We start from the raw sequence: 451,164 nt of genomic DNA, 5'->3' as shown, positions 1-451,164 counted from the left end.
ACAGCAGGTACTGCGGCTTGCCGGTGGCCACCAGCATGGCCAGGCACACCAGGCTGAGCGTGGAGCCCACGAAGTGCAGCCGCCGGCAGGTGCGGTTGCTGTGCTCCGTGAGGTAGAACGGGTAGAACTCCGCGAAGGTCTTGAAGCTGCGCGGATCGGGCTTGCCGTCGGCGGCGGGGGCCGGCGCAGGGTGGGGCGTGCTGAGGTCCATGGCGTTGTCTCCTTCGTGTGCGGCCGGTCCGGCTGTGGCGCGGCCTTGCCAGCAGCGCAGTCTAGAACCCCAGGGAATCCCCGTACCGTCGCATGGCCGACATTCGGGGGCGCAGGCGCCCTGGGGAAAACCCAGGGGCTCCTGCGCGGCGCGTGCGGGCCCCTCAGCGCGCGAGGAAGTCGCGCAGGGCGAACAGCGTCTCCTCCGGCGCCTCGGTCATCTGGTTGTGGCCCACGGGCAGGTGCGCCACCTGCACCTGCTTGCCCGCAGCCCGGGCCGCATTGATGAGGCCCTGCGCGGCCTTGGGCGACGTCATCTGGTCCTGGCTGCCCAGCGCAAAGAGAATGGGGCAGGTGAGCTGGGCCATGGCCGCCTCGCCGCCCGCGTAACTGTCGCAGGCCACAAAGCCGCGGTGGAACACGTTGACGGCGGGGTTGCTGCGCAGCACCTTGCGCCCCAGCGCCATGCCGGCGCCAAACACCCAGGTGCCCGGCCCCAGGGCCGAGGGCGGCGCGGCCAGCGTGCTGCGCGAGAACACGTTGACCATGCGCAGCGCCTTTTCCGGATCGGTTTGCGACGCCTCGATGAGCGCGGGCGACACCTTCATGGGAAACGCCGTGCCCACCAGCACCAGATGGCTGATGCGGTCCTTCAGGCGCGCGGCGGCTTCCATGGCGATGAGCGATCCCCAGCTGTGGCCCACCAGCGCCGCGCGCTGCACGCCCGCGGCATACAGCAGGGCGCCGATGAAGTCCGCGCCTTGCTCTACCGTGGCGGGCGCATCGCCGCCACTGCGGCAGTGGCCGGGCAGGTCGATGGCCAGCACGTTCCAGCCGTGGTGGGCCATGTAGCGGCTTTGCAGGGCCCACACGCTGTGGTCGTTGAGCACGCCGTGGATGAACACCACGGTGGGCTTGGCGGCATCGAAGGCCTTGCCGCCGGTGTAGCAGTAGATGGCGGCCCCGTTGACTTGGATGTGCATGGTCAGGCCCCCGCCTTCTCTGCCGCTTTCAGCGCGCGCTTGAGGTCGTCGATGAGGTCGTCGGCGTCTTCGAGTCCGATGGACAGGCGGATCGTGCCCTGGCGGATGCCCGCACCCGCCAGCGCGTCGTCACTCATGCGGAAGTGCGTGGTGCTGGCTGGGTGGATCACCAGGCTGCGGCAGTCGCCCACGTTGGCCAGGTGGCTGAAGACCTTGAGCGTTTCGATGAACTTCTTGCCCTGCTCGCGGTTGCCCTTCAGGTCGAAGCTGAACACCGAGCCCGCGCCGCGCGGCAGCAGCTTTTGCGCCAATGCGTGGCTCCCGTGCGACTCCAGCAGCGGGTGGCCCACGCGCGCCACGAAGGGCTGCGCGGCCAGAAACTCCACCACCTTCTCTGTGTTGCGCATGTGCCGCTCCATGCGCAGCGGCAGCGTCTCGATGCCTTGCAGGATCAGCCAGGCCGTGTGCGGGCTCATGCAGGCGCCAAAGTCGCGCAGGCCCTCGCGCCGTGCGCGCAGCAAAAAGGCGCCCACGGTGCTTTCTTCGGTGAACACCATGTTGTGAAAGCCGTCATAGGGCTGCGTCAGCTCGGCGAACTTGCCGGCCGACTTCGGGCCGTCCCAGTCGAAGCTGCCGCCGTCCACCACGATGCCGCCCACCACCGTGCCGTGGCCCGAGAGGAACTTGGTGGCCGAGTGGTAGACCAGGTCGGCGCCGTGTTCAAACGGTTTGATGAGCCAGGGCGAGGTGAGGGTGGAGTCCACCAGCAGCGGCACGCCAGCCTCGTGCGCGATGGCCGATACGGTGGGGATGTCCAGCACGTCCAGGCCGGGGTTGCCCACGGTTTCGCCAAAGAAGAGCTTGGTGTTGGGGCGCACCGCAGCGCGCCAGCCGTCGATGTCGCCGGGCTTCACGAACGTGGTCTCGATGCCGAAGCGGCTGAGCGTGTAGTGCAGCAGGTTCTGCGATCCGCCGTACAGCGCCGTGCTGGCCACGATGTGGCTGCCCGCGCCCATCAGCGTGGCCACGGCCAGGTGCAGTGCGGCCTGGCCGCTGGCGGTGGCGATGGCGCCCACGCCGCTCTCCAGCGCCGCCACGCGCTGCTCCAGCACCGCGTTGGTGGGGTTGCTGATGCGGCTGTACACATGGCCGCCGCGCTCCAGGTTGAACAGCGAGGCCGCGTGGTCGCTGGACTCGAAGACGAACGAGGTGGTCAGGTGGATGGGCGTGGCGCGTGCGCCGGTGGCGGGGTCGGGGCTCGCGCCTGCGTGCAGCGCCAGCGTGTCAAAGCCGGGGTCGGAATAGCCGGGCATCGGGGTGTCTCCCATGTTGTCAGTGCAGCGGGGATTGTGGGCTATATTCCCGTCGATCATTCAGACTGCGGCACGCGCCGCTGCCCCCTCGGAGACCCAGCACCATGAAAGTCAGCGACATTCTTCGCGTCAAAGGCAACACCCTCTACACCGCTACGCCGGACGAGCCGCTGTCGGGTGCGGTGGCGGTGATGGCCGAGCGGGACATCGGCTCGCTGGTGGTGATGGAGCATGGCGACCTGGTGGGCATGCTCACCTTCCGCGAAGTCATCCAGGCACTGGTCAAGAACGGCGGCAGCGTGGGCACGATGCTGGTGCGCACGGCCATGGACGATGCGCCCCTGACCTGCACGCTGGAAACCGACATGGACGAAGTGCGCCGCATGATGCTGGACCGCCATGCCCGCTACATGCCCGTGATGGACCGCCGCATGCTCATGGGCGTGATCAGCTTCTACGACGTGGCCAAGGCCGTGGTGGACAGCCAGAACTTCGAGAACAAGATGCTCAAGGCCTACATCCGCGACTGGCCTGAGGAAAAGACCGCGCCCTGAACCGCAGCGCGCTGCAGTGCCCGACCCGTGGGCCCGCTCAGGCGCCGCCGCGGGCGGTGCGCAGCCAGTCTGCCACGTCCCCGGGCGGCATGGGCTTGCCAAACAGATAGCCTTGCATGACGGGGCACCCGTGCGCCTGCAGCCATTGCTGCTGGCCCGGGGTTTCCACCCCCTCCGCCACCACCACCATGCCCAGGCTGTGGGCGATGCTGAGCACCGAGACGGTCAGCGCGCGGGCGGTGGAACTGGTGGTGAGGTCGCGCACAAAGGCCATGTCCAGCTTCAGCTCGGAAATCGGCAGGCGGTGCAGGTAGCTCAGGCTGGAGTAGCCCGTTCCGAAGTCGTCCAGCGACAGCTTGAAGCCCTTCTGGTGCAGCGCTTCGATGTTGGCGCGCGTCACGGGGCGCGCGTCCATCATCACGCTCTCGGTGATCTCCAGCAGCAAGTCTTGGGGGCGCAGCCCGTGCCGCTCCAGCGCGGCGCAGACCTGCTGCGCAAACTCGGCCTGGTGAAAGCTGCGTCCCGACAGGTTGACCGCCACGCAGGGAATCCCATGCCCCGCAGCGCGCCAGGCGGCCAGCTGGCCGCAGGCTTCGTCCAGCAGCCACAGCGTCAGCTCGTGGATCAGGCCCGCCTCTTCCGCCACGGGGATGAACTGGCTGGGCGGCACCATGCCCCAGTCCGGGTGCTGCCAGCGCGCCAGGGCTTCCAGGCCGTGCAGCGTGGCCGGTGACGAGCTCAGGACCTGCGGCTGGTACTCCAGGCGCAGGCTGCGGGCGGCCAGCGCCTGGCGCAGGGCGCGCTCCATCGCCGCGCGCTCCTGTGCGCAACGGTTCATCTCGGCGCTGAACAATTGCAGGCTGTGCAGGTGGTCGCTCTTGGCCTGGGCCATGGCCTGGTCCGCATGGCGCAGCAGCGTGTCGATGCCGTCGCCGTCCTCTGGAAACATGGCAATGCCGATGCTGGCCCGGCACACATGCGCCTGGCCGGAAATCTCCATGGGGCGGGCCAGTTCCTCCAGCAGGCGGTGCGCTGCCTGCACGGCCTGGTCGGTGGCGCAGTCCGACAGCAGCAGCACGAACTCGTCGCCCGCCAGGCGCCCGACCAGATCGCGGGCGCGCAGGCATTGCGTGAGCCGGTTGGCCACCTCGCACAGCAGCGCGTCGCCGGCGGCATGGCCCTGGGTCTCGTTCACTTGCTTGAAACGGTCCAGGTCGATGAACAGCAGCGCGCCGGGCAGGCTGTCCTGGTGCAAGCCGGCCAGCGCGCGCTCGGCGCTGGTACGGAACATCGCGCGGTTGGGCAGGCCGGTAAGCTCGTCAAAGAACGCCAGCTGGTGGATGCGCTGGCGGGTGGAGTGGCGCTCGATGGCCACGGCGCACAGGTGCAGGCAGACGTCCACCAGCCGGTGGTGCAGCGCGTCCGGGCCCCGGGGCTCGCGGAAATAGAACGCGAAGGTGCCCACCACCTTGCCCCGGTGGTCGCTGATGGGGCTCGACCAGCAGGCGCGCATGCCGCTGGGTGCGAACAAGGCACGGTAGTCCGCCCACAGCGGATCGGTGGCAATGTCCGTCACGACCACAGGCTCGCCGCGGTAGGCGGCCGTGCCGCACGAGCCGACGCTCGGGCCGATGGGCACGCCGTCGAGCGCCCGGCAGATGTCTGCGGGAAGGCTGGGCGCGGCCAGCGGGTGCAGCAGGCCCTGTTCATCCACGGCCAGGATGGACGCCGTGACCTCGGGGGCGATGCGCTCCACCTCGCGGCAGACCAGCGCCATCAGGTCGGTCAGCGGCAGTTCGTTGACCATGCCTTCCAGCACGCGCTTTTGCAGCACCTCGTGCATCTTGGTGAGCGTGATGTCCGTGAGCACGGTGATGCTGCCGCCCGGCCCGCCGGAGGCTTCGTCGGAGGCGTTGATCATCATCGACACCCAGCGGGGCTGGCCGGACTTGCTGTAGAGCAGGGTCTCCACATGGAAGTACCCCTGGGCCTGCAAGCCGCTGCGGATGTCGCCCAGCAGCCCCGGGTCGGAGTGCGGGCCCAGGAGCACGTCGCTCAGGTACCGGCCCAGCACCTCGCCCGCGCCGAATCCGAACAGGCGCGTGAACCCCCCGTTCACATAGACCACCCGCCTGGCCGTGTTGCTCAGCACGATCGCGTTGTCGCTGGCGTCCAGGGCGCTGCGCAGCGGCGCATCCCCCAACGGGGGCGGCAGGGGGACGCTGTTGCGCGGAGCCAGGGGAGGGGCGGGCGGTTGCGGGGAAGAGGGCGGCATGGACGTCCCGAAGTGGGTGCTGCATGCTAGCAAGCGCCTGCGTGCGTGCCAAGCGCGTTTGTGGCATGGCGGTGCGGGCGCCGGGCCTGTTGGCGGCGGCTGCTCTGGGATAATCCCGCGCCATGAGCGGCAATACCTTTGGAACCCTATTCGCAGTCACCAACTTTGGTGAATCCCACGGCCCGGCCATCGGCTGCGTGATCGACGGGTGCCCGCCCGGCATGCCGCTGGAGGAGACCGACATCCAGGCCGACCTCGACCGCCGCCGCCCGGGCACCAGCCGCCACGTGACGCAGCGCAACGAGCCTGACGCGGTGGAGATCCTGTCGGGCGTGTACCAGGGCAAGACCACCGGAACGCCCATCGCCCTGCTGATCCGCAACACCGACCAGCGCAGCAAGGACTACAGCAACATCGCCGAGAGCTTTCGGCCGGGCCATGCCGACTACACCTACTGGCACAAGTACGGCATCCGGGACCCGCGCGGCGGCGGGCGCTCGTCCGCCCGCCTGACGGCCCCCACGGTCGCGGCCGGGGCCGTGGCCAAGAAGTGGCTTGCGCTGCGCCACGGCGTGCAGTTCCGCGCCTGCATGACGCAGCTGGGCGAAATGCCCATCCCGTTCGAGAGCTGGGACCACGTGCAGCGCAACCCCTTCTTCGCCCCCGTGGCCGATGTGGCCGCGTACGAAGACTACATGGATGCCCTGCGCAAGGCCGGCGATTCGTGCGGCGCCCGCATCCGGGTGCAGGCCACGGGCGTGCCGGTGGGGCTGGGCGAGCCGCTGTACGACAAGCTGGACGCTGACATCGCCTACGCAATGATGGGGCTCAATGCCGTCAAGGGGGTGGAGATCGGCGCGGGCTTCGCCAGTGTGGCGCAGCGCGGCACGACGCATGGCGACTCGATGGCACCGCAGGGATTCCAGAGCAACAACGCGGGCGGCGTGCTGGGGGGCATCAGCACCGGCCAGGACATCGAGGTGAGCATCGCCATCAAGCCCACCAGCTCCATCATCAGCCCGCGCCAGTCCATCGACATCCACGGCAACAGCACCGAAGTCGTCACCAAGGGGCGCCACGACCCCTGCGTGGGCATCCGTGCCGCGCCCATCGCCGAAGCCCTGCTGGCGCTGGTGGTGATGGACCACGCGCTGCGCCACCGGGCGCAGTGCGGCGACGTGGTGCCGCCGGTGCCGCCCATCCAGGCCTCGTTTCTCTGAGACGGGGCCACGGGGCGGCCGGCACAGGCCGGCAAGACCCACAAGTCAGGGCGCGCAGGAATGCGCGCCTTTTTGTTAGGGCGTGTAGCAAAGAAGCAAAGAAAAAGGGGAAGGGCATGAACCGTTGGCGGGCTTGGGCAGCAGGGAGCGTGGACAAAGGGTGTGGCCGGACGGCGCGGGGGGCTGTCGTTGCCGTCGTGGGCGTTGCGGCGGTACTGCTGGCGGGGTGCGGGGCTCTGTCGCCCGCGCCCGAAGTGACTCGGCCGGACCATCTCGACATCACGCTCATCGGCTTCAACGACCTGCACGGCAACCTGGAGCCGCCGCGAATGGCGCACACGGTGAACGGGCCGGCGGGGCCGGTGGCCGTGCCCGCGGGCGGCATGGCGTACCTGGCAAGCGCCATCGCGGCCCTCAAGGCCCGTAGCCCGCACCATGCCGTGGTCTCGGCGGGCGACATGGTGGGCGCATCGCCGCTGGTGTCCTCGCTGTTCCTGGACGAGCCCACGATCGAAGCCGTCAACACCATGCGCATTGATTTCAATGCCGTAGGCAACCACGAGTTTGACCGCGGCTGGCGTGAACTGCTGCGCCTGCAGCAAGGGGGCTGCGAAAAGTTCACCGCCCGCCAGCCCTGCCAGATCAGCAAGCCCTTCGCGGGCGCGCAGTTCGGCTTCCTGGCCGCCAATACCGTGCGGGAGGAAGACGGCCGCACGCTGCTGCCGGCCACCGGGCTCAAGCGCTTTGAGCAAGGCGGGGCCACGGTCACGCTGGGGATGATCGGCCTCACGCTGCGCGGAACCCCGTCCATGGTCAGCCCGGCCGGGGTGGCGGGCCTGCGTTTCGAGGACGAGGCCGCCACCGCCAACGCGCTGGTGCCGCAGCTCAAGGCCCAGGGCGCCGATGTGATCGCCGTGGTCATCCACGAGGGCGGCAGCACCACGGCCGGCGTGCAGGAGACGAGCTGCGCCGGCCTGTCGGGCGACATCGTGCCCATTCTGGAGCGCCTGGACCCTGCCGTGGACGTGGTGGTCTCGGGCCACACCCACCAGGCGTACGTGTGCGACTACAGCCGCGTGAACCCGGCCAAGCCCTTCCTGCTGACCAGCGCCGGCCAGTACGGCACGCTGGTCACCGACATCCAGCTGCGCGTGGACACCCGCACGCGCCGCGTGGTGCGCAAGGTGGCGCGCAACGTCATCGTGCAGGGCGAGGCGTTTACCGGAGCGCAGGGCCCGGTCCCCATGACCGCCGTGGTGCCGTCTTTCGCGGCAGACCCCCAGGTGCGGTCGATCGTCGAAACCTACCGCGCCGCGGCCGTTCCCCTGGCCCGGCGGCCCGTGGGCCAGGCCGCCGGGGCGCTGCGGCGCACGCCGTCGCCTTCGCACGAAAGCGCGCTGGGCAATCTGGTGGCGGATGCGCAGCTGCACGCCACGCGGGCGCCGGAGCACGGCGGCGCCCAGCTGTCGTTCATGAACCCCGGCGGGTTGCGGGCCGACTTGGTGCCCGACGAGCAGGGCCTGGTGCGCTACGGGCAGCTCTACGCCGTGCAGCCCTTTGGCAACCAGCTCGTGGTGAAGACCTTCACGGGGGCGCAGATCCGCGCGGTGCTGGAGCAGCAGTTCGCCAGCGGCAGCAACACCGTGCAACGGCCGCGGGTGCTGTCGGTGTCGGAAGGGTTTTCGTACCGGTACGACCTGTCGCAGCCGCCCGGCGCACGCATCAGCGCCATGGTGCTGCACGGCGCGCCGCTGCGCGATGACATGCCCGTGCGCGTGGTGCTGAGCAGCTACCTCGACAGCGGCGGGGACCATTTCACCGTGCTGGCCCAGGGCCAGGACCGCAGGGTGGGTGCGCTGGACCTGGACGCGCTGGAGGCCTACTTCCGGGACCGCAGCCCGGTGGCCGTTCCCGCCACCGGGCGCATCACGTCCGCGGGCCGTACCGCGCACTGAGCGGCACGGAGGAGGGCGGGGGCGCGCGGGCGCGCGGGCACGTGGGCGTTGGCGCGGAGATTTAGATAAAAAGTGCCGCCAGCGCCCGTGGATAGTGCGCAAGCAGCTATCAAAAAGTGAGTATCTGGAAGCCGCGCCGCAGTCCGGCGGCGCGCAGCGCTTACTTGCGGACTTCGTCCACCATCGCGCGGAAGTCGTCGATGTCCTCGAAGCTGCGGTACACGCTGGCAAAGCGGATGTAGGCCACCTTGTCGAGCTTCTTGAGTTCGCGCATCACCAGCTCGCCGATGCGGCTGGAGAGCACTTCGCGCTGGCCCAGGTTGAGCAGCTTTTCCTCGATGCGCTCAATGGCGGTGTCGATCTGCGTGGTGCTCACCGGGCGCTTGCGCAGCGCCAGGTTGAACGAGGCGAGCAGCTTGCCGCGCTCGTATTCGATGCGCCGGCCATCCTTCTTCACGATGGCCGGGAAATTCACCTCCGGCCGTTCGTACGTCGTGAAGCGCTTGTCGCAGGCGCTGCACTGGCGGCGGCGCCGGATGAAGTCCCCGTCTTCAGACACCCGTGTTTCAACGACTTGCGTCTCCAGGTGGCTGCAGAAGGGGCACTTCATGGGAGCTCAAACGCCGGATCAGCGGTAGACGGGGAAGCGGGCCGTCAGCGCATTGACCTTCTCGCGCACGGCGGCGATGTTGGCCTCGTCGCGCGGGTTGTCCAGCACGTCGGCGATCAGGTTGGCCGTGGCGCGGGCCTCTTCTTCCTTGAAGCCGCGCGTGGTCATGGCGGGGGTGCCGATGCGCACGCCGCTGGTCACCATCGGCTTTTCCGGGTCGTTGGGGATCGCGTTCTTGTTGATGGTCATGTGGGCGGCGCCCAGCACGGCCTCGGCTTCCTTGCCGGTGATGCCCTTGGCGCGCAGGTCCACCAGCATCACGTGGCTTTGCGTGCCGCCGCTGACGATGCGCAGGCCGCGCTGCGTCAGCGTCTCGGCCACCACCTTGGCGTTCTTGACCACCTGTTCCTGGTAGGCCTTGAACTCGGGCGTCAGCGCTTCCTTGAAGGCCACGGCCTTGGCCGCAATCACGTGCATCAGCGGGCCGCCTTGCAGGCCGGGGAAGATGGCGCTGTTGATGGCCTTCTCGTGCTCGGCCTTCATCAGGATGATGCCGCCGCGCGGGCCGCGCAGGCTCTTGTGGGTGGTGCTGGTGACCACGTCGGCGTGCGGCACGGGGTTGGGGTACACGCCAGCTGCAATCAGGCCGGCATAGTGGGCCATGTCCACCATGAAGATCGCGCCGATTTCCTTGGCGATCTTGGCGAAGCGCGCGAAGTCGATGTGCAGGCTGTAGGCCGAGGCACCGGCCACGATCAGCTTGGGCTTGTGCTCGCGGGCCTTGGCTTCCATGGCGTCGTAGTCGATCTCTTCCTTGGCATTCAGGCCGTAGGAGACCACGTTGAACCACTTGCCCGACATGTTCAGCGGCATGCCGTGCGTCAGGTGGCCGCCTTCGGCCAGGCTCATGCCCATGATGGTGTCGCCGGGCTTCAGGAAGGCCAGGAACACGGCCTCGTTGGCGGAGGCGCCGCAGTGGGGCTGCACGTTGGCAGCATCGGCGCCGAAGATCTTCTTCACGCGGTCAATGGCCAGCTGTTCGGCCACGTCCACATGTTCGCAGCCACCGTAGTAGCGCTTGCCGGGGTAGCCCTCGGCGTACTTGTTGGTCAGCTGGGTGCCTTGCGCCCACATCACGGCGGGGGAGGCGTAGTTTTCGCTGGCGATCAGCTCGATGTGGTGCTCTTGGCGGGCGTTTTCGGCCTGGATGGCGGCAAAGAGTTCGGGATCGGTCTGTTCGACAAGAATTTTGCGGTCGTACATGATTGGCAGTCCTATGAACTTGTGTCCCTTGAAACAAGGGCTGCCCAGGCGAACGGCTGAACGCAGCGGGTGGCCCGTGCGGCACGCTTCCCAGTGGTTAACAAGAAGTGGCTTCTTGCTGGTTTCCACGTCAGCGGCAACATCCTGTGTGTGGATGCAGCGCCTATCGCCAGTCGCGTACCCCGCTAGTGTATCCGACACCTCGGCGGCCGGAATGTCTTGAGCCGCTTCTTAGAACGTAAACACGTTCTTACAGCCCGGAGAGCATGGCAACCTTGTCACCGTGCAGCGGCGCCGCAGTGGCCGGGGCCGCCACGGGCACCGACAGCGCAGGTGCCTGGGTGGACAGCACCGGCGGCGGCGTGGTCGGCATGGAGCGGCCGTTGGCCACCTGGCGCAGCCGGAAATGCTCGGCCAACACTTTGGCCGCATAGCCGCCATCGTCGGCCTGGTTGCCGGCACCCACATAAAAGCGCAAGCCGCCCTCGACCGAGCCGGCCCGGGCGATGCACTCTTGCAGCACCTTCGCGCCCACGCGCAGGTTGCTGACCGGGTCGAATGCTGCAAACTGCCCGCCGAAGTTCTGGTACTTGTCCGTGTGGACCGTGGTCATGACCTGCATGAGCCCTTGGGCGCCCACCGCGCTTTGCGCAAAGGGGTTGAAGCTGGACTCGATGGCCATGATGGCCAGGATGAGCGTGGGATCAATCTTGGTGCGCGCACCAATGTCATAGGCCTCGGCCACAAGAACGCTCAGCGGCTCGGGCGCGACGCGGTACTTCTTGCTGAGCCAGAAGGCGACGGCGGCCTGCTCCTTGGGCAGGTCCTTAGGGTTGCCCGCGGTGGCGCGCTCGCTGGCCTCCGGCTCGATGGGCACGCCCAGCATCTGCACCTGGCGCGCCTGCAGCCAGTTCATCAGCTCGGTCTCGCCGGCTTCGCGCAAGTCGGGCCGTGCGGTGAGGGTGATCACGACAAAGGCCACAGCCAGGCCGATGAGCGCAAAGCTGTTGTGGGTGATTTCAAGAAAACCATCGGTCACATCGGACACAAATGTCCGCACGCCGGAGATCAATTTTCCTGACGCTGTCATAGCTCTTCCTTTCTGAGGCACCGCAAAAGCGGGGCCGCCCTGACGGGCGGTCGGGTCTCTGCGGGTCGCCTGGATTGGTACGCCATCAAGTGCGGCAGCCCATCTGCGATGGGCGTTGGGCCTGCACTGACTTAGCCGGGGTCGGCAGCGAGGGTAGGTGGTTACCAGCCCCGGTTTTTGGGGCTGGCGGATTCTAGAAGTTCACTAAATGCAGAGTCAATACTAACATTTAAAACTTTAATATCAATAAGTTATGAAAAATCTGTAAAAAAACCCAGTTTTGGGCCCTGGAAAGGCCATGGGTTCCCTTGCGTGAGCGCGACCCGCTTGCCAAATTCAATCGCCCGTGCGGATACCATTGAAAACGCGGGTTGAGTTGGCCGGCAGGGTTTGGTAAGGTGCAGGTGCCTGTCGTTTCAGGCATCGCCAGACGAGGTCAGTCTCCCTCCGATGGGCATGCAGTGCCCTTGGTGCAGCAGACGCGGCTTTCCCTGGCAAACCCCTGGAGGCAATACCTTGCCTCCCCGCCATGTGGACGTTCATCTCCGCATGCGGACTGATGGCAAAGACCGTTGTGTCAGCCGTCAAGCCCGGTGGTCAGGCCTTGAGGCCCTGCCCACCGGGCTTTCTGTTTTTTACGCCAGTCTTCTGCGGCAGCCTGCGGCGGGAGACGGGGCGCGTGTGGTGATAATGGGGCGGCGCACCGCGCTCAGGCCGGGAGCCTGGTCGGGAGCCGCGCGCCGGCCCACGGTCACCGCGCAGCAGTTTTGTGCCAGGTCACTCTCTCGGGCCCGGCGTGCGCACGGCGTACCGCCCGGGGGCCAAACCCGGTGAAAATAGCAGCTTTCTTACCCTGGCACGGGCGGTGTCCTGCCGGGGTGGCCGCAAGGCGGTGGCCCTGGGTGGCCCGCCTTCTTTGTCATCCTCATGGACCCATGTTTCCTTTTTTTTCCCGCAGCAAAATGTCCGACGCATCTGAAGTGAACCCGGCCCCGGCCAAAACCCACGAGCCGCATCCACTCGATGCGCTGACAGGCGGCGCCTTTTCCGCCGCCACCTCCGGGGAGCGGGCCTCCCGCATTCGCGAGTGGCTGGCCACCCAGCCCGCGCCTGAGCAACTGCAGGAGGTGTTCAAGGAACTGAGCGGCCGCGACAAGGGAGCTGCGCGCGCCGTGCGCGAGCGCCTGGACGAAATCCGCCGCGCCAAGGGCCAGGAGGCGATTGCCGCCGAGTGGGCGGAAAAAGCCCAAGCCTTGCTTGCTGCGCCCAAGCTCAATATTGCCGATGCCCTGGCCTGGCAGCGCGACGCCGCCAAGGCGGGAGCGCCGCTGTCGCGCGAGCCGCTGTCCGTGCTCAAGGTGCAGCTGGCCGACCGCATCAAGGTCATCGAAGACCTGCAGCATCGCGTGCAGGTGCAGCGCGAGGCCGCGGTGCTCCTGGCCCAGCGTATTGAAGTGCTGTCAACCAAGCCCTGGCGCGACGCCCAGGGCGCGGTCGAACTGTTGCGCGCTGACGTGGCCCGCTGGCAGGAGCAGGCGCAAGAACTCGTGGGCGATGCCAGCTGGGTGAGCGTCGAGGCACGCTTTCCGCCGCTGCTGGACGCCTCGCGCACCCAGTTGCTGGTTGTGTGGGATGCGTTCCAGGCGGCACTTGCCCAGGCCGCCGCTGCGGCGGAGGATGCCAACGCGCCGCTGCCCCCGGTGCCTGTGTGGGCAGACGAATTGCGGGCTGCGCGTGGGCTGCCTACCGAGGCGACACTCGCTGCGGCCGCCGCGGCCCCCAAGGCCCCGCGGGCCGCCAAGCCCAAGGCCCCGCCCGAGGTGGTTGAAAAGGCCGTGCAAAGCGTGCGGGAGGCCCTGGCCGTTCTCGAGAAGGAAACCGCCGAGGGCCACGGCAAGGCCAGCTCTGGCGCGGCCGCGGCGTTGCGCGCCGTGCTCAAGGTGCATGGCCGGCACATCGACAACGCCCTGGAGCAGCAGGTCCACACGGCGCTGGTGGCTGCTGGAGAGTTGCAGGGCTGGCAGCGCTGGAGTGCCGACCAGGTCCGGGAGGAACTGGTGGCCAAGGCCGAGGCGTTGCTCAACCGCCCCGAGGGCCAGGCCCTGGGCGGCCGCAAGATGCAGGAAACCTTGCGCGCCTTGCGCGACCAGTGGAAGCAGGCAGACCAGGGCGGGGCGCCCAACCATGCCTTGTGGAAGAAGTTTGACGAAGCCTGCAATGCCGCGCACAAGGTGGTGGAGGTGTGGCTGGACAAGATCCGCACCGAGGCCGCCGAGCACAAGGCGCAGCGCCTGGCGCTGATTGAAGAGGTCAAGGCCTGGGCTCAGGAACACGCCGCCTCGGGGGACTGGAAAGCCATCAACCGGGCGCTGCACCAGTTCGGAGACCGCTGGCGCGAGGGCGGCCATGTGGGGGAAAAGATCTTTGCTGAGTTGCAGCCCTTGTGGAAGCAGGCCATTGCTGCTGCGGCGGCGCCGCTCGAAGCCGCCCAGAAGGAAAGTCTGGCTCGCCGCCACGCAATGATCGAGGAGGCCACTGCGCTGGGCGCCGCGGCCTTGCGCATTGACGCGGTCAAGGCGCTGCAGCAGCGCTGGCAGGCGGAGGCCCAGGCGGTGCCGCTGGACCGCAAGCATGAGCAGAAATTGTGGGATGCGTTCCGCAAGCCGATCGACGAAGCCTTCCACCGCAAGTCCGCGGACCGCGAACGTGCTGAAACCGAGTTGAGCGTGCGCGACCGTGCCGTGCTTGAGGCCTCCAAGGCGCTTGAAGCCGCCAACGCGACCGGGGACGCTCAGCAGATACGTGCCGCCATGCAGGCCCTGGAGGCCGCGTTGCGCGGACAAGCCCAGGCGCAGGAGGCCGCTACGGCGGCTGCGGACACTGCCAACGCCGCGCCGCCCACCGCAGCGGCCGAGCCGGCTGCCGAGGGCGCTGCGGAGACTGCGGAACCATCGCAGGCGCCTGCGGCAGCCCCCGCCAAGCCGGCGGCGCGGCCCGTGGTGGCGGTGCGGGGCGACGACCGCCCCGGCATGAAAAAGGATGCCCCGGCGCCGGCCGGCCGCACGGGGCGCCAGGGCGACCGCCGTGACGGCCGCCCTGGCGACCGTGACGCCGGCCGCGGCGCGCGGGCGGAAGGCCGGTTCGGCGACCGCGGCGGCCGCTTTGGCGATCGCGGCGCGGCCCAGGAAGACCGCGGCCCCCGTTTGGGCGACGCGGCGTTCCGTGCCCAGCGAGAGGCCATGGAGCACGCGCAGCTGGCGTTGAAGAAGCTGGCGGCGCAGGCCCACGGCGAGGCCCTGACCCAGTTGCTGACCGCCTGGGAAAAGCGCGATGCGGCCCTGGTGCCCGCAGCGTCAGACCTGGGAGGTGCCGTGGCGGCTCCGGCGCGCAGCGCCTGGGTGCAGGCCCTGTCTTCCGGTCCCCAGGGGGATGCTGCCGAAGCGCTGTTGCGCCTGGAAATGGCCGCCGAAGTGCCCACGCCCGCGGAGCACATTGCGGCCCGCCGGATGCTGCAGCTGCAGCTGCTGACCCGCCGCAACGACCCCGCGCCCGCCCAGACTTGGGGGCAGGACGTGGCCCGGGTGCTGGCGAGCGCCAGCGACGCGGGCAGCGCCCGCCGTTTGCAAAATGTCCTGAAGGCGCTGCTGCGCAAGTAGGGCGCTGGCCAGCCGTCCGGGTGGTTGTGGAGGTGCCGCTGCCGGGCGGCGGCACCTTGCTGTATCCGTGCAGAGGCGTAGCCTGTGCCGCCCTATGTCCCGTTGGGCCTCATTAGCCGTTGCAAAAGCAAAAAAGCCGCTGCGGATGCAGCGGCTTTTTAATGTTGTGGTGCCCAGGAGAGGACTCGAACCTCCACGATGTTACTCGCTAGTACCTGAAACTAGTGCGTCTACCAATTCCGCCACCTGGGCTTTCAGATCAGCCTCGAATTATAGAGCAAATTTTTCGGTGGTTTGAAAACTTGCCAAAGAAATTCTGAAAAAGTGCGAACCGCCGTGTTGGATGGGGCCGCCGGCCTCGGCGCGGAACGCCGGGGCCACAAAGCAAAAAGCCGCTGTGGTTGCAGCGGCTTCTTTATTCTGAAAACCTGCATCAGGTTCTCGTTAAACTTGGTGCCCAGGAGAGGACTCGAACCTCCACGATGTTACTCGCTAGTACCTGAAACTAGTGCGTCTACCAATTCCGCCACCTGGGCATTTCAGGAAAGACTCAGATTGTATATCAAAAAAACCATCCCCGGATCGCAACCGTCTGCGCATTTGTCGCAAGAGATCGAAGGCAGCGTGCAGGGGCACCGTGACGGGCACGGGTTCGTCATCCGCGACGATGGCGAAGGCGACATCTACATTCCCCCCAACGAGATGCGGGCCGTGCTGCACAAGGACCGGGTGCGCGTGCGCATCGTGCGCCAGGACCGCCGCGGCCGCCCGGAAGGCCGCGTGGTCGAGATCATCGAACGCCCGCCGCAGCCCATCATCGGCCGGCTGCTGCAGGAAAGCGGCGTATGGCTGGTGGCGCCCGAGGACAAGCGCTACGGCCAGGATGTGCTGATTCCCAAGGGCGCGACGGGCGCCGCCAAGCCGGGGCAGGTGGTGGTGGTTGAATTGACCGAACCGCCCGCCCTGTTCGGCCAGCCCGTGGGCCGCATCACCGAAGTGCTGGGCGAGGTGGACGACCCCGGCATGGAAATCGAGATCGCCGTGCGCAAGTACGGCGTGCCGCACGAGTTCTCCGAGGCCTGCCTGGCCGAGGCCAAGGCGCTGCCCGACAAGGTGCGCGCACAGGACAAGAAGCGCCGCGTGGACCTGACCGACGTGCCGCTGGTCACCATCGACGGCGAAGACGCCCGCGACTTCGACGATGCCGTGTACTGCGAGCCCGCCAAGGTGGGCCGCAGCAAGGGCTGGCGCCTGCTGGTGGCCATTGCCGACGTGAGCCACTACGTGGAGACCGGCAGCCCCATCGACATCGACGCCTACGACCGCGCCACCAGCGTGTACTTTCCGCGCCGCGTGATCCCCATGCTGCCCGAGAAGCTCAGCAACGGCCTGTGCTCGCTCAACCCCGAGGTGGAGCGCCTGTGCATGGTGTGCGACATGCTGATCACCGCCAAGGGCGAGATCCACGCATACCAGTTCTACCCGGCCGTGATGTTCAGCCACGCCCGCTTCACGTACACCGAGGTGGCGGCCATCCTGGCCAACACGCGCGGGCCCGAGGCCGGCAAGCGCAAAGAGCGCGTGAAGGACCTGCTGAACCTGCACGACGTGTACCGCGCGCTGCTCGTGGCGCGCCAGCAGCGCGGCGCGGTGGATTTCGAGACGACCGAGACGCAGATCGTCTGCGACGAGAACGGCCGCATCGAGAAGATCGTGCCGCGCACCCGCAACGACGCGCACAAGCTCATCGAAGAGGCCATGCTGGCCGCCAACGTGTGCAGTGCCGATTTCATCGCCCAGGGCGGCCAGCCCGGCCTGTTCCGCGTGCACGAAGGCCCCACGCCCGAGAAGCAGGAGATCCTGCGCAACTACCTCAAGGCCATGGCCGTGGGCATGACGATCGGCGACAGCCCCAAGCCGGCCGAGTTCCAGGCCATTGCCGAGGCCACCAAGGAGCGGCCTGACGCGCAGCAGATCCACACCATGCTGCTGCGCTCCATGCAGCAGGCCATCTACACGCCCATCAACAGCGGCCACTTCGGCCTCGCGTTCGAGGCCTACACGCACTTCACCAGCCCCATCCGCCGCTACCCGGACCTGCTGGTGCACCGCGTGATCAAGGCCATCCTGAACAAGACCCGGTACCAGCTGCCCACGCTGCCCACGCCGGGCGAGGCCCATGCCAAGCTGGCCAAGCGCCTTGCCGCGCGCGTGGCGGCCCCAGGCACCAAGCCGCGCCGCGAAGACGCCAAGCCGGCCAGCCGCGACACCCAGGCCTGGGAAGCCGCCGGCCTGCACTGCAGCGCCAACGAGCGCCGCGCCGACGAGGCCAGCCGGGACGTGGAAGCCTGGCTCAAGTGCAAGTACATGCGCGAGCACCTGGGCGAGGAATACAGCGGCGTGGTCAGCGCGGCCACCAGCTTCGGCATCTTCGTGACGCTCGATGCCATGTACGTCGAAGGGCTGGTGCACATCACCGAGCTGGGCGGTGAGTACTTCAAGTTCGACGAGGCGCGCCAGGAGCTGCGCGGCGAGCGCACGGGCATCCGCTACTCCATCGGCACCCGGGTGCGCGTGCAGGTGAGCCGCGTGGATCTGGACGGCCGCAAGATCGACTTCCGCCTGGTGCGGGAAGGCGAAGAGCTGCTGGGCCGCGCGCTCAAGGACAAGGGCATGGGCCCTGATGGGGCTGGCGGCGGTGCGCGCAAGGCCGGAGGCCGTGCGGGTGGCCGCAAGGCAGACAAAGGCGCTTCGATGTCGGCTACCGAAAAGGCGGGCTTGACCCGCGAGCGCGCGGCGCGTTCGCCTGTCCAGTCGCTGAAGGCCTCGGTCAAGAAAGCGGTGGCGGACAAGGCCAGCAAGGGCAAGGCGCGCAAGCCGCGCCGGGGGTGACCTGCCGCGAACCCCTGGGCACGGGGTGTTGAACCGGATTGCTCACCAATTGATAGCTGCTACCGCTTGATGGACGGGCGGTAGTGGCTGTTTTTTATTGCGTTTTCTGAGTTGCCGCTGTGCCGGATGGGACAAGCCCTTCCAGAAAACGGGCATACCGCTGTGCCGTGCCGGCGGGCGCTTCCATCATCGGCAGATGGCCGATGCCGGGCAGGGCTGCCAGTTGCGCCTGGGGCAGCAGCTTTTGCAGGGGCTGCAGGCCCGAACGGTCAAACACGTGGTCGTTGTCGCCCCACAGCGCCAGCACCGGGTGCTTTTGCAGGCCGCCCAGGCGCTGCTCCAACAGGTAGCGGTCCTTGAGCTGGGCGTCCCACAGGCGGGCGTTCGACTCAGCGTTGCGCAGTGCCGCCTGCTCGGTGGCGTGCAGGATGGGGTAGGGCAGGAAGGGGCGTTTTTCAAACACCAGGTCCATCATGGCGCTGAAGGCTGCGGCGTCGTGGGCGACCAGGGGGCGCTGCCCGGCGTCGATGAGGCGGTCCATGGCGCTGGGCTGCGGGGAGCGGATGCCGTGGGGTGCGCCGATGAAGGCCACGCTGGCCACGCGCTCGGGGTGCTGCAGCGCAAACAGCGCGGCAATGGTGCCGCCCATGGAGTTGCCCGCCAGGTGGGCCTTCTCAATGCCCAATGCGTCCAACAGTGCGCCCAGGCGCTGGGTGTGCGCGGCATAGTCATAGGCTTGGTCGTCCAGCCGGGTGCTCTCGCCAAAGCCAGGGAAGTCTGGGGCAATCACCCGGTAATGGCCGGTGAGAGGGCGCGCAAAATCCACCCAATGGTCCTTCTCCGCAAATATGCCGTGCAGCAGCACCAGAGGCGTGCCGCCCGGGTTGCCGGGCGCCGGTTGGGATGGCGCACCGCTGTCCAGGTAGTGGATGGTGTGCAGCGCGGCGGAGGTGGTTTTTTCTTCCATGCCCGAGAGGCTGCGGTTGAGGTGCAGCAGCGGCTCCTTCAGCAGCGACGGTGCGCCGTAGTAGAGGCCTACGCTGCCCAGCGCGAGGGCGGCGGCAACAGAGAAGAAGGCGATGCGTTTCAAGAACCAGTCTCCAATAGAACGATGGGGTGCCGTGGTGCTGCGCTGGGGGCGCGCGCCGGGGTCTGGCAAGGCTACCGGGAACCGTGCCGCAAGACTTGTAGGTTTGGGCTATGCCGCAGCGCGCGAACACCCTGACGCTGGGCACTGACCGCGCGCTGTATGTGGGCGAGATCCCGGCCACGGGCTGGCATTGCCATGCGTCGCCCGTGCTGCTGATGGGGCTCTCGGGCCGGTTTGCGTTGCGCTGGGGCGCGGGACGGATGGAAACCTGCCGCAGCGCGCTGGTAGATGCCGGGGTGGAGCATCTGTTCGACCCCCGCGGTGAAGTGGTAGCACTGGTGTACCTGGAGCCTGATTCGCCGGAGGCGCGCAGCCTGCGCGGCGTGTTCCAGCGGCAGGGGGGCGTGCTGCCGGATGTGGCGGCGCCGGTGGGCGGGCGTGCGGCCATGGAAGGCCATCTGCGCGCTTTCGATTTACCGGCCCTGCTGCACCACTACCTGTTGCAGGCGGCGCCCCCGCTGGACCCGCGTGTGGCCCGCAGCTTGCATGTCTTGCGCCGCCCGCAGCAGGCGCCTGGGCGTCTGGCGCGGGCGGGGCTGGCGTCCGGGGTGCAACTGTCGGCCTCGCGCTTCAATCATTTGTTCCGCGCCGAAATGGGCGTGAGCCTGCGCAGCTACCGCGTGTGGTCGCAGGTGAGGCTGGCCATGGCGGGGCTGGCGGTCAGCCCGCGCCTGACAGATGCGGCGCTGCACGGCGACTTTGCGGACTCGGCGCATTTCAGCCGCATGTTCCGCCAGACTTTTGGCATGACGCCGTCCAGCGTGCTCAAGCCCCTCAAGCAGGTCACGCTCCTGGACTAGGGCCTGTTCACACGCCGTGCCAGCGCGCTGGCGGTGAGGGCCTGGTCCGCTGGCCACGCGTCGGCAGCCTGTCCGTGCTGGTATACCGCTTCGCTCGCAGCGCGTAATGCGCTGGCACCCGCGGCCAGGTGCGCTCCCACCATCCCTGCCAGCACATCGCCCGTGCCCGCCGTGGCCAGCCGCGCGTTGCCCGTGGGGTTGATGGCCGGGATGCGGTCGGGCGCGGCGATCACGGTGCCGGAGCCCTTGAGGACTGCCACGCAGTTGAATTGCGCCGCCAGTTGCTGGGCGGCGCCCAGCCGGTCGGCCTGAACCTCGGCGGCGGTCAAGCCCAGCAGGCGCGCGGCCTCCAGCGGGTGGGGCGTGAGCACGGTGCTCTGTCCGTGCTGGCCGCGTGCCACCACCAGCGCGTGCAGCGCGGCCTGGCTGGCGATGGTGTTGAGCGCGTCGGCGTCCAGCACCAGGCGGGCCGATCGGGTCAGCACCTCCGGCAGCACGGCCGCAACCGCTTGGCCTCCGCCGCAGCCGCAGACCACCGTGAGCTGCTCCAGCGCCAGCGCATCAAAGCGCCGGAACATCAGCTCCGGCTGCAGTGGGTCGATTTGCAGGTGGCCCTGGTCGAGCAGCGCCACCAGCACGCGCCCCGCGCCGCTGTGCAGTGCGGCCGATGCCGCCAGCAGCCCGGCGCCCGCCATGCCGAGGCCGCGCGCGGCAAGCCCTTCGCCGCCCACCACGGCCACGTCGCCGTAGGTGCCCTTGTGGCTGGCGTGGGCGCGCAGGGCTGGCGCGGCCGGGCCGCACAGCCAGGCGCTGGGAGGCTCGTTGCCGGCGGAAACGTCCAGGTCGTCCCACCAGACCTGGCCTGCTGCATCCCGACCGGCGGCGGTGAACAGTCCGGGCTTCAGGGTGAGCAGGCTCAGCGTGTACCGCGCAGGGCGCACGGCAAGGGCGGGGTGGGGCGGGGTGTCGGGGCCCAGGCCCGGGGCAAACTGGCCGGTGTCGGCATCCAGCCCGCTGGGCAGGTCTACCGCCAGGACCGGGGCCGTGCCGTGGTGCAGCGCCCGCAGGCAGGCCTGCAGCCGCGCCGGGGCAGGGCGGGCGGGGGCCGCGGGGGAGGCAGAGACGCCAATGCCCAGCAGGGCATCGATGCACAGGTCGGCGGGCGTGAGGTCGGCCGGCGGCGCATCGGCCCACTGCACGCCCGCGGCCTGCGCCCGGGCCCAGGATGCGCGGGCGTCGGCGGGGGCGGTATCTGGCTGGCCCAGCCACGTCACCACCACCTGCCGGCCTGCGCGCTGCAGGTGTGCGGCGGCTTCCAGCCCATCCCCGCCGTTGTTGCCCGGGCCGCAGGCGATCCAGACCGTGCGCGCGTGGGGCGCCAGGGCCAGCGCCAGCCGCGCAACGGCTTTGCCGGCACGCTGCATCAAGGTGTGCGGGGGCAGGGCGGCGGCGGCAGCCTGCTCCAGGCGCCGGGTGGCAGCGGTGTCGTGCAGGGGCTGCGGCTGTTGGGCGGTGATGCGGTACATGGGACTCAGCGGCGGGACGCCGGCCGGGGCTGCGATGGCCGCCATTGTGCGCCGGCGGGCGGCGGCAGGCGGCGGGCGCGCCGCCGGGCCGGGTGGGTCAGAACGTGCGCAGGCCCAGGCCGTCCAGCGAGACCTCGGGCTCCCGCTGCGCGATCAGGTCCGCCAACGCGCGTGCGCAGCCGCAGGCCAGGGCCCAGCCGCCCGCGCCGTGGCCGGTGTTGATCCACACGCCGGGCGCGCTGCCAGGGCCGACCACGGGGGCGCCGTCGGGCAGCAGCGGGCGCGCGCCGCGCCACACCTGCAGGCCGGAGGACAGCTGCGCGCCGCCAGGGAACCAGTCGTTGAGGGTGCGGTACAGGCGTTGCAAGGTGGGCGTGTGGTGCGCTGCGCCAGCACCCGCCAGCTCGGCGCCGCCGGCAATGCGCACGCGCTGGCCCAGGCGGGTGATGGCGATCTGCTGTGCCACGTCCACGATGCTGCCGCGTGGCGCGTGGGTGGCCTCGCGCAGCGGCGCGCTCACGGAGTAGCCGTACACCGCGGCCATGGGCAGCCGCAAGCCGAGCGCCGGTGCGGCAGACGCGAGGCCCGCGCACAGCACGACAGCGTCGAAGCGGCGGACCTGGGGCTCCCCCTGCAGGGAAAGCGCAAGTGGGGAGGTGCCGATCCGCTCCACGCGGGTGTTGAACGCGAATTCCACGTGGGCCCCTTGCAGGCCCTGGCGCAACTGCTGGGCCAACAGGCGGCAGTTGCCCGCGGCGGCGGCGGGCAGGTGGATGGCGGCGGCCAGCGGCGATTCGGGCGAGAGGCCGGGTTCGGTGCGGCGCGCGGCGTCGGCATCCATCTCCTGCCAGGCCACGCCGGCTTCGCGCAGGATGTCCAGCGCTGGCTGGAGCTGTGCGCGTTCCTGTTCGGTGCGCAGCAGCAGCAGGCGGCCCTCGCTGCCTTCGATGTCCAGTTCGTGCTGGCTGGCAAGGGCCTGCAGGCGCGCCAGGCTGTACTGGGCCAGGCGTTCCAGTGCGGCGGCCGGGGCGCTGCGCGTGCGCGCAGCCTGGCGCCAGCGGCGCAGCCAGACCAGGTTGGCGCGGCTCCAGCCGCCGGCCAGGCGCAGTGTGGCGTGGGCGCCCATGAGCCGCAGCGCAGGGCCGAAGCCCGGCAGGGCCCAGGGGTTGGTCAGGTGCGGTGCCAGCAGGCCCGCCGTGGCAAAGCTGGCCTCCTCGGCTGCAGCGCTGTGTTGTTCAAAAACGGTGACTTCGTGGCCGTCGCTGGCCAGCTCGTACGCAGTGGTGACGCCGGTGATGCCGGCGCCCACGATGGCGATCTTCATGGATGGGAGTGATTTTGGCGTTCAGCGCAATATTATCGCGCGCCAGCAGCTATTGTTTTTGTAGTGCTTTTTCGATTTGAAGGCCCACATTCAGCACGGTGTCGTCCCGAAGTGCGCCGTGCCACACCATCAGCCCGACGGGGAGTTCGCCCTGCTGGTGGCAGGGCAGGGACAGTGCGCAGCCGTCCAGCAGATTGACCACGCTGGTGTTGCGCAGCAGCAGGTTGTTGACCCGGAAGAATTCCGCATCCCGGGCGGCGTCTTGCGCTGGGTCGGTGCCATCGGCGGGCGCTACGTCGGCCAGCAAGGGGGCAACGATGGGTACCGTGGGGGACAGCAGCGCGTCGTAGGCCGCCATGCCATCCAGCATGCGCGCGATCCAGTGCTGGCGCGCGTGCAGCAGGTCGATGTACTCCCAGGCCATCAACGAGGCGCCCTTTTCAATGCGGGTCCGCACCCGCGGGTCGTACTGCCCACCCGCCTGCTGCAGCAAGCTGCGGTGCCAGGCATAGCTCTCGGGTGCGGCAAAGCCGTAGGCCGGCGGCTCCTGCACGGCCGGCAGGTCGATGGTGTCGATCTGCGCACCCGCCTGGCGCAGGACCTGGAGGCTGCGCTCAAACGCCCGCGCCACGGTGGCATCCAGCCCGTCCAGAAAGAGCGTGGAGGGCACGGCCAGCCGGTATTGCGACAGCGGCGCCAGGCTGCGTGTCACGCGGCGCGCCGCCAGCACCTCGTGGGCCAGCAGGGCGTCGCGCACGCTGCGAGTCATGGCGCAGACGGTGTCCAGCGTGGTCGACAGCGGCACCGCGCCGGCGGTGGGCACCCGCTGGGCGGTGCTCTTGAACCCCACGATGCCGTTGAGCGCGGCCGGGATCCGGATGGACCCGCCCGTATCCGATCCCAGCCCGATGAAAGCCGCCCCGGTGGCCACCGAAACCCCCGCGCCCGAGGACGATCCCCCCGGCACCCGCGGCGCCCCTGGGATCGCCCCGAAGCGCGCGTCCCAGGCCGCGGGCGTGCCGTAGTGCGGGTTGACGCCGACGCCGGAAAAGGCGAACTCGACCATGTTGGTGCGCCCGATGAGGGTGGCGCCCGCCGCCCGCAGCCGCGCCACGGCCGGACTGTCCTGCCGCGCCGGCGCGGCATCCTTGAGCACGGTGGAGCCGGCGGGGGTGGGCTGGCCCGCGATGTCGAACAGGTCCTTCACGGACACCGCGAGGCCCGCCAGGGGCATTTCCGCCAGGCCCGGGCGGGCCGCGGCGGCACGCGCGCTGTCAAACAGGGTGTGCACGAAGCTGTGGGTGTTGCTGGCGGCCTGCGCTGCGTCGATGCAGCGCTCCAGCTCGGCGGCGGGCGTGGTGGCGCCGCCCCGCAGTTGCTCACGGGTGGCGATCAGGTCTGGAAGCATGGGTGTGCTAGAATCTTTGGGTTTTGCTGGGAGCAGTAGCCGCCGGCGCAGTCTGCAAGGGCATTTTGGGGGATATTGCAATATCGCCAAGTGCCCTTTGCAGGAGTCGCGTCTCCGGTGGTCCTTGCGGCAAATCAATCGCAAAGCAGCCCCGTCAAGGTGTTGTGGCGCCGTGCAGCATGAAGAAACACGGCGTTGCAAATTCAGGGGCTGATTTTAGACCTAACCTTTGGAGTCTCCTTATGTCCGTCACCATGCGCGAAATGCTGGAAGCCGGTGTCCACTTCGGCCACCAAACCCGCTTCTGGAACCCCAAGATGGCCCCGTACATCTTCGGCCATCGCAACAAGATTCACATCGTCAACCTGGAAAAGACGCTGCCTCTGTTCCAGGAAGCACAAAAGTTCGCCAAGCAGCTGACGGCCAACCGCGGCACGATCCTGATGGTCGGCACCAAGCGCCAAGCCCGTGAAATCCTGGCAACGGAAGCGCAACGCGCTGGCGTGCCTTTTGTGGACCAGCGCTGGCTGGGCGGCATGCTGACGAACTTCAAGACCGTGAAGACCTCGATCAAGCGCCTCAAGGACATGAAGGCCCAGCAAGAAGCCGGCCTCGACAACCTGAGCAAGAAAGAGCAACTGACGTTTGCCCGCGAAATCGAGAAGCTCGAGAAGGACATCGGCGGCATCCAGGACATGGCTGCGCTGCCGGACGCCATCTTCGTGATCGACGTGGGCTTCCACAAGATCGCCGTGGCAGAAGCCAAGAAGCTGGGCATCCCGCTGATCGGCGTGGTGGATACCAACCATTCGCCCGAAGGCATCGACTACGTGATCCCCGGCAACGATGACTCGGCCAAGGCCGTGACGCTGTACGCCCGTGGCATCGCCGACGCCATCATCGAAGGCCGCGCCAACGCGGTGAGCGACGTGGCCAAGGCAGCAGCCTCGGAAACCGCTGACGAATTCGTGGAAGTGCAAGAAGCCGCCGCCTAAGACCCGGCTGCGCGATCCGTCGCGGACAAAAGCGGGGCCCCTGGTGAGCCCCTTTTTTTTAGCCCGAATCTGTATCGACTGAACTGAACACTGAAGGAACAAAGATGGCTGCAATTACCGCAAGCATGGTGGCTGAACTGCGTGGCAAGACCGACGCTCCCATGATGGAATGCAAGAAGGCACTGACCGAAGCCGATGGCGACATGGCCAAGGCGGAAGAGCTGCTGCGCGTCAAGCTGGGCACCAAGGCTGGCAAGGCCGCCTCGCGCGTGACGGCTGAAGGCGTGGTGGCCAACTTCATCAACGGCAACGTGGGCGCGCTGATCGAAGTCAACAGCGAAACCGACTTCGTTTCCAAGAACGACAGCTTCATCGCCATGGCCAACGCCGCTGCCAAGCTGGTGGCCGAGCACAACCCTGCCGACATCGAAGCCCTGGGCGCGCTGCCCTACGAGCAGGACAGCTTCGGCCCCACGCTGGAAGACGTGCGCAAGGGCCTGATCGGCAAGATCGGCGAGAACATGTCGTTCCGCCGCTTCAAGCGCTTCAGCGGCTCCAACCTGGCCGCGTACCTGCACGGTTCGCGCATTGGCGTGGTGGTGGAGTTCGACGGTGACGCTACTGCCGCCAAGGACGTCGCCATGCACGTGGCCGCCATGAAGCCCGTGGCCCTGACCAGCGCCGACGTGCCTGCCGAACTGATCGCCAAGGAGCGCTCGGTGGCCGAAGGCAAGGCTGAAGAAGCCAACAAGGAACTCGTGGCCGCTGGCAAGCCCGCGCAGAGCGCCGAAATCACGGCCAAGCGCATCGACGGCGCCGTGCAGAAGTACCTCAAGGAAGTCTCGCTGGCCGACCAGGTCTTCGTGAAGGCCGCCGACGGCAAGCAGACCGTGGCCCAGATGCTCAAGGCAGCCAACACCAACGTGAAGGGCTTCACGCTCTACGTCGTGGGCGAAGGCATCGAGAAGAAGGCCGACGACTTCGCTGCCGAAGTGGCTGCCCAGGTGGCTGCCGCCAAGGCCGCTGCTGCCTGACCGGCAGTACCGTCCCGTTTGTTCCCGCCACCGTTCACCGCCGTATTGCCTTTGGAGAAATCGCCCATGTCCCACGCCGCACCAGCCCACAAGCGCATCCTGCTCAAGCTGTCTGGTGAGGCGCTGATGGGGGAGGACTCCTTTGGCATCAACCGGGCCACCATCGTCCGGATGGTTGAAGAGATCGCCGAAGTCACGCGCCTGGGCGTCCAGGTGGCCGTGGTGATCGGGGGGGGCAACATTTTCCGCGGCGTGGCGGGCGGCTCCGTGGGCATGGACCGCGCCACTGCCGACTACATGGGCATGCTGGCCACCGTCATGAACGCGCTGGCCCTGGCCGATGCCATGGACAAGCAGGGGCTCACCGCCCGCGTGATGTCCGCCATCGCCATCGAGCAGGTGGTGGAGCCCTATGTGCGCCCCAAGGCGCTGCAATACCTGGAAGAGGGCAAGGTGGTCGTGTTCGCCGCGGGCACGGGCAACCCCTTCTTCACCACCGACACCGCCGCCGCGCTGCGCGGGGCCGAGATCGGCGCCGAAGTGGTGCTCAAGGCCACCAAGGTGGACGGCGTTTATACTGCCGACCCCCAGAAAGACCCCGCGGCCACGCGCTACACGAAGCTCAGCTTCGACGAGGCCATGTCCCGCAACCTGGGCATCATGGATGCCACCGCTTTCGCCCTGTGCCGGGACCAGAAGCTTCCCGTGCGGGTGTTCTCCATCGTCAAGCATGGCGCTCTCAAGCGCGTGGTGATGGGAGAAGACGAAGGTACGCTGGTTTACGCTTGACGACGTTGCAGGGCCTGCGCGAAATGCGGGCCGGCCCCAGGAGAAAAACATGACGATTGCCGACATCAAGAAAAACGCAGAAACCAAGATGGACCAGTCCATCGCCGCGTTCAAGAACAACCTGGCGAAGATCCGCACCGGGCGTGCGAACCCCGCGCTGCTCGACGCCGTGCAGGTGGAGTACTACGGCTCCATGGTGCCCCTCTCCCAGGTGGCCAATGTGGCACTGATCGATGCGCGCACCATCAGCGTCCAGCCCTGGGAAAAGGGCATGGGCGCCAAGATCGAGAAGGCCATCCGCGAAAGCGACCTGGGCCTGAACCCCGCCTCCATGGGCGACCTGATCCGCGTGCCCATGCCGCCCATGAGCGAAGAGCGCCGCAAGGAAATGACCAAGCTGGCGCGCAACGAGGGCGAGGGCGCCAAGATCGCCGTGCGCAACCTGCGCCGTGATGCCAACGAAGCCGTCAAGAAGCTGGTGAAGGACAAGCTCGCCTCGGAAGACGATCAAAAGCGCGCCGAAGCCGACGTGCAGAAGTTCACCGACAAGCACATCGCCGAGATCGATGCGCTGGTGTCCGCCAAAGAGCAGGAAATCATGGCCGTTTGAGCCCCCGGGGCTTGACCGTTTCCATGTCCAAAAATCCCGGGGTGCCCCACCACATCGCCATCGTCATGGATGGCAACGGCCGCTGGGCGACGCGCCGCTTCCTGCCGCGCCTGGCGGGCCACAAGCAAGGGGTGGATTCCCTGCGCCGCTGCGCACGCGCCTGCGTGGACCGCGGCGTGGGGGTGCTGACCGTCTTTGCCTTTTCCTCCGAAAACTGGAACCGTCCCGCCGACGAGGTGTCGGGCCTGATGGAACTGCTGGCCAAGGCGCTGGCGCGCGAGGTGCCGCAGCTGAAGAAGGACGGGGTGCGGCTGCACTTCGTGGGGGAGCGGGCCACTCTCTCGCCCAAGGTGCGCGACGGCCTGGCCCAGGCGGAGGCCGCCACGGCGGAGAACACCCGCCTCGTGCTCAACGTGTGTTTCAACTACGGCGGGCGCTGGGATATCGCGCAGGCTGCCGCCGTGCTGGCCTCGCGGGGCGAACCGATCACCGAAGCCAGCCTGAATGCCGCGATGGGCCTGGCCCACGTGGCCGACCCCGATCTGGTGATCCGCACGGGCGGCGAGATGCGGATCAGTAATTTCCTGCTGTGGCAGGCGGCATACTCCGAGTTCTACTTCAGCGACCGGCTGTGGCCGGATTTCGACGAATCGGCGCTGGACGAAGCCATCGCGGCCTTCGCGGGCCGCGAGCGCCGTTTTGGCAAAACCTCCGAACAGATCCTGGCGGCGCAACCCCATCCGATGCCGGGCTGAGAGCGGGTGGTGCGCCGCCCCAAGACGTTCAACTGGTTCTGAAAGGCCCCATGCTCAAACAGCGCGTTATCACGGCCCTGGTGTTGCTGGCCATTCTGCTGCCGGCACTTTTCTACCCGTCCACGGAGCCGTTCACCCTGGTGGTGCTGGTGCTCATGGCCGCCGGTGCGTGGGAGTGGGGGCGCCTGAGCGGGTTCGGCCCCCCAGGCTCCCTGGCCGTGGGCGCGGCCTGCGTCGCCCTGTGCGCCCTGTCGTGGGCCGGCGGGTGGCTGGACCGGCCCCTGACGGGCCTGTGGGTCGTCGGCGGCGGCCTGTGGGTGCTGGCGGCTGCCTGGCTGCTGCGGGCCGGCGTGCCCGGATGGCCGCGGATCCCTGCCGGGGTGCGCCTGGTGGCTGGCGTGCTGGCCTTGTGGCTCGCCTGGCTGGCCGTGGTGCAGGCGCGCAAGGTCGGCATCAATTTCCTGCTGTCGGTGCTGGTGCTGGTGTGGGTGGCTGACATCTTTGCCTACTTCGCCGGGCGCGCCTTCGGCCTGCGTTTCACCAAGGGCAAGCTCGCGCCTTCGATCAGCCCCGGCAAAAGCTGGGAAGGGGTGTGGGGCGGGCTGGCGGGCGTCGTGGTGCTCGCGTTTGCGTGGGTGGCGGCCGACGCCCATTGGCAGGCGGCCGTGCCCAGCTTCTATACCCGCATGGCGCAGCAGGGGTGGTGGCTGCTGGTGATTGCGGCACTGTTCATGGTGGCCATGAGCGTGTCGGGCGACCTGGTGGAGTCGCTCATCAAGCGCAGCGCCGGCGTCAAGGACAGCAGCGGCCTGCTGCCCGGGCACGGCGGCGTGCTCGACCGGGTGGACGCCTTGCTGCCCACGCTGCCCCTGGCCATGATGCTCACCAGCCTGACAACGCAATGATGAAACAACGACTGACGGTTCTGGGTTCCACGGGATCCATCGGTACCAGCACGCTGGACGTGGTGGCCCGCCATCCCGAGCGCTTCGAGGTGTTTGCGCTGAGCGCGGCCACCCAGGTGGACCTGCTGCTGGCCCAATGCGCCCGGTTCAAGCCCCGCTATGCCGTGATGGCCAGCCCCGCGCACGCGCAGGTGCTGGCCGAAAAAATTGAGGCAAATGGGCTTCCAACGCAGGTGCTGCAAGCGCAAGATGCTATTGAAACTATAGCAAGCCATCCGGACGTGGATGCCGTCATGGCCGCCATCGTCGGTGCGGCGGGCCTGGCGCCCTGCCTGGCCGCGGCGCGGGCGGGCAAGCGCCTGCTGCTGGCCAACAAGGAAGCCCTGGTGGTGGGCGGCGGCCTGTTCATGCAGACGGTGCGCTCGGGCGGCGCCACGCTGCTGCCCATCGACAGCGAGCATTCCGCCATTTTCCAGTGTCTGCCCGAAGACCCCGCCACCTGGGCCGACCGGGTCGATTGCATCCTGCTGACGGCCTCGGGCGGGCCGTTCCGCCAGCGCGATCCCGCCACGTTGTCGCAGATCACCCCCGAGCAGGCCTGCGCGCACCCCAATTTCTCGATGGGGCGCAAGATCTCGGTGGACTCCGCGACGATGATGAACAAGGCCCTCGAAGTGATCGAGGCCCGCTGGCTGTTTGATCTGCACCCTGACCAGATCAAGGTGGTGATCCACCCCCAGCAGATCATCCACTCGATGGTGCAGTTCAAGGACGCCTCCATCCTGGCCCAGCTGGGCACGCCGGACATGCGCGTACCGATTGCCTGCGGCCTGGCGTGGCCCGAGCGCATCGCCAGCGGTGCCAGCCGGCTGGACTTTTCCAAGCTGGCGTCGCTGGCGTTCGAGGACGCCGATGCCCGCCGCTTCCCCGGCCTGCACCTGTCCTGGCAGGCGCTGAAGGCGGCCGAAGGCACGACGGCGGTGCTCAATGCCGCCAACGAGGTGGCTGTGGGGGCTTTTCTCTCGGGCCGGCTGCGGTTCGATCGCATTCATGCGGTGAACCTTGCAACTTTGGACGCGGTCGCGCCCTCCAAGCCGGATTCGCTGGATGCCTTGCTGGATCTGGATGCGCAGGCGCGCAGTGCGGCCGAGCGCGCCGCAGACCGTCTGGCGGCCTGATCTTCCACCGCCCTGTACCGACCCGACTCCCATGCTTCTCACTGTTGTCGCCTTTGTCGTCGCCCTGGGCGTCCTGATTGCCGTGCACGAGTATGGGCACTACCGCGTGGCCGTGGCGTGTGGCGTGAAGGTGCTGCGCTTTTCGGTCGGCTTCGGCCGGCCGCTGCTGCGCTGGCAGCCCAAGGGCTCGCCCACCGAGTTCGTCGTGGGGGCGTTCCCCCTGGGCGGCTATGTGCGCATGCTGGACGAGCGGGAAGCGCCGGTGGCGCCCGAAGAGCGGCACCTGGCCTTCAACACCCAGCCGTTGCGGTCCCGTGCCGCCATCGTGGCCGCCGGGCCGCTGGCGAACCTGCTGCTTGCCGTGCTGCTGTATTCCGCGGTCAACTGGGGCGGCGTGGACGAGCCCCGGGCCGTGCTGGCGAGCCCGGTGGCCGGCTCCGTCGCGCAGAGTGCGGGGCTGCGTGGAGGCGAGCTGGTGGCGCAGGCGGCGCTGGGGGCGGACGCCATGGAGCCCGTGCGGTCGTTTGAAGACCTGCGCTGGCTGCTGACCCGCGGCGCCCTGGAGGGCACCAACGTCCGCCTGGACGTGAAGCCGCAATCCGGGGGCGCCCACCGGGAAGTCCTGCTCGACATGTCCCGCATCGACAGCCGCGAGGCCGACGCCCAGCTGTTCCGCAAGATCGGCATCCTGGGGCCGTGGACGCAGCCGGTGATCGGCGAAGTCATGCCCGACGGGGCCGCCCAGCGTGCCGGCCTGCGCCAGGGGGACGTGGTGCTCAAGATCGGTGCGACCGACGTGGTGGACGGGCAGCAGCTGCGCGAGCTGATCCGCCAGTCGGTGCGGGGGCAGGAGCCCCTGGCGCAGGCTTGGCGCGTGGCCCGGTCCGGCCAGGAGCTCACGCTGGAGGTGCTGCCGGAAGTGAAGACGGAGCCCGGCGTTACCGTGGGCCGCATTGGCGCCTACGTGGGCGCGGCGCCTGAACTGGTCACCGTGGAATACGGCGTTCTGGAAGGCGCCTGGGCGGGCGCCGCCAAGACCTGGGATGTGTCCCTGCTCACGCTTCGCATGATGGGGCGCATGGTCATTGGCGAAGCGTCGGTCAAGAACCTGAGCGGCCCGTTGACGATTGCCGAATACGCAGGCCGTTCCGCCAGCCTGGGGATCTCGCAATACGTGATGTTCCTTGCGCTGATCAGCGTGAGCCTGGGCGTGCTGAACCTGCTGCCGTTGCCCGTCTTGGACGGGGGGCACCTGATGTATTATCTTTGGGAGGGTGTGACCGGCAGGGGGGTCTCGGACGCGTGGATGGAGCGCCTCCAGCGTGGAGGGGTTGCTGTCTTGCTGCTCATGATGTCCATCGCCCTGTTCAACGATATCACCCGGCTCTTTGGCTAACACTTCTGCCGCGTTTGCACTGCAAGCGCGGCACCCGCTTCATTCATGAAAAAACACATCAATCGACTGGGCGTGCGCACCGCATCGGCCGTTGCAGCCATGGTTTTTGCCGCCAATGCGGCATGGGCCCTGGAGCCTTTCAAGGTGCAGGATATCCGCGTCGAAGGCTTGCAGCGCGTGGAGCCCGGCACCGTGTTTGCGTCCATGCCGCTGCGGGTCGGTGACGACTACAACGACGAAAAGGGCGCCGCCGCCATCCGGGCGTTGTTCGGCCTGGGCCTGTTCAAGGATGTGCGTCTGGAGGCCGTTGGCAACGTGCTGGTCGTGGTGGTGGAAGAGCGCCCGACCGTCGCCGATGTGGACTTTGCCGGCACGCGCGAATTCGACAAGGACGTGCTCAAGAAGGCCATGCGGGACGTGGGCCTGACCGAGGGCCGGCCCTACGACAAGGCCCTGACCGACCGGGCGGAGCAGGAGCTCAAGCGCCAATACATCAACAAGAGCCTGTACGGCGCCGAAGTGGTCACGACCGTGACGCCCATCGAGCGCAACCGCGTGAACCTGACGTTTACCGTGGTGGAGGGCGAGCCCGCCCGCATCAAGGAAGTCCGCATCGTGGGCAACAAGGCCTTCAGCGAATCCACGCTCACGGGGCTTTTCGACCAGGACACGGGCGGCTGGCTCAGCTGGTACACCAAGTCCGACCGCTACTCGCGCGCCAAGCTCAACGCCGACCTGGAAACCCTGCGTTCGTACTACCTGCAGCGCGGCTACCTGGAGTTCCGCGTGGATTCCACGCAGGTGGCCATCTCCCCGGACAAGCAGGACATTTCCATCACCGTGAACGTCACGGAAGGCGAGCGCTACGTGGTGTCTGGCGTGAAGCTGGAGGGCAACTACCTGGACCGGGAAGACGAGTTCAAGTCTCTGGTCAAGATCCGCGCCGGGGAGCCCTACAACGCCGACCAGGTCACGGAAACCACGAAGGCCTTTTCCGAGTATTTCTCCCGCTTCGGCTTTGCGTTTGCGCGCGTGGAAGCCGTGCCGGAGATCGACCGCGTCAACAACCGCGTGGCCTTCGTCCTGCAGGCCGAGCCTTCGCGCCGGGCCTATGTGCGCCGTATCAATGTGAGCGGCAACAACCGCACGCGGGACGAGGTGATCCGCCGCGAATTCCGCCAGTACGAAGCCTCGTGGTATGACGGCGAGAAGATCCGCCTCTCGCGCGACCGCGTGGACCGCCTGGGCTTCTTTACCGAAGTGAACGTGGAGACCCAGGAGGTGCCGGGCTCTCCCGACCAGGTGGACCTGGTGGTCAACGTGGCGGAAAAGCCCACCGGCTCGCTGCAGATGGGGGTGGGCTTCTCCAGCGCCGAGAAGGTGTCGCTGTCCTTCGGCATCAAGCAGGAGAACATCTTTGGCTCGGGCAACTACCTGGGCATCGACGTCAATACCAGCAAGTACCGCCGGACCCTGGTGTTCAGCACCACCAACCCGTACTTCACCCCTGAAGGCATTTCGCGCACGCTGGACGTGTACTACCGCACGGACAAGCCGTACGAAGACCAGGGCGGCAACTACCAACTGGTCACCACCGGGACCTCGGTGCGTTTCGGCGTGCCTTTCAGCGAAACCGACACGGTGTTCTTTGGGGGCGGGCTGGAGCAAACCAAGATCAAGCCCGGTACCAACATCCCCGCGACGTACTTGGCCTATGCCGACCAGTTCGGCTACAGCAGCACCTCCATTCCCCTGACCGTCGGCTGGTCGCGGGACGACCGGGACAGCGCGCTGGCGCCCAATTCGGGCCGCTACCAGCGCCTGAACTCCGAGTGGTCCGTGGCGGGTGATGCGCGCTACGTGCGGGCGAACTACCAGTACCAGCAGTACGTGCCCCTCAACAAGCGCTTTACCATCGCCTTCAATGGGGAACTGGGTCTGGGCAAGGGCTTGAACGGCCGGCCGTTCCCGGTGTTCAAGAACTTCTATTCAGGCGGCCTGGGCTCGGTGCGCGGCTTTGACCAAGGCACGCTGGGGCCCCGCGACGTGACCGGCGCATCGCTGGGCGGCCCCAAGAAGGTGACCCTGAATGCGGAACTGATCGCTCCCTTCCCGGGGGCGGGCAACGACCGGACCCTGCGTGTCTTCACCTTCGTCGACGTGGGCAATGTGTACGGAGAGAACGAGAAAGTCTCGTTCAGCGACATGCGTTCCTCCGTGGGGGTGGGCCTGAGCTGGATTTCCCCGCTCGGCCCGCTGCGGCTGGCCTTTGCGCAACCGGTGCGCAAGTTTGCCGGCGATAGAATCCAGAAACTGCAATTCCAGATCGGAACGTCTTTCTAATGAAATCCTTTTCTCGCCATATTTCTTTGGCCCTGCTGCTGGGCTCGGTGGCCCTGGCAGCTCCTGTCCAGGCCCAGGAGTTCAAGGCTGGGTTTGTCAACACGGACCGCATCTTCCGCGAGGCCAACACTGCCAAGGCTGCGCAAGCCAAGCTGGAGCAGGAATTTTCGCGCCGTGAGAAAGAGCTGGTGGACATGGGCAACACCCTGAAGACCGCCTCCGAAAAGTTCGAACGCGAAGCCCCCACCATGGCCGAAAGCCAGCGCACCACGCGCCAGCGCCAGCTGGTGGACCAGGACCGCGAGTTCCAGCGCAAGCGCCGTGAATTCCAGGAAGACCTGAGCGCGCGCAAGAACGAAGAACTCTCGCAAGTGCTCGAGCGTGCCAACAAGGTCGTCAAGCAAGTTGCCGAGACCGAGAAGTACGACGTGATCCTGCAAGAGGCCGTGTACATCAACCCCAAGCACGACATCACCGACAAGGTGATCAAGGCGCTGAATGCCTCCGCTGGCAAGTAAGGCAGCAGCCCCGCAGCGCTGGGTGGGTGGCGCGTGAGCCTGCTTCTTGGGGACATTGTCGATGCCCTCGGGGGAACGCTGGAAGGGGGAGCGCGCGATGTGGTCATCTCCCGCATCGCGCCCCTGGAGATTGCTGGCCCGGGGGACCTCAGTTTCCTGAGCAATCCGCGCTACCAGCAGCAACTGGCCGCCTCCCGGGCGGCCTGTGTCATTGTGGCGCCCGCGCTGCGGGACGCGGCCCTGGCGCGCGGTGCCTGCATCGTGGCCGACAACCCCTATGTGTACTTTGCGCGCGCAACGCAACTGTGGCGCCAGCAAGGGCCTGCTGCGGCGCGGCAGGCCGGCGTGCATCCGAGTGCGGTGGTGGATCCGTCCGCGCAGGTGCATCCCAGCGCCAGCATCGGTCCGCTGTGCGTGGTGGAGCGGGGCGCCGTCATTGGAGCCGCAACGGTCTTGAAGTCCCGCGTCACCGTGGGCGAGGACTGCTGCATTGGCGAACGCTGCATCGTGCATGCCGGCGTGGTGATCGGCGCCGACGGCTTTGGCTTTGCCCCCGAGCAGGGCCGCTGGGTCAAGATCGAGCAGTTGGGTGCCGTGCGCATCGGCGACGACGTGGAAATTGGCGCCAACACCTGCATCGACCGCGGCGCGCTCCAGGACACCGTGATTGAAGACGGCGTCAAGCTCGACAACCTCATCCAGATCGGCCACAACGTGCGCATCGGAAAGCACTCGGCCATGGCCGGGTGCGTGGGCGTGGCCGGCAGTGCGACCATTGGCGCGCATTGCACCGTGGGCGGCGGGGCGATCGTGCTGGGCCATCTGGAGCTGGCCGACCATGTGCACATCTCCGCCGCCACGGTGGTCACGCGTTCGCTCACGCAGCCCGGCCAGTACACCGGCATGTTTCCCATCGACGACAATGCGCGCTGGGAAAAGAACGCTGCGACACTGAAACAATTGCACAGCTTGCGCGAGCGCATCAAGGCGCTGGAGCAGGCACTGAAAGCAGCATGAACGGAAGAACAATTCGATGATGGATATCCACGCAATTCTCAAGCAACTGCCCCACCGCTACCCCTTTTTGCTGGTGGACAAGGTGATCGAGCTGGAGAGCAATGCACGCATCAAGGCCATCAAGAATGTGACCTTCAACGAGCCTTACTTCATGGGCCATTTTCCGGGACGGCCGGTGATGCCGGGCGTGCTGATCCTGGAAGCCCTGGCCCAGGCGGCGGGGCTGCTGGCCTTTGACGCCATGGGCAAGGTGCCCGACGAAAACAACATCTACTATTTCGTGGGCATCGACGGTGCGCGTTTCAAGCGCCCAGTGGAGCCGGGGGACCAGCTGGTGCTGTCCATCACCATCGACCGCGTGCGCGGCGGCATCTGGAAGTTCAAGGGTGTTGCCAGCGTGGGCGACGATGTGGCCTGCGAGGCCGAACTGATGTGCACCATGCGCAGCGTGGGCTGACAAGGGTTGTTGTCGAACGTGAGCAATATCCATCCCACTGCCCTGGTGGCAGAAGGCGCCGTTCTGGACCCGACCGTCACGGTCGGGCCCTACACCGTCATCGGCCCGCACGTGAAGGTCGGCGCCGGGACGGTCATCGGCCCGCACTGCGTGGTGGAAGGGCACACCACGATCGGGCAGGACAACCGCATCTTCCAGTTTGCCTCGGTCGGCGCGGCGAACCAGGACAAGAAATACCGCAACGAGCCGTGTGAGCTCGTCATCGGCGACCGCAACACGATCCGGGAGTTCTGCACGCTCCACGTGGGCACGGTGCAGGACAAGTCCATCACGCGCGTGGGCAGCGACAACTGGATCATGGCCTACACGCACATCGCGCACGACTGCGTGGTGGGCAACCACACCACGCTGGCCAACAACACGACGCTGGGCGGCCACGTGGAGCTGGGCGACTGGGTCACGGTGGGCGGCCTGGCCGGCATTCACCAGTTCGTGAAGGTGGGCGCCCATGCCATGGTGGGTTTTGCGAGCGCCGTCTCGCAGGACGTGCCGCCGTTCCTGCTGGTGGACGGCAACCCGCTCGCGGTGCATGGCATCAACACCGTGGGCTTGCGCCGGCGCGATTTCAGCAACGAGCGCATCGCGGTGATCAAGCAGATGCACAAGCTGCTGTACCGCGAGGGCCGCACGCTGGCCGAAGCGCGTGGCGCGATCGAGGCGCTGGCGCAGTCCGCGCCCCATGCCGCGGCGGACGTGGCCGCGATGAGCGGCTTTCTTGCGGCTGCCACCCGCGGCATTGCCCGCTGACGGCCGTGGAACCCCGGTTCGCGATGGTCGCGGGCGAGGCGTCTGGCGATCTGCTGGCCGGCCTGTTGCTCGATGGGTTGCAGGCCTGCTGGCCGGCGCTGCAGTCGTTTGGCATCGGTGGGCCGCAGATGGTGCGGCGCGGCTTTGATGCCCGCTGGCCCAGCGACAAGCTGGCCGTGCACGGCTACAGCCTTGAAGTCCTGCGCCGCCTGCGTGAATTGCTCGGTATCCGCAAGCAGCTGCGTACGCGCCTGCTGGCCGAGCGGCCCGACGTGTTCATTGGCGTGGATGCGCCCGATTTCAACCTGGCGCTGGAGGCCGACCTGCGCGCCGCCGGGATCAAGACGGTGCACTTCGTCTGCCCATCCATCTGGGCATGGCGGGCCCACCGGGTCGAGAAGATCCGGCGCAGCGCCGACCACGTGCTGTGCATCTTCCCGTTCGAGCCGGAACTGCTGGCGCGCCATGGCATTGCGGCCACCTATGTGGGGCATCCCCTGGCCAGCGTCATTCCCATGGCGCCGGACCGTGGCGTGGCCCGCGCGGCGCTGGGTCTTGCGGCCGCGGACGAGGTGCTGGCCATCCTGCCGGGCAGCCGGTCGGCTGAGATCCAGTACATCGCGCCACCCTTTTTTGCGGCTGCAGCGCTGATTCACAAAGCGCGACCTGCTACAAAATTCATAGTTCCCGCCGTGCCTGCGTTGCAAGGCCGGATTGAACAGCTGGTGCTTGCTGCCGGGCTGCAGGGCGTGGTGCGTGTGGTCACCGGGCAGTCGCACACCGTGCTGGCCGCCTGCGATGCCACGCTGATCGCCAGCGGCACCGCCACGCTGGAGGCAGCATTGTTCAAGCGCCCCATGGTCATCGGCTACCACATGCACCCGCTGAGCTGGTGGCTGATGCGGCGCAAGCAGCTGCAGCCCTGGGTGGGGTTGCCGAACATCCTGTCGGGCGAGTTCGTGGTGCCGGAGCTGATCCAGGACGCGGCCACCCCGCAGGCGCTGTGCGACGCTACCGTGCAGTGGCTGGACGCCCGCCAGCACCATCCCGAAAAAATCGCCGCTCTGGAACAGCGCTTTGAGGCGCTGCACCGGAGCCTGCTTCGCAACACTCCCCAACTGGCTGCCGATGCGATCCAGAAAGTCCTCCACCAAGGTGCCTGAGCAAGCCTGCCTTCCCTGGCAGCCGCCCGGTCTGCTGGCCGGCGTGGACGAGGCCGGGCGGGGCCCGCTGGCGGGCCCGGTGGTGGCTGCCGCCGTGATCCTGGACGACCTGAACCCCATTGCCGGGCTGGCGGACTCCAAGAAGCTCACGCCCGCGCGGCGCGAAAAGCTCTACGACGAGATCCGTGCCAAGGCGCTGTGCTGCAGCATCGCTGAAGCCAGCGTGGAAGAGATCGACCGGCTCAACATCCTGCAGGCCACCCTTCTGGCGATGCGACGTGCCGTGCTGGGCCTGCGCCTGAAGCCCGTGATGGTGCTGGTGGACGGCAACCGGCTTCCCACGCTGGGCATCCAGGCCGAAGCCATTGTCAAGGGCGATGCCCTCGTGCCTTCGATCTCGGCGGCCTCCATCCTGGCCAAGGTGCACCGCGACCGCTGGTGCGAGCAGGTGCACGCCGAATACCCACAGTACGGCTTTGCCGGGCACAAGGGCTACGGCACGGCGCTGCACCTGTCCGCCCTGCGGGAGCACGGCGCCTGCGTGTACCACCGGCGCACGTTTGCGCCCGTGGCTGAAACGCTGCAAAGCGCCTGACCCGCTGCAAGCTTTTTACATGACCTCTCCTGCCGTCACTGCCATTCACTCCCGGGACAACGCCTTCGTGAAGGACTTGCGCCGCCTGGCACAAGACAGCACGGCGTACCGCAAGCAGGGGCGGGTGTGGCTGGAGGGGGACCATCTGTGCCGCGCCGCGCTGGAGCGCGGGCAGCGGCCCTCCGTGGCCGTGTTTTGCGAGTCAAATTGGCCTCTGGACCAGGCGGAATGGGCGCAAGCAGCTCCTAAAATAGTAGTGCTTCCCGATGCGCTGTTTGCCGATGTCAGCGGCCTGGAGTCGCCAGCGCGCATGGGCTTCGTCCTGGACCTGCCCGCCCCGCGGGCGCTGGACGCCGGCGCCGCCACGGTGGTGCTGGACCGCGTGCAGGACGCGGGCAACGTGGGCTCCATCCTGCGCAGCGCCTCGGCATTCGGCTTTCGCCAAGTGGTGGCGGTCAAGGGCAGCGCCGCCTTGTGGTCCGCCAAGGTGCTGCGGGCCGGCATGGGGGCGCACTTTGCGCTCAACCTCCTGGAAGGGGTGGACCATGCGGCGCTGCAGGCGCTGCGCGTGCCGCTGCTGGTGACCAGCTCCCATGGCGGCGAATGGCTGCACCGTGCTGCCTTGCCCTGGCCCTGTGCCTGGGTGATGGGGCATGAAGGGCAGGGGGTTTCGCCGGTGCTGGAAGCGCAGGCCGCACTGCGCATCCGCATTGCGCAGCCCGGTGGCGAAGAGTCGCTGAACGTTGCAGCGGCCGCCGCCATTTGCCTGCACGCCAGCGGCGCGGCGCGCTGATCGGGCGGCAGGGTCGGCGGCCCCGGTCCCGGCCGCGCGCGCCGGCACTGCGGCAGGGTTATGCAAGATGTGCATTTCTTGTCAGGCGGCGGCAAGGATATAATCGGGAGCTTTTCTCGCAACAGCGTCGCCCGACCGCACCCAAAGCAACAACCCCTCTGAGAGCAGCCACCCCCCACTTGTGTACGCAGCGCGTACGAGTGGACTGCAGGCGCCGGGCGACCGTAACCATCCGGAGAACCCAGTGCTTTTGTCTCTACAGGGAACCTTCCCGCCCGCCATCCTGGCGCTCGCAGACGGCACGGTCTTTAGCGGCAATTCGATCGGTGCCACCGGCACCACCGTCGGCGAAGTGGTGTTCAACACCGCCATCACCGGCTACCAGGAAATCCTCACCGACCCCAGCTACTGCCAGCAGATCGTCACGTTGACGTATCCGCATATCGGCAACTACGGCGTCAATGGCGAAGATATCGAAGCCGACAAGGTCCATGCCGCAGGCCTCATCATCAAAGATCTGCCCCTGCTGGCCAGCAACTTCCGCCAGTCGGAAACGCTCTCGCAGTACCTGGTGCGTGAAAACACCGTGGCCATTGCCAACATCGACACCCGCAAGCTCACGCGCCTGTTGCGCAGCAAGGGTGCGCAGAACGGCGCCATCATCGGCCTGGCCGCCGGGCAGGCCGTCACGCAGGCGCTGATCGACGAAGCCATTGCCAAGGCCAAGGCGGCGCCGAACATGGCCGGCCTGGACCTGGCCCAGGTGGTCACGACCCCGTCGCGCTACGAATGGACGCAGACCGAGTGGAAACTCGGCTCTGGCTACGGCGAGCTGACGGCCCCGCAATTCCATGTGGTGGCCTACGACTTCGGCGTGAAGAAGAACATCCTGCGCATGCTGGCCGAGCGCGGCTGCAAGGTCACGGTGGTCCCGGCCAAGACGCCCGCCGCCGAAGTGCTGGCCCTGAACCCCGATGGCGTGTTCCTCTCCAACGGCCCCGGCGACCCGGAGCCCTGCGACTACGCCATTGCCGCCACCCGCACGATCGTGGACAGTGGCGTCCCCACCTTCGGCATCTGCCTGGGGCACCAGATCATGGCCCTGGCCGCCGGCGCCAAGACCTTCAAGATGGCCAACAGCCACCACGGCGCAAACCACCCCGTGAAAGACCTGGACACCGGCCGCGTGAGCATCACCAGCCAGAACCACGGCTTTGCGGTGGACATGGATTCGCTGCCCGCCAACCTGCGGGCCACGCACGTCAGCCTGTTCGACGGCACCCTGCAGGGGCTGGTTCACAAGAACAAGCCGGCCTTCTGCTTCCAGGGCCACCCGGAAGCCTCGCCCGGCCCGCACGACATCGCCTATCTCTTCGACCGGTTCACCGAGGCGATGCGCGTGGCGAAGGCCGCCTGAGCCCGCGCAAGGAATAGCCACCATGAAACTGTTCAGCTTTCCCCTTGCATCGCTCGAAAAAGCGATTCACAAGCGTGTCCTGACCTTGCCGTCCCCGCACCGGGAGTGGTTCTCCGAACGCTGGGCCCAGAAGCCCTACAAGAAGGCGTTCGTGGAGAACAAGGCCATGCCCCTGGTGACCCTGATCGCCAAGGGCAAGACCCTGGACGATGCTGCGTTTGCAGAGTTGCTGCAAGAGTGGGAAGTGACGTTTTATGACGCGGAAGAAGAGGTCCTGCGCCCGCTGATCCAGGGCGATGGCCTGCTGCAGCTGATGCAGAAAAACATTCCCGCCGAACGGGTGGAGGCACTGCTTGCCAAGCTGACCACGCGGCGCCCCGCCGCGGCCGAGGCGGGCGCCTCCGCGCCGCACCTCCCATCACCGGCAGCCGAACCCACCGTCGACTGATCGACGCACGCACCATGCCAAAACGTACAGACATCCAAAGCATCCTCATCATCGGCGCCGGTCCGATCATCATCGGCCAGGCCTGTGAGTTCGACTATTCCGGCGTGCAGGCCTGCAAGGCCCTGCGCGAAGAGGGCTACAAGGTCATCCTGATCAACAGCAACCCCGCGACGATCATGACCGACCCGGCCACCGCCGACGTCACCTACATCGAGCCCATCACCTGGCAGACGGTCGAGAAGATCATCGCCAAGGAGCGTCCCGACGCCATCCTGCCCACCATGGGCGGCCAGACCGCGCTGAACTGCGCGCTGGATTTGTGGCGCAACGGCGTGCTCGACAAGTACAAGGTCGAGCTGATCGGCGCCACGCCCGAAGCCATCGACAAGGCCGAAGACCGCCTGAAGTTCAAGGACGCCATGACCAAGATCGGTCTGGGCTCCGCGCGCTCGGGCATTGCCCACAGCATGGAAGAAGCCTGGGCGGTGCAAAAGCACGTGGGCTTCCCCACCGTGATCCGCCCCAGCTTCACGCTGGGCGGCACCGGCGGCGGCATTGCCTACAACCCCGAAGAGTTCGAGACCATCTGCAAGCGCGGCCTGGAAGCGTCGCCCACCAACGAGCTGCTGATCGAAGAATCGCTGCTCGGCTGGAAGGAGTACGAGATGGAGGTGGTGCGCGACAAGGCGGACAACTGCATCATCATCTGCTCCATCGAAAACCTGGATCCCATGGGCGTGCACACCGGTGACTCCATCACCGTGGCCCCGGCGCAGACGCTGACCGACAAGGAATACCAGATCATGCGCAACGCGTCGCTCGCGGTGCTGCGCGAGATCGGCGTGGACACGGGCGGCTCCAACGTGCAGTTCTCGGTGAACCCCAAGGACGGCCGCATGATCGTGATCGAGATGAACCCGCGCGTGTCGCGTTCGTCGGCGCTGGCCTCCAAGGCCACGGGCTTCCCGATCGCCAAGGTCGCCGCCAAGCTGGCCGTGGGCTACACGCTGGACGAGCTCAAGAACGAGATCACCGGCGGCGCCACGCCCGCGTCGTTCGAGCCTTCCATCGACTACGTGGTCACCAAGATCCCGCGCTTCGCGTTCGAAAAGTTCCCCACGGCCGACAGCCGCCTGACCACGCAGATGAAGTCCGTGGGCGAGGTGATGGCCATGGGCCGCACCTTCCAGGAGTCGTTCCAGAAGGCCCTGCGCGGCCTGGAAGTGGGCGTGGACGGCATGAACGAGAAGACCCAGGACCGCGAGCTGCTGGAAAAGGAGCTGGGCGAGCCCGGCCCCGAGCGCATCTGGTACGTGGGGGATGCCTTTGCCATGGGCCTGTCCGTGGACGAGGTGCATGACCTCACCAAGATCGACAAGTGGTTCCTGGTGCAGATCGAGGAGATCGTGAAGATCGAACTGGATCTGGACAAGCTCGCCGCCGAAAAGGGCGAGGCGGCGCTGGCAGCGCTGAGCGCCGATACGCTGCGCGCGCTCAAGAAGAAGGGCTTCTCCGACCGCCGCCTGGCCAAGCTGCTCAAGACCTCCGAGAAGGCTGTGCGCGAGGCCCGCCGCGCCCTGAACGTGCGCCCCGTATACAAGCGCGTGGACACCTGCGCCGCGGAATTCGCCACCAACACGGCCTACCTGTACTCCACCTACGAGGAAGAGTGCGAAGCCGAGCCCACCACCAGGAAGAAGATCATGGTGCTGGGCGGTGGCCCCAACCGCATCGGCCAGGGCATCGAGTTCGACTACTGCTGCGTGCACGCCGCGCTGGCCATGCGCGAAGACGGCTACGAGACCATCATGGTCAACTGCAACCCCGAGACCGTCTCGACCGACTACGACACCTCCGACCGCCTGTATTTCGAGCCGCTCACGCTCGAGGATGTGCTTGAGATCGTGGACAAGGAAAAGCCCGCCGGCGTGATCGTGCAATACGGTGGCCAGACGCCGCTCAAGCTGGCGCTGGGCCTGGAGGCCGAGGGCGTGCCGATCATCGGCACCAGCCCCGACATGATCGACGCAGCCGAGGACCGCGAGCGCTTCCAGAAGCTGCTGGGCGACCTGGGCCTGCGCCAGCCACCCAACGCCACGGCGCGCACCGAGGCGGAAGCCCTGGAAAAGGCCGCCACGCTGGGCTACCCGCTGGTGGTGCGCCCGAGCTACGTGCTGGGCGGCCGCGCGATGGAGATCGTGCACGAGCAGCGCGACCTGGAGCGCTACATGCGCGAGGCCGTCAAGGTGAGCAACGACTCGCCCGTGCTGCTGGACCGCTTCCTGAACGACGCCATCGAGTGCGACGTGGACTGCCTGCGCGACCCCGAAGGCAAGACCTTCATCGGCGGCGTCATGGAGCACATCGAGCAAGCGGGTGTGCACTCCGGCGACTCGGCCTGCTCGCTGCCGCCGTACTACCTGAAGCAAGCCACCGTGGACGAGCTCAAGCGCCAGTCCGCCGCCATGGCCGAAGGCCTGAACGTGGTGGGCCTGATGAACGTGCAGTTCGCCATCCAGGAGGTGGACGGCCAGGACGTGATCTACGTGCTGGAAGTGAACCCCCGCGCCTCGCGCACGGTGCCGTTCGTTTCCAAGGCCACGGGCATCCAGCTGGCCAAGGTGGCGGCACGCTGCATGGCGGGCCAGACGCTGGCTTCGCAAGGCATCACCAAGGAAGTGACGCCGCCGTACTTCAGCGTGAAGGAGGCCGTGTTCCCGTTCGTCAAGTTCCCGGGCGTGGACACCATCCTCGGCCCCGAGATGAAGTCCACCGGCGAAGTGATGGGCGTAGGCAAGACCTTTGGCGAGGCCTTCGTGAAGAGCCAGCTGGGCGCTGGCACCAAGCTGCCGACCTCGGGCAAGGTGTTCCTCACGGTGAAGAACGGCGACAAGCCGCGGGCCGTGGACATTGCGCGGCAGCTGGTGGCGCTGGGCTTCGAGCTGGTGGCCACCAAGGGCACGGCTGCCGCCATTGCCGATGCCGGCGTGCCGGTGGCGGTGGTCAACAAGGTCACCGAAGGCCGGCCCCACATCGTGGACATGATCAAGAACAACGAGATTGTGATGGTCATCAACACGGTGGAAGAGCGGCGCAATGCCATCGCCGATTCGCGCGCGATCCGCACCTCGTCGCTGCAGGCCCGCGTGACCACCTTCACCACCATCTTCGGTGCCGAGGCGGCCGTCGAGGGCATGAAGTACCTGGACAAGCTCGACGTCTACTCGGTGCAGGAACTGCACGCGCAGCTGGTGGCCTAAACCCCGACAAAGGCGGCATAATCAGCCCTTGACCAGACACCGCCGCGCGGCAACGTGCGGCGGTTTCGCTTTGTAGACCCGCTGTTTTTGGCGCCGTGCGTGCACGGCCCCGACAGGGACGACTGACCGGTGGAAGTGCTTTCAGCGCTTTCACCGTTTTGACTTATGGAGACGCAGCAGGATGGCCACGATTCCCATTACCAAACGCGGTGCCGAGATGCTCAAGGATGAGCTGCACCGACTCAAGACCGTAGAGCGCCCCGCCGTGATCGCCGCCATCGCAGAAGCCCGCGCCCAGGGGGACCTGAGCGAGAACGCCGACTACGATGCCGCGAAGGACCGGCAGGGCTTCATCGAAGGGCGCATCCAGGAGATCGAGGGCAAGCTTTCCGTCGCGCAGATCATCGATCCCGGCGCCGTGGACGGTGGCGGCAAAGTGGTCTTTGGCGCCACGGTCGAGCTCGAAGACGAGGACAGCGGCGACACCGTGAAATACCAGATCGTGGGCGAGGACGAAGCCGACCTGAAGCAGGGGCTCATCAACATCTCCAGCCCCATCGCCCGCGCACTCATCGGCAAGGAAGAGGGCGATACGGCCGAGGTGCAGGCGCCGGGCGGGATTCGCCGCTACGAAGTGGTGGCCGTGCGCTACCTGTGACCCGGCAAGGGCTTCGCGGCATGCAGCAATTGCGCACCCGTCTTCCGGCCTTCGCGGCCGCCCTGTGGTGGGGCAGCCTGAGCACCACCGGCTTTCTGGTAGTGCCGCTGCTGTTTGCCCGCCTTCCGTCCCCCGCGATGGCGGGCAACATGGCCGCCCAGCTGTTCGCCGCCCAGACCTGGGTGGCCGTGGCCTGCTGCCTCGTTCTGCTATTGATTTCAAGGCAAAAACAGGCGGTAGCCCAGGAACCATGGGCGCAGGCTGCTATGGTTTTTATACTGGGCGGCCTGCTGCTGGCGCTGCTCAGCCAGTTTGGCGTGGCGCCCCGCATCGTGGCGCGGCAGGACTTGCGCCTGTGGCACAGCGTTGGAACGGTGATGTACCTGCTCCAATGGGGTTGCGCCCTGGCCGTGCTGTGGCGCACGCTGGGCGCGGGGCCATCGCGGCCTGCGCCCGCGGGTGAAGGGCCGGGCGCCTGAGCGCGCGGCGATGCCAGCGCGTTTCGGCCCGCCCGCCTGCCTGTCCGCCTACTCGTGCCAGTGCTCAGCCACCCAGGTGGCAGGGCGGATGTAGCGGAAGCGGCGGTTGCGCCGGCCGGCCAAGGCGTCGGGGGGGTTGCACTCCCCATGGAAGATCACGATGCGTGCCCCCGCAGGAACGAACGGCGCGCGCCAGTAGTTGCTGGGCCAGGGCGGAATGCTGTGGTATTTGAAGCTGGGGCACCACTCCTTGGGCCAGTACTGCAGCTTGCCCTGCTGGTGCAGGAAGTCGGACAGATAGGCCTGTTCGTTGCGGAACTTCCGGCGGATTTCCTCGAAATGGCCGCGAAAGTACTCCAGCACATCCAGGTGCGCGCCCAGCTCGAAGCGGTACACCGACGAATTGCCGGTAATCCGCCAGGGGCGCTTGTAGTCGTGGATGATCCGGAATTCCCCGGGCAGGGTGAAGAAATCGTCCAGGGGGCCGGTGATGACCACGTCCACATCCAGGAACAGCGCCGTGCCGCGCAGGCCGTGCAAGTCCTTGGTGAAGGTGGCGAGCTTGGTCCACCCGCGCTCCGGAATGCCCGCCGGGAGGTCCAGCGGTGGAATGGGAAGGCACTCGACCGCGCTGCGGATGCCGGTGCTGTCATCCGTCAGGCACACGAAGCGGAAGTCGCCGCTCAGGTGCCGTCGCACCATGGCGTACAGCCGGTTGATGTATTCCGGGCCGTATTTCGTGCCCCACTTCATGCAAAGAATGTGGCGCGTGCGGAACGCGGCGCCGGAAAGGGCTGCAGGGGCTGCCGCGGAAGTCATCAGTCAGCCTGGCGTTTCTTGACCGATTTTTGCTTGGGCTTGGCGCGCTTGATCTGCCCGCCCGAGGTGAGGCGCTGGTTGCCCAGCACGCGCAGTTGCTTGATCTCCGGGCGCTGGCCGCCGCGTTTGCTGAACTTGAGCACCTTGACGTCGCGCGGCCCGGGCATGCGGTCTTCGTCGACCGTGCGCGCCTTGGGCGGCTGCGGACGCCAGAGCACCAGCAGCTTGCCGATGTGCTGGATTGGCGCCGCGTTCAGGTCGGCGGCCAGTTCCTGGTACATCTGCTCCCGCGCGGTGCGGTCGTCATTGAAAACGCGAACCTTGATGAGCCTGTGGGCGTTCAGGGCGGCGTCGATTTCCTTCTTGACCGCAGGGGTCAGGCCGTCGCCGCCCACCAGCACCACGGGGTCGAGATGGTGGGCGTTGGCGCGGTGTTCCCGGCGCTCCGCGGGAGTCAATTGAATTTGGGGCATGGGCCGTATTATCGAGGCTGAAAGAAAATCGCAATGAAAGTCAAAACCCAGAGCAAGAAGGTCAACAAGGCATGGCTGAACGACCATGTGAATGACACCTATGTAAAGCTCGCCCAGAAAGAGGGCTACCGGGCCCGCGCGGCCTACAAGCTCAAGGAAATCGACGAGCAGCTGGGCTTGATCAAACCCGGCTCCACGGTGGTGGACCTGGGCTCCACCCCGGGCGCCTGGAGCCAGTACGTGCGGCGGCGCCTGTCGCCGGGCGGCGCCGCGGTGGGCGAGCTCAATGGCGCCATCATCTCGCTCGACATCCTGCCCATGGAGCCGATCGAGGGCGTCACCTTCCTGCACGGCGATTTCCGCGAGGAGTCCGTGCTGGCGCAGCTGGAGGCCGCGCTGCAAGGGCGGGCCGTGGACGTCGTCGTCTCGGACATGGCCCCGAACCTGTCGGGCATCGAGTCGGCCGACGCGGCGCGCATCGCCCACCTGGTGGAGCTGGCGGTGGACTTTGCCTGCCACCACCTCAAGCCCGAGGGCGCCCTGGTGGTCAAGCTCTTCCACGGCAGCGGCTACAGCGACCTGGTGACGCTGTTCAAACAAACGTTCCGGGTGGTCAAGCCGATGAAGCCCAAGGCTTCGCGCGACCGGTCTGCCGAGACCTTCCTGGTGGGGATGGGGCTCAAGAAGTCCTCCTGAGGCGCCTTGCCCCAGGTCAAGACGGCGCCGGGCGCGACCCCAAAGTCCGCGCTGTTTCCATGGCCGCTAGTGGGATTAGCCATGGTCTGCCCGCTTGAAAGACCTAAAATGGGCCGCACATGCGTGCCGTGGCGGGCATGTGTCCGTTTCTGTAGTCCGCAACTGGAGCTCCGCTTGAACAATCAGTGGTTTTCAAAAATTGCCGTGTGGCTGGTCATTGCCATGGTGCTGTTCACGGTGTTCAAACAGTTCGACACCCGTGCCGGCGCCAGTGCGGGCCACATCGGCTACTCGGAGTTCCTTGAGGAGGTCCGCAGCAACCGCATCAAGAGCGCGACCATCCAGGAAGGGCAGGGCGGCACCGAAATCGTGGCCGTCACCAACGATGACCGCAAGATCCGCACCACGGCCACGTACCTCGACCGCGGCCTGGTGGGCGACCTGATCAACAACAACGTCAAGTTCGACGTCAAGCCCCGCGAGGAAGGCTCGCTGCTGATGACGCTGCTGGTCAGCTGGGGCCCCATGCTGCTGCTGATTGGCGTGTGGGTGTATTTCATGCGCCAGATGCAGGGCGGCGGCAAGGGCGGTGCCTTCAGCTTCGGCAAGAGCAAGGCGCGCATGCTTGACGAGAACAACAACACGGTCACCTTTGCCGATGTGGCTGGCTGCGACGAGGCCAAGGAAGAAGTCAAGGAAGTCGTGGACTTCCTGAAAGATCCCCAGAAGTTCCAGAAGCTCGGCGGCCGGATTCCCCGCGGCCTGCTGCTGGTGGGTCCCCCGGGCACCGGCAAGACGCTGCTGGCCAAGTCCATTGCGGGCGAGGCCAAGGTGCCGTTTTTCAGCATCTCCGGTTCCGACTTCGTGGAAATGTTCGTGGGCGTGGGCGCTGCCCGTGTGCGCGACATGTTCGAGAACGCCAAGAAGAACGCGCCCTGCATCATCTTCATCGACGAAATCGACGCCGTGGGCCGGCAGCGTGGCGCAGGCCTGGGCGGTGGCAACGACGAGCGCGAGCAGACGCTGAACCAGATGCTGGTCGAGATGGACGGCTTTGAAACCAACCTGGGCGTGATCGTGGTGGCTGCCACCAACCGCCCGGACATCCTGGATGCGGCCCTGCTGCGTCCGGGCCGCTTCGACCGCCAGGTCTACGTGACGCTGCCCGACATCCGCGGCCGCGAGCAGATCCTGAACGTGCACATGCGCAAGGTCCCGATCGGCCAGGACGTGAACGCCGGCATCATTGCCCGCGGAACCCCCGGCATGAGCGGTGCCGACCTGGCCAATCTGTGCAATGAAGCCGCGCTGATGGCGGCGCGCCGCAATGCGCGCACGGTGGAGATGCAAGACTTCGAAAAGGCCAAGGACAAGATCCTGATGGGCCCCGAGCGCAAGAGCATGGTCATGCCCGAGGAGGAGCGCCGCAACACGGCCTACCACGAGGCGGGCCACGCCCTCATCGGCAAGTTGCTGCCCAAGTGCGACCCCGTTCACAAGGTCACCATCATTCCCCGTGGCCGCGCCCTGGGCGTGACGATGAGCCTGCCGGCGCAGGACCGCTACAGCTACGACCGCGAGTACATGCTCAACCAGATCAGCATGCTGTTTGGCGGCCGCATTGCCGAAGAAGTGTTCATGAACCAGATGACCACGGGTGCGAGCAACGACTTCGAGCGCGCCACGCACATCGCCCGTGACATGGTGATGCGCTATGGCATGACCGAGGCCCTGGGGCCGATGGTGTACTCCGAGAACGAAGGCGAGGTGTTCCTGGGCCGTTCGGTGACCAAGACCACCAACATGAGCGAACAGACGATGCAGAAGGTGGACAGTGAAGTGCGCCGCATCATCGACGAGCAGTACAACCTGGCCCGCCGCCTGATCGAAGAGAACAGCGACAAGATGCACGCCATGGCCAAGGCCCTGCTGGAGTGGGAAACCATTGATACCGAGCAGCTCGACGACATCATGGCCGGCAAGGCACCGCGTCCGCCCAAGGACTGGACGCCCCGCACGCCGCCCTCGGGGGGCGACAATTCCAGCGGCGGCACTCCCGCAGTGACCACAGGCACGGCCCCTTCGGCGGCCTGAGCGGTGGGGGATCGACCTCAATCCGTTGCGACGGGGCCTTTGCGCCCCGTTTTTCATTCCCGCCGCAGCAGGGCGCGGGCCCCAGTCGGGGCCGGGCCCGCCTGCCGTTCCCCTGATCGCCGATGACCTGGCAGACCTCCCGTTTTTCCATCGACCTTTCCTCGCCCCGGGTGATGGGCATTGTCAATGTGACGCCGGACTCGTTTTCCGACGGCGGACAGCACGGCACGGCGGCGGCGGCCCTGCGCCACTGTGAGCAATTGCTTGAGGAGGGCGCCCACATACTGGACATTGGCGGCGAATCCACCCGCCCGGGCAGCCCGGCGGTGCCGCTGGACGAAGAACTGGAGCGCGTGCTGCCCGTGGTACGGGGCGCCGTCTCGCTCGGCGTGCCGATCTCCGTGGACACCTACAAGCCCGAAGTCATGCGGGCCGTGCTGGACGCGGGGGCGGACATCATCAACGACATCTGGGCGCTGCGCCAGCCCGGGGCCGCGCAGGCCGTGGCAGCGCACCCCCGGTGCGGCGTGTGCCTCATGCACATGCACCGCGACCCCCAGACCATGCAGACGGCCCCGATGGAGGGCGATGTGGTCGCGGAAGTGCTATCATTTTTGAAGCGTTCTGCGCAAGATGCGCAAGCGCTGGGCATCTCCAGGGAGCGGATCGTGCTGGACCCCGGCATTGGCTTTGGCAAGACGGTAGAGCAGAATTTTGCGTTGCTCGCCCGGCAGCCGGCCTTGCGGGAAGCCGGCTACCCGCTCCTGGCGGGCTGGTCGCGCAAATCGTCCCTGGGCGCAGTCACCGGCTGGCCGGTGGACGAGCGCATGGTGCCCAGCGTGGCTGCGGCCGTGCTGGCCGCAGAGCGCGGAGCGGCCGTGGTGCGGGTGCACGATGTGCGCGAAACCGTGGCGGCAATGGCCGTGTGGAATGCGATGCGCAGCGCCCTTTGAGCTTTTTTCCGGATCCTTCCCGCCGTGCAGGCGCCCGGCCAACCCCCTACAACAAGATTCTCGCGAGGAGACCACCCCATGACACGCCGCTATTTTGGAACCGATGGTATTCGTGGCACGGTCGGGCAGCCGCCCATTACGCCGGACTTCGTGCTCCGGCTGGCCCATGCGGTCGGGCGGGTGTTGCGCCGCACAGAAGAGCGCCCCACGGTACTGATCGGCAAGGACACCCGCATCTCGGGCTACATGCTCGAAAGTGCACTGGAATCGGGGTTCAACTCCGCAGGCGTGGATGTCGTGCTGCTGGGGCCCCTGCCGACCCCGGGGGTTGCCTACCTGACGCGCGCGCAACGTGCGAGCCTGGGCGTCGTCATCAGCGCCAGCCACAACCCCTACCCGGACAACGGCATCAAGTTCTTCAGTGCGCAGGGAACCAAGTTGCCCGACGCGTGGGAGCAGGCGGTGGAAGCCGCGCTGGATGAGCCCCCCGTGTGGGCCGACTCCGCCAGCCTGGGCAAGGCGCGCCGGCTGGATGACGCGGCCGGTCGCTACATCGAGTTTTGCAAGAGCACGTTTCCGCAGGACCTCACCCTCAAGGGGCTGAAAATCGTTGTGGACGCGGCCCATGGCGCGGCCTACCAGGTGGCCCCGAAAGTGTTCCACGAGCTGGGGGCCGAGGTGCTGTCGATCGGTTGTGCGCCCGACGGCCTCAACATCAATCATGAAGTGGGTGCCACGCATCCGGATGCGCTGGTGCGAGCGGTGCGTGCCAACCATGCCGACTACGGCATCGCCCTGGATGGCGACGCGGACCGCTTGCAGATCGTGGACGCCACCGGGCGGCTCTACAACGGCGACGAGCTGCTGTACCTGATGGCCGCGGACCGCATGGGCCGTGACGAGCATGTTCCCGGCGTGGTTGGCACCCTGATGACCAACATGGCCGTGGAAGTGGCGCTGCAGGAGCGGGGCGTGAAGTTTGTGCGCGCCAAGGTCGGAGACCGGTATGTACTGGAAGAACTGGCGCGGCACCACTGGGTCCTGGGCGGCGAAGGCTCGGGGCATCTGCTGGTGCTGGACCGGCACACCACCGGGGACGGCCTGGTGAGCGCCCTGCAGGTGCTGCAGGCCTGTGTGCGCAGCGGTCGCACGCTGGGGCAACTGCTCGCGGGCGTGGCGTTGTTCCCGCAGGTGCTGCTCAACGTGCGCCTGGCGCCCGGCCAGGACTGGAAGGCCAATGGGTTGCTGGCCGAGACCACGCAGGCCGTGGAGCGCGAGCTGGGGGCTTCCGGGCGGGTGCTGATCCGGGCCAGCGGCACCGAGCCGTTGCTGCGCGTGATGGTGGAAGCCCGCGACGCCCAAGTGGCGAATTCCTGCGCCCAGCGGCTTGCCGACGCGGCCCGCGCGGGGTAGCGGGCGCCGCCCGCCGCCGTGTCTTGCTGCGGGGCGGGGCGGGGCGTGCAGCCAGTCAGTGCGGCGGCAGTGTGCGCATGAACGCTTCCAGCTCCTGCGCGGACAGAGGCCGGCTGAAATGGTAGCCCTGCGCCTCGTCGCATCCTTGTTCGCGCAAAAAGGCCAGCTGGCCCGGCGTTTCCACCCCCTCGGCCGTGGTGCGCATGCCCAGCGCCTGTGCCATGCGGATGATGGCGCTCACGATGGCGCGGTCGTTGCCGTCATCGCTCAGGTCGCGGACAAAGGACTGGTCGATCTTCAGCTTGAAGATCTGGAACCGCTTGAGCTGGCTCAGTGATGAGTAGCCGGTGCCGAAATCGTCCATCGACATGCGCACGCCGCGTGCATGCAGCTGGTCCATGGTCGATACGGCCGTGTGCGGGTCGTCCACCGCGACGCCTTCCGTCAACTCCAGTTCCAGGGACTGCGCGGGCAGGCCGAATTCGGCGAGCATGCGGCTGACCAGCTCGGGCAGCTGCGGCTGGCGAAACTGGATGGCCGACAGGTTCACCGCCATCGTCAAGCCCGAGAACCCCTTGGCATGCCAGTCCTTGAGCTGCGCCAGTGCCGTGCGCAGCACCCACTCCCCGATCTGCAGGATCTGGCCGCTGTTCTCGGCAATGGGGATGAACTCGGCGGGCGACACATTGCCCAGCTGGGGGTGCTGCCAGCGCACCAGGGCCTCCACGCTGCGCACCGCTCCGGTGGTCAGGCTCATCTGGGGCTGGTAGTGCAAGTGCAGCTGTCCGCGCTCCAGCGCACGCCGCAGGGCGTTCTCCAGCTGCAGCGCCCGCACCGACTGCGCCTGCATTTCCGGGGTGAAGAACTTGAACGTGTTGCGCCCGTCCAGCTTGGCCCGGTACATGGCCACGTCGGCCGACTGCGTCAGGGTGTCGAAGTCCGTGCCATCCTGGGGAAACAGCGCAATGCCCATGGATGGCGCCATGGTGAGTTCGTGGTGGCCGATCTGGTAATGCTGGCGCGAAGCCTCTTGCAGCTTGCCTGCCACGCGGGCGGCGCCGTGCGCGTTGGCCCCCGGCAGCAGCAGGATGAACTCGTCCCCTCCCAGCCGGGACACCGTGTCGCGTTCGCGCACCACGGCCCGCAGCCGCTTGGCGATCTCCACCAGCAGCGCGTCGCCCACCCGGTGGCCGAGGGAGTCGTTCACATGCTTGAAGTGGTCCAGGTCCAAAAAGATCAGGGCCAGGGGCGTCTGGTTTTCCTGTGCCACGCGGATGGCGTGCTGTGCGCGCTCGGCCAGCAAGGCGCGGTTGGGCAGACCGGTGAGCGCGTCGTAGTGCGCCAGCCAGTAAATGCGCTCCTGGTCGGCCTTGCGTTCGTTGATCTCCCGGTGCAGGTTGTCCACGGTTTCGCGCAATTCGCGCGTGCGGTCCTGCACCTGCCGCTCCAGGTCCTCATGGGCGCTGGCCAGCAGCGCCTGCGCCCGCTTGCGCTCGGTGATGTCCACGGCAATCCAGATGGATCCCAGGGAAGGGTCGGCGGGGTCGATGGACTTGGCCCGCACATCGCAGACGACAGGGGTGCCGTCCTTGTGGCACAGTTCCAGCTCGCCCGCATAGGTCTGGCCGGCGTTCAGGACGGGATAGCACCGGCGGCCCGCGTCCTTCCACGCGGCTTCGCTCCCGTACCACCGGCGTGACGAGCTGCCCGCCAGCTCGCCGGCGGAATAGCCGAGCATCTGCTCAAAGTACCGGTTGCAGCGGGTGAGGTTCCGGTCTTTCAGGAAGACGATGCCCACCATCGCGCTGTCGAACAGCAGCTGCTTCTCCCGCACGGCGGCCCCCAGCTCCGCGTGGGCGCGTTTTTGCTCGTCGATATCGTCCAGGATCCATATGGAGCCCTCGGTCGTGTCCTGGGGATTGATGAGCCGTCCCGTCAGGCTGCCCCAGAACAGGCTACCGTCGCGCCGGCGCAGTTGGCGTTCCATCCGGAAGGTCTGGCCTTGTGCCAGCACCGGGTAGGCCATGCGCCCCAGCTCCCGGAAGGCGTCCCGCGACGGATAGAACGTTTCGGTACTGACGCCCACCAGATCCTGGGCGGCCGCGTGGCCAAAAATCTCGGCGTACCGCTGGTTGCAGCGCACCACGCTGCGCTGGCGCAGAAAAACGATGCCCACCCCGGCGCTGTCGAGCAGGGTTTGCTGTTCGCGCAACGCGCGCTGCAGGGGGACGTCGGAGGCTGCTCCAGTTCGCTGCAGCTCTGGAGCGCTGTACGGCGCAAACATGGAGACCGGTACGGGCGGGCTGGACGGCCCTCAATTATTTGTACCAAAGTGTAGCAGCGCGGGGGCTCCCGAGGCGCCCGGTAGCGCCATACCCGTACCGCGGCCAGGGCGGCCCGCGGCAGGGGGGCTTCGCCGCCTGCTGTTGGGGCCAAGGCGCCGGCTGTGATCGCTTTCTGCCGGCGCATCGGGGCAGCCGTCACCGTTCTGACATTCCGCCGACACGTTCGCGTCATCCTGGGCTTCCACACTGCCCGCAGGGAGCAGGTCCGTTGCCCGCAGCCGCCTGCAGCCCTCCTTACCTGTTTGTCGCTGATGCGAGGAGATGCTGGACCATGAATGAGCTGACCCTTTTGACACCACCGTCTCCCGCGGATGGCACTTTACAGCGCGCCCTGCCGCAGGCGCCCGAACGTGGGGGCATTCAGGTCGCCTGGGCACGCCACGAGGACGAGGTGCGCGAGGCGCAGCGGTTGCGGTACGACGTGTTCGCTGGCGAGATGGGCGCTCGATTGACGACCCCCATTCCCGGCCACGATGTCGATCTGTTCGACAGCTATTGCGAGCACCTGCTGGTGCGCAATGTGCAGACCCAGCAAGTCATTGGGACTTACCGGGTGCTCACTCCGGCCCAGGCGCGGCGCATCGGCAGCACATACAGCGACACGGAATTTGACCTCACGCGCCTGCGCTCGCTGCGGCCGCGCATGGTGGAGCTGGGGCGCAGCTGTGTCCATGCCGAGCACCGCCATGGTGGCGTCATCATGGCCCTGTGGGGTGCGCTGGCGGATTTCATGGTGCGCAACCAGCTGGACACGATGATTGGCTGCGCCAGCATTCCCATGCTGTTCAATGGAGTGGTCAGCGGGGATGCTGCCGCCAGCATCTGGCAGCAAGTTTCGCGCACGCACCTGGCACCGATCGAATACCGCGTGCGGCCCAGGCTGCCCTTGCCGGTGGAGCAGCTCGACGGCTCCGTGTGCGTCGAGCCACCCGCACTCATCAAGGGGTATCTCCGCCTGGGCGCCCGCGTGCTGGGCGCACCCGCCTGGGACCCCGACTTCAACACCGCCGACCTGCCCATGCTGATGCGGCTGGCGGACCTGCACCCCCGGTACCGCAAGCATTTTCTGGGGGCCTGATGCGCACCGCTTTCGACGCCCTGGGGCCGTTCATGGAGTCTTCCATGGGCCCGGAGTGCCGAGAGGACAGCGCCGCTGCCCTGGGGCGGCGGCGGTTTCGCGCTGTGTTTGTCTCGGATGTCCACCTGGGAACACCCGGCTGCCAGGCGGCGGCCCTGCTGGACTTTCTCAAGCACCATCCCAGCGACCACCTGTACCTCGTGGGGGACATTGTCGACGGCTGGCAGCTTCGGCGCAGGTGGTTCTGGCCCCAGGCCCACAACGACGTGGTGCAAAAGCTCCTGCGCCGCGCGCGCAAGGGGTGCAAGGTGGTGTTCGTGCCCGGCAACCATGACGAATTTGCCCGCGGCTTCATCGGCCACTCGTTCGGCGGCATCGAGGTCCGCGAGGATGCCGTGCACACCACGGCGGATGGCCGCAGCCTGTGGATCACCCACGGGGACCATTTCGACGGCGTCATCCAGTGCGCGAAATGGCTGGCGTATCTGGGCGACAACCTGTACGAGTTCACCCTCAAGCTCAATCGCCACCTCAACTCCCTGCGCCATCGCATGGGCCTGCCGTACTGGTCGCTGTCGGCCTACCTCAAGGGCAAGGTGAAGAAGGCGCTCAACTACGTCATGGACTTTGAAGAGGCCGTGGCCGCGGAAGCGCGGCGCAGGGGCCATGACGGCGTCGTGTGCGGGCACATCCACCGGGCCGAAATGCGCGAGATCGGCGGCACGCTGTACTGCAATGACGGCGATTGGGTCGAGAGTCACACGGCATTGGTCGAACACCTGGACGGGCGGCTGGAACTGCTGACATGGCATCCGGCCCCGGTGACAGCTTCAGGGGCGCAAGCCGCCACCGTGTCATGAAAATCGCCCTGGTGACGGATGCCTGGCTGCCCCAGGTCAATGGCGTGGTGACCACGCTGCTGGAGCTGGTGCGCGAGTTGCAGGCGCTTGGGCACGAAGTGCTGGTCGTGCAGCCAGGGCAGTTCCGGACCCGGCCTTGTCCCGGCTACCCCGGCATTGAACTGGCCGTGCGGCCTGGCAAGGGCCTTGCAGCCCTGCTGGACGCGGCAGCGCCGGATGCCATCCACCTGGCGACGGAAGGCCCTCTGGGCTGGGCGGGCCGCCGCTATTGCCTGCGTCGCGGGCTGGCGTTCACCACGGCGTTTCATACGCGGTTTCCCGACATCCTGTATGCCGCCCTGCGTGTGCCGCTGGGCTGGGGCTATGCCTGGCTGCGGCGTTTCCACCGACCGTCCTCGGGCGTCATGGTGCCGACGCAAGGGGTCCTGGACATGCTCGCGGCGCGGGGATTCCGCAACCTGCGCGCGTGGACGCACGGGGTGGATACCGGCGCCTTTTCTTTTCACGGCGCTGCGACGCCGAGCCCGCTGGCCGGCGCCCTGGCGCATCCGGTGTCGCTGTATGTGGGGCGGATTTCTTACGAGAAGAACATCGAGGCCTTTTTGCAGATGGATTTGCCGGGCTCCAAAGTGGTGTGCGGCGTCGGGCCACTGCAGGCCCGCTTGCAGGCCAAGTATCCGCACGTGCGCTGGCTGGGCATCCTGGACCGTGCAGCGCTGGCGCAGGTGTACGCTGCCGCCGACGTGTTTGTCTTTCCCAGCCGGTCGGAGACGTTTGGCCTGGTGATGCTGGAGGCCATGGCCTGCGGGACGCCGGTCGCGGCCTTTCCCGAGGATGGGCCCATGGCCGTCCTGGGCGCCCAAGGCGGGGAACCGCCGCGCGGCGGCGTCCTGCACGGCGACTTGCGCACGGCGGCCCAGCAGGCGCTGGCTGTCCCGCGCTCGGAGGCCCGCGCCCGGGCCCTGAATTTCACGTGGGCCCATGCGGCACGGCTGTTTGAACACTACCTGGTACCCGCCCAGCCGGACCGGCGGCCGGATGTGACTGTCACAAAATCTGTCACATCTTTGTCATCCGGGCGTTAAATACTGCAGAGATCGAGGTTTGCCGCTTTTGCGTATTCATGTTGCCCACGCCTTTCCATGACGGTGCCGCTACCGTGACCGCAGGCCACGGCCCGTCTGATCCCACCGCGCCGCCAGCACCCCCGCAGGCTCCTGCCGTCCCCGCGGCGGTCCCTGTGGCGGCGCCGTACAGCCATCTGGACCGGGACCACAGCATCCTGGCGTTCAACGAGCGGGTCTTCGATTGGGCGGTGCGCACCGATGTCCCGCTGCTGGAGCGCTTGCGCTACCTGTGCATCGTGTCCTCCAACCTGGATGAGTTCTTTGAGGTGCGGGCTGCTCCCCATATCACCGCAGCCCAGAAGGGCGAGACCCAGGGCCTGTATTCGACCGCCTCGTTCGAGGCCGTGGCCGCCAAGGTGCACGACCTGGTGCAGCGGCAGTACGCGCTGTACAACGATTCCCTGGTCCCCGCCTTTGCCGCTCACGGCATCCGCATCCTCGGCCACGGCGAGCGTTCGCCGGCGCAAAAGCGGTGGGTCCGCGACTACTTTGTTGACGAGGTCCGGCCGCTGCTGATTCCCGTGGGGCTGGACCCCGCGCATCCGTTCCCCCAGGTGGCCAACAAGTCGCTGAACTTCATCGTGCGGCTCAAGGGGCAGGACGCGTTTGGCCGCGAAAACGAGATCGCCATCGTCAAGGTGCCCCGCGCGCTGCCCCGGTTGATTCGCATGCCCTCGCGGCTCGCTGCGGGCGAGGCGCTTTTCGTCAGTCTCTCAAGCATCGTGCGCTCGCATCTGGAGGATCTCTTCCCCGGACGCGAGGTGACGGAGTTTTCCCAGTTCCGGGTAACCCGTCACTCGGACCTGGCCTTGGACGAAGAAGACGTGCGCAACCTGCGGACCGCGCTGCGCCAGGGCTTGCAGCACCGCCACTACGGGCAGGCCGTGCGGCTGGAGGTTTCGGCGGGCTGTTCGCAGTTCCTCTCGGACTTCCTGCTGGCCCAGTTCGCTTTGCCTGCTGCCGCGCTGTTCCGCGTGCCGGGGCCCGTCAACCTGGTGCGCTTGACGCAGCTGATCGATCTGGTGGACGCCCCGGAACTGCTGTTTCCGCCGTGGAATTCGGCATGGCCCCGCCAGTTGCAAGCCGGCGTGTCGATCATGGAGCAGCTGCGGCGGCGCGACGTGCTGATCCACCAGCCGTTCGAGAGCTTCGACGGGCTGCTGGCCTTTCTGCGCGAAGCCGTCAACGACCCGGATGTGCTGGTCATCAAGCAGACCATCTACCGCACCGGGGCGGATTCGGAGCTCATGGAACTGCTGACGGAAGCGGTGCGCCGGGGCAAGGAGGTGATGGCGGTGGTGGAGCTCAAGGCCCGTTTTGACGAAGAGGCCAACATCAACTGGGCGGAGGCCCTGGAGTCCATCGGTGCCCAGGTGGTCTACGGCGTCGTGGGGCTCAAGACGCACGCCAAGATGCTGCTGGTCACGCGCAGGGAAGGGCGCAAGCTGCGGCGGTATGGCCACCTGTCCACCGGCAACTACAACGTGCGCACCGCCCGGCTGTATACCGACCTGAGCTACCTCACCGCCGATGAGGACACCACGGCCGACATGGATGGCGTGTTCAACCACCTGGCCAGCCAGAACCGCCCCCCCAAGCTGCGCAAGCTGATGCTGGCGCCGTTCCACCTGCACCGGCGTCTGCTGGACAAGATCGAGCAGGTCGGGCTGGCGGCCGCCCGCGGGGAGGACGCCCGCATCGTGGCCAAGATGAATGCCCTGACGGACGAGGCGCTGATGCGCGCACTGATCGTGGCGGGGCAGCGCGGTGCGCGCATCGACCTCATCGTGCGCGGGGCCTGCATGCTGGCAGCCCAGGTGCCGGGCGCCACCGACAACATCCGCGTCCGCTCGGTGATCGGCCGGTTCCTGGAGCACACCCGGGTCTTCTACTTCCGCAGTGCGGGCGAAGAGGATCTATACCTCTCCAGCGCCGACTGGATGAACCGCAACATGATGCGGCGCGTGGAGCTGGCGTGGCCCGTGACCGACGCGCGCCTGCGGCAGCAGATCGTGGACGAATGCCTGGTGGCCTATCTGCACGACGACCGGGACGCCTGGACCCTGAATGCGGACGGCTCCTACCGTCGCGCGCCGCGCCCGCTGGACGGGCTGGGGGCGCAGGACGCGCTGATGGCGCGCTACGGCCCCGCCTCCCCGGGCGCTGCCATGGACCAGAGGAAGGCATGATGGACCTGATCCTGTGGCGGCATGCCGAGGCGGAAGAGGCGGCCGATGGCGCGGACGACCTGGCGCGGGCCCTGACCCCGCGGGGCGAGAAGCAGGCCGCGCGCATGGCTGCCTGGCTGGACCGCCAGTTGCCGGAAGGGCTGCGCGTGCTTGCAAGTCCCGCGCGCCGCACCGAGCAAACGGCCAGCGCCCTGGGCCGCAAGTTCAAGGTGCGTGCGGAACTGCTGCCGGGCGGCAGCCCCCAGGATCTGCTGGAACTGGCCCAGTGGCCGCGTGCCAAGGGGGCCGTCCTGGTGGTGGGCCACCAGCCGATGCTGGGGCAGACGATTGCGCAGCTGATGGGCCTGCAGGCGCCGGAATGCGCCGTGCGCAAGGGCGCCGTGTGGTGGCTGCGGCAACGCCAACGGCTGGAGCAGAGCCAGACCCTGCTGATGGCGGTGCAGTCGCCCGAGTTTTTGTGAACCCGGCGCGGCTGCGGTCCTGCCCGTAGCCGGGGGCGGCACCAGCTTTTTTATTTGCGCGTTGCCTTGGCGGCCTTGGTGGCCGCGGGCTGTGCCGGGGCGGCGGCGGCGTCGGCCTTGGGGCGCCCCGTTTTGATCGAAGGCACGGCCTGCACGGCTGCGCGCAGCGCGGCGTCGTCCATGGCGGCCAGCACTTTCAGGCCCGCGCGCAGCAGTTCGCTCTTCTTCACGGGCTGCGCCAGGGTGGCGCACCGCTGCTTGAGGGTGTCGATGGCCGCGTACTCGTCCTTTGGAATCGTGAAGCTGTCACGCACCAGCTTGGGCTTTTTGGCCTTGTTGTCCTTGTTGTCCTTGGCGTCCTTGGCGTCCTTGGCGTCCTTGGCGTCCTTGGCGTCCTTGGCGGCCTTGGCGGCCGCCGGGGCGGTGGCGACGGCCGTCTTCGCGGCCGTCAGCTTGCTGCCGGGGGCCTTGATGGGCTTTGCCGTTTCTGCCGGCTTCTTGCCGACCGCGCTGGCTTTGCTGGAGGGCTTGGCCTTGGGCGTCAGCGGCTTGGCGGCGGCTTTGGCGGCAGGAGCTGCGGAAGGATCGGCTGCGGGAGCGGGGGATGTGGTCATGGTGGGTGATGGGCAATAAACGATATAAACAGTTTATATAGTTTATTGCGGTCCATCACGGCAGGTCAACCACCAGCTCCCAGGGGGTCTTTTGCCAGGCCTGCATTTCTTCGCGCAGAAGGTGCGCCGACTGCGGGAAGGATGCTGCCCATCCGCGGCGGGCCTCCAGCAAAAAGCGGTTCCCCTGGACCCGCAGGGCCAGGGCGTCCGTGTCCGGTTCACGGCGGGCGTGGCACAGGGCCACGGCCAGGCGGATGCTCAGCAGCTGCAGGGCAAACACCGGGTCCTGCAGGTCCGCGTCGAGCTTGCGCACTTTGCCGCGCTGGCCCAGAACCAGCAGGCCCAGCCGGTGCAGCTCCGGCACGGCAAAGCCGGAGGCATCGGTGTTGTCCAGGATGTAGGCGCCGTGGCGGTGGTAGTCGCTGTGCGAGATATGGCAGCCAATCTCGTGCAGCCGCGCCGCCCAGTCCAGCTTGCGGGAAGCGCGCTCGCTGCCGGCCGGTGCCGCCTGGTCAAACAGCGCACAGGCGGTGCGGGCCACGCGGTCGGCATGCTCCGTGTCCACCGCAAACCGTTGCATGAGACCATGCACGGTGCTGGTCCGCAGGTCGGTCCCGGGCTGTTCGCGGTCCAGCAGGTCGTACAGCGCGCCCTGGCGCAGCGCCCCCTGGGCCACCTGCATTTGCTCGATGTTCAGCAGGTCGAAAACCGCCCGCAGCACGCTGATGCCCCCGCCAATGACGGCGCGGCGCTCTTCCTTGAGCCCGTCCATGCGGATGCGGTCGGCCGATTGCGCGCGCAGCAGGCGCTCGTAGAGCCACTGAAGGCCTTCGCGCGTGATCAGGCCCTCGGGCCCGCCGGCAGCGGCCAGCACATCGCCCACGGCCCCGGCGGTGCCGGAAGAGCCGTAGGCCACTTCCCAGGTGTCCGGGCGGAACGTTTCCAGCGCTTCGTCCAGCACGGCCTTGGCGGCGATCTCGGCCGCAAGGAACGCCTGCGCAGTGAACTCCCCGGCGGCGAAATAGCGTTGCGACCATGCCACGCTGCCCACGCGGTACGACGCCACGGCATGGGGCACAAACTGCTGTCCCAGGATGAGTTCGGTGGAGCGGCCGCCGATGTCCACCACCAGCCTCCGTTCGTCCGACTGCGGCAGCAGCCGGGCCACGCCCTGGTAGATCAGCCGGGCTTCTTCGGGGCCGGAGACCACATCGATCGGGTAGCCCAGCATCTGGCTGCCGCGCGCAAGAAACTCGTCCCGGTTGCGGGCCTCGCGCAGCGTCTGGGTGGCCACGGCGCGGACCTGGGCGCGCGGAAACCCGGCCAGGCGCTCGCCAAAGCGGGCCAGGCACGCCCAGCCGCGCTCCATGGCGTCGCGGGTGAGGTTGCGGTCCTCGTCCAGCCCGTTGCCTTGGCGCACGGTCTCCTTGAGGTATTCCACACGCTGGATGTGGCCGAATTCATAGCGCCCGATTTCAAGGCGGAAGCTGTTGGAGCCGAGGTCGACTGCGGCGAGTCGGGTGCCGTTTTGCATGGGATCTGGTGGATAGCGTCTGTCGGCATCGTACCGCGGACGCTCGCGTGCGGAAGCTGCCCGCCGCAGGGGCCCGGGCACACCCGGGGGCCGGGCCGCCAGTGTCCTGCGCCCGTGTGACAGCCCCATGACAGTGTCAGGCAATTGACCCAAAGCCTGCTGGCCGTCCAGGGACGCGCGGTGGATGGTGCGGGCGTTTTGTCACTGAACTGTCACGTTGGCGTTCTAGAGTTCGTGCTGTTCCTGTCAACCCTCGTCAACAAGGTACTGAATAATGAAACGCACATTTCTCAAGACTGTCGCCGTCGCCCTGGCTGCACTGGCCACTGGCAGCGCCTTCGCGGCGGACATCACGGGCGCTGGCGCCACGTTCCCCTTCCCCATGTACGCCAAGTGGGCCGAGGCCTACAAGAAGGAAACCGGTGTCGGCCTGAACTACCAATCCATTGGTTCGTCGGGCGGTATCCGCCAGATCCGCGCCAAGACCGTGGCGTTTGGCGCATCGGACGCGCCTGTGTCGGGTGCAGACCTCGAAAAGGACGGCATGGTGCAGTTTCCCGCCATCATCGGCGGCACGGTGCCGGTGGTGAACCTGGACGGCTTCAAGCCCGGTGAGCTGCGCGTGACGGGCCCTGTGCTGGCCGAAATGTACCTGGGCAAGATCACCAAGTGGAACGATGCCAAGCTGGCCGCCCTGAACCCCGGCAAGAGCCTGCCTGACCAGAACATCACCATCGTGCACCGCGCGGATGGCTCGGGCACCACGTTCAACTGGACCGACTACCTGACCTCCGTGAGCAAGGAATGGGCGGACACCGTGGGCAAGGGCGCGGCCGTGAAGTGGCCTGCTCCCTCGTCCGTGGGCGGCAAGGGCAACGAAGGCGTGGCCGCCAATGTCACCCGCGTGAAGGGCGCCATCGGCTATGTGGAATATGCCTATGTGAAGAAGAACCACATGACCTTCCTGCAACTGCAGAACGCCGACGGCAAGTACGTGAGCCCCGACGACAAGACGTTCGCCGCTGCTGCCGCCAGCGCCGACTGGTTCAGCGTGCCGGGCATGGGCATCTCCATGGTGAACGCCAAGGGTGCCGACAGCTGGCCCGTGAGCACCGCGTCGTTCATCCTGATGTACAAGGACCCCGCCGACAAGGCGCAGTCGGCCGAAGTGCTGAAGTTCTTTGACTGGGCCTTCAAGAACGGCAAGGCCATGGCCAGCGAGCTGGACTATGTGCCGCTGCCTGACAGCCTGACGGCCGACATCCGCTCCAAGGTCTGGTCGCAGATCAAGAAGTAATTTCCGCCTCCAGAGCGGTCTGCCCCAGAATACGCCCCATCGGCCGGCAGATCTGGCCGATGGGCGCTGGTTTGTGGGGCCTCCAGAAGCCAGATGGGAGTCAACATGAGCGTGGGAACCACCATGAGTTCGCAACCCGTGTCCGCCAAGAAGGCGGGCGCCCCCACCGAGACCATGGTCTCGATTGCCAAGCGGCAACGCCTGCAGGACATCCTTTTTCATCGGCTGACCCAGAGCCTCTCCCTGCTGGTGCTGGCAGCCCTGCTGGGCATCATCGTTTCGCTGTTCGTCTATGCCTGGCCGACCTTCCACAAGTTTGGCCTCCAGTTCATCTGGCGCGTGGAATGGGACATCGTCAACGAAGAATTCGGTGCCGCGATTGCCATCGTGGGCACCCTGGCAAGCGCCGGCATCGCGCTGGTGATTGCCGTGCCGCTGGCGTTCGGCATTGCGCTGTTCCTGACCGAAACCTGCCCGGTATGGCTGCGCCGGCCGCTCGGCACGGCGGTGGAACTGCTGGCTGCCGTGCCGTCCATCATCTACGGCATGTTCGGGCTGTTTGTGTTTGCGCCGCTGTTTGCCGACTATTTCCAGGTGCCTGTGCAAAAGCTGCTGGGCTCCATGCCGCTGGTGGGCTTCCTGTTCGGCGGCAGCACCAATGGCTTCGGCATCCTGGCCGCGGGCATCGTGCTGGCCTTCATGGTGCTGCCTTTTGTCGCGGCCGTGATGCGCGACGTGTTTGAGATCGTGCCGCCCATCCTGCGCGAGTCCGCCTACGGCCTGGGCTGCACGACGTGGGAAGTGGTGCGCCGCGTGGTGCTGCCCTACACGCAAAAAGGCGTGATCGGCGGCGTCATGCTGGGCCTGGGCCGTGCGCTGGGCGAAACCATGGCCGTCACCTTTGTGATCGGCAACGCCAACCGCATGCCCACCTCGCTGTTTTCGCCCGGCACCTCCATTGCCTCGACCCTGGCCAACGAATTCGGCGAGGCCGCGGACTTCCACCTGTCCACGCTGTTTGCGCTGGGCTTCCTGCTGTTCGTGATCACCTTCGTGGTGCTGTCGGCCGCCAAGATCATGCTGCTGCGCGCCGAGAAGGCCAAGGGCCTGTGAACATGCAGCGCCACCCTCTCGATGCGGCTCAACGCAATGGACAAGTGAACTGACATGGAATTCAACCAACAACTCTACAAGAAGCGCCAGCGCTCCAACGCCATCGGCCTCACCTTGTCGCTGGGTGCGATGGCCCTGGGCCTGTTCGTGTTGCTGTGGATCCTGAGCGTGCTGCTCACCAACGGCTTCGCGGCGCTGGACTGGAACATGTTCACCCAGTCCACGCCCGCCCCGGGCTCCGAAGGCGGCGGTCTGGCCAACGCCATCGTCGGCAGCTTGATGATGGTGGGGTTCACCGTGCTGGTGTCCACGCCCATCGGCGTGCTGGCCGGCGTGTACCTGGCGGAATACAGCGGCCAGAGCAAGACGGCCGAGCTCACCCGCTTCGTCACCGACATCATGCTGTCGGCGCCGTCCATCGTGCTGGGGCTGTTCGTCTATGCGATCGCCGTGGCCACCGTGGGCAATTTTTCCGGCTGGGCCGGCAGCCTGGCCTTGTCGCTGATTGCCGTGCCGGTGGTCGTGCGCACCACCGAGAACATGCTGCGCCTGGTGCCCGGCAGCCTGCGCGAAGCAGCCTTTGCCCTGGGCGCACCGCGCTGGAAGGTGTCCACCATGGTCACCCTGCGCGCGGCCCGCAGCGGCGTGATGACCGGGCTGCTGCTGGCCGTGGCCCGCATCAGCGGCGAGACGGCGCCGCTCTTGTTCACCGCGCTGAACAACCAGTTCTTCAGCACCAACATGAACGCGCCCATGGCGAACCTGCCGGTCGTGATCTTCCAGTTTGCGCTCAGCCCGTACGAAAACTGGGTGCGGCTGGCCTGGGGCGGCGCGCTGCTGATCACGCTGTCGGTGCTCCTCCTCAACGTCGTGGCGCGGGTTTTCCTGCGCGAAAAGAACCGGGCCTGAGGCTCTGGCCCGCCGCCATCGCCCTGCAGACACACAACGCCCTCATTTCCAGGATTTGACAATGACTGCCACCGCTACCGCCACCCCCAGCAAGAACGCGCTGGAGCTGCGCAACCTGAACTTCTACTACGGCAAGTTCCAGGGGCTGCGCAATGTCAGCCTCAACATCGCAGAGCACAAGGTCACGGCGTTCATCGGCCCGTCGGGCTGCGGCAAGTCGACCTTGCTGCGCACGCTCAACCGCATGTACAGCCTGTACCCGGGCCAGCGCGCCGAGGGGACCATCAGCTTCTACGGCCAGGACATCCTGGACCCGAAGCAGGACATCAACCTGCTGCGCGCGCGCATCGGCATGGTGTTCCAGAAGCCCACGCCGTTTCCCATGTCCATCTACGACAACATCGCCTTTGGCGTGAAGCTGTACGAGACGCTGAGCAAGAGCGAGATGGACGACCGCGTGGAATGGGCGCTGTCCAAGGCGGCGCTCTGGACCGAGGTGAAGGACAAGCTGCACCAGAGCGGCCTGTCCCTGTCCGGCGGCCAGCAGCAGCGCCTGTGCATTGCGCGCAGCGTGGCCGTGAAGCCCTCGGTGCTGCTGCTGGACGAGCCCACCTCGGCGCTGGACCCGCTGTCCACGGCCAAGATCGAAGAGCTGATCGACGAGCTCAAGCACGACTACACCATCGCCATCGTCACCCACAACATGCAGCAGGCGGCCCGCTGCAGCGACTACACCGCCTACATGTACCTGGGCGAGATGATCGAGTTCGGCGCCACCGAGCAGATCTTCTTCAAGCCCGAGCGCAAGGAAACGGAAGACTACATCACCGGCCGCTTCGGCTGATGAAAATTTGCTACTTTATTTGTAGCTGCCAGCGCTTGATGGATAAGCGCTGAAGCTCGATTTGATTCATAACCGTGAGGTTGTACGCCAAATGCCAGACAAACACCTTTCCTCGCAGTTCGACAGCGAACTCAACAGCGTATCTGCCCGCGTGATGGAGATGGGCGGCATGGTGGAGTCCCAGATCCGCCAGGCCGTGTACGCGCTCTCGCAGTTCAGCCTGGAGGCCGTGGACACCGTGGCCGCCATGGAAACCCGCATCAACGCGATGGAGGTCGAGATTGACCAGGAGCTGTCCTCCATCATCGCGCGCCGCCAGCCCACCGCGCGCGACCTGCGCCTGCTGCTGGCCTTCTCCAAGGCCACGGCCAACCTGGAGCGCATGGGCGACGAGGCCAACAAGATGGCCCGCATGGTGCGCTCCATCATTGAAGGCGGGGCGCCGCGCTCGCTGCCGTCCAGCGATCTGCGCACGGCAGCCGAGCTCGCCTCGGGCCAGCTGCGCAAGACGCTGGACGCGTTTGCGCGGCTGGATGTGAAGGCGGCCGTGGCCATCCTCAAGGAGGACGACCTCATCGACAAGGAGTTCGACGGCTTCGTGCGCAAGCTCATCACCTACATGATGGAAGACCCGCGCACCATCTCGCCCAGCCTGGACCTGCTGTTCCTGGCCAAGGCCATCGAGCGCATCGGAGACCACTCCAAGAACGTGGCCGAGCTGATCATCTATCTGGTCAAGGGCAAGGATGTGCGCCACACTGCCCTCGACGAGATCGAGTCGGCCGTGCTGTAAGAAGAAAGGGCTTTGGCACTGTTATGAGAAAGCTCCCACGCGTCCTCATCGTCGAGGACGAACCCGCGATTGCCGAGCTGATTGCCGTCAACCTGCGGCACAACGGCTTCCAGCCTTTCTGGTCGGAAGACGGCGATTCCGCCCAGCGCGAGCTCGATGCCGTGCTGCCCGATGTCATCCTGCTGGACTGGATGCTGCCCGGCCAGAGCGGCCTGTCGCTGGCGCGCAAGTGGCGCGCGGACGCCCGGACCAAGCCGATTCCCATCCTCATGCTCACGGCCCGCGGCGACGAGCCGGACAAGGTGGCCGGGCTGGATGCCGGTGCCGACGACTACATCACCAAGCCGTTCTCCACGCAGGAACTGCTGGCCCGCATCCGTGCGGTGCTGCGGCGCCGTGCGCCGGAGCAGGTGAGCGACAGCGTGACCATTGGCGAACTGGTGCTGGACGCGGGGACCTACCGCGTGAGCTTCCAGGGGCAGCCGCTCAAGGTGGGCCCCACCGAATTCAAGTTGCTGCACTTCCTGATGAAGCATGCCGAGCGCGTGCACAGCCGCTCGCAGCTGCTGGACAAGGTGTGGGGCGACCACGTCTTCATCGAGGAACGCACGGTGGACGTGCACGTCAAGCGCCTGCGCGAGGCGCTGGGCGCTGCATCGGTGATGGTGGAAACGGTGCGCGGAGCAGGCTACCGGCTCACGGCCCAGCCCCAGGTGCAATTGCAGGCCTGACCAAAGTCGATCGGGCACGGGGTATGGCGGGCGCACCGGTGGGCGCCCTTGGTTTTGGACCGGGAAGGCTTGGCTGAGCGCATGCTGTGGCGAATTACGTATTTCCTGCTGTGGCAGGTGGTGGGCGGGGGGCTGGGCTGGTGGAAGGGCGGGCCGTGGGGCGCTGCCCTGGGTGCGGCCCTGGCGGGCTGGGTCTGGTTTGTGTGGGACCTGCTGCGCGGCGCCCGGGTGCTGCGCTGGCTGCGCACGGGGGATCTGGCGGAGGTCCCCTCCGCGCGGGGCATGTGGGGCGAGGCCGCCGACCGCGCCCGGCGCCTGCTGCGCCGGCAGGAGGCCGAAATCCGCGACAGCCAAAGCCGCCTGCAGGAGATCCTGGCGGCGCTGCAGGCCACGCCCAACGGCGTGGTGCTGCTGGATGCCCAGGCCCGCATCGAATGGTGCAACCAGATGGCGGCCAGCCACTTCGGCTTTGATGCGCAGCGCGACATGATGCAGTCCATCGGGAACCTAGTGCGGGACCCGGAGTTCACCGCCTACCTGGCGGCGCAGGACTTCACCCACGACGTGGTGCTGGAAGGGCGCCTGAGCACGCCCTCGCGCCCGGTGCGCCTGTCGGTGCACCTGCATCCCTATGGAGACGGCCGCACCCTGCTGCTGTCGCGCGACGTCACCGCGCTGGAGCAGGCCGAGGCCATGCGGCGCGACTTCGTGGCCAACGTGTCCCACGAGATCCGCACGCCCCTCACGGTGCTGATGGGCTTTGTGGAAACGCTGCAGACCCTGCCCCTGAGCGCCGACGAGCGCTCGCGCTACCTGGGCATGATGGCCCAGCAGGCGCTGCGCATGCAAAGCGTGGTGCAAGACCTGCTGACCCTGTCGCGGCTGGAGGGCAGCCCGCCGCCCGGCATGGCCGAATGGACGCCGGTGTTCGCGCTGATGCACCGCTGCGAGGAGGACGGCCGCGCCTTGTCGGGATTGCTCACGCAGAACCAGCCCCGGCCGCACACGATGGTGTTTCCGTCCGCCGAGGCCCTGCGCGCCGAAGGCGAGATTGCCGGCGTGGCGGCCGAACTGCAGAGCGCCTTGTCCAACCTCATCAGCAACGCGGTGCGTTACACCCCGGCCGGGGGAACGATCACCGTAGGCTGGCAGCGCCTTGCCGATGGCCGGGCGGTGTTTTCGGTGCAGGACACCGGGCCCGGCATCGCCCCCGAGCACATCCCGCGGCTGACGGAGCGCTTTTACCGGGTGGACCGCAGCCGCTCGCGGGAAACCGGGGGCACCGGGCTGGGGCTGGCCATTGTCAAGCACGTGCTGCAGCGGCACGGGGCCACGCTGGGCATTGCCAGCACGCTGGGCAAGGGCTCGGTGTTTTCGGTCACCTTCCCGGCGAACCGCCTGCGCGGCTTTTCGCTGCCGGGCTGACGGCACGGCGCAGCAGCGCCAGGAACAGCGCGGCCGTCACCCCCAGTGCCGCGCCGCTGGCGGCCCAGAAGGCGGCGGGCGATGGGTTCGCCGCCCAGGGGCCCAACCCGTGGTACGCCAGCAGGTAGCCGCCCGCCAGGCCGACACCCCACAGCAGCACGCAGTACACCGCCAGCGGCGCCACCGTGATGCGGTAGCAGCGCAGCACGAACACGCACAGGGTCTGCAGCGCGTCGGCGGCGTGGTAGGCGGCCACCCATGCCAGCACGCCCCCGGCCGCGGCCGCCACCCCGGGCTGGTGCGAGTAGAGATGCGCCACGCCTTCCTTTGCTATAAATAATATAGCTGCCAGCGCGCATCCACAAAGCGCTGCAAGCCTAAAACCTGTCCAGACGGCATGGCGCGCCCGCGAGGGCTCGCCGGCGCCCAGCCAGTAGCTGGTGCGGGCGCTGGTGGCAATGGCCAGCGACAGGGGCACCATGTAGAGCACGGCGGCCACGTTGGCGGCGATCTGGTGGGCCGCCGCAGCCGTCGTGCCCTGGCGGGCAATGAACAGCGCCATCAGCGTGAAGGAGGTCACCTCCACCATGACGGCAAGCCCTGCCGGCACGCCCAGCCGGGCGAACGCGGCCAGCGTGGGGGCATGCGGCGGCTCCAAGCGGCGCCAGATCTGCAGGGGCTCGTACAGGTCCTGCGTGCGCAGCAGCCAGACGGCGACCGCAAGCATGCTGCAGTTGACCACCAGCGTGGCCCAGGCGCACCCCACGACGCCCTGGGCCGGCAGGCCGGCGCCCCCGAACGTGAACCAGACGGACAGGGGCAGCTTGATGAACAGCGACCCCACCTGCAGCCACGTCACCAGCTTGGGCCGCCCCAGCGCCTGGTTGAGCGTGCTGTACATGCGAAAGAGCAGGGCGGGCGGCAGGGCCAGCGCCAGCACGGCCAGATAGCGCTCCACGTCGCCGCGCAGGGCGGGCGGCACTTCGGTCCATCGCAACAGGGGGCCGGGCGAGAGCAGGAGGCACACGCCCGCCAGCGAGGCGGCGGCGCACAGGTAGAGCGCCTGCCGCAGGCTGCGGCCCAGGGCGGCGGTCTCGCGCGCGCCGCGCTGCTCCGCCCAGACGGGCAGCAGCGCCTGGAACACGCCGATGAGGGCCACATACACGCTGATGAAGATGGCGCTGCCCACCGACAGCGCCGCCAGCGATGCCTCGCCATGCCGGCCTGCGACGATCGTGTCCGCCACGCCGAACGCCATCACGGCCAGCTGGCCCGCCAGCACGGTGAGCGCGTGCCGGGCAATGATCGACCGCTCGGACATCAGCGCGCAGGTTCCGCGCGATGGAACACGAGCAGATGGTCGTTCTTGTCGGTGGGGCGGGCGATGGTGGCCTTCAGCTCCCACTGGGACGCCCGGAACGTGGGTTCCGACGCGGGCCACGCGGCCAGGTCGGCCACCAGCCACTGGCAGTCGTCCTGCAGGCCCGCCCTCTGCAGCGACAGGCCGCCGTGGTATTGCAGTGCGGCCACCTGGGCACGGCTCAGCCCCACGGTCTGCACGCAGCCCGGCGACGGGCCGAGCGCCGCCACCACGCTGCGCACCTGCGGCTGGTAGCTGCGGGCGTAGTCCAGCAGGGGCAGCCACAGGGTCATCAGCAGCAGCCACCCCAGTGCCGCGCCGCCGGCCGGCAGCACCAGGCTCTTCCAGATGGGGGCGCGGTTGCGCGCGGCGCGCCACCAGACCAGGGCGCACCAGCCCGCCGTGGCGGCCAGGGCCGCCAACAGCGCGACCAGCGAGAACTGCGGCACGAAGCCGGGAGCGAGCTTGGCCACATTGGCGGCGGGTTTTGCGGGCACTCCGGTCTGCATCGCAATCCAGATCACCCAGATGGCCAGCGCCGATACCGTGAAAAACAGCAGGGTGAACCAGTCAATCAGCGCACCCACGCTGCGGCGCAGCGTCGGCAGCGCGAACGCCGCCAGGGCTGCCATGGCAGGCAATCCGAGCAGCAGCGCCCGGTCCGCAGGCTGCGTGGTGGCCGTGGCGCCGATGGACACCGCAGAGAACCACAGCGGTAGCCACAGGTGCCGGTGCCCCCGGCGGCTGAAGATCTGCCGGCGCCAGCGCCACAGCGTCCACAGGGCCAGCGGCCAGGCAGGCCATCCGAACCACAGCAGCAGCCGCGCGAGGCTCTGCCACTCCTTGCCGCCCGATTCCACGCCCACGATGCGCCAGCGCCACAGGTCCAGGCCCCAGGCCAGCAAAGCCGCCGCCAGCGTGGCGGCCGCCAGGGCCAGCGCCCAGCGCAGGCGGCGGTCGGTGCCGCTGCCCGGGGCGTAGACGATCACGGCCATGCTGCCCACCCCCAGCAGCGCGGCCAGAGCGGGGGCTCCAGCCAACGTGAGGCCGGCCATGCCGGCGCCCAGCGCCACCCCGGGGGCCAGCGAGTGGTACGGCAGGGCGGCCACCGCAAAAAAGACCAGCGCCGTGCAACTGAGCTGCACCAGGTAGCTGGTGACCTCGTGCGAAAGCTGCGCAAGCCCCAGGCAGGCGATCAGGGCCAGCAGCGCGCCGTCGGCAATGGCGCGGGCGTAGTCACGGGGCGCCGCTTCTCCCCCGAAGGCGAAGGCCACCGGCTGGGCCCCGGGGCTGCGGGCCAGGTAGTACGCGGCGTACCAGGTGGCGGCAAGCGTCAGTACCAGCAGCGCGGCAAACGGAATGCGCACCGCCATCTCGGACGAAATCCACGCGGGTGCGGCCTGGATGGCCCAGGCACCCAACCAGTACGGCAGCAGGCCTTCGGTTTCAGGGGGCATGCCGCCAAGCAATGGGCTCAGCCAGGGCGTGCGGCCCTGGGCCAGTTCCAGCATGTAGCCAAATGCGGTGACGTCGGCGTTTTTCCACGGGTCGCGGCCCACGAAGCCGGGGACGACGTAGGCAATGCACAGCAGGATCAGCGCCCAGCGGGGCAGGGGGCTGACAGCGTCCTGGGAGACGATGGCGGGGGTGGGTAGATTCACGCGTCGGAAGGCGGCACAACGGAGCCACTGAGAATAAGGGCAAAACCAAACAAAAGGGCAGCCCGGTTGCCCGGGCTGCCCTTGTGGCGCGATCGCAGAAGGCGAATTACTTCGCTGCGGTCTTGCTGAAACGGTTGCGGAAGCGCTCCACGCGGCCACCCATGTTGTCCACGGACTTTTGCGTGCCAGTGTAGAAGGGGTGCGATTCGGAAGAGGTATCCAGCTTGAACAGCGGGTATTCCTTGCCTTCGAAGGTCTCGGTTTCCTTGGTGTTCACGCACGAACGGGTGACGAACTTGAAACCGTTGGACAGGTCCACGAACAGAACTTCGCGGTAGTTGGGGTGAATGCCTTCTTTCATGATCTTCCTTTGAGTCAACTGCGGGAGCCGCACCGGCCAGTCCGATGTACTTTCCGCAAGAAAAAGCCCGCCATTATCGCACAGCCTGCATTTGGGGCAAGTTCATTCGCAGCATTCGTTTGAAACTGGCACGGCCTAGGTTGGAACCGCCGCGCAAGGGCCTCCCCCGCCGCGCTGGCGGTGTTCCCCTTCCCGAATTGCGCAGCAATTCGAGAGAAGGGGGAAGGCGCGCAAGCGCCTCAGGGGGATGTCATCCTCCTCGCCGCATCATGTCGAAGAAGTCCACGTTCGTTTTGGTGGCCTTCATGTTCTTGATCATGAGCTCCATGGACTCGATCTCGTCCATGTTGTACATGAACTGGCGCAGGATGCGGGTCTTCTGCAGGATCTCGGGTGCCAGCAGCAGCTCTTCGCGGCGGGTGCCGCTCTTGTTGAGTTCGATGGCGGGGAACACGCGCTTTTCGTACAGGCGGCGGTTCAGGTGGATTTCGCAGTTGCCCGTGCCCTTGAATTCTTCAAAGATCACTTCGTCCATGCGGCTGCCGGTGTCCACCAGCGCGGTGGCGATGATGGTGAGCGAGCCGCCTTCTTCCACCTTGCGGGCCGCGCCGAAGAAGCGCTTGGGGCGCTGCAGCGCGGCGGCGTCCACACCGCCCGACAGCACCTTGCCGCTGGAGGGCACCACGTTGTTGTAGGCGCGGGCCAGGCGGGTGATGGAGTCCAGCAGGATCACCACGTCCTTCTTCAGCTCCACCAGGCGCTTGGCGCGCTCGATCACCATCTCGGCGACGTGCACGTGGCGCGCGGCGGGCTCGTCGAAAGTGGAGGCAATGATGTCGCCCTTCACCGTGCGCTGCATTTCGGTCACTTCTTCAGGGCGCTCGTCCACCAGCAGCACCATCAGGTGCACGTCCGGGTTGTTGGCCGTGATGGCGTGGGCAATGTGCTGCATCATCACCGTCTTGCCGCTCTTGGGCGGCGCCACGATCAGCGCGCGCTGGCCGCGGCCGATGGGGGCGATGATGTCGATGATGCGGCCGGTGATGTTCTCGTCGCCCTTGATGTCGCGCTCCAGCCGCATCTGCTCCTTGGGGAACAAAGGCGTCAGGTTCTCGAACATCACCTTGTGCTTGTTCTGCTCGGGCGGGCCGCCGTTGACCTTGTCCAGCTTGGTCAGGGCAAAGTAGCGCTCGCCGTCCTTGGGCGTGCGCACTTCGCCTTCGATCATGTCGCCCGTGTGCAGGTTGAAGCGCCGCACCTGGCTGGGGCTGATGTAGATGTCGTCCGTGCTGGCGGTAAAGCTGGTGTCGGGGCTGCGCAGAAAGCCGAAACCGTCGGGCAGGATTTCCAGCACACCGTCGGCAAACACCTGTTCACCCGCCTTCGCGCGCTTCTTGATGATGGCAAACATCAACTCCTGCTTGCGCATGCGGCCCGTGTTTTCGATTTCGAGTTCTTCGGCCTGCTTCAGGACTTCAGACACGTGCAGTGCCTTGAGTTCGTTTAAGTGCATGGAAAGACTCCTTGGCGGAGCGGGTATGAATCTTTGGGGGGGAGGGCTGATGCCGCGAGGGCTGCTGTTTGCAGGCCCGGCATGCCAGGGATCTTGGCCCGGCCGCCAATCGTGCGGGCCGGTGATCGGCGGGAATTATGACAGGAAAAAAATGCGGCGGGCTTGCAAAGCCGCTTTCGGTGGGTTGCCGCCTACCCCGCCACAGACCTGCGCGCGCGGGGGCAGGTGCGGGGTGCGGACGGCTGGGGGGGATCAGGCCAGTTGCTGATCGATGAAGGCGGTGAGCTGCGCCTTGCTCATGGCGCCCACCTTGGTGGCGGCCAGCTGGCCGTTCTTGAACAGCATCAGCGTGGGAATGCCGCGGATGCCGAACTTGGCCGGGATCTCGCGGTTCTCGTCCACGTTCATCTTGGCGATCTGCAACTTGCCCTGGTACGTGCCCGCCACTTCATCCAGGATGGGGGCAATCATCTTGCAGGGGCCGCACCATTCGGCCCAGTAGTCCACCAGCACCGCGGTGCCGGGTTGCAGCACGTCGGCTTCGAAGCTGGCGTCGGAGACATGTTTGATGAGTTCGCTGGCCATGGCGGGATTCCTTGTTTTTCAGCGGGTTGCGACCGGTGTACGTTTAAAGTGCAGGCATTGTGACAGAAACCAATCCCACGTTCACCGGTGTGGCCGGGCCGCGCGGTGCTATGACAGTCATAGCGAAAAGCGATCAGCACAGCGCGCCGTGCGCCGCCGTGTGGCAACGTGCCCTGGCGCAGGTGGCGGCCCACGCCGCGGCGCAGGGCACCCACCTTGCGCGCACCGTAGTGCTGGTGCCGTACGCCCAGCTCATGCCCTGGGCGCAACGCTTCTGGGCGCAGCAGTTTCCGCAGGGGTTTGCGCCGCGTTTTGAGACCACGCGCAACTGGGCTGCCCAGCTGCAAGGGTTTGAGCCCGCGGGCGATGACTTTGCCGGCGACGTGGCGCGCGACACCCTCACCGCGCGCGCCTTGCTCGAGCGCGTGGGGCAGGGGGCCCTGCGCGACGTCCTGGCCACGCCGCTGCAGGAGGCCGTGGCCCAGCTGGCCCCGGTGGTGGCGGCGGTGCCGCCCGATCGGCGCGCCGCCTGGGGCGACGAGGCCCGCGCCTTGCTGCCCGCCGCCGAAGCGGGCAGCGCGCTGCACTACGAAGCCCTGGTGGCGCGCCTGGCGCTGGAATGGGTGCTGGCCTCGCGCCATGCCACCGACGTGTTGTTCGAGCCCGGCGTGCGCGCCGCGGTGGATGCGCTGGTGGTGCTGGAGGGGTTCCAGTCCGATGCCCTCAATCGGGCCCTGGTGCAGCACTGGGGCGCCAGCGCCTGCTGCGTGGCGCTGTGGGAGGCGGAGTCTGCTGCGGCACCGGCACCGCTCCCCTCGCAAATGGCCCTGCATGCGGCGGCGGACGCCGAAGACGAAGCCCACCGCTCCGCCGCCTGCGTGCTGCGCCACATCGAGCAGGGCCGCATCCCCGTGGCGCTGGCCGCCACCGACCGGGCCCTGGTGCGCCGCGTGCTGGCCCACCTGGACAGCCAGGGCGTGCTGGTGCGCGACGAAAGCGGCTGGATTCTCTCCACCACCCGCTCGGCCGCGAGGCTGATGGCCGCGCTGGAGGCGGCTGCGTGGAACGCCTCCTCCAACGCCGTGCTCGACTGGCTCAAGCACACGCCCGCCTTGCCCCCGGCCGACACCAACCGCCTGGAGCAATGGCTGCGCAGGAACGTGGTGCCGCAGTGGAGCGCCGCTGCGGCGCGTGACTTCAGCGCCCAGCCTGTGCTGGCCCGCACGGTGGCCACGGTGGAAGGCTGGCGCGATGCCCTGCGCGCCGCACGGCCCCTGCCGCAGTGGCTGATGGCCTTGCGTTCCGTGCTGGAGCAGGCGGGCCAGTGGCAGGGCCTGCAGGCCGACCCGGCCGGCATGCGCGTGCTGGCCGCGCTGCGCCTGCAAGACGGCCAGCAGGCCGAGCTGGCGAGTTGGGGTGAGACCGCAGGCCGTCGCATGACCTTGGCCGAATTCACCCGCTGGGTGAAAGATGTGCTGGAGGCCGGGCGCTACGTGGCAGCGCAATCGGCCGAAGCGCCCGTGGTGGTGCTGCCCATGCCCCAGCTGCTGGGCCGCCCGTTTGCCGCTGCCGTGCTGCCGGGCAGCGATGAAAAGCGCCTGCAGCCCGCGCCCGAGCCCCCGGGCGACTGGTCCCAGGCCCAGCGCGAGGCCTGGGGCCTGCCCACGCGCCAGACGCTGGAAGCCGCGCAGCGCGCCGCCTGGGCCAACGCGTTGCGCACCCCCGTGGTGGACGTGCTGTGGCGCACCAGCGATGAGGGCGGGGAGCCGCTGCTGGCCAGCGCCCTGGTGCTGGCCCTGCAACTGCAAGGCGAAGCGGCCCAGGGCGCCGACGCCCGCCCGGCCCGCACGGTGCAGGCCGCCCCCACGCTGCGCCCCTTGCCCGTGGGCCAGGCGCTGCCCGTGCAGCAGCTCTCGTCCACCGCGTATTCGGACCTGCGCCACTGCCCCTACCGCTTCTTCGCCCAGCGCCAGCTGGGCCTGCGCGAGGCCGACGAGCTGGACGCCGAGGTGGACAAGCGCGACTTCGGCAACTGGCTGCACGCGGTGCTGCAGCGCTTTCACGAAGACCTGCGCGACCAACCCACCGACGACGCGGGTGAGCGCAGCGCCCGCATGGACGCCGCCGCCGAAGCCGTCACGCGCGAGCAGCGCCTGCAAGACGGCGACTTTCTGCCCTTTGCCGCAGGCTGGACGCAGCTGCGCGACGGCTACCTGCACTGGCTGGCCGGGCACGAACAGCAGGGCGCGATGTTCCGCCAGGCCGAGGTCAAGGCCCGCCAGCCGCTGGGCGGCCTGGAGCTGATCGGCACCATCGACCGCATCGACGGCGTGTCCAGCACCGGCGAGCCCACGGTGCTGGTGATCGACTACAAGACCGAAAGCGACAGCGTCACCCGCCAGCGCATCAAGAGCGGCGCGGAAGACACGCAGCTGCCCTTCTACGCTGCCCTGCTGCACCACGACACGCTGCGCGCCGCATACGTCAATGTCGGCGAGCGCGGCGAGACGCAACTGCACGAGCAGAGCGAGGTTGTGCACCTGCGCGATGTGCTGGTCGAAGGCATCCAGCACGACATGGCCCGCATCGCCGCCGGTGCGCCGCTGCCCGCGCTGGGCGAGGGCTCGGTGTGCGAGTTCTGCGCCGTGCGCGGCCTGTGCCGCAAAGACTACTGGGCAGATGCTGAACAGGTGCTGCCCGCGCCAGAGACGCCATGACCGAGAGCATTCCCCAGGCCACCCCACCCACCCAGGCCGCCTATGAACACAATGGCCGCACGGTCACGCGCGAGGCCTTCTACGCCATTGCCTGCGACCCCGCGCGCAGCGTGGCGGTGGAGGCCTGCGCGGGCGCGGGCAAGACCTGGATGCTGGTCTCGCGCATGCTGCGGGCGCTGCTCGACGGGTGCGCGCCGCACGAAATCCTGGCCATCACCTTCACCAAAAAGGCGGCGGGCGAAATGCGCCAGCGCCTGCAGGAGTGGCTGGAGCAGTTCAGCCACAAGCCGCTGGAAGATCTGACGGCAGAGCTGATTGCACGCGGAATCAGCCCCCAGGGCGCTCTGGAAAAGCGCGAGGCGCTACAAAATTTATACCGCCAGCTGCTGGAGGCCGGCCGCCCGGTGCAGATTCGCACCTTCCACAGCTGGTTTGCCGCGCTGCTGGGCACGGCCCCGCTGGCGCTGCTGCAGCAGCAAGGCCTGCCCGCGCACTTTGAGCTGCTGGAGGACGATGCCGAGGCCGTGCGCGAAGTCTGGCCGCCGTTCTTGCAGACCGTGGCCGAGAGCGCCGGCCTGCGCGCCGACTACGAAGCCGTGGTGGCCCGCCATGGCCGCTCGCAAACGCACAAGGCGCTGGCAGCGGCGCTGGCCAAGCGCGTGGAGTTTGACCTGGCTGACGCGGCGGGTGTGGTCGATGCGTCGGTGCCGCCGTTCCAGCAGGCGTACCCCGATCTCGCTGCCTTTGCCGAGCCTGCCGAGGCCTTGCAGACCGAGGCCGCCCTGCAGCGCTGGCGCAGCCGTGCCAGCGCCTTGGGCGCCGAGTCCAACAAGACCCCGCAAAAGGCCGCAGACGCCATCATCGACGCGCTGGCCTGCCCCGACCTGAACCAGCGCCTGGACAGGCTGCGCAAGGCGATGTTTGTGGCCAAGGAAGACCGCCTCTCCAAGAACCTGGAGAAGTTCCCCGCCGCGCAAGAGGCCGAGCCCGAGCTGCAGCGCCTGCTGGTGGCCCGCCGCCAGCACGAGGCCTGGCAGCACCAGCAGCGCATGGCCCGGCTGGCGCGCTGCCTGATCGCGCAGTTTGCCGCCGTCAAGCAGCAGCACGGCTGGGTGGACATGAACGACGTGGAGCGCACCGCGCTGGTCATGCTGGCCGACCCCGTCCTTTCCGGCTGGGTGCAAGAGCGGCTCGATGCGCGCATCCGCCACCTGCTGGTCGATGAGTTCCAGGACACCAACCCGCTGCAGTGGCAGGCGCTGCACGCGTGGCTGGCGGGCTATGCGGGATCGGGCGGCGGGGCTGCCGCGCCCAGCGTGTTCATCGTGGGCGACCCCAAGCAGAGCATCTACCGCTTTCGCCGGGCCGAGCCGCAAGTCTTTATCGCCGCGCAGGCCTTTGTGCGCGACGGGCTGGGCGGCGACCTTTTGAGCTGCGACCACACGCGCCGCAACGCGCAGGGCGTGATCGCCGCCGTCAACGCCGTCATGGGGCAGGCCCAGGCGCAGCACGAGACCACAGGCTTCCGTGACCACACCACTGAATCGAAACACACGGGCCAGTTGCTGCGCCTGCCCGCCATCACCGATGACGACGATGCGGGCGATGGAGGTAGCACCGCCCGCGACCCGCTGGCCTGGCGCGACAGCCTGACCGAACCCCGCCACGAAGCCGAAGAAACCCAGCGCATGCGCGAATGCACGCAGGCCGCCGCCTGGGTGGCCGCGCAGATCGCCAGCGGCACCCCGCCCAAAGAGGTGCTGGTGATGGCCCGCAAACGCGACCGCCTGGCCACCATGCAAGAGGCCCTGCGCGCCCTGCACCTGCCCTGCGTGCAGCCCGAAAAGTCGGACCTGTTCGACGCGCCTGAGGTGCAGGACATGGTGGCGCTGCTCGATGCGCTGGTCTCGCCCACGCACGACCTGTCGCTGGCGCGCGCGCTCAAGTCGCCGTTGTTTGGTTTGGGCGATGACGCCCTGGTGGCGCTGGCCGTGCTGCGCCGCCAGCCTGAGCATGCGGGCTGCAGCTGGTTTGATTTGCTATTGAAAAGTGAGCTGCTCGCGCCTGATTTACAAGCGCTGGGGCCTGTTTTGGTTCAATACCAGGGCTGGGTGCAGCGCCTGCCGCCGCACGATGCGCTGCACGCCATCTATGAGCAGGGCGACGTGCTGGCCCGCTTTGCCGCTGCCGCGCCCGTCACGCAGCGCCAGGCCGTGCAGGCCAACCTGCGCGCGCTGCTGGCCGCCGCGCTGCAACACGACGGGGGGCGCTACCTCACGCCCTATGCGTTTGTGCGCGCCATGAAGAAGGGCGGCGTGCGCGCCCCCGGCCGGGCCGATGCGCAGGCGATCCGCCTGCTGACGGTGCACGGTGCCAAGGGGCTGGAGGCGGACTGCGTGCTGCTGCTGGACACCGATACCCGCCCGCAGAAGGCCGAAACCATGGGCGTGCTGGTGGACTGGCCCGGCGAGCAGCCCGCGCCTTCGGCGTTCATCTTTCTGGCCAGCGAATCCAACCCGCCGCCCAGCGCCGAGGCCACGCTGGCCGCCGAGCAGCAGGCCCGCAGCCGCGAGGAGCTGAACATGCTCTACGTGGCCATGACGCGCGCCAAGCACTGCCTGGCGCTGTCGTCGGTGCAACCCGGCAACCCGGCCCCCGGCAGCTGGTGGAACCGGCTCGCCCCGCTGGTCACGGAGGTTGATCTGCAAGCCCAGGCCCCGGCAGAGCACGGCGCAGAAGCCGCCGCTCCCGCTGCGACCTTCACCATCCCCAGCCTGCCCGCGCTGCCCGAGGCGCTGCAAACCGCCCGCGTGCACACCGCCGCCGGGCTGGCGGGCGACGCGCCCGTGGCCATGCCGGGCGATGCGGAATCGACTCCGCTCTCGCGCCAGGGCGATGCCATGCACCAGCTGCTGGAACAAGCCGGTGTGGCCGGCGCCCCGCTGGCCGATGTGCGTGCCCATGGCTGGACCGCTGCGCGCCTGGCCCGCCTGGCCGCCGACCACGACATCACGCCCGCCGCCGCCGAGCAGGCGGCCCGGATGGCGCAGGCCATCCTGGCGGGCGAGGGCGCCTGGGCGTGGGACCCGGCGCTGGTCCAGACCGCGATCAACGAAGCCCCGCTTCACTACCAGGGCCAGAGCCTGCGCATCGACCGGCTGGTGCAGCGCCGCGCCGTGCAGACCGGGGATGCCTTGGCGGGCTGGTGGGTGCTGGACTACAAAAGCGCCACGCAGCCCCAGCGCCAGCAGGCCCTGGTGGCGCAGCTGCAGCGCTACCGCGAGGCAGTGGCGGCCCTGATGCCGGGCGAGGCGGTGCATGCCGCCTTCCTCACCGGCGACGGGCGCCTGGTGCCGGTGGACGGCGCGGTGCCGCCCGGGCTGGGGCATACTCCCGCCCCCGGCGCCCTGGCGCAGGGGGCGCAGCCGGCGTCGACCCGTGCCCGCTCGCCCGCACCGGCCTCCTCCGTGGCGGATGCCGCCCCGCCGCGGCAGGGCTCGCTGTTCTGAGCGGGCCACTCCCGTTTCGCCTCTCTCCGTCGCCCCTCATTTACAAGGTTCTCCCCGTGTCCTCAGCCCCCTCATCCGCACTGCCCACCGTTCCTGCCGCGTCCTGCGACGTGGCCATCATCGGCGGCGGCCCGGCCGGGCTGATGGCTGCCGAGGTGCTGGCGCAGGCGGGGGTGGCGGTGCATCTTTTTGATGCCATGCCCTCGGTGGGGCGCAAGTTCCTGCTGGCGGGCAAGGGGGGACTGAACCTCACGCACTCGGAGCCCCTCGCGCCCTTTGCCGAGCGCTATGGCGTGCGGCAGGCGCAGGTGGCCCCGTGGCTCACGGCGTTTGGCGGCCCGGAAATCCGGGCCTGGGCCCAGGGCCTGGGCGTCGAGACCTTCGTGGGCACGTCGGGCCGCGTCTTCCCCGCCGACATGAAGGCTGCGCCGCTGCTGCGCGCCTGGCTGCAGCGCCTGCGCGGGCAGGGCGTGGCCTTTCACATGCGGCACCGCTGGCTGGGCTGGGCGGGCGATGGCGCGCTGCGGTTCCAGTCCCCCGCGGGCGAGGTGCGGGTGCCTGCCCGCGCCACGGTGCTGGCGCTGGGGGGCGGCAGCTGGTCGCGCCTGGGCTCGGACGGGGCCTGGGTGCCCCTGCTGGCCGAGCGCGGCATTGCCATCGCACCCCTGCGGCCCGCCAACTGCGGGTTCGACGTGCTGTGTGCGCAGGCGCCCGCTGGGGAGACGCGCCGCGCCTTCCTGCAGGAGCTCCTGGGGCAGTCGCCGGCACCGGCCGTCGGCTGGACGCCGCATTTCGCCCAGCGTTTTGCCGGCCAGCCGTTCAAGACCGTGGCGCTGTCCTTCACCGACAGCCAGGGGCGCGCCTTCCACCGCCGCGGTGAATTCGTGGCCACGGCCACGGGCGTGGAAGGCAGCCTGGTCTACGCCGTGTCGCACCTGCTGCGCGACGAGATCGAAGCACATGGGCACGCCACGTTCCACCTGGACCTGCTGCCAGACCACACGCCCGAGCGTGTGCTGGTGGAAGTGCGCCACCCCCGCGGCTCGCGCTCGCTGTCCAGCCACCTCAAGGGCCGGCTGGGCCTGGACGGCATCAAGGCCGGCGTGCTGTACGAGCACCTGGGCAAGGACGGCATGAACGACCCGGTGGCATTGGCCCAGGCCATCAAGGCGCTGCCCATCACCGTGGTGGCCTCCCGCCCGCTGGACGAAGCCATCAGCACCGCCGGCGGCGTGGCGCTGGAGGCGCTGGACGCCCACCTCATGGCGACCGCCGTGCCGGGCGTGTTCTGCGCGGGCGAAATGCTGGACTGGGAGGCGCCGACCGGGGGCTACCTGCTCACGGCCAGCATGGCCAGCGGGCGCGTGGCGGGAGAAGGCGCGCTCCGCTGGCTGCGTCGCAGCGGAGATTGAACAGGCCATCGGTTCTCCGGGTGTGTGCGGCGCCCGCAACTGGCGCATTCCACGCCGGGCCTCCGTGGATCCCGCCTTGCCGGTCCCCTGGAGGCGTCCCCCTCCGGGGGAAGCCGCGCAGCGGCTCAGGGGGGCTTCAAAACTTCGCCCGGTAGTACAGCATCGGCCCCCCTTTGCGCGCCCGCAGCACCAGGCGCGATCCGCCCTGCAGCTGCACGCCAATGGCGCCAAACTCGGGCACCAGGCCCCGGGTGCGCGACGACGCCCATTGCATCTCCACCCGCGTGCCGTACGCCGGCTGCTGCGATTGCCAGATCAGGTTCATCGCATCCTGCGGCTGGCCCCACTGCGGGGCCTGGGCCCAGGCTGCGATGTCCAGGTGGCGGCCACTGTCCAGGCGCGATCGCCAGCGCATGCCCAGATCCAGGCTGGCGGGGGAGCCGCTGCCTGGCGCGAGTGCGGGCGCGGCGGCGCCGGGGCTGGGGGCACTTACCCCCAGGGACAGGCCGAACTGGCCCCACGCGCCGGAGGACGCGGGCGTCAGCCAGCGTGTGATGTCGAGGTGCTGGGTCTGGGTGGCACCGCTACCCGCATAGCCCGGCGGCACCCCATGGGCCGCTGGCGCGGAGTCCGCCGCCATGGGCAGGATGCGGCTGTTGATCTCGATGCTCTGTGCGGCGCCGAGGGCGGCGGTTTCGTGCTGCAGGGCGACCTTTGCATCCTCGGCCAGCGGAGCCTCCTCGGCCCACGCCGCACCGGCCGCCAGGGCCAGGCAGCCGAGCCCCAGCGGCCAGCGGCGGGAACAGCAAACCAATCGGAAGGACAGGGGCTGGGGCATGGCGGCACCGGCAACAGGAAGGGGCAGTGGGGCTGCAACAAAGTGTGCCCGCCGTGCCGCCGGTGCCAAGCGGCTCAAAACCTCAACATGGCGTGGGAACGCACTGACAGCCGTGCCGGCGGCCGCCAGTGCGGCCGTGCAGGGAATGCTGATGGGAGGGGGAGGGTTGGGGCGATGTGCCCGCAGGCGCGTCAGCCGCCGTGGGCGTGAGTCGCGCTCGCAAGAAAAGAAAGTTGACGAGCCTTACCCCCGGCACTGGCTCCACAGTTAGGGCTGCTTGGTTCCCCACCTGACCCGGTTGGCCGCTTCACCATGCGGGGAGGCCCGTCACCGCCAATTGTAAGCCATAGCCCAGGTGCGGCCGGCATAACCCTCGTGAATCCGAGCCATCATGGGGTCTGCAGCCAGGCCAACTCAGCGCCGGCCGGGCAGCATGCGCAGCAGTGTGTTGTCGCGCACCACATAGTGGTGCAGCAGTGCCGCAGCAGCGTGCAGCGCCACCAGCACGTAGCCTGCGGTGGCTCCTGCTTCGTGGATTTCCTTGAGCCAGTGCGAGGTGTCGGGGTTCTCCGCCAGGACGGACGGCAACTGCAGGCCGCCGAGCAAGCCGACGGGCGTGCCTTTGGCGCTCAGCGCCAGCCAGCCCAGCAAGGGCAACCCGATCATCAGGGCGTAGAGCGCTCCATGCATGGCGCGGCCCATCCCGGCCTGCCACGCGGGCGGCGCGGGCGTGATCGGCGGGGTCGCCTGCAGCGCGCGTGCCAGCAGGCGCAGCCACACCAGCGCGAACACCGCCACGCCCAGGGTGTAGTGGGCCGTTTTCATGAGCTCGCGGGCGTCGCTGCCCTTGGGGTACATGCCCCGCAGTTCCATGGTGGCTGCTGTGGCCACGAGTAGCGCCGCCATGAGCCAGTGCAGGGCAATGGACCAGCCGTTGAAGCGCGAGGAAGGGAGTCGAGGTGTCATTTCTGTTCCAGGTAAAGGAAACATGATGGTTCCCGATCCTGAAAGCTGCCTGAAGCCGCAGGCGAGCGGGCGCGGGCGCAACATAGAATCACGTCCATGTCCTACCTCGTGCTCGCCCGCAAGTACCGCCCCCGCAATTTCACCGAAATGGTGGGGCAGGAGCATGTGGTGCAGGCGCTGTCCAACGCGCTCACGCAGCAGCGGCTGCACCATGCCTACCTGTTCACCGGCACCCGCGGCGTGGGCAAGACCACGGTGTCGCGCATCCTGGCCAAGTCGCTGAACTGCCAGGGGCCCGATGGCAACGGCGGCATCACCGCCACGCCCTGCGGCGTGTGCCAGGCCTGCACCGACATCGACAGCGGCCGCTTCGTGGACTACACCGAGCTGGACGCGGCCTCCAACCGCGGTGTGGACGAGGTGCAAAGCCTGCTGGAGCAGGCGGTGTACAAGCCGGTGCAGGGCCGCTTCAAGGTCTTCATGATCGACGAAGTGCACATGCTCACGAACACGGCGTTCAACGCCATGCTCAAGACGCTGGAGGAGCCGCCGGAGTACCTCAAGTTCGTGCTGGCCACCACCGATCCGCAGAAGGTGCCGGTCACCGTTCTGTCGCGCTGTCTGCAGTTCAACCTGCGGCCCATGGCGCCCGAGACCGTGCTGGAGCACCTGACCCGCGTGCTGGCCCAGGAGAACGTGCCTGCCGAGCCCCAGGCCCTGCGCCTGCTGGCCCGGGCGGCGCGCGGCTCCATGCGCGACGCGCTGTCGCTCACCGACCAGGCCATTGCCTTTGGCAGCGGCCAGCTGCAGGAAGCCGGCGTGCGGCAGATGCTGGGCGCGGTGGACCGCTCGTACGTGTTCCGCCTCATCGATGCGCTCGCCCAGGGCGATGGCAAGACCGTGGTGGAGACCTCCGACGCGCTGCGCATGAACGGCCTGTCGGCCGCATCCACGCTGGAAGAGATGAGTGCCGTGCTGCAGCGCATGGCCGTGTTCCAGGCCGTGCCGCAGATGGCAGGCGCGGTGGATGCCGATGACCCCGAGGCCGCCGAGACCGCCCGCCTGGCCGGCCTGATGCCTGCCGACGAAACCCAGCTGCTCTACAGCCTGTGCCTGCACGGGCGCGGCGAACTGGGCCTGGCGCCCGACGAATATGCCGCGCTCACCATGGTGCTGCTGCGGCTGCTGGCCTTCAAGCCCCAAGACCCTTCCAGCGGCCCGGCTGAAAAAAAAACTCTGACGCGGCCTGAACCCGGGGCTGCGGCGGCTGCGCCCGCGTCTGCAGCGGCGCGCATGCCTGCGCCGGGCGCAACGGTGCCGCCCGCGGCGGTCCCTCCTGCCGCTTTGGCACCAGCGCCAGCGGCGGTGGCCGCGCCCGCCGTGTCGCCGCCGCCCGCCGAGGCGGTTGGCGACTCCGAGCCGCCCCCGTGGCCCGGACCGGAGGAGCCCGATGATCGGTCTCCTGCGGCTCCAGCGGCGGCCGGTGCCACGGCGCTGCCGGTGCGGACGGTGGACGATCTTTCGCAGCAAAATCAGCCCGCAGGTCCCGTCCATAAAGCGCCGGGTGCTCCTCAGTTTGTAGCAATCCCGGTGCGTGAGGTGCCCGAGCCCGGGGAGCGGCTGCAGCCCTTGCCGCTGTCGTCTCCAGTGCCGGTGTCCGCGCGCTACACGCCCACCCCCGAGGGCGATGTCTGGCATGCCACGGTGCAGCAGCTCGTGGCGGCCGAGGCCATCACCGCCCTGGTGCGCGAGCTGGCCCTGCAGTCGCAGCTGGTGGCGCGCGACGGCGGGCACTGGCTGCTGCGCGTGGAGCGCGAGTCCCTGAACCAGCCCACGGCGCGCGAACGCCTGCGCACCGCGCTGGAGGCGGCGGGCCATGCCACCCAGATCAGCGTGGAAGTGGGCGTGGTCATCGACAGCCCGGCCCGGCGCAATGCGGCCGCTGCGGCCGAGCGGCAGCGGCGGGCGGAGGAAATCGTGAACAACGATCCCTACGTGCAGTCCCTGGTGCGCGACTACGGCGCCAGAATCGTGCCGGGCAGTATTAAACCGGTATAAAGCTCCCCCTGAGTCGCCTTTGGCACCTTCCTCCTCTCTCGCAGCGCGGGAGGGGCCCCGGGATCTGGGCGCGCCCGTTTTGAAGGTTGCTGGCGTTGCGCACAATAGCGCGATGTGGCGTGATGTGGCGCGATGTGAACGCGAATACCGCAAAGACTGAATTCAATCCCGTTGTGGGAACCGATCCACCAGAAAGCAAGAAAGCAAAGGAAACACACCATGTTCAACAAAGGACAACTCGCCGGCCTGATGAAGCAAGCCCAGGCGATGCAGGACAACCTGAAGAAGGCGCAGGACGAGCTGGCACTCATCGAAGTGGAAGGCGAGTCGGGCGCGGGCCTGGTCAAGGTGCTGATGACCTGCAAGCACGACGTCAAGCGCGTCACCATCGACCCCAGCCTGCTGGCCGACGACAAGGACATGCTGGAAGACCTGGTGGCGGCGGCCTTCAATGCCGCCGTGCGCAAGGCCGAGGAAACGTCGGCCGAGAAGATGGGCAAGCTCACGGCGGGGATGCCGGGCCTCCCCGGCGGCATGAAGTTCCCTTTCTGAGGGCTGGCTACTGCGCGGGTCATCTGCGTCGTTGGGCGGTGCTCGGAATCCTCACGTACAGGAAGTACGTTCCGGTTCCTGTGCTCCGTCCGCCTAGCAGCTGATCCCGCTCGCTACGCCCTGGAGGGCGGGGTGACGGCCGTGCAGAACCTGTCTTGTGCTGGTACAGCCTTCGGGTTGAGCTTGCCGAAGCCTGGCTCCTGATCCCTCTCGCATCCTTTTTTGCATCCTCTTTCATGCCCGCCACCAACTCCCTTGACGTTCTGATCCAGGCACTGCGCCGTTTGCCGGGCGTGGGGGTGAAGTCAGCGCAGCGCATGGCGTTCCACCTGCTGCAGCACGACCGTGAGGGGGCGCTGGCCCTGTCGCGGGCGCTGGGCGAGGCGGTGGGCACGGTGCACCACTGCGCGCGCTGCCACACCTTCACCGAGGCGGAGGTCTGCAGCACCTGCCTGGACCCCTCGCGCGACGCCACCCGGCTGTGCGTGGTGGAGACCCCGGCCGACCTGGCGGCGCTGGAGCGCACCGGGGCGTTCAAGGGGCTGTACTTCGTGCTGATGGGCCGGCTCAGTCCGCTGGACGGCGTGGGGCCCAAGGACATCGGTCTCAAGAAGCTGCTGGAGCGGGCCGGCGAGGACGCGGTGCAGGAGGTGATCCTGGCCACCAGCTTCACTGCCGAGGGGGAAGCCACGGCCCACGTGATCAGCGAGGCGCTGAAGGCGCGGGGCGTGCCGGTGACGCGGCTGGCCCGCGGCGTGCCGGTGGGCAGCGAGCTGGAATACGTGGACCTGGGTACGATCGCCCATGCGCTGGTGGACCGCCGCTAGCGCTTGGGCGGGCCCGCACGGTTGCGATCACGGCGGCGGGTGCCTGGGCAGGGCGCGATGCCCTCTCTGTCGCTCAGTCCGGCCGTGGCCAGAGGCCACTGAAATACTCACAAACTTATAGCTGCCAGCGCTTGCCCATCAAGGGCTGGAGGCCAAAAAGGCTTAAAAGATGAACACCACCCTGCACATTGCACGGTTCACCGTGGCTTACTGGTGCGTGCTGATCGCGGCACTGCTGCCCATGGGCTGCGCCTGGCTCGCCAAGAGCGGCAGCCTCGGCAAGTCCCGCAAGGACGGCGGTTTCGACAACCACGATCCGCGCGCCTGGATGGCGCGTCAGACCGACTGGCGGGCCCGCGCCAATGCCGCCCAGGCCAACAGCTTCGAGGGGCTGCCGTTCTTCATCGGCGCCGTCATCATTGCGCACCTGCTCGGGGCGGGCCAGACCCTGCTGGACATGCTGGCATTGCTGTACGTCATGCTGCGCATCTTCTACATCCTGATGTATGTGTCCGACATGCCGACGGTGCGCAGCGCCGTGTGGGCCGCAGGCTTGCTGGTGAACATTGCCATTCTCTTCATCGGATACCGATGAGCGGTACCGCTGCGTGCGGCGGTACGTAGAAACCCGCTGGGATTCCCCCTGATGCGGGGTTCCCCGCGCTGCGGCACGATTGTTGCAATGCAGCATCGCCTGTTTTGCCCACCTCCATGCCCCGACTTCCCGTGTTGAACCGCCGCGCCTTTGGCGCCGTATCCGCCCTGTCCGCAGCGGCGGCGTTTGCGCCCGCGCTGGTGCGGGGCCAGGCGGACGAAGCCGCACTGGGCCGCGTCACCATTGCCGTGGGCGGGCAGGGCGTGCTGTACCACCTGCCGCTGGTGCTGGCGGACCAGCTGGGCTACTTCCGCGCCGAGGGGCTGGACGTCACCATCCGCGACCTGCCGGCAGGCGCGCTGGCGCTGCAGGCGGTGCAGGAAGGCACGGCCGACGTGTGTGCCGGGGCGTTCGAGCACACCCTGCGCCAGCAGGCGCGGGGCCAGGCGTTCCGCTCGTTCGTGGTGCTGGGGCGCGCGCCCCAGCTGGCGCTGGGGGTGTCCCTGCGCGCCGTCCCGTCCTACAAGGATCTGGGTGACCTGCAAGGGCGGCGCATCGGCGTATCGTCCGTCGGGTCGTCCACCCACATGGCTGCCAGTCTTGTCCTGGGCCGTGCCGGATTGGGCCCGCGCGAGGTCATTTTTGTCAGCGTGGGCTCCGGCGTTGGCGCCATGAACGCCCTGCGTTCGGGCCAGGTGCATGCCCTGTGCCACGCCGACCCGCTCATGACGCTGCTGGAGCAAAAGGCCGACACCCGCATCGTTGCCGACATGCGCTCGCTGAAGTCGGCGCAAGAGGCGTTTGGCGGCGCCATGCCCGCCGGGTGCCTGTACGCACCCCAGGCGTTCCTGCAAAAGCAGCCGGCCCAGGCGCAGGCGCTGGCCAACGGGATCGTGCACGCGCTCAAGTGGCTGCAGACGGCTGCGCCGGCCGATCTCGCCAAGGCCGTGCCCACGGGCTACCTGATGGGCGACCGGGGGCTGTACCTCGCGGCGTTCAGCCGCGTGCGCGAAACCTATTCCCCGAATGGCTCCATGCCGGAGGATGGGCCCGCCACGGCGCTGCGCGTGCTGCCGCGGGCCCACGCGGAGCTGGCGGACTTCAAGGCCGACCTCGCGCGCACCTACACCAACGACTTTGTGCGCAAGGCGCGCCAGAAATTCACCCTCTGAGCGGCTCTTTTCTGAGCGCAGGTTCGGAGGGTGGCCCGACCGGCCAGGGCGGCACCGCCGCGTGCCGCGCAATTGCGCCGATGACTTACATTCGGCCGCAGCCGGTTGGCCTTAGTCTTGGCCGACCCCTGTGTCTTCCAAGGATTGCACCATGACCTTTTCCCTCAGCATCGGCCCGCTCGTCTCCCTCATCGCGGGCATCCTCATCCTCGTCATGCCCCGGCTGCTCAGCACCATCGTGGCGCTGTACCTCATCATCATGGGCATCCTGGGCCTGCTGGGGATGCACGCGCTGAAGCTCTGAGCCCGGCACCGGAAACCCCGGCGCCGCAGCTGTGGCGTGCCCTCAGCGGCGCTTGACCTTGGAGGGGGTGCCACCGCGCCGCGTGGGTGCGGCGACGGGGCGCTTGCCGGCAGAGGAAGACCCTGTTGCCGAGCTGCTGCGCGCACGCGCACTATTGCCGCGCGCCTGCGTTCCCTGCCGAACGGGCAGGTACACGACCACCTGCTGCCCGGCCTTGAAGGCTGAGGTGGCGCGCACGTCGTTCCAGTCGGCCACGCTGGCTGCGGCCAGCTGGTAGCGCCGGGCGATGCTGGCCACGGTCTCCCCCTTGCGGGCGCGTACCGTGGTGCGCCGCGTGACGATTTCCGGGGCAAACGCCACCTGCCCGTTGTCGGCCAGGTGGGATGACACGTCTTCCCGGATCGCGGCCGAGCGCGGCACCATCAGGGCCGAGCCGGCCTTGATGAGCATGCGCGGCGGAATGTTGTTCACGTTGCGCAGGTCGTTTTCGCTCATGCCGGCGCGCTGGGCGGCTTCTGCCACCGTCATGGTGGTGGGCACGGACCACACGGTCCAGCTGGCGTACTGCCCGTCGCGGCGCGCTTCCAGGTTGCGCTGGAAGACCTTGGCGTTGTCCCAGGGCAGCAGGATCTGGGGCGTGCCGGCGGCCAGGATCACGGGCTTGTGGAAGGACGGGTTGAGCGCGCGGAAGTCCTCCTCGCGGATGCCGGCCAGCGTGGCGACCAGGGACACGTCGATGTCGTGCGTGATGTCCACCGTCTGGAAATACGGGTGGTTTTCGATGAGCGGGAGCTCGGTCCGGAAGGCATCGGGGTTGGCCACGATGTTCTTCACCGCCTGCAGCTTGGGCACGTACATGCGCGTTTCGGCCGGCATGTTCAGGTCGGTGTAGCTGGTGCCCAGGCCCAGCTTCTGGTTGCGCGCAATGGCGCGGCCCACGCTGCCTTCGCCCCAGTTGTAGGCGGCCAGGGCCAGGTGCCAGTCGCCGAACATGTTGTAGAGCTTTTGCAGGTAGTCCAGCGCGGCGCGCGTGGAGGCCAGCACATCGCGCCGGTCGTCGCGGAAGGCGTTCTGCTTGAGGTCGAAATAGTTGCCCGTGGCGGGCATGAACTGCCACATGCCCGCGGCCTTGGCGCTGGAGACGGCCTGGGGATTGAAGGCGCTTTCGATATAGGGCAGCAAGGCCAGCTCGGTGGGCATGCCGCGCCGTTCCAGCTCTTCGACGATGTGGAAGAGGTACTTGCTGGAGCGCTCGGTCATGCGCTGCATGTAGTCGGGCCGGGTGGCATACCACTGCTCCCGGTCCTGGACCAGCTCGTTTTGCAGGTCGGGCATGGCAAAGCCGCGGCGGATGCGGTCCCACAGGTCCGCGGGGGCCGACAGCGAGGCCACCTCGCCGCCCGCTGCCTGGGCGGCGGTGATGGGTTTCAGGGGGCCGTTGGGGATGATGGGGGTGTGCCCGCTGCGGTAGGGGGGCGTGCTCCCTGAGGTGGGGGTGCTGCCGGACGCTTCGTCGGGCGAGGGCGTGGTGGTCGCGCAGCCGGTGAGCCACAGCATGCACGCCACGCAGGCAATGTGCAGAATTTTCATCGAAACTCGTTCTTCCATTGGCGCAGCGCGGCCAGGACGGCCACGGCATCGCCAGGGTTCACCTGCGCGTCGTGCTGGCGGGCGGCCTGGGCCACCGCGGGTTGGCGTACGCGCAGAAAGGGGTTGATGTCCCGCTCCAGCGCGATGCGCGAAGGCAGCGTGGGCTGGTGGCGGGACCGCAGTGCCTCGCACTGGTCGGTGTAGTGGATCAGCGCTGCGTTGTCGGGTTCCACCGCGCGGGCAAACCGAAGGTTGGAAAGTGTGTATTCGTGCGCACAACACACACGGGTGTTGCCGGGCAGGGCGGACAGGCGGTCCAGCGACGCCAGCATTTGCGCCGGCGTGCCCTCGAACAGCCGCCCGCAGCCGCCGGAAAACAGCGTGTCGCCGCAGAACAGCACCGGCTCTGCGTCCACGGCCTCGCAGAAGTAGGCGATGTGGCCCGCCGTGTGCCCTGGCACGTCGATCACTTCAAAGCGCAGGCCCAGCACCTCCACCGTGTCGCCGTGGGCCAGCGGGCGCACGGGCGCGGGGATGTCTTCGCGCGCCGGGCCGTAGACCACCGCGCCGGTGGCGTTGCGCAGCACGTCCACGCCGCCGACATGATCGGGGTGGTGGTGCGTGACTAGAATGGCCTGCAACTGCACGCCCAGTTGCTGCAGCGCCTGCAGCACGGGCGCGGAGTCCCCCGGGTCCACAACGATCGCCTGGCGGCCGTCATGCAGCATCCAGAGGTAGTTGTCGGTAAAGGCAGGTAGCGGCAGCAAGTTCATGAGCGATCAAATTATAGGTTTGCACCACTGGTTTGACTCCCCCCCCGGGCGGTACCTGCTGGCGTGGGAGCAGGCGCGCTTCGACGAAGCGGTGGCCGATATCTTCGGCTACCACAGCCTGCAGCTGGGCATGCCGCTGCTGGACGGGCTGCGCGCCAACCGCATGCCCCACCAGTGGTTCGCGCTCGGGCAGGAGGGGCTGGCCAGGGAAGCGGGGGCTCCGGGCACGGAGCCGCTGCCGCTGCGCGCCGTGCACCTGCTGGCCGAGCCGGCGGCGCTTCCGTTTGCGCCGGCCAGCCTGGACCTGCTGGTGCTGCCTCATACGCTGGAGCTCAGCAGCGACCCCCACGCGGCCCTGCGCGAGGTGGAGCGGGTGCTGGTGCCCGAAGGGCGGGTGGTGATCAGCGGGCTCAACCCGACCAGCCTCTGGGGGCTGCGGCAGTGGCGCGCGCGCTTGCTGCGGCGGGCCGGCCGGGGGACGCTGTACCTGCCCGACCTGGGTGAGTTCATCGGGTACCGGCGTTTGCGCGACTGGCTGCGCCTGCTGAACTTCGAGGTCGAATCGGCCCGGTTTGGCTGTTATCGTCCCGCAGTGCGCAGCACCCAGTGGCTGGACCGCTTCGGCTTCATGGACCCGCTGGGAGAAAAGTGGTGGCCGATCTTCGGCGCCGCCTACTTCCTCGTGGCGGTCAAGCGGGTGCACGGCATGCGCCTGCTGGAGCCCGCGTGGCGCTCGGCACGGCAGCGGTCCGCCGCCACCGTGCCCGTTGCCAACCGGACCCCGGCGCCCCACAGCGCCGCCCGGCTGCCGCGAGCGGTGGCGGGCGGCGGCACCGACAGAACCAGAACCAGAAACAGGACTTCGATTTGAACCAAGTAGAGATATACACAGATGGCGCCTGCAAAGGCAACCCCGGGCCCGGCGGATGGGGGGTGTTGCTGCGCTCGGGCACGACAGAGAAAGAGCTCTTCGGGGGCGAGCTGGGCACCACCAACAACCGCATGGAACTCAAGGCCGTCATCGAGGCGCTGTCCGCCCTCAAGCGGCCTTGCGCCGTGACGCTGTACCTGGACAGCGAATATGTGCGCAAGGGCATCACCGAGTGGATCCATGGCTGGAAGGCCAAGGGCTGGCGCACGGCGTCCAAGCAGCCCGTCAAGAACGTCGAGCTGTGGCAGCGCCTGGATGCCCTGGTGGCGACGGCCGGCCACCGCATTGAGTGGCGCTGGGTGCGCGGGCACTCCGGCGATCCCGGCAACGAGCGCGCCGACGCGCTGGCCAACCGGGGCGTGGACCAGGCCCTGGGCCGCCGGTAGCCGGGCGGAAGCAGCACCTACCAGCAGCAAAAAGGGCCCGTCCGGGCCCTATTTTTTTCGTCGCGGGGAGGCTTAGACCGTAAACACGTTCTTAGGCAGACAGGGCCTGCACGGCCTCCTGCAGCGCCTGGCCGTCCTGCGGGCGCACCAGGCGCTGCACTTCCTGCCCGTTTTTCAGGAACACCAGCGTGGGCCAGAGCTTGACGCCGAAGCTGCGGCCCAGGCGCTGGCCCGGGCCGTCCTCGACCTTGACGTGGGCCACGCCGGCCTGGTCCTTCAAGGCGGCCTCGATCAGCGGCTGGGCCCGCTGGCAATGGCCGCACCAGGGCGTGCCGAATTCGACCACCGTGGCGCCGGGCAGGCGGTCCACATCGTCGCGGGAAGGGGGCTGGGCAAGGTGCTGGGCGGAGTAGGGCATGGCGTGCAGAGGTGTGAAGCCGACGGCGGCGCGGACCAAGCCGAGGTGCGGGGCGCGTCAGGCAGGTTAGGTTTGCGCGGAAGTGCTGGGCTTGACCTTACCAAAAACCCCGCCGCCGGCGGTGACGGGCGCCCGCCCGGGGCCACGTCAGATCATTCCGTCAAACATCATCACGTCCACGCCGTCGCCCGCCGCCACGTTGCCCTGGCCGTGGTGCAGCACGATGAGCCCGTTGGCCTGCACCATGGAGCTGAGCACGCCCGAGCCCTGGTTGCCCGTGGTGCGCACCTGCAGCGTGCCGTCGGCGGCCGTGGTGACCCAGCCGCGCTGGTACTCGGTGCGGCCGGGCTTCTTGCGCAGCGCCTCGGTGCAGGTGGCCCGCAGCAGGGGCGGCGCGGGGTGCGAGCAGCCCATCATGCGCAGCAGGGCCGGGCGCACAAACGCCAGAAAGGTCACCATCACCGCCACCGGGTTGCCGGGCAGGCCGAATAGCACGGCGCCGCCGGGTGTGCGATTACTATCATTTTGATAGCTGTTGGCGCTTGCTGTATCTACGCTAGAGGCTGATTTTGCTTGGGATGGCACCCCCGCAATGCGCCCTACGGCCATGGGCCGGCCCGGGCGCATGGCAATGCGCCAGAAGGCCACGTCGCCCAACTGCTTCATCATCGTGCGGGTGTGGTCGGCCTCGCCCACGCTCACGCCGCCGCTGGTGATGATGGCGTCGGCCCGCCCGGCGGCCGCGCGGAAGGCGGCCTCCAGCTGCGCGGGCTCATCGCGCACCACGCCCAGGTCCACCACCTCCACGCCCAGGCGGGTCAGCAGGCCAAACACGGTGTAGCGGTTGCTGTCGTACACCGCGCCCTCGCACGGCGGCTCGCCCAGGCTCAGGATCTCGTCGCCGGTGGAGAAGTACGCCACGCGCAGGCGGCGGAACACGGTCACGGTGGGCAGGCCCAGGCTGGCCACCAGGCCCAGCGCGGCAGGCGTGAGCAGCGCGCCCTGGGCCAGCGCCACGCCGCCTTCCATCAGGTCCTCGCCCTTGAAGCGGCGGTTGTCGCCTGGGCGCAGCACATCGGGGGCGATGGTGACATGGCCCTCGGCGGCGGCCGTGGTGAACTCCTGCGGCACCACGGTGTCCAGCCCCGCGGGCATGATGGCGCCGGTCATGATCTTCACGCACTCGCCCGCGCCCACCGTGCCCGCCCAGGCCTTGCCGGCCAGCGCTGTGCCCACCACGCGCAGCGTGAGGGGCTGGCCCGGCACCAGCTGGGCGCCGGCGAAGGCATAGCCGTCCATGGCCGAGTTGTCGTGCGGCGGAACGCTCACGGGCGACACCACGTCGCGCGCGAGCACGCGGCCCAGGGCGCTGAACAGGGGCAGCTCCTCGGTGGCGCGCACGGGCTCCACCAGGTGGTGCAAAAAGGCGTTCACATCGTCCGCACGCAGGGCCTGCGGGTCGTAGCCTTGCAGCTCGGCGGCGATCTGGGCAATGGTCTTCATGGAGATAGGCGAAGTAGGGCGGTGGTGTGGGCGGCGGCAGACCGGTGGCCCGCCCGGGTCATTGCGAAGCGGCACCTTCCAGCGCCTGCAGCTCGGCCAGGGTGTTGGCGTTGAAGAAGGCCTGCGGATCGTCGCCCGGCTGGTCGAAGGGCACGAGGGCGCAGCGGTGCTGGCCCGTCCAGGCGTCGATCTTGCGGCCGCCGGCCTGCGTGAAGGCGACCAGGCTTTCCAGCAGCTCCACGCGCAGCAGGCAGAACACGGGCTGCGGGCGCACGGTGGTGCGGCCCGTGCCGTCGTCCTCCGGGGCGGCGGCCATGGCGATAGGGGCCTGCTCGCGCTCGGCCGCCGCGGCCAGCCTCGCCGCCAGATCCAGGGGGAAGAGCGGGGTGTCGCAGGGCACCGTCAGCAGCCACGGCGTCTCGCAGCGCTCCAGCCCCGTCAGAAAGCCTGCCAGGGGTCCGGCATAGTCGGCCAGCACGTCGGGCCACACCGGTGCGCCAAACGCTTCGTAGGCGGCCAGGTTGCGGTTGGCGTTGATCATCACGCTGCCGGTCTGCATCTGCAGCCGCATCAGCGTGTGCAGCGCCAGCGGAATGCCGCGAAAGTTCTGTAGGCCCTTGTCCACCCCGCCCATGCGGGAGCCGCGGCCCCCGGCGAGGACCAGGCCGGTAATGTCTTGGGTGTCAATCATGTTTTGAAAGGTGATGGCCCCTGCAGCGAGCGCTGCCCAGGCCCGGGCAGCCAAGCAAGGGCCGCCCCGCAGCGGGGGGCTGCGTCCCCCTTCCCGCGCGCAGCGCGAGAGGAGGGGGAAGACGCCGAAGGCGACTCAGGGGGAGGTGTCACTTGCTATCCGCCGATGTAGCTCATCTCGACGCGGCGCACGCCGCGCGATTCGTCGGCCGGCAGGCTGCCCCGCAGCTCCGAATACCGGTCGCTGCGCTGCTGCCAGATGGGGGCGATGGCGGCGGCAATGGAGTCGTCGCTGGCGCCGCCGCGCAGCAGGGTGCGCAGGTCGTAGCCCTGCGTGGCAAACAGGCACAGGTACAGCTTGCCCTCGGTGGACAGGCGGGCGCGGTTGCAGTCGCGGCAGAAGGCCTGGGTCACGCTGCTGATCACGCCGATCTCGCCGAGCGCCGGGTCGTAGTGCCCCGCCGCGTTGGTGTAACCCCAGCGCTCGGCCGTTTCGCCGGGGCTGCTCGGGTCCAGCTGCACCAGGGGCAGTTCGGCGCGCAGGCGTTCGATGAGTTCGGCCGAGGGCAGCACCTCGTCCATGCGCCAGCCGTTGGTGGCGCCCACGTCCATGTATTCGATGAAGCGCAGCGTGGTGCCCGTGCCGCGGAAGTGCCGCGCCATGGGCAGGATCTCGTGCTCGTTGGTGCCGCGCTTGACCACCATGTTCACCTTGATCTGCGACAGCCCGGCTGCCTGTGCCGCCTCGATGCCGGCCAGCACGTCGGCCACCGGAAAGTCCACGTCGTTCATGCGGCGGAACACGGCGTCGTCCAGGCCGTCCAGGCTCACGGTCACGCGGTTCAGCCCCGCATCCTTGAGGGCCTGGGCCTTGCGCGCCAGCAGCGATCCGTTGGTGGTCAGCGTGAGGTCGGGCGCCACGCCGTCCACCGTACGCAGCTGGGCCAGTTGGGCCACCAGCTCTTCCAGGTTCTTGCGCAGCAGGGGCTCGCCGCCCGTGAGGCGGATCTTGCGCACGCCGTGCGCCAGGAAGAGCCGCGCCAGCCGCGTGATCTCCTCAAAGCTCAAGAGCGCGCCGTGCGGCAGGTAGGGGTAGTCCTTGTCGAACACTTCCTTGGGCATGCAGTAGTTGCAGCGGAAGTTGCAGCGGTCGGTGACGCTGATGCGCAGGTCGCGCAGCGGGCGGCCCAGGGTGTCGGCGAGCACACCGGTGGGCGCGGCGGCATGCGCGGGCACCTGCGCCGCCAGGGCGGCAAGGCGTTGGTCCACCAGGGGAATCACACGTTCGGACATGCCCCGGATTTTGCCGCATGGCCCCTTCCGGCAGGGACAAGACCCCATGGGGAAAGTTGATCGCGGTCAAGTTATGCGCAGCGGGAGCGGAAGGCCGCCGAGGGCGCAGGAGCGGCCTTTGACATGGCGCAGCCAGGGCCCGGTGCTGCGCCGCAACAATGGCGCACCTCGTTTCAGGAGAACAACATGCAGGAAATGCGCGACGTACCGGTGCTGGGCGCGACATGCCAGCGCCGCACGGCGGTGCAATGGGTGGCGGCCAGCGTGCTGCTGCCCACCTGGGCCACCGGCGCCCAGGCGCAAATGGGCTTGTCGGGGGCCATCAACTACGCCGGCTGGTTCCGGGCGCTGTCGCAGCGCATGGCCAAGGCCTACTGCCAGCAGTACCTGCAGGTGCTGCCCAGCGCGGCGGTGGACGTGATGGGCCTGGCGCGCAAGATGGTCCAGGTGGGCAGCACCGAGCTGGCCAAGGGCATGCAGTCCGGCCAGTGGCCCGCCGAAGTGGGGCGGCAGCTGCAAGAGGTGCAAAAGCAGTTTGCCCTGCTCAACCAGATGACGTCCACGCCCGCCACGGCAACGGCGGCGGTGGTGGCGGCGTCCGAGCAGGCCGACCGCACGCTGCTCATCGCCCAGGCGGTGACCGAAGCCATCGAGAAACTGGCGCAGGCGCCCAGTGCCCGCCTGGTGAGCCTGGCCGGCCGCCAGCGCATGCTGTCGCAGCGGCTGGCCAAGAACTACTTCCTCACCGCAGCCAAGGCGCAGTCCAAGATCGTGCAAGCCCAGCTGGCCGCCGATGCGGCCGACTTCCGCCAGGCGCTGCAGACCCTGGGTGCCACCCCCGTGTCCACCGCGGCCATCCGCAACGAGCTGGAACTGGCGGGATCGCAGTGGCTGTTCTTCGAATCGGCCCTGCGCCGCCCCGCCGACGAGCAGGGGCTGAGCGCCGTGGCCACCACCAGCGAGCGCCTGCTGACGGTGATGGACAAGCTCACCAGCCTGTACGAGGCGGCCCTGCGGGAAGTGCTGGGCTGACAGGCGGCTGGGCAAAGTCCGCCAGCCGGCAGTCGCGCCCCACCAGCACCAGGCGGGTGTCCAGCGCACCAAAGAAGCCTGCCGGCGGCGGCAGCGTCAGCTGCGCCAGGCGCTTGCGGGCGTCGATGCGCACCGCCGCCAGTTCGTGGTCGCGCGCCAGGGCCATCCACAGCCCGTGGGCGCCCGCTGACTGGCGTGCGCCGGTGATGAGGCTGCGGCCGGAGGCCAGCCACCAGCGGTAGATTGCCGACGCGATGCCCTGGCGGCGGTACCCATCCGCCACCCGGGTGTGGGGCGCGCGCAGGTGGCGGTCGGTGGCGCGGTCCACTTCGACCAGCCGGCTGAACACCGTGTATGCCACGATCCGCTGGAGCCGCGGGTCGATGGCGTACACAAAATACTCGCCGTCGGCCTCGCGCATGCGCAGCTCCAGGCCGTGCAGGGGCAAGGGCAGCGGGCGCATCGCATCGCGGGCGCGGTGGTTGGAGCGCAGGCGTTCGTGCAAGGCATCGAACTCGCGCTGGATGTCGCGGCCCGACAGGTCCACGTCGATGCGCAGTTCGGCCAGCAGGCCGCCCAGCGCACGCAGCCGGGCGCGCCAAGCGCTGGTGCCGTCCTGGCGCGGCGGCATGCCGGCCGTGCGGTGTGGAAGAAGGCCTGCGGGGCACACCCCGGCCGTCATGGTGCGTTCTCCGCGCTGGCGGTGCTGCAGCCGCTTGGCAACCCTGCGGCCCGTTGGCCGGCGCAGATGCGGAGGGAGCGGACCGGGCCAGGAGCCTCTGCGGGGTGAATGATGGCGCGGCCCGCGGGCGCGCAGGGGGCGGGCGGTATCTCGCCCGAAGGAAACGGGGGCATGGGCACTCCTGAAGTCGCGCCCTGGGGTCACCAAGGCGCAAGCTGGCGCTGGGCGAGGGCCCGGCGACAGGAGGTGCGCGAAAAAAGAATGCGGAGGGGAAGGGTGTCGCCGGGCTCAGGAATCTGCAGCGAGGGTGCAGACGGGGACGAGCGCGCGATCACCGGCCTGGAGTGCCTTCTGCCAGCGTCCGGCGCGGCGCGGCAGCGCGGTGGCTCTGGCGGGCGTGGCGGGGCTTGTAAACATCGGCGGCACAACCATCGGCGGCACTCTAGGCCGCCGGCCCGAGGGCGTCAAACCAATCCGCACTGCCACGGTGCGGATTGGCGGGGTGGGTTGGGCCGCCGGCCTGGGTTGGTTGGGCCGCTGGCGTTGAAACAGGTGCCCTTACACGCAGCGCGCCCCGTCCACCTCGATGCACACGCCGCTGATGAAGGCTGCCTCGTCGCTGGCCAGGTAGAGCGCGGCGTTGGCCACGTCCAGCGCGGTGGAGAAGCGGCCCAGCGGGATGGTGGCCAGGAACTTGGCGCGGCGCGCCTCGTCGATGGGGCCGCCAGCAAAGTCGGCGGCCAGGCCCGTGTCGGGGTTGAATACGGGGTTGATGCAGTTCACGCGGATGTTGTCGGGGCCCAGCTCGGCGGCCATGGACTTGCTGGTGATGATGACCGCGCCCTTGGAGCCGTTGTACCAGGTCAGGCCCGGGCGGGGGCGCAGGCCGGCGGTGGAGGCGATGTTGATGATGCTGCCGCCCCCCGCGCGGCGCAGTTCGGGCACGGCGTGGATGGCCGAGAGGTAAATGCTCTTCATGTTGATGGCATAGACCTTGTCGAACTCTTCCTCGCTCACTTCCAGCATGGGTCGGTTGCGGTGCGTCCAGCCGGCGTTGTTCACCACCACGTCCAGGCGGCCGTACAGCTGCACGGCCTTTTCCACCAGGGCCTGGACCTCGGCGGACTTCGTCACGTCGGCCTTGAAGAAGGCGGCCGTGCCGCCCGCGGCCGTGATCTCGGCCACCACGCGCTGGCCGCCGGCTTCGTTGATGTCGTTGACGATGACCTGGCCGCCCTCGGCGGCCAGGCGCTTGGCAATGCCCTCGCCAATGCCGTTGCCGGCGCCGGTGACGATGATGGATTTGTTCTGCACGCGCATGGGATGGCTCCTTGGATGACTCAAAATTGATAGCTGCTGGCGCTTGACCATCAAGCGCCAGAGGCCGATTTGGCTAAATTTTCTGCAGCTGCAGCTTGTTCTGTGGCCCTGGCCGCCTGCGGCACACGGCCGTAGAACTGGGGGAAGAACTCCTTCACGCCCTGGCCGTGGAAGTCCCACCCTGTGCACTGGCCCAGATGGCGCGGCGGCTCATCCGGGTGGGCAGAAGCAAACACCGCAGGCACCGACTGAAAAGCGGCCGTGGCCAGGTTGAACAACAGCTCGCGCAGGTGCGTGCAGCTGGCCACGCCGCCCAGGTGCTTCTGGATGGCGTGCCGCCAGCCGTGCGCCATGCTGCAGCCCACCATGCGCTGCAGGGCCGCCTGGGCCTCGGTGCAGCCCTTCAGGGGGTGCGAATCCATGGCCACATCAATGGCCTGCACCACCAGCTGGCGGTTCACGGTCACCCGCAGCCACATGTGGTGGATGGCCTCGCCCGCCAGGCGCTGCTGGCTGGGGTCGCGGAACGATGCGGCGTCGTAGGCCTTGCTGTCGTGCAGCTCGCCTTCGATGTCCCACAGGCCATCGTCGCGTTCAAAGCCCTGGTAGTTCACCCGGCGGACGTGCTTCAGGGTGCGGGCGGCGGGGGGGCTCAGGGGCATGGCAAAAGAAAAATCGTCGTGCAGAAGCAGCCAAGGTTAGCGGGGCCCGCCTGCGCCGTCGTGCGCGGGCGAGACACCCTGCCGTGCTCCTTCAGCCGTACTTGATGGCAACGGTTTTCAAGGTGGTGAAGCCGTACAGCGCCTCGAACCCCTTTTCGCGCCCGTAGCCGCTGGACTTGACGCCGCCGAACGGCAGCTCCACGCCGCCGGCCGCGCCGTAGTTGTTGATGAACACCTGGCCGCTGTGCACCCGCTTGGCCATGCGGAACTGGCGGGCGCCGTCGCGCGTCCACACGCCGGCCACCAGGCCGAATGGGGTGGCGTTGGCCAGCTCCACGGCGTGGTCTTCGTCCTGGAAGGCCATGGCCGACAGCACGGGGCCGAAGACTTCCTCCTGCGCCAGGCGGTGCTGCACCGGCACGTCGCGCAGCAGCGTGGGGGCCTGGTAGTAGCCGGTCTCGGGGGCTTCGTCCACCACCACGCCCTGGGCCACCATGGGGATGCCTGCGACCTGTGCGTCAGAGAGGAAGTCCCACACGCGCTGCTGCTGCGTCTGGCGGATCAGCGGGCCCACGTCCAGGTCCATGGCGGCGGGGCCCACGCGCAGCCTTTCAAAGGCCTTGCCCAGGCGCTCCAGCAGCGGTTCGTAGATCAGCGAGTCGATCAGCACGCGCGAGCCGGCCGAACAGGTCTGCCCGGCGTTCTGCACGATGGCGTTGATGACCACGGGGATGGCGGCGTCCAGGTCGGCGTCGGCAAAGATGATCTGCGGGCTTTTGCCACCCAGCTCCAGCGTGACGGGGCAGTGGCGCTCTGCCGCCACCTGCTGGATCAGCGTGCCGATCTTGGGGCTGCCGGTGAAGCTGATGTGGTCGATGCCGGGGTGGCGCGCCAGCGCGTCGCCCACCTCGTGGCCGTAGCCGGTGACGATGTTGAGCGCGCCCGAGGGAAAGCCCACCTCGGCCGCCAGCTGCGCCACGCGTATCAGCGACAGGCAGGCGTCTTCCGCGGGCTTGACCACGCACACGTTGCCCGCCGCCAGGGCGCCGCCCACGCTGCGGCCGAAGATCTGCATGGGGTAGTTCCAGGGGATCACATGGCCCGTGACGCCGTGGGGCTCGCGCCAGGTGAGCACGCTGTAGCCGTCGGGGTAGGGAATGGTCTCGCCGTGGAACTTGTCGCACGCACCAGCGTAGAACTCGAAGTAGCGCGCCAGCGCGATCGCATCTGCGCGGGCCTGCTTGGTGGGCTTGCCGCAGTCGCGCTGCTCCAGTGCCGTCAGCTCGTCCGCATGCTCCAGGATCTTGGCCGAGAGCTTTTGCAGCAGCCGGCCGCGCTCCACCGGGGCCAGCTTTTGCCACACCGCGTGGTAGCACTGGCGCGCCGCGTGCACGGCCGCGTCGATGTCGTCGGCGTTGCTGCGCTGGATCTCGTCAAACGGCTGGCCGTCGGACGGGTCGATCACCGGGATCGTGCGGCCCGAGGCGGACGGAACGGAAGCGTTGGCAATGAAGTTCAGTTGCATGGCCGTGATTGTGCCTGTAAATGAAATGTGTGCTTAGTATTTGAATGAAATCGGCCTCTGGCGCTTATGCAAAAAGCGCTGGTAGCTATTGTTTTAATAGCATGCCGCGCGCAGGGCCGCCAGGTCCAGTATTTCCACCTCGCCGCGCTGCACGCGCACCAGCTGGCGCGCCTCCAGGTCCTTCAAGATCTGGTTGGTGGTCTGGCGCGAGATGGCCAGCATCAGCGAGAGCTGCTCCTGCGAGATGCCGATCACCCGCCGCGAGCGGCCCCCGGCCGTCCACTGCCCGTAGCCCTCGGCCATCATCACCAGGCGGCGGGCCAGGCGCTGCGGCGCCGGCAGCAGCGCCAGCTCTTCCATGGCCACGAAGGCCGAGCGCAGCTTGTCGGTGAGCAGCAGGGCCAGCGCGTGCCAGTGCTGCGGGTGGGCCTGCAGCCATTGCTGCAGCCGTTCGTGCGGCACCTGCAGCAGCGTGGTGGGCTCGGTGGCGTGCGCGTCGTGCGTGCGGGCGGAGTTGTCGAACACCGAGATCTCGCCAAACCAGTGCGGCGGCTCCAGCCGGATCAGCAGCGCCGCGCGCGCCTCGTCGGCCCGCCCGCCGGTGCCCGAGATGCTCACGGCACCGCGCACCACGGCGTACAGGCCGCAGGGCGCGTCGCCGCGCAGGAACAGCACCTCGCCCGCCTGCAGCTGGCGCGGCTGGCCCATCGCCACCAGCGCCTGGGCAAAGTCGGGCGGCAGCTGGGCAAACCAGCGGCCCGTCTGAAGAATGGGCAGGAACGCCTCGGTAGCAGGGAGGGCGGCGGGGGTGAGGGTGGTCACTGTGGGGTTTGTGCTATGGGGCGAGGGAGCGCAAGTGGGCGTAAGGGGGCGTAAGGGGGCGCTGTTGCCGGCGTTTTGTCGTGTGTCCGACAGACGCTGGCGGGCGCGCGGCGCCACATTTGATCCTGCTCAAAACCATTGCCGGAGACACCCATGAAAACCCTGATCGATCATCTCTCGCAGTACGCCGACTACCACCGCGACCCGCGCAATATCCACACGCATTTCGTGGGCGTGCCCATGATCATGTTCGCCGTGGTGCTGCTGCTGTCGCGCCCCGTGTGGACGGTGGGCGGCCTGCCGCTAAGCCCGGCGTTGTTCTGTGCGCTGGCGGCCTGCCTCTTCTACTTCCGCCTGGACGCGCGCTTTGGCCTGGCCATGGCCGGGCTGCTGGCCGCCATGCTGGCCGTGGCGCAGTGGCTGGCCGTGCAGACCCTGGCCGTGCAGACCCTGGCCGTGCAGACCCTGGCCGTGCAGACCCTGGCCGTGTGGCTGGGCGCGGGCGTCGGCCTGTTCGTGGTGGGCTGGGTGATCCAGTTCGTGGGCCACTACTACGAGGGCCGCAAGCCCGCCTTCGTGGACGACCTGGTGGGCCTGATCGTCGGCCCGCTCTTTGTAGTGGCTGAATGGGCGTTTGCGCTGGGCCTGCGCAAGGAAGTGCAGGCCGCCGTCGAGCAGCGCAGCGGCCCGGTGCGCCTGCGCACGGGCGCGCAGGCGGCCGCCCATCCGCAATGAAGCCACGGTCCGCCCGCGGCGCGGCTCACCGCGCCGCTGCGTTGACAGGCCGCGCCTTTGCCAGCACCGCCACGGTGCACGCCGCGCACAGCGCCACCAGCGCGCACAGGTAGGGCAGGGCGGCCAAGAGCGGCGCCCCCAGCTGGTTCAGCCGCAGCGAGGCCTGCACGCCCGAGGTGCTGGGCAGCAGCCAGCGCAGCCACTGCAGCGGCTGGGGCAGGGCCTCCACCGGCCACGAGAAGCCCGCGACGAAGGCGATGGGCAGCGTAGTCCACAGCAGCACCTGCAGCGCCCGCTCGCGGTTGCCGAACCACAGCCCCAGCAGCGAACCCATCGCGGCCACCGCGGGCACATAGCAGGCCAGCAGCGCCAGCGCCCCCAGCGGGTTGCCGCCGCGCGGGTAGTCGTGCAGCACGAAGATCCAGCCAAAGTAGAACAGGCCGCTGGCCCAGCCCAGCGTGCACAGCGCCAGCAGCCGGCCCAGCCAGGTGGTGGCGCTGGCGCGGTGCTGTCCGGCCTCCACCCAGGTGCCGGCCAGCAGCGCGGCGCCCATGAGCAGCGTCTGCTGCAGGATGAGCAGCGCCACGGCGGGCACCACGAAGCTGCCGTAGCCCTCGGTGGGGTTGAACAGCGCCACCGCTTGCAACTGCACCGGGGCGCGGCTGGCGCGGGCCTGCGGCGCGCTCTGGCCGCCCGCCTGCAGCTTGCGGATCTCGACCGCCGCCGATGCGGTGCCCACGGCCTCGGCAAAGCCGAACTGCACGGCCTTGTTGAGCAGCGCGTAGGCACCATTGGCCTCGATGCTGACCACGGCGCTCTCGCCGCGCACCACGTTGCGCTTGAGCCCGGCGGGGATCACCGCATAGCCCTCGATCTCGCCGCGCCACAGGGCCTCCTGCGCCTCGCGCTCGCTGCCGGTGACCAGGCGCACCGCGATGCGCGGATCGGCATCGGCGAACCGCGTAATCTGGCGCGACAGGCTGGTGTGGTCCAGGTCCACCACGGCCACCGGCACATGGGTGAGCACCTCGTCGGCATAGAACCAGGGGTAGAAGAAGCCGTAGAGCACGGGCGCGCCGATGAGCAGCAGCAGAACGCCCTTGTCGCGCGCCACGGCGGCCAGGGCGGCGAGCCAGGCGTGCAGCAGGCTGGGCGGAGCAGAGTGTGGATCCGGGGCCGTCATTTCAGCTTTCGATGGCTGCGCGCCGCGTGCCTTGCGCGCGGAGCTGGGGTTTCACCCCCTCTCCCCTGGTGGGAGAGGGTTGGGCAGAGGGGGCAGGTGGCGGGTGCGGCTAGGGCACGGCTGCCCCCTCTCCCCAACCCCTCCCCCGCGAGGGGGGAGGGGCTTTGGGGGCGTGTCCGTCGTTTGCGGGGCGCGCAGGCATTGCCCCTTGGCTCCAACCCCTCGCCGCGAGGGGGAAGGGGCTTTGTGGTCGCTACAACCGTCTGCGGGCCCGCAGGCATTGCCCCCTCGCCCCTCGCGGGAGAGGGTTGGGGAGAGGGGGCCGCCCTCGGCCCGCCGTGCTTCCTCGCCATCTCAGCGGCCTCCCCAGGTGGCAGGGTGGTGGGCGGCACTGCGCAGCCCGAGGGCTGCCACCAGCCAGAGCACCGCGGCGGCGGTGAGCAATCCCGCCATGGTGGACGCGCTGGTGGCCACCGGCGCCCCCATCTGCAGCTGCTCGATCTGCAGCCGGATGTAGTGCGTGAACGGCATGGCCTCGGCCCAGGCGCGGGCGCTGGCGGGCATGCCGGCCAGCGGAAACGCCACGCCGCTGAACGCGAATGCCGGCGCCGCAAAGAACCCTGCGCCCGACAAGGCCGTGCGCAGCGAGCGGGTGAGTGCCGCCAGCGCCGCCCCGGCGGCGAGCGATACGGCCACCAGCAGCGCCAGCGCGCACGCCACCCACGCCAGGTTGCCCGGCGGATGCCAGCCCCGGCCCCAGGTGATGCCCACCAGCGCCAGCAGGCCCGTGAGCGTGAGCGTGGCCCAGGGCAGGGCCAGCTTGCCCAGCAGGGCGCCCGCAACGGGCGCGAAGCCGCCCGCGCCCAGCCACGCGCCCAGGGTGCGGTCGCGCAGCTCGCGGCCCACCGTCCAGGCGCCGGCGGTCATGGCCAGGATGTGCAGCAGTGCCGGGATGAGCGCCGCGCCCAGAAACTGCTCGTAGTTGCTGGACACGTTGAACAGCGCCACTGTCTGCGTCTGGATGGGCTCCATGCTCACGTGCACGGCCTGGGCGCTTTCGCCGCGCTTGTTGCGCGCGGCCATCTCGATGCCGGCCGACAGCGTGCCCACGGCGGCGCGCACGTCGCGCTGCAGCAGGCCCGAATGCGTGCCCATCTGCGCATTGTGCAGCAGCGTGACCTGGGCGGCGCGGCCTTGCTTCACGGTGCGCGCAAAGTCGCGCGGGATGGCAACCACGGCATAGACCTCCACGGCGCGCAAGGCGCGCTCGGCCTCGGCCGTGTTGGTGAACTCCCGGCGGACCTGCATGCCGGGCGTGGCGTCCAGCATGCGCACCAGCTGGCGCGACAGGCTGGAGTGGTCATCGTCCACCACACCCACGGCCAGGTGCCGCGGCAGGCCGGCCGAGAAGATCCACCACAAGAGCGCCACGCCCAGCAGCGGCACCCAGGTGACCATGGCCAGGTCCCACGGGTCGGCGGCCAGGCGGCGGGCCTCGCGGCGGAAGCTGTTGACTATTGAATTCATAGCTGCTCGCGCTTGTCACATAAGCGCTGGAGGCACTTTTTGTTTGAGAGCCGGATTACTGGACTAGCACCGTCATGCCAGGGCGTGCGCCCTCGATGGGGGCCGCCGGGCGCGCGCGCACTTCAAACGTGCGGGCGTCAAAGCCCTGGCCCGCGCGCGTGGCGCGCCAGGTGGCAAAGTCGGGCAGCACGCCGGTGTGGTAGACCTTGAACTTCACGGCCTTGCCGCCCAGCGCAGGCAGCGTGGCCTCGAATTCCTTGCCGATGGCAAAGCGCTCCAGGCGGTCTTCGCGCACGTTCAGCACCACCCACTGGTCCTTCAGGTCCACCACCGTGACCACGGCCACGCCCTGGGGCGAGAGCTCGCCGGTGCGGGCCAGCACCTTGGCCACTTCGCCGGCCACGGGGCTCTTGAGCTCGGTCTCGGCCTGGGCGGCCTCCACCTCGGCCACCATGCCGGCCACCTGGCGCGCCTGGGCGCTGGCGGCCGAGCGGTCTTCGGCCCGGGCGCCCGAGCGGGCCAGGTCGTACTGCGCCTTGGCCGCCAGCGCCTGGTCGCGCGAGGCCTTGAAGTTGGCCTCGGCCTCGTCGCGCTTTTGCGCGGCCACCAGGCCGTCGCGGGCCAGGCCGTCCACGCGCTTGAAGGACGACTCCGCCAGGTCGGCCGCGGCCACGGCGCGCTGCCAGTTCAGGCGGGCCATCTCCACCTCCTGCGGGCGGGCGCCGCTCTCGGCCTTGGCGGCCACGGCCTGGGCGGCCTCCTGCGCGGCCGTGGCCTGGGCCAGCTTGGCCTTCACCTCGGGGCTGTCCATGCGGATCAGCGGCGCGCCCACGGCGATCTGGTCGCCTTCCTTCACCAGGATCTGGGCGATGCGCGCTGTGACCTTGGGGGCGATGTCGGCCTCCTGCGCTTCCATCTGGCCCTGGAAGAGTTCGGGCGCAGGCTGCGAGGCCTTCCACAGGCCGAAGCCCACAAAGCCTGCGACGGCGACGAAGGCCGCGGTGCCGAGGACGGCTGCTTTTTTGCTGTTGTTCTTGCTCATGTCTGTTCTGCCTTCACTCATCATTCCACCCGCACCACGTCGGCACGCGCCATGTATTTGCCAAAGTCTTCCGACAGGCCGCAGGCCTCCAGCAGGTCGGCCAGGGCCTTCACGTAGTCGTGCGCGGCCTGGGCGCGTTCGGTCTGGGCCTTGGCCTGGTTCACTTGCGCGTCGATCAAATCCAGCGTGGTGCTGGTGCCGGCCTTGAGACCTGCGGTGCGCAGCTTCAGCACCTCGTCGGCCAGCTCCAGGCTGGGGGCCTGGGCCAGGTAGGCGCGGCGCGCCTGCTCCAGCGCCAGCCAGCGCTTTTCCACCAGCAGGGCGATGTCGTTGCGCGCCTGGGCGCCGGTGCGCTCGGCCTGCTCGATCTGGCGGTTGGACGATTCGGCCAGCGTGTCGCGGTCGATGGAGTCCCACAGCGTCCAGCGCACGCCCACGCCGGCCACCCAGTCGGCGTCGCGGCCGGTCTTGAGCTGGCGCTGGCCGAAGGCGAACACCTGGGGCTTGCGCAGTGCCTCCTGCGCGGCGTGCAGCTGCGTGGCCTGTTCCTTCTTGGCGGCCACCTTGGCCAGGCCCGGGTGCCGCGCCAGCGCGGTGTCGATGAAGTAGGGCAGGGGCTCCACGGGCCCGTTCAGCACGAACAGCGGGCTGGTGGGCGTGACGCGGTCGCCGGCCTTGAGCGTGCGCGTGAGGGCAGTGGCCGCCAGCTCGGCGTCGTCGCGGGCCTTGCGGGCGTTGCGGCGGGCCTCTTCCAGGGCGGTGCGGGCCTGCAGGCGATCCACGCGGGCGATCACGCCGGCATCCAGCATCTTCTGCGCCGCCGCGTCGTGCTGCTCGATGGTGGCGAGCGCTGCCTCGCGCAGCGCGGCCGCGCGCTCGGCCAGCTGGGCGCCGAAGTAGCGCTGCACCAGCAGGGTGGTCACCTCGTCGCGGGTCTTCTCAGCGTCGGCGCTGGTTTCCTGGGTCTGCGCGTCCAGCAGGCCGCGCGCCGCTTGCGTGGCGCCGCCCAGGTAGATGGGCCACACGGCCGACACGGAGGCCGTGGTGTCGCTCTTGCTGCGGTTGAGCGTGTAGCTGGACGGCAGGTGCGGCATCTGCGCCAGCGACCCCGCCAGCGGCGCCGGCAGTTGCGACAGCACGCCCGGCAGCAGGCGGTTGAGCGGGTTCAGGTCCACATCCAGGTTGGCGTTGTAGGTGTAGGCCGCCCCGCTCAGGTTCACGACAGGCCCGCCCAGGCGCTGCATGGCGTCGCGGCGCAGCTGCGCGCTTTCCACCGCGTAGCGCGACGCGGCCAGGTGGTCCGAGCGCTGCTGCAGCTGCTGCAGCGCGGCATCAAAGGCCAGCGGCTCTGCCCGTGCGGGCACGGCGGTGGCGGCGGCAAGGCATAGCAGGGCAGCGCCTGCCCGGCGGCTGCGCCGGCGCGTGGGAAAAAAGCTCATGGTTCAGCGGTGGAGGTCTTGCGCGCCAGCAATGCCGGCAACAGGGTTCGGGGCAGAGGAATGGGGCGTTGTAGCAGGACGGGCTGCAAGGGTCAAAGGGCGCCAGCGCCGGGCCGCGAAATGCCGGCCTTCCGTGCGGGCCCTGCGGGCGGGCGCCCGTTCAGTGCGCCCCCGCGGCGGGGCTCACGCGGCTGTAGGCATCGCGGTGCTCCTCCAGCCAGCGCTCGGAGCGGTCGCTGCCGTGCTGGCTAGGGTGGAAGCCGGGCTGCAGGTACTGGCGCCAGGGCTTCCAGGTCTCGCGCACCAGGCCGCCTTGGCCGAACAGGGTGCGCGCCGCGCTGGCCCAGGTGCGCCACTGCCACAGGGCGCCGTCGCGGCGCAGGTTGCTCACCGTCTGGCGCAGCACGTCGCCCAGGAAGACCCAGGTGATGCGGCGGAACCAGGTGACGCGCCATTCGTGGCTGCCGCCCAGCGCCTGGTACAGGTCGAACGCGGTGTTCTTGTGCTCGGCCTCTTCGGCGCAGTGCCACTGCCACATCGTGGCCAGGCGGGGCTCGGCGCCCTGCAGCACGTCCGGGTGGGCCAGCAGCCATTCGGCCAGCAGCGCGGTGAAGTGCTCGTTGGCCGCCGTCACGGCCAGCGGGTGGCGCGGGTCGGCGCCCTCGAAGAGCTTCATGCGCTCCTGCGCGCGCGGCGCCCAGGCGTTGACGAGGCCCTGGCGTTCCAGGTGGCCGTTGAACAGGGCGTGAAGGCGGCGGTGCGTGGCCTCCTGGCCGATGAAGCCGCGCACTTCGTCGGCAAACTGCGCCTGCTTCTCGGGCGGCAGCGCCTTGTGGCCGGCGCGCACCGCATCAATGAAAAACTGCTCGCCGACCGGAAAGCTCATGGACAGGGCGTTGAACAGCGCCGTGCGAAACGCATCGCCACCGCACCAGCGGCGTGCGAACGGCGTCTCCAGGTCGATCAGCAGGCGTCGGACGACAAGTTCGGTCATGGGGGGGCTCCGGTGGCGGACGGCATGCGGATTGGGGTGGTACGTTGTAGTACCGGGTGGGTTTGAATGATGCAGGCCAGGTGTGGTACTGTCAAGTACCTTGATGGAAATCACGAACTTTGGGTGCGATGACTGCTGTTGCTGAAGAAGAGGCCACCCCGGGCACCGGTGCGGGTGCGGAGCACCGCGCCCGCCTGCTGGACGGCATGGCCCGCGCCGTGGCCACCAAGGGCTATGCCGACACCACCATTGCCGACATCGTGCGCGAGGCCAGCGTGTCGCGCCGAACGTTCTACGAACACTTTGCCGACAAGGCCGGTTGCCTGATCGCGCTGTACGAGGTGGCCAGCGGCAGCGCCATTGCCGTGCTGCGCGCGGCCATCGATCCGCACAGCGCCTGGCAGGCCCAGGTGGAGCAGGCCATGGGCGCCTACCTGGGCGTGCTCTCGCGCAATCCCGTGCTGCTGCGCACCCTGTTCATCGAGATCCTGGGCCTGGGCGCTCCGGGCCTGGCCGCACGGCGGCGCGCCAACCAGCAGCTGGTGGACCTGATGCTGGACGTGGTGAACAACCGCCCCGGCGAGCGTCTGCGCAAGAAGCCGCTGCAACCCGCCATGGCCATGGCCGTGGTGGGCGGCATCAACGAGATGGTGCTGCAGGCCATCGAGCAGGAACGCGTGGGCGACCTGCAAAGCCTGGTGGAGCCCGCCAGCGCGCTGCTGCGCGCGGCTATTTCGGCGGAGTTTTAGGCCGGCATTCATCCACCTGAACCGTTCACGCTGAGCACTGTCCAAGCGCCGCGCAAGGCTTCGACAGGCGCAGCCCGAACGGATTTTTCAAGTGCAAGGAGGCAGACTACGGGGCCTGGTCCGCCGGCGTCCTTGGCCATGCCCAGCGCTTGGCGGCTTCGAACACGGTCACCAGCGCCAGCCCGGTGCCCACGGCGCCCAGCCACTGCGCGGGCGACAGCGGCAGGAACTTGAAGGCGCCCGCAAGCCAGGGCACCGTGGTGATGGCCGTGAGCGCCGCCAGGGTGCCGCCCAGCACCCACAGGCTCACGGGGGTGAGGCCCTGCCACAGGCTGCGCCAGCCGCTGGCCGCGCCGCTGCGGCTGGGCAGGATGAGCGCGGCGTTGCCCGCCACCAGCACGGCAAACGCGGCGGCGCTGGCCAGGCCCGGGGGCTCGCCCCGGCCCAGCAGCGCCGCGTAGAGGCCCACCACGGCGGCCGTCACGGCGCAGCCCTGCAGCAGGCTCAAGCCCAGCAGGCGGCCCGGCAGCAGGGGCTCGTCGGCGCGGCGCGGCGGGCGCTGCATGAGGTTTGCGGCGGCGCCCTCGGCCTCGAAAACGATGGAGCAGGCGGGGTCGATCACCAGTTCCAGAAACGCGATGTGCAGCGGCGCCAGCACCAGCGGCCAGCCGAACAGCACCGGCAGCAGCGCCAGGCCGATGATGGGCACGTGCACCGCCAGCGTGTAGATCATGGCCTGGCGCAGGTTGGCAAACGTCTGCCGGCCGCGGTGCACCGCCTGCACGATGGCGGCGAAGTTGTCGTGCAGCAGCACCAGGGCGGCTGCTTCGCGCGCCACGTCGGTGCCGCGCTGGCCCATGGCGATGCCGATGTGGGCCGCCTTGAGCGCGGGCGCATCGTTCACGCCGTCGCCCGTCATGGCCACCACCTCGCCCTGGGCCTGCAAGGCTTCGACCAGGGCCAGCTTCTGGTGCGGCTTGATGCGGGCAAACACGCTGACCTGGCGCACGGCGTCGGCGAGCGCTGCGGGGGGCATGGCGGCCATGGCGTCACCGGTCACGACGCGCTCGTGGGCAATGCCCGCCTGGGCCGCAATGGCGCGTGCGGTGCGCGGGTGGTCGCCGGTGATCATCACCACGCGGATGCCCGCCTGGTGGCACTGGGCAATGGCCTCGGGCACCTCGGGGCGCAGCGGGTCGGCCAGGCCCACCAGGCCCAGCCATTCGAACGCAAAGTCGTGCTGCAGGCCGGGCCACTCCTGCCCGGAGGGGTGCCGCGCCTTGGCCACACCCAGTACGCGCAGGCCGCGGTCGGCCAGGCGCGCGGCCTGCGCGCTGACAGCGGCGTGCTCGGCAGCGGGCAGGTGGCACAGGTCGGCCACGGCCTCGGGCGCGCCCTTGGCGGCCACGGTGTCTTCGGCCGCGCCGCCATCGCGCCAGAGGTGGCTCATGGCCAGGAGCTGGGGCGAGAGCTCGTATTCGCGCGCCAGCAGCCATTCGGGGTGCAGGTGCTCGGTGTCGCGCAGGTGCTCCGCCGCCATGCGGTGGAAGGCCTGCTCCATGGGGTCGTGCGGGTCGATCTCGCTGGCCAGCACGGCGTATTCCAGCAGTTCGTGGAAGGCTTCGGGCAGGCTGTCGGCGGCCAGGGCCTGGGTGTCCAGTTCGTGCTCCGCGATGCACAGGGCGGCCACGGCCATGCGGTTCTGGGTAAGCGTGCCGGTCTTGTCCACGCACAGCACGCTGGTCTGCCCCAGGGTTTCGACGGCGTTGAGCCGGCGGGTCAGCACCTGCTGCGCGGCCAGCCGCCGCGCGGCCAGCGCCAGGAACACGATCATGATCACGGGCAGCTCCTGCGGCAGGATGCCCATGGCCAGGGTGATGCCGGCCAGCACCGCCTGCAGCGCATCGCCGCGCAGCGCCCAGAACAGCACCACGAGCAGCGCGCACAGCGCCAGGCCCACGAACACCAGGCGGCGCGTGAGCCGTGCCATCTCCTCGCGCAGCGGCGAGGCCTGCAGCGCCACGGTGTCCAGCGACTGGCCGATGCGGCCCAGCTCGGTGCGGCGGCCCACGGCGCTGACCCGCACCAGCCCCTGGCCGCTGACCACCAGCGTGCCCGCAAACACGGCCTGGCCCGGCTGTTTCGCCACGGGCTCGGACTCGCCGGTCAGCATCGACTCGTTGGTGGCCAGCTCGTGCGCCTGCACCAGCGTGCCGTCGGCCGCGATGCGGTCGCCCTCGGCCAGGAGCAGCAGGTCTTCGCGCACCACCTCGCGGCCCGCGATGCGCACGGGGGCGCCGCCGCGCAGTACCAGCGCGCGGGGGCTGGAGAGATCGCGCAGGGCGGTGAGGGCGTTGTCGGTGCGCCGCTCCTGCAGCACGGTGATGGCCATGATCACCACCACAAAGCCCAGCAGGATCAGTGCTTCGTGCGCGTCACCCATGGCCAGGTAGATGCCGCCAGCGCCCAGCAGCAGCAGGAACATGGGCTCGCGCACCACGTCCCAGGCCATGGCGCGCAGCGTGCGGCGCTGGCTGGTGCCCAGGTCGTTGGGGCCCTCTGCCCGCAGGCGCTGCGCGGCGGTGGCGGCGTCCAGGCCGGTGGGAGCGTCGGAAGGTGGCATGAAAAAAAGGCGTCGGGCTGAGGAAGAACCCGTTATACCGTGCCGCCTGCGGCGCTCCTGTGACTCACCGGGCGCGGCGCGGCCGCGCCACCGTGGCTACAGCTCGCACAGCACGAAATCGGCCTTGCCGACGTTGCACTCGGGGCAGCGCCAGTCGTCGGGGATATCGGCCCATGGCGTGCCGGGCGCAATGCCCTCTTCGGGGAGTCCGGCGGCTTCGTCATAGATCCAGCCGCAGGCGACACACAAATAGACGTTCATGGGAGGTTGCTCCAAAAAAATCGGGTAGCGCTGCGGGGCTCAGTCATCGTCGTCGTCGTCGTGGTGCCGGTGTTCACCCTGCGCACTGGCGGCGCTGGCTCCGCCCAGCAACCCCGCCGGCGACTGGCGCCATTCCCAGGCGCCGTAGGCCAGGACGGCCAGCAGCAACAGGGCTGCGAGCCAGGTTCGGTTGTGGGGCACCAGGTCGGGGCCGCGGCCTTCCACGCGCCCGGTCAGCATGGGCAGTGCCTGGTTCTTGCGGCGCAAGGCGCTCAATGCCGCAATCAGGGCCACGTGGGCCAGCGCCACGGCGAGCACCGCGTTGCCGAAGAACTCGTGCAGTTCCTCCAGCCATTCGCCGCCCAGCCAGCCGCCCCAGTCGTGGTAGGTGGCGTAGCCGGTCAGCGTGAGCGGCACCACCAGCGCCAGCAACAGCAGCACTGCCAGGGCCATCAGCAGGTTGGGCCCCTGGCGCCAGTGGGCGGGGGACCAGACGGCCTGGGGCGCGGCACGCAGCCAGTCGCGGGCCCCGGCAACCTTGCGCCACAGCAGGCCCAGGCCCGCGGTGCGCGGCCCCAACAGGCCGTACAGCACGCGAAACCCCAGCAGGCCCGCCATGGTGTAGCCGAGGGTAACGTGCAGCAGGCGCCAGTGTTCGCTCTCGGCCGTGACGTAGGCGCCGGCAAAGCTGAGCGCGAACAGCCAGTGGAACATGCGCGTCGGCGCATCGGTCACACGCCGGCGCGCGGGCTGCGTGGGCTGGGAGGGGGCGGGCTGGGCGCCCGCAAGGGTGGACTGGGGATGCATGGCGGGGTTCTCCTTCAGAACACGTTCTCAGTCGTCCCAGGCGCGGCGCGAGCGGGCGTCGAGCCCCGCCGGCATGCGCAGGTCGTGGTCGCTGAACCGCCCTTGCTCGGCGCCGGTGTGGCAGGCGGCGCAGTTGGCGGCACTCTTCACGCTGGGCAGCTTCCAGGCGGAGGGTTCAATCTTCCGGTGCTTGCGCTCAAACCAGGCCGACCGGGTGATGCGGTCTTCCGGCGGCTCCTCGCTCACGCGCTTGTAGGTGCCGGCATAGGCCTGCAGCCATTGGCCCAGCTGCTGCACGGTGGCCGCGTCCAGCGACGCGTCGGTGCCGTAGTGCTTGTCCAGCCCGGCCATCACGCGTTTCCAGGAAGCCGCGGGCAGCAGGCCGGGCGGGTAGGCCGTGTGGCAGGCGGCGCACTCCTGCAGGTAGGCGGCCGGCACGTTGTACGGCATGGCGCGGCCGCTGTCGGCCTGCGCGCCGGGCGAGGCGAGCACGGCCAGCGCGAAGCCCGCCGCGGCGGCGTACTGCCCGCGGCGGCGGCTTGCCGCCGGGTGCTGCGTGCGGGCCCCGAGGCCGGCCCGGGGCGGGGGGAGGGAGGCGTGTGTCATGGCTTGAGCGCGTTCAGGTAGGCCAGCACGTCTGCTTTCTCGACCGCCGTGCACTCGCGTTCCAGCACGTCCTTGCAGTTGCGGCGGAACCACTTGTCCACCTTGGCCGTGTCGGTGAAGGCCTTGGGGTTGAAGCCCGGCGCGAGCGGGGCAATGGCCTTGCCGGTGCTGGCATGCTTGCCCTGGCCCGTGGGCGGCGTGCCGTGGCAGCTGGCACACGACCACTCGCCGCCGTGGCGGGCGGTGAAGAAGGCCTTGCCCAGCTCCGCGTTGCCGGGGCGGCCGGCCTGGGCGCTCCAGTGCGCCAGCTGCTCTGCGGCGGTGGTGTCGGCGGCGTGGCCGGAGGCGGTGGCGCAGGCCGCCATCAGCGCCAGGGCCAGGGTGTGAAGTTGGGTCATGGGGTGCGGATCCTTGCGGTGAAGGGGTGGTCGGGCATGAAGGGCATTGTGGAAACCGCTGCCTGAACGGCGCCTGAAAGCCCTGTTCATCCACCGTTCAGAAAACCCGCAGGACAATCGGCGCCATGACCCCCGCACCCCGCCGCCCCGCCGTGTTGCGCCGCCCCCTGCGCTGGGGGGCGGCCGCTGCCTGCGCGTTGTGGATGGCGGCGCTGCTGGCGCCGCCGGCCCTGGCGGACGGGAAGGCCGACCACGACCGTGCGCGGCAGGCCGTGCAGGCCGGGCAGGTCTTGCCGCTGCCCACGGTGCTGGAGCGCCTGCAGCGCGAGGTGCCCGGCCAGGTGCTGGAAGTGGAGCTGGAGCAGGAAGGAGCGCTCTGGATCTATGAGATCAAGCTGATCACACCCGCCGGTCAGCTGACCAAGGTCAAGCTGGACGCCCGCACGGCCGAGGTGCTGCGTGTGAAGGCGCGCGAAGATCGGCGCTAAGCTTCCGAAATCCGTGGATGGCTGCTGGCCGGCCCCACAGCGTTGCAACCCTTCATGAATCTCGCGGCATGCGCATCCTCCTGGTAGAAGACGATCCCCAGCTGCGGGCCCAGCTGCGCACCGCGTTGCAAGACGCCGGATACACCGTGGACGAGGCCGGCAACGGCCAGGACGCGCAATTCCTCGGCGACTCCGAAGCGTTCGATGCCGTGGTGCTCGACCTGGGGCTGCCGGTGCTGGACGGGCTCACGGTGCTCAAGCGCTGGCGTGGCGCGGGCCGCACGATGCCCGTGCTCATCCTGACTGCCCGGGATCACTGGCACGAGAAGGTGGCCGGCATCGACGCCGGCGCCGACGACTACCTGACCAAGCCGTTCCACCTGGAGGAGTTGCTGGCCCGCGTGCGCGCCCTCATCCGGCGGGCCAGCGGCCAGGCCACGGCCGTGCTGCAGTGCGGCGATCTGGTGCTGGACACGCGCAGCGGGCGCGTGACCTGCGCGGGGCATGCCATGGCGCTGACGGCGCACGAATACAAGGTGCTGGACTACTTCATGCACCGCCCGGGCGAGCTGGTGTCGCGCAGCGAGCTGACCGAGCACATCTACGCGCAGGATTTCGACCGCGATTCCAATACCATCGAAGTGTTCGTGGGGCGGCTGCGCAAGAAGCTCCAGGCGGTGGATGCGCCCCAGGCGCCGCACATCGAGACCGTGCGCGGCATGGGTTACCGGCTGGTGCCGCCGTGACGCCGCAGGCGCAGGAAGCCGCTGGCGGGCCCGCCGAAGGGCGCGTGGGCCGCGCGCCGCGGATGCGGTCGCTGCGGTGGCGGCTGCTGGCCCTTACGCTGGCCGGGGTGGCGGTGTCCATGGTGCTGGCCGCCGTGGTGCTCAGCGGCCTGTTCCGCGAACAGGTGCAGCAGCAGTTCGAGGCAGCGCTGGCCCAGCAGCTCGACCAGGTCACCGCGCGCCTGGACTTCGACACGCAGGGCCAGCCGCAGGTGGCCGCGCAGGCGCTGTCCGACCCGCGCTGGCTCAAGCCGTATTCGGGCCTGTACTGGCAGGTCGACCAGGTGGGGCCGGACGGTGGTTCGCGGGCCGGCCTGCTGCGCTCGCGGTCGTTGTGGGACACCAGCCTGGCGCTGGAGGCCGACCGGCTGGCCGATGGCGCCGTCCACGTGCACGAGGCGCCGGGCCCGCAGGGTGCCCCGCTGCTGGTGCTGGAGCGCACGGTGCGCGCCGCGGCCGATGGCGCCGGTCCGTCCTGGCGCCTCATCGTGGCGGGCGATCTGCGTGCCACGCAGGCGGCTGCCGCACGGTTCACGCGGGTGCTGGTCCTGTCGCTGGCCGTGTTGTTTGTTTTGCTGGCCACGGCGGCCTGGGCCCAGGTGGCCGTGGGGCTGCGGCCCCTGGCGGCGCTGCAGCGCGGCCTGCAGGCGGTGCGTCAGGCCCGCGCGAGCCAGCTGGAGGGGACGTTCCCCGCCGAGGTGCAGCCGCTGGTGGACGATTTCAACGCCGTGCTGGCCCGCAATGCGGACGTGGTGGAGCGCGCCCGCACGCAGGCGGGCAACCTGGCCCATGCACTGAAGACGCCGCTCACGGTGCTGGAGCAGGCGGTGCGCGCGCCGGCCGACGGCGCCAGTGCTGCCGAACTGGCAGCCCTGGTGCAGGAGCAGGTGCAGGTGGCACGCCGGCATATCGACTGGCATCTGGCCCGCGCCCGGGTCGCGGCCTCGGCGGGCCTGCCCGGGCAGCGCACCGAACCCGGGCCGGTGCTGCAGGGCTTGGTGCGGGTGATGGACAAGGTGTATGCCGAGCGGCACCTCGCCCTGCTGCTTGACCTGCCGCCCGTCCCCCCGGGCTTTGCCGGGGAGGTGCAGGATTTGCAGGAGATGCTGGGCAATCTGCTGGACAACGCCTGCAAGTGGGCCCGTTCGGCCGTGCGTGTGCAGGTGCGGGAGGGGTGGGGGGGGCAGGACGGCGCCGCAGGCCGCCCCCAGCTGGTGGTCGTGGTGGAGGACGACGGTCCGGGCATCGATGCCGCGCAGCGTGCGCAAGCCCTGCAGCGGGGCGTGCGGCTGGACGAGGCCGTGCCCGGCACCGGGCTGGGCCTGGCCATCGTGCAGGAACTGGCGGGGCTGTACGGTGGGCGGCTGGAGCTGGCGCCTGCTGCCGGCCTCGGCGGCCTGGCGGCCGTCCTGGTGCTGCCGGCGGCGCCTGCGCACTGAGATCAAACCGTTCCGAGAGCTTTCCTGCCCGCTGCGGCGCCACTCCGGCGTGGTGTTCAGGCCGGCTGCGCCCGCATCGGCGTTCGCGTCAGAGCTGGCTTTCCACGCTGTTGCGCATGGCCAGCTGGGCCACGGCGTCCAGCGCGCCATCCACCACCGCCTGCTCGGACAGGATCTGCAAGGCGCCTTGCTGGAACAAGCGCTCCAGCAGGCGCAGCGTCATCGACTGCGTGCGGCCGTTGGCGGCGGTGAACAGGAACAGGGTTCCCTGTGAGCCGATCCAGGACAGCTGCGTTCGCTGCCATTCGCCGGCTGCGCGCAGGTTGACCCAGGTGCCGATGACCAGCGGCGGCAGGGGCGCTGCGGTGGGCGTGGCCGCCGGCACGGGCTGGGGCTGTACAGGTTCGGCGCCCGCGGGTTCCGCAATGTCCATGTAGCCGGAATCCCGGGCTTCGGCGGGAGCCACCCAGGGGGTGTCTTCGTCCAGCAGGGGAGGCTGGGGGGCCGACGGCGCCGCGTCCGCGGGCGCGGGCGGGGCGGACTGCGCGGGCAGGCGCGGCCCGGGCCGGAAAGCCTGCTGGTGAAGTTCCATCAGCAACCCGAAGACTTCCTCGGTGCGGTCTGGCGGGTAGTCGATGGTGGCCAGCCCCTCGCGCAATTTCGGCAGCAGCTTGGGCAGCAGCCGCGCCAGCTGGCCCGTGTGGCCGCGCGTCAGTTCGGGCTGGGCGCTCCACAGCAGGGCCTCCACCAGTTCCCTGTAGCGGCCGGGGTCTGCGCTGCCGGCGGTATCCGCCAGCTGCGCCTGGGCCAGCACCTGGGCCCAGGGGCCCAGCAGGAAGCGGACGATGGGCTCGGGCACCCGGTCCATGCCGGGCGTGGGTGCGATTTCGCGGGCAATGTGCGCGGCCAGCGCATGGCGCTGCTCTGCATGCTGCAGGGCCTCGATGGCGCGCAGCTGCTCCTGCTGGCGGGCCTGGTCCTTCTCGGCCCACTTGGCGTGCAGCTGGGCCAGCACCCGCTCGAAATCGTCCGGCCCCTCCACCGTTTCGGAGGCCAGTGGCCCGGCGATGTTCATGAGCGAGCGCATGAAACTCTGGAACCCCGGCGCCTCGGTGCTGTTGAAGGCCAGGCTCTGGTCGGTGATGTCCTGCAGCAGGCGGCGCGCGGGGTGGTCCTTGTTGCTGAAGAAGCGCGGGTCGGCCAGCACCAGCTGCATCAGGGCCGGCTCCAGGGCGCGGATGAACTGCTGCACCGGCCACAGCAGCCGGCTGTCGCGCGCGATGTTGTCCACCATCAGCGCCACCACTTCCATGCTCAGCGTCTGGCCCAGCCGGGCGGAGGGCGTGGGGGCGACTGCGGCTGACGCGCTGCCTGCAGGGCGCGGGCTGCCCAGGCGTTCCATCATCTGGCCCACCTGGTTCATCTCTTGCAGCGCCTCGAAGGCGGCCGGAACCGTCATGGCGAAGTCCGTCGCGGGCGCGTCGATCTGCGGCAGCGGCTCGGCGGCGTCGAACTCGCGCGCAAAGCGGTCGGCAAAGCTCTCGCTGTCCGTAACAGGAGTGCCGGCCGCGCCGGCACCGGCCGGGGGCTCAGGGGGCGCGGGCTCTGCGCTGAATTCGCCCAGCAGCAGTCGGCGCAGGCGGTCCAGGGTGAGCAGTGGATCGGCGCCGCTCGCCGCCGTCGAGCGGTCATTGTCGGAGGCAAAGCCGGGGGATGCGTCGCCGGAGGCCGGGGACACGTAGATCACCTGGCCGTCCGTCTGGCGCATGGCGTAGCCCACCGGCTGCACGCCGCCTTGCTTGAGCTGCTCGATCCGGGTGTGGTACAGGGTGCGCAGTTCCTGCCCCAGCGCGTGCGCCATGGGGCCCATCCAGTCGTGCCGCACCTGCGCGTTGAGCTGCATCTGCGAGACCACGGTCTGCAGGGCTTGCAAGAAGATGTCGGGGCGCAGGGGGTTGGCTTCGGGCTGCACGCGGGGCAGGGCGAGGGCGGCGCACACCAGCGCGTCCAGGTCCGCGAGCGGGGCTTCCACGGCGGTCATCACCATCTGGCGGGCGCGGGCGCGTTCCACGCTCTCGTTGACGGCGGTTTCGTCCATCAGCTCCAGTTCGTCGAAATGGATGCTGAACAGGGAGCGGGAGCCCTTCTCCTGCGCTTGCGCGCTGTCCTGGCCCAGCGCCTGGCGCAGCGCTTCGGGGTAGCGTTCCGCCATGACCGGGGTCAGCCGCATCAGCTGCTGCCGCGCTACCTGGAAGGCCTGGTGCTCGCCCGGCGTGCGGGCCTGGTCCAGGCGGGCCTGCAGGGCGGTGCGGGCCGCGTCGGCCACGCGCTCCAGCAGCGGCCGGGCCTCTGCCAGCAGATCCTGGACGATGCGCTCGCGGGGCCCGGCACCGGGCGGGGCTGGGGGGGCAAGGGCCGGGGGCGGAGTAAGGTGCGAAGCCATGTTCTTGTGGGATGGGAGCGGTTGCCCGCCATGGTACGCGGCAAAAAGGGGCCCAAGGCCCCTTGTTCACCGTGATCTCCGGCGCTTTTCGCCGGCTCTCGGCGCTGGCTTGCCGCGCCGTGTCAGCCGCCGTGGAAGCGGACCACCAGCGGCACCACCAGCAGCGCCACGATGTTGATGATCTTGATCAGCGGGTTGATGGCGGGGCCGGCAGTGTCCTTGTAGGGGTCGCCCACCGTGTCGCCCGTCACCGCGGCCTTGTGGGCCTCGCTGCCCTTGCCGCCGTGGTGGCCGTCCTCGATGTACTTCTTGGCGTTGTCCCATGCGCCGCCGCCGGTGCACATGCTGATGGCGACGAACAGGCCCGTGACGATGGTGCCCATCAGCAGTCCGCCCAGCGCCTTGGGCCCCAGCAGCAGGCCCACCACGATGGGCACTACCACGGGCAGCAGGCTGGGGACGACCATCTCCTTGATGGCGGCGGTGGTCAGCATGTCCACGGCCTTGCCGTATTCCGGCTTGCCGGAGCCGTCCATGATGCCCTTGATGGTGCTGAACTGGCGGCGCACTTCCACCACCACGGCCCCGGCGGCGCGGCCCACGGCCTCCATTGCCATGGCGCCGAACAGGTAGGGGATCAGCCCGCCGATGAACAGGCCCACGATCACCATCGGGTCCGACAGGTCGAAGCTCACGGCGCGGCCGTAGGTCTCCAGCTTGTGCGTGTAGTCGGCAAACAGCACCAGCGCGGCCAGCCCGGCCGAGCCGATGGCGTAGCCCTTGGTCACGGCCTTGGTGGTGTTGCCTACGGCGTCCAGCGGGTCGGTGATGTCGCGCACGCTGCTGGGCAGCTCGGCCATCTCGGCAATGCCGCCGGCGTTGTCGGTGATGGGGCCATAGGCGTCCAGCGCCACCACGATGCCTGCCATGGACAGCATGGACATGGCCGCCACGGCAATGCCGTACAGCCCGGCCAGCGCATAGGCCGCGACGATGGCGATGCACACGAAGATCACGGGCCAGGCCGTGGAGCGCATCGACACGCCCAGGCCGGCAATGATGTTGGTGCCGTGGCCTGTGGTGGAGGCCTGCGCGATGTGCCGCACGGGCGAGTATTGCGTGCCGGTGTAGAACTCGGTGATCCACACCAGCGCGGCCGTGAGCACCAGGCCCGTGGCGCAGGCGCCGAACAGCTTCATCTGGCTGCCGGAGGCGCTGATGGCGTTGTCCGGCATGATCCACAGCGTGACGAAGTAGAACGCGACGAGCGAGAGCACGCCGGCGATCGCCAGGCCCTTGTACAGCGCGGGCATCACGTTCTTCATGCCGGGCGAGGCCTTCACGAAGAAGCAGCCGACGATGGACGCGAGGATGGACACCGCGCCCAGCGCCAGCGGGTACACCACCGCGTTGACCGGGGCGGAGGCCACCAGCAGGGCGCCGAGCACCATGGTGGCAATCAACGTGACCGCATAGGTCTCGAACAGGTCGGCCGCCATGCCGGCGCAGTCGCCCACGTTGTCGCCCACGTTGTCGGCGATCACGGCGGGGTTGCGCGGGTCGTCTTCGGGGATGCCGGCCTCGACCTTGCCCACCAGGTCGGCGCCCACGTCAGCGCCCTTGGTGAAGATGCCGCCGCCCAGGCGCGCGAAGATGGAGATGAGCGAGGAGCCGAAGGCAAAGCCGATCAGCGGATTGAGCAGCGTGGAGAGCTTGGCGGTGGGCGTGAGGTTGCCGTTGCCCGCCAGGAACCAGTAGAACGCCGTGACGCCCAGCAGCCCCAGCCCCACCACCAGCATGCCGGTAATGGCGCCGCCGCGGAACGCCACGTCAAGGGCGGGCCCGATGCCGCGGGTGGCGGCCTGCGCGGTGCGGACGTTGGCACGCACGGATACGTTCATGCCAATGAAGCCGCAGGCGCCCGACAGCACGGCGCCCACCACGAAGCCGACGGCCGTGGTGGTGTCCAGAAAGACGCCGATCAGCACGGCCAGCAACACGCCCACCATGGCAATCGTCTTGTACTGCCGCGCAAGATAGGCGGCAGCCCCGGCCTGGATGGCGCCGGAGATTTCCTGCATCCGGGGGTTGCCGGGGTCCTGGGCCAGGATCCACCCCCGTGCCCAGATGCCATAGGCCACCGCAATCAATCCGCAAACCAGTGCCAGGATCAGGGGGGCAGTCAGCGCTGTAGTTCCAGCCATTCTTCACTCCTTTTCATCGTCGCAGTTGCACGGAAGGAAACATCACAACGCAGGGGTGGTGGTGCTTCCACTGCGTTGCTTCCTCGTGCTCCTGCGGTGCCCGGCGGGGCCGAGGAGTCGATTGGCCAACAGGGCCAATTTACCCTAAACCGCGCTTTGCAAGCGGGCAGAAAGGGGGCTGCCCCTAAAATCAGGGTTAATCCCGACGCTTCATTGCGCTGCGTCAGCGCCGGCGGCATCGTGGGTTGCAGTTTCCAAACCACTATTCAAAGACATGTCCCTCAACAACGTCACCCCCGGCAAGTACGCCCCCGAGTCCTTCAACGTGGTCATCGAAATCCCGATGAACTCCGACCCGATCAAGTATGAGGTGGACAAGGAGTCGGGCGCCATCTTCGTGGATCGCTTCATGACCACGGCCATGCATTACCCCACCAACTACGGCTACGTGCCGCAAACGCTGTCCGGCGACGGTGATCCAGTGGACGTGCTGGTGATCACGCCGTACGCGCTGCACCCCGGCGTGGTGGTGCCTTGCCGCCCCCTGGGCATCCTGATGATGGAAGACGAAGCGGGCGTGGACGGCAAGGTCATCGCCGTGCCCACCTCCAAGATCCTGCCCATGTACGACCACTGGAAGGACATCGAGCACGTCAACCCCATGCGCCGCAACGCCATCGCCCACTTTTTCGAGCACTACAAGGACCTGGAAAAGGGCAAGTGGGTGAAGGTGGTGGGCTGGGAAGGCATCGAGTCCGCCAAGAAGGAAATCACCGACGGCATCGAAAACTTCAAGAAGTCCCAGGCCTGAGTTTCTCCGCAAGGGCACTTGGGTGCCTTTGGGGGAATAATGTCCGCAGCGCTTATGGAATAAGCGCGAGCAGCTATAAAAATTGAAGCACGCGTGAAGTTCTCTTCCGCGTGCTTTTCTCTTGGCCGCGCGATTCTTGAGGTTCTTGCCTACTCCGGCGGCGCGCGGAAGTGTGCAGCCTTCGCCAGCCACCACCCACCATGTTGCCCGCAAGGTACCCTGATCGGGGCTGCCGCGAGGGGCGGGGTGCACCGCCACGGGCCGCCTGGCCGGCCCCATGCCAGGAGGACGCGAGGATGAATCGACTCAAGACATCGACCTGGCCTTGCCGTGGCGCTTGCCGCCATGCTGCTGCTGACGGTGGCCCGGGGCGCCGCGAGCCTGGTGCGCTCTGCCATCCAGCTGGCCGTCACCGCCTCGAGCGTGGCGGAGCAAGGCGCGGACTTCGCCGCGGCCGGCGGATTTACCGGTGGGGATCGGGAAACACCAGCCCCAGGCCGGGCAGCCGCGGGCGTTCAAACGGCCGCCAGGCGCCGGGTTCCGCCAGGGGCTGGCCCAGCCGGTCGGCCACGGCCCACCAGGCGCTGGGGTTCAGGCCGATGCCGAAGTGGCTGGCGACCACCTCGATGTTCTCCGTGTGCGGGTTGTGTGCGGCCGGGGCCTGGATGCTGCCGCGCCAGGCCACCACGCCATCCGTGCGCGAAAAGATGCTGGTGGTGGGCACGGGCGGGGCTTCGGGCAGGTTGTAGTGCTCGGTCTCGCGTTCGATGTCCCGGCCGCTGGCGAACTGGTAGATGCGCCAGGCGTTGGTGGAGGTGTGCGGCCCGGCAAAGGGCGTGCCCAGCGTGATCACGCAGCGCACGCACCCGGGCATCTCCTTGGCCAGCTCGCGGGCGTAGATGCCGCCCAGGCTCCAGCCCACCAGGCTGACCTTGCCGCCGCTGGCCTCGCTGGCCTCGTGTACCTGGCGCTTGGCTTTTTCCAGCACGCCCTCGCGCGGGCCCAGGTTCAGCCCCTGGCCCCAGCCCAGCGTCTCGTAGTTGCGCGAGTCCAGGTAGCGCCGCAAGGGGGCGGTGGTGGCGTCGCCCGCCGTGAGCCCGGGGAAGACGATCACGGTGTGGCCGTCGCCCAGCGGTGCCCGCTGCAGCACGGGCCAGGCCGGCAGCACCGCGCCAAACTCCCACGGCGCACGCAGCTCCAGCGCCAGCAGGGGCAAGCCCGGTGCGGGCATGTGGGCGGGACCGTTGGCGGGATTGTGGGCAGGGTTGGACGGCGGTTTGCGGCGGAACAGGGCCATGGGGGAAGATCCATCATCAGCAAGGTCAGGGACGCCGGAGGGCCGGCGGCCGGTCCGTGGTGCACGGTAGCACCTTTTCCCGGCCGGGCCGGCTGCGGGAATGGAGCCAGCTCTCCAATCGCCGCCAGCGCCTGCGTGCCGCCCGCGCTGCTGTTCGTTCGTTCAGCTGTTCGTTCGTTCAGCTGTTCGTTCAGCCGGCCCGGAAGGGGCTGCGGCGGTGCAACTCCTCCAGGTAGTGCTGCACGCCCTGGGTTTCGCGGTCCAGAAAGCGCTCCACCGCATCGGCGAACGCCGGGTGCGCCAGCCAGTGGGCGCTGCAGGTCTGCACGGGCAGCAGCGCGCGGGCCATCTTGTGCTCCCCCTGGGCGCCCCCTTCAAAGCGGCCCACGCCGTGTTCTATGCACCACTGCAGCGGCTGGTAGTAACAGGCCTCGAAGTGCAGGCAGTCCACGCGCTCCAGTGCGCCCCAGTAGCGGCCATAGGCCACCAGTTCCTGGTCATTCTTGCCTCTGACGCTTGATTGGCGTGCGCTGACAGCTATCAAACTGCTAGCAATCGGCTGCCCCTCCCGTTCGGCCACAAACAGCAGCCACGCCCCGGGCAGCTGGGCCGCCATGCGCGCAAAGAAGTCCCGCGTGAGGTAGGGCGGGTTGCCATGCTCCAGGTATGTGCGCTCGTAGCAGCGGTAGAAGAAGTCCCAGTCGGCGGCGCAGATGTCCGTGCCGCGCGCCCAGCGAAACGCCACGCCCGCCTCGGCCACCCGGCGCCGCTCCTGGCGGATCTTCTTGCGCTTGTCCTGCGTGAGGGTGGAGAGGAAGTGGTCGAAGTTCTCAAACCGCCCCCCCGAGCCGCCAGCGAGCGCCCCCTCGGGGGGCAGCGAGGACACGCCAGTGCCGAGCGTGGGGGCCACCGAGCCGCCGCCGGGCCGCCCCAAGGCGGCGAGCGCCCCCTCGGGGGGCAGCGAGGACACGGCAGTGCCGAGCGTGGGGGCCACCGAGCCGCCGCTGGGCCGCCCCAAGGCGGCGAGCGCCCCCTCGGGGGGCAGCGAGGACACGGCAGTGCCGAGCGTGGGGGCCACGTTCTTCCAATGAAACTGCACGGTCTGCCGTTGCATCCAGGCTTGGGAGCTGCCGGCCTGCAGGTCGGCATCGCTGCCAAACAGCAGGTGCGCCGAGGAAATGCCTTCTTCCTCGCACCACTGCTGCACGGCGCGCAGCAGCAGGGCGCGGGTGGCATCGTCGCGCGCCAGCAGGCGGCTGCCCGGCACGGGCGTGAAGGGCACCGCGATCACCGCCTTGGGGTAGTAGGGCACGCCGTGCTGTTCGTAGGCGCTGGCCCAGGCCCAGTCGAACACGTATTCGCCGTAGGAATGGCTTTTCAGGTACAGCGGGCAGGCGCCGACCAGGGTGTCGCCCTCCCACAAGGTCATGAAGCGGGGCGCCCAGCCGGTGCGGGGGGTGGCGCTGCCGCTGGCCTCCAGGGCCGCCAGGTACTCGTGCCGCACGAAGGGGGTCGGATGGCTCTGGCGCGCCAGCAGGGCGTTCCAGGCGGCGGCGTCCACCTCCAGCACGGAGGCGAGCACGCGGGCGATAATGGCAGCTTCCTCAGCCATGCGCCCTCCCGCTGCGCCCGCCGTGGTGCGGGCCGGCACTGGCCGTATTCAACCCGGCCGCAGGGGCCGACTCCTGTTCCATGACGCTCTCCATTTGCACAGCGCAGCTCAACTTTGTGGTGGGCGATATGCCCGGGAATGCGCAGAAGATCATTGCCGCCGCCCGCGAGGCTTATGCCCAGGGTGCGCGGCTGCTGCTCACGCCCGAGCTGGCCGTCTGCGGCTATGCGGCCGAAGACCTGTTCCTGCGCCCCGCCTTCCTCGCGGCCTGTGATGATGCCGTGAAAACCGTGGCCCGCGAGACCGCGGGGTTGAAAGGCCTGGCCATCGTGCTGGGCCACCCGCAGGCCGCAACGCCCGGCGCCCCCGCCTTCAGCGCCTGCCTCAACGCCGCCAGCGTGCTGCGCGATGGCCGGGTGGAGCAGACCTATGCCAAGCGCGAGCTGCCCAACTACCAGGTGTTCGACGAGCGCCGCTATTTCGTGGCGGGCACGGAACCCTGCGTGTTCGAGGTGGACGGCGTGCGGGTGGGCGTGCTGGTCTGCGAGGACGCCTGGTTCGCGGAGCCCGCGCGCAGCACGGCCGCTGCCGGCGCCCAGCTGCTGGCCGTCATCAATGCCTCGCCCTTTCACCTGGGCAAGAGCGCCGAGCGCGAGGCCACCATGCGCGAGCGCGTGGCCGAGACGGGCCTGCCGCTGGTGTATGCCCACCTGGTCGGCGGCCAGGACGAGGTGGTGTTCGAAGGCCGCTCGTTTGCGCTGAATGCCGACGGCTCGGTGGCGGCGCGGGGCCCGGGATTTGAAGAAAAACTGGTGTTTGCGCTCGTCCGCAAAGCGCAGGCAGCTATCAAAATAGAAGCAGATATTGCGCCGGAGAAGAGCCTGGAGGCCGACCTGTGGGACGCGCTGGTGCTGGGCGTGCGCGACTACGTGGGCAAGAACGGCTTCCCAGGCGCGCTGCTGGGACTGTCGGGCGGCATCGATTCGGCCCTGGTACTGGCCATTGCGGTGGATGCCCTGGGGGCCGACAAGGTGCGCACGGTGATGATGCCGTCGCCCTACACGGCCGATATCAGCTGGATCGACGCGCGCGACATGGCCGAGCGCCTGGGCGTGCGCTACGACGAGATTTCCATCAAGCCACAGTTCGAGGCCTTCAAGGCCGCGCTGGCCGGCGACTTTGCGGGCCTGCCCGAGGACACGACCGAGGAGAACCTGCAGGCGCGCATCCGCGGCACGCTGCTGATGGCCTTGTCCAACAAGTTCGGCTCCATCGTGCTCACCACGGGCAACAAGAGCGAGATGTCCACCGGCTACTGCACGCTGTACGGCGACATGGCGGGCGGCTTTGCCGTCATCAAGGACGTGGCCAAGACGCGGGTGTTCGACCTGGCCCGCTGGCGCAATGCCAACGACCCGTACGGCACGGGCGCCAACCCGATCCCGGAGCGCATCATCACCCGCCCGCCCAGCGCCGAGCTGCGCCCGGACCAGAAGGACCAGGACAGCCTGCCGCCCTACGAGGTGCTGGACGCCATCGTGGCGCGTTACATGGAAAACGACGAGCCCATCGAATCCATCATCGCCAGCGGCTTCGCCCGCGCCGATGTGGAGCGCGTCACGCGCCTCATCAAGCTCAATGAATACAAGCGCCGCCAGGCGCCTGTAGGGATTCGCGTCACGCGCCGCAGCTTCGGCAAGGACTGGCGTTACCCTATCACCAACAAGTTTCGCGCCTGACGGACGGTGCAACCCGCCGGGCCGCCGTGCCTGGCGAGCGCCGTACGGGCCGCGACGGCTTCTTGTTCTTATCTATCTGTATCTACTGGAGACCCGCCATGAAAATGATCACCGCTGTCATCAAGCCCTTCAAGCTCGAAGAGGTCCGCGAGGCCCTCGCCGAGTGCGGCGTGACCGGCCTCACCGTCACCGAGGTGAAGGGTTTTGGCCGCCAGAAGGGCCACACCGAGCTGTACCGTGGCGCCGAGTATGTGGTGGACTTCCTGCCCAAGGTGAAGGTCGAGGTCGTGGTGAAGACCGAAGACGTGGACCGCTGCGTGGACGCCATCGTCAGCGTGGCGCGCACGGGCAAGATCGGCGACGGCAAGATTTTCGTGACCTCGGTCGAGCGCGTGGTGCGCATCCGCACGGGCGACCTGGACGACGCGGCGGTATGAGGGTGATATCCGCCTGAGGCGCTTCGCGCCTTCCCACCTTCTTTCGAATGGCCGCGCCATTCGGGAATGGTGGACACCGCCAGCGCGGCGGTCCTGGTTTCGGGCCGCGCCAGTTTGTGAGGCGGGCTAGATCACCGATCGCAGCGGGACAGGGGCCTGGTCGGGCCCGGCGTCCTGCACCAGCGTGCGCAGCAGGGCTTCGGCGTCGGTGGCGGCGTGCAGCAGGCCCATCTGCCATTCACCCATGAGGCCGCTGGCCACGCTGTGGTTCAGGAAACCCAGCAGGGCGTCGTAGTAGCCCGCCACATTGAGCAGCCCCACGGGCTTGTCGTGGTAGCCCAGCTGGCGCCACGTCCACACCTCAAACAGTTCTTCAAAGGTGCCGATGCCGCCCGGCAGGGCGACGAAGGCATCGCTGCGCTCGGCCATCATGGCCTTGCGCTCGTGCATGGTCTGCACGATGTGCAGCTCGTCGCACTGGCGGTTGGCCAGTTCCTTGTCCACCAGCGCCTGCGGGATGACGCCCACCACGCGGCCTCCGGCCTGTCGCGTGGCTTCGGCCACCGTGCCCATCAGCCCGCTGCGGCCGCCGCCATAGACGAGCTGGCCGCCATGGCGGCCGATCCAGCTGCCCACGGCCCGTGCCGCATCGGCAAAGGCTGGGTTCTCCCCGGGGCGCGAGCCACAGTAGACGCAGACAGAGAAGGCAACGGAAACAGCGGGGTCAGCCATGGAAAAACCTTTGGAAAAGAGCACCAGACCAGATGCCGCCGCACAGCAGCAGCGCCAGCAGCACGGCGGCGCTGCCCATGTCCTTGGCACGCTTGGACAGGTCGTGCCACTCCGGGCCGATGCGGTCGATGGCGGTCTCGATGCCGGTGTTGAGCAGCTCCACAATCATCACCAGCAAGACCGAGCCCGCCAGCAGCGCCACCTCCACCCAGCCCGTGCCCAGCCACAGTGAGGCCGGCAGCAGCACCACGGCGGCGATGGCTTCCTGGCGAAACGCCTTTTCGCCCCAGCCGGCGCGCAGGCCTTCCAGGGAATAGCCGGTGGCATGCCAGATGCGGCTCAGGCCCGACCGGGCTTTTTGGGGATTGACGGGCGCCAGGGGCTCGGAAGGGGGAAGCGGCATGGTTGGGGGGCATTGTCTCCCAGTCGCGTGACAGCTTGCGCGTGTGCCGCTGGGGTGGGCTGCGCTATTTTTTGGGGGGAAGCTCGTGGTGCACCAGGCGGGTGCCCGCCAAGGCGTCGTGCCAGAACTGGCCTTCGGGGTGAAAGCGGCTCAGGATGGCCCAGATCGCCACCCATCCGCCCAGCAGCACCAGCACCTCCAGGGCCGGCACGCCAAACAGGTAGGCCGCCAGGGGGGGAAGAAACCACACCCAGCTGAGCACGTAGCGCAACAGCGCCCGCGCCTGGCTGATCGGACGCCCGGAGGGGGCCACCACGCGGATGTGCCACGTCTTTTGCGCCAGCGTCTGGCCCTTGGCCCAAAACCAGGTGAAATAGATGCCGAACACCACGAAGAGGAACGCCTGCAGCGCATGGCGGTTGTCCATGGCGTTGCGGGTCTGGCTCAGGGTGCCGAACAGGTAGCCGGCAATGAACACCACCCCGAACAGGAGCATGCCCTCGTACAGCCAGCAGGCCATGCGGCGCCACAGTTGCGGGGCAGGCACCAGGGGGCTGGCAGCGGTGGCCGGTGCGGCAGGGGTCCCCGGGCGGGCGGGCGTAGGGGGGCGTGCGGTCATTCCGGGGTCATTCCTGGGGAGGCGAAGGCTGCTACCTGAAACCGAATGGGAAACTCGAACTGAACTCAAGCCCGCGGGGGCGGGTTATTGGGGGTACAGGCCGGAATTGTCGGGGGTCACCGGCGGAGGCGGGGCCTCAGCCGAGGCGGCTCCCAGCGGCGGGAGCGCTGCGGGCACGGCCACGGGCGCTGAGATGGGGGCGGTTTCCACCACCGCAGCGGACGCCGGGTTCTGCGGCGCGGCGCCAGCGGCGGCCGGTGCTGCGGGGGAGGGCGCCACGGGCGCTGCGATCCGCGGGGCGCCAAGGTCCAGCACCGGCGGAATCTTGGGGATGTTGGGCCGGCTCGGGTTGGCCTGCGTGGCCGCCGGCACCTGGGCCAGCTTCTTGGGCGAGACGGGATGCAAAGCGGTCGCCGCGCCCTTGGGCTTGGGCGCAGCACGGGCCGCCAGGGCGCGTTTTTCTTCGTCCGAGAGCGCCTGGTACGCCTCCCATTGGGCGCGTTTGTCGTCGGGCGCCAGCCGGTTGGTGACCGCATAGTTCAGCCGGGCCTGGGTGCGCTGCTGCGCGCTCAGGTTGGCCCAGTCGGTCATGCGGTCGTGGAACTTGGCCTGCTCTTCTTCAGGCAACGAAGAAAAGGTGGCGGCCAGAGCGAGCCAGCGGCGTTTTTGCGCTTCGCTGATGAGGGCCCAGCGCTCGGCCAGGGGGTACAGCGCCAGCTTCTGGGGAGTGGTGAGTGTTTCCCAGCCCGGGCCGGTTTCCACCTGTGGCGCGAGCGACAATCCTTGCCCCGGTGGCGTGCGGACGTTGTTGGGGCCGGCAACGGCCGCCTCGGCACCCGCCGGCAGCACGGTGCCCGGCGCCATCCGCATCTGGCCCAGCACTTGCCACCCTTCGGCGGCGAACGCGCCCAAGAGCGCCAAAGCCAGCACGTAGGCTGGCAGGGCGGTGGGAGCGTCGGCGGGGCTTGGTGGCATGCAGTCGGGCGTGTGCGGCAGGACTCAGTGGGTCGCCGCCGCGGTTTTCAGGAATTGTACGAAGCCCGGGTCGGCATAAGCGGCAGGCGGCAGGTCGTCGGTGAGGAGGGCGGTATCCACCTCGGCCACATCGTTCACGCTGCTTTCGTCCTGGGCGGTGTTGATCACCACCAGTCCGACCACCAGCGCCATCAAGGGAATGGCCGAGACCAGGGCATTCCACCAGCCGCCGCCCTCGTTGCCACTGCCGCTGCCCAGGGTGGCAGCGCCGCCCCGGCCATGCACCACCACGGGGGTGGCCAGGCGCACCGGCGCCGGCTCCTTCTTGCGGCGGGCCAGCGCCTGCATGCGCGAGGCGCGCAAGCGTTCCGAAATGTCGTAGGGCAAGTCGTCCGTGCCGCCGGACAGCCGCGCCGTGACGCGCAGCGCAAAGCGCTCGGCTGCTGCTTGTGCCTGTGTCGAGGGGGGCTGTGCGGTGTTCATGGCTCGATTCCTTTGGCCTTCAGTGCCTTGCTGAGGGTTTGAATTGCACGAAAACAGTGCGTTTTCACACTGCCTTCCGAGCAACCCATGGCGGCTGCGGTTTCTGCAACATCCATTTCCTCCCAGTAACGCATCAGGAACGCTTCGCGTTGACGTGGAGGCAGCTCGGCGATTTCGGCTTCGATCTCGTGAAAGATCTGGGTCCGCCGCGTGTGGTCCTCGGCGCTTTCGGCCGGGTCGCCTTCCTCGGTTCCTGAATAGGCCTCCAGCAAATCAAAATCCGTGCCATCTTCGCCCGGGCCTTCGAAGTCGCTCATGCTGGTGAACAGCGCGTTGCGGGTTTTCTGGCGCCGGAACCAGTCGAGCGTGCAGTTGGACAGGATCCGCTGGTACAGCATGGGCAGCTCTGCCGCCGGCTTGTCCCCGTAGTGCTCCGCCAGCTTGAGCATGCTGTCCTGCACAATGTCCAATGCGGCTTCCTCGTTGCGAACGTGGTAGACCGAGCGCTTGAACGCGCGCTTTTCTACGCTCTTGAGGAAGTCGGAAAGTTCTTGTTCGGTTGCCAAGACAGGTGAGCCCGGAGAGGGTAACGGCGCCGGGCACAGTGCAAAGACCCTGTAAAGGTCGGTGCGGATGGGCCCGGCAAGCCTTTGATTATCGCATTGGCCTGCGGTTTTTTTGTAGAGCGGATGATGTTTTGCGGTGTTGCAGTGCGATAATCCACGTTGCAATTCAAAAGGCAAACGGGTCACGGTCCGGCGCGGCAATCATCCCGCCCATGTCCTTGGCCTCAAGTTCCAAGCTGGCTTCACAAGAGCGCGTGCGAGGAGCACCCAAGGTTTTTCGTCAGAGAAATTCGCAAAGGTTGATCATCATGGAAATCTCCAAGGCCGAAATCACTTCGGCAGCCGCTGCCACGCAGGGCTCCTCCGCTTCCGCCGCCGGCCCCCAGGATCTCATGGGCTCGGAAATCCTCATCAAGTCGCTGCAAGCCGAAAACGTCCAGTACATCTGGGGTTACCCGGGCGGCGCGGTCCTGTACATCTACGACGCGCTCTACAAGCAGGACACCATCCAGCACGTGCTGGTGCGGCACGAGCAGGCCGCAGTGCATGCGGCCGACGGCTATGCCCGCGCCACCGGCGAAGTCGGCGTGGCCCTGGTCACCTCCGGTCCCGGCCTGACCAACGCGGTCACGGGCATTGCCACGGCCTACATGGATTCCATTCCCATGGTGATCATCTCCGGTCAGGTCCCCACGCCCGCCATCGGGCTGGACGCCTTCCAGGAGTGCGACACCGTGGGCATCACGCGCCCCATCGTCAAGCACAACTTTCTCGTCAAGGACCCGCGTGACCTGGCCATGACGTTGAAGAAGGCGTTCCACATTGCCCGCACAGGCCGGCCCGGGCCGGTGGTGGTCGATATCCCGAAGGATGTCTCGTTCAAGAAGGTGCCGTACAGCGGCTACCCGCAGAGCGTGGAAATGCGCTCGTACAACCCGGTGCGCAAGGGCCACGGTGGCCAGATTCGCAAGGCGCTGCAGCTGCTGCTGTCGGCCAAGCGCCCCTACATCTACACTGGTGGCGGCGTGCTGCTGGGCAATGCCACGCAAGAGCTGCGCACGCTGGTGGATCTGCTGGGCTACCCGGTCACCCACACCCTGATGGGCCTGGGCGCCTACCCGGCCAGCGACCGCAAGTTCCTGGGCATGCTGGGCATGCACGGCACGATCGAGGCCAACAACGCCATGCAGAACTGCGACGTGCTGCTGGCGGTGGGGGCGCGCTTCGATGACCGCGTGATCGGCAATCCCAAGCATTTCTCGCAAAACGATCGCAAGATCATCCACATCGACATCGATCCGTCCTCGATCTCCAAGCGCGTGAAGGTCGATATCCCCATCGTGGGCGATGTGAAGGATGTGCTCACCGAGCTGATTTCCATGGTGCGCGAGAGCAGCACGCGTCCCGACGCGGCAGCCCTGGGCGCCTGGTGGGACACCATCGAAGGCTGGCGCAAGCGCGAATGCCTGAAGTACGACCGCGGCTCCTCCGACGTCATCAAGCCGCAGTACGTCGTCGAGACGCTGTGGAACATGACCAAGGACTCGGACACGTACATCACGTCCGACGTGGGCCAGCACCAGATGTGGGCCGCGCAGTACTACCGCTTTGACGAGCCGCGCCGCTGGATCAACTCCGGCGGCCTGGGCACCATGGGCGTGGGCATTCCCTACGCCATGGGCATCAAGCTGGCCAAGCCGCAGGCCGAGGTGTTCTGCATCACGGGCGAAGGCTCGGTGCAGATGAACATCCAGGAGCTGTCGACCTGCCTGCAGTACAACACGCCGATCAAGATCTGCTCGCTGAACAACCGCTACCTGGGCATGGTGCGCCAGTGGCAGGAGATCGAGTACTCCGGCCGCTACAGCCACAGCTACATGGACGCGCTGCCCAACTTCGTGAAGCTGGCCGAGGCCTATGGCCATGTGGGCCTGCTCATCGAACGTCCGCAGGACGTGGAGCCCGCGCTGCGCGAGGCACGCAAGCTCAAGGACCGCACGGTGTTCCTGGACTTCCGTACCGACCCCACCGAGAACGTGTTCCCGATGGTGCAGGCCGGCAAGGGCCTGACCGAAATGCTGCTGGGTTCGGAAGACCTTTAAGCATTCAAGGTGCCTGCAGCGCTTGTCCATCAAGCGCTGGCAGCTACTGTTTTTGCAGCAATCTTTTTTTGACGAATCTATTGCCTGCCGAGCCTGGCGCTTACCGGCGCCAGGGGAGGGCAGCAAAAAGAGGAATCTTTCACCATGAAACACATCATTGCCGTTTTGCTGGAGAACGAAGCCGGTGCGCTGTCGCGCGTCGTGGGCCTGTTCTCTGCCCGGGGCTACAACATCGAGTCCCTCACCGTGGCCCCCACGGAGGACCCATCGCTGTCGCGCATGACCATCCAGACCACGGGTTCCGACGATGTGATCGAGCAGATCACCAAGCACCTGAACCGCCTCATCGAGGTTGTGAAGGTGGTCGATCTCACCGAAGGCGCCTACACCGAGCGCGAGCTCATGATGGTGAAGGTGCGCGCCGTGGGCAAGGAGCGCGAGGAGATGAAGCGCATGGCCGACATCTTCCGCGGCCGCATCATCGACGTGACCGAGAAGAGCTACACCATCGAGCTGACCGGCGACCAGTCCAAGAACGACGCTTTCCTGCAAGCCATCGACCGCACGGCGATCCTGGAAACCGTGCGCACGGGCGCCAGCGGCATCGGCCGCGGCGAGCGCATCCTGCGCGTGTAAGACAATCCCCGTTTTCTCACCCACCCTCATTCAACCGAACAAGATTTCAACCGGAGCGACCATGAAAGTTTTCTACGACAAAGACTGTGACCTGAGCCTGATCAAGGGCAAGACCGTTGCCATCATCGGCTATGGCTCGCAGGGCCACGCCCATGCACAAAACCTGAACGACAGCGGCGTGAAGGTCGTGGTCGGCCTGCGCAAGGGCGGCGCCTCGTGGGACAAGGTCGGCAAGGCCGGCCTCACGGTGCTGGAAGTCAACGACGCGGTCAAGTCCGCAGACGTCGTGATGATCCTGCTGCCCGACGAGCAGATCGCCGAGGTCTACAAGAACAACGTCGAGCCCAACATCAAGCAAGGCGCTTCGCTGGCGTTTGCCCATGGCTTCAACGTGCACTACAACCAGGTCGTGCCCCGCGCCGATCTGGACGTGTGGATGGTTGCCCCCAAGGCCCCCGGCCACACCGTGCGCAGCACCTACGCCCAGGGCGGCGGCGTGCCCCACCTGGTGGCCGTGCACCAGGACAAGTCCGGCAAGGCCCGTGACCTGGCCCTGTCCTACGCCATGGCCAACGGTGGCGGCAAGGCCGGCATCATCGAGACCAACTTCAAGGAAGAAACCGAGACCGACCTGTTCGGCGAACAGGCCGTGCTGTGCGGCGGTGCCGTCGAGCTGATCAAGATGGGCTACGAGACCCTGGTCGAAGCCGGCTACGCTCCTGAAATGGCCTACTTCGAATGCCTGCACGAGCTCAAGCTCATCGTGGACCTGATCTACGAAGGCGGCATCGCCAACATGAACTACTCGATCTCGAACAACGCCGAGTTCGGCGAGTACGTGACCGGCCCCGAAGTCATCAACGAGCAGTCGCGCGCCGCCATGCGCAACGCCCTCAAGCGCATCCAGAACGGCGACTACGCCAAGATGTTCATCCAGGAAGGCCGCCTGAACTACCCGAGTATGACGGCCCGCCGCCGCAACACCGCCGACCATTCCATCGAGAAGGTGGGCGGCCAGCTGCGCGCCATGATGCCCTGGATCGCCAAGAACAAGCTGGTGGACCAGACCCGCAACTGAGGCGCTGCGCCCGACGCACCCCAAGGCCACTTCGGTGGCCTTTTTCATTGGTGCAACGCGGGGTTGGCAGGCGCTACACTGCGTCCTTCGCCTGCAGGGCGAGCCGCCGCCGGCCGGCAGGGCGGGCGGTGGTTGAAATACTATAAATTTAATAGCTGCTTGCGCAGTAATAGCAAGCGCTGGAGGTTCTTTTGATGCATGATGGCAATGAGGCCACCGACACCCCGGGCGTGGTGGTGCGCAAGCGCCGCAAGGGCATCTACATCCTGCCCAACCTGTTCACGCTGGCGGCGTTGTTTGGCGGTTTCTACGCGATCGTGATGGCGATGAACGGCCGGTTCGACATGGCGGCCGTGGGCGTCTTTTGTGCCATGGTGCTCGACAGCCTGGACGGACGCGTGGCGCGCATGACCAACACCCAGAGTGCCTTTGGCGAGCAGATGGATTCGCTCTCTGACATGGTCTCCTTCGGGGCGGCGCCCGCGCTGATCGCCTATGTGTGGGCGCTGCACGGCCTGGGCCGCTGGGGGTGGATTGCGGCTTTTGTGTACTGCGCCTGCGCCGCCTTGCGCCTGGCCCGTTTCAATGTGAACACGGGCGTGGTGGACAAGCGTTATTTCCAGGGACTGCCGTCGCCGGCCGCCGCCGCGCTGGTGGCCGGTTTCATCTGGCTGATGACGGAGCTGGGGCAGCGCCCCGGCGAAGACCTGTGGCTGACCTGGAACGAGACCACCTGGACCATGTTCGGCTTCACGCTGTATGCGGGCCTCACGATGGTGACCAACGTGCCGTTCTACAGCTTCAAGGACGTGCAGATGAAAAAGAGCGTGCCATTCGCCGCGATCGTGCTGATCGCCCTGGGCATCGCCATCATCAACATCCACCCGCCCATCGTGTTGTTCGGCGTGTTCGTGTGCTACGGCCTGAGCGGCTATGGCGTCTATGCGTGGCGCAAGGCCAAGGGGCAGCACACCAGCGTCATCAGCACCTCCACCGATGAGCCCGACGAGCGCGGCTTGCACCAGTGAGGCCGGCAACCGCGGTGCCTGGCGAGTTGTGCTACATTGCACTGCATGAAGACGTTTGCCCTGGCTCTACTGCTACCTCCCCACGGGCGGAGGCAGTAGGCGCACGCGCACACTTTTTCCACAAAGGCCCGTATGCACCCGCAACGGGCCTTTTGTTTTGGGCGCCGGACTTTTGAGAAGGCTGCGGGGCCCCACCCACCGATACCAGGAGAACTGACATGGCTGACAAGCTCATTATTTTTGACACCACCTTGCGCGATGGCGAGCAGTCCCCCGGCGCGTCCATGACCAAGGACGAGAAGCTGCGCATTGCACGCCAGCTCGAGCGCCTGAAGGTGGATGTCATCGAGGCCGGGTTTGCCGCCAGCTCCAATGGCGACTTCGAAGCGGTGCAGTCGATTGCCCACGCGATCAAGGACTCGACCATCTGCTCGCTGTCGCGCGCCAACGACCGCGACATCGCACGCGCGGCCGAGGCCCTCAAGGGCGCCAACAGCGCCCGTATCCACACCTTCATTGCCACCAGCCCCTTGCACATGGAGAAGAAGTTGCGCATGACGCCCGAGCAGGTGCTGGAGCAGGCCAAGCAGGCGGTGCGTTTCGCCCGCAACCTGGTGAGCGACATCGAATTCAGTCCCGAGGACGGCTACCGCAGCGAGCCCGACTTCCTGTGCCGCGTGCTCGAAGCCGTGATTGCCGAAGGCGCTACCACCATCAACGTGCCCGACACGGTGGGCTATGCGATTCCAGAGCTGTACGGGAACTTCATCAAGAACCTGCGCGAGCGCATTCCCAACAGCGACAAGGCCATCTGGTCGGTGCACTGTCACAACGACCTGGGCATGGCGGTGGCCAACTCGCTGGCCGGCGTGAAGATCGGTGGCGCGCGCCAGGTGGAATGCACCATCAACGGGCTGGGCGAGCGCGCGGGCAACTGCTCGCTGGAAGAAGTCGTGATGGCGGTCAAGACGCGGCGCGACTACTTCAACCTCGACCTCGGCATCGACACCCGCCACATCGTGGCCGCCAGCCGCATGGTCAGCCAGACCACCGGCTTCGTGGTCCAGCCCAACAAGGCGGTGGTGGGGGCCAACGCCTTTGCACACGCCAGCGGCATTCACCAGGACGGCGTGCTCAAGGCCCGCGACACTTACGAAATCATGCGCGCAGAGGACGTGGGCTGGACGGCCAACAAGATCGTGCTGGGCAAGCTCAGCGGGCGCAACGCGTTCAAGCAGCGCCTGCAGGAGCTGGGCGTGCAGCTGGAGAGCGAAAGCGAAATCAACGTCGCCTTCACCAAGTTCAAGGAACTGGCCGACCGCAAGAGCGAGATCTTCGACGAGGACATCCTGGCCCTGGTGAGCGACGAGAGCGTGACGGCCGAAAAAGAGCAGTACGGTTTTGTCTCGCTGTTCCAGCAAAGCGAAACCGGCGAGTTGCCCCGGGCGCGGATCGTCTTCACGGTGGATGGGCAGGAAGTGCGCAGCGAGTCCGAAGGCAACGGCCCGGTGGACGCTTCGCTCAAGGCCATCGAGGCCCACGTGAAGAGCGGCGCTGAAATGGTGCTGTACTCGGTGAACGCCATCAGCGGCTCCACCGAGAGCCAGGGCGAAGTGACCGTGCGCCTGCAAAACAGCGGCCGGGTGGTCAATGGAGTGGGCGCCGACCCGGACATCGTGGTGGCCTCTGCCAAGGCCTACCTAAGTGCCCTGAACAAATTACAAAGTAAAGCTGATCGGGTGGCCGCACAGGGTTGAGCACAGCATCTATAATTCACTCACTTTCTCGAAGAATCGCGCAAGCCATTGATCTTGCGCGATTTTTTTGATTCGGTACACTGCTCAACACTTATTACCGTTTGGAGCGCTTTGATGCACCACCGCCACCGCGCTGCAGTGAGTCGTTTTCTAGGGCTTTTGGGTCTGGTCGTCGTCAGCACGGCGATGGCCCTGCCAGCCGCACAGGCTGGCGAGCGCGCCAAGGCCCCCGCCAAAAAACAGCACGCCACTTCCTCTGCGTCCAAACGGGCTGTCCCGACGCGCAAAGTGGCTGTCCGCACGAAGGCCGTGCGGGTTACCGCCAAAACCGCGAAGGCTCCCACCCGCGTCGCTTTCGTGCCGGCCCCGCAATCGTTCGGGCAACTGGCGGGCTTGCATGAAGTCAGCGATCCGCTGGACCTGAAGTCCAGCGTGGCCCTGGTCATCGACCAGGACACGAAGGAAGTGCTGCTTAGCAAAAACGACCATGCCGTGCTGCCCATTGCTTCGCTGACCAAGCTCATGACCGGGCTGCTCATCTCCCAGGCCAAGCTGCCCATGGAGGAGCCCATCACCATCACCCAGGACGACGTGGACACGGAAAAGGGCAGCCGTTCGCGCCTGACCGTGGGCACCACCCTGACCCGGGGTGAACTGCTGCACCTGGCGCTCATGTCGAGCGAAAACCGGGCTGCCCATGCGCTGGGGCGCACCTATCCCGGAGGCCTGGAAACCTTTGTGGGCCTGATGAACAACAAGGCGCGGCAACTGGGCATGACGGATACGCGCTATGTCGAGCCGACCGGCCTGTCCAGCCGCAACCAGTCGAGCGCCCGCGATCTGGCCACGCTGGTGAACGTTGCGCATGGCGATCCGCTGCTGCGTGAGCTGTCCACGTCGCCCAGCTACGAAGTGGCCGTGGGAGCGCGCACGCTGCAGTACAACAACACGAACGGCCTGGTGAAGAACCCCACCTGGGACATCGGCCTGCAGAAGACCGGCTACATCTCCGAGGCCGGCCGTTGCCTGGTGATGCAGGCCCAGGTGGCGGGCCGCAAGCTCATCATGGTGTTCCTGGATTCGGCGGGCAAGTTCAGCCGCCTGGGCGATGCCGAGCGTGTGCGCCACTGGGTGGAGTCCAAGGCGTCCCTGGGCGCTCCGCTGCACGCGCGCGTGAATACCGACGGTTAGCATCAAACCGCTGCGCGGGCCAAGCTACCGTGCACCAAAAAACCGGTCTGGCGGTGATGCCACACCGGTTTTTTTTTATGGGGCAAGCCTGCGCGTGGATGCCTGTTTGCCCTGTGTCCGCTCCGTGCCGGTCTGCCGGCGCTCAAGGGGCCAAACGCCCGTAGCGCCCGCAGTGGCGCTAGCGAAGTGCGGAATGCAGTCCGTCCTCGGCGGAGGAGCCCGTGGCTTCCGTGCCCGGCGTGTAGCCCAGCGCCAGCGAGATTTCGTGGGCCGTGGCTTGCAGCTTGGGCAGCCAGCCTTCGTCCAGCCGGTCCGCGGGGGCCGAAATGGACAGGCCGGCCACCAGCTTGCCCTGGTCGTCGTAGACGCCCGCGGCCATGCAGCGCACGCCCAGTTCCAGTTCTTCGTTGTCGCGGGCGATGCCGTACTGGCGGGCCTTGGCGAGCTCGCGTTCGAGGACCGGCAACTGGGTGATGCTGTTGCGCGTGTGGCCGGCCAGCCCCGTGCGGGTGGCGTAGGCGCGCACGCGCTGCGGGTCGTCCAGCGCCAGGAAGAGCTTGCCGGTCGAGGTGAGGTGCAAGGGCGCGCGGCCGCCAATGGCGCGCACCACCTGCATTCCGGAACGCTCGCTGTAGGCGCGCTCCACGTACACGATTTCGTCGCCCTGGCGCATGCTCAGGTTGACGGGCTGCTGGATCAGCTTGTGCAGGTTGCGCATGGGGCCGAACGCTGCGTCGCGCACGCTCAGGCGGGCCTTCACCAGGTTGCCCAGCTCCAGCAGCCGCATGCCCAGGCGGTAGCTGCCGGACTCGGGCCGGTCCACGAAACGCCCAATGGTCAGGTCGTTCAGGATGCGGTGGGTGGTCGACGGGTGCAGTCCGGTCTTCTCGCTGATCTCCTTGAGGGAGATGGCCTCCTCGCGCGACGCCAGCACATCGATCAGCATGAACATGCGTTCCAGCACCTGAACGCTGGGTTTCGTGGAAGTGCTGGGGTCGATTTTTTTCATAGCGGCAGGGCAGTGGAGGCCGCCATATTTTATCTTGTGAAATGCCGTGCCACCGGTCACGCGGGCGCCACGCTGGCGCAGCCGCCGCGGCGCCATTCGCCGTCGGTGCGGATTTCGTGGGGATGGAAGCGGGCCTTGTAGCGCATCTTTGCGCTGGCCTCGATCCAGTAGCCCAGGTACACAAAGGGCAGCCCCAGCGACCGGGCCTGCGCGATCTGCCACAGCACGTTGTAGGTGCCATAGCTGCAGTGGGGCTCGGGTTCGTAGAAGGTGTAGACGGCCGAGAGGCCGTCGTCCAGAACGTCGAGGATGGACACCATCTTGAGCGCGCCGGGCTCTCCCGTCGCGCTGTCGGTTTCTCGAAACTCCACCAGCCGCGAGTTGACCCGGCTTTGCAGCAGAAACTGCGTGTACTGGTCGATGCTGTCGTGGTCCATGCCGCCGCCCGCGTGGCGGCCGTTCTGGTAGCGCAGGTAGAGCTGGTAATGCTCGGGCACGAAACACAGGCGCAACACCCGCGCCTGCAGGTTGCCGTGGCGCGCCGCAGCGCGCCGCTGGCTGCGGTCGGGCTGGAATTCACCGGCCAGCACCCGCAGCGGTGTGCACGCCTGGCAGCCGTCGCAATACGGGCGGTAGGTGAACATGCCGCTGCGGCGAAAGCCCTTGGCCACCAGCTCCGAGTACACGTCGTTCTGGATCAGGTGGCTGGGCGTGGCGACCTGCGAGCGCGCTTGCCGGTCCGGCAGGTAGCTGCAGGGGTAGGGCGCTGTCGCGTAGAACTGCAGGGTTTGCAGTGGAAGGTCGTTGAGTTGCGTCATGCCGAGGGCTCGTTGCGGGGCAGCAGCGCGGTCCAGTATACGGGGTCGAACTGCCACCGAAGCGGCGGCTGCCGCTGCGCGCAACCCATGTGCTGCAGGAACTGTGCCCGCGGGATCTCGCGGCCGCCCAGTGAGGCAAGGTGCCGGGTGTTCTGCTGGCAGTCGATCAGGGCCACGCCCTGGTGGCGGCACAGGCCGACCAGCGCGGCCAGGGCGATTTTCGAGGCGTCGGTGGCATGGGCAAACATGGACTCGCCGAATACTGCGTGGCCCAGCGCCACGCAGTACAGCCCGCCCACCAGCCGGCCGCCCACCCAGGTCTCCACGCTGTGGGCCAGGCCCGCGGCATGCAGTTCTGTGTAGGCCTCCACCATGGCGGGCACGATCCAGGTGCCCGCCTGGCCCTGGCGCTCCTTGGTGGCGCAGGCCGTGATGACGCTGCGGAAATCCGTATCCACGCGCACCTCGCAGTCCGGGCGGGCGCGGAAGGCCTGCAGGGTCCGGCGCAAGGACCGGTGCAGCTTGAACTCCGCCACGGGCAGGACCATGCGCGGGTCGGGCGCCCACCACAGGATGGGCTGCCCGGGGCTGAACCACGGGAACGTGCCCTGGGCATAGGCGGCCCGCAGGTGGGGCACGTCCAGCGCGCCGCCAGCGGCCAGCAGCCCGGGGGCGGGGTCGTCCGGCCCCCAGGCGGAGCTGGGTGGGGGAAAAGGATCGCGGGGTTCCAGCCAGGGAATTTGGGCAGGCATCGGAGAAGGCGGCGCGTGGCCCGCGGGGCGGGGCGTGAAGACAATGTTGCCGATTGTCCGGCACGGGCGGCCCAGGCATGGGGCTGGTCAGCGATAGGGCAACAAAAAACCCACCATGCGTGAACATGGTGGGTTTGCGTGGCTCCTCAACCTGGGCTCGAACCAGGGACCTACGGATTAACAGTCCGGCGCTCTACCGACTGAGCTATTGAGGAATGATCGGTATGCAAAAGGCCCCGCTCAACTCCTGCAGGGCCTGCAAAAAAACTTGGCTCCTCGACCTGGGCTCGAACCAGGGACCTACGGATTAACAGTCCGGCGCTCTACCGACTGAGCTATCGAGGAACAAGACTTAGATTATATACACAAAAACAGCGCGTCAGAAAGTCAGCCTGCAGGTTTTGTCGCCGTGGGCGGTTCGGGGCGCCGCCACAGCCAGGCCAGCACGCAGGCCATGCACAGCGTGGCCAGAATGGCCGCCCAGCGCGGGGTAGGCGCCAGCCAGAGAATGGCGGTGCTCAGGGACATGACCAGGGCCGCGCTCCATTTGGCCCGGCGGCTCACGCAGCGCCCCTGGGCCCAGTTGCGCAGCAGGGGGCCGAACAGGCGGTGGTTCCACAGCCAGCGGTACAGGCGGGGTGAACTGCGCGCCGCCGCCCAGGCGGCCATCAGAATGAACACCGTGGTGGGCAGCCCGGGCACGATGACGCCCAGGATGCCCAGGCCCAGGCACACCAGGGCAAACAGCTGCAGCAGCGCGCGCACGGGCCAGGGCAGTGGGCGCAGGGGCGGATCGGCGGTGGTGTCGTCCTGCTGCGGGAGGTCGTCGGGGCGCGGCGCGGGCATGGGGCTATTGTCTGGCATCCAGAGCGGGCGCACTGGCCGCGTTATGCTGGCAGAGGGCGCGCAATCCATGCCCGCCCGGCGTTCGCCACCCTTCGTTTGCTGTCCCTGCCTTGCCGCTCCCATGACCATTCACACCATCCTGAAAATGGGCGACCCGCGCCTGCTGCGCGTGGCCCAGCCCGTAACGCAGTTCGATACCGATGCCTTGCACCTGCTGGTGCGGGACCTGTTTGACACCATGCGCGCGGTGAATGGCGCCGGCCTGGCGGCGCCGCAGATCGGGGTGGACCTGCAACTGGTCATCTTCGGCTCGAACGAGCGCAATCCGCGCTACCCGGACCGGCCGCTGGTTCCGCCCACGGTGCTCATCAACCCGGTGATCACCCCCCTGGGCGATGCCGAGGAAGAGGACTGGGAAGGCTGCCTGTCCGTGCCGGGCCTGCGGGGCAAGGTGCCGCGCTGGTCGCGCATCCGCTACACGGGCTTCGACCCCTATGGCGATCCCATCGACCGGACGGTGGAGGGCTTTCATGCCCGGGTGGTGCAGCACGAGTGCGACCATCTGATCGGCAAGATCTACCCCATGCGGGTGCGGGACTTCACGCAGTTCGGCTTCACCGAGGTGCTGTTTCCAGACATCGGCGCGGCGGAAGACGACTGATCGGGCACAAAACAGGCCCCCGCGCCCGTCCGGTGGGCGCGAGCAGCTCTTGTTTTGATAGCTGCTGGACTCAGTCCGACAGTGCCTGCAGCAGCTCCGTCTCGATCTCGATCTGGCGCGCGTTGTTCTGCAGCTCGGGGCCTTGCACCAGGAAGGTGTCTTCCACCCGCTCGCCCAGGGTGCTGACCTTGGCCAGCTGCACATTCAGGTGGTGCTGCGCCAGGATGCGCGCCACCAGGTACAGCAGGCCGGCGCGGTCGCTGGCGGAAATGGCCAGCAGCCAGCGCTGGGCTTTCTCGTCCGGCCGCAGGGTCACGCGTGGCGCCACCGGAAAACTCTTCACCCGCCGCGACACACGCTTGCGGGCCGGTTCGGGCAGCGGCCCGCCGGCCTCGATGACGCGCATCAGGTCGCTTTCGACCATGTGCGTGAGTTCCCGGTAGTGCCCGGGCTGGGAAGAGGCCACCACCTGGAACGTGTCCAGCGCGTAGCCGTTGTTGGCCGTGTGCACCCGCGCGTCCAGGATGGAAAAGCCCGCGCGGTCGAAATAGCCGCAGATGCGCGCGAACAGGTCGGCCTGGTCGGCCGCGTACACCATGACCTGCAGGCCTTCGCCGGCCAGGGACTGGCGTGCGCGCACCACGGGCTTGGCAGCGCCCACCTGGCGCGAGAGATGGCGCGTGTGCCAGGCAATGTCGGCCGCTTCGTGCCGCATGAAGTAGCTCACGTCCAGCGTGTCCCACAGGGCCTTGTGCGCCTGGTAGGGCAGGGCGCTCAAGGCCAGCAGCACCAGGGCCTCGCGCTTGCGGGCCTCGATCTCGGCGGCGGCGTCGGGGGCGCGGCCGCCCAGCGTGCGCAGTGTGGCGCGGTACAGGTCTTCCAGCAGCTTGCCCTTCCAGGCGTTCCACACCTTGGGGCTGGTGCCGCGGATGTCGGCCACCGTCAGCAGGTACAGCGCCGTGAGGTAGCGCTCGTTGCCCACGCGCCGGGCAAAGGCGCCGATCACGTCCGGGTCCGACAGGTCTTCCTTCTGCGCGATGCGGCTCATCGACAGGTGCTCGCTGACCAGGAACTCGATGAGCTGCGCGTCCTCGCGCGCCACGCCGTGCTCGCGGCAAAAGCGCCGCACTTCCTGCGCGCCGATCACCGAGTGGTCGCCGCCCCGGCCCTTGCCGATGTCGTGGAACAGCGCCGCGAGGTACAGGATCCAGGGCTTGTCCCAGCCGCCGGCCAGCTGCGAGCAGAACGGGTATTCGTGCGCGTGCTCGGCCATGAAGAAGCGGCGCACGTTGCGCAGCACCATCAGGATGTGCTGGTCCACGGTGTAGACGTGGAACAGGTCGTGCTGCATCTGCCCCACGATGCGGCGGAAGGGCCAGAGGTAGCGGCCCAGCACCGAGGTCTGGTTCATCAGCCGCATGGCGTGCGTGATGCCCGAGGGCTGCTGCACGATGCGCATGAAGTTGGCCCGGTTCACCGGGTCGCGGCGGAAGGCGCTGTCCATCACGCCGCGCGCGTTGTACAGGGCGCGCAGCGTGCGGGCCGACAGGTCCTTGAGGCCCACCGTGGTCTGGTAGAGCAGGAAGGTTTCCAGGATGGCGTGCGGCTCGCGCTGGTACAGGTCGTCGCTGGCCACCTCGATGAGCCCCGCCTTCTCGAAGAAGCGCTCGTTGAGGGGGCGCGGCTCGTGCGTGGAGGGGTTCAGCCGCTCTTCAATATTGAGCAGCAGGATCTGGCTGAGCTGCGACACGGCCTTGGCCGCCCAGTAGTAGCGGCGCATCAGCGTCTCGCTGGCGCGCATGGGCAGGCGCGCCCCGTCCGGCGAGAGCGAGCGGTAGCCAAACGATTCGGCCACGGCGGTCTGCAGATCGAACACCAGGCGGTCTTCGTGCCGGCCGGCGGCGGCGTGCAGGCGCGCACGGATCAGGCACAGCAGGGCTTCGTTGCGCTCGATCTGCTGCACCTCGAAGGCCGTTGCCATGCCGCTGGCGGCCAGTTCTTTCCAGGTGCTGCCCAGGCCCGCGGCACGGGCCACCCACAGGATCATCTGCAGGTCGCGCAGGCCGCCGGGGGATTCCTTGCAATTGGGCTCCAGCGCGTAGGGCGTGTTCTCGTACTTGGTGTGGCGCTGGCGCATCTCCAGCGTCTTGGCCACCAGGAAGGCCTGCGGGTCCATCTGCGCGCGGTATTGGCGCTGGAACTCGTCGAACAGCGCCGCGCTGCCGCACACCAGGCGGGCTTCGAGCAGTGAGGTCTGCACGGTGACGTCGCCTGCGCTCTCGGCCAGGCATTCCGCCACGGTGCGCACGCTGGAGCCGATTTCCAGGCCTGCGTCCCAGCAGCTGCCGATGAAGCCTTCGATCTGGGTGCGCAGGGCGCTGCCCGCCTGCGGCGCCGTGCCCTCGGGCAGCAGCAGCAGCACGTCGACGTCGGAGTGGGGAAAGAGCTGGTCGCGCCCGAAGCCGCCCACGGCCACCAGGGCCATGTCCTGCGGCAGTTCGGCGCGCCGCCACAGCGTCTGCAGCAAGCCGCCCGCCAGGGCGGAGAGCTTGCGCAGCAGCTGGTGGATGCCGCGGGTGGAGGCGCCGGTGGCCAGCAGGGCGGCCAGCAGGGCGGCTTTGTCGCTGCGGTAGGTGTCCCGCAGGGCATGGAGGTCAGTCATGGTCGTGGTGCGCGCAGGTAAGGGGCCATGAAAATGCCATGCAAGAGTTGTGCTGGGCTGCGCCCCCGGGGCGGTGGGGGGGCGGGCCGGACCCCGGTCAGGTGGCCGTGGCCTTCACGAAAGCCGGCAGCGGCGGCGAACCGGCGGACAGGGTCATGACCTCGTACCCCGTCGGGGTGACGAGCACCGTGTGCTCCCACTGGGCCGAGAGGCTGTGGTCCTTGGTCACGATGGTCCAGCCATCGTTGCCGAATTCCTTCACCTCGCGGCGGCCGGCGTTGATCATGGGCTCGATGGTGAACACCATGCCGGGCTGGAGCTCTTCCAGCGTGCCGGGGCGGCCGTAGTGCAGCACCTGCGGCTCTTCATGGAACTTGCGGCCAATGCCGTGGCCGCAGAACTCGCGCACGATGGAGAAGCCGTGGCCTTCGGCGAACTTCTGGATGGCATGGCCGATGTCGCCCAGGCGGGCGCCGGGCTTGACCTGCAGGATGCCGTGCCACATGGCCTCGAAGGTGATGGTGGACAGCCGCTTGGCGGCAATGGAGCATTCGCCGATCAGGTACATGCGGCTGTTGTCGCCGTACCACCCATCCTTGGTGATGACGGTGACGTCCACGTTGACGATGTCGCCCTTCTTGAGCGGCTTGTCGTTGGGGATGCCGTGGCACACCACGTGGTTGACCGAGGTGCACAGCGAAGCCGGGTAGGGCGGGTAGCCGGGCGGCTGGTAGCCCACGGTGGCGGACACGGTGCCCTGCCGGGCCATGCATTCCGCGCCCAGGCGGTCGATTTCCTTGGTCGTGATGCCGGGCTTGATATGCGGTGCGATGTAGTCCAGCACTTCGGAGGCCAGGCGGCAGGCAACGCGCATGCCTTCGATGTCCTCGGCGCTTTTGATGTTGATGCTCATGCCCCAATTATCCCATCGGGCCTGCAAGCGCGCAGGGGCGGCCGGACAGCCCGGTAAAATGCGGGGTTGCCCCCGCAGTGGCCCCCCGGGCCTTTTCCGCGGTGCGGCGCATCCACGTACCCCTCACTCCCAACAGGCCGCTACCGTGACCTTGCACATCACCACGCTGGCGGGCGGCAACGCCCTCAGCGCCTTCCGCGCACAGCAACTTCAACCCGCCCTGGAGGCGATCCACCCCAAGATCAGCGGCATTGCAGCGCGTTTCGTGCACCTGGTTGCCACCGATGCGGCGCCCGCCCCGGCCGAGCAGGAGCGGCTGGCCGCGCTGCTGACCTATGGCGACCCCTACCAGGGGCCTGCCGACGGCGCGGCGCTGGTCGTCACGCCCCGCCTGGGCACGCTCTCGCCGTGGGCGTCCAAGGCCACGGACATCGCCCGCAACTGCGGCCTGGCCATCCGCCGGGTGGAGCGCATCACCGAATACCGCGTCAGCCTCAAGAGCGGCCTGCTGGGCAAGGCGCCCGAGCTCACCGCCGAGCAGCTGGCCCAGGTGGCCGCCCTGCTGCACGACCGCATGACCGAATCCGTGGTGGCGGACCGCGCGGCCGCGGCAGCCCTGTTCACCGAACTGCAGCCCGCGCCCATGGAGCACGTGAACGTGCTGGGCGGCGGCCGCCAGGCGCTGGAAGAGGCCAACGCCCGCTTCGGCTTGGCGCTGGCCGACGACGAGATCGACTACCTGGTCAACGCCTTCACGGGCCTGGCGCGCAACCCCACGGACGTGGAGCTGATGATGTTCGCGCAGGCCAACAGCGAGCACTGCCGCCACAAGATCTTCAACGCCCAGTTCACCATCGACGGCGTAGCGCAGGACAAGAGCCTGTTCGGCATGATCCGCAACACCCACCAGCTGGCGCCCCAGCACACGGTGGTGGCGTATTCCGACAACGCCTCCATCATGGAAGGCCATGCGGTCGAGCGGTTTGTGGCAAAAATGGCCTCTAGCCCAGATGTGGCAATCGCTAGCAGCTATCAAAAAAGTAGCGCTATCCACCACGTGCTGATGAAGGTGGAAACGCACAACCACCCCACGGCCATCTCGCCGTTCCCCGGCGCCTCCACCGGCGCGGGCGGCGAGATCCGCGACGAAGGCGCCACCGGCCGGGGCTCCAAGCCCAAGGCGGGCCTCACGGGCTTTACCGTGTCCAAGCTCTGGGGCAGCAGCGTGGGCAAGCCCGAGCACATCGCCAGCCCGCTGCAGATCATGGTCGAAGGGCCGCTGGGCGGCGCCGCTTTCAACAACGAGTTCGGCCGCCCCAATCTGAACGGCTATTTCCGCGAATACGAGCAGAACGTGGGCGGCGTGCAGCGCGGCTACCACAAGCCCATCATGATCGCCGGCGGCGTGGGCATCATCGACGCCGAGCTGACCAAGAAGATCGAATTCCCCGCCGGCTCGTTGCTGATCCAGCTGGGCGGCCCGGGCATGCGCATCGGCATGGGCGGCAGCGCCGCCAGCTCCATGGCTACTGGCACCAACGCCGCCGAGCTGGACTTTGACTCCGTGCAGCGCGGCAACCCCGAGATCGAGCGCCGTGCGCAGGAGGTCATCAACCACTGCTGGGCGCAGGGCAGCAACAACCCCATCCTCGCCATCCACGACGTGGGCGCGGGCGGCCTGTCCAACGCCTTCCCCGAGCTGACGAACGATGCGGGCCGGGGCGCACGCTTTGACCTGCGCGCCGTGCCGCTGGAAGAGTCGGGCATGAGCCCGAAGGAAATCTGGAGCAATGAAAGCCAGGAGCGCTACGTGCTGGCCATTGCGCCCGGTTCGCTGCCCTTGTTCCAGGCCTTCTGCGAGCGCGAGCGCTGCCCCTTCGCCGTGATCGGCACGGCCACCGAGCAGCGCCAGCTGGTGCTGGAAGACACCGCCGTGGTGGCGGGCGACCAGAAGCTGCCCGTGGACATGCCCATGGACGTGCTGCTGGGCAAGCCGCCCAAGATGCATCGTGATGTGAAGACCGTGGTGCGCGAATTCGCGCCGATGGACCTCACAGGCGTGCCCCTGCAAAAGGCCGTGATCGATGTGCTGGCCCACCCCACCGTGGCTTCCAAGCGCTTCCTCATCACCATCGGCGACCGCACCGTGGGCGGCCTCTCCCACCGAGACCAGATGGTCGGCCCCTGGCAGGTGCCGGTGGCCGATTGCGCCGTGACGCTGGCCGATTACAAGGGCTTTGCCGGCGAGGCCATGAGCATGGGCGAGCGCACGCCGCTGGCCGCCATCAACGCGCCGGCCTCGGGCCGCATGGCCGTGGCCGAGGCCATCACCAACCTGCTGGCCGCGCCCATCGAGCTGCCGCGTGTGAAGCTGTCGGCCAACTGGATGGCCGCCTGCGGTGAACCCGGTGAAGACGCTGCGCTCTACGAGACCGTGAAGGCCGTGGGCATGGAGCTGTGCCCCGCCCTGGGGATCAGCATCCCGGTCGGCAAGGATTCGCTGTCGATGCGCACGCAATGGTCCGAAGGCGGCGACAAGAAGAAAGTCACCTCGCCCGTCAGCCTGATCGTGAGTGCGTTTGCCTCGCTCGCCGATGTGCGCGGCACGCTCACGCCCCAGCTGGACGCCACCGAGGACGACACCACCTTGGTGCTGATCGACCTGGGCAAGGGCCAGAACCGCATGGGCGGCAGCATCCTGGGCCAGACGCTGGAGCAAAGCGGCGATGTGGTGCCCGACGTGGACGACCCGAAAGACCTGGTCAACCTGGTCAACGCCGTGAACGCGCTGCGTGCGCAGGGCCGCATCCTGGCCTACCACGACCGCAGCGACGGCGGCCTGCTGGCGGCGGCGGCCGAGATGGCCTTTGCCGGCCATGTGGGCGTGGCGCTGAACGTGGACATGCTGGTGACCGAAGGCGACGGCGTGAGCGACAGCCGCATGGACACCGGCGACGCCAAGAACTGGGCGCAGCAGGTGAGCGCCCGCCGCGAAGAGCTCACGCTCAAGGCCCTGTTCAACGAAGAACTGGGCGTGCTGCTGCAGGTGCGCACGGCCGAGCGCAACGACGTGATGCAGGTGCTGCGCGAGCATGGCCTGTCCAGGTTCAGCCACTTCGTGGGCAAGACGCGGCCCCAGTCGTCCACCATCGACGCGGGCAAGGGCGAGCTGCAAGTCTGGCGCGACGCCAAGGCCGTGTTCAGCGCCCAGCTCTCTGACCTGCACCAGGTGTGGGACGCCGTGAGCTGGAAGATCTGCCAGCAGCGCGACAACCCCGCCAATGCCGACGCTGAGCACGCCGCAGCGGGCGAGGCCGCCGACCCCGGCCTGCACGTGCACCTCACGTTCGATGCCGCCGACAACGTGGCGGCGCCGTACCTGAATCTCGCCAAACCCAAGGTGGCCATCCTGCGCGAGCAGGGCGTGAACTCGCACATCGAAATGGCCTACGCCTTCACCGAGGCAGGCTTCGAAGCCTTCGACGTGCACATGACCGACCTGCAGACCGGCCGCGTCAAGCTGGAGGACTTCAAGGGCGTGGTGGCCTGCGGCGGCTTCAGCTACGGCGACACGCTGGGCGCAGGTATCGGCTGGGCGCGCTCCATCACGTTCAACCCCGTGCTGTCCGCGCAGTTCCAGGGCTTCTTCGGCCGCGCGGACACGTTTGGCCTGGGCGTGTGCAACGGCTGCCAGATGTTTGCCGAGCTGGCCGACATCATCCCCGGCGCGCAGGACTGGCCGCGTTTCACCACCAACCAGAGCGAGCGCTTCGAGGCCCGCCTGTCGCTGGTGGAAGTGCTGGAATCCCCCAGCCTGTTCCTGCAGGGCATGGCGGGCAGCCGCCTGCCGATTGCCGTGGCGCACGGCGAGGGCTATGCCAACTTCAAGTACCGCGGCAACGCCGCCAAGGCCGTTGCCGCCATGCGCTACGTGGACCACCACGGCCGCGCCACCGAGCAGTACCCGTTCAACCCCAACGGCAGCGCCGGCGGCCTCACCGCCGTGACCACGGCGGACGGCCGCTTCACGGCCATGATGCCGCACCCCGAGCGCGTGTTCCGCAACGTGCAGATGAGCTGGACCAGCGAGGACAAGTCGCAGTTCAGCGGCTGGATGCGCATCTGGCGCAATGCGCGCAAGTGGGTGGATTAATTGGGGCATCCCCCTGAGCGGTTGCGCCGCTCGGTGCTGGTCGCCAGAGGCGACAGCTCTTCGGGCTGTCCAAGCCTGCGCAGGCAGGCTCGGAGCCGCAGCCCTCAGCCCCTTCTCTCGAATGGCTTCGCTATTCGGGAAGGGGGACGCAGCCAGCGCGGCGGGGCGGCCCTTGCGCGGCTGCCCTGGCGCTAGGGCGGCGCGCTTCTGACGGACAGTGGGCGGTGGTTCTGTTTCAACGGGGCTTCGGCCCCGTTTTTCATGCGGTGTTGTCTGGCGCGGGCCTGTCTTGGCGCGTTGCTATAGTCGGCGCTTTTCATTGATTCCCAAGGACTCCCCATGGCCGCTGGCAGCTTGCTTGCCCTGCTCGACGACATTGCCACCATCCTGGATGACGTGGCCCTGATGACCAAGGTGGCGGCCAAGAAGAGCGCGGCCATGGCGGACGATGTGTCCGTGATGACCAAGGTGGCCGCGCAGAAGACGGCGGGCGTGCTGGGGGACGATCTGGCGCTCAATGCCCAGCAGGTCACGGGCGTGCGGGCCGAACGCGAGATCCCGGTGGTGTGGGCCGTGGCCAAGGGGTCGCTGATCAACAAGGTCATCCTGGTGCCGCTGGCGCTGTTGATCAGCGCGTTTGCCCCCTGGGCCGTCACGCCCTTGCTGATGGTGGGGGGCGCCTTCCTGTGCTTTGAAGGCTTTGAGAAGGTGATGCACAAGGTGCTGCACGCCGCGCACGAGGATGCCGCCGAGCACGAGAGCCACGCCAAGGCCAATGCCAACCCGGCCGTGGACCTGGTGGCGTTTGAAAAGGAAAAGATCAAGGGGGCCGTGCGCACCGACTTCGTGCTGTCGGCCGAGATCATTGCCATCACGCTGGGCACGGTGGCCACGGCGCCGTTCCTGCAGCAGCTCACGGTGCTGGCGGGCATTGCCGTGATCATGACGGTGGGCGTCTACGGCCTGGTGGCTGGCATCGTCAAGCTCGACGACCTGGGCGTGTGGCTGCGTGGCAAGGGCAGCCAGGCGGCGCAGGCCATGGGGGCGGGCATCCTGCGCGCGGCACCCTGGCTCATGAAGGGCCTGTCCGTGGCGGGCACGGCCGCCATGTTCCTGGTGGGCGGCGGGATCCTGGTGCATGGCGTCCCCGTGCTGCACCATGCAGTGGAGGGCGCCGGCGCGGAGGCGGCGGCCTGGCCGGCCGGGCCGGTGTGGCATGTGCTGGTGCCCAATCTGCTCAATGCCGTGGTGGGTGTCCTGGCGGGCGCCCTGGTGCTGGCGGCTGTTGTGCTCGTGCAACGCCTGCGGGGCAAGGCCGCGGCTTCCTGATGGGTATTTGTGACGGCGGTGCGCAGACCTTGAGGTAAGGCAAGGTCGGAGGGGTGATGGCGCAGTCCAATGCATGCACGGGGGTCGTCCCCGTCCAACCGATGCGAAATCACCATGAAAAAAACTCTGCTGGCTGTAGCCGCTCTGTGTGTTCTGTCTTCTGGCGCTGCGATGGCGCAACAAGCAGAAGGTCCCTGGATGGTCCGCGCCCGCGCTGTGAACCTGGACAGCGCCAACAAGGACAGCACGGGCCTGGGTCTGACGATCAATGACAAGACCATCCCCGAAGTCGACATCACCTACTTCTTCAACAAGAACATCGCTGCCGAGCTGATCCTGACGGTGCCCCAGAAGCACACGCTGCGCGCTGGCGGCACGGCCATCGGTTCCCTCAAGCACCTGCCCCCGACCCTCACGGTGCAGTACCACTTTGACATGGGCGGCTTCAAGCCCTACGTCGGTGCCGGCCTGAACTACACCCGCTTCTCCAGCGTGAACCTGCCCGCTGGCGTGGACATCGACCGCAACAGCTTCGGCCCCGCTCTGCAAGTTGGCGTGGACATTCCCCTGTCCAAGAACCTGTACCTGAACTTCGACGTGAAGAAGGTCTACATCAAGACCGACGTGAGCGCTGCTGGCGTCAAGGCCGGCACCTTCAAGGTGGACCCCGTTCTGGTGGGCGTGGGTCTGGGCTGGCGCTTCTAATTCGCGTGCCGGGGCCGGGTGGGCCCCTGCATTCGCGGATAGCAAGAGTTCTTCCAAGGGGAAAAAGGCTGGCGCCTGCGCCAGCCTTTTTTTTGTGGGCGGACGCTTAGAACGTGTCGACGATCTCCCAGGGGCGCACAGCGGTCTTTGCGGGATGGGATGCAAGGCGCGGTGCGCCGTGGATAGCTCGGCTATCCACAAGCGCCGCAACGCCGCAGACCGCCCGCAAAGGCCACTGCCCGAAGGGTTGGAGCGAAATCGGGCGATTGGACGCCCCGGCTGCTTGCATGGGCACGAGCCCATGCGGCGCAACCGAAGCATCCACTCATCCCGATTGCGCTCCAACGCGATCCCCTGCGAGATCGTCAACACGTTCTTAGGGCCGACACTGGGCATTGGCCTACAAGCGGGCACGGGGCAAATCCCGCACAATGGCCGCGGTGGCACGGCGTGCCGCTGGCGCCGTTGATCTCCGATGACCACCCCGCCGCTTGACACGGCGCTTGACCACCCATGCTCCTGCCTCGCTATACCGACATCACGCACGGGCTTGCCCGGCGGCCCGCACACATCTCCCCCAAGTACTTCTACGACCAGCGGGGCTCCGAACTGTTCGAGGCCATCACCCGCTTGCCCGAGTACTACCCCACCCGCACCGAAACCGCGCTCATGCGCCAGCATGCGCAGGCCATTGCGCGCGCCGTGGGGCCGGGGCGCGTCCTGGTGGAGCTGGGCGCGGGCAACTGCCAGAAGGCCCGGGCGCTGTGCGCGCTGATCCGGCCGGCCTGCTTCGTGGGGGTGGACATCTCCGACGACTTCCTGGAAGAGGCCGTGGCCGGGCTGCGCGCGGCGCTTCCCGGCCTGGATGCGCGTGCGCTGGCCGGGGACCTGACCCAGGGCGTGGACCTGCCCCGCGACATTCCGCGCGCCGGGCGCCTGATCTTCTACCCCGGGTCGTCCATCGGCAATTTCGACCCGCCCCAGGCGGTGGAACTGCTCACCCACATGCGCGAGCTGGTCGATGCGGACGGCGGCCTGCTGATCGGCATCGACCTGCCCAAGGACGTCGCCGTGCTGGAAGCCGCCTACGACGACGCGGCCGGGGTGACCGCCGAGTTCAACCGCAACATGCTGCGGCACATCAACCGGCTCATCGGCAGCGATTTCGACACGGACCAGTGGCTGCACCGTGCGTTCTTCAATGCCCGGGATTCGCGCATCGAGATGCACCTGGAAGCCCGCGAAGACCTGCAGGTGCGCTGGTCCGGGGGCGGGCGCTTCTTTGAGCGGGGCGAGCGCATCCACACCGAAAACAGCTACAAATACCCCTTGCCCGTGTTCACCGGCATGCTGGCCCGCGCCGGGTTCTCGCAGGCGCAGGCGTGGACCGACGAGCGCGGCTGGTTTGCCGTGGTCCATGCCCGCCCGTGAGCCGCCGCTACCCATGACCGAGACCGATCTGCCCTCCCGCTACGCCGCCGTGCGCGGCCGCTCGCTTGCCCTGGTCCAGCCCTTGTCGGCGGAGGACTGCTGCGCCCAGTCCATGCCCGACGCGAGCCCGGCCAAATGGCACCTGGCGCACACCACCTGGTTTTTTGAAACCTTCGTGCTTGAAGCCCACGAGCCCGGCTTTGTGCCGTTTGCGCCCGCTTTTCGCGTGCTGTTCAACTCGTACTACAACGGCGTGGGGGCCAAGCACCCGCGCCCGCAACGGGGCCTGCTCACGCGGCCCGGGCTGCAGGAGGTGCTGGCCTACCGGGCCGACGTGGACGCCCGCATGGCGCGCCTGACGCCCCGCGTGGCCCGCGACGCCAGCCTGTGCGCGCTGGTCGAGCTGGGCCTGCAGCACGAGCAGCAGCACCAGGAGCTGCTGCTCACCGACGTGCTGCACCTGCTGTCGTGCAACCCGCTGCTGCCGGCCTATGCCGCAAGCCCGGAGGCGCCGCAGGTGCCGTCCGCCCCGGGTGCGCTGGAATGGACCGCGTGGGACGGCGGGTTGGTCGACACCGGCCATGCCGGCGAGGGGTTTGCCTTTGACAACGAAGGCCCGCGCCACCGGGTGTACCTGCAGCCTTACGCGCTGGCCTCCCGCCTGGTCACCCAGGCCGAGTACCGGGCGTTCGTGGAAGCAGGGGGCTACCAGGACCCCGCCCATTGGCTCGCGGAGGGCTGGGACTGGCGCACGGCCCAGGGGCTGGAGCACCCCTTGTACTGGCAGCGCGGGCCGGGCGCGGCGTGGCAGGTGTTCACGCTGGGCGGGGCGCAGCCCCTGCAGGCCGAGCGGCCCGTGGTGCACTTGTCGTACTACGAGGCCGATGCCTATGCCCGCTGGGCGGGCGCACGGCTGCCCACCGAGGCCGAATGGGAGCACGCAGCGGCCCGCAGCGGCCCTGCGGGCGGGGCGCTGCACCAGCTCTTTGGCGCGGCCTGGCAATGGACGCAGTCCAGCTACGCCCCGTACCCGGGGTTCCGCCCGGCCGCCGGTGCCGTGGGCGAGTACAACGGCAAGTTCATGGTCAACCAGTACGTGCTGCGCGGCAGCTCGTGCGCCACGCCGCCGGGGCATGCGCGCGCCACCTACCGCAACTTCTTCCCGGCCACGGCGCGGTGGCAGTTCACGGGCATCCGGCTGGCGCGCGATGTCTGAATTGCTATTGTTTTAATAGCTGCTTGCGCTTTGTGGGAGCGCGCTAGAGGCAAAAAAAGACTTCAAACCCCGTAGCGCGCCCAGGGTGGTTCAGCGGCTCACACCTTCTCCAGCGCCTGCGCCAGGTCGGCCCGCAGGTCGTCGATGTGCTCGATGCCCACGGACAGGCGTACCATGCTCTCGCTCACGCCGGCCTTGGCCAGTTCCTCGGGGTTGAGCTGGCGGTGCGTGGTGGAGGCGGGGTGCGTGGCCAGCGACTTGGCATCGCCGATGTTCACCAGGCGCGTGAAGAGCTGCAGCGCATCCAGGAAGCGCGCCCCGGCCGCGCGCGGGTCGGCGTCGCTGCCCTTGAGGCCGAAGCTCAGGATGCCCGAGGCGCGGCCGCCCAGCTGGCGCTGCACGATGGCGTGGTCGGGGTGGTCCGGCAGGCCGGCGTAGCGCACCCATTCCACCTTGGGATGGCTTTGCAGGTATTGCGCCAGCGCCAGCGTGTTGTCGCAGATGCGGTCCATGCGCAGGGCCAGCGTCTCGATGCCTTGCAGGATCAGGAAGGCGTTGAGCGGGGCCAGCGTGGCGCCCATGTTGCGCAGCGGCACCACGCGCGCGCGGCCGATGAACGCGGCGGGGCCCAGGGCTTCGGTGTAGACCACGCCGTGGTAGCTCACGTCGGGCTCGTTCAGTCGCGGGAAGCGCGCCTTGTGCTCCGCCCACGGGAACTTGCCGCTGTCCACGATCGCGCCGCCCACGCTGTTGCCGTGGCCGCCCAGGTACTTGGTGAGCGAGTGCACCACGATGTCGGCACCGTGCTCGATGGGGCGCAGCAGGTAGGGGCTGGGCACCGTGTTGTCCACGATCAGCGGCACGCCGTGGTCGTGCGCCACCTTGGCAATGGCCGCGATGTCGGTCACGTTGCCCAGCGGGTTGCCGATGGATTCGACAAAGATCGCCTTGGTGCGCGCGTCGATGTGCTGCGCAAAGCTGGCCGGGTCGCGCGGGTCGGCAAAGCGGGTGGTGATGCCCTGCTGCGGCAGCGTGTGGGCAAACAGGTTGTACGTGCCGCCATAGAGCGTGCTGGCCGACACGATGTTGTCGCCCGCTTCGGCAATGGTCTGGATGGCGTAGGTGATGGCAGCCATGCCCGAGGCCACGGCCAGCGCGGCAATGCCGCCTTCCAGCGCCGCGACGCGCTTTTCCAGCACGTCGGTCGTGGGGTTCATGATGCGGGTGTAGATGTTGCCCGGCACCTTCAGGTCGAACAGGTCCGCGCCGTGCTGGGCGCTGTCGAAGGCATAGGCCACTGTCTGGTAGATGGGCACGGCCACCGCCTTGGTGGTGGGGTCGGGGCTGTAGCCAGCGTGGACGGCCAGGGTCTCGATCTTCATGGTGCAAGGGTCCTTCTCAGGTTGAATGGAGGGTGCGGCGGATGCCGCAGCGGGGCCATTCTTGCACCGGATGGCGGCGGGGCCATCCAATCCTTCGTGATGAGCTTATGCGGCGGCTGCAGCCGCGGCCTGCACCAGGGGCGCTGCGCGGCGGGCGCCGGGCTCGGCCCAGGTGTGCTCGGCCAGCCGCGCGGCGTCGGGGATGTGGATGTCGCGCTTGTCCATGCGGATCAGGCCGGCGTCTTCCAGCTCGTGCAGCACGCGCGAAAAGTACTCGGGCGTGAGCGACAGGCGCGAGGCAATGGTGGCCTTGCTCACCGGCAGCGTGATGCTCTGGCCCCCGGGGCCGTGCCGCTGCCCGTGGCCCGCGCAGGCCAGCGCCATGGCGGCGGCGTCGCTCGCGCCCTCGGGCAGCTCGTGCAGCAGGTAGCTGATGACGCGCTGCATGCCGCTGTGCAGCGTGTAGGTCTGCACGTCATGCACCAGGCCGTGCAGCCGGCGCGAGATGCCCGCCAGCATGCGCATGGCAAAGCGTGGGTCGGCCTGGATCTCGCGCTCCACGGTGGCCTTGTCCACGCTCAGCAGCAGGGTGTCGGCCAGCGCCTGCGCGTTGATGATGTAGGGCTTGCCGGTGAACATCAGGGCTTCGGCAAAGCTCATGCCGGGGCCCACCAGCTCGATCACCTTCTCCTGCCCGGCGGGCGAGAGGGCAAACAGCTTGACCTGGCCCAGCACGGTGACGTGGAACTCCTCGCACGGCGTGCCCACGCGGAAGATGCTGTCTCCGCGCGCGAACCGCCGCAGCCGGCAGCCGGTGGCCAGGCGCCCCAGTTCCTCGGGGGTGGATTCCTGGAACAGCGGCAGGGCCGAGAGGTAGCGGGGAATGTCGAACTGCCGAATGTCCATGGCGCAGGCTCGCGGGTGGGTGAAGGAATGCGCCATTAAACAGGAATGTTGCATGCATCTTCATGACCTCGGTCAATAAACGTCCTGTGCTGACTTTGCATTCCTACTGCCGGGTGATCTGGCTGTACACGGCGGCCAGCCGCTGCGCCAAGTCGCGCGGGCGGTGCACCAGGGCATAGCCTTGCTGGCCGAAGAGGTAGGGCAGGTAGTCGTGGCCCGCGTCGTCAATGGTGACGGCAAACGGCGTGAGGCCCTGAGCGCGCGCCTCCTGCACGGCGTGGCGCGTGTCTTCCAGCCCGTAGCGGCCCTCGTACACGTCCAGGTCGTTGGGCTTGCCGTCGGTCAGCAGCAGCAGCAGGCGCTGGCGCTCGGGCCGCGCGGCCAGGCGTGCCGTGGCGTGGCGGATGGCGGCGCCCATGCGCGTGTAGTAGCCGGGCTTGATGGCGCCCACCCGGGCCCGGGCGGTGGCCGTCCAGGCTTCGCCAAAGCCCTTGAGGTGCTGGATGCGCACGTTCTGGCGTCGCACGGAGCTGAAGCCCAGCATCTCGAAGGTGTCGCCGCCCGCGGCCAGCGCCTCGCCAAACACATACAGCGCATCGCGGATCACGTCCACCACGCGCATGGGCTGGCCCGTGCCGGCCACGTGCGCGTCGGTGGAGAGCGACAGGTCCGCCAGCAGCAGGGTGGCCAGGCTGCGCTCGGCCCGCACGCGCCGCTGCCACACGGCGGGCGATTCGCTGCGCCAGGCGGCCGCGTCGGCGGCATGGCGCACCCAGGCGTCCAGGTCCAGTTCATCGCCGTCCGCCTGGGCGTGCGCGCGCAAGGGGGCTGCGCGCAGCACTTCCAGGCGGCGGCGCACCTGGCGCACGGTGGTGCGCAACTGCGCGCCGGGCGTGAACGGTGCCGCGTCGCGCGCCACGCGGCATTGCACGGCGCAGTGCGCGGGGCGCAGCACGCCGGCCTTCCAGTCCCACTCGGGCAGGTGCTGGCCGGGGCCCAGGGCCACGTCGTCGGCCGCAGCGCTGGGCAGGTCCAGGTCGAAGCGCACGCGCGCCGCCAGGCGGCTGGCATTGCCCGGGTCGTCGGCGATGGCGAGCACGTCCATGTCGCGCGCGGCCTCCAGCGCGTTGCCGTCGTCGCTGTCGTCGTCGGCGCGCTGCACCTTGGTGAACTCGCCCCAGGAGAGGATGGATTCGGCGCGGAAGAACAGCATCAGCGGCGCGGCGTGGCGCTCGTCGCGCACGCGCTCGGCCTTGCGGCGCGTGCGGTCTTCCGGCGCAGGCGTTGCCGCAGCGTCGGGCGCGGCCTGCGGTGCGGGCGGTTGCGCCTTGCGCACGGCAGGGGACTCGCCCGCCGTGCCGTCGCCGCCGTCGAGCCACAGCCACACGGGCGCCACGGCGGCGGGGCCGAGCCCTGCGGGCCAGAGCGGGCCCGATGGCAAGAGGTCTTCCAGCGCACCCCGCAAGGCGCGCTGCACCCAGCCCTCGGCCTCGGCGGCGGGCCCGCGCAGCGTGGCGAGCGCAGGCCGCAGCGCCAGCTGGGCCTGGCGGAGCTGCGCGTAGGGGCCGGCCAGGCCCGGAAAGGTGGCGAGCGTCGCGCGTGCGGCGGCCAGGTTGTGCCCCAGCCAGCCGCTGCCCTGCGGCGGGTTCGCAGTGCCCCACTGCGAGGCCAGGGCGGCGAGCCAGAGGTAGAGCGATCGATTCAGCGCCTTGTCTGCAAACACCGCCACCGAGGGCGGCAGGGCCAGCAGGTCGCTGTGCAGCTCCGGCAGGGCCGCACGGGTGCCGCTGCCGGCCACGCGCTGCGCCCAGCCGCGCGGGCCGCCGTGGCTGCGGGCGGCGGCGGGGCCGATGCGCATGCCCGCCGGGCCGCCGCCGCAGCGCAGCAGCAGGCCCAGCGGCTTGCGCATTTCATCGAGCGACACCGCAGCAGCGGCGTGGCCGGGCTCGGCCCAGCGGGTGACGAGGCGGTGCCATTGCTGGCCGATCCACTCTTCCATGTCAGTGCTCCGCGGCGTGGGCCGCATGGGGTGCCGCAGGTGCGGCGCAGGGGGGCACGCCCGTGTTGCGGGAAGCTCCGGAGGGCGATGGCGCGGCCTTGGGCTCGGCCAGCGCCACGCCGAGCCGGGTCTGCAGCGACTCGCGCAGGGCATCGATGCCGATGCTCCACTGCAGCAGGGGCTCGCGCTGCTGCGCGGCCTGGGATGCCTCGCAGGACTGCACGCACAGCCCGCATTGGACGCACGAGAACTTGCGCCGCTTGAACTGGCGCGGCGGCAGGTGCATGGGGCAGGCGCGGTCGCAGGCATTGCCGTGCGGCGCATCGCAGCTGCGGCAGTGGGCGGGGATGGCCGGTTCCAGCCCTGTGGCAGTAGGCTGGGTGCGCGTTGCAGCCTGGCGCCCGGCATCGCGCGCAAAGCCCACCACCCGGCCGCGCGGGTTGGCCATCCACACCAGGCTCTGGAACAGGCCCACGGCGCAGCCGAAGCGGCAAAACAGGTGCCGTGCCAACAGGAATTCGGCGCTGAAGACCACGGTGCCCGCCACGAGGAACCGCAGCTGCCCCGGGGTAGAGGTGCCCGTGACCAGCCGGCCCCATACATCGGCCGGCGGCAGCAGGTAGGTGAGCAGGGTGAGGGCCCACACAAAGCCCATCAGCACCGAGAGCAGCACGAATACCGGCCACCAGCGGCGCCGGGGGCTAAGGCCCTGGCGCGGCGTGGGCTTGCGGTCCCACAGCGACAGGCGGCCGCAGGCCTTTTGCAGCACGTGGTTGAGCAGCTCCACCAGCGAGAAATGCGGGCACAGCCAGCCGCAGTACAGGCGCCCATAGCGCCACGCCACGGCCAGGAAGCCGCCCACCAGGGCCAGGGCCGGCAGCAGCGCCCGCAAAAAGAGCCGCAGGGCCATGTCGCCGGGGCCGATCAGCCCCTGGCGGAAGTCGTCGATGCCCAGGGTCCAGCGCTGGCCCAGCACCCAGAGCTGGACCTCGGTGACATCAAAGCGCAGCAGGTTCAGCGCTGGCGCCAGCAGGAACAGCGCGAAGAATGCGATCTGGAACGTGCGGCGCTGGCGTTGCATGGGGCGCGGGCATGAAGCGGCGACGGGGTGCTCAGCCGATGAGGGCCTGCACCACCTCGCACAGCGCCGCGGCGGTATCGGCGTCGTCCGTGAGCGCATCCACGATGGCGGCGCGGCAGGCGGCCGGCAGCGGCACGCCGGAGACGGCCAGCCGCGCGGCCATCACCAGCAGCCGGGTGCTGGCGGTTTCTTCCAGGTCCTGGTCTGTCAGCTGGCGCAGGGCGGTGCCCAGGCGCACCAGCGTGGCGGCCAGGTGGGGGCTGGCGCCCGCCTCGGTGCGCAGGATGGCTTCCTCGACCGCCGGGGCAGGGTAGCCCAGCGTCAGCGCGATAAAGCGCTGGCGGGTGCTGGGCTTCAGGCTCTTGAGCAGGCTCTGGTAGCCCGGGTTGTACGAGATCACCAGCATGAACTCGGGCGGCGCCACGAGCTGTTCGCCGGTGCGCTCGATGGGCAGCACGCGCCGGTCGTCGGCCAGCGGGTGCAGCACCACGGTGGTGTCCTTGCGGGCTTCCACCACCTCGTCCAGGTAACAGATGGCGCCCTGGCGCACGGCGCGCGCCAGCGGCCCGTCGGCCCACAGGGTGCCCTGTGTGCCCAGCAGGTGCCGGCCCACCAGGTCGGCGGCGGCCAAGTCGTCATGGCAGCTCACCGTGATGAGCGGCCGCCCCAGGCGGGCGGCCATGTGCTCGACAAAGCGCGTCTTGCCGCAGCCCGTGGGGCCCTTGATGAGCAGCGGCAGGCGCTGGCGCCAGGCATGCTCGAACAGCGCGGCCTCGCCGCCCTGTTCGGCATAGAAGGGCAGGGCGGCGGCGGCGATGCGGTGCAGTTCGCTGTGGTCCATGGCGGTCTCCGCGGCGCGGCCTCAGGCAGCGCGCAGGGTGCGGCGGTTGCCGCTGCCGCTGGTGCCGGTGCCCGTGCGGGCTTCTTCGGTCACGGGGTCGCCGCCGATGAAGAAGCTGGTGAAGTACAGCAGCTGGCCCAGCAGGAAGGTCACGCCACCGCCAATGCGCACCCAGTAGAAGACGGTGAGCTGGTCCTGCGTGGCCATGAAACTCATGGCGTTCGTTTCAGGAATGCGCTGCAGCCACACCTGCAGGATGCCTGCGCCGGTGAGCGCCAGCACCATCACAGCCATGCCGATGCTCATGATCCAGAAGCTCCACATCTCGGCGGCCTGGGCCTTTGTGCTGTTGGCGATGCGGCCGCGCAGCGTGGGCATGGCATAGCTGATGAGCGTGATGACCACGAGCACATAGGCGCCGTAGAAGGCCAGGTGGCCGTGCGCGGCGGTGACCTGCGAGCCGTGGGTGTAGTAGTTCACGGCGCTCAGCGTGTGGATGAAGCCCCACAGCCCAGCACCCAGGAAGCCCAGCACGGCGGTGCCCACGGCCCACAGTACGGCGGCCTGGTTGGGGTGGTCGCGGCGGCGGCGCTGCACCATGTTGAAGGCGAACACCGTCATCATGAAGAAGGGAATGGGCTCCATGGCGCTGAAGATGCTGCCGATCCAGTGCCAGTAGCCGGGCAGGCCGATGAAGTAGAAGTGGTGGCCCGTGCCCAGGATGCCGGTCATCAGCGCAAAGGCGATGATCACGTACAGCCACTTGTCGATCACCTCACGGTCCACGCCCGTGGTCTTGACCAGCACGTAGGCCAGCAGCGAGCCCAGGATCAGCTCCCACACGCCTTCCACCCACAGGTGCACCACGAACCACCAGTACATCTTGTCGCGCACCAGGTTGTGCGGGTTCACAAAGCTGAACAGGAACATCAGCGCCAGGCCCCACAGGCCCATCAGCAGCACCAGCGAGATGGAGGTCTTGCGGCCCTTGAGCACCGTCATGCTGATGTTGTAGAGAAAGCCCAGCGCCACGATCACGATGCCGACCTTGGTCGGCAGCGGCTGCTCCAGGAACTCGCGGCCCATGGTCTGCAGCAGGTCGTTGCCCGTCAATTCAGCGAGCTTGGCGTAGGGCACCGTGAGGTAGCCCACGATGGTGAGCGCGCCCGCCACGAGGAAGACCCAGAACAGCACCTTGGCCAAGAGCGGCGAGTGCAGCTCGGTCTCGGACTCCTCGGGCACCATGTAGTAGGCCGCGCCCATGAAGCCGAACAGCAGCCACACGATGAGCAGGTTGGTGTGCACCATCCGCGCCACGTTGAACGGGATGTAGGGGAAGAACAGGTCGCCGATCACGTACTGCAGGCCCAGCGTGATGCCGAAGATGATCTGCCCGGCAAACAGCGCCATGGCTGCGATGAAATAGAGCTTCGAGACCGATTGGCTCTGGTACTTGAGTGTTGGAATGTGCATGGTGTCGGTCCCTCTTCAGCCTTCGATGTTGGGTGGCCACTTCTCGGTGTTGATCTCGCCCGTCCACTTGAGGAACTCCACGAGGTCATCGAGCTGCTGGTCGGTGAGGTTGAACTGCGGCATCTGGCGGCGGTGGGGCGCGCCGGTGGGCTGCGCCTTGATCCACGCCTTGATGAAGTCCGGGCCGCGGCGCTGGACCACGTTGCCCAGCTCGGGCGCGAAGTACGCGCCTTCGCCCAGCAGGGTGTGGCAGCCGATGCAGTTGCGCGTCTCCCAGATCTTCTTGCCCGCCACCACGGCCGGGGTGATGGCCTGGGCGTTGGAGCGCTCCGGAATGCGGCGCTCGCTGTCAAACACAATGGCGGCAAACAGCAGGGCGAAGAACACCGTGCCCCCGTAGAACATGTTGCGGGCCATCTGCTTGGTGAACCCGCTGTGTGATTGGCTCATTCGAAGCCCTCCTTGAAATGGACGGCTATATCCTCCCAATTTGCTCGGCTTTTTTCCTTGAACCGGTTCAAGGAATGCGCCGCTGCCCCCGGTTTTGCTGTGCGGGGATTTCAAGAAAAAACGGCCTCCAGCGCTTGTGCAGCAAGCGCAAGCAGCTATTGATTTGATAGTTGCGGTGCAGGCGCTGGCTGACTGGCTAGCGCGGCCACAGGGTTGCCGCCAGCACCAGCAGCACCACGGCGGCCAGCCAGCCCAGCAGCAGGCGGCGCCACAGCGCCGGGGCGTGGCGCAGCTCCATGTAGTCCAGCACGATGAGGCAGCCCTTGCCGGCGGACAGGGCCATCACCACCACTGCCGCGCCGGCGCCCAGGCCTTGCGCGCCGGCGTGTTCGCCCAGCCAGGTGGTGAGGGCGGTGGCGGCCAGCAGGGCCAGCCAGATGGCGTTGGTGCGGTGGAGCAAGCGTTTCATCCGGGGCCTCATCGCAGCACATAGACCAGCGGGAACAGCACCATCCACAGCAGGTCCACCATGTGCCAGAACACGGCGCCCGTCTCCAGTGCGTGGCACTGCTGCGGCCCGTAGGCGCCGCGCCGCGTGGGCGCCCACAGCACGGCAAAGATGATGCAGCCCACGGCGGCGTGCAGGAAGTGAAAGCCCGTGAGCATCACGTACAGCAGGTAGAACGTGTTCTCGGCCACGTCGATGCCCTCGCGCCACTTGTGCGCGTACTCCAGGCTCTTGAACACCAGAAAGCCGCAGCCGCACGCCAGCGCGCCCAGCAGCCAGCGCGCCCCCTGGCGCGAGCGGCCCGCCCGCAAGGCGTGCACGCTGCGCGCCGCGCACCAGCTGGCGGAAACGAGCAGCACGGTGTTGGTGGCGCCGGTGGACAGGTCCAGCGTGGCCTGGCCCGCCGCGAACAGCCCGGGTTCGCGCAGGCGTGCAAAGGCAAAGGCGGCAAACAGAATGCCGAAGGTGAGCAGCTCGGCCAGCACCAGCAGCCACACCACCAGGTCGCCCACCAGGCGCGGCGGTGCGGCCGTGGCCGAGTCGGGGAATATTGCCGCGTCGCTCAATGCGAAGTCCCTTCCGAGCGCGTGATCTTGTTCCACACGTTGTACTTGCCCACGGGCTTGCTCATGGGCAGGCGCTTGACTTCCTTGAACGTGGCGGCGTCGTACACGATGAGGGCGCCCTGCATCTCCCACACGCTGGCCAGCGCCAGGCGGCCGTCGCGGGTGAACTCGATGTGCGCCAGGGTCTTGCCCGGCTCGCGCACGGTGGCCACGGGTTGCAGCGTGGCCTTGTCGATGATGGTGAGCGTGTCCTTGGCCGTGGCGCTCATCATCGAATCCGTCCAGGCGTAGGGCGTGTTTTCATGGCTGCGCATGAAGAAGCCCGGCCCCGGCGTGGGGATGCTGGCCACGGGCTTCCAGGTGGTCATGTCGATCACGTCGATGCTGCCGCCCTGCAGGTTCGGCGAGCCCAGCACGGTGGTGCCCTGCCAGGCAAAGGTGATGCCGGAGCCGAGGTGGGGCATGCCGGCAATCGGCAGGTCGGCGATCTTGCGGCGCACGTCCAGGTTCACCACCTGGGCGGTGGCGGGTGCGGGGGCTCCCTTGCTGTCCGGGGCTGCCGTCTTGGGGCGCGTGGCGCCCAGCACGTGGCGGTAGCTCTGGTCGAAGAAGAAGTCGTCCAGCGGCTCCTCCAGCGGCGTGCGGCGCACGCCCAGGTAGCCCGGCTTGGCAATGGCCTCGCCCATCTTGTAGTCGTGCACCAGCCCATCGTGGATGGGGGCGGCGGCTGGGTCGTACGAGATCTCCCAGAGCTCCGGAATGTCCTTGAGCGCCACCACAAAGCTCTTGCGCGGCGCGGCGTCGTACACCGCCGACACGCGCGAGCTGAGCTTGCCGTCCAGCGTGCGTGCGTCATACGTGCGCACCAGCTGCAGGTCGCTGTCGAACAGGGCCAGCGTGTGCGGCAGGTAGTTGGCGGCCATCACCCAGCGCCCGTCGCCGCTCACGGCCACGTTGCGCATGTTGAGGCCTGCGCGCACCTCGGCCACCACGCGCAGGCGGTACAGGTCGTACTTGGTGATCCAGCCGTCGCGCGAGCCGAAGTACACATACCGGCCGTCCGGCGAGAACTTGGGCCCGCCGTGCAGCGCAAACCGGCTGGCAAAGCGGGTGATGACTTCCAGACGGTCGCCGTCGAGCAGGCTCACATGGTGGTCGCCGCCTTCCACCACCACGAACAGGTTCATCGGGTCGGCCTGCCACAGCGGCGTGGCCGGCTCGCCATCCGGTGCGGGGTGGAACTCGCGCGAGGCGCGGATGTCCGCCTCCGTCCAGCGCGGCGTGGGCACGACAGGGGTGCGTACAAAGGCGCCCAGCGCCTGGATCTCGGCGGGCGAGAGCGTGCCGGCAAAGGCGGGCATCTGCGTGGCCGTGCGGCCCTGGCCGATGACGCGCAGCGCCTCGGCGGCGGGCAGCCGCGCCAGGCTTTCGGGCAGCAGGGCCGGGCCCATGCCGCCCGTGCGCTGCGCGCCGTGGCAGCTGGCGCAGTGGGTGGCAAAGAGGCCGGCGGCGTCGATGGCGGCGTTGGCAGGGGTGCCCGGGCCAGCTTGCTGCGCCAGGGCCAGGTCCCAGCCCATCCAGCACAGGCCCGCGACCAGGGCCGCGCGGCCCGCACCGGCCAGCCAGGCGCGCCAGCGGCGCGGGGGCATTGCGGGGGTGTCAGGCATGGGCTTGCTCCCGGATGGGGATGGTGATGCGCTGGCGCGGGCTGTGCGGCGCGCTGCTGGCGGCGGTTGGTGCGCCGATCTCTTCGTCTTCCAGGTAGCAGCCCGGGTCCTCGGCCCAGGGGTTGCCGGTGAGCTGCTGGGCGCGCACCCGGGTGTTGCCGCCGCACAGCGCCAGGTAGCGGCACTGTGCGCAGCGGCCCTGCACCGGCCGGGGCTGCTGCTTGAGCCCGGCCATCAGCGGGTCCGACTTGTCGCTCCAGATGGCCGAGAAGGGCCGCTCGCGCACGTCGCCCAGCGTGTGGTGCCACCACATGGTGTCCGGGTGCACCAGGCCCAGGTTGTCGATGTTGGCAACGTTCAGGCCGCTGGCGTTGCCGCCCCACGCCGTCAGGCGCTGCGCCAGCGCGGGTGCCCACTGCGGCAGGTGCGCCTGCACCCACTGCAGCAGGAAGGGGCCGTCGGCATCGTTGTTGCCCGTTACGTACTCCTCGGCCAGGCCCGCTTGCGCGGCCTCCCAGGCGTGCTCGAACAGCAGCGTGAGCGCCGCGCGCGTGGCCTGGAACTGCGCGTCCTTGCCGCGGTGGATGTTGCCGCGCCCGGCGTAGTTGAGGTGCGAGAAGTAGAACTTGTCGATGCGCTCCTCGCGCATCAGCGCCAGCAGGGCGGGCAGATCGTGCGCGTTCATCGCCGTCATGGTGAAGCGCATGCCCACCTTCACGCCGCGGTCGCGCAGCAGCTTCAGTGCGTTCAGGCTGAGGTCAAACGCGCCTTGCATGCGCCGGAAGCGGTCGTGGGTGTCGCGCAGGCCGTCCAGGCTGATGCCCACGTAGTCGAACCCCATGGCCGCAATGCGGTCGGCCAGGGGCGCGTCGATCAGCGTGCCGTTGGTGGACAGGCCGGTGTAGAAGCCCATGTCCCGCGCCCGCGCGGCGATGTCGAAGAGGTCCGGCCGCATCAGCGGCTCGCCGCCGGAGAGGATGAGCACCGGCACGCCGTAGGCGCGCAGGTCGCGCATCACCGCAAACACCTCTTCGCGCGTCAGCTCGCCCGCGTAGTCGTGGTCGGCCGAGAGGGCGTAGCAGTGTTTGCAGGTGAGGTTGCAGCGCCGGATCAGGTTCCAGATCACGACGGGGCCCTGCGGGCCTTTCTGCGGGCGACTGCGCACCGCCGGGTAGGCGCCGGCCGCCTCGGCGGCGGCGATTTCGCGCAGGTATTGGCTAATCCTGAACATCGTTAGTGCCTTTCAAGCGCAGGCCGGTTTTTTTGAGGATGGCTGTGGAGTAGAGGATGTCGTGCGCGCGGCACGCCGGGCCCAGCAATGCGGCCACCACATCCGCCTGGCGCTGCACTTCATCGCGCGAGCGGCCGTGCAGCATGGCGAACAGGTTGTAGGGCCACTCGGGCAGGTGCCGTGTGCGGCGGTAGCAGTGGCTCACGCCCGTGAGCTGGGCCACCTGGCGGGCCAGCGCATCCACCTGGTCGTCCGCCACGTCCCACACGCTCATGCCGTTGGCGGTGAAGCCCAGGCGGTAGTGGTTGGGCACGGCGCCAATGCGGCGCACCAGGCCCTCGTCCAGCATGGCCGCGAGCCGCGTGCGCACGCGCTCGCCGTCCACCCCCAGCATGGCGCCCACGGCTTCGTACGGGCGCGCCACCAGGGGCAGGCCGCTTTGCACGGCAGCGATGAGGGCGCGGTCAAAGGCGTCCAGGGCCATGGCGGTCTCCTTCGGCGGGCAGCAGCGGCAGGCGCAGCTCCACGCGGTATTCGTGCTCCTTGGGAAACTGGAACACCGGCAGGCCCGTGGCCTGCTCGATGCGCTGCGCGGCGCGGGCCACGCCCTCGGCCGACTCGGCAGCCAGCACGAACCACATGTTCAGCTGCGGGTGGTCGCGGCGGTAGTTGTGGGCCACCTCGGGCAGGGCGTTCACCAGGGTTGCCACGTCGTCAAAACGCTCGGGCGGTACCGCCAGTGCGGCCAGCATGAACTGGCCGCCGGCGCGCTCGATCTGGAACAGCGGCCCGAAGCGGGTGAGCACGCCGCTGGCGAGCAGCTGGTGCAGGCTTTCGATGACCTGGTCCTCGCTCCAGCCCAGGGCCTGCCCCACGGCGGCAAAGGGCCGGTCCACCAGCGGAAAGCCGCCGTGCAGGTAGTCCACCAGTTGCAGCTGGTCGTGTCTAAGCATGGGGGGCCTCCTGCGCGGCGGGGGCGGCGGCAAAGCGGCGCGGGCCGCGCTGTGTGAAGCGGCGCAGCGAGAACAGCACCTCGCGCCGGTGGTGGGCAATGCCGGCGCGCTGCGCGGCCTGCTGCACCAGGGCCAGCACTTCGCCGCGCTCCTGCCCGTGCACCATGCAGTACAGGTTGTAGCCCCACTGCGCCGCGCGGGCGCGGCGGTAGGCCAGGGTCACGCCGGGCTGGCAGGCCAGCCGCGCGCCGCAGGCGTCCACTTCGTCGTCCGGCACGTCGAACACGGTCATGGCGTTGGCGGTGTAGCCCACCTCGTGGTGGCGCACCACCATGCCGAAGCGGCTCAGGGTGCCCTGGGCCAGCCAGCGCGACAGGGCGTCCAGCACGTGTTCCGTGCGCCAGCCGAGCGCCTCGGCCCAGGCATCAAAGGGCCGCGACACCAGTGGCAGGCCCTGCTCCGCCAGGGCCGCCAGGCCCGCTTCGTGCGGGGCCACGGGCAGCGCCGCGCCGCGGGTGGTGCCGCCGGCCGCGGCGCTGCGCTGCGCCAGGTCAAACGACAGGTCGATGCGGTAGGGCTGCAGCATGGGCATGCGCAGCACCGCCAGGCCCGTGTCCTGCTCGATCTGCGCCAGCAGCTGTTCCAGCGCGGCCGGCGTGGCGGCGGTGGCCACGAACCAGAGGTTCAGTGCGTTCTCGCGTTCGTAGTTGTGGCTCACGCCCGGGTGGCGCGAGACGGCGGCGGCCACGGCCTCCAGCCGATCGCGCGGCACCGCCATGGCCGCCAGCAGGCCGGCACCGCCCGCGCCGGGCGCAAACACGCCGCCGATGCGGCCGAGCACACCGGCCGCCTGCAGGCGCTGGCAGGCCACGATCACGTCGCCCGCCGGGCGCCCTAGTGCCTGGCCCAGCACGTCGAACGGCGCGGGGCACAGCGGAAAGCCGCGCTGCCAGGTGTTGAGCAGGGGCAGGTCGTTTGCGGGGCTCGTCGTCAGCGCCATGCTAGAACCCCATGCGCTGCGCGCGCGCCGTCAGGAAGATGCCGCTGGGGGCCTGGGCCGGCAGCGTGGCCTGGGTGGCCAGGGTGGCGGTGTCCAGCACCACCACCTTGTCGTCGTCGCGGCAGCTGATCCACACCGACTCGCCACGCGGGGTGAACTCCATGTGCATCACCGCCTTGCCGGGCTGCAGCGTGGCTGCCACGCGCTGGGCCACGGTGTCGATGACCTGCACGCGGTGGTAGTCGGGCACGGCAAAGTTCACCCACACCTGGCGGCCATCGGGCCGCGCCATCACGAACACGGGCTGGCCGGCCACGGGGATGCGGCCGACTTCCTCCCACGTGGCGGTGTCCACCACCAGCACCTCATGGCGGCCGATGGCGGGCAGGTAGGCGTGGCGGCCGGCCACGGCCCAGCCGCGCAGGTGCGGCATCTTGAAGACGGGCAGGGGCTGCTGGCCGCGGCCATAGCCTGCCAGGATGCGGCGCGCCACCGGCTGCTGGGCCCAGGTGTCCACCAGCGCCAGGCCGTCTTCTCCGAACAGGCCGGCGATGTAGTGGCGCCCGTCGGGGGTGACCAGCGCGTCATAGGGCTGGCGGCCGATGCCGTCGATGCGGGTCACGCGCGGCCGGTCGGGGTCGGTGCAGTCGGCAATGCAGATCGCGTCGGCATCGAACAGGCTGTAGATGAAGCGCCGCCCTGGCAGGTCGGCCAGGCCCACCACGCGCGAGCGCTGGCCGTCGGCCGTCAACGCAGGGATGTCTGCCCGCAACGCGAGGGTGGCGGCGTCAAACACCTTCACGCCGCCGGGCGTGTAGTTCTGCGCGGCCACCAGCGTGCCGTCGGCGCTGATGGCGCCGCCAATGGAGTTGCCCGCCTGCTGCTCCCGCGCGGTGATGCGCCGGGTCAGCAGGTCGATGCGCGTGAGCGCGCCGTCGCGGCCAAACACGTAGGCGTGGCGGCCATCGCGCGAGAACACCAGCGAGGCATGCGACAGATCGCCCAGCCCGCCGATGCGGGCCAGGACGGAGCGGTGCGTGGTGTTGACCAGCAGCACCGCGCCGGTGGCCCGTTCCACGACCAGGCCCAGGTCGCCCGTGCCCATGGGGGGGGATTCGGGCGGCTGCAACGTGGCGCAGCCGCTGGCCAGCAGCGGAAGTGCCGCCAGGCCGAGGAGAAGGGGACGTCGTTTCATGGCGAGGTGCGTGGAGGCCACGGAGGGAAGCCGGCGGCCAGCTGCTCGGCAATCCACAGCGCCTCGGCTTCGGTGACAAACGAGCGCCAGGGCGGCATGGGCGTGCCTGGGCGGCCGTGAAAAATGGTGGCGGCCATGGATGGGACGGGTTTGTCCGCCAGGGCCGCAGGCGTGAGGGGCGGGCCCAGCCCGCCGGTGAGGTGCATGCCGTGGCACGAGCCGCAGTCCTGCCGCACCATGCGCACCAGCTCGCGCTGGCGCTCGGGCGGCGCAGCCGGAGCCTGGGCCTGCGCCAGGGTCCCGGCACAGGCCAGGGCGCCCAGCAGGCCGGTCAGTGCGGCGGTGTGCACGGCACGCCTCTAAGACTTCAGGATGAACTCGACCGCGGCTTTGAGGTCGGCGTCGTCGATCTTGTCCGGCCCGTTGGGCGACATCGGTATCGGCCCGAACGCGCCGGAGCCGCCCTTGCGCACCTTGTCGACCAGCTGCGCCGTCACGTCCTTGCCCTTGTACTTGGCCGCGATGTCCTTGAACGCAGGCCCGACCAGCTTCTTGTCCTTGGAATGGCAGGCCATGCAGCCCGCCTTGTTCATGGCTTCTTCGGGAGAGGCCGCGTTGGCAGCACCGGCGCAAAGCGCCAGGGCTGCAGCAAGGGCCAGAGGCCCTGTCAGATGGTGTCTCATCGTTTTCTCCTGTTCCTGTAATGGGAGGTTTTGCCTTCGCGCTGTTGGTGCGGCGTTTACATCCCGTTCACGCTGAGCCTGTCGAAGCGCGGCGCAGGGCTTCGGCAAGCTCAGCCCGAACGGTTCGTTTGGTTCAAAGACGCTGATTCCATGGCCTCCGGCCTAAGCGCCCGCGCTGCCTGAGACCAGCAGCCGCCGGGGAACTGGCTCTGCCAGGCCCCTGGCGGCGTCCCCCTGGGGGGAAGGCGCCGCAGGCGACTCAGGGGGGCATCAATAGATGTCATGCTGGGTGTTGTAGACGTTGAAGTGCCCCGTGGGTGTGATCAGGCGCGGGTCCTTGATCACGGCCTTGAGCTTCAGCGTCTTGTCGTCCACGATCACGAGCGCGCTCTCCTTGTTCTTGGCGCTCCACACCGAGAACCAGACCTCATCGCCAGCCTTGTTGAACTCCGGCTGCACCACGCGCTTGGCGCCGTCGTCCTTCAGGCCCGCCCACTCCGCCACGGGCAAGGTCACGAAGCCCTTGTCCAGGTTCTTGATGTCGTAGACCACGATGGACTGCGAGATCTTCGGATCCGGATTGAGCGGCGCGTCCGAGTACAGGTGCGTGCTCTTGGGGTGGCTCTTGATGAAGAGCGCGCCCCCGCCGGGGCCGGCGAGCTTGGCGACTTCCTTGAAGGCGTACTGCTTGTGCTTCTTGGGGTCGGTGCCGATGAGCGAGATGGTCTCGTCGCCCAGGTGGCCGGTGGCCCACACGGGACCGTATTTGGGGTGCAGGAAGTTGGCGCCGCGGCCGGGGTGGGGGATCTTGCCCACTTCGGTGATGGCCGCGAGCTTGCCCTCCTTGGCGTCGATGGCGGCGATCTTGTTGCTGTTGTTGGCGGCCACCATGAAGTAGCGCTTGCTCGAATCCCAGCCGCCGTCATGCAGGAAGGGCGCGGAGCCGATCTCGGTGACCTTGAGCGCGTCGATGTTGGAGTAGTCCACCATCAGCGTCTTGCCGGTCTCCTTCACGTTCACCACGAACTCGGGCTTGAAGTGCGAGGCCACGATGGAGGCCACGCGCGGCTCGGGGTGGTATTCCTGCGTGCCCACCACCATGCCGCGGGTGCTCACGATCTTCCTGGGCTCCAGCGTGTCGCCGTCCATGATGGTGTACTGGGGCGGCCAGTAGCTGCCCGCGATGGCCAGCTTGTCCTCATAGCCCTTGAACTTGGAGGTGTCCACCGAACGGGCTTCCAGGCCCACGCGGATCTCGGCCACGTTGTCGGGCTTTTCCATCCACAGGTCGATCATGTTGATCTTGGCGTCGCGGCCGATCACGAACAGGTAGCGGCCCGAGGCCGACAGCCGCGAGATGTGCACCGCGTAGCCGGTCTTGACGATGTTGATGATCTGCTTGGTGTCGCCGTCGATCAGCGCCACCTCGCCGGTGTCGCGCAGCGTGGTCGAGAAGATGTTCTCGATGTTGTAGTTGTTGAGCTTCTTCTTGGGGCGGTCCTTGGGCTCGACGATGACCTTCCAGGTCTTCTTCATGTCGGCCATTCCGAATTCGGGCGGCGTTGGCGGCTCGTGCTGGATGTAGCGGGCCATCAGGTCCACTTCCTGCTCGTTCATCTCGCCGGAAGTGAGCCAGTTGGGCATGCCCGCGGGCGAGCCGTAGGAGATGAACACCTTCAGGTAGTCCGTGCCCTTGGCGGTGGTGATGTCCGGCGTGAGCGGCTTGCCCGTAGCGCCCTTGCGCAGCACGCCGTGGCAGCCCGCGCAGCGCTCGAAGTAGGTCTGGCGCGCCTTCTCGAACTCGGCCGCCGTCATCGGCGGGGCCTTGGGGTTGTTGCTCTGGTGCATGGGCTCGTTCACCAGAGGGGAGCCGCCGGCCTGGTAGTTCATTTCGGGTTGCGAGACTCCCTTGCCTGCCTGTGCCATCGCCGTGGCCGCAGCCATTGCGAGGGCTGCCAGGGCCAGGTGCTGGACGGTCTTGATTGCTTTCATCATCGGTCCTCTGCGTCATGGGCAGCGAATGGTTGGCGGTGGATGCGGCTGCGCCCTCCGACCCGCGCCACGGCTGTCCTTCGTGACTGCGGGTGCGGCAATGGTCCTGCGGGCGGTGCGGGCTGTCCTTGAACTGGTTCAAGGACGCGCCGCCCGGCCTGTTCCACCATGGGCCTACCCCACAACCACCCGCGAGCCCCCTGCATGAGCTTCATGGACGACCCCCAATGGCTGAAGACGCCCGCGCCCGGCGGGACCGGGAACCCGGCGGTGCCGCCGGGCCGCGTGACGCTGGTCGGCGCCGGCCCAGGCGATCCCGACTTGCTGACGGTGAAGGCCGCGCGCGCGTTGCGCGAGGCCAGCCTGGTGCTGTACGACCACCTGGTGGGCGAAGCGGTGCTGGCCCTGGTGCCGGACAGCGCGGAGCGCATCTATGTGGGCAAGGAATCCTCGCGCCACACGCTGCCGCAGGAGGACATCATTGCGCTGATGTGCCGGCTGGCGGGCAGCGGGCGGCCGCTGGTGCGCCTGAAGGGCGGCGACTGCTACATCTTCGGGCGCGGCGGGGAAGAGGTGCAGGCGCTGGCCCGTGCGGGCATTCCCTTCGACGTGGTGCCGGGCATCACCGCCGCCCAGGCGGCGGGCGCGTGTGCGGGCATTCCCCTCACGCACCGGGACCACGCCGGCACCCTGGTGCTGGCCACGGGCCACCTGCGCGGGGACGACGACACGGCGCTGGACTGGCCGCTGCTTGCGCGCACCCGCCAGACGGTGGTCTTCTACATGGGCGTGGCCACGCTACCCACCATCTGCGCGCAACTGGCCGCGCACGGCCTGCCGCCGGAAACGCCGGCGGCCATCGTCGAACGCGCCTCGCTGCCCGGCCAGCGCACCCTCACCGGCACGGTCGCGTCGCTGCCGGGGCTGGCCGTCCGCCATGGCGTGAAGGCGCCAGCCCTGATCATTGTGGGCGGGGTGGTGGCCTTGCAGCCGGAACTTGCCCAGGGCGGGGTGCTCGGCGCCCGCCATCGCTGAGATGGCCGGGCGCTGCCCCGCTCAGGCGTCCAGCGCCGGGTCGGCCGACGTCTGCCCGCTGCGCCCGCGCCGCCAGGCCTTTTCAATCTCCACGACCACCAGCACCACCAGGGCCGCGCCGATGCACAGCGCCAGTTCGCCCAGGCTCAGCGGTTCGGTGCGGAAGATGGGGTTGAGCCAGGGCACGTAGATGGTCGCCATCTGCAGGGTAAAGGTGAGCAGCACCGCGCCCAGCAGCGGGCGGTTGCTCAGCAGCCCGAGCCGCCAGATGGGTTCGGATTCGGACCGGATGGCGATCACATGCGCCATCTGCGCCAGCGTGAGCACGGTGAACACCATGGTCTGCCAGTGCGCGTGCCCGGTGTGCAGCGCCCAGGCCTGCACGGCCAGGCACAGCCCGCCGATCAGCAGGCCCACACCCAGGATGTGCTGCCACATGCCGTGGGCAAACAGGCTCTCGCGCGGCGCCCGGGGCGGGCGCCGCATGATGCCGCGCTCGGCCGGCTCGGCCGCCAGCGCCAGGCCCGGAAGCCCGTCGGTGACGAGGTTGACCCACAGGATGTGGATGGGCAGCAGGGGAATCGGCAGCATCAGCAGCGGCGCGAGGAAGATGGTCCAGATCTCGCCCGAGTTGCCGGTCATGGCGTAGCGCACGAACTTGCGGATGTTGTCGTAGATCCGGCGGCCCTCGCGCACCGCCGCGACGATGGTGGCGAAATTGTCGTCCAGCAGCACCAGGCTCGATGCTTCGCGCGCCACGTCGGTGCCGCCCTGGCCCATGGCCACGCCGATGTCGGCGCGTTTGAGGGCCGGGGCATCGTTCACGCCGTCGCCCGTCATCGCCACGAAGTGGCCCCGGGCCTGCAGCGCCTCGACAATGCGGATCTTCTGCGCCGGGTCCACGCGGGCGTAGACCCGCACCTGCTCCACCTTGGCCTGCAGCGCGGCGTCGTCCAGCGTGGCCAGTTCGGCGCCGGTGAGCACGGGCGCGTCGCTCGTGCCAACAATGCCCAGGCGGTGCGCAATGGCGCGGGCCGTGGCCGGGTGGTCGCCGGTGATCATCACGGGGGTGATGCCGGCGCTCAGGCAGTCGCGCACTGCCACCTGCGCCTCGGCACGCGGCGGGTCGATGAGGGCGATGAGGCCCAGCAGCTCCAGCTGGTTTTCCACCGCGTCGATGTCGTTGGTGTCCGGCAGCCGGTCGTGGCTGCGGCGGGCCAGCGCCAGCACCCGCAAGCCCTGGGCTGCGAGCTGCTGGGCCACGGCCAGGACCTTGCCCGCATCCAGTGCCGCGGTGCCCTCGGGCGTCCAGTGCGCGGTACAGCGGGGAAGCACGGACTCGGGCGCGCCCTTGGTGTAGGCCACAAAGCCGGGCGCGCTGCGGTGGAACGTGGTCATGCGCTTGCGGTCGGAGTCAAACGGCTGCTCCTGCACGCGGGGGCAAAGCGCGTCCAGCTCTGCCTTGTCCAGGCCGCCCGCGTGCGCGGCCAGCGCCAGCGCGGTTTCGGTGGGGTCGCCCAGCCAGTGGGCGCCGGGTGCGCCGCCATCGTCCTGCGGCTGCAGCGTGGCGTCGTTGCACAGCGCAGCGGCGCGCAGGGCCTCGGCATGGGCCGGCCCGGGCAGGGAATCGCCGGGCACCCAGCGCACGCCGTGGGCCACCAGCAGTTCGGCGTGCATGCGGTTCTGCGTGAGGGTGCCGGTCTTGTCCGAGCAGATGGTCGTGACGGAGCCCAGCGTCTCCACCGACGGCAGGCGCCGCACCAGCGCTTGCACGGCCACCATGCGGCGCGCGCCCAGCGCCAGCAGCACCGTGACCACGGCGGGCAGGGCCTCGGGGATTGCCGCCACGGCCAGGCTGATGGCCGTTAGGGCCATCAGCAGCGGCGCCTCCCCGCGCAACACGCCCACCACGAAGATCACGGCGCAAATGCCCAGCACCGCCAGCGCCAGCCGCTTGCCGAAGGCAGCCAGGCGCCGCTGCAGCGGCGTACTGCGGTCGGCCGTGTCCAGCAGGGTGGCGACCTTGCCCAGTTCGGTGCGCATGCCGGTGGCCACCACCACGCCCCGGCCGCGGCCATGGGTGGCCGTGGTGCCCTTGAAGGCCATGTTGGTGCGGTCGCCCAGCGCGCCCACCTCCTCGGTCGTCAGGGCCTCGGTCTGCTTGGCCACGGTGACGGATTCGCCCGTGAGGGCCGACTCATCCACCTGCAGCTGCGCGATGTCCACCAGCCGCAGGTCGGCCGGCACCTGATTGCCGGCCTCCAGCAGCACGATGTCGCCGGGCACCAGCACGCTGGCCGGCACCACCTGCAGGGCGCCGTTGCGCAGCACGGTGGCGTGGGCGGAGGCCAGCTGGCGCAGCGCTGCCATGGCCTGGTCGGCGCGCCAGGCCTGCGCAAAGCCGATGGCGGCATTGAGCACCACGATGACCAGGATGACCAGCGTGTCGGTCCACTCGCCCACCAGTCCGGAAATGGCGGCGGCGCCCAGCAGCACGAGCACCATGAAGTCCTTGAACTGGTCGGCCAGCAGGTGCGGCCAGGTGCGCTGCTGCGCGGCAGCCAACTCGTTGGCGCCGTGGGTGGCACTGCGGCGCAAGGCTTCGTCAGGGTGCAGGCCGGCAGACGGGTCGACGCCGAAGGCCTGGGTGACGTCGTCGGCGTGGTGGAGGTGGGGTGCCTTGGCTGGTGTCATCGGGGTGCGGAGGGTCGGCAACCCGCGCCGCAGACGCGCCGGTCAGGCCGTGCGCTGCGGACGGGCTTTGTAGAAGGTGAGGGGGGCTTCGCGGGCCTGGTTGAGCACCTGGCGCTTGATCTTGCCCACCACGTGCATTTCACAGGGCTTGCAGTCAAAGCGCAAGGTCAGCTTTTCCTTGCCGTTGATCAACATCAAGGGCTCAGCCTTGATGGTGCCCTGCACGCCCGTCACGCCCTTGGCCTGCTTGGGGCACAGGCTCATGGAAAAGCGCACGCAGTGCTTGGTGATCATGAGGCTGACTTCGCCTTCTTCCTCGTGCGCCTCGTAGGCGGCGTCGATCACCTTCACGCCGTGGCGCACATAGAAGTCGTGCGCCTTGTGGTTGAACACGTTCCCCAGGAAGGAGAGCGTGTCGTCAGGGTAGGGCGCCGGCGGCTGCACCGGCGTGGCACGCGGCAGGCGGGCAAAGTTGCGGGCGCGCTCGGCCTCCAGCGCGGCCACGGCGTCGCGGCGCAGCGCGTTGAGCACCGAGGCCGGCACGAACCACGGCTGCGAGAGTTGCAAAGCAATGTCATGCACCGCGAACACCGTGGCGCCAAATCGGCCCAGTTGCTCGCGCAGGCTGGCCTCGGCCTTGGTGGCATCGGTGGCGTGCTGGTGGGGCTGCTGCACGGAGGCGGTGCCCACGTTGCCGTCCTCGTCGGTCAGCGTCAGGCTGAAACCATTGGGCGTCTCGTTCAGGTGCGCCCACAGGCCGATGCGCCGGTCGCTGGATTTTTTCTCCAGCGTGCGCACCCAGTCCATGTCGCGGTTGCGGTTGATCTCGGTGCCCTTGCGCAGGTCCTTGAAGCTCTCCATCGGGTCCTTGGGGTACACCCTCCACTGGCCGACGCTGCGGGCCGACACGGGCTCGGCCACGTTGATGGCCATCCCCACCAGTTCCTTGTGCAGGTCGTAGTAGCACAGGCCGTCGCCGTTGTGCAGCACGGTGGCAGGGTCGCTCACCTCCAGCTCGACAAAGTCGGGGCCCACCTTGGTGACCCAGCCGATGGCCTGGCCGGGGTTCTTGGGGCTGTCGAAGGCGCCGATGTCCTGCTTGCGGCCGGTGACGAAGTAGTCGGTGAACTCGCGGTTGAAGTTCTGCAGCGGGTCGGGCGTGAAGGTGAAGGTGGTGCGCCCGCTGGACGAGCGGCCGAGGGGCCGGCCCTGGGCCTCGCGCTCTTCAATGATTTCGTCGAGCAGCGTGCGGTAGTGGGCGGTGATGTTCTTCACGTAGCCTATGTCCTTGTAGCGCCCCTCGATCTTGAAGCTGCGAACGCCGGCGTCGATGAGCGCGCGCAGGTTGTCGCTCTGGTTGTTGTCCTTCATGCTCAGCACGTGCTTGTCGTGCGCGATGAAGCGGCCCTGCGCGTCCGTTACCTGGTAGGGCAGGCGGCAGGCCTGGCTGCAGTCGCCCCGGTTGGCGCTGCGGCCGGTCTGTGCGTGGCTGATGTTGCACTGGCCACTGTAGGCCACGCACAGTGCGCCGTGGATGAAGAACTCGATGTTGGCGCGGCCGGGCGCATCGACCGGGCCCAGCGCCTTGTGCACGGCGGCGATCTGCTGCACCGTCAGCTCGCGCGCCAGCACGATCTGCGAAAGGCCCGCGTCCTGCAGAAAGCGCGCCTTCTCGGGCGTGCGGATGTCGGTCTGCGTGCTGGCGTGCAACTGGATGGGCGGCAGGTCGATTTCGAGCAGCCCCATGTCCTGGATGATGAGCGCGTCCGCGCCGGCCTCGTACACCTGCCAGGCCATCTTGCGCGCGGCCTCCAGCTCGTCGTCGCGCAGGATGGTGTTGAGCGTGATGAAGATGCGGCTGTTGAAGCGGTGCGCGTGCTGCACCAGGCGCTCGATGTCCCGGAGGTCGTTGCCCGCGCCGGCCCGCGCGCCAAAGGCCGGGCCGCCGATGTAGACGGCGTCGGCGCCGTGGTTGACGGCTTCGATGCCGATGTCGGCGTCGCGCGCGGGGGAGAGCAGTTCGAGCTGGTGGGGCAGGAGGGACATGGGGCGCGATTATTTCAGTTTCGCCGTTCCGCAGGGCGGTGGCGGGGGTATTGGGGGGCCCTGCTCCCCGTGGGGTCTGGTACAAAGCCGCCAACGAAGCGCGGGCCGCGCCTGGCCGCCGCAGACCGAAAGGAACCCGATGAGCGCTGCGCATTCCCGAAAGCCCGCCCAGCTGAGCCTGGCCATCAACGACCTCGACTTCGTCTACCTGCCCATCCGCACCAGCACCGACGCGGCACGGCACTGCGAGGTGGTCTGCACCGTGGACTGCTCGTGGTTCTACTCCCAGGGCGCCAACCACATGGTCTTTGCGCTGGACTGCACGGGCGGCCAGGGCAGCTACAACCCACACTGCGGGCCGGTGCTGCGCCACAGGCAGAACCTGTGGGCCGAGGCCCGCGGCTTCATCATCTTTGCGGACGGCGCCGTCATGGCCGAGCGCTGGAACGGCACGGCCATGCCGGGCCTGGTGGCGGTGGCCAACACGTCGGGCGCCACGTTGGACCCGGCCCAGACGCCAGTCTTCACCGTCCGCATCCAGGCGGGTTACCGCGCGGGTCCGCTGGCAGACACCTTGCGCATCGCCATCCACCAGGGCATCAGCCTCCAAGGTCCCGTGCTGTTCCAGGGCGAGGTGACCGGCAGCGGGTGGGGATGGGACTGGACGGGCTCGCACCGCGTGGCCCTGGCGGGGATCGGGCCGCATTTCGTCACCCCCAACGACACCGGCTGCGTGGAAGAGCGGGTGCCGCGCGGCGCGCCGGACGCGGTGCTTCCCTTTATCCATTTCAAGCTGCGGATCGCTAAGGGCTGACGGGCGGCCATGGACCGCCCCAAAACCGTGCGGAAACCGTGCCAAAAAAACGAAGGCGCCGAGATTGCCGCGTGCCGTGGCGGCTATTAGCACCGTTAATGGCACGGCAAATTACTAAGCTTACATAGTGATTGCCGCAGGTTGGTGCGCGAGGTGGCTACGATAGGAAGGTTTGCGCCCCAAATCGGTGCGCCTGGGCCTTGTCTTTCATTCTCCGGAGATTTCACCGTGTTTCGTGTTTCCCGCCTGCGTTCCCCCTCGTCGTCCTTGTCCCTGGTGCAGCTGGCTGCCGCTGCGGTGTGCGCGGCTGCGGCCACGGCCGCCGTGGCGCAAGAGGTGCAAACCGTCAAGATCGCCCACGCGGGCCCCGTTTCGGGCGGCATTGCCCACATTGGCAAGGACACCGAAAACGGCGTGCGCATGGCCATTGACGACCTCAATGCCCAGAACCTCGTGATCGGCGGCAAGAAGATCAAGTTCGAGATCGCTGCCGAAGACGATGCCGGCGACCCGCGCCAGGCCACGGCCGTGGCGCAGAAGCTGTGCGACCAGAAGGTGGCGGGCGTGGTCGGGCACCTGCAGTCCGGCACGTCCATCCCGGCATCGGCCATCTACGCCAAGTGCGATCTGCCCCACATCACGGCGTCGGCCTCCAACCCCGATCTGACCAAGCCCGGCCACAAGACCACCTTCCGCCTGATCGCCAATGACAACGCGCTGGGCGCCGCACTGGCGCTGTTCGGCGCGGACCACCTCAAGCTCAAGAGCGTGGCCATCATTGACGACCGCACCGCCTACGGGCAGGGCGTGGCGTCGGTGTTCAAGGCCACCGCGCTGCAAAAGGGCCTGAAGGTGGTGGCCGAGGAGTTCACCAACGACAAGGCCACCGACTTCATGGCCATCCTCACGGCCATCAAGAACAAGAAGCCCGATGCGATCTTCTACGGCGGCCTGGACGCCCAGGCCGGCCCCATGCTGCGCCAGATGGAGCAGCTGGGCCTGGGCAACGCGAAGTTCTTTGGCGGCGATGCGCTGTGCACCGAAAAGCTGCCGGAACTGGCCGGCAAGACGCCCGCCCTCAAGAACGTGACCTGTGCCACCGGCGGTGCGTCGGTGGACAAGATGCAGGGCGGCTCCGACTGGAAGAAGCGCTACGACGCCAAGTTCCCGGGCCAGTTCCAGATCTACAGCCCCTACGCCTATGACGCTGCCATGGTGCTGGCCGATGCCATGAAGCGCGCCAACTCGGTGGATCCCAAGGTGTTCACCCCCTTCCTGGCCAAGACCGAGTACAAGGGTGTGACGGCCAACATCGCCTTCACCCCGCGCGGCGAACTGACCACGCCGGCCGTGACGCTGTACACCTACCAGGACGGCAACCGCGTGGCGCTGAACTGACCACCTCGCCCCACGGCGGCTTCCCACAGAAGCGCCCCCTGACGGCCGCCTTGTGCGGCCGTTTGCCTTTACAGTCGGGCCCTGCGCCGGCCCATGGGGAGCTGGCGGAACGCGGGCAAGGAGGGCTGGAGATGCGTGCAATGCTGGGCTTGGTAGGGCTGGTCGTGGTGCTGGCCATCGTGGGTGTGCTGGCGCGCAAACAGACATCGGTCCTGCGCAGCAGTACCCCCGCGAACATGCCCGCCGCCGCGACCAGCGCGGCCTCGGAACCCCTGGCCGTGCAGCCCGGCGGCAACTTGCAGCAGCAAAGCCAGCAGATCCAGCAGCAGGTGCGCCAGCAGGTGGAAAGCGCCCTGCAGCAGGCCCGCCCCATGCCGGACGAGGAGGGCGCCAAGTAGCCATCGCCAGCGCTCTTCCACCCTTTTTAAGCAAAAAATGGCCTCTGGCGCTTATCTGGCAAGCGCCGGCAGCTACTAAATTGATAGCATGAATTCCCCCCATTCCCCGCTGGACGATGCCCGCTGGATGCGCGAGGCGCTGGCGCAGGCGCAGCAGGCCGGCGCCGCAGGCGAGGTGCCCGTGGGGGCGGTGGTGGTGCAGGGCGGCCGGGTGATCGCCACCGGCCGTAATGCGCCCGTGCAAGGCCACGACCCGACGGCCCACGCCGAAATCGCAGCGCTGCGCGCGGCGGCCCGGCACCTGGGCAACTACCGGCTGGAGGGCTGCACGCTGTACGTGACCCTGGAGCCCTGTGCCATGTGCGCCGGCGCCATGCTGCACGCGCGCGTGGGCCGCGTGGTGTTTGGCGCGCCCGACCCCAAGACGGGCGTGGCCGGCTCGGTGCTGAATCTGTTTGCCGAGCCGCGCCTGAACCACCAGACCGCCGTGGAAGGCGGGGTGCTGGCCGATGAATGCGGCCAGGCCCTGAGCACGTTTTTCCAGCAGCGCCGCCGCGCCCAGCGGCAGCAGGCCCTGGCCGCCCACCCGCTGCGCGACGACGCGTTGCGCACGCCCGAGGCCTGCTTTGCCCCGTTGCCCGGCTACCCCTGGGCGCCGCACTATGTGAGCGACCTGCCCGCCCTGGCGGGCCTGCGCCTGCACTACCTGGACGAAGGCCCGCGCGATGCGCCGCGCACCTGGCTGTGCCTGCATGGCAACCCGGCCTGGAGCTACGTGTACCGCAAGATGCTGCCCGTGTGGCTGGCCGCAGGCGACCGCGTGGTGGCGCCCGACCTGGTGGGCTTTGGCAAAAGCGACAAGCCCAAGAAGGAGGCCTTCCACACATTCGACACGCACCGCCAGGTGCTGCTGGAGCTGGTGGAGCGGCTGGACCTGCAGCGCGTGGTGCTGGTGGTGCAGGACTGGGGCGGCATCCTGGGCCTGACCCTGCCGATGGCCGCTCCGCAGCGCTACCGCGGCCTGCTGGCCATGAACACGCTGCTGGCCACGGGCGAGGCGCCGCTGTCGCCGGGCTTTGTGGACTGGCGCGACATGTGCCGCCGCAAGCCCTTGTATGGCGTGGGCCGCCTGCTGGCGCGCGGCAACCCGCACTTGAGCGCCGCCGAATGCGCGGCATACGACGCACCGTTTCCGGACGCGGGCTACCGCGCCGCGCTGCGCGCCTTTCCCCAGCGGGTGCCCGCGCTGCCCACCGACCCGGGGGCCGCGGTGTCGCGCGCGGCAGCGCAGTTCTGGGCCCACGCCTGGCAGGGCCGCAGCCTGCTGGCCGTGGGCGCGCAGGACCCGGTGCTGGGCCTGCCGGTGATGCAGGCGCTGCGCGCCCAGGTGCGCGGCTGCCCCGAGCCGCTGGTCCTGCCCCAGGCCGGCCACTTCGTGCCGGAGCACGGCGAGGCCCTTGCGCGGCGCGCTGTGGAATACTTCGCCGACTGACGGGTTCATTCCGCAGCGCGGCGTGCGGCACGCCGGCGGACCCTTTCCCTTTTTTCCCCTCATTCCTGGAGCAGGCGCGGCGCGCCTGAACGCTTTGCAGCACGACGACCACCTCGACCATGACCCCGCGCACTGCGCGCACGACCACGGGCCCAAGCACATCTACATCTATTCGCCGGCCAGCGCCATCCGCGACAAGGCCGCCTTCAAGCGCGGCATCGCGCGCCTGAAGGCCCTGGGCCACGAGGTGGAGGTGGACCCCGACGCCCAGGCCGTGCACACGCGCTTTGCGGGCGACGACGCCACGCGCCTGGCGGCCATCCACCGCGCGGCGGCCAGCGGGGCCGACGTGGCGCTGATCACGCGCGGGGCCTACGGGCTCACGCGCATCCTCCCGGGCATCCGCTACAAGGCCGTGGCCAAGGCGATTGCGGGCGGCATGAAGTTCGTGGGCCTGAGCGATTTCACGGCCTTCCAGAACGCGGTGCTGGCCCAGACGGGCGCCACCACCTGGGCCGGGCCCGCGCTGATCAGCGACTTCGGGGTGGAGGGCGAGCCCGACGACATCATGCTGGCCTGCTTTGACGACCTGCTGACCGGCCACGGCGAAGGCACCGGCTGGACGCTGGGCCGCGAAAAGCCCCTGGCCGACGGCCGGCCGACCGTGCCCGAGGTGTACGTGAAGAAGGCGCAGCTGTGGGGCGGCAACCTCGCCGTGCTCACCGGCCTGGTGGGCACGCCGTACTTCCCGCAGGTCAAGGGCGGCATCCTGTTCGTGGAAGACGTGAGCGAGCACCCCTACCGCATCGAGCGCATGCTCACGCAGCTGCTGCACGCGGGCGTGCTGGCGCAGCAAAAGGCCGTGGTGCTGGGGCAGTTCACCGGCTACCGGCTGGCGCCGCACGACAAGGGCTTCAAGCTGCAATCGGTGGTGGACTGGCTGCGCACGCAGATCAAGGCGCCGGTGCTCACCAACCTGCCGTTTGGCCATGTGGACACCAAGGTGCTGCTGCCCGTGGGCGCGCAGGTGTCGCTGTCGGTGGAAGGGCGGGACGCGCTGATCTACTGGGGACACCAGCACTGAGCGTGCCCATGCCCGTGCCCGTGCTCAGAACCGTTGCATGGGTTCTCAAGGATGCGGCGCGTGGCCGTGCGCGGGCCGCGGGGCGGTCGGCAGCTGGCCCTGGAAGAGGTGGGTGATGCGTTCGACCTCGGCCTGCGCGGCCGCCGTGCCGCGCAGCGGCGCCAGAACGCCTTGCAGGTCGCTGCGCAGGTACCACAGGGCCTCGATGTCTGCGGCGTAGCGCAGCCGCATGCTCATGCGCGCGACTTCGCAGCCCGCCAGGCCCGACAGCGTTTGCAGCATGGCCTTGCGCACCACCTCCAGCCCCTGGTGGCGCACCCACCCCGTGGACGACGGCTTGTCACGGCCCAGCAGGTCGTGCAGGCTGTTGCGGAGGTTGGGCTTGATCCAGCGCATCGGGCGGTAGGGTAGGGACGGCCTGCCAAAGTAAGCCCGCGCGAAGCCTGGCGCAAGAGGCATGCTCCTGTTTTTGCATAAAGACAACAAACCCGGGGCGCGGGCTGTGCGGTTTTTCACGCGGGCCGGGCGAGAGCACCCCTGGGAAGAAGGGCGCCGCCGATCGGGCTTTGCGGCCGTTGGTGGGCTGTGGCGAAGCTTTGTGTGCGCCAGCGGAAGGCTTGGTCTAAACTGAATAACATGGTGTTACTTTCAGGCCGTTGCCCATGACCGTGTTATCGACGATGGTCTTTGCAGACATCTCCGGCAGCACCGCCTTGTTTGAAGCGCTGGGCAACGAGCGCGCCACCGAAGCCGTCACGCAGATGACCCGCCGCATCGGCGATGCCCTGCAGGCCTGCGGCGGACGGGTGGTCAAGACCCTGGGGGATGGCGTGCTGGGCATTTTTGGCGATGCCGCCGGTGCCGTGGCGGCCACGGCGACGCTCCTGCGGCAGCAGCAGGCCCGCCAGGGCCGGTGGCCCCAGCCCGTGCGCATGGACCTGCGCGTCGGCGTGGCCAGCGGCGAGGTGGTGGAGGTGGACGGGGATTGCTATGGCGATGCCGTCAACGTGGCCTCGCGCCTGTGCGAGCGGGCCGGGGCGGGCGAGATCTGGGCCACCGAGACCACCGTGCTGCTCGCCGGGGCGGCGCCGGAGGTCTGGTACCGCAAGATGGGCCTGCTGGAGATCCGCGGCAAGTCCGAGCTGCAGATGCTCTACCAGGTCGAGTGGCGCGAGGACGAAGCCCCTGACTCCCTCACCATGCAGGCCACGCTGATGAGCAGCTTTGCGCCCGAGGACTCGGTGCTGGGCCAGATCCAGTTTTCCTGGCACGGCGTGGACCACACGTTTTCCTCGTCCGACGTGCCCGTGCTCCTGGGCCGCGCCACCACCGCGCAGCTGTGCATCAACGACCCGCGCGTGTCGCGCCTGCACGCGCGCATCGACTGGCGCAACGGCGGCTTCGTGCTGACGGACATGAGCAGCTTTGGCACCTGGGTGCGGTTCGAGGGCAGCGATTCGCCCGTGCGGCTGCGCCGCGACGGCTGCCTGCTGCACGGCACCGGCGAGATCGCCCTGGGCGTATCGTTCATGGAATCGAGCGCGCCGGTCATCCGCTTCCACGTGGCGGGCACCAGCGTCCACCTGGTGTGAGCCGCCCGCACCCCCGGTGCGGTGCCGGCGGGCACCGGCCTTTCAACCGCCGCCCCTCCGCGGCTTGCAGAACATCAACCTCACAGGAGACAGACTGAACATGGCATGGATGAAGAAGACGGCCGTTGGCCTGGTGGCCGCGGCCCTGCTGGCCGGCGCCGGCGCGGCGCTGTACGTGCAGCGCAGCTTTGCACGGCTTGATGGCGGGCTGACCGTGGCGGGCCTCGCCCAGTCCGTGCAGGTGTTGCGCGACGGGGCCGACGTGACGCACGTGCGGGCCCGGTCGCCGCAGGATGCCTGGTTTGCCATGGGGTACGTGCATGGGCAGGAGCGGACCTGGCAGCTGGAGTTCAACCGCCGCGTGATGCACGGCCAGCTGTCCGAAGTCTTTGGCCCCGCCACGCTGGAGACCGACAAGCTCATGCGGGGCCTCGACATCATGGGTGCCGCGCGCCGCCAGTACGAAGGCCTGCCACTGTACGCCCAGGAGGCGCTGCAGGCCTACGCCCGCGGCATCCAGGCGTTTCACAAGAACCGCCCGCAGGCGCTGCCGCCCGAGTTCCAGGTGCTGGGCGTGCAGCCCGGGGGCGCCGACGGCGCGGTGTGGACGGCCGAGGACAGCGTGGGATGGGCCTTGATGATGGCGCTGGACCTGGGGGGCAACTGGGGCAACGAGTTTGCGCGGCTGTCGGTGGCGCGCACGCTGGACACGGACCGGCTGTGGCAGCTGATGCCGCCGTACCCGGGCGAGCAGCCCGCGGCCGCGGCCGATCTGGCGCAGCTGTACCGCAGCCTGGGCGTCTACCGCCCCGCGGGGGCCAACGGCCCGGCGGCGGCGTCCGGCGCCCAGGCCGACGTGCAGGCGGCGGGCTTCCTGGACCGGCAGATCGGTGCCGGCATGCTGGCCTGGTCCGATGAACTGGCGCGCAATGCGGGCACCAACGAAGGCAAGGGCAGCAACAACTGGGTGCTGGCCGGTTCGCGCACGGTCAGCGGCAAGCCGCTGTTGGCCAACGACCCGCACCTGGGCCTGTCGGCGCCGGCCATCTGGTACTTTGCGGGCCTGCAAGCGCCCGCGGGCCGTGCTTCGGACGGCACGCCCATTGCAGCGATCGATGCCGTGGGCGCGACCCTGCCGGGCCTGCCCTTTGTGGTGCTCGGCCGCACCGACAAGGTGGCCTGGGGATTCACCAACACCGGCCCCGATGTCCAGGACCTCTACCTGGAGCAGATCAACCCGGCCGACTCCACGCAGTACCGCACGCCGCAGGGCTGGGCACCGTTCACCGTGCGCCAGGAGACGATCCGCGTGAAGGGCCAGGCCGACGTGGTGCTGCAGCTGCGCAGCACCCGCCACGGCCCCGTGCTGAGCGACGTGCAGAAGTCGCATGCGGACGTCCTGGACCTGGGCAAGTACGTGCTGGCCTTGCGCTGGACGGCGCTGGATGCCGACAACCAGACCGTGGTGGCGGGCCTCAAGACCAACCAGTCCAAGACGGTGGACGAGCTGTTCGAGGGCCTGGCGCACTACCACTCGCCCATGCAGAGCGTGGTGGCGGCGGACGACCAGGGCACCATCCGCTTCAAGGCCGCCGGCCGCGTGCCGGTGCGCGACGCTGCCAACGACATCCGCGGCGTGGCGCCGTCCCCCGGCTGGGATGCGCGCTACGACTGGAAGGGCTGGCTGCCCTACGACCAGACGCCCCGGGACGACGGCGCCAAAGGCTGGATCGCCACCGCCAACCAGCGCGTCACGGCGCCCGGCTACCCGCACTACCTGACGCAGGACTGGGCGCTGCCTTACCGCTACGAACGCATCGCGCAGCTCATCGAGGCCACGCCCCGGCATGACGTGGCGAGCATGCAGGCCATTCACCGTGACGCGACGTCGCTGGCTGTTCGGCGCCTGCTGCCGTACCTGCTGCAGGCCCAGCCATCGCATGCGCTGGCGGCAGCCGCGCAACAGCAGCTGCAGGGCTTCGACGGGGTGATGGACGCGCAACGCGCTGCGCCGCTGATCTTTGCGGCCTGGACGGACGAGCTGGCGCGCGGCCTGCTGGTGCCGCGCATCGGCAAGGAGCGGTTCGAGGCCACGTACGGCAAGCGCGACTACCGGGCCGCCCTGGAGGGCATCCTGGAACGCAACGACGCCTGGTGGTGCCAGCCGATGTCCTGCGCCGAACAGTCGTCCGCGGCCCTGGGGCGCGCGCTGGACCGGCTGCAGGCGGCGTATGGCGCGGACCCGGCCCGCTGGCGCTGGGGCGTGGCCCACCCGGCGCTCAGCGCCCACCGGCCCTTCAGCAGCGTTGCGGCGCTGGCGCGCTTCTTCGACGTGAGCGTGCCGTCCCACGGGGATGCCTACACGGTCAACGTGGGCCAGTACAACGCTGGCGAGGCCAAGGGGCCGTTCGTGAACCGGCATGCCCCGTCGCTGCGGGCGGTGTACGACCTGGCCGACCTGGAGCAGTCGCGCTTTATCTACCAGACCGGCCAGAGCGGGCTGGTGTTCTCGCCGCGCTACCGCGACATGAGCGCCACCTGGGCGGAGACCGGTTACCGCGCGCTGCAGCGCCGGCCGGGCCGCTGGGTGCACACGCTGGCGCTGAACCCGGCACCGGCTGCGCCGTAGCCGGCCGGCACGGCAGGCGCACCCGCTGCGTTGCGGGTGTGGTGTAGGCTGCGGAATTTTTGATTGAAATGGTCTCTGGCGCTTTATGGATAAGCGCTAACAGCTATACATTTGATAGCATTATTGAGCCCGGTGCTGGCCTCAGCACGGGCCGCCATCGCTCCCGCGGCGGCAGGCAGCCCCGCGGGTTTGCCGCGTCGGCGGTTGCCCCCAATAATGCGGAATCTCGACCTTCCCGAAGCTCCGTGCTTCCGCCCGCCATGTTTGATCGCCTTCGCAAAGTCTTCAGCGCCCCCGGCGCTCCCGGTGGCGGGCCTGTCACCAACAAGGAGGTGGCCCGCTGGGCGGCAGCGCAGCAGATCGCCATCGTGCCGCACGCCACGGAAGGGCACTTCGACCTGGGGGGCGACGTGGGCGGGCAGGCCTGGCGGCTGGAAAGCGGCGCGCCCACGCGCGAGTATGTGCGCGGGCTGGAGCTGCGGGGCCGCGCCGACGTGGGCGCCGACCCGGATGCGGCGGTCATGGTGCTCAACCGCTGCCTGCTGGAGGCGCTGGAGGGCCGCGCCTACAGCGCGATCACCGACACCCTGCAGACCAGCGTGGATGCCAGCCTGCCCGAAGAGGTGCGCTGGCTGGCAATGTACGAAGAGATGGCCTGGCCGGGGCTGCCGGCCTCGTTTCGCCAGCATTTCGCGGTGGTGGCGGAGCGCATCGAGGTCGCGCAGCGCTGGGTGCATGCGCCCGTGGTGTCGCAGCTGCTCAACTTCCTGGAGGGGGAGCGCAGCGCCGTGCGCGCGCAGACGCCGCTGCTGCTGATGCTGGCGCACGGCCGGGTGTTCCTGCGCATGGAGCGCGCCGAGCGCAGCCTTGACGAGATCGCGCACGCCACGCAGATGCTGCTGATGGCTGCGCAGGCCGCCATGCAGAACCTGCCCCCCATGTCCGTGGCCGGGCCGGATGACTTGCCCCATGCCTAGGGATCCTCTGCGCGAACTATCGCGCCGTGTGCATCTGCAGGCTCGGGCGCAGACTTTCCGCTCGATCCATGCAGAGCATCCATGGCGCGACGATTCGCGCAGACGGCTCGCCAGGAGCCTGCACCAACGACAACGGGGCCGCAGGCCCCGTTGTTCATGGCGCGTCCGGCTTCAGGCGCCGCGCGTGATGGGCACGCTGGCGTCGCGGCCGTAGCTGCCGTACTTGCCCAGTTCCCACTTGGCGATGGCGTTGCGGTGCACCTCGTCCGGGCCGTCGGCAAAGCGCAGCGTGCGCGCATTGGCGTAGGCGTAGGCCAGGGGGAAGTCGTCGCTCATGCCGCCGCCGCCGTGCACTTGCATGGCCCAGTCGATCACCTGGCAGGCCATGCTGGGCGCCACCACCTTGATCATGGCGATCTCGGTCTTGGCCACCTTGTTGCCGGCCACGTCCATCAGCCAGGCGGCCTTGAGCGTGAGCAGGCGGGCCATGTCGATCTTGCAGCGTGCTTCGGCAATGCGCTCCTGCGTCACCGTCTGCTGGGCCACGGTCTTGCCGAAGGCGGTGCGCGAGGACGCGCGCTTGCACATCAGCTCCAGCGCGCGCTCGGCCAGGCCGATGAGGCGCATGCAGTGGTGGATGCGGCCGGGGCCGAGGCGGCCCTGGGCGATCTCGAAACCACGGCCTTCGCCCAGCAGGATGTTGGAGACCGGCACGCGCACGTTCTCGAACGTCATCTCCACGTGGCCGTGCGGGGCGTCGTCGTAGCCCAGCACGTTCAGCGGGCGCACGATGCGGATGCCCGGCGTGTTGGCAGGCACCAGCACCATGCTCTGCTGCGAGTGCTTGGGCGCATCGGGGTCCGTCTTGCCCATGGTGATGAACACGGCGCAGCGCGGGTCGGCCGCGCCGGAGATCCACCACTTGCGGCCGTTGATCACGTACTCGTCGCCCTGGCGCTCGATGCGCGTCTCGATGTTGGTCGCGTCGCTGGACGCCACGGCCGGCTCGGTCATGGCAAAGGCCGAGCGGATCTTGCCCTCGAGCAGCGGCTTGAGCCAGCGGGCCTTGTTTTCCTCGCTGCCGTAGCGGGCGATGGTTTCCATGTTGCCGGTGTCGGGCGCCGAGCAGTTGAACACCTCGCTGGCCCAGGGCACGCGGCCCATGATCTCGGCCAGCGGTGCGTATTCCTGGTTTGTCAGGCCCGCGCCGTCGTAGCCCGACGCGGCCGCGCTGTCCACGGGCAGGAACAGGTTCCACAGGCCCGCGGCCTGGGCCTTGGGCTTGAGGTTCTCGATGGTCTTGAGGGCGCTCCAGCGCTTGCCGGCCGCCGTGTTGGCCTCCAGTTCGGCGGCGTAGGTGCCTTCGTTGGGATAGATGTGATCGTCCATGAACTGGAGCAGCTTGGCCTGCAGTTCCTTGGTTTTGGGCGAGTAGTCAAAGTCCATGGGGTCTCTCCGTTGGTAATCAGGGGCTTATCCGCGCTGGGCGAACGACCAGGCCAGCTCGGCCATGGGCCGCGCCGTGTCTCCCGAAGCCTTGGCCTGCGCGCTGGAGGCCGTGCCGGCCTCCACGCGCTTGGCGATGCCTTGCAGGATGGCCGCTATGCGGAACATGTTGTAGGCCAGGTAGAAGTTCCAGTCCGCTGCCAGCGCCTCGGGCGTGGCGATGCCGGTGCGCTCGCAGTAGCGGCGGATGTACGAGGTCTCGTCCGGGATGCCCAGCGCCGCCAGGTCCTGCCCGGCGATGCCGCGGCCCAGGGCGGCCGGGATGTGCCAGCTCATGCAGTGGTAGCTGAAGTCCGCCAGCGGGTGGCCCAGCGTGGACAGCTCCCAGTCCAGCACCGCGACCACGCGCGGCTCGGCAGGGTGGAACATCAGGTTGTCCAGCCGGTAGTCGCCGTGCACGATGGACACCTGGCTCTCGTCCCGCGCGCTGGCCGGCATGTTTGCCGGCAGCCATTCCATGAGCTTGTCCATCTCGGGGATGGGCTGCGTGATGGAGGCCATGTACTGCTTGCTCCAGCGGCCGATCTGGCGCTCGAAATAGTTGCCGGGCTTGCCATAGTTCGCCAGGCCCCGGTCCGCGAACTTCACCGTGTGCAGCGCGGCGATCACGCGGTTCATCTCGTCGTAGATGGCGCCGCGCTGCGCGGGCGTCATGCCGGCCAGGGACTGGTCCCACAGCACGCGGCCCTGCATGCACTCCATCACGTAGAACGCGCGGCCGATGACGGATTCGTCCTCGCACAGCACATGCATGCGCGGCACCGGGACATCGGTGCCGTACAGGCCGCGCATCACCGCGAACTCGCGCTCGATCGCGTGGGCCGAGGGCAGCAGCTTGGCCACCGGGCCGGGCTTGGCGCGCATCACATAGCTGGCCGTGGGCGTGATGAGCTTGTAGGTGGGGTTGGACTGCCCGCCCTTGAACATCTCGACGGTCAGCGGGCCGGCGAAGCCCTCCATGTGGTGCGTGAGCCAGGCGGTCAGCGCATCGATGTCAAAGGCGTGCTGGTCCGAAACGGGCCGGGTGCCGACGAAATGGTCAAAGTTGCTCATGGAGTGCGGAGAAGGGTTCGGTCAGTCAGTTGTCGGTTTCTGCAATGCGCATCAGGGCTTCGCGGTCACGCACGACGAGGCCGCCCGGCTCGATGCGGATGGCGTCCTCGCGCTCCATCGCCTTGAGCTCCTGGTTCACACGCTGGCGCGACGCGCCCAGCAGCTGCGCCAGCTCTTCCTGCGCCAGCTGCAGGCTGATGCGGATTTCGCTGCCGTCCGACAGGCTGGGCACGCCATAGCTGCGCACCAGGTGCACCAGCTGCTTGGCCAGCCGCGAGCGCAAGGGCAGGGTGTTGAGGTCCTCGACCAGCCCGAACAGCTGCCGGATGCGCCGCGCATGCAGGCGCAGCATGGCCTCGTACAGCTCGGTGTGCACGGCCAGGATCTTCTTGAAATCGGCCTTGGCCACGCACAGGATGGTGGTGTCCCCGTGGGCATAGGCATCGTGCGTGCGGCGGTCTCCGTCGAAGATCGCCACGTCGCCGAACCAGATGCCCGGCTCCACGTAGGTGAGCGTGATCTGCTTGCCCGAGATGGAGGTGGAGCTCACCCGCACCGCACCGCGTGCGCAGGCAATCCACTCCTCGGGCGGATCGCCGCGCGCGGCGATCAGGCCGCCATCCTTGAAGCGTTTGACGTAGGCACATCGGAGAATGTCGTGGCGCAGCGAAGGGGAAAGGGATGAAAACCAGCGACCGGAGTTGATCGCTTCACGTTCTTCGATAGTAAGAATCGGGTCGTCCATGGTCTGTCTTTTGCGTGACTGGAAACGGGGGCATTGTCGCGTGAGGGACCTTCGCTCTGCGTCAGGGTTGTCACCTGCGCGTCTGCGGCCGGGCTCAATGAAAAAGCCCCTGGGCGCCGGGCTGGCGCACAGGGGCTCACAAAGCGGTGGAGAGGGCGTGCTATTCGTAACGCGGAGCGCGCTTTTCCAGGAAGGCGGTGATGCCTTCGCCGCCATTGGCATGGTGCAGGTTCTTCACGAAATGGTCGCGCTCGCGGCCCAGCTGCTGCGTCAGGGTGGCGTGGGGGGCTTCGCTCAGCAGCTCCTTGATGCTGGCCAGCGCGTTGGGGGCCTTGGCGTTGAGTTGCGCGGCCAGCGACAACGCCGCGTCCAGTGCGGAGCCGGGGTCGGCAAGGCGGTTGACCAGGCCCAGCGCATGCAGCCGTTCGGCGCCGATGCGGTCCCCGGTCATCAGGATCTCGGTGGCCATCTGCCGCGACAACGCCTGCGACAGGCTCCAGCTGGCCCCGCCGTCCGGCGAGAGCGCGACATTGCTGTACGCCATGACGAACACCGCATCGCGCGCCGCCACGATGAAGTCGCACGCCAGCGCCAGCGAGAAGCCCGCGCCGGCGGCCGCGCCTTCCACGGCGGCAATGACCGGCTTGGGATAGGTGCGGATGGCTTCGATCCAGTGGTGCAGGCCCTCGATGCTCTGCGCTTGCACGGCAGGGGGCTGCTGCCGGTTGGCCAGCAGGCGCTGCAGGTTGCCGCCGGAGCAGAACATGCCGTCGGCGCCGGTGATCACCACACTGCGGATGTCCGGGCTGCTCTCGGCAACGCTCAGGGCCTCGATGCCGGCGGCAACCATCGCCGGGTCGATGGCGTTGCGCCGCTCGGGGTTGCGCAGGGTCAGTACCAGGGTCTGGCCCTGGCTGGTGCTTTGGAGTTCGGCGGGCATGGTGACCTGTGATGGGTGCGGTAGTCAGTGTTCTTCCACATGCGTGAGGCTCAGGCCGATGGCCCCACGCCGCCGCAGCCAGGGGCTGGGACGGTAGCGCGTGTCGCCGTACACGGTCTGCAGGTTGAACAGCACTTCCAGGATGTTGGTTGGGCCCCAGCGGTCGCCCATGGCCAGCGGGCCGAGCGGGTAGCCCAGGCCCAGCGTGACGGCGGTCTCCAGGTCGCGCGGGCTGCAGATGCCCTGCTGGCAGATGTCGCTGGCGATGTTGACGATGGTGGCCACGACCCGTTGCGTGACGAACCCGCCGCTGTCGCGGATCACGCTGACGGGCTTGCCGTCCCGGGCAAACAGGGCGTGGGCTGCGTTGCGGATGTCCACGCGCGTGGCCGGGTTGGTGGCCAGCACGCGGCGCTTGGTGGCGGCGTCTTCGATGAGCATGTCGATGCCCACCGTGCGCGCCGGGTCCAGCCGCTCCACCACGGCCACCGTGGTCACGTCAAACCCCAGCGGCGCGACCAGGGTGATGGCCTGGGGCGAGGGGGACTGCCCGGTCTCGATGGTGGCGCCCAGGTCCTTGAGCAGCTGGTACAGCTCGGCCCGCCGGGAGGCCCGCGGCGACACCCACACCGGCGGCAGCGCGGCCACCGCGGGCGGCGGCGCCTCGGCGGGAACCTGCGCAGCACCGTCCACATAGCGGTAGAACCCTTCGCCCACCTTCTTGCCCAGCACGCCGCCGGCCAGGCGCTGCGCCGTGATCACGCTGGGGCGAAACCGCGGCTCCTCGTAGTACTGGTGGTAGATGGACTCCATCACCGGATGCGAGACATCCAGGGCCGTGAGGTCCATGAGTTCGAAGGGCCCGAGCCTGAAGCCGACCTGGTCGCGCAGGATGCGGTCCACGGTAGCGAAGTCGGCCACCCCTTCGCCGACGATGCGCAGCGCTTCGGTGCCGAAGCCCCGCCCCGCGTGGTTCACGATGAAGCCCGGCGTGTCCTGCGCCTGCACGGGGGTGTGCCCCATCTGCTGCGCGCAGGCCGCCAGGGCGGCGCACACGGCGGGGTCGGTCTTGAGGCCGGCCACCACTTCCACCACCTTCATGAGGGGCACCGGGTTGAAGAAGTGAAAGCCCGCCAGCCGCTGCGGCCGCCGCAGCCCCGCGCCGATGGCGGTCACCGACAGCGAGGACGTGTTGGTGGCCAGCACGGCGTCGTCCCGCACCACGGCTTCCAGTTCTGCAAAGAGTTTCTGCTTGGCGTCCAGCCGCTCGACGATGGCCTCCACCACCAGGTCGCAGGCGGCAAGCTCCGCCGTGGCCTGCACCGGGTGCAGGCGTGCCGAGAAGGCCGCAACCTGCTCCGCGCCCAGCCGGCCTTTGGCCGCCAGCTTGTTCCATTGGTCCACCAGCGCTGCCTGGGCCGCCTGGGCCGCACCCGGCTGGGCGTCGAGCAAAAAGACCTCGCTGCCGGCCTGGGCTGCGATCTGTGCAATGCCCCGGCCCATGGCGCCGGAGCCCACCACGGCAATGTTGGGAAACTGAATTTTCATAGCGCCCCATTATGGCGTTCGCGTTGCGCGGGCGTTCTGTGCAAGAATGGTTTGCACCTAAAATTGAAATTATTGTGAAATTCAGTAACGCCATTATTGGGGCCGGCCTGTGGGTGGTGGCCGCAGGTGCCTCAGCCTTGTCCTTGGGAGGCGGCAGAGGGACGGTGGTGCTGGGTTCACCCGTGGACCTGTCCTTTGATGTCCAGCCCGACCCGGGTTCGGACTTAGCTTCGTCCTGCGTCGCGGCGCGCGTGATGGCCGGCGACACCGTGGTGAGCGACGCCAAGGTGCAAGTGGTGCCGCTGCCCGATCTGCGGGGTCGCCCGCCCGCTGTGCGGGTGCATGCCGCCATCGCGGTGGATGAACCGGTGGTGACGGTGACGCTCTCCGCCGGGTGCGCAGGAAAAGTCACCCGGACCTATACCTTTCTTTCGGAATTCCCTGCCGCCGTGGCGCGCACGGCATCTCCCGTGGATGTCGCACGCCTGCCCTCCGTGGCCGGGCAGGGCACGGACCTGCCCCGCGTGCAGCAGGGCGCGGCGCCCGCCCGGGCGGATGCTCAGCGCGCGCCGGTTGCCGCCGCGCCAGCGCCGGCTGCGCCCGAGCCTGCATTGCCGCCGCCACGCAGCCCTGCGCCCGTTGCGCCCAAGGCCAGGCCGGCATCCCCGGCGGCAGATGCGCCGGTGCCGGCGCGCCCGTCGCCGGCCCAGCGGCCTGCGCCAGCGGCACGGTTGGCCAAAAAGGCGGCGCCGGAGTCCCGGCCTTCGGAGAAGCAGTCGCGTCTGGTGGTGGAGCCGCTGGACCTGTGGACGGACCGCCCCGTGGCGCTGCGTGCCGCGCCGGAACTGCAGGCCGTTCCCTCGGACCAGCCCTCGGCCGAACGCGCCCAGGCGGCGGCGCTGTGGAAATCCCTGAACGCCCAGCCTGGCGATGTTGCGCCCGAGGCCGAACGGTTGAAGGCCCTGGAAGCCGACGTGGCGGCACTGCGCGCGCGGGCGGCCCGGGACCAGGCGCAAGCCGCCCAGTTGCAGCAGCAGCTGGCCCAGGCCGAAACCGACAAATTCCCGGCCACGGTGGTGTATGCCCTGGCGGGGCTGCTGCTGCTGGCCGGCGCGCTGGTGGCGTGGGCCTGGGTGCGCTTGCGCCGCGCCACCGACAAGGCGGTGCGGGCCTGGCGCGATTCCGTGGCGGCCATGGGAGGGCGCGATGCCCTGGCCGAGCACGAGGCGGCCCTGGGCCTGGTGCCGCATCCCGATGATGCCTGGACCTCTTCCGCCGGAGCGGCCGGCGGCGGCGCGGACGCTGGCGCGCCCACCGTGGCGGTGGTGCCGCCGTTTGTCGCTACAGCACCGGCCCCGAGTGCTCCCGCGCCGCTGAAGCCTGCGGTGCCCGCGCCGGCGCCCCTGCCGGTGGCGGCGTATGTGCCGGCCCCCGGTCCTGCGCCCGTGCCGGCGCCGCAGCCCGTGGTGCACATCGTCAGCCCCGAGGAGCTGTTCGACATCCAGCAGCAGGCCGAGTTTTTCATCTCCGTGGGCGAGCACCAGCAGGCGATCGAGGTGCTGCAGAAGCACATTGCCGAGCATGGCGACACCTCGCCGCTGGCGTATCTGGAGCTTTTGCGCCTGTACCACTCGCTCAGCCGCGTGGAAGAGTTTTCGCAACTGCGCTCGCAGTTCATGCAGTCGTTCAACGCGCAGGTGCCGGAGTTCGCCGGATTCCACCGCACCGGCCGCATGCTGTACCACTACACCGAGGCGCTGGCGGAAATCGAGGCCGAGTGGAGTTCGCCGTCGGTGCTGCTGGTGCTGGAAAAGATGCTCTTCCGGCGCGAGGGCGAGAGCCCGGTGGAGCGCTTTGATCTGGCGGCGTACGACGATCTGCTGCTGCTGCTGTCGATCGCGCAGACCACGCCTGCCAGCGCGCGTGGAGCGCCGCCGCCGCGCGAGCGCACCACGCCGCTGTCGGCGCCTGCGATGGCGGAAGGCTTGCAGGAACGCCCCGCCGTGCCCCAGCAGGTGCTGGCCCCTGAGCACGACCTGCCGCTGGATTCGCTGAATGCGGCGCTGGAGTTTGACTTTGACGAGATGTTCCCCTCGGCGCGCCCCGCCGCGCCGCAAAGCGCTGTGGCACCCGCGCCGGTGGACACACGGGGGACTCCGCTGGATCTGGACCTGGACCTGACGGAGCCGCCGCACCTCACGCTCAGCGATCTGCCGCCCGTGCCGGTCACGGCGCCGCCGCCGCCCGGCCATGCCGTCGGCTTTGGCCTGGACAACGATCTGGTGGAACTGCGCCTGGAGCTGAAGCAGAAGAAGACCGACCCGCGTTAGCGGGCCTGTGGCAGGAGGGGCCAGTCCGAAGGGCTTGGCGCCGATGCCGGGCCTGCGGCCCGCGCTGCCCCGCCGCAGGGGCGGCCCTGCGGCGACGTCCCGGCGCCTCTCAGCCTGCCGCGTCCATCAGGCGCATCAGCTGCGCCGCGGCGGCTTCAGGTTCTGGCGCGTTGACGATGGCGCGCACCACCGCGATGGAGCCCACCCCCGTGGCGCGAACCTGCGCAAACTGCTCGGCCCCGATGCCGCCGATGGCCACCTGGGGGTAGTGCCGCATCAGCCGTGCATAGGCGCCCAGCCGGCCCACGCCCTGCGGGGCGGTGGCCATCTTCTTCAGGGTGGTGGGAAACACCGCACCCATGGCGACGTAGCTCGGGCCGGCTGCGTCGGCCCGCACCATTTCGGCATAGCCGTGCGTGCTGACCCCCAGCCGGATGCCGCGCGAGCGCATCGTCTGCAGGTCGTCCTGCGACAGCGCGTCCAGGTCTTCCTGGCCGAGGTGGACCCCGTAGGCACCCGCCTCCAGGGCCGTGCGCCAATGGTCGTTGATGAACAGCAGGGCTCCGGTGCCCCGCACCGCGTCGACCGCCGCATGGACTTCGCGCGCAACCGCCTGCGCATCAGTGGACTTGAAGCGCAACTGCACCGTGGGCACGCCCGCGCGGGCCATGCGGCCCACCCATTGGGCGTCGGGCAGCACGGCGTAGAGGCCCAGGCGTGGGGGGCAGGGCGCGAAGGCGCGCGGGTGGGGCAGGCCTTGCAGGCCGAAATCCTGGGGCTCGTCCGGCCACAGCGCGGGCTCGAAGGCTCCGGTACGGACGCTGCGCGCCAGCCAGGCCTGCGCCAGGCACTCTGCATCGTGCGCGATGAAGCCCAGGGCGCTGCACGCCCGCAACGCGGCCAGGTACACGGCCTCCTGCCGGGTGGCTGCGGGCACCGGTTCGGCCCCGAAGCCGGCAAAGCTGGCGCCGTGGTGCTGCAGGATCGCCTGCGCCATGGCGCCGGTATCGGCTGCGGCGCTCATGCGTGGTGCCAGAAGGGGGTGCCCAGCACCGGGGTGCTGGGCTGGGCCGCATCCTGGGCCGACATGGCGCCGGCACGGTGGGCAGCGCGGCCTGCGCCGACCGCATCGGCAAACGCGCCGGCCATGGCCACCGGGTCCTGGGCCAGCGCCACGGCGGTGTTCAGCAGCACGCCGTCATAGCCCCATTCCATCACCTGGCAGGCGTGCGAGGGCAGGCCCAGGCCGGCATCGACGAGCAGCGGCACGTCCAGGCGCTCGCGCAGCGTGCGCAGGGCATAGGGGTTCACCGGTCCGCGCCCGGTGCCGATCGGGGCCGCCCAGGGCATCACGGCCTGGCAGCCCACGTCCACCAGGCGCTGGCACACCACCAGGTCTTCGGTGCAATAGGGCAGCACCAGGAAGCCCTCCTTGATGAGGTGCTCCGCGGCGCCCACCAGGTTCAGCGTGTCGGGCTGCAGCGTGTAGTCGTCGCCGATCAGCTCCAGCTTGATCCAAGGGGTGTTGAACACCTCGCGCGCCATCTGGGCGGTGGTGATGGCCTCCTGCGCGCTGTGGCAGCCGGCGGTGTTGGGCAGCACCGGCACGTTCAGTTGGCGCAGCAGCTCCCAGAAGCTGCTGCCGCTTTCGGCCGGGTTGCTGCCCTGGCGCCGCAGCGACGCGGTGACCATGGCGGGCTGGGCGCGCCGCACGGCGGCTTCCAGCACCGCAGGCGAGGGATAGCGGGAGGTGCCCAGCAACAGGCGGCTGTCGAAGCGCTGGCCGTACAGCACCAGCGGGTCTTGGGGCATCGGAGTGGTCATTTGGTTGCTACTGTATTGATAGCTGTTAGCGCATGATGGATAAGCGCTGACGGCCATTTTCGCCTGATTGGTTACTTGTTTCAGATACCACTCCATCCGTTCTGGCTGAGCCCGTCGAAGCCAGGGCTTGCAGCGTGCGTGCAAGGCTTCGACAGGCTCAGCCCGAACGGGTGGGGAAGAGAAAGCGTCTGAGGTAGGTCGCTAATCAGGGGCATTTTCGTGAAGTTTTTCTACGCTGCGCGCCCGTGGCTCAGCCGCCGGTGACGGGCGAAATGATTTCCACGCGGTCGCCCGGCTGCAGGGTGTGGACGGCGTAGCGGTTGTTGGGCACGAAGGTGGTGTTCACCGCCACGGCGAACGGCGGCCGCGCGGCGATGGCGGCCACCGCGTCGGCCACGGTGGCGCCTTCGGGCAGCTCGTGGGGAATCTGGTTGATGGAGATGTTCATGCGCAGGCGGGGGCGGCCACTGCACCGGTTGCGGACGCTGCGGGCTCCAGCTCCAGTGCGAGGTCAAAACGTTGTGAAAGCTCCGATTGTCCCGTGTTCAGCACGTCCAGCGCGACGTCCAGCATGGCCGGCGCGATCATGAAGCCGTGGCGGTACAGGCCGTTGATTTCCAGCACGCCTGGGCGGGGCTGGCGGATCGCGGGCAGGTTGTCCGGCAGTGTGGGGCGGCATTGCGTGGCCAGCTCAAGGACACGGCCTTCCGCAAAGCCGGGGTGCACCGCGTACACGGCGGAGAGCAGCTCCAGCGTGGAGCGCACGCTGGCCGGCGAGAGGTCGTCCGACTCGATCTCCGTCGCGCCGATCACGAAAAGGTGGTCCTGTTTGGGCGCGACGTAGATCGGATAGCGCGGGTGCACCAGCCGCGTGGGGCGCTGCAGCGTGACATCGGGGGCATGGATGCGGACCACCTCGCCCCGCACGCCACGCAGCGCGCGCCAGTCGGCCCGCGCGCCCAGGCCGCGGCAGTCCAGCACCCAGTCGGGCTGGCCGGGCGTGCCGGGGCGGAAGGCCTCGGGCGTTTGCGGGGTGTTCCAGTGCGTGCGCACCGCCAGCCGCTGCATCTCCACCACCAGGGCCGCCAGCAATTGCCGGTTGTCCAGCTGTCCTTCGCCGGGCAGGTACAGGCCCTGCGCAAAGCGCTGGGCCAGCGCAGGCTCGGCCTGGGCCAGGCCCGCGCTGTCGAGCTTTTGCAGCGCGGGCAACTCGGGCACCTTCTGCTGGTTCGCTTCCAATTGCCGGGTGAGCCGCGATGCCTCGGCCGCATCCTGGCGGTGCCAGACGATGAGCGTGCCCGCCTGCTGGAAGTACACGGGCTCGGCCAGGCCGGCCAGCAGCTGCGGCCAGCGCGTGAGGGCATGGTGGCCCATGCGCACCACGCCGGGCTCGGTGATGGCGGATTCGGCCAGCGGCGCCAGCATGGCCGCTGCCACGGTGGCTGCGGACTGCTCCGCCGCAGGGCTGCCGGCGTCGTAGATGTCCACCCGGTGGCCCTGGCGGGCCAGTTCGACGGCGAGCAGGCGGCCCATGAGGCCGGCGCCCAGGATGGCGAAGGAAGAGGAGGGCAGTGGCATAGCGTGTGTCGGTGAGTCCAGGTGGCGGCGGGCGCAACAATGGACAAAACGGGGCTGTGCCGTTGGTAGAAACTCCCCACGCCAGCATGACCTGGATCGGGTAGCGGGGCCGCATGCCGCTTGGCATGGCGCAGCGCTGTGCGCAGGCCCCAGGGTATTTCTCAGTCGCACACCATCACGGCGGGACACCCCTGTTTCGTCCGGAAAAATCAATTACAGCACAACCCTCCTGCGGACTTTTTGCGCTGGCGCATAAGCCATAATTTTTGCCATGACTTCACAGAACACTGCGCCAGCCACCGGCCGGCGCTACGCGCGCGTGCTCTCCATCGCGGGCTCCGACAGCGGCGGCGGCGCGGGCATCCAGGCCGACCTCAAGACCTTCAGCGCCCTGGGCTGCTACGGCATGACGGCCATCACCGCCATCACGGCGCAGAACACCTGCGGCGTCACCGGCATCCACGGCATTCCGCCCGAAATGCTGCGCGCCCAGATCGACGCCGTGGTGCAGGACATTGGCGTGGACGCCGTCAAGATCGGCATGCTGCACTCGCCCGAGGTGGTGCGCGTGGTGGCCGATGCCATCCGCACCTACCAGCTGCCCCATGTGGTGCTGGACCCGGTGATGGTGGCCACCAGCGGCGACCGCCTGATCGCCGAGGAAACCGTGGCCGTGCTGGTGCGCGAGCTGTTCCCCCTGGCCGAAGTGGTGACGCCCAACCTGGACGAAGCCGGCTGGCTGCTGGGGCGCCCGGTGGGCGCCGCCGACCAGCTGGAAGCCGCCGCGCAAGACCTGCAAGCCCTGGGCGCGCCGGCTGCGCTGCTCAAGGGCGGGCACCTGCCCGGCGACTGGGTGGAAGACGTGCTGGCCCTGCCGGACGGCAGCGTGCACCGGCTCGCGTCCGCGCGCATCGCCACCCGCAACGGGCACGGCACGGGCTGCACGCTGTCGTCCGCCATTGCCGCCCACCTGGCGCTGGGCCTGGGCTTGCAGCAGGCGGTGGAAGCCGCGCGCGCCTACATCCTGGGGGCCATTGCCGCCGGGGCCGATGTGACCACCGGCCGCGGGCACGGGCCGTTGAACCACGGCTATGCGCCGCTGGCGCAGAAGGTGGTGCGATTTTAGTGTTTTTTGGCTCTGGCGCTTGTGCAGCAAGCGCGGGCAGCTATCAAAAATGAAGCAATCAGGCCGCGGAGGCCAGCGCCGCAGCCCGCGGCCGCGTGGCCCAGGCCAGCACCAGGCTGAACGCCAGCGCGGGCAGGGCCGAGCCCGCATCCGCCGCCACCTTGGGCGCCAGGTGGTACACCGCCACCCCCGCCAGCCAGATGGCGACCGGCACCGCCTGCACGGCGGGCGCACGCGCCACCAGCGCGGCGGCATCGGCACCGAACGCCAGCCGCCCCAGGATCACGCCAAACAGTGGCACGAACACCGAGCTGAGCAGCAGCAGGAACGGCTCCAGGCTGTGCATGGGCAGCACCAGCGCCAGCGCCGTGCACACCACCGCCACGCCCAGGCCCCAGCGGCGCACGCTCCAGCGCGGCAGCAGGCTGTGGGCCGACACGGCACCCGAATACGCGTCGCCATAGGCGTTGTCCACTTCGTCGATCAGGATCAGCGACAGCGCAATCAGCCCGCCCTGGGCCAGCAGCAGCGCCTGCACCAGGTCCTGGCTGGGCAGCGTCAGGGCCACCAGCACGCCCAGCGCATAGCACCACATGTTGGCCAGCGCATAGCCCGCCCAGGTGCCGCGCAGCGCGGCGCCGCCGCTCCTGCCGTGCCGGGCGTAGTCGGCCACCAGCGGCAGCCACGAGATGGGCATGGCAACCACCAGGTCCAGCGCCGGCAGCATGCCCATGCCGCCTTCGCCCTTGCGCATCCACAGCGCTTCCAGACCCTGGGCCTGCGCCAGCGACAAGAACTGCCACGACAGCCACAGCAGCGACAGCACCACCAGCGGCAGCGCCACCCGCGCAATCAGCTTGCGCACCAGCTGCACCATCGAGCCGCTGATCAGCAGCATCACCACGCCGCCCCACAGCAGCGTGGCCAGCACGGGCCAGTGGGCCCCCGCCATGGCGCCCGACTGCCGGCCAATGGCCACGGTGGCATCGCGCATCACCACGAGCTCGAACGTGCCCCAGCCCACCAGCTGCACGATGTTCAACAGGATGGGCAGGCCCGCAAACGTGCGGCCGTACACCGCATGCATCAGCCCCGCGCTGGCCAGCCCGCTGTCGGCCCCCAGCTTGGCCACCCAGCCCAGCAGGCCCGCACCCACGATGGAGCCCGCCACGATGGCGACCAGCGCCTCCTGCGTGCCCAGCGCAGGCATCAGGTACGCGCCCACCTGCATCACCAGCAGCCCCACGCCCAGGCTGAACCACAGCGAGGCATGGTCGTGCCACTGGAAGACGCGGCGGTCGGGGGCCACTGGGGCCAGCGCCTCGTTGGCGCTGGTCGCGGCGGCGGAAGCAGGCGCGGCAGGGGATGGGGACATGGTGGCTCCGTAAGTAGGCAAGCAGCAGGCAGGTTGCTACAGAGCAGGGGCCGAACGCCCGCCAGCGCACACCCGGTTGACGGGGCCCCTGGCATCGCGGACATGCTTCCCTGCGCGAGGATGATCTCAATGCCACCAAGGCAGAGCTTTGGCGGCAACAGGTTCGAAGGGTTTGATCTCAGCCCTGCAGCGGATGGCTGCGGGACACCCCTAGCGATGGGGGGGGATTCTAGTGAATGGCGGCGGCTGAGGTGGGAATCGGGCTCTTCAATGGCGCGGCTGGAACTGGCTCGCATGTACTATTGGTGCTCTACCGCGGCATCTCCGTCACCCGGACGGCTGCCGTTGACTTGTTGCAGCTGCTGTTGGAAATCCAGGTCCGGCACCCCTTTCCCTCTACGTTAGGCCGCGACCGAATCCATTCACTCCTGTAAGGAAGTTTCACAGTGGACATTCCTCGAATATTCAACATCACGGAGAGTGCTCACCGCATCCACAATCCGATCACACCTGAAAAGCTCGCCACTCTCGGGGCGGCGCTGCGTCTGGAGCCGGGGGTTCGAGTGCTCGACCTCGGCAGTGGTTCGGGGGAGATGCTGTGCACCTGGGCACGCGATCACGGCGTCACCGGCACCGGCATCGACATGAGCCCGTTGTTCACCGAGCAAGCAAAACGCCGTGCCGTCGAACTAGGTGTTGCCGATCAAGTCGGGTTCATCCATGGCGATGCTGCCGGCTATGTCTCTGACGAGAAGGTCGGTGTGGCAGCCTGTGTCGGTGCTACTTGGATCGGCGGGGGAGTCGGGGGCACTATCAATTTGCTGGCGCGGAGCCTGCGAACCGGAGGAATCATCCTCATTGGAGAGCCCTACTGGCGGCAGTTACCGCCGACGGAAGATATTGCCAAGGGGTGTCTCGCCAACTCAATCGCTGACTTTCTCGTGCTGCCAGAACTTCTCGCGTCTTTCGGCCGCCTCGGCTACGACGTCGTTGAAATGGTTCTTGCTGACCAGGACGGCTGGGATAGATACGAGGCCGCCAAATGGCTCACCATGCGCCGATGGCTTGAAACCAATCCCGACGACGAGTTAGTGGAACAGGTTCGCGCCCAACTGACTTCGGAACCCGAGCGCTACGCCGCTTACACGCGTGAATATCTGGGCTGGGGTGTGTTCGCGCTGATGTTGCGGTGAGCATCGCCAGCACTGACTTTTGCCCTTCGGGCTATCCGCCCCACCCATCATTCCACTGGACTGCGCGAAAAGCCGCGCATTCCAGTGAATTCAGACGTTGAGCATTCGTTACAGACCGATCCGGGCCGACACCAGCCCTCCAGCTCAGCCCGCAGCGGCTGATGCAGACACGCCCAGCAACTGATGCAGCCTCGGACTGGTCGTCGTGTACTGCAGCGCCACCTTGTCCCCCTTCAGCGCCTCTGCCGCGCCAAACGCGGCCAGGGTGGCTTCGTGGAAGCCGCACAGGATCAGCTTGCGTTTGCCGGGGTAGGTGTTGATGTCGCCCACGGCGTAGATGCCGGGCACGCTGGTGCGGAAGGCTTCGGTGTCGACCACCAGTTGTTTGCGGTCCATGGCGATGCCCCAGTCGGCGATGGGGCCCAGGCGCGGGGAGATGCCGAGCACGGGCACCAGCAGGTCCAGCGCCAAGGCGCGGGTGCTGCCGTCGGGGTCTACCACCTGCAGGGCGGTCAGGCGGCCGCCTGCGGTGTCGGTGCCGGTGATCTGCGCGGCTTCGACGTGGATGCGGCCTGCATCGCGCAACTGCTGCAGGCGCTGCAGCAGGGCGTCGGGCGCGTGGAATACGTCGCGGCGGTGCAGCAGGCTTACGCGGGCGGCGTGGCCTTGCTCGGCCAGCGCCACGGCCTGCGCCACGGCGGGTTCGTCGCCGCCATGCACGACCACATGGCGGCCGGCCACTTCCACGCTGGCGGGCAGGTGCTGGTAGTGCACCTGGGTGCCAACGAAGCGCTCAATGCCGTCGACCTTGAGCGTGCGCGGCACAAAGGCGCCCACGCCGGCCGCGATGAAGACGGTGCGCGCCAGCAGTTGCGCGCCCTGGGAGGTTTCGACCAGCAGTCGCCCGTCGGCCTGCACGGTGAGGGCGGACACCAGCGTGTTCAGGTGCCACTGCGTCTTGAAAGGGGCGATCTGCTTCAGCAGCAGGGCCGCCAGCTCGCGCCCGGTGCACACGGGGATGCCGGGGATGTCGTAGATGGGCTTGTCGCCGTACAGCTCGACGCATTGGCCGCCCGCATGGGGCAGGGCGTCGATGAGGTGGGCGTTGATGCCCTGCAGACCCAGCTGGAAGACCTGGAACAGGCCCACGGGGCCTGCGCCGATGACGACGGCATCGGTTTCTTGGATCATGGCTGTGACGCCCAAGTGCCAGCGGAAGGCTCCGGGGCGCATGCAATCCACACACACCGTTCACGCTGAGCTTGTCGAAGCGCGGCGCGGGGCGCAGGCAGGCTCAGCCCGAACGGTTGGGATTGGGCGGTCACTTAATCAAATCGGCGATCTTGCCCGGCTTGCCGTTCCACTCGTCCGCATCGGGCAGCGCGGGCTTGCGCTTGGTGATGCTCTTCCAGCCGTCGGCAAAAGCCAGGTCGGCGTTGAGCTTGATGAAGGCGATCTGGTCTGCGGGCAGGTCTTCTTCGGCAAAGATGGCGTTGGCCGGGCACTCGGGGATGCACACGGCGCAGTCGATGCACTCGTCGGGGTCGATGACGAGCATGTTCGGGCCTTCGCGGAAGCAGTCCACGGGGCAAACGTCCACACAATCGGTGTACTTGCACTTGATGCAGTTTTCGGAAACGACGTGGGTCATGACAGGATTTGTGTGGGTCGGTGAAAACCCTCGATTTTAAAAGCTTTCACCGACCTTTGGTTACAGGGCCCCTTGCGGCGAAGGGGTGTCTTGGGCGCGTGGGGGCTGATCTGGATCAGTTTTGAGTCAATTGACCAGCACGGCGCCGGCCGTTTTGTGGCTGGCGGTGTCCACCAGGATCAGCGAGCCCAGCACGCGGGCCTGGGTGAACGGCGCGGCGGGGAGCGCCTCCTGCAGCAGCAGTTCCACATGGCCGATGGCGTTGGGGTCCAGCTGCGTGGCGGGCTCTTCGGCCAGGGTGTTGATGTTGAGCTTGTGCACCACGGCCTTGACCTTGGCCTTGACCCAGCGGTGGCCGTGCAGCGCCCAGTACACGCGGCCGGCGACCAGGGGCTCGTCATCCATCCAGGCGATGGTGGTGGAGAGCTCGCGGCGGGCGGGCCAGGCAGGCACGCTGGCGGGCGTTTCGCCAAAGTCATCGTCCGCAGCCGGCGCGGCGGCTGCCGTGGGGGCGGCCAGGATCCAGTCGCCGCGCGAGACGTCCACCTCGCGGTCGAGGATGATGCCGGCGCTGGTGCCGGCGGGCACGTCCTTGGGGCGGCGGGCGTGGTCCAGCACCTGGGCCACGGTGGCCAGCTGGCCGCTGGGGAAGATCTGCACGGCGGTGCCGGGCGCAAAGCGGCCTGCGGCCACGCGGCCCCAGAAGACGCGGCGGCCCTGGCTCGTGTCCGACGAGGACGAGAACTTCTCGACCCATTGCACCGGGAAGGCCGGGGCCAGCGCCGTGTCGGCGGGCGTGTTGGGCAGCTCTTCCAGCACCTGCAGCAGGGTGGGGCCGGTGTAGCCGCACCAGCCGGCATGGGCATCGACCACGTTCCAGCCCTTGAGGGCGGACACGGGCACCGTGGCGCGCACGGTGATGCCGGCGGCCTGCGCAAACGCGGCCAGCGCGCCCTGGATGTGCTTCCACGCCAGCGCCGGGTCTTCCACGGCGTCGAGCTTGTTCACGGCGAACACCAGCGAATGCACGCGCAGCAGGTGCACCAGCAGGCTGTGGCGGCGGGTCTGCGGCAGCAGGGCCAGGTTCGCGTTCTTCCAGTCGAGCTTGGTGGCGTCGACCAGCACCACGGCGGCGTCGGCGCTGGATGCGGCCGTCACCATGTTGCGGGTGTACTGCTCATGGCCGGGCGCGTCGCCGATGATGAACTTGCGCTCTTCGGTGGCGAAGTAGCGGTAGGCCACGTCGATGGTGATGCCTTGCTCGCGCTCGGCGCTCAGGCCGTCGGTCAGCAGGGCCAGGTCGGTCTCGCCCTGGCGCTGCACGCCGGCCAGGTGGTCTTGCAGCACGGCCTTGCTGTCCACCAGCAGGCGGCCGATCAGCGTGCTCTTGCCATCGTCCACGCTGCCGCAGGTGATGAACTTGAGGGCGGAGATATGGTCATTTGGGGCTCCAGCGCTTTCTGGATAGGCGCTGGCAGCTATCGAATTGGTAGTGTTTGTCATCAGAAATACCCGTCTTTCTTGCGCTTTTCCATCGACGCGTCGCTGGTCTTGTCGTCCATGCGCGTGGCGCCGCGCTCGCTCACGTCGGCGGCCAGGGTCTCGATGACGATCTCGGCCGGGGTGGCGGCGGTGCTCTCCACCGGTGCGGTGCAGGTGATGTCGCCCACGGTGCGAAAGCGCACGTCGCGCGTCTCCACCACCTCGCCTTCGCGCGCGGGGGTCAGCTCGGTCACGGGCATCAACAGGCCCTTCTTGTCCACCACCTGGCGCTTGTGCGTGTAGTAGATGCTGGGCAGGCCGATCTGCTCGCGGTCGATGTACTGCCACACGTCCAGCTCGGTCCAGTTGCTGATGGGGAACACGCGGAAGTGCTCGCCGGGCTGCAGGCGGGTGTTGAACAGCGTCCATAGCTCGGGGCGCTGGGCCTTGGGCTGCCATTGGCCGAAGCTGTCGCGGTGGCTGAAGATGCGCTCCTTGGCGCGGGCCTTTTCCTCGTCGCGGCGGGCGCCGCCGATCAGCGCGTCAAAGCGGAATTCCTCGATCGCTTCAAGCAGCGTGACGGACTGGTGCACGTTGCGGCTCTCGCCCGGGTGGGCCAGGCGCACGGTGCCGCGGGCCATCGAATCCTCCACGCTGCGCACGATGAGTTCGGCGCCCAGCTCCTTCGCGCGGAAGTCGCGGAAGTCCGTGACCTCGGGGAAGTTGTGGCCCGTGTCGATCATGAGCAGCGGGTAGGGAATGCGGCCTGCGCCAAACGCCTTCTCGGCGCACTTGAGCATCACCAGCGAATCCTTGCCGCCGGAGAACAGCAGGGCGGGGCGCTCGAAGGCGGCGGCGACTTCGCGCAGGATGAAGATGGTTTCTTCCTCCAGCGCGTCCAGGTGCGAGTTGTTGAGGTGGTAGCTCATGTTGTTGGTTTGCTCAAGCAGCGCTGAGTCGGTGCGGGCGTTCATGGTCGGCTCACTAGTGGAGTCATGCGGATGCGTTCAATCCTCTGAACCGTTCGGGCTGAGCCTGTCGAAGCTCTGCGCGGCGCTTCGACAAGCTCAGCGTGAACGGTTTCTTGGTGATCAGTGGGCAAGGTGCAACCCGCACTCGCGGTTGTCTTCACCCTTGGTCGGGTCCACGTAGTCAAAGTTGTTGGGCAGGCCGTGCTTCACGCAGTACTCGTGCAGGTCCTTGGACGACCAGTGCAGCAGCGGCGCCACCTTGATGAGGCCGTCGGGGTTGATGCTCACCGGGTCCATCTGCGCGCGCACGGCGGTGTCGGTGGCGCGCAGGGCGGTGAACCAGACCTTGGGCGCGGTCTCGCGCAGGGCGCGGGCGAAGGGCTCCAGCTTCACCTCTTCGGTGAAGGCGGCGTGGCGCGGGTCGTCCAGGGCGGGCGTGGGGCCGTCCACGGCCTCGCGGTGTGCGCGCGAGCGCAGGGGCAGGTAGATCTTGAGGTTCAGGCCCAGCTGCTTCGTCACCTCGTCGGCGAAGCGGTAGGTGGCCTCGGTGTTGTAGCCGTTGTCCATCCACACCACCGGCACGTCGGGCTTGACCTGCGTGACCATGTGCAGGATCACCGCCTCGAACGGGCGGAAGTTGGTGGTGACGATGGTGGGCTGGCCCAGGCCCAGGGCCCATTCGACCAGGCCGGGCGCGTTGCGGCCCAGGTCGGCGTTGATGCGGGCGAGGTCGAGGGTGTTGTTCATGGCGTGGGGGTCTCGGGCACTCATCTCAGGCGGCCTCGCGGAAGTGGGGCAGCGGGTGCGTCACGTCGCCCTGGTAGAAGGCTTTGAAGCGGTCGAACTGGCGCTGGGCGTCGGCCATGTCCACGCCTTCGCGCAGCACGGCCACGTCGAAGCCGCAGCGGGCCATCTGCACCAGCTGGTCGATCAGCACGTCGCCGGTGGCGCGCAGCTCGCCGGCAAACTTCAGGCGGCCGCGCAGCAGGCGGGCCTGGCTGAAGGCCCGGCCGTCGGTGAACTTGGGGAACTGCAGGTCGATGCGGTCCACGCCCGCCAGGTCCAGCTCGAACGGGTCGGCGTCGTTGGGCAGTTCAATGACCTTCTGGCCCGCGGGGCTGGCCACATGCTCGTGAGAGGCGATGATTTTCATAGGGTGCAGCCTTTAGGCGGCTTCGGTTTCAGCGGGATGGCGCGCGGCATGGGCGGCGGCCTTGAAGGGGTCGAGGCCGACACGGCGCACCGTGTCGATGAAGTGCTCGTAGCGCGGGCCCTCGGCGTCGCTTGCCAGCAGCTGGCGTTCGGTGCGGTAGGTGGCCAGCAGGGCCTCGATCACGCCCGGCACTTCGGCGGCGCTGAACGAGGGGCCGATGATCTTGCCCGGCGTGGCAGGGCCCGACAGGTCGGAGCCGTCCGCCCCGCCCAGGGTGATCTGGTACCACTCCTTGCCGTCCTTATCGACGCCCAGGATGCCGATGTGGCCGCTGTGGTGGTGGCCGCAGCTGTTGATGCAGCCGCTGATGTGCAGGTCGATTGGGCCCAGGTCCCACAGCTCGTCCAGGTCCTGGTAGCGCTCGGTGATGGCCTCGGCAATCGGCAGGCTGCGGGCATTGGCCAGCGAGCAGAAGTCGCCGCCGGGGCAGGCGATCATGTCGGTCAAGAGGCCAATGTTGGGCTTGGCCAGGCCCAGGGCCTTGGCGGCCTGGTACAGCGCGGGCAGCTGGTCGCGGCGCACCCAGGGCAAGAGCAGGTTTTGCTCGTGCGTCACGCGCATCTCGCCGGCGGAGAAGCGGTCGGCCAGGTCGGCGGCGGCTTCCATCTGCTCGGCCGTGGCGTCGCCGGGGGCGTAGCCCAGCCGCTTGAACGACAGCATCACGGCGCGCAGCTGCGGGTGGCGGTGGGGCAGCACGTTGCGTTGCAGCCAGCGGCCGAAGTCCTTGTCCTCTTCTGCCGCGGTGCGCAGCAGGGCCAGGGTTTCGGCCTCGGCGTTGGCGGGCGACAGGTCCAGCGCGGGCTCGCGGAAGTTGGCGGACACGCGGTCGTATTCGGCCTGCGTGATGGTGTGGGGGCCGCCTTCGACCTCCACGATCTGGCGGAACTCTTCTTCCACCTGGTCCACGTACGCCTGGCCTTCGGCCTTCACCAGAATCTTGATGCGGGCCTTCCAGCTGTTGTCGCGCCGGCCGTAGCGGTTGTACACGCGGATCACGGCCTCCAGGTAGTTCATGAGCTGGTTCCACGGCAGGAACTCGCGCAGCACGGGGCTGATGGTGGGCGTGCGGCCCATGCCGCCGCCCACGCGCACCTTGAAGCCCAGCGAGCCCGCGTCGTTCTTGACCAGCTGCAGGCCCACGTCATACCAGCCTAAAGCGGCGCGGTCTTCGCGGGCGCCGTTGATGGACACCTTGAACTTGCGCGGCAGGAACGAGAACTCGGGGTGCAGCGTGCTCCACTGGCGCAGGATCTCGGTGAAGGGGCGCGGGTCGGCGATCTCGTCGGCCGCAATGCCGGCCAGCGCGTCGCTGTTGATGTTGCGGATGCAGTTGCCGCTGGTCTGGATGCCGTGCAGGTTCACGGTGGCCAGCAGGTCCATCACGTCGGCCGCCTTGGACAGCGGAATCCAGTTGTACTGCACGTTGGTGCGCGTGGTGAAGTGGCCGTAGCCGTACTTCAGCCGGGTGCCGATGCGCCGGCCGTCGGCCAGCGAGATCTCGCCCAGTTTTTCCTGCGTGGCCTGGGCCTCGGCCAGCAGCGCGGGCTCGGGCTGGTCGTATTCGCGGGCCACGCGGGCCAGCACGCGCAGCTGGGCGCTCGACAGTTCGCCGTACGGCACGGCCACGCGCAGCATGGGCGCGTAGCGCTGCACATACCAGCCGTTTTGCAGGCGCAGCGGGCGGAACTGCTCTTCGGTCAGCTTGCCGGCCTGCCAGCGCTCCAGCTGGTCGCGGAACTGCTCGGCCCGCAGGCGGATGAATTGGCGGTCAAAGTCGGTGTATTGGTACATCGTGGAGCAACTCAGATCAGAATCAGTTTGAAGCCCGCCCAGGCAAGCAGCAGGGAGAGGGCGGAGCGGATGACGCGCTCGGGCGTGCGGGTGACCAGGCGCGAACCCAGCCAGATGCCGGGCAGCGAGCCCGCCAGCAATTGTGCAAGCAAAGGCCAGTCCACCGAGCCCAGCGTGGCATGGCCCAGGCCCGCCACCAGCGTCAGCGGCACGGCATAGGCAATGTCGGCGCCGATGATGCGCGGCAGCGGCAGCAGGGGGTAGACCAGCAGCAGCACGGTGACGCCGATGGCCCCCGCACCCACCGAGGTGAAGGTGACCAGGGTGCCGATCACGGCGCCCAGCAGCACGGGCAGGCTCCAGTGGCGGGGGCGGGTGGCCTGGGTGTCGCTGCCGGCGCGGCGGGCCTGGTCGGCCGCCTGGCGTTCGCGCGAGAAGGCCACCACCTTGTAGAGCGTGGCGGCTGCCGTCAGCAGCAGGGCAAAGCCCAGCGTGGTGGTCATGATGTGCTGGGCCTGCGCGCTGGCCGGGCCCAGCACCCGCAGCGCCCACAGGGCCAGCAGGGCGGCCGGGACGCTGCCGGCGCACAGCTGCGCCACCACGCGCCAGGGCACCAGGCGCTGGCGCGCCATGCTCACGGTGCCACCCAGCTTGGTGAATGCGGCAAACAGCAGGTCCGTGCCGATGGCCAGGTGCGGCTTGATGCCAAAGAAGAAGATGAGCACGGGCGTCATCAGCGAGCCGCCGCCCACCCCCGTCAGGCCCACGATCAGCCCGACGGCAAAGCCCGCAAACACAAACGCCAAGTCATGCATGCAGGCGAATGTAGGCGGGGTGCTTATGGAAGCAAACTATTGTTTTGTGCTTCGGATATGCAAATATCGGTATAAGCCGGACCGGTGCACCCCGCCAGGGACCCTTGCGACAGCGCGCCGTGGGGTGGCAGGTGCGCCTGCCGCGGTCACGCCATCCGTTCGCTGGCCAGGGCGCGGGCCAGCTTGGCGTCCAGGGGCAGCGGCTCGGCGTTGACGCGGGCGGCCAGCAGTTCGCCGCACAGCAAGGCCAGGGTCAGGCCCCGCGCGCCCATGGCCGTGCACACCCACAGGCCGGGCAGCGCCTGGGCATCCACCGGCCCCACGATGGGCAGCCGGTCCGGGGCGGTGCAGCGCACGGCGGCCCAGTGTTCGACGGCGGGCGGCTCGCCACCGCTTTCCCCGGCGGCGGGCCGGGCCTGGAGGGCCTGAAAGACCTGGAAATGGGGCGCCAGCGCGTGGGCCGCTGCGGGCGCAAGGGTTTGCAGCTTGTCCCAGTGCAACTGGTGCGCGGCGCGCTGGTCTGCGGCGCTGGCGGGCAAGGTGGTCACGCCGCGCTCGAAGGTGGAGCCCATGATCCAGCCGCGCTCGGGGGCGTCGCCCGCGGGGCCGCTGCCGTCATCCCCGCAGCCGAACGACGGCACGAGGTTGCCATGTCCGTTGGCCGGAAAAGGCGCGGGGGGCGGCTGGTGCGCCGGGTAGCGCCCCCAGGAAACCTGTCCCCGCACGGGTTGCAGGGGCCAGCGGTCGGCCAGCAGGGTGGGGCTGCCAGCCCCGGCGGCAATCACCACCAGGGGGGCCTGGGCCAGCACCTGGCCCTGGGCGTCCAGCGCCTGCCACTCGGTGGGGGGCGAATCGCTGGCAGCGGCACCGCCTGCCTGCGGGGCGGGCACGGCGCGCAGGCCGGCCACGCGGCTGCGGCCGTGCCAGGCCACGCCGGGCTCGCGCAGCAGTGCTTGGACCATCCGGGGCGGGCGTATCCAGCCGCCCTGGATGTGCCAGCAGGCCACGGCATCGGGGGGCAGGCCGGCCTGTTCGCGGACGGACGGGGCGGCCGAGGTGCTCCAGTCGGCGCCGGGGCCTTCCTGCCAGTCGGCGGGCAGGCCGGGGCTGCCGTCGGTGCGGTGCTCCAGCACGCCCGTCGGCCCCCAGTCCTGCCCGGCCTGCAGGCGTTGGCGGGCCTGCTGCAGCGTGATGCGCACGCCGCTGCGGGACAGGCGCGACAGCACGGCATCGTCGGGCGACACATGCGGGGCAAACACCCCTGCCGGCAGGCCGGATGCGCCGGCAGCCGGTTCCGGGGCCTCGTCGAGCACCTGTACCCGCCAACCCCGGCGCGCAAGGCTGGCCGCGGTGGCGGCGCCGGCCAGGCCGCCGCCAATCACCAGGCAGTGGCGGGCCTGTGCGCTGGCGGCGGGGGGGAGAGGGCTTTCGGGCAACGTGGCGACGCGGGGCCGTGGCTCCCACGCAGGGTTGTAGGTGGCGTGCAGGTTGTCGCGCTTGGGCGGCACGCCCGGCACGCGCTGCACCTCAAAGCCGCATTCGGCCAGGGCGTCGCGCACCGCGCGGGCGATGGTCCAGGTGGCCAGCTGCGTGCCCCGGCGGCAGCAGCGCGCCACTGCCTTGAGGGTATGGGCGCTCCAGATCTCCGGATTGACCGAGGGGCTGAACCCGTCCAGGTACACCGAGTCCGCCGTGGGCGCCTGCTGGCGCAGCATGGCTTGCGCATCGCCGATGTACAGCGTGAGCAGCACGCGGCCGTCTTCAAACGCCAGCCGGTGCACGCCGGGCAGCAGCCCCCACCATTGGGCGTGCAGCTGCTCGGCCAGGGGGGCCAGCTCGGGGTGGGCGGCGGTGGCGCGCAGCAGGTCGGCGGCGCTGACGGGCCAGGCTTCGGTCGACACGAAGTGGAGCAGCCGGGGCCGGTGCTCGTCGGCCCGCCATGCGGCCCAGGTGACGAGAAAGTTGAGGCCAAAGCCAAACCCGGTTTCCAGCACGCGCCACTGCGGCTGCCCCGCCCAGGCCGCCGGCAGGCCGCAGCCCTGCAGGAACACTTTGCGGGCCTGGTCGAGCCCACCGTTTTCGCTGTGGTAGCGGTCGCCAAAGCGCGGGCTGTAGGGGGTGCCGTCGGGCAGCCAGTGGATGGACTCGGACATGGTGTTGCGGGCAACTCAGAAAAAGAAAGGGCGCCACCAGGGCGCCGTACTTGGGCTGCTTTGTACCGGAATCCGGGGTGCGGGCGGTTGTGCTAGATCACTGGCTGGGCGGGACATCGCCCGCAGCCGCATCGGTCCCGCCACCCAAAAAGTGGTTTTAGCGAAACCACTTTTCGCAGCGCTGCACTTCGCTTTGCTCCGTTATGCGCTGGGCGGGACGTAGCCCGCCGCGGCGTCTGCGCCGCCGCCAAAAAAGTGGTTTTCCATCTGCCGTGCCAGGTATTGGCGGGCCCGTGCATCCGCCAGGTTCAGGCGGTTTTCATTCACCAGCATGGTCTGGTGCTTGAGCCAGCCGGCCCAGGCCTCCTTGCTCACGTTTTCCCAGATGCGCTTGCCCAGCTCGCCGGGGTAGGGCGGAAAGTCGAGCCCTTCGGCTTCCTTGCCGAGCTTGATGCATTGAACGGTGCGTGCCATGGGGTTCCTTGGAATGATGAGAAAAAAAGAGGAGCAGGCGAGCGAGGGCCTGCACAGATGTTTTGGATATAAAGAACTGAAATCTCAGTAGTTCCAGTTTTGAAGAGGGGCTTTCAGAATGCGTTGCATCGGTGTTCGGCACCGCAACCCATTCCTAAAAAAGAGGCCCTCCGTGAACTTTCGCCGCGACTTTATCAAGTTTCCCTTCGCTGCCGCCCTGGCCGGCAGTTTGGCCCTGACGGCATTGCCGGCGTTGGCGCAGTCTGTGACCCTGCTCAATGTGTCGTACGACCCGACGCGCGAGCTGTATGTGGACTTCAACCAGGCCTTTGCCAAGCACTGGAAGGCCAAGACCGGCCAGGACGTAACCATCAAGCAAAGCCACGGCGGCTCGGGCAAGCAGGCGCGGTCCATCATCGACGGGCTGGAGGCCGACGTGGCCACGCTGGCCCTGGCGGGCGACACCGACGCGCTGCACGCCAACGGCGGCTGGATCCCCAAGGACTGGCAAAAGCGCCTGCCGCACAACAGCTCGCCCTACACATCGACCATCGTGCTGGTGGTGCGCCAGGGCAACCCCAAGGGCATCAAGGATTGGGACGACCTCGTCAAGCCGGGCATCAGCGTGATCACGCCCAACCCCAAGACCTCGGGCGGCGCGCGCTGGAACTACCTGGCCGCGTGGGAATTCGCCAAACGCAAGTACGGCGGTGATGCCAAAGCCAAGGACTTCGTCGCCAAGCTGTACGGCAACGTGCCCGTGCTCGACACCGGCGCGCGTGGCTCCACCATCACCTTTGCGCAGCGCAACCAGGGCGACGTGCTGATTGCGTGGGAGAACGAGGCCTACCTGCTCGAAAAGGAGTTCGGCGCCAAGTTCGACGTGGTCGCGCCGTCGATCTCCATCCTGGCCGAGCCGGCCGTGACGGTGGTGGACAAGAACGTGGACAAAAAGGGCACGCGCGCCGTGGCAGAGGCCTACCTGCAATACCTCTACACCGACGAAGGGCAGGACATCGCCGGCAAGCACTTCTACCGCCCCGCCGTCTCGGAAAAGGCCCAGGCCAAGTACGCCAAGCAGTTCCCCAAGCTGAACCTGTTCACCATCAACGACGCGTTTGGCGGCTGGGACAAGGCGGCCAAGGAACACTTTGCGGACGGCGCGAGCTTCGACCAGATCTATACGCGGAAGTAAGAACAAGAGCGCTCGGTCAGGTACCGATCTCCGAAGGCTCCCGCCCCCTCTCCCCTGGTGGGAGAGGGCCGGGGAGAGGGGGGCGAAACGCGCACGGCGCGGGTTCATTCCCCCCCTCTCCCCAACCCTCTCCCGCCAGGGGAGAGGGGGCAATATTCCCCGGGGGCGCCGCTGCTTGGTGCGGGCTGGTGCTCCGATTGGAAGTTGTTATCGGGTCAGGCAAAAAATCGCTTCTAGCGCTTATCCATAAAGCGCTAGCAGCTATCAAAACAGTAGTAAAGGAACGCTATGTCCGCCTTGTTGATTGCCGGCAGCCCCTCCGAGCGCTCCCGCTCTGCCGCCTTGCTGGACGCCGTGGCCCAGCGCCTCTCGGTGCGCGGTGCGCTGGTGGACCGCATCCACATCCGCGACCTCTCGCCCCAGGCCCTGCTGCTGGCCGACTTCGGCCACCCCACGGTGGTGAACGCCATCGACCAGGTGGCCGACGCCAGCGTGCTGGTGGTGGCCACGCCCGTCTACAAGGCGGCCTACAGCGGCGTGCTGAAGGTGTTTCTGGACCTGCTGCCGCAGACGGCCCTCAAGGGCAAGACGGTGCTGCCCCTGGCCACGGGCGGCAGCCCGCACCACATGCTGGCGCTGGACTATGCGCTGCGCCCCGTGCTGCAGTCGCTGGGCGCCAAGAGCATCCTGCCGGGCATCTACGCCACCGATGCGCAGGTCACGCTGTCGCCCGAGGGCGGCTACCACCTGCAGGCCGACATCGCCGCGCGGCTGGACGACGCCGTGAATGTGCTGGTGACCGAGACCCTGCGGCCGTCGCCCGCCCAGGCCACGCGCTTTGCGCCGGTGCCGTTCTCGCAGGTGCGATGTAGCGTCTGACGCAGCCCGGCGCTGCGGCAGGCCCGCAGGGCTGGCGCCCCCTTCATCCCCTCACCATTTTTTGTTTTTGCTGCGCCGGGTGCGCGGGCAGGGCGGCGTGCCGCCTGCTGCCAGCCCGCACGGTGCTACCTCCCACCTCATTTGCTGCTGGACCCGCATCATGAATGAACTGAACCGCTTCTCCCTGCAACGCCGGCACCTGCTGGCTGCCAGTGCTGCCACCGCTGCCTCAGCGGCGCTCCCTGCCGCCTCTTGGGCCCAGGCTTCTGGCGGCCCCCGCGTACTGCGCGTCGGCCACCAAAAAGGCTGGCTCTCCCTCCTCAAAGGCCGCGGCACGCTGGAAAAGCGCCTGGCCCCGCTGGGCGTGAAGGTGACCTGGACGGAATTCAACGCCGGCCCCGTGCAGCTGGAGGCGCTGAACGTCGGCTCCATCGACTTCGGCGACGTGGGCGAAGCCCCGCCCATCTTTGCCCAGGCCGCTGGCGCGCCGCTGGTCTATGCCGGTGCCACCGTGCCGCGCCCCGCGCTGGAGGCGGTGGTGGTGCCCAGCGGCTCGCCCATCCGCAGCGTGGCGGACTTGAAGGGCAAGCGCGTGGCCTACAACAAGGGCTCCAACGTGCAGTACTTCCTCGTCAAGCTGCTGGAAAAGCACGGCCTGAAGTACGGCGACGTGCAGTCCGTCTTCCTGGCCCCGGCCGACGCGCGGGCCGCGTTTGAAAAGGGCGCGGTCGATGCCTGGATCATCTGGGACCCGTTCCTGGCCGCCGCGCAAAAGACGCTGGACGCCCGCCTGCTGGCCGACGCCACGGGCGTGGTGAACAACCGCGCCTACTACTTCACCTCGCGCGACTTCGCCACCAGGAACGCCGATGTGCTGCGCATTGCCATCGAAGAGGTCAACGCCATCGACACCTGGGCGTCCAAAAACAAGGAGGCCGCCGCGGCCGAGCTGGCCGCCGTGCTGGGCCTGGACAAGTCCATCACCGCGCTCTACCTGGGCCGCGCCCGCTTCGGCACGGCGCCCGTCACCCGCGAGATCCTGGCCGAGCAGCAGTCCATTGCCGACACGTTCTACGACTTGAAGCTCATCCCCAAGAAGCTCAACCTGCTGCACGCCGCGCCGGTGGACCTGCTGTAGCCCCCAAGCAATTCCAGGAGCACGCCATGCCCGCACTCACGTCCCCACCGCTTCCATTGCAGACCCCCCTGCGGCGGGTGCTGTGCGTCACGGCCATGGCTTGGGGCCTGGCCGCCTACCGCCCACGCCGCCGTGCCGTGCGCATCTCCTTGCGCTTGCCCACTGCGCAGTGAACGACAAAAGAAAGACCTCCTTCCATGAAAATCTTCTGGTTCATCCCCACCCACGGCGACAGCCGTTATCTGGGCACCGCCACGGGTGCGCGCCAGCTCAGCCACGATTACTTGAAGCAAGTGGCCATCGCGGCCGACAGCCTGGGCTACGAAGGCGTGCTCATCCCCACCGGCCGCTCGTGCGAAGACCCGTGGGTGGTGGCGGCCAGCCTGCTGCCCGTCACGCGCAAGCTGAAGTTCCTGGTGGCCGTGCGCCCCGGCCTGCACCAGCCCGCGTTGGCCGCGCGCATGGCGGCCACGTTCGACCGGCTCTCGGGCGGTCGGCTGCTCATCAACCTGGTCACCGGCGGCGACCAGGCCGAGCTGGAGGGCGACGGCGTGTTCCTGGACCACGCCACGCGCTACGAACAATCGGCCGAATTCATCCGCATCTGGCGCGAAATCTTGTCGCGCAGCCACCGTGGCGAGTCGCTGGACTTTGAAGGAAAGCACTTGGCCGTGAAGGGCGCCAAGCTGCTGTTCCCGCCGCTGCAGCAGCCGCACCCGCCCGTGTACTTCGGCGGCTCGTCGCCCGCCGCGCACGACTTGGCAGCCGAGCAGGTGGAGGCCTACCTGACCTGGGGCGAGCCACCCGCCGAGGTGGCGAAGAAGGTGGCGGACGTGCGCGCCCGCGCTGCGAAGGTTCGTGCCCCCACGCTCGGCACTGACGTGTCCTCGCTGCCCCCCGAGGGGGTCGGCGACGGCTTGGGGCGGCCCGGCGCCGTCGCCGGCCGCACCGTCCAATTCGGCATCCGTCTGCACGTCATCGTGCGCGAGACCGATGAGCAGGCCTGGGCCGCTGCCGAAGAACTCATCCGCCACGTCGATGACGACACCGTGGTGCGTGCCCAGGCCGTGTTTGCGCGCATGGATTCCGAGGGCCAGCGCCGCATGGCCGCGCTGCACAGCCAAGGCGTCAAGCGCACACGCAAGGACCTGGAGATCAGCCCCAACCTGTGGGCCGGTGTGGGCCTGGTGCGCGGCGGCGCGGGCACGGCCCTGGTGGGCAGCCCGCAAACGGTGGCTGCGCGCATCCAGGAATACGCCGCGCTGGGGCTGGACACCTTTGTGCTCTCGGGCTACCCGCACCTCGAAGAGGCCTACCGTTTTGCCGAACTGGTCTTCCCGCTGCTGCCCGTGGCGGTGCAGCACCAGCTGGCCGGCGGCAATCCGCTGGGGCCGTTTGGCGAAACCGTGGGCAACCAGTACGTGCCCCGCGCGTCGCAAAGCTGACCCGACCCGACCCGCCCTGAACTGCACCCCACCCGGAACTCCGCCCATGAATCAGACCGTGAGAGAACTGCAGATATCCCCGCTGGCCGACGTGGCAGACCTGCCCATCGACGGGCGCTTGCTGCCCGCATCCGCTGCGCGTGTTGCCCAGCACATCGCGCAGCGCCTGCTGCCCTGGGCCGTGCCCGTGGGGCTCATCGTGCTGTGGCAGGTGGCCTCGTCGCAGGGCTGGCTCTCCACCCGCGTGCTGCCCGCGCCGCTGGACGTGGTGCGCGCCGCCTGGACGCTGGCCGAGTCCGGCGAGCTGTGGACCCACGTGAAGGTCAGCGCCGGCCGGGCCCTGGCGGGCCTGGCCGTGGGCGGCGGGCTGGGTCTGGCGCTGGGCCTGCTCACCGGCTCCGTCAAGCTGTTCGAGACGCTGCTGGACTCCACGCTCCAGATGGTGCGCAACATCCCGGCGCTGGCGCTCATCCCGCTGGTCATCCTCTGGTTCGGCATCGACGAGTCGGCCAAGCTGTTCCTTATCAGCGTGTCGGTGTTCTTCCCCATCTACCTCAACACCTTCCACGGCATCCGCAATGTGGACCCGGGGCTGATCGAGATGGGCCGCACCTACGGCCTGACGCGCTGGCAGCTGTACCGGCAGATCATCCTGCCCGGGGCGCTGTCCAGCATCCTGGTGGGACTGCGGTTCTCGCTGGGGCTGATGTGGGTGATCCTGATCGTGGCCGAGACCATCTCGGCGCAGGCAGGCATCGGCTACCTCACGATGAACGCGCGCGAGTTTCTGCAGACCGACATCGTGCTCGTGGGCATCCTGCTGTATGCGCTGCTGGGCAAGCTGGCGGATGTCTTCGCCAAAGGCCTCGAACGCTACTGGCTGCGTTGGCATCCAGGGTATCAGGCGTGATGCCCTGGTGCTCGAATACTCACATTTTTATAGCTGCTAGCGCTTGCTGAATAAGCGCAGGAGGCCATTTTGACCATCAATTCATCTCCGCAACCCCAGGGCGTGCGCCTGGAAGTGCGCGGCGTGGACAAGCGCTACGGCGCGCGTGCCGTGCTGCAAAAGACCGAGCTGGTCATCGAGCCCGGCGAGTTCGTCGCCATCGTGGGCCGCAGCGGTTGCGGCAAGAGCACGCTGCTGCGCCTGGTGGCGGGGCTGGAGCCTGCGACGGCGGGCGAGATCCGCATCAACGGGACCCGCGTGGCCGGCCTGCAAAGCGCCAGCACCCGCATCATGTTCCAGGACGCGCGGCTGCTGCCCTGGAAGCGCGTGCTGGACAACGTGGCCCTGGGCCTGCCGTCCGCGCAGCGCGGCGCGGCGGCCGACGTGCTGGGCCGCGTGGGCCTGTCGGACCGGCTGAACGAATGGCCCGCGCGCCTGTCCGGGGGCCAGCGCCAGCGCGTGGCCCTGGCGCGCGCGCTGGTGCACAACCCGCGCCTGTTGCTGCTGGACGAGCCGCTGGGCGCGCTGGACGCGCTCACGCGCATCGAGATGCACCGCCTCATCGAAGGGCTGTGGCTGCAATGGGGCTTCACCGCGCTGCTCGTCACCCACGACGTGCAGGAGGCCGTGGCCCTGGCCGACCGCGTGGTGCTGGTCGAAGACGGCCAGATCGCGCTGGACCAGCGCGTCCACCTGCCGCGCCCCCGCGCGCACGGCGACGTGGGCTTTGCGCAGCTGGAGCAGCGCATCCTCGACCGCGTGCTGCAAAAGCCCGGCGCCGACGAGCCGCAGCCCGAGAGCCTGTGGAGCGGCGTGCCCGCGCACGGGCTGCGCTGGGCGGTGTGAATGAAAGAAGCACCCCCTGAGCCGCTTCGCGTCTTCCCCCTCTCCTTCGGGAGGGGAACGCCACCGGTGGCCTGGCAAAGCCAGTTCCACGGTGGCACTGGCCTGGAGCGCGCCAGTTCCGAGCGCAGCGATCAACGCTGAGCAATCGGGATTTCTTTCATTGTTTTCATCAACGGACTTTTTCAAGGAGAACCCCATGTCCATCCAAGCCATCAACGTACGCAACCAGTTCAAGGGCAAGGTCCGCGAGATCATCCGCGGCGACGTCGTCTCCGAGGTCGATGTCGAAACCCCCTGGGGCATCGTCACCTCCGTCATCACCACCCGCTCGGTGGACGACCTGGGCCTCGTCGTGGGCTCGGACGTGGTCGCGCTGGTCAAGTCCACGGAGGTGTCGATCGCCAAGCTGTGAAGCCGATGGAGAAGGGAATCGGGCTGCAGCGCCGGAAATGCCAGCGCGGGCCGCTACCAACGCAGGAGCAAGCGGAGGGCCGGGGCGCGGTGGCCGGCGGCCGGTCAGCCCGGAGACTGGTTTCAATTTGTGCCTTTTTTCGGGAACGGGTCCTATGGTCACAAGCGCCCGGTGGCGCTAGGCTTTCGGCATGCCGAAGAAAAACCATGCGTTGGATGCCTCTGCGCTCACCCTGGTCGACACGTGCTGCGAGGCCTCGCTCGCGTTGCTCGAGAGCAACCTCACGCCGCACGGCATCCTGGCCGCCAGCCGCACTCCGCAGGCGGTGGCGCGCCGCTACACCCGCATCTTCGGCCGCGACGCGGCCATCTGCGTGATGGCCATGTGCGGCAGCGGCGTGCCGGCGCTGGAAGAGGGTGCCGTGGCCAGCCTGGACGCGCTGGCCGCGCAGCAGGCGCCCAACGGCCAGATCCCCAAGTACGTGGACCCCGAAGGGCGCGATGCCGACTTCTGGTATCTGGGCTGCATCGACGCCACGCTGTGGTGGCTGATCGCGGTGGACCACGTGCGGCGCCACGGCAAGGTGGGCCGCGCGCGCTGGGCCGATGGCGTGGCGCGGGGCCTGGCGTGGCTGCTGGCCCAGGAGCACCAGCGCTTTCGGCTGCTGCAGCAGAACGAGGCCAGCGACTGGGCGGACATCATGCCGCGCTCGGGCTACGTGCTGTACACCAATGCGCTGTGGTACGACGTGAAGCGCCGCTTTGCGCTGGAGCACGCGCAGGACACGCACCACCACTTCAACCACCTGTTCAACCCGTTTCAGCGCGACCTGCACCAGTACCACCGTGCGCGGCTGCTGCAGCACTACGCGCGCCGGGGGCGCAGCGGCCGGGGCTTGTACCTGAGCTTTGTGAACCTGGCCGTGGCCGGGCACGAAGGCGACGTGTTCGGCAACCTATTGGCCATCCAGTGCGGGCTGGCCGATGAAGCCATGGCGCACAGCATCGTGCACACCGTGCTGGCGGCCCATGCCAGCGACCCCTATCCGGTGCGCGTGGTGCTGCAGCCCTTGTCGCAGGACGATGCGCTCTGGCGTCCCTACATGGGCCGGCACCGGCAAAACCTGATGTACCAGTACCACAACGGCGGCATCTGGCCGTTTGTGGGCGGGTTCTGGGTGATGGCGCTGGCCAAGCTGGGGCTGCGCAACAAGGGCTGGACCGAACTGGCCCGGCTGGCCGAGGTGAATGCACTGGGGGACTGGCGGTTTACCGAGTGGTTCCACGGCCGCTCGCTGCAGCCCGGCGGCATGGCGGGCCAAAGCTGGAACGCCGCCACCTTTTTGCTGGCGCGCCGGGCGCTGCAAGGGCAGTGGACGGCCTGGTAGGTTTTTGGCAAAAAGTGCTTCTGGCGCTTTTCTGGCAAGCGCAAGCAGCTATCAATAACAGAGCGTTCGAGCCCCGCTGCCCCTGCGCGTTACTGCGGCAGGCAGGCCGCGAAGTCGCTGCCTGGGGCGGCCAGCTCGGCCCGCTCCAGCGGCACGGTGGTGTCGCTTTGCGTGGGCGCCTTGGTGGTGCGCGAGCCGTTGGCCCACTGCCAGCGCTGGCCGTCAAACCGGTAGATGAAGGTGTGCGTGCGGTTGGCCACCAGGTGCGCGGGCGCCAGGATGATGGCGCGGGCGTCGGCCTCGGTGGGCGCGGTGGCCTGGGCTTCGTTGTCCTTCACCACGATCTTGCCCACCAGCGGCGTCACGGGCGATTCGGTGGCGGTGACGTCGCGCTGCACCAGGGCGGCGCTGTAGCCGTGCACGGTCCAGCGGCCGTCGCCGGTGGGCTGCACGGTGGGCTGGCGGGCCTCCACGGCGCGAGCGCAGGCGGCGGCCAGTGCGTCCAGCGCAGCCTCGGCGGCGGTGGCCACTTCGGGCGCCACCGGGGGCTTGGAGGATGGGGCGCGGTCGCAGCCCGAAAGCGCCAGGGCCGCCAGCAGCGCGGCGGTAACAGCCGCAGTGGCCGCTGCGGCCGGGGCGGTGGCCGCGCGGGGGCGGAAAAGCGGGGTGGAGGAGGTTGGTTTCAGCACCCGCCCATTGTGGCGGTGCAGTCGGCGCGAGTCTTGATGCGAATCAAGCCGCCTCGGATCCGGCCAGTGGCAGCCACACGCAAGCGGCCAGCCCGCCGCCAGGGGCTGGCTCCAGCGCCAGGCGCCCGCCCATGAGCTGGGCATAGCGGGCGACGATGGACAGCCCCAGGCCCACGCCCAGGCCCAGCTGCTGTCCGGGCTCGCCCTGCGCCCAGCGCTGCTGCAGCTGCCGCGCCAGGGCCGGGTCCACGCCGGGGCCGTTGTCGGTGACGCACAGCCGCGCAAAGCCGTTTTCGCGGCCCAGGGCCACGGTGATGCGGGGCGGGGCACCGCGCCCGTAGCGCTGGGCGTTGTCCAGCAGGTTGTTCAGGATGCCCTCGAGCAGCGCGGGGTTGCCGCGCACCTCCAGCGGCGCGTCCAGGCCCTCCGCGCCCAGGTCGATCCCCAGCCCGTCGGCGCGGGGCAGGTGGCGCAGCAGCACCTCGCGCACCAGGGCGTGCAGGGCCACGGCCTGCAAGGGCAGGGCGATGCGGCTCTCGGCCACGCGGGCCAGCGCCAGCAGCTGGTCCACCGTGCGGCTGGCGCGCTGCTCGGCCTGGGCAATGCCTTCGAGCTCGCTGCGCCAGACGGCCGGGTCGCCCTGCGCCAGCGCATGGGCGGCCTGGGCGCGGATGCCGGCCAGGGGCGTGCGCAGCTCGTGCGCCACGTTGCCCGCGAATTCGCGCTGGGCTTCCAGGCCCTGCTGTACGCGCTGCAGCAGGGCGTCCAGGGCCTCGCCCAGGCGTTGCACCTCGTGGGTGGCGGCGCCTTGCGCCAGGGCGGCGGGCAGCGGCTGCAGGTCGGCCGCGTCGCGGCGGTCCATGGCGTCCTGCAGGTCCGTCAGGGGTTGCAGGTCGCGCTCGATGCCGCGCAGCAGCCGCGAGCCCAGCACCACCAGCAGCCACAGCTGCGCCAGGCCCGAGTAGACCAGCAGCCGGCGCAGCAGCTGCGTGCGCTCGGCGGTGGTTTGCGCCATCACCACGGTGTAGGGCTGCGGCCCGTCAATGCGCAGGCTGACGCGGCGCAGCTCCCGGCCGTCGCGCACCAGGTGCGAGAACGTGTGGGCGCCGTTGCCCGGCGGCAGCCCGCCCGGCACCAGTTCGGCATCGCCCGCCACCAGCGCGCCGTCGAGGCCGTAGATGGCAAACCACACGGTTTCGCTCTGGTCGAAGCGCAGCAGCCCCAACTCGCGCGGCGTGAGGTCCAGGTGCAGGGCGCTGCCGCCGTCCGCGGGCGCAGCCTCCGCGCCGCGCACGTGCGCGGCCAGTGCGTGGGCATCGTCCAGCAGGGCGCGGTCGAAGGCTTCGGCCACAAAATGGTTGCCCACGCCCAGCACCACCGCGCTGCCCAGCCCCCACACCAGCACCAGCGAGAGCAGCACGTGCCGCCCGATGCGCTGGCGCAGCGTCGGCGGGCGGCTGCCCGGTTCAGGAGCGCGCAGCGGGGGGTGTGCTTGCGTCATCTTCCAGCAGATAGCCCAGCCCGCGCAGCGTGCGGATGGCCGCGCCGCTGCCCGCGATCTTGCGCCGCAGGCGCGAGAACGAGGCCTCCAGCGCGTTCTCGCCCACCGCCTCGCCAGCGCCCGCCAGGCGTTCCGACAGGTCGCCCTTGCTGAGCACACGGCCCGGCGGGGTCATCAGCTCCCACAGCAGGTCGAACTCCCGCGCGGGCATCTCCAGCGGCAGCCCGTCCACGCTGAAGCGGCGGGCCTGGCGGTCCAGCACCAGCCGGCCCACCGTCACCTGGTCGGCCGTGCCGCTGGCACGGCGCAGCAGGGCGCGCAGGCGGGCTTCGACCTCCTTCAGTTCGTAGGGTTTGCCCAGGTAGTCGTCGGCGCCGGCGTCCAGCCCGGCAATGCGTTCTTCGGTGCTGTCGCGGGCGCTGAGCACCAGCACGGGGGTGCTGTCGCCCCGGGCGCGGGCGGCGCGCAGCGCCGTGAGGCCGCTGCCCAGGCCGCTGCGCGCGTGCGCCGCGTGGGGCAGGTTCAGGTCCAGCAGCACGGCATCAAAGGGCTGCACGGCCCACCAGTGCTGGGCTTCTTCGACGGAGTGGGCCAGCTCGACGCGGTGGCCCGCGTTTTCAAGACCCTGGGCCATGGTGCGGCTCAGCACAGGGTCGTCTTCCACCAGGAGGAGGCGCATGGAGAAGCGGAGAGCTACGTGAAATTACGCATGGCCGAGATCAGCCAGCAATCAGGTTCGATGGGGATAGTCCGCCTGTCAGCATACCCCAGCCCCGGGTGTCGCTTGCGCAGCCCGGTGGGGTCGTCCGCGTTTCAGGAGACAAACTTTTCATGATCAACCGCAATCTCGTCAGAGGCGTTGCCCTCATGGCCTTGGCGCTGGGCTTCGGCCTGCCGTCGGTGGGCTATTCACTGGGGTCGCTCGGCCACGCAGGGCCGGGGATGTTCCCCTTTATTGTCAGCTGCATGCTGTTCGTCATCGGGGCCATCACCGTGGCACGCGCGCGCCTGGTGGCGCCCGTGCCCATGGATTTCCAGGTGCGCAACATCGCCATCATCCTGGGCAGCCTGTGCGGCTTCGCCGCGCTATCGCACTTTGTGAACATGATCGCAGGCATCGTGTTCCTGGTGTTCTGCTCCGGCTTTGCGGCCAGCACGTATTCGTGGAAGCGCAGCCTGAAGATCACCGCCGTGCTGATCGCCATCGCGTTCGCGTTCCAGAAACTGCTGGGCGTGAGCCTGCCCCTGTACTGAGGTTGCCGCCATGGAAGTCTTGAACAACCTCGCGTTTGGCTTCAGCCATGCACTGACGCTGCAGAACCTGATGTTCTGCGCCCTGGGCTGCACCGTGGGCACCCTGGTGGGCTTGCTGCCGGGCCTGGGCCCGCTGGCCACCATCAGCCTGCTGCTGCCGCTGACCTACTCCATCGACACCACCGGCGCGCTCATCATGCTGGCCGGCATTTACTACGGTGCGCAGTACGGCGACAGCGTGAGCGCCATCACCATGAAGATCCCGCATGCGAGCAGCATCGTGGCGTGTATCGACGGGTATGCGATGACGCTGAAAGGAAAAACGGGGCTGGCCCTGTTCACCGCCGGCTTCTCCAGTTTCGTGGGGGGCACGGTGGCCATCGTGGTGCTGGCGTATCTGGCACCCAGTTTGGGCGAAGTGGCCTTCCTCTTCGGCCCGGCCGACTACTGTGCGCTGATGCTGGTGGGCTTTGTGTGCGTGAGCTTCGTCACCACCGGCAGCCTGCTCAACGGCCTGGCCATGTGCATGGTGGGCGTGCTGCTGGGCTCCATTGGCACCGACGTGAACAGCGGCATGGCACGCTTTACCTGGGACGCACCGTTCCTGGCCGACGGCGTGGGCATTGTGAGCATTGCGCTGGGCTGCTTCGGCATTGCCGAGATTGCCAAGAACCTCGACTCGCGCGAAGAGCGCTCGCCCTTCAACGGCAAGATCAAGCTGCTGCCCACCTGGCCCGAGTTCAAGCGCATCATTCCCAGTGCCTTGCGCGGCAGCGTGGTGGGCTCGTTCCTGGGCATCCTGCCCGGCGGCGGCCCGGTGATTGCCCAGTTTGCCGCTTATGCGCTCGACAAGAAGGTCAGCAAGTACAAGGACGAGATCGGCACCGGCTGCATCGAAGGCGTGGCCGGCCAGGCCGCTGCCGACGAGGCCGCAGCGCGCACCAGCTTCATTCCGCTGATGAGCATCGGCATCCCCGAGAACGCCGTGATGGCGCTGATGATGGCCGCGTTCATCATCAAGGGCATCCAGCCCGGCCCCAACATGATCGCCGGCCACCCCGAGCTGTTCTGGGGCCTGGTGGCCAGCATGTGGATCGGCAACGTCTTTCTGCTGGTGCTGAACGTGCCGCTGGTGCGCTACTGGCTGTCGGTGTTCAAGATTCCGTACAACGTGCTGTTCCCGGCCATCCTGTTCTTCTGCTGCATCGGTACCTACAGCATCAACAACAACCTGGACGACGTGTTCATCACCGTGGCCTTCGGCGCCCTGGGCTACCTGTTCATGCGCCTGGAGATGGACCCCTCGCCGCTGATGCTGGGCTTCATCCTGGGCCCCATGCTGGAAGAGAACTTCCGCCGCTCCATGCTGCTGTCGCGCGGCAGCTTCGGGGTGTTCATCAACCGGCCCATCAGCGGCACGCTCATCGGGCTGATCGTGCTGTTCATCCTCTGGCAGCTGGTGGCGTTCTTCCGGCAGCGCAGCCGGGCCAAGGAACTGGTGGCGGCGCCCGCGGCCACCTGACCAGCCACCCCACGCCCGAACTGGCGATGATTGATTGACTCTCTGTGCTGCATTTGCAGCTTTGCAGGCCGGACACCCCAGGGTGGCCGGCCTTTTTTTTGGGGGCGATGCTGCACAAGTCCCCGCGGCGCGGGCGAGGGCTGGTTCAGCGTTGCCTTATTGCAGGTGCCACCACGCGGGCAGCAGCGCGCGCACCTCGGCCCGCGCAAACCGGTCGTCCATCAGGTGCACCACACCCTCGTCGCTGGGCGTGCGGATCACGCGGCCCGCGGCCTGCACCACCTTCTGCAGGCCGGGGTACAGGTAGGTGTAGTCATACCCGTCGCCGAATAGTGCCTGCATGCGCTGGCGGACTTGTTCGTTGACGGGGTTCACCTGGGGCAGGCCCAGCGTGGCCAGGAACGCACCGATCAGGCGCTTGCCCGGCAGGTCGATGCCTTCGGCAAACGCGCCGCCCAGCACGGCAAACGCAATGCCGTGGCTGGTGTCGGTGAAGCGGGCCAGAAACTCGCGCTGCTCGCCCTCCAGCATGCGGCGCGACTGGCGCCAGTGCGGCACCTCGGGGTGGCGCTGCGCAAACAGGTCTGCCACCTGCTGCAGGTAGTCGTAGCTGCTGAAGAAAGCCAGGTAGTTGCCCGGCCGCGCGTGAAACTGCTGCGCCATTAGATCGGCGATGGGCGCGAGGGATGCGTGGCGATCCGGGTAGCGGGTGGAGATGCGCCGGGCCACCTGCACCTGCAACTGCCGGGCGTGAAACGGCGACTCCACATCCACCCACGCATGGTGGTCGGGCAGGCCCAGCAGGTCGGCGTAGTAGCGGGCGGGCTGCAGCGTTGCGGAAAACAGCGTGCTGGTGTGCGCGGCGGCCAGCCGGGGCTGCAAAAAGGGCGCGGGCACCACGTTGCGGATGCAGACCACGGAATCGCCGGGTTGGGTGGCCCGGTGGTGGGCTGCACGAGCCTGGGTGATGTCCACCAGCGAATGCGCGTCCAGCAGCTCGGCCATGCGCACCAGGTGCATGGCGTCGAAGTAAAAGGCCTGCAGCGCCGCGTCGGGCTCGGCGGGGTGGTCGGCAAAGTGATCGGACAGCGTGCTGCCGCACTGTTGCAGCGCAGCCAGCAGCTTGTCCGGGACGCTGTCGTACACCGCGTAGGCGGTGGTCTGCGCCTTGTCCAGCGCCACCCATTGGCGGCGCACCTTGTCCAGTGCCTTCTTCACGGAGGGGTGGCGCGTGGCGGCGGGCGACTGGCGGGCCTGCGCCAGGCTGTCCGGGCGCAGTTCGGCCGTGTACATCTTGCGGGCGCGCTCCACCAGGTTGTGGGCCTCGTCCACCAGCAGCGCAGCGCGCCACTGGTTGGCTTGTGCCAGGCCGTGCAGCAGGCCGCCCAGGTCGAAGTAGTAGTTGTAGTCGCCCACCACCACATCGGCCCAGCGCGCCAGTTCCTGGCTCAGGTAATAGGGGCACACCTGGTGGGCCAGCGCCACGTCGCGCACGCGGGCCTGCAGCAGCAGGGGCGGTGACGGGCGGGCATCGCCGGCGGCCGAGGCCACGGCCGCCGCGCGGGCCGCGGGCAGGCGGTCGTAAAAGCCCTGGGCCAGCGGGCACGACTCGCCATGGCAGGCCTTGGCGGGGTGCTCGCACGCCTTGTCGCGCGCCACCAGCTCCAGCACGCGCAGGGGCGGCGCCGGGGCGCTGTCGGACAGGCGCGCCAGCGCGTCCAGCGCCATCTGCCGTCCCGAGGTTTTGGCGGCCAGAAAGAACACCTTGTCGATGCGCTGCGCCGGCGCGGCCTTGAGCAGCGGGAACAACGTGCCCATGGTCTTGCCAATGCCCGTGGGCGCCTGCGCCAGCAGGCAGCGGCCGGAGGCGGCCGCCTTGTACACCGCCTCGGCCAGCGGCCGCTGCCCCGCGCGGAAGGCGCCAAACGGGAACGCCAGCGCCAACAGCGCTGCATCCCGCGCCGCACGGTGCGCCACTTGCGCCTCGGCCCAGGCCAGGAAGCGTTCGCAGTGCACCTCGAAATGCTGCTGCAGCTCGGCCGCGCTGTGGCGCTCTGTGAACACCGTTTCCTTCTGCGTGCCGATGTCGAAGTACACCAGCGCCAGGTCGATGTGGTCCCAGCCCTCCTGCTGGCACAGCAGCCAGCCATAGATGCGGGCCTGCGCCCAGTGCAGCGCACGGTGCGACGCGGGCTGCCGGTCCAGCCGGCCCTTGAAGGTCTTCACCTCGTCCAGGCGCTGCTGCGCAGTATCGACGCCATCGGCCCGGCCGCGCACGCGCAGCGTCTTGTACTGCCCGGCGAGGGCCACCTCGGCGCGGTAGCCCTTGCCGCGGCGTTCCGCCACCACGGCGTGGCCGGCGATGCCTTCGAGGGCCGTAGGGGCGGGCGTGAAGCGCAGGTCCAGGTCGCCCTGCTTGGCGGTGAACTCGCACAGCTCGCGCACCGCAACGGTGTAGGTCATGGCGGCGGCTCGGCGCAGGGCGCGGCGCCGGCATCGGACGGCAGCGCACCGGTCTCGGCCCCGCCCAGGTGGGCCTGCGCCAGCTCCGCCTCGCTGCGCAGCGGGGTGGCCTTGCACAGCGCCATCCACACCGCAAAGGGCAGGGTGCAGCGGCTGTGGCGTGCGGGGCGCAGCAGTTCAAAGCGCCCGTCGTCCACGCTGCCGTGCAGCACCCAGATCCCGAAGTGCTCGGGGATCTCGTCTGGCTCGGCAATGCCGGCCGGAAAGACGTAATAACACTCCTCGCACAGCCACTGGTAGGCCTGCCGCTTGGCGTCGTGCCGCAGGTCCGACAGCAGGTCGGCCCGGCTGGCCTTCACCTCGTGCACCATGGGCTGCAGATAGGCAGGCACCGAGGTGTTGCGCACCGAGAACAGATCGGGCCGCGCCATGCGCCACACGTTGGCCGCGGCACGGGCCGCCGGGGCAAGGTCATCGTCGGCCCACAGGGGCGCCATGGCGGGTGTGTTGTTGGCAGGTGCGTCGGACGCAGCGGCTGGCGGCGCATCTCCTATCGGCACGGTATCGATCACCGCGCGCAGCGACAGTTCGGTCCATACGATGCGCCCCGCCGCCAGCAACTGGGCCGCAAACTTCTGCCCCAGCCGGTCGTGCAGGCTCAATGCCCGCACGCCGCGCTGGCGCGCCTGCGCCAGGGTGCGGATGCCTTCGTCGGTGAGGCGCAGGGTTTCACAGCCATCGGCCGCGGTGTGCAGGCTGATGAGCCCGGCAGCCAGCAGGTCGATCTCCAGCCCGTCCTTGCACGGCCATCCCGCGGAGCGCCAGATTTGCATGAGGCGGGTGCGGTGGAAGCGGGTGATGGGGATGGCGGGCGGGGTGTGCGAAGCAGGGACGGGCAGCACCGTCATGACGGGGTGGATGGACTGGGTGAGATACTGATTTTAATCACAGTGTCCGAGAGTGCCGGCTTTCCGGGGAGGGGAGAGGGGTTAAGGATGTCCTGAATAACTCGAATACGTGAGCGCTACAAGGCCGCCGCGTTGGGACTGGGCGCTGCGATCAGCGTAGCGTCCACTGCAGTACCGGCCTTGAGCCGCAAGCCCTGCGCTGCAAGCAGCTCGTTGACGGTGGCCAGAATCTGCTCGGCTACCTTGTGCTTTTCCAGCCGGTGACGGAATCTCAGGATCGTGATCTCATCAGGCACTCGCCCATCGGCATCCACGCCCGCAAACTCCCGGTAGATCGGAATGTCAAAGAAGGCCTCCTCCATCGCCAAATCGGACAATGTGAACCACTGCTGCATGCAGTGGATGAGCAGAATAGTCTCCAAGGCGAATCTTGCTCGACAGGGACACGCTGGATCAAGCGGTGAGAGTCTTGGCCGGGTGCTGATCAGTCCGCACGGGATTTTCTTCACGAATCATCGCGTCGCATGCCACAGGAGTTCCGATGGGAGGTGTTCTCAAAAAAATGCGAATAAAGAGCTTTTAGACTCAAGTTTTTGGCACAATCGCTCCGTGAACAATCAAAGTTCTGGGCTGAAAATAGACCTATGAAAAATTCCGATATGGATAAGGCAAAGCCGTATTTCATTCATCAAGGACCTATTCCAAATACGTTGTATCGATATCGCAGTCTGACATCTCGTTGGCAGTATAGAAATGTACTTAGTGAAATTGTCACTGAGAGGGTATTTCTTGCCTCTATGAACAGCCTAAACGATCCGGACGAGGGGCGTTTGAGAGTAGAGTTCAAGAAAGACGTTGCTGCAATTTTCTCGTATTTTTATTTGCAAGAAGTGGGGAATCGTGGGCATGCCTCTGCAAGTAAGTTGGCGGCTGACAGAATTGCTGAATTGGTTAGTAATGGTTACCGACTTCCCGAAGGAGTGGCGAGAATACTTAGGGCGGAGTTTGGTCGGCGCATTCGAATCGCCTGCTTCACTACTTTGCCAACGAATTTCCTAATGTGGGCCAACTACGCCACTCTATGTGTACATGGTAAAAAGCCCGGTCATACTGGCATTTGCATTGAGTATGCAGTTTCCGAACAATGGCGATCTCATCCCTTGGGGCCTGTCACATACTCTGACGTTGTTCCTGTCTATGACCCGACTACCAGAGACGAGAGTGCCCTCGTAAAAACCTACTATATGAAGTCACCGGAGTGGTCGGGGGAAAGCGAGTGGCGAATAACGTATATGATTACTGGCGAGCTTTCCAGCAGTGGGGAGGCGGATAAGCATGCCATGCTCAGTTTGCCTGGTTCAGTGCGTGCAGTGATATTTGGAATGGATACCCCCGAGAGGGTACGGGAGAAAATAATTCGGGATGTACATAAAAAAGCTCCCCACATTAAGTTTAAACATATGTATCAAGATCGCCACTTGGTAAGTCGAGAGATTCGTGATCTTTAGTCCGCGCTGAACAACGCGCAAGCGATTGATCTGATTCGCGTTTCCTCGGCTTGATGGGTTTGGAATTGCACGGTATGGTTCTTCCAGCACCTGTTTTCCTGCAAATTCCTCCGAGGAGTCCGATGGGTCCCAAGCCTTCGCAGCCGCAGTTCGGTGAGTTGTTCCGGCTGGACAGCAGCTAAACATGAAGCACCCGCTGGTCCGATTGGCCGCGAAAGGCGCAGTGCCATCGAGCCGGCTATTGAGCACATGAAGATGGACGGGAGGCTGGGCCGCAATCCGCTCAAGGGCGCGCTGGGCGATGCCCTGCATGCGGTGATGTGCGGGGCTGCGCACAACCTTCGCCCGATCCTGGCCGCGCTGCGGCTTTTATGCGCCCGAGTCGGGTTGTCGATGCCGGCGGTCATCGCGGCGCTGCTCGCCGCACCCTGTGACCATCGACAGGTCTGCGGTTAAAAACTGAATTGTGCAGGGCGGACTAAAGAGCTTGGAGTTCGATGTGCAGACAGGAGCCTCACCCGCGAATGCCATCAGGGCCAGCAGGAGGAACACCCTGCACCAACAGGCCGTATGTAAGACTGCAAACCCTTCAGACCTCCACACTGCTGAATCTTGCTCTTCTGGAGACGTCCATGTAGGGATTTCCCCAGATGCCAAAAATGCTTCAGACCCGCTCGCGCCGCAGCGCCACGAAGCCGAGCGTGGCGGCGGCCAGCGACAGCAGTGCCAGCGCCCACTCGCCCAGCGTGGGGACGGGGGTGATGCCCAGGCCGGGCGGCGGCGGGGTGCAGGCGGCGTGCCAGGGTGTCTCGCCCGTGGCCACGTCCCAGTCGTTGCTGACGGAGGGCGTGAGGTGGTTGGGGCAGAGCTGCGAATCGTTGGTGAGCAGCGAATTGGGCGCTGCGGGCACGGGACCGGTGAGCAGGTTGTTGTTCACATACAGCCGCTGCAAACCCGGGGGCAGCGCAGGAATGCTGCCCGTGAGCTGGTTGTAGCCTAGGCCCAGTTGCTCCAGCGCGGGCGCGCCGGCCAGCGAGGGGATGGCGCCCGTGAACTGGTTTTGGCGCAGCCCCACCACCTGCAGCGCGGGCAGGTTGTCGAATGGCGGAAGGCTGCCGCTGAACTGGTTGTTGTGGGCGTAGTACCGCTCCAGGTGCTGCAGCCCGGCGGGGGCGGGCAGCGCACCTGTGAACTGGTTGTTGCCGATGCTAAAGAACTCCAGTTGTGCCAAGCCCGCGATGGCCGGCACGGGGCCTGCCAGTTGGTTGTTGTACAGGTCGATGGCCTGCAGGTCCGGCAGCACCGACCAGTCGGGCAGCGGCGTGTTCGCGGGACTGACCAGGTGGTTGGACGAGAACTCCAGCCTCGTGACAGTGTCGCCCGTGCAGACCACGCCGTACCAGGTGCACTCGGTGCCGACGGCGCCGCCCCAGTTGTCCTGGTGTGTCCAGTTCGCGCCGCCGGTGGCGGCGTAGAAGTCCAACAGGTATTGCCGCTGCGATGCGGGAATGTCGGCCTGGGCACTGCCTGCGGCCAGCAGGGCAATGAGGGTGAGAAAGCGGCGGAGTAGAGAGGCTGTCATGGTGATGGTTCTTTAATGAAATAGATAGCTGCTTGTGCTTGGTGGGCGGGCGCTGGAGGCCAATAAGGCCTCAGACCCTCCGCCGCTGCAGCGCTCCCAGGCCCAGCGCGCCGGCGGTGAGCGCGAGAAGAGCCAGTGCCCATGCGCCCAGCGTGGGGACGGCCGTGATGCCGCCCAGCCCCGGCGGCGGGGCGGTGCAGTTGTCGAACCAAGGTGTTTCGCCTGTGGCAGCATCCCACGCCGGGCTGTCCGAGGGCGTGAGGTAGTTGGGGCAGAGGTGCGAGTCGCCGGCGTCCAGCGCGTTGGGGGCAGCGGGTACGGGGCCGGTGAGTTGGTTGTTGCTCACGTTCAGCCGAAGCAGCCCCGGCGGCAGGACAGGGATGCCGCCCGTCAGCTGGTTGTTCTGCAGGGCCAAGATTTCCAGGGTGGACACGCCGGTGAGCGGTGGAATGGGGCCGGTCAGCTGGTTGTCGCGCGCCGTGAACCGGGTGAGCGCCGGGAGGTCGGAAAGCGCCGGAATGCTGCCGCTGAACTGGTTCGCGTTGACGTTGTAGGCATCCAGGTGCTGCAGTCCGGCAGGGGTGGGCAGCGCTCCGGTGAACTGGTTGACGGCGAGGTTGAAGTCCTGCAACTGCGCAAGGCCCGCAATGGCGGGCGCGGGGCCCGTCAATTGGTTGTTGCCCAGGGCGATTCTTTGCAGATCAGGCAGCGCCGCCCAGTCGGGCACGGGCACGCCCACGGAATTGACCAAGTGGTTGCTGCTCAAATGCAGCTCAGTGACGGTGGTGGCACCCCCATCGCACGTCACGCCGTGCCAGTTGCACTCGGTGCCTGCGCCGCCGCCCCAGCCGGCGTTGTCGATCCAGGTGGGGCCACCGGTGACAGCATACAAATCCAGCAGGTACTGCCGCTGCGATGCAGGGATGGCGGCCTGTACGCTGCCTGCGGCCAGCAGGGCGAGGATGATGGGAAGGCCGCTGAAACGGCGCACAGAACGAAAAGGGCGAAGAAATGTGCTTGTCATGGCACAGCCAATTCTGGGAATAGGGCCGTGCGGTGTCGTTGTCGGCAGCGACAAATGACTGGTTCAAAACGACATACAGAGCAAAGGCTCCGGGCGTTGCGTGCGCAACGCCCAATACTCAACCTGCGTTGCGCACCTCGGTCGGCGTCATGCCGAAGCGCCGCTTGAAGGCCCGGCTGAAGGCGGAGAAGTCGTCGAAGCCGCTGTCTTGCACGATCTGCAGCACCAGGCGGTGGCGCTGGCGGGGATCGGCCAGCGCGGCGCGCACGCGGTCGAGCCGTGCGTCGCGCACGAAGTCGGAAAAGCAGGTGCCCTCGCGAGCGAACAGGCGCTGCACTTGGCGCGGGGTGAGGTGGTGCCGGCGCGCGATCTGCGCCAGGCTCAGTTCATGCTGGTCAATGCGCGCGAGGATGTCGCGCCGGATCAGTGCCAGGCGCGGTGCGTGCAGTGCATCGCTCTCGGGCGGTTGCGCGCTGCGCGCGGCAGGCGCGAGCATACGGGCCATCAGCTCCAGCAGGTGCGACTGTGCCGATTGCAGTAGCGGTAAGGACAAGGCGGGGTCACCGGGCATGCTGGCAAGCAGTTGCGCATAGCCCATGGCGAGAGCGGGTTCGGGCATGTCTGGGGGCAGTAAGCGCAGAGGGGCTTCTTCCAGCCCCGGCACCTGCTGCGCCAGAGCGGAATGAGGCACCAGGATGGCAGCGCTGCAACCGCCGTGGGGCGTGATGTATTCGTGCACGCGCGCCTTGGAGATGATGCCGAATCTGCCGTTCGAAAGGTCAATGCTCTCACGCGGCGTGTGGACGGTGCTGCGGCTCCAGCTCACCCCCAGGTACACGTCGTCAGCACCATCGCGCAGCATCTCGGGCGAGCGCCAGATGTGCATGGGCGTGTGCTCGGTGCGCACGTACACACAGTCGTCGCCCAGAGACATGACGGTCGCTGACAGATCCAGCGGAACCGCGCCCTCGCAAGGCCACAGATCCACGCGCATGACCTCGCGGCCCAGGAGTTCGCGCACTGCATCGGCCTTGTCGCGTCCGGCGTAGTCGCACGAGGACAGGCGCATTCGCTGAGGAACGGCGAGCGTTTCAGGCATGGTGGCTCCTGGGAAAGATCGCCCCAGTGTAGATGCCCGCTGGTAGTTGTCGGCCGGATGGGGTTGTGCCCGTGCTGAATGCAGCGAAGCGACTGTTGGCGTTTCGACTTTCCCCGGCCCGAGGGGCGCTGGAGAAGGTACTGCTGCCATATCGTTGCGTGACCCAACTGGTACCGCGCAACCGACCGCTTCTCCGTAACTTAGACTGGCGGTTTCGGCTCGTAACGGTCGGTGGCCACCAAAGAAAAGCAGTCGCTCAACGTTGATTGCAGTCATTCACGTTCGACGGGCTGAGCAACTGCTTCGATCATGACCTGCCAATCGACGAACGACTCGTCAGTGGTTTGCGGCACGAGCCTGCCCAAAACCCCTGCCATACTTGATCTGGTGTGGTTGATTTTCCTATCCGTTGGCTTTACCTGACTCCCTTTTTGCGACAGCCCTGCATGCCCACCACTCTCACGACGTCCGCAAAACTACTGCAACTGCTGCCCGAGGCGGTGGTGCAGACCGATGCGCTGTGGGAGATCACTTACCTGAATCCGGCGTGGACAACGCTCACCGGCCATTCGGTGGAGGCAGCGCTCGGCAGGTCCTTGCTGGAGTTCGTGCATTCCGACGACATCGGCACCATGCGCTCGGGCATGCCGGTGTTCCGGTTGCGATTTGCCGACGCGGACTATCGCTGGGTGCGTCTGCAGCTTCACCCGGAAACCGATGCGGCGGACCGGGTGATCAGCCGCCAGGGTGTCCTGATCGAGATCACCGAGGTCACCGAGCAGGTGCTGGTGGAAATTCGCCAGCGCTTTCTGCGCTTGCTGGAAACCATTGATGGCGTGGTGTGGGAGGCTGAAATCGGCGTGGGCAATACCTTCCTGAGTCCGCAGGTCGAACGGTTGTTCGGCTACTCCGTAGAGGAGTGGCGGGCTGACCCGGGCTTCTGGCGGGCGCATGTACACCCCGACGATCTGGAGGAGGCCCTGCGCATCGACGATGCCGCTTACAACGCCGCGCACAGCCATGCCTACGAGATGAGCTATCGGCTGATCGCCAAGTCCGGCAAGGTCGTGTGGGTGCGCGATCTGTGCCGTGCAGTGGTCGAGCCGGGGCGGCCGAACCGCATGATCGGCCTGATGATCGATGTGACCCAACAGAAGAACACCGAACTCGAGTTGTTGCGCTCCGAAAACCGCTATTCGCTGGCGACGCGCGGATCCAATGACGGCATCTGGTACTGGGACTTGCGAACGGACGCGCTGCATGTGTCCGGGCGCTTTCACCAGATCGTCGGGCTGGGTAGCGGCGATCATGTACACGACGGTGGCTGGAGCTTTCTGGAGCAACTCATCGATCCCGAAGATCGCGAGCGCGTGCAGGCGGCCTACCGCAGGCATCTGTCGGGGAACAGCCCGAACTTTTCGGTGGATTTCCGCGCGTTCCACGCGGCTGGACGGAGGGTATGGGTCAATTGGCGCGGGCTCGCCGAGTTTGAAGACGGCGTTGCGGTGCGCATGGCAGGCTCGTTGAGCGATCTGGCTGACCGTGGCAGTTCCTACGATGCGCTGACCAGCTTGCCCGGCCGGCCGTTGCTCCGCGATCGCCTCGCGAATCTCATGGCGCTGCACCAGAACGAGGCTGCGAATGGTGATGGCGTTCCAACACGCGATGGAGCCACAATGTTCGCCGTGCTGCTGCTGGATCTCAACGGGTTCAAGGCCGTCAATGACAACTACGGGCATCATGTGGGCGACCGGCTGCTGCAGCAGGTGGCGCGGCGGCTCGAATCCTGCGTGCGGGCGGTTGATCTGGTTGCCCGCATGAGTGGCGACGAATTCAATGTGCTGCTGGAGTCCATTGATCCCGCTGAAGCCTGCAACCGCGCTCATCAGATCGCAGCCGCCCTCGCAGCGCCTTATGTGGTCGGCGAACACACCGTGATCAGTGGCGCGAGTATTGGACTTGTCAGCAGTGCATCCAGGCTGGCGACGGTGGACGACTACCTGCGCGCCGCAGACACTGCGATGTACCAGGCCAAAAGCCAGTCATCGGGCGTGTGCGTGTTTCAATAAGAGGAGCCAGGGATGTCCTGCATCACCCTCGCGAGTTCGTGGTAGCGCGGATCGGGATGGGCCGCAAGGCGCCTTTTCGCAGCCAATAGCCCGGCTATTGGCAAGAAAAGCAACGCAGCGGACCGCCCGAGACGAATGATCGCAAACGAGCTTCGCAACGATTGGACGCAGCCGTCACGCCCCGCCGCTTCAGCTCGCGACGATTCCCCTCACCACTCCGCAAAACTCCCATCCCGGTGCCGCCACACCGGGTTCCTCCACCGGTGCCCCTGTGCCGCACGCTCGCGCACATAGTCCTCGTTCACTTCAATGCCCAGCCCTGGCCCGCTGGGGATGGCCACCATGCCGTCCTGGTACGCGAATACCTCGGGGTTGGACACATAGTCCATCAGGTCGTTGGCCTGGTTGTAGTGGATGCCCAGGCTTTGCTCCTGGATGAAGGCGTTGTAGCAAACGGCGTCGATTTGCAGGTTGGCGGCCAGGGCAATCGGGCCCAGGGGGCAGTGCAGGGCCAGGGCCACGTCGTAAGCCTCGGCCATGCTGGCGATCTTGCGGGTTTCGGTGATGCCGCCGGCATGCGAGGGGTCGGGCTGGATGATGTCGGCATAGCCGCCTTGCAGCACATGCTTGAAGTCCCAGCGCGAGTACAGCCGCTCGCCCAGGGCGATGGGGGTGGAGGAAATGCGCGCGATCTCTTTCAGGGCTTCCTCGTGCTCGCTCAGCACGGGCTCTTCGATGAACATGAGCTTGTACGGCTCCAGTTCCTTGATGAGCACCTTGGCCATGGGTCGGTGCACGCGGCCGTGGAAGTCCACGCCGATGCCGACGTGCGGGCCCACGGCCTCGCGCACGGCGGCCACGTTGTGCAGGCAGCGCTCCACCTTGTCGTAGCTGTCCACGTACTGCATTTCCTCGGTGCCGTTCATCTTGACGGCCGTGAAGCCGCGTTCCACGGCAGCCTTTGCTGCGGCGGCCGTTTCGCTGGGGCGGTCGCCGCCGATCCAGCTGTAGACCTTGATGCGGCTGCGCACGTTGCCGCCCAGCAGTTCGGACACGGGCACGCCCAGGGCCTTGCCCTTGATGTCCCACAGCGCCTGGTCGATGCCGGCCAGGGCACTCATGTGCGCGCCGCCGCCGCGGTAGAAGCCGCCGCGGTACAGCACAGTCCAGTGGTCTTCGATGTGGCGCGGGTCTTTGCCGATGAGGTATTCGCCCAGTTCTTCGACGGCGGCGGCCACGGTGTGCGCGCGGCCTTCCAGGATGGGTTCGCCCCAGCCGGTGACGCCCTCGTCGGTTTCGATTTTCAAAAAGCACCAGCGCGGCGGAACGATGAACGTGGTGAGTCGGGTGATCTTCATGAAGCGGTGTCCCGGGAAATCAGCGGAGAAAAGGGGTGGTGGTGGTGGTGGCCGCTCGCCCCTAGCTGCCGGGCGAGCGCGCCGTGCCGTAGGCCTTGTGCCACGCGGCCACAAAGGCCGCCGCCCGGGGCGCCACGTCGGCGGCGGTGTCGCCGGGGCGGTAGAGGGCGGAGCCCAGGCCGAAGCCACTGGCGCCCACCGCCGCGTAGGTGCCGATCAGATCGGGCACGATGCCGCCCACCGGCACCAGCGCAATGGGCGGGCTGATCACAGCGCGCCAGGCTTTGAGCACGTGGGGCGGCAAGGCCTCGGCCGGGAACAGCTTGAGCATGTTGGCGCCCGCGGCCAGGGCGGCGAAGGCCTCGGTGAGCGTGGCGACGCCGGGCGCGCAGGCCATGCCGGCGGCGCGTGCGGCGCGGATCACCTGGGCGTCGCTGTGCGGCATCACGACAATCTGCCCACCCGCCGCAGCCACTTGCGGGCAGGCCTCTGGCGTGAGCACGGTGCCCGCGCCCACCAGGCAGTCGCCGGGCAGGGCGTCGCGCAGCGCGCGGATGCTGGCCAAGGGCTCGGGCGAGTTGAGCGGCACCTCGATGATGCGCAGGCCCGCGTCGTACAGGACCTTTCCGATGCCCACCACCTCCTGCGGCTGCACGCCCCGCAGGATGGCGATGAGCCCGCAGCGCTGCAGGATGTGGAACAGGGTTTTGTCGATGGGGTTCATGCGGCCAGGCTCCCGGAGGGTGGGGTTGCTGTGGAGGCGGCGGACCCGGCCACCAGGCCTGCCGCCAGCGCGATCTGCCACAACCCTGTGGCGGTGGCCTGGGTTGCGATGGTGGGCGTGGCAAACCCGTGGGCCTGCAGCGCGGTGGCGTAGCGCCGGCACAGGTCGGGCTCGCCGCACAGCAGCAGGCGCTGCGGTGTGGCGGGGCCTTGCGGCTGCGCGCGTGCCAGGCTGGCCACCTCGTGTCCGATCAGCAGCCCCGAGAGGTAGTCGGCTTGCGCGGTGGGCGCCAACGCCCCCGTCAGGCCGAGCGTGCGGGTGCTGAAGAGGTGCGACAGCAGTCCCAGTGCAGCATCGCTGCCGCGCGCCACGGCCAGGCCACGCGCAAAGGCAATGTCGTCGGGTGCTGCGCCGGCCTGCATGGTCTTGCCCAGAATGGTGTGGCCGCGCAGCGCAGCAAACACCTCGCCCGTCATGAAGGTGTGGAACTGCTCGATGCGGCCGCGGCGTGCCAGCACCCATTTGCTGTGGGTGCCGGGCAGGCCGATGAGCACGGGCATGTCCGCCGGTGGGGCCAGGCTCTCCAGCACGCCCAGCACCTGGGTTTCTTCGCCACGCATCACGTTGGGCAGCGTGCCCTGCTGCAACAGGCCCGGCACGATGTGCAGCGGCGGGCCATTGCGCCGTTCCACCTGCGTCAGGCCCCGCGCCAGTGCATCGAGTGAGGTGGGCGTGGGCAGGTACTTGGCCTCGCGCCAGCCTTGGGCGCTGCCTACCATGCCGCAGGCCAGCAGGGGCAGGCCGGGTGCGGCGGCCAGCCAGTCGCCGCAGGTGTCTTGCAGTGCGCGTTCAAACGCGGCGCTGGGTTCCGAGTTTGCCACGCTCTCGGTGGAGGGGGGCAGGTTCATGATGCCCCAGGGGCGGTGGCGCGTTTCCAGCACCGCGCCGTTCTCGCCCAGGCGGAAGGCACGCAGCGCGCTGGTGCCCCAGTCCAGGGAGATCAGCCGCGTTGCCATGCGCTGGGAGGTTGCGTCCATGGCAGGCTCAGCGGCCCCAGCGCAGCACCAGCGGGTCCAGCCGCCGAGCGATGTCGATCAGCCCGCGCCGCACCTCGGGGTGCATCGCCGGGAAGGGGTGGCGGCCCGCCTCGCAGGCGATAACGCCGCCTTCCTTCATCAGAGCCTTGGCAGTCAGGATGCCGCCCTGGCGGTTCTCGTGGTTGATGAGCGGCAGCCAGCGCTGGTAGAGGGCAAACGCCTGGTCCATGTCGCCTTGGCGGTGCGCCTCGATGATGGGGCGAATGCCGTCGGGGAACGCGCCGCCCGTCATCGCGCCGGTGGCGCCGGCATCCAGGTCGGCCAGCAGGGTGATGGCTTCTTCGCCGTCCCACGGGCCTTCGATGGCGTTGCCGCCCAGGCGGATCAGCTCGCGCAGCTTGCTGGCCGCGCCGGGCACTTCGATCTTGAAGTAGGCCAGGTTCTCGATCTCCTGCGCCATGCGCGCCAGGAAAGGGGCTGAGAGCACCGTGCCGCTGGCGGGCGCGTCCTGCACCATGATCGGGATGGTGATGGCGTCGGACACGCGGGCATAGAACTCGTAGATCTGCGCTTCCGGCACGCGGAAGGTGGCGCCGTGGTAGGGCGGCATGATCATCACCATGGCCGCGCCCATGTCCTGCGCAGCGCGGCTGCGCTCGGCGCATACGCGGGTGCCGTAGTGGGTAGTCGTCACGATGACGGGCACGCGGCCTGCCACGTGCTCCAGCGATGTGCGGGTGAGGACTTCGCGCTCGGCATCCGACAGCGAGAACTGCTCAGAGAAGTTGGCCAGGATGCAGACGCCGTCCACACCGGCGTCGATCATGAAGTCGAGGCAGCGTTTCTGACTCTCCAGGTCGAGCGTGCCGTCTTCGTGAAAGGTGGTGGGCACCACGGGGAAGATGCCGCGGTAGCGAGGGTTCTGGAGGGAGTGGGTAGCTGGCATGGTGGGTGCAGATCGGGGTTTGAATGAAAAAGGCCTCTGGCGCTTATCTGATAAGCGCAAGCAGCTATCAAATATGTAGCGGCCTCTGCGAAGGGCATGGCCCATACGCAGGCAGCCGCGCAAGGGCAGCCCCGCCGCGCTGGCTGCGTCCCCCTGCCCGCAACGCGCAGCGTTGCCAGAGCGGGGGGAAGGCGCGAAGCGACTCAGGGGGGTGTTCCATATCAATGCGAGTGGCGCGGCACCGCAGCACCTCTGCAACCCACCAGAAAGTCGAAGTCGCAGCCTTCATCGGCCTGCAGCACGTGGTCCACATACAGCCGCTGGTAGCCGCCCCGGCCGCCTTTGTCCTCGCCTCGCAGCGCAGTCAGGCGTGCAGCCAGTTCTTCGTCGCTGATGTCCAGGTGCAGGCGGCCGCTTTCACAGTCCAGCTCGATGAAGTCGCCATCCCGCACGGCAGCCAGCGGCCCCAGTGCTGCAGCCTCCGGGGCCACATGCAGCACCACGGTGCCGTAGGCCGTGCCGCTCATGCGTGCGTCCGAGATGCGCACCATGTCCTTCACGCCGCGGCGCAGCAGCTTGGGCGGCAGGCCCATGTTGCCCACCTCCGCCATGCCGGGGTAGCCCTTGGGGCCGCAGTTCTTCATCACCATCACGCAGGTCTCGTCGATGTCCAGGGTTTCATCGACGATGCGCTCCTTGTAGTGCTCCAGGTTCTCGAACACCACGGCGCGGCCCCGGTGCTTGAGCAGCTCGGGAGATGCGGCCGAGGGCTTGAGCACCGCGCCACGCGGCGCCAGGTTGCCGCGCAGGATGCAGATGCCGCCGTCGGCAATCAGCGGGTTGTTGATCGGGCGGATGACTTCGTCGTTGTACTGCGGGGCTTCGCGCACGTTGTCCCACAGGCTCTTGCCGTTGACGGTGAGGGCGTTGGGGTGGGGCAGCAGGCCGTTCTCGCCCAGGCGGCGCAGCACGGCGGGCAGGCCGCCCGCGTAGTAGAACTCTTCCATCAGGAAGCGGCCCGAGGGCTGCAGGTCTACCAGCGTGGGCGTACCACGGCCAATGCGCGTCCAGTCTTCCAGGTCCAACTGCACGCCGATTCGGCCCGCAATGGCCTTGAGGTGGATGACCGCGTTGGTGGAGCCGCCGATGGCGGCGTTGGTGCGGATGGCGTTCTCGAACGCCTCGCGCGTAAGAATCTTGGACAGGCGCAGGTCTTCATGCACCATCTCCACAATGCGCTTGCCGGACATGTGGGCCAGCACATAGCGGCGCGAGTCCACGGCCGGGATGGCCGCGTTGTGCGGCAGCGAGGTGCCCAGCGATTCAGCCATGCAGGCCATGGTGCTGGCCGTGCCCATGGTGTTGCAGGTGCCGGCGGAGCGGGACATGCCGGCCTCGGCCGCGAAGAACTGGTGCTCGTTGATCTCGCCCGCCTTCAGCGATTCGTGCAGGCGCCACACGGCGGTGCCCGAGCCAATGTCCTTGCCGTCGAGCTTGCCGTTGAGCATGGGCCCGCCCGTGACCACGATGGCGGGCACGTCGCAGCTGGCCGCGCCCATCAGCAGCGCGGGCGTGGTCTTGTCGCAGCCCACCAGCAGCACCACGGCGTCGATGGGGTTGCCGCGAATGGCTTCTTCCACATCCATGCTGGCCAGGTTGCGCGTGAGCATGGCCGTGGGGCGCAGGTTGGATTCGCCGTTGGAGAACACCGGGAACTCCACCGGAAAGCCACCCGCCTCATAAATGCCGCGTTTCACATGCTCCGCGATCTTGCGGAAGTGCGCGTTGCACGGGGTCAGCTCGGACCAGGTGTTGCAGATGCCGATTACCGGACGGCCGTCAAAGACATGGTCGGGAAGGCCCTGGTTCTTCATCCAGCTGCGGTACATGAAGCCGTTTTTGTCGGCCGTGCCGAACCATTCGGCGGAGCGGAGTTTGCGCTTGGGGGTGGTCATGGTGGGGTGCGAGAGAAAGAGGAGAAATGAAGAGTCAACGGGCCTTGCCCGAGCGGCGCGAAAGCAGCCGCTGCAGCAGGCAGAAAGCAAAGAGCAGCACACCGACGACGATGCGCGTCCACCAGGAGCTGAGCGTGCCGTCGAAGGAAATCAGGGTCTGGATGATTCCGAGCATGAGCACGCCAAACAGCGTGCCCGCCACATAGCCCACGCCACCCGTGAGCAGCGTGCCGCCAATGACCACGGCGGCGATCGCGTCCAGCTCCATGCCCACGGCATGCAGGCCATAGCCCGACAGCATGTAGAACGTGAACACCACGCCCGCCAGCGCCGAGCAAAAGCCCGACAGCGTGTAGACACCAATGAGCGTGCGGCGCACCGGCAGGCCCATGAGCACGGCCGAGTGCTCGCTGCCGCCCACCGCATACACACTGCGACCGAACGGCGTGCAGTGCGCCACAAACAGGGCCACCAGCAGCACGGCGATGGCGATGAGCGCGCCCAGCGAGAGCGATGCGCCTTCCCATAGCGGCAGGCGCCATTGGGCCAGCTCCGAATAGCCCTCGTGTGTGATGCTGATGGAGTCGATGCTGATCAGGTAGCACAGCCCGCGCGCCAGGAACATGCCCGCCAGCGTGACGATGAAGGGTTGCAGCCGAAAGCGCTCGATGAGGAAACCCATGAACGCGCCAAACGCCGTGCCCATCAGCAGCACCAGCGGGATGGCGGCCATCGGGTTCCAGCCCCGGTGTTCCACCAGCGCGGCCAGCACCATGGTGGTCAGCGCCACCACGGAGCCCACCGAGAGGTCGATCCCGCCCGACAGGATCACGAACGTCATGCCCACCGCCACGATGATGAGGAAGGCGTTGTCGATCAGCAGGTTGAGGAACACCTGGGCCGAGAAGAACCCGGTGTACAGCACCGAGCCCAGCGTGGCCATGGCTACGAACAGCGAGATGGTGGCGGCCAGCGGCAGGTACTTGGGGTTGAATCGCGCGCGCTCGGCCGTGGCCTGTGGGGCAGGGTGCTTCACGGTGCCGAAGCCTGCAGTCTTGGGTACGGCGCTCATTGCAAAGCTCCCGCGCCGGGGCGACGTGCCAGGGCGCCCACTTGCGCCCGGAACTCGGGCGACTGCAGCAGCATCACGATGAACACCACCACGGCCTTCACCACCAGGTTGATCTCGGGCGGCACGCCCAGCGAGTAGATGGCGTATGTCAGCGTCTGGATGATGAGCGCGCCGATCACGCTGCCCACCAGGCTGAAGCGGCCACCGGTGAGCGCGGTGCCGCCCAGTGTGACGGCCAGGATGGCGTCCAGCTCCAGCAACTGCCCCGCGTTGTTGCCATCCGCACTCTTCACGTTGGAGCTGATGAGCAGCCCCGCAATGCCCGCGCAGACGCCGCAGAAAACGTACGCGGCCACAATGAGCCGCCCTGCCTGGACCCCCGCCACCCGCGCCGCCGTGGGGTTGATGCCCACAGCCTGGATGAACAGGCCCAGCGCCGTGCGCGTGATGGCCAGGTACAGCACGGCAAAGACCACGGCCACCACAAACAATGAGAAAGGCAGCCCCGCCAGATACCCGCCGCCCATGAAGAAGTAGGGCGTGTAGTAGATGGTGATGATCTGCCCGTCGGTGATGAGCTGGGCAATGCCCCGGCCCGCCACCATCAGGATCAGCGTGGCAATGATGGGCTGCATGCCCACCTTGGCGACCAGCACGCCATTCCACAGCCCGCACAGCAGCGCCACGCCGATGGCGCCCAGGATGGCAACGGGCAGCGGGAACCGGCTTTCGGTGCCTGACACAGAGCCGCCGATCAGCCACGCGGCCACCGCCGCGGCAATGGCGACCACGGCACCCACCGAGATGTCGATGCCGCGTGTGGCGATCACCAGCGTCATGCCCAGCGATACCAGCACCAGCGGTGCAGCGCGGTTCAGGATATCGATGAGGCTGCCGTACAGGTGGCCGTCGCGCCATTCAATGTGCAGAAAGCTGCTGTTGAAAACGGTGTTCACGATCAGCAGCAGCGCCAGCGTGATCAGCGGCCAGGCCAGGCGGTGGCGCAACAGCGCCGCCAAAAGGGAAGGGGAGCGTTCAGACATGTTCGGCAGCAATCAGGTCGTAGACGGCGTCCTCGCTGCTGCCTGCGGGCAGCTCACCCACCTTGTGGCGGTCGCGGAGCACCACGATGCGGTGCGCCACGCGCACCACCTCGCTCATTTCGGAAGAGATGAACAGCACGGCCATGCCCGCCTGCGCCAGGCGCAGGATCTGGTCCATGATTTCCTGCTTGGCGGCCACGTCGATGCCGCGCGTGGGTTCGTCCAGGATGAGCAGGCGCGGTTCGATGGCCATCCAGCGCGCAAGAATGGCCTTCTGCTGGTTGCCGCCCGAGAGCAAGCCGATGGGCTTGTCCACCGTCTCGGTCTTGATGCCCAGCAACTTCACGTAGCGCTCGGCCAGCGCCGTCTGCTCGGCGCGCGAGAGGAATTGGCCCACACCCATGCGCGCCTGCAGCGCCAGCGCAATGTTCTCGCGCACCGACAGCTCGGCCACGATGCCGTCGGTCTTGCGCTCTTCGGGGCACAGGGCCAGGCCGTGGCGGATGGCGTCCATGGGGTTCGCAAACTTGACCACCTGCCCGTCGATGCGCAGCGCGCCCCGGTCGGGCTGCTCCAGGCCAAAGAGCAGGCGCGCCAGCTCGGTGCGGCCCGAGCCCAGCAGCCCGGCCAGGCCCACCACCTCGCCCGCGCGGATCTGCAGGTCCAGCGGCTGCAGTTGCGTGTCTTGCCCCAGGCCCTCGGCCTGCAGCAGGGTGGCCTGGCGGCTGTCCACGATGGGTGCTGGTGCAGGTTGCTCCGACGCAGCAGCCAGGTCACGGCCCAGCATGGCAGCAATCAACGCCTGCGGGCCCAGGTCCTTAGCCAGCCACTCACCCACCCAGCTGCCATTGCGCAACACGGTGATGCGGTCCGACACGGCATACACCTGGTTCAAAAAGTGCGTCACAAAGACGATGGACAAGCCCTCGTTGCGCAGGCGCCGCAGCACCTCGAAGAGCTTTTGCACCTCGTCGTCGTCCAGGCTGGAGGTGGGCTCGTCCAGGATCAACACGCGCGACTCGATGCTCAGCGCCCGGGCAATCGCCACCAGCTGCTGCACGGCCACGGGGTAGTCCGACAGCAGGCGCGTCACGTCGATCTGCAGCCCGATGCGCGCCACCAGGTCGCGCGCGCGCTGGTGCAGCGTGGCCCAGTCGATGCGAAAACCCTGCGCAATGCCGCAGCGCGGGTAGCGGCCCGCAAAGATGTTCTCGGCCACCGAGAGGTTGGGGCAGAGGTTGACCTCCTGGTACACGGTGCTGATGCCCAGGCGCTGGGCGGCGAGGGGCGAATCGGGCCACACGGCCTCCTTGCCCAGCCGCATGTGACCGTCACTGGCCTCCAGCACCCCCGTCAGCACCTTGATCAGCGTGGATTTGCCTGCACCGTTCTGCCCCATTAGCGCGTGGATCTCGCCAGGGTAGAGGTTGAGCTGCACATCGCGCAGCACAGGGATGCCCGCAAACTGCTTGTGGATGCCCGAGAGCTGCAGCACCGGGGCAGTAGCGGGGGCGTGAGCGGTGGATGCGTCCATGGCAGCCGTCATGCCTTGTTCTTGTTGTAAACGTCTACGAGCACGGCGGCCAGCAGCACCACGCCTTTGATGACCTGCTGGTAGTCGATGCCGATGCCCAGGATGGACATGCCGTTGTTCATCACGCCCATCACAAAGGCGCCGATCACCGCGCCCATCACCTTGCCCACGCCGCCCGAGGCCGATGCGCCGCCGATGAAGCAGGCTGCAATCACGTCCAGCTCAAAACCCAGCCCCGCTTTGGGCGTGGCGGTGTTGAGCCGCGCTGCAAACACCAGCCCTGCCAGGGCCGCCAGCACGCCCATGTTGATGAAGGCGTACAGCGTGAGCCGCTCGGTCTTGATGCCCGAGAGCTTGGCCGCCTTCTCGTTGCCGCCCATGGCGTAGATGCGGCGGCCGATGGTGGTGCGGCTGGTGACGAAGTCGAACAGAACAATCAGCAGCGCCATCACGATGAGCACGTTGGGCAGGCCCTTGTACGACGCCAGGAGGTAGCTGAAGTACACGAGCAACCCGCCGAACACCACGGTGCGGAAGACGAACAGGCTGGCGGGCTCTGCCTGCACGCCATGGCGAAGGCGGTTGGCTCGCTCGCGCAGCCCGCCCAGGGCCAGCGCTACGGCCACGGCCGCGCCCAGCAGCAGCGAGGTCAGGCGCAGCCCTTCCATGCTGAACAGGTCGGGAATGAAGCCCGAGCTGAGCATCTGGAATTCCGGGGGGAAGGGCCCCACCGACTGGCCCGCCAGCAGAGCCAGCGCCAGCCCCTTGAACACCAGCATGCCCGCCAGTGTGACGATGAACGACGGAATGCGCGAGAACGCGACGAAGGCCCCCTGGATCGCGCCGATAAGGCCGCCGCACAGCAGGCACACCAGGGTGGCGGGAACGAAGTGCCAGTGGTATTCCACCATCAGCACCGCGGCCAGCGCGCCGATGAAGCCGCACACCGAGCCCACCGACAGATCGATGTGCCCGGCCACGATGACCAGCAGCATGCCCAGCGCCATGATGACGATGTAGCTGTTCTGCAGCACCAGGTTGGTCAGGTTCAAGGGCTGCATCAGCGTGCCCTCGGTCATGTACTGGAAGAAGCCCATGATGGCCACCAGCGTGATCAACATGCCGTACTCGCGCAGGTTGTGCTGCAGGTGGTGCAGCAGCGGCTTGCCGTGGTGCTGTGCCGCCGGTGCCGCGCTGTCTGCCACGGCTGCGTCGGTGGGGTGGGTGGTCTGGCTCATTTCGTCTCGTGTGATTTAGCGTTGATGTGTGGGCGCAATCGGCAGCTACTGGCGCGGCAGCTACGCGCGGCCGCCGTGCAAGGGCCGCCCCGCCGCACGGGCGGCGTCCCCCCCGGGGGGGATGGCGCGAAGCGCCTCAGGGGGGGCACTCACAATCGCCCGCATGATTCGTTCTTGGGATGCTTCGGCGGTGGGCATCTCGGCCACAAAGCGGCCTTCGTTCATCACATAGATGCGGTCGGTGATGCCCAGCAGCTCGGGCATCTCGGACGAGATCACGATCACGCACTTGCCTTCGGCCGCCATCTGGGCGATGAGGGTGTAGATCTCGTACTTGGCGCCCACGTCGATGCCGCGCGTGGGCTCGTCGAGAATGAGCACCTCGGGGTTGGTGAACAGCCATTTGCTCAGCACCACCTTCTGCTGGTTGCCGCCCGACAGGTTCAGCGTCTTCTGGTCCACGCCCGAGCAGCGGATGCGCAGCTTCTCGCGGTAGCCTTGCGCCACGCGGTGTTCCTGGCCGTTGTCGATCACGCTGGCAAAGGACACGCCTTTGAGGTGGGCCAGCGTGGTGTTGAACTGGATGTCCTCGTTCAGCACCAGCCCGTTGCCCTTGCGGTCCTCGGTGACATAGGCCAAGCCGTGGTGCACGGCCTTTTCCACCGTGCTCACGTCGATGGGCTGGCCATGCAGCCGCACCTCCCCGCTGATGCGCTGACCCCACGAGCGGCCGAAGATGCTCATCGCCAGTTCGGTGCGGCCTGCGCCCATCAAGCCGGCGATGCCCACGATTTCGCCGCGCCGCACGTGCAGGTCGATGCCCTTGAGGTGCTCGCGGTCCCCGCGCTGCGGGTGGTGGGCGCGCCAGTTGCGCACTTCAAAAACAATGTCGCCAATCTGCGGCTGGCGCTGGGGGTAGCGGTCGCTCATCTCGCGGCCCACCATGGCCTGGATCACCCGGTCCTCGCTCACCGGGCCCCGGCGGCAGTCCAGCATCTGCACCGTGCTGCCGTCGCGCAGCACGGTGATCGAGTCCGCCACGCGCGAGATTTCGCTCAGCTTGTGCGAGATCAGGATGCAGGTGATGCCCTGGGCTTTCAGCTCCAGCAGCAGGTCCAGCAGGGCCTGGCTGTCGTTCTCGTTGAGGCTGGCGGTGGGCTCGTCCAGGATCAGCAGGCGCACCTTGCGCGACAGCGCCTTCGCGATCTCCACCAGCTGCTGCTTGCCCAAGCCCAGCTGGCCGACCGGCGTTTCCGTCGATTCGCGCAGGCCCACCTTGGCGAGCAGCGCCTGGGCGCGGCTGTGCGCGGCCATCCAGTCGATGACGCCATGGCGTGCGGTTTCGTTGCCCAGAAAGATGTTTTCGGCAATGGACAGCAGCGGCACCAGGGCCAGCTCCTGGTGGATGATGATGATGCCCAGGTGCTCGCTGTCGCGGATGTCCGCGAACTGCCGCGCCTGGCCGTCGAAAACGATCTCGCCGCTGTAGCTGCCGTGCGGGTATACACCCGACAGCACCTTCATCAGCGTGGATTTGCCCGCCCCGTTCTCGCCGACGATGGCGTGGATCTCCCCGGCGCGCACGCCCAGGTTCACCTGGTTCAGCGCCACCACGCCGGGAAAGGTTTTGCGGATGTTCCGCATTTCTAGAAGCATGGTCTCAGAGTCTCTTGGCGGGCCCGAAGGCCGGCCTTGGCAAGGGTTGGGCTTCGGTGCCCCGTCTGCGAAAGGCCGCATGCGGGCCGCTCGGCCCGCATGCGGCGCGGACTCACTTGAGCTGCGATTCCTTGTAGTAGCCGCTGCCCACCAGTACCGCGTTCCAGTTGGACGCATCCACCGACACCGGCTTGAGCAGGAACGAGGGCACGACCTTCACGCCGTTGTTGTAGGTCTTGGTGTCGTTGATTTCGGGCTGCTTGCCCGACAGCACGGCGTCCACCATGTTGGCGGCCACCTTGGCCAGTTCGCGCGTGTCCTTGAACACGGTGGAGGACTGCTCGCCCTTGATGATCGACTTGACCGAAGGAACCTCGGCGTCCTGCCCGCTGACCACCGGGCAGGGCTGCTGGGGCGTGCAGTAGCCCACGCCCTTGAGGGACGACAGGATGCCGATGGACAGGCCGTCGTACGGCGACAGCACGGCATGCACCTTGTCCTTGCCGTAGTAGGCCGACAGCAGGTTGTCCATGCGCGCCTGGGCCACCGCGCCATCCCAGCGCAGCGTGCCCACCTTGTTCATGCCGGTCTGCTTGCTGCGCACCACCAGCTTGCCGCTGTCGATGTAGGGCTGCAGCACGCTCATGGCGCCGTCGTAGAAGAAGAAAGCGTTGTTGTCGTCGGGCGAGCCGCCGAACAGTTCGATGTTGAACGGGCCCTTTCCTTGCTTGAGGCCCAGCTTGTCCACGATGGAGGTGGCCTGCAGCACGCCGACCTGGAAGTTGTCGAAGGTGGCGTAGTAGTCCACGTTCTTCGATCCCTTGATGAGGCGGTCGTAGGCGATGACCTTCACGCCCTTGTCGGCCGCGTTCTGCAGCGCCTTGGACAGCGTGGTGCCGTCAATCGACGCGATCACCAGCACCTTGGCGCCCTTGGTGATCATGTTCTCGATCTGCGCGAGCTGGTTGGGGATGTCGTCTTCGGCGTACTGCAGGTCGGTCTTGTAGCCGCGGTCCTTGAGCACCTTGACCATGTTGTCGCCGTCGGCAATCCAGCGCGCCGACGACTTGGTGGGCATGGAGATGCCGATGGTGCCCTTGTCCTGGGCCGATGCCGCGGACGTGGCGCCGATGGCAGCCAGTGCCACGGTGGCCAGCACGGCCTTGAAAATTGCACGCTTCATTTGTTCTCGTCTCCTGTTGTGAATCTTTTGCTTTGATGAGCGCCTGGCAGCCACCGCTGCCTTCAAAGCCGGCGCGGCCAGTGCCACCGCGCAAGGGCCGCCCCGCCGCGCTGGTGGCGTCTCCCTCAGGGGAATGACGCCGCAGGCGGCTCAGGGGGAGTCAATACTTGCGGTTAGGAAATTCCTTGGCGGCCACTTCCATCGGGAAGATGCCTTCCTCGGTCACGATGCGCTTGGGCACGGACTTGCCCGCCTTGATGTCCTTCACGGCGCTCATCAGCTGCGGGCCCAGCAGCGGGCTGCATTCCACGCTCACGTTGAGCTTGCCGGCCATCATGGCTTCGAAGGCGCCCTTCACGGCGTCGATGGAGATGATCACGATGTCCTTGGCAGGCTTCATGCCGGCTTCTTCGATGGCCTGGATGGCGCCGATGGCCATGTCGTCGTTGTGTGCGTACAGCACGTTGATCTTCTTGCCTTCGGCCTTCAGGAAGGCTTCCATCACTTCCTTGCCCTTGGCGCGGGTGAAGTCGCCGGTCTGGCTGCGGATGATCTTGAACTTGGGGTCGGCCTTGATGACTTCCTCAAAGCCCTTCTTGCGGTCGATGGCGGGGGCCGAGCCCACGGTGCCTTGCAGCTCGACGATGTTGACCTCTCCCTTATGGTCCTTCATCTTCTCCACCAGCCAGCGCCCGGCCTTGCGGCCTTCTTCCACGAAGTCCGATCCCATGAAGGTCACGTAGAGCGACGTGTCCTTGGTGTTCACCGCGCGGTCGGTCAGCACCACGGGGATCTTGGCGGCCTTGGCCTCGCGCAGCACGGGTTCCCAGCCCGACTCGACCACGGGCGAGAAGGCGATCACGTCCACCTTCTGCGCGATGAAAGAGCGGATGGCCTTGATCTGGTTCTCCTGCTTTTGCTGCGCGTCGGAGAACTTCAGCTCGATGCCGGCCTCCTTGGCGGCGGCCTTGATGGACTCGGTGTTGGCGGTGCGCCATTCGCTCTCGGCCCCCACCTGGCTGAAGCCCAGCACGAGGGGCTTTTGTGCCCAGGCAGCGCCGGGCAGCAGGGTGGCCACGGGCACAGCGGCCAGAGCGGCAGCAACGGTGCGGCGGTTCATCTTCGTCATCTCTTGTCTCCTGTCTTTGATAGTTGGTTGACGATGGTTGCGGGATCGAAAAGCGACTAGGCCAGCATGTAGCCCGTCTTGACCGTGGTGTAGAACTCGGCTGCGTAGCGCCCCTGTTCGCGGGCGCCGTAGCTCGACTCCTTGCGGCCGCCAAAGGGCACGTGGAAGTCCACGCCCGCCGTGGGCAGGTTCACCATGGTCATGCCCACGGCGGCGTGGCGCTTGAAGTGCATGGCGTGCTTGAGCGAGGTGGTGCACAGGCCCGCGCACAGGCCGTAGGGCGTGTCGTTGGCAAGGGCCAGTGCGTGCTCGTAGCCGTCGGCGCGCAGCACGCAGGCCACGGGGCCGAAGATTTCCTCGCGCGCCACGCGGTGCTCGGGGCGGGCCAGGAAGAGGGCGGGGCTCATGTAATGGCCTGGGGTGGGGCGCTCCAGGCGCTCGCCACCCCAGACATGCTCCGCCCCCTCATTGCGCGCAATGTCGATGTAGCCCAGGTTCTGGGCCAGCTGGTGCTCGTCCACCACGGGGCCCATTTCGGTGGCCCGCTCCAGCGCGTGGCCCACCTTCAGGTGGGCCAGCCGGTTGCGCAGGCGGGCCACGAAGGCGTCGTGCACTTCGGCTTCCACGATCAGGCGGCTCGATGCCGTGCAGCGTTGGCCGGTGGAGAAGTACGAGCCCTGCAGCGCGCAGTCCACCGCCTGGTCCAGGTCTGCGTCGGCCAGCACGATGAGCGGGTTCTTGCCGCCCATCTCTAGCTGCACCTTGGCGCGCCGTGCTGAGGCCGCGCGCAGGATGCGGTCGCCGGTCGATACAGAGCCGGTAAAGCTCAGCGCGTTGACCAGCGGGTGGTCCACCAGCGTCTGGCCCACCTCGCGGCCGCTGCCCATGATGAGGTTGAACGCACCGGCGGGCAGGCCGCTGCGACTGATGATTTCGGCCAGCGCCCAGCCACAGGCGGGTACCAGCTCGGCGGGCTTGAACACCACGGTGTTGCCGTACGCCAGGGCCGGGGCAATCTTCCAGGCCGGGATGGCGAACGGGAAGTTCCACGGCGCGATGATGCCCACCACACCCACGGGCTCCCGCGTCACGTCCACCTGCACGCCCTGGCGCACCGAGGCCAGCAGCTCGCCCTGAATACGCAGCGCCTCGCCCGCAAAGAACTTGAAGATCTGCCCGCTGCGCGCCACCTCGGCAATGCCCTCGGGCAGGGTCTTGCCTTCCTCGCGCGCCAGCAGGGCGCCCAGCTCGTCCTTGCGCGCCAGCAGTTCGCTGCCGACGAAGTCCAGCACGTCGGCGCGGCGCTGGGGCGTGCTCTGGCTCCAGGTGGGCAGGGCGTCTGCGGCGGCGCGCACGGCCAGCTCGGTCTGGTTGCGGTCGGCGCGGGCGTACTCGGCGACGACTTCGCGGGTGTCGGACGGGTTGGTGCTGACGCCGGTGGTGGTGCCGATCTCCCAGCGGCCGTTGATGAGGTGCCGGGGGTTGAGCTGGAGTTCGCCGTGCTTCATGGACGCAGGCCGTGGCCGTGGTGGTTGCAAGTGCGGCGAAGTCTAGGCAAGGTTTTGATATCAATCCAATCAATTTTTAGACAAAATAGATATCGTTCTTTGCATTCTGGAAAACCCCTCCCGTCCTCTCCGTGACGGCATCTGTTCATGAGCACCTACAACCACTGGTTCATCCGCGCCCGCTTGAAGACGCGCCAGCTCCTGCTGCTGGTGGCCCTGGCTGAAGAGGGCAACATCCACCGCGCCGCCCAGGTGCTCAGCATGACGCAGCCGGCAGCGTCCAAGCTGCTCAAGGACCTGGAGGACGTGCTGGAGGTGCCGCTGTTCGAGCGCCTGCCGCGCGGCATGCGGCCCACCTGGTATGGCGAAACGATGATCCGCCACGCCCGCATGGCCCTGGCCAACCTGAACCAGGCGCACGACGAGATCGGTGCGCTCAAAAGGGGACATTACGGCCAGGTGGGTATCGGCGCCATCACCTCGCCGGGCCTGAGCCTGCTGCCCGCCGCCGTGGCCGTGGTGAAGCAGGAGCACCCCAGCCTGCGCATCTCGCTGGACATCGAGACCAGCCCGGTGCTGCTGGAGCGGCTGGAGCTGGGCAAGCTCGACATCGTCGTGGGGCGCCTGTACGAGGAGCACGACAAGGAGAACCTGCGCTACGAGTCACTGACGGAGGAGCTGGTCTGCGCCATCACCCGCCCGGGCCATCCGCTGTCGAGCATGAGCGGGCTGACGCTGCGCGACGTGGTCTCGGCCGGCTGGATCGTGCCGCCGGCCGGGAGCGTGCTGCGCCACCGGTTCGACCTGATGTTCCAGCAGGACGGGCTGGCGCCGCCGCTGCACACGGTGGAGACTTCGGCCCTGCTGTTCATCACGCGCATGCTGCAGCAGAGCGACATGATCGCGGTGGTGGCGGAGGATGTGGCGCGCTACTACGCTGCGCATGGCATCGTGACCGTGCTGCCCCTGGCGATGCCGTGCCACATGGATGCGTTCGGGATCATCACGCGGTCGGACCGGCTGCTGTCGCCGGCGGCGAAGGTGATGATGCAGGCGCTCAAGCAGACGAGCCTGGTGCAGTATGGCCGGCGGCTGGAGGCGGGGGACTGAGGTTTTGAAGCGGATTGGCCGCAAAGGCCTGTGGAGCAAGCGCTGGCAGCTATTATTTCTGTAGTGCATGGCTTCTGTCCGTTCGGGCTGAGCCTGTCGAAGCCGGGACGTGCCGGTTAGAGAGGTGTGGCGAACGAGCGCTCAAGCCCAGGCTTCGACAGGCTCAGCCCGAACGGCTTTGAGTGGGCCACCACTGCAAAAACAATAGCTGCCAGCGTTTGATGGATAAGCGCCAGAGCCCAAGAAAATCTCAAAAACTCACACCCACCCTGCATCCACCTTGAACTCCTGCGCGGTGCACATCGCCGCGTCGTCCGACGCGAGAAACAGCACCATGCGTGCGATGTCGTGCGGCCGCAGCTTGTCCGGCAGGCACTGGTTGCGGGCAATTTCCTGCTCCCCTTCGGCGTCCAGCCACAGCTTGATCTGCCGCTCCGTCATCACCCAGCCGGGCGACACGGTGTTGATGCGGATGCGGTCCTGCCCCAGCGTCTTGGCCAGCCCGCGGGTCAGCCCGTTCACCGACGACTTGGCGATCGCGTAGCAGGGGTAGCCCGCGCCCTTGCCCTGCCAGCCGGTGGAGCCCAGGTTGATGACCGAGCCGCCGCCGCGCTTGCGCATGCCCGGCACCACGGCCTGGATGGCAAAGAAGGCGGGGCGCTCGTTGATGGCCATGCGCTCGTCGTAGTAGCCGGGCGTCACGGATTCCAGCGTGTGCCGGTCGTCGCTGGCCACGTTGTTCACCAGCACTGCGAAATCGCTGCCCAGGTCGGCCGCAGCGTCGGCCACGCAGGCCTGCAGGGCGGCGATGTCGCGCACATCGCACACGCGCCACCAGGGGCGGGGCAGGCCGGCGTCGGCCAGGTGCTGGGCCAGTGCCTCGCTGGCCTCGCGGGCCACGTCCACAAACGCCACCCGGGCGCCTTGCTCGGCAAACGCCGCCACGATGGCGGCGCCAATGCCGCTGCCGCCGCCGGTCACAAACACGGCGCGGCCTTGCAGGCTGGGGAAACGGGCCAGGCCCTCGGGGGCGCCCGTGGCGTCGGTGGAAGACGAAGAGGGGGTGAAGAGCTTTGACATATAAATATTGCAATCAATAAATGGCAAAAAAATTCATTTCAAGTATCAATTGACGTTGATAAGATGCCGCTCGTCAAGTGCCTGGCGGCAGGCCGACGCAAAAAAAGAGACGGAGACACGCGTGCGCCCTTTGCCGGAGACCCCCCTTTCCCCGCCGCTCCCGCCCGCAGCTGCAGCAGCCGTCGAAACCGGCGCGGTGCGCTGCGTGCTGGCCCCGGGCAACGCCCTGGGCGAAGGCGTGCTGTGGTCCGTGCGCGAGCAGGTGGTGTACTGGGTGGACATCCTGCAGCGCGAATTGCACCGTTGGGACCCTGCGACCCAGGCCCACCAACGCTGGGCCTTTGCCGAAGAGATTTCCGCACTGGGCGAGCGGGCCCATGCACCGGGCTTCATCGTCACGCTGCGCCGCGGCTTTGCGCTGTTCGACCCGGCCGCCGACGCGGCCCCCCGCTACCTGTACCAGCCTGAGCCGGAGCGCACCGGGAACCGCTTCAACGACGGCAAGTGCGATGCGCAGGGCCGCTTCTGGGGCGGCAGCATGGACTTTGCCTGCCAGGAGCCCACTGGCGCCTTGTACAGCTACACCCCTGCCGGCGCCTGCACACGCCACGACGACGGCTTTGCGGTGACCAACGGCCCCGCCTGGGCGCCCACCGCCCAGGGCCCGGCCATGTTCTTCAACGACACGGCGCAGGGCGCCACCTACCGCTACCGCTGGGACCCGGTGGCCGGCACCGTGCGCGACAAGACCCTGTGGAAGCGCTGGCCCGCCGCCGACGGCGTGCCCGATGGCATGACCACCGATGCCGATGGCCGCCTGTGGATTGCGCACTGGGGCGGCGGCTGCGTGACCTGCCACGACGCCGACACGGCCCATGAGCTGGCGCGCATCCCGCTGCCCGCAAGCCAGGTCACCAACTGCGCCTTTGGCGGCGCGGACCTGCGCACGCTCTACATCACCTCCGCACGCACGGGCCTCAGCCCCGGGCAGCTGGCGGCCGAGCCGCTGGCCGGCGCGTTGTTCGCGGTGGACACCGCGGCCCGTGGCCTGCCGGCCCCGCTGTTTGGCGGCTGACGCTGCCGCCGCCCCGCAGCCGCGTGGCGGCCTGCGGCTTCCCCATCCCTTTGCGATTTTCTTGAAGAAAGCCCTGCCGCATGGCCGATGTGTCTTCCTCCCATCCCATCGTCTGGCTGCGCCACGCCGGGCAGCACCTGGGCCTGGTGCCCACGCTGGGCGGCAGCGTGGCCGCCTGGCAGCTGGACGATCCGCGCAGCGCCGCCGGCCGCGTGGACCTGTGGCGGCCGTGGGACGGCGCCACGCCCGACCTGTACCGGCTGGCCTCGTTCGCGATGGTGCCGTGGTCCAACCGCATCAGCGGCGGCGGCTTCGAGCACGCGGGGCGGTTCCATCCCCTGCGGCCCAACCGGGCGGGCGAGCCGTATCCCATCCATGGCGACGGCTGGCTGCAGCCCTGGGAGCTCACCCAGCCCGCCGCGGACACGCTGCAAATGGCGCTGCGGTCGCGGCAGTTCGACGGCAACCCCTATGACTACCACTGCGTGCAGACCTTCCGGCTGGTGGAGGGCGGGCTGGACCAGTCGGTGGAGGTGCGCCATCTGGGCGATGCGCCCTTGCCCTACGGCCTGGGGCTGCACCCGTGGTTTCCGCGCACGCCCGGCACGCGCATCACCGCGCCCGTGCAGGCCGTGTGGCTCAGCGGTGCCGACCCGCTGCCCACCCGCCACACCCCGCAGTTCCCCGCGGGGTGGGACCTAAATGCGGGCATCGCCGCCCACGGTAGCCTGATCGACAACGGCTACACCGGCTGGGGCGGCACCGCGCAGATCGAATGGCCCGAGCGCGGCCTGGGCCTGGCCGTGCACATGCCTGACTTTGAGCGCGACGGCGGGGTGGCGCACCATTACTGCCTGGTGTACCGCCCCGAAGCCGGCCCCGCGTTCTGCTTCGAGCCCATCACCCAGCCCATCGATGCCTTCCACCTGCCGCAGCGGCCGGGACTGCGCACGCTGGCGCCGGGGGAATCGATGGTGCTGCGCGTGCAGTGGCGCCACTACCGCCTGGGCGCTGCGGCGTAGCCACGAAGCCCGCGGCACGCTCAACGGGCGGTGGTGCCGCCTGCGCGCGGGCCGGCGTTGGCCGCATCGTTGCGGTCGCGGGCCCGCTGCTCGTCCACCAGTTCCTGTTCTGCCGGGCTCGTTTCGTCGTGGCCGGGAGCCAGGCGGTGGCCTGACGCATCCACGCGGTCGGCGGGGCCGATGACCGGCGCTTCGCCGCCGGGGCGGTTGCCGCAGGCATCGACGGTCTGGGCGTCTTCATCCTTCAGGCCGTACTGGCCGTAGTTGGGCGGGGAGCGTTTCTGGACCATGGAGTTTCCTTCCTTTCCTGCAGAGCGCGCTCTGAAGAGCGCGGAGGCGGCATGCTTTGCCATGCAGCCAGTGTTCACCCAGGAAGGCGTGCGGGCCTGTGGGGTGCGCCCCGCTGCGCATGTAGGACAGACCCGCAGCGGGCCCTGTGCGGCACCGATCAGGGCTTTTGACGGGCCTTTGCGGGTGTTACCCGACTGCCGGGCGGCCGGGTTGCGGGCACACTTGCAAACTTATGAATGTGATCGACCCGCGCACTGCCATCGTGCTGCTCAGCGCCATGAGCGCCCTGATGGCCCTGGTGCTGTACGCCCTCAAACGCAGTTACCCGGCCAGCATCGGCGGGCTGGGCAGTTGGGCCCAGGCCCTGGCGGTCATCGTCGCGGGCGGCATCCTGGCGGCCTCGCGCGGGCAACTGCCCGAGGTGTTCACCACCGTGGTTCCCAATTTTCTGCTGGGCTGGGGGGTGTACGGTATGTACGCCGGCTCGCAGCGCTTTTACGGGGTGGCGCCCGACACCCTGCGCTGGCTGGGCATTGTCGGGGCCGTGGTGCTGGCCACCGCCTGGTTCACCTGGGGCGATCCGGACTACGCCGCGCGGCTGCGGCTGATGGTTGCGCTGATGGCCGTGGTGTTCTCCCTGCACGCAGCCTTCATCATCCGGCGCGGGCTTGGCAGTTTCTCGCGCGGGCTGGTCGCCACGGTGCTGGTGTGCATTGCGGCGGTGCAGGTGGTGCGGCTTGCCTCCACCTTCGTGTGGCTACCGGGAAACACCATCCTGGATGCGTCGCCCCTGCATGCGTTCTTCATCGCCACCTTTTCCGTCTCCGTCCTGCTGTTTTCGGTGGGCGCGGTGCTGATGGCCGGCGACCGCCTGCGCGCCGAGCTGGAGCACCTGGCCACCCGCGACTCGCTGACGAACACGCTCACCCGGCGCTACATGGACGAGGCGTGCGCCGCAGAGCTGGAGCGCAGCCGCCGCAGCGGGCAGCCGATCGCGTTCCTGATGATGGACCTGGACCATTTCAAGGCCATCAATGACACGCACGGCCACCAGGTCGGCGACCACGTGCTGGTGGAGTTTGCCGCCAAGGTGCAGCGGCAGCTGCGCAAGTCGGACTTGCTGGGGCGTTTTGGGGGCGAGGAGTTCGCGCTGCTGCTCCCCAACACCTCGCGCGAGGCCGCCCTGCAGGTGGCCGAGCGCATCCGCGCAGCCTGTGTGCCCAAGGCGGGGGAAGTGGGCTGCACCGTCAGCATCGGCCTGACCCTGGGCCTGCCCGAGAACGACACCCTGGACAAGCTGCTGGCCCGCGCGGACTCGGCGCTGTACCAGGCCAAGAACACGGGTCGCAACCGCGTGGCCGTCGGCTGACGGGCCCGCTCAGCGCCTTTTTTTTCGCGCCGCACCCGTTCTTTTGGGCATTGAAATCGCCGGAAAGCGCCTTCTGGAATGCGCAAATAACTATCAAAAAAGGAGCAATCCGGGTGCCGTCCGCTACGCCTTCTTGACCTCGATGTGGTACAGCCCCCAGGGGCACTGGGCAAAACGCTCCTTGACGGGCTTGTCCTTGAACGCGGGCAGCACGTCTGCGTCGTACACGGCCCACTGGGGGCCCAGGCCGCCCAGGGCCATGGGCTGGCCGTCGATATGGGTGGCCACCAGCATTCGCCAGGCCTGGACGTCGGCCATGCTCACGGTCACGTTGTAGCCGTCCACCGCGCGCAGCACCACCTGCACGGGGCTGCCGGCCGGCACGCCGGCCGCCGCGAGCACGGTGGTGAGCAAGGGGCCCTTGAGCGTGTGGGGCTTGCTGTCGTATTCCAGCGTGGGCTTGATGGTCACCTGCGGCATGCGGTGCAGGGCGGCGGCGTCCAGTGCGCAGGCCTCGCTGAACTGGATGCCGTGCTTGCCCATCATCTGGTCGATCACGGGGTCGAGCGCCCCGCGGTTGGGCCGGGTGATGGCCCCGCTGAGGGTCAGCAGCGCCGGCCCGCCGGACGCCTTGGGGCCAGGCGCCGCCTGGCTGGCGCCGCTGGCGGCCCACAGGCCCGCCAGGCCCATGCCGGCGCTCACAAAGCTGCGTTTGTTCAGGGTTTTGCTTGTCGTCGTCATGCCGTTCTCCTCGCTGGATCGTCATCAAGGCGCGCATCATAAGGATCCTCTTCACGAATCGTCACGCCGTGTGCATCTGCGGTCTCGGGTGGTCTGCTGCGTTGCAAAGCCTCGCAATAGCACCTGCTATTGCTGCGTTTGGCGCCTTGCAGCCCCTCCCGATCCGCAGCGCCCACTTTCCGCTCGATTCGTGCAGAGCATCCTTCGCGCAAGGCCGCCGCCGGTGCCAGCGCGCAATGACCGTGCGCGCACGCGGCGGCGCGCCGCCCCCCACAATCGGCGTCCATGACGTCCGATTCCACCATGCTGCGCCTGCTGGGGCTCGCAGCCTTCACCAGCATGGCCTCCATGCGCGTGTGCGACCCCATGCTGGTCGCGCTCTCCCACGAGTTCCACGTCACCACGGGCGATGCCTCGGCCGTGGTGGCCGCCTTTGCCGTGGCCTACGGCGTGCTGCAGCTGGTGTACGGCCCGCTGGGCGACCGGTGGGGCAAGGCGCAGGTGACCACGCTGGCCGCCGGTGCATGCGCGCTGTTCAGCGCGGCGACGGCGCTGGCGCCGGGCTTCGCGGTGCTGGTGGCGGCGCGCGCGGGCATGGGGGCCACGGCCGCCGGGATCATTCCGCTGGCCATGGCCTGGATCGGAGACCAGGTGCCCTACGAACGCCGGCAGGAGACGCTGGCGCGCCTCATGGGCGCCACCGTCACCGGCATGATGGCCGGGCAGTGGTTTGGCGGCTTCGCCACCGAGACGCTGGGCTGGCGCGCGGCCTTTGCCGTGCTGTCGCTGCTGTTCCTGACCGCGGCCGTGCTGCTGTGGCGGCACCTGCGGGCCGCTGCCGCTGCGGCTGCAGCGCAGGGCGGCCCGGCGCCCGCAAAGCCGCCGTTCTCGCTGGCCGCCTACCTGGGGGGCACGGCCGCGCTGCTGCGCATGCCGCGCGTGCGCTGGGTGCTGGCCGTGGTGGCGATCGAAGGGGCGCTGGCCTTTGGCACGCTGGCCTTCGTGCCGGCGCGCATGGTGTCGGGCTACGGCCTCTCGGCCGCCGCGGCCGGGGGCGCCATGGTGCTGTACGGCGTGGGCGGCCTGGCCTACAGCCTGCTGGCGCGGCGCTGGCTGGCGCTGCTGGGCGAGCAGGGCCTGGCGCTCACGGGCAGCGCGCTCATTGCGACCGGGCTGGTGCTGCTGGCCTGGTCGCCGCAGGTGGGCTGGGCGGTGCTGGGCTGCTTCACGGCCGGGCTGGGGTTCTACATGCTGCACAACACGCTGCAGGTGCAAGCCACGCAGATGGCCCCGCAGGCGCGGGGCACGGCGGTGACGCTGTTTGCGTGCCTGCTGTTCCTGGGGCAATCCACGGGCGTGCTGCTGGTGGCTTTCAGCGTGGACCGGGGCTGGCTGCCGGCCGTGTTCACGGCCGCCGCGCTGGGCGTGCTGGTGCTGGGCGGCCTGGTGTCGCGGCGGGTGCAAGGGCGCGTCGCCGCAGCCCCTGCTTGACCGAACAGGCGACCGGCGGCTCAGTCGCGGGTCTTGTCGCGCACCTTGACGTGCGCCTCGTACCAGGGCTTGCTGCGGTTGACCACCGCCACCACCAGCAACATCACCGGCACCTCGATCAGCACGCCCACCACCGTGGCCAGCGCCGCGCCGGAATGAAAGCCGAACAGGCTGATGGCGGTGGCCACGGCCAGCTCGAAGAAGTTGGAGGCGCCGATGAGTGCCGACGGGCAGGCAACGCTGTGCTGCTCGCCCACCGCGCGGTTCAGGCCGTAGGCCAGCGCCGCGTTGAACAGCACCTGCACCAGGATGGGCACGGCCAGCAGGGCGATCACCAGCGGCTGCTGCAGGATGGCCTCGCCCTGGAAGGCGAACAGCAGCACCAGCGTGGCCAGCAGCGCGGCAATGGACCACGGCCCGGTGCGCGCCACCGCCGCGTCGAAGGCGGCCTGGCCGCGGCGCAGCAGCCGCCGGCGCAGCCACTGGGCCAGCACCACCGGCACCACGATGTACAGCACCACCGAGGTGAGCAGCGTGTCCCACGGCACGGTGATGGCCGACAGGCCTAGCAAGAAGGCCACCAGCGGCGCAAACGCCACGACCATGATGCTGTCGTTGAGCGCCACCTGCGACAGCGTGAACAGCGGGTCGCCGCCCGTGAGGCGGCTCCACACGAACACCATGGCCGTGCAGGGCGCGGCGGCCAGCAGGATAAGCCCGGCGATGTAGCTGTCGATTTGCTCGGCGGGCAGGTACGGGGCAAACAGCTGGCGGATGAAGATCCAGCCCAGCAGCGCCATCGAGAACGGCTTGACCAGCCAGTTGACGAACAGCGTCACGCCAATGCCGCGCACATGCTGGCGCACCTGGGCCAGCGCGCCAAAGTCCACCTTCAGCAGCATGGGGATGATCATCACCCAGATGAGCAAGCCCACCGGCAGGTTGACGCGCGCCACCTCCAGCGCACCCACGGCGCGGGCCGCGCCGGGCAGCCACTGGCCCAGCGCGATGCCCGCCACGATGCACAGCAGCACCCAGACGGTGAGGTAGCGCTCGAACACCGCCATGCCAGCGGCCGGGGAGGGGGGCAACGCGTTGGCAGCAGGGCGTTGCAAAGGGTTTGGTTGCAGGGGCATTTCAGTTATCCATTGCGCTGCGCGCCACTCGCAATGCATGAAACTGGCGCGGCCCAAACCAGTGCACCCGTGGAACTGGCTTTGCCAGGCCACCGGGCGCGTCCCCCTCCGGCGCAGCCAGAGAGGGGTGAAGGCGCGAAGCGACTCAGGGGGTGTTTCATCTCATTGCGCGGGCAGGTTGCGGGCCGTGGCTTGCAGCGCGGTGGCGGCCAGCTTGTCGTCGGGCAGGTTCACCAGCAGCTCCAGACGCCGCTTGATGGCGTGCAGGGTCTTGCGGAAGGCCTCGGCCTTGTCGGCGTCCGGGGCATCGCCCCCCGACGGGTCGGCATAGCCCCAGTGCGCCGTGGCGGGGTGGCCGGGCCAGATGGGGCAGACTTCGCCCGCCGCGTTGTCGCACACGGTGATGATCAGGTCCATGGGCGGCGCGCCGGGGGCGGCAAACTCATCCCAGCTCTTGCTGCGCAGCCCTTCGGTGGGGATACCCGCGTGGGCCAGCGCCTGCAGGCCCAGCGGGTGGGGCTGCTGGTTTTCGCGCGGGCTGCTGCCGGCTGAATAGGCCTTGAAGCGGCCCTGGCCCATGGCGTTGAGTAAGGCCTCGGCCAGGATGCTGCGGGCGGAGTTGTGCGTGCACAGAAACAGCACGTTCAAAGGAGTGCGTGGGGTGCTCATCGTGGACCTGGGCTCAGCAGCATTTGCGGGGGGTGTTGGCGGTGGGGCCGCAGCAGGCGGCCTTGCCCGCCTCGGGAGCGGAGGGCTTGCCCGTGGGGCAGCAGGCCGCCTGGGCCGCCGCGGGTGGCTGCGCAGCGGCTTCGTTGAATACGGGGATGTTGCCCAGGGTGTGGAAGTGCTCCCAGGCCACGCCCTGCGGGTCGGTGATCCAGTGCTTGTCGCTGCGGGCATAGCAGCAGGTGGTGGTGCCTTCGTCCAGCAGCGCCATGTCGGCGCTTTGGGCGCGGGCCTTGAGCTCGGCCAGTTCACCCGCCTCGTCCACCTGGAAGCCCAGGTGGTCCACGCCGGGCGTGGCGCCGCGGGTGGAGATGGCGAAGTTCACGCGCGGGTCTTCGAGCATCCATTTGGCGTAGTCGGCTTCGACCCGCGCGGGCTCGGCCGCGAACAGCCGGGAGTAGAACGCGATGCTTTGGGCCAGGTCATCGACATGCAGGTGGACGTGGAATCGCTTCATGGGGTTTCCTTTCGGGGTGGTGTTGGGGACGGAGATCAGCACTGGCAGGGCGCGGCGGCGGCGTCGGCCAGGCATTCGGCACCCTGGCAGCAGTTTTCGGTCAGGTAGGTGAGCAGGGCGTTCATGGTGGCAAACGATGCCCGGTAGACCAGGTTGCGCCCCTGGCGCTCCTGGCTCACCAGGCCCGCGTGCGCAAGTTCCTTGAGGTGGAAGGACAGCGCGTTGGGCGCGATGCCCAGCTGCTCGGCCAGCCCGCCGGGCGTCAGCCCTTCCTGGCCGGCGACCACCAGGGCGCGGAACACGCGCAGGCGCACTTCCTGGGCCAGCGCGGCCAGGGATCGGATGGCATCGGTTTCTTGCATGGTTCAATAATACAAGAAAAATTGAATTATTGAAATGTGCTGCCTTGCTCCATCAGCCGTGTTCAGAAAAAATGAAGAGAAAAGGGGATTTCTGCAAGGAGGGATAAGCGCGGGAGGCTATCGAAAAGATAGTGAACCGCCGAGGTCTGCCACATTCTTCATAACCCCGGTGTCTAACCAATCGATTTTTCAATCGTTTGTGAACTTACGATTCGCCGATACAGTCGCCCCTCTTTTTCCCTCTCACCCGCGCGCCAGCGCCTCCCAACCGGGGCGCGCCGCGCACTGCATTCATGATCGACTTACGGGGTATCACCCAAACCTACCAGGGCCCACAAGGCCCCGTCGAGGCCCTGCGGGGCATCGACCTCGCCATCCAGCCGGGCGAAGTCTTCGGCATCATCGGCAAGAGCGGCGCGGGCAAGAGCTCGCTGGTGCGCGTCATCAACCTGCTGAACCGTCCCACCACGGGCCAGGTCATCGTGGGCGGGCGGGACCTGACCCAGCTGCCCGAGGCCGCATTGCGCGAGGCGCGGCGCGAGATCGGCATGGTCTTCCAGCATTTCAACCTGCTGTCCTCGCGCACCGTGTTCGACAACGCCGCCCTGCCGCTGGAGCTGGCGGGCATGGACAAGGTCGCCATCCGCGCGCGTGTGAGCCCGCTGCTGGAACTGGTGGGCCTGGCCCACTTGGCCGGCCGGTACCCGGCGCAGATCAGCGGCGGGCAAAAGCAGCGCGTGGGCATTGCGCGGGCGCTGGCCAGCCGGCCCAAGGTGCTGCTCTCGGACGAAGCCACCTCCGCGCTGGACCCGGAAACCACCCGTTCCATCCTGGACCTGCTGCGCCAGGTGAACCGCGAACTGGGCCTGACGGTGGTGCTCATCACCCACCAGATGCAGGTCATCAAGCAGATTGCCGACCGCGTCGCCGTGATCGAGGCCGGCCGCATCGTGGAGCAGGGCCGGGTGCTGGACGTGTTCACCCGCCCGCAACAGGCCATCACCAAGAGCCTGATCGACGAGATCCTTCCGCAGGAGCTGCCCGCCAGCGTGCTGGACCATGTGCGCAAGCTCGCCGGCCAGTTGGGCGGGGGGCGCACGGGCCAGCTGCTGCGCCTGTCGTATGCGGGGGACAGCGCCTACCAGCCCATCCTGTCGCAGTTGATCCGCGAGTTTGGCGTGGACATGAGCATCCTGCACGGCCAGGTGGACGAGATCCAGAACGAGACCTTCGGCTCGCTGGCCGTGTACGCCAGCGGCGAGGCCGAACGGCTGGCCGGGGCGGTGGCGCATCTGCGCGCCGCCGGGGTGCAGGTGCAGGAAGTGGCCGTGGCGGCCGGTGCCTGAAGCGCGAAAGGAGCAACACACATGTTTGACCACTTCACACCAGCCATGCTGGAACTATTCACCAACGCCCTGTGGGAGACGCTCATCATGGTCGGCATCTCGGGCATGGTGGGCGGCCTTATCGGCGTGCCGCTGGGCGTGTTTTTGCGCCTGACCGACCAGGGCGGCGTGCTGCAGAACGGCCCGGTGAACAAGCTCGTGGGCTGGCTGGTGAATGCCGTGCGCTCCACTCCGTTCATCATCCTGCTGGTGGCCATCATTCCGTTCACGCGGTTCATCACCGGCTCGTCCATTGGCACGGCCGCGGCCGTGGTGCCGCTCACCATCGCCGCCGCGCCCTTCGTGGCGCGCCTGGTGGAGGCCGCCCTGCGCGAGGTGGACCCGGGACTCATCGAGGCCGCCCAGGCCATGGGTGCCACCACCGGCCAGATCGTGTGGAAGGTGCTGCTGCCCGAGGCGTTGCCCGGCATCGTCGCGGGCCTGACCATCACCTTCGTGAGCCTGACCGGCTACTCAGCCATGGCCGGCGCCATTGGCGGTGGTGGCCTGGGGGACCTGGGCATCCGCTACGGCTACCAGCGCTTCCTGCCCGAGATCATGCTGGCCGTGGTGCTGGTGCTGATCTTCTTCGTGCAGGCCGTGCAGAGCCTGGGCGACTGGGCAGTGCGCCGGCTGGGCCACCGGTAGGGATCCTCTTCACGAATCGTCGCGCCGTGTGCATCTGCGGACTCGGGCGGTCTGCTGCGCAAGCAAAGCCTCGCAATAGCACCTGCTATTGCTGCGTTTGGCGCCTTGCAGCCCCTCCCGATCCGCAGCGCCCACTTTCCGCTCGATTCGTGCAGAGCATCCCGGGCCGCCGCTACCGAGGCACGCGGTAGTGGTAGGCATAAGCGGGGCGGAAGCCCAGGCTTTCATACAGCCGCAGCGCTGGCGTGTTCTGGGCGCGCACTTGCAGATAGGCTGACGTGGCACCGGCCTGCGCCGCCCAGTGCAGCAGGCCCTGCACCAGCGCCCGGCCGCGACCGCCGCCCCGGTGGGTGGACGCCACGGCCAGGTCGTAGAGGCCCACGGCCCCGCGTTCCAGCACCGCCAGGCCAAAGCCGACCGCCTGGCCCTGGTCGTGCTGCAGTGCATAGGCGGCCGGGTGGGCCACGGATTCGAGCATGCTGTGGTGCAGGCGGTGGTGGTGGGGCGCTACGCCGTTGGCGGCGGCAAAGCCGCTGAGCCACGCGTCCGACGGGGTGGCGCTCACCAGCGTGCAGCCCTCTGCCGGCCCCACGCTGCCCGGCGCCAGCGGCCGGTGCAGCACCAGCGACGGGTCGAAATGCGCATACCCTGCCGCAGCCAGCGCGCGGTCGGCCTCCGGCGGGGCCAGGGGCGACAGGCGGAACACCGCCGGCAGGCCGTGCCGGGCATACAGCGCCTCGGCCGCTTCACGCACGCCGTCGAACGGCGCACCGGCCTCCAGCGCGTTGGCCGAGTTGGCGCGCTTGGTGTAGCCACCCGAGAGCCGGAACACCCAGCCGTGGTGGAACACCGTCTGGCGCGCAGGCCAGGCGTTGAGGGCGCGCTCTTCCAGGTCGCGCAGGGCATTCAGGGGCACGGCGGGGGCGGGGGTGGTCGTCGTCATGGATATGGCGTTTTGTTTGCTATTAAATGTATAGCTGCTTGCGCTGATGGGTCGGGCGCAGGAGGGCATTTTGACTGCAAATGCAGGGGTTTCCTTTCGCACCCTGCGCCGCGACCCCTTGACGTGCCGCCTGGCGCGGGCGGCGCGATGGGGTTAGCGTACGGGCTGTCTCCCTTCTTCTTTACCGATCTCCTTTCCCCATGAAACTCCGTTCGCGCACCTTCTCCCTTTGGGCGGGCTCCGTGCTCGCGCTGGCAGCGCTGACCGGCGGCGCCGCGGCCGCCCCGGCCTCGCAGGACTGGTCCTTGTCCGACGATGGCGCCTATGTGCTCGACCTGCGCGCGGGCCTGGCCTGGCCACGTTGCGTGGAAGGCATGCAGTGGAACGGCAAGACCTGCATCGGCAAGCCCGCGCTCCTGGACCGGTCGGCGGCCAATGCCCTGGCGGCCGACCGCTGGAAGGCCGAGGGCGTGGGCTGGCGCCTGCCGCGCGCGGCCGAACTGCAGCGCCTGGTGGACCGCAGCCTGTCCCCGCCCGGGCTCAACCCCCAACTGTTTCCGGCGGCGCCGGGGCAGTGGCACTGGTCGTCCACCGCCAACGTGAGCCCGCTCAGCGGCAACCAGTACAACTACAACAACATCGCCCAGGGCCGCTCCGGCGACGGCGGGCGGCAGGCTGCCATGCTCAACGGGTGGGCCGTCAACCTCAGCACCGGCGAGGCGCGGGGCGACGCGGCGCGCAGCAGCAAGCTGCCGGTCCGGCTGGTGCGGCCCATCCCGGTGGCGAACACGGCCAAGTAGCCGCCCGCGCGGCAAGGCCGATGCCGCGCCGCGGCGGGCGCCGGCAGGTCCTGTGTGTACATTCCATCTCCGATATCCCTAAATACCGGAGACACCTGCCATGACCTTGCCGCTGCACCCCCTGGACGCCGATCTTTTTGCCCGCGCACAGCCGCTGCTGGACGACGAGTGGCTGGCCCGCGACGCGGATCTGGCGCCGGTGCTGCCCACGGTGCTGGCCCGCAACGTGGGGCAGGACTGGCACAAGGCGGGCACCTTCCGCCACCACCTGGTGGGCGTGGCCCGGTCGCTGACCGTGTGGCAGCAGCCCCGCGACGTGCGCCTGCTGGGGCTGCTGCACAGCGTGTACGGCAATGCGTTCGTGGACCTGGTGAAGTTCGACCCCGCCCGGGAGCGCGCCCGCGTGCGCGAGATCGCGGGGGAATCGGCCGAACACCTGGTCTACCTGTTCTGCACCCAGTCCCGCACGCAGTTCGTGCAGCGGGTGCTGGCCCACGGCATGGAAGGCGACGGCAGCCTGGTGCTGCACAAGGACGGGCAGGACCATCGGCTCACCCCCTACGAGGTGGCGGCCTTCATCATCGTGAGCATGGCCGACACCATCGAGCAGTGGTTCAGCTGGCAGGACGACATCTTCTCGCGGTTCCCCGACGTGCAGCACCGCCACCAAAAGGCGCACTGGGCGGCCTCCCTGTGGCCCGGGCCCATGCGGCCGACGGGGCGCATGGTCCACCAGATCAACGGGCTGGCCAAGGCGCTGCAGCACCCCGGCCTGAAAGACCGGCTGCCCCTGCCGCCGGTGTTTGCCCACTGCACGCAGCACCTGTCCGCGGCCAACGAGGCGGCCGCCGCCTCGCTGTACTGGTCCGTCATCCAGCAAGACCAGCCGCTGGTGGACCTGGACGTGGCCACTGGCGTGCTGGAAAGCGCCGTGCGCCACAACCCCTGGGTGGGCGAGCCGCAGATGGTGCTGGCCCAGCTGTACCTGTCGGCCGGCCGCCGGGACGATGCCCGGGCCGCCGCCGAGAGTGCCTTGCACCTCTTCAGCGCCTGGGGCAACTCCTGGGACAAGCGCGTGCAGTGGGACGCCTGGGTGGCCTGGACGCGCATCCTGCTGCAAGGCGCCACGGCGGAGGGCGCGTGGCCGGAGCGGCTGGACAAGCTGAACAACGTGGCGCTGAAGGGCTGAGCCCGGGCCGCAGCTCCCTATTGCACCTTTATGCGAAAAAGTTGGAACGAAATGAAAACGTATCCGTTCCTGTTTTAACGGGAAAACCCTAGGATGCCAGCCATCTCTCAACGAAAGGTTTTTCCGTGAACAAGCGCTCTCTGCTGCAAACTGGCCTGGCCCTCGCAATCACCGCGGCTTTCTCTGCGGGCGCCATGGCGCAGGACAAGCCCATCAAGGTGGGCGTGACCGGCGGCCCCCATGCGCAGATCTTCGAGCAGGTCAAGAAGGTTGCCGAAAAGGACGGGCTCAAGATCCAGGTCATCGAGTTCAGCGACTACGTGCAGCCCAACGCCGCCCTGGCCGCCGGCGACCTGGACGCCAACAGCTACCAGCACAAGCCCTACCTGGACGCGCAAATTGCCGACCGGGGCTACAAGTTCGCGGCCGTGGGCTACACCGTCAATTTCCCCATCGGGCTGTATTCCAAGAAGGTCAAGAAGCTCGAGGACCTGAAGGAGGGCGCCAAGTTCGGCATTCCCAACGACCCCACCAATGGCGGGCGCGTGCTGCTGGTGCTGCAGGACAAGGGGCTGATCAAGCTGCGCGACGGCGCGGGCCTGAAGGCCACGCCGCTGGACGTGGTGGGCAACCCCAAGAAGCTCAAGTTCGTGGAACTGGACGCCGCCCAGCTGCCCCGCTCGCTGGACGACCTGGACGCCTCGGCCATCAACACCAACTTTGCGTTGTCGGCCGGCCTCAACCCGGGCAAGGACGCCATTGCCCAGGAAAGCGCCAAGAGCCCCTACGTGAACCTGATCGCCGTGCGCGAGGCCGACAAGGACAAGCCCTGGGTGGCCAAGCTGGTCAAGGCCTACCACTCGGAGGAAGTGCGCAAGTTCATCCAGACCGAGTTCAAGGGCGCGGTGCTGGCCGGCTTTTGAGCCCGGTGCCCGGGGTCTGCGCCGGGCTGGCATTTGAATAAAAAGAGCTTCCCGCGCTTGCTGAAAAAGCGCTGGAAGCTCTTTTTTTTGATAGCAAATGATGGCGGGGTGCCTATAAGCCCGCCGTGCAGAGAGACGCGTGTCTTGATGAGGTTATGCCCTGCGCCTACCATGGTCGGCCCGGCACGCCTTGCCACCTTCAGGACAGGAGAATTCCATGGCCCAGCTTCACATTGCCGTTGTCGTCGGCAGCCTGCGCAAAGAGTCGTTCAACCGCAAACTCGCCACCGCGCTGGCCCGTCTTGCGCCCGCGGACGTGACGTTCACGCAGGTGCGCATCGACGACCTGCCCCTGTACAACCAGGACGATGACGGCCAACAGGCCGCGCCGGTGCAGCGCCTCAAGGGCGCAATCCAGGCGGCGCAGGGCGTGCTGTTCGTGACGGCCGAGTACAACCGTTCCATTCCCGGCGTGCTCAAGAACGCGATCGACCACGCGTCGCGCCCTTACGGCCAGAGCGCCTGGGCCGGCAAGCCGGCCGGCGTCATCGGCGTGTCGGTGGGGGCCATCGGCACCGCGCTGTCGCAGCAGCACCTGCGCAACGTGCTGGCCTACCTCGACATGCCCACCCTGGGCCAGCCCGAGGCCTTCATCCAGGCCAAGGACGGGCTGTTCGACGCCGACGGCAACGTGGGCGAGGGCAGCCGCCAGTTCCTGCAAGGCTGGCTGGACCGCTACCTCGCCTGGGTGCGCGCCCACGCCGCCTGAAGAAGACGCCGGGCGCTCAGGCAGCCTGCGCCACCTGCGCCTGGTTGGCGGCAACGCCCGTGTGGGCTTGTACGTCCTGCTCGGCGCTGGCCAGGGCGGCTGCCTTGGCGTCCGGGCCCATGCCCACGCCTTCGGCGCGCACGAAGCGCACGTCAGTGATGCCGAAGAAGCCGAACACCACCTTCAGGTAGCTCTCCTGGTGCTCCATGGCCTGGCCGCCTTCGCTGGTGGAATACACGCCGCCGCGGCTGGAGGCCACGATCACCGTCTTGCCGCCCGCCAGGCCCACGGGGCCCTTGTCGGTGTACTTGAAGGTGCGGCCCGTCTGGGCAATGCGGTCGATCCAGGCCTTAAGCTGGCTGGGGATCGAGAAGTTGTACAGCGGCGCGCCGACCACGATCACGTCTGCTGCCAGAAACTGGCTCACCAGCGCCTCGGACAGCGCGTTTTCCTGGCGTTCGATCTCGGTGGCGGCCGCCTGGCCGGTGCGGAACCCCAGGGACTGGGCCGCCAGGTGCGAAGGGGCCTGGACGGCCAGGTCCAGGTACTCCACCTGCGTGCCGGGGTGGCGGGCCACCCACGCGGCCACGGTGTGCGCGGTCAGTTGGCGGGACACGGATTGTTCACCGGTGATGGCAGAGTCGATGTGAAGCAGACGCATGGAAAAACTCCTGGTTGGGGGCTCCGCCCGATGCGGCAGAACCAATGCCAGGAATTTTGGGCGCGCATGCCGTTGTTGATAAGCGGGTGAAGTTGCGATAGATTGTTCTATTCATAGGACGATCCACGCCATGCAAGACCTCAACGACATGCTGTATTTCGCCGAAGTGGTGGAGCGGGGCGGTTTTGCCGCCGCCGGCCGGGCCCTGGGCATCCCCAAGTCGCGCCTGTCCCGGCGGGTGTCCGACCTCGAAGCCCACCTGGGGGTGCGCCTGCTGCAGCGCACCACCCGCCGCCTGTCGCTCACGGAAGTGGGCGAGGCCTATCTGCGCCACTGCCAGGCCATGCGCGAGTCCGCCCAGGCGGCGGCCGACACCGTGGCCCAGGTCCAGACGGCTCCGCGCGGCACCATCCGCGTGAGCTGCCCCGTGACGCTGGCACAGACGGTGCTGGCCGAGCTCATGCCGCCCTTTCTGGCCGCGTACCCGGAAGTGCGGGTGGAGATGATGGTCAGCAACCGCGCGGTGAACCTGGTGGAAGAGGGCATCGACGTGGCGCTGCGCGTGCGGCCGTCGGTGGACGACAGCGGCAGCATGGTGGTCAAGCGGCTCGACCACGCCACGCAGATCCTGGTGGCCAGCCCGGAGCAGCTCACCCGCCAGGGAACGCCCGAGACGCTGGAAGACCTGGCCAAGCTCGACAGCATTGCCATGTCCGCCCCGGACGGGCGCTCCAGCTGGAACCTCATCGGCCCGGGCGGCGTGCACCAGGTGGTGCACCACACGCCGCGCTATGTGGCGGACGACCTGCTCACCCTCAAGTTCGCGGTACTGGCCGGCACCGGCATCTGCTGGCTGCCCGACTACATGTGCCAGGACGAGATCCGCGACCGCCGCCTGGTGCGGGTGCTTCCGGCCTGGGCGCCTGCGCCTGCCATCGTGCACGCGGTGTTTCCGTCGCGCCGGGGGCTGTCGCCCGCCGTGCGCCGCTTCCTGGACTACCTGGGCGACGCCATGCCGGGCCACAGCAGCCAGGTCGCCCGCCAGGCCCTCCAGGGCAGCGGCACCGCCGCGGCTGCCCGCTGACAAAGGCCTGTCATGGCCCGGAACCGGGGCAGTGAACCCGGTTCCTTCCTGCTGTTTTGGCCGACAATGCAACCAATTGCAACTGTTCGGGCCAGCACGCAGGATTCCTGCGCCGCCCGGGGATCCGCCGTGACCTCTGTCCACCCTGTCGACCAGCACATCCAGCAAGCCCGCATGCACCCCGCCGTGCGGGCCATCGTGATTCCGCCGTGCCCGGAATCGCTGGTGCGGCTGCAGGCCATCATTGCCGCCCCCGAGCTTGACGCCTCGGCGCTGGAGCAGCTCGCGTCGTCCGACGTGGCCATGGCCGCAGCGCTGATCCGCCTGGCCAACAGCCCGCTGCACGGCCTGGCCCAGCCGGTGCAAACGGTCGGGATGGCGCTCACCGTGCTGGGGCTGCAGCCTGCGGTGGAACTGCTGTCGGCGTTCATCACGCGCAATGCGTTGCAGGTGCGCTCGCCGCTGCTGGACCATTTCTGGGAAAGCTCGCAGCGCCGCGCCATTGCCTGCGAACACATCGGCCACCAGCTCTACAGCTTCGACCCCGGCCTGGGCTACAGCTTCGGGCTGTTCTGCCATGTCGGCATGCCGGTGCTGGTGAAGGCGGTGCGGGGCTACGCCAGCACCGTGACCGAGGCCCTGGCCCGCAAGGACCGCACCTTCACCCAGACGGAAAATGCCAACCACCGCACCGACCACGCCGTGATGGGCGCCATCGTGGCCCGCACCTGGCACCTGCCCGGGGACGTGGCGCAAGCCATCTGGCTCCACCACGACTTCTCGTGCCTGCAGGATGAACGCTTTGCTCCCACCGTGCGGCACCTCGTGGCCCTGGGGCTGCTGGCAGACTTCCTGGTCAACCAGCACGACAACCTGCCGCCCACGCGCGAATGGCTGCAACACGGCGAGGCCAGCCGGGAACATCTGCATGTGTCCCAGGACGAACTGGACCATTGGATCGACACCTTGCACCCGGCCTTCGAGGCGGTGAAGTTCTAAGGTTTGCTACAGGGGGCGTTGCCCCATCATCTTTGAAGAAATATCGTTTTTATCATTTATTCGTTTGAAGTTGTATTTTTATCAAAATTGTGATAAATTTGCGGCTTTTGAACGGGTGTGTGTCCGCGCCCCCTTTGCGCTAAGCGGGGTGGCGGCAGGCCCGGGGGCGGGCCTTCCGCCCACAGGAGTCCAAACGATGAAAAACTTGAAAATATCTACGCGCCTGGCGGGCGCCTTTGCACTGCTGGTGGCGCTGCTGCTGGCGCTGGCCGCGGTGTCGATCGCGCAGTTGGGTGCGTTGCGCGATGACACTGCGGAAATCACCGGCAATTGGCTGCCCAGCGTGCAGGCCATTGGCGCCATTGATGCGGAAGCCGCCAACCTGCGCCTGACCATCCTGGGGCACGTGCTGAGCACGGACGAGGCGGTCATGGCGGACCTGGACAAACAGATCGAGCAGCGGCGCGGCAAGCTGGGCGAACTGCGCAAGCGCTACGAGTCCCTGATCAGCAGTCCGGAGGAGCGCAAGCTCTACGAGGAGTTCGGGGCGGCCTGGAAGCAGTACACCGACGTGAACAACAAGGCGCTGGAGGCTTCGCGCAAGAACGACAACGTGGGCGCGACCGCCATCATGATGGCCGACTCGGCAACGCTGTATGTCCAGGTCAAGGGGGTTCTGGAGAAGCTGGTCCAGCTCAACGCGGAAGGTGCGGCCCAGGCTGCCAAGAGCTCGGCTGCGGGCTACGTCGTGGCGCGCAACACCGTGATCGCGGTGTCCGCGGCGGCCCTCGCGCTGGCGCTGGTGGCGGCGCTCTGGCTCATCCGTTCCATCACGGCCCCGCTGGCCACGGCCGTGGCGGTGGCAGACCGGGTGGCGGCGGGGGATCTGTCGGGCCACATCGCGGTCAGCTCCCAGGACGAGACAGGCCAATTGCTCAGCGCCCTGCAGCGCATGCAGCAAAGCCTGGTGAACACCGTGAGCAGCGTGCGGCAAAACGCCGAAGGCGTGGCCAGCGCCAGCTCGCAGATCGCCTCGGGCAACAACGACCTGTCCGCGCGCACCGAACAGCAAGCCAGCGCGCTGGAAGAGACCGCCGCCTCCATGGAAGAGCTGGGCTCCACCGTGCGCCAGAACGCCGACAACGCCCGGGCCGCCAACCAGCTGGCCGTCAACGCCTCCAGCGTCGCCGTGCAAGGCGGAGACGTGGTGGCCGAAGTCGTGCAGACCATGAAAGGCATCAACGACAGCAGCAAGAAGATCGCCGACATCATCAGTGTGATCGACGGCATCGCCTTCCAGACCAACATCCTGGCGCTCAACGCCGCCGTGGAAGCCGCCCGTGCCGGAGAGCAAGGCCGGGGCTTTGCCGTGGTGGCCGGCGAAGTGCGCAACCTGGCGCAGCGCAGCGCCGAGGCCGCCAAGGAAATCAAGGCCCTGATCACTGCCAGCGTGGAGCGCGTGGAGCAAGGCACCGCCTTGGTGGACAAGGCCGGAGCGACGATGACGGAAGTGGTCAGCGCCATCCGCAGGGTGACGGATATCATGGGAGAGATCAGCGCGGCCAGCAGCGAGCAAAGCGCGGGCGTGGGGCAGGTGGGCGAAGCGGTGACGCAGATGGACCAGGCCACGCAGCAGAACGCGGCGCTGGTGGAAGAGATGGCGGCGGCGGCCGGGGCGCTGAATGCGCAGGCGGGCGAGCTGGTGCAGGCCGTGGCCGTGTTCCGGCTGGACGCCGATGCGGCGGCACCGCGCGCACTGCCTGCCCAGGTTGTCCGCCCGGCGCCGGTGCGCGCAACAGTGGCCTCGTCGGCGGCAGCCGCCCGTGCACCGCTGCGCAGTCGCACGGCTGCGCCCAAGGAGGGCCTGCGGTCGGCCGGAAGTGCGTCCAATTCGCCCCGCGCAGCGGCCACGCCGGCCTTGCAGGCCACGGCCGCTTCCGCGCCTTCCGCCGCCGGCAGCAAAGACGACGACTGGGAAAGCTTCTGAGCTTTCAGCGCAGGCCGCCCTTCTTCAGATGTTTTTTTGATGAAGTAACAACAATTCAGTCGTTTGGGTTTTAAAGCGGGGTTTGCAGAATAGGCGCATCCCTGCTTAACGCAGCCGCCGCCAAGCCCTTCCGGCAGGCTGTTGCCCCAACGCTTTGACCTGCCCCACCGTCATCATTGTCCCCGGCTGGCGTGACTCCGGCCCCGGCCACTGGCAAAGCCTGTGGACCGAGCGCCTGCCCGGTGCGAGCCGGGTGGTCCAGGACGACTGGATCACCCCCCGGCGTGCGGCCTGGGTGGAACGGCTGGAGCACACCGTGCTGGCGGCGCCGGGCCCCGTGGTCATCGCGGCCCACAGCCTGGGGTGCATTGCCACGGTGCACATGGGGCCTGCCGCGGCAGCACGTGTGGCCGGCGCCTTGCTGGCGGCCCCGGCGGACCCGGAACGCCGCGCCGTGCTGAGCGACTTCGCCCCCGTGCCGTATGCACCCCTGCCGTACCGCAGCATCGTCGTGGCCAGCAGCAACGACCCTTATTGCCCGATTCGCCTGGCCGGCGCCTATGCACGTGCCTGGGGCAGCGAATTCGTGCGCATGCAGAACGCCGGGCACATCAACATTGACTCAGGCCACGGCGAATGGCCCCTGGGCTGGGCTTTGCTGCAATCGCTGTACGGCGGCGCCGCCCCGGCGCTGGAAGTTCCCGCGCCCTGGGCAACCGCGACCAGCGCCGCCTGAGCCCGCCCGCGTGGGCCCAAGGGATCCTCTTCACGAATCGTCGCGCCGTGTGCATCTGCGGCCTCGGGTGGTCTGCTACGTTGCAAATCCTCGCAATAGCCGCGGCTATTGCTGCGTTTTGCGCCTTGCAGCCCCTCCCGATCCGCTGCGCACACTTTCCGCTCGATTCGTGCAGAGCATCCCAAGCGATCTCCCTGCCGTCGGCATTGAAATCTATATGCCGCTGGAGGATTATTTAACAAGAATCTATTCTTTTGAGTTTTAAAGCGCGCTCCGCACAATGCTGCATCTCCCAGCATCTTTGGACGGATTCCTGCAATGACTTCTTTGAAACTCAAGACTGTTCTGGCTTCTCTGGTCCTGGCCGCCAGCGGCATGGCCGCCGCGCAGAATTCGCTGCTGAACGTGTCGTATGACGTGGCACGCGAGTTCTACAAGGACTACAACGCCGCCTTCATTGCCCACTACAAGAAGACCACCGGCCAGGACGTGAAGATCGACCAGTCGCACGCCGGCTCCAGCGCCCAGGCCCGCGCCGTGAACGACGGCCTGGCCGCCGACGTGGTCACGATGAACACCACCACGGACGTGCAGTTCCTGGCCGACAACGGCGTGGTGGCCAAGGACTGGGCCAAGAAATTCCCCAACGACGCCTCGCCCACCACCTCCACCATGCTGTTCCTGGTGCGCAACGGCAACCCCAAGAACATCAAGGACTGGGACGACCTGATCAAGCCCGGCGTGCAGGTGATCGTGGTCAACCCCAAGACGGGCGGCAACGGCCGCTATGCCTACCTGGCCGCCTGGGGCGCCGTGCGTGAAAAGGGTGGCACCGAAGCCCAGGCCGCCGAGTTCGTGGGCAAGCTCTACAAGAACGTGCCGGTGCTGGCCAAGGGCGGGCGCGACGCCACGGCCACCTTCCTGCAGCGCAACCAGGGCGACGTGCTCATCACCTTCGAATCCGAGGTGGTGTCCATCGACCGCGAATTCGGCACTGGCAAGGTCGATGCCGTGTACCCCTCGGTGAGCATCGTGGCTGAGAACCCCGTGGCCGTGGTGGAGCGCACCGTGGCCAAGAAGGGCACGGCCCAGCTGGCCAAGGTCTACCTGGACTACCTGTACTCCGACGAGGCGCAGGAGATCGCCGCCAAGCACGCCATCCGCCCGCGTTCGGAAAAGGTGCTCAAGAAGTACGAAGCCACCTTCAAGCCCCTCAAGCAGTTCACCGTCGCCAAGTACTTTGGCAGCCTGACCGAGGCGCAGAAGGTGCACTTCAATGACGGTGGGCAGTTCGACAAGCTGTATAGCAAGTGACCACCCCCCTGAGCCGCTTCGCGGCTTCCCCCCTCTCTCTGCGCGCTGCGCGCTCCGGGAGGGGGACGACGCCAGCGCGGCGGGGCAGCCCTTGCGCGGCGTCTGCTGGTTCAGATCGCGCCAGTCTTTAGCGCGGCGCCCATCGGTTGACTCCCTATGACTAGAAACAAGAGCGCCAAGAAGGTGCTGCCGGGCTTCGGGCTCACGCTGGGCTACACGCTGTTCTATCTCAGCGTCATCGTGCTGATCCCGCTGTCGGCGCTGATCTTCAAGACCTTTACCCTGAGCTGGGAGCAGTTCTGGGCGGCCGTCAGCGCGCCGCGGGTGCTCGCTTCGTACCGGCTCACATTTGGCGCATCGTTCCTGGCGGCGCTGGTCAATCTGGTGTTCGGGCTGTTGATTGCCTGGGTGCTGGTGCGCTACAAGTTTCCGGGCAAGAAGATCATGGACGCGCTGGTGGACCTGCCGTTCGCGCTGCCCACGGCCGTGGCGGGCATCTCGCTCACGGCCTTGCTGGCGGGCAACGGCTGGGTGGGCAGCGTGCTGGAGCCTCTGGGCATCCAGCTGGCGTTCAAGCCGGCGGGCATCGTGATTGCGCTCATCTTCATCGGCCTGCCGTTTGTGGTGCGCACCGTGCAGCCGGTGCTGGAGGACGCCGAGAAAGAACTGGAAGAGGCCGCCACCTGCCTGGGCGCCACGCGGTGGCAGACCTTCCGGCTGGTCATCCTGCCTTCCGTCGCACCCGCGCTGCTCACGGGCTTTGCCATGGCGTTTGCCCGCGCGGTGGGTGAATACGGGTCGGTGATCTTCATCGCGGGCAACATGCCCATGGTGTCGGAGATCACGCCCCTCATCATCATCGGCAAGCTGGAGCAGTACGACTACGCCGGCGCCACGGCCGTGGCCGTGGTCATGCTGGTCATCTCCTTCATCCTGCTGTTCGTCATCAATGCGCTGCAGGCCTGGCAGCGCAAGAGAGCCTGAGCCGCGCCCCGGACAGAAGAGAGCTGATATGAAACCCCACACTGTTCGCCGTGCCCATGCGGGCACCACCGAAGCGCCCTGGGTGCGCTGGACGCTCATCGCCACCGCGCTGGCGTTCATGCTGCTGTTCCTGGTGCTGCCCCTGGCCGCCGTGTTTGCCGAGGCGCTGCGCAAGGGCTTTGGCGCCTACCTGGAGGGCCTGCGCGAGCCCGATGCCTGGGCCGCCATCAAGCTTACGCTCATCACCGCGGTGATTGCCGTGCCGCTGAACCTGGTGTTTGGCGTGGCGGCTGCCTGGTGCATTGCCAAGTACGAGTTCCGCGGCAAGGCCTTTCTGACCACGCTGGTGGACCTGCCGTTCTCGGTGTCGCCCGTGGTGGCGGGGTTGATCTATGTGCTGATGTTTGGCGCGCAGGGCTGGTTCGGCCCGTGGCTGCAGGCGCACGACATCAAGATCATCTTTGCCGTGCCCGGCATCGTGCTGGCCACCGTGTTCGTGACCTTTCCCTTCATTGCGCGCGAGCTCATCCCGCTGATGCAGGCCCAGGGCAACGACGAAGAGCAGGCCGCCATCGTGCTGGGCGCGAGTGGCTGGCAGACCTTCTGGCACGTGACGCTGCCCAACATCAAGTGGGGCCTGTTGTACGGCGTGATCCTGTGCAATGCCCGGGCCATGGGCGAGTTTGGCGCGGTGTCCGTGGTGTCGGGCCACATCCGCGGGCAGACCAACACCATCCCGCTGCACGTCGAGATCCTCTACAACGAATACCAGTCCGTGGCTGCGTTCGCTGCCGCATCGCTGCTGGCGCTGCTGGCATTGGTCACGCTGGTCATCAAGACGATTGCCGAACACCGCAACGAACAGGCCCTGAAGGCCGCTGCTGAACTCCCGCCCGAACGACCGGTTCCCGCCGGCGTGTGAAGGAAGAAGACCATGAGCATTGAAATCCGCAACGTCAGCAAACAGTTTGGCGACTTCCAGGCCCTGCGCGACGTGAGCCTGGACATCGCCTCCGGCGAACTCATCGCGCTGCTGGGCCCCTCGGGCTGCGGCAAGACCACGCTCTTGCGCATCATCGCGGGCCTGGAAACGCCCGACACCGGCAGCATCCACTTCAGCGGCGAAGACACCACCGACGTGCACGTGCGCGAGCGCAACGTGGGCTTCGTGTTCCAGCACTATGCGCTGTTCCGCCACATGACGGTGTTCGAGAACGTCGCCTTCGGCCTGCGCGTGAAGCCCCGCGGCGAGCGTCCGAGCGACGCGCAGATCCGGCAGAAGGTGATGGACCTGCTCAAGCTGGTGCAACTGGACTGGCTGGCCGAGCGCTACCCCTCGCAGCTCTCCGGTGGCCAGCGCCAGCGTATTGCCCTGGCCCGCGCGCTGGCCGTGGAGCCCAAGGTGCTGCTGCTCGACGAGCCCTTCGGCGCACTGGACGCCAAGGTGCGCAAGGAACTGCGCCGCTGGCTGCGCCGCCTGCACGACGAACTGCACGTGACCAGCATCTTCGTGACCCACGACCAGGAAGAAGCCCTGGAGGTGGCCGACCGCGTGGTGGTCATCAACCAGGGCAAGATCGAGCAAAGCGGCTCTCCCCAGCAGGTGTGGGACCAGCCCGCCAGCCCGTTCGTGTACGGCTTCCTGGGCGACGTGAACCTGTTCCACGGCCGCGCGCACGAAGGCCTGGTGCACCTGGAGGGCATGCAGATCGACTCGCCGGAACATAGCCAGGCGCAGAACGCCAAGGCCTTTGCCTATGTGCGCCCGCACGATCTGGACGTGGAGCGCTATTCGCCCGGCGCCGGGCTGGACGCCGACGGCCGCCCCCGCGGCATCGTGGCCCAGCTCAGCCGCGCCATCGTGGTGGGCCCCATCGCGCGGCTGGAACTTATTCCGTCCGACGACCACAAACCAGCGGACAATGCGTCCCCAGACCATTTGATCGAAGCGCAGATCCCCGCGCAGCAGTTCAAGGAAATGGGGTTCAAGGAGGGTGAAACGCTGGTGGTGACGCCACGCCGCGCCCGCGTATTTCTGGATCACGCTGCTGGAATCTGACTCCCCCCGAGCCGCTGCGCGTCTTTCCGCTGAAGGGACGCTCCCGGTGGACTGGCGGAGCCGGGTCCACGGGCGCACTGGCATCGGCCGCGCCCGTTTTAAGGCGGTGCCGTGTGCAATAGCTACTGGATGAGAGATAAGAATGATGGTGTTGAACTGGATTGATCAGGCCCCGCGCCGCGTGCTGGCGCTTATCAGCGTGGCCTGCGTGGCGATGCTTGCCTTTGGCATGTACCTGCAGCATGTGGTGGGCCTGGAGCCATGCCCCATGTGCATCGTGCAGCGCTACGCCCTGATTGGCGTGGCCGTCTTTGCCGGCCTGGCCAGCGCCCGGGGCGCCAAAGGCTGGTGGATGACCTGGGCCGTGCTGGCCCTCGTCACCGCCGGTTTCGGCGCCTTCGTGGCCGCCCGCCAGAGCTGGCTGCAGTGGTACCCCCCGGAGATTGCCACTTGCGGCCGCGACTTCTACGGCATGATCGAAAACTACCCCATCAGCCGAGCCATCCCCATGATCTTCCGCGGCTCGGGCGACTGCACAGCGGTGGACTGGACTTTCCTGGGCGGCTCCATTGCCAACTGGTCGTTCATCTGCTTTACCGGCTTCGGCGCGGTGTTGGTGGCGCTGCTGGTGCGCGGCCTGAAGAGCGGCAGCCCGCGGGGCGGGGCAGGGTACTCGGTGGCTTGATGCCGCAAGGCCCTGGCCGGGCTTGATGCTTGAAAGGCGCTCCTCGGAGCGCCTTTTTGTTTTGGGGCCTTTGCGGGGCTGTTGCGGAGGGTGGGCCGGGCGTGGACGGGTGGGGCTGCTTTGCAGCGATTGCGGCCCGTTACCCTCTGTCGAGGTTTGGCGTAAGGCGGCGCGGGGCCCTCATGCCTTTCTCATCCCTCCTTCTCCACGAACATCTGGGATCAGGGCTTGTCAACGCTGCCGGTAAATGGTGGCGTGCCCCGCAGCCGGCAGCGGGTCGGGCGCCTCGTCAAAGCGCTTTTGCGACTCCGCGATGGCAGGCTTGTTCTTCTCTGCCCAGGCCACGAGCGCCATCACCGGTTCCAGCAGTGTCTCTCCCAACTCGGTGAGCTCATAGTCCACGCGCGGAGGGATGGTCGGGTAGATCGTCCGGGTGACCAGGCCGTCGCGCTCAAGGCCGCGCAATGTCAGCGTCAGCATGCGTTGCGAGATGCCTTCGATCTCGCGCCGCAGCTCGTTGAACCGTCGTGTTCCGCTGCGCAACGTCGCAATGATGTACAGGCTCCACTTGTCGCCGATGCGATCGAGGATCTCGCGCGTGGTCTCGCACGCACGCTCAGATGGCTTGGGGACCTCTGAGAGGTCGATGTGACTCGGTGACATTCGTGTGCCTTCTTGTGGGGGTGACATGGGAACCATACCATCCTTTGTATTTGGTAGTAATCAAGTTCTTTTTTTTACCTGGTTCCCATTATTTCCCATCAGGAAACGCCATGAGCAACGTGCTTCTCGTCACTTCCAGCCCGCGCGGATCAGAGGGCCTGTCCACCCGGTTCGCCACCCAACTGGCAACGCAGCTTGCAGAGCAGGTTCCTGGCACCACGCTGACCCTCCGCGACTTGGCGGCAGCACCACTGGACCATATTGGTGAGGCTTACGTGGTGGGCCGCGCTACGCCGCCGGATACGCGAACCGCGGCACAGGCGGAGGCCGTCCAGCTGGCCGAACGCCTGGTCGCAGAACTGGCTGCCGCGGACGCGGTCGTGATCGGCTCGGCCATGATCAACTTCGGGCCGCCGTCACCCCTGAAGGCCTGGTTTGACCATGTGATCTGGCCCCGCGTCACCTTCCGGTACGCGGGCAACTCCGTTGAAGGCCTGCTCAAGGGCAAGAAGGTCTACCTCGTCACCGCCAGCGGGGGCGACTTCTCCGAAGAGCCACTGGCCGCCTGGGACTACCAGTCCGGCTACCTCAAGCACCTGCTCGGCTTCATCGGCTTGACCGATATCGAGCACCTGCGTGTCGAGGGCACGGCCCACGGGCCCGAGGCTGCCCAAGCCGCCGTCGCGTCCGCGGACAAGGCCCTGCAATCGCTGCTGCAGCGGGCCGCCCGCCCGTTGACCGCAACTCCCGACAGCGTGGAGGCCACGCAATGAGGATCGCCCTGTTTGGAGCCACCGGGTCCACCGGCAAATTCCTGATCCAGGAGGCGCTGCGGCAGGGCCACAGCTTGTCGGTGTACGCGCGAGACGCCCAGAAGCTTCAGGCGTTCCACGGGCAGATCGACGTGGTCGTGGGCAACCTGGAAGACAAGGATGCGATCACCGCGTGCCTGCGCGGCAGCGATGCCGTCATCAGCGCGCTGGGCCCCAACGGCTTCAAGGTCCAGGGCGACAGGCCCGTGATGCATGGCCTGACCCACATCATCGCGGCCATGAAGCAGGCGAACATCCGCCGCCTGATCCAGATATCCACCGCGGCCTATCGCGACCCGAAAGACGGTTTCGCCTTCAACGTGCGCGCCTTCGCGCTGCTGTTCCAGATCATTGCCCGCAAGGGCTTCGAGGACATCCGGGCCACCGCCGAATTGATCGCCAAGTCGGACCTCGAATGGACGCTGGTACGGATTCCCAACCTCCAGGACGGCCCCGCGGCGGGCGCGATCGACACGGGTTGGTACGGCAAGGCCAGGCTTGGCATGAAGTTGTCGCGAGGCAATCTGGCGAAGTTCCTGGTGGAGCAGGTGTCTGACACCCAGTTCATTCGAGCGGCCCCGGGCATCGCGGACCACTGAAAAGGACAGCCTCTCATGCTTCACATCGACCTCTACGCCGAGATCACATGCCCGTGGTGCTTCGTCGGCCTCCATCGGCTGGACAAGGTTCTGCGAGAGCACTTCAGCAATGTTCCCGTGGACATCCGGCACCGTCCGGTCGTGCTCCTGCCCGACGCCCCTGCTGGAGGCCTCTACATTCCCGACCTGCTGCGGTCGCGCTATGGCGTGACCGATCCGAAGACGGCGTTTGCGCGGCCCGAGGCCGCGGCGCGTGCCTCTGGCTTCGGTCTTGATCTCAGCCGGCAGCTGTGGACCTATCCGACCCAGCCGGCGCACGCGCTCCTCCTGGCTGCGGGTGAGCGAGGGACCCAGCATCAACTCGCGATTGCCCTCACCGACGCCTACTTCCTCGATGCGCGCAACATCGGGGACAGCGACGTCCTTGCCGGCGTCGCCGTCCACCATGGATTCGATCGCAGGGAAGCCCGGGCGATCGCGCAGGATTCCGCGGCGCCCCAACAGGTGCAAGAGGAAGTCGCCAGATCGGCCGCCGCGGGCATCCGATCGGTTCCTCACTTCGAATTCGGTTCTGGAGTCGCCATCAGCGGCGGCCGCAGCGAAGCCGAGATAGCGTCGGCTGTTCGCGAGGCCCTGCGCCGTAGCTAACCCAGCCCCTCGCGCGCCGTGGAACAACGGCAAGATGGTGGGTCGATGCCCTTGAGAGATATCCGAGCACACGGAGATTGGATGGCTCGGGCAAGTGCTTGCAACTCAACAGCCAGGCCTTTTCGGGCAGGCTGCCTCATCTCACCCGACAACCGGCAGAGGTCGGTGCAGAGCCAAGGTCACAAAGGAACCTCGAGCTCGCTCTCCTGGCGAAGCTGCCGGGCACGGGCCAACAGGAAAGCGCGTGTGCCAGGTACGGCCAGCCCATCAAGTGCTCCATCATCGGGCGCCCCCATCGCCAGCCAGGCGTGCATGGCGGCTTGCGCGACCTCGAGATGAACCTCTTTCAATAGCAGGTTGACAAGCGGCGCTCCTGCCGCAGGGTCTGCGATCTGGCCCAGCGCCATGCCCGCTCCCTGGCGGCGGCGCGGATTGGGGCTGCTCAGTTGATCGACCAGTGCGGGCACTGCGGCTGGATCGCGCAGACGCCCCAAAGCCTCGAATATCGCCTCGGTGGCGACGTCGGCCTGCAGCGCCCGTACCAAATCGGGAACCGCCTCCCGCGTGGCTGCTTTCGCCAGGGCTTCGGTGATCAGCCCGGCGTCAGCGGGCGACTCGGCGAGCGGTAGTGCCGCAGCCAGCGCTGCACGGACCTCATCGCCGGGCGTGGCCAACAATGCCATTCTGGCCGCGTCCCGCAAGGGGTTGCGGCGGACCATGAGAGGGGCTAACAACCCGGCGCCTTGGGGATCACGGAACTCGGCAAGCGCCGCCACGTAGCGGTGTCGCAAGCCGTTGCTGGCCTCCTGGGCTGCGCCGATCAGCGCAGGCAACACATCAGCCCCTTGCGCAGCCAGGGCTGCGCAGACGTGATGGACATATTCGTTGCGGATGCCGGGCAGCAGGCCCAAGAGCAGGGCCTGTACCTGGGGCCCGCGAAGATTTTTGCAGGCGTACGCCACGGCGCTGGCGTTCCAGTGATGGGGATCGTCCGCCAATGCCCGCGCGAAGCCCTCGAAACCCTCCGGACAGCCCATGGAGGCCAGCGCCTCGGCCACGCTCACGGCGTCGCCGCTGGAGAGCTGGGGTAGCATGGCGCGCAGATGCTCTGCCGCTTCCCCGGGCGCCGTGCGCGCCAGCTGCAGCGCGGCGGCTCGGCGCACCTGCAACGACGCCGACTGCAACCCGGCGCGGGGCCACTGCAGCTCGCCGGCCCCCTGCAGTTGGGCCAGCACATCGGCCAAGTCGCTGGCATCGCGCGGCGTCCTGGCCTGCTCCAGCGCGGCCATCAGTTCGGGCACGGCTTCCTGCGCCTTCAGCGGGCCCAGCGCCGGGGTGGCAATGGTCACTCCGGCCCGCAGCAGTGGCGCGATCGCACGCGCGTCGCCCAGCTCGCCAAGCGCCTTGACCAGTTCCATCCGTAGTTCCAGCGGCATTCCCCGGCGCGGGTGTTCAAACGTCTCGATCAGCGGGACCACCGCCGCCGCGTCGCCCAGGCGCCCCAGCGCGCTGGCACAGGTCCGGCGGACTCTCGCGTCCGCGTCGTTGAGTCCTTCGATCAGCAGGTCCAGGTTGGAGCGCGTGGATTTCAGGACCACCGCGCTGCACAGCGTGTTGATCACCTCGCCAAAGTCCTTCTTCTTGTCGGCCTCTTCACGCCGCAGCGTGCGGATGGCCTCCAGCAGGTCGGCGATGCAATGTTCGTCGGCGTGGCTGTGGAGGGACGTCGCGGCATACTCGCGCACCGCCGCGCTGCGGTGGCCCAAGGCCTTGAACAATGGCGCACGCGCCTGCGGCGAGGAGATACGGCCCAGGTACATGAAACCCGAGCAGGCTTCGTCAACGCTCTTGGACTTGGCCATGCGCAGGTACAGGGGCAACCCATCATTGGAGGGGCGGATCAGCAAGGCCTGCTTGGCCGCGTCCGCCACCTTCGCGTCTTCGTCCAGCGTCGCGTTCAGCAAGAGCGCTGGAGCACGATCGGCCAACTCCAGCAGTGCATTTCGGGCCAGGGGCCGCTGATTGGCAGGCGCAGACCGCAGGAGTGTCGTGATGGCCTCGAAAGCCACTGTGGGGGCAGCGTGGGAAAGCGCTTCCAGCGCCAGCAACACGTCAACGTTTTTGGAGGCGCTTAGCAGCTGGTCTGCCAGTGCCTGGCTTGGATTTTCATTCATAGGTGCTAGAAGGCGTGGCAGGGTTGCCTGGGCTCTACTCGCGCAAGTAGCCTCTCTGCATGGCAACTGGACAACCGGACGGGCAACCCCGATGCAGTCTCGTGGGGGGCGCTTTGCATCATAGAAGCCTTCCCAAGGCCGCCACTGGACAAATCCGGCATTTCGCCCGAAACCGCGGGCGAAAGTCGGCCGCATCGGGCGCCGGGCGGTTTCCCACTCCGCGAAGGCCGCCATTCCGGGTGCCTCGGACCTCAGCGATTGCGCTTGGACGCGGCACCTGGAGCATTCGGCCGGGGCCTTGCTCTACCCTTGTGGCGGTGCTTCGTCAAACAGCCGCAGGGCCATCAAACCGTGCCCGACGGTGGCCCCGGCCCGCACGGCAGCGGCAATCAGTGCAATCTCGGCCAGCTCTTCGCGCGTGGTTCCCAGGCGTTTGGCTGCACGTGAGTGGACGTCCAGGCAGTAGCCGCATTGGGTGGTCAGGGCGACGGCCAGGGCGATCCACTCGCGCGCTTTCGGCGGGATCGCGCCGTCGCTCCGTTTGACCGCATGGTCGTAGGCAAGAAAGGCGCTCGCCTCCTGCGGGACGAGGCCTGCCAACGTCGGGGCCAGCCGAAGGTCTTGAGGGGTTTGGTAGTGGCTCATGCTGCGGTGTCTCCTCGGCAAGAAGTCGAACGGGATGCGATGGACCGGTTTGCTGCGCTGCGCCCTCGCGCCCAGGTCGCAAACAAACCGATGAGCCAGCACGCAGGGCAGCCACGGAACAACCAGGCCGCGCCGGCCGCCGCGCCCATCCGCAGTGCGGGGGGCGCCCCCTCCGTGAGCAACGCCGCGCCCAGCAACGCGATGGCGAGCGCGCCTCTCAACAGGTGGACCCCCAGGGAGCGGCTACAGAACATTGCGGTCTCCCGAGGTGGCTGGCGGCGGTGCGCCGTCCTTCAGCCAATAGCCGCTGCCAAGCAACGCCTCCCGCACCCTGGCGCGGGCTCGGTGCAGGCGGCTTTTTACGGCCTCGATGCTCAAGCCCAGCTGGGCGGCGACCTCGGCCGTCGTCAGCTCGTGCACGTCGCGGAGGATGAGTACCTCCCGGTACGGCGGGCTGAGCCGCTCAATTGCGCGCGCCAGATCCAGTTGCAGATCCTGCGGAATGCGGGGTGCAGCCGCCTGCAGCTCGGCGTCTGCCAGTTCGTCCAGCGACTCGGCGTGGCTGCCGCGCCGGAACAGGCGGAAGCATTCGCGCTCGACGATGCGAAACAGCCAGGTGGCCAGCGTTGCCGCCGTGCGCAGCGCACCGATCTTGCGGTAGAGCTGCCACAGCGCGACTTGCACGGCGTCTTCTGCATCCTGTGTGGTGCTGCAGGTCCGCCGTGCGAAGCGCTTCAGGTCGGGCTGGCAGACCGTCAACAAGCGCAGGATCGCGTCGCGATCGCCCAGGCGGGCCGCCTCGACAAGGTGTGCATCGGCGCGCATCACGGGCCTTTCCGCAGGGGTTTGCGGCCCGCCATGGCGCAAGCGGGGCAAAACCCAACGAAGCCCGTGAGCGCGAGTGTGGCGGCCGCGGCCAGCGCGGCCCAGAGCAAGGCGCTGCTGGCAGGAAGGCTGGCAACGGCACCGGCGGCGATCAGCATGCCGAGGGCCACACGCAGCGTGCGCTCCCAGCGCGGCAGGTTTTGTTTCAGGTAGAACATGGACGGTCCGTGTAAGTGTTGAACCTTTACACAGAGGCAGCCCAACGCCAAAAGGATTCGCGATTTTCTCGCAAGCGTAGAAAAAAATGCGCTGCGGCATCAGCGGCAGCCGCGGGAGACGGCCGCTCACTGAGCGGCTCCCCCTGATTTCATTACGCGCAGTCGCCACGCACACGCATCGGGCGTCCTACCGTTCTCGGTTCGGGGTAGCGAAGAAAGCCGACGGTTCAAGGCAGACCCCACCGCAGCGCAGGCATTGCAGGTCACAAGGGTTGTTGCAGGGCAAAACGCGGTTCTTAATCCGCGAATGCGCAATTCGCACGCTTCAATGCTGCGTCGATCCACGCGTTGTCCTGAGTGCCGTCGCGTATTTCTGCCACCATCACTGCTTCGATATCCTGCTTCTTTTGCGCGGCAGCCAGCAGCCGCTCGGCTTCGTCATAGGGCACGCACAGCAGACCATCGTCGTCGCCAATGACCAGATCGCCGGGCTCGATGACCATGCCGTCAATGGCGACAGGTACGTTGATCTCACCAGGGCCATCCTTATAGGGGCCGCGATGGGTGACGCCAGCCGCGAAAACGGGAAAGCTGTCTTTGCGGATCACGGCGCTGTCGCGGATGGCGCCGTTGATGACGATGCCGCCGAAGCCTTTGAGCTTGGCCTCGCCCACCATGATCTCGCCAATCAGCGCATTGGTCAGATCTCCGCCTGCGTCCACTACGATCACGTCACCCGGTTGCGCGAGCTTCAGCGCTTTGTGGATCAGCAAGTTGTCGCCCGGACGGGTCTTGATGGTGAAGGCGGGCCCCGCCATGGAGGTACCGTTGTGCATGGGGCGAAGGCGTGCACCCGCGGCTGTCATGCGAGACATGCAGTCGCTGACGTTTGCCACCGGAACCGGCAAGAATTGCCGAGCCAATTCCAGACTTACTGCTCGTTGTCGTTTCAAAATGCGGCAGCCGATCATGTTGCTTCTCTCATTACGGGGAGGGGGTAAAAACGGGGGCATCAGTCGAGCGTGGTGCCCGAGCTTTTGACGATGGGTGCGAGCCGTGCGCGGTCGCTCGCATAGAGCTTGGCCATGTCCTCCGGTGTGCCGGTGATGAGTTCGGCGCCGGAATCCGCGATCTTTTTGGCTGCGTCAGGGGCGGTGACCACTTTGTTGATGGCCTCGTTAAGCTGCCGCACGACGGCATCCGGCGTGCCGGCCGGAGCCATCACGCCCCACACGCTGGCCAGCTCCACCCCCTTGATGCCGGACTCCGCATATGTCGGAACATTGGGCAGCAGCTTCGAGCGGCGTGCGGAGGTCACGCCGAGCGCGCGTACCTTGCCCGATTGGATGTGGGGCAGCAATGTGGGGATCGAGCCCATGTACATGTCGATGCGCCCGCCCATCAGGTCGGGCATGGCACTGGCCATGCCACGGTACGGAATGTGCACGAATTTGACGTCGGAGCTTTTTTGCCAGGCCTCGCTGACGAGGTGCGAAATAGTGCCGGTGCCCGGTGTGGCAAAACTCAGGCGTCCGGGGTCCTTCCTCGCCGCCTGCATGAGGTCGTCCAGCGTTTTGTACGGTGCATCGGCATTGACCACCAACACCGCGGCCCCGGCAGCAACCAGTGCTACAGGTCGAAGGTCCTTGTCGGGGTTGTACGTCAACTTGGTGTACAGGAGTGGATTGAGCACTACGTTGTCGGTCTGGGCCATCACCAGCGTCAGGCCATCGGCCGGCGCCTTGGCCGTCTGGTCCAGCGCCAGGTTGCCGCCGGAACCAGGCTTGTTCTCCACAACGATGGTCCAGCCATAGGTATCGGTGAGCTTGTGGCCGACCAGGCGTGCGAGGTTGTCGGTGCCGCCGCCTGCCGGGAAGGGCACGAGGATCTTGATGGGCCGTTGGGGGTAGTTGCCCTGCGAGTGGGCCGGGGTGAGTGCTGCCGCAGCAGCAGCCACTGCGAGCAGAGTGCCGAGGGCAAATTTGCGCCGAAACAAAGTCATTTCGGGTGTCTCCTTCTGGTTTGTGGGCGAGGGCATGGGCTAAGGCCGGTTGTTGAATACATGGTTGCCAAGCCAGGCAACAGCTTCGTCAGCCGTCGTGCCGGTGAAAGGCAGCGCCGCATGCGCTTTGGCGGTAACGCCAAAAAGCGCTTCCACGGCGGGTGAGACGATCGGCGCCAAGCCGTGTCGGGCCATCTGCTGTTGAGCTTCGACCACTTCATTGCGGCGGCGTGCCGAGTGCGGGATGTGTGTGCGCACCATGGACTCCATCAGTGCGCGCAGCGGTGTCTCGTCGATATCCTCCAGAACGGCATGGAGTTGCTCGCGCAAGCCCATCCGCTGAGCAGTAACCAAGCATTCAACGGCAAGCGCCTCAATGCCTTTGGTGTAGATGCTGCGCAATAGCTTGAGGGAGGCGGCATCCCCCGGTCCCTGGCCCACGACGCGAACGGAGCCGCCAAAGGGCAAAAACAATTCCCGTACAAAAGCAGCTTTGCCGCCCGCTACGAGCAACGGCGTTTTTTTGCCGCCCAGATTGACGGCGCCCGTGATTGCCACGTCCACGAAGTGGACGGTCCTGCCCCGAATGCCGCGCTCGGCCAATTCCCCGCATTCGCGCATCTCGCGAGGGTCGGCGGTCGTCATGTCCACGTACACCGCGCTTTCACCCAAGTGCGGCAGACAGGCCTCGAACAAACTGCGCGCGACAGTGCCGAACACTGCGCTCACGATCACGTCGGCCTCGTTCAGCCAAGCGCCCGGAGCCATGTGCACCTCTGACCCAGCGGCCTGTGCGGCGCCGGCCAGGGCGGCGTTGGGTTGCAGGTCGCACAGGCCAACCAAGCTGTGTCCTTGCGACAAGAAGGCCTGCAGGTAGCAGGTACCCACCATTCCTCCGCCAAGTATTGCGAATTTCATTTAAGTACAAATTTGGAACATTTATCGCAGTGTAGGTAGATTCTCTAAGAGAAATATCTAGGGTTTTCCCTTGATGGTGCAAAATTTGCACTGTTTTTGTATTTTTTGAGTTTGTCGTGGCGCTCTGCTGCCCGCCACATCGGTGGCCTAGAATTGCCTCACCACTTACCCCATTTGGTGCAACAACAGTGCAAAACGTGAAAGACAGGGCGTACGAAGTCCTGCGCCAGCGGCTCATCGGTGGGCACTACCGGCCCGGCGAGCAACTCAAGGAAGAGCCCATCGCCCGCGACCTGGGGCTAAGCCGCACGCCGGTGCGCAACGCGTTGCACCGCTTGGTAGAAGACGGCCTAGCCACCAATGGTGCGGGGCAGGGTATTCGCGTCTCAGAGTGGAGCGATTGGGATGTCGAAGAGACGTTTCAGCTGCGGATGCTGCTGGAGCCGTATGCCTCGTTTCTAGCGGCCACGCGCGGCGGCGATGGGCTGGCCGACGAATTGGAAGCCAGCAACCAACGCATGGAGACGGGCATTGCTGCCGGCGCGGACGGTATTGCAGAGGTGCAGTCTGCCAACCGGGATTTTCACCACGCGCTGATCGAGGCGTCGGGTTCGCCGCGCCTCAAAGCCATGCTGGCGACCATGATCGACATGCCGATCATCAAGCGTTCGTTCTACATCTACACGCCGCAGGAGCTGATGCAAAGCTTGCATCACCATCGGGATCTGGTCATTGCCGTGCGCTCCCGGGATGGCGAACTGGCGCGCCACGTCATGCAACTTCACTTGCGGATGTCCTATCACCGGTTCATGAAGCGTCGGGGCGAGTTTCGCAAAGCTGGATGAGCACCATGGCCTGGCTGCATGGCCCACAGAGGTCAAGTGGAGCCGGTGGAACAGGTGCAGAAATGGGCGCTCAACGGCAGAGCCAGAAGAACATCGGGCTCCGAAAGGCCTGAACCAATGAGAACCAATGAAGGGAGCCGCACTTACGACGCGCGGCGCCCCGCCAGTGCTTGCCTTGCGATTTTGAGCAGGCTGGCGCCATCGCTGCCCTGTATCGGCGCCAGGTTCACGAGCATGTACAGCGCGTTTGCCCCGACGAGCACGAACAGCGCCGCATTGGCGGCGGGGCTGGAGGGCGGTGCGCCGCGGACCAGCAGATAGCCCAGGGTGAGAACCAGCAGAAGAAGCTGGGCCAGCAGCCCGCCAGCGGCCACCAGCGCGGCCTGGGGCAGGCTGCGGGAGGCGTCCGTGACGCAGCACCCGCCATAGCCGGACAAGACAATGGCGTGCACCCTTGCCGAACAGGCTCGCGCAGCGACTGCATGCCCCAGTTCGTGCAACACCACGATTGCGACCGTGCACAGGAATGCGGCGAGGTAGTTGGCCACCGGGGAGCCTGCTGCGTGCTTTGCGGGCACGTAGGCAATGGTGGCGCCCAGGAACGGGAGCGACCAGTTCAGGCTGACTTGAACGCTGCGGATGTCAAATCGGAGGCTGGGGCCTGGTGGATCAAGTTGCTTCATCGTAGGCATTCCATGGCGTGCAGTGTGGCCCGCAGAATGTACGGCACGGAGAGCGCCGGCAAGGCCAGCCGTCTCGGCGGAGGCCACCTCAGTCTGGGCGGCGTTCGGCGCGCAGCGGGGCAGGCGGCAGGCCCGCTGCGTGCGTACCGCCGGGGAATCGCACGCCCTCTGTTCCTTCGGTCCACGGCGCCAGCTTGTCGCCCATCACGCACGCGAACAAGGCGCTTTCCTGCCACCGTGCCAGCCACGCCCGCAATTGGGGCCAGGGCTGCGCGTCCCACCAGGCTTTGTCGATGCCTGCGAACTGGCGCACGAAGGGCGCGATGGCCATGTCGGCCAGCGCGGGGTGCTGGCCGAAGAGGGAGCTGGTGGCCTGTGCAGGCTCCGCCAGCCGCGCCAGCCGCGCCTGCAGCGCTTGCAGCCAGGCGGTGGCGAGGGCGCGTTCCGCAGGCACGTCCTCGCCGGGGTAGCGCGTGGGGTACTTGCACCGGTCCAGCGCGCGTTTGAAGGGGCCGTCGCACTCGGCGATCAGCGCCAGCATGTCGCGCAGCGTGCCGTGGCCCGGCGTCAGCCAGCTTTCGGGGTCGCGCTGGCGCAGGGCCCACAGCATGATGTCCAGGCTTTGGTCCAGCACCTGGCCGGTGGGCAGCACCAGCACGGGCACGGTGGCTTTGGGGGACGCCTGCAGCAGGGCCTGGGGCTTGTGCTTCAGGTCCACCTCGCGCAGCTCGCAGGCCTGGCCGCTCACGGCCAGGGCCAGGCGGGCGCGCATGGCATAGGGGCAGCGGCGGAAGGAATACAGGATGGGAAGGGGCGGCATGGGGGCTGCGGGTGGAACGGCCGGCGCATGGGCGCGGGTGGCAGGGCGCGGCGCTGTTGCGGCTCTGCTGTAGCGATGATAGCGGTCACTTTTCGTTACGATGGGCGGCTGCAACGCCGCACGCCGCATCCAACGCAACGCCACGCAAGGTGCTCTATGGACAAGGAATCCACGGTCAGTCTTTTTCGCCGCCTGGAGCAGCTCAACGGCATCGGGGCGGCGCTGTCGCGCGAGCGGGACATCGAGCGGCTGCTGGAGAACATTCTGGAGGCGGCCAAGGCCATCACCGGGGCCGACGGGGGCACGCTCTACAGCGTGGCAGAGGATGGCGCGGCGCTCAAGTTCGAGATCGTGCGCACCGATTCGCTGGGCATTCGCCTGGGCGGCACCACGGGCCGGCCGATTGATTTTCCGCAGCTGCCGCTGCGCCATGCCGATGGTTCGCCCAACGATTCGCTGGTGGCGGCGCACGCGGCCCTGCACGACCGCACGGTGAACATTGCCGACGCCTACGCGGCGGCGGGGTTCGACTTCTCGGGCACGCGCGCCTTTGATGCGCGCACGGGCTACCGCTCGCAATCGTTCCTGACGGTGCCGATGAAGAACCACGACCGCGAGCTGATCGGCGTGCTGCAGCTCATCAATGCGCGCGATCCGGCAACGGGCGAAGTCACGGCCTTTTCCGAGGCCGACCAGAGCCTGGCCGAGTCACTGGCCTCGCAGGCGGCCATTGCGCTGACCAACCGCTTGCTCATCACGCAGCTGGAGCGGCTGTTCGAGTCGTTCGTGAACCTCATCAACCTGGCCATTGACGAAAAGTCGCCGTACACCGGCGGCCATTGCCAGCGCGTGCCGGCCCTCACCATGATGCTGGCCGAGGCGGCGGATGCCGCCACCGAAGGGCCGCTGGCGGATTTCAGGATGACCGAGCGGGACCGCTACGAGCTGAAGATGGCCGGCCTGCTGCACGACTGCGGCAAGATCACCACGCCCGTGCATGTGGTGGACAAGGCCACCAAGCTGCAGACGATCTATGACCGCATCGGCCTGGTGGACACGCGGTTCGAAGTGCTCAAGCGCGACGCCGAACTGGCGGCCTTGCGCCGGCAGCTGGCGCTGCGGCCCGTGGCCGACGCGCAGGGCGAGGCGCAGGCGCTCAAGGGCCTGCAGGCGGAGCTGGCGGCGTTGGAGGCCGACCGCGCATTTTTGCGCCAGTGCAACACGGGCTCCGAAGCCATGCGGCCCGAGGACCAGCAGCGCGTGCGCGACATTGCGGCGGGGCGGCAGTGGCGCAATCCGCAGGGCGTGCAGACCGCGTTCCTGACCGCCGAAGAGGTGGAGAACCTGACCATCCGCTCCGGCACGCTGAACCAGGCTGAGCGCGACACCATCAACTACCACATCGTCGCCACCATCAAGATGCTGGAGACGCTGCCCTGGCCGCGCCACCTGCGCAACGTGCCGGAGTACGCAGGCGGGCACCACGAGCGCATGGACGGCAAGGGCTACCCGCGCGGCCTCACGCGCGAGCAGATGTCGCTGCAGGCGCGCATGATGGGCATTGCCGATATTTTTGAGGCGCTGACGGCCGCGGACCGGCCCTACAAGAGCGGCATGACCCTGTCGCAGGCCCTGGCCATCATGGCGCGCATGCGGGACAACGGGCACATCGACCCGGACCTGTTCGACGTGTTCGTGCGCAGCCAGGTGCCCCTGCGGTATGCCCGGCAGTTCCTGGAACCGTCGCAGATCGACGAAGTGCCGGCGGACCTGCGGGCACCCGCTGTGCGCAGCTGAACAAGGATGCTATAAAAACAATAGCTGCTTGCGCTTTCTGCACAAGCGCTGGAGCCCGATTTTATTCATCCATGCCCAGTGGCGTCTGGGTGTCGCGGGCCTGCGCCATCAGCCAGTCGCGGAAGGCGGCCATGGCGCCGGTGGCCGGGCGCGACTGCAGCCGCGTGAGCCAGTAGGCCCCCTGGTGCAGCTCCTGCGCAAAGGGCTGTACCAGCCGGCCCTGGCGCAGCTCGCGCGTGAACATGCGCACGGGCAGCAAGGCCATGCCCGCGCCTTGTGCGGCGGCTTCGGCCAGGGTGAGGGAGGAGTCGAACACCGCGCCGCGCACCACGGGGCAGGGGGCGCCCGCGGCGTCGAACCACGCCGCCCATTCGTCCGCGCGGTAGCTGCGCAGCAGGGGCTGGCGCGCCAGGTCGGCGGCACAGCGCAGCCCATGGGCCAGCGCCGGCGCGCACACCACGGACAGCGGCGCGTCCATGATGCGCTCGGCGTGCGTGCCGTGCCAGGCGCCGTCGCCAAAGCGGATGGCAAAGTCCAGCCCCTCGCCGGCCATGTCCACGCGGTTGTTGTGCGTGAGCAGGCGCAGGTCCACAAACGGGCAGGCCTGCTGAAAGCCGCGCAGCCGCGGCAGCAGCCAGCCCACGGCAAACGTGCCGACGGCCCCCACCGTGAGCACCTCGCGCGGGCGCGTGTCGCCCAGCTGCTCCAGCGCCCGCGCCAGGTTGCCAAACGATTCCACCACCACCGGCAGCAGGGCCTGGCCCTCGTCCGTCAGCGCCAGCCCGCGCGGCAGGCGCCGGAACAGCGGCTTGCCCAGGCGGTCCTCCAGCTTGCGGATGTGCTGGCTCACGGCGGTCTGGGTCACATGCAGCTCCTCGGCCGCACGGGTCAGGTTGAGGTGGCGGGCCGCGGCCTCGAAGGCGCGCAGGGCATTGAGCGGCAGGTGCATGGCTCTGCGTGGTTGCGTAGTGGTGTGGCGGCGCGGTGAGAGGCAAGTTTTTCTGGGGGCTGGCGGCAATTATTGTCGCTGGTGCTGCCCGCGGGGCCCCGATATCGTTCGCGCCTTGTTCTTGTTCATTTCCAGGCTTTTTATGCAAAGACGACAGTTTTCCTTGGGTGTGGTGGCCGCCGCGGCGCTGCCGGTGTGGGGCTGTGCGGGGGCCCCCGGTGGCCCCGGCAGTGCCGACCGCCACCATGCCGTGGCGCGCCGGTGGACCGAAACGCTGGAGGGCATCGAGCGCTCCGCAAAGGGGCGCCTGGGCGTGGCCATGCTGGACACCGGCTCGGGCCTGGCGCTGGGCTGGCGGCAGGACGAGCGCTTTGCCATGGCCAGCACGTTCAAGGCCGCGCTGGCGGGCTGGATGCTGGCGCTGGTGGACCAGGGCCAGGAGCGCCTGGACGCGCGCGTGCACTACCCCGAGGCCGACGTGGTGCCGTATTCGCCCGTCAGCGGCGCCCGCGCCGGGGCCGGTGGCGGCCTGACGGTGGGCGAGCTGTGCGCCGCCACCGTGAGCCTGAGCGACAACACCGCCGCCAATGTGCTGATGGCGCGCCATGGCGGGCCGGCGGGCTACACGGCCTTTGTGCGTTCGCTCGGCGACGAGGTGACCCGCCTGGACCGCACCGAGCCCACCCTGAACGAAGCCGCCGTGGGCGACCCCCGCGACACCACCACGCCGCTGGCCATGCGGCAGACGCTGCAAAAGCTGGTGCTGGGCGATGCGCTCACGCCCGCGTCGCGCGCCTGGCTGCAGCGCTGGCTGGTGGAAACCAGCACCGGCGACAAGCGCCTGCGCGCAGGCGTGCCGGGCTGGCGGGTGGGCGACAAGACGGGCACGGGCAGCGGGGGCACGGTCAATGACATTGGCGTGCTGTGGCCGCCGGGCGGCGGCGCGCCCGTGGTGGTGACGTGCTACCTCACGCAGTCCACGGCATCGCCCGAGCAGCGCGAGGCGGCCATTGCGCAGGTGGCGCGGGCGGTGGTGGCGGCGCGGCTGGGGTAGGGCGAAAGGGGCGGGTTGGGGAGCAACGTGGTGGGGTGGGCAAGCTGCTGCCCGCCCCTTGCCAACCCGCCGTTCGGGCTGAGCTTGTCGAAGCCTTGCGCTGCGCTTCGACGGGCTCAGCGTGAACGGCTGACGGGGCGTTCACGGCCCCGGTGCGTCAGAGCTTCTTCACCAGCACCTGGCTGCGCCGGTCCCAGTTGTACTTGCGCTTGCGCGCATCGGGCAGCCAGTCCGGGTCCACGGGCTGGAAGCCGCGCTTGATGAACCAGTGCATGGTGCGGGTGGTCAGCACGAAGAGGCTCTCCAGCCCCAGCAGGCGGGCGCGCTGCTCGATGCGCTTGAGCAGCTTTTCGCCGTCGCCCGTGCCCTGGCTTTGCGGCGACACGGTCACGGCGGCCATCTCGGCCGTCTTGGCCTCGGGGTAGGGGTACAGGGCCGCGCAGCCGAAGATCACGCCGTCGTGCTCGATGATGGTGTAGGCCTCGATGTCGCGCTCGATCTCGGTGCGGTCGCGCTTGACCAGCGTGCCGTCTTTCTCAAACGGCTCGATCAGCTGCAGGATGCCGCCCACGTCGTCGATGGTGGCTTCGCGCAGCTCCTCGAGCTTTTCGTCGATGACCATGGTGCCGATGCCGTCGTGCACGTACACCTCCAGCAGCAGCGATCCGTCCAGCGCGAACGGGATGATGTGGCTGCGCTCCACGCCGCCCTTGCAGGCCTTCACGCAGTGCTGCAGGTAAAAGCCCGTGTCGGTGGGCTGCTGCGCGGTGGGCAGCTGGGCCAGCAGGGCCTGTGCGGCGGCCAGCGGCAGTTCGGTGTCGATGGGGTTGTCCTCGCTCTCGGGCGCAAGCGGATTCGTGCGGATGCCCGGCACTTCGGTCAGGAAGATCAGCTTGTCCGCGTGCAGCTCGATGGCCACGCTGGTGGCCACCTCTTCCATGGCCAGATTGAAGGCCTCGCCCGTGGGCGAGAAGCCAAAGGGCGACAGCAGCACCAGCGCGCCCATGTCCAGCGTGCGCTGGATGCCGCCCACGTCCACCTTGCGCACCAGGCCCGAGTGCTGGAAGTCCACGCCGTCCACGATGCCCACCGGCCGTGCCGTGAGGAAGTTGCCCGAGATCACCCGTACCGTGGCGCCCGCCATGGGCGTGTTGGGCAGGCCCTGGCTGAAGGCCGCTTCGATCTCATAGCGCAGCTGGCCGGCGGCCTCCTGGGCGCAATCGAGCGCCACCGAGTCGGTGATGCGGATGCCGTGCGAATACTTGGCGGCATGCCCCTTGGCCGCCAGCTGCTCGTTCACCTGCGGGCGAAACCCGTGCACGAGCACGATCTTCACGCCCATGGCCTGGATCAGCGCCAGGTCTTGCGCAATGCTGTGCAGCTTGCCTGCCGCAATGGCCTCGCCCGTGAGCCCGATCACAAAGGTCTGGTTGCGGAACTTGTGGATGTAGGGCGCCACCGACCGGAACCAGGGCACGAAGGTGAAATTGAAAACGGCGGACATGGCGGTGTGCAAGGCCCTCAGCAGACGGGATGGAACGGGGGAAATGGGGCGGTCCGCTGGTTTGCAGACCGCCCGGCTCAGGCGCGCATCATAAGCATGCTGAGCATCGCTGCGGCGCCGGGCGGGCGCGGCGGTGCTGCGCTGCGGCGTCAACAATGGCAAAAGGGCGCCGATAGGCCGGACTGCGCGGGGCCCGGCCGGCTTCTTCAGTCGCGTTCACCCGCGCGGGTGGCCTGGGCCAGCGCCCTTTGCAGGGCCACCTTGTCGGCGCGGCGCTGTGCGCCCTGGCTGCGGATGTGCTTGCCAGCCGCGCTGGACAGACTGCGCTGGGCCAGCGCGGTGGCCACGGGGTTCCGGGGCGCGCCCGAGGATTCAAGCTTCAGGACCAAGGGCTGCTTCATGCGGCGCAGCTTCTTGATGTCACCCTGGGCATAGGCGCGAGAGAGTTTTTGGGCACTCATATGTGCATGCATTCCACAAACAAAAAACCCCGGCAAAGTAGCCAGGGCTTGCGGAGCGCTGCACTGCGGTGCAGGAGGGCGCTTGTCTGCCATGGCTGGATGCGTGAAAACACGGTCCAGCCGGGGCGGTGGACGGTGGTCAGGCGGGAGCGGACGAGTGAACCGACATGGTGATGACCTCCAGAAAAGTTTCAGCAGGGCCGGCAAGGCCTGCCGCTGAGGGGAGCAGAAAAGCAGAGGCGCGATTGTGGCCAGGCCCGCTGCAGGTGGCAAGCGCTGGGGCCGTTGCAGCGATGCAGCTGTCGCGCCAAAGAAACAGCACCAAACAAACAGCGGCAGGGCAGCCGGTCCGCGGCTGGCGGTCAGTCCTTGCGCGCGTACACCCAGCCGCCCGCGTGCAGCCACTCCTGCTTGTCGCGCGTGGTGGCGACCAGCTCCACCAGATCGCGGCCGGCGTCCAGGGGGACCTGCACCGCCATGCCCGCGCGGTCGGCCGACAGCGGCAGCAGGAACTGGCTGTCGTCCCAGAACAGGTAGCCGGGCAGGTCGGGCAGCTCCTTCAGCGCGGAGGTGCCCATGTCCAGCGCCATCGGGATGGACTGTGGCCCCTCGCTCACCACCTGCCAGGTGCTGGGCAGCCGCGCCGTCCAGGCCGGCGGCAGGGGGCCGGGCGCGGGCGGCATTTGCTGGCCGGCCGGCGTGGTCACGAGGTAATGCCCCGCAGTCGCGCGCTCGCGCATGAGCAGGTAGCGGCGGCCGTCCGCCTGCTCCCAGCGGTACTGCGTGGCGGGGTTGGCATCGGACCACCACCAGCCGTCCGTGCGCAGGCGCAGGCTTTGGCACCGGTCCACCCAGGCGCCGCGCTGGGCGCTCCACGCGCACAGGTCGATCTGCTGGCCGTCCGGCGAGGTGGCCTTGAGCGGCGCGCGCGAGCTGCCGTAGACCCCCAGCAGCGCACCCACGGCGGCCGAAGAGACGGTTGCATGGGGCGGCGGCGCCAACGGCAGGGGCGGTGGCAGGGTGCGCAACTGCCCGCTCTCCTGCAGGGCGCGCAGCAGAATGCCTTCGGCCACGGGGCCGGGCTTGAAGCCGGGGGAGCTGCCCGTGAGCAGCAGCGCCAGGCCCGCCTGCGGCAGCACGTAGAAGTCGCTGGAATAGAACATCGTGCCGCCGCTCTTTTGCCAGGCCTCCACACCGGCGGCCTCCAGGCCGGGGTGGCGCGTGGTGTCCCATCCCAGGCCCCAGTGCCAGTCGGCGGGCAGGTTGACGCGCACGCCCTGGTTCTGGGCGCTGGCCATCTCGCGCACCCCGGCCTTGGACACGATGCGCTGGCCGTCCAGCTCGCCGCCGCGCAGCAGCAGGGCGGCGAGTTTCATCATGTCGCCGGGGGTGGTGCAGAGCCCGCCGGTGGCGTAGCCCATCATGAATTCCTGGCCCTGCGGCACATCGCGGATGTGGCCGGGCGCAAAGCTGCCGGGCGGCAGGGGCGCCAGCGTGTAGCCCGAGCGTGCCATGCCCAGCGGGTTGAGCAGGGCCGACTGCACAAAGGCCGGGTAGCTCTGCCCGGTGACGGCCTGCACCACGCGTTCCACCAGCGTGAAGCCGTCGTTGCAGTACACCGCCATGGCTCCGGGCGCGTGCTTGAGGTGGATGTCGGCCAGGGCCGCCTCCAGTTCGGCGGCGTAGCCCTGCAGGGGCGTGAAGGTGAAGACGTTGTGCAGGTACGTCCCGGGCAGGCCGGACGCGTGGCTCAGCAGGTGCCGCACGGTGATGTCGCGGTAGCCTGGCGAGAGCATGCTGAACCCGGGCAGGTAGCGCACCACGGGCGCATCCAGCGCCACCAGCTGCCGGTCCACCAGCACCATCACGGCCAGCGCCGCGATGACCTTGCTGACGGAGCCCACGTTGAAGCGTGTCTCGGTGGTGGCGGGCGTGCCGGAGGCCTCGTCCAGCACGCCGAAGGCCTCTTGCCAGACCAGGCGATCGCCTTGCAGCAGCGCCACGGAGGCGGCCCGGGTCTTGGGCTGGTTGGGGCCGGCCTGCATGGCCTGGCGTATGGCGTTGCGCCCCCAGGCCATGGTGGCCGTGAACAGGGGCGCTGGGCTGCTGCCGCTGCCGCCGCAGCCCGGCAGCAGGGGCGCCAGGCTGGCGGCGCCGGCCCAGGCGAGCCAGTCGCGGCGCGAGGCCGGCGCCCCGGAAGGCAGCGCGGCGGCGAGAGGGGAGCAATTCGGTGCGGAGGGCTGGGGGCGCGTTCGCATTCTTGTGGGTTCCAGGGGCCGTGGCCGCTGGGGCGCGGCGCACGGATTACATACTGAAATCCAGGGGATCCCAACAAATTGTTCGGTCACGCCGCCTGCCAAGGCCGCCTGCCGGGTCAGGGACCGGAACACGGCGGGGCCATGGCGCAGGCCGCGGGCGCGCGGTGTGCGGGCTTGCGCAGCACCTGTGGTGCCGCGCATGGGGCCACTGTGCCCGGTGTTGCACGCGGCCAACGAACCGCTCGGATAATGCGGCCCTTCATGACCGATTCCGCGCCTTCCTTGCCCCCGTCTCTTTCGCCCGCCACCCGCCAGGCCGCCCCGCTGCGCATCACCTTCCCCGATTCGCTGCCCGTGTCGGGCAAGCGCGAGGAGATCATGGCGGCCATCGACAAGCACCAGGTCGTCATCGTGTGCGGCGAAACCGGCTCGGGCAAGACCACGCAGCTGCCCAAGATTGCGCTGGCTCTGGGGCGCGGAAAGTGCAATTCAAAACCGGGTCAGAAGGGCCAGCTGATTGGCCACACGCAGCCGCGGCGCATTGCCGCCAGCAGCGTGGCCAAGCGCATTGCCGAAGAGCTGCAGACGCCGCTGGGCGATGTGGTGGGCTACAAGGTGCGGTTCCAGGACCGCTTGAGCCGCGATGCCTCCGTCAAGCTGATGACGGACGGCATCCTGCTGGCCGAGACGCAGACCGACCCGCTGCTCAAGGCCTACGACACGCTCATCATCGACGAGGCGCACGAGCGCAGCCTGAACATCGACTTCCTGCTGGGCTACCTGCGGCAGATCCTGCCGCGCCGGCCGGATTTGAAGATCATCGTGACGTCGGCCACCATCGACGCCGACCGGTTTGCCAAGCATTTCGAGTCTGCCAAGGGCCCGGCGCCGGTCATCATGGTCTCGGGCCGCACCTTTCCGGTGGAGCAGCGCTACCGCCCGTTTGAAGACAGCCGCGACTACGGCCTGAACGAGGCCATTGCCGACGGGGTGGACGAGCTGTGGGCCGGCAACGCGGGTGGCGACATCCTGGTCTTCCTGCCCGGCGAGCGCGAGATCCGCGAGGCCGCCGACCACCTGCGCAAACACCTGTCGCACCAGCCGGTGATGCGCAATGCCGAGGTGCTGCCGCTGTTTGCGCGCCTCAGTCAGGCCGAGCAGGACCGCATCTTCGACGGTCACACGGGCCGCCGCATCGTGCTGGCCACCAACGTGGCCGAGACCTCGCTCACGGTGCCGGGCGTCCGTTACGTCATCGACGCAGGCACGGCGCGCGTCAAGCGCTATTCTTTCCGTAGCAAGGTGGAGCAGCTGCTGGTGGAACCCGTCAGCCAGGCCGCCGCCAACCAGCGCGCGGGCCGCTGCGGCCGCGTGGCCAACGGGATTTGCATTCGCCTGTATGACGAGGCTGACTTCAACAGCCGCCCGCGCTTTACCGACCCGGAAATCCTGCGCAGCTCGCTGGCCGGCGTCATCCTGCGCATGAAGTCGCTGCACCTGGGCGATGTGGCGCAGTTCCCGTTCATCGAGGCGCCCTCGGGCCGCGCCATTGCCGACGGCTACCAGCTGCTCTCCGAACTGGGTGCGGTGGACGACGCGAACGAGCTGACGCCCATGGGCGTGGAGCTGTCGCGCCTGCCGCTGGACCCGCGGGTGGGCCGCATGATTCTGGAGGCCCGCGAGCGCCGTGCGCTGGACGAGGTGCTGGTCATTGCCAGCGCCCTCAGCGTGCAGGACGTGCGCGACCGGCCGCTGGAGGCGCAGCAGCAGGCCGACCAGGCGCACGCCAAGTTCGACGACGACAAGAGCGAGTTCAGCGGGTACCTGAAGCTGTGGAAGTGGATCAACGAGGCCCGGGGCGGGGCGCCCAGCCTGCCCTCGGCCCGTGCGCAAAAAGCGATGGCGCTCAAGAAGGCGCCTTCGCAGGCCATCCTGCCCGTGGGGCAGCGGGCCGCCGCGCCGGTGTCTGCTCCTGCCCCGGCGCCGGAAGCCGCGCCCACGCACAAGCTCAGCAACCGCCAGTACGAGGCGCTGCTGCGGCAGAACTTCATCAGCATCCGCCGCCTGCGCGAGTGGCGCGACATCCACACCCAGCTGCTCACGGTGGTGACGGAGCATGGATGGCGCGTCAACACCCAGCCGGCCAGCTACGAGCAGATTCACCTCTCGATGCTGGCGGGCCTGCTGGGCAACGTGGGCTGCAAGAGCGACGAGGACGACTGGTACCTGGGCGCGCGCGGCATCAAGTTCTACAAGCACCCCGGCGCGCACCTGAACAAGAAGCCCGGCCGCTGGATCGTGGCGGCTGAATTGGTGGAGACCACGCGCCTGTTCGGCCGGGGCATCGCCGCCATCGAGCCGCAGTGGATCGAGCAGATTGGCGGCCACCTGCTCAAGAAGCAGATGCTGGACCCGCACTGGGAGAAGAAGGCCGCCCAGGTCACCGCGCTGGAGCGCGCCACGCTGTACGGCATCGTCATCTACAACAACCGCCGCGTGGACTTTGGCAAGGTGGACCCGCACGGTGCGCGCGACATCTTCCTGCGCGAGGCGCTGGTGCAGGGCGAGTGGGAGACCCGCCTGCCGTTTCTGGCCGCCAACCAGAAGCTGATCGCCAAGGTGGAAGAGCTGGAGCACAAGTCCCGCCGCCAGGACGTGCTGGTGGACGACGAGCTGATCTACGCCTTCTACGACCAGCAGGTGCCGCAGGACGTGTGCAGCGGCGCGAGCTTCGAGCGCTGGTACAAGGACGCAAGCCGCGCCAACCCCGAGCTGCTCAAGCTCACCCGCGACGAGCTGATGCGCCACGAGGCCGCGGGCATCACCACCAGCGCCTTCCCCAAGACCGTGCGCCTGGGCGGCGTGGACTGCAGCGCCAGCTACCTGCACGAGCCCGGCGATGCGCGCGACGGCATCACCGTGACGGTGCCGCTCTTCGTGCTCAACCAGGTGAGCGAGGAGCGCTGCGAATGGCTGGTGCCCGGCATGCTCAAGGACAAGATCCAGGCCCTGCTCAAGAGCCTGCCGCAGCGTCCGCGCAGCCGCTTTGTGCCGCTGCCCGAATCGGCCACGCGGCTGGCCGAGCTGTTCGCCGCGCCCGAACGGTTTGGCACCGGCAGCCTCACGGACACGCTGCTCAAGCAGGTGCGCGACGAGACCTCGCTGGATGTGAAGCGGGCGGACTTCAAGCTCGACATGCTCAGCCCCCACCTGTTCATGAACTTCCGCGTGGTGGATGAGCACGGCCGCCAGCTCGGCCAGGGCCGCAACCTGGGCGCGCTCAAGGCCGAGTGGGGCGCCAAGGCGCGCGGGGCCTTCCAGGCGCTGGCGGGGCTCAAGCTGGGCGGGCAGGGCGGTGGTTTGGAGTCAAAATCGGCTCCGGAGCCCGACAGTAAAGCGCAGGCAGCTATTAAAACAGTAGCAAAATCGACGCCCGCACCCGCGCCATCGCCCACGGTGCCCGCGGGCCAGCGCTACACCACCTGGACCTTTGGCGAGCTGCCCGAGCTCATGGAGATCAAGAAGGGCGGGCAGACGCTGGTGGGCTTTCCGGCGCTGATCGACGGCGGCGATGCCGTCACCATCGAAGTGTTCGACGAGCCCGAGGTGGCCGCCGCCAAGCACCGCGCCGGCCTGCGCCGCCTGTTTGCGCTGCAGATCAGGGACGCGCTCAAGTACCTGGAAAAGAACATCCCCGACCTGCAGAAGATGGCGGTGGCGTTCATGCAAGTCGGGCGGTCGCCTGACGGGACAGGCGGTGGTACACAGGAAGAGCTGCGCAACCAGATCATCGACGTGGCGCTGGACCGCGCCTTCCTGCTCGACCCGCTGCCCACCGACGAAGCCGGCTTCAAGCGCCGCGTGGAAGAGGGCCGGGGCCGCCTCACGCTGATCGCCAACGAGGTCGCGCGCCTGGCCGGCACCATCCTCATCGAATACGCCGCCGCCGCCCGCAAGCTCAAGGACACCAAGAACGCGCCCGACGCCACGGCCGACGTGCAGCAGCAGCTGCAGCGCCTGGTGCCCAAGCAGTTCATCGCCCAGGCCCCGTGGGCGCAGCTGGCGCACTTTCCGCGCTACCTCAAGGCCATCACCTTGCGCCTGGACAAATACCGCGCCGACCCCGCCCGCGACGCCGCCAAGCTGGCCGAGCTGCGCCCGCAAGAGCAGCGCTACTGGCGCCTGGTGGCCGAGCGCAAAGGCGCCGTGGATGCGCGCATGCAGGAGCTGCGCTGGCTGCTGGAGGAGCTGCGCGTGAGCTTCTTCGCGCAAGAGCTGCGCACCCCCCAGCCGGTGAGCGTGAAGCGGCTGGACAAGCTGTGGGCGCAGGTCAATAGCTGAGGCTGTTGACCCGCCAACCGGGCAGCAAGGCCGCGGGAAGGCTCCGTGCGCTCAGTGGGAGCGCCAGAGCCTGATCGTCACGTACAAGGCATAGCCCAGCGCGAGCGCGAGCCACACCACGAAAAACAGGTTGGCCCAGTACGGGCCCGAGTGCTCTGCCAGCGTGTAGACCTGGCCCGCGCAGGCCTTGCCGACACACGGAATCTCCCCCAGGGCCAGCGCGCGCAGCGCCACGAACGAGAAGTAGCACGCAGTCACGCCGGTCACGACGAACCCGATGGGGCCCACGGGCGGCTGCGTGAATCCGCCGTTCTCATCCCGGCCTCCCCCGCGCAGCAGCTTCTGGCCATGCCGGTACCAGAAGTAGCCGACAAGGAGCATGAGCGCGTAGTACAGGACAGCAAGCATGGTGGGGTCGGGCCAGGTGGATGGGCGGCCGCGATGCAACGATGGTAACCGCGGCGCCCCGCGGCGCAGCGCCACCAACCGCCGTCCGGTGCGGCCCAGCGGCTCGCGCCCCGCGGCGTCACCTGTGCGACGATGCATCGGGGCATCCCCCTTGCTAGCGGTCGGCGGGGCCTCTAGGCTGTCAGCCCAAAGGAGACCGTTTGCCCCATGCGCCCGCATTACAAGTTCTGGCCCCGCCGCCTGCCCAAGTCCATCACGCTGCCTTCCACCTCGCTGTGGGACAACCTGGCCATCAGCGCCCGCCGCTACCCTGACAAGGCGGCGCTCGTGTTCTTTGGGCGCACGCTCAGCTACCGGCAGCTCATGGAAGGCGCGGAGCGCCTGGCCGCGCACCTGGCCCGCCTGGGCGTGCAGCGCGGCGACCGCGTGGTGCTGTGCATGCAGAACTGCCCGCAGCTGGTGATGGCGCACTTTGCCATCCTGCGCGCCAACGCCGTGGTGGTGCCGGTGAACCCCATGAACCGGGCAGAGGAGCTCAAGCACTACATCACCGACCCCGACACCAAGGTGGCCGTGACCACCGGCGACCTGGCCCCCGAGCTGGCCAAGGCCAGCAATGCGCTGCCGGCGGCCGAGCGGCTGGCACACCTGGTGGTCACGCAGTTCACCGATGCATTCGACCCAGCTATCGAGGGCGCCGACGCTCCCCCCGAGGCCTGGCGCGACTGGCTGGGCACGCGCCATGCGCTGCCCGCGCTGGATGGCGGGCAGGTGCACCACTGGACGGATGCGCTGGCCTGCCCCGACGCGCCGCCGGCGCTGCTCGTGGGGCCGACCGACCTGGCGCTGCTGCCCTACACCAGCGGCACCACCGGCCTGCCCAAGGGCTGCATGCACCTGCACAAGAGCCTGCTGCACAACGCGGCTGCCGGCGCCCTGTGGGGCACGGCCTCGGTGGACACCGTCGCACTGGCCGTGGTGCCCATGTTCCACATCACCGGCATGGTGAGCGTGATGCACACCTCCATCTACGCGGGTGCCACGCTGGTCATCATGCCCCGCTGGGACCGCGACCTGGCGGGGCGTCTCATCTCCCGCTGGCAGGTCACCAGCTGGACCAACATCCCCACCATGGTCATCGATCTGCTGGGCAGCCCCCACTTTGCGAGCTACGACCTCTCCAGCCTGGTCTACATCGGGGGCGGCGGGGCGGCCATGCCGCAGGCCGTGGCGCAGCGGCTGCTGGACCAGTACGGCCTGCGCTACGCCGAGGGCTACGGCCTGACCGAGACGGCGGCGCCTTCACATTCCAACCCGCCGGACCACCCCAAGCAGCAGTGCCTGGGCATCCCGTTCATGAGCACCGATGCCCGCGTGGTGGACCCGGAGACGCTGCAGGAAGTGCCGGTGGGCGAGCAGGGCGAAATCATCATCCACGGCCCCGAGGTGTTCGAGGGCTACTGGAAGCGGCCAGACGCCACGGAAGCCGCTTTCGTCGAGTTTGAGGGCAAGCGCTTCTTCCGCTCCGGCGACCTGGGGCGCATGGACGAGGACGGGTACTTCTTCCTGACCGACCGGCTCAAGCGCATGATCAACGCCAGCGGCTTCAAGGTGTGGCCGGCCGAGGTGGAGGCGCTCATGTTCCGCCACCCGGCCATCCAGGAGGCCTGCATCATCTCCGCCAAGGACAGCTACCGCGGCGAGACGGTGAAGGCCGTGGTGGTGCTGCGGCCCACGCACCAGGACACCACCGAGCAGCAGATCATCGACTGGTGCCGCGAGAACATGGCGGTGTACAAGGTGCCCCGCATCGTGCAGTTCGTGAACGCCCTGCCCAAGAGCGGCAGCGGCAAGGTGATGTGGCGCACGCTGCAGGAGCAAGAGGCGCCCTAGGCCCTCAACGAGGCCTCCACCCCGCCCCGTGCTTGCGGCGTGCCCTGGCCCCAGGGCAATGCCGGCGCGCCGCCGGGGGCGGGGGGCGGCTGAAAGTGGCGCGGCGTGGCGGGGAGCCGCTCAGTGGGCCGGCGCGGCCACCATCAGTTCGGCCAGGTCGCGCTCCAGCAGGGCGGGGTCGCCCAGCTGCAATTCGATCAGCCGGCGCAGGTGGGTCACGCTGTCCAGGTCGATGCTGCGGCACTGCAGGCCCGTGTGCAGGCCTTCCACATGGGCCACTTCCGCGGACATGGCGATGTGGTTGCCGTTCTCGGCCAGGGGCACGGTGAGCTGGCACAGCATGCCCGCCTTCAGCTGGGCCGTGGCGGGCGCCATGAGCAGGGCGCCCTTGAGCGACAGGTCCAGCACCTGCACGCTGTAGGCCGCCGTCGCGGTGGTCAGCAGGGCCGGCGCTTCAAACCCAACCCGTACGTAATGGCGGCGCTCGTGCGGCATGGCGGTCTCCTGATCAGCGGTGCGTGGCGGTGCTGCACATGCTACCCCAAGCAGTGCATGGGGACTTCGTGGCTGGGCGGTTTTGCAACATTTCGTTAACATGGTCTGCATTTCAATGGGATGACCTTGTGACCTCCGTTGCGGACGTGTGGGCGCGTCCTGTCTCTTGGCCGCGGGCCGTGGCGCTGTGGGCGCTGCTATGGGCGTGTGCCTGCGCCGCGGCACTGGCCGCTCCGCGGGAGCTGCGGGTAGGGGTTTATTCCAATGAGCCCAAGGTGTTCGTGGATGCGCAGGGGCAGCCGTCGGGCCTGTTTGTGGACCTGCTGCAGCTGGTGGCCGCGCGCGAGCAGTGGCGCCTGCGCTTTGTTCCCTGCGTCTGGCAGGAATGCCTGGACGACCTGCGCGAGGGGCGGCTCGACCTGATGCCCGATGTGGCGCGCACCCCCGAGCGCGAGGCGCTGTACAGCTTTCATGCGCAGCCCGTGCTGCAGAGCTGGTCGCAGGTGTACCGGGCGCGCGGGCGGGCCATCCAGTCGATGTTCGACCTGCAGGACAAACGGGTGGCGGTGCTCAAGGGCTCCGTACAGCGCGCAACGTTCCAAAGCATGATGGAGGGCTTCGGCATCCGGGTCACGCTGGTGAACGCGGCCAGCCTGCTGGAGGCCTTTGAACTGGCGCAGGGCGGCGGTGCGGACGCGGTCATCGCCAACCACCTGTTCGGCAACTTCCATGCCGCGCAGTTCGGCCTGGTGGACTCGGGCATCGTGTTCCAGCCGGCGGCCTTGTACTTTGCCACCGGTGCCGGGCGCAACCCGGAGGTGCTGCAGGCCATCGACCGCGCCGTGCAGGCCTGGCGCAGCGGCGAGGACCCGCAGTACGCCGAGGTGCTGCGCCGCTGGGGCGGGCCCGAGCCGCGGCTGCAGATCTCTCCCGTGGTCTGGTGGGCCCTTGCGGGGCTGGCCGCCTTGGCGCTGCTGGCGGCGGGGGCGGCGCTGGTGCTGCGGCGCCAGGTGCGCGAGCGCACGCAGCACCTGCAGGCCAGCGAGCAGAAGCTGGCCGCCATCCTGGACAGTGTCGGGGCCTTCATCTACATCAAGGGGCGGGACTGCCGCTACCAGTACGCGAACCGCCACATCGCCCAGCTGTTCGGCCGGCTGCCGGCCGAGGTGGTGGGACTTGATGACTACACGTTCTTCGACGCCGAGACGGCGGCGCAGCTGCAGCGCAACGACCGCCGGGTGCTGGACCAGGGCGAGCGGCTGGAGGTGGAGGAGGTCAACACCCACCTGAGCGATGGCGTGACGCGGGCCTACCTGTCGGTCAAGATCCCGCTGCGCCTGCCCGACGGCAGCATCCATGCGCTGTGCGGCATCTCCACCGACATCACCGAACGCCGCAAGGCCGAGGAGTCGCTGCGGATCGCGGCGTCGGTGTTCGAGTCCTTCGAAGGCATGGTGGTCACCGGCCCGGACCAGCGCATTCTCAAGGCCAACCAGTCCTATGCGCGGCTCACCGGCTACAGCGTCGACGAGCTGGTGGGGCAGACCCCGCGGCTGCTGCAGTCGGGCCGCCACGATGCCGTGTTCTACGAGGCCATGCGGCAGGCCCTGGTCAGCACGGGCGCCTGGCAGGGGGAGGTGTGGAACCGGCGCAAGAACGGCGAGGTGTACCCCGCGTGGATCACCATCACGGCCGTGCGGGGCCCGCAGGGCGACATCACGCACTATGTGGGCACGCAGACCGACATCTCCCAGCGCAAGGCGGCCGAGGACGAGATCCGCCAGCTGGCCTTCTACGACGCGCTCACCGGCCTGCCCAACCGCCGCCTTATGCTCGACCGCGTGCAGCACGGCCTGGACGCCGCCGCCCATTCCCGCGCGGGCGGCGCGCTGCTGTTCGTGGACCTGGACAACTTCAAGGACCTGAACGACACGCAAGGCCACGAGATCGGCGACCAGCTGCTGCGCCAGGTGGCGGCGCGCCTGGGGGGCTGCGTGCGCAGCGGGGACACCGTGGCGCGGCTGGGGGGGGATGAATTCGTGCTGCTGCTCGAAGGGTTGAGCCCGCACCCGCACCGCGCCGCGGCCGAGGCCGAATCCGTGGGGCGGGCGGTGCTGCACGCGGTGGGGCAGGCCTATCTGCTCCAGGGGCACACGTACCACAGCTCCTGCAGCATCGGGGTGGCCTTGTACGTCGACGCGGAGGGGTCGGTGGACGAGCTGCTCAAGCGCGGCGACCTGGCCATGTACCAGGCCAAGGCGGCCGGCCGCAACACGCTGCGCTTCTTCGACCTGCGCACCCAGGCCGCCGTGACCGCCCGCACCGCCCTGGAGGCAGGCCTGCGCGAGGCCTTGCGCGACGGCCACTTCCTGCTGCATTACCAAGCGGTGATCAGCCAGTCCGACGGCGTGGTGGGCGCCGAGGCCCTGGTGCGCTGGCAACACCCGCAGCGCGGCCTGGTGCCGCCGGCCGAGTTCATCCCGGTGGCCGAGGCCTCGGGCCTCATCGTGCCGCTGGGCGAGTGGATTTTGCGCACCGCCTGCCTGCAGCTGGTGGAGTGGGCGCAGGACCCGCACACGGCGCACTGGACCCTGGCCGTGAACGTGAGCGCGCGGCAGTTCCGCCATGCGCATTTCGTGGACGAGGTCCTCGGGCTGCTGCGGCAGACCGGCGCCAACCCGCAGCGCCTGAAGCTGGAGCTGACCGAGACCCTGCTGCTCGACGACGTGGAGGACACGATCGAGCGCATGAGCCTGCTGCGGGCCGCGGGGCTGGGCTTCTCGCTGGACGACTTCGGCACGGGCTACTCGTCGCTGAGCTACCTCAAGCGCCTGCCGCTGGACCAGCTCAAGATCGACCAGAGCTTTGTGCGCGACCTGCTGACCGACCCCAACGATGCCAGCATCGCCCGCACCATCGTCAACCTGGCCCACAGCCTGGACCTGGGGGTGATTGCCGAAGGCGTGGAAACGCGCGAGCAGCGCGACCTGCTCGCCAGCCTGGGCTGCCACATGTGGCAGGGCTATCTGTTCGGCCGGCCGGGCCCGGCGCAAGGGCTGCGCGACGTGGCACGCCCTGCGGGGGAATGATCCCTTGGCAGAATTTGCTATAAAAATTGTAGCTTTCTGCGCTTTATGTGCAAGCCCTGAAGGCTGATTTTCCTTCAAATGGAAGGCGGCCCCCGGGAACCGGCTGCAGCGTTTTTCGCTATTTGTTTACATTTTTTTGGCCCGGCGCCGCCGGCAGGGCGCCCGCGTTTGTTACAACCCTGGAACCTGCTCCCGGCGGCTTGCGCACTTCGCGCGCCGCAGGGGTGGGTGCAGGAGATGACCATGACAACGAACCTCACGAAACACGCTTTTTCCCCACGCGCCCTGGGCTTTGCCGGCGCCGTGGCCGCACTGACGCTGGCGGCCGCGGGCGCGGCCCATGCGCAGGCCTACGTCAACGCCACCGTGGGGGGCGAACTGGCCCCCGGCGTGTACGGCCGCATCGACATCGGCAACGCGCCCCCGCCCCCCCTGATCTATACCGAGCCGGTCATCATCCAGCGCCCGGCCGTGGCCGTGCAGCGGGCTCCGATCTACATGTACGTGCCGCCCGGGCACGCCAAGAACTGGGGCAAGCACTGCGCCCGCTACAACGCATGCAACCAGCCGGTGTACTTTTTGCAAGACCCTCCGCCACGCCGCGGGCCGCCGGCCGCAGGGCCCGGCTACCGCGCCGACGACCAGCGCAGGGACCACAAGCACGACCGCGGTGACGACTGGGGTGACGACCGCGGGCGGGGCCATGGAAACGGCAAGGGCCACGGCAACGGGAACGGCAAGGGACACGGCCCGCGCGACTGAGGCACCGGGCCGCCGGGGTGGCGTCGGAGGCGAGGGATGCGCCGTGCGCGAGAGATTTGCTCAGCGTTGCCTTAAGCTTGCGGGCTATGGCCCAAGTCACCTTCTCTCCGCCCTTCACCACGCCGCCCGAAGTGGTCACCCAACTGCGCCAGGCCGGCTTTGCCGCGCTGGCGCCCGCTGACGTCGCCCGCTGGGTGGGCTGCGATCTCGCAGCCCTGAACGCCCTCAACAGCGACTGGACGGCCCTGCCGCCCGACGATTTCCTGCGGGACGGGGGGCGCTACCGCCGCCGCCGCCATGCGTGTTTCGTGGTGCAGGACGGGCACATCGAGCAGGCGCCGCACCGTGCCCACTGGCAGCCGGTGGAATACAACGCCCTGCACGGCGGCATGGAGCGCTGGTTTGCGCCCATGGAGCCAGCCACCGTGGCGCGCCCGGTCTGGAGGCAGCTGCTGTCGGCGCTGGCAGCCGTGTCGGACGCGGTGTTTGCGCCGGCGCAAGCCCATGAGCGCTGGTTCATGGAGGCGCACCAGTTCCGCATCGACACCACGGACGGCATCGGCCGGCCCACCCCCGAAGGCGCCCACCGCGACGGCGTTGACCTGGTGGCCGTGTTCCTGGTCGGGCGCGAAGGCGTCAAGGGCGGCGAAACGCGGGTCTTCGAAGCCACCGGCCCCAGCGGCCAGCGCTTCACGCTGACCGAGCCGTGGTCGTTGATGCTGCTCGACGATGCGCGCATGATCCACGAGTCCACCCCCATCCAGCCGCTGGCCGAGGGCGGGCACCGCGACACGCTGGTGGTGACCTGCCGGCGCGGTGGCTTCCAGGGGGACGACAGGGCAGCGTAGACGCCCGTGTCCTGAACCCAGCGGGCACGTTGCGGGGAAGGGGCGGGGCCAGCAGTGGCACGCGCACGCGGCGCATGGATGCTGCGAACCAGGTGCCCGCGCGGGCGCTTGCGAGTGCTTGCGGGTGGCGGTGCCTTGCCTTGTGGCGACCTCAGGGAGATCGTCAACAGACTCTTGCGCAAACTTGACCGGGACATTGATGCGAATCAAGATGCGGGCCAGGGCACAGGGCCACACTGGCGTCCAGGGCCACAAGCCTGTTCTCAATACTCAACGCAAGGAGAAGCACCATGTTCAAGCACATTCTGGTTCCAGTCGACGGGTCCAAGACCTCCATGCTGGCCGTGTCCAAGGCCGCTGGCCTGGCCAAGGCCTTCGGCAGCGCCGTGACGGCCGTCTACGTGGTGGATCCCTACCCCTTCACGGGCGTGGGCGCTGATTTCGCCTACGGCCAGGCGCAGTACATCAACGCCGCCACGGCCGAAGCCAATACGGCCCTGGACGCCACGCGCAAGGCCATGGCCGAGGCGGGCGTGGAAGTCACCACCGTGATGGGCGAGGGCCATGCGGTGCACGACGGCATCCTGCGCGCACTGGAGAGCACGGGCGCCGATCTGATCGTCATGGGCTCGCACGGCCGCCGCGGGCTGGAAAAGCTGGTGCTGGGCAGCGTCACGCAGCGCGTGCTGGGCGTGGTGCACGTCCCGGTGCTGGTCGTGCGCGATTGAGTGAGAGTTCTCCCCCTGAGTCGCCTTCGGCGCCTTCCCCCTCTCTCGCATTGCTGCGCAATGCGGGAGGGGGACGCCCCCAGCGCGGCGGGGCGGCCCTTGCGCGGGGGCTCTGGCCTTGGCGCAGCGCCGGGTTCCCAGGCCATGGGAAGCTAGCCTGTGCGGGGTTGGAAGAGATAAAGCAAACGGCTCCCGAGGGAGCCGTTTTTATTTTTCATTTTGGCGGATGCGGATTGGCGAATGCCGATTGCGTACCGTCGGGAACCCCTGGCCGTTGAACAGGCACGCCCCAAGGCCAGTGCACCCGTGGAACTGGCTCCGCCAGGCCACCGGGTGCGTCCCCCTTCAGGGGGAAGGCGCGAAGCGCCACAGGGGGCACTCGTGTGGACGCGGTTGCGACGCACCGTCCAGCCACAGCCAGTGCAGCAGGCACGCCCCCGCCAGTGCACCCGTGGAACTGGCTCCGCCAGGCCACAGGGTGCGTCCCCTTTCAGGGGGAAGGCGCGAAGCGCCACAGGGGGCACTCGTGTGGACGCGGTTGCGACGCACCGTCCAGCCACAGCCTGTGCAGCAGGCGCGCCCCCGCCAGTGCACCCGTGGAACTGGCTCCGCCAGGCCACCGGGTGCGTCCCCCTTCAGGGGGAAGGCGCGAAGCGCCACAGGGGGTCACTCAATTTTTGCGCCCGACGATTCCACGATGCCCTTCCACTTGGCGTAGTCGGTCTTGAGCAGGGTGCCAAACTGCGCGGCGGACATGGCTTCGGGCTCTGCGCCTTGGGCGTGGATGGCGGCCTTCATGTCGGCCGTGGCCAGCAGCTTGTTGATTTCTGCGTTGACCGTGTTCACCACGGCGGGCGGGGTGCCCGCGGGCGCGAACACGCCGTACCAGGTGCTCACGTCAAATCCCTTGAAGCCGGCCTCGGCCACCGTGGGCACCTCGGGCAGCGAGGAGCTGCGCTTGGCCGAGGTCACGGCCAGCGGGCGCAGCTTGCCCGACTTGATCTGGCCCATGGCCGAGGGCAGGGAGGACACCAGCAGGTCCACGTTGCCCGCCAGGGCATCCATCAGCGCGGGGTTGGAGCCCTTGTACGGGATGTGGCTGAGCTTGATGCCGGCGGCCTGCTCGAACAAGTGGCCCGCCAGGTGGATGGAGGTGCCGTTGCCAGGCGAGCCGTAGGTGATGGTGCCCGGCGATGCCTTGGCGGCGCTGACCACGTCGGCCAGCGTCTTGTACTTGCTGTTGCTGGCGCTGGTGGCGATGACCACGGGCGTGTAGGCCACGTGGGCAACGGCCGTCAGGTCCTTGGTCGGGTCCCAGGTCAGGTTCTTGTACAGCCAGGGGCCGATGACCAAGTTGTCCTTCTGGCCCATGACCAGGTCATAGCCCGTGGGGGCTGCCTTCACGGCCTCGCCGATGCCGATGGTGCCGCCGGCGCCGGCGCGGTTGTCGGCCACCACGGTCCACTTGGCGCTTTCGGTCAGCTTGGTGGCCACCAGGCGCGAGAGGATGTCGGTGCCGCCGCCGGGCGGGAACGGCACGATCAGGCGGATGGGTTTGCTGGGATAGGCGCCTGCGGCGGCCGGTGCGGGCGTCTGGGCCTGGGCGGCGCTGCCCAGGGCGAGGGCCAGCGCGGTGAAGGAAAACAGTGTGCGAATCATGGTGAAAGGGGTCTCCGTGGGTTCAATGGGAGCGGGGCAGGGCGCGCGTGGGAAGCCGGTGGGGCTCCCCGCGCAGGCTGCGGGCCGGTCTGCCGTTGGGCTGGCCGACTCCCGCAGCGCCCTGCGGCGCCGGCTGGTCTGTGCCAGCCGCTGGGGATGATCGCTGATGCGGCGCAGCGCATGCCGTGCCAAAAGCGGGCGGCAGCATCGCGGCTGGCGATGGCATGCCGCGCGGGCATCACAGGCGTTCGAAGATGGCCGCAATGCCCTGGCCGCCACCGATGCACATGGTCACCAGCGCGTAACGGCCCTGCACGCGCTGCAATTCGTACAGCGCCTTCACGGTGATGAGCGCGCCCGTGGCACCGATGGGGTGGCCAAGCGAAATACCCGAGCCGTTGGGGTTGACCTTGGCCGGGTCCAGGCCCAGGTCCTTGGTCACCGCGCAGGCCTGCGCGGCAAAGGCTTCGTTGGCTTCGATCACATCGAGGTCGTTGACGGTGAGGCCGGCCTTCTTCAGCGCCAGCTGCGTGGCGGGCACGGGGCCGATGCCCATGTACTTGGGGTCCACGCCGGCGTGGGCGTAGGCCACCAGGCGCGCCAGGGGCTTGGCGCCGCGGGCCTTGGCGGCGCCGGCTTCCATCAGCACCACGGCGGCGGCGGCGTCATTGATGCCCGAGGCGTTGCCTGCCGTCACGGTGCCGTTTTCTTTGACGAACACGGGCTTGAGCTTGGCCAGGTCCTCCAGCGTGGCGCCGGGGCGGAAGTGCTCGTCGGTGGCGTACTGCACGTCGCCCTTCTTGCTCTTCAAGGTGACGGGCACGATCTGGTCCTTGAACAGGCCTGCCTGCGTGGCGCGCTCGGCGCGGTTGTGGCTCTCCACGGCCAGCTTGTCCTGGTCTTCGCGCGTGATGCCCCATTTGGCGGCAATGTTCTCGGCCGTCACGCCCATGTGGATGGTGTGGAAGGGGTCGTGCAGCGCGCCGATCATCATGTCCACCATCTTGGTGTCGCCCATGCGGGCACCCCAGCGCATGTTCAGGCTGGCGAACGGTGCGCGGCTCATCACCTCGGCGCCGCCGCCGATGGCAATGTCGGTGTCGCCCAGCAGGATGGACTGGCTGGCGCTCACGATGGCCTGCAGGCCCGAGCCGCACAGGCGGTTCACGTTGAAGGCGGGCGTGCCTTCCGCGCAGCCGCCGTTGATCGCGGCAACGCGCGAGAGGTACATGTCCTTGGGCTCGGTGTTCACCACGTGGCCGAACACCACGTGGCCCACATCCTTGCCCTCCACGCTGGCGCGGGCCAGCGATTCCTTGACGACAAGCGCGCCCAGCTCGGTGGGCGGCACGTCCTTCAGGCTGCCGCCAAAGGTGCCAATGGCGGTGCGCACGGCGCTGACAACGACGACTTCACGGGTCATGGGGAAACTCCTTGCTGGATGAAAGTTTGAATGGAAAATGGCTCAGGCGCTTTTCCATAAAGCGCTGGTAGCTATCAATATGTGAGCAATTGGCCCCAGGCTGTTGGCTTGCCTTGTGTTGTGCCACCAGCCTGTGGATGGGGCGCTGCCACCGCCAGCGCCACCGTGGAACCGGCTCTGCCGGGCCCCCGGTGGCGTCCCCCTCCGGGGGAAGACGCGCAGCGGCTCAGGGGGGCCTTCATGCCTCGCGGACATCGGCCACCGGGTTGGCGCCGAAGTCCGCGCGCTCCAGCCAGGCGAGCACGCGGGTGGCGGCGTCCTGGGGCGAGGTGAGCTGGCCTCCCGTCTTGAGGTTGGCAAAGTTCTGGCGGTCGGGGAAGGCCGCGGGGTCGGCACCGCGCAGCTGCACCTGCATGTCGGTGTCGATGACGCCCGGGGCGAGCGAGCAGACCTTGGCGCCGTGGGGCTTGAGCGCCTCGTCCAGCGCCACGCAGCGCGTGAAATGGTCCATGCCCGCCTTGGCCGCGCAGTAGGCGGCCTGCGAGGCCATGGCGCGGCGGCCCAGGCCGGACGAAATGTTGAGCACCTTGCGCGGCACCGTCCAGGCGTCGGTCGCGCCCAGGAAGGCGGCCGTGAGCTGCATGGGGGCTTCCAGGCCCACGCGCAGGGCGTTGGCCAGGTCGTCCGCATCGCTGTGCGACAGCGGCGCGATGCGCGGAATCATGCCGGCGTTGTTGATGAGCGTGGCGCTGGCAAAGGCCTGCGGGCCCTGGGCCGTGAGCCAGGCCTGCAGCTTGTGCGCAACCGGCTCGCCTTGCGACAGGTCGTGTTGCCACTGCTCCAGCGTGACGCCGGCGGCCTTGGCCTCCATGGCCAGGTCGGGGTTGGCGCTGCGCGCAATGCAGACCAGCGTGTTGCCGCTCTTGAGCAATTGCTGGGCCATGGCCAGGCCCATGCCGCGGGAAGCGCCGGTCAGGAGGTACAAGTGGTTTTGGGGCATCCTGCCATGGTACTGCGACCGCGCGGCGGTCAGGGTTGCGGGGGCGACTCCAGCGCCGCCAGCAGCCGCGCCAGCTGCGCATCCAGGGCGGCTAGTTCGGCCGCCTTCAGCGGCGCCAGGATGCGGTGCTCGTTGGCCACATGGGCCTCGACCGCACGGTCGATCAGCGCCAGCCCTTCGCCGGTGAGCTGCACCAGCGAGCTGCGCGCATCGGCCGGGTTCGGCACGCGGGTGATCCAGCCCTGGGCCTCCAGCTTGCCCATGCGGTGCGTCATCGTGCCCGAGGTGACCATGAGCGTGGAAAACAGCGCCGTCGGCGCAAGGCAGTACGGCGCCCCCGCACGGCGCAGCGTGGCCAGCACGTCGAATTCCCAGAAGCTCAGGCCGAACTCGGCAAAGGTGGCGTCCAGGCGCCGCTGCAGCAGGGCCGCGCAGCGCTTGATGCGGCCAATGGGGCCCATGGGGCTCACGTCCAGGTCGGGGCGTTCGCGGTGCCATTGCGCCAGGATGGCGTCCACGGCGTCAGGCGGGCGTTGGGTGGCCATGAAAGCGGGGCGGGTTTGTCTTGATTTCAAGATTGTATGGTAAGGTATTTGTCTTGAACTCAAGATAAATACCATGGCGCATTCCCGTGCATCCCTGCCTTGGCTCGACGTGCTGGCTACCGCGCTGGGGCCGATGATCTGGGGCTCCACCTACATCGTCACCACCGAGCTGCTGCCGCCGGACCGGCCTTTCACCGCCGCGCTGCTGCGCACCCTTCCGGCGGGCCTGCTGCTGGTGCTGTGGTGCCGCCGCTGGCCCGCGTGGGGCGACGGGGTGGCGTGGCGCCGCCTGCTGGTGCTGGCCGCGCTCAACATCGGCGTGTTCCAGGCACTGCTGTTCGTGGCGGCGTACCGGCTGCCGGGCGGCGTGGCCGCGGTGGTGGGGGCCGTCGGGCCGCTGGTGGTGATGGGCCTGGCCTGGGCGCTGGACCACCGCCGCCCGCCTGCCGTGGCGCTGGGGGCGGGCGCGATGGGCGTGCTGGGCATGGCGGCGCTGCTGCTGTCGCCCGGCGCGCGGTGGGACATGGTGGGCGTGGCCGCCGCGCTGGCGGGCACGCTGTGCATGGCGGCCGGCACGTTCTGGTCGCGCCGCTGGCGGTCAGACCTGCCGGTGCTGGCCTTCACGGGCTGGCAGCTGCTGGCGGGCGGCGCCATGCTGGCGCCCCTGGCGTGGGGCATGGACCCGCCGCTGCCCGTGCTCACGGCCCGCAACGTGGCGGGCTACCTGTACCTGAGCCTGGTGGGCGCGCTGCTGTCCTACGGCCTGTGGTTCCGCGGCGTGGCGCGGCTGCCGTCGGTGGCGGTGTCGTCCCTGCTGCTGCTCAGCCCCGTCACGGCGGTGGTCCTGGGCTGGGCGCTGCTGGGCCAAAGCCTGCGCGGGCTGTCGCTGGTGGGCATGGTGGTGGTGCTGGCCAGCATCCTGGCGGTGCAGTGGGCCATGTCGCGGCCCGCGCCGCCGGCATAGATGCTATGATTTTCATGGCTGCTGGCGATTTGTAGATAAGCGCTGGCGGCCGATTTCTCTAAAACTTCTGCGTCCGTTCTTTGGAACGGGTTTCCCGGCGGCGCCGGCGCAGATTTTGCCCAGCGGCCACGGCCGCGAGCATTGCGGCCAGCGAGGCCAGCCCCGCAGGGCTCAGGGATGGCACCGCTGCGGGGCCTGCAGCCGGGACGAGCCGGGGCTGCGCGGTGGCGGTGGCGGCAGGGCCCGCGCCCGAGGCGTTGACCGCGCTGACGCTGAGGGTGTACGTCACGCCGTTGGTCAGGCCCGTGATGACGCAACTGGCCGTCTGGCCGCTGGCGGGCAGCGCCGGCGTGGGCGTGCAACTGCCGGCAAGAACGTCGCCCGGGCCTGTCGCCGTCACGCTGTAGCTGCTGATGGCGCTGCTGCCGGTGCCGGCGGGCGGGGTGAAGGCCACGCTCACCGACCCGTCGCTGCCGGTCGCGGTGATGCTGGCTGGCGGGTCGGGAAGGTCAAGGTTCTGGAACTTGACGTAGTCGACCACGAAGTCGGAGTTCACGTTGGGATCGTTGGACTGATCACCAAAGAGCACCATGGCGCTGGCCGTGGTGCTGGGCACAAAAGACCGGCTGAGCAAGGGCGTGGCCGCCCCCGATGCGATGTCGGCGTAGTCCGCGTCGATGTACACGCTGAGCTGGCCGTTGAGATAACGCAGGGCGTACTCATGGAATGCGCCATCCAGACTGTTGAAGGGCGCCGTGCCGCCGGTGTCATCGCCCCACCCGACGGTGGCCGAGTCCAGATAGAGCATGTGACTGCGATTGGCACTACTCCCGAAAGGCGGGGCAAAGGCGTCCGTCGCGCTGAACATCAGACCCGCGTCGCCGGTATTGTGAGGGTTGACGGACAGGGCCTTCAGGCGGATTGATGTGATGAAGTTCGCCGTGCCCACGCTGTGGGTATACAGGTTTTGTCCGCTGGTCGAACCCGCGTTGGCCGTGGTGAAGCGCGTCGTGCCGGCATCGACGCCATTGGTTCCGTCGCCCACGGTTTCTGTGTGCGGCGATTGCTGCAACTGCTGCCAGCCTTGCGGCACAGGATCGGTATTGCCGTCGTACAGCAGGGTGGGCGGCGATGCCCAGGCGCCCGATGCAAGGAGCGGGCCGATCAACAAGGCAGGGAGGCGGCGTTTCAGCATGGCGGGGTAGGGCGTGAAGATGTCAACGGCAAACAATTGTGAACAGCGATTATCTGGGACGCAGTGCCTTGTCAGCGATAGCCGTTTGCGCCGGGCGGGCAGGGGCCTGCCGCCGATGGGTCTGAGAGGCTGCGAGCGATCTCGCAGGAATCCCCAACAGCTTCCTAAAAACCTGCGGGGGCCGCGAAGGCGCATGCCCCGCCGTGCGCAGGGTGCGCGAAGCGCAGCTCGGCCGCGTGCAGCAGCAGCCTGGGGGCCAGCGCCTGCGTGCGGGCGTCGGCGTACAGCGCGTCGCCCAGGATGGGGTGGCCCAGGGCCGCCAGGTGCACGCGCAGCTGGTGGGTGCGGCCGGTCACGGGTTCCAGCTCCACGCGCGTGGTCTGGGCCGCGGTGTCCTGGGCCAGCACGCGCCACCGGGTCCGGCTGGGCTTGCCCTGCACGGGGTCGATGACGCGCAGCGGGCGGCGCTCCCAGTCGGCGGCGATGGGCAGGTCGATCTCGCTCCAGTCGCCACCCACGGTGCCCAGCAGCCCTTGCACCACGGCCTGGTACCGCTTGTGCACCTGGCGCTCGGCAAAGGCGTGGCTCAGCCGGCGTTGCGCTTCGATGTGCCGCGCCATCAGCACCAGGCCGGACGTGGCCTGGTCCAGCCGGTGCACGATGAGTGCGCCGGGCCAGCGCTGCTGCGCCCGGGCGCTCAGGCAGTCTTGCTTGTCCGGGCCGCGGCCCGGCACGCACAGCAGGCCTGCGGGCTTGCACAGCACCAGCAGGTCGGCGTCTTCGTACAAGGCCTCCACGCCCGCGGCCGGCGGCTGGGGCGCGGTCATCGGGCGTCGTGGTCGGCAATCAGCCGCTGCACTGTGGCGCACAGCTCTTCCACATCGTTGGGCTTGTGGATCAGTGCGCGGGCGCCTTCGGCCAGGGCGGCCTGCTCGATCTCGGCGGTGACATAGCCCGAGGCCAGCGCCACCGGCAGGTCGGGGCGGATCAGGCGCGCCTCGCGCACCAGGTCCACGCCGCAAAAGCCCGGCATGTTGTAGTCGGTCACCAGCAGGTCGAAGTCGTGCGGTGCCGCGCGCAGTGCGGCGGTGGCCTCGTGCGGGTCGGTGTAGCCGCTCACGGTGTAGCCGCGGCGGCGCAGCAGGCGCTGCACCAGGAAGACCAGGGCCTGGTCGTCGTCCACGTACATCACGTGGCGCTGCTTGGCGGGCGCGGCGGCGGCCGGGGCTTCGCCTGCAGCGTCCGGGCGGGCGGGCTGCGCGGGGGCTGGCGGCGGCGCCTCTGCCGGGACGGCCATGGGGGGGGCGGTGGCTGCGATGGCGGGCGTGCGCGCAGCGGGCGCCACCGGAAAGTACAGCGTGAACCGGCTGCCCTGGCCCGGTGCGCTGTGCACGTCCACAGCCCCGTCGTGCGTGCGCATCACGCCATGCACCACGGCCAGGCCCAGGCCCGTGCCCTGGCCCACGGGCTTGGTGGTGAAGAAGGGCTCGAAGATGCGCTCCTGCGTGGCGGCATCCATGCCGGGGCCGGTGTCGCGCACGGACAGCGCCACGTAGTCCACGGGGGCCAGCCCCAGCCGCTCGGAGAGGCGCTGGTCGGGCTGCACCGTGGCGGCCTCCACGTGGATGCTGCCCCGGTCCGCGCCGATGGCGTGCACGGCGTTCGTGCACAGGTTCAGCAGCGCCTGCTCGACCTGGGTGGCATCGGCCAGCACGGGCGGCAGGCCGGCCTGCAGCTGCATGTGCAGCTCGATGGCGGGGGGCAGCGTCACCCGCAGCAGGCGCTCGGTGTCGTGCACCACTTCGGCCAGCGCAACGGCGGTGCGCTGCGGCGGCTCGTTGCGGCTGAAGGTGAGGATCTGGCGGACCAGGTCGCGGGCGCGGCGGCCCGCCTTGTCGATTTCCTGCAGGCTTTCGAGCACCGGCGAACCCGGCGGGCAGTCGGCCTTGGCCAGTTCCACGTTGCCCAGGATGGCGCCCAGGATGTTGTTGAAGTCGTGCGCGATGCCGCCGGCCATGGTGCCCACGGCCTGCATCTTGTGTGATTCGCGCAGCTGCGCTTCCAGTTCGCTGCGGTGGGCCTCGGCCTTCTTGCGGCCGGTGAGGTCGCGGGCGAACACGGTGGTGGTCTCGCCCTCGGCATGGCGCTCGAACGACACGCTGACCTCCACCGCCAGCTCCTTGCCGCTGGCCGTGAGGGCGGTCATCTCGCCCAGCATGGCTTGCGTGGCGAGTTGGGCGAAGGCCAGGGCCTGCGCGGCGTCGGGCAGAAAGCGGTCCAGCGTGCTGCCCAGCGCATCGGCCGCGCTGCACTGGAACAGCGCGGCGGCGGTGGGGTTGAACACGGTGATGCGCCGGTGCTGGTCCACGCAGATGATGGCGTCGAGCGCGGAGTTGATGACCGCCTCCAGCCGCTTTTCGCTGGCGCGGATCTGCTCGTTGCGCAGTTGCAGGGTGACGGCGCTGTGCTGCAGCGCCTGGCGTTCGGCCAGCAGCGGGCCCTGGTCGATCACGGCGCACAGAAACTGCGGCAGCGGCGGGCCGCTGCTCTGCGGGGCCTCGATATGGGCAATGTGCAGGTCGCCCGTGATGCGGTTGGTGTCGCTGATCGAGAACACCACTTCCTTGGCCTCGCTGCGGCCCAGGTCCCGGGCCTGCGAGAACGCCTCCTGCACGCGGGCGGCGTCCTGCGGGTGGACGAAAGGCATCAGCGCCGCGAGCGGGCGGTCGCGTTCCGTGGGCTGGAACGAGCGGTGCGCCATCGAGTTGGCCTGCACCACCATGTCGTGCTCGTCCACCACCATCAGCGCCAGGGGCACGCTGGCGAACAGGGTCTCGAACCGCTCGTAGGCGCTCTCGGCCACGGTCTGGCTGTAGCGCAGCACCTTGTTCTGGCTTTCCAGCTCCGCCTGGTAGGCCCGCAGCTCCGCCACCAGGTCTTCCGCAGCGCCGGGCGCGCCCATGCGTGCCGGCAACGGCGCCCCGGCGGAGGGCTCCTGCGGGGCCGGCTGGCGGCTCTGCGGGTCGAGAAACGAGAGGTCGGGTTCACTCATGCGAGAGCAGGGCGGTGGCGCGCGGAGCCGCGCCTTGGAGGGGCCAGAAAGCGAGGGGCCCCAGTGTACGCGCCGCCTGCCGGTCCGTGCGGCGTGGTGGAGACTCCGCCGTCATGGGCATGATTGTTGACCGTTTTGGAACAATCAGTTTCCGCGGCAGGGCTTTTTGGCCGGTGGAAGGCTCCTTACATTGTCACCATCGCGCAGTGCTTCGCGGCCTGCGTGGTTCCTTCCACCCCCGATTCGCCCCACAGGACATTTGCCATGACCGCTACCGCCCCTTCGGCCGCCCAGCCCCTGCTGAACAAATTGCAATGGCGCTACGCCACCAAGAAGATGAACCCCGCCAAGGCGGTGCCGCAAGACAAGGTGGACCGCATCCTGGAGGCCGCCCGCCTGGCGCCCACCTCCAGCGGCCTGCAACCCTTTGAGATCATCGTCGTGACGGACCCGGCGGTGCGCGAGCGCATCCGTCCCATCGCGTGGAACCAGGCCCAGATCACCGATGGTTCGCACCTGCTGGTGTTTGCCGCGTGGGACAACTACACCCCCGAGCGCATCAACAAGATGTTCGACCTCACCAACGACCAGCGCGGTTTCAAGAACGAAGGCTGGGAAAACTACCGCCAGATGCTGCTGAACAGCTATCCCCAGCGCGATGCCGAGGTGAACTTCCAGCATGCTGCCCGTCAGGCGTACATCGGCATGAGCGCGGCGTTGATCGCTGCGGCATTTGAAGAAGTGGACTCGACGCCCATGGAAGGCTTTGACCCCAACGCGCTGGATGAAATCCTGGGTCTGCGGGCACGCGGCCTGCGCAGCGTTGCCATCCTGCCGCTGGGCTACCGCGCCGACGAAGGCGACTGGCTGGTGAGCCTGAAGAAGGTGCGCCGCCCGCGCGAGGAGTTCGTGACCGAGGTCTGAGGCGCTCGTCCTCAGTCAAACAAAAAAGGCTGGACCCGTGGTCCAGCCTTTTTTGCGTGGGGCGCCTCAGCGTGCGGCGGGCGCGGCGTCCGTCATGCGGCGCATGGGCGTCAGCACGAAGGCCACCGCCGCCAGCACCACCAGCGTGCCGCCGCTGGCGGCAAACAGCTGGGTGAGCGTGACGCTCTTCATCACCCAGCCGGTCACGGCCGCGGAGATGGGGGCCAGGCCCATGAAGATGAACATGAACAGGCTCATCGCCCGGCCCAGCAGCGCCGGCGGCACGCGCTGCTGGATCCAGGTGAAAACGCTCACCTGCATGAAGCCGCCCAAGAGGCCGATGACCAGCATCAGAGCTGCACCCTGCCACACGGCGGTGATCAGCCCCAGGGGCATGAACAGCGCGCCGATGAAAGCGTCGAACGCCAGGATGGTCATGCCCAGGCTGCCCAGGCGCAGCCGCGGCACCGCGCCGGACACGACCATGCCCAGCAGCGTGCCCGCGCCATGCGCGCCCACGATCGTGCCGAAGGCCGCGGCGCCCAGCTGCGGACTGCTGCTGGCCAGCACGGGGATGGCGATGTGGATGGGGCCCATGATGAACAGGGCAATCGCGCTCCAGTACAGAAAGCAGGTGCGCAGCTCGCTGTCGCGCCAGAAGTGCCCCAGGCCGTGTGCCACCGCGGCCAGCACGGCCTGCGGCGCCGCGGCGGGCGCGGCCGTGTCCCCGCGGGTCTGCACCTTGGACAGCGTCCAGGCCGACACCGCAAAGCTCAGCGCATCCAGCGTGAAGGCCAGGCCGATGCCAGTGGCGCTGGCGTGCGCGGTGGCGGCACCTTTGGCCGCATCGCCCGCGCCAAACAGCGCAATCAGCAGCCCGGCCAGCAAGGGGCCGAGGAACATCGTCAGCTGCCGCAGGCCCAGGCTGATGCCGTTGGCCGCCTGCAGCTGCGGGCGCGCCACCACCGAAGGCATCATGGCCGTCCCTGCGGGGATGCTGAAGGCCGTGGCCAGGCCAATGCCCAGCGACAGGGCATAGACCATCCACAGCGTCAGCGTGCCGGCAAACACCAGCCCCGCCAGCGCGGCCAGCAGCACCAGGTTGACGTACTTGGTGATCATCAGCACCTGCTTGGGCGAGTGGCGGTCCACCAGCGCGCCGCCAATCAGGATGAACAGTGCGCGCGGCACGCTGATGAGGGCCAGCACCGTGCCCAGCACCAGCGTGTCGCCGGTCATCTGCAGCACCAGCCAGGGCAGCGCGATCAGCGTGAACTGGTCGCCCAGCATGGACATCGCCGAGCCGGCGGTCATCCAGCGGAAGTTGCGGTCCTTGAGCAGCGCGGCGCGCGGGTCTCCGCCCGGCGGGGCGGCCGTGCCCTGCGGGGTGGGGCGGGAAGCGGTATCAGTGGGCATGAACAGGGTCTCCAAAAAACGGTCGGGCGCGTTGGCGTCCGGTGAGCAGTGCGCCCACCGCGGTGAAGCGAACGCACAGGTGGTAGCTGGCCAGGCACAGGGCCGTGGTGACCAGCACGTTGAGGGCCATCTTGGCCAGCGCCGGCAGGGGCAGGCCGTACAGCAGCGCGCCCAGGCCGATGGTGACCGGCAGGTGCACCAGGTACACCCAGTACGAGCTGTCGGCCAGGTAGGCCATCCATGCGCGGGGCCGGCCCAGGTGCCGCAGGAACAGCCCGATCAGCGCAAAGCTCCACAGCCAGGACGCACCGTTGTAGGCCAGCGCCATCCAGAACTGCAGGTGCCAGGCGGGCGGCACCGGGGCGGCCAGCAGGTCGGTGAACGCACCCGTCAGCAGCACCAGCGCCACCGTCGAAGCCTCGGGCTGCGCCTGCACTTCCGACAGGAACGCCGCTGCGGCGAAACATGCCATGCCCAGCGCCGCCAGCAGCGGCCAGTGCCGGGCGTACAGCCCCGTCAGCTCCTTGCGCAGCGCATGCAGGGCCAGGCCGAAGCCGTAGAACAGCCCGTTGTGCAGCCACTCCGCCGCGGGCGGCAGGAACGAGCCGCCGGGCGTGACGATGCCGTGCTCGTACCCCGCGCCGATCCACGCCAGGGGCAAGGTCAGCGCCAGCACGCCCAGCGGCGTGCTGCCCAGCCAGAACCCCAGGGCCCGCAGGGCGCGCTGCACCCGCGGCGGCAGTGCGCGCACCGCCGCCCAGGGCAGCGGCGTCAGCAGCGCCAGCCACAGCAGCATCCACAGGAACCACAGGTGCATGGTCTGCGGGCCCCGCCCGGAGACGCTGGGGCTTTGCGGCATCAGGCTGCGGTCGATCCCCCAGGTGTTGTAGGCCATGCGGTGCAGGAACAGCAGCCCCAGCACGGCGCTGGCCGCAAACAGCGGCGGCCAGAACACCGCAAAGGGCAGGCCCAGGCGGCGCAGCCGGTTGCGCGCCATGCCGGCCAGGCCGTGGCGCTGCACCAGCGCGGCCACGAAGAACCCGGCCAGGATGAAAAACACGGGCATGCGGAACGCATGGATCACAACCACCAGCAGGTCCGCCACCGGGCTGGACTGGTCGTCGTGCCAGGGCAGGGGCGAAGGCCGGGCCATGTAAATGACGGCGACATGCAGCACGATGCCCAGCCACATCATGGTGGCGCGCAGGTTGTCCAGGGCGTGCAGCCGCTGGGCGGGGGCCGCGGCCGGTTCAGCGGGGAAGGGCTGTCTTTGCATGGGGCCCACTGTGGGCCCTCACGTTGCGTGAGGGTCAAGGGCCCGGCCGTATTTTTGTTGCGCGGAGGTGACGGCGTGCTGCGCGACCCCTGGGAGATCGTGAACAGGCTCTAAGCCACGGCCGACGCCGGCGGGCGCGCGTGGGCCAGCGCTGCCTGCAGGTAGGCGCGCACCGGCACGCTCAGCGGCGATCCGGCCTGCAGCAGCGGCTCGTTGGCCGAGGCGGTGAGCAGCTTCTGGCGCAGCGCAGCGCTGTGGCAGGCCAGCGTGTTGAACAGCGCATCCCAGCGCAGCGCGGCCGCCGTGGCCTCGGGGTGGTGGGGCGGCAGTGCGCGGGCCATGAGCTGCTGCACCCGCTCTTCCAGCGCGGCCCACTCGCCGTGCGGCACGTGGCCCAGCCTGCGCAGGTCCTCGCGGGTGAGGTACTTTTCCAGCAGCTCCATGCGCAGCTTGATGGCCGCCTCCACGTACTCGATCATGTCGCCGGGCGGCGCGTGGTTGCGGCCGTGGGTGGAGGGCTCGGTGCGGAACATGTGGCCCCAGCGCTCCAGCAGGTCCAGGTCGCCATTCATCCAGTGCAGCATGAGCGCCATCCAGCGGTAGGCCAGCGCCTGCACCTCGGGCGAATCGGGCGGCAACTGGCGGTCCATGGCGCAGCGCACCTGGTCCTTCACCACCAGCCAGTCGGCCTCGATGCGGCTCCAGTTCTCAAAAATGCGCTTGAGTTCCGCCGAGGTGAAGTACTTGCCGTACGTGGTCATCAGCGCCAGGGCCTCCAGCCAGTTGCCCATGTCGGGCTCCGCCCCGGCCATGAGCCCGTCGCGCAGCATCGACAGGCGCGCGCGCAACTCCGTGGCCTGCCCGATCTGCTGGTCGAGCGCACGGATCTGCTGGTTGATGATGCGCTCCGGCGCCACGCCTTCGCCCCCCAGCAGCTCGCCAATGTCGCTGAGCGCCAGGCCCATCTGGCGCATCGTCTGGATGCCGTGCAGCCGCTGCACATCCGCCTGGCTGTACAGGCGGTAGCCCGCCTCCGACCGGCCCGACGGCGTGAGCAGGCCGATCTCGTCGTAGTGGTGCAGCGTGCGCACCGTGAGGCCGGTGCGCCGTGCGAGGTCACCGACCTTCAGCAGCATGGCGTTTACTTGCGCACGGAGATCAGTTCGATCTCGAAGTTGAGCGTGCTGTTGGGCGGAATCACCCCGCCCGCGCCGCGCTCGCCGTAGGCAATGGCCGGCGGGCAGGTCAGCTTGGCCTTGCCGCCGGGCTTCATGCGCTGCACGCCCTCGGTCCAGCAGGGAATCACGCGGTTGAGCGGAAACTCCGTGGGCTCGCCGCGCTTGTAAGAGCTGTCGAACTCCTTGCCGTCCAGGAACGTGCCCTTGTAGTGCACCTTCACGGTGTCCGTGGCCTTGGGCGATTCGCCGGTGCCGTCTTTCAGGGATTCATAGACCAGGCCGCTGGCGGTGGTGACCGGCTTGGCGGTCTGTGCCTGAGCAACAGGAGCAAGGGCCAGCGAGGCGAGCAGGGCGAGAAGAATGCGCATGTGAATCCGATGGGTTGGGTTGGTGAAAAGAGGAAAGCCCCCGATGGTAGGGCCTTGCCGAGCGCAGCGTCGAGCAATACCTCTCGGGCGTCGCAATCAGGGAACTCCGTTTCGCGTGCGCTGGCGGGTGAGCTTTTGAGCAGCTAACGGGCGAGGTAAGCGGCCCGCAGAATGCTCGTCCGCTGGAGCGCAAAGTTAGGCACAGCGCTACAGAAAGAAGAGCTACTTGCGCCCGCTGCACAAGCGCCGGAGCGCCAAAACGCTTGAACACCCAACGGCATCGCCAGGCGCAGCCCGCCACGACCGACCGCGCCCCAGCGCATGAGCGCTTGAACAGGTGGTGGCGGTATGCAAAAGCATGGGCTGTGAAGACCGGAAAGTGAGCAGGCTAACGAATAAGCTGCAGCACAGGGCTAGCCTTCACTCGCGCACTCCTTGGCGGAAGCGCTCGTAGGTTGACCACTCGGGGTCAGGCGCGGCATGAATCTCGATTGGAAATAGCGGCTGCCCTGACAGGGCTTTGTTTAGAACCTGCAAAAACTCCGCCTCCGACTTCACGTAGTAAGTCCATTCCCGCAAGTTCTCGCCGGTCGATACGAGGGAAAGCGTCGCAAAGCCTGGCTTCTCCAAGAATGGCTTGAGCAAGTCTTCGAGCCGGTCCATCGCTTCACGCTCGGCGGTAGTCGGCATGCCCGATTGAGACCGATAACGCCAGACAAGAATGACTCGATCTGGAAGGCTGGATTTCTCGAACGCCGGCCGAAACTCTTTAGCGTACCGGAAGACGATTACTCGCCCATTGGTGGCATGCGTGGAGGTTGCTGTGGCCCAAGTTGCGACATCGTCCATTGAGGCGAAGGCGCAGCCAGTGGCGAAGGCTAGAGCCATGAACATGCTGATGGTCTTCATGTGACGGCTAACGATTGCGTTCAGCCGCGCCGTTAGGCGTCGGCTGCAACTGCGGGTTCGCCTGCATTTTGTTTAAGGTGCCCACTTGGCGGCAAGGTTGTGCAACGGTTCCAGAACCACCGCGATAAGTAGGCACCCGCCGAACAGCTTGGCGCCCGCGATGCGGTTTTCTTTTGGGCCGCGAATCGCAAGCGCGATCGCACCAAGTACAGACGTGACAAGAACCGCCAGCAGAGCCAGACCAAGAAAGAACTCAATGACGTCCGAAATACCGTGCGGGTCGTTCGGACCGATGTACATGTGGCGATATACCGCGAACCGAAAGAGAAGCACGACAACAAGCATGGCCGCGGACAATGTGCCGAGAACGCTCGCCAATCGCGGATGGAGTAATTGCATGTTGGCTAACGTTGAAGCTCAGCGGACGCCGCAGGCGATCCGCTGGAGCGACCCGTTATGCGGCTACGCCAGTGAGCATAGCCACCGGGAAGCCAGTTCGGCCGGGGCATCGGGGCAATGCGTCTCTCCAGTATTTCCAGAACAAAAGAATCCTGGCCGAATCGCACTTGGTACATAGAAAGTAGCCGCTGTATTTGCCGGCCCAGTGCGCTCTTCGCAGCAGAGGGGAAGAACCTCCGAAAGCGTGCAATTCTGCCGCGCAGGGCGCCGCGAAGGCCTTCCTTCTCCATCCTGAGCTGCCTAGAGTGGTAGAGCTTTGGCTGCTTCACGAAGGTTCGAAACTGACGCTTATGGGTTTGCATAATGCCTGAGTTAAGCGACGGCGTAGCCGTCCGCTTGAATGAAATGTTGTGTCTCCACGTTTAGTGCAGTAGGAGACTAGCGATCGTATTTGAACTTGACGTTGTAATTTATGTATGCGTTAAGCCCGTCACCAGATTGAGCCAATTGCTTCATCTTTTCTACATGCTGCTGCCCAGCTACTGCGTAGCTGTAGCTATACGGTCTAGCCGTTCCATTAAACCAAACAGTTATGGACGTTGCTGAAATCTCGTAGCCAATGATGCCAGAGTCGTTGTTTATGTCTGTATATTTTTGCATTGCTGTCCACTTTTTTTGAAATGGCTACTTAAACATAAAGCTCAGGTTAACCGGCGCCGTAGCGCGTAGCGCGAAGCGCGGAGGGTGCCAATACCGGTCATGAAAATGGCGAAGCCATGGTCGGTATTGGCGTCCGCGTTGAATTGACAGTTAGGTGTTTTTCTTTGGTTTGATGGAGTGAAGGAGTGAAATAATATTGTTGGACGCCTCTAATATTTCTTTTTCGCTCTCGGGAGAGGTCGCGCTGTGGGCCACTAAATTCCTTGCCTTTTTAAGCATGGAAATATTGTGAATTGCTTCTTCTGAGATGCCTGGGATTTGCCTTGCGATGCTTATGACGTCTTGAGACTTTGCTGCGTCACTCAAGTGGAGTTCGTTAAGATTTTTGAGTATCGTACTTGATGCAATTTGCCAACCATCCAATACTGCTAGTCGCGCTGAAATCTTCTGCAACTCCATAATTCTCTTCTCCGCAGAGGCTAGGTCGTCTGACAGCGGGAGGTTGGCAATTACGTGATGCTCTTCATCGCGCAGCTCAACTTCACGCCTATCCTTCCTTTTTGCAAGGTTGTCTTTTAAATAGGAGGTCATGATGTTGGCAAAGGCTGCAACTGCAACGCTCGCTGCTGCGGTTGACAAGAATTCTTCGATCATACCAACTCCTTGATTTCCGCAATAATTACTCCCGCGAAGTAGCACAACAAGCCGATGAATACGGGCTACTAATTGAGGCAATCGTGACCATGTCCTTCCCTTCCGCCAAGATCAGCGTCCAAACCCAAGCGGCGATTAGGCTCATTAATACAAACATAGCTAACGCAATTAGGCGCTCGTCATTTTTTGAGCGGAAAGTTGCGCCCAAGCGCCGCAGCTCATCTTGGAGCTCGGCGGAGAGTTGAGCCTCATTTGGTTTGAGCGATAGCGTGGGGACTAACATACCAGCTGCAGCTGATGCAAGTGTCGGTCCGATAAAGCCAGACGTGTCCTTTTGAAGGGCAATCCTCAGTCCGTATTCGATAACTATTAGTACGAATGGGAATGCATATGCGACAAACCTATACACTTGTACTTTCCTTTGCGAAGCTCATCATTCGTGAAGTGTGAGATACCTAACACCCTGAGTTCAGCCGCCGCCGTAGGCGGTCGGCTGCAACGAATAGTTAGACCAGAAGGCCCAAAGGGAGCGCCCAGACGGAAGACGGGCTCGGCCCATAAAAAAGCGCTGCGCCACGGAAGCGGGGCAGCGCTGCAAGAATGATAGCTGCTAGTGCTTGCTGCACAAGCGCTGGAGGCAAAAAAGGCTTGAAACCGACGAAGCGAACGCAGGCGAAGCCCAGCAGAGCGCCAAAACCCCCAAGGAAAAACCTTTGAGAAGGGCGAAGCGCTGGAGTTAATGGCAGCCTGCATAAAGCGGAGTGTGAAGGGACTAACGCCCTGAGTTCAGCCGCCGCCGTAGGCGGTCGGCTGCGACGAATAGTTAGACCCGAAGGCCAAAAGGGAGCGCCCAGACTTGAAGGCGGGAGCTGTCCATGAAAAAGCGCTGTGCCACGGAAGCGGCGCAGCGCTGCAAGAATGATAGCCGGTAGCGCTTGCTGCACAAGCGCTGGAGGCCAAAAAGGATTGAAACCGGCTGAGTGAATGCAGGCGAAGCCCGGCGCAGCGCAAAAACCCCAAAGGAAAAACCTTTGAGAGAGGCAAAGCGCTGGAATAAATGCTGGCCTGCATAAAGCGGAATATGAAGTGGCTAACGTTCGACGTAAGGGGCGGCCGCAAGTGGGCGAAGCCCGCTTGTGGCGGTCCCCTTGACGGAGGGGTTAGGCGGCACTTGCTGCGAAGCCACTGAAACCTTCGCTGAACTCCAGGTAGCGGAAGGCGCTGGCTTCCAACAGGGCCTTGAGTTCAGGACTTGCAAAGTAGTACTGGTCATTTAGGGTAAGCAGACGGTTGCCACTGACATCGAGATCAAGCAGCTCGCTCGATCTGAAGAATTGACTGACCCGAACGCGTACGTGCGAACTGAACTCTTCTTTCGTGATCGGTGAGAACAGGATCGCCGGCCTGAAGCTTACTCGCTCGACCTCGACGTTCTGAAGGAATGCCGCAAGCGCCTGCTCGACCAAGAGATAGCCACGGCCTGCCATGAAAGGCGCGGGCGCTTGTTGGTCCATGAGCTGAAAGCGACCGTCACTCCGCTCGAAAAGCACCGGCGCGGATATGGAGCACGACACCAGAAATGGCAGTGGCATGACTTCGTGCAGCCTAACGAACAAAGTAAGCCGGCCGCCGTAGGCGGGTCGGCTTGACTCTCAGGTTAGGCCTCACGTTGATAGCCACAGCCGCAGGCGCTGCAAAGGCACAGGATCCAACCGCACGCGACGCACTCAATGTCGATAGTGTTATCAAGGTGCTGCTTGCATGCGTAGCAGTGAGTAATTCGGCGACCGCGTGGAGCGCTGCTTGCTCGGACACCCAAGTATTTGCGGCCACTGGCTTCCAAGGCAGTTTGGTGGCGTTCGACGAGCGTTTCTCGGGCTTCTGCTTGGACTGCGGCAAGACGAGCCGATTCTGCGATTGCAAAATGTTCGCGGGCCTGCTTCAGCTGCGCATCCCGTTCCCTCTCAACTTGTTTCTGTGCTTTTTCCTGCACCTCTTTCGTATTTCTTGTTGCGTAATATCTCGATTCTTCGTCAAGCCAAACCGTGCCCTCCTGTCGCTTCCAAATTTCGTAGGCGGATATCGCGGCTGCAGTGCTGGTTGAGTCTTGATGCGTTCGAATAGCAGATCGAACCATCGAGGGAACGTACTTCTCCATCTCGCACGTCCTCACATTCCACAGAAAAACATGCGGACATTCTGGAATTTGCATAGCTTGGTCGAAGACGAGCGCGTGCCGATCGAGCTGACCAACCCAGTAAGTGGAGGGCATTCTGTGGGGCCTAACTAGAAATAGACGACAAACATGGTAGCCCGGTCAGTCCGCTAAGACAACTATAGCGCCGGCTACCCCATACAAACCCTGATCCTTGGAAAATTAGGCAAACCTAAAATTTTGCGGATGATAGAGCGTCTCGCTCCACCCCCGCAGCCCGGCAGTGACCCCACCGAGCCGCGCCCGCCCAAGTTGCTGGAGCGCATGCGCATTCACCTGCGCACGCGGCACTACAGCATTCGCACGGAAGAGGCTTATATCGACTGGGCACGGCGTTTTATTGTGTTTCATGGCAAGCGTCACCCGCAGGATATGGGAGCGGCCGAGGTGGAAGCATTTTTGAGCCATTTGGCGGTCGATAGGCAGGTTTCTGCCTCCACACAAAATCAGGCCAAAGCGGCGCTGCTGTATTTGTACAAACAGGTGTTGGCGATGGACCTGCCCTGGCTCAATGAAGTGGTGCAGGCCGAAACACCCAAGCGCTTGCCGGTGGTGCTGACCCCTACCGAGGTGCGCGAGCTGTTGCTGCACATGGATGGCACCACGGGTTTGATTGGGCAGTTGCTCTATGGCACGGGCATGCGCCTGCTGGAGGCGCTGCGTCTGCGTGTGAAGGATGTGGAGTTTGCGCGCCGCGAAATCATCGTGCGCGAGGGCAAAGGCAATAAGGACCGGGTGACGGTGCTGCCGGAGAATTTGATTGCCCCGCTGCAGGCGCAATTGCAAAAGGCCCGCGCCTTGCACGAAAAGGATTTGGCCGCTGGGCTGGGCCGGGTGTATTTGCCGCATGCGCTGGCGGCCAAGTACCCCAATGCCGATGCAAGCTGGGCTTGGCAATGGGTGTTTCCGTCGCCGGTGCGCTCCATCGATCCGCGCCCCGAGCCCGCACGGGGGAGCTGCTGGAGCGGCGCCACCATGTGTACCCTGAGTCGGTGCAGCGGGCCGTGCGCGAGGCGGCGCGGCGCACGCAAATCAACAAGCCCGTGTCGCCGCATGTGCTGCGCCATTCGTTTGCCACGCATTTGCTGCAGGCCGGCTACGACATCCGCACGGTGCAAGAGCTGCTGGGTCATGCCGATGTGAGCACGACCATGATCTACACGCACGTCCTCAACAAGGGCGGGCGCGGCATCTTGAGCCCGCTCGACGCCTTGTAAAAAAACACAAAGGCCCGTCACCGGGCCTTTGTGTTTTTGTCGTCCGCGGGCCGCGCTATCACGGATCGCAGGGAGTTATGCAGGCCGTCCCTACGCGTAGTCGCTGACCGGGATGCAGCTGCAGTTGAGGTTGCGGTCGCCCCAGACGTTGTCCACGCGGCCCACGGGCGACCAGTACTTGTTGCTGCGCAGGGCGGCCACGGGGTAGGCGGCGGCTTCGCGGGTGTAGGGGCGGTTCCACTCGCCGGCCAGCAGCGCCTCGGCGGTGTGGGGGGCGTTTTTGAGGGGGTTGTTGTCTTGCGGCAGCTGGCCCGCTTCGATCTGGCGGACTTCCTCGCGGATGGCGATCATCGCGTCGATGAAGCGGTCCAGCTCGAACAGGGTTTCGCTTTCGGTGGGCTCCACCATCAGCGTGTTGGGCACGGGGAAGCTCAGCGTGGGGGCGTGGAAGCCGTAGTCGATGAGGCGCTTGGCCACGTCTTCGGCCATCACGCCGCTGGTTTCCTTCAGGCCGCGCAGGTCCAGGATGCACTCGTGCGCCACGTGGCCGTTCTCGCTGGCGTAGAGCGTGGGGTAGTGGTCCTTCAGGCGGGCGCTGATGTAGTTGGCGCTCAAGATGGCGGTTTCGGTGGCGGCCTGCAGGCCCTCGGCGCCCATCATGCGGATGTACATCCAGCTGATGGGCAGCACGGCGGCGTTGCCCAGCGGCGCGGCGCTGACGGGGCCGACCTTGCCGGCGGCCGGGGCCTGCGGCTGGTCGCCCTGGCCGGGCAGGCCGGGCAGGAAGGGCACCAGGTCTTGCACCACGCACACGGGGCCGACGCCGGGGCCGCCACCGCCGTGGGGGATGCAGAAGGTCTTGTGCAGGTTCAGGTGGCTCACGTCGCCGCCGAACTCGCCGGGGGCGGCCACGCCCACCAGGGCGTTCATGTTGGCGCCGTCCACATACACGCGGCCGCCGTGGCTGTGCACCAGGGCGCACAGTTCCTTGACACTGGTTTCGAACACGCCGTGCGTGCTGGGGTAGGTGATCATCACGCAGGCCAGGTGGGCGCTGTGCTGCTCGCACTTGGCCTTCAGGTCGGCCAGGTCCACGTTGCCGCTGGCGTCACAGGCCGTCACTACCACCTGCATGCCGGCCATCTGGGCGCTGGCGGGGTTGGTGCCGTGGGCGCTGCTGGGGATGAGGCAGATGTTGCGGTGGCTTTCGCCGCGCGCGGCGTGGTAGCCCTTGATGGCCAGCAGGCCGGCGTATTCGCCTTGTGAACCCGCGTTGGGCTGCAGGCTGATGCCCGCGTAGCCCGTGGCCTGGCACAGCCAGGCGCGCAGTTGCTCGTCCAGCGCTTGGTAGCCTTGCAGCTGGTCGGCAGGGGCAAACGGGTGCACGTTCGCAAACTCGGGCCAGGTGATGGGGATCATCTCGCTGGTGGCGTTGAGCTTCATGGTGCAACTGCCCAGCGGGATCATGCTGCGGTCCAGCGCCAGGTCCTTGTCGGACAGCTGGCGGATGTAGCGCAGCATGCCGGTTTCGCTGTGGTGGGTGTTGAACACCGGGTGCGTGAGGTATTGGCTGGTGCGGCGCAGCGCGGCGGGGATCAGCGGCTCCACGCCGTTTTCAAATGCGTCGAAGGTGGGCAGCGTCTGGCCGTCCTTGGCGAAGACCTTCCACAGCAGCTCGACATCGGCGCGCGTGGTGGTCTCGTCCAGCGAAAGGCACAGGTACTCTTCAAAGTAAATGCGCAGGTTGGCGCCCATGGATACGGCGCGGGCAGCGATGGATTTGGTAGCGGCGCCGGTGTGCAGGCTCAGCGTGTCGAAGGTGGCCTGTTCACGCACGGGGGCGCCCAGCTGCTTGAGGCCCTGGGCCAGGATGGCGGTGTAGGCGGCCACGCGCTGGGCGATGCGCTGCAGGCCTTCGGGGCCGTGGTACACGGCGTACATGCTGGCCACCACGGCGGGCAGCACCTGGGCGGTGCAGATGTTGGAGGTGGCTTTTTCGCGGCGGATGTGCTGCTCGCGCGTTTGCAGGGCCAGGCGGTAGGCGGGCTTGCCGTGCACGTCCACGCTCACGCCCACCAGGCGGCCGGGCATGCTGCGCTTGAACTCGTCGCGGCAGGCCATGTAGGCGGCGTGCGGGCCGCCCGCGCCCATGGGCATGCCGAAGCGCTGGGTGGTGCCGACCACGATGTCGGCGCCAAACTCGCCCGGCGGCGTGATGAGGGTGAGCGCCAGCAGGTCGGCGGCCACGATGAAGGCGGCTTGCTGGGCGTGGGCCTTTTCCACGTCGGCGCGCAGGTCGTCAATGCGGCCGCTGGTGGCGGGGTATTGCGCCAGCACGGCAAAGTACTCGCCCGCCAGCAGGGTGTTCCATTCTTCGGCCGAGTTGGCCAAACGCACTTCCAGGCCCAGGGGCTTGGCGCGGGTCTGGATGACTTCGATGGTCTGGGGGTGGGCGTCGCCGGCCACCACAAAGACATTGCTCTTGCTCTTGACGGAGCGCTTGGCCAGCGTCATCGCCTCGGCGGCGGCGGTGGCTTCGTCGAGCATGGACGCATTGGCAATGGGCATGCCCGTCAGGTCGCAGACCATGGTCTGGAAGTTGACCAGCGCCTCCATGCGGCCCTGCGAAATCTCGGCCTGGTAGGGCGTGTAGGCGGTGTACCAGGCGGGGTTTTCCAGGATGTTGCGCAGGATGACGCCGGGGGTGTGCGTGCCGTAGTAGCCCTGGCCGATGAAGCTCTTGAGCAGCTTGTTCTTGCCGGCGATGGCCTTGAGTTCGGCCAGCGCTGCGGCCTCGGTGGTGGCGGGCGGCAGGTCCATGGCGCGGCCCCGGGCGATGGAGCGCGGCACGATGGAGTCGATGAGCGCGCGGCGCGAGGCCTCGCCGATCACGGACAGCATGTGGGCTTCATCCGCCGCGTCGATGCCGATGTGGCGGGGCAAAAACTCGGCGGCGTTCTCCAGCGCGGAGAGGGGCAGGGCGGCGGTCATGGTGGGGCGGTGGTCTGCTATGAAAAGGGGAGCTGCTCGCGCTTGTTTTTAGCCAACCTCAGATCGATTTTGGTCTGAGATCGGCATGGATAAAGCGCAAGCAGCTATGGTTTTTGAGGCGCTTTGTGCGGCAAGCCCGGCGTTCAGGCGTTGGCGGCGAAGGCGCTGTAGGTCGTCTCGTCCATCAGCTCGGCCAGCTGGCCGGCGTCGGACAGCTTGACCTTGAAGAACCAGCCGGCGCCCAGCGGGTCGCTGTTGGCCAGGGACGGGTCGGCGCGCAGGGCTTCGTTCACTTCGACGATCTCGCCCGCGACGGGCATGTACACGTCGGCAGCGGCCTTGACGGATTCGACCACGCCGGCCACTTCGCCCTGGCTGTAGGTCTTGCCGACTTCGGGCAGGTCCACGAACACCACGTCGCCCAGCGCATCCTGCGCATGCACGGTGATGCCGACCACGGCAGCGGCGGCATCAGCGGCGTTGATCCACTCGTGTTCTTTGGAAAATTTGACGGTCATGGGGAAGCTCCTCAGGCAAAGGGGGTAAATGAAGGAATCAGCAATGTAGCGGGCGAACGGGGCGAATGGACGCCGTATGCGCTGCCGTCCGCGAAATCAGCCGCGGTAGTAGTTGGCCGGGACGAAAGGCATGGCCCGCACTTCCATCGGCACGGCCTTGCCGCGCACGATGGCGTTCACACGCGTGCCGATGGCGGCGTGGGCGGCATCCACGTAGCCCATGGCCACGGGCTCGTTCACCGTGGGGCCCAGCAGGCCGCTGGTGACCTCGCCGATCTTCTGGCCGTCCGTGCCTTGCAGCTCGGTGTGCTCGCGCACGGGCACGCGCTCCAGCGCCACCAGGCCCACGCGCTTGCGCTGCAGGCTGGCGGGGTTGTCGATCTGCGCCAGCACCTTGTCGGCGCCGGGGAAGCCGCCCGCCCGCGCACCGCCGGTGCGGCGCACCTTCTGGATGGCCCAGTTCAGTGCGGCCTCGGGCGGGGTGGTGGTGGTGTCGATGTCGTTGCCGTACAGGCACAGGCCCGCTTCCAGCCGGAGCGAGTTGCGCGCGCCCAGGCCGATGGGTTTCACTTCGGGCTGGGCCAGCAGGGCGCGGGCGAGCGTCTCTGCCTGGGCGGCGGGCACGGAGATCTCAAAGCCGTCTTCGCCGGTGTAGCCGCTGCGGGTCACAAAGCAGTCGCAGCCCGCAATGCTGAACGCGCCACCGGTCATGAACACCAGTTTTTCGACGCCGGGCGCCAGGCGGGCGAGGGCGGTGACGGCCTGCGGGCCCTGCAGCGCGAGCAGGGCGTGGTCGGGCATGGGCACGACCTTGCAGCGCTGGCCGATGCGGGCCTGGATGTGCGCGATGTCGCCCACCTTGCAGGCGCCGTTGACGATGACGAACAGCGTGGGCTCGCCGTCCACCACGCCCTGGTTGAAGAACATCAGGTCGTCGATGATGGTGCCCTCATCGGTCAGCAGCAGGCCGTAGCGCTGCTTGCCCACGGGCAGGTCGATCACGTCCACGGGCATCAGCGTCTCGAAGGCTGCAGCCGCATCGGCACCGATGAGCTTGAGCTGGCCCATGTGCGACACGTCGAACAGGCCCGCGGCCGTGCGCGTGTGCACGTGCTCGGCCATCAGGCCGGCGGGGTATTGCACGGGCATGGAGTAGCCGGCAAACGGCACCATGCGGGCGCCCAGCTCAATGTGCAGGGCGTTCAGGGGCGTGGTGAGCAGGGGGGCGGATGCGGAAGCGGGCGTGGCGGTCAAGGCGGAACTCCGGGCAAATGGTGGCCGCGACCCCATGGATCGCGGGATTTGCCCTGCTGTCCGCTTTACCTGAGAGATTCACCGCGGCGCCCTGGCTGGCCGCGCGGCTTGCTCCTTCGGTGGATGGCCCATCGCGCGATGCGGCGGGACCATCTCTCTCCAGCAAGGTAACGCCCGCATCGCTGCGGGCGGTTGCCAGTCCTTTTGCCTGAGCGTTCGGCAGCTGCCTGCGCCTTCGGCGGTGCCGCGCTGCCTTCGTTGCGAAGGTGGGGCACTCTCTCCTGACGGCCACGATTGTAATGCCTACTTGGCGTACACCAGGTCGCGCAGGCTCAGCGAAATGCCTGGCACGTAGGTGATGACCAGCAGGCACACCAGGATCACGCAGACGAACGGCAGCAGGTGGCCCACGATGCGGTCCAGCGAAATCCGGGCCACCGTGCACGCCGCAAACAGGTTCACGCCGAAGGGCGGGGTGATCATGCCCAGCGCCAGGTTCACCACCATGATCAGGCCGAAGTGCACCGGGTCCACCCCAAAGTGCTGGGCCACCGGGGCGAGGATGGGGGCGAGCACGATGATGGCGGCGCTGGTCTCGATGAACATGCCGATCAGGAACAGCGCCGCATTGACGCCCAGCAGGAACATGGCCGGCGATTGCAGCACGCCTTCCAGCCAGTGGCCGATCGCGTCGGGCACGCCGGCGCGCGTGATCAGAAAAGCAAACAGGCCCGCGTTGGCGATGATGAACATGATCACCGCGGACGAGATGGCCGACTTGCGCAGGATGGCGTACAAGTCCCGCAGCTTGATCTCGCGGTAAATGAGCACGCCGACCAACAGCGCATAGAACACCGCCACGGCCGACGCTTCGGTGGGCGTGAACACGCCGCCATAAATGCCGCCCAGGATGATGACCGGCATCAGCAATGCCCAGCCCGCCTGCAAGGTGGCGCGGCCCAGGGGCATGCGCCCGTCGCCGTCGTTCTTGCCCCAGCCCTTGATCTTGCAATACACCCACACGAAGCTCATCAGCGCCAGGCTGATGAGGATGCCGGGGCCGAAGCCTGCGATGAACAGCTCGCCAATCGACACCTCGGCGCTCACGCCGTACAGGATCATGGGAATGGAGGGCGGAATGATCACGCCCAGCTCGGCGCTGGTGGCCTGCAGCGCGGCCGCGTAGCTGGTGGGGTAGCCATGCTTGATGAGCGCCGGAATCAGGATGGCGCCGATGGCGAACGTGGTGGCCACCGACGAGCCCGACACCGCCGCAAAGATCATGCAGGTGAGCACGCAGGTCATGGGCAGGCCGCCTTGCACGCCGCCCACGATGCTCTTGGCAAACTCCACCAGCCGGCGCGAGATGCCACCGGTTTCCATCAGGTTGCCCGCCAGGATGAAGAAGGGAATGGCCGCGAGCGGGAACTTGTTGATTGAGGCGAACATTTCCTTCACCGAGATCAGCATGTTGGCGTTGGACACCTGGATGCCAACGATCGACGCGAGCCCGATGGACACCGCGACGGAGACGGTGAGTGCGAAGCACAGCACCATGGTGACGAGCATGGTGGGGGTCATTGCGCGGTCTCCAGTTCCTGGCGCTGCGGGTCAAGCCAGTTGCCCACGATGCCGACGGCGCTGAACAGGCCGCCCACCGGCATGGCGACATAGGCCCAGAACATCGACACCGATTCCAGCCCCGCCATCGACTGCACGCCGCCGCGCTGGGCGTAGTCCCAGCCGAACCACACGATGACCGCGATGAGCGCCAGCGCGGCCAGGCTCACGACCGCATCCAGCACGCGCCGCAGGGCGGGCGGGCTCCAGCGGTAGAGCACGTCCACGCTCACCATGGCGCCCTGGCGAAAGGCCGCAGGAATGGCGAGGAACACCATCCAGATCAGGCTGAAGCGGATCAGCACCTCGGTCCACTCGGCCGGCTGCTCCAGCACGAAACGCATGACGATCTGGAACATGCCCAGCAGCGATGCCAGGGCCAGCATCAGGCAGGCACCCGCCATGGCGGCGCCGGTGCTCCACCGTTCCCATTGAAGAAAGATTTTTTTCATGAATGAAAAAGCCCGTTTGCGCGCGGCAAACGGGCGTTGAAAGCCAGGACCAGGAGCAACGGGTGCGTCCGCCGCACGCGTTGCGGGTTACTTGACGGCCCGGATCTTGTCCAGCGCAGCCTTGCCGAACTGCTTTTCGAACTCGGCATTCACGGGCGCCAGCGCCGCCACGAACTTGGCCTTGTCCAGGTTGTCGATCACGGTCATGCCCTTGGCGCGCAGGTCGGCCACGCCCTTGGCATCGTCTTCGTCCACGCGGGCGCGGTTGGCCTTGGCGCCTTCCTTGGCTGCGTCGAGGAAGGCTTGCTTGTCGGCGGCCGACAGCTTGTCGAACGCGGCCTTGTTCATCAGGAAGATGCAGGGCGAGTACACGTGGCCGGTGAGCGACAGGTGTTTTTGCACCTGGTCAAACTTGGCCGAGATGATGACCGACAGGGGGTTTTCCTGGCCGTCCACCGTGCCTTGCTGCAGGGCGGTGAACACTTCCGGGAAGGCCATGGGCGTGGTGATGATGCCGAAGCCCTTGTAGGCAGCGATATGCACCGGGTTCTCCATGGTGCGCATCTTCAGGCCCTTCAGGTCGCCGGGCTCCTTCACGTCACGCTTGCTGTTGGTCATGTGGCGGAAGCCGTTTTCCGCCCACGCCAGCGCCTTGAAACCCTTGGCGTCAAACTTGGACAGCAGGTCTTGCCCGATGGGGCCGTCCAGCACGGCGCGGGCGTGCGCCTTGTCGCGGAACAGGAAGGGCACGTCCAGGATCTTCGTCTCGGGCACAAAGTTGGGCACGGGGCCGCTGGAGCTGAACGCCAGCTCCTGCGTGCCTAGCTGCACGGCCTCGATGGATTCGCGCTCGCCGCCCAGGGCGCCGTTGTAGAAGGTCTGCACCTTGTAGCGGCCGCCCGTGCGCTTCTCGACTTCCTTGGCAAACGTGTCGATGGCGACGCCCTGGTGGGAGTTCTGGGCCGTCGAGATGCTGATGCGCATGGTGGTCTGCGCAGCCGCGGACGCCACAAAGCCGAGCGCAAGGCCCAGGCCGACGACGAGTTTGGTCAGTTGCATGCTGTCTCCTGTTGGAATAGTGGGCGGGGGCGGAAGAACGCGCGGCGCCCCGCAGGGGCGGCCCCAGGCCTCGCACAAATTATGGCGGTGCAGCATCGCACCGGGCATCCGGGTTTGTGCTGGTAAGCGTGCTTATCAACTGCAGGGGGTTCTGGGCAGCCGTAGCGCCGGCGCATGGCGGCGCCCGGTGTCTTGCGTTCGGCGCGGATGGGGCGCTGCCGTGGTGCGCCCGCCGCCATGCCAACGGCCCCGCGCTGGCGGTAACCAGCCGGGGCCTTGCCATTTCGTGCACTCCGGTAAGAGCGCCTTGATGGAAGAAAGTATGCGCTGCGCGGTGGAGACGAATCTTCTGAATTTGGTGAGTATTGTGCCGATTGCAGAATAATTTTCTGCGTCAATCGAGTTGCGTGAATAATTAGCCCGATGGACCGATTGGACAGAAAAATTCTCGCTGTGCTGCAGGGCAACGCCCGCGCCAGTTTGCAAGAGATCGGCCAGGCCGTGGGCCTGAGCCCGTCGCCGTGCTGGGGCCGCATCAGGAAGATGGAAGAGGCGGGCGTCATCCAGGGCTACACGGTGCGCATCAACCCGCAGGCGCTGGACTTGGCCGACACGGTGCTGGTGCAGGTCACGCTGGACAGCCACTCCGACAACACGCTGGAAAAGTTTGGCGAGACGCTGGCCAGCATTCCCGAGGTGATCGAAGCGCACCTGGTGTCGGGCGACTACGACTACCTGCTGCGCATCGTGGTCAAGGACACGCGCGACTACGAGCGCCTGCTGCGCGAGAAGCTCTACAAGATCAAGGGCATCCGGCACAGCCGCTCCAGCTTTGTGCTGCGCACGCTGAAGAAGGCGGACCTGCCGCTGGGGTGAAAATTCTTGAATAAAAATGGCCGCCAGCGCTTTGCGGATAAGCGCAAGCAGCTACTGAAACAATAGCAAACTCGAGCGAGCCAGCACCGCTGGCCGCCTGCGGAGCACCGTCCATGAACCTGCGTTTTGTTGAAGCCTTCTACTGGGTGGCCTCCCTCAAGAGCGTGACGCGCGCCGCAGAGAAGCTGTTCCTCACGCAGTCGGCCATGTCCAGCCGCATCGCAGCGCTGGAGGAAGAGCTGGGCGTGCTGCTGCTGGACCGGCGTGACAAGCACTTCAAGCTCACTGTCGCGGGCACGCGGTTCCTGAGCTACGCCCGGCGCATGCTGGAACTGCAGCGCCAGCTCAAGGCCGAGATGGGTTCAGGGGCGCCGCTGGAGGTGTCCTTCCGCCTGGGGGCGATTGAATCGGTGCTGCATTCGTGGCTGATTCCATGGGTGGAACAGCTGCGCAAGGACAACCCGCTGCTGGAGCTGGAGTTGACGGTGGAGCCCACTCCCGTGCTGCTCGACCAGGTCCGCCGCGGCACGCTGGACGCAGTCTTTGCCGCACTGCCCGCGTCGGCCGACGGGATTCGCAGCCAAGCCCTGGCGCCCATGGAGATGGTGTTCGTGGGCAACAGCAAGCTGCACCGCAAGCGCAGGTACACGCTGCAGGACTTTGCAGACACCGACATCCTGACCTTCCAGCGCGGCTCCCAGCCGCATGTGTACCTGCTGGATACCCTGCGCCATGCGCAGGTGGAGCCGCGCTGCGTGCACACCATCTCGTCCATCTCGGCCATGGTGCAGTTGGTGCAGGGCGGCTTTGGCGTGGCCACGCTGCCGCGCCTGGCGGTGCAGCGCATGCTGGCCTTCCCGGACCTGCGCGTGCTGGCCTGCGACGCCGCGCTGCGGCCCCTGCCCATCCATGTGAGCTACCGTGAAGACCCGTCCTCTCCGGCGATGGAGGCCGTCGTTCGGTCGGCGCTTGCATTCATCGACGCACTGCCAGCCGCTGCACGCAAGCGCGGCTGACCTACCTCCCAGCATCGTTGAGCGCCGTGCCGCCCGCGCGCCGCGGGTCGGCGGCGCCGCGCCGTGGCCTTGCTGCGTTGCTGCGTTGCGGCGTCTGCAGGCCCGTCCCAGCGCTCAGGGTTATCCCTGAAACTGCGCTGGCGTGGTGCATAGGGGTTAACCCTTGGCACCAATTTGGTTCGCAATTCACCAATGGTGAACATCGAAAAAATCGATGAGCTGATAGAAAGTTTTTGAATTTGCCAGCCCGGTTGCACCCCCACACAATCCGCCCCAACGTCATGCAATTGACATTTCTCAATGCGAGGAAAAATGGTGGATTCAGCAGTTCAAGCCGCGGTGGAAGTATTCGGTTCCGAAGGCATCAACACCCCCGGCCATGTGCGCAGCGTGATTCGTGAAGGCGCCTGGGCGTCGCACACCAGCGGCCTGGCGCACGGCCGCGTGCAGGGCAACCTGGTGATCCTGCCCGAGGTGCTGGCTGGCGACTTCCTGCGCTTTTGCCAGCGCAACCCCAAGCCCTGCCCGGTGCTGGCCGTGAGCGAGCCCGGCCAGACGGCGCTGCCCTCGCTGGGCGAGGGCATCGACATCCGCACCGATGTGCCGCAGTACCGCGTGTGGCGCCACGGCGAGCTGGCGCAGGAAGTGGGCGACATCACGGCCCTGTGGCGGCCCGACCTGGTGACCTTCGTGCTGGGGTGCTCGTTCTCGTTTGAGGCGGCACTGCAGGAGGCCGGCATCAGCCTGCGCCACATCAACGAAGGCAAGAACGTGGCCATGTACCGCACGAACATCGCCACCGAGGCCGCGGGGCCGTTCGGCGGCGCCATGGTGGTGTCCATGCGGCCCATGCCCGCGGTGGACGTGATCCGCGCGGTGCAGGTCACCTCGCGCTTTCCCAATGTGCACGGCGCGCCGGTGCATATCGGCGACCCCGCCCTCATCGGCATTGCCGACATCGCCCTGCCTGACTACGGCGACGCGGTGGAGCTGATGCCGGGCGAGATTCCCGTGTTCTGGGCCTGTGGCGTCACGCCGCAGTCCGCCATCTTGAATGCCCAGCCGGCGTTTTGCATCACCCATGCGCCGGGCTGCATGTTGATCACCGACCTTCTCAACCACCACCTTGCCAGCTTCTAAGCGGCAACCCTCCAGGAGTCTCCTCATGAAAAAAATCGCACTGTGCATGACGGCCGCCCTCGGCATGGGCCTGGCCCAGGCCCAGGCCCAGGTCAAATGGGACCTGCCCACCGGCTACGGCGCCAACAGCTTCCAGACGCAGAACGTGCAGCAGTTTGCCAACGAAGTCGATCAGCTCACGGGCGGGAAGCTCAAGATCACTTTGCATCCCGGCGGCTCGCTCTACAAGGCCAACGAGATCAAGCGCGCCGTGCAGACGGGGCAGGTGCCCTCGGCGGAGTTCATCCTCTCGGGCGCGTCCAACGAGAACCCGCTCTTCGGGGTGGATTCCATTCCCTTCCTGGCGACGAGCTATGCCGACTCCAAACGCCTGTACCTGGCGGCCAAGCCCGCGCAAGATAAGCTGCTGGCGTCGCAGGGCATCAAGGTGCTTTTCAGCGTGCCCTGGCCTGGCCAATCCCTGTACTCGCTCAAGCCCGTGAGCACCCCCGCCGACTTTGTCGGCACCAAGATGCGGGCCTACAACCCGGCCACCACGCGCATCGCGCAGTTGCTCAAGGCCCAGCCGGTCACGATCCAGCTGTCGGAGCTGGGCCAGGCCCTGGCGACCAACACGGTGCAGAACTTCCTGACCTCCAGCGCCAGCGGCGTGGAGTCCAAGCTGTACGAACAGGTCAAGTACTTCTATCCGGTCAGCGCCTGGCTGCCGCGCAATGCCACGGTGGTCAACCAGAAGGCGTTTGATGCGCTGGAAAAGCCTTTGCAGGAGGCCGTGCTCAAGGCCGCCGCAGCCGCCGAAGCGCGGGGCTGGGCCACCAGCGAGCGGGTGGACAAGGAGTTCGTGAAGGAACTTGCCGCCAAGGGCATGACGGTGGCCGAACCCAGCGACAGCATCAAGAAGGAGCTGGCCGGCATTGGCGACGCGATGACGGCCGACTGGGTAAAGGCCGCAGGCACCGAGGGCCAGGCCATCATCGACGCCTACCGCAAGAAGTAAGTCCGCCCGCACCGGTCCCCGCGCGCGGCGGGGGCCGTGCCGGGCACGCGCCGCCGGCCGTTCACCGCGCCGCCGCTTTCCTTTCCTTTCCCTTCACTTTTCAAGCGTTACCGGGAGTACGCCATGGACAAACTCGTCCGCAATTTCTACAGGCTGCTGATGCTGCTGTCCGGCCTGTCCATGCTGGCTGCGTTCGCGGCCGTCACGCTGGGCGTTTTTGCCCGCGAGGTCATCCATCTGAACATTGATGGGCTGGACGCCTATGCGGGCTACGCCATTGCCGCTGCGCTGTTCTTTGCCTTGCCCGGCACGCTGCAAAACGGCGACCACATCCGCGTGACGCTGGTGCTGGACCGCCTGCCCGCACGCCTGCGCTCGGCCTTCGAGTGGTTCTGCCTGGCCAGCGCGCTGGTCCTCACGGTCTACATCGCCTGCTACGCCGTGCGCTCTGTGTGGATTTCTTACGCCACGCACGACATCTCGCCCGCGGCGGACGCCTCGCCTCTGTGGATCCCGCAGATCAGCATGGCCCTGGGCTGCATTGGCTTTGCGCTGTCGTTTGCCCACGCGCTGGTGCTGCGGCTGCAGGGCGTGGCCTTCATGGCCGTGTCCGAATCGGCCCGCTCCGAGTAACACCCGCAAGGAGAACACAACATGGACATCCTTATTGCTTTCGGCCTGATCGTGGCGCTGTTCGCAGTGCTCGGCTCGGGCCTGTGGATCGGCCTGTCGCTGCTGGCCGTGGCGCTGTTGGGCATGGAGCTCTTCACCAGCCGCCCGGTGGGCGACAGCATGATGCTGACCATCTGGGGTTCCACCTCCAGCTGGACGCTGACGGCGCTGCCGCTGTTTCTGTGGATGGGAGAGATCCTGTTCCGCAGCAAGCTTTCGAGCAACATGTTCAAGGGACTGGCCCCGTGGCTGGAGCGCCTGCCGGGCCGCCTGCTGCACGTGAACGTGGTGGGCTGCACCATTTTTGCCGCCATCTCGGGCTCCTCTGCCGCCACCTGCGCCACCATCGGCAAGATCACGCTGCCCGAGCTGAAGGAGCGCGGCTACCCGGAGGACATCTCCGTGGGCACGCTGGCCGGGGCGGGCACGCTGGGCTTGCTCATTCCGCCCTCGATCATCATGATCGTGTACGGCGTGGCCGCCAACGTGTCCATCTCCAAGCTGTTCCTGGCCGGCGTGATCCCGGGCCTGCTGCTGGCCGCGCTGTTCATGGGCTACATCATCGTGTGGGCCCTGTTCAACAAGGACAAGGTGCCTGCGCCGGACGCCCGCCTGAGCTTTGCGCAGAAGCTCTACGCCTCGCGCCACCTGATCCCCGTGGTCTCGCTCATCGTCGTGGTGCTGGGCGCCATCTACAGCGGCATTGCCACGGCCACCGAAGCGGCCGCGCTGGGTGTGGCCGGCTCGCTCATCCTCGCCAAGATCGAGGGCTCGCTGGACTGGGCGGCCTTCAAGGAAGGCCTGTTCGCCGCCTGCCGCGTGTACTGCATGATCGGCCTCATCCTGGCGGGCGCCGCCTTCCTCACGCTGGCCATGGGCTTCATCGGCCTGCCACGCCACCTGGCCGAGTTCATCGGCGCGCTGCACCTGTCGCCGTTCGCGCTGATGCTGCTGCTCATCGTGTTCTTCATCCTGCTGGGGTGCTTCCTGGACGGCATCTCCATGGTGGTGCTGACCATTGCCGTGCTGCTGCCCACGGTGGAGGCCGCGGGCTTCGACCTGGTGTGGTTCGGCATCTTCATCGTGCTGGTGGTGGAGATGGCGCAGATCACGCCGCCAGTGGGCTTCAACCTGTTCGTGCTGCAGGGCATGACGCGGCGCGAGGTCACCTGGATTGCGCGCACTGCGTTGCCCCTGTTCGTGCTGATGATCGCCGCGGTCATCATGACGTATTTCGCGCCCGATGTCGTGCTCTGGCTGCCCCGCCAGATGCAGGGCTGACCGGCTTTCGCCACCAGAACGCCGCCCAGGAGTCCTGCCATGAAAGCCCTTGTGTTGTTGCTGGCCGCGCTGGCCGCGGCCCCGGCGCTGTGCGCGCAGAGCGTGTGGAAGCTGGCGACAGGCTACCGCGCGGAGTCGTTCCACACGCGCAATATCGTGCAATTTGCCCAGGAGGTGGAGCGTGCCTCGGCCGGTGCGCTGCGCATTGAGGTGCACGCCAACAACGCATTGTTCAAGCTAGGCGACATCCCCCAGGCTGTGCAGGACGCCAAGGCCGAGGCGGGCGAGACCATCATGACCAGCCTGGTGCCAGGCATGCCCATTGCCGGCGCCGACGCCGTGCCCTTCGTGGTGCGCAGCTACGCCGACGCGCGCCGCCTGTGGGACCTGCAGCGTCCGTTGATCGAAGGGCACTTCGCGCAGCGGGGCCTGAAAGTGCTGTATGCCGTGCCCTGGCCGCCGCAGGGCCTGTTCTCGGTGGCGCCGGTCAAGTCGGCTGCCGACTTCAAGGGCACGCGCATGCGCACCTACAACCCCGCCACCGTGCGCATTGCCGAGCTGCTGGGCGCCACGCCGGTGGACGTGCCCATGGTGGAGGTCAACCAGGCGCTGGCCGCGGGCAAGCTCGACTCCATGATCACCTCGGCCCTCACGGGCGTGGAGAACCAGGTGTGGGGCCAGATCCGGCAGTACTACGGCATCAACGCCTGGTTTCCCAAGAACATCGTGTTCGTGAACCAGAAGGCATTTGACGCACTGCCGGCACCGGTGCGCCAGGCCGTGACGCAGGTGGCCGCCGAGGCCGAGGCCCGGGGCTGGGCGCTGAGCGAAACCATCGCGCAGGAGTCGGTGGGCGAGCTGCAGCGCAAGGGCATCCAGGTGGGCCGCGCGCCCGCCGAGCTGGACGCCGAACTCAAGCGCCTGGGCGAACGCTTCTCGCGCGAATGGGTGCAGTCCGTGGGCAACGAGGCCAACAAGATTTTCATTCCGTACTACTTCCAGCGCTGATCGCGCTGCCGGGCACGGCTCCGCCCCGCCTCGCGCATTGCGTGCTCGTTCGTCTTCTTATCTGTTCTTCCTTTCTTTCTGACGCATTTCAACACCATGCAAGCAACCAACACCAACCCCCATGGCAGCCGCTGGCAGTTCTGGATCGACCGGGGCGGCACCTTCACCGACATCGTGGGCAAGCGCCCGGACGGCACCCTGGTCACGCACAAGCTGCTGTCGGAGAACCCCGAGCAGTACAAGGACGCGGCGGTGGCCGGCATTCGCCACCTGCTGGGCCTGCAGCCCGGCGAACCGGTGACGCCTGACTTGGTGGAGTGCGTGAAGATGGGCACCACCGTGGCCACCAACGCGCTGCTGGAGCGCAAGGGCGAGCCCACGCTGCTCATCACCACACAGGGCTTCAAGGACGCGCTGCGCATTGCGTACCAAAACCGCCCGCGCCTGTTCGACCGCCACATCGTGCTCCCCGAGCTGCTCTATGCCGAGGTGATCGAGGCGCGCGAGCGCATCGGCGCGCAGGGGGCGGTGATGCAGCCTCTGGACGAGCCGGGGCTGCGCGGCGAGCTGCTGGCCGCCTATGGCCGCGGCCTGCGCAGCGTGGCCATCGTATTCATGCACGGCTACCGCTATACCGAGCACGAGCAGGCTGCAAAGCGCATTGCCCAGGAGGTGGGCTTCACGCAGATCAGCACCTCGCACGAGACGAGCCCGATGATGAAGTTCGTGAGCCGCGGCGACACCACGGTGGTGGACGCGTACCTCTCGCCCATCCTGCGCCGCTACGTGGACCAGGTGGCGAGCGAAATGCCGGGCGTGAAGCTGTTCTTCATGCAGTCTTCGGGCGGGCTTACGGACGCGGGCACCTTCCAGGGCAAGGACGCGATTCTGTCCGGTCCGGCCGGCGGCATCGTGGGGATGGCGCGCACGGCGGGGCTGGCCGGACAGGCGAAGGTGATCGGCTTCGACATGGGCGGCACCAGCACGGACGTGAGCCACTACGCGGGCGAGTTCGAGCGCGAGTTCGAAACCCACGTGGCCGGCGTGCGCATGCGCGCGCCCATGATGAGCATCCACACCGTCGCCGCGGGGGGCGGATCGGTGCTGAGCTATGACGGGGCCCGCTTTCGTGTGGGGCCTGAAAGTGCCGGCGCCAACCCCGGCCCCGTGAGCTACCGCCGCGGCGGCCCGCTGGCCGTGACGGATGCGAACGTGATGGTGGGCAAGGTGCAGCCGCGCTACTTCCCCAGCGTGTTCGGCCCGGCCGCCAACGAAGCGCTGGACGCTGACGCGGTGCGCGCCCGCTTCGAGGAGATTGCCGGCCAGACCCAGCGCAAGCCCGAGGAGGTGGCCGAAGGCTTCATCCAGATCGCCGTGCAGCAGATGGCCAACGCCATCAAGAAGATCAGCGTGGCGCGCGGGTACGACGTAACGCGCTACACCCTGCAGTGCTTTGGCGGCGCAGGCGGCCAGCACGCCTGCCTGGTGGCCGACGCCTTGGGCATGACGCGCGTGTTCGTGCACCCGCTGGCGGGCGTGCTCAGCGCCTACGGCATGGGCCTGGCGGACCAGACCGTGATCCGCGAGCAGGCGGTGGAGATGCCGCTGGCTGCAGAGTCGCTGCCCTTGATTGCCGAGCGGCTTGATACCCTGGGCGCTGCCGCGCAGGCCGAACTGGAGCGCCAGCAGGTCAGCACCAACCCCGTGCAGGTGCGCCACAACGTGCACGTGCGCTACGAGGGCACCGATTCGGCGCTGGTCGTACCCTTTGGCGACATGGCGGCGATCCAGGCCGCGTTCGAGGCCGCCTACCGCCAGCGCTTTGCCTTCCTGATGGCCGGCAAGGGCCTGGTGGTGGAGGCCGTGTCGGTGGAGGCCGTGATCCCCGGCGACGCGCCCGCAGAGCCGCGCCTGCCCGTGCATGCCCACCGCAAGCACCCGCAGCGCGAGACGGTGCGCATGTACTCCGGCGGCCAGTGGCACGACGCCGCCCTGGTCGTGCGCGAGGACCTGCGCCCCGGCGACGTGATCCCCGGCCCGGCCATCATTGCCGAGAAGAACACCACCACCGTGGTGGAGCCCGGCTGGTCCGCGCGGCTGACCGACCTGGACCATCTGGTGCTCGACCGCGTCACGGCCCGCAAGGTGCAGTACGCCGCCGGCACCACGGTGGACCCGGTGCTGCTGGAGGTGTTCAACAACCTGTTCATGAACATCGCCGAGCAGATGGGCTTGCAGCTGCAGAACACGGCCTACTCGGTCAACATCAAGGAGCGGCTGGACTTCAGCTGCGCGCTGTTCGATGCCGAAGGCAACCTGATTGCCAACGCACCGCACATGCCCGTGCACCTGGGCTCGATGGGGGAGAGCATCAAGACCGTGATCCGCGAGAACGCGGGCAAGATGCACCCGGGCGACGTATACATGCTCAACGACCCGTACCACGGCGGCACGCACCTGCCCGACGTGACGGTGATCACCCCGGTCTATGTGGCCGCTGGCAGCGAGCCCACCTTCTACGTGGGCAGCCGCGGGCACCACGCGGACATCGGCGGCACCACGCCGGGCTCCATGCCGCCGTTCTCCACGCGCATCGAGGAAGAGGGCGTGCAGCTCAACAACGTGAAGCTGGTGGACCGCGGCATCTTCCTGGAAGACGCCGTGCGCAACCTGCTGGCCACCGGCGGCGGCACCACGCCGTACCCCAGCCGCAACCCCGAGCAGAACCTGGCCGACCTGCGCGCGCAGATCGCAGCCAACGAGAAGGGCGTGCAGGAGCTGTCGAAGATGGTGGAGCAGTTCGGGCTGGACGTCGTTCAGGCCTACATGCGCCACGTGCAGGACAACGCCGAGGAGTCCGTGCGCCGCGTGATCACGCACCTGAAGGACGGCAGCTTCACCCTGCCGCTGGACAACGGTGCGCAGATCAGCGTTGCCGTCAAGGTGAACGCCGCCGAGCGCAGCGCGGTGATCGACTTTGCAGGCACCAGCGCGCAGCAGGCCAACAATTTCAATGCGCCGCGGGCGGTGTGCATGGCGGCGGTGCTGTACGTGTTCCGCACGCTGGTGGACGACGACATTCCGCTCAACGCCGGGTGCCTCAAGCCCCTGCAGGTCATCATTCCGCAGGGCAGCATGCTCAACCCCAACCCGCCGGCCTCGGTGGTGGCGGGCAACGTGGAGACCTCCACCTGCATCACCAACGCGTTGTTCGGCGCGCTGGGCGTGATGGCGGGCAGCCAGCCCACCATGAACAATTTCACCTTCGGCAATGCGCAGTACCAGTACTACGAGACCATTGCCGGCGGCAGCGGCGCGGGCGCGGTGCTGGATGCCTCGGGCCGGGCCGTGCGCGGCTTTGACGGCACCAGCGTGGTCCAGACCCACATGACCAACTCGCGCCTCACCGACCCCGAGGTGCTGGAGTTCCGCTTCCCGGTGGTGCTGGACAGCTACGAGATCCAGCGCGGATCGGGCGGTGCAGGGCGCTGGGCAGGGGGCGATGGCGGCCTGCGGCGTGTGCGCTTCCTGCAGGCGATGACGGCCAGCATCCTCTCCAACGGGCGGCTGACCCCCGCTTTCGGCATGGCCGGCGGCCAGCCCGGCAAGCCCGGCACCAACCGCGTGCTGCGTGCCAACGGCGAGGTGGAAGTGCTGGGCCACATCGGTGCGGCGCTGATGCAGCCGGGCGATGTGTTCGAGATTGCCACGCCGGGTGGTGGCGGCTATGGCGCCTGCGAAGGCGCCGAAGTGCGCGCACCGGCCGAAGCTGCCGAAATGGCCGAAGCGGCCGCTTCATGACCCAGTGGCACATAGCTTGCTGGTCGTTTCGTTGCCCACAAGGCCGTCTTGATGAACAGGAAATCACCAATGAACTCTGTGCCCGCTGTCATTTCCGCGCCGGCGCTGCCGGCATCCCCTTCCGCGCCGTCCGCACCCGCCGCTGCGTCTGCCTTGGCCCGCGCTGCCGCCAAACCGCGCCGCACGCTGTCGGTCGGCCAGAAGCTGGCCGCCAGCTTTGGCCTGCTGGGGCTGGCCGTGGCGCTGCTGGGTGCCACCACCTGGCTCACCGGTGAGGACACCGAGCGCCAGGCGGCGCTGCTGGCGCGGGAGCAGTTGCCCATCGAGCGCACGGTGCGCGACTGGAAGACGCAGTCCGTCACCATCGGCCAGATCGCCTTGCGCGCCACGATTTCAACCGATGTTTTTCCACTGCTGACCGAAATGCGCGAGCGGCTGAAGGCCGAGGACGCCACGCGCCAGCGCATTGAACAGGCGCTGGCCGGCGCCTCCAATGCCCGCAGCACCGAGCCGCTGTGGAAAGAGGCCCAGGCCCAGCGCCAGCAGTACGCGGCGCTGCGCGATGCGCTGATGCAGAACGCGCTGGAGGCCAAGGTCATCAGCCAGAAGGAGCTGCAGGAGCACGCGGCGGCGCTCACGGGCTACCTGCAGGCCGTTGACCGGCTGCTGGAGGCGTCCGAGCAGTCGTCGCTGGCGGCGGCCGACGCGATGATCGCGGGCGCCGGCCGCGCGCAGTGGATCAGCGCCATCGCGGTGGCGGTGGTGGTGGCCCTCTCGGCGCTGTTTGGCTGGCTGTTGCGCCGCTCCATCGTGCAACCCCTGCGCGAAGCCTCGGAGGCCGCTGCCACGGTGGCGCGTGGCGATCTCACGGTGCGCATGCAAACCCAGCGCAGCGACGAGATCGGCCAGCTGCTCACGGCGCTGAACAAGATGGTCGAGTCCCTGCACTACGTGGTGACCGAGGTGCGCGATTCGGGCGAGTCCATCCACGTGGCCAGCTCCGAAGTGGCGGCCGGCAACACCGACCTGAGCGCCCGCACCGAACACGCGGCCAGCAACCTGCAGCAAACGGCGGCCAGCATTGCCCAGCTGGCGCAGATGGTGGCGGCCAATGCCGACAGCACCCGCCAGGCCAACGCCCTGGCCGTGAGCGCCACGCAGGTGGCCAGCCGGGGCGGCGAAGTGGTCAGCCAGGTGGTGCGCACCATGGAAGAGATCAATGCCAGCAGCCAAAAGATTGCCGACATCGTGGGCATCATCGACGGCATTGCGTTCCAGACCAACATCCTCGCGCTGAACGCGGCCGTGGAGGCGGCGCGTGCGGGCGAGCAGGGCCGGGGCTTTGCCGTGGTGGCCAGCGAGGTGCGCGCCCTGGCCGGGCGCTCTGCCTCCGCCGCGCGCGAGATCAAGGCACTGATCTCCACCAGCGTGGAGAAGGTGAGCGACGGCGCCAAGCTGGTGGTGACGGCCGGCTCCACCATGGGCGACATCGTGCAGAGCGTGGAGCGCGTGACCACGCTGATGTCCGAGATCAACGCTGCCAGCTCCGAGCAGAGCACACAGATCGGCCAGGTGAGCCAGGCCGTGGACCAGCTGGACCACATGACCCAGCAGAACGCCGCGCTGGTGGAGCAGGGGGCCGCGGCGGCGCAAAGCCTGCAGGACCAGGCAAACCGGCTGGCCGGCGCGATGGGGCAGTTTCAGCTAGCCCGCGCTACTTGAGTTCACCGGGCATTGAGCGGCGCCAACCACGCAAAACCGTTCACGCTGAGCCTGTCGAAGCGCCGCGCTGGGCTTCGACAAGCTCGGCCCGAACGGCTTGTTCCGGTTCGAAGGGCTCGGCTCACCCTCCGTTCGCCCTGAGCCTGTCGAAGGGCTGTTCCACGACCCGCACTGGCTTCGACAAGCTCAGCCCGAACGGGTTGGCAAGTCTGCGCTGAGAAAGCGAATTTGAAAGAAAAAAGGCCTGCAACTCAGGCCCATCAAGCGCTAGCAGCTACTGATTTTGTAGCTTGCTGCTCTTTACATGCCCGAGTAGTTCGGGCCGCCGCCACCTTCCGGTGTGACCCACACGATGTTTTGCGTGGGGTCCTTGATGTCGCAGGTCTTGCAGTGCACGCAGTTCTGCGCGTTGATCTGCAGGCGCTGGGCATTGCCGCCCTGGGGCGTGTCGGGAACGAACTCGTACACGCCGGCCGGGCAGTAGCGGGCCTCGGGGCCGGCGTACTTGGCCAGGTTGATGTTCACCGGCACGCTAGCGTCCTTGAGCGTGAGGTGGGCGGGCTGGTTCTCTTCGTGGTTGGTGTTGCTGATGAACACGCTGGAGAGGCGGTCGAAGGTGAGCTTGCCATCGGGCTTGGGGTAGACGATGGGCTTGCACTCGGCCGCGGGCTTCAGGTAGGCGTGGTCGGGCTTGTCGCGGTGCAGCGTCCAGGGGATGTGGCCGCGCAGCACGAACTGCTCGAAGCCGTTCATCAGCGTGGCCGTGGTCAGGCCGTACTTGAACCAGTTCTTGAAGTTGCGGTCCTTGTTCAGCTCGGTGTGCAGCCAGCTGGCCTCGAAGGCCGCGGGGTATGCTGTCAGCTCGTCGTGCTGGCGGCCGGCCACCAGCGCGTCGTAGGCGGCTTCGGCGGCCAGCATGCCCGACTTGATGGCAGCGTGGCTGCCCTTGATGCGGCCCACGTTCAGGTAGCCGGCGTTGCAGCCCACCAGCGCGCCGCCCGGGAAGATGGTCTTGGGCAGGGCGTTGATGCCGCTGGCGTTGATGGCGCGCGCGCCGTACGACAGGCGCTTGGCCGTGATCTCGCCTTGCTCGTTCTCGAAGTAGTAGCGGACGTTCGGGTGCGTCTTCCAGCGCTGGAATTCCTCGAACGGGCTGAGGTAGGGGTTCTTGTAGCCCAGGCCGGTGACGAAGCCCAGGGCGACCTTGTTGTCATCCAGGTGGTACAGGAAGGCGCCGCCGTAGGTGTCGTTTTCCATCGGCCAGCCGGCGGTGTGCATCACGAAGCCGGGCTGGTGCTTCTTGGGGTCGATCTCCCACAGCTCCTTCACGCCGATGCCGAAGCTCTGCGGGTCGCGGCCCTCGTCGAGCTTGTAGCGGGCGATCAGCTGCTTGCCCAGGTGGCCGCGTGCGCCTTCGGCGAACACGGTGTACTTGCCCAGCAGTTCCATGCCCAGCTGGAAGTTCTCGGTGGGCTCGCCGTCCTTGCCCACGCCCATGTTGCCGGTGGCCACGCCCTTGACGGAACCGTCATCGTTGTACAGCACCTCGGCGGCGGCAAAGCCGGGGAAGATCTCCACGCCCAGGGCTTCGGCCTGCTCGGCCAGCCACTTGGTCACGTCGCCCAGGCGCACGATGTAGTTGCCGTGGTTCTGCGCGAAGGGCGGCAGGAACATGTTGGGCACGCGAAAGCCCGACTTTTCCGACAGGAACACGTAGGCATCGTCGGTGACGGGCTGCTTGAGGGGCGCGCCCTTGGCCTTCCAGTCGGGGATCAGCTCGGAGAGCGCCTTGGGGTCCATGATGGCGCCCGAGAGGATGTGCGCGCCGGGCTCGGAGCCCTTTTCCAGCACCACCACCGACACGTCCTGGCCCTTTTCGGCGGCCAGCTGTTTCAGGCGGATCGCAGTGGCAAGGCCGCCAGGGCCGCCGCCCACGACCACCACGTCGTATTCCATGGATTCGCGGGGGCCGTACTGGGCGAGGATCTCTTCGTTGGTCATGGGCTTCTCGTCGGGCGTTTGGGTTTGATAATGGATATTGTGTCCAGGGCCGGGCGCAATCGCGTGTCGGACAGGCGACTGATTGTATTCACGGAATATAGACAATCGAACGACCGTTCTATTTTGACTTGTAGGGAGACTCTCATGGCATACAGCATCGATTTGTCCGGCCGCGTGGCGTTGGTCACCGGCGCCTCCAGCGGACTGGGTGCGCAGTTTGCCCGAACGCTGGCCCGGGCCGGTGCGGGCGTGGTACTGGCCAGCCGGCGCGTGGAAAAGCTCAAGGAGCTGCGCGCCCGCATTGAAGGCGAGGGCGGCGACGCCCACGTGGTGGAGCTGGACGTGACCGACCACGACTCCATCAAGGCCGCCGTGGCGCACGCCGAGACGGAGATGGGCTCCATCGACATCCTGGTCAACAACTCGGGCGTCTCCACCACCCAGCGCATCCAGGACGTGGCGCCTGAGGACTACGACTACGTGTTCGGCACCAACGTGAAGGGCGCCTTCTTCGTGGCGCAGGAAGTGGGCAAGCGCATGCTGGCCCGTGCCAAGGGCGCCGCGCCGGGCAGCTTCACGGGCGGGCGCATCATCAACATCGCCTCCATGGCCGGCCTCAAGGTGCTGCCGCAGATCGGCGTTTACTGCATGAGCAAGGCCGCCGTGGTGCACATGACGCGCGCCATGGCGGTGGAGTGGGGCAAGTACGGCATCAACGTGAACGCCATCTGCCCCGGCTACATCGACACCGAGATCAACCACCACCATTGGGACACCGAGCAGGGCCAGAAGCTCATCGCCATGCTGCCGCGCAAGCGCGTGGGCAGCCCGCAGGACCTGGACGCGCTGCTGGTCATGCTGGCCAGCGACCAGAGCCATTTCATCAATGGCGCGGTCATCGCTGCCGACGACGGCTTCGCGGTGTAGGAAGGAAATCCCACTGAGGCGCTGCGCGCCACGGTGGCACGCGCCAGAGGCGCGGCCTCTTCAGCCTGTCCAAGCCTGCGCGGGCAGGCTTGGAGCCGCAGGCTTCAGCCCCCTGTGGCCTGGCGCGGCCAGTTCCAAGGTGGCACTGGCCCCTGGCCGCGCCCGTTGTGGAGTGCGCGGGCGGTCTCAACAACCTGGACGACTGATGAAGATCGAAATCCCCGAGGTCAAGAAGCTGGTCTATGAAATGCGCTTCCCGGTGCGCTGGGGCGACATGGATGCCATGGGCCACGTCAACAACACGGTGTACTTCCGCTACCTGGAGACCGCGCGCATCGAGTGGATGGTGTCGGTGGGCTGCAACCCCGATCCGCGCGGGGAAGGGCCGGTCATCGTCAACGCGTTCTGCAATTTCTACAGGCAGCTTGAGTACCCGGCGGACGTGCTGCTCAAGCTCTACGTGAGCGACCCCGGCCGCACCACGTTCGAGACCTGGGGCACGATGGAGCGCGCGGACCAGCCGGGCGTGATCTGCGCCGCCGGCGGGGCCACCACCATCTGGGTGGATTTTCCGCAGCAGAAGGCGGCGCCCCTGCCGGACTGGATGCGGGCCCTGGTCAGTTGACCGGCGCCGCTCCTGCTCCTGCGCCCGCTGCGGCAGGCGGCAGCGCCACGCAGTGGGCCTGCGGCACGCCCCGCGCCTCGGTGGCGCCCAGCAGCAGCACGCGTTGCAGTTCGGGCAGGTAGCGGATGGCCGTCGTCTGCGGGGCGCTGTAGCCGTTGGCATCGTCCAGGCGCTCGTGCATGCGCAGCACGCGGCCGCTGGGCAGGTGCTCGATGCTGAGCGTGCGCACGCCCGTGTAGAAGGTGCTGTTGATGGTGCCCTCGGTTCCAAAGAAGCCGCCGCCGACGCGGGCCGTGCGGCGGCGCCCGTCGAATGCGGTGGTGATGCGCAGCGCGCCGTCGCGGCTGGTGCATTGGCCCTCGAAGGCGGCCGCGCATTCCAGGGGCAGGGGGTTCTGCTGCACCTGCACCGCCTGCACGGGGGCGCGGTGCAGCACCGCCGTGGGCATGGGCTCCAGGCGGGCGCAATCGGCGGTGGGCACCACCTTCCAGGCCGTGGCGCCCGGTGCGTCGGGAATCTGCAGGCGAGCGCCTGCCACGCCCGCGCCCAGGTAATAGGTGGGCACGGCTTGCGCATCAGAAGCCTCGCGGAACAGCGCGGACGACAGCAGGGGTGACAGGGCGCCCGCCGGAACGCTCACGGCCAGCGGCTGCAGGGGCAGCGTTCCCTCGGGCGGCCCGAATCCCGCCGCGTGGGCCGCGGGGGCGGCCAGCAGCCCGGCGAGCAGGGTGGTTGCCGTGGCGCGCATGGGGCCTCAGGCGGCCGGCTTGGCCTTGGGCACACGGCCCATCAGGTAGAACTCGGGGTTGGGCTGCATGCCCGCAAAGCTGGCCATGCGGTTGGACAGGCCGAAGAACGCGGTGATGGCCGCGATGTCCCAGATGTCCTCGTCGTCGAAGCCGTGGGGGTACAGGGCCTCGAAGTCGGCGTCCCCAATCTCCTGCGAGCGCAGGCAGACCTTCATCGCAAAGTCGAGCATGGCGCGCTGGCGCGGGCTGATGTCGGCCTTGCGGTGGTTCACGGCCACCTGGTCGGCCACGAAAGGCTTCTTTTCGTAGATGCGCAGGATGGCGCCGTGGGCCACCACGCAGTACAGGCACTGGTTGGCCGCGCTGGTGGCGGTGACGATCATCTCCCGTTCACCCTTGGTCAGGCTGCCTTCTTCCTTGAGCATGAGCGCATCGTGGTAGGCGAAGAAGGCCCGCCACTCGGCCGGGCGCCGCGCGAAGGCCAGGAACACGTTGGGGATGAACCCGGCCTTTTCCTGCACCTCCAGGATGCGGGTGCGGATGTCCTCCGGCAGGGTGTTCAGGTCGGGGAAGGGATAGCGGCTCACGAAGGTCTCCTGGGTTGTGTCATGTGATGGGTGCCAGTATCAGCGATGAACGCGCCGCCAGGCGGCTCGGGCGGGCTCCGGGGGGCTCTCAAGGATGCCAGCGGGTTGCCCGCACCGGGTTCTGGGCGGGCGCAGCCGAATTGCCCGCCAGCGCATACGACAACTGGGTGGCCGCCGCCATGACCGTCTGCGCCAGCGTTTCGAGCTTTTCGGCGGGCAGGCGCGATGCCGGGCCCGAAATACACACCGAGCCCATCAGCCGCCAGTGCATGCCGAACACCGGCGCCGACACCGTTGCCACGCCCTGTTCGCGCTCGCCGATGGACCAGTGGTAGCCCTTTTTGCGGATCTCCTCATAGGCCTTGCCGGGCTCCCCGGAGAAGGCCAGGATCACGCGCCCCGGCGAGCCTTTGTCGAGCGGCAGGCCCTCGCCCATGCGCGCGTGGTGGCGCAGTGCCTGCGGCCCTTCCACCCGCACCAGGCAGGTCCGCACGTCGCCCTCGCGCACGTAGAACGCCGCGCTTTCGCCGGTGGCCAGGGTGAGCTCGCGCAGCGCGGGCTCCAGCACGTTCTGCACGTCAAAGCCCGCCTGGTAGCGCGCTCCCAGCCAGCCCGCGGCGGGGCCCAGGCGCCAATCCCCGTCCTCGCGCTGCACCATGAAGCCCGACTGCGCCAGCGTGCGCGCCAGGCGCAGCACCGTGGTCTTGTGCAGCGCGCAACGGCGGCTCAGCTCCGCGAGCGAGAGGCTGGATTCGCCCAGCGCAAACGCCTCCAGCACCTGCAGCGCGCGGGTGACGGCGATGACGCCGCCAGAGGGCTCTGCCTCTGGCGCAGGTGGAGGTGCGGCGGGTGCGCCGGGCCCGGAAGCGCGTGACGCAGCACGGCGCGCGGAGGGGCGGGGAAGGTTGCTCATGGCGGTCGTCGTTTCATTCTGTGCAACTGCATTGTATGGGTTGAAACGTCTGCGTACAGTCGCGGCCACGGCGCTGGTCCTTGCAGGGGCCCGCGAACCGGTGTTGAAGAACCACCATAAAACGGAGACAAGTCCATGCCTACTTTTTCCTCGCTTTCGCGTGCCGTCGGCGCGCCCCTGTGCGCAGCCCTGATGGGCCTGGCCGCCGTTGCCGCGCCCGCGTCCGCCCAGGCCCAGGCCGCCTACCCCAGCAAGCCCATCCGCCTGATCGTGCCGTTCCCGCCCGGCGGCGGCACCGACATGATCGCGCGCACCGTGGCGCAAAAGCTCACCGACCAGAACAAGTGGAACGTGATCGTGGACAACCGCCCCGGCGCGGGCGGCAACCTGGGCGTGGACGCGGCGGCCAAATCGGCCCCGGACGGCTACACGCTGGTGATGGGCCAGACCAGCAACCTGGCTATCAACCCCACGCTCTACCCCAAGCTGCCCTACGACCCGCTCAAGGACCTGGCGCCTGTGGCGCTGGTGTCGTCCTCGCCCATCGTGATGGCGGCGCCCGTGAACTCGCCGTTCAAGACCTTTGCCGACGTGGTGGCGGCGTCCAAGGGCAAGCCCGATGCGCTCACCCTGGGCTATTCAGGCAACGGCACGGTGGCCCACCTGGCCGGCGAGTTGGCGGAGAACGCCGCAGGCATCAAGCTGCGCCACATCCCCTACAAGGGCGCGGCCCAGGCCATGACGGACCTGGTGAGCGGGCAGATCGACCTGTACATGTCGTCCGTGCCCACGCTGCTGGGCCAAGTGCGCAACGGCAAGCTCAAGGTGCTGGCCATCACCTCGGCCAAGCGCTCTTCGCAGCTGCCCGACGTGCCCACGCTGGCCGAGTCCGGCTACAAGGGCTTCGAGGCCGTGACCTGGTTTGGCGTGCTGGCCCCGGCGGGAACGCCCGCGCCCATCGTGGCACAGCTGAACAAGGCCATCAACGCGGCCCTGCAGCAGCCCGACGTGGCCGACAAGCTACGCTCCGAGGGCGGCGACGTGCTGGGCGGCTCGGCCGAGCAGTTCGGCCAGCTGCTGCGCACCGAAGTGCCGCGCTGGGGCAAGACCGTCAAGGACTCGGGCGCGAGCCTGGACTGACGACCGACGCCGCCGCGACGACCGCCTCGCACCCGCCCACCCAGGAGTCCGCGCCATGCACCGCGACAGCCTTGCCACGCCCGTGCTTGCCGGGCATCCGGTGCGGTTCTCGGCCGGCACGGCCGCGCCGCGCACCGCGGTGCCGGCCGGCGCCTGCGACTGCCATGTGCACGTGTACGACAGCCGCTTTCCTGCCGCCCCGGGCGCCCGGCTGCTGCCGCCGGACGCATCCGCGCAGGACTACCGCGCGCTGCAGCAGCGCATCGGCACCACGCGGGTGGTACTCGTCACCCCCTCGACCTACGGCACCGACAACCGCCCGTTGCTCCAAGGCCTGGCCGAGCTGGACGCCCTGGGCGTGCCAGCCCGCGGCGTGGCGGTGATCGACGGCACCGAGAGCGACGCCGCGCTGCAGCACCTGCACGCCGCCGGTGTGCGCGGCGTGCGGCTGAACCTGTCGCTGGGCGTCGTGGGCACGGCGGATGCGCTGCTGCCGCTGGCCCGCCGCATCGCGCCGCTGGGCTGGCACCTGCAGCTGCTGATGGCGCCCGATGTGCTGGCGGCCCAGGCCGGCGTGCTGCGCCAGCTGCCCGTGCCCCTGGTGTTCGACCACTTCGGCCGCATTCCGCCCGCGCAAGCGGGCGAGCACCCCGCCCATGCGCTGCTGCTCGCGCTGCTGCAGGCGGGGAGGGCGTGGATCAAGCTGTCCGGCGGCTACATCGTGAGCGCGCAGCACTCGGTGGAAGACCCCGCGCTCGACGCCCTGGCCGTGGGCTACCTGCGCAGCGCGCCGGACCGCGTGCTTTGGGGCAGCGACTGGCCGCACGCCACCGCGTCGGCCGGCGTGCAGCCCCTGCCCGACGACGCGCGCCAGGTGGACCGCCTGGCCGACTGGGTGCGCCAGGCCGGCAGCAGCGCCACGCTGCAGTGCGTGCTGGTGGACAACCCGGCGGCGCTGTACGGCTTCGCCCCGATTTCAACCTCCTTGTTTTGATGACACCGGGAAACCTTGCCATGACCGAACCTGACCGCCTCCTTTCCTCTGCTGGCCCGTCGCGCCGCAGCCTGCTTTTTTCCGGCGCCGCCGCGCTGCTGGGCTCGGCGCTGGCCACCCCCGCGCTGGCGCAAGGGGACTGGCCTGCCGGCCGCCTCATCACCTGGGTGGTCCCGTACCCGCCCGGCGGCAGCACCGACGTGCTGGGACGCAATGTGGCGCAGCGCATCGGCGCGGCGCTGTCCACCAACGTGATCGTGGACAACAAGGCTGGCGCCACCGGCACCATCGGCGCGGCCTTCGTCGCCAAGGCGGCGCCCGACGGCTATACCTTGCTGGGCACTTCCATCGGGCCCCAGGCGATTGCGCCGCACCTGATGGGCAAGCTGCCCTACGACCACATCACGGCCTTTGAGCCCGTGGTCATCATCGGCACCATTCCGCACATCCTGGTGGTGGGCCCGAACCAGCCGTTCAAGACCGTGGCCGACCTGCTGGCCGCCGCCAAGGCGCAGCCGGGCAAGCTCGCATTTGCCTCGGGCGGCAACGGCACCATCCTGCAGATGCAGGGCGAGCTGCTGCAGCAGCAGACCGGCGCGCGCTTCATCCACGTGCCCTACAGGGGCGACACCCCGGCGCTTCAGGACACGCTGGCCGAGCAGGTGCAGTTCATGTTTGCGCCCGCCGCTGCCGCGCTGCCGCATGTGCAGGCCGGCAAGCTGCGTGCGCTGGCCGTCACCTCGGCCCAGCGCCTGAAGGCCTTGCCTGACGTGCCCACGATGGGCGAGGTCGGCATGAAGGACTTTGTGGTGGAGCAGTGGCAGGCCGTGTTCGCGCCCGCCAAGACGCCCGCTGCCGTGGTGCAGCGCCTGAACCAGGAAATCAACAAGGCCCTGAAGGACCCGGCCGTGGTGGCACTGGCCGACAAGCTGGGCGTGACCCTGGTCGGCGGCACACCGAAGCAGCTGGGTGACCTGCAGAAGGCCGACTCCGCCAAGTGGGCCAAGGTGATCAAGGACGGAAACATCAAGGCGGAATAAGGCCGCGTCCTCTCTTGGTTGCCGAACCGCCCCCGACATCTCCCATCCCCGATTCTTTTCTCTCAACCAGACAGAACACCATGAGCCAACTTCCTGAAATCATCCGTGAAATCCAGCGCGTGAGCCCCGACGTCGTGAGCAAAGCCGCCACGTACCAAGCCGCCATCCTGGCCGACGTGGCGGGCCGCCGCGGCACCATGCACGGCCGCGTGGCGCCGGTGCACCAATCCATGAAGGTGGCAGGCCCGGCCTTCACCGTGGAAGTGCGCCCCGGCGACAACCTCATGATCCACGCCGCCATCGCACTGGCCCAGCCGGGCGACGTGCTGGTGATCGACGGGAAGGGCGACCAGACGGCGGCGCTGATGGGCACGCTGATGCTCAGCGCCTGCAAGAAGCGCGGCCTGGCCGGCGTGATCGTGGACGCCGCCATCCGCGACAAGCTGGAGATCCTGGAGCTGGACTTCCCCGTGTTCAGCGCCGGCTTCAACCCCGCCGGGCCCACCAAGTACGTGCCTGGCCGCATCAACCACCCCATCAGCGCCGGTGGCGCGACCGTGAACCCGGGCGACCTGGTGGTGGGCGACGCCGATGGCGTGGTCGTGATCGAGCGCGAAAAGGCCCCCGGCATGCTGGCCCTGGCCGACAAGAAGGTGGCCGATGAAGCCGCCCGCATCGAAGCCATTGCCCGTGGCGACACCGCGTCGAAATGGCTGCCCGCCGCCCTGCGCGCCGCGGGCGTGCTCAAGGAAGGGGAATCGCTGTGAGCCAGTCCATCATCGTCACGGGCGCCGACCTGGCGCTGCAAGCCCTGGAGCTGCTCACGGGCTACGAGGTCATCTACGCCGGCAAGACGCCCACCGAAGACGACATGGTGGCCCTGTGCGGCGCGCACAACCCCGTGGCCATCATCGTGCGCTACGGCAAGGTGGGCGCGGCTGTGATGGACGCGGCCCCCGCGCTCAAGGTCATCTCCAAGCACGGCAGCGGCACGGACACCATCGACAAGGTGGCGGCCCAGGCGCGCGGCATTGAGGTGGTCGCCGCCGTGGGCGCCAACGCCGCCGCCGTGGCGGAGCAGGCCCTGGCGCTGCTGCTGGCCTGCGCCAAGTCGGTGGTGCAGCTCGATGCGCGCATGCACGCCGGCCACTGGGACAAGGCCACGCACAAGAGCCTGGAGCTGGGCGGCCGCACCGTGGGCCTGGTGGGCCTGGGCGCCATCGGCCTGCGCTTTGCCAAGATGGCCGACGCGCTGGGCATGCGCGTGATCGGCTTTGACCCGTTTGCCAAGAACCTGCCTGCGTATGTGCAGGCGGTGGACCTGGCAACGATCTGGCGCGAATCGGATGCTGTGTCTTTGCACTGCCCGCTGACCGACGCAAACCGCAACCTGCTGAACGCCGCCACGCTGGCGCAGTGCAAGCGCGGCGTGATTGTGGTGAACACCGCACGCGGTGGCCTCATCGACGAAGCGGATCTGCTGGCCGCCGTGCGCTCGGGCCAGGTGATGGCGGCCGGCCTGGACAGCTTTGCGGTGGAGCCCATGGTGGCCGGCCACCCGTTCCAGGGCGAGCCGCGCTTCATCCTCAGCCCGCACATCGGCGGCGTGACCAGCGATGCCTACGTGAACATGGGCGTGGGCGCGGCGAAGAACCTGCTGGCCGTGCTGGCCCGTGCGCCCGGCGAAGCGGCCGTGGCCTGAGCGCTGCTCGCCCAACATTCCACCAAGAACATGGCCGGGCAGGGCGCCCGGACCGTGCGGAGACAAGCAATATGCCAAAAAACTTCAAGCAAAAAATGGCTCCAGCGATTATGCAGCAAGCGCTGGCAGCTATCTTTACGGTAGCAGCGTGTGCCACGGCTGCTGCGCAGGCCACTTACCCCAGCAAGCCCGTCAAGCTGGTGGTGGGCTTTGCCGCGGGCGGCCCCACCGATGTGGTGGCCCGCGCATTTGCCGACCACGCCAGCCAGGCGCTGGGCCAGCCCTTCATCATCGACAACAAGCCCGGCGCCAACACCATCCTGGCCGCACAGGCCGTGGCCAGCGCGCCGGCCGACGGCTACACGCTGCTGTTCGGCGCCACCAACCACACGATGATTCCGGGGCTGTACGCCGGGCGCGTCAAGTTCGACGCGGTGAAGTCGTTCAAGCCGCTGTGCACCGTGGCCACCAGCCCCACGGTGCTGGTGGTGCGGCCGGGCCTGCCGGTGAAGACGCTGGCCGACTACGTGGCGCGGGCCCGCAAGGAGCCGGGCGCCACCACGGCCGGCACCGCCGGCGTGGGCAGCTCGGGCCATTTCGCCACCGAGATGTTTGCGCGGGCCAATGGCTTGCAACTCAACCACGTGCCGTACAAGGGCGCCGCGCCCGTGGTCACGGACCTGGTGGGCGGCCAGCTCGACAGCTCGTTCGCCACCCTGGGCTCGGTGCTGCCGCACATCAAGAGCGGCAAGCTCACCGCCCTGGCCGTGGCGTCGCCCAAGCGCTCGCCACTGCTGCCCGACGTGGCCACGTTTGCCGAGGCCGGCGGCGGCCAGTATTCGGCCGATGCCTGGTACGGCGTGCTGGCGCCCGCCGGTGTGCCCGACGCCGTGGTGCAGAAGCTGGAGCGCGCGGCCATGGACTTTGCGAAAAGCGCCACGGCCGTTGAGAAGCTGCGCGGCCTGGGGCTGGATGCGGATTCCACCTGCGGCACCGCCTTTGCCGCGCAGGTGGAGCGTGAGGTTGCCACCTATTCGCAGATCGCCAAGGATCTGAACCTGAAAGTGGAGTGACCCCCCTGAGGCGCTTTGCGCCTTCCCCCCTCTCTCGCCTCGCCGCGCGATGCGCGAAGGGGGACGCAGCCGGTGCGGCGGGGCGGCCCTTGCACGGCTGCCTGCGCCTTGTCTGCGCATTGTCTGCGCATTGTCTGCGCATTGTCTGCGCATTGTCTGCGCCAGTTTCGCGGGCCGTGGGGCTGCGATACCTGTTGATTCTTGATGGACTGAATGGATAAGGAGACTTTATGTTGCGTTTTCTCAAACCCCTGATCACCGCCTGCGCCCTGGCCGCCGGCGTGGCCCACGCGGCCTATCCGGATCGCCCCGTCACCCTCGTCGTGCCCTATGCCCCGGGCGGCGCGGCCGACGCCGTGGCCCGGGTGGTGGCCACGCGCCTGGGCGCCAGGCTGGGCACCAGCGTGATCGTGGACAACAAGGCGGGTGCCAGCGGCACCATCGGCGCCGGCTACGTGGCCAAGGCCAGCCCCGATGGCTACACCATGCTGTACGACGCCACGCCGTACTCCATCAACCCGCACCTGTTCCCCAAGATGCCCTATGCCGCCAACGCGCTGCAGCCGCTGTCGTTGGTGATGCTGGCGCCCAACGTGCTGGTGGTGAAGGCCGACGCCCCTTTCAAGAACGTGGGCGACCTCATCGCCAAGGCCAAGGCGCAGCCCGGCAAGATCAACTTTGCCTCGGGCGGCAGCGGCACGGTGCAGCGCCTGGCGGCCGAGTTGTTTCGCCAGCAGCTGGGGCTGGACATGGTGCATGTGCCCTACAAGAGCGGCGGCCCCGCCATCACCGACGTGATGGGCGGGCAGGTGGACTTCATGTTTGGCACCGTGGCGGCGACCTACCCGCACGTGTCGGGCGGCAAGCTGCGCGCCTTGGCCGTCTCGGCGCCCGCGCGCTCCAAGCGCCTGCCCGACGTGCCCACGGTGGCCGAGACGGCCATTCCCGGTTACGAGGCGTTTGAGTGGAACGGCGTCTTCCTGCCCGCCGGCACGCCCGAGCCTGTCGCGGCCAAGCTGCAGCAGGCCCTGCAGGAGGTGCTGAAGGAAGACGAAGTGAAGCAGCGCCTGGCGGACATGGGCGCCCAGCCCGTGGGCTCCACGCCCGCCGAGTTCGCCGCCTTCCTCAAGAAGGAAGACGGCAAGTGGGGCGAGGTCGTCCGCAAGGGCAACATCAAGCTCGACTGACGGGTGATGGATCTGCCCCTGTCTGACGCCGTGCCGCATTCGGCGGGCCAGAACCGGCCGTCGCGCGCACTGCCGCCGCTGGCGTGCGACAGCCACATGCACATCTTCGATGCGCGGTTTTCGCCATCGCCCCACTGGCCGCGCACGCCGCCCCAGGCGCCCGTGGCCGCCTACCGGCTGTCGCAGCAGCGCCTGGGCACATCGCGCGCCGTGGTGGTCACGCCGTCCACCTACGGCACCGACAACGCCTGCACGCTGGATGCGCTCGACGCCTTGGGCGACAGCGCCCGCGGCGTGGCCGTGGTGGATGCGGCGGTGGACGGGGCGGAACTGTCTCGCCTTGCCGCGCACCGGGTGCGCGGGCTGCGGGTGAACTTTGTTTCGCCGCAGTCCTGGGGCACGACCACGGCGCAGATGCTCTCCACCCTGGCGCACAAGGTGGCGCGCCATGCGGACTGCGGCGGCTGGCACATCCAGGTGTTCGCGCACCCGGAGCAGATCGTGGCGCTCGAACCCGTGCTGCAGGCCCTGCCGGTGCCCTTGGTCATCGACCACCTGGGCCGCATCGACCCGGCCGAGGGGCCATCGGCCACGGCCTTCGGCACGCTGCGGCGTCTGATCGATGGCGGCAACACCTGGGTCAAGCTCTCGGGCGCCTACATGCGCTCTGCGGTGCAGGGCCCGGGCTACGACGACACGCTGCCGCTGGGCCGTGCCCTGGTGCAGGCCGCGCCCGAGCGGCTGGTGTGGGGCAGCGATTGGCCCCACACCACCGAGGTGCCCGGCAGCGTGAACGATGCCGACTTGCTGGACCTGCTCTACGCTTGGGCTGGCAGCGACGCCCTGGCCCGCCGCATCCTGGTGGACAACCCGGCGCGGCTGTACGGCTTTTCCTCCCCGACTTCTGCGTGAAAGACGCCCATGTTTTTGCTGAACCCACCGCAAGTCCGTGAACTGGAAGTGTTCACCTCCCTGCCCGCGCATTTCCGTCGCCGCGAGCGCAGCGCCTGGGCCGACGCGAACCGGGGCGGCGCCGTCACCGATTCGTTCCTTGAAGGCCCGGTGTTCGACGGCGCAGGCCACCTGTACGTGACCGACATCCCCTGGGGCCGCGTCTTCCGCATCGACCCGGAGGGCGCGTGGACGCTGGTGGCCGAGTACGACGGCGAGCCCAACGGCATGAAGTTCATGGACGCCGGCACGCTGCTGATTACCGACTACAAGAACGGCCTCATGCGCCTGGATATCGCCACCGGCACCGTCACGCCGTACCTGGAGCGCCGCAACAGCGAACGCTTCAAGGGTGTGAACGACCTGATCTTCGACGCCGAAGGCAACCTGTACTTCACCGACCAGGGCCAGAGCGGCCTGCACGACCCCAGCGGCCGCTTGTACCGCCTGCGTCCGAGCGGCCAGCTCGACCTGCTGCTGGCCAATGTGCCCAGCCCGAACGGCGTGGCCCTGTCGCCCGACGGCCGTGTGCTGTACCTGGCGGTGACGCGCGGCAACTGCGTGTGGCGCGTACCGCTGCTGCCCGACGGCAGCGTGGCCAAGGTGGGGCAGTTCTTCACCTCCTACGGACCGAGCGGCCCGGATGGGCTGGCGGTGGATGCGGCCGGCCGCCTGCTGGTCGCCAACCCCGGCCTTGGCTACGTATGGGTGCTCAACCACCGTGCCGAGCCCGAATGCGTGTTGCGCGGCCCCGCAGGCGCGTCCACCACCAACCTGGCCTTTGGCGGGGCGGGGCGCCATTGGGCCTACGTCACGGATTCCACCCACGGCCAGGTGCTGCGCGCTCGGCTGGACGCGCCCGGCGTGGCACTGGCGGGCTTGCGGTAGGCACGCCCCGCCGCCGTTGCCGACGCGGCTTCATGCGGCGCCCCCAGAATCTTCGGCCCGGTCTGCTGCTTTTGCTATGTATTTAATAGCTTCTCGCGCTTTCTGGACAATGACTTCAATGAGATTTACCTTTGAAGTTATTCTGTGGAAAGCGCAAGCTGCTATCAAATTTGCGTTGCCCGGACCGGGCATGCGCGCCCCTGCAGGGCCGCTGCGAATCGGCTGTGTTTAAGAAAAACTATTGTTAAATTTGAATTAATTGGCTTTCTATTGTTGGGTTCGCTGCCTACCATTTGCCTGCACATCGCCGAAACGGCGCCATTTGCGACATCAAAAACAGGAGCGTTCCATGACCCAACAAGCCCAATGCCCATTCCACGCCGCCGGTGCCAGCAGCGGCACCACCACCCGTGACTGGTGGCCCAACCAGCTGCGCGTGGACCTGCTGAACCAGCATTCCGACCGCTCCAACCCCCTGGGCGCGCAGTTCAAATACGCCGAGGAATTCCAGAAGCTCGACTACCCCGCGCTCAAGGCCGACCTCAAGGCCCTGCTCACCGATTCGCAGGATTGGTGGCCTGCCGACTGGGGCAGCTACGCCGGCCTGTTCATCCGCATGGCCTGGCACAGCGCCGGAACCTACCGCATGGTGGACGGCCGCGGCGGGGCAGGCCGGGGCCAGCAGCGCTTTGCGCCGCTCAACAGCTGGCCCGACAACGTGAGCCTGGACAAGGCGCGGCGCCTGCTGTGGCCCATCAAGCAGAAATACGGTCAGAAGATCTCCTGGGCCGACCTGATGGTGCTGGCCGGCAATGTGGCGCTGGAGAACGCGGGCTTGCGCACCTTCGGCTTCGGCGCTGGGCGCGAGGACGTGTGGGAACCCGACCAGGACGTGAACTGGGGCGATGAAAAGGCCTGGCTGGCCCACCGCCATCCTGAGACGCTGGCCAGCAACCCGCTGTCGGCCACGGAAATGGGCCTGATCTACGTGAACCCCGAAGGCCCCAACGCCAGCGGCGACCCGCGCTCGGCCGCGCCCGCCATCCGCGCCACCTTCGGCAACATGGGCATGAACGACGAGGAGATCGTGGCCCTGATCGCCGGCGGCCACACGCTGGGCAAGACCCACGGCGCCAGCGCCGCCACGCACGTCGGCGTGGACCCGGAGGGCGCGCCCATCGAGCAGATGGGCCTGGGCTGGGTCAGCACCCACGGCAGCGGCAGCGGCGCGGACGCCATCACCTCGGGCCTGGAGGTGGTGTGGACGCAGACCCCCACGCAGTGGAGCAACCACTTCTTTGAAAACCTGTTCAAGTACGAATGGGTGCAGACCCGCAGCCCGGCCGGCGCCATCCAGTTCGAAGCGCAGGACGCGCCGGAGGTCATTCCCGACCCGTTCGACCCGGCCAAGAAGCGCAAGCCCACGATGCTGGTCACCGACCTCACGCTGCGCTTTGACCCGGCCTTCGAAAAGATCTCGCGCCGCTTCCTGAACGATCCGCAGGCCTTCAACGAAGCCTTCGCCCGCGCCTGGTTCAAGCTGACCCACCGCGACATGGGCCCCGTGGCGCGCTACCTGGGCCCCGAGGTGGCGAAGGAAGAACTCATCTGGCAAGACCCGCTGCCCACGCCCGCGCACCAGCCCACGGCGGCCGACATCGCGGACCTGAAGGCGCAGATTGCCGCCTCCGGCCTGTCGGTGAGCGAGCTGGTGTCGGTGGCCTGGGCCTCGGCCTCCACCTTCCGCAGCGGCGACAAGCGCGGCGGCGCCAACGGCGCGCGCCTGGCACAGGCCCCGCAAAAAGACTGGGCCGTCAACCAGGCCGCCGCGGCCGTGCTGCCCCGGCTGCAGGCCCTGCAGCAGGCCTCGGGCAAGGCATCGCTGGCCGATGTGATCGTGCTGGCCGGCGTGGTGGGTGTGGAGCAGGCCGCCCGCGCCGCCGGTGTGGCCGTCGAGGTGCCGTTTGCACCCGGCCGCGTGGATGCCCGCCCGGACCAGACCGACGTGGCCGCGTTCGCCGTGATGGAGCCGGTGGCCGACGGCTTCCGCAACTACCGCCGCGTGCCCGGGGGCGCCGCCACCGAGGCCTTGCTGGTGGACAAGGCGCAGCAGCTGACGCTGACCGCGCCCGAGATGACCGTGCTGGTGGGCGGCCTGCGCGTGCTGGGCGCCAACCATGACGGCAGCCGGCACGGCGTGTTCACCGACCGGGTGGGCGTGCTCAGCAACGACTTCTTTGTGAACGTGCTGGACATGGGCACCGTGTGGAAGCCGGTGGACGCCACGGCCGAGCTCTTCGAGGGCCGGGACCGCAAGAGCGGCGCGGTCAAGCACACCGCCACGCGCGCCGACCTGGTGTTTGGCTCCAACTCGGTGCTGCGCGCGCTGGCCGAGGTGTATGCCAGCGCCGATGCGCAGGAAAAACTGGTGCGCGACTTCGTGGCCGCGTGGACCAAGGTGATGAACCTGGACCGGTTTGACCTGGTGTCCGCCAAGGGCTGAGGCGGCCGCAGGCAAGGGGAGGGTGCGGCGGGCGCGCGGCGACTACCATGCGGGGACTTTTGTCCCCCTAACAAGGAGCACCCGCGCATGACGCAACCCACCCCCTCCAAGGACTTCGACACCGGCCTGGCCACGCGCCGCCAGGTCATGGGCGATGACTATGTGGACCGCGCCCTGGGCAACGCCACGGCGTTCACCCAGCCCATCCAGGAATACATCACCCGCAACGCCTGGGGCGACGTGTGGCAGCGCCCCGGCCTGGACCGCCGCACGCGCAGCCTGATCACGGTGGCCATGCTGGTAGCCCTGGGCAAGCAGCACGAGCTCAAGGGCCACGTGCGTGGCGCGTTGAACAACGGCGTCACCGCCGAGGAACTGCAGGAGGTGCTGTTGCACGCCAGCATCTACTGCGGCCTGCCCAGCGCGGTGGAGGCGTTCCGCACAGCCGCCGAGGTGGTGGACGGTCCGTTGAAAGGGTAGGCAAAGCGGGGCGCAGCGGTGCGCCGCGCGCGCACCTCGGCTCCTTCATTCTTCTTCATTCGCCATGACGCGCTCACAGCGTGTGAAACAGGCGCGACGCAAACCAGTGCACCCGTGGAACTGGCTTTGCCAGGCCACCGGGTGCGTCCCCCCGGGGGGAAGACGCGAAGCGGCTCAGGGGGGGGCTTAACTCCCCCCCGCCAGCAGCTTCTGCACCAGGTCTGCCGCCGTCGAGGCGTTGTACTTGCGCATGAGCCGGGCGCGGTAGATCTCCACCGTGCGGTGGCTGATCTCCAGCGTGCGGCCGATCTCCTTGGACGTCAGGCCTTGCAGCAGCCGGGCGGCCACCTCGCGCTCGCGGCCGGTGAGTTCGGCCTTGACGGGGCGTTGCGCGCTCAGGTCCTCGAAGCTCCAGATGCCCGAGGCGTGCGGGTTCTCGCGGTTCAGCGCGCGGCCCGACACGTGGCACCAGAAGACCTCGCCGTTGGCCCGCTTCATGATGCGGTTGTCGGCGTAGTGGCCCTTGGCGTTCAGGATGGGCTCCATGTGCGCGCCCAGGCGCTCGTATTCGTCGGCGCTGGGGTAGAGGATCTGGAACGACTGGCCGATCAGCACCTCGCGCGAGGCGCCGAACATTTCGCAGACGTGGCGATTGCAATCCACCATCGTGCGGTTGCGTGAAAGCACCAGCCCCACGGGGGCCATGTCAAAAGCCAAGCGGTAATCCACGTCCATGGGCGAGATAGTGCAAATCTTTACGAAATACTACTTATTTACGTACGTAGTATCGTAGCGCATCCCAATTCAAGGAGACCGTGGTGAACAAGTTATTCCCCTCCGCCGCCGAGGCGCTCAAAGGCGTCGTCGCCGATGGCCAGCTCATGGCTGTCGGGGGCTTCGGGCTGTGCGGCATTCCAGAAGCCCTGATCGACGCGTTGCGCGATTCGGGGGTGAAGAACCTCACCGTGATTTCCAACAACGCGGGCGTGGACGGCTTCGGCCTGGGCAAGCTGCTCGAAACCCGCCAGATCAAGAAAATGATCTCGTCCTACGTGGGCGAAAACAAGGAGTTCGAGCGCCAGTACCTGGCGGGCGAGCTGGAGCTGGAGTTCACGCCCCAGGGCACGCTGGCCGAGAAGCTGCGTGCGGGCGGCGCGGGCATTCCGGCCTTCTTCACCAAGACCGGCGTGGGCACTATCGTGGCCGAGGGCAAGGAGCTGCGCGAATTTGACGGCGAAACCTATGTGATGGAGCGCTCCCTGGTGCCCGAGGTCTCCCTGGTCAAGGCCGACGTGGCCGACACGTCGGGCAACCTGCGCTTCAACCTCACGGCCCGCAACTTCAACCCGGCTGCGGCCACGGCGGGCAAGATCTGCATCGTCGAGGTGGAAAAGATCGTGGAAGTGGGCGAGCTGGCCCCGGACGACATCCACCTGCCCGGCATCTACGTGCACCGCATCGTGCTCAATGCCACGCCCGAAAAGCGCATCGAAAAACGAACGATCACCGAGACCAAGACCGAGAAAGCAGGAGCCTGACCATGCCGTGGACCCAAGACCAGATGGCCGCCCGCGCGGCCCAAGAACTCGAAGACGGCTTCTACGTGAACCTGGGGATCGGCATCCCCACGCTGGTGGCCAACTTCACCGGCGACAAGGAAGTGTGGCTGCAGTCTGAAAACGGCATGCTGGGCATCGGCCCCTTCCCGACGGACGACAAGGTGGACCCGGACCTGATCAACGCCGGCAAGCAGACGGTGACCACCATCAAGGGCTCGTCCATCTTCGGCAGCGACCAGTCGTTTGCCATGATCCGCGGCGGCAAGATCAATCTGTCCATCCTGGGCGCCATGCAGGTCAGCGAAAAGGGCGACCTCGCCAACTGGATGATTCCCGGCAAGATGGTCAAGGGCATGGGCGGCGCCATGGACCTGGTAGCCGGCGTCAAGCGCGTGATCGTGCTGATGGAGCACGTGGCCCGCAAGAAGGATGGCACCGAAGACCTGAAGATACTGCCCCAATGCACGCTGCCCCTGACCGGCGTGGGCGTGGTGGACCGCATCATCACCGACCTGGCCGTGCTGGACGTGACGCCCCAGGGCCTCAAGGTGGTGGAACTGGCGCCGGGAGTGACTTTCGAGACCCTGCAGGCCAAGACCGGCGTGACGTTGATCCCGTAACGCGCCAGCGCGTGCGAGGCGCGCCGGCGGACCGGTTCGTCCGGCCGCATAAAAGCAAAGGAGCAAAAAAGGCCGGGGCCCTATGGGGCCCCGGCCTTTTGCATTCTGCGGGGTCATGGCCCTCCCGCGCTGGCAGGGAAGGCCGCAGCCATTACAGGCTGAATTCGCCCGAAGGGATCTTGCCGGTGCGCAGGGCTTCGGCAGCCTGGGCGCGCACGGCAGCGCGGTCGGCCGTGCTCTTGTAGGTCACCACGCGGGAGCCTGCGGGTTCCTGGCTGCGGGTGGCAGCCACCGTGGCGGCTTCGGAAGCCACTTCAGCGCGGGTGCGGTTGGTCTGGAACTGCGTGGCGAATTGCGAAGCGTCGGCTTCGTCGGCCTGGGCACCGAAGGAAGCGAAAGCGGCCACGGCAGCGATGGAGAGGATACGTGCGGTCTTGTTCATGATGGATTCCTAGTTAAGCGTCTCAGAAAAGCCGGTGCAAGAACCATTCTTGAACCGGGTTCGGTGAGTCGCCTTGCGGGTTCGGCTCATCGATGGGATGAACTGTACGCCGAGGGGGTCCAGGGAAAAACCATCCAGTCGCAAACTAACTGTTCCAGTATTGGAAACAATGGGCCGACCCGGGCCGAAGGCACGGCGGCCGCAGCCGCGACGCTGGGGGCCCAAGTGCCCCGTGCTCCCGGTCCGCCATTCCCCCATTCGTGCAAAAGACTGGTTATATTTACAGTAATTTCATTGACGATGTCCCACGTTCCTTGCGATCCTTGCCATGCCTGCCTTGCGCCATTCCTTGCGGGTTGCTGCAGCCGACCTGCCTTCCGCCGTCCCTGGGGTCTGGCCCGCGGACGCGCTGTGCAGGGCGGAACTGGGGGTGCAGCCCACGGGGTTTGAGGGCCTGGACGCACAGCTGCCCGGCGGCGGCTGGCCGGTGGGGGCGTTGAGCGAGGTCCTGCAGCCCCTGGCCGGCTTGCACGAGTGGCAGCTGGTGCTGCCGGCGCTGGCGGGCGCCGCAGCCCGCCGGGCCGGTGCGGCGGTGGTGGTGGCGCCGCCGTGCGAGCCCTTTGGGCCGGCGCTGCAGGCGCAGGGCCTGCCGGCCGGGCGCTGGTGCGTGGTGCGTGCCGACGGCGCCGCCGCGCTGTGGGCGGCGGAGCAGGCCCTGCGGTGCCGGGATGTGATGGCCGTGATGGCCTGGCTGCCCCAGGTGCAGCCGGCCGCCCTGCGCCGGTTGCAACTGGCCGCGGCGCAGCAGCAGCAACTGCTGTGGGTGTTCCGGCCGGCCGGGGTGGCACCCCAGTCCTCGCCCGCCATGCTGCGCATGCAGGTGGAAGGCACGACCCTGGCGGGCGGGGCATCGGCGGCTCCGGGGCTGCGGGTGCGCATCCTCAAGCGCCGCGGCCCGCCCTTGGCGCAGGCGCTGGACCTGCCGGGCTGCCCGGCGCGCTTGGCCCAGGCCCTGGCGGCTCAGGCCGCACGCCGCCGCGCGGCGCAGGCGGGGGTGGGGGCAGGCCTGGCCACGGCCGCCGCACCAGGGGCAGCGCCGGGCGCGGCGGGCCGCGGCCGGGGCCTGGGGGCCGCCATCGCCACCCCCGCCGGGTTGTCCGAAGGAGCTGCGTATGCACTGGATCGCATTGCCCTTGCCGTGGTTCGCTGAGGCGCCTGCGGCCGCGCCCGCCGGCGCAGCGCCGGAGGCTGCGGGGTGGTGGGCTCTGCGCTTTACCCCGCGCGTGGCGCTGGTGGACGGCGAAGCCCTGGTGCTGGAGGTTTCCACCACCGAGCGGCTCTGGGGTGGGCGCGCCGCCTTGCGGGCCCAGTTGCTGCAGGCCTGGGGGGATGCCGCCGCTGCAGGGGCCGGCGCCGGGGCGCAACCAGCGGGAGGCCGGGCGCCTGCCTGCAGCGAATCGCCCTGCTGGGGCGAGGGCGCCACCGCGCTGGCGGCCCAGGCCCGGCTGCGGCTGGCCCAGGCCGGCCGGCCCGTGCCGGCGCAAGGCCCCGCCAGCCTGCCCTTGCACACGCTGACAGCGCTGCGTCCCCACGTGGCCAGCCTGGAGCGCCTGGGCTGCCGCACCTGGGGGGCGCTGCGTGCCTTGCCGCGGGCCGGGGTGTCGCGGCGTTATGGCGCGCAGGTGCTGCGCACGCTGGACCAGGCCCTGGGCGACGCCCCCGAAGCCCATGCCTGGCTGGAGCTGCCCGAGCAGTTTGCGCTGACGGGGGAGCTGCCCGCGCTGGCCGAGTCGGCCGAGGCGCTGCTGTGGGGGGCTTCGCGGGGGCTGACCGCCCTGCAGGGCTGGCTGCAGGCGCGCCAGCAGGGCGCCCTGGGGCTGGAGCTGGCCTGGCGCCACGACCTGCGGCGCCTGGACGGCGTGGCGATTGCGCCCACGCAGGCGCTGCAGGTGCGCACGGCCCAGGCCACGCAGGACATGGCGCACCTGCGGCGCCTGCTGGCAGAAAACCTGGCCCGCACCACGCTGGCCGCGCCGGCCTGCCAGATCACCCTGCGCCTGCTGGAGTCCGCGCCGCTGCCGCACCGCAGCGCGAGCTTGCTGCCGCCCACAGAGCCCGGTGGCACAGAAGGCGATGCCACCGGCGAAGCGCTGCACCAGCTGCTGGAGCGCCTTTCGGCCCGCCTGGGCGCGCAGCAGGTGCAGGCGCCGGTGCTGCAGGCCGACCACCGGCCCGAGTGCATGCAGCAGTGGCGGCCCGCCGCCGAGGTGCTGGGCCGCCGGGCCGGCCCAGGGCTTCCAGCCGGGGCGCACAGGCCCGATGCGGTGCTGTGGCCCACCTGGCTGCTGCGCACGCCCCGGCGCCTGGCCCTGCAAGGGCACCGTCCCTGCCACCATGGGCTGCTGCGCCTGCTGGCCGGGCCGCACCGGTTCGAGGCCGGGTGGTGGTCCTGCGCCGAGGCGCCGCCGCAGGACGGTGCCGCCAGCCCGGTGCCGGGCCTGGCGCTGCGCGATTATTTCGTGGCCCACAACGATGTGGCCGGGCTGGTGTGGGTGTTCCGCGAGCGGCTGCCGCCCCAGGCGGCCGAGGGGCCGGCTCCGCTGCGGCTGCCGCGGTGGTTCCTGCACGGCATCTTCGGGTGATGCGCATGGCTGCGGGTGCCCATGCCTTTGTCCCACCGCCCCAGGCCCAGCCGGGGCCCGCCGGCCTGCCGGGCTATGCGGAACTGCACTGCCTGTCGAACTTCAGCTTCCAGCGCGGCGCATCGCACCCTGCCGAACTGGTGGCGCGCGCGGCCGAGCTGGGCTACCAGGCACTGGCGCTGACCGACGAATGCTCTGTGGCCGGGGTCGTGCGCGCCCACGGGGCGGCCAGGAAGTGCGGCCTGCACCTCATCGTGGGCAGTGAATTCCTGTGGGGCGACCTGCGCCTGGTGGCCCTGGTGCGGGACGCCGAAGGCTGGGGCAACCTGTGCGAGTTCATCACCGCCGCCCGCGCCGCCGCGCCCAAGGGCGCGTACCGCGTGGACGCGGGCAGCCCCTGGCATTTGCTGCACGGCTGCGAGCTGCTGCTGGCCCCTTGCCGCGGACACTTTGATGCTTCTGATTTGATAGCTGTTCGCGCTTGCTTGGAGCGCGCTAGAGGCCATTTTGATGCAAATTTTGCGGGCCACCTCTGGCTGGCGGCCGAACTGCACCTGGGCCCGGACGACGGCCTGTGGCTGGCCACCTTGCAGCAGGCGGGCGCCGCGCTGGGCCTGCCCTTGGTGGCGGCGGGCGACGTGCACATGCACAGCCGCTTGCGCAAGCCGCTGCAGGACGTGGTCACCGCCGTGCGCCTGGGCTGCAGCGTGGCGGAATGCGGCTTTGCGCTGCAGCCCAATGCCGAGCACCACCTGCGCCGCCGTGTGCGGCTGGCGGGCATCTACCCGCCCGCGCTGCTGGCGGCCACGCTCACGGTGGCGGGGCGCTGCACCTTCAGCCTGGATGAAATCAAGTACCAGTACCCGCTGGAGACCGTGCCGCCCGGCATGACGCCCGCGCAGGCGCTGCAATGGCTGGTGGAGGCCGGCGTGCAGGGCGAGTACCCGCAAGGCGCGCCCGAGTCTGTGCTGGCGCAGATCCGCAAGGAGCTCGACCTGATCGCGCACTGCCGGTACGAGATGTACTTCCTCACCGTGCACGACATCGTGCGCTACGCGCGCAGCCAGGGCATCCTGTGCCAGGGCCGGGGCTCGGCGGCCAACTCCGTGGTCTGCTACATGCTGGGCATCACCGCCGTGCCGCCCGAGAACACCCACCTGCTGTTCGAGCGCTTCATCAGCAAGGAGCGCAGCGAGCCGCCCGACATCGACGTGGACTTCGAGCACGACCGGCGCGAGGAGGTCATCCAGTACATCTACGGCAAGTACGGCCGCGACCGCGCCGCCATCGCCGCCGTGGTGACCACCTACCGCACCCGCAGCGCCCTGCGCGACGTGGGCAAGGCGCTGGGCGTGGCGCCCGCGCTGGTGGATGCCTTTGCCAAGGACCACCACTGGTTCGACACCGAGATCGCCACCGACCGCTTGCAGGAGCTGGCCCATGCCGTGGACGCGCCGCTGCACCGGCACACGGCCCGGCTGTGGCTGGAGACGGCCAGCGACCTCATCGGGTTCCCGCGCCACCTCAGCCAGCACGTGGGGGGCTTTGTGCTCACGCAGGGCAAGCTCACGCGGATGGTGCCGGTGGAGCCGGCCAGCATGGACGACCGCTCCGTCATCCAGTGGGACAAGGACGACCTGGACGACATGGGCCTGCTCAAGGTCGACGTGCTGGCCCTGGGCATGCTCAGCGCGCTGCGCCGCTGCCTGAACCTGCGCGCCGCCCTGCGCGGCGAGCGCTGGGGCCTGAAGGACATTCCGCGCGAAGACCCCGCCACCTACGACATGATCTGCGCTGCCGACACCGTGGGCGTGTTCCAGATCGAAAGCCGCGCGCAGATGAGCATGCTGCCGCGCCTGCAGCCGCGCGAGTTCTACGACCTGGTGGTGGAGGTGGCCATCGTGCGGCCCGGGCCCATCCAGGGCGGCATGGTGCACCCGTACTTGAAAGCGCGGGCGCGCCGGCGCCAATTGCAGCAAGAAGGGCATCAGGGGCCTTTTCCGCTGGAACACCCCCGGTTGCGCGATGCGCTGGAGCGCACGCTGGGCGTGCCCATCTTCCAGGAGCAGGTGATGCAGATCGCCATGGTGGCCGCCGGCTTTTCTGCCGGCATGGCCGACGACCTGCGCCGCTCCATGGCCGCGTGGAAGCGCAAGGGCGGGGTGCACCGGTTTGAAGAGCCCCTCAAGCAGGGCATGAAAGACAAGGGCTACCCGGCCGAGTTCGCCGACCGCATCTTCCAGCAGATGCTGGGCTTCGGCGAATACGGTTTTCCGGAAAGCCATGCCTACAGCTTTGCTCTGCTGGCCTATGCCAGCAGCTGGCTCAAGTGCCACGAACCCGCCGCCTTCCTGGCCGCGCTGCTCAACTCGCTGCCCATGGGCTTCTACACCGCCTCGCAGCTGGTGCAGGATGCGCGCCGCCACGGCGTGCGCGTGCTGCCCATCGACGTCACAGTGAGCGACATCGACTGCACGCTGGAGGGCGCGCTGCAGCCGCTGCGCCCGCACAAGGGCCTGCCGGTGCCGCCGCTGCCCCAGCCCGCCGTGCGCCTGGGCCTGCGCCTGGTGGCCAGCCTGCATGCGGACGCGGCCGAGCGCCTGGTGCAGGCGCGCAGCGCCGGGCCGGCCTTCACCAGCACCGAAGACCTGGCCCTGCGCGCGCGGCTTGCCCAGCAGGACCTGCAGGCCCTGGCCGCCGCCGATGCGCTGGCCAGCCTGGCGGGCCACCGCCGCCAGCAGATGTGGGAGGCCGCCGCCCAGCACGCCGCGCCGGCCCTGCTGCACGACGTGCCCGTGCACGAGGCCCCGCTGGCACTGCCCGCCGCGCCCGAGGGCGAGGAGATCCTGTTCGACTACGCCGCCACCGGCCTCACGCTGCGCCGCCACCCGCTGGCGCTGCTGCGCCCGCGCCTGGACCGCTGGCGGCTGCAATCCGCGCTGCAGCTGAACGCCGTGCCGCACGGCCGCAGGGTGCGCGCCTGCGGCATCGTCACCGTGCGCCAGCGCCCCGGCACGGCCAAGGGCACGATGTTCGTCACGCTGGAGGACGAGACCGGCCCCGTCAACGTGATCGTCTGGCCCTCGATGGTGGAGCGCTGGCGCAATGCGCTGCTGCGCTCGCAGCTGCTGGCGGTGGAGGGGCTGTGGCAGTGCAGCGTGCCTGAAGATTCCGAAGCCGCCGACCTTGCGCCGGGCGGCCTGCCCGCAGCGCCTTCGCAGGCGGCGGCGCCGATGGTGGTGCGCCACCTGGTGGCCCAGCGCTTCAAGGACCTGACCCCGCTGCTGGGCCGCATGGCCCAGGCGCTGCAGGGCAGCCGGGATTTCCATTGATGCGCCAAGCCGTTTCCACCCGTTCGGGCGGAGCCTGCCAAAGCCAGCGCGCCTGGTTGGCGAGCAGCCCTTTTGGCAGGCTCAGGGCGAACGGTCGCCCGGAGGCAACCGGTGCATTGGGGCCGCCCCTGGTTCAGACCCGGTTGAGACCATTTTGGCTGATTAGTTACTTGTCTCAGATACCACTCCATCCGTTCGGGCTGAGCCCGTCGAAGCCAGGGCTTGCAGCGCGCGTGCAAGGCTTCGACAGGCTCAGCCCGAACGGGTGGGGAAGAGAAAGCGTCTGAGGTAGGTCGCTAATCAGCCATTTTGGGCTCTGGCGCTTGTGGAGCAAGCGCAGGAAGCTATCAAAAACATAGTGGAAACGCAGGGCGCCCCCCGGCAGGCGCCGGATCAGCGCCCCATCAGCGCGCAGGCGCCGCCTTGCTCGCCGCCTGCCGTGCGGGCTGCGACGCCGTGCCTGCCGCGCCCTGGGCGCCGGGTTTCACGGGCTGCTTGCCCAGGTCCAGCAGCGGCTTGCAGTGCGTGTCGTCGTCGGCCGCAGGCACGGTGATGGGCACCAGCGCCAGGGCGGCCGGCGCGGCCACGGCCGCCGCCACGGCAGCCCCCGCGCGCAGCAGCAGCGGGCCGGCTTCCACCCCCACCTTGGGGTCGCCAAACGTGCCTTTCACGTACAGCGGCGAGCGCAGCGAGAAGAACTTCCATTCCAGCGACTCGGGCTTGATGCGCAGGTTCATTTCCTCGGTGCCCAGGTCGATGGTGCCCGTGGCCTCCACGATGGCGTCGTCCGTGCTCATCTTCACCACGCGCGTGGTGGCCAGGCCGTCCACCACCGTGAAATCGGCCACCGCGCAGCGCAGGTGCACTTCCTGGCTCTCGCCAAACAGCTTGCCCACGATGATGCTGCCCACGTTCAGCGCGGCCAGGTCCAGCAGCTGCTTGCTCAGGGTGCCGTCCCGCACGTACAGCCGCATCTCGCCCGTGCCCTGGCCCAGCAGGCCTGCCACGCTGTTGCCCCGGCTCTCCAGCGCAATGGCACCATCCATGCGGCCGAAGCTCTTTTTCATCAGCTCCACCTTGGGGAACAGCGCCGACAGCCGCAGGCCTTGCACCGTGCCGTGGATCTGGGCCTTGAGCGGCGGGGCGCGCCCGTCAATGCGCACCTGCGACTCGATCTGGCCCTCCGCCACGCCGAAGGTGAGGGGCGCCAGCCGCAGCTGCGCGTTTTCCATCACGGCGTGCACGCTCAGGTTTTCCAGCGGCAGGCTTTCGGGGCGGATGATGTGGCGCCCCTTGAACACGATGTCCATGTCCATGGCGCTCCAGCGCTCGGCCGCAAAGCGGGAGTCCGGCAGCACCTTGCCGCCCGGGGCGCGGGCGCGGCGCGTGCCCTCGGGCTTGCGGGCGCCGATGGTCGGCCCCAGATCGACCAGGCGCAGCTGGTTGGACTCCATCGTGCCCGTCAGGCGCGGCCGGGGCCGGCCCGAGGTGTACTTGAGCGAGCCTTGCAGGTCGCTCTGGCCCACCTTGCCGTGAAAGCCGTTGTACTGCCACACCGCGCGCTCGGGTTCCAGGCTGCCGGTGAGCCGCCCGTCGGTGTCAAACGGGGGCGTGTCGGGCAGCACCAGCCCGGTCAGCTCGTACAGGTCGGCCATGCTGCCGCCCCGCAGCCGCACCTGAAAATCCAGCCCCGAGAGCGCTCCGGGGTTGGCCAGGATGCCCTCGGCCGACAGGGCCACGGTGCCCGCCCGGGCATCGATCTGCAACGGGTAGTTCACCACCTTGTTGCGCAGGCTGATGACCTGGCCGGCCCGGCCCGAGCCTTGCACCTGGGCCTTGGCATAGCGCCCGCGCACCTCAAAGCGCAGCCCATAGGGAACCGGGGTGGCGGCGGTGCGTGCGGCGCCCGGGCTGGCGGCCGCAGCCGGTGCGGAGGCGGAAGGGGCGGAGGAGGCCGCTGCGGAGGCGGGTGCAGCGGTTCTTGCGGCGCTCGCTGGCGGGGCCGCACGGGCCGCTGTGGCGGCCTGCCGCAGGCCGGGCGCCACGGGTTCCGTGGTGTCGATCCGCGCCTGCAGATCCAGGTCTCTCGCACCGTCCGCATACCCCAACACGCCCTGGGCGATCACCAGCCGGTCCACATCCAGGCTCCAGCCGCTTTGCAGGCCCTCGCGGCGCTGGAAGGTCCAGTTGTTGGTGCCATCGGCGGCGCGGGCCAGGGCCACCTGCGGGCCGGTCAGCGCCACCGTGTCGACCGACAGGTGCCGCGCCAGCAGCGGCCACAGGCGCACGCTGGCCGTGGCCCGGTCGACGCGCGCCAGGGTCGGCGCCTCGGGCAGATCCCACCCCTCTGCCGCGGGCTTTTGGGATGGGCTGAAAGGCCGGGCAAACGCGGGCGGATCGTCCAGCACCAGCCGGTCGGCCTGCACCGTCACCCCCGGAATCCAGCGCTGCCACCCTTCGTCCAGCGGCTGGGGCCATTGCCAGTGCACGGCCAGATCGCCCTCGATGGCAAAGTGCCGTCCCGTGGCCTCGCTCACCCGTTCGTTGACCCAGGGCTTGGCGCGGTTCCAGTCGATCAGCGCCACCGCCGCCGCAAGGCACAGCACCAGCAGGACCACGGCGCCCACCACCCAGCCCAGCCCGCGCAGAAGCCGTCCGCCCGTGCCGGAGAGGGCCGTGGCCCGGCGCTCGCCAGGAGGCGGTTGGTCGGCCGGGGAAGAGGAGGGCGCAGGGGCAGGCGTGGTGGCGGGCATGGGCAAAAAAGGAACCGGTGCGGCCCGCCCGCCCGCGAAAGGGCACAGAACGGAGGAGGGGGCGGAACGCTTTGCGGCCATGCTAGACGGGCGCGTGCCGTCCCGCACGCCCCGGCGTGCAACTGCCGCCGTTGTCCTACAGCGCGCCGTGGTGGGCTTTCCCCAACCGTGCCGACGTGCGAACCGGTCCGGGGCCGCGCGGACTCCCTAAAATCGCCGCCATGCACAACCCCCGCCATCCCCATGCTCCGCCAATGCGCGATGGGGTGGGGCCCAGCTGCGTGGTGCTGCCCAGCCAGGGCGCTGGCAGCCTGCTGGACTTTCTGGCGCAGCGGTTGCCCGCCGTACCGCGCGAGGACTGGGCGCGGCGCATGGAGGCCGGCGAGGTCATCGACGAACACGGCCAGCCCGTGCGGCCCGACCGTGCCTTCCAGCGCGGCCTGCGCGTGTACTACTACCGCAGCCTTCCGGCGGAGCCGCCGCTGCCGTTTGCCGAAACGGTGCTGTACCAGGACGAGCATCTGGTGGTGGCCGACAAGCCGCACTTCATGCCGGTCACCCCGTCGGGCCGCTACCTGCACCACACGCTGCTGGTGCGGCTCAAGCAGCGGCTGGGGCTGCCCGAGCTGTCGCCCCTGCACCGCATCGACCGGGACACGGCGGGGCTGGTGCTGCTGTCGGTGCAGCAGCGCACGCGCGGCACCTACCAGGGCTTGTTCCGCGACCGGCAGATCACCAAGCACTATGACGCCATCGCGCCCTGGCGGGCGGACCTGGCGTTTCCCCGCGACCACATCAGCCGGCTGGAGGAAAGCCCGCAGTTCTTTCGCATGCACGAAGTGCCCGGCGCCCCCAACACCCACACGCGCATGGAGGTGCTGGAGGTGTCCCCCGCGGGCGACTGGGCACGCTACCGCCTGACGCCGGTCTCGGGCAAGCGCCACCAGTTGCGGGTGCACATGGCCGCGCTGGGGCTGCCGCTGCGCAACGATCCGTTCTACCCGGTGGTCAACGACCCGCCCGAGGGCGACTATTCCCGTCCGCTGCAGCTGCTGGCGCGGTCCCTGGAGTTTGTGGACCCGCTCACGGGCGCCGCACGCTGCTTTGAAAGCGCGCAGCGGCTCGGGTGGTGACCGCGGCGCGCGCCGCGGTGCTCAAGCCAACTCAACTCAGCGGAAGGGAACAGGCCGCACCGGCGCCTTGGCGGGCGCACCCTTGTGCAAGCGGGAGAGGAAGAACTCGCCCAGGGCGCGCTGGGTGTCCGGGTGCAGGCGCCAGGCCGTCCAGCCCAGGCCCAGGCTGCGCAGGTACACCGTGACGTGGGCGTCCTCCAGCGGGTACTGGATGGCCAGCGTGGGTTTGTCCTGCGTCATCACCGGCACGCCGGCGCCTTCGCTGTCCTTGGGAGCGGGAGTGACTTCGGGCGTCATCTGCGAACGCAACGTGGCCAGTTCACGGATCAGGCTTTCCAGCTCGGTCGCCGAGAGGGTCTTGTTGATTGCCAGGGTGGCCTGCGTGCGGTCGTCGCTCAGTTGCATGGGGTGTTTCCTCTTCGCGGAGTTTTCAAAAAAGCCTCCATTGTGCGGCCTGGCCGCGCCCGGGTTGCGGCGGCGGGCGCCGGGACGTGGCTACAATATGGCTGCGCTGAAATTCCGGGCCGTCCGTGCCGGGGTTTCAACAGCCGGTTCGTACACCGCAGGCCCTGGCCGGGCAGTGTGCCCCAGGCGGGTGTAGTTCAATGGTAGAACGGCAGCTTCCCAAGCTTCATACGAGGGTTCGATTCCCTTCACCCGCTCCAGCATTTCCCGGTATCTCCCATCCTCTCCCCAGCCCACAGACGTGGGTTTTTTTGTTTCTGGCGTGAGCGGCGTTGTCGCAGAAGTCCCGGTCTGAATTGCAGACGGCGCTCGTGCCGCGCAACGAACCGGAAGGCCGGCAACGCAGTGCTGACGGCGCGCGGCGGCCGACCATCTGCCTGGGCAAGACAAGCAGTGGTGGCCCCCACCCACCGGCAAGCGCGGGCGTCTCTCCTCAATCAATGCTCCGAACCGGGCCCGCCGACAGGGGCCGTGGCATAACTACGCCTGTGGCTTGGGGGAACTCGGCCGCTGAATGATGTGTGCAACCAAGCCTCGACTGGGTAAAACAATGGCCAAAAAAACACCTGAGCAGAAAGCGGCAGAGCAGCGGCGCTACACCGCTGCCTGTGGAGCCGCAAATGCCGCCGAGCTCGAGCCATTTTTGACAGATCCGAACCAGGCCATCCGGGCCACTGCTGCGATGAATCCGGATGCAGACGCGGGGATACTGGACCGCTTTGCGAATGACAGATTCTGGGGTGTGCGTGTGGAGGTGATCCGCAATGCCAATGTCGGCAAGCACACCCTTCTCAGATTGCTGGAAGCTGATGTTCGAAAGCGAGGCGTGGTACACCACGAGGCGCGCGCAAAGCTGGAACAGCTGGGTGTTGCCTTTGGAGAAGATGGGATGCCATCCCGGGCTTAGGCAGGGTGCAGGCCTGACTGGGTCAAGAAACATAGCCGTGCCAGATATGAAACGCTTTGGACTTGGGAAGCCAGGTTTCTAGCAGGAGAAGGCGTCGCAGAGGCTTGTGCAGCGTTGCCCTCACTGCTTGCACGCTTGCCTCCGGCGGATTCTTTCCCTTCCCCCGCTCTTTCGTTGGGCTCCTCACGGGCTCTTCACGTGTTGGCTGCCTGGTGGCTTGCGGCGTAAGCGTTCTCCAAGACGGGGCATTGGCCGACGCGGCGTGGGCGCCGTCCTTGCCACCATGCCTGCACGGCGCCCGCGGCAGGGCGCCTTTCAGGCAGAAGGAAGGAATGGCGTCGCAGGACCACAACAACACCCCCAGGAAACCACCGGCCCGCAAGGCCGTATCCGACCCGGAGGCCCGCGCACAGCGGGAGCTGGGGATCGTGGGACCGCATGGCGAGCTGCAGCTCGCATCCGTCACCGTCGACGGCTACAGCCTGGAGCTGCGCGAGGGCGACGGCTTTGTGGGCGACGTGGCCAGCCGCACGGCGTTTCGCCACATGCTGCAGGCGTGGCGCGCGCTGTTCACGTCCATGGTGGGCAAGGACCCGCTCGGCCAGCGGCCCACGCGGCGGCTGAGCAAGCACCAGCTGGATGCGCTGCTGCGCAAGAAGGGGCCGGCCGCGCAGGCCATCCAGGCGGCCGTGGAGGACTACGCGCTGCAGCTGGTCCACGTGGTGCAGCGCTTTCTGCGGCACCGCAGCTGGCGGGGGGTGGAGCGCATCATCATCGGCGGCGGCTTCCACCAGAGCGAGGTCGGCCGCCGCGCGGTGGAGCGTGCGCGCCAGATCCTGCGGGACGGGGGCGTAGGCGCCGAATTGCGCACGCTGCACCACCATTCCGATGAAGGCGGGCTGATCGGCTGGGTGCACCTGGCCCCGGCCGCGCTGCTGCACAGCTACGACGCCATCCTGGCCGTGGACATCGGCGGCACCAACGTGCGCTGCGGCGTGGTGCAAACCCACCTGCACCGCGCCCCCGACCTGTCGCTGGCCGAGGTGGTGCGCCGCGAAAAATGGGCCCATGCCGACGACAAGCCGCGGCGCGACGAGCTGCTGGAGGGCATCGCCGCCATGCTGGAACGCCTGATGGCCCATGCCAGGAAAAAGAAGATCCGCCTGGCGCCCTACATCGGCGTGGCCTGCCCCGGCCTAGTGGTGGAGGACGGCTCGCTCGCGGGCGGCACGCAGAACCTGCCCGGCAACTGGGAAAGCACCCGCTTCCATCTGCCGCGCTACCTGTGCGGGCGGCTGCCGCACATCGGCCAGGGACGCACGCAGGTGTGCCTGCACAACGATGCGGTGGTGCAGGGCCTGTCCGAGCTGCCCTTCACGCAGGACGTGCGGCGCTGGGCCGTGCTGACCGTGGGGACGGGCCTGGGCAATGCCAGCTACACCAATGTCGCGCCGCAGAAAAATTGAATGATTTTGGCCTCCAGCGCTTGACTGGCAAGCGCTGGCAGCTATCAATAGTGAAGCAAGCGCGGGGCGCGCTGCTTCACTTCAGCACGTCGCCCACGCACAGGTACTTGATCTCGACGTAGTCGTCCATGCCGTAGTGCGAGCCCTCGCGGCCCAGGCCGGACTGCTTGACGCCGCCAAACGGCACGTGCTCGGTGGCCAGGATGCCCACGTTGATGCCGACCATGCCGTACTCCAGCGCCTCGCCCACGCGGAAGATGCGGCCCACGTCGCGGCTGTAGAAGTAGCTGGCCAGGCCGAACTCGGTGGCGTTGGCGGCGTCAATGGCTTCCTGCTCGGTCTTGAACTTGAACACCGGCGCGAAGGGGCCGAAGGTTTCCTCGCGTGCGCACAGCATGTCGGCCGTGGCGCCGGCCACCACCGTGGGCTCGAAGAACTGGCCCGAGCCCAGGCTGCTCAGGCGCTGGCCGCCGGCCACCACCTGCCCGCCCTTGGCCAGGGCGTCCTGAACATGGCGCTGCACCTTTTCCAGCGCGGCTTCCTCGATCAGCGGGCCCTGGCTCACGCCGTCCTCAAAGCCGTTGCCCACCTTGGCCGTCTTGACCTTGGCGGCGAACTTGGCGACGAACTCGTCGTACACGCCTTCCTGCACGTAGAAGCGGTTGGTGCACACGCAGGTCTGGCCGGCGTTGCGGTATTTGCTGGCAAAGGCGCCTTCCACGGCGCTGTCCACATCGGCGTCGTCGAACACGATGAAGGGCGCATTGCCGCCCAGCTCCAGCGACATCTTCTTGACCGTGGGGGCGGACTGCGCCATCAGGATGCGGCCCACTTCGGTGGAGCCGGTGAAGCTGATGTGGCGCACCACGTCGCTGGCGCACAGCACCTTGCCGATGGCGATGGAATTGCCGCTGTCGGCCGGCAGGATGTTGAACACGCCGGCAGGGATGCCCGCGCGCAGGGCCAGCTCGGCCGCGGCCAGGGCGGTGAGCGGCGTGAGTTCGGCCGGCTTGATGACCACGGGGCAGCCCGCGGCCAGGGCCGGGGCCACCTTGCGGGTGATCATGGCCAGCGGGAAGTTCCACGGCGTGATGGCCGCGCACACGCCGATGGGCTGCTTGAGCACCAAGAGGCGGCGGTTGTTGTCGAACTGCGGCAGGGTCTCGCCGTTGACGCGCTTGGCTTCTTCGGCAAACCACTCCACAAAGCTGGCGCCGTAGGCCACTTCGCCCTTGGCCTCGGGCAGGGGCTTGCCTTGCTCGGCCGTCATGATGCGGCCCAGGTCGTCCTGGTTCGCCATCAGCAGGTCGTACCACTTGCGCAGCAGGTTGCTACGCTCCTTGGCGGTCTTGGCCTTCCAGGCGGGCCAGGCGGCGTTGGCGGCAGCGATGGCCGCTTCGGCGTCCTGCGGGCCCAGGTTGGCCACGTCGGCCAGCTTCTTGCCCGTGGCGGGGTCGTTCACGTCAAAGCGGCCGGCGCCGGCCACCCACTGGCCGTTGATGAGGCCGTCGGTCTTGAGCAGGGTGGGGTCGTTCAGCTGGGCGAGGGGAGAGGTCTTCATGTCCATGGGATGCTTCCGGGTGAAGAAAAAATGGGGAAGGGGTTGAGGGAAAGGCTAGCACGCGCTGCCGCCGCACTTGTCACCAGTGTGGCACTGGCGGCGTGGTTTCAGGCCGGTTGCCAGGCATGCGCTGCGGTTGCCCGCCGCGCATGCCACTGGCGCGGCCCGGGCGGGGACCGCCGCGAGGCGGCTCAGCGGGGCCGTCATGCCCGCCGGCCGCGCAGCCACTCCAGCGCCAGCAGCAGGCTGGTGGTGAACAGGATCAGCAGCGTGGCCACGGCCGCGATGGTGGGCGAGATGTTCTCGCGGATGCCGGTGAACATCTGCCGCGGCAGGGTGGACTGGTCGGCGCCCGCCAGGAACAGCGTGACCACCACTTCATCGAACGAAGTGGCAAAGGCAAACAGCGCGCCCGAGATGACGCCCGGCGCGATCACCGGCAGCGTGATGCGGAAGAACGTGGAAAGCGGTGTCTCGCCCAGGCTCAGGGAGGCACGCACCAGGTTGTGGTTGAAGCCCGCCAGCGTTGCCAGCACGGTGGTCAGCACAAAGGGGGCGCCCAGCGCCGCGTGCACGATGATGAGGCCGAAGTAGCTGTCCGCCAGGCCCAGCGGCGCGAAGTAGAGGTAGGTGGCCACGCCCACCACGATGATGGGCACGACCATCGGGGCGATCAGGATGGTCATGACAGCGCCCTTGAAGCGGAAGTCCGCCCGCGACAGCCCCACGGCGGCCAGCGTGCCCAGCGCGGTGGCGATCACGGTGGCCGCGGGCGCCACGATGAAGCTGTTGCGCGTGGCGCGGGCCCATTCGGGCGAATCGAACAGGTGCTGGTACCACTTGAGCGACCAGCTGTGGATGGGGTAGGCGAGGAAGGAGCTTTCCGAGAACGACAGCGGCACCATCACCAGGATGGGCGCCAGCAGGAACGCCAGCACGGCCACGCACAGCGCGCGCACGGCCCACCAGCCGAGCTTGTCGGGCAGGGTGGCGTAGAGGGGAAATTGGGGCAGGTAGCGGCGCATAGGTGGGGAAGAGGTCGTGGGTTGTGCGGACAAGGGGCCAAACCGAGGTTCTAAAACGCGCGGGGCGTGAGACGGGCGCATCCGAAACCAGTGCACCCGTGGAACCGGCTTGGCCGGGCCACCGGGTGCGTCCCCCCTTGGGGGGAAGGCGCGAAGCGGCTCAGGGGGGTCATCCAAGACTCAACTCGGCCTTGCCGATGCGGCGGTACACGCCGTAGAGCACCAGCGTGGCGGCCAGCAGCAGCGCGCCCAGCGCGCAGGCCATGCCCCAGTTGACCTCCACGTTGGTGTAGCGCGCGATGTAGTAGCTCAGCATCTGGTCGTCGGCACCGCCCAGCAGCGCGGGCGTCACGTAGTAGCCGATGGCCAGGATGAACACCAAGAGCGCGCCGGCGCCGATGCCGGGATAGGTCTGCGGCACATACACGCGGAAGAATGCCGCGATGGGCGAACTGCCCAGCGATACCGCGGCGCGCTGGTAGGTGGGCGGCACGCTCTTCATCACGCTGTACAGCGGCAGGATCATGAAGGGCAGCAGGATGTGCACCATGGCGATCACCACGCCGGTGCGGTTGAACAGCAGCGCCAGCGGTTCGCTGATCACCCCCAGGCCCATCAGGCCGCGGTTGACCAGGCCTTCGGACTGCAGAAGAACGATCCATGCGGCCACGCGCACCAGGATGGAGGTCCAGAACGGCACCAGCACCAGGATCATCAGCACATTGGCCTGGCGCGCGGGCAGGCTGGCCAGCCACCAGGCCAGCGGGTAGCCCAGCAGCAGGCACACCAGCGTGACCACCAGGCTGATGTGGAACGTGCGCAGCAGAATGCCGCCAAAGGCGCGCTGCTCCTCGGGCATGCGCTCGACGTGGCCCAGCGCGTCGCGCTGCAGGTCCACCGAGGCAAGCAGGTAGTCGGGCGTCCAGCGGGCGCCGTTCTTGGCGATGGCCTGCCACAGGGGGGGCTCGGCCCAGCGCGCGTCCTTTTCCAGCAGCTGCGCGCGGATCGAATCCGGCGTGCCTTCCATCGGCAGCGCGCGGTACGCGCCCATGATGAGCGAGCGCGCGCCCGGCACCTCGGTGTTGAGCCGGCGTGCCAGCGCGCCCGCGTCGGAGCTGTCGGGCAGGCGGGCCAGGTCCTGCACCAGGGCCGCGTAGGCCGCGGCGCCTGGGGCGTCCTTGCGGTTCCAGCCGTCCAGGGCGTGCACGGTGGCGGGCAGGGCGTTGGCGACTTCGGGGTTTTCCACGGCGCGCTGCAGCAGCGCGACGATAGGCACCAGCAGCGTGAGCAGCAGGAACACCAGCAGCGGCAAGGTCAGCGCAAACGCGCGCCATTTGCGGCGGGATTCAGCGCGCGCCAGGGCGGCGCGCAGCGCGCCGGGCGTGCTGCCGTCGGTGGCGATGGCGTGGGGATGGGCCAAGGTGGCTTGCATGGAGGTGTCCTGCTCTCAGCGTTTCACAAGGGGCTCAGGTGCCGTGGCCTTACTGGGTGGCCCAGGCGGCAAAGCGCTTTTCCAGCGCCTCGCCCTGGTCGGCCCAGAAGCCCACGCTGAACTGCAGGGCTTCCTTGGCGTTGGCGGCCGAGGTGGGCAGGTCGTCCAGCACCTTCTTGTCCAGCGATGCCAGGGCCTTGCTGTTGGCCGGGCCGTAGGCAATGTTCTGTGCGTAGGCCGACTGCTGCTGGGGCTGCATCGTGAAGGCGATGAACTTCACGGCAGCGTCCTTGTTGGGCGTGCCCTTGGGGATGGCCCAGTAGTCCAGGTCGTAGATGCCGCCGGGCCAGTAGATCTTGAGGTTGCGGCCTTCGCGGTTGGCGGCGTCGATGCGGCCGTTGAACACCGTGGTCAGCGCCACGTCGCCCGCCACCAGGAACTGGGGCGCCTGGGCACCGGCTTCCCACCACTGGATGTTGGGCTTGAGTTCGGTGAGCTTCTTGAACGCGCGGTCGGCGCCGTCCTTGGTGGCCAGCACCTTGTACACGTCGGCGGGCTTCACGCCGTCGGCCAGCAGAGCGAATTCAAGGTTGTAGCGCGCGCCCTTGCGCATGCCGCGCTTGCCGGGGATCTTCTTGGTGTCCCAGAAGTCGGCCCAGCTGGTGGGCGGGGTCTTGAGCTTGTCGCCGTTGTAGGCCATGACGGTGGACCACACGAAGATGCCCACGGCGCATTCGTTCACGGCGGCGGGCAGCAGGTCGGCCTTGGGCACGATCTTGCTGTAGTCCAGCTTCTCGTACAGGCCTTCATCGCAGCCGCGGGCAGCGTCGGGCGATTCGACTTCCACCACGTCCCAGGTGACCTTCTTGGTCTCGACCATGGCCTTCACCTTGGCCTGCTCGCCGTTGTATTCCACGGCCACGATCTTGTTGCCCTGCTTTTCGTAGGGCTCGTAGAACGCCTTTTTCTGCGCGTTGGCATTGGCGCCGCCAAAGTTCACGACGGTGAGTTGCTGCTGCGCGAAGCTGGGCAGGGCCAGGCAGGCAGCCAGGGATGCGCAGGCGATAAGGCTCTTTTTCATGGTTTTTCCTTGGGTTGTGGTGGAACGGAACGGGAACACGGGCAAGAGGGAACGGGCAAAAAAGGCAAACAAGTGCGGGGCAAGGCGGCGGCTTCCGGGCAGGAAAGGGCGCCGCCCGGCGCTAGGCGGCGTAGATGCGGGTGGTGGCCGGCGGAAACTCCAGCAGCACCTGGTCGCCCGGCTGCGGATGGCTGCAGGGGGTCCCGGCGGGGGACAGCGGCAGCTTCACCGTGGCCTGTTCCTGGCCGTGGCCCAGGTCGCACATCAGGCGCTGGTGGTCGCCGTAGTAGATGGTGCGTGCCACGGTGGCCGGGATGGCGTTGGGCCGCGGGTAGTCGGACGACGGGTGCAGCACGATGCGCTCGGGGCGCACGCAGGCTTGCACGCGCGCGCCCAGCGCGGCCTGGTTCACGTTCACGCCAGGCAGCAGGAAGCCGCCGGGCAGCTGGATGGCCGCGTCGCTGCCTGCGCCTTGCAGCGTGCCGGTGAGCACCGTGCTGTCGCCCACGAAGCCCGCCACAAAGCGGTTGCTCGGCGTTTCGTACAGGCTCTCCACATCGGCCAGCTGCTGGATCACGCCTTCGTTGAACACGGCCACGCGGTCGCTCATGGTCAGCGCTTCGCCCTGGTCGTGCGTCACGTAGACAAAGGTCACGCCCAGCTGGTGGTGCAGTTCCTTCAGCTCGATCTGCATGTGCTCGCGCAGCTGCTTGTCCAGCGCGCCCAGGGGCTCGTCCATCAGCACCAGCTGCGGGTTGAACACCAGCGCGCGCGCCAGGGCCACGCGCTGCTGCTGCCCGCCCGACAGGCGCGCAGGGAGGCGGTCGGCCATGCCGCCCAGGCGCACCATGTCCAGCGCCTTCTTCACGCGCTCGGCCTGCTCGGCCTTGGGCACCTTGCGCACCGTCAGCGGGTAGGCCACGTTCTCGCCCACGGTGAGGTGGGGGAACAGGGCGTAGTTCTGGAACACCATGCCGAAGTTGCGCTTGTGCGGCGGCGTGTGCGTGATCTGCTTGCCGTCCAGGAGGATGTCGCCCGCGGTGGGCGACTCGAACCCGGCCAGCATCATCAGCGTGGTGGTCTTGCCCGAGCCTGACGGGCCCAGCAGGCTGAGGAACTCGCCGCGCTTTATGTCCAGGTCCAGCGAGCGCACGACCAGCTGCTCGCCGTCATAGGTCTTTTGCACACCGCTGAAGCGCACCAGGGGTTCGGCTTGGGTCATGGTCGGTGGCATCTGGTAGGTGGAGTGGAGAGCCGGGCGCATGTCATTTCGCAGCCGCGGCCACGGCTTCAAAGCTGGCTGCCAGGATGGCCAGGCCCTCCTGCAGCAGGTCGTCGGACGCCGTGAGCGGCACCAGGATGCGGATCACGTTGCCGTAGGTGCCGCAGGACAGCAGGATGAGCCCGCGCCGTGCGGCCTCGGCCACCACCTTCTTGGTGAGCGCGGCATCGGGGCGGTGCACGTCGCCGTTCTCGAACAGCTCGAGGGCCACCATGGCGCCCAGGCCGCGCACGTCGCCGATGGCCGGTACTTTGGCCGCGATTTCTTTCAGGCCCCTGACCAGCAGGGCGCCCATGTCCTGGCTGCGGGCCAGGAGCTTTTCGCTCTCGAAGGCTTCGATCACGGCCAGGGCGGCGGCGCACGCCACCGGGCTGCCGGCGTAGGTGCCGCCCAGCCCGCCGGCGGCGGGCGCGTCGATCACGTCGGCGCGGCCCACCACGCCCGACAGGGGGAAGCCGCCCGCCAGCGACTTGGCCGTGGTGATGAGGTCCGGCGCCACGGGCCATTGCTCGCAGGCAAACCAGGTGCCGGTGCGGCCCGCGCCGGTCTGCACTTCGTCGGCGATCAGCAGGATGCCGTAGCGGTCGGCCAGGGCCTTCAGGCCGGTGATGAATTCGGGGGGCGCCACATAGAAGCCGCCTTCGCCCTGCACGGGCTCGACGATGAAGGCCGCCACGCGCTCGGGCTCGATGTCGTTCTTGAAGATCAGCTCGACCGAGTGCAGGGCCTGTTCCACGCTCACGCCGTGCAGCGCGTTGGGGAACAGCGCGTGGTACATCTCGCCGGGGAAGGGGCCGAAGCCGACCTTGTACGGCGCGACCTTGCCCGTGAGGCCCAGCGTGAGGTTGGTGCGGCCGTGGTAGCCGCCGGTGAAGGCGATCACGCCGGGGCGCTTGGTGTAGGCACGGGCGATCTTGATGGCGTTTTCCACCGCCTCGGCGCCGGTCGTCAGCAGCAGGCTTTTCTTGGCAAAGGCGCCGGGGGCCATCGTGTTCAGGCGCTCGCACACCTCCACGTAGGGCTCGTAGGCCACCACCTGGAAGCAGGTGTGGGTGTACAGGTCGAGCTGGGCCTTCACTGCGGCGATCACCGCGGGGTGCAGGTGGCCGGTGTTGAGCACCGCGATGCCGCCGGCGAAGTCGATGAAGCGGCGGCCTTCCACGTCCCACAGTTCGGCGTTGAGGGCTTTCTGGATGAACAGGTCATGGGCCTGGCCCACGCCGCGTGCCACGGCGGCATGGCGGCGGGCGAGGAGGGCGGCGTTGGTGAAGTGGCGGTCTTGCTGCATGGCGGTGGTTCGGGTGGTAGTGGACGGAAAGGAAGGAATGGAGCGAATTCTGGAAGTCGCGCCCAACACCGTCCATGTACAGCGCAGCGCTGTTTCGCGCGCACTGTGCAGGTCTAAAATCCTGTACAGGCAATCCCTGATTTGGTGTGCGCCAAGCCGGTGCACAATTCGGCCCCTTTTTCCCTTTCTTGATGCTCAACCTCAGCCCGGATCTCCAGACTCCGCTGGTCAGCCAGATCGTTGACGGGCTGCGAGGCCTCATCGCCGGGCAGGTGCTCAAGCCGGGCAGCAAGCTGCCCTCCATCCGCGCGTTTGCGGCCGCCCACGGGGTGAGCGTGTTCACCGTGGTCGAGGCCTACGACCGGCTGGTGGCGCAGGGCTGGCTGGTGTCGCGCGCCAACGCGGGCTTTTTCGTGAAGCGGCGGGGGGATGAAGGCGCGGCGCCCGGTCTTGGTGCGCCCGAACGTCCGGTGCCCCGTTTTGACGCACGCTGGTACCTCAAGCAAATTTTTGAAAACCGCAATCTGCCCATGAAGCCGGGTTGCGGCTGGCTGCCGCACGACTGGCTGTTTGGCGACGCGGTGAAGCGCAGCATGCGGCAGCTGTCGTCCGACGGCACCGAGCTGGACGGCTACGGCCTGCCCCACGGCCACATGGCGCTGCGCATGGTGGTGGCCGAGTCGCTGGCCGAGCACCACCTGGTGGTGGACGCGGACCAGGTGCTGCTCACCCAGGGCTCCAGCCAGGCGCTGGACCTGGTGGCGCGGCGGCTGGTCAAGCCGGGCGATGTGGTGCTGGTGGACGACCCGGGCTACCCCAACTTGCACTTCATGCTGCGCTTTGCCGGCGCGCATGTGGTGGGCGTGCCGCGCACCCCCACGGGCTACGACCTGCCCGCGCTGGAGGCGCTGCTGGCTGCGCACCATCCCAGCGTGTTCTTCACGCAGCCGCGGCTGCAGAGCCCCACCTGCTCGATGGCGTCCGTCGCGCACCTGCACCGCCTGCTGCAGCTGGCCGAGCAGCATGGGTTCCTGCTGGTCGAGAACGACATCTACTCCGACATGGACCCGGGCGTCCGCCCGTCGCTGGCCAGCCTGGACCAGTTGAACCGCGTGATCTACCTGGGCAGCTTTTCCAAGACCATCTCGCCCAACCTGCGCACGGGCTTTCTGGCGGCGCGGCGCGACCTGCTGGACGAGCTGGTGCAGCTGAAGATGATCTCGGGCCTGACCTCGTCCGAGATCACCGAGCGCATCACCTTCGGCGTGGTGACCGACGGCCGCTGGCGCAAGCACCTCAAGTCGCTGCGCGAGCGCCTGGCCGACGCGCACCGCACCGTGGGCCGCCGGCTGCTGGGCCTGGGCTTCGAGCTGTTCCACGAACCCGAGGCCGGCATGTACCTGTGGGCGCGGCACCCCGATTTGCCCGACAGCGCCGAGCTGTCCAAAGAGGCCACCGGCGCCGGCATCATGCTGGGCCCGGGCCAGCTCTTTCTGGTGGAGCCGCGGCCCACGGGCTGGCTGCGCTTCAACGTGTCGTTCAGCCAGGACGAGCGGCTGTGGCGCTTTCTGGAGCAGCGCATTCTGCTGGGGCAGCAGGTCGTGGACTGAGCGCCTGGCTGCCTGCCTGGCGGCGGTTTTGTGCGCTGGTTTGGAGTTTTTTTGGCCTCCAGCGCTTGCTGGGTAAGCGCTGGAAGCTATCAAATATATAGCGACCTGACTCAGCCCGGTGTGCTTTCAGCGGTCGATGATGCGCCGCGCAAACCGCTCCAGGTATTCCATCAGCTGTTCGGCCCCGGCCACCGCCTGCGCCTCGTCGCCCGTGGCGATGCCCTGGGCCAGGTGCATGTGGGCGCGCGCGCCTTCCGAGACCTCGCCTTCATGCTGGTAGGCGTACCAGAAGCGCCGGCACTGCACGATGAGCGGCTGCACGCATTTCACGGCCGAGTGGTTCTGGCAGGCCTGGTGCACGACCACGTCGAGCTCGTGGTCGGCCTGCATGTAGTCGTCCAGGTGGCTGCGCGCCGCGGCCTCCACCATCTTCTCGGCGCAGCGCACGATGGCCTGGCGCTGCGGGGCCGTGGCGCGGCGCGCTGCGCACGAGGCGATCAGGCGCTCCAGCACGCGGCGCGTCTGGATCACGTCCAGGTGATCGGCCAGGTCGATGTGCGACACCAGCAGCCCGCGCCGCGGCTGCTGCGCAATCAGCCCGATGGACACCATGCGCAGCAGCGCCTCGCGCACCGGCGTGCGGCCCAGGCCCGTGCTGTCCACGATCTCGGCCTCCACCACCGGCGAGCCGGGCTGCAGCTGCAGGGTGGAGATCATGGCCTCGATGGCGTCGTAGGCCACGTCGGCCGCGCGGCGTTTGGGGGCTTGTTCTCGCTTCGGGGAGGCGCTGCGGGTGGTCATGGGGCTCGTTGTGGGCAGGTGGGGCGGGTTGCGGGCCGCATCTTACTGAGTGGCCAGGCTGGCGCCTACCTTGCGCAGTTCGGCAATCTGCGGAGCCTTGGGCAGCCACAGCTTGTCGAACTCCTGCACCAGCCCTTCGGGGTTGAAGGAAGCCGCCGTCTTGAACGCGATGGACGTGCCCTTGAACTTCTCGATCAGCCCGGCCTCGGTGGTCACGATGTCGTTGATCTGCGCATCGAGCGACTGGACCACCAGCTTGCGGATGATGTCCTTGTCCTTGGCATCCAGCCCTTGCCAGACGCGGCCCGAGACCAGGGGCGCAAACGGCATGAACAGCGCATTCATCTGCAGCAGCGTCTTGGCCACCTTGTCGAAGCGCTGATTCCACGAAAACTCGATGTCCGCCTCCAGCCCGTCGACCTGGCCGTTGCTCATGGCGTCGAACACCTGGGGCGTGGGGATGGGCGTGGGCGCGGCGCCCAGCATCTGGTAGAAGTCGCGGTACACCGGCGTGGGGTTGATGCGCAGCTTCATGCCCTTGATATCGGTGGGAACGTTGATGTCCTTGGTGGAGAACACGGCCCGCATGCCGGTGATGCCCCAGCCCAGGCCGATGGTGCCGGTCTCGCGCGGCAGGGCCTCCAGCAGTTTCAGGGCGGACGGGTGGCGGACCAGCTTGGCGACGGCGGGGGTCGAGCGCACGAGGTACGGTGCGTTGATGGCGGCAATGCTGGACACACGCGAGCCCAGCTCGGCCGCCTGGATCCAGCCCATGTCGAGCGCGCCGGACTGCAGCTGCTGCATCATGACCGCCTCGTTGCCCAGCTGGCCCGAATGGAACACGGCCACGCTCAGGCGGCCGTTGGTTTCCTTTTTCAGCGCCTCGCCAAACTGCAGCGCGGCGCGGTTCCACGAATGGCCGGCCGGGGTGATCAGGCCCAGGCGGAATTCCTTGGCATCTGCGGCCCTGAGCAGCGCGGGCGCGCCCAGCCCCGCCACGGCGGCGGCCGCTGCGGCATGGCGCTGGATGAAATGACGGCGGGTGACGGGGGAAACGGGAGGGGCGGGCTGCTTCGTCATGATGAACTCCGTGGTGAGAAACGTTGGGAGAAGGGTGGGCCGCAGGCTTGCTACTTGAGCAGGCCGAGCGACAGGCTGGGGAACAGCGACAGCATCACCAGCGCCACGCAGCTGATGATGAAAAACGGCAGGGTGACGATGAACATCTTTCCCGGCTTGGCCCCGGTGACGGCCGAGGCGACGAAGAAGCTCAGGCCCACGGGCGGCGACATCAGCCCGAGCACCAGGTTGATGACCACCACCACGCCGAAGTGGCGCGGGTCGATGTGGTACACGTCGGTGGCGATGGGCAGCAGGATGGGAACGGTCATGATGAGCCCGGGAATGCCGTCGATGACGGTGCCGATCACCAGCAGGATCACGTTGGCCAGCAGCAAGAAGGTGACCGGGTCGTGCGCTACCGTCTGCACCCAGGCCGCCACCATCTGCGGCACCTTGCCGTAGATCAGCAGCCACGAGAACACGGCCGCCGCAGCCACCAGGAACAGCACCACGGCCGAGTAGACGGCCGAGCGCAGCAGGATGCGCGGCAGGGCGCTGAAGTGGAACTCCCTGGTGACATAGCGGCCCACCAGGACGGAAGCCACGGCGCCCACGGCCGCCGACTCGGTGGGGTTGGCCAGCCCGCCCAGGATCGATCCCACGATGACGATGGGGATTAGCAGCGTGGGGCTGGCCTGCACCACCGTGCGCAGGCGCTCACGCCAGGGGCGTTTGGCGCTGCGCGGGTAGTCGTAGACCAAGCCCATGAGCGCGATGACGCAGAAGAACAGCAGCGTGAGCAGTACGCCCGGCAGGATGCCGGCGATCAGCATGTCTCCCACGGCCACCTGCGCCAGCACGCTGAACACCACGAACATGACCGAGGGCGGGATGATGGGCCCCAGCATGCCGCCGTAGACCGTGAGGCCGGCGGCAAAGGTCTTGTCGTAGCCCTGCTTTTCCATCTCGGGCACCATGACCTGCGACATGATGGCCACCTGCGCGGTGGCCGATCCGATGATGGACGACACCAGCATGTTGGCCAGGATGTTCACGTAGGCGAGCCCACCCTTGACCGAGCCGACAAAGGCCATTGCCAGGTCCACCAGCCGGCGCGTGATGCCCCCGCTGTTCATCAGCTCGCCGATCAGGATGAACAGCGGGATCGCGATGAGCCCATAGCTGTCCACGCCGCCGAACATCTGCAGCGGAAACGACTGGAACAACACCGGGCTGTCGATGCTGAAGATGTACACGATGCCCGAGAGGCACAGGCACACGCCGATGGGTACCCCCACCATGAGCACCGCAAGAAAGAAGAGGGTCGTGAGCATGCGGGTCTCCAGGATCAGTTCACGGCGTCGGCGTTGACCACATCAAAGCCTGCGTGGGCCGCGCGCTCTGCCAGGCCCATGTCTTCCAGCAGGTTGGCCAGCGCATGCACGCTGAAGGTGGCTGCAAAGATCGGCAGGATCAGCTGCAGCACCCAGGTGGGCCAGTTCAGCGTCTGCGTGCGTTCGGTGTAGACAAAGTTGAAGCTCTGGGCCGCGTATTCCTTGGCATCGAACCCGAACTGGGCGATGCCGACCGGGTCCAGCCATACCCAGCACATGGCGAGCAGGGCCACGCCGAACAGCAGCACGCAGGAGGTAGCGAGGGTCTTGGCAATGCGGGCGCTGCGCGGGCCCAGGTGGTCGGTCAGCATGCCCACGGCAAAGTCCATGCGCAGCCGCGTCGTCACCGACGCGCCAATGAACGTCAGCCAGACCACCGTGTACACCGCCGCTTCGTCCACCCAGTACAGCGGCATGCCCGAATACCGCGTGGCGACGTTCAGCAGGATCAGCAGCACCAGGGCGGCCATCAGGACCATGAGCAGGTGGCGTTCGGCGCGCAGCACCAGGCTGGACAGCGCCAGAGCCCAGCGCACAGGCGGGCGGGGCGCGGCGGGCGGCATGGGAGAGGGGGAGGCGGCAGGCGTGTTCATGGGCAGGTGGTGGTGTGCGGCGGAGGTGGAACTGGCAGCGGTCTTCAATATTTTTTAAATATATGTAGAAGCAAGATGAATGCCTGTGCCGTGGGGTGGCCGTCGCGTGCCGGCGTTCAGCCCTGCGCAGGTGGCGGCCCGCCATCCCCCAGGCCGGCCAGCGTGCCGATGCGGGTGGGCGCCAGCAAGTGGTGCGCAGGCGCGGGCGTCCAGCCCAGGAGGTGGCGGGTGGCTGCGCCGCAAATGCGGCCTTGGCAGGGGCCCATGCCGCAGCGCGTGTGCAGCTTGGCGTCGATCCAGCCGGAGCGCTCCACCAGCGCGGCGTGGGGCACGTCTTCGCAGCGGCACACCAGGGTGTCGGGCTCGGCCAGCCGGCCCAGCGCGGGCTGCAGCGCGAAATGCTGGTGCAAGGCGTCTGCAAAGGCCTGCCAGCGGGCGCGTTCCGGCTCCAGCGCGCGCGCAGCGGCGGTATCGCCGACCGCCAGGAAGCCCGCCATGGCCCCTTCGGCGCGCGAGCGTTCGCTGCCGCCGAAGCCGGTGCATTCCCCGGCCGCCATCACGCCGGGCACGCCGTGCAGGCGCTGCTGCGCATCCACGCGCAGGCCGTGGCGGGCGTTCAGGCTGCCGCCCAACATCTGGCCCAGCTCGGTGTTGGGCACCAGGCCAAAGCCGCAGGCCAGGCGGTCGCACGCGATGTCGCGCTCGCGGTCCTGGGTGCGCAGCGTGACGGACTGGAGCTGGCCGCGAGCGCCGCCACCGCCCTGGGCGCGCGCCACATGGGTGCCGGCGCGGTAGGTGGCGGGCAGCAGCGCCAGGGCTTGCACGGCTTTGGCCGGCCAGCGCACCAGACTGGCGCCAAAGGGCACCAGTGCGCGCCACGGGGCCTGCTCGGCCACGGCGACGACTTGCGCACCGGCGTCCCGCGCCGTGCGGGCCGCCGCCAGCAGCAGCGGCCCGCTGCCGGCCACCACGATCCGCTGGCCGGCCACAGGCAGCCCGCCCTTGATGAGGGCCTGCAGCCCGCCCGCACCGGTCACGCCCGGCAGCGTCCAGCCTGGAAACGGCAGCAGCAGCTCGCGCGCGCCGGTGCACAGGATGACCTGGCGGGCCTGCTGCACCCAGCCCCCGGTGGCATCTTCCAGCAGCAAAGCGTGCAGGCCGGGCACCCGCTCGGTGCGGTGGGCCAGTCCGGCCACGCGTGTGCCGCAGCGCAGCTGCACGTTGGCGTGCCGGGCCAGGGCCTCGCGTTGCCGCAGCGCGGCCTGCGGCAGTGGGACGCCGGGGCCGTCGCGCCAGATCTGGCCGCCGGGGGCGGCGTTGTCGTCCAGCAGCACGATGCGCGCGCCGCTGGGGGCCGCCGCAAGGGCCGCTGCCAGGCCGGCGGGGCCGGCGCCCACGATGAGCAGGTCGCACGCGGGGGCGGTGGGCGTGGAGGGCCTGTTCATGGCGTTCCCTCCATGGCGCGCAGCCCGGTGGCCACCTGCATGCCGTCGCGGCACAGGGTCTGGCAGGCCAGGCGGCGCAGGCCATCGATTTGCACGCGGCATTCCTGGCAGATGCCCATGCCGCACAGCGGCGCGCGCACCTCGCCGCTGACCGACCGGCGGGTGGCGCCGGGGGGATACGCATGCGCCAGGGCGGCTGCGACGGTGGTGCCGGGCGGCACGTGCAGGGGCTGGCCGTCGAGCGTGAGGGTGATGAGGGAAGCGTTCATGCCTGCAGAGGTGCAAAACGGTGGGCCGCGAACGCAGCGGCGTCCAGGGGCAGGGGCATGCCGACGATCTGCGCGGCGATCAGCTGGGCGGTGGCCGGCGCGGTGGTCACGCCCAGGCCCTCGTGCCCCACGGCCAGCCACAGGTGGGGGCGCTGGGGGTGGGGGCCGATGATGGGCAGGCCGTCCGGCGTGGCGGCGCGAAAGCCGGTCCAGGTGCGGATGGCGTTGAGGTCCGCCAGGCCCGGCAGGTAGTGCAGCGCGCGCTGCAGCATGCGGCCCAGCAGGGCGTCGCTGACGGCCGGATCGGTGGTGTCGAATTCGCGGGACGAGCCGATGAGCAACTGCCCCGTGGGCCGCGGCTGCACATTGAAGGCCACGGAGGTGCCGTCGCTGTGGTGCGCGCTGGCGATGTAGCCCAGCTCCACCAGCTGGTGGTGCACGGTGCCCGGGTAGCGGTCGGTGATGACCAAGTGGCCTTTCTTGGGCCGCAGCGGCAGGCCGGGGCACAGCTGCGGTGCGCGGATGCCGCTGGCCAGCACGATGGCGCCCGCGCTGCGCCGGCTGCCGTCGCGCAGGGTGACCGTGCGGCCGTCGATCTGCGCCGCCTCGGCCTGCTCGACCCGCAGCGGCGCGCGCAGGGCGGCCTGGTCCAGCAGCCACTGGGCCGCGCGCGGGGCATAGACCACGCTGTCGCCTTGAACCTTGAGTGCGCCGGCCAATCCAGGGCGCAGCGCAGGCTCCGCGCGCGCCAGGGCGGCGGCGTCCAGCAGTTCGCAAGCCACGCCTTGCGCTTGCAGGGCGGCGCCCTTGTCGTGGGCCGCCCGCAGTTCGGCCTCGTTGGCGGCCACCCACAGCGTGCCGCAGGGCGTGAAGGCGCAGCCCGCGTCCATCTGCGGCGCCCAGCGGTGCCAGAGCTCCAGCGACGCCCGGCTGAGCGCCAGTTCGGCCGGGTTGTCGTCCATCACCACCAGATGCCCCATGCCCGCTGCCGTGGCGCCGCCCAGCCGCGCGTCGAGGACGCGCACCGACAGCCCGGCCTGGGCAAGCGCATGCGCGCAGGCTGCGCCGACGATGCCGGCGCCGATCACGAGGACATCGGTGGTGTGCATGGGGTCCGTGAAGATGGCAAATGCAGGGTTAGAGCCGGATGCCCCAGCCGAAGGGGTCGTTGTCGTCGATGAGCAGCGTGGCCTCCGCGCTCATGTAGGCGCGGCCGCGCAGGGTAGGGATGACCTTGCCATCGTCCTGCAGCGCGTAGCTGGCCTCGAACTGGCTGCCGATGATGCTGGCCTGGCGCCACACCTGGCCCGGCTGGAGCTTGCCGTCTGCTGCCAGGCAGGCCACCTTGGCGCTGGTGCCGGTGCCGCAGGGCGATCGGTCATACGCCTTGCCGGGGCACAGCACGAAGTTGCGGCTGTCGGCGTTGTCGTCGTCGGCGAAAAGCTCGATGTGGTCGATCTCGCCACCGTTGTCGCCGCGGAAGCCCTGGTCCTTGAGGGCCTGCTGCACGGCGCAGGTGTAGGCCGTCAGCGCCTCCAGGTTGTCGCTGGCCACGCGCTGGCCGTGGTCCGCCACCAGGAAGAACCAGTTGCCGCCCCAGGCCACGTCGCCCGCCACGCGGCCATAGCCCGGCACGTCGACGGCCAGCCGGTGGTGCAGGCGGTAGGCCGGCACATTGCGCACGCTGACCGCGCCGTCCTCGTGCAGCGTGGTGGTGACCGTGCCGACGGGCGTCTCGATGCGGTGCTCGCCGGGCGTGATGCGGCCCAGGTAGGCCAGCGAGGCGACCAGGCCGATGGTGCCGTGGCCGCACATGCCCAGGTAGCCGGTGTTGTTGAAGAAGATCACCCCGGCCGTATTGGCCGGGTCTTGCGGCGCGCAGAGCAGCGCGCCCACGATCACGTCGTTGCCGCGCGGCTCCAGCACCGTGGCGGCGCGCCACGCATCGTGCTGGCTGGCCAGCAACGCCCGGCGCTCGGCCATGCTGCCCGCACCCAGGTCGGGAAAGCCGCTGACGACCAGCCGCGTGGGCTCGCCGCCGGTATGGGAATCAAGGATCTGGATGCGTTTCATGGTGCCTGGGTCAAAGGTTGCGTGTGTCTTGAACGGGTGGAAATCGTAGCGGCCGGACGAGTCCGCGCTGTCAATACGAGGGCCCCCGCGCAAGGGCCGCCCCGCCGCGCCAGGGGCGTCCCCCCTCCGGGGGGAAGGCGCCGCAGGCGGCTCAGGGGCTTAATAACTGGCGAGGGGAACCGGCGCCGCGTTGCGGAAGGTCAGCACCGTGATGGGCGCCTGCTTGAGGTTGCCCTTCTCATCGTAGGCATAGGCACCCGCCACGCCCTGGTAGCTCGATTGGTACATTTGCGCGCCGACCTTGGCCGGCTGGGTGGAACTGGACTTCTTCATCGCGTCCGCGATAAACATCATCTGGTCGTAGTAGGAGGCGGCATAGGCGTCGGCGTCCTGCTTGAAGCGGGCCTTGTACTTGGCCTTGAAGGCCGGGCCGTGGGCCACCTTGTCGAGCATGGTGCCGCCCTGGGCGCACACCACCGTGTCGTTCACGGCGTCGCCGCCGAGCTTGCCCACCTCGGGGCTGCACAGGGTGTCGCCGCCCAGCAGCTTGGCCGTGAGGCCCAGTTGCTTCATCTGCCGCGCCATGGGCGCCGCCTGCGGGGCATAGCCGCCAAAGAAGATGGCCTGCGGCTGCTTGCCCTTGAGGCTGGTGAGGATCGAGAGGAAATCCGTGGACTTGTCGGTGGTGAACTCCTGGCCCACCACCGTCAGCCCTTGTGCCTTGGCCTCCTTCATGAACTGGTCGGCCACGCCTTGGCCGAAGGCCGTGCGGTCGTCGATGACGGCCACTTGCTTCACCTTCAGCACCTGCGCGGCATAGACGGCCATGTTGGAGCCGATCTGCGTGTCGCTGGCGATGATGCGGAACAGGTTCTTGTAGCCGCCTTCCGTCACCTTGGGGTTGGTGCCCACGGTGGACACCAGCGCGCCCCCTTCGCCGTAGACGCGCGATGCGGGAATCGCCACGCCCGAGCAATAGGGGCCCAGGACGAACTTGACCCCGCTGTCCACCAGCTTCTGCGCCACGCTCACGCCCGTGCGTGCATCGCACTGGTCGTCTTCGGACACCAGCTCGAACTTCAGCGGCTTGCCCTCGACCACCATCTTTTTCGCGTTGAGCTCCTCGATGGCCAGGCGCACGCCGTTCTCATTGTCCCGGCCCGCGAACGCATTGGGGCCGGAGAGCGGGCCGCTGTGGCCGATCTTGATGATCTGCTCCTGCGCGGTGGCCTGCGGGGCGTGGCCCGCCAGTAGCAGCGCGGCAAGCGCCGCCGGCGTGAGGGTCAGAAATCCGAACGATGCACGTGTCATGGGAAACCTCTTGTGGGTGCGGTTGGGAGGAAAGGCCGGTGTCTCGTCCGGCCCGGTGGCGGAAACAGGGTTGGTGGGGGCTGGTCAGGCCACGGATTGGTACTGGGTGGGGCGCGTTGCCAGCGCCTTCTTCACCACGCGCTCGACAAACGCACGCTCCTCGCCCACCAGCGGCAGGCGGGGGCGGCGCATGTGCTCGGTGCCCACGCCCGCCAGCACGTCGATGAGCTTGAGGTTCTGCACCAGCTTGTTCGATACATCCAGGTGGAGCATGGGCGTCATCCACTGGTACAGCGGCAGCGCCTCGGCAAACTTGCCGGCCTTCATCAGGTCGTACAGGGCCACGGTCTCGCGCGGGAAGGCGCAGCCCACGCCGGCCAGCAGGCCATCGCAGCCCAGCGCCAGGCCCTCATAGGCCAGGTCGTCCACACCCAGGAAGAGCTGGTAGCGGTTGCCCACGGTGTTGCGCAGGTCGGTGATGCGGCGGATGTCGCCCGTGCTCTCCTTGACGGCGGCAATCCACTCGCAGTCGGCCAGCTCCAGCATGTGCTCGGGCTTCAGGTCCACGCGGTAGGCCACGGGGTTGTTGTAGATCATCAGCGGGCGCTGCGCGGCCGCGGCCATGGCGCGCACGTTGGCCATGGCCTCGCGGGCGTCGGCCACATAGATGACCGAGGGCATGACCATGAACCCGGCCACGCCCAGCTTGTTGGCGCCGTCGATGTAGCGCAGCGCCTCGCGGGTGCTGGTTTCGGACACGTTGGCCAGCACGGGGATGCGGCCGTCGGCGGCCTCCAGGGCGATCTGGGCGACCTGGAGCTTTTCCTCCAGCGTCAGGGTGCTGGCTTCGCCCAGCGAGCCGCAGGTGACCAGGCCGTGGATGCCGTTGCGGATCTGGAAGTCGATGTGGCGGGCCGTGCCTTCGGCGTCAATGGACTCGTCGGCGTGGAACTTGGTGGTGATGGCGGGGAAGATGCCTTGCCAGCGGGGTTGGGGATTCATGCGAACAGACTCCTGGTGGGTGGTTGATTGGTATGTTGTAAATATATTAATGAGATATTTAAACTTTGCAATGGGGTTGTGCCTCTTTTTTGCAAAGCTTGCGGCGCCGAAAGCGAAGGGGCCGGCTGCAACGGAGGCGGCCCAGGCCGCCAACGTTGCGGGCCGGGCGGCCCGTCGCGGGCAAAAGCTGGGCCGGCGGGGCCAAACCTATAATGAAAGGTTGGTCCCGCTGGGACGTCTGCAGGCACCGGCCTGCGTGGCGCACCGCCGTGTGAAACCACTCCACCACACCATGAGCAGCACACCCACTTTTTCCGTCGCCGACATTCGCAAGTCCTTCCTGGACTTCTTCGTTTCCAAGGGCCACACCGTGGTGGCGTCCAGCCCCCTGGTGCCGGGCAACGACCCCACGCTGATGTTCACCAACTCGGGCATGGTGCAGTTCAAGGACGTGTTCCTGGGCACCGACAAGCGCCCGTACAACCGGGCCGTGTCCGTGCAGGCCTGCCTGCGCGCCGGCGGCAAGCACAACGACCTGGAAAACGTGGGCTACACGGCGCGCCACCACACGTTCTTTGAAATGCTGGGCAACTGGTCGTTTGGCGACTACTTCAAGCGCGAATCGCTCAAGTGGGCCTGGGAGCTGCTGACCCAGGTATACAAGCTGCCCGCCGACCGCCTGCTGGCCACCGTGTACCAGGAGGACGACGAGGCCTATGACATCTGGACCAAGGAAATCGGCCTGCCGCCCGAGCGCGTGATCCGCATTGGCGACAACAAGGGCGGCCGCTACAAGAGCGACAACTTCTGGATGATGGCCGACACCGGCCCCTGCGGTCCGTGCAGCGAGATCTTCTACGACCACGGTCCCGAGATTCCGGGCGGCCCTCCGGGCAGCCCCGAGGAAGATGGCGACCGCTTCATCGAGATCTGGAACAACGTGTTCATGCAGTTCGACATGGCCGAAGACGGTTCGGTCACCCCGCTGCCCGCGCCTTGCGTGGACACGGGCATGGGCCTGGAGCGCCTGGCCGCCATCCTGCAGCACGTGCACAGCAACTACGAGATCGACCTGTTCGACCAGCTCATCCGGGCCGCCGGCCGCGAGACCGGTGTGGCGGACCTGAACAACAAGAGCCTGCGCGTGATCGCCGACCACATCCGCGCCACCGCGTTCCTGGTGAGCGACGGCGTGATCCCCAGCAACGAGGGCCGCGGCTACGTGCAGCGCCGCATCGTGCGCCGCGCCATCCGCCACGGGTACAAGCTGGGCAAGAAGACGCCTTTCTTCCACAAGCTGGTGGCCGACCTGGTGCGCCTGATGGGCGACGCCTACCCCAAGTTGCGCGAGCAGCAGGAGCGCATCACCGAGGTGCTCAAGGCTGAGGAAGAGCGCTTCTTCGAAACGCTGGCCAACGGCATGGAGATTCTGGACGCCGCGCTGGAAGGCGGCGCCAAGGTGCTGCCCGGCGACGTGGCCTTCAAGCTGCACGACACCTACGGCTTCCCGCTGGACCTGACCAACGACGTGTGCCGCGAGCGCGATGTCGAAGTGGACGAGGCCGGTTTCCAGGCTGCAATGGAAAAGCAGAAGGCGCAAGCCCGCGCCGCCGGCAAGTTCAAGATGGACAAGGCACTCGACTACGCGGGCGCGGCCAACCAGTTCACCGGCTACGAAAGCCTGGCTGAGACTGCAAAAATCGTAGCTATCTACGTCGACGGGACAAGCGCTGCAGCCCTGAAAGCCGGCCAGAACGGCGTGGTGGTGCTGGACACCACCCCCTTCTATGCCGAAAGCGGCGGCCAGGTGGGCGACGAGGGGCTGATCACCAGTGGCTCCGCACGCTTTGCGGTGGGCGACACGCTCAAGATCAAGGCCGACGTGTACGGCCACCACGGCACGCTCGAGACCGGCACCCTGAACGTGGGCGACACCGTGCAGGCGCAGGTGAACACCGCCGTGCGCGCCGCCACCGTGCGCAACCACTCGGCCACCCACCTGATGCACAAGGCCCTGCGCGAGGTGCTGGGCAGCCACGTGCAGCAAAAGGGCAGCCTGGTGAACGCTGAGCGCACGCGCTTCGACTTTGCGCACAACGCGCCCGTCACGGACGCGCAGATCCGCGAGATCGAACGCATCGTGAACGCGGAAGTGCTGGACAACCACCCCACGCAGGCGCGTGTGATGGACATCGAGTCGGCCCAGAAGACGGGCGCCATGATGCTGTTCGGGGAGAAATACGGCGAGACCGTGCGCGTGCTGGACATCGGCAGCAGCCGCGAACTGTGCGGCGGCACGCACGTGCAGCGCACGGGGGACATCGGCCTGTTCAAGATCGTGGCCGAAAGCGGCGTTGCTGCGGGCGTGCGCCGCATTGAAGCCGTGACGGGTGCCAATGCGCTGGCCTATCTGCAAAGCCTGGAGGATACGGTGGCGCAGGCGGCCGGGGCGCTCAAGACGCCGGCGGCCGAGCTGACCTCCCGCATCGGCCAGGCGCTGGACCAGATCAAGGTGCTGGAGAAGGAAGTGGCCGCCCTCAAGGGCAAGCTGGCTTCCAGCCAGGGCGACGAACTGGTGGCGCAGGCGGTGGACGTGGCGGGCCTGAAGGTGCTGGCCGCCCAGCTGGATGGCGCCGACGCCAAGACGCTGCGCGACACGCTGGACAAGCTCAAGGACAAGCTCAAGACCGCCGCCATCGTGCTGGCCGCCGTGGACGGCGACAAGGTGCAGCTGGCAGCCGGTGTCACGGCCGACAGCGTGGGCAAGGTCAAGGCCGGCGAGCTGGTGAACTTTGTGGCCCAGCAGGTGGGCGGCAAGGGCGGCGGCAAGCCCGACATGGCCATGGCCGGCGGCACCGATGGCGCCAAGCTGCCCGCGGCCCTGGCATCCGTGCAGGGCTGGGTGGCCCAGCGGCTGGGCTGACCGCCGCAGGTGCCGTGGGCACCGCAGCACCGCTGGGGTGCGTGGTGCTGCGGCGACTTTGATAAAAAAGGGGTGACGCGAGCAGGGCTTTCCCCCTACATTGCTGCGCATGGACCCGCTGCGCGCCTCCCCGGAGCCGGCCCCGCGCCACGGGGCCCGCGCCGGTCTTTCGGCGCCAGAGGCTTCGCAAGGGCCGTGGTGGCGCCGCATCACGGTGCCGTTCGAGGTCCTGATCGCCTCCGTCGTCGTCACGGCCATGCTGTTGCTCACGGCTCTGCTGGTCTACCAGGTGGGCACCAGCGCCCACCAGGCCATCATCGCGGCTTCGGACGAGAGTGCGCAGCAGATCAGCCAACTGATCAGCGAGCGGGTGCACCACGTCGTGGACCCGGCCGACGCAGCCATCCGCCTGCTGGCGTTTGATCCGATTGCCTCAGCCACCCAGCTGCCCGCCCGCCTGCGCCGCCTGCCGGTGCTGGTGCGCCTGCTGGAGCAGAACAGCCTGCTGTCGGCCGTGTTCATCGGGTACGCCGACGGCCAGTTCCTGCTGGTGCGCCCGCTGCGCCAGGCGGCGTGGCGGGCCCAGCTGGACGCCCCCGGGGACGCTGCGTACCTGGTGCAATCCATGGCCCGCGAGCCCGGATCGGCTGGCCTGGTGGGGCGGTGGAGTTACTACGATGCCCGGCTGCGCTTGCTGCGCAGCGCGGTGCGCCCCGGGTACCGCTACGATCCGCGCACGCGGCCGTGGTACGCGCTGGCCACGGCGCAACGGGCGCAGGTGCTCACGGCGCCCTACGTGTTCTTCACCACGCAGGAGATCGGGGTCACGCTGAGCCAGCCCGGCGAAGACGGCCAGGCCGTGATCGGACTGGACGTCGCGCTCACCGACCTGGGCCGCGAGATCGGCAACCTGCGGCTGGTGCCGCGCACCGAGATAGCGGTGGTCGACGCGGACCGGCGCGTGCTGGCGTATCCGGACATGGAGCGCGTGCTGGTGCGCGAAGGCGATCAGCCGCTGCTGCAGCTGCGCTCCCTGCAGACGCTGGGCGTGCCCAGCCTGCAGGGCCTGGGCGCTGCGGACCTTGCGCAGGGAACGCCGCGCCGTTTCGAGGCCGCAGGCGAGGAATGGCTGGCCCGGGCCATGCCGCTCAAGTCCCAGCGTTGGCAAGGCCTGTACATCCTGATGGCGATTCCCACGCGCGAGCTGCTGGCGGACGTGAACGAGAGCCTGCGCCAGCAGGTCTGGCTGTCGCTGAGCCTCATCGGGCTGATGCTGACGCTGGGCTGGTGGGCGGGGCGGCGCGTGGGGCGCAGCCTGTCCAGGCTGGCTGCGCAGGCGCAGGCGCTGGCGCAGTTTGATTTCCAGCGCCCTGCGGCGCGGGTGTCCGCTGTGCGCGAGGTACGCGCGCTGGGCGAGGTGATGGACCGGATGTCCGGCACCATCCAGGAGTTTCTGCATATCACGCACCACATCAGCGCCGAGTCGCGCATGGACGCCATGCTGTCCAGCGTGCTGTACGAACTGGTCCGCGCCACCGCCTGCACGGGGGGGGCCGTGTACCTGGTGGAGCCCCAGCGCGCGGGACTGCTGCGCACGGCGCGCTACTGCGATGACGCCACGCAGCAGGCGTGGTACCCCGAGCAGCTGCCCATGGCGCACTTCACCAACCACGCCGAACCGCAGTCGGACGACCTGCAGGACGAGGACGGCGAGGGGGACGCTGCGATGCCGCAACACGTGCTGCGCGTGCAGTTGCGCACGCGCGACGGGCAGCCGCTGGGCTTGCTGGTCTTGCGGTACGGGGCCCACGCGCAGCAGGACGACGCGCATTTCCGCGCGTTTGCCGAAAGGTTGTCGGGCACCTTGTCCGTGGCGGTCGAGACGCGCAGCCTGATCGAAGGGCAGCGAAAGCTCTTTGACGCCGTCATCCGGCTGCTGGCGGACGCGATCGACGCCAAGAGCCCGTACACCGGCGGCCACTGCGAACGCGTGCCGCAGCTGGCCGAGGCCCTGATGCAGCGCCTGTGCGACGCCAAGGATGGGCCTTTCGCCCAGGTGTCCATGACGGACGCCGAGCGCTACGAATTCCGCCTGGGCGCCTGGCTGCACGACTGCGGCAAGGTGACGAGCCCCGAGCACATCATCGACAAGGCCACCAAGCTGGAGGCGCTCTACAACCGCATCCACGAGGTGCGGATGCGCTTCGAGGTGCTGTGGCGCGACGCGGAACTGGACTACTGGCGGCAGCAGGTTGCCGGCGTGGATTCGGCGCGCCTGCAGCGGGAGCTGGTGCAGCGGCGCGAGCGCCTGCAGGAAGAGTTTGCCTTTGTCGCGCGCTGCAACGTGGGCGGCGAAGACATGGCCGATGCCGACATCGCGCGCCTGGCCGCCATCGGCCGGCAGGTGTGGCAGCGCCATTTCGACGACCGCCTGGGGCTGTCGCTGGCGGAGACGGCGCGGCTGGCGAAGGTGCCGGTGCGCCCGCTGCCCGCCAACGAAGCGCTGCTGGCGGACCGGCCCGAGCACATCGTGCCCTGGGGCGCACGCAAGCCCCCCGTGGAGGCGGGCCATCCGGCCAACCGCTGGGGCTTCGACATGGTGCTGCCCCCGCAGGAGGCGCACCTGGGCGAGCTGCACAACCTGGCCGTCCGGCGGGGCACGCTCACCGCCGAAGACCGCTTCAAGATCAACGACCACATCGTGCAGACCATCATCATGCTCAGCGGCCTGCCGTTCCCCCCGCAGCTGGCGCGCGTGCCGGCCATCGCCGGGTCGCACCACGAGAAGCTCGACGGCACGGGCTACCCGCGCCGCCTGACGGCCTCGCAGCTCACGCTGGCCGACCGCGTGATGACCCTGGCCGACATCTTCGAGGCGCTGACGGCGTCGGACCGCCCGTACAAGCCGGCCAAGACGCTGAACGAATCGCTGGAGATCATGGTGCGCATGGTGCGCGATCGGCACATCGACGCGGACGTGTTCCGCTTCTTCCTCACCAGCGGCGTGTGGCGCGACTATGCGCAGCGCTTTCTGCCCCATGCGCGGCAGGACGCGGTGGATGTGGAGGCGCTGCTGGCCTCGCTGGATTCAGGGGTTCACGCCTAAGAACGTGTTTACGATCTCCCAGGGGTCGCGCAGCGGTCTTTGCGGGAGGGGATGCAAGGCGCGGTGCGCCGTGGATAGCTCGGCTATCCACAAGCGCCGCAACGCCGCAGACCGCCCGCAAAGGCCGCTGCCCGAAGGGTTGGAGCGAAATCGGGTGATTGGACGCCCCGGCTGCTTGCATGGGCATGAGCCCATGCGGCGCATCCGAAGCATCCACTCTTCCCGATTGCGCTCCAACGCGATCCCCTGCGAGATCGTAAACACGTTCTACCGGCAACACGTTCCAAGCGGGCAGGCCGCTCAGAACAGCTCGACGTCGTCGTTGGCCACCATCTTGCTGGCCAGCTGGCCGCTGGCCACGAGGTCGTCATAGAAGCAGACCTGGTTGCGCCCGTGTTCCTTGGCGTAGTACAGGGCCTGGTCGGCCTGGCCCAGGATTTCCACCGGAGAGCCCCGCGTCGTGCTCACGAAGCCCAGGCTTACGGTGACCTGGCCCACCTGCGGAAAGGCGTATTCCTGCACGGCCAGCCGGAAGCGGTTGAACACCTTGTGGGCCGTGCTCAGCGTGGTGGAGCGCAGCAGCACCACGAATTCCTCGCCGCCGAAGCGGAAGATGCGGTCGTGGCTGCGGAACGAGCTGCGCAGGATGTTGGCGATGAGGATCAGCACCTCGTCGCCGTACAGATGGCCGAAGCGGTCGTTGACCTGCTTGAAGTGGTCGATGTCCACCACGGCCAGCCATTGCTGCACCGGTTCGCCCGAGGGCGGGCCGTCTTCCGAGGCCAGCGATTCGGTCACGGCGCCAGGATGCCCCCCGGCCAGGCCGTTCATGGCGTAGCGAGAGAACTGCTCGTCAAAGGTCTTGCGGTTGAACAGGCCGGTCAGCGCATCCCGTTCGCTGTAGTCCAGCAGGCTCTGGTAGTTCTGGTAGACCTGGAACACCCCCTTGAGCACTTCCAGCTTGTGCGCGGAGAAGGTGCGGGACTGGGTGATCTCCAGGCAGGTGTGGACCTTGTCGTGCATCCACACCGGCAGCCACAGCATGTGCCGGCCCTTGCGGGGCGAGTCCAGGGCGCTGTCGCTCTGGTGGGCAATGCATTCGCGCAGGGCAGGGTAGTGCTCCAGCTTTTCGCGCCGGGGGTCGGTGGCGGCCTCCGAGTCGGTGGACACCAGCTGCCCGTTTTCCACCCAGGTGCGCGGGCGCACATGGGGCGTGCCACCGTCGGTGAACAGCTCCAGCGCGCGGACGTCGACCACGCCGCTGAGCTTGAGCAGGGTGGACAGCACCGATACCTCCAACCGCAAGTGGTCGCGGTGGCCGGTCATTTCAACCAGGTTCTGGAGAATAGGCTTCATCGAAACGTACGGTGGAGCTGGGCAGGGGAGGGGTCAACGGCGTCGCACGAACACGACATCCCACACGCCGTGACCCAACCGCAGCCCACGGTTCTCGAACTTGGTCAGGGGGCGGTAGTCGGGTTGCGGCGCAAAGCCTTGGGCGGTGTTCTCCAGCAGGGGCTCGGCGCTCAGCACCTGGAGCATCTGCTCGGCATAGGGTTGCCAGTCGGTGGCGCAGTGCACATACCCGCCGGGCTTCAGGCGCGCGGCCAGCTTGGCAACCAGCGGCGGCTGGATCAGGCGGCGCTTGTTGTGCTTCTTCTTGTGCCAGGGGTCGGGGAAGAAGATGTGCACGCCGTCCAGGCTGCCTTCGGGCAGCATGTGGTCGATGACCTCCACGGCGTCGTGCTGCAGGATGCGGATATTGGTCAGCCCCTGTTCGCCGATGCGCTTGAGCAATGCGCCCACGCCAGGTTCGTGCACTTCGCAGCACAGAAAGTTGTCGCCGGGGCGCACGCCCGCGATGTGGGCCGTGGCCTCGCCCATGCCAAAGCCGATCTCCAGCACCAGCGGCGCCGCGCGGCCGAAGGTGGCAGCAGCGTCGAATGGCCCGGGCGCATAGGGCAGCACGAAGCGGGGGCCGAAGTCTTCAAAGGCCTTGGCCTGGCCGGTGGTGGTGCGGCCGGCGCGGCGCACGAAACTCTTGATGGTCTTGGGGTGGCTGACGCCGGCAGGGACGCCGACGGGCGCCGCAGAGGCGGCCAGGGAAGCGGGGAAAGCGGGAGAGGTGGTCGGTTCGGTCACGGTGCGCCATTGTAGTTTCGTGGCCACGCTGCAACCCACTGCAACAGCGCTTCCTGCACGCCGGCCTGTGGGTTTTTTGGCGGGGCCAGGCCCAGCACCTGCGCCGCCCCGGCCAGGGCCTGGACGGGGTCCGACAGCTCCAGCGCCCGCGCGCCGTTCTGTTTGGACAGCTTTTCGCCGTTGGGGGCATATACCAGGGGCGTGTGCAGGTACCGGGGCGTGGGCAGGCCCAGGGCCTGCTGCAGCAGGATCTGGCGCGGGGTGTTGTCCGCCAGGTCCTCGCCGCGCACCACATCGGTGATGCCCTGGTCGGCGTCGTCCACCACCACGGCCAACTGGTAGGCCCACAGCCCGTCCGCCCGCCGCAGCACAAAGTCGCCCACGGTGAGGGCCACGTCCTGCTGTTGCGGGCCCAGCCGGCGGTCCGTCCAGTGCACGGTGTTGTTTGCTATCAAATCGGTAGCTGCTTGCGCTTTGCCATCAAGCGCTGGAGCCGATTTTTGCTTAAAGTCCGTGGCGTTGAACCGCCAGGAGCGTGCCGCGCGGCCGTGCAGGCCGTGGCGGCAGGTGCCGGGGTAGGGCAGCGCCGCGTGGCGCTCGCGCGCATGGCCCAGGGCGGCCTGGGCATCCTCGATGTCCTTGCGGGAACAGGCGCAGGGGTAGGCGTGCCCTTGCGCCACCAGCTGGTCCAGGGCGCGCTGGTACAGCGCACCGCGGGCGGATTGCCACACGGGCGGAGCGTCCGGCACCAGGCCGCAGGTGGCCAGCTGGTGCAGGATGACGGTGTCTGCGCCCGGCACGCAGCGGGGCTGGTCCACGTCCTCGATGCGCACCAGCCACCGGCCCGCGTGTGCGCGGGCGTCCAGCCAGCTGGCCAGCGCGGCCACCAGCGAGCCCGCGTGCAGCGGGCCCGTGGGCGAGGGCGCAAACCGTCCGGTGTAGCGGGTTTGCGGGGCGCTGCCGGCCCCGCTCATGCCACGGCGAGTGCCAGTTCCAGGCCGGAGATGAAGGCGTCTTCCACGCGGTGTCCCAGGCACCAGTCGCCGCACGCGCCCAGGCCCGTGCCCGCGTCCCACAGGTGGCTCTTGCCCAGCGGGTGCGTGGTCTGGGCATAGCGCCAGCGGCGGGTGTCCGCGTGCGCCGGGGCGGCGCGGATGCCGGTCACCTCGGCAAATGCCTTGATGAGCTTGGCCTGCACGCGGGCTTCGTCGTCCTCCAGGTGTTCGGCCGACCAGGCGGGGCTTGCCTGAACGGTCCAGCGCTCCACCACGTTGCGGCCCGGCTTGGAGGATTCGCGCGCCAGCCACGCAATGCGGTGGTGCGTGCTGCGGGCCGCATTCCATTGCGGGCCCAGCGTCGTGAGCCCGGGCCGCACGGCTTGCGGGTAGGCCAGCATCAGGGTCCAGCAGGGCGCGATCGCCACCCGCGACAGCGCGTCGGACAGCGGTGTTTCCAGCGCAGAGCTGGCCAGCAGCGCCTGCGCGGGTACGGCAGGCTGGGCCAGCAGCACGGCGTCAAACCCTGCGTAGACGTGCTGGCTGCCGCCCGGGCCTTCGGTGCGCAGCTGCCAGCCATCGGGGTTTAGCGGGTCGGACTCGATCTGCGTGACGCGGGTCTGGGTGAGCAGCTGGCCGGCCTGGCGCAGCGGCTCGGCCCAGGCCATGACCAGGGACTGCATGCCGGGGCTGGCCACCCAGTGCGCCTCGCGGTGGGGCAGCCCGGTAGCCGCCACGCGGCCTGCCGCGTCGAGCACCTGCACGGAGTTGGCGCTCCAGCGCTTGCAGACCCCCGGCACGGTGTCGATGGCGCGGGCAAAGCGCGGATCGCGCACCGTGAAGTACTGGGCACCAGCGTCGAAATTGCCGAATGGCGTGTCGAGGGTGGCCGTGCGGCCGCCGGCCTGGGAGGACTTCTCGAACACCGTGACCTGGTGGCCGGCCTGCACCAGGGTGCGCGCGCAGGCCACGCCGGCCATGCCAGCGCCAATGATGGCGAAGTGCCGGCGGGGTTTGCCCGAAGCGGCGGCGGGCGGCGGCGCGGCATCGGTTGCCGGGGCCGGTGTGCTGGTGCGTCGATGCCGTTGGGCGGGGAGGGGGGCTGAGGTGCTCATAAAAGGCCTTTCGGTACGGACGGCAGTTGAAATGCAAGGCAAAGCCAACAGGAACCACTCTACACGCGCTACGGTGGCCCGGGCATCTGATCCTGATCAGAAATGGTGGTGGTTTTCCAGCAGCGCGCGGCGCGTGGCGGGGCTTTGCAGCTGCGCCAGCCACCACTGCAGCGCCCGCCCCGGGGCCGTGAAGCCGGGGCCGCCCCACGCCGCATGCACGCGCACATTGCGCTCGGGGCGGGCCACGCGCCGGGCCACCAGGCGGCCGGCTTCCAGGTAGGGGCGCACCATGGGTTCGGGCAGAAACCCTCCGCCCAGGCCGCGCAGCTGCGCCTGCACCTTGGCCTGCATCGTGTCCACGGTGAGCACGTCCTGCCCGCCCAGCAGCCCCATGGTGGCGCCGCCGCGCGTGGCCGAGTCGGCCACGGCCACCGCACGGTGCTGCAGCATCTGCGCATCGGTGACGGGTTCGGGGGATGTGGCCAGCGGATGGTGCGGTGCCACCACGTAGATGAAGAGCACGTCGCCCAGCAGCACCTGCTGCAGCCCCGCCACGTTGGCCCCCGCCACCGACACGCCAATGGCCAGGTCCGCGCGGCCGGAGGTCAGGGCCTCCAGCGTGCCGGTCATGATGCCGTCGCGCAGCTTCAGCCGCGTGGGCGGCGCCATGGCGTAGAAGGCGTCCACCAGCTCCAGCATGGTGTGGGGCGAGATGATGCCGTCCACCGAGATGGTGAGCTGCGGCTCCCACCCCGTGGCCACGCGCCGCACGCGGTGGGCCAGGGCGTCGATGTCCTCCAGCAGCCGTGCGCCTTCGCGCAGCAGCTCGCGGCCCGCCTCGGTGGGGCGGGCCTGGCGGGCGCTGCGGTCGAACAGCAGCACGTCCAGCGCATCCTCGATCTGGCGCACGCGGTAGGTCAGGGCGCTGGGCACCAGCCCCAGCCGCCGCGCCGCTGCGGCAAAGCTGCCCGCCTCGGCAATCACCTGCAGCATGGTCAAGGCATCAGGGGTCAGGACATCGCGGGCGTTTTGCATGATGCTGGCATGTTAATTCAGATTATTTGAACAAAGCCATCAATCCATCTGCCCCTGCGGCAAGCCCTGCCACCCTACAGTGAAGGCTTGAAAGGAGCACCCACCATGCTGACCATTCGCAAAGCGCAAGACCGGGGCCACGCCGACCATGGCTGGCTGCAGTCGTTCCACAGCTTCTCCTTCGCGGGCTATTACGACCCGGCCCACATGGGCTTTGGCAACCTGCGGGTCATCAACGAGGACCGCATTGCCCCCGGCACCGGCTTTGGCACCCATGGCCACCGGGACATGGAGATCATCAGCTACGTGCTGTCGGGTGAACTGGCCCACAAGGACAGCATGGGCAACGTCAAGGGCATACCGCCCGGCGACGTGCAGCGCATGAGCGCCGGATCGGGCGTCATGCACAGCGAGTTCAACCACGCCACGGGCCAGACCACGCATTTCCTGCAGATCTGGATCGAGCCGAACGTGCGCGGCATTGCGCCCAGCTACGAGCAAAAGAGCTTTCCGGAATCCGACAAGCGCGGCGCGCTGCGGCTGGTGGCGTCCGCTGACGGCGCCGACGGCTCCGTGATGATCCACGCCGACGCGGCGCTGTACGCCGGCCTGTTCGACGGCGCCGAAGCCGCCACGCGAAGCCTCGACCCGGCGCGCAAGACCTATGTGCACCTGGTGCGCGGCGCGCTCACGGTCAACGGCCAGGCCTTGTCCGGCGGCGATGCGCTGCTGGTGGAAAAGGAAACCACCTTGTCGCTGTCCGGCGGCCGCGACGCCGAGGTGCTGGTCTTCGATCTGGCTGTCTGACCAGGCACCGCTGCGCCCCGTTTTCCGCCTCCCGTTTTTTACTTCACTGTCCCTTGTATCCCTCAGGAGTTCTCACCATGTCCTCATCCTTGCAAAACCCCCTGGCCCTTGCATCGCGCCTGTTGCTGGCGGCCCTGTTCCTTCCCGCCGGCATCGGCAAGCTCACGGGCTTTGCCGGCACGGTGGGCTACATCAGCTCGGTGGGCCTGCCGATGCCGACCGTTTCAGCGGCGGTGGCCGCCACGGTGGAAGTGCTGGGCAGCCTGGCGCTGATCTTTGGCGTGGGCACGCGCGTTGCTGCGCTGGCACTGGCGTTCTTCACGCTGGTGGCGAGCTTCTTCTTTCACGCCTACTGGAGCGTGCCGGCCGACAAGCAAATGGTGCAGCAGCTGATGTTCTTCAAGAACGTGGGCGTCACCGGCGGCCTGCTCGCCCTGGCGGCCTTCGGCGCCGGCGGCTGGAGCCTGGACGCGCGCCGCGCAGACCGCTGACACGCCACGGGGCGGAAAGGGGCGGGCGCCCGGCCTTGCGGGCCGCCTGCTTTTCGCCTTCGGGGTGGTTCTGTCTTTCTCTTCTTCGTCGTTGTTTTCTTCTTCCCCTCTGTTCCACAGGAGTTTTTCATGGCAAACATCGCAGTCGTCTACCACTCGGGCTACGGCCACACGCAACGCCTGGCGCAGGCCGTCGCCGAGGGCGCGGGCGCGCAGCTCATCGCCATCGATGCCGATGGCAACCTGCCCGAAGGCGGCTGGGACACCCTGGCCGGCGCAGATGCCATCATTTTTGGCGCGCCCACCTACATGGCCGGGCCGAGCTGGCAGTTCAAGAAGTTCGCGGACGCGTCGTCCAAGCCCTGGTTCAGCCAAAGCTGGAAGGACAAGCTGTTCGCGGGCTTCACCAACAGCGCCAGCACCAATGGCGACAAGCAGATCACGCTGGACTACCTGTTCCACCTGGCCATGCAGCATGGGGGCCTTTGGGTGGGCGCCGGGCTGCTGCCGGCCAATTCCAAGGCCGCCGCTCGCAATGACGTCAACTGGATCGGCGCCTTCAGCGGCGCCATGGCGCAGTCGCCCTCCGATGCCTCGGCTGCCGAGATGTTTGCCGGCGACCTCGAAACCGGCCGTCTGCTGGGCCAGCGCGTGGCCAGCATGGCGGCTCGGCTCGCCGCCTGACGGAAGCTGGTAGGCTGGCGCCTCCCTGTGCCACCAAGGAGTTGACCATGAGGAACCCCTGTTTCCGCCGCCAAGCCTGCAGCCCCCGGCAGGAGCTGTGCCCATGACCGGCGCGCCCCTGCGCCTGTCCGGCCATGCCAAGGACCTGGGGGGCGGCTTTACCGTGCGCCGCCTGCTGCCGGCCGTGCAGCGGCAGGCGGTGGGGCCCTTCCTGTTCTTCGACCACTTCGGCCCCGTGACGGTGCTGCCGGACGCGCAGCACGACGTGCGGCCGCACCCGCACATCGGCCTGGCCACGGTGACCTACCTGTTCTCCGGCGCCATCCTGCACCGCGACAGCCTGGGCTCGGTCCAGCAGATCGAGCCGGGGGCCATCAACTGGATGACGGCGGGGCGCGGTATCGTGCATTCAGAGCGCCGCCCGCCCAGCCTGGCGGACAAGCCCTACGTCAACCACGGCATCCAGCTGTGGGCAGCGCTCCCCCTGGCCCATGAGGAAGCGGAGCCCTCGTTCGTGCACACGCCCGCGACGGCCATTCCGCAGCTGCGGGTGGGCGACGCGACGGTGCGCGTTCTGATTGGCGAGGCCTTCGGGCACACCTCCCCGGTCGCCACGGTGTCGCGCACCCTGTACCTGGACGTGCAGTTGCCCGCGGGCGCCGCGCTGGAGATTCCGGCCCTGGTGCCGGAAATGGCGGTGTACGCGGTGGACGCGCCCGTGCAGCTCAACGGCGAGCCGCTGGCCGCGCAGGTGCTGGCGGTGGCCGGAGGCGGGGACGCGCTGCACCTGGCTGCATCGGGTGAAAGCGCCGCCCGGCTGGTGGTGATCGGTGGCGAGCCGCTGGACGCGCCGCGCCACATCTGGTGGAACTTTGTGTCCAGCTGCAAGGACCGCATCATCCAGGCCGCCACCGACTGGGAGAACCAGTCCATGGGGCAGGTGCCCGGCGAGTCCGAGCGGATTCCCCTGCCCGAGCGTCGGTTCAAGGTATAACGATAAAAATGGGATCCATCGCTTATGGGGTAAGCGCTGGCAGCTCATTTATTGATAGCATTTCCCTCGCGGACGCCTGGTGCCTGGGGGCCTTCCGCCGACAGATCGGGGGCCAGCACGGCCCGCTCGTCGAACACGAAACAGCCGCCGTGGTAATGGGCGCCATCGGTCAGCTCGAAATACTTGAGGATGCCGCCCTCGAGCTGGTAGACGTGCGACAGGCCTTCCTCCCGCATCAGGATGGCTGCCTTTTCGCAGCGGATGCCGCCGGTGCAAAAGCTCACCACGGTCTTGTCCTGCAGCGACTCCTTGTGCGCACGCAGCGCGGGCGGAAAGTCGGTGAACTTGGCGATGCGCCAGTCGATCGCGTTGTCGAAGGTGCCCTGGTCCACCTCGAAGGCGTTGCGGGTGTCCAGGGTCACCACCGGGCGGCCGGTGTCGTCGTGCCCTTGCGCCAGCCAGTGGCGCAAGGTGGTTGGGTCCACGGACGGCGCGCGGCCGTCTTCGGGGCGGATGGCCGGGTGGTCCATGCGGATGATCTCGCGCTTGACTTTCACCCGCATCTTGCGAAACGGCACGGTGGCCGACCAGCTCTCCTTGGGGTCCAGGTCGGCAAAGCGCGGATCGGCACGCAGGGCCTCCACAAAACCCCGTACCGCCCCGGCCGGGCCTGCCAGGAAAAAATTGATGCCTTCCTCGGCCAGCAGGACCGTGCCCTTGAGGCCTGCCGCCGTGGCGCGGGCGTGCAGCAGGTCGCGCAGTACGGCCGCATCGGGCAGCGCCACGAACTTGTAGCAGGAGACGTTGAGAATGGAGGGGGACGCGGTGTTCACGGGGTCGGGTGGGTGTTGCCACGCCACGGCGCAGCCTCTGGGGATGCTCTGCACGCATCGAGCGGAAAGTGCGCGCTGCGGATCGGGAGGGGCTGCAAGGCGCAAAACGCCGCAATAGTCGCAGCTATTGCGAGGCTTTGCAACGCCGCAGACCAGCCGAGGCCGCAGGCGGCGCGACGATCCTGAAGAGGATCCCTAGGCGGCAGGCGCCAGCAGCGTGGTCTCGATCTTGTTGGCCAACTGGGCCACGGCCAGCGCCGCGGGGCAGCCGGGCGTTTGCAGCAGCAGCAACTGGCGGCGCATCACGGCGTCGCGCACTGACGGGTCGGCCGGGATGTCGCCCATGTGGATCAGGCGCACGGGCCGGCCGGATTCGGTGCTCACAAAGCGGTCCAGCACCTGCTGCAGCTGGCTGGTGATGGCCCGGCCATCGCCCGCCCGCGCGGCCTGGTTGATGACCATGCGCACGTGGTGGCGCTTTTGCTGCATGGCCAGCACCTTGATGGCGGCGTACGCGTCTGTCAGCGAGGTGGGCTCGGGCGTCGCCACGATGAGCACCTCGGAGGCGAGCGATACGGAGAACAGCACCACGTCGGAAATGCCGGCGCCGGTGTCCAGCAGCACCACGTCGTATTGCGGGGTCAGCGTCTGGATCACGCTCAGGAACTGGTTGCGCACCTCGGGCGTCAGGCGCGAGTACTCGACCATGCCCGAACCTGCCAGCAGCACGTTGAAGCCGCCCGGGGCGCGGATCACCGCCTCTTCGATGGAGGCCTTGCCGGTGAACACGTCGTGCAGGGTGATCTTGGGGTGCAGGTTCAGCACCACGTCCAGGTTCGCCAGGCCCAGGTCGGCGTCGAGCACCAGCACGCGGTGGCCGCGGCGGGTCAGGGCCGCAGCCAGATTGGCCGAGACAAAGGTCTTGCCGACGCCGCCCTTGCCGCTGGTCACGGCAATGATGCGAGCGCCTGCGCCAGGCTGCGCAGGGGTGGCCGACGGGCCGCCCGGTGCGGCCGGCGAAGTGGGGGAGGGTGGGGACAGCGCGTCGCTCATCTTCTAACTTTCAGTAGGGCGCTGCCTGTTGGGTGGGGTCCAGCGGAGGAAGATCGCCCCAGCCGGAGGGGTTGTAGAGCGGGCCAAACAACAGGCTTTTCTCTTCGGCACTGACGGTGCTGTCGGGTTGCTCCTCGATGCTGACGCGGTTGCGGCCTGCCGACTTGGCCTGGTAGAGCTGGTGGTCGGCACGGTCGGTCCACAGCAAGGTGGTGGAACGGATCCACTGCATGGCAAAGGCGCCGCCGATGCTCACCGTGATGTTGAGCTCCACGGAACTGGAAATTTTGATGGGAGTGTTGGCCACTGCGCGGCGGATGCGCTCCGCCACCACACTGCCAAAACCCGCCTGGCATGCGGGCAGCACCACCGCGAACTCCTCGCCGCCGTAGCGGGCCAGCGTGTCCATGGGGCGCACACAGGCGCTCAGCGTGCGCGCGACGGACTGCAGCACGATGTCACCGGCCAGATGGCCGTGCACGTCGTTCACCTGCTTGAAGTGGTCGATGTCCAGCATCAGCAGCAGGGCCGCTTCGCCCGAGCGCGTGACGCGGTCGATCTCGCGTTCCAGCACGGCACGGAAGTGCCGGCGGTTGGCCAGCCCGGTCAGGGGATCCTTGAGGGAGAGTTCGCACAGCCCGTCGATCAGGCCCTGCAGGTAGCGCGACGGGATTTCGCGGTGCAATGCCGCCTCGCTGCCGCCGGCCTGAGCCACCAGTGCGTGGGCAGTGTCCAGGCGCAGGTCGCGCAGGTCTACCAGATGAGAGGCCGCAGAGTCAGACACAAATGGAGCAAAGAGAGTTTGACAAGTGTACCAGCGCGCCAGCAAGAACAGGGCCACGCTGCGCCGCCGCGGCGCCTTTCTGCCAAGGGCGGCGGTCTGCCGCAGGCCCCGTGGTCAGGCCGGCGACAGGCCGGGGGTCCCGTGGGCCTGGCGGGGCGCAAGCTGCTGCAATGCCGCCAGGGCCTCGGTGTCGGTGCGGTAGGTGGCGAGGCCCAGGCCGGGGTCGAGCAGGCCTGCCTGGCGCAATACCTTCTCCACGGGCAGCTTGAAGCCGCTCACATGCAGGGTGCCTCCGCGCGCCCGCACCAGGACGAGCAATTGCGCAAAGGTCTCCACCCCCGTCACGTCGATGCGGTTGATGGGCTGCGCCAGCAGGCACAGGTGGGTGGTGTCCGGGTGTGCTGCCAGGTGGTCGGTGACGCGCTGCTCCAGGGCGCTTGCGGACGCAAAATCCAGGTCCGCGTCCATGCGCAGGGCCAGCAGCTGCGGCGCCAGCGGCGGAAGCTGCCACAGGTGGCGGTCCCGCAGGCTGCCGTCGGGGTGCAGGCCCACCTCGATGATGCGCGGGTGCAGCCGCTGGTACAAGAACAGCACCAGGTTCATCAGCAATCCCACCAGCACGCCCCAGTACATGCGCGGGGCCGTGGCGAGCGTGAGGGCGAAGGTCACGGCGCTGATCACGGTCTCCACGCGGGAGACACGCCACAGCCGCAGGAAGGTGCGCGGCTTGATGAGGCTGGTCACCGCCGTGACCACCACGGCCGCCAGGACCGACTGCGGCACGTGGTAGAGCGCCGGGGTGAGCCACAGCAGCACCACCAGCACCAGCGCAATGGCGAACACCGTGGCCCATCCGGTCTTGGCGCCGGCATACAGGTTGATGGCCGAGCGCGAGAACGAGGCGCTGGTGGCAAAGCTGCCCACCAGCCCGCTGCTGATCTTGGCCAGCCCCTGGCCGATGAGGTCCTGGTTCTCGTTCCAGCGTTCGCCCGAGCGCTGGCTTTCGACCTTGGCGCTGGACGCGGTTTCCAGGAAGCTCACCAGGGTGACCACCAGGGCCGGCATCACCAGCGCGGAAAAGCTGGACCATGGCAAGGCGCCGGGCCAGTAGAGGGACGGCAGGCCGGAGGGCAGGGTGCCCACCACGGCGCCGCCTGCGTCGGCGTATTTCAATGCCCAGCTCAGCAGTCCCGCCAGGCCCACGACCACGATTGCCGCCGGAAAATTGGGCCGCCAGCGGCGCGCCAGCACCAGCAGTGCCAGGCTGCCCAGCCCGAACGCAGCGCCGGTCAGGTCGAACAGGCCGGGGGACGGCGTGGTCCACACGGCGCCCCAGTCCGCGCGCAGCCCCGTCAGGGACGCCAGTTGCGAGCCCAGGATGAGCAGCGCGGCCGCCTGGGTGAAGCCGCTGAGCACCGGGGAGGTGACCAGGTTGAGCAGCCACCCAAACCGCGCCAGCCCCATGACCAGCTGCAGCAGCCCGGAGAGAATTGCGATCCACGCCGCCAGGGCCACCCACTGGGCGCTGCCCGGCTCCGCCAGGCCGGTGAGCGACGCCCCGATCAGCAGGCTGGTCAGCGCCGTGGGCCCGACCCCCAGCCGGGTCGAGGCGCTGAAGAGCACGGCCACCAGGGCCGGCACGAGGGATGCGTAGATGCCGGCCACCAGCGGCATGCCCGCCAGCGCGGCGTAGGCCACGCCCTGGGGCACCAGCATGAGTCCCACGGTCATCCCGGCCCAGAACTCGCCTTTGAGCAATGCCCGGTCAGGGCGGGGCCAGGAAAGGAACGGAAACCACCGGGCCCAGAACGCGAAAGACATGTGCATGGCTGCGATTGTCGCCGCGCAGCGTAGGCCTTGCTTCTGGTGACTTTTTGTAAGTGGTGGCTCCTGTCCTACAGCGGCGCTCGTTACAAGCCCACGCCCCGGCGGCTGGGCGCGAATTACAGTCTCAGCGTGTTTTCAACTGCAAGGAGTTTCTCCGTGAACAACTCAAACATTTCCCTTCGCCCCGCCAGCCGCGTTGCGGGCATCCTCGCCGTCACTGCCATCGCGCTGGGCCTCTCCGCCTGCGGGAAGAAAGAAGAGCCCACCGTGGGCCAGCGACTGGACTCCGCCGTCCAGAAGACGGAGCAGGCCGCAGCGGACGCCCGCGCCAAGGCGGAAAGCGCCATGAAGAGCGCGGAAACCAAGGTGGAGCAGGGTGCCGCCTCGGCGGAGTCTTCTCTGAAGAGCGCGGCGGACCAGGGCATCGTGTTGCTGGACGACGCCGGCATGACCGCCAAGATCAAGGCCGATCTGGCCAAGGATCCCGAACTCAGCGCGCTCAAGATTGACATCGAGACCAACAACGGGCGCGTGACCATGAAGGGCCCCACGCCCTCCGAGGCCGCGCGCGACCGGGCCCTGGCCATTGCCAAGGCCGTCACTGGCGTCACCTCCATCAACAACCAGCTGGTCGTGAGCGGCAGCTAAGCGCCGCCTGCCTCGCCGCGCCCTTCGCCGGGGCGCCGCACATTCCGCGCCGCCCGGGCTCGCGTCCGGGCGGCGCGCTACCATGGGGCCATGAAAGAAGAGCACGTTTCCGACCTCGCGACCCGCATCGTCCACCACGCCTACGTCCCGCCGGCCGGGTTCGAGGCCCCCCAGCCCGGCGTCTTCAAGGCCTCCACCGTCATCTTCCCCAACGTGGCGGCCATGCGCTCGCGCGAGTGGAAGGACAAGAGCGGCTACACCTACGGCCTGCACGGCACGCCCACCACCTTCATCCTGGAGGAGCGCCTGTGCACCCTGGAAGGCGGGCTGCAATGCGTGCTGGTGCCCAGCGGGCTGGCGGCGATTGCCAATGTGTCGCTGGCCCTGCTCGCGCCGGGAGACGAGGTCCTGATCCCCGACAACGCCTATGGCCCGGGCAAGGACCTCGCCAAGGGGGAGCTGGCGCGGTTCGGCATCACGCACGGCTTCTACGATCCGCTGGACCCCGCGGATTTGGCCGCCCGCATCTCGCCCGCCACGCGGCTGGTGTGGCTGGAGGCCCCGGGCTCGGTCAGCATGGAGTTTCCCGACCTGTGCGAGTTGGTGCGCATCTGCCGTGCGCGGGGCGTCACCACGGCCCTGGACAACACCTGGGGCGCGGGCCTGGCGTTTGCGCCGTTCGATCTGGCCGGCGATGGGGGCCTGGGGGTGGATATTTCCGTGCAGGCGCTCACCAAGTACCCCAGCGGCGGCGGCGACGTGCTGATGGGCAGCGCCATCACCCGGGACCCGGCTCTGCACATGAAGATCAAGCTCACCCACATGCGGCTGGGCCTGGGGGTGGGGGCCAACGACGCGGAGGCGGTGCTGCGGGCGCTGCCCAGCATCGGCCTGCGCTACCGCGCCCACGACCAGGCCGCCCGCCACCTGGCGCGGTGGCTGCAGGCCCAGCCAGCGGTTGCGCAGGTGCTGCATCCTGCGCTGGAAGGGGCGCCGGGCCATACCCACTGGCAGGCGCTGTGCGGCGGCCGGGGCGACGCCCAGGATGGCGCGCCGGGCCTGGCGGCCGGCCTGTTCAGTGTGGTGATCGACGCCCGCCATTCGCAGCAGCAGGTGGATGCCTTCTGCGATGCGCTGCGCCTGTTCAAGCTGGGCTACAGCTGGGGCGGGCCCATGAGCCTGGTGGTGCCCTATGACATCGCCAGCATGCGCAGCCGCGCCGCGCCGCACCTGAAGCCAGGGACGGTGGTGCGCTTTTCGATCGGCCTGGAGGCCGTGCAGGACCTGCAACAGGATTTGCAGCAGGCGCTGGAGCGTGCGTTCGCTCCAGGCTGAGGACTTTCTTTGCAGCCTGGGGTAGTGGTTTCCTCAGTGGCGCAGCGCGGGGGGCTGGCTTAGGGTGGTGGCTTGCGTGTTTCTCGTAGCCACTTTCCTGAGTAGCCTGCATGACCGCCACCCCTTCCCATCCCCGCACCCCTGGCGCCCCTGAGCCGGACACCGCCGTCGCGCAGCCCATTGCATTGCGCCCCGTCGGGTGGGCCGACCCGTTCCGGTGGCTGGCCCGCGGGCTGCAGGATGTGCGCAGGGCGCCGGGCATTGCGCTGTTTTATGGCGTGTGCTTCTGGGGCATGGCGCTGCTGCTGGGCTGGGTTTTCCGTACCCGGCCGGAGTACACCATGTCCCTGGCCAGCGGATGCCTGCTGCTCGGCCCGTTCCTTGCCATGGGCCTGTACGACACCAGCCGCCGGCGCGAGGCCGGGCTCGCGCCGCAGTTGAGCGAATCGCTCACCTGCTGGGACCGGCACATGGGCAGCATGGGCATGCTGGTGCTCGTGCTGGTGGTGCTGGAGCTGCTGTGGGGCCGTGCGTCGCTGGTGGTGTTTGCGGTGTTCTTCAACACCGGCATGCCGTCCACCACCGGCGTGCTGCAAGCGGTGTTCAACCCCGAGAACTGGAGTTTCGTGGCGGTGTACGCGCTGGTGGGTGGCGTGTTTGCCGCGCTGGTCTTTTCCACCTCCGTGGTGTCCATTCCCATGATCCTGGACCGCGACACCGACGCGCTGACGGCGGGCATCACCAGCATGCGCGTCGTGTTGGAGAACCCGCTGGTGATGCTGCTCTGGGGCGCGCTCATCACGGCTCTTGTCGTGGCTTCGCTCTGGCTCTGGGGCGCCGGCCTGCTGCTGGCGGGCCCGGTGCTGGGGTGCGCCAGCTGGCACGCCTACCGGGCCTGCGTCGCTCCACCCGAGGCCCCGGCTGCTGCGACTTGAGTTCGCCAAGCTGTTACAGTGGGTCTCCACTTCAGGAAGCTACTACCTTGGCAACACCCAACTACGGATACGAAAAGCGCCAGCGCGAACTTGCAAAAAAGCAGAAGAAGGAAGAGAAGCTCCGGGCCAAGGCGCAGCGCAAACCGGATGATCCGCAGGGCCACCGGTCCGAAGACGACTCCGCCGCGGGGGAGGCGCCCGGGTCCGGGCAGCCCGCGGGTCCTGCCGGCGGCGCGTAGCGCCGTTGCCTGCGTTCTTTCAGCGCAGCAGTTTTTTCAGTTCCGGCCACACGTTGGCCAGCATCTGCGGGTGCGCTTCGGCGCGGGGATGGATGCGGTCGGCCTGGAACATGCGGGTGGGGTCCGGCCCATCGGCCACGCCTTTCAGCAAGAAGGGCACCACGGCCGCCTTGCGGGCCTGGGCCACGCTGGGGAACAGGCCGGCAAAACGGGTGGCGTAGTCGGTGCCGTAGTTGGGCGGCACCTGCATGCCGACCAGCAGCACCTTGGCGCCCGCTTTTTGCGCTGCCTCGGTCATCCAGGCCAGGTTGTCCTCGGTGTTCTTCAGCGGCAGGCCGCGCAGCGCGTCATTGCCCCCCAGCTCGATCACGACATGGGTGGGTCGGTGCTGGGCCAGCAGCGCCGGCAGGCGCGAACGTCCCCCTGCCGTGGTGTCGCCGCTCACGCTTGCGTTGACCACGGTGGCTGCCAGCTTTTCCTGGGCCAGCTTCTTTTCCAGCAGGGCCACCCAGCCCGTGCCCCGCGCCAGGCCGTACTCGGCACTGAGCGAGTCGCCCAGCACCAGGATGACCGGTGTGCCAGTGCTTTTGGCCGCGGGCGCCTGCGCCCACGCCAGCGGCGCGCAAATCCCCAGGACCAGTCCGGTGGACGCGCGCAGGATAAAGTGGCGGCGTTGCCGTGGTTGCAGCAGCAGATCTCGCATCAAAACAAAGAGCCTTTCATGTCCGCATCTTCCCCCGGGGTGCCCCCGGCATCAACGCCCATCATCGCGGTGGAGCATGTTTTCAAGTCGGTCACGGATTCCACCGGCACGCTCGACATTCTGCGGGATATCGATTTCCGCCTGGAGGCGAGGGAAACCGCCGCCATCGTGGGCGCCTCGGGCTCGGGCAAGAGCACCCTGCTGTCCATCATTGCCGGGCTGGACGTGCCCACCCGCGGCACGGTGCGGCTGGACGGCCACGACCTTTTTGCGCTGGACGAGGACGCGCGCGCCGCGCTGCGGGCCCAGAAGGTAGGCTTCGTGTTCCAGAGCTTCCAGCTCATGGGCAACCTGACCGCGCTGGAGAACGTGATGCTGCCGCTGGAACTGGCCAACCGCCGCGATGCGCGCAAGGCCGCGGCCGACATGCTGGCGCGGGTGGGGCTGGGGCAGCGCCTGGCCCATTACCCCAAGGTGCTGTCGGGCGGGGAGCAGCAGCGCGTGGCGCTGGCGCGCGCGTTCGTGGTGCAGCCGGCCGTGCTGCTGGCGGACGAGCCCACGGGCAGTCTCGACTTTGCGACGGGCGAGACCATCATGCGGCTGATGTTCGACCTGAACCGCGAGCAGGGCACGACGCTGGTGCTGGTGACGCACGACCGCGCCATCGCTGCGCAGTGCGACCGCCGCATCACCATCGAGGCCGGGCGGGTGGTGTAGGGGGCGTCCGTCCCGCCGATAATCGGGGGATGTCGTCCCCCAAAGTCCTCTTCGGCTTTCACGCCGTGGGCGTGCGTCTGAAGACCGCGCCGCAGTCCATCATCGAGATTTACTACGAAGCCACGCGCCGCGATGCGCGCATGCGCCAGTTCCTGGACCGCGCGCGCGAGGCCGGTGCCCGCCTGATCGAGGCCGACAGCGTGCGCATTGCCAAGCTGGCCGGCAGCCACGGCCACCAGGGCGTGGCGGCGCGGGTGGAGCCGGTGGCGCAGGTCACCTCGCTCGACGAGCTGCTGGAGAGCCTGGAGGCCGCAGGGGCCGAGCAACCCCTGCTGCTGGTGCTGGACGGCGTGACCGACCCGCACAACCTGGGCGCCTGCCTGCGCGTGGCCGACGGCGCGGGCGCGCACGCCGTGATCGCGCCCAAGGATCACGCCGTGGGCATCAACGCCACGGTGGCCAAGGTGGCCAGCGGCGCGGCCGAGACCATGCCGTACTTCATGGTGACCAACCTGGCGCGCACGCTGAACGAGCTCAAGGAACGCAATATCTGGTGCATCGGCACCAGCGACGATGCGCCCAAGACGCTGTACCAGGTGGACCTGAAAGGCCCGGTGGCCCTGGTGCTGGGGGCCGAAGGCGACGGCATGCGGCAGCTCACGCGCAAGACCTGCGACGAGCTGGTGAGCATCCCCATGAAGGGCGCGGTGGAGAGCCTGAACGTCTCCGTGGCCAGCGGCGTGTGCCTGTATGAGGCGCTGCGCCAGCGCTCCTGATCCCCCGCGATACGCCAGCCCTGGAGCCGGCCGGCCGGCCCTGTCGCAGAGCGGACAGTGCCTGTGCCGCCCAGACGGTAGCCTCCGCGCTTTTTGCACTCCTGGGGGCGTATCGACTATGAGCCGTAGACACTTTCTTTTGCGGGCCACCCAAGCCGTGGCGGCCACGGGCCTGCCCGCTTGGGTCCGCACCGCCGGAGCCGCCGAAGAGGCGCTGACCGCGCGCACCATCAACCTGGGCTGCTCCATCGCGCTGACCGGCCCGCTGGGCCAGGCCGGCATCGAGCAGGTGGCCGGCATGAAGGCCGCGTTTGCCGAGGTGAATGCCGCCGGCGGCGTGCATGGCCGCGAAATCCGCCTGGATACCAAGGACGACGGCTATGTGGCCAGCCGCACGCTCAAGAACGTGACGGACATGGTCGAGGCCCAGTCGGCGTTTGCGCTGATCTCCCCGCTGGGCACGGCCAACACCGCGGCGATCCTGCCGCTGGTGGAGTCCAAGGGCATTCCCACCGTCGGCCCGGTGACGGGCGCCACGTCGCTGCGCAGCGCCGATGCGCGCCACGTCTTCTTCCTGCGCCCCACCTACCGTGAGGAAACGCAGCGCCTGGTCAAGCAGGTGGTGGACATGGGCCTCAAGCGCATTGCCGTGGTGTACCTGGACAACCCCTTCGGCAAGGAAGTGCTCAAGGACATGTCCCGCGCGCTGGACGAAATCAAGGTCGAGCGCGCCGGCGAATTTGCATTGGCCGTGGACGGCAAGAACGGTGCCGAGCTGGCCGACAAGGTGGCGGCCGAGCGGCCCGGCGCCGTGCTGCTGGCCACCACCGGCACGGCCAACACGGCGTTTGTGCAGGCGTTCCGGGCCAAGGCGCAGGGCGTGCCGCTGGCAGGCCTGTCGGTCACCGTGGTCGCCTCCGAAATGCCCAAGCTCGCGGCCGCCACGCGCGGCATGGCGCTGGTGCAGGTGTTCCCCGATGCCACGTCGCAGAAGTCGGTGGCGGTGCGCAAGTTCCAGGCAACGATGAAGGCCGTGGGCGCGGACGCGGCCTACCTGGGCAGCGGCAGCGCGCTGGAAGGCTGGCTCAACGCCCAGATCATGATCGAGGGCCTGAAGAACGCGGGCAAGGACCTCACGCGCGAGCGCCTGCGCGCCGGGCTGGCGGGCATCCGCGCGCTGTCGTTTGGCGACTTCACCGTGGGCTTTGGCAACAAGGCGCCTTACATCGGCTCCGACGCCATCTACCTGGCGGTGTACGCGGAGAACGGGCGCCGCATCAGCTGACGCCGGCGGTGCCGCGGCGGCCGGCTGCCGCGGCTACACCCAGCCCAGCGCCCCGAGCAAGGCGCCGGCGCCCAGCATCCACAGCAGGTGGAGCTTGGTGCGCCACACCAGCACCACGGTGACGGCGCTCAGCAGCCACAGGGGCCAGGCGGTGGCGGGGCTTCCGTGGGCGCGGGCCAGCACCCATGCGGTGGCCAGCAGCAGGCCGATCACGACCGGCGACATTCCCTGCTTGAAGGCTCGCACCGCCCGCCGCTCGCGGTTGCGGTGGCCCCAGCGCGTGGCCAGCCAGGTCAGCAAGCTGCTGGGCAGCATCACGCCCAGCATGCACAGGCCCATGCCCAGCGCTCCCAGCAGCCAGCCGGACAGGCCCGGCCCGCCTGCATTCAGCCCCACGTTCCAGCCCAGCAGCGCGATGAACAGCACATTGGGCCCCGGTGCCGCCTGGGCGATGGCGATGGAGGCGTTGAACTGCGGGTCGGTCAGCCAGCCCTGGCGCTCGACCAGAAAGCGGTGCATGTCCGGCGCGGTGGCAATGGCCCCGCCCACCGCCAGCAGCGACAGCGACAGGTAGTACAGAAAAAGGTTGAGCCAGTCGGCCGCACCCAGCGCCAGGGCAGGCAGGGCAGCGCCGGCCATCATGGCGCGAGCTTTCGCCAGGTCAGCAGGCAGGCCGTGCCGCCCAGGACCGGCAGGATCCAGAACAGCGGCCACCGCAGCACCGCCATGGCCAGCATGGTGGCGGCAGCGAACGCCAAGCACGCCGGGCGGCCCAGCGGGTGGTTCCGGATGGACACGAACAGCTTGATGCCCACCCCCGCAATCAGCCCTGCGGCCACGGCGCCCATGCCGCGCAGCGCCCCGGCCACCGCGGGATGGGTGGAGAACTGCGCATAGATGGCCGCCAGCGCCAGCACCAGGATGAGCGGAAAGGTGAGCATGCCCGCCAGCGCTGCGAACGCGCCGCGCAGGCCGAAGTAGCGGTCGCCGATCATGATGCTCAGGTTGACCACGTTGGGGCCGGGCATGATCTGCGCCACGGCCCAGTCTTCCACGAACTCTTCGTTGGTCATCCAGCGCTTTTTCTCCACCAGCTCGCGCTGCACCACGGCCAGCACGCCGCCAAAGCCTTGCAGGGCCAGCCAGGTGAAGGACCAGAACAGGTCCGCCGGATTGCGCGGCTGGGGACGTGGCGGTGGGGCGGGCTGGGCGGGCGGGGACTCTTCGGCGATGGCCATGGGCAAAATATCAGTCAAAACGTGCCCTGGCGCTTATGGGGCAAGCGCGGGCAGCTATCAAATCAGGAGTTTTTTGCAGGGCAGGCCGGCAGGTTGTGGCGCCCGGGCGCCATGGTAGCCGCACTGGGCTAGCCCCGTGGCTGCTGCGGCTTCGCGTTGCGGCAGGGCGGGGCCGGCGATTCGCGTGCGCAGGCGCCGCGCAAGGCCGCTATGCTGCGGGGGCGGCGCAGGCTGCGTGTGCCTGTCGCCCGGATTTGGACTTTGAACAGCCTCCCAGGGACTCCCCCATGAAACTCCTTCGCTATGGCCCGCCGGGCGCCGAGCGGCCCGGCCTGCTGGACGGCCAGGGCGTGTTGCGCGACCTGTCGATGCTGCTGCCCGACCTCGGCCCCGCGCAGCTGAACCCCCGCACCTTGTCGGCGCTGGCGGCGCTCGACGCAGCCCGGCTGCCGCCCGTCGAGGGCGCGCCGCGCCTGGGGTGCCCTGTGGGCGGCGTGGGCAAGATCGTTTGCGTGGGGCTCAACTACGCAGACCACGCCCGCGAAGCCGGCCTGCAGCCCCCGGCCGAGCCCGTGCTGTTCATGAAAGCCGTCACCGCGCTCAGCGGGCCGAACGACCCGGTGCGCATTCCGCCCGGCGCCGCCAAGACCGATTGGGAGGTGGAGCTGGGCATTGTCATCGGCACCCGCGCGCGCCAGGTCACCGAAGCCCAGGCGCTGGACCACGTGGCGGGGTACGTGCTGGCCAACGATGTGTCCGAGCGCGCCTGGCAGATGGAGCGGGGCGGGCAGTGGGACAAGGGCAAGAGCTTCGACACGTTTGCGCCCGTCGGCCCCTGGCTGGTGACCGCGGACGAGGTGCCCGACCCCCACGCCATTGCGCTGTGGCTGGAGGTGAACGGCCGGCGCATGCAGGACGGCAGCACCCGCGACTTCATCTTCGGGGTGCCCACGGTGGTGTCTTACATCAGCCAATGCATGACCCTGGAGCCCGGGGATCTCATCCTCACCGGGACGCCGGCGGGCGTGGGGCTGGGTCAAAAGCCGGCACCGCAGTTCCTGAAGCCCGGCGACGTGGTGCGCCTGGGCGGCGCGGGCCTGGGCGAGCAGACACTGTCCTGCGTGGCCGGGTAAGGGCGGCCGGGGCCGACCGGGGCCAACCGGCGGCAGGCTACCCCAGCTTGCCGCGCAGCGGGTGGTCCTTGGTGCGCCAGCCGGCCTGCTCGGGGCTGTGCACCTTGAAGAGCTTGAGGTCGGCCTGGCTCTGGTGCTTGACCGGAAACACCCGGAAGCTCGCCTGGTCCGGGTAGGTCACGAAGAACCACACGCCATCTCCGCTGGCCTGCGTGGCGTAGGCCACCTCGTGCCAGCACAGGTCGGCCTGGGTCTCGTAGGGGACCTCGCAGATGCGCGCGTCGGCCTGGGTTTCGTACTTCACTTTGAGGACATGGGCCATAAGATTCCTTGGGGCGTGCTCAGGGGCGGATGGTAGCGCGGCCCCGTTGCGCCAGCGGGTCGTGCCAGGGCTTGATCTGCGCCGACTTCCCAAAGCAAGGATCGGTTCGCACGGGTGTGCCCCCGAGTCCGAAGCGGCGCGGGTGCGGCGTGCGCGCTGACACCGAGGGCGGGTGCTGCCGGGCAGACACGGCGCGCTGCAGCCCACACAGTGGGGCGGTGCGCATTTTTGGCCATGATGGACATGCATGACGAGCTTCTCCCCGCGCTGGCGTTCCTGCTGGTGGGGCTGCTGCTGGTCGTGATGACGCTGACGAGTTCCTTCATCGCGCGGGTGCCCCTGAGTTCGGCCATCCTGTACCTCGCCGTGGGCGTGGGCATCGGCCCGTCGGGGCTGGGCCTGCTCCAGCTGGACCCGCTGCGCCACGCCCCGCTGCTGGAGCGGCTGACCGAGATCGCGGTGCTGATCTCGCTCTTCACCGTCGGTTTGAAGCTGGAGCTGCCCCTGCGCGACCGGCGCTGGCGCATTCCGGTGCAGCTGGCCACCGGGTCCATGCTGCTGACCGTGGGCGCGATCGCTGCGGTGGGCGTGGGGCTGCTGCACCTACCCTGGGGGGCGGCAGTGCTGCTGGGGGCCATCCTGGCGCCCACCGATCCGGTGCTGGCGTCCGACGTGCAGGTGTCCGATCCGGGCGACCGCGACCGGCTGCGCTTCGGGCTGACGGGGGAGGGCGGCCTGAACGATGGCGCGGCCTTTCCGCTGGTGATGCTGGGCCTGGGCTGGATGTCGTTGCACGACCTGGGCGATGCCGGGCGGCGCTGGTGGACGGTGGACCTGTTGTGGGCCGTGCTCGGCGGCCTGGCCATCGGCTACTCGCTGGGCGCGCTGGTGGGGCGCGCCATCCTGTACCTGCGCATACGCCGCCGCGAGGCCCTGGGCCCCGACGAATTCATGGTGCTGGGCCTCATTGCCCTGTCCTACGGAGTGGCCTTGCTGTGCCAGGCCTACGGCTTCCTGGCGGTGTTTGCCGCTGGCCTGGCACTGCGCCGCGTGGCAGCGCAGCCGGCCGGGCGGTCCCCTGCGACGGACGAAGGCGGTGCAGACGCGGCCCCGGAAGCCCGCGTCTCCGGCTATCTGATGGAGTCGGTCGAGCGCTTCAACGCCCAGCTGGAGCGCATGGCCGAAGTGGCGGTGGTGCTGGTGGTGGGCGCCTTGCTCGCGACCGTGGAGTTTGGTGCCGAGGTGCTGTGGTTCGTCCCGCTGCTGCTGGCGGTCATCCGCCCGCTGTCGGTGTACGCCGGCCTGTGGGGGGCGCCGGTGCAGCGCAGCCAGCGCCGGCTGATCGCGTGGTTCGGCATCCGCGGCATTGGTTCGGTGTACTACCTCATGTACGCCATCACGCACGGGCTGCCGCCGGCCCTGGCGCAGCGCCTGCTGTCGCTGACCCTGGCGGTGGTGGTGGCGTCGATGGTGGTGCATGGCGTCTCGGTCACCCCGCTCATGCGGCGGTACGAGCAGCGCAAGCGCGGCAGGGCTGCAGAGGGGTGAGGGGGCATCACCAGGGAGGTTTCAAGAAAAAAAGCCCTCCAGGCCTTGGTGAACAAGCGCAAGTAGCTATCAAAAACAGAGCGATCTGGTCCGCCGGGAAGGGGCGTCCCCCATTAAAGCCAGGTCTCGTGGCAGGGCACCTCGGCGGGGGTGAGGTTGATGTACTGCACCAGCCGGGGCTGCGTGCCCGTGTTCGCGCTGGGGCCATGGGGCAGGGCCTGGTGCCAGATGATGAGGTCGCCGGCACCGGCGCCGATGGGCACCGGGTTCAGGGCCTTCAGGTCCTGCACGCGGGGGTTGGCGCCCTCGGGCAGCTGCGCCAGCCAGTCGCCCACCCGGTGCTGGAAGCCGGGCAACAGCGTCAACGCTCCCTGCTCGGGCGGTGTGTCGGTCAGGTAAAGGATGCCCTGGGTGCTGAACGGAATCGGCAGGTGCAAGCTGACGTCCCAGTGCAGGCCCTGGCCACCGTACGGATAGCCGGGCCGCTCGGGCGGGTTGAAGCCGCAGCGGTCCGTGCTGCGCCACAGGTCGGCCGTGCCCCACAGCTGGGCAAAGGCCTTGTGGATGCGCAGGGAGCGCCGGTTGGCCTCGAACGCGGGGTGCTGGAACAGTTGCACCATGACGTTGCGCGGCGCATGGGCGTACCAGGAATCGGCATCGTCGGGCCCGGCGCGCACGGCGTCCCACACCACCTGTGCGGCGGCGGCACTGCCGGCCGGGGGCACCGCCTGGCGCACGATCACGTAGCCTTGCGTCTCCCAATGTTCCAGGTCTTCGGCGCTGAGCACGGGGGGCATGGCGTCCACCTGGGCGTGCAGCTGGGCGATCTCCTCGGGCACCACGCCCGTGCCGCCCACCAGGGCCTGGATGCGGGCCACCGTGGCCGCCGATGGTGCGCCCGCGGTGCGCACGATCCAGTCCTCGAACGCCCCGAAGTCCGGCGCCTGGTGCAGCACATGCTGCAGGGTCTGCTCCAGGCCGACGCCGAGCGCCGACAGCACCAAGTGCGTGCGATGGGCTTCGGCCGCGGCGCCACTGTGCGCCTGGCCCTGTCGGGCTGCCATCCAGCGCGACCAGCAGCGCTTGAGGTGCGGCACCTGGAGGGCGCCCAACGCTGTCTCGGGCGCCAGGGCGAGCGTGTCCCGCCCGGGGGATGTGAGGGGCATGTTGCGGTCTTTCGAGGGATTCAGTGGCTCGGACTCAGACCCGGGCTGGGCGGCCTTGGCCGCGGGTGCGGGCATTGTGCGCGCAACCCGCGCCGGTCACTGCGCCAGGGCCACGCCGCCGGCCAGCCGCTGTGCCACCACGGCCCGCAGGGAGGCCGGAGCGTCCTGCAGCAGCCGGGGCCATTCCTGCCGCGCCGTGGCCACGGTGTCGCGCAGCAGCGCCAGGTGCCGCGGCACGCGCAGCAGCCCGGCGGACTTCAGCAGCGCCTCCATGTCGGCCCAGCCAAAGGCGCGCAAGGTCTGGTCGATGGCGCGGTTCACCGCGTACTGGCTCTCGGGCACGCCCTCGAAAAAGGCCGCCACGCACACAGGGTCGTACAGCGGCGCGAGCTGCGGCACGCGGCCGTCGGGGTAGATCAGCGCCCAGTTCTTCAGGTGCGCATCGGTGTTGCCCATCAGGATGAACGCCACCATGCGCGCCAGGAACTCGCGCGTGTCCTGCACCGGCTGGCGGCCCAGGCGGTTGAGCACGCGCAGCATGGTGGCCCAGTCCTGCAGGATGCCTTTGCCGTACTTCTGCCGCGGCGTGTAGCCCAGCACCTGGTTGAACTCCTCCATGTGCACGCGGGCGCCGCCGGGCCAGTGGTCAAAGCGCTGTACGGCCAGTATTTCGTCAAACGGCATGGCCTCAGGCAGCTCGGCCTCGGCGCGGGTGATGACGCTGGCCTTCGCGCAGTGCAGCCCGAGCGCCTGGCACAGCTGGTATCCCGCAAACTCGTTGGCCACCAGGTCGGGGTGGGCAGAGGTAGGCAGCTTCAGGATCACGCTGCCGGCCGCACCCTGGCGGTGCACGGTGTAGCGGCGCCCGTCCTGCACCGCGCTGAACTTGGTGACCACGCCGGGCAGCGAGGCCGCGTCTGCCACGGGGTATTCCACAAACCCCGGCTCCAGCACATCCAGCCCCTGCGTGGTGTGCCAGTGCCGTACCACGTCCGGAATACCCTCCTGCGCGGGCACGGGCTCCACCTCCAGCGCGCCCATCAGGTCGTGGCCGGCCGCGGCCAGCAGCTCGAATTCGTCGTCGGGGCTGCAGCCGCGCTCGCGCGCCAGCCGGTCGCGGTTGTGGCCCTCGGGCAGCAGGTTCTGAAAGTACACCGGCCAGCGCCCGTCGGTGCGCACCAGCCGCGCATCCCGCGCCGACGCCAGAATCTGCTGCGTGGCCGCCTCGTCCGCGCCCTGGTAGCTGAGCGACAGGGTGGGGCGCTGCGGGTTGCGGATGTAGCCCTCATCAAACGACACGCGCAGGATGTCGCCGTACTGCGAGAGGTAGCCGATGGCCTCACGCCCGCCCGGCGTGCCGTCCGCCTGCGGCGGTCGGTGCAGGTACAGGCGCAGGTAGCGGATGGAGGTGCTCATGGGAGCCTCTGCGGGGCCGGCATCAGCCCGGGCGGCTCAGGCTGTCCACCACCGAAGGCGGCGCATCCACCCCCTGCGGCTGGCCCAGGAATTTGCCCCCCGCCTGGACGAACGCTTCCAGGCTCGGCCGCAGGCTGCTGGGCACGGCAATGATGTCCAGCCCCAGCACGCGCGCCATCTCCGCCAGGGTGGAATAGCGCGGGTCCAGGTCGCCGCCTTCCGTGCGCTGCACGGTCATGCGCGAGAGGCCGGCGCGCTGGGCCAGTTCTGCCTGGGTCATGTGGTGGGCCTTGCGGGTGGCGGCGAGGGCGGGGATCAGGTCGATAGACATGATAATTATCATACTCTTTTCGTGCATAAAGAGTAATTAAAATATCATTTTCGCGCCTGAGGAGGTGCAGTGCCAATGGGACATCGCCTGCGGCGACACACCGTGCGGGGCGCGCGAAACGCTTCTTTTCCGCGGAAGAGTTACACCCGTGTTGTCCCGCCATCTGGGCGAACGGATCGAGCGCGGAGGTCGGCAGGCCGAGCACGACAGGCATCGCGCTCGGCAATTTGTAGTGTGCGTCTGGCGGTGTTTATTCGTCGCGGATGCCGTTGCGCAGCGTGCCGATAGCGTCCACCACTATTTCGCACACGTCACCCGGCTTCAGAAAGATCTGCGGCGTCCTCTTGTTGCCCACACCGCCTGGGGTGCCGGTCACGATCACGTCGCCGGGCGACAGGGGGGTGAAGGTGGAGATGTAGGCGATCTGGCTAGGGATGTCGTGGATCATCTTGTCCGTGGTGGTGTCCTGCAGAACCTGGCCGTTCAGAACCGTTTGCAGGCGCATGACCTTGCCCGCCGGAATCTCGTCGGAGGTCACCATCCAAGGGCCGAAACCACCGGTTCTGTAGAAGTTCTTGCCGGGGGTCCACTGCGAAGTGGCGACCTGCCAGTCGCGCACCGAGCCGTCGTTGTAGCAGGCGTAACCGGCGATGTGGTCCCAAGCGTCTTCCTTCTTGATGCGGCGGCCGGGCTTGCCGATGATGATGGCGATCTCTGCCTCGTAGTCCAGGCGGTGCGATTCCGGCGGACGCACGATGTCCTGGCCGTGCGCTACCTGCGACTCGGGCAAGCGCAGAAAGATCACGGGCGTTTCGGTGATCTCCCTGCCTGTTTCGCGCACGTGCTCGCCGTAGTTCAGGCCGATGCAAAAGATCTGGCCGGGGTTGGGAATCACGGGCAGCAGCGTGAGCTGGCTGTATTGCAGGGTAAACGGATGCGACTTGGCGGCCTCCGCGGCGGCGCCCTGCAGGCCCTGGGTGAGCAGGGCCTTGAGGTCGGGCGCATGCGCGCCAAGGATGGGGGTGAGGTCCAACACGTTCTCGCCGTTGACGATGCCGTAGGAGGGCGTACCTTGGTTCAGGAAGCTGATGAGTTTCACGGGAAGAGTCCTTGCAGAATGAACAGAGGGAAACGACAAAAAAAGCAAAAAGAGAAAAAGCAAAAAAGCGCAATGAAACGGTGCGTCAGGGGATGCGGGCCGTGATTTCCTGGGCCGTACGGTTGAGTAGCTGCGTCAGCTTGGGGAGATCGATCACCGCCATGCGCTGCACGCTCGTGACCAGCGAGATGGCGCCCAGCAATGTGCCGTCTGCTTTTTGCAGCGGCACCGCCACCGCCGCCAGATTCGGCTCCAGCTCGCCATTCGAGAAGTAATGCCCCGCCTTGCGAATGGCGCTGTAGTACTTGCGAAATTCGCTCCAGTCGCGGGGCAGTCCAGCCTGGGCAATCTCTTGCGTGTGCTCGTCAAACACCCGGTGCAACTGCGCGGGGGTAAAACACGACAGGATGACTTTGGGCGCAGCGCCCAGAAACAGCGGGCGCGGGCGCCCCCGGCCATAGCTCAGCGTGGCCCTTGATGCGCCGAACTCCCGGTGGGTGTCGAGCACTTGCAAACCGTACAGACTCGATACCACGCAATCCAGCCCGGTTTGCTCGACCATCCCCCGCATCAGTGCCACACCGTGCTGCAGCACCGGGTCACCCTGGCGGATGTAGTGGTCCAGCACGATGATGCGGGGTCCCAGTGTGTAATGCGCGTCTGCCGAGCGCTGCAGCAGGCCCGCTTCGGTGAGCATCTTCACGTAGCGGTAGCCAGTGGGCAGGGAGACTTGGAGCGCGTCGGTGATGGCCTCGGCGGTCCAGGTCAGCTGGTGGTCGGAAAACAGGTCCAGCACGCTCAGCATGCGGGCCAGGCTGGAATCAGATTTCTCGGTCATGGGTTCAGGCTCAGTGGGGTTGGAGGTCCGCCACCGGCAAGCAGGCCGTGACAGCATCCAGTTCCCCGGGCGTTGCCGCCAACCCCATGACGTAGCGGTCTGGCCTGAGCATAGCGGCGCCCACGTCCAGGTTGTCCAGCCAGGCCAGCAAGGCAGGCTCTTGCGTCGGCATCACCACCACGCCCCCCCGCTGCCACAGCGCCTTGGTGTCATCGCTCACTGCCTGCAGCAGCACCGGGCGGCCGATCACCGCAAAGCGGTTGCCGATGTGGGCGTCGAGCAGTTGGCCGTTGGCCAGCACGGGTTGCGGAAACGGCTGGCCTACGGCGGGCGAGTCGCCCTGCAGCAAGCCGGGCCCCAGCCGCGGCGACGGAAACTCGAAAATCTCGGGCCCGCCTGCCCGGAACCGGGCATCACGCTCGCGAGCCTTGTCGGGGTCGGTGGCCTGGATGATGTCGCCCAGCTTGACTGCCAGTTCGATGAACGCATGCACATGGGGCGAGCGTTCTGACTCGTAGGTGTCCAGCAGCGTTTCGCTGGCGCGGCCACGCACCACCGCTTCAAGCTTCCAGGCCAGGTTGGAGACATCGCGCAACGCGGCGCACATGCCCTGGCCCAGAAAGGGAGGCGTCTGGTGCGCTGAATCGCCCGCCAGCATCAGTCGCCCCTTGCGCCAGCCTTTTGCGACCAACGAATGAAAGGTGTAGATGGCGGCGCGCTCGATGTCTGCCTGTTCGGGTGTCATCCAGCGGCTCACCAGTTGCCACAGGGTGTTGGGCTGCACCAGCTGCGCGGGGTCGTCGCCGGGCATCAGCATGATCTCCCAGCGGCGGCGCTTGCCGGTGACATTGCACCAGGTCATTGGCCGCGCCGGGTCGCAAAACTGTACGGTGTGCTCAGGCAACGCGGGGGCGTTTTCTTTCAGGAGGACGTCAAACACCAGCCAGGGCTGGCGCAAGCCCAGGTCCAGCATGCTGCTGCACAGCACCTTGCGCACTGTGGAGCGCGCGCCGTCACAGCCCACGACATACCGGGCCTGCACCTGGGAGCTGCTGGCCGCCTGCAGGTCGGCCACGGTCAGGTTGACGTGGTCAGCGGCCTCGGTGATCTGCGTGACTTCATGGCGCAGGCGTACCGCTACGCTGGCAAACCGGCCGGCGCCATCGCGCAGTACGTGTTCCAGCTCGGGCTGGTGAAAGTAATGGTTGCTGGCGCAGCCATGCGGGCCCTGGGCAGCAGTGCCGCCCCGGATCATCAGGGTTTCGCCCTTTGCGTTGACAAAGTGCATGCCCTTGAGGCCGGGGCGCGAGATGGCCTCCACTGCCGGGCGCAAACCCACCGACTGAAAGATGCGCATCACTTCGCCATCGAAGTGAATGGCCCGTGGCAACGGGTAGATGGCCGCCTCTTTTTCCAGTACCAGCACCGACAGGCCGGCCTGTCCCAGCAGATTGGCCAGCGTGGCACCTGCGGGGCCATAACCAATGATTGCGACGTCGAACATGGCTTACGCCTCCGCGGTGTAACCCATGCGGCGGGCCATGTCGGCCTGCCACGCCGCACGCGGCTGGAATCTGGGGCGGCTGCGCGCCATGGCCTCGGCGAGCGCGAGGACCGCTTCATCACTCTGGTCCAGGTCGATGGGCTCGCGCAGCGGCTGCTCGCAGTACCAGGGCATGTCCACAAACACCTCCAGCCGGTTGCCCTCGGGGTCGCGGAAATAGATCGACACCGCGTTGCCGTGGGTGGCGCACAGTAGCTCGGTGACGCCGCCATCGGCCGCCACGCGGTCACGCACTAGGCGGAGTGTGGCCAAGTCGGGCACGCGCAGCGATATCTGGTTGATCACGCTGAAGGTCAGGTCTGCTGGGCGGCCGCTGGCCAGCACGATCTGGTGGTGCTCGGCCGGGTCGCGGCTCAAAAACACCAACTGCACGGCGCCCAGGTCGCCCCGGTCGGTCTCGGTGAAGCACAACACGTCCTTGTAAAAGCGGGCCATGCGTTGCAGGTCACGCACGTAAAAGCCCATGTGACTGAACACCAGCGAGCCGGGATGTCTGAGGGCAGGAGGGGGGAGGGTCATGTCGTCTCCAAGGTTGATGTGTGAGATTACGAACAAAATTTTTTGTTTTCTTGTCATAAATTATGCAGCAATTCTCATAATTTGACAAAAACTTAGCTTTAGTCAAAGATTCGGCACAGACAATCCAGTGCGGTTGTCATGCGAGCCACATCACTACACACCAGGAGACAAGACATGACCCCTTTCATCACCCGGCGCACCGGCCTTGCTGCCCTCACGCTGGCCTTGTTGGCTGCAGCTGGGCTCCCGGCGCGGGCGCAGGATTACCCCACCAAGCCCATCCGGTTACTAGCGCCTTTTCCGGCGGGTTCGGGGCCTGATGCCAACGCGCGTGAAATTGCGGGGGAACTGACGAAGATCCTGGGGCAGACCGTGATCGTCGAGAACAAGCCGGGGGCCTCAGGGATCATCGGCACCGATGCCGCCGCCAAAGCCGCGCCCGACGGCCATACCTTGGTCGTTGGTACCACCAGCACCATGTCGGTACTGCACCACCTGTACACCAAGCTGCCGTTCAACGCCGAGAAAGACTTCGTCCCCGTCAGCCTGCTGGGCGTGCTCAACACCGGACTCATTGCCGCGCCTTCGGCCTCGTTCAAGACCGCTGCAGAAATGGTGGCCTATGCCAAAGCCAACCCCGACACCGTGACGGCGGCCACCTTGGGTGCTGGTAGCTACTACCACTTGGCGGGCGAATGGTTTGCATCCAGCGCTGGCACCAAGCTGCGCTTTGTGCCTTACAGCACCATCAGCCCTTACTCCGACTTGATGGCTGGCCAAGTGCAGGTGCTGTTTGATGCCCTGCCTGTGGCTGCGGGCGGCATACGCGGCGGCAAGCTCAAGCTGATGGCCCTGACGGGCAAAACCCGCCATCCCGCGTTCCCCGACGTGCCCACCTTTGCCGAGGTGGGCCTGCCCGACTACGCTCCAGTGGCTTGGCAGGGCATTCTGGCGCCCGCAGGCACCCCCAAGGCCATCGTCGAAAAGCTCAGCGCAGCCATGCAAAAGGCTGTGCAAAACCCCCAGTTGGCCGAAAAATGGCGCCAGTACGGCGGCGAGCTCAAGGCCACCACCCCAGCAGAGTTTGCAGCGTTCATCAAGGCAGACTCCGCCCAATGGGGGCAAGTGGTGCGCCAGGCCGGCGTCAAGCTGGATTAACACCAGACCGCCGGATGCGCGATCTCATCACCCACGAAGCGGTGCTCGATCTGGAGCACCGCCGCTGCGAGGCCATGCTGGCCGGCGACAGCGTAGCACTTGAGGCGCTGCAGTCCGAGGCGCTGGTGTACGTGCATTCCACCGGCACGCGCGACACTCGCAGCAGCTATCTGCGCAAGATCCGCGGGGGCGCCATGCGCTACCTGCGTCTGCAGTGGACTGAGCTGCAAGTGCAGGTGCTGCCTGGTGCCGCGCTGGTCACCGGCCGCATGGACGCCACCGTCCTCAAGGACGGGCAGGAAAAACCGGTGCGCAGCGCGTTCCTTACCGTCTGGGTGGCCGAGCCCACCCCTGCAGGCGGCATTGCGTGGCGACTGCGTGCACACCAGGGAACCCCTCTGCCCAGCGATGACTGAACCGTCCTAAGCCCGCAGCGCAGGCCCCGTGACCAGCGTTGAGTGCGGGCCGGCTTTGCCGGGGGCGCTCCACGGGAGAGCTTTGGAAGAGGAGGGCTCTGCGCGAATCACCGCCGTGGGCATCTGCGGGCTCATGCGGCTGCACCACAAGCAGACCCAGCAATGGCACCGGCTCGGGCTATGCAAACTGCCGCCGCGTGTCATTTTTCGGGTGCTGGCAGCACCTGTGCTCTGTCACTACAAAACCGTTGCGCCTCGTCCCCCAGCCAGTCCCGCACCAGCTGCATCACCGGGCTGGGATGGGTGGTGGTCACAAACGAATAGGCCGCGCGCGAACGCACGCTAGGCCCCGGCAGAGGCACCAGGCGGCCGGCTTTCACGTCCTGCAGCACCAGCGCGGCGCGGCCCATGGCGATGCCCTGGCCGGCCAGCGCGGCGCCCAGGGCCAGCTGTGACAGGTTGAACTGCTGGCCGCCCGTCCAGGGCGGGGGCGCGGTGCCGCGCTGGGCGAACCAATGCTGCCATTCCTCGTAGGTGTCGGCGCCGTCCCAGGCGCTGCCGTCGTGCAGCAGCCAGTCGCCGCGCAGGTCCTGCGGGCGGGTGATGGGCGGGTGGCGGCCCAGGAAAGCGGGGCTGGCGACAGGGATGAGCCATTCGTCCAGAAACACCGTGGCGCTCAGGTCGCGGTAGCCGCCCAGGTCAAAGCGCACGGCGGCCTCCACGCCGTCGCGCACCATGCGGGTGCGGTCCAGGGTGTGGAATTCGCCAAACACGCGCAGCCCGGCGGCCGGATGCTGGCGGAAGAAGTCGCCCAGCCGGGGCGTGAGCCAGCTCATGGCGAAGGACGGCGAGCAGCTCAGCGTGGCAGTGGCGGCCTCGGGCGGCTGGCGCATCTGGGCCAGGGTGCTTTCGATGGCGTCGAAGCTCTCGCGCAGCACCACGGCCAGCCATTTGCCCTCGGGCGTGGGCACCAGGGCGCGCGGCGTGCGCAGGAACAGCGGGCGGCGCAGCCAGTCTTCCAGCTGCTTGACCTGCTGGCTCACGGCGCCCTGGGTGATGCACAGCTCGGCAGCCGCCTTGGTAAAGCTGCCGTGGCGGGCCGCCGCGTCAAAACTGCGCAGCCAGGCGAGCAGGGAAGGGGAGAGGCGGATATCCATTATTAATACTAATGATTTGCTCAATATAAATGGTTTGTGGCAGGCGCGGGGCCGGCCAAGAATGCGGCCCAGCAACTTTTTGTGAACTTGCCATGACGCCCGCCGAAACCACCGCCGCAGCCGACGCCTTGCTGGC

General features: G+C 68.1%; 399 protein-coding genes, 5 tRNA genes, 1 other RNA gene, 3 pseudogenes and 3 riboswitches (2 of these 411 running past the window's edge). Of the genes and pseudogenes, 186 read left to right on the top strand and 222 right to left on the bottom strand.

Features of this window, described 5'->3' with window-relative positions; translation table 11 throughout:
- From ACOYR3_RS15560 to ACOYR3_RS15550, 3 genes are all read right to left on the bottom strand, one after another.
- A protein-coding gene (locus tag ACOYR3_RS15560; RefSeq protein WP_422843243.1) for an Mpo1-like protein crosses the window boundary here: on the bottom strand, window positions 1–211 show its 5' portion. 149 nt of this gene lie to the left of the window's left edge; only the first 211 of its 360 coding nucleotides appear in the window; its start codon is at window positions 209–211; its stop codon lies off the left edge, out of view.
- Window positions 212–374: 163 nt separating this feature from the next.
- Window positions 375–1,193, bottom strand: coding sequence for an alpha/beta fold hydrolase (locus ACOYR3_RS15555; RefSeq protein ID WP_422843242.1), 819 nt, complete (start codon window positions 1,191–1,193; stop codon window positions 375–377).
- Between the two features lie 2 nt (window positions 1,194–1,195).
- Entirely contained in the window at window positions 1,196–2,506 is a 1,311-nt protein-coding gene (locus ACOYR3_RS15550) for an O-acetylhomoserine aminocarboxypropyltransferase (RefSeq protein ID WP_422843241.1), read from the bottom strand.
- Between the two features lie 104 nt (window positions 2,507–2,610).
- Between ACOYR3_RS15550 and ACOYR3_RS15545 the strand changes: the two genes are divergently transcribed.
- Window positions 2,611–3,060 carry a CBS domain-containing protein gene (locus tag ACOYR3_RS15545; RefSeq protein WP_291485014.1) on the top strand — a complete coding sequence of 150 codons (450 nt, stop codon included), beginning with the start codon at window positions 2,611–2,613 and terminating at the stop codon, window positions 3,058–3,060.
- A gap of 37 nt (window positions 3,061–3,097) precedes the next feature.
- Here ACOYR3_RS15545 and ACOYR3_RS15540 read toward each other — a convergent pair whose 3' ends face one another.
- Window positions 3,098–5,335: a sensor domain-containing protein gene (locus ACOYR3_RS15540; protein WP_422843240.1), complete on the bottom strand. Its 2,238-nt coding sequence runs from the start codon at window positions 5,333–5,335 to the stop codon at window positions 3,098–3,100.
- 122 nt (window positions 5,336–5,457) lie between these two features.
- Here ACOYR3_RS15540 and aroC point away from each other — a divergent pair, with 122 nt between their 5' ends.
- Together aroC and ACOYR3_RS15530 are read left to right on the top strand one after the other, a co-directional pair.
- Entirely contained in the window at window positions 5,458–6,555 is a 1,098-nt protein-coding gene (aroC, locus tag ACOYR3_RS15535; protein WP_422843239.1) for a chorismate synthase, read from the top strand.
- 116 nt (window positions 6,556–6,671) lie between these two features.
- Complete coding sequence (locus ACOYR3_RS15530) at window positions 6,672–8,510, top strand: bifunctional metallophosphatase/5'-nucleotidase (RefSeq protein WP_422843238.1); 1,839 nt, start codon at window positions 6,672–6,674, stop codon at window positions 8,508–8,510.
- A gap of 160 nt (window positions 8,511–8,670) precedes the next feature.
- Here ACOYR3_RS15530 and nrdR read toward each other — a convergent pair whose 3' ends face one another.
- The 3 genes from nrdR to ACOYR3_RS15515 form a co-directional block, all read right to left on the bottom strand.
- Complete coding sequence (nrdR, locus tag ACOYR3_RS15525) at window positions 8,671–9,120, bottom strand: transcriptional regulator NrdR (protein ID WP_291485022.1); 450 nt, start codon at window positions 9,118–9,120, stop codon at window positions 8,671–8,673.
- A gap of 18 nt (window positions 9,121–9,138) precedes the next feature.
- Window positions 9,139–10,383, bottom strand: a complete 1,245-nt coding sequence (gene glyA, locus ACOYR3_RS15520; protein WP_422843237.1) for a serine hydroxymethyltransferase — start codon at window positions 10,381–10,383, stop codon at window positions 9,139–9,141.
- A 35-nt stretch (window positions 10,384–10,418) separates the two neighbouring features.
- Window positions 10,419–10,570: riboswitch (ZMP/ZTP riboswitch) on the bottom strand.
- A 63-nt stretch (window positions 10,571–10,633) separates the two neighbouring features.
- Window positions 10,634–11,473: a transglycosylase SLT domain-containing protein gene (locus ACOYR3_RS15515; protein ID WP_422843236.1), complete on the bottom strand. Its 840-nt coding sequence runs from the start codon at window positions 11,471–11,473 to the stop codon at window positions 10,634–10,636.
- A 935-nt stretch (window positions 11,474–12,408) separates the two neighbouring features.
- Between ACOYR3_RS15515 and ACOYR3_RS15510 the strand changes: the two genes are divergently transcribed.
- Complete coding sequence (locus ACOYR3_RS15510) at window positions 12,409–15,129, top strand: DUF349 domain-containing protein (RefSeq protein ID WP_422843235.1); 2,721 nt, start codon at window positions 12,409–12,411, stop codon at window positions 15,127–15,129.
- A 167-nt stretch (window positions 15,130–15,296) separates the two neighbouring features.
- Here ACOYR3_RS15510 and ACOYR3_RS15505 read toward each other — a convergent pair.
- Together ACOYR3_RS15505 and ACOYR3_RS15500 are read right to left on the bottom strand one after the other, a co-directional pair.
- A tRNA-Leu gene (locus tag ACOYR3_RS15505) sits at window positions 15,297–15,381 on the bottom strand.
- A gap of 199 nt (window positions 15,382–15,580) precedes the next feature.
- Window positions 15,581–15,665, bottom strand: a tRNA-Leu gene (locus ACOYR3_RS15500).
- Window positions 15,666–15,684: 19 nt separating this feature from the next.
- Between ACOYR3_RS15500 and rnr the strand changes: the two genes are divergently transcribed.
- A complete protein-coding gene (gene rnr / locus ACOYR3_RS15495) occupies window positions 15,685–18,021 on the top strand; it encodes a ribonuclease R (protein WP_422843234.1) in 2,337 nt (778 codons plus the stop codon).
- A 94-nt stretch (window positions 18,022–18,115) separates the two neighbouring features.
- On the opposite strand, the gene ACOYR3_RS15490 is transcribed toward rnr, so the two are convergent.
- Entirely contained in the window at window positions 18,116–19,111 is a 996-nt protein-coding gene (locus tag ACOYR3_RS15490) for an alpha/beta fold hydrolase (RefSeq protein WP_422843233.1), read from the bottom strand.
- Window positions 19,112–19,221: 110 nt separating this feature from the next.
- Between ACOYR3_RS15490 and ACOYR3_RS15485 the strand changes: the two genes are divergently transcribed.
- Window positions 19,222–19,971: a helix-turn-helix domain-containing protein gene (locus tag ACOYR3_RS15485; protein WP_422843232.1), complete on the top strand. Its 750-nt coding sequence runs from the start codon at window positions 19,222–19,224 to the stop codon at window positions 19,969–19,971.
- Here ACOYR3_RS15485 and ACOYR3_RS15480 read toward each other — a convergent pair.
- From ACOYR3_RS15480 to ACOYR3_RS15470, 3 genes are all read right to left on the bottom strand, one after another.
- On the bottom strand, window positions 19,968–21,497 hold the full coding sequence (locus ACOYR3_RS15480; RefSeq protein ID WP_422843231.1) for an NAD(P)H-hydrate dehydratase: 1,530 nt from the start codon (window positions 21,495–21,497) through the stop codon (window positions 19,968–19,970). The genes ACOYR3_RS15485 and ACOYR3_RS15480 overlap by 4 nt on opposite strands.
- Window positions 21,498–21,594: 97 nt before the next feature.
- Window positions 21,595–22,821, bottom strand: a complete 1,227-nt coding sequence (locus ACOYR3_RS15475) for an FAD-dependent oxidoreductase (protein ID WP_422843230.1) — start codon at window positions 22,819–22,821, stop codon at window positions 21,595–21,597.
- Between the two features lie 49 nt (window positions 22,822–22,870).
- The gene (locus ACOYR3_RS15470) at window positions 22,871–24,229 is read right to left on the bottom strand and encodes an amidase (protein WP_422843229.1); all 1,359 of its coding nucleotides are present in this window, start codon (window positions 24,227–24,229) and stop codon (window positions 22,871–22,873) included.
- A gap of 242 nt (window positions 24,230–24,471) precedes the next feature.
- Between ACOYR3_RS15470 and rpsB the strand changes: the two genes are divergently transcribed.
- From rpsB to ACOYR3_RS15365, 21 genes are all read left to right on the top strand, one after another.
- Complete coding sequence (gene rpsB, locus ACOYR3_RS15465; RefSeq protein ID WP_291485038.1) at window positions 24,472–25,224, top strand: 30S ribosomal protein S2; 753 nt, start codon at window positions 24,472–24,474, stop codon at window positions 25,222–25,224.
- A 104-nt stretch (window positions 25,225–25,328) separates the two neighbouring features.
- The gene (gene tsf, locus ACOYR3_RS15460; RefSeq protein ID WP_422843228.1) at window positions 25,329–26,258 is read left to right on the top strand and encodes a translation elongation factor Ts; all 930 of its coding nucleotides are present in this window, start codon (window positions 25,329–25,331) and stop codon (window positions 26,256–26,258) included.
- Between the two features lie 66 nt (window positions 26,259–26,324).
- Window positions 26,325–27,047: a UMP kinase gene (gene pyrH, locus ACOYR3_RS15455; protein WP_291485041.1), complete on the top strand. Its 723-nt coding sequence runs from the start codon at window positions 26,325–26,327 to the stop codon at window positions 27,045–27,047.
- Between the two features lie 49 nt (window positions 27,048–27,096).
- The gene (gene frr, locus ACOYR3_RS15450) at window positions 27,097–27,657 is read left to right on the top strand and encodes a ribosome recycling factor (protein ID WP_422843227.1); all 561 of its coding nucleotides are present in this window, start codon (window positions 27,097–27,099) and stop codon (window positions 27,655–27,657) included.
- 23 nt (window positions 27,658–27,680) lie between these two features.
- Complete coding sequence (gene uppS, locus ACOYR3_RS15445; RefSeq protein WP_422843226.1) at window positions 27,681–28,412, top strand: polyprenyl diphosphate synthase; 732 nt, start codon at window positions 27,681–27,683, stop codon at window positions 28,410–28,412.
- Window positions 28,413–28,462: 50 nt separating this feature from the next.
- A complete protein-coding gene (locus tag ACOYR3_RS15440; protein ID WP_422843225.1) occupies window positions 28,463–29,317 on the top strand; it encodes a phosphatidate cytidylyltransferase in 855 nt (284 codons plus the stop codon).
- Window positions 29,317–30,495, top strand: a complete 1,179-nt coding sequence (gene ispC, locus ACOYR3_RS15435) for a 1-deoxy-D-xylulose-5-phosphate reductoisomerase (RefSeq protein WP_422846602.1) — start codon at window positions 29,317–29,319, stop codon at window positions 30,493–30,495. The genes ACOYR3_RS15440 and ispC overlap by 1 nt, the downstream gene beginning before the upstream one ends.
- Window positions 30,496–30,526: 31 nt before the next feature.
- The gene (rseP, locus tag ACOYR3_RS15430; protein ID WP_422843224.1) at window positions 30,527–31,891 is read left to right on the top strand and encodes an RIP metalloprotease RseP; all 1,365 of its coding nucleotides are present in this window, start codon (window positions 30,527–30,529) and stop codon (window positions 31,889–31,891) included.
- 45 nt (window positions 31,892–31,936) lie between these two features.
- Window positions 31,937–34,234 (top strand): outer membrane protein assembly factor BamA, encoded by a 2,298-nt coding sequence (bamA, locus tag ACOYR3_RS15425; protein WP_291485053.1) that lies wholly within the window; start codon window positions 31,937–31,939, stop codon window positions 34,232–34,234.
- Window positions 34,234–34,752 (top strand): OmpH family outer membrane protein, encoded by a 519-nt coding sequence (locus tag ACOYR3_RS15420; RefSeq protein ID WP_291485055.1) that lies wholly within the window; start codon window positions 34,234–34,236, stop codon window positions 34,750–34,752. Before bamA ends, ACOYR3_RS15420 begins: the two co-directional genes overlap by 1 nt.
- 33 nt (window positions 34,753–34,785) lie before the next feature.
- Entirely contained in the window at window positions 34,786–35,769 is a 984-nt protein-coding gene (gene lpxD / locus ACOYR3_RS15415; protein WP_422843223.1) for a UDP-3-O-(3-hydroxymyristoyl)glucosamine N-acyltransferase, read from the top strand.
- Window positions 35,770–35,785: 16 nt separating this feature from the next.
- Window positions 35,786–36,226 (top strand): 3-hydroxyacyl-ACP dehydratase FabZ, encoded by a 441-nt coding sequence (gene fabZ / locus ACOYR3_RS15410; RefSeq protein WP_291485059.1) that lies wholly within the window; start codon window positions 35,786–35,788, stop codon window positions 36,224–36,226.
- A gap of 18 nt (window positions 36,227–36,244) precedes the next feature.
- On the top strand, window positions 36,245–37,033 hold the full coding sequence (lpxA, locus tag ACOYR3_RS15405) for an acyl-ACP--UDP-N-acetylglucosamine O-acyltransferase (RefSeq protein WP_422843222.1): 789 nt from the start codon (window positions 36,245–36,247) through the stop codon (window positions 37,031–37,033).
- A gap of 23 nt (window positions 37,034–37,056) precedes the next feature.
- A complete protein-coding gene (lpxB, locus tag ACOYR3_RS15400; protein WP_422846601.1) occupies window positions 37,057–38,196 on the top strand; it encodes a lipid-A-disaccharide synthase in 1,140 nt (379 codons plus the stop codon).
- Window positions 38,162–38,791, top strand: a complete 630-nt coding sequence (gene rnhB / locus ACOYR3_RS15395; protein WP_422843221.1) for a ribonuclease HII — start codon at window positions 38,162–38,164, stop codon at window positions 38,789–38,791. The genes lpxB and rnhB overlap by 35 nt, the downstream gene beginning before the upstream one ends.
- Window positions 38,792–38,810: 19 nt before the next feature.
- Window positions 38,811–39,584 (top strand): TrmH family RNA methyltransferase, encoded by a 774-nt coding sequence (locus ACOYR3_RS15390; RefSeq protein ID WP_422843220.1) that lies wholly within the window; start codon window positions 38,811–38,813, stop codon window positions 39,582–39,584.
- Between the two features lie 244 nt (window positions 39,585–39,828).
- Window positions 39,829–41,001, top strand: coding sequence for a glutamine-hydrolyzing carbamoyl-phosphate synthase small subunit (carA, locus tag ACOYR3_RS15385; RefSeq protein WP_422843219.1), 1,173 nt, complete (start codon window positions 39,829–39,831; stop codon window positions 40,999–41,001).
- Window positions 41,002–41,023: 22 nt separating this feature from the next.
- Complete coding sequence (locus ACOYR3_RS15380; protein WP_422843218.1) at window positions 41,024–41,449, top strand: hypothetical protein; 426 nt, start codon at window positions 41,024–41,026, stop codon at window positions 41,447–41,449.
- Window positions 41,450–41,463: 14 nt separating this feature from the next.
- Window positions 41,464–44,709 carry a carbamoyl-phosphate synthase large subunit gene (carB, locus tag ACOYR3_RS15375; RefSeq protein ID WP_422843217.1) on the top strand — a complete coding sequence of 1,082 codons (3,246 nt, stop codon included), beginning with the start codon at window positions 41,464–41,466 and terminating at the stop codon, window positions 44,707–44,709.
- A gap of 181 nt (window positions 44,710–44,890) precedes the next feature.
- Complete coding sequence (gene greA / locus ACOYR3_RS15370; RefSeq protein ID WP_422843216.1) at window positions 44,891–45,367, top strand: transcription elongation factor GreA; 477 nt, start codon at window positions 44,891–44,893, stop codon at window positions 45,365–45,367.
- 29 nt (window positions 45,368–45,396) lie between these two features.
- Complete coding sequence (locus ACOYR3_RS15365; protein ID WP_422846600.1) at window positions 45,397–45,846, top strand: DUF4149 domain-containing protein; 450 nt, start codon at window positions 45,397–45,399, stop codon at window positions 45,844–45,846.
- A gap of 48 nt (window positions 45,847–45,894) precedes the next feature.
- Here the strand turns inward: ACOYR3_RS15365 and ACOYR3_RS15360 are convergent, their stop codons facing one another.
- Both ACOYR3_RS15360 and ACOYR3_RS15355 read right to left on the bottom strand, forming a co-directional pair.
- Window positions 45,895–46,665 carry a glycosyltransferase gene (locus tag ACOYR3_RS15360; RefSeq protein WP_422843215.1) on the bottom strand — a complete coding sequence of 257 codons (771 nt, stop codon included), beginning with the start codon at window positions 46,663–46,665 and terminating at the stop codon, window positions 45,895–45,897.
- A complete protein-coding gene (locus ACOYR3_RS15355) occupies window positions 46,665–47,138 on the bottom strand; it encodes a YhbY family RNA-binding protein (protein ID WP_422843214.1) in 474 nt (157 codons plus the stop codon). The genes ACOYR3_RS15360 and ACOYR3_RS15355 overlap by 1 nt, the downstream gene beginning before the upstream one ends.
- A 33-nt stretch (window positions 47,139–47,171) precedes the next feature.
- Here ACOYR3_RS15355 and ACOYR3_RS15350 point away from each other — a divergent pair, with 33 nt between their 5' ends.
- The 4 genes from ACOYR3_RS15350 (at window position 47,172) to glmM (ending at window position 52,294) form a co-directional block, all read left to right on the top strand.
- Window positions 47,172–47,834 (top strand): RlmE family RNA methyltransferase, encoded by a 663-nt coding sequence (locus tag ACOYR3_RS15350; RefSeq protein ID WP_422843213.1) that lies wholly within the window; start codon window positions 47,172–47,174, stop codon window positions 47,832–47,834.
- 174 nt (window positions 47,835–48,008) lie between these two features.
- A complete protein-coding gene (gene ftsH / locus ACOYR3_RS15345) occupies window positions 48,009–49,928 on the top strand; it encodes an ATP-dependent zinc metalloprotease FtsH (protein ID WP_422843212.1) in 1,920 nt (639 codons plus the stop codon).
- Window positions 49,929–50,050: 122 nt separating this feature from the next.
- Window positions 50,051–50,881, top strand: coding sequence for a dihydropteroate synthase (folP, locus tag ACOYR3_RS15340; protein WP_422843211.1), 831 nt, complete (start codon window positions 50,051–50,053; stop codon window positions 50,879–50,881).
- Window positions 50,882–50,959: 78 nt separating this feature from the next.
- Window positions 50,960–52,294, top strand: a complete 1,335-nt coding sequence (glmM, locus tag ACOYR3_RS15335; RefSeq protein WP_422843210.1) for a phosphoglucosamine mutase — start codon at window positions 50,960–50,962, stop codon at window positions 52,292–52,294.
- A gap of 55 nt (window positions 52,295–52,349) precedes the next feature.
- Here the strand turns inward: glmM and ACOYR3_RS15330 are convergent, their stop codons facing one another.
- Window positions 52,350–54,578 (bottom strand): sensor domain-containing protein, encoded by a 2,229-nt coding sequence (locus ACOYR3_RS15330; protein ID WP_422843209.1) that lies wholly within the window; start codon window positions 54,576–54,578, stop codon window positions 52,350–52,352.
- 332 nt (window positions 54,579–54,910) lie between these two features.
- On the opposite strand from ACOYR3_RS15330, the gene ACOYR3_RS15325 reads away from it, so the two are divergent.
- The 5 genes from ACOYR3_RS15325 to ACOYR3_RS15305 are packed head-to-tail and all read left to right on the top strand — an operon-like array spanning window position 54,911 to window position 60,354.
- Entirely contained in the window at window positions 54,911–55,717 is an 807-nt protein-coding gene (locus ACOYR3_RS15325) for a GNAT family N-acetyltransferase (protein ID WP_422843208.1), read from the top strand.
- Window positions 55,717–56,577, top strand: coding sequence for a UDP-2,3-diacylglucosamine diphosphatase (locus ACOYR3_RS15320; RefSeq protein WP_422843207.1), 861 nt, complete (start codon window positions 55,717–55,719; stop codon window positions 56,575–56,577). Before ACOYR3_RS15325 ends, ACOYR3_RS15320 begins: the two co-directional genes overlap by 1 nt.
- On the top strand, window positions 56,574–57,662 hold the full coding sequence (locus ACOYR3_RS15315) for a glycosyltransferase family 4 protein (RefSeq protein ID WP_422843206.1): 1,089 nt from the start codon (window positions 56,574–56,576) through the stop codon (window positions 57,660–57,662). Before ACOYR3_RS15320 ends, ACOYR3_RS15315 begins: the two co-directional genes overlap by 4 nt.
- Before the next feature lie 38 nt (window positions 57,663–57,700).
- The gene (gene ppk1, locus ACOYR3_RS15310) at window positions 57,701–59,893 is read left to right on the top strand and encodes a polyphosphate kinase 1 (protein WP_422843205.1); all 2,193 of its coding nucleotides are present in this window, start codon (window positions 57,701–57,703) and stop codon (window positions 59,891–59,893) included.
- On the top strand, window positions 59,890–60,354 hold the full coding sequence (locus ACOYR3_RS15305; protein WP_422843204.1) for a SixA phosphatase family protein: 465 nt from the start codon (window positions 59,890–59,892) through the stop codon (window positions 60,352–60,354). The genes ppk1 and ACOYR3_RS15305 overlap by 4 nt, the downstream gene beginning before the upstream one ends.
- 50 nt (window positions 60,355–60,404) lie before the next feature.
- Here the strand turns inward: ACOYR3_RS15305 and ACOYR3_RS15300 are convergent, their stop codons facing one another.
- Both ACOYR3_RS15300 and ACOYR3_RS15295 read right to left on the bottom strand, forming a co-directional pair.
- Entirely contained in the window at window positions 60,405–60,968 is a 564-nt protein-coding gene (locus ACOYR3_RS15300) for a hypothetical protein (RefSeq protein WP_422843203.1), read from the bottom strand.
- 55 nt (window positions 60,969–61,023) lie between these two features.
- Window positions 61,024–62,502: an exopolyphosphatase gene (locus ACOYR3_RS15295; protein WP_422843202.1), complete on the bottom strand. Its 1,479-nt coding sequence runs from the start codon at window positions 62,500–62,502 to the stop codon at window positions 61,024–61,026.
- A gap of 274 nt (window positions 62,503–62,776) precedes the next feature.
- Between ACOYR3_RS15295 and pstS the strand changes: the two genes are divergently transcribed.
- The 7 genes from pstS to phoR all read left to right on the top strand — a co-directional run bounded on the left by pstS (window position 62,777) and on the right by phoR (window position 69,614).
- Window positions 62,777–63,799 carry a phosphate ABC transporter substrate-binding protein PstS gene (gene pstS, locus ACOYR3_RS15290; RefSeq protein ID WP_422843201.1) on the top strand — a complete coding sequence of 341 codons (1,023 nt, stop codon included), beginning with the start codon at window positions 62,777–62,779 and terminating at the stop codon, window positions 63,797–63,799.
- 93 nt (window positions 63,800–63,892) lie between these two features.
- Complete coding sequence (gene pstC, locus ACOYR3_RS15285; protein ID WP_422843200.1) at window positions 63,893–64,912, top strand: phosphate ABC transporter permease subunit PstC; 1,020 nt, start codon at window positions 63,893–63,895, stop codon at window positions 64,910–64,912.
- A 54-nt stretch (window positions 64,913–64,966) separates the two neighbouring features.
- A complete protein-coding gene (pstA, locus tag ACOYR3_RS15280; RefSeq protein WP_422843199.1) occupies window positions 64,967–65,821 on the top strand; it encodes a phosphate ABC transporter permease PstA in 855 nt (284 codons plus the stop codon).
- 61 nt (window positions 65,822–65,882) lie between these two features.
- Window positions 65,883–66,665 (top strand): phosphate ABC transporter ATP-binding protein PstB, encoded by a 783-nt coding sequence (gene pstB / locus ACOYR3_RS15275; protein ID WP_422843198.1) that lies wholly within the window; start codon window positions 65,883–65,885, stop codon window positions 66,663–66,665.
- A gap of 91 nt (window positions 66,666–66,756) precedes the next feature.
- Window positions 66,757–67,458 carry a phosphate signaling complex protein PhoU gene (phoU, locus tag ACOYR3_RS15270; protein ID WP_291485108.1) on the top strand — a complete coding sequence of 234 codons (702 nt, stop codon included), beginning with the start codon at window positions 66,757–66,759 and terminating at the stop codon, window positions 67,456–67,458.
- Between the two features lie 23 nt (window positions 67,459–67,481).
- The gene (phoB, locus tag ACOYR3_RS15265; protein ID WP_291485110.1) at window positions 67,482–68,189 is read left to right on the top strand and encodes a phosphate regulon transcriptional regulator PhoB; all 708 of its coding nucleotides are present in this window, start codon (window positions 67,482–67,484) and stop codon (window positions 68,187–68,189) included.
- An 81-nt stretch (window positions 68,190–68,270) separates the two neighbouring features.
- The gene (phoR, locus tag ACOYR3_RS15260) at window positions 68,271–69,614 is read left to right on the top strand and encodes a phosphate regulon sensor histidine kinase PhoR (protein WP_422843197.1); all 1,344 of its coding nucleotides are present in this window, start codon (window positions 68,271–68,273) and stop codon (window positions 69,612–69,614) included.
- On the opposite strand, the gene ACOYR3_RS15255 is transcribed toward phoR, so the two are convergent.
- From ACOYR3_RS15255 to trxA, 5 genes are all read right to left on the bottom strand, one after another.
- A complete protein-coding gene (locus ACOYR3_RS15255; RefSeq protein WP_422843196.1) occupies window positions 69,568–70,935 on the bottom strand; it encodes an MATE family efflux transporter in 1,368 nt (455 codons plus the stop codon). The genes phoR and ACOYR3_RS15255 overlap by 47 nt on opposite strands.
- Window positions 70,935–72,635 carry a hypothetical protein gene (locus tag ACOYR3_RS15250; RefSeq protein ID WP_422843195.1) on the bottom strand — a complete coding sequence of 567 codons (1,701 nt, stop codon included), beginning with the start codon at window positions 72,633–72,635 and terminating at the stop codon, window positions 70,935–70,937. Before ACOYR3_RS15250 ends, ACOYR3_RS15255 begins: the two co-directional genes overlap by 1 nt.
- Before the next feature lie 106 nt (window positions 72,636–72,741).
- On the bottom strand, window positions 72,742–72,996 hold the full coding sequence (locus tag ACOYR3_RS15245) for a type B 50S ribosomal protein L31 (RefSeq protein ID WP_422843194.1): 255 nt from the start codon (window positions 72,994–72,996) through the stop codon (window positions 72,742–72,744).
- Window positions 72,997–73,246: 250 nt separating this feature from the next.
- On the bottom strand, window positions 73,247–74,509 hold the full coding sequence (rho, locus tag ACOYR3_RS15240) for a transcription termination factor Rho (protein ID WP_291485121.1): 1,263 nt from the start codon (window positions 74,507–74,509) through the stop codon (window positions 73,247–73,249).
- Window positions 74,510–74,761: 252 nt separating this feature from the next.
- Window positions 74,762–75,094: a thioredoxin TrxA gene (trxA, locus tag ACOYR3_RS15235; protein WP_291485123.1), complete on the bottom strand. Its 333-nt coding sequence runs from the start codon at window positions 75,092–75,094 to the stop codon at window positions 74,762–74,764.
- Window positions 75,095–75,204: 110 nt separating this feature from the next.
- Between trxA and ACOYR3_RS15230 the strand changes: the two genes are divergently transcribed.
- The 3 genes from ACOYR3_RS15230 (at window position 75,205) to ACOYR3_RS15220 (ending at window position 82,732) form a co-directional block, all read left to right on the top strand.
- Window positions 75,205–77,811, top strand: a complete 2,607-nt coding sequence (locus tag ACOYR3_RS15230; RefSeq protein ID WP_422843193.1) for a PD-(D/E)XK nuclease family protein — start codon at window positions 75,205–75,207, stop codon at window positions 77,809–77,811.
- Complete coding sequence (locus ACOYR3_RS15225; RefSeq protein WP_422843192.1) at window positions 77,808–81,320, top strand: UvrD-helicase domain-containing protein; 3,513 nt, start codon at window positions 77,808–77,810, stop codon at window positions 81,318–81,320. Before ACOYR3_RS15230 ends, ACOYR3_RS15225 begins: the two co-directional genes overlap by 4 nt.
- 143 nt (window positions 81,321–81,463) lie before the next feature.
- Window positions 81,464–82,732, top strand: coding sequence for a TIGR03862 family flavoprotein (locus tag ACOYR3_RS15220; RefSeq protein ID WP_422846599.1), 1,269 nt, complete (start codon window positions 81,464–81,466; stop codon window positions 82,730–82,732).
- Between the two features lie 136 nt (window positions 82,733–82,868).
- On the opposite strand, the gene ACOYR3_RS15215 is transcribed toward ACOYR3_RS15220, so the two are convergent.
- The 3 genes from ACOYR3_RS15215 to ACOYR3_RS15205 form a co-directional block, all read right to left on the bottom strand.
- On the bottom strand, window positions 82,869–83,570 hold the full coding sequence (locus tag ACOYR3_RS15215) for a hypothetical protein (protein ID WP_422843191.1): 702 nt from the start codon (window positions 83,568–83,570) through the stop codon (window positions 82,869–82,871).
- 232 nt (window positions 83,571–83,802) lie between these two features.
- An RNA gene (gene ffs, locus ACOYR3_RS15210) (signal recognition particle sRNA small type) lies at window positions 83,803–83,899 on the bottom strand.
- Between the two features lie 85 nt (window positions 83,900–83,984).
- On the bottom strand, window positions 83,985–84,536 hold the full coding sequence (locus ACOYR3_RS15205; protein ID WP_422843190.1) for a cytochrome b: 552 nt from the start codon (window positions 84,534–84,536) through the stop codon (window positions 83,985–83,987).
- A gap of 96 nt (window positions 84,537–84,632) precedes the next feature.
- Between ACOYR3_RS15205 and dnaX the strand changes: the two genes are divergently transcribed.
- The 6 genes from dnaX to ACOYR3_RS15175 all read left to right on the top strand — a co-directional run bounded on the left by dnaX (window position 84,633) and on the right by ACOYR3_RS15175 (window position 90,044).
- The gene (dnaX, locus tag ACOYR3_RS15200) at window positions 84,633–86,594 is read left to right on the top strand and encodes a DNA polymerase III subunit gamma/tau (RefSeq protein ID WP_422843189.1); all 1,962 of its coding nucleotides are present in this window, start codon (window positions 84,633–84,635) and stop codon (window positions 86,592–86,594) included.
- 219 nt (window positions 86,595–86,813) lie between these two features.
- Window positions 86,814–87,146, top strand: coding sequence for a YbaB/EbfC family nucleoid-associated protein (locus ACOYR3_RS15195; protein WP_291485138.1), 333 nt, complete (start codon window positions 86,814–86,816; stop codon window positions 87,144–87,146).
- Between the two features lie 236 nt (window positions 87,147–87,382).
- The gene (gene recR, locus ACOYR3_RS15190) at window positions 87,383–87,973 is read left to right on the top strand and encodes a recombination mediator RecR (RefSeq protein WP_422843188.1); all 591 of its coding nucleotides are present in this window, start codon (window positions 87,383–87,385) and stop codon (window positions 87,971–87,973) included.
- 169 nt (window positions 87,974–88,142) lie between these two features.
- A complete protein-coding gene (locus ACOYR3_RS15185) occupies window positions 88,143–88,568 on the top strand; it encodes an MAPEG family protein (RefSeq protein WP_422843187.1) in 426 nt (141 codons plus the stop codon).
- A 116-nt stretch (window positions 88,569–88,684) separates the two neighbouring features.
- Window positions 88,685–89,740, top strand: coding sequence for an ABC transporter substrate-binding protein (locus ACOYR3_RS15180; RefSeq protein ID WP_422843186.1), 1,056 nt, complete (start codon window positions 88,685–88,687; stop codon window positions 89,738–89,740).
- A 151-nt stretch (window positions 89,741–89,891) separates the two neighbouring features.
- Entirely contained in the window at window positions 89,892–90,044 is a 153-nt protein-coding gene (locus ACOYR3_RS15175) for a DUF3096 domain-containing protein (RefSeq protein WP_291485146.1), read from the top strand.
- A gap of 42 nt (window positions 90,045–90,086) precedes the next feature.
- Here the strand turns inward: ACOYR3_RS15175 and ACOYR3_RS15170 are convergent, their stop codons facing one another.
- Window positions 90,087–91,634, bottom strand: a complete 1,548-nt coding sequence (locus tag ACOYR3_RS15170; RefSeq protein ID WP_422843185.1) for a transglycosylase SLT domain-containing protein — start codon at window positions 91,632–91,634, stop codon at window positions 90,087–90,089.
- Entirely contained in the window at window positions 91,631–92,407 is a 777-nt protein-coding gene (gloB, locus tag ACOYR3_RS15165; RefSeq protein WP_422843184.1) for a hydroxyacylglutathione hydrolase, read from the bottom strand. The genes ACOYR3_RS15170 and gloB overlap by 4 nt, the downstream gene beginning before the upstream one ends.
- Between gloB and ACOYR3_RS15160 the strand changes: the two genes are divergently transcribed.
- Together ACOYR3_RS15160 and rnhA are read left to right on the top strand one after the other, a co-directional pair.
- On the top strand, window positions 92,406–93,278 hold the full coding sequence (locus tag ACOYR3_RS15160) for a class I SAM-dependent methyltransferase (protein WP_422843183.1): 873 nt from the start codon (window positions 92,406–92,408) through the stop codon (window positions 93,276–93,278). The two genes, gloB and ACOYR3_RS15160, sit on opposite strands and share 2 nt — an antisense overlap.
- Window positions 93,275–93,724: a ribonuclease HI gene (gene rnhA / locus ACOYR3_RS15155; RefSeq protein WP_422843182.1), complete on the top strand. Its 450-nt coding sequence runs from the start codon at window positions 93,275–93,277 to the stop codon at window positions 93,722–93,724. The genes ACOYR3_RS15160 and rnhA overlap by 4 nt, the downstream gene beginning before the upstream one ends.
- Window positions 93,725–93,815: 91 nt before the next feature.
- Here rnhA and ACOYR3_RS15150 read toward each other — a convergent pair whose 3' ends face one another.
- The 4 genes from ACOYR3_RS15150 to moaA all read right to left on the bottom strand — a co-directional run bounded on the left by ACOYR3_RS15150 (window position 93,816) and on the right by moaA (window position 97,628).
- A complete protein-coding gene (locus tag ACOYR3_RS15150; protein ID WP_291485157.1) occupies window positions 93,816–94,142 on the bottom strand; it encodes a thioredoxin family protein in 327 nt (108 codons plus the stop codon).
- A 147-nt stretch (window positions 94,143–94,289) separates the two neighbouring features.
- Window positions 94,290–95,645 carry a molybdopterin molybdotransferase MoeA gene (locus ACOYR3_RS15145; protein WP_422843181.1) on the bottom strand — a complete coding sequence of 452 codons (1,356 nt, stop codon included), beginning with the start codon at window positions 95,643–95,645 and terminating at the stop codon, window positions 94,290–94,292.
- A 58-nt stretch (window positions 95,646–95,703) separates the two neighbouring features.
- The gene (mobA, locus tag ACOYR3_RS15140) at window positions 95,704–96,336 is read right to left on the bottom strand and encodes a molybdenum cofactor guanylyltransferase MobA (RefSeq protein ID WP_422843180.1); all 633 of its coding nucleotides are present in this window, start codon (window positions 96,334–96,336) and stop codon (window positions 95,704–95,706) included.
- A gap of 155 nt (window positions 96,337–96,491) precedes the next feature.
- Window positions 96,492–97,628, bottom strand: coding sequence for a GTP 3',8-cyclase MoaA (gene moaA, locus ACOYR3_RS15135; RefSeq protein WP_422843179.1), 1,137 nt, complete (start codon window positions 97,626–97,628; stop codon window positions 96,492–96,494).
- 186 nt (window positions 97,629–97,814) lie between these two features.
- Between moaA and ACOYR3_RS15130 the strand changes: the two genes are divergently transcribed.
- A complete protein-coding gene (locus tag ACOYR3_RS15130) occupies window positions 97,815–98,660 on the top strand; it encodes a type IV pili methyl-accepting chemotaxis transducer N-terminal domain-containing protein (protein WP_422843178.1) in 846 nt (281 codons plus the stop codon).
- On the opposite strand, the gene ACOYR3_RS15125 is transcribed toward ACOYR3_RS15130, so the two are convergent.
- The 5 genes from ACOYR3_RS15125 to ACOYR3_RS15105 form a co-directional block, all read right to left on the bottom strand.
- On the bottom strand, window positions 98,617–99,342 hold the full coding sequence (locus tag ACOYR3_RS15125) for a hypothetical protein (RefSeq protein WP_422843177.1): 726 nt from the start codon (window positions 99,340–99,342) through the stop codon (window positions 98,617–98,619). The genes ACOYR3_RS15130 and ACOYR3_RS15125 overlap by 44 nt on opposite strands.
- Window positions 99,343–99,900: 558 nt before the next feature.
- Entirely contained in the window at window positions 99,901–100,662 is a 762-nt protein-coding gene (locus ACOYR3_RS15120) for an SDR family oxidoreductase (RefSeq protein WP_422843176.1), read from the bottom strand.
- A gap of 50 nt (window positions 100,663–100,712) precedes the next feature.
- Entirely contained in the window at window positions 100,713–101,324 is a 612-nt protein-coding gene (locus tag ACOYR3_RS15115; RefSeq protein ID WP_422843175.1) for a DUF2889 domain-containing protein, read from the bottom strand.
- A gap of 91 nt (window positions 101,325–101,415) precedes the next feature.
- Complete coding sequence (locus tag ACOYR3_RS15110; RefSeq protein ID WP_422843174.1) at window positions 101,416–102,849, bottom strand: aldehyde dehydrogenase family protein; 1,434 nt, start codon at window positions 102,847–102,849, stop codon at window positions 101,416–101,418.
- 93 nt (window positions 102,850–102,942) lie between these two features.
- Window positions 102,943–103,671, bottom strand: a complete 729-nt coding sequence (locus ACOYR3_RS15105) for a Crp/Fnr family transcriptional regulator (RefSeq protein ID WP_422843173.1) — start codon at window positions 103,669–103,671, stop codon at window positions 102,943–102,945.
- Between the two features lie 153 nt (window positions 103,672–103,824).
- On the opposite strand from ACOYR3_RS15105, the gene ACOYR3_RS15100 reads away from it, so the two are divergent.
- The gene (locus ACOYR3_RS15100) at window positions 103,825–104,406 is read left to right on the top strand and encodes a DUF962 domain-containing protein (RefSeq protein ID WP_422843172.1); all 582 of its coding nucleotides are present in this window, start codon (window positions 103,825–103,827) and stop codon (window positions 104,404–104,406) included.
- A 25-nt stretch (window positions 104,407–104,431) separates the two neighbouring features.
- Here ACOYR3_RS15100 and ACOYR3_RS15095 read toward each other — a convergent pair whose 3' ends face one another.
- The 5 genes from ACOYR3_RS15095 to ACOYR3_RS15075 all read right to left on the bottom strand — a co-directional run bounded on the left by ACOYR3_RS15095 (window position 104,432) and on the right by ACOYR3_RS15075 (window position 110,591).
- Window positions 104,432–105,589 carry an ABC transporter permease gene (locus tag ACOYR3_RS15095; protein ID WP_422843171.1) on the bottom strand — a complete coding sequence of 386 codons (1,158 nt, stop codon included), beginning with the start codon at window positions 105,587–105,589 and terminating at the stop codon, window positions 104,432–104,434.
- Between the two features lie 354 nt (window positions 105,590–105,943).
- On the bottom strand, window positions 105,944–107,116 hold the full coding sequence (locus ACOYR3_RS15090; protein ID WP_422843170.1) for an ABC transporter permease: 1,173 nt from the start codon (window positions 107,114–107,116) through the stop codon (window positions 105,944–105,946).
- A 55-nt stretch (window positions 107,117–107,171) separates the two neighbouring features.
- Entirely contained in the window at window positions 107,172–108,158 is a 987-nt protein-coding gene (locus ACOYR3_RS15085; protein WP_422843169.1) for an HlyD family secretion protein, read from the bottom strand.
- A gap of 20 nt (window positions 108,159–108,178) precedes the next feature.
- Window positions 108,179–109,597, bottom strand: a complete 1,419-nt coding sequence (locus ACOYR3_RS15080; RefSeq protein WP_422843168.1) for a TolC family protein — start codon at window positions 109,595–109,597, stop codon at window positions 108,179–108,181.
- 160 nt (window positions 109,598–109,757) lie between these two features.
- On the bottom strand, window positions 109,758–110,591 hold the full coding sequence (locus ACOYR3_RS15075; protein ID WP_422843167.1) for a metal-dependent hydrolase: 834 nt from the start codon (window positions 110,589–110,591) through the stop codon (window positions 109,758–109,760).
- Between the two features lie 128 nt (window positions 110,592–110,719).
- Here ACOYR3_RS15075 and ACOYR3_RS15070 point away from each other — a divergent pair, with 128 nt between their 5' ends.
- A complete protein-coding gene (locus tag ACOYR3_RS15070; RefSeq protein WP_422843166.1) occupies window positions 110,720–111,340 on the top strand; it encodes a TetR/AcrR family transcriptional regulator in 621 nt (206 codons plus the stop codon).
- A gap of 106 nt (window positions 111,341–111,446) precedes the next feature.
- Here the strand turns inward: ACOYR3_RS15070 and ACOYR3_RS15065 are convergent, their stop codons facing one another.
- The 5 genes from ACOYR3_RS15065 to ACOYR3_RS15045 form a co-directional block, all read right to left on the bottom strand.
- Window positions 111,447–113,963, bottom strand: coding sequence for a cation-translocating P-type ATPase (locus ACOYR3_RS15065; protein WP_422843165.1), 2,517 nt, complete (start codon window positions 113,961–113,963; stop codon window positions 111,447–111,449).
- A gap of 96 nt (window positions 113,964–114,059) precedes the next feature.
- Window positions 114,060–114,224 (bottom strand): rubredoxin, encoded by a 165-nt coding sequence (locus tag ACOYR3_RS15060; protein ID WP_291485187.1) that lies wholly within the window; start codon window positions 114,222–114,224, stop codon window positions 114,060–114,062.
- A 39-nt stretch (window positions 114,225–114,263) separates the two neighbouring features.
- Window positions 114,264–115,031, bottom strand: coding sequence for a cytochrome b/b6 domain-containing protein (locus ACOYR3_RS15055; RefSeq protein ID WP_422843164.1), 768 nt, complete (start codon window positions 115,029–115,031; stop codon window positions 114,264–114,266).
- Window positions 115,032–115,058: 27 nt separating this feature from the next.
- Window positions 115,059–115,637: a diheme cytochrome c gene (locus ACOYR3_RS15050; RefSeq protein WP_422843163.1), complete on the bottom strand. Its 579-nt coding sequence runs from the start codon at window positions 115,635–115,637 to the stop codon at window positions 115,059–115,061.
- Complete coding sequence (locus ACOYR3_RS15045) at window positions 115,634–116,035, bottom strand: DUF1924 domain-containing protein (RefSeq protein ID WP_422843162.1); 402 nt, start codon at window positions 116,033–116,035, stop codon at window positions 115,634–115,636. Before ACOYR3_RS15045 ends, ACOYR3_RS15050 begins: the two co-directional genes overlap by 4 nt.
- 125 nt (window positions 116,036–116,160) lie before the next feature.
- Here ACOYR3_RS15045 and ACOYR3_RS15040 point away from each other — a divergent pair, with 125 nt between their 5' ends.
- The 3 genes from ACOYR3_RS15040 to ACOYR3_RS15030 all read left to right on the top strand — a co-directional run bounded on the left by ACOYR3_RS15040 (window position 116,161) and on the right by ACOYR3_RS15030 (window position 118,747).
- The gene (locus ACOYR3_RS15040) at window positions 116,161–116,523 is read left to right on the top strand and encodes a PepSY domain-containing protein (RefSeq protein WP_422843161.1); all 363 of its coding nucleotides are present in this window, start codon (window positions 116,161–116,163) and stop codon (window positions 116,521–116,523) included.
- 68 nt (window positions 116,524–116,591) lie between these two features.
- Window positions 116,592–117,269: a response regulator transcription factor gene (locus ACOYR3_RS15035; protein ID WP_422843160.1), complete on the top strand. Its 678-nt coding sequence runs from the start codon at window positions 116,592–116,594 to the stop codon at window positions 117,267–117,269.
- 62 nt (window positions 117,270–117,331) lie between these two features.
- Entirely contained in the window at window positions 117,332–118,747 is a 1,416-nt protein-coding gene (locus ACOYR3_RS15030) for an ATP-binding protein (protein WP_422846598.1), read from the top strand.
- Between the two features lie 88 nt (window positions 118,748–118,835).
- Here ACOYR3_RS15030 and ACOYR3_RS15025 read toward each other — a convergent pair whose 3' ends face one another.
- Together ACOYR3_RS15025 and ACOYR3_RS15020 are read right to left on the bottom strand one after the other, a co-directional pair.
- Complete coding sequence (locus ACOYR3_RS15025) at window positions 118,836–121,190, bottom strand: DUF1631 family protein (protein WP_422843159.1); 2,355 nt, start codon at window positions 121,188–121,190, stop codon at window positions 118,836–118,838.
- 122 nt (window positions 121,191–121,312) lie between these two features.
- Window positions 121,313–123,394: a sodium-translocating pyrophosphatase gene (locus ACOYR3_RS15020; protein WP_422843158.1), complete on the bottom strand. Its 2,082-nt coding sequence runs from the start codon at window positions 123,392–123,394 to the stop codon at window positions 121,313–121,315.
- Between the two features lie 274 nt (window positions 123,395–123,668).
- On the opposite strand from ACOYR3_RS15020, the gene ppa reads away from it, so the two are divergent.
- The gene (gene ppa, locus ACOYR3_RS15015) at window positions 123,669–124,205 is read left to right on the top strand and encodes an inorganic diphosphatase (protein WP_422843157.1); all 537 of its coding nucleotides are present in this window, start codon (window positions 123,669–123,671) and stop codon (window positions 124,203–124,205) included.
- Between the two features lie 463 nt (window positions 124,206–124,668).
- Here ppa and ACOYR3_RS15010 read toward each other — a convergent pair whose 3' ends face one another.
- Entirely contained in the window at window positions 124,669–125,502 is an 834-nt protein-coding gene (locus ACOYR3_RS15010) for an esterase/lipase family protein (protein WP_422843156.1), read from the bottom strand.
- A 190-nt stretch (window positions 125,503–125,692) separates the two neighbouring features.
- Window positions 125,693–127,114: a GNAT family N-acetyltransferase gene (locus ACOYR3_RS15005; protein WP_422843155.1), complete on the bottom strand. Its 1,422-nt coding sequence runs from the start codon at window positions 127,112–127,114 to the stop codon at window positions 125,693–125,695.
- Between the two features lie 80 nt (window positions 127,115–127,194).
- Here ACOYR3_RS15005 and ACOYR3_RS15000 point away from each other — a divergent pair, with 80 nt between their 5' ends.
- A complete protein-coding gene (locus ACOYR3_RS15000) occupies window positions 127,195–128,853 on the top strand; it encodes an NAD+ synthase (RefSeq protein WP_422843154.1) in 1,659 nt (552 codons plus the stop codon).
- A 98-nt stretch (window positions 128,854–128,951) separates the two neighbouring features.
- Window positions 128,952–129,290 carry a P-II family nitrogen regulator gene (locus ACOYR3_RS14995; RefSeq protein WP_291486743.1) on the top strand — a complete coding sequence of 113 codons (339 nt, stop codon included), beginning with the start codon at window positions 128,952–128,954 and terminating at the stop codon, window positions 129,288–129,290.
- A gap of 126 nt (window positions 129,291–129,416) precedes the next feature.
- Here ACOYR3_RS14995 and ACOYR3_RS14990 read toward each other — a convergent pair whose 3' ends face one another.
- The 6 genes from ACOYR3_RS14990 to ACOYR3_RS14965 form a co-directional block, all read right to left on the bottom strand.
- Window positions 129,417–130,022: a TIGR00730 family Rossman fold protein gene (locus ACOYR3_RS14990; protein ID WP_422843153.1), complete on the bottom strand. Its 606-nt coding sequence runs from the start codon at window positions 130,020–130,022 to the stop codon at window positions 129,417–129,419.
- Window positions 130,015–130,425 (bottom strand): diacylglycerol kinase, encoded by a 411-nt coding sequence (locus tag ACOYR3_RS14985; protein WP_422843152.1) that lies wholly within the window; start codon window positions 130,423–130,425, stop codon window positions 130,015–130,017. The genes ACOYR3_RS14990 and ACOYR3_RS14985 overlap by 8 nt, the downstream gene beginning before the upstream one ends.
- A gap of 64 nt (window positions 130,426–130,489) precedes the next feature.
- Entirely contained in the window at window positions 130,490–131,044 is a 555-nt protein-coding gene (locus ACOYR3_RS14980; protein ID WP_422843151.1) for an RDD family protein, read from the bottom strand.
- A gap of 84 nt (window positions 131,045–131,128) precedes the next feature.
- Window positions 131,129–132,019, bottom strand: a complete 891-nt coding sequence (locus tag ACOYR3_RS14975) for a DUF3106 domain-containing protein (RefSeq protein ID WP_422843150.1) — start codon at window positions 132,017–132,019, stop codon at window positions 131,129–131,131.
- A gap of 24 nt (window positions 132,020–132,043) precedes the next feature.
- Window positions 132,044–132,502, bottom strand: a complete 459-nt coding sequence (locus ACOYR3_RS14970; protein ID WP_422843149.1) for a DUF3619 family protein — start codon at window positions 132,500–132,502, stop codon at window positions 132,044–132,046.
- On the bottom strand, window positions 132,499–133,068 hold the full coding sequence (locus ACOYR3_RS14965) for an RNA polymerase sigma factor (RefSeq protein WP_291486761.1): 570 nt from the start codon (window positions 133,066–133,068) through the stop codon (window positions 132,499–132,501). The genes ACOYR3_RS14970 and ACOYR3_RS14965 overlap by 4 nt, the downstream gene beginning before the upstream one ends.
- 308 nt (window positions 133,069–133,376) lie before the next feature.
- Here ACOYR3_RS14965 and ACOYR3_RS14960 point away from each other — a divergent pair, with 308 nt between their 5' ends.
- From ACOYR3_RS14960 to ACOYR3_RS14935, 6 genes are all read left to right on the top strand, one after another.
- Window positions 133,377–135,170, top strand: a complete 1,794-nt coding sequence (locus ACOYR3_RS14960; protein WP_422843148.1) for an acetolactate synthase 3 catalytic subunit — start codon at window positions 133,377–133,379, stop codon at window positions 135,168–135,170.
- Between the two features lie 144 nt (window positions 135,171–135,314).
- Window positions 135,315–135,806, top strand: coding sequence for an acetolactate synthase small subunit (ilvN, locus tag ACOYR3_RS14955; RefSeq protein WP_184862540.1), 492 nt, complete (start codon window positions 135,315–135,317; stop codon window positions 135,804–135,806).
- 61 nt (window positions 135,807–135,867) lie between these two features.
- A complete protein-coding gene (ilvC, locus tag ACOYR3_RS14950; protein ID WP_422843147.1) occupies window positions 135,868–136,884 on the top strand; it encodes a ketol-acid reductoisomerase in 1,017 nt (338 codons plus the stop codon).
- A gap of 194 nt (window positions 136,885–137,078) precedes the next feature.
- Window positions 137,079–137,912 (top strand): CDP-diacylglycerol--serine O-phosphatidyltransferase, encoded by an 834-nt coding sequence (gene pssA, locus ACOYR3_RS14945; RefSeq protein WP_422843146.1) that lies wholly within the window; start codon window positions 137,079–137,081, stop codon window positions 137,910–137,912.
- Window positions 137,913–138,130: 218 nt separating this feature from the next.
- The gene (locus ACOYR3_RS14940; RefSeq protein WP_422843145.1) at window positions 138,131–139,669 is read left to right on the top strand and encodes a 2-isopropylmalate synthase; all 1,539 of its coding nucleotides are present in this window, start codon (window positions 138,131–138,133) and stop codon (window positions 139,667–139,669) included.
- Between the two features lie 114 nt (window positions 139,670–139,783).
- Window positions 139,784–140,860 (top strand): D-alanyl-D-alanine carboxypeptidase family protein, encoded by a 1,077-nt coding sequence (locus tag ACOYR3_RS14935; RefSeq protein WP_422843144.1) that lies wholly within the window; start codon window positions 139,784–139,786, stop codon window positions 140,858–140,860.
- A 178-nt stretch (window positions 140,861–141,038) separates the two neighbouring features.
- On the opposite strand, the gene ACOYR3_RS14930 is transcribed toward ACOYR3_RS14935, so the two are convergent.
- The 6 genes from ACOYR3_RS14930 to ACOYR3_RS14905 form a co-directional block, all read right to left on the bottom strand.
- A complete protein-coding gene (locus tag ACOYR3_RS14930; protein WP_422843143.1) occupies window positions 141,039–141,869 on the bottom strand; it encodes an IclR family transcriptional regulator in 831 nt (276 codons plus the stop codon).
- A 56-nt stretch (window positions 141,870–141,925) separates the two neighbouring features.
- Window positions 141,926–142,687, bottom strand: coding sequence for an arginyltransferase (locus tag ACOYR3_RS14925; protein WP_422843142.1), 762 nt, complete (start codon window positions 142,685–142,687; stop codon window positions 141,926–141,928).
- Window positions 142,684–143,439, bottom strand: a complete 756-nt coding sequence (aat, locus tag ACOYR3_RS14920) for a leucyl/phenylalanyl-tRNA--protein transferase (RefSeq protein ID WP_422843141.1) — start codon at window positions 143,437–143,439, stop codon at window positions 142,684–142,686. Before aat ends, ACOYR3_RS14925 begins: the two co-directional genes overlap by 4 nt.
- Window positions 143,440–143,578: 139 nt before the next feature.
- Window positions 143,579–143,654, bottom strand: a tRNA-Asn gene (locus tag ACOYR3_RS14915).
- A 54-nt stretch (window positions 143,655–143,708) separates the two neighbouring features.
- Window positions 143,709–143,784: transfer RNA gene (locus ACOYR3_RS14910), tRNA-Asn, on the bottom strand.
- Between the two features lie 42 nt (window positions 143,785–143,826).
- The gene (locus tag ACOYR3_RS14905; protein WP_422843140.1) at window positions 143,827–144,285 is read right to left on the bottom strand and encodes a YbaN family protein; all 459 of its coding nucleotides are present in this window, start codon (window positions 144,283–144,285) and stop codon (window positions 143,827–143,829) included.
- 121 nt (window positions 144,286–144,406) lie between these two features.
- Here ACOYR3_RS14905 and def point away from each other — a divergent pair, with 121 nt between their 5' ends.
- A complete protein-coding gene (def, locus tag ACOYR3_RS14900; RefSeq protein WP_422843139.1) occupies window positions 144,407–144,946 on the top strand; it encodes a peptide deformylase in 540 nt (179 codons plus the stop codon).
- Window positions 144,947–145,016: 70 nt separating this feature from the next.
- Here the strand turns inward: def and ACOYR3_RS14895 are convergent, their stop codons facing one another.
- A complete protein-coding gene (locus ACOYR3_RS14895; protein WP_422843138.1) occupies window positions 145,017–147,608 on the bottom strand; it encodes a [protein-PII] uridylyltransferase in 2,592 nt (863 codons plus the stop codon).
- A 97-nt stretch (window positions 147,609–147,705) separates the two neighbouring features.
- Window positions 147,706–148,521 (bottom strand): type I methionyl aminopeptidase, encoded by an 816-nt coding sequence (gene map, locus ACOYR3_RS14890; RefSeq protein ID WP_422843137.1) that lies wholly within the window; start codon window positions 148,519–148,521, stop codon window positions 147,706–147,708.
- Between the two features lie 145 nt (window positions 148,522–148,666).
- Here map and purL point away from each other — a divergent pair, with 145 nt between their 5' ends.
- From purL to egtB, 5 genes are all read left to right on the top strand, one after another.
- On the top strand, window positions 148,667–152,674 hold the full coding sequence (gene purL, locus ACOYR3_RS14885; RefSeq protein WP_422843136.1) for a phosphoribosylformylglycinamidine synthase: 4,008 nt from the start codon (window positions 148,667–148,669) through the stop codon (window positions 152,672–152,674).
- Window positions 152,675–153,013: 339 nt separating this feature from the next.
- On the top strand, window positions 153,014–154,003 hold the full coding sequence (locus ACOYR3_RS14880; RefSeq protein ID WP_422843135.1) for a DUF808 domain-containing protein: 990 nt from the start codon (window positions 153,014–153,016) through the stop codon (window positions 154,001–154,003).
- Window positions 154,004–154,117: 114 nt separating this feature from the next.
- A complete protein-coding gene (locus ACOYR3_RS14875; RefSeq protein ID WP_422843134.1) occupies window positions 154,118–154,708 on the top strand; it encodes an OmpW/AlkL family protein in 591 nt (196 codons plus the stop codon).
- A 513-nt stretch (window positions 154,709–155,221) separates the two neighbouring features.
- Window positions 155,222–156,139, top strand: a complete 918-nt coding sequence (gene egtD / locus ACOYR3_RS14870) for an L-histidine N(alpha)-methyltransferase (protein WP_422843133.1) — start codon at window positions 155,222–155,224, stop codon at window positions 156,137–156,139.
- A 13-nt stretch (window positions 156,140–156,152) separates the two neighbouring features.
- Entirely contained in the window at window positions 156,153–157,355 is a 1,203-nt protein-coding gene (gene egtB, locus ACOYR3_RS14865; protein WP_422843132.1) for an ergothioneine biosynthesis protein EgtB, read from the top strand.
- Between the two features lie 98 nt (window positions 157,356–157,453).
- Here egtB and ACOYR3_RS14860 read toward each other — a convergent pair whose 3' ends face one another.
- The 18 genes from ACOYR3_RS14860 to ACOYR3_RS14775 all read right to left on the bottom strand — a co-directional run bounded on the left by ACOYR3_RS14860 (window position 157,454) and on the right by ACOYR3_RS14775 (window position 175,285).
- Entirely contained in the window at window positions 157,454–158,737 is a 1,284-nt protein-coding gene (locus tag ACOYR3_RS14860) for an O-acetylhomoserine aminocarboxypropyltransferase/cysteine synthase family protein (protein ID WP_422843131.1), read from the bottom strand.
- Between the two features lie 105 nt (window positions 158,738–158,842).
- Window positions 158,843–159,643, bottom strand: coding sequence for a Crp/Fnr family transcriptional regulator (locus tag ACOYR3_RS14855; RefSeq protein ID WP_422843130.1), 801 nt, complete (start codon window positions 159,641–159,643; stop codon window positions 158,843–158,845).
- A gap of 103 nt (window positions 159,644–159,746) precedes the next feature.
- A complete protein-coding gene (locus ACOYR3_RS14850; protein WP_422843129.1) occupies window positions 159,747–161,642 on the bottom strand; it encodes a nitric oxide reductase activation protein NorD in 1,896 nt (631 codons plus the stop codon).
- A gap of 1 nt (window position 161,643) precedes the next feature.
- A complete protein-coding gene (locus tag ACOYR3_RS14845; protein WP_422843128.1) occupies window positions 161,644–162,723 on the bottom strand; it encodes a 4Fe-4S binding protein in 1,080 nt (359 codons plus the stop codon).
- A 31-nt stretch (window positions 162,724–162,754) separates the two neighbouring features.
- On the bottom strand, window positions 162,755–163,564 hold the full coding sequence (locus ACOYR3_RS14840) for a CbbQ/NirQ/NorQ/GpvN family protein (protein WP_422843127.1): 810 nt from the start codon (window positions 163,562–163,564) through the stop codon (window positions 162,755–162,757).
- 21 nt (window positions 163,565–163,585) lie between these two features.
- Window positions 163,586–165,037, bottom strand: coding sequence for a cbb3-type cytochrome c oxidase subunit I (locus tag ACOYR3_RS14835; RefSeq protein ID WP_422843126.1), 1,452 nt, complete (start codon window positions 165,035–165,037; stop codon window positions 163,586–163,588).
- A gap of 15 nt (window positions 165,038–165,052) precedes the next feature.
- Entirely contained in the window at window positions 165,053–165,487 is a 435-nt protein-coding gene (locus tag ACOYR3_RS14830; RefSeq protein WP_291489059.1) for a c-type cytochrome, read from the bottom strand.
- A 196-nt stretch (window positions 165,488–165,683) separates the two neighbouring features.
- Window positions 165,684–165,956 (bottom strand): cytochrome C oxidase subunit IV family protein, encoded by a 273-nt coding sequence (locus tag ACOYR3_RS14825; protein WP_422843125.1) that lies wholly within the window; start codon window positions 165,954–165,956, stop codon window positions 165,684–165,686.
- A gap of 8 nt (window positions 165,957–165,964) precedes the next feature.
- A complete protein-coding gene (locus ACOYR3_RS14820; RefSeq protein WP_422843124.1) occupies window positions 165,965–166,561 on the bottom strand; it encodes a cytochrome c oxidase subunit 3 family protein in 597 nt (198 codons plus the stop codon).
- Complete coding sequence (locus ACOYR3_RS14815) at window positions 166,558–168,228, bottom strand: cytochrome D1 domain-containing protein (RefSeq protein WP_422843123.1); 1,671 nt, start codon at window positions 168,226–168,228, stop codon at window positions 166,558–166,560. The genes ACOYR3_RS14820 and ACOYR3_RS14815 overlap by 4 nt, the downstream gene beginning before the upstream one ends.
- Window positions 168,221–169,459 carry a heme d1 biosynthesis radical SAM protein NirJ gene (nirJ, locus tag ACOYR3_RS14810; RefSeq protein ID WP_422843122.1) on the bottom strand — a complete coding sequence of 413 codons (1,239 nt, stop codon included), beginning with the start codon at window positions 169,457–169,459 and terminating at the stop codon, window positions 168,221–168,223. The genes ACOYR3_RS14815 and nirJ overlap by 8 nt, the downstream gene beginning before the upstream one ends.
- Window positions 169,446–169,943: an Lrp/AsnC family transcriptional regulator gene (locus ACOYR3_RS14805; RefSeq protein WP_422843121.1), complete on the bottom strand. Its 498-nt coding sequence runs from the start codon at window positions 169,941–169,943 to the stop codon at window positions 169,446–169,448. Before ACOYR3_RS14805 ends, nirJ begins: the two co-directional genes overlap by 14 nt.
- Window positions 169,924–170,412 carry an Lrp/AsnC family transcriptional regulator gene (locus tag ACOYR3_RS14800; RefSeq protein ID WP_422843120.1) on the bottom strand — a complete coding sequence of 163 codons (489 nt, stop codon included), beginning with the start codon at window positions 170,410–170,412 and terminating at the stop codon, window positions 169,924–169,926. The genes ACOYR3_RS14805 and ACOYR3_RS14800 overlap by 20 nt, the downstream gene beginning before the upstream one ends.
- Window positions 170,405–171,412, bottom strand: a complete 1,008-nt coding sequence (locus ACOYR3_RS14795) for an Lrp/AsnC family transcriptional regulator (RefSeq protein ID WP_422843119.1) — start codon at window positions 171,410–171,412, stop codon at window positions 170,405–170,407. Before ACOYR3_RS14795 ends, ACOYR3_RS14800 begins: the two co-directional genes overlap by 8 nt.
- 1 nt (window position 171,413) lies before the next feature.
- Complete coding sequence (locus tag ACOYR3_RS14790; protein WP_422843118.1) at window positions 171,414–172,607, bottom strand: cytochrome D1 domain-containing protein; 1,194 nt, start codon at window positions 172,605–172,607, stop codon at window positions 171,414–171,416.
- A complete protein-coding gene (locus ACOYR3_RS14785; RefSeq protein WP_422843117.1) occupies window positions 172,604–172,957 on the bottom strand; it encodes a c-type cytochrome in 354 nt (117 codons plus the stop codon). Before ACOYR3_RS14785 ends, ACOYR3_RS14790 begins: the two co-directional genes overlap by 4 nt.
- Window positions 172,958–172,966: 9 nt before the next feature.
- Complete coding sequence (locus tag ACOYR3_RS14780) at window positions 172,967–173,290, bottom strand: c-type cytochrome (protein ID WP_422843116.1); 324 nt, start codon at window positions 173,288–173,290, stop codon at window positions 172,967–172,969.
- A gap of 270 nt (window positions 173,291–173,560) precedes the next feature.
- Complete coding sequence (locus ACOYR3_RS14775) at window positions 173,561–175,285, bottom strand: cytochrome D1 domain-containing protein (protein ID WP_422843115.1); 1,725 nt, start codon at window positions 175,283–175,285, stop codon at window positions 173,561–173,563.
- A gap of 201 nt (window positions 175,286–175,486) precedes the next feature.
- On the opposite strand from ACOYR3_RS14775, the gene cobA reads away from it, so the two are divergent.
- Complete coding sequence (gene cobA / locus ACOYR3_RS14770) at window positions 175,487–176,317, top strand: uroporphyrinogen-III C-methyltransferase (RefSeq protein ID WP_422843114.1); 831 nt, start codon at window positions 175,487–175,489, stop codon at window positions 176,315–176,317.
- A gap of 21 nt (window positions 176,318–176,338) precedes the next feature.
- Here the strand turns inward: cobA and ACOYR3_RS14765 are convergent, their stop codons facing one another.
- Window positions 176,339–179,011 carry a cation-translocating P-type ATPase gene (locus tag ACOYR3_RS14765; protein ID WP_422843113.1) on the bottom strand — a complete coding sequence of 891 codons (2,673 nt, stop codon included), beginning with the start codon at window positions 179,009–179,011 and terminating at the stop codon, window positions 176,339–176,341.
- Window positions 179,012–179,053: 42 nt separating this feature from the next.
- Window positions 179,054–181,057 carry a peptidase U32 family protein gene (locus tag ACOYR3_RS14760; RefSeq protein WP_422843112.1) on the bottom strand — a complete coding sequence of 668 codons (2,004 nt, stop codon included), beginning with the start codon at window positions 181,055–181,057 and terminating at the stop codon, window positions 179,054–179,056.
- A gap of 139 nt (window positions 181,058–181,196) precedes the next feature.
- Between ACOYR3_RS14760 and ACOYR3_RS14755 the strand changes: the two genes are divergently transcribed.
- The 5 genes from ACOYR3_RS14755 (at window position 181,197) to ACOYR3_RS14735 (ending at window position 186,243) form a co-directional block, all read left to right on the top strand.
- The gene (locus ACOYR3_RS14755; RefSeq protein ID WP_422843111.1) at window positions 181,197–181,871 is read left to right on the top strand and encodes a hypothetical protein; all 675 of its coding nucleotides are present in this window, start codon (window positions 181,197–181,199) and stop codon (window positions 181,869–181,871) included.
- A gap of 267 nt (window positions 181,872–182,138) precedes the next feature.
- Window positions 182,139–183,269: a branched-chain amino acid ABC transporter substrate-binding protein gene (locus ACOYR3_RS14750; protein WP_422846597.1), complete on the top strand. Its 1,131-nt coding sequence runs from the start codon at window positions 182,139–182,141 to the stop codon at window positions 183,267–183,269.
- Between the two features lie 131 nt (window positions 183,270–183,400).
- A complete protein-coding gene (locus ACOYR3_RS14745; protein ID WP_422843110.1) occupies window positions 183,401–183,667 on the top strand; it encodes a hypothetical protein in 267 nt (88 codons plus the stop codon).
- An 88-nt stretch (window positions 183,668–183,755) separates the two neighbouring features.
- Entirely contained in the window at window positions 183,756–185,159 is a 1,404-nt protein-coding gene (gene tadA / locus ACOYR3_RS14740; RefSeq protein WP_422843109.1) for a tRNA adenosine(34) deaminase TadA, read from the top strand.
- A gap of 94 nt (window positions 185,160–185,253) precedes the next feature.
- The gene (locus tag ACOYR3_RS14735; RefSeq protein WP_422843108.1) at window positions 185,254–186,243 is read left to right on the top strand and encodes an LD-carboxypeptidase; all 990 of its coding nucleotides are present in this window, start codon (window positions 185,254–185,256) and stop codon (window positions 186,241–186,243) included.
- Between the two features lie 45 nt (window positions 186,244–186,288).
- Here the strand turns inward: ACOYR3_RS14735 and ACOYR3_RS14730 are convergent, their stop codons facing one another.
- A complete protein-coding gene (locus ACOYR3_RS14730; protein WP_422843107.1) occupies window positions 186,289–186,639 on the bottom strand; it encodes a hypothetical protein in 351 nt (116 codons plus the stop codon).
- Window positions 186,640–186,905: 266 nt separating this feature from the next.
- Here ACOYR3_RS14730 and ACOYR3_RS14725 point away from each other — a divergent pair, with 266 nt between their 5' ends.
- From ACOYR3_RS14725 to ACOYR3_RS14715, 3 genes are all read left to right on the top strand, one after another.
- Window positions 186,906–187,835: an adenylate/guanylate cyclase domain-containing protein gene (locus ACOYR3_RS14725; protein WP_422843106.1), complete on the top strand. Its 930-nt coding sequence runs from the start codon at window positions 186,906–186,908 to the stop codon at window positions 187,833–187,835.
- 100 nt (window positions 187,836–187,935) lie between these two features.
- A complete protein-coding gene (locus ACOYR3_RS14720) occupies window positions 187,936–190,464 on the top strand; it encodes a penicillin acylase family protein (RefSeq protein WP_422843105.1) in 2,529 nt (842 codons plus the stop codon).
- 260 nt (window positions 190,465–190,724) lie between these two features.
- On the top strand, window positions 190,725–191,441 hold the full coding sequence (locus ACOYR3_RS14715; protein WP_422843104.1) for a hypothetical protein: 717 nt from the start codon (window positions 190,725–190,727) through the stop codon (window positions 191,439–191,441).
- 171 nt (window positions 191,442–191,612) lie between these two features.
- Here the strand turns inward: ACOYR3_RS14715 and ACOYR3_RS14710 are convergent, their stop codons facing one another.
- The 5 genes from ACOYR3_RS14710 to ACOYR3_RS14690 form a co-directional block, all read right to left on the bottom strand.
- The gene (locus tag ACOYR3_RS14710) at window positions 191,613–192,887 is read right to left on the bottom strand and encodes an acyl-CoA dehydrogenase family protein (RefSeq protein ID WP_422843103.1); all 1,275 of its coding nucleotides are present in this window, start codon (window positions 192,885–192,887) and stop codon (window positions 191,613–191,615) included.
- A 27-nt stretch (window positions 192,888–192,914) separates the two neighbouring features.
- Window positions 192,915–194,000, bottom strand: coding sequence for a phosphotransferase (locus ACOYR3_RS14705; protein WP_422843102.1), 1,086 nt, complete (start codon window positions 193,998–194,000; stop codon window positions 192,915–192,917).
- 25 nt (window positions 194,001–194,025) lie between these two features.
- Entirely contained in the window at window positions 194,026–194,745 is a 720-nt protein-coding gene (locus ACOYR3_RS14700; RefSeq protein WP_291483914.1) for a Crp/Fnr family transcriptional regulator, read from the bottom strand.
- 160 nt (window positions 194,746–194,905) lie between these two features.
- Window positions 194,906–195,685, bottom strand: a complete 780-nt coding sequence (locus tag ACOYR3_RS14695) for an oxepin-CoA hydrolase, alternative type (RefSeq protein ID WP_422843101.1) — start codon at window positions 195,683–195,685, stop codon at window positions 194,906–194,908.
- A gap of 24 nt (window positions 195,686–195,709) precedes the next feature.
- On the bottom strand, window positions 195,710–197,233 hold the full coding sequence (locus ACOYR3_RS14690; protein ID WP_422843100.1) for a 3-hydroxyacyl-CoA dehydrogenase: 1,524 nt from the start codon (window positions 197,231–197,233) through the stop codon (window positions 195,710–195,712).
- 74 nt (window positions 197,234–197,307) lie between these two features.
- Here ACOYR3_RS14690 and ACOYR3_RS14685 point away from each other — a divergent pair, with 74 nt between their 5' ends.
- Window positions 197,308–199,563: a hypothetical protein gene (locus ACOYR3_RS14685; protein ID WP_422843099.1), complete on the top strand. Its 2,256-nt coding sequence runs from the start codon at window positions 197,308–197,310 to the stop codon at window positions 199,561–199,563.
- Between the two features lie 109 nt (window positions 199,564–199,672).
- Here the strand turns inward: ACOYR3_RS14685 and thiE are convergent, their stop codons facing one another.
- The 4 genes from thiE to ACOYR3_RS14665 all read right to left on the bottom strand — a co-directional run bounded on the left by thiE (window position 199,673) and on the right by ACOYR3_RS14665 (window position 202,965).
- Entirely contained in the window at window positions 199,673–200,587 is a 915-nt protein-coding gene (gene thiE, locus ACOYR3_RS14680) for a thiamine phosphate synthase (protein WP_422843098.1), read from the bottom strand.
- Window positions 200,584–201,387, bottom strand: a complete 804-nt coding sequence (locus ACOYR3_RS14675) for a thiazole synthase (protein ID WP_422843097.1) — start codon at window positions 201,385–201,387, stop codon at window positions 200,584–200,586. Before ACOYR3_RS14675 ends, thiE begins: the two co-directional genes overlap by 4 nt.
- Window positions 201,388–201,637: 250 nt before the next feature.
- Window positions 201,638–201,835 carry a sulfur carrier protein ThiS gene (thiS, locus tag ACOYR3_RS14670; RefSeq protein ID WP_422843096.1) on the bottom strand — a complete coding sequence of 66 codons (198 nt, stop codon included), beginning with the start codon at window positions 201,833–201,835 and terminating at the stop codon, window positions 201,638–201,640.
- Window positions 201,832–202,965 carry an FAD-dependent oxidoreductase gene (locus ACOYR3_RS14665; protein ID WP_422843095.1) on the bottom strand — a complete coding sequence of 378 codons (1,134 nt, stop codon included), beginning with the start codon at window positions 202,963–202,965 and terminating at the stop codon, window positions 201,832–201,834. The genes thiS and ACOYR3_RS14665 overlap by 4 nt, the downstream gene beginning before the upstream one ends.
- Window positions 202,966–203,236: 271 nt before the next feature.
- On the opposite strand from ACOYR3_RS14665, the gene thiD reads away from it, so the two are divergent.
- Window positions 203,237–204,091 carry a bifunctional hydroxymethylpyrimidine kinase/phosphomethylpyrimidine kinase gene (gene thiD, locus ACOYR3_RS14660; protein WP_422843094.1) on the top strand — a complete coding sequence of 285 codons (855 nt, stop codon included), beginning with the start codon at window positions 203,237–203,239 and terminating at the stop codon, window positions 204,089–204,091.
- Between the two features lie 58 nt (window positions 204,092–204,149).
- On the opposite strand, the gene ACOYR3_RS14655 is transcribed toward thiD, so the two are convergent.
- Window positions 204,150–205,466, bottom strand: coding sequence for a purine-cytosine permease family protein (locus ACOYR3_RS14655; protein ID WP_422843093.1), 1,317 nt, complete (start codon window positions 205,464–205,466; stop codon window positions 204,150–204,152).
- A 446-nt stretch (window positions 205,467–205,912) separates the two neighbouring features.
- Between ACOYR3_RS14655 and ACOYR3_RS14650 the strand changes: the two genes are divergently transcribed.
- Window positions 205,913–206,659 carry an SAM-dependent methyltransferase gene (locus ACOYR3_RS14650; RefSeq protein ID WP_422843092.1) on the top strand — a complete coding sequence of 249 codons (747 nt, stop codon included), beginning with the start codon at window positions 205,913–205,915 and terminating at the stop codon, window positions 206,657–206,659.
- Window positions 206,660–206,803: 144 nt separating this feature from the next.
- Here the strand turns inward: ACOYR3_RS14650 and ACOYR3_RS14645 are convergent, their stop codons facing one another.
- The 10 genes from ACOYR3_RS14645 to ACOYR3_RS14600 form a co-directional block, all read right to left on the bottom strand.
- Entirely contained in the window at window positions 206,804–207,850 is a 1,047-nt protein-coding gene (locus ACOYR3_RS14645; protein WP_422843091.1) for an NAD(P)/FAD-dependent oxidoreductase, read from the bottom strand.
- Window positions 207,851–207,980: 130 nt separating this feature from the next.
- Window positions 207,981–208,310, bottom strand: a complete 330-nt coding sequence (gene fdxA / locus ACOYR3_RS14640; protein WP_291483926.1) for a ferredoxin FdxA — start codon at window positions 208,308–208,310, stop codon at window positions 207,981–207,983.
- A gap of 126 nt (window positions 208,311–208,436) precedes the next feature.
- On the bottom strand, window positions 208,437–209,813 hold the full coding sequence (locus tag ACOYR3_RS14635) for a sulfate adenylyltransferase subunit 1 (RefSeq protein WP_422843090.1): 1,377 nt from the start codon (window positions 209,811–209,813) through the stop codon (window positions 208,437–208,439).
- Window positions 209,813–210,766, bottom strand: a complete 954-nt coding sequence (cysD, locus tag ACOYR3_RS14630; protein ID WP_422843089.1) for a sulfate adenylyltransferase subunit CysD — start codon at window positions 210,764–210,766, stop codon at window positions 209,813–209,815. The genes ACOYR3_RS14635 and cysD overlap by 1 nt, the downstream gene beginning before the upstream one ends.
- A 117-nt stretch (window positions 210,767–210,883) precedes the next feature.
- Window positions 210,884–211,510 carry a phosphoadenosine phosphosulfate reductase family protein gene (locus ACOYR3_RS14625; RefSeq protein WP_422843088.1) on the bottom strand — a complete coding sequence of 209 codons (627 nt, stop codon included), beginning with the start codon at window positions 211,508–211,510 and terminating at the stop codon, window positions 210,884–210,886.
- A gap of 25 nt (window positions 211,511–211,535) precedes the next feature.
- Window positions 211,536–211,916 carry a DUF934 domain-containing protein gene (locus ACOYR3_RS14620; protein ID WP_422843087.1) on the bottom strand — a complete coding sequence of 127 codons (381 nt, stop codon included), beginning with the start codon at window positions 211,914–211,916 and terminating at the stop codon, window positions 211,536–211,538.
- 12 nt (window positions 211,917–211,928) lie between these two features.
- Window positions 211,929–213,767 carry a nitrite/sulfite reductase gene (locus ACOYR3_RS14615; RefSeq protein ID WP_422843086.1) on the bottom strand — a complete coding sequence of 613 codons (1,839 nt, stop codon included), beginning with the start codon at window positions 213,765–213,767 and terminating at the stop codon, window positions 211,929–211,931.
- Window positions 213,768–213,778: 11 nt separating this feature from the next.
- On the bottom strand, window positions 213,779–214,582 hold the full coding sequence (locus tag ACOYR3_RS14610; RefSeq protein WP_422843085.1) for a sulfite exporter TauE/SafE family protein: 804 nt from the start codon (window positions 214,580–214,582) through the stop codon (window positions 213,779–213,781).
- Window positions 214,583–214,728: 146 nt separating this feature from the next.
- Window positions 214,729–216,735 carry a tRNA (5-methylaminomethyl-2-thiouridine)(34)-methyltransferase MnmD gene (gene mnmD / locus ACOYR3_RS14605; protein WP_422843084.1) on the bottom strand — a complete coding sequence of 669 codons (2,007 nt, stop codon included), beginning with the start codon at window positions 216,733–216,735 and terminating at the stop codon, window positions 214,729–214,731.
- 201 nt (window positions 216,736–216,936) lie between these two features.
- A complete protein-coding gene (locus ACOYR3_RS14600) occupies window positions 216,937–217,209 on the bottom strand; it encodes an oxidative damage protection protein (protein ID WP_087745509.1) in 273 nt (90 codons plus the stop codon).
- A 172-nt stretch (window positions 217,210–217,381) separates the two neighbouring features.
- On the opposite strand from ACOYR3_RS14600, the gene ACOYR3_RS14595 reads away from it, so the two are divergent.
- The 9 genes from ACOYR3_RS14595 to ACOYR3_RS14555 all read left to right on the top strand — a co-directional run bounded on the left by ACOYR3_RS14595 (window position 217,382) and on the right by ACOYR3_RS14555 (window position 225,460).
- A complete protein-coding gene (locus ACOYR3_RS14595) occupies window positions 217,382–218,404 on the top strand; it encodes a sulfate ABC transporter substrate-binding protein (RefSeq protein ID WP_422843083.1) in 1,023 nt (340 codons plus the stop codon).
- A 288-nt stretch (window positions 218,405–218,692) separates the two neighbouring features.
- Window positions 218,693–219,283, top strand: a complete 591-nt coding sequence (ssuE, locus tag ACOYR3_RS14590) for an NADPH-dependent FMN reductase (RefSeq protein ID WP_422843082.1) — start codon at window positions 218,693–218,695, stop codon at window positions 219,281–219,283.
- Between the two features lie 160 nt (window positions 219,284–219,443).
- Window positions 219,444–220,421 (top strand): sulfonate ABC transporter substrate-binding protein, encoded by a 978-nt coding sequence (locus ACOYR3_RS14585; RefSeq protein ID WP_422843081.1) that lies wholly within the window; start codon window positions 219,444–219,446, stop codon window positions 220,419–220,421.
- 26 nt (window positions 220,422–220,447) lie between these two features.
- On the top strand, window positions 220,448–220,594 hold the full coding sequence (locus tag ACOYR3_RS14580) for a hypothetical protein (RefSeq protein WP_422843080.1): 147 nt from the start codon (window positions 220,448–220,450) through the stop codon (window positions 220,592–220,594).
- A 24-nt stretch (window positions 220,595–220,618) separates the two neighbouring features.
- Window positions 220,619–221,866, top strand: coding sequence for an FMNH2-dependent alkanesulfonate monooxygenase (locus ACOYR3_RS14575; protein ID WP_422843079.1), 1,248 nt, complete (start codon window positions 220,619–220,621; stop codon window positions 221,864–221,866).
- 46 nt (window positions 221,867–221,912) lie between these two features.
- Window positions 221,913–222,776: an aliphatic sulfonate ABC transporter permease SsuC gene (gene ssuC, locus ACOYR3_RS14570; RefSeq protein ID WP_422843078.1), complete on the top strand. Its 864-nt coding sequence runs from the start codon at window positions 221,913–221,915 to the stop codon at window positions 222,774–222,776.
- A gap of 69 nt (window positions 222,777–222,845) precedes the next feature.
- The gene (locus tag ACOYR3_RS14565) at window positions 222,846–223,661 is read left to right on the top strand and encodes an ATP-binding cassette domain-containing protein (RefSeq protein WP_422843077.1); all 816 of its coding nucleotides are present in this window, start codon (window positions 222,846–222,848) and stop codon (window positions 223,659–223,661) included.
- A gap of 196 nt (window positions 223,662–223,857) precedes the next feature.
- A complete protein-coding gene (locus ACOYR3_RS14560; protein ID WP_015013774.1) occupies window positions 223,858–224,073 on the top strand; it encodes a TOBE domain-containing protein in 216 nt (71 codons plus the stop codon).
- Window positions 224,074–224,263: 190 nt separating this feature from the next.
- A complete protein-coding gene (locus ACOYR3_RS14555) occupies window positions 224,264–225,460 on the top strand; it encodes an amylo-alpha-1,6-glucosidase (protein ID WP_422843076.1) in 1,197 nt (398 codons plus the stop codon).
- A gap of 89 nt (window positions 225,461–225,549) precedes the next feature.
- Here ACOYR3_RS14555 and ACOYR3_RS14550 read toward each other — a convergent pair whose 3' ends face one another.
- From ACOYR3_RS14550 to ACOYR3_RS14540, 3 genes are read right to left on the bottom strand one after another with little or no spacing between them, the layout of a single operon-like run.
- A complete protein-coding gene (locus ACOYR3_RS14550) occupies window positions 225,550–226,149 on the bottom strand; it encodes a hypothetical protein (protein WP_422843075.1) in 600 nt (199 codons plus the stop codon).
- Between the two features lie 43 nt (window positions 226,150–226,192).
- Complete coding sequence (locus ACOYR3_RS14545) at window positions 226,193–227,650, bottom strand: sensor histidine kinase (protein WP_422843074.1); 1,458 nt, start codon at window positions 227,648–227,650, stop codon at window positions 226,193–226,195.
- Window positions 227,616–228,329 carry a response regulator transcription factor gene (locus ACOYR3_RS14540; protein ID WP_422843073.1) on the bottom strand — a complete coding sequence of 238 codons (714 nt, stop codon included), beginning with the start codon at window positions 228,327–228,329 and terminating at the stop codon, window positions 227,616–227,618. Before ACOYR3_RS14540 ends, ACOYR3_RS14545 begins: the two co-directional genes overlap by 35 nt.
- Before the next feature lie 152 nt (window positions 228,330–228,481).
- Here ACOYR3_RS14540 and ACOYR3_RS14535 point away from each other — a divergent pair, with 152 nt between their 5' ends.
- On the top strand, window positions 228,482–228,904 hold the full coding sequence (locus ACOYR3_RS14535) for a tripartite tricarboxylate transporter TctB family protein (RefSeq protein ID WP_422843072.1): 423 nt from the start codon (window positions 228,482–228,484) through the stop codon (window positions 228,902–228,904).
- Between the two features lie 10 nt (window positions 228,905–228,914).
- Window positions 228,915–230,426, top strand: coding sequence for a tripartite tricarboxylate transporter permease (locus ACOYR3_RS14530; RefSeq protein ID WP_422843071.1), 1,512 nt, complete (start codon window positions 228,915–228,917; stop codon window positions 230,424–230,426).
- 156 nt (window positions 230,427–230,582) lie between these two features.
- Here the strand turns inward: ACOYR3_RS14530 and ACOYR3_RS14525 are convergent, their stop codons facing one another.
- The 3 genes and pseudogenes from ACOYR3_RS14525 to ACOYR3_RS14515 form a co-directional block, all read right to left on the bottom strand.
- Entirely contained in the window at window positions 230,583–232,889 is a 2,307-nt protein-coding gene (locus ACOYR3_RS14525) for an ATP-dependent DNA helicase (RefSeq protein ID WP_422843070.1), read from the bottom strand.
- Entirely contained in the window at window positions 232,886–233,797 is a 912-nt protein-coding gene (locus ACOYR3_RS14520) for a hypothetical protein (RefSeq protein ID WP_422843069.1), read from the bottom strand. Before ACOYR3_RS14520 ends, ACOYR3_RS14525 begins: the two co-directional genes overlap by 4 nt.
- Before the next feature lie 137 nt (window positions 233,798–233,934).
- Window positions 233,935–234,234: pseudogene (locus ACOYR3_RS14515) on the bottom strand (transposase); the annotation flags it as partial.
- 207 nt (window positions 234,235–234,441) lie between these two features.
- Here ACOYR3_RS14515 and ACOYR3_RS14510 point away from each other — a divergent pair.
- On the top strand, window positions 234,442–235,305 hold the full coding sequence (locus ACOYR3_RS14510) for a DUF2971 domain-containing protein (protein WP_422843068.1): 864 nt from the start codon (window positions 234,442–234,444) through the stop codon (window positions 235,303–235,305).
- A 216-nt stretch (window positions 235,306–235,521) separates the two neighbouring features.
- Window positions 235,522–235,761: pseudogene (locus ACOYR3_RS14505) on the top strand (IS5/IS1182 family transposase); the annotation flags it as partial.
- A gap of 208 nt (window positions 235,762–235,969) precedes the next feature.
- On the opposite strand, the gene ACOYR3_RS14500 reads toward ACOYR3_RS14505, so the two are convergent.
- The 3 genes from ACOYR3_RS14500 to ACOYR3_RS14490 all read right to left on the bottom strand — a co-directional run bounded on the left by ACOYR3_RS14500 (window position 235,970) and on the right by ACOYR3_RS14490 (window position 239,010).
- Window positions 235,970–236,887, bottom strand: a complete 918-nt coding sequence (locus ACOYR3_RS14500) for an IPTL-CTERM sorting domain-containing protein (RefSeq protein ID WP_422843067.1) — start codon at window positions 236,885–236,887, stop codon at window positions 235,970–235,972.
- Between the two features lie 70 nt (window positions 236,888–236,957).
- Entirely contained in the window at window positions 236,958–237,911 is a 954-nt protein-coding gene (locus tag ACOYR3_RS14495) for a leucine-rich repeat domain-containing protein (protein WP_422843066.1), read from the bottom strand.
- Window positions 237,912–238,029: 118 nt separating this feature from the next.
- A complete protein-coding gene (locus ACOYR3_RS14490) occupies window positions 238,030–239,010 on the bottom strand; it encodes a helix-turn-helix transcriptional regulator (protein ID WP_422843065.1) in 981 nt (326 codons plus the stop codon).
- A gap of 446 nt (window positions 239,011–239,456) precedes the next feature.
- Here ACOYR3_RS14490 and ACOYR3_RS14485 point away from each other — a divergent pair, with 446 nt between their 5' ends.
- Window positions 239,457–241,079, top strand: a complete 1,623-nt coding sequence (locus ACOYR3_RS14485; protein ID WP_422843064.1) for a PAS domain-containing protein — start codon at window positions 239,457–239,459, stop codon at window positions 241,077–241,079.
- Between the two features lie 209 nt (window positions 241,080–241,288).
- On the opposite strand, the gene dgoD is transcribed toward ACOYR3_RS14485, so the two are convergent.
- The 13 genes from dgoD to ACOYR3_RS14420 all read right to left on the bottom strand — a co-directional run bounded on the left by dgoD (window position 241,289) and on the right by ACOYR3_RS14420 (window position 257,462).
- Complete coding sequence (gene dgoD, locus ACOYR3_RS14480; RefSeq protein WP_422843063.1) at window positions 241,289–242,437, bottom strand: galactonate dehydratase; 1,149 nt, start codon at window positions 242,435–242,437, stop codon at window positions 241,289–241,291.
- 61 nt (window positions 242,438–242,498) lie between these two features.
- Window positions 242,499–243,161 carry a 2-dehydro-3-deoxy-6-phosphogalactonate aldolase gene (locus ACOYR3_RS14475; protein ID WP_422843062.1) on the bottom strand — a complete coding sequence of 221 codons (663 nt, stop codon included), beginning with the start codon at window positions 243,159–243,161 and terminating at the stop codon, window positions 242,499–242,501.
- A complete protein-coding gene (locus ACOYR3_RS14470; RefSeq protein ID WP_422843061.1) occupies window positions 243,158–244,198 on the bottom strand; it encodes a 2-dehydro-3-deoxygalactonokinase in 1,041 nt (346 codons plus the stop codon). Before ACOYR3_RS14470 ends, ACOYR3_RS14475 begins: the two co-directional genes overlap by 4 nt.
- A gap of 7 nt (window positions 244,199–244,205) precedes the next feature.
- Complete coding sequence (locus tag ACOYR3_RS14465) at window positions 244,206–245,144, bottom strand: dihydrodipicolinate synthase family protein (RefSeq protein ID WP_422843060.1); 939 nt, start codon at window positions 245,142–245,144, stop codon at window positions 244,206–244,208.
- A 221-nt stretch (window positions 245,145–245,365) separates the two neighbouring features.
- Entirely contained in the window at window positions 245,366–247,099 is a 1,734-nt protein-coding gene (locus tag ACOYR3_RS14460; protein WP_422843059.1) for an IlvD/Edd family dehydratase, read from the bottom strand.
- Window positions 247,100–247,133: 34 nt separating this feature from the next.
- The gene (yjfF, locus tag ACOYR3_RS14455; RefSeq protein WP_422843058.1) at window positions 247,134–248,171 is read right to left on the bottom strand and encodes a galactofuranose ABC transporter, permease protein YjfF; all 1,038 of its coding nucleotides are present in this window, start codon (window positions 248,169–248,171) and stop codon (window positions 247,134–247,136) included.
- On the bottom strand, window positions 248,168–249,214 hold the full coding sequence (locus ACOYR3_RS14450; RefSeq protein WP_422843057.1) for an ABC transporter permease: 1,047 nt from the start codon (window positions 249,212–249,214) through the stop codon (window positions 248,168–248,170). The genes yjfF and ACOYR3_RS14450 overlap by 4 nt, the downstream gene beginning before the upstream one ends.
- Complete coding sequence (locus tag ACOYR3_RS14445; protein WP_422843056.1) at window positions 249,207–250,748, bottom strand: sugar ABC transporter ATP-binding protein; 1,542 nt, start codon at window positions 250,746–250,748, stop codon at window positions 249,207–249,209. Before ACOYR3_RS14445 ends, ACOYR3_RS14450 begins: the two co-directional genes overlap by 8 nt.
- An 8-nt stretch (window positions 250,749–250,756) precedes the next feature.
- On the bottom strand, window positions 250,757–251,986 hold the full coding sequence (gene mmsB, locus ACOYR3_RS14440) for a multiple monosaccharide ABC transporter permease (protein WP_422843055.1): 1,230 nt from the start codon (window positions 251,984–251,986) through the stop codon (window positions 250,757–250,759).
- Between the two features lie 60 nt (window positions 251,987–252,046).
- Window positions 252,047–253,642 carry a multiple monosaccharide ABC transporter ATP-binding protein gene (mmsA, locus tag ACOYR3_RS14435; protein ID WP_422843054.1) on the bottom strand — a complete coding sequence of 532 codons (1,596 nt, stop codon included), beginning with the start codon at window positions 253,640–253,642 and terminating at the stop codon, window positions 252,047–252,049.
- A gap of 112 nt (window positions 253,643–253,754) precedes the next feature.
- On the bottom strand, window positions 253,755–254,825 hold the full coding sequence (chvE, locus tag ACOYR3_RS14430) for a multiple monosaccharide ABC transporter substrate-binding protein (protein WP_422843053.1): 1,071 nt from the start codon (window positions 254,823–254,825) through the stop codon (window positions 253,755–253,757).
- A gap of 160 nt (window positions 254,826–254,985) precedes the next feature.
- On the bottom strand, window positions 254,986–255,954 hold the full coding sequence (locus ACOYR3_RS14425) for an ABC transporter substrate-binding protein (RefSeq protein ID WP_422843052.1): 969 nt from the start codon (window positions 255,952–255,954) through the stop codon (window positions 254,986–254,988).
- A 56-nt stretch (window positions 255,955–256,010) separates the two neighbouring features.
- Window positions 256,011–257,462: an aldehyde dehydrogenase family protein gene (locus ACOYR3_RS14420; RefSeq protein ID WP_422843051.1), complete on the bottom strand. Its 1,452-nt coding sequence runs from the start codon at window positions 257,460–257,462 to the stop codon at window positions 256,011–256,013.
- A gap of 147 nt (window positions 257,463–257,609) precedes the next feature.
- Here ACOYR3_RS14420 and ACOYR3_RS14415 point away from each other — a divergent pair, with 147 nt between their 5' ends.
- Complete coding sequence (locus ACOYR3_RS14415; protein ID WP_422843050.1) at window positions 257,610–258,572, top strand: LysR family transcriptional regulator; 963 nt, start codon at window positions 257,610–257,612, stop codon at window positions 258,570–258,572.
- A 258-nt stretch (window positions 258,573–258,830) separates the two neighbouring features.
- Here the strand turns inward: ACOYR3_RS14415 and ACOYR3_RS14410 are convergent, their stop codons facing one another.
- Complete coding sequence (locus ACOYR3_RS14410) at window positions 258,831–259,652, bottom strand: SDR family NAD(P)-dependent oxidoreductase (RefSeq protein WP_422843049.1); 822 nt, start codon at window positions 259,650–259,652, stop codon at window positions 258,831–258,833.
- A gap of 121 nt (window positions 259,653–259,773) precedes the next feature.
- Here ACOYR3_RS14410 and ACOYR3_RS14405 point away from each other — a divergent pair, with 121 nt between their 5' ends.
- Window positions 259,774–260,727: an SMP-30/gluconolactonase/LRE family protein gene (locus tag ACOYR3_RS14405; RefSeq protein ID WP_422843048.1), complete on the top strand. Its 954-nt coding sequence runs from the start codon at window positions 259,774–259,776 to the stop codon at window positions 260,725–260,727.
- 80 nt (window positions 260,728–260,807) lie between these two features.
- Window positions 260,808–261,749, top strand: coding sequence for an aldose 1-epimerase (locus tag ACOYR3_RS14400; RefSeq protein ID WP_422843047.1), 942 nt, complete (start codon window positions 260,808–260,810; stop codon window positions 261,747–261,749).
- Window positions 261,750–261,769: 20 nt separating this feature from the next.
- Here the strand turns inward: ACOYR3_RS14400 and ACOYR3_RS14395 are convergent, their stop codons facing one another.
- Complete coding sequence (locus tag ACOYR3_RS14395; protein WP_422843046.1) at window positions 261,770–262,039, bottom strand: hypothetical protein; 270 nt, start codon at window positions 262,037–262,039, stop codon at window positions 261,770–261,772.
- A 233-nt stretch (window positions 262,040–262,272) separates the two neighbouring features.
- On the opposite strand from ACOYR3_RS14395, the gene ACOYR3_RS14390 reads away from it, so the two are divergent.
- A complete protein-coding gene (locus ACOYR3_RS14390; protein ID WP_422843045.1) occupies window positions 262,273–263,409 on the top strand; it encodes a GGDEF domain-containing protein in 1,137 nt (378 codons plus the stop codon).
- Window positions 263,410–263,532: 123 nt separating this feature from the next.
- Here the strand turns inward: ACOYR3_RS14390 and ACOYR3_RS14385 are convergent, their stop codons facing one another.
- Entirely contained in the window at window positions 263,533–264,150 is a 618-nt protein-coding gene (locus ACOYR3_RS14385) for a molybdopterin-dependent oxidoreductase (RefSeq protein WP_291484387.1), read from the bottom strand.
- Window positions 264,151–264,435: 285 nt separating this feature from the next.
- Between ACOYR3_RS14385 and ACOYR3_RS14380 the strand changes: the two genes are divergently transcribed.
- A complete protein-coding gene (locus ACOYR3_RS14380) occupies window positions 264,436–265,641 on the top strand; it encodes an MFS transporter (RefSeq protein ID WP_422843044.1) in 1,206 nt (401 codons plus the stop codon).
- Window positions 265,642–265,661: 20 nt separating this feature from the next.
- Here ACOYR3_RS14380 and arsB read toward each other — a convergent pair whose 3' ends face one another.
- From arsB to ACOYR3_RS14360, 4 genes are all read right to left on the bottom strand, one after another.
- On the bottom strand, window positions 265,662–266,708 hold the full coding sequence (gene arsB / locus ACOYR3_RS14375; RefSeq protein WP_422846596.1) for an ACR3 family arsenite efflux transporter: 1,047 nt from the start codon (window positions 266,706–266,708) through the stop codon (window positions 265,662–265,664).
- A gap of 231 nt (window positions 266,709–266,939) precedes the next feature.
- Window positions 266,940–267,446 carry an arsenate reductase ArsC gene (locus ACOYR3_RS14370; RefSeq protein WP_291484389.1) on the bottom strand — a complete coding sequence of 169 codons (507 nt, stop codon included), beginning with the start codon at window positions 267,444–267,446 and terminating at the stop codon, window positions 266,940–266,942.
- Window positions 267,447–267,459: 13 nt separating this feature from the next.
- Complete coding sequence (locus ACOYR3_RS14365) at window positions 267,460–267,960, bottom strand: ArsI/CadI family heavy metal resistance metalloenzyme (RefSeq protein ID WP_422843043.1); 501 nt, start codon at window positions 267,958–267,960, stop codon at window positions 267,460–267,462.
- 35 nt (window positions 267,961–267,995) lie between these two features.
- Entirely contained in the window at window positions 267,996–268,322 is a 327-nt protein-coding gene (locus ACOYR3_RS14360; protein WP_422843042.1) for an ArsR/SmtB family transcription factor, read from the bottom strand.
- Window positions 268,323–268,615: 293 nt separating this feature from the next.
- Between ACOYR3_RS14360 and ACOYR3_RS14355 the strand changes: the two genes are divergently transcribed.
- Both ACOYR3_RS14355 and ACOYR3_RS14350 read left to right on the top strand, forming a co-directional pair.
- Window positions 268,616–269,668 carry a methionine ABC transporter ATP-binding protein gene (locus tag ACOYR3_RS14355; RefSeq protein WP_422843041.1) on the top strand — a complete coding sequence of 351 codons (1,053 nt, stop codon included), beginning with the start codon at window positions 268,616–268,618 and terminating at the stop codon, window positions 269,666–269,668.
- Window positions 269,669–269,689: 21 nt separating this feature from the next.
- On the top strand, window positions 269,690–270,355 hold the full coding sequence (locus ACOYR3_RS14350) for a methionine ABC transporter permease (RefSeq protein WP_422843040.1): 666 nt from the start codon (window positions 269,690–269,692) through the stop codon (window positions 270,353–270,355).
- Window positions 270,356–270,527: 172 nt separating this feature from the next.
- Here the strand turns inward: ACOYR3_RS14350 and ACOYR3_RS14345 are convergent, their stop codons facing one another.
- A complete protein-coding gene (locus ACOYR3_RS14345; protein ID WP_422843039.1) occupies window positions 270,528–271,298 on the bottom strand; it encodes a GNAT family N-acetyltransferase in 771 nt (256 codons plus the stop codon).
- A 200-nt stretch (window positions 271,299–271,498) separates the two neighbouring features.
- Between ACOYR3_RS14345 and ACOYR3_RS14340 the strand changes: the two genes are divergently transcribed.
- The 4 genes from ACOYR3_RS14340 (at window position 271,499) to ACOYR3_RS14325 (ending at window position 274,979) form a co-directional block, all read left to right on the top strand.
- On the top strand, window positions 271,499–272,098 hold the full coding sequence (locus ACOYR3_RS14340; RefSeq protein ID WP_422843038.1) for a DUF1566 domain-containing protein: 600 nt from the start codon (window positions 271,499–271,501) through the stop codon (window positions 272,096–272,098).
- A gap of 100 nt (window positions 272,099–272,198) precedes the next feature.
- Complete coding sequence (locus ACOYR3_RS14335; protein ID WP_422843037.1) at window positions 272,199–273,287, top strand: DUF6817 domain-containing protein; 1,089 nt, start codon at window positions 272,199–272,201, stop codon at window positions 273,285–273,287.
- Between the two features lie 125 nt (window positions 273,288–273,412).
- On the top strand, window positions 273,413–274,210 hold the full coding sequence (locus tag ACOYR3_RS14330) for a MetQ/NlpA family ABC transporter substrate-binding protein (RefSeq protein ID WP_422843036.1): 798 nt from the start codon (window positions 273,413–273,415) through the stop codon (window positions 274,208–274,210).
- Window positions 274,211–274,427: 217 nt separating this feature from the next.
- Entirely contained in the window at window positions 274,428–274,979 is a 552-nt protein-coding gene (locus tag ACOYR3_RS14325) for an NADPH-dependent FMN reductase (RefSeq protein WP_422843035.1), read from the top strand.
- A 16-nt stretch (window positions 274,980–274,995) separates the two neighbouring features.
- Here the strand turns inward: ACOYR3_RS14325 and ACOYR3_RS14320 are convergent, their stop codons facing one another.
- The gene (locus tag ACOYR3_RS14320) at window positions 274,996–275,640 is read right to left on the bottom strand and encodes an FMN-dependent NADH-azoreductase (RefSeq protein WP_422843034.1); all 645 of its coding nucleotides are present in this window, start codon (window positions 275,638–275,640) and stop codon (window positions 274,996–274,998) included.
- A 130-nt stretch (window positions 275,641–275,770) separates the two neighbouring features.
- Here ACOYR3_RS14320 and ACOYR3_RS14315 point away from each other — a divergent pair, with 130 nt between their 5' ends.
- The 9 genes from ACOYR3_RS14315 to ACOYR3_RS14275 all read left to right on the top strand — a co-directional run bounded on the left by ACOYR3_RS14315 (window position 275,771) and on the right by ACOYR3_RS14275 (window position 285,488).
- A complete protein-coding gene (locus ACOYR3_RS14315) occupies window positions 275,771–276,724 on the top strand; it encodes a LysR family transcriptional regulator (RefSeq protein ID WP_422843033.1) in 954 nt (317 codons plus the stop codon).
- A gap of 129 nt (window positions 276,725–276,853) precedes the next feature.
- Entirely contained in the window at window positions 276,854–277,723 is an 870-nt protein-coding gene (locus ACOYR3_RS14310) for an HDOD domain-containing protein (protein ID WP_422843032.1), read from the top strand.
- Window positions 277,724–277,919: 196 nt separating this feature from the next.
- Window positions 277,920–279,710 (top strand): methyl-accepting chemotaxis protein, encoded by a 1,791-nt coding sequence (locus ACOYR3_RS14305; RefSeq protein WP_422843031.1) that lies wholly within the window; start codon window positions 277,920–277,922, stop codon window positions 279,708–279,710.
- 154 nt (window positions 279,711–279,864) lie between these two features.
- Window positions 279,865–280,446, top strand: coding sequence for an RBBP9/YdeN family alpha/beta hydrolase (locus ACOYR3_RS14300; protein WP_422843030.1), 582 nt, complete (start codon window positions 279,865–279,867; stop codon window positions 280,444–280,446).
- Between the two features lie 318 nt (window positions 280,447–280,764).
- Window positions 280,765–281,760, top strand: coding sequence for a sulfate ABC transporter substrate-binding protein (locus ACOYR3_RS14295; RefSeq protein WP_422843029.1), 996 nt, complete (start codon window positions 280,765–280,767; stop codon window positions 281,758–281,760).
- Between the two features lie 156 nt (window positions 281,761–281,916).
- Entirely contained in the window at window positions 281,917–282,744 is an 828-nt protein-coding gene (gene cysT / locus ACOYR3_RS14290) for a sulfate ABC transporter permease subunit CysT (RefSeq protein ID WP_422843028.1), read from the top strand.
- Window positions 282,745–282,772: 28 nt separating this feature from the next.
- The gene (gene cysW, locus ACOYR3_RS14285) at window positions 282,773–283,666 is read left to right on the top strand and encodes a sulfate ABC transporter permease subunit CysW (protein WP_422843027.1); all 894 of its coding nucleotides are present in this window, start codon (window positions 282,773–282,775) and stop codon (window positions 283,664–283,666) included.
- Window positions 283,667–283,678: 12 nt separating this feature from the next.
- Window positions 283,679–284,803, top strand: coding sequence for a sulfate/molybdate ABC transporter ATP-binding protein (locus ACOYR3_RS14280; RefSeq protein ID WP_422843026.1), 1,125 nt, complete (start codon window positions 283,679–283,681; stop codon window positions 284,801–284,803).
- A 145-nt stretch (window positions 284,804–284,948) separates the two neighbouring features.
- Complete coding sequence (locus ACOYR3_RS14275; RefSeq protein ID WP_422846595.1) at window positions 284,949–285,488, top strand: disulfide bond formation protein B; 540 nt, start codon at window positions 284,949–284,951, stop codon at window positions 285,486–285,488.
- Between the two features lie 231 nt (window positions 285,489–285,719).
- Here the strand turns inward: ACOYR3_RS14275 and ACOYR3_RS14270 are convergent, their stop codons facing one another.
- Window positions 285,720–286,151 carry a winged helix-turn-helix transcriptional regulator gene (locus tag ACOYR3_RS14270; protein WP_422843025.1) on the bottom strand — a complete coding sequence of 144 codons (432 nt, stop codon included), beginning with the start codon at window positions 286,149–286,151 and terminating at the stop codon, window positions 285,720–285,722.
- 110 nt (window positions 286,152–286,261) lie between these two features.
- Between ACOYR3_RS14270 and ACOYR3_RS14265 the strand changes: the two genes are divergently transcribed.
- The 3 genes from ACOYR3_RS14265 to ACOYR3_RS14255 are packed head-to-tail and all read left to right on the top strand — an operon-like array spanning window position 286,262 to window position 288,210.
- Complete coding sequence (locus tag ACOYR3_RS14265) at window positions 286,262–286,924, top strand: FMN-dependent NADH-azoreductase (protein ID WP_422843024.1); 663 nt, start codon at window positions 286,262–286,264, stop codon at window positions 286,922–286,924.
- On the top strand, window positions 286,921–287,562 hold the full coding sequence (locus ACOYR3_RS14260; RefSeq protein ID WP_422843023.1) for an SDR family oxidoreductase: 642 nt from the start codon (window positions 286,921–286,923) through the stop codon (window positions 287,560–287,562). The genes ACOYR3_RS14265 and ACOYR3_RS14260 overlap by 4 nt, the downstream gene beginning before the upstream one ends.
- A 15-nt stretch (window positions 287,563–287,577) precedes the next feature.
- Window positions 287,578–288,210, top strand: a complete 633-nt coding sequence (locus tag ACOYR3_RS14255; protein ID WP_422843022.1) for a DsbA family oxidoreductase — start codon at window positions 287,578–287,580, stop codon at window positions 288,208–288,210.
- 179 nt (window positions 288,211–288,389) lie between these two features.
- Here the strand turns inward: ACOYR3_RS14255 and ACOYR3_RS14250 are convergent, their stop codons facing one another.
- The 7 genes from ACOYR3_RS14250 to ACOYR3_RS14220 all read right to left on the bottom strand — a co-directional run bounded on the left by ACOYR3_RS14250 (window position 288,390) and on the right by ACOYR3_RS14220 (window position 294,965).
- A complete protein-coding gene (locus ACOYR3_RS14250; protein ID WP_422843021.1) occupies window positions 288,390–290,384 on the bottom strand; it encodes a HEAT repeat domain-containing protein in 1,995 nt (664 codons plus the stop codon).
- Window positions 290,385–290,687: 303 nt separating this feature from the next.
- Window positions 290,688–291,029, bottom strand: coding sequence for a carboxymuconolactone decarboxylase family protein (locus ACOYR3_RS14245; RefSeq protein WP_422843020.1), 342 nt, complete (start codon window positions 291,027–291,029; stop codon window positions 290,688–290,690).
- Between the two features lie 243 nt (window positions 291,030–291,272).
- Window positions 291,273–291,854, bottom strand: a complete 582-nt coding sequence (locus ACOYR3_RS14240; protein WP_422843019.1) for an RNA polymerase sigma factor — start codon at window positions 291,852–291,854, stop codon at window positions 291,273–291,275.
- Window positions 291,854–292,072: a YgaP family membrane protein gene (locus ACOYR3_RS14235; RefSeq protein WP_422843018.1), complete on the bottom strand. Its 219-nt coding sequence runs from the start codon at window positions 292,070–292,072 to the stop codon at window positions 291,854–291,856. The genes ACOYR3_RS14240 and ACOYR3_RS14235 overlap by 1 nt, the downstream gene beginning before the upstream one ends.
- Window positions 292,073–292,368: 296 nt before the next feature.
- Complete coding sequence (locus ACOYR3_RS14230) at window positions 292,369–293,043, bottom strand: RraA family protein (protein WP_422843017.1); 675 nt, start codon at window positions 293,041–293,043, stop codon at window positions 292,369–292,371.
- Between the two features lie 41 nt (window positions 293,044–293,084).
- Window positions 293,085–294,074, bottom strand: a complete 990-nt coding sequence (locus ACOYR3_RS14225) for a Bug family tripartite tricarboxylate transporter substrate binding protein (RefSeq protein ID WP_422843016.1) — start codon at window positions 294,072–294,074, stop codon at window positions 293,085–293,087.
- 39 nt (window positions 294,075–294,113) lie between these two features.
- Window positions 294,114–294,965, bottom strand: a complete 852-nt coding sequence (locus ACOYR3_RS14220) for a DUF1932 domain-containing protein (RefSeq protein WP_422846594.1) — start codon at window positions 294,963–294,965, stop codon at window positions 294,114–294,116.
- Between the two features lie 215 nt (window positions 294,966–295,180).
- On the opposite strand from ACOYR3_RS14220, the gene ACOYR3_RS14215 reads away from it, so the two are divergent.
- Entirely contained in the window at window positions 295,181–295,837 is a 657-nt protein-coding gene (locus ACOYR3_RS14215; RefSeq protein ID WP_422843015.1) for a GntR family transcriptional regulator, read from the top strand.
- Window positions 295,838–295,980: 143 nt separating this feature from the next.
- On the opposite strand, the gene ACOYR3_RS14210 is transcribed toward ACOYR3_RS14215, so the two are convergent.
- Entirely contained in the window at window positions 295,981–296,529 is a 549-nt protein-coding gene (locus ACOYR3_RS14210; RefSeq protein ID WP_422843014.1) for a M50 family metallopeptidase, read from the bottom strand.
- Between the two features lie 79 nt (window positions 296,530–296,608).
- A complete protein-coding gene (locus ACOYR3_RS14205; RefSeq protein ID WP_422843013.1) occupies window positions 296,609–297,340 on the bottom strand; it encodes a glutathione S-transferase in 732 nt (243 codons plus the stop codon).
- Window positions 297,341–297,496: 156 nt separating this feature from the next.
- On the opposite strand from ACOYR3_RS14205, the gene ACOYR3_RS14200 reads away from it, so the two are divergent.
- Window positions 297,497–299,137 (top strand): HD domain-containing phosphohydrolase, encoded by a 1,641-nt coding sequence (locus ACOYR3_RS14200; protein WP_422843012.1) that lies wholly within the window; start codon window positions 297,497–297,499, stop codon window positions 299,135–299,137.
- Window positions 299,138–299,198: 61 nt separating this feature from the next.
- On the opposite strand, the gene ACOYR3_RS14195 is transcribed toward ACOYR3_RS14200, so the two are convergent.
- Entirely contained in the window at window positions 299,199–300,086 is an 888-nt protein-coding gene (locus ACOYR3_RS14195) for a LysR substrate-binding domain-containing protein (RefSeq protein ID WP_422843011.1), read from the bottom strand.
- 142 nt (window positions 300,087–300,228) lie between these two features.
- Here ACOYR3_RS14195 and bla point away from each other — a divergent pair, with 142 nt between their 5' ends.
- The gene (gene bla / locus ACOYR3_RS14190; RefSeq protein ID WP_422843010.1) at window positions 300,229–301,140 is read left to right on the top strand and encodes a class A beta-lactamase; all 912 of its coding nucleotides are present in this window, start codon (window positions 300,229–300,231) and stop codon (window positions 301,138–301,140) included.
- 157 nt (window positions 301,141–301,297) lie between these two features.
- On the opposite strand, the gene argA is transcribed toward bla, so the two are convergent.
- The 3 genes from argA to ACOYR3_RS14175 all read right to left on the bottom strand — a co-directional run bounded on the left by argA (window position 301,298) and on the right by ACOYR3_RS14175 (window position 305,363).
- Window positions 301,298–302,644: an amino-acid N-acetyltransferase gene (gene argA, locus ACOYR3_RS14185; protein WP_422843009.1), complete on the bottom strand. Its 1,347-nt coding sequence runs from the start codon at window positions 302,642–302,644 to the stop codon at window positions 301,298–301,300.
- Window positions 302,645–302,850: 206 nt separating this feature from the next.
- The gene (locus ACOYR3_RS14180) at window positions 302,851–303,105 is read right to left on the bottom strand and encodes a hypothetical protein (protein ID WP_422843008.1); all 255 of its coding nucleotides are present in this window, start codon (window positions 303,103–303,105) and stop codon (window positions 302,851–302,853) included.
- Between the two features lie 362 nt (window positions 303,106–303,467).
- Window positions 303,468–305,363, bottom strand: coding sequence for a serine hydrolase domain-containing protein (locus tag ACOYR3_RS14175; RefSeq protein ID WP_422843007.1), 1,896 nt, complete (start codon window positions 305,361–305,363; stop codon window positions 303,468–303,470).
- A 261-nt stretch (window positions 305,364–305,624) separates the two neighbouring features.
- Here ACOYR3_RS14175 and hrpA point away from each other — a divergent pair, with 261 nt between their 5' ends.
- Entirely contained in the window at window positions 305,625–309,704 is a 4,080-nt protein-coding gene (gene hrpA, locus ACOYR3_RS14170; RefSeq protein WP_422843006.1) for an ATP-dependent RNA helicase HrpA, read from the top strand.
- 51 nt (window positions 309,705–309,755) lie between these two features.
- Here the strand turns inward: hrpA and ACOYR3_RS14165 are convergent, their stop codons facing one another.
- Window positions 309,756–310,112 carry a hypothetical protein gene (locus tag ACOYR3_RS14165; RefSeq protein ID WP_422843005.1) on the bottom strand — a complete coding sequence of 119 codons (357 nt, stop codon included), beginning with the start codon at window positions 310,110–310,112 and terminating at the stop codon, window positions 309,756–309,758.
- Between the two features lie 207 nt (window positions 310,113–310,319).
- Here ACOYR3_RS14165 and ACOYR3_RS14160 point away from each other — a divergent pair, with 207 nt between their 5' ends.
- On the top strand, window positions 310,320–312,005 hold the full coding sequence (locus tag ACOYR3_RS14160) for a long-chain fatty acid--CoA ligase (protein WP_422843004.1): 1,686 nt from the start codon (window positions 310,320–310,322) through the stop codon (window positions 312,003–312,005).
- Between the two features lie 120 nt (window positions 312,006–312,125).
- On the opposite strand, the gene ACOYR3_RS14155 is transcribed toward ACOYR3_RS14160, so the two are convergent.
- The gene (locus ACOYR3_RS14155; protein ID WP_422843003.1) at window positions 312,126–312,500 is read right to left on the bottom strand and encodes a PilZ domain-containing protein; all 375 of its coding nucleotides are present in this window, start codon (window positions 312,498–312,500) and stop codon (window positions 312,126–312,128) included.
- 128 nt (window positions 312,501–312,628) lie between these two features.
- Here ACOYR3_RS14155 and ACOYR3_RS14150 point away from each other — a divergent pair, with 128 nt between their 5' ends.
- The 4 genes from ACOYR3_RS14150 (at window position 312,629) to ACOYR3_RS14135 (ending at window position 317,927) form a co-directional block, all read left to right on the top strand.
- A complete protein-coding gene (locus ACOYR3_RS14150) occupies window positions 312,629–315,589 on the top strand; it encodes an EAL domain-containing protein (RefSeq protein WP_422843002.1) in 2,961 nt (986 codons plus the stop codon).
- A 243-nt stretch (window positions 315,590–315,832) separates the two neighbouring features.
- Complete coding sequence (locus tag ACOYR3_RS14145) at window positions 315,833–316,351, top strand: hypothetical protein (protein ID WP_422843001.1); 519 nt, start codon at window positions 315,833–315,835, stop codon at window positions 316,349–316,351.
- An 86-nt stretch (window positions 316,352–316,437) separates the two neighbouring features.
- The gene (locus ACOYR3_RS14140) at window positions 316,438–317,199 is read left to right on the top strand and encodes a 2OG-Fe dioxygenase family protein (RefSeq protein ID WP_422843000.1); all 762 of its coding nucleotides are present in this window, start codon (window positions 316,438–316,440) and stop codon (window positions 317,197–317,199) included.
- Between the two features lie 290 nt (window positions 317,200–317,489).
- Window positions 317,490–317,927, top strand: a complete 438-nt coding sequence (locus ACOYR3_RS14135) for a universal stress protein (protein ID WP_291487029.1) — start codon at window positions 317,490–317,492, stop codon at window positions 317,925–317,927.
- 666 nt (window positions 317,928–318,593) lie between these two features.
- On the opposite strand, the gene ACOYR3_RS14130 is transcribed toward ACOYR3_RS14135, so the two are convergent.
- The 4 genes from ACOYR3_RS14130 to ACOYR3_RS14115 form a co-directional block, all read right to left on the bottom strand.
- On the bottom strand, window positions 318,594–319,586 hold the full coding sequence (locus tag ACOYR3_RS14130) for a tripartite tricarboxylate transporter substrate binding protein (RefSeq protein ID WP_422842999.1): 993 nt from the start codon (window positions 319,584–319,586) through the stop codon (window positions 318,594–318,596).
- A gap of 238 nt (window positions 319,587–319,824) precedes the next feature.
- A complete protein-coding gene (bktB, locus tag ACOYR3_RS14125) occupies window positions 319,825–321,009 on the bottom strand; it encodes a beta-ketothiolase BktB (RefSeq protein ID WP_422842998.1) in 1,185 nt (394 codons plus the stop codon).
- A gap of 238 nt (window positions 321,010–321,247) precedes the next feature.
- Complete coding sequence (locus ACOYR3_RS14120; protein WP_422842997.1) at window positions 321,248–322,009, bottom strand: SDR family NAD(P)-dependent oxidoreductase; 762 nt, start codon at window positions 322,007–322,009, stop codon at window positions 321,248–321,250.
- A 29-nt stretch (window positions 322,010–322,038) separates the two neighbouring features.
- Window positions 322,039–322,554: a MarR family winged helix-turn-helix transcriptional regulator gene (locus ACOYR3_RS14115; protein WP_422842996.1), complete on the bottom strand. Its 516-nt coding sequence runs from the start codon at window positions 322,552–322,554 to the stop codon at window positions 322,039–322,041.
- A gap of 73 nt (window positions 322,555–322,627) precedes the next feature.
- On the opposite strand from ACOYR3_RS14115, the gene ACOYR3_RS14110 reads away from it, so the two are divergent.
- Window positions 322,628–323,518, top strand: a complete 891-nt coding sequence (locus ACOYR3_RS14110) for an EamA family transporter (protein ID WP_422842995.1) — start codon at window positions 322,628–322,630, stop codon at window positions 323,516–323,518.
- 58 nt (window positions 323,519–323,576) lie between these two features.
- Here ACOYR3_RS14110 and ACOYR3_RS14105 read toward each other — a convergent pair whose 3' ends face one another.
- The 3 genes from ACOYR3_RS14105 to ACOYR3_RS14095 all read right to left on the bottom strand — a co-directional run bounded on the left by ACOYR3_RS14105 (window position 323,577) and on the right by ACOYR3_RS14095 (window position 327,765).
- Window positions 323,577–324,713, bottom strand: coding sequence for a fibronectin type III domain-containing protein (locus ACOYR3_RS14105; RefSeq protein WP_422842994.1), 1,137 nt, complete (start codon window positions 324,711–324,713; stop codon window positions 323,577–323,579).
- Between the two features lie 164 nt (window positions 324,714–324,877).
- Window positions 324,878–325,540 carry an RluA family pseudouridine synthase gene (locus ACOYR3_RS14100; RefSeq protein ID WP_422842993.1) on the bottom strand — a complete coding sequence of 221 codons (663 nt, stop codon included), beginning with the start codon at window positions 325,538–325,540 and terminating at the stop codon, window positions 324,878–324,880.
- Window positions 325,537–327,765 (bottom strand): PAS domain-containing hybrid sensor histidine kinase/response regulator, encoded by a 2,229-nt coding sequence (locus tag ACOYR3_RS14095; RefSeq protein WP_422842992.1) that lies wholly within the window; start codon window positions 327,763–327,765, stop codon window positions 325,537–325,539. Before ACOYR3_RS14095 ends, ACOYR3_RS14100 begins: the two co-directional genes overlap by 4 nt.
- A 264-nt stretch (window positions 327,766–328,029) precedes the next feature.
- Between ACOYR3_RS14095 and ACOYR3_RS14090 the strand changes: the two genes are divergently transcribed.
- Window positions 328,030–328,689: an NAD(P)H-dependent oxidoreductase gene (locus tag ACOYR3_RS14090; protein ID WP_422842991.1), complete on the top strand. Its 660-nt coding sequence runs from the start codon at window positions 328,030–328,032 to the stop codon at window positions 328,687–328,689.
- A 66-nt stretch (window positions 328,690–328,755) separates the two neighbouring features.
- On the opposite strand, the gene ACOYR3_RS14085 is transcribed toward ACOYR3_RS14090, so the two are convergent.
- The 11 genes from ACOYR3_RS14085 to ACOYR3_RS14035 form a co-directional block, all read right to left on the bottom strand.
- Complete coding sequence (locus ACOYR3_RS14085) at window positions 328,756–330,003, bottom strand: MFS transporter (protein ID WP_422846593.1); 1,248 nt, start codon at window positions 330,001–330,003, stop codon at window positions 328,756–328,758.
- A gap of 91 nt (window positions 330,004–330,094) precedes the next feature.
- The gene (locus ACOYR3_RS14080; protein ID WP_422842990.1) at window positions 330,095–331,381 is read right to left on the bottom strand and encodes an acyltransferase family protein; all 1,287 of its coding nucleotides are present in this window, start codon (window positions 331,379–331,381) and stop codon (window positions 330,095–330,097) included.
- A gap of 110 nt (window positions 331,382–331,491) precedes the next feature.
- Complete coding sequence (locus ACOYR3_RS14075) at window positions 331,492–332,517, bottom strand: MerR family transcriptional regulator (protein WP_422842989.1); 1,026 nt, start codon at window positions 332,515–332,517, stop codon at window positions 331,492–331,494.
- A gap of 5 nt (window positions 332,518–332,522) precedes the next feature.
- Window positions 332,523–332,927 (bottom strand): FKBP-type peptidyl-prolyl cis-trans isomerase, encoded by a 405-nt coding sequence (locus tag ACOYR3_RS14070; protein ID WP_422842988.1) that lies wholly within the window; start codon window positions 332,925–332,927, stop codon window positions 332,523–332,525.
- A gap of 420 nt (window positions 332,928–333,347) precedes the next feature.
- The gene (locus tag ACOYR3_RS14065) at window positions 333,348–333,836 is read right to left on the bottom strand and encodes a DUF695 domain-containing protein (RefSeq protein ID WP_422842987.1); all 489 of its coding nucleotides are present in this window, start codon (window positions 333,834–333,836) and stop codon (window positions 333,348–333,350) included.
- Window positions 333,837–333,908: 72 nt separating this feature from the next.
- The gene (locus tag ACOYR3_RS14060) at window positions 333,909–334,235 is read right to left on the bottom strand and encodes a hypothetical protein (protein WP_422842986.1); all 327 of its coding nucleotides are present in this window, start codon (window positions 334,233–334,235) and stop codon (window positions 333,909–333,911) included.
- Window positions 334,236–335,045: 810 nt separating this feature from the next.
- Window positions 335,046–335,549 carry a hypothetical protein gene (locus tag ACOYR3_RS14055; RefSeq protein ID WP_422842985.1) on the bottom strand — a complete coding sequence of 168 codons (504 nt, stop codon included), beginning with the start codon at window positions 335,547–335,549 and terminating at the stop codon, window positions 335,046–335,048.
- Window positions 335,550–335,918: 369 nt separating this feature from the next.
- A complete protein-coding gene (locus tag ACOYR3_RS14050; protein WP_422842984.1) occupies window positions 335,919–336,302 on the bottom strand; it encodes a DUF1010 domain-containing protein in 384 nt (127 codons plus the stop codon).
- Window positions 336,303–336,335: 33 nt separating this feature from the next.
- Complete coding sequence (locus tag ACOYR3_RS14045; RefSeq protein WP_422842983.1) at window positions 336,336–336,620, bottom strand: DUF1010 domain-containing protein; 285 nt, start codon at window positions 336,618–336,620, stop codon at window positions 336,336–336,338.
- 89 nt (window positions 336,621–336,709) lie between these two features.
- Window positions 336,710–337,141, bottom strand: coding sequence for a hypothetical protein (locus tag ACOYR3_RS14040; protein WP_422842982.1), 432 nt, complete (start codon window positions 337,139–337,141; stop codon window positions 336,710–336,712).
- A 65-nt stretch (window positions 337,142–337,206) separates the two neighbouring features.
- Window positions 337,207–337,707, bottom strand: a complete 501-nt coding sequence (locus ACOYR3_RS14035) for a hypothetical protein (RefSeq protein ID WP_422842981.1) — start codon at window positions 337,705–337,707, stop codon at window positions 337,207–337,209.
- Window positions 337,708–337,950: 243 nt separating this feature from the next.
- Between ACOYR3_RS14035 and ACOYR3_RS14030 the strand changes: the two are divergent.
- Window positions 337,951–338,981: pseudogene (locus ACOYR3_RS14030) on the top strand (integron integrase).
- 90 nt (window positions 338,982–339,071) lie between these two features.
- On the opposite strand, the gene gcvP reads toward ACOYR3_RS14030, so the two are convergent.
- The 6 genes from gcvP to ACOYR3_RS14000 all read right to left on the bottom strand — a co-directional run bounded on the left by gcvP (window position 339,072) and on the right by ACOYR3_RS14000 (window position 346,875).
- The gene (gene gcvP / locus ACOYR3_RS14025) at window positions 339,072–341,972 is read right to left on the bottom strand and encodes an aminomethyl-transferring glycine dehydrogenase (protein WP_422842980.1); all 2,901 of its coding nucleotides are present in this window, start codon (window positions 341,970–341,972) and stop codon (window positions 339,072–339,074) included.
- A gap of 143 nt (window positions 341,973–342,115) precedes the next feature.
- Window positions 342,116–342,490 (bottom strand): glycine cleavage system protein GcvH, encoded by a 375-nt coding sequence (gcvH, locus tag ACOYR3_RS14020; protein ID WP_422842979.1) that lies wholly within the window; start codon window positions 342,488–342,490, stop codon window positions 342,116–342,118.
- 96 nt (window positions 342,491–342,586) lie between these two features.
- The gene (gene gcvT, locus ACOYR3_RS14015; RefSeq protein WP_422842978.1) at window positions 342,587–343,744 is read right to left on the bottom strand and encodes a glycine cleavage system aminomethyltransferase GcvT; all 1,158 of its coding nucleotides are present in this window, start codon (window positions 343,742–343,744) and stop codon (window positions 342,587–342,589) included.
- A 46-nt stretch (window positions 343,745–343,790) separates the two neighbouring features.
- A riboswitch (glycine riboswitch) is annotated at window positions 343,791–343,917 on the bottom strand.
- 13 nt (window positions 343,918–343,930) lie between these two features.
- Window positions 343,931–344,038: riboswitch (glycine riboswitch) on the bottom strand.
- 9 nt (window positions 344,039–344,047) lie between these two features.
- Complete coding sequence (locus ACOYR3_RS14010; protein WP_422842977.1) at window positions 344,048–345,325, bottom strand: TRAP transporter large permease; 1,278 nt, start codon at window positions 345,323–345,325, stop codon at window positions 344,048–344,050.
- The gene (locus ACOYR3_RS14005; protein WP_422842976.1) at window positions 345,322–345,816 is read right to left on the bottom strand and encodes a TRAP transporter small permease; all 495 of its coding nucleotides are present in this window, start codon (window positions 345,814–345,816) and stop codon (window positions 345,322–345,324) included. The genes ACOYR3_RS14010 and ACOYR3_RS14005 overlap by 4 nt, the downstream gene beginning before the upstream one ends.
- Window positions 345,817–345,903: 87 nt before the next feature.
- Complete coding sequence (locus tag ACOYR3_RS14000; RefSeq protein WP_422842975.1) at window positions 345,904–346,875, bottom strand: TRAP transporter substrate-binding protein; 972 nt, start codon at window positions 346,873–346,875, stop codon at window positions 345,904–345,906.
- A gap of 423 nt (window positions 346,876–347,298) precedes the next feature.
- Here ACOYR3_RS14000 and ACOYR3_RS13995 point away from each other — a divergent pair, with 423 nt between their 5' ends.
- The 9 genes from ACOYR3_RS13995 to ACOYR3_RS13955 all read left to right on the top strand — a co-directional run bounded on the left by ACOYR3_RS13995 (window position 347,299) and on the right by ACOYR3_RS13955 (window position 359,388).
- Window positions 347,299–347,751 (top strand): Lrp/AsnC family transcriptional regulator, encoded by a 453-nt coding sequence (locus ACOYR3_RS13995; protein WP_422842974.1) that lies wholly within the window; start codon window positions 347,299–347,301, stop codon window positions 347,749–347,751.
- A gap of 113 nt (window positions 347,752–347,864) precedes the next feature.
- Window positions 347,865–348,767 carry a LysR family transcriptional regulator gene (locus ACOYR3_RS13990; RefSeq protein ID WP_422842973.1) on the top strand — a complete coding sequence of 301 codons (903 nt, stop codon included), beginning with the start codon at window positions 347,865–347,867 and terminating at the stop codon, window positions 348,765–348,767.
- A gap of 315 nt (window positions 348,768–349,082) precedes the next feature.
- Window positions 349,083–349,907 (top strand): putative hydro-lyase, encoded by an 825-nt coding sequence (locus tag ACOYR3_RS13985; protein ID WP_422842972.1) that lies wholly within the window; start codon window positions 349,083–349,085, stop codon window positions 349,905–349,907.
- 25 nt (window positions 349,908–349,932) lie between these two features.
- Complete coding sequence (locus ACOYR3_RS13980) at window positions 349,933–350,904, top strand: TRAP transporter substrate-binding protein (RefSeq protein WP_422842971.1); 972 nt, start codon at window positions 349,933–349,935, stop codon at window positions 350,902–350,904.
- A 123-nt stretch (window positions 350,905–351,027) separates the two neighbouring features.
- Window positions 351,028–351,537 (top strand): TRAP transporter small permease, encoded by a 510-nt coding sequence (locus ACOYR3_RS13975; RefSeq protein WP_422842970.1) that lies wholly within the window; start codon window positions 351,028–351,030, stop codon window positions 351,535–351,537.
- 21 nt (window positions 351,538–351,558) lie between these two features.
- Window positions 351,559–352,857 carry a TRAP transporter large permease gene (locus tag ACOYR3_RS13970; protein ID WP_422842969.1) on the top strand — a complete coding sequence of 433 codons (1,299 nt, stop codon included), beginning with the start codon at window positions 351,559–351,561 and terminating at the stop codon, window positions 352,855–352,857.
- Window positions 352,858–352,896: 39 nt separating this feature from the next.
- Entirely contained in the window at window positions 352,897–353,865 is a 969-nt protein-coding gene (locus tag ACOYR3_RS13965) for a TRAP transporter substrate-binding protein (RefSeq protein ID WP_422842968.1), read from the top strand.
- Between the two features lie 96 nt (window positions 353,866–353,961).
- Window positions 353,962–357,666 (top strand): hydantoinase B/oxoprolinase family protein, encoded by a 3,705-nt coding sequence (locus ACOYR3_RS13960; protein WP_422842967.1) that lies wholly within the window; start codon window positions 353,962–353,964, stop codon window positions 357,664–357,666.
- 69 nt (window positions 357,667–357,735) lie between these two features.
- The gene (locus tag ACOYR3_RS13955) at window positions 357,736–359,388 is read left to right on the top strand and encodes a methyl-accepting chemotaxis protein (protein WP_422842966.1); all 1,653 of its coding nucleotides are present in this window, start codon (window positions 357,736–357,738) and stop codon (window positions 359,386–359,388) included.
- Window positions 359,389–359,688: 300 nt separating this feature from the next.
- Here ACOYR3_RS13955 and ACOYR3_RS13950 read toward each other — a convergent pair whose 3' ends face one another.
- Window positions 359,689–361,389 (bottom strand): electron transfer flavoprotein-ubiquinone oxidoreductase, encoded by a 1,701-nt coding sequence (locus ACOYR3_RS13950; protein WP_422842965.1) that lies wholly within the window; start codon window positions 361,387–361,389, stop codon window positions 359,689–359,691.
- Between the two features lie 144 nt (window positions 361,390–361,533).
- On the opposite strand from ACOYR3_RS13950, the gene ACOYR3_RS13945 reads away from it, so the two are divergent.
- Both ACOYR3_RS13945 and ACOYR3_RS13940 read left to right on the top strand, forming a co-directional pair.
- The gene (locus tag ACOYR3_RS13945; protein ID WP_291487098.1) at window positions 361,534–362,316 is read left to right on the top strand and encodes an SDR family oxidoreductase; all 783 of its coding nucleotides are present in this window, start codon (window positions 361,534–361,536) and stop codon (window positions 362,314–362,316) included.
- Window positions 362,317–362,521: 205 nt separating this feature from the next.
- A complete protein-coding gene (locus ACOYR3_RS13940) occupies window positions 362,522–362,941 on the top strand; it encodes an acyl-CoA thioesterase (protein WP_422842964.1) in 420 nt (139 codons plus the stop codon).
- Here ACOYR3_RS13940 and ACOYR3_RS13935 read toward each other — a convergent pair.
- The 3 genes from ACOYR3_RS13935 to ACOYR3_RS13925 all read right to left on the bottom strand — a co-directional run bounded on the left by ACOYR3_RS13935 (window position 362,934) and on the right by ACOYR3_RS13925 (window position 365,190).
- A complete protein-coding gene (locus ACOYR3_RS13935; protein WP_422842963.1) occupies window positions 362,934–363,689 on the bottom strand; it encodes a hypothetical protein in 756 nt (251 codons plus the stop codon). The two genes, ACOYR3_RS13940 and ACOYR3_RS13935, sit on opposite strands and share 8 nt — an antisense overlap.
- A gap of 6 nt (window positions 363,690–363,695) precedes the next feature.
- Complete coding sequence (locus ACOYR3_RS13930; protein ID WP_422842962.1) at window positions 363,696–364,277, bottom strand: peroxidase-related enzyme; 582 nt, start codon at window positions 364,275–364,277, stop codon at window positions 363,696–363,698.
- A gap of 88 nt (window positions 364,278–364,365) precedes the next feature.
- Window positions 364,366–365,190 (bottom strand): IclR family transcriptional regulator, encoded by an 825-nt coding sequence (locus tag ACOYR3_RS13925; RefSeq protein ID WP_422842961.1) that lies wholly within the window; start codon window positions 365,188–365,190, stop codon window positions 364,366–364,368.
- Window positions 365,191–365,325: 135 nt separating this feature from the next.
- On the opposite strand from ACOYR3_RS13925, the gene ACOYR3_RS13920 reads away from it, so the two are divergent.
- The 11 genes from ACOYR3_RS13920 (at window position 365,326) to pcaC (ending at window position 377,148) form a co-directional block, all read left to right on the top strand.
- Window positions 365,326–366,330 carry a tripartite tricarboxylate transporter substrate binding protein gene (locus tag ACOYR3_RS13920; protein WP_422842960.1) on the top strand — a complete coding sequence of 335 codons (1,005 nt, stop codon included), beginning with the start codon at window positions 365,326–365,328 and terminating at the stop codon, window positions 366,328–366,330.
- A gap of 55 nt (window positions 366,331–366,385) precedes the next feature.
- Complete coding sequence (locus ACOYR3_RS13915; protein WP_422842959.1) at window positions 366,386–367,324, top strand: amidohydrolase family protein; 939 nt, start codon at window positions 366,386–366,388, stop codon at window positions 367,322–367,324.
- Window positions 367,325–367,344: 20 nt separating this feature from the next.
- On the top strand, window positions 367,345–368,364 hold the full coding sequence (locus ACOYR3_RS13910; protein WP_422842958.1) for a Bug family tripartite tricarboxylate transporter substrate binding protein: 1,020 nt from the start codon (window positions 367,345–367,347) through the stop codon (window positions 368,362–368,364).
- Window positions 368,365–368,444: 80 nt separating this feature from the next.
- A complete protein-coding gene (locus ACOYR3_RS13905) occupies window positions 368,445–369,131 on the top strand; it encodes an RraA family protein (protein WP_422842957.1) in 687 nt (228 codons plus the stop codon).
- Entirely contained in the window at window positions 369,128–370,066 is a 939-nt protein-coding gene (locus ACOYR3_RS13900; protein WP_422842956.1) for an NAD(P)-dependent oxidoreductase, read from the top strand. The genes ACOYR3_RS13905 and ACOYR3_RS13900 overlap by 4 nt, the downstream gene beginning before the upstream one ends.
- 71 nt (window positions 370,067–370,137) lie before the next feature.
- Window positions 370,138–371,139, top strand: a complete 1,002-nt coding sequence (locus ACOYR3_RS13895) for a Bug family tripartite tricarboxylate transporter substrate binding protein (protein ID WP_422842955.1) — start codon at window positions 370,138–370,140, stop codon at window positions 371,137–371,139.
- A 230-nt stretch (window positions 371,140–371,369) separates the two neighbouring features.
- Entirely contained in the window at window positions 371,370–372,326 is a 957-nt protein-coding gene (locus ACOYR3_RS13890) for a Bug family tripartite tricarboxylate transporter substrate binding protein (protein ID WP_422842954.1), read from the top strand.
- 6 nt (window positions 372,327–372,332) lie between these two features.
- Window positions 372,333–373,238: an amidohydrolase family protein gene (locus tag ACOYR3_RS13885; protein WP_422842953.1), complete on the top strand. Its 906-nt coding sequence runs from the start codon at window positions 372,333–372,335 to the stop codon at window positions 373,236–373,238.
- Between the two features lie 9 nt (window positions 373,239–373,247).
- Window positions 373,248–374,165: an SMP-30/gluconolactonase/LRE family protein gene (locus ACOYR3_RS13880; protein ID WP_422842952.1), complete on the top strand. Its 918-nt coding sequence runs from the start codon at window positions 373,248–373,250 to the stop codon at window positions 374,163–374,165.
- 349 nt (window positions 374,166–374,514) lie between these two features.
- Entirely contained in the window at window positions 374,515–376,668 is a 2,154-nt protein-coding gene (gene katG, locus ACOYR3_RS13875; protein ID WP_422842951.1) for a catalase/peroxidase HPI, read from the top strand.
- A gap of 87 nt (window positions 376,669–376,755) precedes the next feature.
- Complete coding sequence (gene pcaC, locus ACOYR3_RS13870) at window positions 376,756–377,148, top strand: 4-carboxymuconolactone decarboxylase (protein WP_422842950.1); 393 nt, start codon at window positions 376,756–376,758, stop codon at window positions 377,146–377,148.
- A 186-nt stretch (window positions 377,149–377,334) separates the two neighbouring features.
- On the opposite strand, the gene ACOYR3_RS13865 is transcribed toward pcaC, so the two are convergent.
- A complete protein-coding gene (locus ACOYR3_RS13865) occupies window positions 377,335–377,883 on the bottom strand; it encodes a LuxR C-terminal-related transcriptional regulator (RefSeq protein WP_291487127.1) in 549 nt (182 codons plus the stop codon).
- An 83-nt stretch (window positions 377,884–377,966) separates the two neighbouring features.
- Between ACOYR3_RS13865 and ACOYR3_RS13860 the strand changes: the two genes are divergently transcribed.
- Window positions 377,967–378,686, top strand: a complete 720-nt coding sequence (locus ACOYR3_RS13860) for a CoA transferase subunit A (RefSeq protein WP_422842949.1) — start codon at window positions 377,967–377,969, stop codon at window positions 378,684–378,686.
- 2 nt (window positions 378,687–378,688) lie between these two features.
- Window positions 378,689–379,327, top strand: a complete 639-nt coding sequence (locus tag ACOYR3_RS13855; protein ID WP_291487130.1) for a 3-oxoacid CoA-transferase subunit B — start codon at window positions 378,689–378,691, stop codon at window positions 379,325–379,327.
- 151 nt (window positions 379,328–379,478) lie between these two features.
- Here ACOYR3_RS13855 and ACOYR3_RS13850 read toward each other — a convergent pair whose 3' ends face one another.
- A complete protein-coding gene (locus ACOYR3_RS13850) occupies window positions 379,479–379,769 on the bottom strand; it encodes a DUF4148 domain-containing protein (RefSeq protein ID WP_422842948.1) in 291 nt (96 codons plus the stop codon).
- A gap of 328 nt (window positions 379,770–380,097) precedes the next feature.
- Between ACOYR3_RS13850 and imuA the strand changes: the two genes are divergently transcribed.
- From imuA to ACOYR3_RS13835, 3 genes are read left to right on the top strand one after another with little or no spacing between them, the layout of a single operon-like run.
- The gene (imuA, locus tag ACOYR3_RS13845) at window positions 380,098–380,979 is read left to right on the top strand and encodes a translesion DNA synthesis-associated protein ImuA (RefSeq protein ID WP_422842947.1); all 882 of its coding nucleotides are present in this window, start codon (window positions 380,098–380,100) and stop codon (window positions 380,977–380,979) included.
- Window positions 380,942–382,411, top strand: a complete 1,470-nt coding sequence (locus ACOYR3_RS13840) for a Y-family DNA polymerase (protein ID WP_422842946.1) — start codon at window positions 380,942–380,944, stop codon at window positions 382,409–382,411. Before imuA ends, ACOYR3_RS13840 begins: the two co-directional genes overlap by 38 nt.
- A gap of 5 nt (window positions 382,412–382,416) precedes the next feature.
- Window positions 382,417–385,743: an error-prone DNA polymerase gene (locus tag ACOYR3_RS13835; RefSeq protein ID WP_422842945.1), complete on the top strand. Its 3,327-nt coding sequence runs from the start codon at window positions 382,417–382,419 to the stop codon at window positions 385,741–385,743.
- A gap of 404 nt (window positions 385,744–386,147) precedes the next feature.
- On the opposite strand, the gene ACOYR3_RS13830 is transcribed toward ACOYR3_RS13835, so the two are convergent.
- Window positions 386,148–388,496 carry an AsmA family protein gene (locus tag ACOYR3_RS13830; protein ID WP_422842944.1) on the bottom strand — a complete coding sequence of 783 codons (2,349 nt, stop codon included), beginning with the start codon at window positions 388,494–388,496 and terminating at the stop codon, window positions 386,148–386,150.
- A 221-nt stretch (window positions 388,497–388,717) separates the two neighbouring features.
- On the opposite strand from ACOYR3_RS13830, the gene ACOYR3_RS13825 reads away from it, so the two are divergent.
- The gene (locus ACOYR3_RS13825; protein ID WP_422842943.1) at window positions 388,718–389,629 is read left to right on the top strand and encodes a pseudouridine synthase; all 912 of its coding nucleotides are present in this window, start codon (window positions 388,718–388,720) and stop codon (window positions 389,627–389,629) included.
- Window positions 389,630–389,665: 36 nt separating this feature from the next.
- Here the strand turns inward: ACOYR3_RS13825 and ACOYR3_RS13820 are convergent, their stop codons facing one another.
- A complete protein-coding gene (locus ACOYR3_RS13820) occupies window positions 389,666–390,034 on the bottom strand; it encodes a hypothetical protein (protein WP_422842942.1) in 369 nt (122 codons plus the stop codon).
- Between the two features lie 186 nt (window positions 390,035–390,220).
- Here ACOYR3_RS13820 and ACOYR3_RS13815 point away from each other — a divergent pair.
- The 3 genes from ACOYR3_RS13815 to ACOYR3_RS13805 all read left to right on the top strand — a co-directional run bounded on the left by ACOYR3_RS13815 (window position 390,221) and on the right by ACOYR3_RS13805 (window position 392,467).
- Window positions 390,221–390,294, top strand: a tRNA-Gly gene (locus tag ACOYR3_RS13815).
- 350 nt (window positions 390,295–390,644) lie between these two features.
- Window positions 390,645–391,001: a hypothetical protein gene (locus ACOYR3_RS13810; RefSeq protein ID WP_422842941.1), complete on the top strand. Its 357-nt coding sequence runs from the start codon at window positions 390,645–390,647 to the stop codon at window positions 390,999–391,001.
- Window positions 391,002–391,333: 332 nt separating this feature from the next.
- On the top strand, window positions 391,334–392,467 hold the full coding sequence (locus tag ACOYR3_RS13805; RefSeq protein WP_422842940.1) for an ROK family protein: 1,134 nt from the start codon (window positions 391,334–391,336) through the stop codon (window positions 392,465–392,467).
- A 76-nt stretch (window positions 392,468–392,543) separates the two neighbouring features.
- Here the strand turns inward: ACOYR3_RS13805 and ACOYR3_RS13800 are convergent, their stop codons facing one another.
- From ACOYR3_RS13800 to gabT, 6 genes are all read right to left on the bottom strand, one after another.
- Complete coding sequence (locus ACOYR3_RS13800; RefSeq protein WP_422842939.1) at window positions 392,544–394,034, bottom strand: NAD-dependent succinate-semialdehyde dehydrogenase; 1,491 nt, start codon at window positions 394,032–394,034, stop codon at window positions 392,544–392,546.
- Window positions 394,035–394,231: 197 nt separating this feature from the next.
- The gene (locus ACOYR3_RS13795; RefSeq protein ID WP_422842938.1) at window positions 394,232–395,053 is read right to left on the bottom strand and encodes an ABC transporter permease; all 822 of its coding nucleotides are present in this window, start codon (window positions 395,051–395,053) and stop codon (window positions 394,232–394,234) included.
- Between the two features lie 169 nt (window positions 395,054–395,222).
- Window positions 395,223–396,485 carry an ABC transporter permease gene (locus ACOYR3_RS13790; protein WP_422842937.1) on the bottom strand — a complete coding sequence of 421 codons (1,263 nt, stop codon included), beginning with the start codon at window positions 396,483–396,485 and terminating at the stop codon, window positions 395,223–395,225.
- 49 nt (window positions 396,486–396,534) lie between these two features.
- A complete protein-coding gene (locus ACOYR3_RS13785; protein WP_422842936.1) occupies window positions 396,535–397,566 on the bottom strand; it encodes an ABC transporter substrate-binding protein in 1,032 nt (343 codons plus the stop codon).
- Window positions 397,567–397,687: 121 nt separating this feature from the next.
- Complete coding sequence (locus tag ACOYR3_RS13780) at window positions 397,688–398,788, bottom strand: ABC transporter ATP-binding protein (RefSeq protein ID WP_422842935.1); 1,101 nt, start codon at window positions 398,786–398,788, stop codon at window positions 397,688–397,690.
- Between the two features lie 43 nt (window positions 398,789–398,831).
- A complete protein-coding gene (gabT, locus tag ACOYR3_RS13775) occupies window positions 398,832–400,136 on the bottom strand; it encodes a 4-aminobutyrate--2-oxoglutarate transaminase (RefSeq protein WP_422842934.1) in 1,305 nt (434 codons plus the stop codon).
- Window positions 400,137–400,327: 191 nt separating this feature from the next.
- Between gabT and ACOYR3_RS13770 the strand changes: the two genes are divergently transcribed.
- Entirely contained in the window at window positions 400,328–401,746 is a 1,419-nt protein-coding gene (locus tag ACOYR3_RS13770; protein WP_422842933.1) for a PLP-dependent aminotransferase family protein, read from the top strand.
- 126 nt (window positions 401,747–401,872) lie between these two features.
- On the opposite strand, the gene ACOYR3_RS13765 is transcribed toward ACOYR3_RS13770, so the two are convergent.
- From ACOYR3_RS13765 to ACOYR3_RS13720, 10 genes are all read right to left on the bottom strand, one after another.
- Window positions 401,873–402,547, bottom strand: a complete 675-nt coding sequence (locus ACOYR3_RS13765; RefSeq protein WP_422842932.1) for a GntR family transcriptional regulator — start codon at window positions 402,545–402,547, stop codon at window positions 401,873–401,875.
- 42 nt (window positions 402,548–402,589) lie between these two features.
- Window positions 402,590–403,627 (bottom strand): TRAP transporter substrate-binding protein, encoded by a 1,038-nt coding sequence (locus ACOYR3_RS13760; protein ID WP_422842931.1) that lies wholly within the window; start codon window positions 403,625–403,627, stop codon window positions 402,590–402,592.
- Window positions 403,628–403,677: 50 nt separating this feature from the next.
- Window positions 403,678–404,943: a TRAP transporter large permease gene (locus ACOYR3_RS13755; RefSeq protein ID WP_422842930.1), complete on the bottom strand. Its 1,266-nt coding sequence runs from the start codon at window positions 404,941–404,943 to the stop codon at window positions 403,678–403,680.
- A gap of 14 nt (window positions 404,944–404,957) precedes the next feature.
- Window positions 404,958–405,596, bottom strand: coding sequence for a TRAP transporter small permease (locus ACOYR3_RS13750; protein WP_422842929.1), 639 nt, complete (start codon window positions 405,594–405,596; stop codon window positions 404,958–404,960).
- 116 nt (window positions 405,597–405,712) lie between these two features.
- On the bottom strand, window positions 405,713–407,041 hold the full coding sequence (locus tag ACOYR3_RS13745; RefSeq protein WP_422842928.1) for an FAD-dependent oxidoreductase: 1,329 nt from the start codon (window positions 407,039–407,041) through the stop codon (window positions 405,713–405,715).
- A complete protein-coding gene (locus ACOYR3_RS13740; RefSeq protein WP_422842927.1) occupies window positions 407,038–407,310 on the bottom strand; it encodes a (2Fe-2S)-binding protein in 273 nt (90 codons plus the stop codon). The genes ACOYR3_RS13745 and ACOYR3_RS13740 overlap by 4 nt, the downstream gene beginning before the upstream one ends.
- A complete protein-coding gene (locus ACOYR3_RS13735) occupies window positions 407,307–408,419 on the bottom strand; it encodes an NAD(P)/FAD-dependent oxidoreductase (protein ID WP_422842926.1) in 1,113 nt (370 codons plus the stop codon). Before ACOYR3_RS13735 ends, ACOYR3_RS13740 begins: the two co-directional genes overlap by 4 nt.
- 28 nt (window positions 408,420–408,447) lie before the next feature.
- On the bottom strand, window positions 408,448–409,383 hold the full coding sequence (locus tag ACOYR3_RS13730) for a 4-hydroxyproline epimerase (RefSeq protein ID WP_422842925.1): 936 nt from the start codon (window positions 409,381–409,383) through the stop codon (window positions 408,448–408,450).
- A 159-nt stretch (window positions 409,384–409,542) separates the two neighbouring features.
- A complete protein-coding gene (locus ACOYR3_RS13725; RefSeq protein ID WP_422842924.1) occupies window positions 409,543–410,694 on the bottom strand; it encodes a branched-chain amino acid ABC transporter substrate-binding protein in 1,152 nt (383 codons plus the stop codon).
- 84 nt (window positions 410,695–410,778) lie between these two features.
- Entirely contained in the window at window positions 410,779–411,696 is a 918-nt protein-coding gene (locus tag ACOYR3_RS13720; protein WP_422842923.1) for a dihydrodipicolinate synthase family protein, read from the bottom strand.
- 292 nt (window positions 411,697–411,988) lie between these two features.
- Between ACOYR3_RS13720 and alaS the strand changes: the two genes are divergently transcribed.
- Both alaS and ACOYR3_RS13710 read left to right on the top strand, forming a co-directional pair.
- Complete coding sequence (alaS, locus tag ACOYR3_RS13715) at window positions 411,989–414,619, top strand: alanine--tRNA ligase (RefSeq protein WP_422842922.1); 2,631 nt, start codon at window positions 411,989–411,991, stop codon at window positions 414,617–414,619.
- A 109-nt stretch (window positions 414,620–414,728) separates the two neighbouring features.
- Complete coding sequence (locus tag ACOYR3_RS13710) at window positions 414,729–417,725, top strand: HD domain-containing phosphohydrolase (RefSeq protein WP_422842921.1); 2,997 nt, start codon at window positions 414,729–414,731, stop codon at window positions 417,723–417,725.
- Between the two features lie 300 nt (window positions 417,726–418,025).
- On the opposite strand, the gene ACOYR3_RS13705 is transcribed toward ACOYR3_RS13710, so the two are convergent.
- From ACOYR3_RS13705 to ACOYR3_RS13685, 5 genes are all read right to left on the bottom strand, one after another.
- A complete protein-coding gene (locus tag ACOYR3_RS13705; RefSeq protein WP_422842920.1) occupies window positions 418,026–419,081 on the bottom strand; it encodes a GGDEF domain-containing protein in 1,056 nt (351 codons plus the stop codon).
- Between the two features lie 33 nt (window positions 419,082–419,114).
- Window positions 419,115–419,867: a tRNA (guanosine(46)-N7)-methyltransferase TrmB gene (gene trmB / locus ACOYR3_RS13700; RefSeq protein WP_422842919.1), complete on the bottom strand. Its 753-nt coding sequence runs from the start codon at window positions 419,865–419,867 to the stop codon at window positions 419,115–419,117.
- Window positions 419,864–420,841: a tRNA glutamyl-Q(34) synthetase GluQRS gene (gene gluQRS, locus ACOYR3_RS13695; protein WP_422842918.1), complete on the bottom strand. Its 978-nt coding sequence runs from the start codon at window positions 420,839–420,841 to the stop codon at window positions 419,864–419,866. Before gluQRS ends, trmB begins: the two co-directional genes overlap by 4 nt.
- Complete coding sequence (locus ACOYR3_RS13690) at window positions 420,838–421,977, bottom strand: NAD(P)/FAD-dependent oxidoreductase (protein ID WP_422842917.1); 1,140 nt, start codon at window positions 421,975–421,977, stop codon at window positions 420,838–420,840. Before ACOYR3_RS13690 ends, gluQRS begins: the two co-directional genes overlap by 4 nt.
- A gap of 96 nt (window positions 421,978–422,073) precedes the next feature.
- Window positions 422,074–423,012, bottom strand: coding sequence for a LysR family transcriptional regulator (locus ACOYR3_RS13685; protein WP_422842916.1), 939 nt, complete (start codon window positions 423,010–423,012; stop codon window positions 422,074–422,076).
- A gap of 105 nt (window positions 423,013–423,117) precedes the next feature.
- Between ACOYR3_RS13685 and ACOYR3_RS13680 the strand changes: the two genes are divergently transcribed.
- From ACOYR3_RS13680 to ACOYR3_RS13665, 4 genes are all read left to right on the top strand, one after another.
- The gene (locus ACOYR3_RS13680) at window positions 423,118–423,819 is read left to right on the top strand and encodes a pirin family protein (RefSeq protein WP_422842915.1); all 702 of its coding nucleotides are present in this window, start codon (window positions 423,118–423,120) and stop codon (window positions 423,817–423,819) included.
- Between the two features lie 77 nt (window positions 423,820–423,896).
- The gene (locus ACOYR3_RS13675; RefSeq protein ID WP_422842914.1) at window positions 423,897–424,310 is read left to right on the top strand and encodes a DoxX family protein; all 414 of its coding nucleotides are present in this window, start codon (window positions 423,897–423,899) and stop codon (window positions 424,308–424,310) included.
- Between the two features lie 129 nt (window positions 424,311–424,439).
- On the top strand, window positions 424,440–424,994 hold the full coding sequence (locus ACOYR3_RS13670) for a flavodoxin family protein (protein ID WP_422842913.1): 555 nt from the start codon (window positions 424,440–424,442) through the stop codon (window positions 424,992–424,994).
- A gap of 103 nt (window positions 424,995–425,097) precedes the next feature.
- Entirely contained in the window at window positions 425,098–425,988 is an 891-nt protein-coding gene (locus ACOYR3_RS13665) for a pirin family protein (protein WP_422842912.1), read from the top strand.
- Window positions 425,989–426,032: 44 nt separating this feature from the next.
- Here the strand turns inward: ACOYR3_RS13665 and ACOYR3_RS13660 are convergent, their stop codons facing one another.
- The 4 genes from ACOYR3_RS13660 to ACOYR3_RS13645 form a co-directional block, all read right to left on the bottom strand.
- On the bottom strand, window positions 426,033–426,821 hold the full coding sequence (locus ACOYR3_RS13660) for a sulfurtransferase (protein WP_422842911.1): 789 nt from the start codon (window positions 426,819–426,821) through the stop codon (window positions 426,033–426,035).
- Between the two features lie 195 nt (window positions 426,822–427,016).
- Entirely contained in the window at window positions 427,017–427,874 is an 858-nt protein-coding gene (locus ACOYR3_RS13655; protein ID WP_422842910.1) for a MinD/ParA family protein, read from the bottom strand.
- A gap of 10 nt (window positions 427,875–427,884) precedes the next feature.
- The gene (locus tag ACOYR3_RS13650; RefSeq protein WP_422842909.1) at window positions 427,885–428,658 is read right to left on the bottom strand and encodes a GGDEF domain-containing protein; all 774 of its coding nucleotides are present in this window, start codon (window positions 428,656–428,658) and stop codon (window positions 427,885–427,887) included.
- A gap of 114 nt (window positions 428,659–428,772) precedes the next feature.
- Entirely contained in the window at window positions 428,773–430,479 is a 1,707-nt protein-coding gene (locus ACOYR3_RS13645; protein WP_422846592.1) for a SulP family inorganic anion transporter, read from the bottom strand.
- A gap of 162 nt (window positions 430,480–430,641) precedes the next feature.
- On the opposite strand from ACOYR3_RS13645, the gene ACOYR3_RS13640 reads away from it, so the two are divergent.
- The 4 genes from ACOYR3_RS13640 to ACOYR3_RS13625 all read left to right on the top strand — a co-directional run bounded on the left by ACOYR3_RS13640 (window position 430,642) and on the right by ACOYR3_RS13625 (window position 433,642).
- The gene (locus ACOYR3_RS13640) at window positions 430,642–431,133 is read left to right on the top strand and encodes a BON domain-containing protein (protein WP_422842908.1); all 492 of its coding nucleotides are present in this window, start codon (window positions 430,642–430,644) and stop codon (window positions 431,131–431,133) included.
- 90 nt (window positions 431,134–431,223) lie between these two features.
- Window positions 431,224–432,468, top strand: a complete 1,245-nt coding sequence (locus ACOYR3_RS13635; protein WP_422842907.1) for a PLP-dependent transferase — start codon at window positions 431,224–431,226, stop codon at window positions 432,466–432,468.
- A gap of 110 nt (window positions 432,469–432,578) precedes the next feature.
- On the top strand, window positions 432,579–433,403 hold the full coding sequence (locus ACOYR3_RS13630; protein ID WP_422842906.1) for a DUF2189 domain-containing protein: 825 nt from the start codon (window positions 432,579–432,581) through the stop codon (window positions 433,401–433,403).
- Window positions 433,404–433,450: 47 nt separating this feature from the next.
- Window positions 433,451–433,642, top strand: a complete 192-nt coding sequence (locus ACOYR3_RS13625; protein WP_422842905.1) for a hypothetical protein — start codon at window positions 433,451–433,453, stop codon at window positions 433,640–433,642.
- A 19-nt stretch (window positions 433,643–433,661) separates the two neighbouring features.
- Here ACOYR3_RS13625 and ACOYR3_RS13620 read toward each other — a convergent pair whose 3' ends face one another.
- A complete protein-coding gene (locus ACOYR3_RS13620) occupies window positions 433,662–434,345 on the bottom strand; it encodes an arylesterase (RefSeq protein ID WP_422842904.1) in 684 nt (227 codons plus the stop codon).
- An 18-nt stretch (window positions 434,346–434,363) separates the two neighbouring features.
- On the opposite strand from ACOYR3_RS13620, the gene ACOYR3_RS13615 reads away from it, so the two are divergent.
- From ACOYR3_RS13615 to ACOYR3_RS13605, 3 genes are all read left to right on the top strand, one after another.
- Window positions 434,364–435,062, top strand: coding sequence for an ABC transporter ATP-binding protein (locus tag ACOYR3_RS13615; protein WP_422842903.1), 699 nt, complete (start codon window positions 434,364–434,366; stop codon window positions 435,060–435,062).
- 29 nt (window positions 435,063–435,091) lie between these two features.
- On the top strand, window positions 435,092–435,838 hold the full coding sequence (gene rlmB / locus ACOYR3_RS13610; protein ID WP_422842902.1) for a 23S rRNA (guanosine(2251)-2'-O)-methyltransferase RlmB: 747 nt from the start codon (window positions 435,092–435,094) through the stop codon (window positions 435,836–435,838).
- A gap of 118 nt (window positions 435,839–435,956) precedes the next feature.
- On the top strand, window positions 435,957–437,123 hold the full coding sequence (locus ACOYR3_RS13605) for an ABC transporter substrate-binding protein (RefSeq protein WP_422842901.1): 1,167 nt from the start codon (window positions 435,957–435,959) through the stop codon (window positions 437,121–437,123).
- A gap of 33 nt (window positions 437,124–437,156) precedes the next feature.
- On the opposite strand, the gene ACOYR3_RS13600 is transcribed toward ACOYR3_RS13605, so the two are convergent.
- Together ACOYR3_RS13600 and ACOYR3_RS13595 are read right to left on the bottom strand one after the other, a co-directional pair.
- Window positions 437,157–437,765 (bottom strand): chromate transporter, encoded by a 609-nt coding sequence (locus ACOYR3_RS13600; protein ID WP_422842900.1) that lies wholly within the window; start codon window positions 437,763–437,765, stop codon window positions 437,157–437,159.
- Window positions 437,762–438,361 (bottom strand): chromate transporter, encoded by a 600-nt coding sequence (locus ACOYR3_RS13595; protein ID WP_422842899.1) that lies wholly within the window; start codon window positions 438,359–438,361, stop codon window positions 437,762–437,764. The genes ACOYR3_RS13600 and ACOYR3_RS13595 overlap by 4 nt, the downstream gene beginning before the upstream one ends.
- Window positions 438,362–438,648: 287 nt before the next feature.
- Here ACOYR3_RS13595 and ACOYR3_RS13590 point away from each other — a divergent pair, with 287 nt between their 5' ends.
- Window positions 438,649–439,494 (top strand): fumarylacetoacetate hydrolase family protein, encoded by an 846-nt coding sequence (locus ACOYR3_RS13590; protein ID WP_422842898.1) that lies wholly within the window; start codon window positions 438,649–438,651, stop codon window positions 439,492–439,494.
- A 37-nt stretch (window positions 439,495–439,531) separates the two neighbouring features.
- On the opposite strand, the gene ACOYR3_RS13585 is transcribed toward ACOYR3_RS13590, so the two are convergent.
- Complete coding sequence (locus ACOYR3_RS13585; protein WP_291487235.1) at window positions 439,532–439,816, bottom strand: DUF6150 family protein; 285 nt, start codon at window positions 439,814–439,816, stop codon at window positions 439,532–439,534.
- Between the two features lie 243 nt (window positions 439,817–440,059).
- Between ACOYR3_RS13585 and ACOYR3_RS13580 the strand changes: the two genes are divergently transcribed.
- Window positions 440,060–441,364, top strand: a complete 1,305-nt coding sequence (locus ACOYR3_RS13580) for a cation:proton antiporter (RefSeq protein WP_422846591.1) — start codon at window positions 440,060–440,062, stop codon at window positions 441,362–441,364.
- A gap of 113 nt (window positions 441,365–441,477) precedes the next feature.
- Here ACOYR3_RS13580 and ACOYR3_RS13575 read toward each other — a convergent pair whose 3' ends face one another.
- The 7 genes from ACOYR3_RS13575 to ACOYR3_RS13545 form a co-directional block, all read right to left on the bottom strand.
- A complete protein-coding gene (locus tag ACOYR3_RS13575; protein WP_422842897.1) occupies window positions 441,478–442,530 on the bottom strand; it encodes a phytanoyl-CoA dioxygenase family protein in 1,053 nt (350 codons plus the stop codon).
- A gap of 96 nt (window positions 442,531–442,626) precedes the next feature.
- Window positions 442,627–443,946, bottom strand: a complete 1,320-nt coding sequence (locus tag ACOYR3_RS13570; protein ID WP_422842896.1) for a type II toxin-antitoxin system HipA family toxin — start codon at window positions 443,944–443,946, stop codon at window positions 442,627–442,629.
- 22 nt (window positions 443,947–443,968) lie between these two features.
- Window positions 443,969–444,277 carry a helix-turn-helix transcriptional regulator gene (locus ACOYR3_RS13565; protein WP_422842895.1) on the bottom strand — a complete coding sequence of 103 codons (309 nt, stop codon included), beginning with the start codon at window positions 444,275–444,277 and terminating at the stop codon, window positions 443,969–443,971.
- Between the two features lie 250 nt (window positions 444,278–444,527).
- Window positions 444,528–445,376 (bottom strand): fumarylacetoacetate hydrolase family protein, encoded by an 849-nt coding sequence (locus ACOYR3_RS13560; protein ID WP_422842894.1) that lies wholly within the window; start codon window positions 445,374–445,376, stop codon window positions 444,528–444,530.
- A gap of 85 nt (window positions 445,377–445,461) precedes the next feature.
- A complete protein-coding gene (locus ACOYR3_RS13555) occupies window positions 445,462–446,214 on the bottom strand; it encodes an IclR family transcriptional regulator (protein ID WP_422842893.1) in 753 nt (250 codons plus the stop codon).
- 10 nt (window positions 446,215–446,224) lie between these two features.
- Entirely contained in the window at window positions 446,225–447,718 is a 1,494-nt protein-coding gene (locus tag ACOYR3_RS13550) for a bifunctional 3-(3-hydroxy-phenyl)propionate/3-hydroxycinnamic acid hydroxylase (protein WP_422842892.1), read from the bottom strand.
- 3 nt (window positions 447,719–447,721) lie between these two features.
- On the bottom strand, window positions 447,722–448,297 hold the full coding sequence (locus tag ACOYR3_RS13545; protein WP_422842891.1) for a VOC family protein: 576 nt from the start codon (window positions 448,295–448,297) through the stop codon (window positions 447,722–447,724).
- A gap of 174 nt (window positions 448,298–448,471) precedes the next feature.
- Here ACOYR3_RS13545 and ACOYR3_RS13540 point away from each other — a divergent pair, with 174 nt between their 5' ends.
- Window positions 448,472–449,455, top strand: coding sequence for a Bug family tripartite tricarboxylate transporter substrate binding protein (locus ACOYR3_RS13540; protein WP_422842890.1), 984 nt, complete (start codon window positions 448,472–448,474; stop codon window positions 449,453–449,455).
- Between the two features lie 14 nt (window positions 449,456–449,469).
- Window positions 449,470–449,871 (top strand): nuclear transport factor 2 family protein, encoded by a 402-nt coding sequence (locus ACOYR3_RS13535; RefSeq protein ID WP_422842889.1) that lies wholly within the window; start codon window positions 449,470–449,472, stop codon window positions 449,869–449,871.
- Between the two features lie 200 nt (window positions 449,872–450,071).
- Here the strand turns inward: ACOYR3_RS13535 and ACOYR3_RS13530 are convergent, their stop codons facing one another.
- Window positions 450,072–451,028 carry a LysR substrate-binding domain-containing protein gene (locus ACOYR3_RS13530; protein WP_422842888.1) on the bottom strand — a complete coding sequence of 319 codons (957 nt, stop codon included), beginning with the start codon at window positions 451,026–451,028 and terminating at the stop codon, window positions 450,072–450,074.
- 92 nt (window positions 451,029–451,120) lie between these two features.
- On the opposite strand from ACOYR3_RS13530, the gene ACOYR3_RS13525 reads away from it, so the two are divergent.
- Window positions 451,121–451,164, top strand: partial view of a D-serine ammonia-lyase gene (locus ACOYR3_RS13525; RefSeq protein WP_422842887.1) — the start only. 1,309 nt of this gene lie beyond the right edge of the window; only the first 44 of its 1,353 coding nucleotides appear in the window; the start codon lies at window positions 451,121–451,123; its stop codon lies beyond the right edge, outside the window.

Source organism: Acidovorax sp. M2(2025), assembly GCF_049330835.1.
Lineage (GTDB): Bacteria > Pseudomonadota > Gammaproteobacteria > Burkholderiales > Burkholderiaceae_C > Acidovorax.
The sequence above is the reverse complement of the archived record's forward strand: the minus strand, read 5'-3'. Positions and strand labels throughout refer to the sequence as shown.

Coding starts and splice junctions, on each gene's coding strand:
- ACOYR3_RS15555 (WP_422843242.1), bottom strand. CDS start 1,193: ATGCACATCCAAGTCAACGGGGCCGCCATCTACTGCTACACCGGCGGC.
- ACOYR3_RS15550 (WP_422843241.1), bottom strand. CDS start 2,506: ATGCCCGGCTATTCCGACCCCGGCTTTGACACGCTGGCGCTGCACGCA.
- ACOYR3_RS15545 (WP_291485014.1), top strand. CDS start 2,611: ATGAAAGTCAGCGACATTCTTCGCGTCAAAGGCAACACCCTCTACACC.
- ACOYR3_RS15540 (WP_422843240.1), bottom strand. CDS start 5,335: ATGCCGCCCTCTTCCCCGCAACCGCCCGCCCCTCCCCTGGCTCCGCGC.
- aroC (WP_422843239.1), top strand. CDS start 5,458: ATGAGCGGCAATACCTTTGGAACCCTATTCGCAGTCACCAACTTTGGT.
- ACOYR3_RS15530 (WP_422843238.1), top strand. CDS start 6,672: ATGAACCGTTGGCGGGCTTGGGCAGCAGGGAGCGTGGACAAAGGGTGT.
- nrdR (WP_291485022.1), bottom strand. CDS start 9,120: ATGAAGTGCCCCTTCTGCAGCCACCTGGAGACGCAAGTCGTTGAAACA.
- glyA (WP_422843237.1), bottom strand. CDS start 10,383: ATGTACGACCGCAAAATTCTTGTCGAACAGACCGATCCCGAACTCTTT.
- ACOYR3_RS15515 (WP_422843236.1), bottom strand. CDS start 11,473: ATGACAGCGTCAGGAAAATTGATCTCCGGCGTGCGGACATTTGTGTCC.
- ACOYR3_RS15510 (WP_422843235.1), top strand. CDS start 12,409: ATGTTTCCTTTTTTTTCCCGCAGCAAAATGTCCGACGCATCTGAAGTG.
- ACOYR3_RS15485 (WP_422843232.1), top strand. CDS start 19,222: ATGCCGCAGCGCGCGAACACCCTGACGCTGGGCACTGACCGCGCGCTG.
- ACOYR3_RS15480 (WP_422843231.1), bottom strand. CDS start 21,497: ATGTACCGCATCACCGCCCAACAGCCGCAGCCCCTGCACGACACCGCT.
- ACOYR3_RS15475 (WP_422843230.1), bottom strand. CDS start 22,821: ATGAAGATCGCCATCGTGGGCGCCGGCATCACCGGCGTCACCACTGCG.
- ACOYR3_RS15470 (WP_422843229.1), bottom strand. CDS start 24,229: ATGCTTCCAGACCTGATCGCCACCCGTGAGCAACTGCGGGGCGGCGCC.
- rpsB (WP_291485038.1), top strand. CDS start 24,472: ATGTCCGTCACCATGCGCGAAATGCTGGAAGCCGGTGTCCACTTCGGC.
- tsf (WP_422843228.1), top strand. CDS start 25,329: ATGGCTGCAATTACCGCAAGCATGGTGGCTGAACTGCGTGGCAAGACC.
- pyrH (WP_291485041.1), top strand. CDS start 26,325: ATGTCCCACGCCGCACCAGCCCACAAGCGCATCCTGCTCAAGCTGTCT.
- frr (WP_422843227.1), top strand. CDS start 27,097: ATGACGATTGCCGACATCAAGAAAAACGCAGAAACCAAGATGGACCAG.
- uppS (WP_422843226.1), top strand. CDS start 27,681: ATGTCCAAAAATCCCGGGGTGCCCCACCACATCGCCATCGTCATGGAT.
- ACOYR3_RS15440 (WP_422843225.1), top strand. CDS start 28,463: ATGCTCAAACAGCGCGTTATCACGGCCCTGGTGTTGCTGGCCATTCTG.
- ispC (WP_422846602.1), top strand. CDS start 29,317: ATGAAACAACGACTGACGGTTCTGGGTTCCACGGGATCCATCGGTACC.
- rseP (WP_422843224.1), top strand. CDS start 30,527: ATGCTTCTCACTGTTGTCGCCTTTGTCGTCGCCCTGGGCGTCCTGATT.
- bamA (WP_291485053.1), top strand. CDS start 31,937: ATGAAAAAACACATCAATCGACTGGGCGTGCGCACCGCATCGGCCGTT.
- ACOYR3_RS15420 (WP_291485055.1), top strand. CDS start 34,234: ATGAAATCCTTTTCTCGCCATATTTCTTTGGCCCTGCTGCTGGGCTCG.
- fabZ (WP_291485059.1), top strand. CDS start 35,786: ATGATGGATATCCACGCAATTCTCAAGCAACTGCCCCACCGCTACCCC.
- lpxB (WP_422846601.1), top strand. CDS start 37,057: ATGGTCGCGGGCGAGGCGTCTGGCGATCTGCTGGCCGGCCTGTTGCTC.
- rnhB (WP_422843221.1), top strand. CDS start 38,162: ATGCGATCCAGAAAGTCCTCCACCAAGGTGCCTGAGCAAGCCTGCCTT.
- ACOYR3_RS15390 (WP_422843220.1), top strand. CDS start 38,811: ATGACCTCTCCTGCCGTCACTGCCATTCACTCCCGGGACAACGCCTTC.
- ACOYR3_RS15380 (WP_422843218.1), top strand. CDS start 41,024: ATGAAACTGTTCAGCTTTCCCCTTGCATCGCTCGAAAAAGCGATTCAC.
- carB (WP_422843217.1), top strand. CDS start 41,464: ATGCCAAAACGTACAGACATCCAAAGCATCCTCATCATCGGCGCCGGT.
- greA (WP_422843216.1), top strand. CDS start 44,891: ATGGCCACGATTCCCATTACCAAACGCGGTGCCGAGATGCTCAAGGAT.
- ACOYR3_RS15360 (WP_422843215.1), bottom strand. CDS start 46,665: ATGACTTCCGCGGCAGCCCCTGCAGCCCTTTCCGGCGCCGCGTTCCGC.
- ACOYR3_RS15355 (WP_422843214.1), bottom strand. CDS start 47,138: ATGCCCCAAATTCAATTGACTCCCGCGGAGCGCCGGGAACACCGCGCC.
- ACOYR3_RS15350 (WP_422843213.1), top strand. CDS start 47,172: ATGAAAGTCAAAACCCAGAGCAAGAAGGTCAACAAGGCATGGCTGAAC.
- folP (WP_422843211.1), top strand. CDS start 50,051: ATGACCTGGCAGACCTCCCGTTTTTCCATCGACCTTTCCTCGCCCCGG.
- glmM (WP_422843210.1), top strand. CDS start 50,960: ATGACACGCCGCTATTTTGGAACCGATGGTATTCGTGGCACGGTCGGG.
- ACOYR3_RS15330 (WP_422843209.1), bottom strand. CDS start 54,578: ATGTTTGCGCCGTACAGCGCTCCAGAGCTGCAGCGAACTGGAGCAGCC.
- ACOYR3_RS15325 (WP_422843208.1), top strand. CDS start 54,911: ATGAATGAGCTGACCCTTTTGACACCACCGTCTCCCGCGGATGGCACT.
- ACOYR3_RS15320 (WP_422843207.1), top strand. CDS start 55,717: ATGCGCACCGCTTTCGACGCCCTGGGGCCGTTCATGGAGTCTTCCATG.
- ACOYR3_RS15315 (WP_422843206.1), top strand. CDS start 56,574: ATGAAAATCGCCCTGGTGACGGATGCCTGGCTGCCCCAGGTCAATGGC.
- ppk1 (WP_422843205.1), top strand. CDS start 57,701: ATGTTGCCCACGCCTTTCCATGACGGTGCCGCTACCGTGACCGCAGGC.
- ACOYR3_RS15305 (WP_422843204.1), top strand. CDS start 59,890: ATGATGGACCTGATCCTGTGGCGGCATGCCGAGGCGGAAGAGGCGGCC.
- ACOYR3_RS15300 (WP_422843203.1), bottom strand. CDS start 60,968: ATGACCACATCCCCCGCTCCCGCAGCCGATCCTTCCGCAGCTCCTGCC.
- ACOYR3_RS15295 (WP_422843202.1), bottom strand. CDS start 62,502: ATGCAAAACGGCACCCGACTCGCCGCAGTCGACCTCGGCTCCAACAGC.
- pstS (WP_422843201.1), top strand. CDS start 62,777: ATGAAACGCACATTTCTCAAGACTGTCGCCGTCGCCCTGGCTGCACTG.
- pstC (WP_422843200.1), top strand. CDS start 63,893: ATGGGAGTCAACATGAGCGTGGGAACCACCATGAGTTCGCAACCCGTG.
- pstA (WP_422843199.1), top strand. CDS start 64,967: ATGGAATTCAACCAACAACTCTACAAGAAGCGCCAGCGCTCCAACGCC.
- pstB (WP_422843198.1), top strand. CDS start 65,883: ATGACTGCCACCGCTACCGCCACCCCCAGCAAGAACGCGCTGGAGCTG.
- phoU (WP_291485108.1), top strand. CDS start 66,757: ATGCCAGACAAACACCTTTCCTCGCAGTTCGACAGCGAACTCAACAGC.
- phoB (WP_291485110.1), top strand. CDS start 67,482: ATGAGAAAGCTCCCACGCGTCCTCATCGTCGAGGACGAACCCGCGATT.
- phoR (WP_422843197.1), top strand. CDS start 68,271: ATGCTGTGGCGAATTACGTATTTCCTGCTGTGGCAGGTGGTGGGCGGG.
- ACOYR3_RS15255 (WP_422843196.1), bottom strand. CDS start 70,935: ATGTCCGAGCGGTCGATCATTGCCCGGCACGCGCTCACCGTGCTGGCG.
- ACOYR3_RS15245 (WP_422843194.1), bottom strand. CDS start 72,996: ATGAAAGAAGGCATTCACCCCAACTACCGCGAAGTTCTGTTCGTGGAC.
- rho (WP_291485121.1), bottom strand. CDS start 74,509: ATGCACTTAAACGAACTCAAGGCACTGCACGTGTCTGAAGTCCTGAAG.
- trxA (WP_291485123.1), bottom strand. CDS start 75,094: ATGGCCAGCGAACTCATCAAACATGTCTCCGACGCCAGCTTCGAAGCC.
- ACOYR3_RS15230 (WP_422843193.1), top strand. CDS start 75,205: ATGACAGTCATAGCGAAAAGCGATCAGCACAGCGCGCCGTGCGCCGCC.
- ACOYR3_RS15225 (WP_422843192.1), top strand. CDS start 77,808: ATGACCGAGAGCATTCCCCAGGCCACCCCACCCACCCAGGCCGCCTAT.
- ACOYR3_RS15220 (WP_422846599.1), top strand. CDS start 81,464: ATGGCTGCCGAGGTGCTGGCGCAGGCGGGGGTGGCGGTGCATCTTTTT.
- ACOYR3_RS15215 (WP_422843191.1), bottom strand. CDS start 83,570: ATGCCCCAGCCCCTGTCCTTCCGATTGGTTTGCTGTTCCCGCCGCTGG.
- ACOYR3_RS15205 (WP_422843190.1), bottom strand. CDS start 84,536: ATGACACCTCGACTCCCTTCCTCGCGCTTCAACGGCTGGTCCATTGCC.
- dnaX (WP_422843189.1), top strand. CDS start 84,633: ATGTCCTACCTCGTGCTCGCCCGCAAGTACCGCCCCCGCAATTTCACC.
- ACOYR3_RS15195 (WP_291485138.1), top strand. CDS start 86,814: ATGTTCAACAAAGGACAACTCGCCGGCCTGATGAAGCAAGCCCAGGCG.
- recR (WP_422843188.1), top strand. CDS start 87,383: ATGCCCGCCACCAACTCCCTTGACGTTCTGATCCAGGCACTGCGCCGT.
- ACOYR3_RS15185 (WP_422843187.1), top strand. CDS start 88,143: ATGAACACCACCCTGCACATTGCACGGTTCACCGTGGCTTACTGGTGC.
- ACOYR3_RS15180 (WP_422843186.1), top strand. CDS start 88,685: ATGCCCCGACTTCCCGTGTTGAACCGCCGCGCCTTTGGCGCCGTATCC.
- ACOYR3_RS15175 (WP_291485146.1), top strand. CDS start 89,892: ATGACCTTTTCCCTCAGCATCGGCCCGCTCGTCTCCCTCATCGCGGGC.
- ACOYR3_RS15170 (WP_422843185.1), bottom strand. CDS start 91,634: ATGAAAATTCTGCACATTGCCTGCGTGGCGTGCATGCTGTGGCTCACC.
- ACOYR3_RS15160 (WP_422843183.1), top strand. CDS start 92,406: ATGAGCGATCAAATTATAGGTTTGCACCACTGGTTTGACTCCCCCCCC.
- gloB (WP_422843184.1), bottom strand. CDS start 92,407: ATGAACTTGCTGCCGCTACCTGCCTTTACCGACAACTACCTCTGGATG.
- ACOYR3_RS15150 (WP_291485157.1), bottom strand. CDS start 94,142: ATGCCCTACTCCGCCCAGCACCTTGCCCAGCCCCCTTCCCGCGACGAT.
- ACOYR3_RS15145 (WP_422843181.1), bottom strand. CDS start 95,645: ATGAAGACCATTGCCCAGATCGCCGCCGAGCTGCAAGGCTACGACCCG.
- mobA (WP_422843180.1), bottom strand. CDS start 96,336: ATGATTGACACCCAAGACATTACCGGCCTGGTCCTCGCCGGGGGCCGC.
- moaA (WP_422843179.1), bottom strand. CDS start 97,628: ATGTCCGAACGTGTGATTCCCCTGGTGGACCAACGCCTTGCCGCCCTG.
- ACOYR3_RS15130 (WP_422843178.1), top strand. CDS start 97,815: ATGCAGGAAATGCGCGACGTACCGGTGCTGGGCGCGACATGCCAGCGC.
- ACOYR3_RS15125 (WP_422843177.1), bottom strand. CDS start 99,342: ATGACGGCCGGGGTGTGCCCCGCAGGCCTTCTTCCACACCGCACGGCC.
- ACOYR3_RS15120 (WP_422843176.1), bottom strand. CDS start 100,662: ATGCGCGTGCAGAACAAATCCATCATCGTCACCGGCGCCGGCAACGGC.
- ACOYR3_RS15115 (WP_422843175.1), bottom strand. CDS start 101,324: ATGCCCCTGAGCCCCCCCGCCGCCCGCACCCTGAAGCACGTCCGCCGG.
- ACOYR3_RS15110 (WP_422843174.1), bottom strand. CDS start 102,849: ATGCAACTGAACTTCATTGCCAACGCTTCCGTTCCGTCCGCCTCGGGC.
- ACOYR3_RS15100 (WP_422843172.1), top strand. CDS start 103,825: ATGAAAACCCTGATCGATCATCTCTCGCAGTACGCCGACTACCACCGC.
- ACOYR3_RS15095 (WP_422843171.1), bottom strand. CDS start 105,589: ATGACGGCCCCGGATCCACACTCTGCTCCGCCCAGCCTGCTGCACGCC.
- ACOYR3_RS15090 (WP_422843170.1), bottom strand. CDS start 107,116: ATGAATTCAATAGTCAACAGCTTCCGCCGCGAGGCCCGCCGCCTGGCC.
- ACOYR3_RS15085 (WP_422843169.1), bottom strand. CDS start 108,158: ATGAGCAAGAACAACAGCAAAAAAGCAGCCGTCCTCGGCACCGCGGCC.
- ACOYR3_RS15080 (WP_422843168.1), bottom strand. CDS start 109,597: ATGAGCTTTTTTCCCACGCGCCGGCGCAGCCGCCGGGCAGGCGCTGCC.
- ACOYR3_RS15075 (WP_422843167.1), bottom strand. CDS start 110,591: ATGACCGAACTTGTCGTCCGACGCCTGCTGATCGACCTGGAGACGCCG.
- ACOYR3_RS15070 (WP_422843166.1), top strand. CDS start 110,720: ATGACTGCTGTTGCTGAAGAAGAGGCCACCCCGGGCACCGGTGCGGGT.
- ACOYR3_RS15065 (WP_422843165.1), bottom strand. CDS start 113,963: ATGCCACCTTCCGACGCTCCCACCGGCCTGGACGCCGCCACCGCCGCG.
- ACOYR3_RS15060 (WP_291485187.1), bottom strand. CDS start 114,224: ATGAACGTCTATTTGTGTGTCGCCTGCGGCTGGATCTATGACGAAGCC.
- ACOYR3_RS15055 (WP_422843164.1), bottom strand. CDS start 115,031: ATGCATCCCCAGTCCACCCTTGCGGGCGCCCAGCCCGCCCCCTCCCAG.
- ACOYR3_RS15050 (WP_422843163.1), bottom strand. CDS start 115,637: ATGACACACGCCTCCCTCCCCCCGCCCCGGGCCGGCCTCGGGGCCCGC.
- ACOYR3_RS15045 (WP_422843162.1), bottom strand. CDS start 116,035: ATGACCCAACTTCACACCCTGGCCCTGGCGCTGATGGCGGCCTGCGCC.
- ACOYR3_RS15040 (WP_422843161.1), top strand. CDS start 116,161: ATGACCCCCGCACCCCGCCGCCCCGCCGTGTTGCGCCGCCCCCTGCGC.
- ACOYR3_RS15035 (WP_422843160.1), top strand. CDS start 116,592: ATGCGCATCCTCCTGGTAGAAGACGATCCCCAGCTGCGGGCCCAGCTG.
- ACOYR3_RS15030 (WP_422846598.1), top strand. CDS start 117,332: ATGCGGTCGCTGCGGTGGCGGCTGCTGGCCCTTACGCTGGCCGGGGTG.
- ACOYR3_RS15025 (WP_422843159.1), bottom strand. CDS start 121,190: ATGGCTTCGCACCTTACTCCGCCCCCGGCCCTTGCCCCCCCAGCCCCG.
- ACOYR3_RS15020 (WP_422843158.1), bottom strand. CDS start 123,394: ATGGCTGGAACTACAGCGCTGACTGCCCCCCTGATCCTGGCACTGGTT.
- ppa (WP_422843157.1), top strand. CDS start 123,669: ATGTCCCTCAACAACGTCACCCCCGGCAAGTACGCCCCCGAGTCCTTC.
- ACOYR3_RS15010 (WP_422843156.1), bottom strand. CDS start 125,502: ATGGCCCTGTTCCGCCGCAAACCGCCGTCCAACCCTGCCCACAATCCC.
- ACOYR3_RS15005 (WP_422843155.1), bottom strand. CDS start 127,114: ATGGCTGAGGAAGCTGCCATTATCGCCCGCGTGCTCGCCTCCGTGCTG.
- ACOYR3_RS15000 (WP_422843154.1), top strand. CDS start 127,195: ATGACGCTCTCCATTTGCACAGCGCAGCTCAACTTTGTGGTGGGCGAT.
- ACOYR3_RS14995 (WP_291486743.1), top strand. CDS start 128,952: ATGAAAATGATCACCGCTGTCATCAAGCCCTTCAAGCTCGAAGAGGTC.
- ACOYR3_RS14990 (WP_422843153.1), bottom strand. CDS start 130,022: ATGGCTGACCCCGCTGTTTCCGTTGCCTTCTCTGTCTGCGTCTACTGT.
- ACOYR3_RS14985 (WP_422843152.1), bottom strand. CDS start 130,425: ATGCCGCTTCCCCCTTCCGAGCCCCTGGCGCCCGTCAATCCCCAAAAA.
- ACOYR3_RS14980 (WP_422843151.1), bottom strand. CDS start 131,044: ATGACCGCACGCCCCCCTACGCCCGCCCGCCCGGGGACCCCTGCCGCA.
- ACOYR3_RS14975 (WP_422843150.1), bottom strand. CDS start 132,019: ATGCCACCAAGCCCCGCCGACGCTCCCACCGCCCTGCCAGCCTACGTG.
- ACOYR3_RS14970 (WP_422843149.1), bottom strand. CDS start 132,502: ATGAACACCGCACAGCCCCCCTCGACACAGGCACAAGCAGCAGCCGAG.
- ACOYR3_RS14960 (WP_422843148.1), top strand. CDS start 133,377: ATGGAAATCTCCAAGGCCGAAATCACTTCGGCAGCCGCTGCCACGCAG.
- ilvN (WP_184862540.1), top strand. CDS start 135,315: ATGAAACACATCATTGCCGTTTTGCTGGAGAACGAAGCCGGTGCGCTG.
- ilvC (WP_422843147.1), top strand. CDS start 135,868: ATGAAAGTTTTCTACGACAAAGACTGTGACCTGAGCCTGATCAAGGGC.
- pssA (WP_422843146.1), top strand. CDS start 137,079: ATGCATGATGGCAATGAGGCCACCGACACCCCGGGCGTGGTGGTGCGC.
- ACOYR3_RS14940 (WP_422843145.1), top strand. CDS start 138,131: ATGGCTGACAAGCTCATTATTTTTGACACCACCTTGCGCGATGGCGAG.
- ACOYR3_RS14935 (WP_422843144.1), top strand. CDS start 139,784: ATGCACCACCGCCACCGCGCTGCAGTGAGTCGTTTTCTAGGGCTTTTG.
- ACOYR3_RS14930 (WP_422843143.1), bottom strand. CDS start 141,869: ATGAAAAAAATCGACCCCAGCACTTCCACGAAACCCAGCGTTCAGGTG.
- ACOYR3_RS14925 (WP_422843142.1), bottom strand. CDS start 142,687: ATGACGCAACTCAACGACCTTCCACTGCAAACCCTGCAGTTCTACGCG.
- aat (WP_422843141.1), bottom strand. CDS start 143,439: ATGCCTGCCCAAATTCCCTGGCTGGAACCCCGCGATCCTTTTCCCCCA.
- ACOYR3_RS14905 (WP_422843140.1), bottom strand. CDS start 144,285: ATGCCCGCGCCGCGCCCCGACGACCTCCCGCAGCAGGACGACACCACC.
- def (WP_422843139.1), top strand. CDS start 144,407: ATGACCATTCACACCATCCTGAAAATGGGCGACCCGCGCCTGCTGCGC.
- ACOYR3_RS14895 (WP_422843138.1), bottom strand. CDS start 147,608: ATGACTGACCTCCATGCCCTGCGGGACACCTACCGCAGCGACAAAGCC.
- map (WP_422843137.1), bottom strand. CDS start 148,521: ATGAGCATCAACATCAAAAGCGCCGAGGACATCGAAGGCATGCGCGTT.
- ACOYR3_RS14880 (WP_422843135.1), top strand. CDS start 153,014: ATGGCCGCTGGCAGCTTGCTTGCCCTGCTCGACGACATTGCCACCATC.
- ACOYR3_RS14875 (WP_422843134.1), top strand. CDS start 154,118: ATGAAAAAAACTCTGCTGGCTGTAGCCGCTCTGTGTGTTCTGTCTTCT.
- egtD (WP_422843133.1), top strand. CDS start 155,222: ATGCTCCTGCCTCGCTATACCGACATCACGCACGGGCTTGCCCGGCGG.
- egtB (WP_422843132.1), top strand. CDS start 156,153: ATGACCGAGACCGATCTGCCCTCCCGCTACGCCGCCGTGCGCGGCCGC.
- ACOYR3_RS14860 (WP_422843131.1), bottom strand. CDS start 158,737: ATGAAGATCGAGACCCTGGCCGTCCACGCTGGCTACAGCCCCGACCCC.
- ACOYR3_RS14855 (WP_422843130.1), bottom strand. CDS start 159,643: ATGGACATTCGGCAGTTCGACATTCCCCGCTACCTCTCGGCCCTGCCG.
- ACOYR3_RS14850 (WP_422843129.1), bottom strand. CDS start 161,642: ATGGAAGAGTGGATCGGCCAGCAATGGCACCGCCTCGTCACCCGCTGG.
- ACOYR3_RS14845 (WP_422843128.1), bottom strand. CDS start 162,723: ATGCAACGCCAGCGCCGCACGTTCCAGATCGCATTCTTCGCGCTGTTC.
- ACOYR3_RS14840 (WP_422843127.1), bottom strand. CDS start 163,564: ATGGACCACAGCGAACTGCACCGCATCGCCGCCGCCGCCCTGCCCTTC.
- ACOYR3_RS14835 (WP_422843126.1), bottom strand. CDS start 165,037: ATGCACATTCCAACACTCAAGTACCAGAGCCAATCGGTCTCGAAGCTC.
- ACOYR3_RS14830 (WP_291489059.1), bottom strand. CDS start 165,487: ATGAGCCAATCACACAGCGGGTTCACCAAGCAGATGGCCCGCAACATG.
- ACOYR3_RS14825 (WP_422843125.1), bottom strand. CDS start 165,956: ATGAAACGCTTGCTCCACCGCACCAACGCCATCTGGCTGGCCCTGCTG.
- ACOYR3_RS14815 (WP_422843123.1), bottom strand. CDS start 168,228: ATGCCTGACACCCCCGCAATGCCCCCGCGCCGCTGGCGCGCCTGGCTG.
- nirJ (WP_422843122.1), bottom strand. CDS start 169,459: ATGTTCAGGATTAGCCAATACCTGCGCGAAATCGCCGCCGCCGAGGCG.
- ACOYR3_RS14805 (WP_422843121.1), bottom strand. CDS start 169,943: ATGGCCCTGGACGCCTTTGACCGCGCCCTCATCGCTGCCGTGCAAAGC.
- ACOYR3_RS14800 (WP_422843120.1), bottom strand. CDS start 170,412: ATGCTTAGACACGACCAGCTGCAACTGGTGGACTACCTGCACGGCGGC.
- ACOYR3_RS14795 (WP_422843119.1), bottom strand. CDS start 171,412: ATGGCGCTGACGACGAGCCCCGCAAACGACCTGCCCCTGCTCAACACC.
- ACOYR3_RS14790 (WP_422843118.1), bottom strand. CDS start 172,607: ATGAAACGACGTCCCCTTCTCCTCGGCCTGGCGGCACTTCCGCTGCTG.
- ACOYR3_RS14780 (WP_422843116.1), bottom strand. CDS start 173,290: ATGAGACACCATCTGACAGGGCCTCTGGCCCTTGCTGCAGCCCTGGCG.
- ACOYR3_RS14775 (WP_422843115.1), bottom strand. CDS start 175,285: ATGATGAAAGCAATCAAGACCGTCCAGCACCTGGCCCTGGCAGCCCTC.
- cobA (WP_422843114.1), top strand. CDS start 175,487: ATGAGCTTCATGGACGACCCCCAATGGCTGAAGACGCCCGCGCCCGGC.
- ACOYR3_RS14765 (WP_422843113.1), bottom strand. CDS start 179,011: ATGACACCAGCCAAGGCACCCCACCTCCACCACGCCGACGACGTCACC.
- ACOYR3_RS14760 (WP_422843112.1), bottom strand. CDS start 181,057: ATGTCCCTCCTGCCCCACCAGCTCGAACTGCTCTCCCCCGCGCGCGAC.
- ACOYR3_RS14755 (WP_422843111.1), top strand. CDS start 181,197: ATGAGCGCTGCGCATTCCCGAAAGCCCGCCCAGCTGAGCCTGGCCATC.
- ACOYR3_RS14745 (WP_422843110.1), top strand. CDS start 183,401: ATGCGTGCAATGCTGGGCTTGGTAGGGCTGGTCGTGGTGCTGGCCATC.
- tadA (WP_422843109.1), top strand. CDS start 183,756: ATGAATTCCCCCCATTCCCCGCTGGACGATGCCCGCTGGATGCGCGAG.
- ACOYR3_RS14730 (WP_422843107.1), bottom strand. CDS start 186,639: ATGCGCTGGATCAAGCCCAACCTCCGCAACAGCCTGCACGACCTGCTG.
- ACOYR3_RS14725 (WP_422843106.1), top strand. CDS start 186,906: ATGACCGTGTTATCGACGATGGTCTTTGCAGACATCTCCGGCAGCACC.
- ACOYR3_RS14720 (WP_422843105.1), top strand. CDS start 187,936: ATGGCATGGATGAAGAAGACGGCCGTTGGCCTGGTGGCCGCGGCCCTG.
- ACOYR3_RS14715 (WP_422843104.1), top strand. CDS start 190,725: ATGTTTGATCGCCTTCGCAAAGTCTTCAGCGCCCCCGGCGCTCCCGGT.
- ACOYR3_RS14710 (WP_422843103.1), bottom strand. CDS start 192,887: ATGGACTTTGACTACTCGCCCAAAACCAAGGAACTGCAGGCCAAGCTG.
- ACOYR3_RS14705 (WP_422843102.1), bottom strand. CDS start 194,000: ATGAGCAACTTTGACCATTTCGTCGGCACCCGGCCCGTTTCGGACCAG.
- ACOYR3_RS14700 (WP_291483914.1), bottom strand. CDS start 194,745: ATGGACGACCCGATTCTTACTATCGAAGAACGTGAAGCGATCAACTCC.
- ACOYR3_RS14695 (WP_422843101.1), bottom strand. CDS start 195,685: ATGCCCGCCGAACTCCAAAGCACCAGCCAGGGCCAGACCCTGGTACTG.
- ACOYR3_RS14690 (WP_422843100.1), bottom strand. CDS start 197,233: ATGAAAATTCAGTTTCCCAACATTGCCGTGGTGGGCTCCGGCGCCATG.
- thiE (WP_422843098.1), bottom strand. CDS start 200,587: ATGAGCGCCGCAGCCGATACCGGCGCCATGGCGCAGGCGATCCTGCAG.
- ACOYR3_RS14675 (WP_422843097.1), bottom strand. CDS start 201,387: ATGACCACTCCGATGCCCCAAGACCCGCTGGTGCTGTACGGCCAGCGC.
- thiS (WP_422843096.1), bottom strand. CDS start 201,835: ATGAACATCTCCATCAACCAGATTCCCCACGAGCTGCCCGAAGGCGCC.
- ACOYR3_RS14665 (WP_422843095.1), bottom strand. CDS start 202,965: ATGCCACTGCCCTCCTCTTCCTTCGCCATCCTGGGCGCCGGCCTCATG.
- thiD (WP_422843094.1), top strand. CDS start 203,237: ATGACTTCACAGAACACTGCGCCAGCCACCGGCCGGCGCTACGCGCGC.
- ACOYR3_RS14655 (WP_422843093.1), bottom strand. CDS start 205,466: ATGTCCCCATCCCCTGCCGCGCCTGCTTCCGCCGCCGCGACCAGCGCC.
- ACOYR3_RS14645 (WP_422843091.1), bottom strand. CDS start 207,850: ATGATCCAAGAAACCGATGCCGTCGTCATCGGCGCAGGCCCCGTGGGC.
- fdxA (WP_291483926.1), bottom strand. CDS start 208,310: ATGACCCACGTCGTTTCCGAAAACTGCATCAAGTGCAAGTACACCGAT.
- ACOYR3_RS14635 (WP_422843090.1), bottom strand. CDS start 209,813: ATGACAAACACTACCAATTCGATAGCTGCCAGCGCCTATCCAGAAAGC.
- cysD (WP_422843089.1), bottom strand. CDS start 210,766: ATGAACGCCCGCACCGACTCAGCGCTGCTTGAGCAAACCAACAACATG.
- ACOYR3_RS14625 (WP_422843088.1), bottom strand. CDS start 211,510: ATGAACAACACCCTCGACCTCGCCCGCATCAACGCCGACCTGGGCCGC.
- ACOYR3_RS14620 (WP_422843087.1), bottom strand. CDS start 211,916: ATGAAAATCATCGCCTCTCACGAGCATGTGGCCAGCCCCGCGGGCCAG.
- ACOYR3_RS14615 (WP_422843086.1), bottom strand. CDS start 213,767: ATGTACCAATACACCGACTTTGACCGCCAATTCATCCGCCTGCGGGCC.
- ACOYR3_RS14610 (WP_422843085.1), bottom strand. CDS start 214,582: ATGCATGACTTGGCGTTTGTGTTTGCGGGCTTTGCCGTCGGGCTGATC.
- mnmD (WP_422843084.1), bottom strand. CDS start 216,735: ATGTCCGAGTCCATCCACTGGCTGCCCGACGGCACCCCCTACAGCCCG.
- ACOYR3_RS14600 (WP_087745509.1), bottom strand. CDS start 217,209: ATGGCACGCACCGTTCAATGCATCAAGCTCGGCAAGGAAGCCGAAGGG.
- ssuE (WP_422843082.1), top strand. CDS start 218,693: ATGTCCGCCTTGTTGATTGCCGGCAGCCCCTCCGAGCGCTCCCGCTCT.
- ACOYR3_RS14585 (WP_422843081.1), top strand. CDS start 219,444: ATGAATGAACTGAACCGCTTCTCCCTGCAACGCCGGCACCTGCTGGCT.
- ACOYR3_RS14580 (WP_422843080.1), top strand. CDS start 220,448: ATGCCCGCACTCACGTCCCCACCGCTTCCATTGCAGACCCCCCTGCGG.
- ACOYR3_RS14575 (WP_422843079.1), top strand. CDS start 220,619: ATGAAAATCTTCTGGTTCATCCCCACCCACGGCGACAGCCGTTATCTG.
- ssuC (WP_422843078.1), top strand. CDS start 221,913: ATGAATCAGACCGTGAGAGAACTGCAGATATCCCCGCTGGCCGACGTG.
- ACOYR3_RS14560 (WP_015013774.1), top strand. CDS start 223,858: ATGTCCATCCAAGCCATCAACGTACGCAACCAGTTCAAGGGCAAGGTC.
- ACOYR3_RS14555 (WP_422843076.1), top strand. CDS start 224,264: ATGCCGAAGAAAAACCATGCGTTGGATGCCTCTGCGCTCACCCTGGTC.
- ACOYR3_RS14545 (WP_422843074.1), bottom strand. CDS start 227,650: ATGACGCAAGCACACCCCCCGCTGCGCGCTCCTGAACCGGGCAGCCGC.
- ACOYR3_RS14540 (WP_422843073.1), bottom strand. CDS start 228,329: ATGCGCCTCCTCCTGGTGGAAGACGACCCTGTGCTGAGCCGCACCATG.
- ACOYR3_RS14535 (WP_422843072.1), top strand. CDS start 228,482: ATGATCAACCGCAATCTCGTCAGAGGCGTTGCCCTCATGGCCTTGGCG.
- ACOYR3_RS14530 (WP_422843071.1), top strand. CDS start 228,915: ATGGAAGTCTTGAACAACCTCGCGTTTGGCTTCAGCCATGCACTGACG.
- ACOYR3_RS14525 (WP_422843070.1), bottom strand. CDS start 232,889: ATGACCTACACCGTTGCGGTGCGCGAGCTGTGCGAGTTCACCGCCAAG.
- ACOYR3_RS14520 (WP_422843069.1), bottom strand. CDS start 233,797: ATGACGGTGCTGCCCGTCCCTGCTTCGCACACCCCGCCCGCCATCCCC.
- ACOYR3_RS14510 (WP_422843068.1), top strand. CDS start 234,442: ATGAAAAATTCCGATATGGATAAGGCAAAGCCGTATTTCATTCATCAA.
- ACOYR3_RS14500 (WP_422843067.1), bottom strand. CDS start 236,887: ATGACAGCCTCTCTACTCCGCCGCTTTCTCACCCTCATTGCCCTGCTG.
- ACOYR3_RS14495 (WP_422843066.1), bottom strand. CDS start 237,911: ATGACAAGCACATTTCTTCGCCCTTTTCGTTCTGTGCGCCGTTTCAGC.
- ACOYR3_RS14490 (WP_422843065.1), bottom strand. CDS start 239,010: ATGCCTGAAACGCTCGCCGTTCCTCAGCGAATGCGCCTGTCCTCGTGC.
- ACOYR3_RS14485 (WP_422843064.1), top strand. CDS start 239,457: ATGCCCACCACTCTCACGACGTCCGCAAAACTACTGCAACTGCTGCCC.
- dgoD (WP_422843063.1), bottom strand. CDS start 242,437: ATGAAGATCACCCGACTCACCACGTTCATCGTTCCGCCGCGCTGGTGC.
- ACOYR3_RS14475 (WP_422843062.1), bottom strand. CDS start 243,161: ATGAACCCCATCGACAAAACCCTGTTCCACATCCTGCAGCGCTGCGGG.
- ACOYR3_RS14470 (WP_422843061.1), bottom strand. CDS start 244,198: ATGGACGCAACCTCCCAGCGCATGGCAACGCGGCTGATCTCCCTGGAC.
- ACOYR3_RS14465 (WP_422843060.1), bottom strand. CDS start 245,144: ATGCCAGCTACCCACTCCCTCCAGAACCCTCGCTACCGCGGCATCTTC.
- ACOYR3_RS14460 (WP_422843059.1), bottom strand. CDS start 247,099: ATGACCACCCCCAAGCGCAAACTCCGCTCCGCCGAATGGTTCGGCACG.
- yjfF (WP_422843058.1), bottom strand. CDS start 248,171: ATGAGCGCCGTACCCAAGACTGCAGGCTTCGGCACCGTGAAGCACCCT.
- ACOYR3_RS14450 (WP_422843057.1), bottom strand. CDS start 249,214: ATGTCTGAACGCTCCCCTTCCCTTTTGGCGGCGCTGTTGCGCCACCGC.
- ACOYR3_RS14445 (WP_422843056.1), bottom strand. CDS start 250,748: ATGGACGCATCCACCGCTCACGCCCCCGCTACTGCCCCGGTGCTGCAG.
- mmsB (WP_422843055.1), bottom strand. CDS start 251,986: ATGAGCCAGACCACCCACCCCACCGACGCAGCCGTGGCAGACAGCGCG.
- mmsA (WP_422843054.1), bottom strand. CDS start 253,642: ATGCTTCTAGAAATGCGGAACATCCGCAAAACCTTTCCCGGCGTGGTG.
- chvE (WP_422843053.1), bottom strand. CDS start 254,825: ATGAAGCGTGCAATTTTCAAGGCCGTGCTGGCCACCGTGGCACTGGCT.
- ACOYR3_RS14425 (WP_422843052.1), bottom strand. CDS start 255,954: ATGACGAAGATGAACCGCCGCACCGTTGCTGCCGCTCTGGCCGCTGTG.
- ACOYR3_RS14420 (WP_422843051.1), bottom strand. CDS start 257,462: ATGAAGCACGGCGAACTCCAGCTCAACCCCCGGCACCTCATCAACGGC.
- ACOYR3_RS14415 (WP_422843050.1), top strand. CDS start 257,610: ATGAGCACCTACAACCACTGGTTCATCCGCGCCCGCTTGAAGACGCGC.
- ACOYR3_RS14410 (WP_422843049.1), bottom strand. CDS start 259,652: ATGTCAAAGCTCTTCACCCCCTCTTCGTCTTCCACCGACGCCACGGGC.
- ACOYR3_RS14400 (WP_422843047.1), top strand. CDS start 260,808: ATGGCCGATGTGTCTTCCTCCCATCCCATCGTCTGGCTGCGCCACGCC.
- ACOYR3_RS14395 (WP_422843046.1), bottom strand. CDS start 262,039: ATGGTCCAGAAACGCTCCCCGCCCAACTACGGCCAGTACGGCCTGAAG.
- ACOYR3_RS14390 (WP_422843045.1), top strand. CDS start 262,273: ATGAATGTGATCGACCCGCGCACTGCCATCGTGCTGCTCAGCGCCATG.
- ACOYR3_RS14385 (WP_291484387.1), bottom strand. CDS start 264,150: ATGACGACGACAAGCAAAACCCTGAACAAACGCAGCTTTGTGAGCGCC.
- ACOYR3_RS14380 (WP_422843044.1), top strand. CDS start 264,436: ATGACGTCCGATTCCACCATGCTGCGCCTGCTGGGGCTCGCAGCCTTC.
- arsB (WP_422846596.1), bottom strand. CDS start 266,708: ATGGCGGTGTTCGAGCGCTACCTCACCGTCTGGGTGCTGCTGTGCATC.
- ACOYR3_RS14370 (WP_291484389.1), bottom strand. CDS start 267,446: ATGAGCACCCCACGCACTCCTTTGAACGTGCTGTTTCTGTGCACGCAC.
- ACOYR3_RS14365 (WP_422843043.1), bottom strand. CDS start 267,960: ATGAAGCGATTCCACGTCCACCTGCATGTCGATGACCTGGCCCAAAGC.
- ACOYR3_RS14360 (WP_422843042.1), bottom strand. CDS start 268,322: ATGCAAGAAACCGATGCCATCCGATCCCTGGCCGCGCTGGCCCAGGAA.
- ACOYR3_RS14355 (WP_422843041.1), top strand. CDS start 268,616: ATGATCGACTTACGGGGTATCACCCAAACCTACCAGGGCCCACAAGGC.
- ACOYR3_RS14350 (WP_422843040.1), top strand. CDS start 269,690: ATGTTTGACCACTTCACACCAGCCATGCTGGAACTATTCACCAACGCC.
- ACOYR3_RS14345 (WP_422843039.1), bottom strand. CDS start 271,298: ATGACGACGACCACCCCCGCCCCCGCCGTGCCCCTGAATGCCCTGCGC.
- ACOYR3_RS14340 (WP_422843038.1), top strand. CDS start 271,499: ATGAAACTCCGTTCGCGCACCTTCTCCCTTTGGGCGGGCTCCGTGCTC.
- ACOYR3_RS14335 (WP_422843037.1), top strand. CDS start 272,199: ATGACCTTGCCGCTGCACCCCCTGGACGCCGATCTTTTTGCCCGCGCA.
- ACOYR3_RS14325 (WP_422843035.1), top strand. CDS start 274,428: ATGGCCCAGCTTCACATTGCCGTTGTCGTCGGCAGCCTGCGCAAAGAG.
- ACOYR3_RS14320 (WP_422843034.1), bottom strand. CDS start 275,640: ATGCGTCTGCTTCACATCGACTCTGCCATCACCGGTGAACAATCCGTG.
- ACOYR3_RS14315 (WP_422843033.1), top strand. CDS start 275,771: ATGCAAGACCTCAACGACATGCTGTATTTCGCCGAAGTGGTGGAGCGG.
- ACOYR3_RS14305 (WP_422843031.1), top strand. CDS start 277,920: ATGAAAAACTTGAAAATATCTACGCGCCTGGCGGGCGCCTTTGCACTG.
- ACOYR3_RS14295 (WP_422843029.1), top strand. CDS start 280,765: ATGACTTCTTTGAAACTCAAGACTGTTCTGGCTTCTCTGGTCCTGGCC.
- cysT (WP_422843028.1), top strand. CDS start 281,917: ATGACTAGAAACAAGAGCGCCAAGAAGGTGCTGCCGGGCTTCGGGCTC.
- cysW (WP_422843027.1), top strand. CDS start 282,773: ATGAAACCCCACACTGTTCGCCGTGCCCATGCGGGCACCACCGAAGCG.
- ACOYR3_RS14280 (WP_422843026.1), top strand. CDS start 283,679: ATGAGCATTGAAATCCGCAACGTCAGCAAACAGTTTGGCGACTTCCAG.
- ACOYR3_RS14275 (WP_422846595.1), top strand. CDS start 284,949: ATGGTGTTGAACTGGATTGATCAGGCCCCGCGCCGCGTGCTGGCGCTT.
- ACOYR3_RS14270 (WP_422843025.1), bottom strand. CDS start 286,151: ATGTCACCGAGTCACATCGACCTCTCAGAGGTCCCCAAGCCATCTGAG.
- ACOYR3_RS14265 (WP_422843024.1), top strand. CDS start 286,262: ATGAGCAACGTGCTTCTCGTCACTTCCAGCCCGCGCGGATCAGAGGGC.
- ACOYR3_RS14260 (WP_422843023.1), top strand. CDS start 286,921: ATGAGGATCGCCCTGTTTGGAGCCACCGGGTCCACCGGCAAATTCCTG.
- ACOYR3_RS14255 (WP_422843022.1), top strand. CDS start 287,578: ATGCTTCACATCGACCTCTACGCCGAGATCACATGCCCGTGGTGCTTC.
- ACOYR3_RS14250 (WP_422843021.1), bottom strand. CDS start 290,384: ATGAATGAAAATCCAAGCCAGGCACTGGCAGACCAGCTGCTAAGCGCC.
- ACOYR3_RS14245 (WP_422843020.1), bottom strand. CDS start 291,029: ATGAGCCACTACCAAACCCCTCAAGACCTTCGGCTGGCCCCGACGTTG.
- ACOYR3_RS14240 (WP_422843019.1), bottom strand. CDS start 291,854: ATGCGCGCCGATGCACACCTTGTCGAGGCGGCCCGCCTGGGCGATCGC.
- ACOYR3_RS14235 (WP_422843018.1), bottom strand. CDS start 292,072: ATGTTCTACCTGAAACAAAACCTGCCGCGCTGGGAGCGCACGCTGCGT.
- ACOYR3_RS14230 (WP_422843017.1), bottom strand. CDS start 293,043: ATGATCGGCTGCCGCATTTTGAAACGACAACGAGCAGTAAGTCTGGAA.
- ACOYR3_RS14225 (WP_422843016.1), bottom strand. CDS start 294,074: ATGACTTTGTTTCGGCGCAAATTTGCCCTCGGCACTCTGCTCGCAGTG.
- ACOYR3_RS14220 (WP_422846594.1), bottom strand. CDS start 294,965: ATGGTGGGTACCTGCTACCTGCAGGCCTTCTTGTCGCAAGGACACAGC.
- ACOYR3_RS14210 (WP_422843014.1), bottom strand. CDS start 296,529: ATGCCTACGATGAAGCAACTTGATCCACCAGGCCCCAGCCTCCGATTT.
- ACOYR3_RS14205 (WP_422843013.1), bottom strand. CDS start 297,340: ATGCCGCCCCTTCCCATCCTGTATTCCTTCCGCCGCTGCCCCTATGCC.
- ACOYR3_RS14200 (WP_422843012.1), top strand. CDS start 297,497: ATGGACAAGGAATCCACGGTCAGTCTTTTTCGCCGCCTGGAGCAGCTC.
- ACOYR3_RS14195 (WP_422843011.1), bottom strand. CDS start 300,086: ATGCACCTGCCGCTCAATGCCCTGCGCGCCTTCGAGGCCGCGGCCCGC.
- bla (WP_422843010.1), top strand. CDS start 300,229: ATGCAAAGACGACAGTTTTCCTTGGGTGTGGTGGCCGCCGCGGCGCTG.
- argA (WP_422843009.1), bottom strand. CDS start 302,644: ATGTCCGCCGTTTTCAATTTCACCTTCGTGCCCTGGTTCCGGTCGGTG.
- ACOYR3_RS14180 (WP_422843008.1), bottom strand. CDS start 303,105: ATGAGTGCCCAAAAACTCTCTCGCGCCTATGCCCAGGGTGACATCAAG.
- ACOYR3_RS14175 (WP_422843007.1), bottom strand. CDS start 305,363: ATGCGAACGCGCCCCCAGCCCTCCGCACCGAATTGCTCCCCTCTCGCC.
- hrpA (WP_422843006.1), top strand. CDS start 305,625: ATGACCGATTCCGCGCCTTCCTTGCCCCCGTCTCTTTCGCCCGCCACC.
- ACOYR3_RS14165 (WP_422843005.1), bottom strand. CDS start 310,112: ATGCTTGCTGTCCTGTACTACGCGCTCATGCTCCTTGTCGGCTACTTC.
- ACOYR3_RS14160 (WP_422843004.1), top strand. CDS start 310,320: ATGCGCCCGCATTACAAGTTCTGGCCCCGCCGCCTGCCCAAGTCCATC.
- ACOYR3_RS14155 (WP_422843003.1), bottom strand. CDS start 312,500: ATGCCGCACGAGCGCCGCCATTACGTACGGGTTGGGTTTGAAGCGCCG.
- ACOYR3_RS14145 (WP_422843001.1), top strand. CDS start 315,833: ATGACAACGAACCTCACGAAACACGCTTTTTCCCCACGCGCCCTGGGC.
- ACOYR3_RS14140 (WP_422843000.1), top strand. CDS start 316,438: ATGGCCCAAGTCACCTTCTCTCCGCCCTTCACCACGCCGCCCGAAGTG.
- ACOYR3_RS14135 (WP_291487029.1), top strand. CDS start 317,490: ATGTTCAAGCACATTCTGGTTCCAGTCGACGGGTCCAAGACCTCCATG.
- ACOYR3_RS14130 (WP_422842999.1), bottom strand. CDS start 319,586: ATGATTCGCACACTGTTTTCCTTCACCGCGCTGGCCCTCGCCCTGGGC.
- bktB (WP_422842998.1), bottom strand. CDS start 321,009: ATGACCCGTGAAGTCGTCGTTGTCAGCGCCGTGCGCACCGCCATTGGC.
- ACOYR3_RS14120 (WP_422842997.1), bottom strand. CDS start 322,009: ATGCCCCAAAACCACTTGTACCTCCTGACCGGCGCTTCCCGCGGCATG.
- ACOYR3_RS14115 (WP_422842996.1), bottom strand. CDS start 322,554: ATGGCCACCCAACGCCCGCCTGACGCCGTGGACGCCATCCTGGCGCAA.
- ACOYR3_RS14110 (WP_422842995.1), top strand. CDS start 322,628: ATGGCGCATTCCCGTGCATCCCTGCCTTGGCTCGACGTGCTGGCTACC.
- ACOYR3_RS14105 (WP_422842994.1), bottom strand. CDS start 324,713: ATGCTGAAACGCCGCCTCCCTGCCTTGTTGATCGGCCCGCTCCTTGCA.
- ACOYR3_RS14100 (WP_422842993.1), bottom strand. CDS start 325,540: ATGACCGCGCCCCAGCCGCCGGCCGCGGGCGTGGAGGCCTTGTACGAA.
- ACOYR3_RS14095 (WP_422842992.1), bottom strand. CDS start 327,765: ATGAGTGAACCCGACCTCTCGTTTCTCGACCCGCAGAGCCGCCAGCCG.
- ACOYR3_RS14090 (WP_422842991.1), top strand. CDS start 328,030: ATGACCGCTACCGCCCCTTCGGCCGCCCAGCCCCTGCTGAACAAATTG.
- ACOYR3_RS14085 (WP_422846593.1), bottom strand. CDS start 330,003: ATGACCGCCGGCTCGGCGATGTCCATGCTGGGCGACCAGTTCACGCTG.
- ACOYR3_RS14080 (WP_422842990.1), bottom strand. CDS start 331,381: ATGCAAAGACAGCCCTTCCCCGCTGAACCGGCCGCGGCCCCCGCCCAG.
- ACOYR3_RS14075 (WP_422842989.1), bottom strand. CDS start 332,517: ATGCTGCTGAAGGTCGGTGACCTCGCACGGCGCACCGGCCTCACGGTG.
- ACOYR3_RS14070 (WP_422842988.1), bottom strand. CDS start 332,927: ATGCGCATTCTTCTCGCCCTGCTCGCCTCGCTGGCCCTTGCTCCTGTT.
- ACOYR3_RS14065 (WP_422842987.1), bottom strand. CDS start 333,836: ATGAAGACCATCAGCATGTTCATGGCTCTAGCCTTCGCCACTGGCTGC.
- ACOYR3_RS14060 (WP_422842986.1), bottom strand. CDS start 334,235: ATGCAATTACTCCATCCGCGATTGGCGAGCGTTCTCGGCACATTGTCC.
- ACOYR3_RS14055 (WP_422842985.1), bottom strand. CDS start 335,549: ATGATCGAAGAATTCTTGTCAACCGCAGCAGCGAGCGTTGCAGTTGCA.
- ACOYR3_RS14050 (WP_422842984.1), bottom strand. CDS start 336,302: ATGCAGGCTGCCATTAACTCCAGCGCTTCGCCCTTCTCAAAGGTTTTT.
- ACOYR3_RS14045 (WP_422842983.1), bottom strand. CDS start 336,620: ATGCAGGCCAGCATTTATTCCAGCGCTTTGCCTCTCTCAAAGGTTTTT.
- ACOYR3_RS14040 (WP_422842982.1), bottom strand. CDS start 337,141: ATGCCACTGCCATTTCTGGTGTCGTGCTCCATATCCGCGCCGGTGCTT.
- ACOYR3_RS14035 (WP_422842981.1), bottom strand. CDS start 337,707: ATGGAGAAGTACGTTCCCTCGATGGTTCGATCTGCTATTCGAACGCAT.
- gcvP (WP_422842980.1), bottom strand. CDS start 341,972: ATGACCGCCGCCCTGCCCCTCTCCGCGCTGGAGAACGCCGCCGAGTTT.
- gcvH (WP_422842979.1), bottom strand. CDS start 342,490: ATGACCGTCAAATTTTCCAAAGAACACGAGTGGATCAACGCCGCTGAT.
- ACOYR3_RS14010 (WP_422842977.1), bottom strand. CDS start 345,325: ATGACCCCCACCATGCTCGTCACCATGGTGCTGTGCTTCGCACTCACC.
- ACOYR3_RS14005 (WP_422842976.1), bottom strand. CDS start 345,816: ATGAAAAAAATCTTTCTTCAATGGGAACGGTGGAGCACCGGCGCCGCC.
- ACOYR3_RS14000 (WP_422842975.1), bottom strand. CDS start 346,875: ATGCAACTGACCAAACTCGTCGTCGGCCTGGGCCTTGCGCTCGGCTTT.
- ACOYR3_RS13995 (WP_422842974.1), top strand. CDS start 347,299: ATGGACCGATTGGACAGAAAAATTCTCGCTGTGCTGCAGGGCAACGCC.
- ACOYR3_RS13990 (WP_422842973.1), top strand. CDS start 347,865: ATGAACCTGCGTTTTGTTGAAGCCTTCTACTGGGTGGCCTCCCTCAAG.
- ACOYR3_RS13980 (WP_422842971.1), top strand. CDS start 349,933: ATGAAAAAAATCGCACTGTGCATGACGGCCGCCCTCGGCATGGGCCTG.
- ACOYR3_RS13975 (WP_422842970.1), top strand. CDS start 351,028: ATGGACAAACTCGTCCGCAATTTCTACAGGCTGCTGATGCTGCTGTCC.
- ACOYR3_RS13970 (WP_422842969.1), top strand. CDS start 351,559: ATGGACATCCTTATTGCTTTCGGCCTGATCGTGGCGCTGTTCGCAGTG.
- ACOYR3_RS13965 (WP_422842968.1), top strand. CDS start 352,897: ATGAAAGCCCTTGTGTTGTTGCTGGCCGCGCTGGCCGCGGCCCCGGCG.
- ACOYR3_RS13960 (WP_422842967.1), top strand. CDS start 353,962: ATGCAAGCAACCAACACCAACCCCCATGGCAGCCGCTGGCAGTTCTGG.
- ACOYR3_RS13955 (WP_422842966.1), top strand. CDS start 357,736: ATGAACTCTGTGCCCGCTGTCATTTCCGCGCCGGCGCTGCCGGCATCC.
- ACOYR3_RS13950 (WP_422842965.1), bottom strand. CDS start 361,389: ATGACCAACGAAGAGATCCTCGCCCAGTACGGCCCCCGCGAATCCATG.
- ACOYR3_RS13945 (WP_291487098.1), top strand. CDS start 361,534: ATGGCATACAGCATCGATTTGTCCGGCCGCGTGGCGTTGGTCACCGGC.
- ACOYR3_RS13940 (WP_422842964.1), top strand. CDS start 362,522: ATGAAGATCGAAATCCCCGAGGTCAAGAAGCTGGTCTATGAAATGCGC.
- ACOYR3_RS13935 (WP_422842963.1), bottom strand. CDS start 363,689: ATGCGCGCCACGGCAACCACCCTGCTCGCCGGGCTGCTGGCCGCCCCC.
- ACOYR3_RS13925 (WP_422842961.1), bottom strand. CDS start 365,190: ATGAGCAACCTTCCCCGCCCCTCCGCGCGCCGTGCTGCGTCACGCGCT.
- ACOYR3_RS13920 (WP_422842960.1), top strand. CDS start 365,326: ATGCCTACTTTTTCCTCGCTTTCGCGTGCCGTCGGCGCGCCCCTGTGC.
- ACOYR3_RS13915 (WP_422842959.1), top strand. CDS start 366,386: ATGCACCGCGACAGCCTTGCCACGCCCGTGCTTGCCGGGCATCCGGTG.
- ACOYR3_RS13910 (WP_422842958.1), top strand. CDS start 367,345: ATGACCGAACCTGACCGCCTCCTTTCCTCTGCTGGCCCGTCGCGCCGC.
- ACOYR3_RS13905 (WP_422842957.1), top strand. CDS start 368,445: ATGAGCCAACTTCCTGAAATCATCCGTGAAATCCAGCGCGTGAGCCCC.
- ACOYR3_RS13895 (WP_422842955.1), top strand. CDS start 370,138: ATGCCAAAAAACTTCAAGCAAAAAATGGCTCCAGCGATTATGCAGCAA.
- ACOYR3_RS13890 (WP_422842954.1), top strand. CDS start 371,370: ATGTTGCGTTTTCTCAAACCCCTGATCACCGCCTGCGCCCTGGCCGCC.
- ACOYR3_RS13885 (WP_422842953.1), top strand. CDS start 372,333: ATGGATCTGCCCCTGTCTGACGCCGTGCCGCATTCGGCGGGCCAGAAC.
- ACOYR3_RS13880 (WP_422842952.1), top strand. CDS start 373,248: ATGTTTTTGCTGAACCCACCGCAAGTCCGTGAACTGGAAGTGTTCACC.
- katG (WP_422842951.1), top strand. CDS start 374,515: ATGACCCAACAAGCCCAATGCCCATTCCACGCCGCCGGTGCCAGCAGC.
- pcaC (WP_422842950.1), top strand. CDS start 376,756: ATGACGCAACCCACCCCCTCCAAGGACTTCGACACCGGCCTGGCCACG.
- ACOYR3_RS13865 (WP_291487127.1), bottom strand. CDS start 377,883: ATGGACGTGGATTACCGCTTGGCTTTTGACATGGCCCCCGTGGGGCTG.
- ACOYR3_RS13855 (WP_291487130.1), top strand. CDS start 378,689: ATGCCGTGGACCCAAGACCAGATGGCCGCCCGCGCGGCCCAAGAACTC.
- ACOYR3_RS13850 (WP_422842948.1), bottom strand. CDS start 379,769: ATGAACAAGACCGCACGTATCCTCTCCATCGCTGCCGTGGCCGCTTTC.
- imuA (WP_422842947.1), top strand. CDS start 380,098: ATGCCTGCCTTGCGCCATTCCTTGCGGGTTGCTGCAGCCGACCTGCCT.
- ACOYR3_RS13840 (WP_422842946.1), top strand. CDS start 380,942: ATGCACTGGATCGCATTGCCCTTGCCGTGGTTCGCTGAGGCGCCTGCG.
- ACOYR3_RS13835 (WP_422842945.1), top strand. CDS start 382,417: ATGGCTGCGGGTGCCCATGCCTTTGTCCCACCGCCCCAGGCCCAGCCG.
- ACOYR3_RS13830 (WP_422842944.1), bottom strand. CDS start 388,496: ATGCCCGCCACCACGCCTGCCCCTGCGCCCTCCTCTTCCCCGGCCGAC.
- ACOYR3_RS13825 (WP_422842943.1), top strand. CDS start 388,718: ATGCACAACCCCCGCCATCCCCATGCTCCGCCAATGCGCGATGGGGTG.
- ACOYR3_RS13820 (WP_422842942.1), bottom strand. CDS start 390,034: ATGCAACTGAGCGACGACCGCACGCAGGCCACCCTGGCAATCAACAAG.
- ACOYR3_RS13810 (WP_422842941.1), top strand. CDS start 390,645: ATGGCCAAAAAAACACCTGAGCAGAAAGCGGCAGAGCAGCGGCGCTAC.
- ACOYR3_RS13805 (WP_422842940.1), top strand. CDS start 391,334: ATGGCGTCGCAGGACCACAACAACACCCCCAGGAAACCACCGGCCCGC.
- ACOYR3_RS13800 (WP_422842939.1), bottom strand. CDS start 394,034: ATGGACATGAAGACCTCTCCCCTCGCCCAGCTGAACGACCCCACCCTG.
- ACOYR3_RS13795 (WP_422842938.1), bottom strand. CDS start 395,053: ATGCGCCGCTACCTGCCCCAATTTCCCCTCTACGCCACCCTGCCCGAC.
- ACOYR3_RS13790 (WP_422842937.1), bottom strand. CDS start 396,485: ATGCAAGCCACCTTGGCCCATCCCCACGCCATCGCCACCGACGGCAGC.
- ACOYR3_RS13785 (WP_422842936.1), bottom strand. CDS start 397,566: ATGAAAAAGAGCCTTATCGCCTGCGCATCCCTGGCTGCCTGCCTGGCC.
- ACOYR3_RS13780 (WP_422842935.1), bottom strand. CDS start 398,788: ATGACCCAAGCCGAACCCCTGGTGCGCTTCAGCGGTGTGCAAAAGACC.
- gabT (WP_422842934.1), bottom strand. CDS start 400,136: ATGCAGCAAGACCGCCACTTCACCAACGCCGCCCTCCTCGCCCGCCGC.
- ACOYR3_RS13770 (WP_422842933.1), top strand. CDS start 400,328: ATGCTCAACCTCAGCCCGGATCTCCAGACTCCGCTGGTCAGCCAGATC.
- ACOYR3_RS13765 (WP_422842932.1), bottom strand. CDS start 402,547: ATGACCACCCGCAGCGCCTCCCCGAAGCGAGAACAAGCCCCCAAACGC.
- ACOYR3_RS13760 (WP_422842931.1), bottom strand. CDS start 403,627: ATGACGAAGCAGCCCGCCCCTCCCGTTTCCCCCGTCACCCGCCGTCAT.
- ACOYR3_RS13755 (WP_422842930.1), bottom strand. CDS start 404,943: ATGCTCACGACCCTCTTCTTTCTTGCGGTGCTCATGGTGGGGGTACCC.
- ACOYR3_RS13750 (WP_422842929.1), bottom strand. CDS start 405,596: ATGAACACGCCTGCCGCCTCCCCCTCTCCCATGCCGCCCGCCGCGCCC.
- ACOYR3_RS13745 (WP_422842928.1), bottom strand. CDS start 407,041: ATGAACAGGCCCTCCACGCCCACCGCCCCCGCGTGCGACCTGCTCATC.
- ACOYR3_RS13740 (WP_422842927.1), bottom strand. CDS start 407,310: ATGAACGCTTCCCTCATCACCCTCACGCTCGACGGCCAGCCCCTGCAC.
- ACOYR3_RS13735 (WP_422842926.1), bottom strand. CDS start 408,419: ATGCACACCACCGATGTCCTCGTGATCGGCGCCGGCATCGTCGGCGCA.
- ACOYR3_RS13730 (WP_422842925.1), bottom strand. CDS start 409,383: ATGAAACGCATCCAGATCCTTGATTCCCATACCGGCGGCGAGCCCACG.
- ACOYR3_RS13725 (WP_422842924.1), bottom strand. CDS start 410,694: ATGACACGTGCATCGTTCGGATTTCTGACCCTCACGCCGGCGGCGCTT.
- ACOYR3_RS13720 (WP_422842923.1), bottom strand. CDS start 411,696: ATGAATCCCCAACCCCGCTGGCAAGGCATCTTCCCCGCCATCACCACC.
- alaS (WP_422842922.1), top strand. CDS start 411,989: ATGAGCAGCACACCCACTTTTTCCGTCGCCGACATTCGCAAGTCCTTC.
- ACOYR3_RS13710 (WP_422842921.1), top strand. CDS start 414,729: ATGGACCCGCTGCGCGCCTCCCCGGAGCCGGCCCCGCGCCACGGGGCC.
- ACOYR3_RS13705 (WP_422842920.1), bottom strand. CDS start 419,081: ATGAAGCCTATTCTCCAGAACCTGGTTGAAATGACCGGCCACCGCGAC.
- gluQRS (WP_422842918.1), bottom strand. CDS start 420,841: ATGAGCGGGGCCGGCAGCGCCCCGCAAACCCGCTACACCGGACGGTTT.
- ACOYR3_RS13690 (WP_422842917.1), bottom strand. CDS start 421,977: ATGAGCACCTCAGCCCCCCTCCCCGCCCAACGGCATCGACGCACCAGC.
- ACOYR3_RS13685 (WP_422842916.1), bottom strand. CDS start 423,012: ATGCAAAACGCCCGCGATGTCCTGACCCCTGATGCCTTGACCATGCTG.
- ACOYR3_RS13680 (WP_422842915.1), top strand. CDS start 423,118: ATGCTGACCATTCGCAAAGCGCAAGACCGGGGCCACGCCGACCATGGC.
- ACOYR3_RS13675 (WP_422842914.1), top strand. CDS start 423,897: ATGTCCTCATCCTTGCAAAACCCCCTGGCCCTTGCATCGCGCCTGTTG.
- ACOYR3_RS13670 (WP_422842913.1), top strand. CDS start 424,440: ATGGCAAACATCGCAGTCGTCTACCACTCGGGCTACGGCCACACGCAA.
- ACOYR3_RS13665 (WP_422842912.1), top strand. CDS start 425,098: ATGACCGGCGCGCCCCTGCGCCTGTCCGGCCATGCCAAGGACCTGGGG.
- ACOYR3_RS13655 (WP_422842910.1), bottom strand. CDS start 427,874: ATGAGCGACGCGCTGTCCCCACCCTCCCCCACTTCGCCGGCCGCACCG.
- ACOYR3_RS13645 (WP_422846592.1), bottom strand. CDS start 430,479: ATGTCTTTCGCGTTCTGGGCCCGGTGGTTTCCGTTCCTTTCCTGGCCC.
- ACOYR3_RS13635 (WP_422842907.1), top strand. CDS start 431,224: ATGAAAGAAGAGCACGTTTCCGACCTCGCGACCCGCATCGTCCACCAC.
- ACOYR3_RS13630 (WP_422842906.1), top strand. CDS start 432,579: ATGACCGCCACCCCTTCCCATCCCCGCACCCCTGGCGCCCCTGAGCCG.
- ACOYR3_RS13620 (WP_422842904.1), bottom strand. CDS start 434,345: ATGCGAGATCTGCTGCTGCAACCACGGCAACGCCGCCACTTTATCCTG.
- ACOYR3_RS13615 (WP_422842903.1), top strand. CDS start 434,364: ATGTCCGCATCTTCCCCCGGGGTGCCCCCGGCATCAACGCCCATCATC.
- rlmB (WP_422842902.1), top strand. CDS start 435,092: ATGTCGTCCCCCAAAGTCCTCTTCGGCTTTCACGCCGTGGGCGTGCGT.
- ACOYR3_RS13605 (WP_422842901.1), top strand. CDS start 435,957: ATGAGCCGTAGACACTTTCTTTTGCGGGCCACCCAAGCCGTGGCGGCC.
- ACOYR3_RS13600 (WP_422842900.1), bottom strand. CDS start 437,765: ATGATGGCCGGCGCTGCCCTGCCTGCCCTGGCGCTGGGTGCGGCCGAC.
- ACOYR3_RS13595 (WP_422842899.1), bottom strand. CDS start 438,361: ATGGCCATCGCCGAAGAGTCCCCGCCCGCCCAGCCCGCCCCACCGCCA.
- ACOYR3_RS13590 (WP_422842898.1), top strand. CDS start 438,649: ATGAAACTCCTTCGCTATGGCCCGCCGGGCGCCGAGCGGCCCGGCCTG.
- ACOYR3_RS13585 (WP_291487235.1), bottom strand. CDS start 439,816: ATGGCCCATGTCCTCAAAGTGAAGTACGAAACCCAGGCCGACGCGCGC.
- ACOYR3_RS13580 (WP_422846591.1), top strand. CDS start 440,060: ATGCATGACGAGCTTCTCCCCGCGCTGGCGTTCCTGCTGGTGGGGCTG.
- ACOYR3_RS13575 (WP_422842897.1), bottom strand. CDS start 442,530: ATGCCCCTCACATCCCCCGGGCGGGACACGCTCGCCCTGGCGCCCGAG.
- ACOYR3_RS13570 (WP_422842896.1), bottom strand. CDS start 443,946: ATGAGCACCTCCATCCGCTACCTGCGCCTGTACCTGCACCGACCGCCG.
- ACOYR3_RS13565 (WP_422842895.1), bottom strand. CDS start 444,277: ATGTCTATCGACCTGATCCCCGCCCTCGCCGCCACCCGCAAGGCCCAC.
- ACOYR3_RS13555 (WP_422842893.1), bottom strand. CDS start 446,214: ATGACCGAGAAATCTGATTCCAGCCTGGCCCGCATGCTGAGCGTGCTG.
- ACOYR3_RS13550 (WP_422842892.1), bottom strand. CDS start 447,718: ATGTTCGACGTCGCAATCATTGGTTATGGCCCCGCAGGTGCCACGCTG.
- ACOYR3_RS13545 (WP_422842891.1), bottom strand. CDS start 448,297: ATGACCCTCCCCCCTCCTGCCCTCAGACATCCCGGCTCGCTGGTGTTC.
- ACOYR3_RS13540 (WP_422842890.1), top strand. CDS start 448,472: ATGACCCCTTTCATCACCCGGCGCACCGGCCTTGCTGCCCTCACGCTG.
- ACOYR3_RS13535 (WP_422842889.1), top strand. CDS start 449,470: ATGCGCGATCTCATCACCCACGAAGCGGTGCTCGATCTGGAGCACCGC.
- ACOYR3_RS13530 (WP_422842888.1), bottom strand. CDS start 451,028: ATGGATATCCGCCTCTCCCCTTCCCTGCTCGCCTGGCTGCGCAGTTTT.